The organism is Flagellimonas flava (assembly GCF_050617915.1).
Classification (GTDB): Bacteria; Bacteroidota; Bacteroidia; order Flavobacteriales; family Flavobacteriaceae; genus Flagellimonas; species Flagellimonas flava_A.
On record NZ_JBODQE010000001.1, the window covers coordinates 288,357 to 749,729 of the forward strand.

The 461,373-nt window shown below is 42.3% G+C and carries 407 protein-coding genes, 1 tRNA gene, 2 other RNA genes, 1 pseudogene and 1 riboswitch (2 of these 412 running past the window's edge); of the genes and pseudogenes, 245 read left to right on the forward strand and 166 right to left on the reverse strand.

What is annotated here, in order from left to right; genetic code table 11:
• Window positions 1-533: the 5' end (the start) of a hypothetical protein gene (locus ACRHOZ_RS01265; protein WP_431121478.1), read on the reverse strand. Its footprint begins 1,012 nt before the window's first position; 533 of the gene's 1,545 nt are visible here — the first part of the coding sequence; its start codon is at window positions 531-533; the stop codon falls past the left edge of the window.
• 146 nt (window positions 534-679) lie between these two features.
• Here ACRHOZ_RS01265 and ACRHOZ_RS01270 point away from each other — a divergent pair, with 146 nt between their 5' ends.
• A complete protein-coding gene (locus ACRHOZ_RS01270) occupies window positions 680-1,852 on the forward strand; it encodes a 2-isopropylmalate synthase (RefSeq protein ID WP_431121480.1) in 1,173 nt (390 codons plus the stop codon).
• Window positions 1,853-1,878: 26 nt separating this feature from the next.
• Window positions 1,879-2,997, forward strand: a complete 1,119-nt coding sequence (leuB, locus tag ACRHOZ_RS01275; RefSeq protein WP_431121482.1) for a 3-isopropylmalate dehydrogenase — start codon at window positions 1,879-1,881, stop codon at window positions 2,995-2,997.
• On the opposite strand, the gene ACRHOZ_RS01280 is transcribed toward leuB, so the two are convergent.
• Window positions 2,990-4,231 (reverse strand): peroxiredoxin family protein, encoded by a 1,242-nt coding sequence (locus ACRHOZ_RS01280; RefSeq protein WP_431121484.1) that lies wholly within the window; start codon window positions 4,229-4,231, stop codon window positions 2,990-2,992. The genes leuB and ACRHOZ_RS01280 overlap by 8 nt on opposite strands.
• A gap of 128 nt (window positions 4,232-4,359) precedes the next feature.
• On the opposite strand from ACRHOZ_RS01280, the gene pheT reads away from it, so the two are divergent.
• A complete protein-coding gene (gene pheT / locus ACRHOZ_RS01285; RefSeq protein ID WP_431121486.1) occupies window positions 4,360-6,780 on the forward strand; it encodes a phenylalanine--tRNA ligase subunit beta in 2,421 nt (806 codons plus the stop codon).
• Here pheT and ACRHOZ_RS01290 read toward each other — a convergent pair.
• Window positions 6,772-7,323 (reverse strand): fasciclin domain-containing protein, encoded by a 552-nt coding sequence (locus tag ACRHOZ_RS01290; RefSeq protein WP_431121488.1) that lies wholly within the window; start codon window positions 7,321-7,323, stop codon window positions 6,772-6,774. The two genes, pheT and ACRHOZ_RS01290, sit on opposite strands and share 9 nt — an antisense overlap.
• 224 nt (window positions 7,324-7,547) lie before the next feature.
• On the opposite strand from ACRHOZ_RS01290, the gene ACRHOZ_RS01295 reads away from it, so the two are divergent.
• Window positions 7,548-8,267, forward strand: coding sequence for a hypothetical protein (locus tag ACRHOZ_RS01295; RefSeq protein ID WP_431121490.1), 720 nt, complete (start codon window positions 7,548-7,550; stop codon window positions 8,265-8,267).
• Here the strand turns inward: ACRHOZ_RS01295 and ACRHOZ_RS01300 are convergent, their stop codons facing one another.
• Complete coding sequence (locus ACRHOZ_RS01300; protein WP_431121492.1) at window positions 8,268-9,899, reverse strand: ABC-F family ATP-binding cassette domain-containing protein; 1,632 nt, start codon at window positions 9,897-9,899, stop codon at window positions 8,268-8,270.
• A 171-nt stretch (window positions 9,900-10,070) separates the two neighbouring features.
• On the opposite strand from ACRHOZ_RS01300, the gene ACRHOZ_RS01305 reads away from it, so the two are divergent.
• On the forward strand, window positions 10,071-11,456 hold the full coding sequence (locus tag ACRHOZ_RS01305; protein ID WP_431121494.1) for a TlpA family protein disulfide reductase: 1,386 nt from the start codon (window positions 10,071-10,073) through the stop codon (window positions 11,454-11,456).
• 35 nt (window positions 11,457-11,491) lie between these two features.
• Here the strand turns inward: ACRHOZ_RS01305 and fsa are convergent, their stop codons facing one another.
• The 4 genes from fsa to ffs form a co-directional block, all read right to left on the reverse strand.
• Entirely contained in the window at window positions 11,492-12,148 is a 657-nt protein-coding gene (gene fsa / locus ACRHOZ_RS01310) for a fructose-6-phosphate aldolase (RefSeq protein WP_420399939.1), read from the reverse strand.
• Between the two features lie 102 nt (window positions 12,149-12,250).
• Window positions 12,251-12,667: a hypothetical protein gene (locus tag ACRHOZ_RS01315; protein WP_431121496.1), complete on the reverse strand. Its 417-nt coding sequence runs from the start codon at window positions 12,665-12,667 to the stop codon at window positions 12,251-12,253.
• Between the two features lie 36 nt (window positions 12,668-12,703).
• Window positions 12,704-13,513 carry an SDR family oxidoreductase gene (locus tag ACRHOZ_RS01320; RefSeq protein ID WP_431121498.1) on the reverse strand — a complete coding sequence of 270 codons (810 nt, stop codon included), beginning with the start codon at window positions 13,511-13,513 and terminating at the stop codon, window positions 12,704-12,706.
• A gap of 58 nt (window positions 13,514-13,571) precedes the next feature.
• Window positions 13,572-13,670, reverse strand: an RNA gene (gene ffs / locus ACRHOZ_RS01325) — signal recognition particle sRNA small type.
• 75 nt (window positions 13,671-13,745) lie between these two features.
• Between ffs and ACRHOZ_RS01330 the strand changes: the two genes are divergently transcribed.
• The 9 genes from ACRHOZ_RS01330 (at window position 13,746) to ACRHOZ_RS01370 (ending at window position 21,857) form a co-directional block, all read left to right on the forward strand.
• Complete coding sequence (locus tag ACRHOZ_RS01330; protein ID WP_431121500.1) at window positions 13,746-14,813, forward strand: glutaminyl-peptide cyclotransferase; 1,068 nt, start codon at window positions 13,746-13,748, stop codon at window positions 14,811-14,813.
• Window positions 14,813-15,208 (forward strand): acyl-CoA thioesterase, encoded by a 396-nt coding sequence (locus ACRHOZ_RS01335; protein WP_431121502.1) that lies wholly within the window; start codon window positions 14,813-14,815, stop codon window positions 15,206-15,208. The genes ACRHOZ_RS01330 and ACRHOZ_RS01335 overlap by 1 nt, the downstream gene beginning before the upstream one ends.
• The gene (locus tag ACRHOZ_RS01340; protein ID WP_431121504.1) at window positions 15,205-16,746 is read left to right on the forward strand and encodes a choice-of-anchor Q domain-containing protein; all 1,542 of its coding nucleotides are present in this window, start codon (window positions 15,205-15,207) and stop codon (window positions 16,744-16,746) included. The genes ACRHOZ_RS01335 and ACRHOZ_RS01340 overlap by 4 nt, the downstream gene beginning before the upstream one ends.
• A 129-nt stretch (window positions 16,747-16,875) precedes the next feature.
• A complete protein-coding gene (locus ACRHOZ_RS01345; protein WP_431121506.1) occupies window positions 16,876-17,610 on the forward strand; it encodes a LytR/AlgR family response regulator transcription factor in 735 nt (244 codons plus the stop codon).
• A gap of 137 nt (window positions 17,611-17,747) precedes the next feature.
• On the forward strand, window positions 17,748-17,909 hold the full coding sequence (locus tag ACRHOZ_RS01350) for a hypothetical protein (RefSeq protein WP_431121508.1): 162 nt from the start codon (window positions 17,748-17,750) through the stop codon (window positions 17,907-17,909).
• Between the two features lie 22 nt (window positions 17,910-17,931).
• A complete protein-coding gene (locus ACRHOZ_RS01355; protein ID WP_431121510.1) occupies window positions 17,932-18,150 on the forward strand; it encodes a hypothetical protein in 219 nt (72 codons plus the stop codon).
• Between the two features lie 107 nt (window positions 18,151-18,257).
• Window positions 18,258-20,348: a tetratricopeptide repeat-containing sensor histidine kinase gene (locus ACRHOZ_RS01360; protein ID WP_431121512.1), complete on the forward strand. Its 2,091-nt coding sequence runs from the start codon at window positions 18,258-18,260 to the stop codon at window positions 20,346-20,348.
• A gap of 18 nt (window positions 20,349-20,366) precedes the next feature.
• Window positions 20,367-21,035 (forward strand): histidine kinase, encoded by a 669-nt coding sequence (locus ACRHOZ_RS01365; RefSeq protein ID WP_431121514.1) that lies wholly within the window; start codon window positions 20,367-20,369, stop codon window positions 21,033-21,035.
• 174 nt (window positions 21,036-21,209) lie between these two features.
• The gene (locus ACRHOZ_RS01370) at window positions 21,210-21,857 is read left to right on the forward strand and encodes a hypothetical protein (protein ID WP_431121516.1); all 648 of its coding nucleotides are present in this window, start codon (window positions 21,210-21,212) and stop codon (window positions 21,855-21,857) included.
• Window positions 21,858-21,903: 46 nt separating this feature from the next.
• On the opposite strand, the gene glyA is transcribed toward ACRHOZ_RS01370, so the two are convergent.
• The gene (gene glyA, locus ACRHOZ_RS01375) at window positions 21,904-23,178 is read right to left on the reverse strand and encodes a serine hydroxymethyltransferase (RefSeq protein WP_431121518.1); all 1,275 of its coding nucleotides are present in this window, start codon (window positions 23,176-23,178) and stop codon (window positions 21,904-21,906) included.
• A 251-nt stretch (window positions 23,179-23,429) separates the two neighbouring features.
• On the opposite strand from glyA, the gene ACRHOZ_RS01380 reads away from it, so the two are divergent.
• The gene (locus ACRHOZ_RS01380) at window positions 23,430-24,635 is read left to right on the forward strand and encodes a hypothetical protein (RefSeq protein ID WP_431121520.1); all 1,206 of its coding nucleotides are present in this window, start codon (window positions 23,430-23,432) and stop codon (window positions 24,633-24,635) included.
• 87 nt (window positions 24,636-24,722) lie between these two features.
• Here the strand turns inward: ACRHOZ_RS01380 and ytxJ are convergent, their stop codons facing one another.
• Window positions 24,723-25,112: a bacillithiol system redox-active protein YtxJ gene (gene ytxJ, locus ACRHOZ_RS01385; protein ID WP_431121522.1), complete on the reverse strand. Its 390-nt coding sequence runs from the start codon at window positions 25,110-25,112 to the stop codon at window positions 24,723-24,725.
• Between the two features lie 144 nt (window positions 25,113-25,256).
• Between ytxJ and clpB the strand changes: the two genes are divergently transcribed.
• The 7 genes from clpB to ACRHOZ_RS01420 all read left to right on the forward strand — a co-directional run bounded on the left by clpB (window position 25,257) and on the right by ACRHOZ_RS01420 (window position 34,117).
• Entirely contained in the window at window positions 25,257-27,857 is a 2,601-nt protein-coding gene (gene clpB, locus ACRHOZ_RS01390; protein WP_431121524.1) for an ATP-dependent chaperone ClpB, read from the forward strand.
• A 153-nt stretch (window positions 27,858-28,010) separates the two neighbouring features.
• On the forward strand, window positions 28,011-29,324 hold the full coding sequence (locus ACRHOZ_RS01395; protein WP_431121526.1) for a gluconate:H+ symporter: 1,314 nt from the start codon (window positions 28,011-28,013) through the stop codon (window positions 29,322-29,324).
• A 5-nt stretch (window positions 29,325-29,329) separates the two neighbouring features.
• Window positions 29,330-29,797: a RidA family protein gene (locus ACRHOZ_RS01400; RefSeq protein WP_431121528.1), complete on the forward strand. Its 468-nt coding sequence runs from the start codon at window positions 29,330-29,332 to the stop codon at window positions 29,795-29,797.
• 63 nt (window positions 29,798-29,860) lie between these two features.
• Window positions 29,861-30,925, forward strand: coding sequence for a dipeptidase (locus ACRHOZ_RS01405; RefSeq protein WP_431121530.1), 1,065 nt, complete (start codon window positions 29,861-29,863; stop codon window positions 30,923-30,925).
• A 72-nt stretch (window positions 30,926-30,997) separates the two neighbouring features.
• Window positions 30,998-31,597: a TetR/AcrR family transcriptional regulator gene (locus tag ACRHOZ_RS01410; RefSeq protein ID WP_431121532.1), complete on the forward strand. Its 600-nt coding sequence runs from the start codon at window positions 30,998-31,000 to the stop codon at window positions 31,595-31,597.
• Window positions 31,598-31,665: 68 nt separating this feature from the next.
• On the forward strand, window positions 31,666-32,772 hold the full coding sequence (locus ACRHOZ_RS01415) for a helix-turn-helix domain-containing protein (protein WP_431121534.1): 1,107 nt from the start codon (window positions 31,666-31,668) through the stop codon (window positions 32,770-32,772).
• A gap of 181 nt (window positions 32,773-32,953) precedes the next feature.
• Complete coding sequence (locus ACRHOZ_RS01420; RefSeq protein ID WP_431121536.1) at window positions 32,954-34,117, forward strand: hypothetical protein; 1,164 nt, start codon at window positions 32,954-32,956, stop codon at window positions 34,115-34,117.
• 83 nt (window positions 34,118-34,200) lie between these two features.
• Here the strand turns inward: ACRHOZ_RS01420 and ACRHOZ_RS01425 are convergent, their stop codons facing one another.
• A complete protein-coding gene (locus ACRHOZ_RS01425; protein WP_431121538.1) occupies window positions 34,201-35,763 on the reverse strand; it encodes a PorP/SprF family type IX secretion system membrane protein in 1,563 nt (520 codons plus the stop codon).
• A 152-nt stretch (window positions 35,764-35,915) separates the two neighbouring features.
• On the opposite strand from ACRHOZ_RS01425, the gene ACRHOZ_RS01430 reads away from it, so the two are divergent.
• A complete protein-coding gene (locus ACRHOZ_RS01430) occupies window positions 35,916-36,371 on the forward strand; it encodes a SixA phosphatase family protein (protein ID WP_431121540.1) in 456 nt (151 codons plus the stop codon).
• Here ACRHOZ_RS01430 and ACRHOZ_RS01435 read toward each other — a convergent pair whose 3' ends face one another.
• A complete protein-coding gene (locus tag ACRHOZ_RS01435) occupies window positions 36,372-37,112 on the reverse strand; it encodes a DUF6503 family protein (protein WP_431121542.1) in 741 nt (246 codons plus the stop codon).
• Window positions 37,113-37,180: 68 nt separating this feature from the next.
• On the opposite strand from ACRHOZ_RS01435, the gene smpB reads away from it, so the two are divergent.
• Window positions 37,181-37,642 carry an SsrA-binding protein SmpB gene (gene smpB, locus ACRHOZ_RS01440; protein ID WP_431121544.1) on the forward strand — a complete coding sequence of 154 codons (462 nt, stop codon included), beginning with the start codon at window positions 37,181-37,183 and terminating at the stop codon, window positions 37,640-37,642.
• A gap of 4 nt (window positions 37,643-37,646) precedes the next feature.
• On the opposite strand, the gene ACRHOZ_RS01445 is transcribed toward smpB, so the two are convergent.
• A complete protein-coding gene (locus ACRHOZ_RS01445; protein ID WP_431121546.1) occupies window positions 37,647-38,288 on the reverse strand; it encodes a protein-L-isoaspartate(D-aspartate) O-methyltransferase in 642 nt (213 codons plus the stop codon).
• A gap of 115 nt (window positions 38,289-38,403) precedes the next feature.
• Here ACRHOZ_RS01445 and ACRHOZ_RS01450 point away from each other — a divergent pair, with 115 nt between their 5' ends.
• From ACRHOZ_RS01450 to ACRHOZ_RS01485, 8 genes are read left to right on the forward strand one after another with little or no spacing between them, the layout of a single operon-like run.
• Window positions 38,404-39,363, forward strand: coding sequence for a Gfo/Idh/MocA family protein (locus ACRHOZ_RS01450; protein WP_431121548.1), 960 nt, complete (start codon window positions 38,404-38,406; stop codon window positions 39,361-39,363).
• Window positions 39,364-39,397: 34 nt separating this feature from the next.
• Window positions 39,398-40,285 carry a 3-hydroxyacyl-CoA dehydrogenase family protein gene (locus ACRHOZ_RS01455; RefSeq protein WP_431121550.1) on the forward strand — a complete coding sequence of 296 codons (888 nt, stop codon included), beginning with the start codon at window positions 39,398-39,400 and terminating at the stop codon, window positions 40,283-40,285.
• Between the two features lie 3 nt (window positions 40,286-40,288).
• Window positions 40,289-41,524 carry a DUF1015 domain-containing protein gene (locus ACRHOZ_RS01460; RefSeq protein ID WP_431121552.1) on the forward strand — a complete coding sequence of 412 codons (1,236 nt, stop codon included), beginning with the start codon at window positions 40,289-40,291 and terminating at the stop codon, window positions 41,522-41,524.
• A 5-nt stretch (window positions 41,525-41,529) separates the two neighbouring features.
• On the forward strand, window positions 41,530-42,189 hold the full coding sequence (locus ACRHOZ_RS01465; protein WP_431121554.1) for a YggS family pyridoxal phosphate-dependent enzyme: 660 nt from the start codon (window positions 41,530-41,532) through the stop codon (window positions 42,187-42,189).
• A gap of 22 nt (window positions 42,190-42,211) precedes the next feature.
• The gene (locus ACRHOZ_RS01470; RefSeq protein ID WP_431121556.1) at window positions 42,212-43,573 is read left to right on the forward strand and encodes an exonuclease domain-containing protein; all 1,362 of its coding nucleotides are present in this window, start codon (window positions 42,212-42,214) and stop codon (window positions 43,571-43,573) included.
• Window positions 43,570-44,409: an ion transporter gene (locus ACRHOZ_RS01475; RefSeq protein WP_431121558.1), complete on the forward strand. Its 840-nt coding sequence runs from the start codon at window positions 43,570-43,572 to the stop codon at window positions 44,407-44,409. The genes ACRHOZ_RS01470 and ACRHOZ_RS01475 overlap by 4 nt, the downstream gene beginning before the upstream one ends.
• On the forward strand, window positions 44,406-45,329 hold the full coding sequence (gene miaA / locus ACRHOZ_RS01480; protein WP_431121560.1) for a tRNA (adenosine(37)-N6)-dimethylallyltransferase MiaA: 924 nt from the start codon (window positions 44,406-44,408) through the stop codon (window positions 45,327-45,329). Before ACRHOZ_RS01475 ends, miaA begins: the two co-directional genes overlap by 4 nt.
• Window positions 45,322-45,813, forward strand: coding sequence for a gluconokinase (locus tag ACRHOZ_RS01485; RefSeq protein WP_431121562.1), 492 nt, complete (start codon window positions 45,322-45,324; stop codon window positions 45,811-45,813). Before miaA ends, ACRHOZ_RS01485 begins: the two co-directional genes overlap by 8 nt.
• A 59-nt stretch (window positions 45,814-45,872) precedes the next feature.
• Here the strand turns inward: ACRHOZ_RS01485 and ACRHOZ_RS01490 are convergent, their stop codons facing one another.
• The 13 genes from ACRHOZ_RS01490 to ACRHOZ_RS01550 all read right to left on the reverse strand — a co-directional run bounded on the left by ACRHOZ_RS01490 (window position 45,873) and on the right by ACRHOZ_RS01550 (window position 58,261).
• A complete protein-coding gene (locus tag ACRHOZ_RS01490) occupies window positions 45,873-46,586 on the reverse strand; it encodes a response regulator transcription factor (RefSeq protein WP_420399972.1) in 714 nt (237 codons plus the stop codon).
• Window positions 46,587-46,591: 5 nt separating this feature from the next.
• Entirely contained in the window at window positions 46,592-48,178 is a 1,587-nt protein-coding gene (locus ACRHOZ_RS01495; protein WP_431121564.1) for a sensor histidine kinase, read from the reverse strand.
• Window positions 48,179-48,255: 77 nt separating this feature from the next.
• Window positions 48,256-48,843 (reverse strand): dephospho-CoA kinase, encoded by a 588-nt coding sequence (gene coaE, locus ACRHOZ_RS01500; protein ID WP_431121566.1) that lies wholly within the window; start codon window positions 48,841-48,843, stop codon window positions 48,256-48,258.
• Window positions 48,840-49,796 (reverse strand): CdaR family protein, encoded by a 957-nt coding sequence (locus tag ACRHOZ_RS01505; RefSeq protein ID WP_431121568.1) that lies wholly within the window; start codon window positions 49,794-49,796, stop codon window positions 48,840-48,842. The genes coaE and ACRHOZ_RS01505 overlap by 4 nt, the downstream gene beginning before the upstream one ends.
• Window positions 49,796-50,806 (reverse strand): glycosyltransferase, encoded by a 1,011-nt coding sequence (locus ACRHOZ_RS01510; RefSeq protein WP_431121570.1) that lies wholly within the window; start codon window positions 50,804-50,806, stop codon window positions 49,796-49,798. The genes ACRHOZ_RS01505 and ACRHOZ_RS01510 overlap by 1 nt, the downstream gene beginning before the upstream one ends.
• Window positions 50,807-50,862: 56 nt before the next feature.
• Window positions 50,863-51,675, reverse strand: a complete 813-nt coding sequence (locus ACRHOZ_RS01515; protein WP_138833641.1) for an enoyl-ACP reductase FabI — start codon at window positions 51,673-51,675, stop codon at window positions 50,863-50,865.
• Window positions 51,676-51,766: 91 nt separating this feature from the next.
• Window positions 51,767-53,419, reverse strand: coding sequence for a DNA repair protein RecN (recN, locus tag ACRHOZ_RS01520; RefSeq protein ID WP_431121573.1), 1,653 nt, complete (start codon window positions 53,417-53,419; stop codon window positions 51,767-51,769).
• Window positions 53,420-53,465: 46 nt separating this feature from the next.
• The gene (locus tag ACRHOZ_RS01525) at window positions 53,466-54,356 is read right to left on the reverse strand and encodes a DUF4835 family protein (RefSeq protein ID WP_431121575.1); all 891 of its coding nucleotides are present in this window, start codon (window positions 54,354-54,356) and stop codon (window positions 53,466-53,468) included.
• Window positions 54,349-55,554, reverse strand: coding sequence for a bifunctional phosphopantothenoylcysteine decarboxylase/phosphopantothenate--cysteine ligase CoaBC (gene coaBC / locus ACRHOZ_RS01530; RefSeq protein ID WP_431121577.1), 1,206 nt, complete (start codon window positions 55,552-55,554; stop codon window positions 54,349-54,351). The genes ACRHOZ_RS01525 and coaBC overlap by 8 nt, the downstream gene beginning before the upstream one ends.
• A gap of 3 nt (window positions 55,555-55,557) precedes the next feature.
• A complete protein-coding gene (locus ACRHOZ_RS01535) occupies window positions 55,558-55,884 on the reverse strand; it encodes a DNA-directed RNA polymerase subunit omega (RefSeq protein WP_431121579.1) in 327 nt (108 codons plus the stop codon).
• Between the two features lie 18 nt (window positions 55,885-55,902).
• The gene (locus ACRHOZ_RS01540; protein ID WP_431121581.1) at window positions 55,903-56,730 is read right to left on the reverse strand and encodes an outer membrane protein assembly factor BamD; all 828 of its coding nucleotides are present in this window, start codon (window positions 56,728-56,730) and stop codon (window positions 55,903-55,905) included.
• A 107-nt stretch (window positions 56,731-56,837) separates the two neighbouring features.
• Complete coding sequence (gene dapA, locus ACRHOZ_RS01545) at window positions 56,838-57,728, reverse strand: 4-hydroxy-tetrahydrodipicolinate synthase (protein ID WP_431121583.1); 891 nt, start codon at window positions 57,726-57,728, stop codon at window positions 56,838-56,840.
• A complete protein-coding gene (locus ACRHOZ_RS01550) occupies window positions 57,728-58,261 on the reverse strand; it encodes a DUF6913 domain-containing protein (protein WP_431121585.1) in 534 nt (177 codons plus the stop codon). Before ACRHOZ_RS01550 ends, dapA begins: the two co-directional genes overlap by 1 nt.
• 115 nt (window positions 58,262-58,376) lie before the next feature.
• Here ACRHOZ_RS01550 and ACRHOZ_RS01555 point away from each other — a divergent pair, with 115 nt between their 5' ends.
• Window positions 58,377-59,093: a 5'-nucleotidase C-terminal domain-containing protein gene (locus ACRHOZ_RS01555; protein WP_431121587.1), complete on the forward strand. Its 717-nt coding sequence runs from the start codon at window positions 58,377-58,379 to the stop codon at window positions 59,091-59,093.
• Window positions 59,094-60,005, forward strand: a complete 912-nt coding sequence (locus tag ACRHOZ_RS01560; protein WP_431121589.1) for a metallophosphatase — start codon at window positions 59,094-59,096, stop codon at window positions 60,003-60,005.
• Window positions 60,006-60,251: 246 nt separating this feature from the next.
• On the opposite strand, the gene ACRHOZ_RS01565 is transcribed toward ACRHOZ_RS01560, so the two are convergent.
• The gene (locus tag ACRHOZ_RS01565; RefSeq protein ID WP_431121591.1) at window positions 60,252-61,892 is read right to left on the reverse strand and encodes a BspA family leucine-rich repeat surface protein; all 1,641 of its coding nucleotides are present in this window, start codon (window positions 61,890-61,892) and stop codon (window positions 60,252-60,254) included.
• Window positions 61,893-62,117: 225 nt separating this feature from the next.
• Here ACRHOZ_RS01565 and ACRHOZ_RS01570 point away from each other — a divergent pair, with 225 nt between their 5' ends.
• Window positions 62,118-63,587 carry a T9SS type A sorting domain-containing protein gene (locus ACRHOZ_RS01570; RefSeq protein WP_431121593.1) on the forward strand — a complete coding sequence of 490 codons (1,470 nt, stop codon included), beginning with the start codon at window positions 62,118-62,120 and terminating at the stop codon, window positions 63,585-63,587.
• 51 nt (window positions 63,588-63,638) lie between these two features.
• On the opposite strand, the gene ACRHOZ_RS01575 is transcribed toward ACRHOZ_RS01570, so the two are convergent.
• Genes ACRHOZ_RS01575 through ACRHOZ_RS01595 form a run of 5 tightly spaced genes read right to left on the reverse strand, consistent with a single transcriptional unit; the run spans window position 63,639 to window position 67,860 of the window.
• Window positions 63,639-63,929: a hypothetical protein gene (locus ACRHOZ_RS01575; RefSeq protein ID WP_431121595.1), complete on the reverse strand. Its 291-nt coding sequence runs from the start codon at window positions 63,927-63,929 to the stop codon at window positions 63,639-63,641.
• Window positions 63,930-63,934: 5 nt separating this feature from the next.
• Window positions 63,935-65,932, reverse strand: coding sequence for an NAD-dependent DNA ligase LigA (gene ligA, locus ACRHOZ_RS01580; RefSeq protein WP_431121597.1), 1,998 nt, complete (start codon window positions 65,930-65,932; stop codon window positions 63,935-63,937).
• Complete coding sequence (locus ACRHOZ_RS01585; RefSeq protein ID WP_431121599.1) at window positions 65,933-66,514, reverse strand: TIGR00730 family Rossman fold protein; 582 nt, start codon at window positions 66,512-66,514, stop codon at window positions 65,933-65,935.
• 1 nt (window position 66,515) lies between these two features.
• The gene (gene prmC, locus ACRHOZ_RS01590; protein ID WP_431121601.1) at window positions 66,516-67,373 is read right to left on the reverse strand and encodes a peptide chain release factor N(5)-glutamine methyltransferase; all 858 of its coding nucleotides are present in this window, start codon (window positions 67,371-67,373) and stop codon (window positions 66,516-66,518) included.
• Window position 67,374: 1 nt separating this feature from the next.
• Window positions 67,375-67,860, reverse strand: coding sequence for a GNAT family N-acetyltransferase (locus ACRHOZ_RS01595; RefSeq protein WP_431121603.1), 486 nt, complete (start codon window positions 67,858-67,860; stop codon window positions 67,375-67,377).
• A 29-nt stretch (window positions 67,861-67,889) separates the two neighbouring features.
• Between ACRHOZ_RS01595 and ribD the strand changes: the two genes are divergently transcribed.
• From ribD to ACRHOZ_RS01615, 4 genes are read left to right on the forward strand one after another with little or no spacing between them, the layout of a single operon-like run.
• Entirely contained in the window at window positions 67,890-68,942 is a 1,053-nt protein-coding gene (gene ribD / locus ACRHOZ_RS01600) for a bifunctional diaminohydroxyphosphoribosylaminopyrimidine deaminase/5-amino-6-(5-phosphoribosylamino)uracil reductase RibD (protein ID WP_431121605.1), read from the forward strand.
• Entirely contained in the window at window positions 68,935-69,537 is a 603-nt protein-coding gene (locus tag ACRHOZ_RS01605; RefSeq protein WP_431121607.1) for an HAD family hydrolase, read from the forward strand. The genes ribD and ACRHOZ_RS01605 overlap by 8 nt, the downstream gene beginning before the upstream one ends.
• Window positions 69,537-70,400, forward strand: coding sequence for an EamA family transporter (locus ACRHOZ_RS01610; protein ID WP_431121610.1), 864 nt, complete (start codon window positions 69,537-69,539; stop codon window positions 70,398-70,400). Before ACRHOZ_RS01605 ends, ACRHOZ_RS01610 begins: the two co-directional genes overlap by 1 nt.
• A complete protein-coding gene (locus tag ACRHOZ_RS01615) occupies window positions 70,400-71,008 on the forward strand; it encodes an IMPACT family protein (RefSeq protein WP_431121613.1) in 609 nt (202 codons plus the stop codon). The genes ACRHOZ_RS01610 and ACRHOZ_RS01615 overlap by 1 nt, the downstream gene beginning before the upstream one ends.
• Here ACRHOZ_RS01615 and ACRHOZ_RS01620 read toward each other — a convergent pair.
• Complete coding sequence (locus tag ACRHOZ_RS01620) at window positions 71,005-71,403, reverse strand: acyl-CoA thioesterase (RefSeq protein ID WP_431121615.1); 399 nt, start codon at window positions 71,401-71,403, stop codon at window positions 71,005-71,007. The two genes, ACRHOZ_RS01615 and ACRHOZ_RS01620, sit on opposite strands and share 4 nt — an antisense overlap.
• A 203-nt stretch (window positions 71,404-71,606) precedes the next feature.
• Between ACRHOZ_RS01620 and dnaA the strand changes: the two genes are divergently transcribed.
• The 3 genes from dnaA to ACRHOZ_RS01635 are packed head-to-tail and all read left to right on the forward strand — an operon-like array spanning window position 71,607 to window position 74,229.
• Window positions 71,607-73,031: a chromosomal replication initiator protein DnaA gene (gene dnaA / locus ACRHOZ_RS01625; protein WP_420399998.1), complete on the forward strand. Its 1,425-nt coding sequence runs from the start codon at window positions 71,607-71,609 to the stop codon at window positions 73,029-73,031.
• Between the two features lie 12 nt (window positions 73,032-73,043).
• Window positions 73,044-73,496, forward strand: a complete 453-nt coding sequence (locus ACRHOZ_RS01630) for a low molecular weight protein-tyrosine-phosphatase (RefSeq protein ID WP_431121617.1) — start codon at window positions 73,044-73,046, stop codon at window positions 73,494-73,496.
• Between the two features lie 4 nt (window positions 73,497-73,500).
• Window positions 73,501-74,229, forward strand: a complete 729-nt coding sequence (locus ACRHOZ_RS01635; RefSeq protein WP_431121619.1) for an SAM-dependent methyltransferase — start codon at window positions 73,501-73,503, stop codon at window positions 74,227-74,229.
• A 51-nt stretch (window positions 74,230-74,280) separates the two neighbouring features.
• On the opposite strand, the gene ACRHOZ_RS01640 is transcribed toward ACRHOZ_RS01635, so the two are convergent.
• The 4 genes from ACRHOZ_RS01640 to dapF form a co-directional block, all read right to left on the reverse strand.
• Window positions 74,281-74,925 (reverse strand): hypothetical protein, encoded by a 645-nt coding sequence (locus tag ACRHOZ_RS01640; protein ID WP_431121622.1) that lies wholly within the window; start codon window positions 74,923-74,925, stop codon window positions 74,281-74,283.
• A 159-nt stretch (window positions 74,926-75,084) separates the two neighbouring features.
• Window positions 75,085-76,128: an endolytic transglycosylase MltG gene (gene mltG / locus ACRHOZ_RS01645; RefSeq protein WP_431121624.1), complete on the reverse strand. Its 1,044-nt coding sequence runs from the start codon at window positions 76,126-76,128 to the stop codon at window positions 75,085-75,087.
• Complete coding sequence (locus tag ACRHOZ_RS01650) at window positions 76,118-76,651, reverse strand: GNAT family N-acetyltransferase (protein ID WP_431121626.1); 534 nt, start codon at window positions 76,649-76,651, stop codon at window positions 76,118-76,120. The genes mltG and ACRHOZ_RS01650 overlap by 11 nt, the downstream gene beginning before the upstream one ends.
• Window positions 76,645-77,418: a diaminopimelate epimerase gene (gene dapF / locus ACRHOZ_RS01655; RefSeq protein ID WP_431123310.1), complete on the reverse strand. Its 774-nt coding sequence runs from the start codon at window positions 77,416-77,418 to the stop codon at window positions 76,645-76,647. Before dapF ends, ACRHOZ_RS01650 begins: the two co-directional genes overlap by 7 nt.
• A 133-nt stretch (window positions 77,419-77,551) precedes the next feature.
• Here dapF and ACRHOZ_RS01660 point away from each other — a divergent pair, with 133 nt between their 5' ends.
• From ACRHOZ_RS01660 to ACRHOZ_RS01715, 12 genes are all read left to right on the forward strand, one after another.
• Window positions 77,552-78,943, forward strand: coding sequence for a S1C family serine protease (locus ACRHOZ_RS01660; protein WP_431121628.1), 1,392 nt, complete (start codon window positions 77,552-77,554; stop codon window positions 78,941-78,943).
• A gap of 125 nt (window positions 78,944-79,068) precedes the next feature.
• Window positions 79,069-80,517: a glyceraldehyde-3-phosphate dehydrogenase gene (locus ACRHOZ_RS01665; protein WP_431121630.1), complete on the forward strand. Its 1,449-nt coding sequence runs from the start codon at window positions 79,069-79,071 to the stop codon at window positions 80,515-80,517.
• A 107-nt stretch (window positions 80,518-80,624) separates the two neighbouring features.
• Window positions 80,625-81,227, forward strand: a complete 603-nt coding sequence (locus ACRHOZ_RS01670; protein WP_431121632.1) for a tRNA (guanine-N1)-methyltransferase — start codon at window positions 80,625-80,627, stop codon at window positions 81,225-81,227.
• Window positions 81,228-81,255: 28 nt separating this feature from the next.
• Window positions 81,256-81,696, forward strand: a complete 441-nt coding sequence (locus ACRHOZ_RS01675; protein WP_431121634.1) for a GNAT family N-acetyltransferase — start codon at window positions 81,256-81,258, stop codon at window positions 81,694-81,696.
• Window positions 81,697-81,728: 32 nt separating this feature from the next.
• Window positions 81,729-82,403, forward strand: a complete 675-nt coding sequence (gene trmD, locus ACRHOZ_RS01680; protein WP_431121636.1) for a tRNA (guanosine(37)-N1)-methyltransferase TrmD — start codon at window positions 81,729-81,731, stop codon at window positions 82,401-82,403.
• A 1-nt stretch (window position 82,404) separates the two neighbouring features.
• A complete protein-coding gene (locus ACRHOZ_RS01685) occupies window positions 82,405-82,722 on the forward strand; it encodes a hypothetical protein (protein WP_431121638.1) in 318 nt (105 codons plus the stop codon).
• 131 nt (window positions 82,723-82,853) lie between these two features.
• Entirely contained in the window at window positions 82,854-83,204 is a 351-nt protein-coding gene (rplS, locus tag ACRHOZ_RS01690) for a 50S ribosomal protein L19 (RefSeq protein WP_422348248.1), read from the forward strand.
• A 623-nt stretch (window positions 83,205-83,827) separates the two neighbouring features.
• Window positions 83,828-86,050, forward strand: a complete 2,223-nt coding sequence (locus tag ACRHOZ_RS01695; protein ID WP_431121640.1) for an NADP-dependent isocitrate dehydrogenase — start codon at window positions 83,828-83,830, stop codon at window positions 86,048-86,050.
• 89 nt (window positions 86,051-86,139) lie between these two features.
• Window positions 86,140-86,949, forward strand: coding sequence for a DUF4249 family protein (locus ACRHOZ_RS01700; protein WP_431121642.1), 810 nt, complete (start codon window positions 86,140-86,142; stop codon window positions 86,947-86,949).
• Window positions 86,950-87,010: 61 nt separating this feature from the next.
• Window positions 87,011-89,410: a TonB-dependent receptor gene (locus tag ACRHOZ_RS01705; RefSeq protein ID WP_431121644.1), complete on the forward strand. Its 2,400-nt coding sequence runs from the start codon at window positions 87,011-87,013 to the stop codon at window positions 89,408-89,410.
• A gap of 8 nt (window positions 89,411-89,418) precedes the next feature.
• Window positions 89,419-90,282, forward strand: coding sequence for a DUF4249 family protein (locus tag ACRHOZ_RS01710; protein ID WP_431121647.1), 864 nt, complete (start codon window positions 89,419-89,421; stop codon window positions 90,280-90,282).
• A gap of 22 nt (window positions 90,283-90,304) precedes the next feature.
• Entirely contained in the window at window positions 90,305-91,132 is an 828-nt protein-coding gene (locus ACRHOZ_RS01715; protein WP_431121649.1) for a DUF4249 family protein, read from the forward strand.
• Here the strand turns inward: ACRHOZ_RS01715 and ACRHOZ_RS01720 are convergent, their stop codons facing one another.
• Window positions 91,133-92,452: a GntP family permease gene (locus ACRHOZ_RS01720; protein ID WP_431121651.1), complete on the reverse strand. Its 1,320-nt coding sequence runs from the start codon at window positions 92,450-92,452 to the stop codon at window positions 91,133-91,135. It lies immediately after the preceding gene.
• 57 nt (window positions 92,453-92,509) lie between these two features.
• Here ACRHOZ_RS01720 and ACRHOZ_RS01725 point away from each other — a divergent pair, with 57 nt between their 5' ends.
• Entirely contained in the window at window positions 92,510-92,743 is a 234-nt protein-coding gene (locus ACRHOZ_RS01725) for a DUF6095 family protein (protein WP_431121653.1), read from the forward strand.
• Here the strand turns inward: ACRHOZ_RS01725 and ACRHOZ_RS01730 are convergent.
• Complete coding sequence (locus ACRHOZ_RS01730) at window positions 92,740-93,417, reverse strand: DUF4294 domain-containing protein (RefSeq protein ID WP_431123312.1); 678 nt, start codon at window positions 93,415-93,417, stop codon at window positions 92,740-92,742. The two genes, ACRHOZ_RS01725 and ACRHOZ_RS01730, sit on opposite strands and share 4 nt — an antisense overlap.
• A 104-nt stretch (window positions 93,418-93,521) precedes the next feature.
• Between ACRHOZ_RS01730 and ACRHOZ_RS01735 the strand changes: the two genes are divergently transcribed.
• Both ACRHOZ_RS01735 and ACRHOZ_RS01740 read left to right on the forward strand, forming a co-directional pair.
• Complete coding sequence (locus tag ACRHOZ_RS01735) at window positions 93,522-94,610, forward strand: M42 family metallopeptidase (protein ID WP_431121655.1); 1,089 nt, start codon at window positions 93,522-93,524, stop codon at window positions 94,608-94,610.
• A gap of 85 nt (window positions 94,611-94,695) precedes the next feature.
• Window positions 94,696-95,241: an NUDIX hydrolase gene (locus ACRHOZ_RS01740; RefSeq protein ID WP_431121658.1), complete on the forward strand. Its 546-nt coding sequence runs from the start codon at window positions 94,696-94,698 to the stop codon at window positions 95,239-95,241.
• Here ACRHOZ_RS01740 and hisS read toward each other — a convergent pair.
• Complete coding sequence (hisS, locus tag ACRHOZ_RS01745) at window positions 95,236-96,612, reverse strand: histidine--tRNA ligase (RefSeq protein ID WP_431121660.1); 1,377 nt, start codon at window positions 96,610-96,612, stop codon at window positions 95,236-95,238. The two genes, ACRHOZ_RS01740 and hisS, sit on opposite strands and share 6 nt — an antisense overlap.
• Window positions 96,613-96,878: 266 nt before the next feature.
• On the opposite strand from hisS, the gene ACRHOZ_RS01750 reads away from it, so the two are divergent.
• Complete coding sequence (locus ACRHOZ_RS01750) at window positions 96,879-97,640, forward strand: hypothetical protein (RefSeq protein WP_431121662.1); 762 nt, start codon at window positions 96,879-96,881, stop codon at window positions 97,638-97,640.
• 193 nt (window positions 97,641-97,833) lie between these two features.
• Here the strand turns inward: ACRHOZ_RS01750 and ACRHOZ_RS01755 are convergent, their stop codons facing one another.
• From ACRHOZ_RS01755 to rpsF, 5 genes are all read right to left on the reverse strand, one after another.
• Entirely contained in the window at window positions 97,834-98,304 is a 471-nt protein-coding gene (locus tag ACRHOZ_RS01755) for a DUF6495 family protein (protein WP_431121664.1), read from the reverse strand.
• Window positions 98,305-98,385: 81 nt separating this feature from the next.
• The gene (locus tag ACRHOZ_RS01760) at window positions 98,386-101,523 is read right to left on the reverse strand and encodes a TonB-dependent receptor (RefSeq protein ID WP_431121666.1); all 3,138 of its coding nucleotides are present in this window, start codon (window positions 101,521-101,523) and stop codon (window positions 98,386-98,388) included.
• A gap of 99 nt (window positions 101,524-101,622) precedes the next feature.
• Window positions 101,623-102,075, reverse strand: a complete 453-nt coding sequence (rplI, locus tag ACRHOZ_RS01765) for a 50S ribosomal protein L9 (protein ID WP_138833742.1) — start codon at window positions 102,073-102,075, stop codon at window positions 101,623-101,625.
• Window positions 102,076-102,088: 13 nt separating this feature from the next.
• Window positions 102,089-102,385: a 30S ribosomal protein S18 gene (rpsR, locus tag ACRHOZ_RS01770; RefSeq protein ID WP_055392375.1), complete on the reverse strand. Its 297-nt coding sequence runs from the start codon at window positions 102,383-102,385 to the stop codon at window positions 102,089-102,091.
• 4 nt (window positions 102,386-102,389) lie between these two features.
• A complete protein-coding gene (rpsF, locus tag ACRHOZ_RS01775; RefSeq protein WP_138833744.1) occupies window positions 102,390-102,728 on the reverse strand; it encodes a 30S ribosomal protein S6 in 339 nt (112 codons plus the stop codon).
• A 236-nt stretch (window positions 102,729-102,964) separates the two neighbouring features.
• On the opposite strand from rpsF, the gene ACRHOZ_RS01780 reads away from it, so the two are divergent.
• Window positions 102,965-103,657: a LytR/AlgR family response regulator transcription factor gene (locus ACRHOZ_RS01780; RefSeq protein WP_073176311.1), complete on the forward strand. Its 693-nt coding sequence runs from the start codon at window positions 102,965-102,967 to the stop codon at window positions 103,655-103,657.
• Window positions 103,658-103,662: 5 nt separating this feature from the next.
• Here the strand turns inward: ACRHOZ_RS01780 and priA are convergent, their stop codons facing one another.
• Genes priA through nadC form a run of 4 tightly spaced genes read right to left on the reverse strand, consistent with a single transcriptional unit; the run spans window position 103,663 to window position 108,385 of the window.
• Complete coding sequence (gene priA / locus ACRHOZ_RS01785; RefSeq protein ID WP_431121671.1) at window positions 103,663-106,119, reverse strand: replication restart helicase PriA; 2,457 nt, start codon at window positions 106,117-106,119, stop codon at window positions 103,663-103,665.
• Window positions 106,120-106,123: 4 nt separating this feature from the next.
• Window positions 106,124-106,573, reverse strand: a complete 450-nt coding sequence (locus ACRHOZ_RS01790) for a DUF2147 domain-containing protein (RefSeq protein ID WP_431121673.1) — start codon at window positions 106,571-106,573, stop codon at window positions 106,124-106,126.
• Window positions 106,551-107,528, reverse strand: coding sequence for a YihY/virulence factor BrkB family protein (locus tag ACRHOZ_RS01795; RefSeq protein ID WP_431121675.1), 978 nt, complete (start codon window positions 107,526-107,528; stop codon window positions 106,551-106,553). The genes ACRHOZ_RS01790 and ACRHOZ_RS01795 overlap by 23 nt, the downstream gene beginning before the upstream one ends.
• Entirely contained in the window at window positions 107,528-108,385 is an 858-nt protein-coding gene (nadC, locus tag ACRHOZ_RS01800) for a carboxylating nicotinate-nucleotide diphosphorylase (protein ID WP_431121678.1), read from the reverse strand. The genes ACRHOZ_RS01795 and nadC overlap by 1 nt, the downstream gene beginning before the upstream one ends.
• 257 nt (window positions 108,386-108,642) lie before the next feature.
• Here nadC and ACRHOZ_RS01805 point away from each other — a divergent pair, with 257 nt between their 5' ends.
• On the forward strand, window positions 108,643-109,482 hold the full coding sequence (locus ACRHOZ_RS01805) for a cupin-like domain-containing protein (protein ID WP_431121680.1): 840 nt from the start codon (window positions 108,643-108,645) through the stop codon (window positions 109,480-109,482).
• A gap of 130 nt (window positions 109,483-109,612) precedes the next feature.
• Window positions 109,613-110,086 carry a 23S rRNA (pseudouridine(1915)-N(3))-methyltransferase RlmH gene (gene rlmH, locus ACRHOZ_RS01810; RefSeq protein WP_431121682.1) on the forward strand — a complete coding sequence of 158 codons (474 nt, stop codon included), beginning with the start codon at window positions 109,613-109,615 and terminating at the stop codon, window positions 110,084-110,086.
• On the opposite strand, the gene ACRHOZ_RS01815 is transcribed toward rlmH, so the two are convergent.
• The 3 genes from ACRHOZ_RS01815 to ACRHOZ_RS01825 form a co-directional block, all read right to left on the reverse strand.
• Window positions 110,052-110,981, reverse strand: coding sequence for a type IV pili methyl-accepting chemotaxis transducer N-terminal domain-containing protein (locus tag ACRHOZ_RS01815; protein ID WP_431121683.1), 930 nt, complete (start codon window positions 110,979-110,981; stop codon window positions 110,052-110,054). The genes rlmH and ACRHOZ_RS01815 overlap by 35 nt on opposite strands.
• A gap of 125 nt (window positions 110,982-111,106) precedes the next feature.
• Complete coding sequence (gene serA / locus ACRHOZ_RS01820) at window positions 111,107-112,999, reverse strand: phosphoglycerate dehydrogenase (RefSeq protein WP_431121685.1); 1,893 nt, start codon at window positions 112,997-112,999, stop codon at window positions 111,107-111,109.
• 145 nt (window positions 113,000-113,144) lie between these two features.
• A complete protein-coding gene (locus ACRHOZ_RS01825) occupies window positions 113,145-113,591 on the reverse strand; it encodes a methyltransferase family protein (RefSeq protein ID WP_431121687.1) in 447 nt (148 codons plus the stop codon).
• A 184-nt stretch (window positions 113,592-113,775) separates the two neighbouring features.
• Between ACRHOZ_RS01825 and ACRHOZ_RS01830 the strand changes: the two genes are divergently transcribed.
• From ACRHOZ_RS01830 to ACRHOZ_RS01845, 4 genes are all read left to right on the forward strand, one after another.
• Window positions 113,776-114,357, forward strand: a complete 582-nt coding sequence (locus ACRHOZ_RS01830; RefSeq protein WP_431121689.1) for a non-canonical purine NTP diphosphatase — start codon at window positions 113,776-113,778, stop codon at window positions 114,355-114,357.
• A gap of 142 nt (window positions 114,358-114,499) precedes the next feature.
• Window positions 114,500-116,254, forward strand: a complete 1,755-nt coding sequence (locus ACRHOZ_RS01835) for a DEAD/DEAH box helicase (RefSeq protein WP_431121691.1) — start codon at window positions 114,500-114,502, stop codon at window positions 116,252-116,254.
• 75 nt (window positions 116,255-116,329) lie between these two features.
• A complete protein-coding gene (locus ACRHOZ_RS01840; protein ID WP_431121693.1) occupies window positions 116,330-117,106 on the forward strand; it encodes a carboxypeptidase-like regulatory domain-containing protein in 777 nt (258 codons plus the stop codon).
• 98 nt (window positions 117,107-117,204) lie between these two features.
• Entirely contained in the window at window positions 117,205-118,890 is a 1,686-nt protein-coding gene (locus ACRHOZ_RS01845) for an alpha-amylase family glycosyl hydrolase (protein WP_431121695.1), read from the forward strand.
• Here ACRHOZ_RS01845 and ACRHOZ_RS01850 read toward each other — a convergent pair whose 3' ends face one another.
• From ACRHOZ_RS01850 to ACRHOZ_RS01860, 3 genes are read right to left on the reverse strand one after another with little or no spacing between them, the layout of a single operon-like run.
• The gene (locus tag ACRHOZ_RS01850) at window positions 118,891-119,268 is read right to left on the reverse strand and encodes a VOC family protein (RefSeq protein WP_431121697.1); all 378 of its coding nucleotides are present in this window, start codon (window positions 119,266-119,268) and stop codon (window positions 118,891-118,893) included.
• 4 nt (window positions 119,269-119,272) lie between these two features.
• Entirely contained in the window at window positions 119,273-119,800 is a 528-nt protein-coding gene (locus ACRHOZ_RS01855) for an SRPBCC family protein (RefSeq protein WP_431121699.1), read from the reverse strand.
• 40 nt (window positions 119,801-119,840) lie between these two features.
• Window positions 119,841-120,494, reverse strand: a complete 654-nt coding sequence (locus tag ACRHOZ_RS01860) for a TrmH family RNA methyltransferase (RefSeq protein WP_431121702.1) — start codon at window positions 120,492-120,494, stop codon at window positions 119,841-119,843.
• A 45-nt stretch (window positions 120,495-120,539) separates the two neighbouring features.
• Between ACRHOZ_RS01860 and ACRHOZ_RS01865 the strand changes: the two genes are divergently transcribed.
• Genes ACRHOZ_RS01865 through purB form a run of 3 tightly spaced genes read left to right on the forward strand, consistent with a single transcriptional unit; the run spans window position 120,540 to window position 123,204 of the window.
• A complete protein-coding gene (locus ACRHOZ_RS01865) occupies window positions 120,540-121,232 on the forward strand; it encodes an SIR2 family NAD-dependent protein deacylase (RefSeq protein ID WP_431121704.1) in 693 nt (230 codons plus the stop codon).
• An 11-nt stretch (window positions 121,233-121,243) separates the two neighbouring features.
• Entirely contained in the window at window positions 121,244-121,816 is a 573-nt protein-coding gene (locus ACRHOZ_RS01870; RefSeq protein WP_431121706.1) for an adenylosuccinate lyase, read from the forward strand.
• Between the two features lie 44 nt (window positions 121,817-121,860).
• A complete protein-coding gene (purB, locus tag ACRHOZ_RS01875; RefSeq protein WP_431121708.1) occupies window positions 121,861-123,204 on the forward strand; it encodes an adenylosuccinate lyase in 1,344 nt (447 codons plus the stop codon).
• 92 nt (window positions 123,205-123,296) lie between these two features.
• Here the strand turns inward: purB and ACRHOZ_RS01880 are convergent.
• The 6 genes and pseudogenes from ACRHOZ_RS01880 to ACRHOZ_RS01905 all read right to left on the reverse strand — a co-directional run bounded on the left by ACRHOZ_RS01880 (window position 123,297) and on the right by ACRHOZ_RS01905 (window position 126,951).
• Window positions 123,297-124,112, reverse strand: a pseudogene (locus tag ACRHOZ_RS01880) (mechanosensitive ion channel family protein).
• A 142-nt stretch (window positions 124,113-124,254) separates the two neighbouring features.
• Window positions 124,255-124,794: a DUF4252 domain-containing protein gene (locus ACRHOZ_RS01885; protein WP_431121711.1), complete on the reverse strand. Its 540-nt coding sequence runs from the start codon at window positions 124,792-124,794 to the stop codon at window positions 124,255-124,257.
• 42 nt (window positions 124,795-124,836) lie between these two features.
• Window positions 124,837-125,379: a DUF4252 domain-containing protein gene (locus ACRHOZ_RS01890; protein ID WP_431121713.1), complete on the reverse strand. Its 543-nt coding sequence runs from the start codon at window positions 125,377-125,379 to the stop codon at window positions 124,837-124,839.
• A gap of 106 nt (window positions 125,380-125,485) precedes the next feature.
• Window positions 125,486-126,025 (reverse strand): DUF4252 domain-containing protein, encoded by a 540-nt coding sequence (locus ACRHOZ_RS01895; RefSeq protein ID WP_431121715.1) that lies wholly within the window; start codon window positions 126,023-126,025, stop codon window positions 125,486-125,488.
• Between the two features lie 10 nt (window positions 126,026-126,035).
• Entirely contained in the window at window positions 126,036-126,455 is a 420-nt protein-coding gene (locus ACRHOZ_RS01900; protein WP_431121717.1) for a hypothetical protein, read from the reverse strand.
• The gene (locus tag ACRHOZ_RS01905) at window positions 126,442-126,951 is read right to left on the reverse strand and encodes an RNA polymerase sigma factor (RefSeq protein WP_420400048.1); all 510 of its coding nucleotides are present in this window, start codon (window positions 126,949-126,951) and stop codon (window positions 126,442-126,444) included. Before ACRHOZ_RS01905 ends, ACRHOZ_RS01900 begins: the two co-directional genes overlap by 14 nt.
• Window positions 126,952-127,161: 210 nt before the next feature.
• On the opposite strand from ACRHOZ_RS01905, the gene ACRHOZ_RS01910 reads away from it, so the two are divergent.
• Window positions 127,162-128,628, forward strand: a complete 1,467-nt coding sequence (locus tag ACRHOZ_RS01910; RefSeq protein ID WP_431121721.1) for a S41 family peptidase — start codon at window positions 127,162-127,164, stop codon at window positions 128,626-128,628.
• A gap of 49 nt (window positions 128,629-128,677) precedes the next feature.
• On the opposite strand, the gene ACRHOZ_RS01915 is transcribed toward ACRHOZ_RS01910, so the two are convergent.
• Both ACRHOZ_RS01915 and ACRHOZ_RS01920 read right to left on the reverse strand, forming a co-directional pair.
• On the reverse strand, window positions 128,678-129,610 hold the full coding sequence (locus tag ACRHOZ_RS01915) for an ABC transporter substrate-binding protein (protein ID WP_431121724.1): 933 nt from the start codon (window positions 129,608-129,610) through the stop codon (window positions 128,678-128,680).
• A 16-nt stretch (window positions 129,611-129,626) separates the two neighbouring features.
• Window positions 129,627-131,489, reverse strand: a complete 1,863-nt coding sequence (locus ACRHOZ_RS01920) for a TonB-dependent receptor plug domain-containing protein (protein WP_431121726.1) — start codon at window positions 131,487-131,489, stop codon at window positions 129,627-129,629.
• 70 nt (window positions 131,490-131,559) lie between these two features.
• Window positions 131,560-131,781, reverse strand: a riboswitch (cobalamin riboswitch).
• A 22-nt stretch (window positions 131,782-131,803) separates the two neighbouring features.
• Here ACRHOZ_RS01920 and ACRHOZ_RS01925 point away from each other — a divergent pair.
• The 5 genes from ACRHOZ_RS01925 to ACRHOZ_RS01945 all read left to right on the forward strand — a co-directional run bounded on the left by ACRHOZ_RS01925 (window position 131,804) and on the right by ACRHOZ_RS01945 (window position 136,782).
• Window positions 131,804-132,994, forward strand: a complete 1,191-nt coding sequence (locus ACRHOZ_RS01925; protein WP_431121729.1) for an ABC transporter substrate-binding protein — start codon at window positions 131,804-131,806, stop codon at window positions 132,992-132,994.
• A complete protein-coding gene (locus tag ACRHOZ_RS01930; RefSeq protein ID WP_431121732.1) occupies window positions 132,995-134,026 on the forward strand; it encodes an iron chelate uptake ABC transporter family permease subunit in 1,032 nt (343 codons plus the stop codon).
• Window positions 134,026-134,805 carry an ABC transporter ATP-binding protein gene (locus tag ACRHOZ_RS01935; protein ID WP_431121734.1) on the forward strand — a complete coding sequence of 260 codons (780 nt, stop codon included), beginning with the start codon at window positions 134,026-134,028 and terminating at the stop codon, window positions 134,803-134,805. Before ACRHOZ_RS01930 ends, ACRHOZ_RS01935 begins: the two co-directional genes overlap by 1 nt.
• 61 nt (window positions 134,806-134,866) lie before the next feature.
• Complete coding sequence (gene rmuC / locus ACRHOZ_RS01940) at window positions 134,867-136,210, forward strand: DNA recombination protein RmuC (protein WP_431121737.1); 1,344 nt, start codon at window positions 134,867-134,869, stop codon at window positions 136,208-136,210.
• A gap of 26 nt (window positions 136,211-136,236) precedes the next feature.
• Window positions 136,237-136,782, forward strand: coding sequence for an acyl-CoA thioesterase (locus ACRHOZ_RS01945; protein ID WP_431121739.1), 546 nt, complete (start codon window positions 136,237-136,239; stop codon window positions 136,780-136,782).
• Between the two features lie 211 nt (window positions 136,783-136,993).
• Here ACRHOZ_RS01945 and pgl read toward each other — a convergent pair whose 3' ends face one another.
• Together pgl and zwf are read right to left on the reverse strand one after the other, a co-directional pair.
• A complete protein-coding gene (gene pgl, locus ACRHOZ_RS01950; protein ID WP_431121741.1) occupies window positions 136,994-137,707 on the reverse strand; it encodes a 6-phosphogluconolactonase in 714 nt (237 codons plus the stop codon).
• A gap of 121 nt (window positions 137,708-137,828) precedes the next feature.
• Window positions 137,829-139,361, reverse strand: coding sequence for a glucose-6-phosphate dehydrogenase (gene zwf, locus ACRHOZ_RS01955; protein ID WP_431121744.1), 1,533 nt, complete (start codon window positions 139,359-139,361; stop codon window positions 137,829-137,831).
• 188 nt (window positions 139,362-139,549) lie between these two features.
• Here zwf and gndA point away from each other — a divergent pair, with 188 nt between their 5' ends.
• From gndA to ACRHOZ_RS02035, 16 genes are all read left to right on the forward strand, one after another.
• Window positions 139,550-140,959, forward strand: a complete 1,410-nt coding sequence (gene gndA / locus ACRHOZ_RS01960; protein WP_431121746.1) for an NADP-dependent phosphogluconate dehydrogenase — start codon at window positions 139,550-139,552, stop codon at window positions 140,957-140,959.
• A gap of 19 nt (window positions 140,960-140,978) precedes the next feature.
• Complete coding sequence (locus ACRHOZ_RS01965; protein WP_431121748.1) at window positions 140,979-141,554, forward strand: Crp/Fnr family transcriptional regulator; 576 nt, start codon at window positions 140,979-140,981, stop codon at window positions 141,552-141,554.
• Between the two features lie 64 nt (window positions 141,555-141,618).
• Window positions 141,619-142,059 carry a carboxymuconolactone decarboxylase family protein gene (locus tag ACRHOZ_RS01970; protein ID WP_431121750.1) on the forward strand — a complete coding sequence of 147 codons (441 nt, stop codon included), beginning with the start codon at window positions 141,619-141,621 and terminating at the stop codon, window positions 142,057-142,059.
• Window positions 142,060-142,174: 115 nt separating this feature from the next.
• Window positions 142,175-142,867: a helix-turn-helix transcriptional regulator gene (locus ACRHOZ_RS01975; protein WP_431121753.1), complete on the forward strand. Its 693-nt coding sequence runs from the start codon at window positions 142,175-142,177 to the stop codon at window positions 142,865-142,867.
• A 68-nt stretch (window positions 142,868-142,935) separates the two neighbouring features.
• The gene (locus ACRHOZ_RS01980; protein WP_431121755.1) at window positions 142,936-143,259 is read left to right on the forward strand and encodes a hypothetical protein; all 324 of its coding nucleotides are present in this window, start codon (window positions 142,936-142,938) and stop codon (window positions 143,257-143,259) included.
• A 200-nt stretch (window positions 143,260-143,459) separates the two neighbouring features.
• Window positions 143,460-143,954: a YdeI/OmpD-associated family protein gene (locus tag ACRHOZ_RS01985; RefSeq protein ID WP_431121757.1), complete on the forward strand. Its 495-nt coding sequence runs from the start codon at window positions 143,460-143,462 to the stop codon at window positions 143,952-143,954.
• Between the two features lie 72 nt (window positions 143,955-144,026).
• Window positions 144,027-144,383 (forward strand): ArsR/SmtB family transcription factor, encoded by a 357-nt coding sequence (locus tag ACRHOZ_RS01990; RefSeq protein ID WP_431121759.1) that lies wholly within the window; start codon window positions 144,027-144,029, stop codon window positions 144,381-144,383.
• Window positions 144,349-144,798 (forward strand): SRPBCC family protein, encoded by a 450-nt coding sequence (locus ACRHOZ_RS01995; protein ID WP_431121762.1) that lies wholly within the window; start codon window positions 144,349-144,351, stop codon window positions 144,796-144,798. The genes ACRHOZ_RS01990 and ACRHOZ_RS01995 overlap by 35 nt, the downstream gene beginning before the upstream one ends.
• A 152-nt stretch (window positions 144,799-144,950) precedes the next feature.
• The gene (locus ACRHOZ_RS02000) at window positions 144,951-145,802 is read left to right on the forward strand and encodes an ATP-binding cassette domain-containing protein (RefSeq protein WP_431121765.1); all 852 of its coding nucleotides are present in this window, start codon (window positions 144,951-144,953) and stop codon (window positions 145,800-145,802) included.
• Window positions 145,786-146,538 carry a hypothetical protein gene (locus tag ACRHOZ_RS02005; RefSeq protein WP_431121767.1) on the forward strand — a complete coding sequence of 251 codons (753 nt, stop codon included), beginning with the start codon at window positions 145,786-145,788 and terminating at the stop codon, window positions 146,536-146,538. Before ACRHOZ_RS02000 ends, ACRHOZ_RS02005 begins: the two co-directional genes overlap by 17 nt.
• Before the next feature lies 1 nt (window position 146,539).
• Entirely contained in the window at window positions 146,540-146,908 is a 369-nt protein-coding gene (locus tag ACRHOZ_RS02010) for a GntR family transcriptional regulator (protein WP_431121770.1), read from the forward strand.
• Window positions 146,895-147,452 (forward strand): GIN domain-containing protein, encoded by a 558-nt coding sequence (locus ACRHOZ_RS02015; RefSeq protein ID WP_431121773.1) that lies wholly within the window; start codon window positions 146,895-146,897, stop codon window positions 147,450-147,452. The genes ACRHOZ_RS02010 and ACRHOZ_RS02015 overlap by 14 nt, the downstream gene beginning before the upstream one ends.
• A 118-nt stretch (window positions 147,453-147,570) precedes the next feature.
• A complete protein-coding gene (locus tag ACRHOZ_RS02020) occupies window positions 147,571-148,020 on the forward strand; it encodes a hypothetical protein (RefSeq protein ID WP_431121775.1) in 450 nt (149 codons plus the stop codon).
• Window positions 148,021-148,106: 86 nt separating this feature from the next.
• Window positions 148,107-148,346, forward strand: coding sequence for a hypothetical protein (locus tag ACRHOZ_RS02025; protein ID WP_431121777.1), 240 nt, complete (start codon window positions 148,107-148,109; stop codon window positions 148,344-148,346).
• Window positions 148,347-148,395: 49 nt separating this feature from the next.
• Complete coding sequence (locus tag ACRHOZ_RS02030) at window positions 148,396-149,076, forward strand: DUF4386 domain-containing protein (RefSeq protein ID WP_431121780.1); 681 nt, start codon at window positions 148,396-148,398, stop codon at window positions 149,074-149,076.
• A 36-nt stretch (window positions 149,077-149,112) separates the two neighbouring features.
• The gene (locus ACRHOZ_RS02035) at window positions 149,113-149,946 is read left to right on the forward strand and encodes a DUF2306 domain-containing protein (RefSeq protein WP_431121782.1); all 834 of its coding nucleotides are present in this window, start codon (window positions 149,113-149,115) and stop codon (window positions 149,944-149,946) included.
• A gap of 4 nt (window positions 149,947-149,950) precedes the next feature.
• On the opposite strand, the gene carB is transcribed toward ACRHOZ_RS02035, so the two are convergent.
• Together carB and rpmH are read right to left on the reverse strand one after the other, a co-directional pair.
• Window positions 149,951-152,803 carry a carbamoyl-phosphate synthase large subunit gene (carB, locus tag ACRHOZ_RS02040; protein ID WP_431121785.1) on the reverse strand — a complete coding sequence of 951 codons (2,853 nt, stop codon included), beginning with the start codon at window positions 152,801-152,803 and terminating at the stop codon, window positions 149,951-149,953.
• 95 nt (window positions 152,804-152,898) lie between these two features.
• Entirely contained in the window at window positions 152,899-153,057 is a 159-nt protein-coding gene (gene rpmH, locus ACRHOZ_RS02045) for a 50S ribosomal protein L34 (RefSeq protein WP_084598129.1), read from the reverse strand.
• Window positions 153,058-153,226: 169 nt separating this feature from the next.
• Here rpmH and ACRHOZ_RS02050 point away from each other — a divergent pair, with 169 nt between their 5' ends.
• The gene (locus ACRHOZ_RS02050; protein WP_422348323.1) at window positions 153,227-153,742 is read left to right on the forward strand and encodes a DUF2892 domain-containing protein; all 516 of its coding nucleotides are present in this window, start codon (window positions 153,227-153,229) and stop codon (window positions 153,740-153,742) included.
• Between the two features lie 87 nt (window positions 153,743-153,829).
• Here the strand turns inward: ACRHOZ_RS02050 and ACRHOZ_RS02055 are convergent, their stop codons facing one another.
• Window positions 153,830-154,798, reverse strand: coding sequence for a lytic transglycosylase domain-containing protein (locus ACRHOZ_RS02055; RefSeq protein WP_431121787.1), 969 nt, complete (start codon window positions 154,796-154,798; stop codon window positions 153,830-153,832).
• 29 nt (window positions 154,799-154,827) lie between these two features.
• Window positions 154,828-155,505 carry an alpha/beta fold hydrolase gene (locus ACRHOZ_RS02060; RefSeq protein WP_431121790.1) on the reverse strand — a complete coding sequence of 226 codons (678 nt, stop codon included), beginning with the start codon at window positions 155,503-155,505 and terminating at the stop codon, window positions 154,828-154,830.
• A 160-nt stretch (window positions 155,506-155,665) separates the two neighbouring features.
• On the opposite strand from ACRHOZ_RS02060, the gene ACRHOZ_RS02065 reads away from it, so the two are divergent.
• Entirely contained in the window at window positions 155,666-155,959 is a 294-nt protein-coding gene (locus ACRHOZ_RS02065) for a GNAT family N-acetyltransferase (protein ID WP_073176257.1), read from the forward strand.
• A 49-nt stretch (window positions 155,960-156,008) separates the two neighbouring features.
• On the opposite strand, the gene mtaB is transcribed toward ACRHOZ_RS02065, so the two are convergent.
• Window positions 156,009-157,337, reverse strand: coding sequence for a tRNA (N(6)-L-threonylcarbamoyladenosine(37)-C(2))-methylthiotransferase MtaB (gene mtaB / locus ACRHOZ_RS02070; RefSeq protein WP_431121793.1), 1,329 nt, complete (start codon window positions 157,335-157,337; stop codon window positions 156,009-156,011).
• Window positions 157,338-157,536: 199 nt separating this feature from the next.
• Between mtaB and ACRHOZ_RS02075 the strand changes: the two genes are divergently transcribed.
• A complete protein-coding gene (locus ACRHOZ_RS02075) occupies window positions 157,537-159,303 on the forward strand; it encodes an SGNH/GDSL hydrolase family protein (protein ID WP_431121796.1) in 1,767 nt (588 codons plus the stop codon).
• Here the strand turns inward: ACRHOZ_RS02075 and ACRHOZ_RS02080 are convergent, their stop codons facing one another.
• Window positions 159,304-159,774: a YybH family protein gene (locus ACRHOZ_RS02080; protein WP_431121799.1), complete on the reverse strand. Its 471-nt coding sequence runs from the start codon at window positions 159,772-159,774 to the stop codon at window positions 159,304-159,306.
• A 143-nt stretch (window positions 159,775-159,917) separates the two neighbouring features.
• Here ACRHOZ_RS02080 and ACRHOZ_RS02085 point away from each other — a divergent pair, with 143 nt between their 5' ends.
• Window positions 159,918-161,492 (forward strand): M81 family metallopeptidase, encoded by a 1,575-nt coding sequence (locus ACRHOZ_RS02085; RefSeq protein ID WP_431121802.1) that lies wholly within the window; start codon window positions 159,918-159,920, stop codon window positions 161,490-161,492.
• A gap of 35 nt (window positions 161,493-161,527) precedes the next feature.
• Here the strand turns inward: ACRHOZ_RS02085 and ACRHOZ_RS02090 are convergent, their stop codons facing one another.
• Together ACRHOZ_RS02090 and ACRHOZ_RS02095 are read right to left on the reverse strand one after the other, a co-directional pair.
• On the reverse strand, window positions 161,528-162,703 hold the full coding sequence (locus ACRHOZ_RS02090; RefSeq protein WP_431121804.1) for a GlmU family protein: 1,176 nt from the start codon (window positions 162,701-162,703) through the stop codon (window positions 161,528-161,530).
• A gap of 81 nt (window positions 162,704-162,784) precedes the next feature.
• Window positions 162,785-163,051 (reverse strand): type B 50S ribosomal protein L31, encoded by a 267-nt coding sequence (locus tag ACRHOZ_RS02095; RefSeq protein ID WP_420400085.1) that lies wholly within the window; start codon window positions 163,049-163,051, stop codon window positions 162,785-162,787.
• Window positions 163,052-163,215: 164 nt separating this feature from the next.
• Here ACRHOZ_RS02095 and ACRHOZ_RS02100 point away from each other — a divergent pair, with 164 nt between their 5' ends.
• The 9 genes from ACRHOZ_RS02100 (at window position 163,216) to ACRHOZ_RS02140 (ending at window position 172,653) form a co-directional block, all read left to right on the forward strand.
• Complete coding sequence (locus tag ACRHOZ_RS02100; RefSeq protein WP_422348330.1) at window positions 163,216-163,737, forward strand: DUF4199 domain-containing protein; 522 nt, start codon at window positions 163,216-163,218, stop codon at window positions 163,735-163,737.
• A 42-nt stretch (window positions 163,738-163,779) separates the two neighbouring features.
• Window positions 163,780-164,727, forward strand: a complete 948-nt coding sequence (locus ACRHOZ_RS02105) for a glycosyltransferase family 2 protein (protein ID WP_431121807.1) — start codon at window positions 163,780-163,782, stop codon at window positions 164,725-164,727.
• 56 nt (window positions 164,728-164,783) lie between these two features.
• Window positions 164,784-166,490 (forward strand): phospho-sugar mutase, encoded by a 1,707-nt coding sequence (locus tag ACRHOZ_RS02110; protein ID WP_431121809.1) that lies wholly within the window; start codon window positions 164,784-164,786, stop codon window positions 166,488-166,490.
• A 3-nt stretch (window positions 166,491-166,493) separates the two neighbouring features.
• Window positions 166,494-168,317, forward strand: a complete 1,824-nt coding sequence (locus ACRHOZ_RS02115) for an ABC transporter ATP-binding protein (protein ID WP_431121811.1) — start codon at window positions 166,494-166,496, stop codon at window positions 168,315-168,317.
• Window positions 168,318-168,829: 512 nt separating this feature from the next.
• The gene (locus ACRHOZ_RS02120; RefSeq protein ID WP_431121813.1) at window positions 168,830-169,372 is read left to right on the forward strand and encodes an RNA polymerase sigma factor; all 543 of its coding nucleotides are present in this window, start codon (window positions 168,830-168,832) and stop codon (window positions 169,370-169,372) included.
• Window positions 169,373-169,405: 33 nt separating this feature from the next.
• Window positions 169,406-169,936 carry a hypothetical protein gene (locus ACRHOZ_RS02125; RefSeq protein ID WP_431121816.1) on the forward strand — a complete coding sequence of 177 codons (531 nt, stop codon included), beginning with the start codon at window positions 169,406-169,408 and terminating at the stop codon, window positions 169,934-169,936.
• A complete protein-coding gene (locus ACRHOZ_RS02130; protein WP_431121818.1) occupies window positions 169,929-170,372 on the forward strand; it encodes a Spy/CpxP family protein refolding chaperone in 444 nt (147 codons plus the stop codon). The genes ACRHOZ_RS02125 and ACRHOZ_RS02130 overlap by 8 nt, the downstream gene beginning before the upstream one ends.
• A gap of 230 nt (window positions 170,373-170,602) precedes the next feature.
• Entirely contained in the window at window positions 170,603-172,156 is a 1,554-nt protein-coding gene (locus ACRHOZ_RS02135) for a hypothetical protein (protein WP_431121821.1), read from the forward strand.
• Window positions 172,157-172,305: 149 nt separating this feature from the next.
• On the forward strand, window positions 172,306-172,653 hold the full coding sequence (locus ACRHOZ_RS02140) for a DUF6515 family protein (RefSeq protein ID WP_431121823.1): 348 nt from the start codon (window positions 172,306-172,308) through the stop codon (window positions 172,651-172,653).
• Between the two features lie 50 nt (window positions 172,654-172,703).
• Here ACRHOZ_RS02140 and ACRHOZ_RS02145 read toward each other — a convergent pair whose 3' ends face one another.
• Window positions 172,704-173,735 carry a WD40/YVTN/BNR-like repeat-containing protein gene (locus ACRHOZ_RS02145; protein ID WP_431121825.1) on the reverse strand — a complete coding sequence of 344 codons (1,032 nt, stop codon included), beginning with the start codon at window positions 173,733-173,735 and terminating at the stop codon, window positions 172,704-172,706.
• A gap of 71 nt (window positions 173,736-173,806) precedes the next feature.
• Between ACRHOZ_RS02145 and ACRHOZ_RS02150 the strand changes: the two genes are divergently transcribed.
• From ACRHOZ_RS02150 to ACRHOZ_RS02185, 8 genes are all read left to right on the forward strand, one after another.
• On the forward strand, window positions 173,807-175,018 hold the full coding sequence (locus ACRHOZ_RS02150) for an RsmB/NOP family class I SAM-dependent RNA methyltransferase (protein ID WP_431121828.1): 1,212 nt from the start codon (window positions 173,807-173,809) through the stop codon (window positions 175,016-175,018).
• 129 nt (window positions 175,019-175,147) lie between these two features.
• Complete coding sequence (locus tag ACRHOZ_RS02155; RefSeq protein WP_431121830.1) at window positions 175,148-176,056, forward strand: helix-turn-helix domain-containing protein; 909 nt, start codon at window positions 175,148-175,150, stop codon at window positions 176,054-176,056.
• An 86-nt stretch (window positions 176,057-176,142) separates the two neighbouring features.
• Window positions 176,143-176,898, forward strand: coding sequence for an SDR family NAD(P)-dependent oxidoreductase (locus ACRHOZ_RS02160; RefSeq protein WP_431121833.1), 756 nt, complete (start codon window positions 176,143-176,145; stop codon window positions 176,896-176,898).
• 432 nt (window positions 176,899-177,330) lie between these two features.
• Window positions 177,331-181,014, forward strand: coding sequence for a phosphoribosylformylglycinamidine synthase (purL, locus tag ACRHOZ_RS02165; protein ID WP_431121835.1), 3,684 nt, complete (start codon window positions 177,331-177,333; stop codon window positions 181,012-181,014).
• Window positions 181,015-181,233: 219 nt separating this feature from the next.
• A complete protein-coding gene (locus ACRHOZ_RS02170; RefSeq protein ID WP_431121837.1) occupies window positions 181,234-181,704 on the forward strand; it encodes a GNAT family N-acetyltransferase in 471 nt (156 codons plus the stop codon).
• Window positions 181,701-182,276: a Crp/Fnr family transcriptional regulator gene (locus ACRHOZ_RS02175; RefSeq protein ID WP_431121840.1), complete on the forward strand. Its 576-nt coding sequence runs from the start codon at window positions 181,701-181,703 to the stop codon at window positions 182,274-182,276. Before ACRHOZ_RS02170 ends, ACRHOZ_RS02175 begins: the two co-directional genes overlap by 4 nt.
• Before the next feature lie 78 nt (window positions 182,277-182,354).
• Window positions 182,355-182,708, forward strand: coding sequence for a DUF4406 domain-containing protein (locus tag ACRHOZ_RS02180; protein ID WP_431121843.1), 354 nt, complete (start codon window positions 182,355-182,357; stop codon window positions 182,706-182,708).
• Between the two features lie 108 nt (window positions 182,709-182,816).
• Window positions 182,817-184,589, forward strand: coding sequence for an AMP-dependent synthetase/ligase (locus tag ACRHOZ_RS02185; protein ID WP_431121846.1), 1,773 nt, complete (start codon window positions 182,817-182,819; stop codon window positions 184,587-184,589).
• Window positions 184,590-184,800: 211 nt separating this feature from the next.
• Here ACRHOZ_RS02185 and ACRHOZ_RS02190 read toward each other — a convergent pair whose 3' ends face one another.
• From ACRHOZ_RS02190 to ACRHOZ_RS02200, 3 genes are read right to left on the reverse strand one after another with little or no spacing between them, the layout of a single operon-like run.
• Complete coding sequence (locus ACRHOZ_RS02190; RefSeq protein ID WP_431121848.1) at window positions 184,801-184,935, reverse strand: hypothetical protein; 135 nt, start codon at window positions 184,933-184,935, stop codon at window positions 184,801-184,803.
• 26 nt (window positions 184,936-184,961) lie between these two features.
• A complete protein-coding gene (locus tag ACRHOZ_RS02195) occupies window positions 184,962-186,107 on the reverse strand; it encodes an IPT/TIG domain-containing protein (protein ID WP_431121851.1) in 1,146 nt (381 codons plus the stop codon).
• A gap of 15 nt (window positions 186,108-186,122) precedes the next feature.
• On the reverse strand, window positions 186,123-186,266 hold the full coding sequence (locus ACRHOZ_RS02200) for a hypothetical protein (protein WP_431121854.1): 144 nt from the start codon (window positions 186,264-186,266) through the stop codon (window positions 186,123-186,125).
• 178 nt (window positions 186,267-186,444) lie between these two features.
• On the opposite strand from ACRHOZ_RS02200, the gene ACRHOZ_RS02205 reads away from it, so the two are divergent.
• The 5 genes from ACRHOZ_RS02205 to ACRHOZ_RS02225 all read left to right on the forward strand — a co-directional run bounded on the left by ACRHOZ_RS02205 (window position 186,445) and on the right by ACRHOZ_RS02225 (window position 192,853).
• Window positions 186,445-186,891, forward strand: coding sequence for a MarR family winged helix-turn-helix transcriptional regulator (locus tag ACRHOZ_RS02205; RefSeq protein ID WP_138833912.1), 447 nt, complete (start codon window positions 186,445-186,447; stop codon window positions 186,889-186,891).
• Window positions 186,892-186,904: 13 nt separating this feature from the next.
• Window positions 186,905-189,310, forward strand: a complete 2,406-nt coding sequence (locus ACRHOZ_RS02210) for a 3-hydroxyacyl-CoA dehydrogenase/enoyl-CoA hydratase family protein (protein WP_431121856.1) — start codon at window positions 186,905-186,907, stop codon at window positions 189,308-189,310.
• 66 nt (window positions 189,311-189,376) lie between these two features.
• The gene (locus tag ACRHOZ_RS02215; RefSeq protein WP_431121858.1) at window positions 189,377-190,567 is read left to right on the forward strand and encodes an acetyl-CoA C-acyltransferase; all 1,191 of its coding nucleotides are present in this window, start codon (window positions 189,377-189,379) and stop codon (window positions 190,565-190,567) included.
• A gap of 60 nt (window positions 190,568-190,627) precedes the next feature.
• Window positions 190,628-190,984, forward strand: coding sequence for a four helix bundle protein (locus tag ACRHOZ_RS02220; protein WP_431121860.1), 357 nt, complete (start codon window positions 190,628-190,630; stop codon window positions 190,982-190,984).
• A gap of 63 nt (window positions 190,985-191,047) precedes the next feature.
• Window positions 191,048-192,853, forward strand: coding sequence for an acyl-CoA dehydrogenase family protein (locus tag ACRHOZ_RS02225; protein WP_431121863.1), 1,806 nt, complete (start codon window positions 191,048-191,050; stop codon window positions 192,851-192,853).
• A 57-nt stretch (window positions 192,854-192,910) separates the two neighbouring features.
• Here ACRHOZ_RS02225 and ACRHOZ_RS02230 read toward each other — a convergent pair whose 3' ends face one another.
• On the reverse strand, window positions 192,911-194,119 hold the full coding sequence (locus tag ACRHOZ_RS02230; RefSeq protein WP_431121865.1) for a hypothetical protein: 1,209 nt from the start codon (window positions 194,117-194,119) through the stop codon (window positions 192,911-192,913).
• A gap of 96 nt (window positions 194,120-194,215) precedes the next feature.
• On the opposite strand from ACRHOZ_RS02230, the gene ACRHOZ_RS02235 reads away from it, so the two are divergent.
• Window positions 194,216-195,661: a pyridoxal phosphate-dependent decarboxylase family protein gene (locus ACRHOZ_RS02235; protein ID WP_431121868.1), complete on the forward strand. Its 1,446-nt coding sequence runs from the start codon at window positions 194,216-194,218 to the stop codon at window positions 195,659-195,661.
• Here ACRHOZ_RS02235 and ACRHOZ_RS02240 read toward each other — a convergent pair.
• Window positions 195,654-197,453: a glycoside hydrolase family 15 protein gene (locus ACRHOZ_RS02240; RefSeq protein ID WP_431121870.1), complete on the reverse strand. Its 1,800-nt coding sequence runs from the start codon at window positions 197,451-197,453 to the stop codon at window positions 195,654-195,656. The two genes, ACRHOZ_RS02235 and ACRHOZ_RS02240, sit on opposite strands and share 8 nt — an antisense overlap.
• A 103-nt stretch (window positions 197,454-197,556) precedes the next feature.
• Between ACRHOZ_RS02240 and ACRHOZ_RS02245 the strand changes: the two genes are divergently transcribed.
• The 8 genes from ACRHOZ_RS02245 to ACRHOZ_RS02280 all read left to right on the forward strand — a co-directional run bounded on the left by ACRHOZ_RS02245 (window position 197,557) and on the right by ACRHOZ_RS02280 (window position 208,135).
• On the forward strand, window positions 197,557-199,767 hold the full coding sequence (locus tag ACRHOZ_RS02245; protein ID WP_431121873.1) for a bifunctional alpha,alpha-trehalose-phosphate synthase (UDP-forming)/trehalose-phosphatase: 2,211 nt from the start codon (window positions 197,557-197,559) through the stop codon (window positions 199,765-199,767).
• A complete protein-coding gene (locus ACRHOZ_RS02250) occupies window positions 199,764-201,293 on the forward strand; it encodes a nuclear transport factor 2 family protein (protein WP_431121875.1) in 1,530 nt (509 codons plus the stop codon). Before ACRHOZ_RS02245 ends, ACRHOZ_RS02250 begins: the two co-directional genes overlap by 4 nt.
• 83 nt (window positions 201,294-201,376) lie before the next feature.
• Entirely contained in the window at window positions 201,377-201,880 is a 504-nt protein-coding gene (locus ACRHOZ_RS02255) for a VOC family protein (RefSeq protein ID WP_431121878.1), read from the forward strand.
• Between the two features lies 1 nt (window position 201,881).
• Complete coding sequence (locus tag ACRHOZ_RS02260) at window positions 201,882-203,216, forward strand: M28 family peptidase (RefSeq protein ID WP_431121880.1); 1,335 nt, start codon at window positions 201,882-201,884, stop codon at window positions 203,214-203,216.
• 36 nt (window positions 203,217-203,252) lie between these two features.
• Window positions 203,253-204,869, forward strand: a complete 1,617-nt coding sequence (locus ACRHOZ_RS02265; RefSeq protein WP_431121882.1) for a M1 family metallopeptidase — start codon at window positions 203,253-203,255, stop codon at window positions 204,867-204,869.
• Window positions 204,870-205,445 (forward strand): YdeI/OmpD-associated family protein, encoded by a 576-nt coding sequence (locus ACRHOZ_RS02270; RefSeq protein WP_431121885.1) that lies wholly within the window; start codon window positions 204,870-204,872, stop codon window positions 205,443-205,445.
• A gap of 134 nt (window positions 205,446-205,579) precedes the next feature.
• Window positions 205,580-207,433: a hypothetical protein gene (locus tag ACRHOZ_RS02275; protein ID WP_431121887.1), complete on the forward strand. Its 1,854-nt coding sequence runs from the start codon at window positions 205,580-205,582 to the stop codon at window positions 207,431-207,433.
• A gap of 9 nt (window positions 207,434-207,442) precedes the next feature.
• Window positions 207,443-208,135 carry a hypothetical protein gene (locus ACRHOZ_RS02280; protein ID WP_431121890.1) on the forward strand — a complete coding sequence of 231 codons (693 nt, stop codon included), beginning with the start codon at window positions 207,443-207,445 and terminating at the stop codon, window positions 208,133-208,135.
• A 20-nt stretch (window positions 208,136-208,155) separates the two neighbouring features.
• Here the strand turns inward: ACRHOZ_RS02280 and ACRHOZ_RS02285 are convergent, their stop codons facing one another.
• Window positions 208,156-209,412: an MFS transporter gene (locus ACRHOZ_RS02285; protein ID WP_431121893.1), complete on the reverse strand. Its 1,257-nt coding sequence runs from the start codon at window positions 209,410-209,412 to the stop codon at window positions 208,156-208,158.
• Window positions 209,413-209,491: 79 nt separating this feature from the next.
• Window positions 209,492-209,962 (reverse strand): hypothetical protein, encoded by a 471-nt coding sequence (locus ACRHOZ_RS02290; protein ID WP_431121896.1) that lies wholly within the window; start codon window positions 209,960-209,962, stop codon window positions 209,492-209,494.
• A gap of 233 nt (window positions 209,963-210,195) precedes the next feature.
• Between ACRHOZ_RS02290 and ACRHOZ_RS02295 the strand changes: the two genes are divergently transcribed.
• Genes ACRHOZ_RS02295 through ACRHOZ_RS02315 form a run of 5 tightly spaced genes read left to right on the forward strand, consistent with a single transcriptional unit; the run spans window position 210,196 to window position 220,134 of the window.
• Window positions 210,196-213,486, forward strand: a complete 3,291-nt coding sequence (locus ACRHOZ_RS02295) for an amidohydrolase family protein (protein WP_431121898.1) — start codon at window positions 210,196-210,198, stop codon at window positions 213,484-213,486.
• A 33-nt stretch (window positions 213,487-213,519) separates the two neighbouring features.
• Window positions 213,520-214,896: an amidohydrolase family protein gene (locus ACRHOZ_RS02300; protein ID WP_431121900.1), complete on the forward strand. Its 1,377-nt coding sequence runs from the start codon at window positions 213,520-213,522 to the stop codon at window positions 214,894-214,896.
• Window positions 214,897-214,942: 46 nt separating this feature from the next.
• Window positions 214,943-218,149, forward strand: coding sequence for a VPS10 domain-containing protein (locus ACRHOZ_RS02305; protein WP_431123315.1), 3,207 nt, complete (start codon window positions 214,943-214,945; stop codon window positions 218,147-218,149).
• A gap of 6 nt (window positions 218,150-218,155) precedes the next feature.
• On the forward strand, window positions 218,156-218,857 hold the full coding sequence (locus ACRHOZ_RS02310) for a DUF2490 domain-containing protein (protein WP_431121902.1): 702 nt from the start codon (window positions 218,156-218,158) through the stop codon (window positions 218,855-218,857).
• A 56-nt stretch (window positions 218,858-218,913) separates the two neighbouring features.
• Window positions 218,914-220,134, forward strand: a complete 1,221-nt coding sequence (locus ACRHOZ_RS02315) for a bifunctional alpha/beta hydrolase/OsmC family protein (protein ID WP_431121904.1) — start codon at window positions 218,914-218,916, stop codon at window positions 220,132-220,134.
• A gap of 7 nt (window positions 220,135-220,141) precedes the next feature.
• On the opposite strand, the gene ACRHOZ_RS02320 is transcribed toward ACRHOZ_RS02315, so the two are convergent.
• The gene (locus tag ACRHOZ_RS02320) at window positions 220,142-220,351 is read right to left on the reverse strand and encodes a hypothetical protein (RefSeq protein ID WP_431121906.1); all 210 of its coding nucleotides are present in this window, start codon (window positions 220,349-220,351) and stop codon (window positions 220,142-220,144) included.
• A gap of 166 nt (window positions 220,352-220,517) precedes the next feature.
• On the opposite strand from ACRHOZ_RS02320, the gene ACRHOZ_RS02325 reads away from it, so the two are divergent.
• From ACRHOZ_RS02325 to ACRHOZ_RS02350, 6 genes are all read left to right on the forward strand, one after another.
• A complete protein-coding gene (locus ACRHOZ_RS02325; RefSeq protein ID WP_431121907.1) occupies window positions 220,518-221,000 on the forward strand; it encodes a YdeI/OmpD-associated family protein in 483 nt (160 codons plus the stop codon).
• A gap of 54 nt (window positions 221,001-221,054) precedes the next feature.
• On the forward strand, window positions 221,055-221,636 hold the full coding sequence (locus tag ACRHOZ_RS02330; RefSeq protein ID WP_431121909.1) for a superoxide dismutase family protein: 582 nt from the start codon (window positions 221,055-221,057) through the stop codon (window positions 221,634-221,636).
• A 53-nt stretch (window positions 221,637-221,689) separates the two neighbouring features.
• Entirely contained in the window at window positions 221,690-222,061 is a 372-nt protein-coding gene (locus ACRHOZ_RS02335; RefSeq protein WP_431121912.1) for a VOC family protein, read from the forward strand.
• Between the two features lie 88 nt (window positions 222,062-222,149).
• Entirely contained in the window at window positions 222,150-223,154 is a 1,005-nt protein-coding gene (locus ACRHOZ_RS02340; protein WP_431121915.1) for a GNAT family N-acetyltransferase, read from the forward strand.
• A 24-nt stretch (window positions 223,155-223,178) separates the two neighbouring features.
• Complete coding sequence (locus ACRHOZ_RS02345; protein WP_431121917.1) at window positions 223,179-224,456, forward strand: RNA polymerase sigma factor; 1,278 nt, start codon at window positions 223,179-223,181, stop codon at window positions 224,454-224,456.
• 31 nt (window positions 224,457-224,487) lie between these two features.
• Window positions 224,488-224,844 carry a YciI family protein gene (locus tag ACRHOZ_RS02350; protein WP_431121919.1) on the forward strand — a complete coding sequence of 119 codons (357 nt, stop codon included), beginning with the start codon at window positions 224,488-224,490 and terminating at the stop codon, window positions 224,842-224,844.
• A gap of 73 nt (window positions 224,845-224,917) precedes the next feature.
• On the opposite strand, the gene ACRHOZ_RS02355 is transcribed toward ACRHOZ_RS02350, so the two are convergent.
• The gene (locus ACRHOZ_RS02355) at window positions 224,918-225,568 is read right to left on the reverse strand and encodes an OmpW/AlkL family protein (protein WP_431121921.1); all 651 of its coding nucleotides are present in this window, start codon (window positions 225,566-225,568) and stop codon (window positions 224,918-224,920) included.
• A gap of 205 nt (window positions 225,569-225,773) precedes the next feature.
• On the opposite strand from ACRHOZ_RS02355, the gene ACRHOZ_RS02360 reads away from it, so the two are divergent.
• On the forward strand, window positions 225,774-226,964 hold the full coding sequence (locus tag ACRHOZ_RS02360) for an LETM1-related biofilm-associated protein (protein WP_431121923.1): 1,191 nt from the start codon (window positions 225,774-225,776) through the stop codon (window positions 226,962-226,964).
• Window positions 226,965-227,055: 91 nt separating this feature from the next.
• Here ACRHOZ_RS02360 and ACRHOZ_RS02365 read toward each other — a convergent pair whose 3' ends face one another.
• The 9 genes from ACRHOZ_RS02365 to ACRHOZ_RS02405 form a co-directional block, all read right to left on the reverse strand.
• Window positions 227,056-227,811 (reverse strand): LytR/AlgR family response regulator transcription factor, encoded by a 756-nt coding sequence (locus tag ACRHOZ_RS02365; RefSeq protein ID WP_431121925.1) that lies wholly within the window; start codon window positions 227,809-227,811, stop codon window positions 227,056-227,058.
• 15 nt (window positions 227,812-227,826) lie between these two features.
• On the reverse strand, window positions 227,827-228,162 hold the full coding sequence (locus tag ACRHOZ_RS02370) for a 2TM domain-containing protein (RefSeq protein ID WP_420400132.1): 336 nt from the start codon (window positions 228,160-228,162) through the stop codon (window positions 227,827-227,829).
• On the reverse strand, window positions 228,162-228,479 hold the full coding sequence (locus tag ACRHOZ_RS02375) for a 2TM domain-containing protein (protein ID WP_431121929.1): 318 nt from the start codon (window positions 228,477-228,479) through the stop codon (window positions 228,162-228,164). Before ACRHOZ_RS02375 ends, ACRHOZ_RS02370 begins: the two co-directional genes overlap by 1 nt.
• Complete coding sequence (locus tag ACRHOZ_RS02380) at window positions 228,470-228,772, reverse strand: 2TM domain-containing protein (protein ID WP_431121932.1); 303 nt, start codon at window positions 228,770-228,772, stop codon at window positions 228,470-228,472. Before ACRHOZ_RS02380 ends, ACRHOZ_RS02375 begins: the two co-directional genes overlap by 10 nt.
• Before the next feature lie 41 nt (window positions 228,773-228,813).
• Window positions 228,814-229,092, reverse strand: a complete 279-nt coding sequence (locus tag ACRHOZ_RS02385) for a 2TM domain-containing protein (RefSeq protein WP_431121934.1) — start codon at window positions 229,090-229,092, stop codon at window positions 228,814-228,816.
• A 208-nt stretch (window positions 229,093-229,300) separates the two neighbouring features.
• Entirely contained in the window at window positions 229,301-230,644 is a 1,344-nt protein-coding gene (locus ACRHOZ_RS02390; protein ID WP_431121937.1) for a 2TM domain-containing protein, read from the reverse strand.
• A complete protein-coding gene (locus ACRHOZ_RS02395; protein ID WP_431121940.1) occupies window positions 230,641-231,264 on the reverse strand; it encodes a hypothetical protein in 624 nt (207 codons plus the stop codon). Before ACRHOZ_RS02395 ends, ACRHOZ_RS02390 begins: the two co-directional genes overlap by 4 nt.
• A 4-nt stretch (window positions 231,265-231,268) precedes the next feature.
• On the reverse strand, window positions 231,269-231,688 hold the full coding sequence (locus ACRHOZ_RS02400) for a DUF2141 domain-containing protein (protein ID WP_431121943.1): 420 nt from the start codon (window positions 231,686-231,688) through the stop codon (window positions 231,269-231,271).
• 163 nt (window positions 231,689-231,851) lie between these two features.
• Window positions 231,852-232,961 (reverse strand): hypothetical protein, encoded by a 1,110-nt coding sequence (locus tag ACRHOZ_RS02405; protein WP_431121946.1) that lies wholly within the window; start codon window positions 232,959-232,961, stop codon window positions 231,852-231,854.
• Between the two features lie 232 nt (window positions 232,962-233,193).
• Between ACRHOZ_RS02405 and ACRHOZ_RS02410 the strand changes: the two genes are divergently transcribed.
• From ACRHOZ_RS02410 to ACRHOZ_RS02455, 10 genes are all read left to right on the forward strand, one after another.
• Window positions 233,194-234,981, forward strand: coding sequence for a hypothetical protein (locus tag ACRHOZ_RS02410; protein WP_431121949.1), 1,788 nt, complete (start codon window positions 233,194-233,196; stop codon window positions 234,979-234,981).
• Window positions 234,982-235,227: 246 nt separating this feature from the next.
• Window positions 235,228-237,627 carry a TonB-dependent receptor gene (locus ACRHOZ_RS02415; protein WP_431121952.1) on the forward strand — a complete coding sequence of 800 codons (2,400 nt, stop codon included), beginning with the start codon at window positions 235,228-235,230 and terminating at the stop codon, window positions 237,625-237,627.
• Between the two features lie 4 nt (window positions 237,628-237,631).
• On the forward strand, window positions 237,632-238,477 hold the full coding sequence (locus ACRHOZ_RS02420; protein ID WP_431121955.1) for a DUF4249 domain-containing protein: 846 nt from the start codon (window positions 237,632-237,634) through the stop codon (window positions 238,475-238,477).
• 381 nt (window positions 238,478-238,858) lie between these two features.
• Window positions 238,859-239,629, forward strand: coding sequence for a hypothetical protein (locus ACRHOZ_RS02425; protein ID WP_431121958.1), 771 nt, complete (start codon window positions 238,859-238,861; stop codon window positions 239,627-239,629).
• Between the two features lie 55 nt (window positions 239,630-239,684).
• Window positions 239,685-240,203 (forward strand): nuclear transport factor 2 family protein, encoded by a 519-nt coding sequence (locus tag ACRHOZ_RS02430; protein ID WP_431121961.1) that lies wholly within the window; start codon window positions 239,685-239,687, stop codon window positions 240,201-240,203.
• Between the two features lie 23 nt (window positions 240,204-240,226).
• The gene (locus ACRHOZ_RS02435; protein WP_431121964.1) at window positions 240,227-240,991 is read left to right on the forward strand and encodes a hypothetical protein; all 765 of its coding nucleotides are present in this window, start codon (window positions 240,227-240,229) and stop codon (window positions 240,989-240,991) included.
• Between the two features lie 77 nt (window positions 240,992-241,068).
• Entirely contained in the window at window positions 241,069-242,367 is a 1,299-nt protein-coding gene (locus tag ACRHOZ_RS02440) for a DUF418 domain-containing protein (RefSeq protein WP_431121967.1), read from the forward strand.
• 164 nt (window positions 242,368-242,531) lie between these two features.
• Window positions 242,532-243,428, forward strand: coding sequence for a DUF4382 domain-containing protein (locus ACRHOZ_RS02445; protein ID WP_431121970.1), 897 nt, complete (start codon window positions 242,532-242,534; stop codon window positions 243,426-243,428).
• A gap of 141 nt (window positions 243,429-243,569) precedes the next feature.
• Window positions 243,570-244,172 carry an FMN-binding negative transcriptional regulator gene (locus tag ACRHOZ_RS02450; protein WP_431121972.1) on the forward strand — a complete coding sequence of 201 codons (603 nt, stop codon included), beginning with the start codon at window positions 243,570-243,572 and terminating at the stop codon, window positions 244,170-244,172.
• Window positions 244,173-244,259: 87 nt separating this feature from the next.
• Window positions 244,260-244,898 carry a DinB family protein gene (locus ACRHOZ_RS02455; protein ID WP_431121975.1) on the forward strand — a complete coding sequence of 213 codons (639 nt, stop codon included), beginning with the start codon at window positions 244,260-244,262 and terminating at the stop codon, window positions 244,896-244,898.
• Between the two features lie 7 nt (window positions 244,899-244,905).
• On the opposite strand, the gene ACRHOZ_RS02460 is transcribed toward ACRHOZ_RS02455, so the two are convergent.
• The gene (locus tag ACRHOZ_RS02460) at window positions 244,906-246,666 is read right to left on the reverse strand and encodes a PorP/SprF family type IX secretion system membrane protein (RefSeq protein ID WP_431121978.1); all 1,761 of its coding nucleotides are present in this window, start codon (window positions 246,664-246,666) and stop codon (window positions 244,906-244,908) included.
• Between the two features lie 308 nt (window positions 246,667-246,974).
• On the opposite strand from ACRHOZ_RS02460, the gene ACRHOZ_RS02465 reads away from it, so the two are divergent.
• Complete coding sequence (locus ACRHOZ_RS02465; RefSeq protein ID WP_431121981.1) at window positions 246,975-247,451, forward strand: GNAT family N-acetyltransferase; 477 nt, start codon at window positions 246,975-246,977, stop codon at window positions 247,449-247,451.
• Here ACRHOZ_RS02465 and ACRHOZ_RS02470 read toward each other — a convergent pair.
• Window positions 247,424-248,545, reverse strand: coding sequence for an adenylate/guanylate cyclase domain-containing protein (locus ACRHOZ_RS02470; RefSeq protein WP_431121984.1), 1,122 nt, complete (start codon window positions 248,543-248,545; stop codon window positions 247,424-247,426). The two genes, ACRHOZ_RS02465 and ACRHOZ_RS02470, sit on opposite strands and share 28 nt — an antisense overlap.
• Before the next feature lie 137 nt (window positions 248,546-248,682).
• Between ACRHOZ_RS02470 and ACRHOZ_RS02475 the strand changes: the two genes are divergently transcribed.
• Complete coding sequence (locus ACRHOZ_RS02475) at window positions 248,683-249,105, forward strand: DoxX family protein (RefSeq protein ID WP_420400150.1); 423 nt, start codon at window positions 248,683-248,685, stop codon at window positions 249,103-249,105.
• Window positions 249,106-249,116: 11 nt separating this feature from the next.
• On the opposite strand, the gene ACRHOZ_RS02480 is transcribed toward ACRHOZ_RS02475, so the two are convergent.
• Window positions 249,117-251,279 (reverse strand): TonB-dependent receptor, encoded by a 2,163-nt coding sequence (locus ACRHOZ_RS02480; RefSeq protein ID WP_431121986.1) that lies wholly within the window; start codon window positions 251,277-251,279, stop codon window positions 249,117-249,119.
• Window positions 251,280-251,522: 243 nt separating this feature from the next.
• On the opposite strand from ACRHOZ_RS02480, the gene ACRHOZ_RS02485 reads away from it, so the two are divergent.
• Entirely contained in the window at window positions 251,523-254,918 is a 3,396-nt protein-coding gene (locus tag ACRHOZ_RS02485) for an ATP-binding protein (protein ID WP_431121989.1), read from the forward strand.
• Here ACRHOZ_RS02485 and ACRHOZ_RS02490 read toward each other — a convergent pair.
• The 3 genes from ACRHOZ_RS02490 to ACRHOZ_RS02500 form a co-directional block, all read right to left on the reverse strand.
• On the reverse strand, window positions 254,896-258,354 hold the full coding sequence (locus tag ACRHOZ_RS02490; protein WP_431121991.1) for a 4Fe-4S binding protein: 3,459 nt from the start codon (window positions 258,352-258,354) through the stop codon (window positions 254,896-254,898). The genes ACRHOZ_RS02485 and ACRHOZ_RS02490 overlap by 23 nt on opposite strands.
• Before the next feature lie 76 nt (window positions 258,355-258,430).
• The gene (locus ACRHOZ_RS02495) at window positions 258,431-258,985 is read right to left on the reverse strand and encodes an OsmC family protein (RefSeq protein WP_420400154.1); all 555 of its coding nucleotides are present in this window, start codon (window positions 258,983-258,985) and stop codon (window positions 258,431-258,433) included.
• A gap of 176 nt (window positions 258,986-259,161) precedes the next feature.
• On the reverse strand, window positions 259,162-261,018 hold the full coding sequence (locus ACRHOZ_RS02500; RefSeq protein WP_431121993.1) for a sigma 54-interacting transcriptional regulator: 1,857 nt from the start codon (window positions 261,016-261,018) through the stop codon (window positions 259,162-259,164).
• 165 nt (window positions 261,019-261,183) lie between these two features.
• Between ACRHOZ_RS02500 and ACRHOZ_RS02505 the strand changes: the two genes are divergently transcribed.
• Complete coding sequence (locus ACRHOZ_RS02505) at window positions 261,184-262,122, forward strand: LysR substrate-binding domain-containing protein (protein WP_431121995.1); 939 nt, start codon at window positions 261,184-261,186, stop codon at window positions 262,120-262,122.
• Between the two features lie 76 nt (window positions 262,123-262,198).
• On the opposite strand, the gene ACRHOZ_RS02510 is transcribed toward ACRHOZ_RS02505, so the two are convergent.
• On the reverse strand, window positions 262,199-262,396 hold the full coding sequence (locus ACRHOZ_RS02510; protein WP_431121997.1) for a hypothetical protein: 198 nt from the start codon (window positions 262,394-262,396) through the stop codon (window positions 262,199-262,201).
• A gap of 117 nt (window positions 262,397-262,513) precedes the next feature.
• Between ACRHOZ_RS02510 and ACRHOZ_RS02515 the strand changes: the two genes are divergently transcribed.
• Entirely contained in the window at window positions 262,514-263,800 is a 1,287-nt protein-coding gene (locus ACRHOZ_RS02515) for a D-alanyl-D-alanine carboxypeptidase (RefSeq protein ID WP_431121999.1), read from the forward strand.
• On the opposite strand, the gene ACRHOZ_RS02520 is transcribed toward ACRHOZ_RS02515, so the two are convergent.
• The 4 genes from ACRHOZ_RS02520 to ACRHOZ_RS02535 form a co-directional block, all read right to left on the reverse strand.
• On the reverse strand, window positions 263,775-264,293 hold the full coding sequence (locus ACRHOZ_RS02520; protein WP_431122002.1) for a peptide-methionine (S)-S-oxide reductase: 519 nt from the start codon (window positions 264,291-264,293) through the stop codon (window positions 263,775-263,777). The two genes, ACRHOZ_RS02515 and ACRHOZ_RS02520, sit on opposite strands and share 26 nt — an antisense overlap.
• A 21-nt stretch (window positions 264,294-264,314) precedes the next feature.
• Window positions 264,315-264,899 (reverse strand): GDP-mannose pyrophosphatase NudK, encoded by a 585-nt coding sequence (nudK, locus tag ACRHOZ_RS02525; protein WP_431122004.1) that lies wholly within the window; start codon window positions 264,897-264,899, stop codon window positions 264,315-264,317.
• A gap of 75 nt (window positions 264,900-264,974) precedes the next feature.
• The gene (locus ACRHOZ_RS02530) at window positions 264,975-265,628 is read right to left on the reverse strand and encodes a DUF2461 domain-containing protein (protein WP_431122006.1); all 654 of its coding nucleotides are present in this window, start codon (window positions 265,626-265,628) and stop codon (window positions 264,975-264,977) included.
• Window positions 265,629-265,699: 71 nt separating this feature from the next.
• On the reverse strand, window positions 265,700-266,497 hold the full coding sequence (locus ACRHOZ_RS02535) for a TIGR00266 family protein (RefSeq protein ID WP_420400161.1): 798 nt from the start codon (window positions 266,495-266,497) through the stop codon (window positions 265,700-265,702).
• 172 nt (window positions 266,498-266,669) lie between these two features.
• On the opposite strand from ACRHOZ_RS02535, the gene ACRHOZ_RS02540 reads away from it, so the two are divergent.
• A complete protein-coding gene (locus tag ACRHOZ_RS02540; protein WP_431122009.1) occupies window positions 266,670-267,323 on the forward strand; it encodes an HAD family hydrolase in 654 nt (217 codons plus the stop codon).
• Between the two features lie 37 nt (window positions 267,324-267,360).
• On the opposite strand, the gene ACRHOZ_RS02545 is transcribed toward ACRHOZ_RS02540, so the two are convergent.
• The 6 genes from ACRHOZ_RS02545 to ACRHOZ_RS02570 all read right to left on the reverse strand — a co-directional run bounded on the left by ACRHOZ_RS02545 (window position 267,361) and on the right by ACRHOZ_RS02570 (window position 276,177).
• Complete coding sequence (locus ACRHOZ_RS02545; RefSeq protein ID WP_431122012.1) at window positions 267,361-268,938, reverse strand: PQQ-binding-like beta-propeller repeat protein; 1,578 nt, start codon at window positions 268,936-268,938, stop codon at window positions 267,361-267,363.
• 22 nt (window positions 268,939-268,960) lie between these two features.
• Window positions 268,961-270,619, reverse strand: a complete 1,659-nt coding sequence (locus ACRHOZ_RS02550) for a hypothetical protein (protein ID WP_431122013.1) — start codon at window positions 270,617-270,619, stop codon at window positions 268,961-268,963.
• A 149-nt stretch (window positions 270,620-270,768) separates the two neighbouring features.
• The gene (locus ACRHOZ_RS02555; RefSeq protein ID WP_431122016.1) at window positions 270,769-271,965 is read right to left on the reverse strand and encodes a DUF4249 domain-containing protein; all 1,197 of its coding nucleotides are present in this window, start codon (window positions 271,963-271,965) and stop codon (window positions 270,769-270,771) included.
• On the reverse strand, window positions 271,962-274,739 hold the full coding sequence (locus ACRHOZ_RS02560) for a TonB-dependent receptor (RefSeq protein WP_431122018.1): 2,778 nt from the start codon (window positions 274,737-274,739) through the stop codon (window positions 271,962-271,964). Before ACRHOZ_RS02560 ends, ACRHOZ_RS02555 begins: the two co-directional genes overlap by 4 nt.
• Entirely contained in the window at window positions 274,736-275,482 is a 747-nt protein-coding gene (locus ACRHOZ_RS02565) for a hypothetical protein (protein WP_431122020.1), read from the reverse strand. The genes ACRHOZ_RS02560 and ACRHOZ_RS02565 overlap by 4 nt, the downstream gene beginning before the upstream one ends.
• 239 nt (window positions 275,483-275,721) lie before the next feature.
• A complete protein-coding gene (locus ACRHOZ_RS02570) occupies window positions 275,722-276,177 on the reverse strand; it encodes a DUF4442 domain-containing protein (protein ID WP_431122022.1) in 456 nt (151 codons plus the stop codon).
• Between the two features lie 247 nt (window positions 276,178-276,424).
• Between ACRHOZ_RS02570 and ACRHOZ_RS02575 the strand changes: the two genes are divergently transcribed.
• The 7 genes from ACRHOZ_RS02575 to ACRHOZ_RS02605 all read left to right on the forward strand — a co-directional run bounded on the left by ACRHOZ_RS02575 (window position 276,425) and on the right by ACRHOZ_RS02605 (window position 283,501).
• The gene (locus ACRHOZ_RS02575) at window positions 276,425-276,907 is read left to right on the forward strand and encodes a DUF4870 domain-containing protein (protein ID WP_420400169.1); all 483 of its coding nucleotides are present in this window, start codon (window positions 276,425-276,427) and stop codon (window positions 276,905-276,907) included.
• Window positions 276,908-277,116: 209 nt separating this feature from the next.
• Complete coding sequence (locus ACRHOZ_RS02580; protein ID WP_097045933.1) at window positions 277,117-277,446, forward strand: PadR family transcriptional regulator; 330 nt, start codon at window positions 277,117-277,119, stop codon at window positions 277,444-277,446.
• A 9-nt stretch (window positions 277,447-277,455) separates the two neighbouring features.
• Entirely contained in the window at window positions 277,456-279,189 is a 1,734-nt protein-coding gene (locus tag ACRHOZ_RS02585; RefSeq protein WP_431122025.1) for a PspC domain-containing protein, read from the forward strand.
• A 155-nt stretch (window positions 279,190-279,344) separates the two neighbouring features.
• Complete coding sequence (locus tag ACRHOZ_RS02590; protein ID WP_422348413.1) at window positions 279,345-280,067, forward strand: head GIN domain-containing protein; 723 nt, start codon at window positions 279,345-279,347, stop codon at window positions 280,065-280,067.
• Between the two features lie 107 nt (window positions 280,068-280,174).
• Window positions 280,175-281,185 (forward strand): dipeptide epimerase, encoded by a 1,011-nt coding sequence (locus ACRHOZ_RS02595; protein WP_431122029.1) that lies wholly within the window; start codon window positions 280,175-280,177, stop codon window positions 281,183-281,185.
• A 5-nt stretch (window positions 281,186-281,190) separates the two neighbouring features.
• Window positions 281,191-282,234, forward strand: coding sequence for an aminotransferase class I/II-fold pyridoxal phosphate-dependent enzyme (locus ACRHOZ_RS02600; protein WP_431122032.1), 1,044 nt, complete (start codon window positions 281,191-281,193; stop codon window positions 282,232-282,234).
• Between the two features lie 64 nt (window positions 282,235-282,298).
• Window positions 282,299-283,501, forward strand: coding sequence for an NlpC/P60 family protein (locus ACRHOZ_RS02605; RefSeq protein WP_431122035.1), 1,203 nt, complete (start codon window positions 282,299-282,301; stop codon window positions 283,499-283,501).
• 80 nt (window positions 283,502-283,581) lie between these two features.
• On the opposite strand, the gene ACRHOZ_RS02610 is transcribed toward ACRHOZ_RS02605, so the two are convergent.
• On the reverse strand, window positions 283,582-285,069 hold the full coding sequence (locus tag ACRHOZ_RS02610) for a SusD/RagB family nutrient-binding outer membrane lipoprotein (RefSeq protein ID WP_431122037.1): 1,488 nt from the start codon (window positions 285,067-285,069) through the stop codon (window positions 283,582-283,584).
• 11 nt (window positions 285,070-285,080) lie between these two features.
• Window positions 285,081-288,236 carry a SusC/RagA family TonB-linked outer membrane protein gene (locus ACRHOZ_RS02615; protein ID WP_431122040.1) on the reverse strand — a complete coding sequence of 1,052 codons (3,156 nt, stop codon included), beginning with the start codon at window positions 288,234-288,236 and terminating at the stop codon, window positions 285,081-285,083.
• Window positions 288,237-288,606: 370 nt separating this feature from the next.
• On the opposite strand from ACRHOZ_RS02615, the gene ACRHOZ_RS02620 reads away from it, so the two are divergent.
• Window positions 288,607-289,056, forward strand: a complete 450-nt coding sequence (locus ACRHOZ_RS02620; RefSeq protein ID WP_431122041.1) for a hypothetical protein — start codon at window positions 288,607-288,609, stop codon at window positions 289,054-289,056.
• A gap of 83 nt (window positions 289,057-289,139) precedes the next feature.
• On the opposite strand, the gene trxB is transcribed toward ACRHOZ_RS02620, so the two are convergent.
• Window positions 289,140-290,108 (reverse strand): thioredoxin-disulfide reductase, encoded by a 969-nt coding sequence (trxB, locus tag ACRHOZ_RS02625; RefSeq protein WP_431122044.1) that lies wholly within the window; start codon window positions 290,106-290,108, stop codon window positions 289,140-289,142.
• A gap of 557 nt (window positions 290,109-290,665) precedes the next feature.
• On the opposite strand from trxB, the gene ACRHOZ_RS02630 reads away from it, so the two are divergent.
• Window positions 290,666-291,145, forward strand: a complete 480-nt coding sequence (locus ACRHOZ_RS02630) for an OsmC family protein (protein WP_431122047.1) — start codon at window positions 290,666-290,668, stop codon at window positions 291,143-291,145.
• A gap of 24 nt (window positions 291,146-291,169) precedes the next feature.
• Here the strand turns inward: ACRHOZ_RS02630 and ACRHOZ_RS02635 are convergent, their stop codons facing one another.
• Entirely contained in the window at window positions 291,170-291,940 is a 771-nt protein-coding gene (locus tag ACRHOZ_RS02635; protein ID WP_431122049.1) for an SDR family NAD(P)-dependent oxidoreductase, read from the reverse strand.
• A 320-nt stretch (window positions 291,941-292,260) separates the two neighbouring features.
• Here ACRHOZ_RS02635 and ACRHOZ_RS02640 point away from each other — a divergent pair, with 320 nt between their 5' ends.
• The 3 genes from ACRHOZ_RS02640 to ACRHOZ_RS02650 are packed head-to-tail and all read left to right on the forward strand — an operon-like array spanning window position 292,261 to window position 294,983.
• Window positions 292,261-293,247 carry a TRAP transporter substrate-binding protein gene (locus tag ACRHOZ_RS02640; RefSeq protein WP_431122052.1) on the forward strand — a complete coding sequence of 329 codons (987 nt, stop codon included), beginning with the start codon at window positions 292,261-292,263 and terminating at the stop codon, window positions 293,245-293,247.
• Complete coding sequence (locus ACRHOZ_RS02645) at window positions 293,244-293,705, forward strand: TRAP transporter small permease (protein ID WP_431122055.1); 462 nt, start codon at window positions 293,244-293,246, stop codon at window positions 293,703-293,705. Before ACRHOZ_RS02640 ends, ACRHOZ_RS02645 begins: the two co-directional genes overlap by 4 nt.
• Before the next feature lie 3 nt (window positions 293,706-293,708).
• Window positions 293,709-294,983 (forward strand): TRAP transporter large permease, encoded by a 1,275-nt coding sequence (locus tag ACRHOZ_RS02650; RefSeq protein ID WP_431122057.1) that lies wholly within the window; start codon window positions 293,709-293,711, stop codon window positions 294,981-294,983.
• Between the two features lie 26 nt (window positions 294,984-295,009).
• Here ACRHOZ_RS02650 and ACRHOZ_RS02655 read toward each other — a convergent pair whose 3' ends face one another.
• A complete protein-coding gene (locus ACRHOZ_RS02655; protein ID WP_431122060.1) occupies window positions 295,010-296,776 on the reverse strand; it encodes a glycoside hydrolase domain-containing protein in 1,767 nt (588 codons plus the stop codon).
• A gap of 169 nt (window positions 296,777-296,945) precedes the next feature.
• Here ACRHOZ_RS02655 and ACRHOZ_RS02660 point away from each other — a divergent pair, with 169 nt between their 5' ends.
• A complete protein-coding gene (locus tag ACRHOZ_RS02660; protein ID WP_431122062.1) occupies window positions 296,946-297,596 on the forward strand; it encodes a carbohydrate-binding family 9-like protein in 651 nt (216 codons plus the stop codon).
• A 13-nt stretch (window positions 297,597-297,609) separates the two neighbouring features.
• Here ACRHOZ_RS02660 and ACRHOZ_RS02665 read toward each other — a convergent pair whose 3' ends face one another.
• Entirely contained in the window at window positions 297,610-298,641 is a 1,032-nt protein-coding gene (locus ACRHOZ_RS02665) for a substrate-binding domain-containing protein (protein WP_431122064.1), read from the reverse strand.
• Between the two features lie 167 nt (window positions 298,642-298,808).
• On the opposite strand from ACRHOZ_RS02665, the gene ACRHOZ_RS02670 reads away from it, so the two are divergent.
• From ACRHOZ_RS02670 to ACRHOZ_RS02680, 3 genes are read left to right on the forward strand one after another with little or no spacing between them, the layout of a single operon-like run.
• Window positions 298,809-299,909 (forward strand): galactokinase family protein, encoded by a 1,101-nt coding sequence (locus ACRHOZ_RS02670; protein ID WP_431122066.1) that lies wholly within the window; start codon window positions 298,809-298,811, stop codon window positions 299,907-299,909.
• 3 nt (window positions 299,910-299,912) lie between these two features.
• Complete coding sequence (locus tag ACRHOZ_RS02675) at window positions 299,913-300,800, forward strand: sugar phosphate nucleotidyltransferase (protein ID WP_431122068.1); 888 nt, start codon at window positions 299,913-299,915, stop codon at window positions 300,798-300,800.
• A 49-nt stretch (window positions 300,801-300,849) separates the two neighbouring features.
• Complete coding sequence (locus tag ACRHOZ_RS02680; RefSeq protein WP_431122071.1) at window positions 300,850-301,467, forward strand: LacI family DNA-binding transcriptional regulator; 618 nt, start codon at window positions 300,850-300,852, stop codon at window positions 301,465-301,467.
• Between the two features lie 36 nt (window positions 301,468-301,503).
• Here ACRHOZ_RS02680 and ACRHOZ_RS02685 read toward each other — a convergent pair whose 3' ends face one another.
• From ACRHOZ_RS02685 to ACRHOZ_RS02795, 23 genes are all read right to left on the reverse strand, one after another.
• Entirely contained in the window at window positions 301,504-304,608 is a 3,105-nt protein-coding gene (locus ACRHOZ_RS02685; protein WP_431122074.1) for a DUF5107 domain-containing protein, read from the reverse strand.
• A gap of 16 nt (window positions 304,609-304,624) precedes the next feature.
• On the reverse strand, window positions 304,625-307,930 hold the full coding sequence (locus tag ACRHOZ_RS02690; RefSeq protein ID WP_431122076.1) for a VCBS repeat-containing protein: 3,306 nt from the start codon (window positions 307,928-307,930) through the stop codon (window positions 304,625-304,627).
• Window positions 307,931-308,011: 81 nt separating this feature from the next.
• The gene (locus ACRHOZ_RS02695; RefSeq protein ID WP_431122078.1) at window positions 308,012-309,592 is read right to left on the reverse strand and encodes a SusD/RagB family nutrient-binding outer membrane lipoprotein; all 1,581 of its coding nucleotides are present in this window, start codon (window positions 309,590-309,592) and stop codon (window positions 308,012-308,014) included.
• Between the two features lie 9 nt (window positions 309,593-309,601).
• Window positions 309,602-312,958, reverse strand: coding sequence for a SusC/RagA family TonB-linked outer membrane protein (locus ACRHOZ_RS02700; RefSeq protein ID WP_431122081.1), 3,357 nt, complete (start codon window positions 312,956-312,958; stop codon window positions 309,602-309,604).
• Window positions 312,959-313,131: 173 nt separating this feature from the next.
• Window positions 313,132-314,211 carry a FecR family protein gene (locus ACRHOZ_RS02705; RefSeq protein ID WP_431122083.1) on the reverse strand — a complete coding sequence of 360 codons (1,080 nt, stop codon included), beginning with the start codon at window positions 314,209-314,211 and terminating at the stop codon, window positions 313,132-313,134.
• A gap of 156 nt (window positions 314,212-314,367) precedes the next feature.
• A complete protein-coding gene (locus ACRHOZ_RS02710; protein WP_431122085.1) occupies window positions 314,368-315,018 on the reverse strand; it encodes an RNA polymerase sigma factor in 651 nt (216 codons plus the stop codon).
• Between the two features lie 120 nt (window positions 315,019-315,138).
• A complete protein-coding gene (locus tag ACRHOZ_RS02715) occupies window positions 315,139-316,593 on the reverse strand; it encodes a sulfatase (protein ID WP_431122088.1) in 1,455 nt (484 codons plus the stop codon).
• 68 nt (window positions 316,594-316,661) lie between these two features.
• Window positions 316,662-317,468 (reverse strand): endonuclease/exonuclease/phosphatase family protein, encoded by an 807-nt coding sequence (locus ACRHOZ_RS02720; protein ID WP_431122090.1) that lies wholly within the window; start codon window positions 317,466-317,468, stop codon window positions 316,662-316,664.
• A 405-nt stretch (window positions 317,469-317,873) separates the two neighbouring features.
• The gene (locus ACRHOZ_RS02725; protein ID WP_431122092.1) at window positions 317,874-318,761 is read right to left on the reverse strand and encodes a glycosyl hydrolase family 17 protein; all 888 of its coding nucleotides are present in this window, start codon (window positions 318,759-318,761) and stop codon (window positions 317,874-317,876) included.
• A 38-nt stretch (window positions 318,762-318,799) separates the two neighbouring features.
• Window positions 318,800-320,221 carry an MFS transporter gene (locus tag ACRHOZ_RS02730; RefSeq protein WP_431122094.1) on the reverse strand — a complete coding sequence of 474 codons (1,422 nt, stop codon included), beginning with the start codon at window positions 320,219-320,221 and terminating at the stop codon, window positions 318,800-318,802.
• A gap of 59 nt (window positions 320,222-320,280) precedes the next feature.
• Entirely contained in the window at window positions 320,281-321,273 is a 993-nt protein-coding gene (locus ACRHOZ_RS02735; RefSeq protein WP_431122097.1) for a glycoside hydrolase family 2 TIM barrel-domain containing protein, read from the reverse strand.
• Between the two features lie 8 nt (window positions 321,274-321,281).
• Window positions 321,282-322,511, reverse strand: coding sequence for a glycosyl hydrolase family 17 protein (locus ACRHOZ_RS02740; protein ID WP_431122099.1), 1,230 nt, complete (start codon window positions 322,509-322,511; stop codon window positions 321,282-321,284).
• A 56-nt stretch (window positions 322,512-322,567) separates the two neighbouring features.
• Window positions 322,568-326,011, reverse strand: coding sequence for a hypothetical protein (locus tag ACRHOZ_RS02745; RefSeq protein WP_431122102.1), 3,444 nt, complete (start codon window positions 326,009-326,011; stop codon window positions 322,568-322,570).
• 37 nt (window positions 326,012-326,048) lie between these two features.
• The gene (locus ACRHOZ_RS02750; protein ID WP_431122104.1) at window positions 326,049-327,590 is read right to left on the reverse strand and encodes a sugar porter family MFS transporter; all 1,542 of its coding nucleotides are present in this window, start codon (window positions 327,588-327,590) and stop codon (window positions 326,049-326,051) included.
• A 108-nt stretch (window positions 327,591-327,698) separates the two neighbouring features.
• On the reverse strand, window positions 327,699-329,390 hold the full coding sequence (locus tag ACRHOZ_RS02755; RefSeq protein ID WP_431122106.1) for a family 16 glycosylhydrolase: 1,692 nt from the start codon (window positions 329,388-329,390) through the stop codon (window positions 327,699-327,701).
• 11 nt (window positions 329,391-329,401) lie between these two features.
• Window positions 329,402-331,486: a hypothetical protein gene (locus ACRHOZ_RS02760; RefSeq protein WP_431122108.1), complete on the reverse strand. Its 2,085-nt coding sequence runs from the start codon at window positions 331,484-331,486 to the stop codon at window positions 329,402-329,404.
• A 20-nt stretch (window positions 331,487-331,506) separates the two neighbouring features.
• On the reverse strand, window positions 331,507-332,958 hold the full coding sequence (locus tag ACRHOZ_RS02765; protein ID WP_431122110.1) for a RagB/SusD family nutrient uptake outer membrane protein: 1,452 nt from the start codon (window positions 332,956-332,958) through the stop codon (window positions 331,507-331,509).
• A gap of 34 nt (window positions 332,959-332,992) precedes the next feature.
• A complete protein-coding gene (locus ACRHOZ_RS02770) occupies window positions 332,993-336,043 on the reverse strand; it encodes a SusC/RagA family TonB-linked outer membrane protein (protein ID WP_431122112.1) in 3,051 nt (1,016 codons plus the stop codon).
• 327 nt (window positions 336,044-336,370) lie between these two features.
• Entirely contained in the window at window positions 336,371-339,130 is a 2,760-nt protein-coding gene (locus ACRHOZ_RS02775) for a triple tyrosine motif-containing protein (RefSeq protein ID WP_431122115.1), read from the reverse strand.
• Between the two features lie 201 nt (window positions 339,131-339,331).
• Window positions 339,332-342,445, reverse strand: coding sequence for an efflux RND transporter permease subunit (locus ACRHOZ_RS02780; protein ID WP_431122118.1), 3,114 nt, complete (start codon window positions 342,443-342,445; stop codon window positions 339,332-339,334).
• A 28-nt stretch (window positions 342,446-342,473) separates the two neighbouring features.
• On the reverse strand, window positions 342,474-343,559 hold the full coding sequence (locus ACRHOZ_RS02785; RefSeq protein ID WP_431122120.1) for an efflux RND transporter periplasmic adaptor subunit: 1,086 nt from the start codon (window positions 343,557-343,559) through the stop codon (window positions 342,474-342,476).
• A 19-nt stretch (window positions 343,560-343,578) separates the two neighbouring features.
• Complete coding sequence (locus ACRHOZ_RS02790; RefSeq protein ID WP_431122123.1) at window positions 343,579-345,489, reverse strand: TolC family protein; 1,911 nt, start codon at window positions 345,487-345,489, stop codon at window positions 343,579-343,581.
• Entirely contained in the window at window positions 345,446-345,922 is a 477-nt protein-coding gene (locus ACRHOZ_RS02795; RefSeq protein ID WP_431122125.1) for a hypothetical protein, read from the reverse strand. Before ACRHOZ_RS02795 ends, ACRHOZ_RS02790 begins: the two co-directional genes overlap by 44 nt.
• A 452-nt stretch (window positions 345,923-346,374) precedes the next feature.
• On the opposite strand from ACRHOZ_RS02795, the gene ACRHOZ_RS02800 reads away from it, so the two are divergent.
• Complete coding sequence (locus ACRHOZ_RS02800; protein ID WP_431122128.1) at window positions 346,375-348,042, forward strand: carboxypeptidase-like regulatory domain-containing protein; 1,668 nt, start codon at window positions 346,375-346,377, stop codon at window positions 348,040-348,042.
• Window positions 348,043-348,052: 10 nt separating this feature from the next.
• Here ACRHOZ_RS02800 and ACRHOZ_RS02805 read toward each other — a convergent pair whose 3' ends face one another.
• Window positions 348,053-349,849, reverse strand: a complete 1,797-nt coding sequence (locus ACRHOZ_RS02805; RefSeq protein WP_431122130.1) for a carboxypeptidase-like regulatory domain-containing protein — start codon at window positions 349,847-349,849, stop codon at window positions 348,053-348,055.
• Between the two features lie 607 nt (window positions 349,850-350,456).
• On the opposite strand from ACRHOZ_RS02805, the gene ACRHOZ_RS02810 reads away from it, so the two are divergent.
• Window positions 350,457-351,251 carry a cation transporter gene (locus ACRHOZ_RS02810; RefSeq protein ID WP_431122133.1) on the forward strand — a complete coding sequence of 265 codons (795 nt, stop codon included), beginning with the start codon at window positions 350,457-350,459 and terminating at the stop codon, window positions 351,249-351,251.
• A gap of 278 nt (window positions 351,252-351,529) precedes the next feature.
• Here the strand turns inward: ACRHOZ_RS02810 and ACRHOZ_RS02815 are convergent.
• Window positions 351,530-351,603: transfer RNA gene (locus ACRHOZ_RS02815), tRNA-Pro, on the reverse strand.
• Window positions 351,604-351,847: 244 nt separating this feature from the next.
• On the opposite strand from ACRHOZ_RS02815, the gene ACRHOZ_RS02820 reads away from it, so the two are divergent.
• Both ACRHOZ_RS02820 and ACRHOZ_RS02825 read left to right on the forward strand, forming a co-directional pair.
• Window positions 351,848-354,592: a T9SS type B sorting domain-containing protein gene (locus ACRHOZ_RS02820; protein ID WP_431122136.1), complete on the forward strand. Its 2,745-nt coding sequence runs from the start codon at window positions 351,848-351,850 to the stop codon at window positions 354,590-354,592.
• Window positions 354,593-354,777: 185 nt separating this feature from the next.
• Entirely contained in the window at window positions 354,778-357,522 is a 2,745-nt protein-coding gene (locus tag ACRHOZ_RS02825) for a T9SS type B sorting domain-containing protein (RefSeq protein ID WP_431122138.1), read from the forward strand.
• An 11-nt stretch (window positions 357,523-357,533) separates the two neighbouring features.
• Here ACRHOZ_RS02825 and ACRHOZ_RS02830 read toward each other — a convergent pair whose 3' ends face one another.
• Complete coding sequence (locus tag ACRHOZ_RS02830) at window positions 357,534-357,833, reverse strand: hypothetical protein (RefSeq protein WP_431122140.1); 300 nt, start codon at window positions 357,831-357,833, stop codon at window positions 357,534-357,536.
• Between the two features lie 188 nt (window positions 357,834-358,021).
• A complete protein-coding gene (locus ACRHOZ_RS02835) occupies window positions 358,022-366,340 on the reverse strand; it encodes a T9SS type B sorting domain-containing protein (RefSeq protein WP_431122143.1) in 8,319 nt (2,772 codons plus the stop codon).
• A gap of 146 nt (window positions 366,341-366,486) precedes the next feature.
• On the opposite strand from ACRHOZ_RS02835, the gene ACRHOZ_RS02840 reads away from it, so the two are divergent.
• The gene (locus ACRHOZ_RS02840; protein ID WP_431122146.1) at window positions 366,487-367,605 is read left to right on the forward strand and encodes a PQQ-dependent sugar dehydrogenase; all 1,119 of its coding nucleotides are present in this window, start codon (window positions 366,487-366,489) and stop codon (window positions 367,603-367,605) included.
• A gap of 6 nt (window positions 367,606-367,611) precedes the next feature.
• On the opposite strand, the gene murQ is transcribed toward ACRHOZ_RS02840, so the two are convergent.
• Entirely contained in the window at window positions 367,612-368,424 is an 813-nt protein-coding gene (gene murQ, locus ACRHOZ_RS02845) for an N-acetylmuramic acid 6-phosphate etherase (protein ID WP_431122148.1), read from the reverse strand.
• 1 nt (window position 368,425) lies between these two features.
• Complete coding sequence (locus tag ACRHOZ_RS02850; protein WP_431122150.1) at window positions 368,426-369,175, reverse strand: DeoR/GlpR family DNA-binding transcription regulator; 750 nt, start codon at window positions 369,173-369,175, stop codon at window positions 368,426-368,428.
• Window positions 369,176-369,382: 207 nt separating this feature from the next.
• Between ACRHOZ_RS02850 and nagB the strand changes: the two genes are divergently transcribed.
• Genes nagB through ACRHOZ_RS02875 form a run of 5 tightly spaced genes read left to right on the forward strand, consistent with a single transcriptional unit; the run spans window position 369,383 to window position 376,872 of the window.
• A complete protein-coding gene (gene nagB, locus ACRHOZ_RS02855) occupies window positions 369,383-371,317 on the forward strand; it encodes a glucosamine-6-phosphate deaminase (protein ID WP_431122153.1) in 1,935 nt (644 codons plus the stop codon).
• Between the two features lie 51 nt (window positions 371,318-371,368).
• On the forward strand, window positions 371,369-372,865 hold the full coding sequence (locus ACRHOZ_RS02860; RefSeq protein WP_431122155.1) for a glycoside hydrolase family 10 protein: 1,497 nt from the start codon (window positions 371,369-371,371) through the stop codon (window positions 372,863-372,865).
• 26 nt (window positions 372,866-372,891) lie between these two features.
• Window positions 372,892-374,172, forward strand: a complete 1,281-nt coding sequence (locus ACRHOZ_RS02865) for an MFS transporter (RefSeq protein WP_431122157.1) — start codon at window positions 372,892-372,894, stop codon at window positions 374,170-374,172.
• Window positions 374,165-375,778, forward strand: a complete 1,614-nt coding sequence (locus tag ACRHOZ_RS02870; RefSeq protein WP_431122160.1) for a glycoside hydrolase family 3 protein — start codon at window positions 374,165-374,167, stop codon at window positions 375,776-375,778. Before ACRHOZ_RS02865 ends, ACRHOZ_RS02870 begins: the two co-directional genes overlap by 8 nt.
• A gap of 14 nt (window positions 375,779-375,792) precedes the next feature.
• Complete coding sequence (locus ACRHOZ_RS02875) at window positions 375,793-376,872, forward strand: anhydro-N-acetylmuramic acid kinase (protein WP_431122162.1); 1,080 nt, start codon at window positions 375,793-375,795, stop codon at window positions 376,870-376,872.
• Here the strand turns inward: ACRHOZ_RS02875 and ACRHOZ_RS02880 are convergent.
• The gene (locus tag ACRHOZ_RS02880; RefSeq protein ID WP_431122165.1) at window positions 376,869-378,080 is read right to left on the reverse strand and encodes a multidrug effflux MFS transporter; all 1,212 of its coding nucleotides are present in this window, start codon (window positions 378,078-378,080) and stop codon (window positions 376,869-376,871) included. The genes ACRHOZ_RS02875 and ACRHOZ_RS02880 overlap by 4 nt on opposite strands.
• Window positions 378,081-378,265: 185 nt before the next feature.
• On the opposite strand from ACRHOZ_RS02880, the gene ACRHOZ_RS02885 reads away from it, so the two are divergent.
• Complete coding sequence (locus ACRHOZ_RS02885; RefSeq protein ID WP_431122168.1) at window positions 378,266-379,327, forward strand: Gfo/Idh/MocA family protein; 1,062 nt, start codon at window positions 378,266-378,268, stop codon at window positions 379,325-379,327.
• Window positions 379,328-379,350: 23 nt separating this feature from the next.
• On the opposite strand, the gene ACRHOZ_RS02890 is transcribed toward ACRHOZ_RS02885, so the two are convergent.
• From ACRHOZ_RS02890 to ACRHOZ_RS02900, 3 genes are read right to left on the reverse strand one after another with little or no spacing between them, the layout of a single operon-like run.
• Window positions 379,351-380,892, reverse strand: a complete 1,542-nt coding sequence (locus ACRHOZ_RS02890; RefSeq protein WP_431122171.1) for an acyl-CoA carboxylase subunit beta — start codon at window positions 380,890-380,892, stop codon at window positions 379,351-379,353.
• 5 nt (window positions 380,893-380,897) lie between these two features.
• Entirely contained in the window at window positions 380,898-382,340 is a 1,443-nt protein-coding gene (gene accC, locus ACRHOZ_RS02895; RefSeq protein ID WP_431122173.1) for an acetyl-CoA carboxylase biotin carboxylase subunit, read from the reverse strand.
• Window positions 382,341-382,348: 8 nt separating this feature from the next.
• A complete protein-coding gene (locus ACRHOZ_RS02900; RefSeq protein WP_420400229.1) occupies window positions 382,349-382,849 on the reverse strand; it encodes an acetyl-CoA carboxylase biotin carboxyl carrier protein subunit in 501 nt (166 codons plus the stop codon).
• Window positions 382,850-383,027: 178 nt separating this feature from the next.
• Between ACRHOZ_RS02900 and udk the strand changes: the two genes are divergently transcribed.
• The 11 genes from udk (at window position 383,028) to ACRHOZ_RS02955 (ending at window position 393,395) form a co-directional block, all read left to right on the forward strand.
• Window positions 383,028-383,636, forward strand: coding sequence for a uridine kinase (gene udk / locus ACRHOZ_RS02905; protein WP_431122176.1), 609 nt, complete (start codon window positions 383,028-383,030; stop codon window positions 383,634-383,636).
• A 1-nt stretch (window position 383,637) separates the two neighbouring features.
• Window positions 383,638-383,970, forward strand: a complete 333-nt coding sequence (locus ACRHOZ_RS02910; RefSeq protein WP_420400231.1) for an FtsB family cell division protein — start codon at window positions 383,638-383,640, stop codon at window positions 383,968-383,970.
• A complete protein-coding gene (locus ACRHOZ_RS02915; protein WP_431122179.1) occupies window positions 383,963-385,360 on the forward strand; it encodes a methylmalonyl-CoA mutase subunit beta in 1,398 nt (465 codons plus the stop codon). Before ACRHOZ_RS02910 ends, ACRHOZ_RS02915 begins: the two co-directional genes overlap by 8 nt.
• On the forward strand, window positions 385,353-387,428 hold the full coding sequence (gene scpA / locus ACRHOZ_RS02920; RefSeq protein WP_431122182.1) for a methylmalonyl-CoA mutase: 2,076 nt from the start codon (window positions 385,353-385,355) through the stop codon (window positions 387,426-387,428). Before ACRHOZ_RS02915 ends, scpA begins: the two co-directional genes overlap by 8 nt.
• Window positions 387,429-387,563: 135 nt before the next feature.
• The gene (locus ACRHOZ_RS02925) at window positions 387,564-388,337 is read left to right on the forward strand and encodes a ParA family protein (protein WP_420400234.1); all 774 of its coding nucleotides are present in this window, start codon (window positions 387,564-387,566) and stop codon (window positions 388,335-388,337) included.
• Window positions 388,338-389,249 (forward strand): ParB/RepB/Spo0J family partition protein, encoded by a 912-nt coding sequence (locus ACRHOZ_RS02930; protein ID WP_431122186.1) that lies wholly within the window; start codon window positions 388,338-388,340, stop codon window positions 389,247-389,249.
• A complete protein-coding gene (locus ACRHOZ_RS02935; RefSeq protein ID WP_431122188.1) occupies window positions 389,242-389,880 on the forward strand; it encodes a DUF5683 domain-containing protein in 639 nt (212 codons plus the stop codon). Before ACRHOZ_RS02930 ends, ACRHOZ_RS02935 begins: the two co-directional genes overlap by 8 nt.
• A gap of 3 nt (window positions 389,881-389,883) precedes the next feature.
• Window positions 389,884-390,585: a 4-hydroxy-tetrahydrodipicolinate reductase gene (dapB, locus tag ACRHOZ_RS02940; RefSeq protein WP_431122191.1), complete on the forward strand. Its 702-nt coding sequence runs from the start codon at window positions 389,884-389,886 to the stop codon at window positions 390,583-390,585.
• 47 nt (window positions 390,586-390,632) lie between these two features.
• Window positions 390,633-392,375 carry a signal peptidase I gene (gene lepB, locus ACRHOZ_RS02945; RefSeq protein ID WP_431122194.1) on the forward strand — a complete coding sequence of 581 codons (1,743 nt, stop codon included), beginning with the start codon at window positions 390,633-390,635 and terminating at the stop codon, window positions 392,373-392,375.
• 71 nt (window positions 392,376-392,446) lie between these two features.
• The gene (locus ACRHOZ_RS02950) at window positions 392,447-393,082 is read left to right on the forward strand and encodes a WbqC family protein (protein ID WP_431122197.1); all 636 of its coding nucleotides are present in this window, start codon (window positions 392,447-392,449) and stop codon (window positions 393,080-393,082) included.
• A complete protein-coding gene (locus tag ACRHOZ_RS02955) occupies window positions 393,075-393,395 on the forward strand; it encodes a DUF6122 family protein (protein ID WP_431122200.1) in 321 nt (106 codons plus the stop codon). Before ACRHOZ_RS02950 ends, ACRHOZ_RS02955 begins: the two co-directional genes overlap by 8 nt.
• Here the strand turns inward: ACRHOZ_RS02955 and ACRHOZ_RS02960 are convergent.
• From ACRHOZ_RS02960 to ACRHOZ_RS02990, 7 genes are all read right to left on the reverse strand, one after another.
• Window positions 393,372-394,406, reverse strand: coding sequence for an endonuclease/exonuclease/phosphatase family protein (locus ACRHOZ_RS02960; RefSeq protein ID WP_431122202.1), 1,035 nt, complete (start codon window positions 394,404-394,406; stop codon window positions 393,372-393,374). The genes ACRHOZ_RS02955 and ACRHOZ_RS02960 overlap by 24 nt on opposite strands.
• Before the next feature lie 6 nt (window positions 394,407-394,412).
• Complete coding sequence (locus ACRHOZ_RS02965; RefSeq protein ID WP_431122205.1) at window positions 394,413-395,288, reverse strand: rhomboid family intramembrane serine protease; 876 nt, start codon at window positions 395,286-395,288, stop codon at window positions 394,413-394,415.
• Window positions 395,289-395,291: 3 nt separating this feature from the next.
• Window positions 395,292-396,026 carry a rhomboid family intramembrane serine protease gene (locus ACRHOZ_RS02970; RefSeq protein ID WP_420400243.1) on the reverse strand — a complete coding sequence of 245 codons (735 nt, stop codon included), beginning with the start codon at window positions 396,024-396,026 and terminating at the stop codon, window positions 395,292-395,294.
• Window positions 396,027-397,871: a DNA mismatch repair endonuclease MutL gene (mutL, locus tag ACRHOZ_RS02975; RefSeq protein WP_431122208.1), complete on the reverse strand. Its 1,845-nt coding sequence runs from the start codon at window positions 397,869-397,871 to the stop codon at window positions 396,027-396,029.
• On the reverse strand, window positions 397,871-398,155 hold the full coding sequence (locus ACRHOZ_RS02980; protein WP_422348495.1) for a riboflavin synthase subunit beta: 285 nt from the start codon (window positions 398,153-398,155) through the stop codon (window positions 397,871-397,873). The genes mutL and ACRHOZ_RS02980 overlap by 1 nt, the downstream gene beginning before the upstream one ends.
• A 403-nt stretch (window positions 398,156-398,558) precedes the next feature.
• On the reverse strand, window positions 398,559-399,041 hold the full coding sequence (gene ribH / locus ACRHOZ_RS02985; protein ID WP_431122211.1) for a 6,7-dimethyl-8-ribityllumazine synthase: 483 nt from the start codon (window positions 399,039-399,041) through the stop codon (window positions 398,559-398,561).
• Window positions 399,042-399,045: 4 nt separating this feature from the next.
• Window positions 399,046-399,804 carry a tetratricopeptide repeat protein gene (locus ACRHOZ_RS02990; RefSeq protein WP_420400247.1) on the reverse strand — a complete coding sequence of 253 codons (759 nt, stop codon included), beginning with the start codon at window positions 399,802-399,804 and terminating at the stop codon, window positions 399,046-399,048.
• Window positions 399,805-399,930: 126 nt separating this feature from the next.
• Between ACRHOZ_RS02990 and recF the strand changes: the two genes are divergently transcribed.
• From recF to ACRHOZ_RS03010, 4 genes are read left to right on the forward strand one after another with little or no spacing between them, the layout of a single operon-like run.
• Entirely contained in the window at window positions 399,931-401,010 is a 1,080-nt protein-coding gene (gene recF, locus ACRHOZ_RS02995; protein WP_431122215.1) for a DNA replication/repair protein RecF, read from the forward strand.
• A gap of 25 nt (window positions 401,011-401,035) precedes the next feature.
• Window positions 401,036-401,434, forward strand: coding sequence for a hypothetical protein (locus ACRHOZ_RS03000; RefSeq protein ID WP_431122218.1), 399 nt, complete (start codon window positions 401,036-401,038; stop codon window positions 401,432-401,434).
• Window positions 401,434-401,730 (forward strand): DUF721 domain-containing protein, encoded by a 297-nt coding sequence (locus tag ACRHOZ_RS03005; protein ID WP_431122221.1) that lies wholly within the window; start codon window positions 401,434-401,436, stop codon window positions 401,728-401,730. The genes ACRHOZ_RS03000 and ACRHOZ_RS03005 overlap by 1 nt, the downstream gene beginning before the upstream one ends.
• Window positions 401,731-401,751: 21 nt before the next feature.
• Window positions 401,752-402,258, forward strand: coding sequence for a GNAT family N-acetyltransferase (locus ACRHOZ_RS03010; RefSeq protein ID WP_431122223.1), 507 nt, complete (start codon window positions 401,752-401,754; stop codon window positions 402,256-402,258).
• 48 nt (window positions 402,259-402,306) lie between these two features.
• Here ACRHOZ_RS03010 and ACRHOZ_RS03015 read toward each other — a convergent pair whose 3' ends face one another.
• Together ACRHOZ_RS03015 and ACRHOZ_RS03020 are read right to left on the reverse strand one after the other, a co-directional pair.
• Window positions 402,307-402,726 carry a nucleoside-diphosphate kinase gene (locus tag ACRHOZ_RS03015; protein ID WP_420402240.1) on the reverse strand — a complete coding sequence of 140 codons (420 nt, stop codon included), beginning with the start codon at window positions 402,724-402,726 and terminating at the stop codon, window positions 402,307-402,309.
• Window positions 402,727-402,775: 49 nt separating this feature from the next.
• Window positions 402,776-403,819 carry an alkaline phosphatase D family protein gene (locus tag ACRHOZ_RS03020; RefSeq protein ID WP_431122225.1) on the reverse strand — a complete coding sequence of 348 codons (1,044 nt, stop codon included), beginning with the start codon at window positions 403,817-403,819 and terminating at the stop codon, window positions 402,776-402,778.
• Between the two features lie 75 nt (window positions 403,820-403,894).
• On the opposite strand from ACRHOZ_RS03020, the gene ACRHOZ_RS03025 reads away from it, so the two are divergent.
• From ACRHOZ_RS03025 to ACRHOZ_RS03040, 4 genes are all read left to right on the forward strand, one after another.
• A complete protein-coding gene (locus ACRHOZ_RS03025) occupies window positions 403,895-404,911 on the forward strand; it encodes a DHH family phosphoesterase (RefSeq protein ID WP_431122228.1) in 1,017 nt (338 codons plus the stop codon).
• On the forward strand, window positions 404,908-405,465 hold the full coding sequence (gldI, locus tag ACRHOZ_RS03030) for a gliding motility-associated peptidyl-prolyl isomerase GldI (protein WP_431122230.1): 558 nt from the start codon (window positions 404,908-404,910) through the stop codon (window positions 405,463-405,465). The genes ACRHOZ_RS03025 and gldI overlap by 4 nt, the downstream gene beginning before the upstream one ends.
• A 4-nt stretch (window positions 405,466-405,469) precedes the next feature.
• Window positions 405,470-406,579 (forward strand): peptidylprolyl isomerase, encoded by a 1,110-nt coding sequence (locus tag ACRHOZ_RS03035; RefSeq protein ID WP_431122233.1) that lies wholly within the window; start codon window positions 405,470-405,472, stop codon window positions 406,577-406,579.
• A 143-nt stretch (window positions 406,580-406,722) separates the two neighbouring features.
• A complete protein-coding gene (locus tag ACRHOZ_RS03040) occupies window positions 406,723-407,790 on the forward strand; it encodes a DUF3810 domain-containing protein (protein WP_431122235.1) in 1,068 nt (355 codons plus the stop codon).
• 10 nt (window positions 407,791-407,800) lie between these two features.
• Here ACRHOZ_RS03040 and ACRHOZ_RS03045 read toward each other — a convergent pair whose 3' ends face one another.
• Window positions 407,801-408,607: a DUF6503 family protein gene (locus tag ACRHOZ_RS03045; RefSeq protein WP_431122238.1), complete on the reverse strand. Its 807-nt coding sequence runs from the start codon at window positions 408,605-408,607 to the stop codon at window positions 407,801-407,803.
• 59 nt (window positions 408,608-408,666) lie between these two features.
• Between ACRHOZ_RS03045 and ACRHOZ_RS03050 the strand changes: the two genes are divergently transcribed.
• The 8 genes from ACRHOZ_RS03050 to ACRHOZ_RS03085 all read left to right on the forward strand — a co-directional run bounded on the left by ACRHOZ_RS03050 (window position 408,667) and on the right by ACRHOZ_RS03085 (window position 417,343).
• Window positions 408,667-409,485, forward strand: coding sequence for a TrmH family RNA methyltransferase (locus tag ACRHOZ_RS03050; protein ID WP_431122241.1), 819 nt, complete (start codon window positions 408,667-408,669; stop codon window positions 409,483-409,485).
• Between the two features lie 3 nt (window positions 409,486-409,488).
• Window positions 409,489-410,721 carry a M48 family metallopeptidase gene (locus tag ACRHOZ_RS03055; RefSeq protein ID WP_431122243.1) on the forward strand — a complete coding sequence of 411 codons (1,233 nt, stop codon included), beginning with the start codon at window positions 409,489-409,491 and terminating at the stop codon, window positions 410,719-410,721.
• 44 nt (window positions 410,722-410,765) lie between these two features.
• The gene (locus tag ACRHOZ_RS03060) at window positions 410,766-412,970 is read left to right on the forward strand and encodes a RelA/SpoT family protein (protein WP_431122245.1); all 2,205 of its coding nucleotides are present in this window, start codon (window positions 410,766-410,768) and stop codon (window positions 412,968-412,970) included.
• Window positions 412,971-413,011: 41 nt separating this feature from the next.
• Window positions 413,012-413,467 carry a Fur family transcriptional regulator gene (locus ACRHOZ_RS03065; RefSeq protein WP_420400260.1) on the forward strand — a complete coding sequence of 152 codons (456 nt, stop codon included), beginning with the start codon at window positions 413,012-413,014 and terminating at the stop codon, window positions 413,465-413,467.
• A 12-nt stretch (window positions 413,468-413,479) separates the two neighbouring features.
• Complete coding sequence (locus tag ACRHOZ_RS03070; RefSeq protein ID WP_431122249.1) at window positions 413,480-414,748, forward strand: adenylosuccinate synthase; 1,269 nt, start codon at window positions 413,480-413,482, stop codon at window positions 414,746-414,748.
• A gap of 226 nt (window positions 414,749-414,974) precedes the next feature.
• Window positions 414,975-415,295, forward strand: coding sequence for a helix-turn-helix domain-containing protein (locus ACRHOZ_RS03075; protein ID WP_422348512.1), 321 nt, complete (start codon window positions 414,975-414,977; stop codon window positions 415,293-415,295).
• Entirely contained in the window at window positions 415,289-416,590 is a 1,302-nt protein-coding gene (locus ACRHOZ_RS03080) for a type II toxin-antitoxin system HipA family toxin (RefSeq protein ID WP_431122253.1), read from the forward strand. Before ACRHOZ_RS03075 ends, ACRHOZ_RS03080 begins: the two co-directional genes overlap by 7 nt.
• 54 nt (window positions 416,591-416,644) lie before the next feature.
• Window positions 416,645-417,343, forward strand: coding sequence for a DUF4386 domain-containing protein (locus ACRHOZ_RS03085; RefSeq protein ID WP_431122256.1), 699 nt, complete (start codon window positions 416,645-416,647; stop codon window positions 417,341-417,343).
• A gap of 228 nt (window positions 417,344-417,571) precedes the next feature.
• Here ACRHOZ_RS03085 and ACRHOZ_RS03090 read toward each other — a convergent pair whose 3' ends face one another.
• Window positions 417,572-417,793 carry a hypothetical protein gene (locus ACRHOZ_RS03090; RefSeq protein ID WP_431122259.1) on the reverse strand — a complete coding sequence of 74 codons (222 nt, stop codon included), beginning with the start codon at window positions 417,791-417,793 and terminating at the stop codon, window positions 417,572-417,574.
• A gap of 163 nt (window positions 417,794-417,956) precedes the next feature.
• Here ACRHOZ_RS03090 and ACRHOZ_RS03095 point away from each other — a divergent pair, with 163 nt between their 5' ends.
• The 27 genes from ACRHOZ_RS03095 to ACRHOZ_RS03225 all read left to right on the forward strand — a co-directional run bounded on the left by ACRHOZ_RS03095 (window position 417,957) and on the right by ACRHOZ_RS03225 (window position 439,257).
• The gene (locus tag ACRHOZ_RS03095) at window positions 417,957-418,184 is read left to right on the forward strand and encodes a DUF7660 family protein (RefSeq protein ID WP_431122261.1); all 228 of its coding nucleotides are present in this window, start codon (window positions 417,957-417,959) and stop codon (window positions 418,182-418,184) included.
• Complete coding sequence (locus ACRHOZ_RS03100) at window positions 418,177-418,566, forward strand: hypothetical protein (protein WP_431122265.1); 390 nt, start codon at window positions 418,177-418,179, stop codon at window positions 418,564-418,566. The genes ACRHOZ_RS03095 and ACRHOZ_RS03100 overlap by 8 nt, the downstream gene beginning before the upstream one ends.
• A gap of 162 nt (window positions 418,567-418,728) precedes the next feature.
• Entirely contained in the window at window positions 418,729-419,610 is an 882-nt protein-coding gene (locus ACRHOZ_RS03105; RefSeq protein WP_431122267.1) for a macro domain-containing protein, read from the forward strand.
• 123 nt (window positions 419,611-419,733) lie between these two features.
• Window positions 419,734-420,195 (forward strand): hypothetical protein, encoded by a 462-nt coding sequence (locus tag ACRHOZ_RS03110; protein ID WP_431122270.1) that lies wholly within the window; start codon window positions 419,734-419,736, stop codon window positions 420,193-420,195.
• Between the two features lie 185 nt (window positions 420,196-420,380).
• Window positions 420,381-421,562, forward strand: a complete 1,182-nt coding sequence (locus tag ACRHOZ_RS03115; protein ID WP_431122274.1) for an outer membrane beta-barrel protein — start codon at window positions 420,381-420,383, stop codon at window positions 421,560-421,562.
• Between the two features lie 328 nt (window positions 421,563-421,890).
• The gene (locus ACRHOZ_RS03120; RefSeq protein ID WP_431122276.1) at window positions 421,891-422,742 is read left to right on the forward strand and encodes a LamG-like jellyroll fold domain-containing protein; all 852 of its coding nucleotides are present in this window, start codon (window positions 421,891-421,893) and stop codon (window positions 422,740-422,742) included.
• 121 nt (window positions 422,743-422,863) lie between these two features.
• Entirely contained in the window at window positions 422,864-423,757 is an 894-nt protein-coding gene (locus ACRHOZ_RS03125; protein WP_431122278.1) for a GNAT family N-acetyltransferase, read from the forward strand.
• A 368-nt stretch (window positions 423,758-424,125) separates the two neighbouring features.
• Entirely contained in the window at window positions 424,126-424,569 is a 444-nt protein-coding gene (locus ACRHOZ_RS03130; RefSeq protein WP_431122281.1) for a hypothetical protein, read from the forward strand.
• Window positions 424,570-424,694: 125 nt separating this feature from the next.
• Window positions 424,695-425,045 (forward strand): nuclear transport factor 2 family protein, encoded by a 351-nt coding sequence (locus tag ACRHOZ_RS03135; RefSeq protein WP_431122283.1) that lies wholly within the window; start codon window positions 424,695-424,697, stop codon window positions 425,043-425,045.
• A 94-nt stretch (window positions 425,046-425,139) separates the two neighbouring features.
• Complete coding sequence (locus ACRHOZ_RS03140; protein ID WP_431122286.1) at window positions 425,140-425,952, forward strand: AraC family transcriptional regulator; 813 nt, start codon at window positions 425,140-425,142, stop codon at window positions 425,950-425,952.
• 137 nt (window positions 425,953-426,089) lie between these two features.
• Entirely contained in the window at window positions 426,090-426,470 is a 381-nt protein-coding gene (locus ACRHOZ_RS03145) for a VOC family protein (protein WP_431123319.1), read from the forward strand.
• A gap of 249 nt (window positions 426,471-426,719) precedes the next feature.
• Entirely contained in the window at window positions 426,720-427,607 is an 888-nt protein-coding gene (locus tag ACRHOZ_RS03150; RefSeq protein ID WP_431122289.1) for a hypothetical protein, read from the forward strand.
• A gap of 146 nt (window positions 427,608-427,753) precedes the next feature.
• Window positions 427,754-428,386 carry a hypothetical protein gene (locus ACRHOZ_RS03155; RefSeq protein ID WP_431122291.1) on the forward strand — a complete coding sequence of 211 codons (633 nt, stop codon included), beginning with the start codon at window positions 427,754-427,756 and terminating at the stop codon, window positions 428,384-428,386.
• A gap of 162 nt (window positions 428,387-428,548) precedes the next feature.
• A complete protein-coding gene (locus ACRHOZ_RS03160; RefSeq protein ID WP_431122294.1) occupies window positions 428,549-429,013 on the forward strand; it encodes a hypothetical protein in 465 nt (154 codons plus the stop codon).
• A 125-nt stretch (window positions 429,014-429,138) separates the two neighbouring features.
• A complete protein-coding gene (locus ACRHOZ_RS03165; RefSeq protein WP_431122297.1) occupies window positions 429,139-430,077 on the forward strand; it encodes a LuxR C-terminal-related transcriptional regulator in 939 nt (312 codons plus the stop codon).
• 112 nt (window positions 430,078-430,189) lie between these two features.
• Complete coding sequence (locus ACRHOZ_RS03170) at window positions 430,190-430,609, forward strand: VOC family protein (protein ID WP_431122299.1); 420 nt, start codon at window positions 430,190-430,192, stop codon at window positions 430,607-430,609.
• 184 nt (window positions 430,610-430,793) lie between these two features.
• Window positions 430,794-431,090: an antibiotic biosynthesis monooxygenase family protein gene (locus tag ACRHOZ_RS03175; RefSeq protein ID WP_431122302.1), complete on the forward strand. Its 297-nt coding sequence runs from the start codon at window positions 430,794-430,796 to the stop codon at window positions 431,088-431,090.
• Between the two features lie 108 nt (window positions 431,091-431,198).
• Entirely contained in the window at window positions 431,199-431,792 is a 594-nt protein-coding gene (locus ACRHOZ_RS03180; protein WP_431122304.1) for a hypothetical protein, read from the forward strand.
• A 39-nt stretch (window positions 431,793-431,831) separates the two neighbouring features.
• Complete coding sequence (locus ACRHOZ_RS03185; RefSeq protein WP_431122307.1) at window positions 431,832-432,377, forward strand: GNAT family N-acetyltransferase; 546 nt, start codon at window positions 431,832-431,834, stop codon at window positions 432,375-432,377.
• Window positions 432,378-432,399: 22 nt separating this feature from the next.
• The gene (locus ACRHOZ_RS03190; protein WP_431122309.1) at window positions 432,400-433,215 is read left to right on the forward strand and encodes an AraC family transcriptional regulator; all 816 of its coding nucleotides are present in this window, start codon (window positions 432,400-432,402) and stop codon (window positions 433,213-433,215) included.
• Between the two features lie 75 nt (window positions 433,216-433,290).
• Window positions 433,291-433,788: a VOC family protein gene (locus tag ACRHOZ_RS03195; RefSeq protein WP_431122311.1), complete on the forward strand. Its 498-nt coding sequence runs from the start codon at window positions 433,291-433,293 to the stop codon at window positions 433,786-433,788.
• 198 nt (window positions 433,789-433,986) lie between these two features.
• Complete coding sequence (locus ACRHOZ_RS03200; protein WP_431122313.1) at window positions 433,987-434,559, forward strand: sugar O-acetyltransferase; 573 nt, start codon at window positions 433,987-433,989, stop codon at window positions 434,557-434,559.
• A gap of 114 nt (window positions 434,560-434,673) precedes the next feature.
• The gene (locus ACRHOZ_RS03205) at window positions 434,674-435,243 is read left to right on the forward strand and encodes a class I SAM-dependent methyltransferase (protein ID WP_431122315.1); all 570 of its coding nucleotides are present in this window, start codon (window positions 434,674-434,676) and stop codon (window positions 435,241-435,243) included.
• Window positions 435,244-435,249: 6 nt separating this feature from the next.
• Window positions 435,250-436,701: a sulfatase gene (locus ACRHOZ_RS03210; RefSeq protein WP_431122317.1), complete on the forward strand. Its 1,452-nt coding sequence runs from the start codon at window positions 435,250-435,252 to the stop codon at window positions 436,699-436,701.
• A 64-nt stretch (window positions 436,702-436,765) separates the two neighbouring features.
• The gene (locus ACRHOZ_RS03215) at window positions 436,766-438,271 is read left to right on the forward strand and encodes a sulfatase family protein (protein ID WP_431122320.1); all 1,506 of its coding nucleotides are present in this window, start codon (window positions 436,766-436,768) and stop codon (window positions 438,269-438,271) included.
• Between the two features lie 72 nt (window positions 438,272-438,343).
• Complete coding sequence (locus tag ACRHOZ_RS03220) at window positions 438,344-438,850, forward strand: GNAT family N-acetyltransferase (protein ID WP_431122322.1); 507 nt, start codon at window positions 438,344-438,346, stop codon at window positions 438,848-438,850.
• Window positions 438,851-438,861: 11 nt separating this feature from the next.
• Complete coding sequence (locus ACRHOZ_RS03225) at window positions 438,862-439,257, forward strand: OsmC family protein (protein ID WP_431122324.1); 396 nt, start codon at window positions 438,862-438,864, stop codon at window positions 439,255-439,257.
• Between the two features lie 6 nt (window positions 439,258-439,263).
• On the opposite strand, the gene ACRHOZ_RS03230 is transcribed toward ACRHOZ_RS03225, so the two are convergent.
• Window positions 439,264-441,285 (reverse strand): hypothetical protein, encoded by a 2,022-nt coding sequence (locus ACRHOZ_RS03230; RefSeq protein ID WP_431122327.1) that lies wholly within the window; start codon window positions 441,283-441,285, stop codon window positions 439,264-439,266.
• Between the two features lie 263 nt (window positions 441,286-441,548).
• On the opposite strand from ACRHOZ_RS03230, the gene ACRHOZ_RS03235 reads away from it, so the two are divergent.
• The 7 genes from ACRHOZ_RS03235 to ACRHOZ_RS03265 all read left to right on the forward strand — a co-directional run bounded on the left by ACRHOZ_RS03235 (window position 441,549) and on the right by ACRHOZ_RS03265 (window position 450,852).
• Window positions 441,549-443,213 (forward strand): OstA-like protein, encoded by a 1,665-nt coding sequence (locus ACRHOZ_RS03235; RefSeq protein WP_431123321.1) that lies wholly within the window; start codon window positions 441,549-441,551, stop codon window positions 443,211-443,213.
• 48 nt (window positions 443,214-443,261) lie between these two features.
• Complete coding sequence (locus ACRHOZ_RS03240) at window positions 443,262-444,455, forward strand: aspartate aminotransferase family protein (protein ID WP_431122329.1); 1,194 nt, start codon at window positions 443,262-443,264, stop codon at window positions 444,453-444,455.
• Window positions 444,456-444,541: 86 nt separating this feature from the next.
• Window positions 444,542-445,942 (forward strand): tetratricopeptide repeat protein, encoded by a 1,401-nt coding sequence (locus tag ACRHOZ_RS03245; protein ID WP_431122332.1) that lies wholly within the window; start codon window positions 444,542-444,544, stop codon window positions 445,940-445,942.
• Between the two features lie 29 nt (window positions 445,943-445,971).
• Entirely contained in the window at window positions 445,972-446,889 is a 918-nt protein-coding gene (locus ACRHOZ_RS03250; RefSeq protein WP_431122334.1) for a DUF368 domain-containing protein, read from the forward strand.
• 17 nt (window positions 446,890-446,906) lie between these two features.
• Window positions 446,907-447,944 carry a DUF368 domain-containing protein gene (locus ACRHOZ_RS03255; protein ID WP_431122336.1) on the forward strand — a complete coding sequence of 346 codons (1,038 nt, stop codon included), beginning with the start codon at window positions 446,907-446,909 and terminating at the stop codon, window positions 447,942-447,944.
• Window positions 447,898-448,650: a shikimate dehydrogenase family protein gene (locus ACRHOZ_RS03260; protein ID WP_431122339.1), complete on the forward strand. Its 753-nt coding sequence runs from the start codon at window positions 447,898-447,900 to the stop codon at window positions 448,648-448,650. Before ACRHOZ_RS03255 ends, ACRHOZ_RS03260 begins: the two co-directional genes overlap by 47 nt.
• Before the next feature lie 141 nt (window positions 448,651-448,791).
• A complete protein-coding gene (locus ACRHOZ_RS03265) occupies window positions 448,792-450,852 on the forward strand; it encodes a DUF349 domain-containing protein (RefSeq protein ID WP_431122341.1) in 2,061 nt (686 codons plus the stop codon).
• 15 nt (window positions 450,853-450,867) lie between these two features.
• Here the strand turns inward: ACRHOZ_RS03265 and ACRHOZ_RS03270 are convergent, their stop codons facing one another.
• On the reverse strand, window positions 450,868-451,287 hold the full coding sequence (locus ACRHOZ_RS03270) for a CBS domain-containing protein (RefSeq protein ID WP_431122342.1): 420 nt from the start codon (window positions 451,285-451,287) through the stop codon (window positions 450,868-450,870).
• 127 nt (window positions 451,288-451,414) lie between these two features.
• On the opposite strand from ACRHOZ_RS03270, the gene ACRHOZ_RS03275 reads away from it, so the two are divergent.
• Window positions 451,415-452,890: an arylsulfatase gene (locus ACRHOZ_RS03275; RefSeq protein WP_431122343.1), complete on the forward strand. Its 1,476-nt coding sequence runs from the start codon at window positions 451,415-451,417 to the stop codon at window positions 452,888-452,890.
• 178 nt (window positions 452,891-453,068) lie between these two features.
• Here the strand turns inward: ACRHOZ_RS03275 and rny are convergent, their stop codons facing one another.
• From rny to ACRHOZ_RS03295, 4 genes are all read right to left on the reverse strand, one after another.
• Window positions 453,069-454,640 carry a ribonuclease Y gene (rny, locus tag ACRHOZ_RS03280; protein WP_431122344.1) on the reverse strand — a complete coding sequence of 524 codons (1,572 nt, stop codon included), beginning with the start codon at window positions 454,638-454,640 and terminating at the stop codon, window positions 453,069-453,071.
• 51 nt (window positions 454,641-454,691) lie between these two features.
• Window positions 454,692-454,801, reverse strand: a non-coding RNA gene (gene ssrS, locus ACRHOZ_RS03285) — 6S RNA.
• Between the two features lie 61 nt (window positions 454,802-454,862).
• Window positions 454,863-455,156, reverse strand: a complete 294-nt coding sequence (locus ACRHOZ_RS03290) for a cell division protein ZapA (RefSeq protein WP_422348550.1) — start codon at window positions 455,154-455,156, stop codon at window positions 454,863-454,865.
• A gap of 14 nt (window positions 455,157-455,170) precedes the next feature.
• On the reverse strand, window positions 455,171-455,461 hold the full coding sequence (locus tag ACRHOZ_RS03295; protein ID WP_138834334.1) for a hypothetical protein: 291 nt from the start codon (window positions 455,459-455,461) through the stop codon (window positions 455,171-455,173).
• A 168-nt stretch (window positions 455,462-455,629) separates the two neighbouring features.
• Between ACRHOZ_RS03295 and ACRHOZ_RS03300 the strand changes: the two genes are divergently transcribed.
• From ACRHOZ_RS03300 to ACRHOZ_RS03310, 3 genes are read left to right on the forward strand one after another with little or no spacing between them, the layout of a single operon-like run.
• A complete protein-coding gene (locus ACRHOZ_RS03300; protein WP_431122345.1) occupies window positions 455,630-457,321 on the forward strand; it encodes a M23 family metallopeptidase in 1,692 nt (563 codons plus the stop codon).
• A 32-nt stretch (window positions 457,322-457,353) separates the two neighbouring features.
• Window positions 457,354-459,792, forward strand: coding sequence for a TonB-dependent receptor (locus ACRHOZ_RS03305; protein ID WP_431122346.1), 2,439 nt, complete (start codon window positions 457,354-457,356; stop codon window positions 459,790-459,792).
• 9 nt (window positions 459,793-459,801) lie between these two features.
• Window positions 459,802-460,455 (forward strand): hypothetical protein, encoded by a 654-nt coding sequence (locus tag ACRHOZ_RS03310; protein WP_431122347.1) that lies wholly within the window; start codon window positions 459,802-459,804, stop codon window positions 460,453-460,455.
• Here the strand turns inward: ACRHOZ_RS03310 and ACRHOZ_RS03315 are convergent.
• Window positions 460,452-461,373: the 3' portion of a cysteine desulfurase family protein gene (locus ACRHOZ_RS03315; RefSeq protein ID WP_431122349.1), read on the reverse strand. The gene runs 227 nt beyond the window's last position; only the last 922 of its 1,149 coding nucleotides appear in the window; its start codon lies beyond the right edge, outside the window — the gene reads right to left on this strand; its stop codon occupies window positions 460,452-460,454. The two genes, ACRHOZ_RS03310 and ACRHOZ_RS03315, sit on opposite strands and share 4 nt — an antisense overlap.

Consider the following 461,373-nt stretch of genomic DNA (forward strand, 5'->3'; position numbering starts at 1 on the left):
AGTTTACTGGTCATCACATTGTGTTCAGACAACTCTTTGGCCTGTTCTGCAAGCTCATTGGCCCTATCTGGGATACTACGGGTAATGTATTGGGTTTCAATTATTTTTTCCAGCTCCACAATTTCATAGGCCACATTTTTCTCCTCGTGCTCCATGGCCAAGTTCTTGGCCTTGTCCAAAATTTTCAAACTCTGTTTGTACAAGCCTTTTTGATACAGAATGGTAGCAAAATCCAACTGCTCCCTAATTTGCACCCTAATGTTCTGGTTTACAGGATTCAATCGCAAGCTCACCAAGATTTGTTTGTACAGGTGGGCCTTCAAATTGGAAAGCTGTGCCTTTTTTACGATTCCGCTGTCCAAAATCTGCTTCTCATCATAGCTTTTCATTTTGTCCAACAAATTGAACAGCGCCAAAAACTTTGCATCCGTATTCACCCCAAGTCGACCCACATACAACTTAAACTGTCGCTTTTCGGATTTGGAAAGTGACTCGATCAACACAAACAAGGCATCCTTATGGGTATTTGTCATCGTAAAAATTATGCTTTAAACATTTGTAATTCAGATAATTAAACCTACTGAAATACAATTTAACGTTGTAATGGATTTTAGCAATTTATGGTTCTTGCCAAGCACTGAATTATCTTCGTGTATATTAGCAAAAACTGGCTTAGATAATGGGTAAAGATAAGGTACAAATTTTTGACACAACCCTTAGGGATGGAGAGCAAGTCCCGGGTTGCAAATTGGATACAAAACAAAAGTTGGTCATAGCCGAGCGATTGGATGAGTTGGGAGTGGACATTATTGAGGCAGGCTTTCCTATTTCAAGTCCTGGCGATTTTAATTCGGTTCATGAAATTGCCAAGTTGGTGAAAAATGCAACCGTCTGTGGACTAACGCGAGCGGTTAAAAAAGATATTGAAGTGGCCGCGGAAGCCATAAAAATTGCCAAGCGCCCCAGAATACATACTGGGATTGGAACCTCGGATTCGCATATCCAGTTTAAATTCAATTCTACCCGTGAAAAAATTATAGAACGAGCGGTAGAAGCCGTTTCTTATGCCAAATCCTTTGTGGAGGACGTGGAATTCTATGCAGAGGATGCTGGTAGAACAGACAACGAATATTTGGCCCAAGTCTGCGAGGCGGTCATTAAAGCGGGAGCTACAGTGTTGAACATTCCAGACACTACGGGTTACTGCTTGCCAGAGGAGTACGGTGCCAAAATGAAATACCTAAAGGAAAATGTCAAGGGTATTGATAAGGCCATTTTGTCTTGTCACTGTCATAACGATTTGGGATTGGCCACGGCCAATTCCATTGCAGGAGTGATCAATGGAGCACGTCAGATTGAATGTACCATCAACGGTATTGGAGAACGGGCAGGTAACACCTCTTTGGAAGAAGTGGTTATGATTTTAAGACAGCACCCGTATCTCAACTTGGATACCGATATCAATAGCCAACTACTTTTGGATACGAGTCAAATGGTTTCCCAAAAAATGGGCATGCCAGTGCAACCCAACAAAGCCATTGTTGGCTCCAATGCTTTTGCCCATAGCTCTGGAATTCACCAGGATGGGGTAATCAAACAAAGGGAAACCTATGAAATCATAGACCCAAAAGATGTGGGTGTTAGCGAGTCTTCCATTGTTCTAACGGCTAGAAGTGGTCGTGCCGCATTGGCCTATAGAGCTAAAAATGTGGGATACGAACTCACCAAATTGCAACTGGATGTTGTGTATGAGAATTTCCTAAAGTTCGCTGATCGCAAAAAGGAAATCTTGGATGAGGATATTCATGAGATCATAGACACTAGTGGAATTTCCATCCAAAGCATGGCCTAGTTCCCATTGACACAAAATACCATTGCATGAACTTGAATATTGCTTTGCTGCCCGGAGATGGTATTGGACCTGAAGTTTTGGCCCAAGCGGTTAAATGCCTTCAAGCCGTTGAGGAAACTTTCAATCATCAATTTATCTATAGGGAAGCTGCGGTAGGAGCCGTTGCTATTGACAGAAAAGGAAGCCCATTGCCAGATACTACCCTGAATCTTTGCAAAGAGGCCGATGCCGTTTTGTTCGGTGCTATAGGCGATCCCAAATACGACAATGACCCCAACGCCAAGGTGCGCCCAGAACAGGGACTGTTGAAGCTAAGAAAAGAGCTCGGGCTATTTGCCAACATTAGACCCGTTAAGGTTTTTCCATCCCTGATTCAAAATTCCCCTTTAAAACGGGAAGTCATTGCGGGAACTGATTTTATCATTTACAGGGAATTGACCGGCGGCATCTATTTTGGCGAAAAACATTTGAATGAAGATGGAACCGTTGCCTCAGATTTATGTGAATATTCCGAAAAGGAAATCAGTAGGATTGCCCATTTGGCGTTTAAGGCTGCCAAAAACAGACGCAATAAGCTCACCTTGGTCGATAAGGCCAACGTATTGGAATCTTCGCGTCTTTGGCGAAAGGTAGTGACCAAAATTGGCGAAAGCTATCCCGATGTGCAATTGGAGTACATGTTCGTGGACAATGCTGCCATGCAGATTATTCTTAATCCCAGTCAGTTTGATGTGATTCTAACGGAAAATATGTTTGGGGATATTCTTTCTGATGAAGGAAGCGTAATTGGTGGTTCCATTGGACTGTTGGCCTCAGCCTCTGTGGGTGAGGACAGCGCCATGTTTGAGCCCATTCATGGATCGTATCCGCAAGCCAAGGGGCAGGATATTGCCAATCCGATTGCTTCTATATTATCTGCTGCAATGTTACTGGAGCACTTTGGTCTTTTTGAAGAAGCCATGGCCGTACGGGAAGCGGTGGATAAATCCCTCAAAAAGGGGGTGGTTACACCAGACTTGGATTCCAAGAGTCAATATGGAACCAACCAGGTAGGCGATTTTGTGGCCGAAAACATTGTGGATAGTGGGGATGACTTCAACATGAACGATGAAAATATCGATCTAGGGAAATCCACCATCATTTAGCAACAATTTCCTCTGCTTCCGTCAGCTCCTGAATGGTTTCGGAAAATTCCTTTTTGAACAGCTCATATTTTTCTCCCGTGGCCGGACCATTAAACCCAGTGTGTATCTTTTTCACATTGCCTTGTTTATCAATGTAAATGGTAGTTGGATAGGATATCACATGATTGAGCATCGGTAATTTTTCATTTGCCTTTTGCTTACTTGACGTTCCATATTGGGCCAATAGTATTGGATAGTCCACTCCTGCCCTTTCCCGCAATCTGGCTATGCCTTCAAAGGCCTTCTCCTTGGTCTTTGCATACTCAAAAGCCAAAGCCACAAATTCTATATCCAAGTTTGGATTATTCTTCAAAAAATCGACATAAAAACGGGTTTCATCCAAGCAATTGGGACACCAAGTTCCCATAATTTGTACCAATACCGGTTTATTGTTGAAGCGTTCATCGGCTAAGCTCACCATGTTACCTTCCACATCTTCAAAGGAAAAATCAAACCGGTCATAGCCTTCCTTTAAAAAAGTGAGTTCGTCAGCATGAGTAAGCTCAAACATATCGTTGCGTTTACCTTGGAACGGAGAGACAAAATGGTTGCCCGAATAAAAGGTTCCCTGCATGGTACTATCCACTACTTCGGCAGTAAATAGAAATACATGGGCACCGTCGAAAGCCGAAAGTTTTACCGTAGTGCCATTAATGGCCCCTTCCAAATATCTGTAATCCCCGGAATGCGTTCTAAAAGTGCCTGTAACCTTGTTTCCGGTCTGTTTAAATATTCCTTTACCAGGATATTGGTTGTCCTGCCCAAAATTAAAATAGGTTTCCCACACCCCTGAAACATCTATGGCAGGATCCTCGGTAACTTCAAAACGGTCGCGCTTTCCATACGCAGCATGGAAGGGAACTACCCGATTTAGACTTTCCTTGATAAAACTTCCCTGAATACTGTTTTCGCTGTAGGTTCCTTCAATGTATCCTTCAAAAATGGGCATTTGAATTCGGATTACGCCATCTTTCATCTCAAATTCATCTACAACCACCACCTCTTCGGCATTGTACATTTCCATGATATAGGAACCATCTTCATTTTTGGAAATGGAAAAATTAAACGGTAGGGTCTCGGTTTCCGAAACATCCATGGCTCCCCACCAATCCCCAAGTTTAAGGGGTATTTCCCTGCCCTCGCAAGACAACAACAATAAAAATATACTTAGGGTGACGAACCTAACTTTTCCCATACCTATCATAATTTGTACTAAATATCGGGATTCCCTTTCAAATCTTACACCCATGGATTAAATCCTATCTTCATTTGCATTGAATGTCTTTCCCTATTTTTTATCTTTGTCCACTTTAAAATTGGGGTATGAAGATTTCTTATAACTGGTTGAAGCAGTTTTTGCAGATTGATTGGAAAGCGGCAAAAACCGGGGAATTGCTTACGGATTTGGGTCTTGAGGTGGAAGGTATCTCAAACTTTGAATCTGTTAAAGGAGGTTTGAACGGAGTGGTTGTTGGCCATGTCCTTACCTGTGATAAACACCCCAATGCCGATCGGCTTAAGGTGACCACTGTGGATGTTGGTGCAGAAACTCCCCTGAAAATTGTTTGCGGAGCACCCAACGTTGCGGCTGGACAAAAAGTTCCAGTGGCCACCATAGGCACCACTTTATACACTAAAGAGGGTGAATCTTGGCAAATCAAGAAAGGGAAGATTAGAGGAGAGGAAAGCCATGGGATGATTTGTGCTGAAGATGAACTGGGACTAGGTGAAAGTCACGATGGCATAATGGTTCTTAGCGAAGCTTTGCAGCCTGGAACCCCTTGCGCCAAAGTATTCGATATTGAAAATGATGAAGTTTTTGAAATCGGTCTAACTCCAAACCGAGCAGATGCGATGAGCCATTTTGGTGTGGCCCGCGATCTTAGGGCGGGATTGGAACAACAAGAAATTCATAAGGGGCTTTTGACCCCTTCCACCAGTAATTTTTTAATTGACAACCGCTCGCTCAAAATTGATGTCGAGGTGATTGATAGCGATTTGGCACCCCGCTATTGCGGTGTGACGATAAGCAATCTTATTGTCCAAGAATCCCCAGATTGGTTAAAGAACAGATTAAAGGCTATCGGTCTATCGCCCATAAACAATGTAGTTGATGTGACCAACTACGTGCTGCATGAATTGGGTCAACCCCTACATGCTTTTGATGCAGCCAAAATCAAAGGCAGTAAAATTAAAGTAAAGACTCTACCTGCAGGTACCAAGTTCATCACATTGGATGGTGTGGAACGGGAACTTCACCAAGACGACCTTATGATCTGCGATAGCGACAATCCCATGTGTATTGCAGGTGTTTTTGGGGGAATCAATTCAGGGGTTACCGAACATACTTCGGCAATCTTTTTGGAAAGCGCCTATTTTAATCCAGTTTCCATTAGAAAGTCAGCAAAGCGCCATGGTCTAAATACCGATGCGTCTTTCCGATTTGAACGGGGAATCGATATCAACATGACTGAATACGCCCTTAAAAGAGCCGCCCTTTTGATCAAGGAAATTGCTGGCGGGGACATTAGTTCGGAAGTGGTTGATCTGTACCCAAAAAAGGTTCAGGAAAGACATGTGTTCCTCACCTTCGATAAAATCAATTCTTTGATCGGTCAGGAAATTCCAAGAGATACCATTAAGTCCATATTGTCTTCCTTGGAAATCAAGGTAAACAACGTTACCGAGTCAGGACTGGGACTTACCATTCCCAACTATAGAGTGGATGTAGAGCGTGAGGTTGATGTAATTGAAGAAATTCTAAGAGTATACGGTTACAACAATATCGATTACAAGGAGAAGTTAACGGCATCCATAGCCCAAACCTCCAAATTTGAAAATCACAGAATTCAAAATGTCGTAGCCGATATGTTGGCAGCCCAGGGTTTCTACGAAACCATGACCAACAGTTTGGTGGCTGCTGAAACCGAACAACGTTTGGAATCAGATACAAATTCGGTGGGCATGCTAAATCCGTTGAGTGCGGATTTATCGGTGTTGAGAACCCAAATGTTGTCTTCTGGTCTACAAACCATCGCCTATAATATTAACCGACAGAAAAACGATTTACAGCTTTTTGAGTTTGGGAAGACCTATCATAAGGTGGCTGATCAAAATCAAGAAAATCAACATCTATCTCTTTTTGTTACCGGTGAAAGAAATAGAAACAGCTGGGCCGTTGGTTCCAGAACCACCGATTTTTTCTTTTTGAAGGGAACCCTGAATTCCATTTTTGAGCGATTGGGCTTAAAAGATATCAAATCAGCCCCCACTAGCGAAAAAGTACTTACCGAAGGTTTGAGCTACAGTTGCGGCGGCAAGCAGATTGCCTCTTTTGGATTGGTTTCCAACGGTATCTTAAAGAAATTTGACATCAAGCAAGAGGTATTCTACGCCGATTTGGATTGGGATGCCATTCTTGGTTTGATCAACACGCAAAATGTGGTTTTCCAAGAAATTCCGAAATATCCTGAAGTCTCAAGGGATTTGGCTTTGTTGTTGGATGAAAAGATCTCATTCCAACAGGTCTACGACCTGGCATGGAGTACGGAAAAGAAACTCCTTAAAAATGTCAATTTGTTTGATGTTTATTTAGGCAAAAAACTTCCCGAAGGGAAAAAGTCCTATGCGGTGAGCTTTACCCTTTTGGATGAAAAGAAGACCTTAACTGATAAGCAGATTGATAAAATCATGTCCAAGTTGATGACGCGTTACCAAAAGGAATTGGGCGCGGAACTAAGGTAGAGATCCCCAAGCGTGGGTTGGAACAATAACACTGTCTATTTCGTGGATTACCCTGTTGCCTTGGCTCACATCTGCTGTGGTTATCCTAGCCGTGTTGCCCACAGGATCGGTTAATACAATGTCATATCCATCCAAATGGGCTACCAGCTTTTTTCCCTGAATGGTGGTAAAACTGGCTTTGCCATTCCCTTTGCACATGGCTCTTAGAATTCGGGAAGCGGTTAGATGCCCCGCAACAATATGATAGCCCAAAAGCGATTTTAGTGCACTTTTGTCCTGTGAGTTCATTAATTCTTCTATTCTACCTTTTGAAAAGCGCTCAAACGCCGCATCAGATGGGGCAAAAACAGTAAAAGGTCCTGCATTGTCCAATATGGCATCCATTTCCGTGGCCTTTACGGCAGCAAAAAGAATCTTATGTTGTTCAGATTGGTGATTTTCCCCTATTGTTTCCGTGTTATCCACAGCAGTTTCTTGAGCGGATACCCATGTAGAAGAGACAAGACACAGGCCAAGTAGGATTTTGGAAAAGGGGGTTTTCATAAACTTATAGTAATCTTTGGGGCTTTCTATCTGAAGGTAAAAAATCGTATGCTTTTACGTTCAAATACCAAAAACTTCGATAAGATACATTATTTTGGCCAATTCCGGCTTTAAATAAAGGCTTGACAGAACATTTAACAAAATGTTAACATTTACGCTTTTATTCCTTCCTCACGATCTTTTTTTCAAATCACTAACTTTGAAGGAATTGCAGTGAAAAAAAGATGATTTTGCCTTCCACCAACATCCAGCAAAAACTAAATAAGCTTCGGAATAATGAAAGTTCCGGGGATGCCCTGCTGCAAGAAATCCGAAATTACTTGGCTAGGGAACAAAAAGTCGATGACCGAATCAAAAATCAATTAAAACATACCGGGCAAACCGACCCTAACCACTTCCATTTTGATCTGTTGGACACGGAACGAATATACCATCTGGAGCACATCAAAAAAATCTGTATTGATTATCGACTTCGGTTTTTGGACAGTCAATACTTCAAAGGCGAGTTGCCGCAGGAAGCCCTAAACCAAATCAAAAAATTGGAGGCACAGCATCAAATCCAGCTGGGCGGATATAAAATAATGGCTCCTTCAAAATTATTCAAGCTTAAGGATAAGGACGACCCCCTGCTGTTTGTTCCCATGGGCAACAATTACTTTTATTTGGTGCACCAATGGGGCAACGACCTTCACCCCCTCAGAAAATGGTTGGTCTGGCCCTTTAAGGGCATGGTCAATCTGGTGCTCTTTACTCTGTTATTGAGTTACTTGACAACCCTTTTGGTACCCGATGGCCTGTTCTCCAAAAACAATTCCACAGCAGAGTTCTGGATTATCTTCTTTTTTATGTTCAAATGGATAGCAGCCGTGGTCATTTTTTACGGCTTCGCTTTGGGGAAGAACTTCAACCCCGCTATTTGGAACAGCAAATACTTTAACGCTTGATTAGACCGTTTCCAAGGCATACATCTTATCCCGCTGAGCCTTGATGGATTTATCAGACATATAATCGTCAAAGCTCAAATAACGGTCAATGGTTCCCTTTGGGGTGATTTCTATAATCCGAGTGGCTACCGTATGCACAAATTCGTGGTCATGCGTGGTCAAGAGTACCGTGCCCTTAAAGTTTTTCAGCGAATTATTAAAGGCCGTGATACTTTCCAAATCCAAGTGGTTTGTGGGTTCATCCAACAACAAAACGTTGGCCCTAAGCATCATCATACGGCTCAGCATGCATCGCACCTTTTCACCACCAGATAGAACTGTACACTTCTTTAAGGCCTCTTCCCCGCTGAACAACATTTTACCCAAAAATCCACGGATGTAAACCTCCTCCCGCTCTTCTTCGGTCTTGGCCCATTGGCGTAGCCAATCCACCAAGTTAATGTCCTCATTAAAGAAGGAAGCATTGTCCGCTGGCAAATAGGACTGGGTGGTAGTAACTCCCCATTGGTAGGATCCGCTGTCCGCTTTTCGCACACCATTGATGATATCATAGAAAGCGGTTGTAGCCCTAGAGTCCCTAGAGATAATGGCCACCTTGTCCCCTTTGGCCAGATTAATGTTGACATCCTGGAACAGCAAGTCCCCATCCTCTGAAGTTGCGGATAGTTTTTCCACATTCAAAATCTGATCTCCAGCTTCGCGTTCACGATCAAAAATGATGGCCGGATATCTTCTACTGGAAGGTTTGATATCTTCAATCTTAAGCTTGTCCAACATCTTTTTACGTGAGGTTGCCTGCTTGCTCTTGGCCACGTTGGCACTGAATCGTTGGATAAATTCTTGGAGTTCCTTGGCCTTCTCTTCCGCTTTTTTATTCTGTTGGGCACGTTGTCTGGCCGCCAACTGGCTACTTTGGTACCAAAATGTATAGTTTCCGGAGAAAAGGTTAATCTTTCCAAAATCGATATCGGCAATACTGGTGCAGACTGCATCCAAAAAGTGACGGTCGTGGGACACCACAATGACCGTGTTGTCGTAATTGGCCAAAAAGTTCTCCAACCAGTTAATGGTCTCATAATCCAAATCGTTGGTAGGCTCATCCATGATCAATACATCGGGGTTGCCAAAAAGCGCCTGTGCCAAAAGCACCCGAACCTTAAGCTTGGAATCCATATCCGCCATGTTGGTATAATGCAGTTCTTCCGTGATTCCCAAATTGGACAAAAGGGCCGCGGCATCACTATCGGCATTCCACCCGTTCATTTCTTCAAACTGTACCTGAAGCTCCCCAATCTTTTCAGCATTCTCATCCGAATAATCCGCATAAAGGGCGTCTATCTCCTTCTTGATTTTGAAAAGGGGCTTATTTCCCATCACCACGGACTCCAAAACTGGAAATTCGTCATAAGCATTGTGATCCTGCTCCAAGATGGACATTCGCTTTCCTGGTTCCAGGTTCACACTCCCTGATGTGGGTTCGTTCTGCCCGGATAAAATCCTTAGAAAGGTAGATTTCCCTGCCCCATTGGCGCCAATAATACCATAACAATTTCCATGGGTAAAGGTCACATTGACCTCATCAAACAACACCCTTTTTCCAAACTGTACCGATAGATTTGATACTGATAACATGCAACGATAAATTTTGCTGCAAAAGTAGCTAAAACCTATTCGTATTTCCAATTTAAAACGAGATTATTAAACTACACAAAAACAAGCTTTTACAACATTTAACTAGCCATTAACAAGCTATGGCTTCTGCTATCCGTAATTTTGTTGGTCAAATGTGATTGTTTCCATTGTATGATTAGATTTTTACTCGGCCTCTCCCTTTTCTCCATTTTGGCGTGTACTGACAAATCAGGAGAATGTCCTACGGTCTTTTTTGGAGGGGAAATAGTGAATCCTACCAGCGAGTATGTTGTTCTTTACAGAAACGACACCTATATCGATTCTGCTAAATTGGACACCGGAAATCGCTTCTCCTTTAAACTTCAGGGCATAGAGGAAGGGCTTTATCATTTTGACCACAATCCGGAACTTCAGTATCTATACTTACAAGAAGGCGATAGCATCCTCATCCGATTGAACACCATGGAGTTTGATGAGTCCTTGGTATTTTCAGGTGAAGGGAGTGAAATCAACAATTTTTTGATCGAGATGTTTTTGGCCAATGAAAAGGAGGAACATGAAGTATATGGACTGTTTCATCTTCCCCCGGAAGAGTTCCGATCAAAGATGGATTCGCTCCAAGCTGCCAAGCTGGAACATTTGAATGAACTTGTTGCAGAAAACAAATTGTCCGAAAAGGCCATTAACCTGGCCAAGGCCTCGGTAAATTTCCAAAGCTACACCCACCGGGAAGCCTATCCGTTTTACCATAAGAAGAAAACAGGAAAAGAGGAGTTTCCCAATTTGCCCGATAGTTTTTACGCATACCGCAAAACAGTAAATCTCAATGATCGGGAGCTAGCATATTTCAGACCCTATTTTGACTACATCAAATACCATTTTGGGAATCTTTCCTATATGGCCTGCATGGAAGATTGCGGAGTAATGGAAAAGCCAGCCTTGGGACGATTACATTACAACAAGCACAAATTGAGTTTGGTGGATAGTTTGGTTGATGACAACGAGCTTAGAAACTTGTTGTTCCGTAATATTGCCATGGATTATCTTTTAAGGGAACATTCTGCCAGTCAAGAGTGCCAAATTTTTATTGATAAGTTCCGCAAACTCTCCTCTAGTGACGAGCACAAACAAGAGATAAACGACCTCTATGATGGTATCCAAAAGCTACAGCCCAACAAGGAGCTGCCAGATGTTTCTATTGTTGATGTAAATAACGAGCCAGTGTCCATCAAGGAAATAGGAAAGGATGGGAAAACGCTTTTTTACTTCTGGACGGGATCACAAAAAAAGCATCTGAAAAACGTCATTAAATATGTGGCCAAGTATCAGAAGAAGCATCCAGAGTACCGCTTTGTGGGCATCAATGTAAAAACGGGCTACACCCAATGGCAGAACTTATTGGAAGAGCACAATCTGGATAAAGCCAACCAATTCCATGCCGCCGACTTTGAAGAAATCCAAACGACCATGATTTTGGATGATCTGTATAAATGTGTGATTACCGAGGATAATGTGATTGTGGATGCCTTCGCCAATCTAAAAAAGCCCCAAATGTAAATTCAGGGCTTTTCCAAAATCAATATTCTTTTTATTTAGGAATTTCCTTTGCGGTAATCCGCCAAGAATTTCTCCAAACCTATATCCGTCAACGGGTGTTTCAACAATCCCGTAATAGATGAAAGTGGGCCCGTCATTACATCCGCTCCAATCTTGGCACAATCGATCACGTGCATGGTATGTCTAATGGAAGCTGCCAAGATTTGTGTTTCAAATCCGTAGTTATCATAGATCTGACGTATTTCAGCAATTAGGTTAAGACCATCGGTGGAAATGTCGTCCAATCTTCCCAAGAAGGGAGAAACATAGGTAGCTCCAGCCTTGGCTGCCAATAAAGCTTGACCAGGCGAAAACACCAAGGTGCAATTGGTTCGGATTCCATTATCTGAGAAGTATTTCAAAGCTTTTACCCCGTCTTTGATCATAGGCACCTTTACCACAATTTGATCATGGAGTTTGGCAAGCTCCTCCCCTTCTTTGACCATGTTGTCAAAATCAGTGGAAACCACTTCTGCAGAAACATCCCCATCTACAATGTTGCAGATGTCCACATAATGTTTCAATATATTCTCAGTTCCGGTAATACCTTCCTTGGCCATGAGAGAAGGGTTGGTGGTAACCCCATCCAAAACACCCAATTGCTCCGCTTCGGCAATTTGGTCCAAGTTGGCCGTGTCTATAAAAAATTTCATCCTTCTTAAGCTGTTTTTATGTTGTAATAGAATTCGTTGCGAATTTACAACATTAAGAAGGCACGGCTTCACAAATGGGATAAAATAAATGTTAGGAGGCCACTATTCCACTACCTGAATTGTGAACTGTCTTGTGGTTGAATCCGAGCAAGTTGGACTGCCATCGTATCCATAGTAATCATAGGATTCCACAAAGAGTTCCACGGTAAATCTATATGTGCCACGTTCCTCTGGTCGCCCAAAAAGCTCCACGGACCTACGTCTAAAGTCATAGGAAATACCTGGCGGAAGATCGCCATAGACCACAAAATCATAAATATAATCGTTGTCGTTGACCTCGTTACTGATCTCCGCAGTTACCTCGTCATAGTACCTTTCCCCAACAAAACCTATTTCCAAAGGTCTATCATGAAGTTCTGGATTGATGTTGAAAACGCACTCGTAAATCTCGTCGCAGCCTTGAAAAAGAAAAATGGATGCTGCCAATAAAATGATGGTTGTAATGTTCTTTGGTTTCATGTTTACAATGAAATCAAAAAACATGCCATCATATTTCTACAGCTTGTAATGGTTGAGCAAAAGCTTCTCGTAAATCCGGCCAGGAAGCACTCTTTTCAGTACTAGCGAAAGCCTTTGCGTAAATTCTCCAACCGGATAGTGCACCTTAGTTTTTTTCTTTAGAATGATCTGATGGACTTTCTTAGCCACCTGTAGGGGATCCCCACCCGCATCCACATGCTCGTTCATCAAATCCAAACTGCGCTGGTAATCCTCTTCATAGGCTGAACCCTTCATCACAGGAGCATGATAACGTCCAGCAGCAATATTGGTGGCAAAATCACCAGGAGCCAAATTGGTGATGGATATCCCAAATTTCTTGGTTTCCATCCGGAGCGCTTCGGTAACTAAGTTTAAGGCGCCTTTAGTAGCCGAATAATATCCCCTAAAGGGTAATCCCATATAACCTGCAATGGAAGTGGTGTTGATGATCAGTCCCCCACCCTGCTTCCGCATTTGGGGCAAAACGGCCTTCATCATATGTATGGGGCCATGAAAATTGGTATCAAACACATTCAGAATCTCCTCATGGGGAGTTTCCTCAATGGGACCTGTAATGCCAACCCCAGCATTGTTGATCAGCACATCCAACCTTCCTTCCTTGGAAATGACCTCACTTACCGCTTCATGGACACTCTCAGGAAGTTTCACATCCAAACGGATAAGCTCAAAAGCAGAAAAATCAGGGTATTTGTCCGGATTCCGGGTAGTGCCATAGACCTTGTACCCCTTCTCGGTAAGATACGTGCCCACAGTTTTTCCTATTCCCGAGGAACCGCCGGTGATCAGTACAACTTTTTTATCCATGCTTGCAGTTTGAAATTGGGTTGGAAAGATACATGATCAGGAGAATTTAGGGCACAAAAAAAGGCAAGCTACCTACATCGCACCGCTACAACCACATACCCTTGCTGCGTTCCCGCCCTGGGGGATTCTGCAGGAGCTGGTCGTGTAGGACTTGCCAAATGCAAATATACGACCATTTTAAATTTGCTGCAATCCCATTTATCCTTAATTTCGATAACCAAGTCTGAACACAATGAAAAAAGCGATTAGCACCATGATCAAGCTACTTTCCATATTTGGTTTCCTGCTCTTTTTCCTCGGATGTGGGGAGGCCGACCCTTCCAAATTCTTTGCCATACAATTGGAAGGCAATGGCAACAAATTCCAGCAAGGGCAAGAGGTGGGCGTTTCCGTTAAAAACAAAAAGGAAATTGAGATTTCCAAACTCGAATATTCCTTGGATGGGGAAACCTTGCCTGTGACGGATGGCAAAATAAAATTGGATGCCGGTACTTTGGGCAATAAAACCTTGGTGGCAAACATCAGCTTTGGGGATCAGTCCATAGCCATTGAAAAAAAGATCAGGCTTTTGGCCGAGTCTGCTCCGGAAATCTACACCTACGAAATTCTTAATACCTACCCGCACGATCAAACGGCCTATACCCAAGGACTGGAATTTCACAATGGGATTTTATACGAGAGCACAGGGAAAAAAGGATTCTCCACGGTGCGTAAGGTAAACTTTGAAACCGGGGAGGTCCTGGATAAAATTGATATGGATGCCGATGTCTTCGGGGAGGGCATCACCTTGCTCAATGATCAGCTGTACCACCTTACCTGGCAAAAGCGAGTTGGCTATGTATATGACCCCAATACCCTGGAGAAAAAAAAGGATTTCAGTTATGGGAAAAGCCGTGAGGGCTGGGGGCTTTGCAATGACGGCACCAAAATCTACAAAAGCGACGGCACTGAAAAAATATGGTTCTTGGATCCAGAGACCCTTGAGGAAATGGATTATATAGAAACCGTGACCAACAAATCCATCTTTAACAAGGCCAATGAACTGGAATTCGTGAACGGGAAGATCTATGCCAATGTGTACCAAAAGGAAAGCATGATGATCATTGACGCCACCTCGGGCGCCATAGAAGGAGTCATCAACTTTGGGGGGCTCAAGAACAAAATAAGGAAGGGCGCCAATTGGGACGAAGGCAATTCCGTGCTCAACGGAGTGGCCTATCATAAGGAACGGGGCACCTTCTTCGTCACCGGAAAAAACTGGGACAAACTCTTCGAGGTTCAAATCCGAAAAAAGGACTGATGCAATCCTATTCCGAAGTCCTGACCGTACAGGAACAGGATCTGGACGACAACCAGCACGTAAACAACGTGCGCTACGTGGAATGGGTGCAGAACATTTCCAAAAAGCATTGGGAAGCCGCCACGGATCCAGATATACGCAAGGACATGATTTGGGTGGTCAAAAATCACAATATCTCCTACCAACGTTCTGCCCTATTGGGAGACGAGCTCCTGCTAAAAACCTATATACAGAAAACCCAAGGCCCACTCTCGATCCGGATAGTGGAGATTCTTCACAATAAAACAGGGCAACTTATAGTTAAGGCTATTACGGAATGGTGCCTTTTGGACGCCCATAGCTTACGACCCAAACGCGTCCCGGAAACCATCCAAAAACTATTCAAGGGAACGTGAACCGCTGGTATATCAAATCTTTGGCAATCTGCACGGGCTTGATGCTCATCATCTTGGCCGCCTCCTGCCGCAAGGATTTTGACTACGAACCAGACTCGGGCAATTTGTCCTTTTCCAAGGATACCGTTTTCCTGGACACCATTTTTACCAATATTGGAAGCGCCACCTATACCTTAAAGGTATATAACAAGGGCGTGAGGGATATCTTGGTTCCTTTTATTGGTTTGGAGACAGGGCAAAACAGCAGCTACCGACTCAACGTGGACGGGCTGGCCGGTAAGGAATTCACGGATATTCCACTTTTGGCCAAGGATAGTCTTTTTGTCTTTATAGAGACCACCTATGATGTGGCGCCCACCAACCAAAGCGAATTTTTGTACACGGAAAACCTTTTATTTGGTACTGGCCCCAACACCCAAAACGTACCCTTGGTCACCTTGGTTAAGGATGCGGTCTTCCTCTATCCCGCTACCCAGTCCGATGGTACCAAGGAAACCCTGGTGGTAGGCCAAGATTCCGATGGCAACGACATACGAGTGGAAGGTTTTTATCTGGAAACTGAACAATTGCTTTTCACCAAGGAAAAACCCTATGTGGTCTACGGTTATGCTGCAGTCCCAGACGGAAACACCTTAAATGTGCAAGCAGGTGCGCGGGTGCATTTCCATAACAATTCGGGCTTGATCGTGGAAAGTGGAGCCTCCTTGCACGTAAATGGAAGCCTAAGCGAAGATCAAGAACTTTTGGAGAACGAGGTCATTTTTGAAGGTGATCGTTTGGAACCCGCCTATGCAAAAGAACCGGGCCAATGGGGCACCGTCTGGATTAAATCAGGAAGCACCAATAACCATTTGGAACACCTAACCTTAAAAAACGCCACCTTGGGCTTAAGGGTAGAAGGCGAAGCACCTTGGGACACCCCTACCCTTACCCTGCGCAATAGCCAGATCTATAACAGTCTCAACCATAATCTTTGGGCCACCTCGGCTCGCATTCTGGCAGAGAATACCGTTTTGGGTGGAGCAGGCGGCTACAGCTTTCTGGGACATGTAGGTGGCAGATATCAATTTACCCACTGCACCCTGGCCAACTATTGGAGTAATGGATTTAGAACCGGCACAGCCCTGGCCCTGGATAATTTTGAGGGATCTACAACTATGGACTTGGAACAGGCGGATTTCATCAACTGTATTGTTGACGGTAGCATGTCTGTGGAATTTAGTTTGCAGGCAGATGCTAGGTCGGCCTTTAATTTTAGCTTTAGAAATTGCTTGCTCCAGTTCAACAGCAGCGACAATAGCTTTGAAAATGATCCACTATATAACTTTGGGGACGCAGATCGTTATATTGATGTAATTTTTGATAGCGACACGGATTTTTTCTTACCTTTTGATAACCAATTTCATATAGGTTCCAATTCGTTTGCCATAGATGCAGCCGACCCGGATATAGCCCCCCCAATTCCCATGGACATCCGAGGTACGGATAGGCTGCCCAATCCAGATATTGGCGCATACGAGTTTGTTCCGAAAAATTGACTTTTTTGGAATTTTTAAGATAAAAACCCTCGAAAAACGCTGTTTTTGCGGGAATCCCCCAGTTTTTTTAAGGGAAAAATGCAACGAGTTTTTTTGAGACGTTATTAACTTGCAGCCAGGGTTTTACATATGGATTATACCTACACCATTATCGATTCCAATGCTGCTTCCAAGCTCCAATTACAAGTGTACTTGAGAGAATATGGAGACTTTAGCTGTGTAGGTACCGCCGCCAACCCCGAAAACGGTTTGAACACCATTCTAAAATTTGCCCCGGATGTGGTCTTGATCAATCTTCAGGACGAGGGTATGGGTTATTTTCATATGGTATCCGAACTGAACCAGTTCTTGAGTAGCCTTCCCATTATCATAGGTTACTCCTCCTCAAAAAAATATGCATACAACGCTATAAAAAGTGGTTTCTTTGATTATTGGGTCTTGCCGCACAACGAGTTTGATGTGCGCAAGACCATTTTAAGGCTGCGCAAGAGTTTTCCCCAACAAAATGTTCCCGCCACGCTCTGCCTTAAGACTTATAATGACTATAGGTATCTGGACACCACCGATATCCTATACCTAAAATCTGACAACAATTCCACGGACTTTTTTATGCGCAACGGCCATGTGGTGAGCGCCTTTAAGACTTTAAAGTCCTTTGAGGAGCAGTTGCCAGAGAGCTTTGTCCGTATCCACCAAAGCTATATTATCAATAGCCGCTATGTGCGCCGTATCAATTACGGAAAGTCTATCTGCACTTTAAGGACAGAGAACCAGGACGAGCTACCCTTCTCCAAGACCTATAAGGAAAAAGTGGACACCCTAAAGGAAATGCTCTCCAAAACGGCAATTAACACTTATAATTAGTGTAATTCTTACACATTTCTGCAAAATTCTAACACAATTCGTTCATTTACTAAAACATTTAGGTCACTCGCTTTCTTTCTGGATCACTAAGATAACTTGGCTGTATAAACCAAATTTTCTAACCAAAAAATTTAAAGATGATGAGAAAGGTTGTAAGTATTTTTGCCGTAGTAGTAATGACAATGGGATTGTTTTCTTGTGAAGCAGATAGCGTAAGTGAAACCGAAAACCTAATGGAAAGCTTGGAAGACCAAGACTCCTCCACTGGAAGTCAAGGAAATAGTGACGATAGACAGTAATTATTAAATTATTCCAACCCAAATGAGAAACTTTACTCTCAAAATCATATTCGCCTTTTCAGTTTTTTACATTGTTTCTTGCAATCACGAAATCAATAATGAGACTGATGCGCCTTCTGACAAGAGACTGATTGCAGAAACTGCAAAGTCAGAAAATACGGAGGAGCAAAACAAGAAGTTATTGGCCAAAAACCAATTTTCACACGGGAAATACTTGGCGGACGATGATCGAGAGTTGTAACCCACAATAATCTTATTAGAAAGCCCCATAACCCATCAGGTCTGGGGCTTTTTTTATACCTTGTAGTAAAAGAAAACAAAACTCTACCCCCATTTTAGCACAGAACATTGAAAAACAAGCTCTTAATACTGCTTCTGGTTTTGCTATGCACCTGCGGAAAGCAAACTACAGTTGTTCCTGTCTCCAAAGAGTCTGAACAAATCAACGCTTGGATTGATACCTCGCGAGATAGTACGCATCTACCCTTGGAAACACGCAAAGGATTTTTAAGTCAATCCGCGGATTTGGCCTATGGTATTGCCAATGATACTATCCGATTGGATCATCTTTCTAGAATTTCCTTGGCCTACAAACGTTTGGAAGATTCCGTTGGATTCCGAAAAATGAATCAACGGGTATTGGAACTTGCAAGCCGAGGCAAACTTTACAAAGCCGAAGGGGAATCGCATTGGGACATGGCCTCCTTTCTTAAATCCTACGGTGTTATGGACAGTGCTTTCTACCACTATCAGAAAGCATATAAAAGCTTTCAGCAATTGCCTTTAGATTCTACATCCCTTTCCCTTAGAGGTAGAATTTTATATAACATGGGGTCTAGACAAGATTTTTTTAAGGATTATCTGGGAGCTGAGAAAAGTGTTACCGAAGCGTTAAAAATATTTATTGATTTAGAGGATAACTTAAGAATTTACAATTGCCATAATTATCTGGGAATGATAACCGGTAATATGGAAAATTATGACAAATCACTTGAGTACTATAAAAAGGCAGGTGAAAACATTAAGAAATTGAGCAAAGAAGATGGGCAAATACTCCTCTACCAAAACAAAAATAATATTGCTCACACTCTTTTGGGTCTAAAAAAATATGATGAATCAGAAAACGCCTATAAGGAGCTATTATCCAGCAAAGAGTTAAAAAACAAGGCTCCCGAATTGTATGCGATAGCAATGGCTAGTCTAGCCAACGTTCTTTTTATGAGCAAATCTGACTACGATGAATCCAAGAAACTGCTATTAGACGCAATGGCTATTAATAATCAATTAGGTTTTTCAGAAGATCAAGCTAGGGTAAAACAATTTTATGCAGAAATATTAACAGCTCAGGGCGACACCCTCAACGCGAAGAACGTGGCAAAGGAAGGATTGGAATTGGCCAAAGCATCTTCCAATAACTTCCACCATCTGGAAATCCTGCGATTGCTTACTCATATTGATTCGGAGAATGCAGTAACCTATTCTGATGCTTTTTACAATCTTAGCGAAACCATTAAGGAAGAAGAGCGAACCACCAGAGACAAATTCGCCCGTATCCGTTTGGAAACGGACGAGGTAATCCAAAGAAACGAGGCTCTTACCCGGGGCAAGCTTATCTGGACTTTGGTGGCCATTGGCCTGTTGTTGTCCGCCATTGCGTTGTACATCATCTTTACCCAACGGGCCAGTAACAACAAGCTCAAATTTGAGCAAAAGCAACAAGAAGCCAACAAAGAGATCTACAACCTAATGCTCTCCCAACGGGGCAAGTTTGAGGAAGGTAAAAATCTGGAGAAGAAACGCGTATCCGAAGAGCTTCATGACAGCGTGCTGGGCGATCTGCTGAGCATTCGCATGTTCATGGGCGTGCTTAACGAACAGAACGACGAATCTGCCATGGAGCAGCGGGCCCAAATGATCGAAAAACTACGGGAAGTAGAGGAAGAAATCCGCACGATCTCCCACGAAATGAACAAAGCTTCGTACGAAAAATTTTATAACTTTATCGTTTCCTTGGAAGAGCTGGTGGAGACCATTGAAGCTTCTTCGGGAATTGAATGTTCCTTTACTTATGACGACGATGTGGAATGGGATGCCCTGGACGGCGACATCAAGATAAACAGCTATAGAATTGTGCAGGAGTCCCTTAAAAACAGCGTCAAACATGCCCAATGTAACCAAGCCCTCATTGCCTTTAAGCTGTCAGATGGTATACTGACCCTGACCATACAGGATGATGGTGTTGGTTTTGATGTGAACAAGGGCAGGAACGGTATTGGTCTTCGTAACCTGACCTCCAGAGCAGAGAAAATGAACGGAACCCTGCACGTGGACAGTGGAAAAGGAAACGGGACCACCATTACGGTCCAGATGCCCGCCAAGTATATTGGACCTCAAAACCCTTCAGACATGGAGGGACAAATGCAAATGCAAAATGCCTAAATCTTAAATACGGAACGTATGAAAACACTACGAATTTTAACCATTGATGATCATGAGATGACGATGCTGGGATACAAGTATATCCTGGAGCGCATTGTTTTTGAGGGATATTCCATCATTGTGGACACGGCCAATTCCTATGAACTGGGCAAACGCCTGATCGAGGAATCCGTGGACTCCTTTAAATATGATATCCTGTTTCTGGACGTGCAATTGTATCCGCCCAATGAAAATCAGCCGCATACTGGGGAAGACCTAGGTAAATTGGCCCGGCGGTTGGTACCCGAGACCAAGATCATATTCATGTCCTCCTTCAGCGATAATTTTAGGATCAACAGCATACTAAAGTCCGTAGATCCCGATGGCTACTTGATCAAAAACGACATAGACCCGCAAACTCTGGAAGATGCCGTGAAGACGGTAACCTTGAATCCTCCTTATTATTCCTCCAAAGCCTTGGCGGCCATTCGTAAAAAGTTAAAGAACGATATTGATCTGGATGAAAAGGATAAGAAGATTCTCTACCATTTGTCCATTGGTACCAAGAACAAGGATTTGGAACAACATATTCGTTTGTCGCCCTCTTCCATAGAAAACCGAAAAAGGCACATGAAAACCCTTTTTGGTACCGAAAACGAGAACGATCTTGCCCTGATTTTGGCGGCAAAAAACCGAGGGTTCATATAGCCGGTTTATAATCGCCCTAGGATCATTTCGCGAAGGCCGTTTTTTCATTTTTCCCAAAAAACCCTTAAAAAAAGGGGTAAATTGGGGGAAATCCCCAGAATTTTTAAGGATTTCCTCCAATTGAATAATAAAGTTTCGTTTTAACTTTGATAGGGAACACGATGAAGAAACGCAATGCCATACCAAAAAAGATCCAATCTTATTTTCCCCCTAACTGGTATCAGGACGTTTGTTGCTGCAGAAGGACTGGACGAATTCATTCGGGTTCTTGAAAAAGATTTTTTCGCGGAGTTGACGGTAAAATGTCAATATGAAAGAGCAATTGAGAGAACCGAATTAATTTTAGATGTTTCTTGCAACTTTGGTCTTACCGAAGGTTTGCACCATTTCAGCACTGGTAATTGGGGTGGATTTTCCTGCACCAAAAATGGAAAATCCTCTTTTGACACTGCCTTTGAGCAGTTGAGCAATTTGAATGACGGAAAAATAGACATCGCCGAGCTGTCTATCCACTTTAAGGACACCTCCGTTATTATATCTAGAATCCAAGATTACAGCATCCCGGATCAATTGGGGGCTATTATCAACAAGGCCAGTGAACATTTTGTGTATTTCACAAAAGGCCTGACGGAAATGCCCTATGAAATCTTTGTATCCGTTTTTGAGGACGCTTCCCAAAAGGGAGGTTCCTTGGAAAATTGGGAACAAAGCTATTTTGAACACTGGGGACTGTACTTTGAAGATGACCCACAACACGATGTGATGGTCTATTCCTTGGAAAGCAAAACCATGAAGAAAGAAGATTTTTTCCTCTTGGACTAAAACTCCTTTCTACCAGTAAGGGCTGTAAAGAAACGCCTTGTCCAGTTTAAGCGCTGAACAACGGTCTTGAATGCATAAGGTCATGCACCTTTTGCTTGATTCCCGCTATGCTCTTCTCGTTGGTAGCATCCATTAGCACCTCATCAATGTAGCCTACAATGGTTTCCATATCAGCTTCCTTGAGTCCACGGGTGGTTACCGCAGAAGTTCCAAAGCGAATTCCAGAGGTAATAAAGGGCGATTGATCATCAAAAGGCACCATGTTCTTGTTGGCGGTAATGGCAGCCAGTTCCAATGCCTTTTCGGCATCTTTCCCGGTTATGTTCTTGTTCCTTAGGTCTATGAGCATCATATGGTTGTCCGTGCCCCCTGAGATTACTTTGTAATCCCTGGCCACAAATGCCTTCGCCATGGCTTCCGCATTTTTCTTTACTTGGATGATGTAATGCAAGAAGTCATCCGTAAGAGCTTCTCCAAAAGCTACGGCCTTGGCTGCGATGGTATGCTCCAAAGGACCTCCTTGGTTTCCCGGGAAAACGGCCAAATCCAAAAGTCCGGACATTTTTCTCAAGTTTCCGTTCTTCAATCGGATGCCGAACGGGTTTTCAAAGTTCTCTCCCATTAAGATCAGTCCACCTCTTGGCCCGCGAAGGGTTTTGTGGGTGGTGGTGGTCACAATATGGCAATGTGGAATGGGGTCGTTCATAATACCCTTGGCAATCAAGCCCGCTGGGTGCGAGATATCTGCTACCAAAAGGGCACCAACGCTGTCCGCTATTTCCCTAAACCTCTTAAAATCCATATCCCGTGAGTAGGCAGACGCCCCTGCAATGATCAGTTTGGGTTTTTCCTTATCGGCAACTTCTTGAATTTTATCGTAGTTGAGCATCCCTGTCTCTTCTTCCACCCCATAGAAAACGGGATTGTAAAGTTTCCCTGAGAAATTTACGGGAGAACCGTGGGTCAAATGCCCACCGTGCGAAAGATCAAATCCTAAAATGGTATCACCAGGTTGAAGACAGGCATGGTAAACCGAGGCGTTGGCCTGGGAACCAGAGTGAGGTTGTACGTTGGCATAGGACGCACCAAACAATTCCTTGGCCCGGTCAATGGCCAATTGCTCAATTTGATCTACTACCTCACAGCCTCCGTAATATCGTTTTCCTGGGTAGCCCTCAGCGTATTTGTTGGTCAACACGGAACCTGCGGCCTCCATCACCTGGGGGCTCACAAAATTCTCGGAAGCAATAAGCTCCAAGCCTTCCAGCTGTCTTTCTTTTTCGTCTTCAATGAGTTCAAAAATCCGGTGATCTCTTTCCATTTTTGCCTTTGAATTTAGAAGTGCTAAAAGTACGAATAGAAAAGCTAACGGAACTGAAAAAAAATGTGCCAAAAATCAATTTTATCAAACAACAATTAACAATTTTCCGCTGTTGGTTTGAGAGTCAAAATCGGGTTCAATTTGTGCATTTCATCGATTTTATACTACCGTTGAACCTTTTTCGTTAATAATTTGAAGGTTTTTGGCACGGCTGTTGAAAAACCAACCATAACCAATAAAATCAAAAAGCCATGAAGAAAATACTACTCTTTGGTACACTGGTACTACTTGTTGCCTGCGGAGGCGTTAAAAAGACCCAGGAAGCTTTGAATAGCGGAAACTACGTTTCTGCCATGAACAAGGCCATTAAGAATCTATCGGAAAATAAGACCAAAAAAGGGCACCAACCCTATGTGGTGCTATTGGAAGATGCTTTTGCCAAGCACACTCAGCGAGAGCTGGAACAGATTGCCTTTTTGCAACAGGATGGCAATCCGGCCAACTTGGAAAATATCTACAACAAATACCTGCATTTGAAGGAAATCCAACAACGGATAAGACCTTTGATGCCACTTTCCATTTACGAAGAAGGCAGGGATGCCAGGTTCAATTTCCAGAATTACGATTCTAGAATTTTGGCTACCAAGACCGATCTTTCCGAATATTTGTACAGCAATGCCAACAATATGTTGGTCAATGCAAAGGAGAAGTTTGAGTACCGATCGGTGTATAGCGAATTGAAATATTTGCAGGACATCAACCCAGGTTATAAGGAAACCATTGCCAAAATGGACGAAGCTTATAACAAAGGTTTGGAGTATGTGCGGGTTGAAATTGGGAATGAGACCGAACAGATCATCCCAGAGCGATTGGAAACCGAACTACTGGATTTCAATGCCTATGGCATCAATAATTTTTGGACAGAGTTCCATACTAATCCTTTGGAAGATGTGAACTATGATTATGCGCTTAATCTGAATTTCAGGGAAATCAATATTTCTCCAGAGCAGATCAATGAGAAGCAGATCATCAAAGAAAAACAAATCAAAGATGGGTTTGAATATTTGTTGGATGATGAAGGCAATGCCGTAAAGGATAGTTTGGGTAACAGAATCAAGGTGGACAAGTTTAGAACGGTGCGATGCAATTTCTACCAGTTCACCCAGTTTAAAGCAGCCCAAATTGGAGCCAAGGTGAGTTTTACCAATTTGGCCAATGGGCAGGAAATCAACTCCTATCCCTTAGCCAGTGAGTTTGTGTTTGAGCATATATATGCCAACTATAGGGGTGATAAAAGAGCCTTGGACACGGACTTGATAAACCTGCTGAACGTAAGGGCTGTACCCTTCCCAACCAATGAGCAAATGGTCTACGATGCCGGGGAAGATTTAAAAGCCAGATTGAAGTCCATCATTGCCCAAAACCAGTTTGTGGCGGACAATCAGTTCAATGATTAGATACTAAATAAAGTCAGTTCGAGCGCAGTCGAGAACCAATCCTTCAAAAAGGAGTTCCAGCTGCGCTCGTATTTTTTTCATTCCTTCCTAAACCACTTCCTTTAAATCCGTATCCGCTATTGCCCCATGTGAGGTATGGAAACTAGCTTCCCCGTTTTTTATGACGAGTAGTTGCGGGGATTGATGTCTTACCTGAAATTTACTTTCCACCGCATTTGATACTCCCCTGTGCGCGTGCAAATCCAAAAAGTAGATGTCATTTTCATCGCCTAGATCATAGCTTCCCGTAAACATATTCAAAACCATTCGGCTAATCCCACAAGTGGTGGAATGCTTAAATATAATTTGTGTCCGGGTTTTGGATTTTTCCGCAACCTCCTCTAATTGCTCCAAAGATTCCAAGGGAATCCATGGCACTTTTGTGGTTGCCTTTTCCTTTTCTTCCTTTTTCCCGAATATGTTACCGAATAATCCCATACTGCAAATTTATATGTTATGTCGAGCTTGGGCAAAAAGCTTACAAACTGACGAAATGTCCTGTGTTTTTGGGCTTTTAGCGACATTTTGACCGTCTTGGGCAAATGGTAGGGTTGTTGACAATCCCTATACAAAACGATTGAGATGAACTTTAACAACTTTACGATAAAATCACAGGAAGCCCTACAACAGGCTCAACAGCTTGCGCAGGAAATGGGGCATCAACAAATAGAAAACGAACACCTTTTCAAGGCCATTGGTCTGGTGGATGAAAACGTGTTGCCGTTCATTTTAAAAAAATTGAACGTGAACACTGCCTTGCTCGCCCAAATCTTGGACAAAGAATTGGAAAGCTTCTCCAAAGTTTCAGGAGGTGACATTATGCTCTCCCAAAACGCTGGCAAATCTTTGAATGAAGCCAATATTGTTGCCAAAAAGATGGGCGATGAATATGTATCCATTGAGCACTTACTCCTGGCCATTTTCAAATCCAAGAGCAAGATTGCCCAAATACTCAAAGATCAAGGGGTAAGCGAAAAAGACTTAAATGCTGCCATCCAAGAATTGCGAAAAGGGGGAAAAGTTACTTCCCAAAGTGCTGAGGACACCTATAATTCTTTGGACAAATATGCCAAAAACCTCAACCAACTGGCAGATAACGGTAAGTTAGATCCCGTAATCGGGCGGGATGAGGAAATTCGACGCGTGTTGCAAATTCTTTCCCGTAGAACCAAGAACAACCCCATGCTTGTAGGGGAACCCGGGGTTGGTAAGACTGCCATCGCCGAAGGATTGGCACATAGAATTGTTCAGGGCGACATTCCGGAAAACCTAAAAGACAAGATTATCTATTCCTTGGATATGGGTGCCTTGATCGCAGGGGCAAAATTTAAAGGAGAATTTGAGGAGCGCTTAAAAGCAGTGATTAAGGAAGTTACTTCTTCCGATGGTGACATAGTGTTGTTCATTGATGAAATTCACACCTTGGTTGGAGCTGGAGGTGGACAAGGCGCCATGGACGCGGCCAACATTCTAAAACCAGCCTTGGCCCGTGGAGAATTGAGAGCCATTGGGGCCACCACCTTGGACGAATATCAAAAGTATTTTGAAAAGGACAAGGCCTTGGAGCGCAGGTTCCAAAAAGTGGTCATAGATGAGCCCGACACCGAAAGTGCCATATCCATTTTAAGGGGAATCAAGGAAAAATATGAGACCCATCACAAGGTGCGCATCAAGGATGAGGCGGTAATTTCTGCGGTGGAACTGTCACAGCGTTACATCACCAATCGCTTTTTACCGGATAAGGCCATTGACCTTATGGATGAAGCAGCATCCAAACTCCGGATGGAAATCAACTCCAAACCCGAAGAATTGGATGTGCTGGACCGAAAAATAATGCAGCTCGAAATTGAGATTGAGGCCATTAAACGGGAAAACGATAAGGCCAAGTTGCAAACCTTAAATCTGGAACTGGCCAATTTGAAGGAAGAGCGCAATGAAATCTTTGCGCAATGGGAAAGTGAGAAAAGTGTGGTGGACAATATCCAAAAGACAAAGCAGGACATTGAAAACTTTAAGCTGGAAGCCGAACGAGCTGAGCGTAACGGGGATTACGGCAAAGTGGCCGAGCTACGCTATGGCAAAATCAAGGAATCCCAAGAAAATCTCCAAAAGCTACATGATGAACTGGCGGCCCAACAGACCGCTGGCACTTTGATCAAGGAAGAAGTGACCAACGAGGATATTGCGGAGGTGGTTGCCAAGTGGACAGGGATTCCCGTAACCAAAATGCTGCAAAGTGAGCGGGAAAAACTGCTGCAGTTGGAGGACGTACTCCACAAACGTGTGGTTGGCCAAGAAGAGGCCATTACAGCCGTATCCGATGCCATCCGAAGGAGTCGGGCTGGTTTGCAGGATGCCAAAAAGCCCATTGGTTCCTTCCTCTTTTTGGGAAGTACGGGAGTAGGTAAAACGGAATTGGCCAAAACCTTGGCCGCCTATCTCTTTGATGACGAAAATGCCATAACGCGTATTGATATGAGTGAATACCAGGAGCGGCACGCCGTAAGCAGATTGGTAGGAGCACCTCCTGGATACGTGGGCTATGACGAAGGAGGCCAGTTGACCGAAGCCGTTCGTAGAAAACCTTATTCCGTTGTGCTTTTGGATGAAATTGAAAAGGCACATCCAGACACCTTCAACATTCTATTGCAGGTATTGGATGAAGGTAGGCTTACGGACAACAAAGGTCGTGTAGCCGATTTCAAAAATGCGATTATTATCATGACCAGTAATATGGGTAGTCCGATCATCCAGGAAAAATTTGAGGATGCAGCGGATCTGGACAAGGCAGCCGAAGCAGCCAGAGTGGAAGTAATGGGATTGCTGCGCAAAACCATTCGCCCTGAGTTTTTAAATAGGATTGATGACATTATTATGTTTACGCCTTTGGACAAAGCCAATATCAAGGAAATTGTTCGTCTTCAATTGGAGCACCTCAAAAAAATGGTATCCAAACAGCACATTACTTTGGATGCCACTGAGGAGGCCATTGATTATTTGGCCATTAAAGGGTATGATCCCCAATTTGGGGCAAGACCCGTAAAACGGTTGATCCAAAAAGAGGTCTTGAACAATTTGTCCAAAGAACTGCTGGCTGGAAAAATCAAGGCAGAGAGCATTGTTTTATTGGATTCGTTTGATGATAAATTGGTTTTCAGAAATCAGAGTGAGTTGGTAAACTAAGCCCGCATCACTATAAATCAAGCCCTAACTTTATTAAAAGTTGGGGCTTTTTAATTTTTTTCAATTCACACCATATAATCACAAAATAGCATGTATCTGAATGCAATATTTCATTGCAAATCTTTATTTTAGGGGTTTTTATAAATTCCAGCCATGCCAATTGTAATAGCCGTTCTCGGCATTTTAATCCTGTTTGTCCTAATAGCCCGATTCAAATTGAATGCCTTTTTGGCTTTCATCATTGTTTGTCTTTTCGTTGGAATTTTCCAAGGGATGCAGCTTCCGGATATTGTCCAATCCATACAGCGCGGAATAGGCAATACGCTGGGCTTTCTTGTGCTTATTTTAGGTCTCGGTGCCATGCTGGGTAAATTGGTTGCCGATAGCGGTGCAGCCCAACGGATCACCACCAGATTAGTGGATGCCTTTGGAGTTAAAAATGTGCAATGGGCCATGGTGGTCACCGGTTTTATTGTGGGAATTCCCATGTTCTATTCCGTAGGTTTTGTGATTTTGATCCCTTTGGTTTTTACCATTGCCATCTCTACGGGTTTACCGCTTCTTTATGTAGGCCTTCCCATGCTGACTTCACTTTCAGTAACCCACGGATATCTTCCTCCCCACCCTGCGCCAACAGCTATAGCGGCCATGTTCAATGCAGACATTGGAAAAACCTTGATGTATGGTATTATCATAGCGATTCCTGCCATTCTGGTGGCCGGGCCTTTGTTCGCTAGAACCATTAAAAAAGTAGAAGCCAAGCCCCTCAAAGAATTTTATAATCCTGTTTTAATCCCTGAAGAGAAATTGCCCTCCACAGCCATCAGTATTTTGACTGCACTTTTGCCCATCATCTTAATAGGCCTTGCCATTGCTGCGGAAAATCTGCTGCCCGAAGGAATTCTGAGGGACATTATGATGTTTCTTGGTAATCCCGTGATTGCCCTGCTCATTTCGGTTCTCATGGCCATATACACCCTAGGAATTGCAAGAGGCAAGGACATGAAAACGGTAATGCAATCCATTTCCACATCCGTCTCCACCATTACCATGATTCTATTGATCATTGCAGGAGCGGGTGCGCTTAAAGAGGTTTTAATAGATAGTAAGGTTAGCGAATATATCGCTTCCAGTTTGGAAGGTTCAGCCGTTTCTCCCCTGGTCTTGGCTTGGTTGATTGCAACTGCCATTCGGGTTAGCGTGGGTTCTGCCACCGTCGCTGGACTAACAGCTGCGGGTATCGTACTACCTTTGGCTTCCAGCGCCAATGTAAGTGCCGAACTCATGGTTTTGGCCATAGGTTCTGGTAGTCTAATGCTGTCCCACGTCAACGATACAGGGTTTTGGATGTTTAAAGAATACTTCAACCTTTCTGTAAAGGAAACCTTGTCTACCTGGACCGTAATGGAAACCCTAGTGGGTATCATGGGACTGTTGGGTGTCCTGGCAATGAATATGATAATCTAAATATTATGAGTACATCACCTTCGGAACGTATAAAAGAACTAGGCCTTGTACTGCCGCCTGCACCTCCCCCAGCTGGGGTCTACAGACCTATTTTGATCGTCGACAACTTTCTGTATGTATCTGGGCAAGGTCCCGTAAATCTGGATGGTTCCCTAATGAAAGGGCGAGCTGGTGATGACCTGGACATGGATGCCGCCAAATTGGCCGCAAGACAGGTTGGCCTGACTATGTTGTCCACCATAACCACGCATTTTGGAAGCTTGGATCGCATTGAGCGTGTGGTCAAAGTACTGGGAATGGTCAATTGTACTCCTGATTTTGGGAAACAACCCTATGTGATCAATGGGTTTAGTGAGCTTATGGCCGATGTCTTCGGAACTGAAAATGGGATAGGTGTTCGAAGCGCTGTTGGCATGATGCTTCCTGAGAATATTCCGGTGGAAATAGAGGCCATGTTCCAGCTCAAGAGTTGATATCTTGATTTTGGACAAGATTTATTTCAATATTTATTTCAATATTTATTTCAATTCATTTTCATGCTGATTTTTGATGCACACTTGGATCTGGCCATGAATGCCCTGGAATGGAATCGAGATCTTAGACTTCCTGTTTCCGAGATTCGTGAGCTGGAAAAAGGGATGACAGATAAACCAGATCGCGAGAAGAACACTGTCTCTTTGGATGCAATGCGCAAAGGCAATGTAGGACTCTGTGTAGCTACGCAGATAGCCCGCTTTTCGGACCGAAACAATCCACTTCCCGGTTGGAACTCGCAACAGCAAGCATGGGCCCAGACCCAAGGGCAGTTGGCTTGGTACCGAGCCATGGAAAAAGAAGGAGAAATAGTTCAAATTTCGGATCTTCCCAGTTTAAATGCACACTTGGAGCTATGGCAAAAAACCGGCGGCCACAAGGCGATTGGCTATATACTTAGTTTGGAAGGTGCAGATTCCATCGTGGACATGGACTATCTGGAGCAAGCCCACGCATCGGGGCTTAGAGCCATTGGACCTGCCCATTACGGTCCCGGGGTGTATGCCCATGGAACGGATTCCGTAGGAGGTATTGGCGGTAAAGGAAAAGAACTCTTGAAAAAAATTGAGGAGTTGAATCTCATTCTTGATGCCACGCATTTATGTGATGATAGTTTTTGGGAAACCATGCAATGCTACAATGGCCCTGTATGGGCCAGTCACAGTAATTGCAGGGAATTGGTAGAGCACAATCGCCAATTTTCGGATGATCAAATTAAGGAATTGATACAGCGCAAGGCAGTTATTGGGATACCACTTGATGCTTGGATGATGGTTCCAAACTGGGTGCGCGGCAAGTCTGACCCCAAAAGTATGGGGGTAACCCTTGAACAGATGATTGACAACATAGATCATATCTGCCAACTAGCCGGCAATGCGGATCATGTTGGAATAGGAACGGATTTGGATGGGGCTTTTGGCAAGGAACAATCCCCCGCTGACCTGGACACCATAGCAGATTTACAGCAGGTTCCAGGACTATTGTCTCAAAGAGGATACCAAGCAGAGGACATTGAAAATATTATGAACAGAAACTTTATTCGCTTTTTACAGCGCGTCTGGAGGTGATGTTAAAAATTTCAGCATGTTGATACCCAACAGTATATTTTTATATATTAGCTACGACCAACTAAACCCAAAATGTCTACCAAAGCCGAACGAACCACAGCTTATATCATAGAGACAGTTGCGCCCATTTTTAACAAGTTTGGTTATGTGGGCACCAGCATGAGCGATCTTACCGAAGCAACGGGACTTACCAAAGGGGCCATTTACGGAAATTTTGAAAACAAGGAATCCCTTGCCATGTCGGCGTTTGAATATAACCGCAACCATTTGTTGGCCATTATTGACGATAAACTGGCGGTGGAAGGAAGAGCCATGGATAAAATTCATTCGCTGTTGCGATTTTATAGGCAATATGATGTGTATACCTTGCCCATGGGCGGATGCCCCATAGTAAATGTTGGAGTGGACGCACAGCACAACAACCATTTGTTGGCTGCTGCGGTTAAGGAAACCATTAAAGAAATTGAAGGAAAGATTGCATTGGTCTTGGAAAATGGCTCCAAAAATGGTGAAATCCATATACCCGTACCCCCACTTCAGTTTGCCAAGCAATTGTTTACTATGCTTCAAGGGGCAATTACCATGTCCACAATGACCAGAGATCGCAAATACTTGGTCAATACCATCGCGTATTTGGAGCAATTGGTAAAAAGGGAGATTAAAAAGGATTAAATTTATTGGGCTCCATTCTTTTTGGGAATGGTCTTGGATAAACGGAATAACCGCTCTTAATTAACCCAATGAACAGTATTGAATATTTGTTTTCACTATTTGCATTCCTTGCTGTTGTTCTTGCCATTTTATTATTTCTTAAGAAAAAAGGTAATCGCTACGCCAATCGCCTTTTGGGTATTTATGTATTGCTTTTTGGATACAATGTGTTTTATAATATTCTATACTGGTCTGGTAAACTGTACAGTTTGGAATTTATCAATCTCTTGTTTACCAATATGTTGGTGTGGGTTTTGTATGGCCCCATTCTATACTTTTATGTAAGAAAATTGGTGAACGGCAAATCCATTACCATAAAGGATACAGTTCACTTTATTCCCTTTATCCTGCTTCTTGTCAATCACTTTAAAGTGCATTGGATGGCTCCCGAAACCAAACTTGAGTTGTTCCAAAACGGCATTATTGTACTTTCCTTTATCTATTTCAGTCCGCATACCGGCAAGCTTATTATAGCATTGATGGTACTTTATTTCATTCTTATTTGGGTTAAACTACGGAAGAGTGTGGTAAGCCATAACCAAGGGATTTGGCTTAAATGGATCGCATTTTCCTTTTTGGGCTACGTGGCGTCCTTTACTTCTTTTTTTGTGCTTAGTGGCTTGGGAGTTCTTCAACCGGCTCATGATTACATCATAGGAGCGGCCATTATCTTTTTTATTTCCATGTTGGCCTATTTCGGATTTGTACAACCCGAAGTATTTGAAGGTATACCCATGAAAAAGATTGTGCCTTTAATCAAATATAAAACTACTGGTTTAACCAAGGACTTTTCTCTAGAGCTCAAAGAAGAATTGTCACAATTGATGAAGGAGCATAAACCGTATTTGAACAGTGAATATCGATTGGCCGATCTTGCCGAAAAGCTTAACATTTCCCGGCATCATTGCTCTCAGGTTATAAACGAGCACTTTGACTCTAATTTTTTCAATTTCATTAATCAGTATCGAATAGAAGAGGCCAAGAAAATGCTTAGACAGTCCGATACCCAGAGCATTTCAGATGTCATGTTTGCCTGTGGTTTCAACAATCGTGTCTCTTTTTACAATGCCTTCAAAAAATTCACGGGAACCACCCCAAAAACCTTCCTTGACCCGGACAATAAAGAATCCGCCTGAACACGCATATTTGCCAGCACTAAACTGCAGATTTCAACTGTAAACCTTTATAAGGACTTATAAACTCTTGCCCATTTCTACATTCTTTTGTTTGGGAAAGTATACAATATCCTAGTTAATGGATGAGTGGTATTTTCTCGAAATTTTGAAAACATCCCTTTGAAGGGAATAAAACCATACCATGAAAAAGAACCTTTTTTTATTTCTCCTCGTTTCCTTTATTTCTTGCAGTTCCGATAGTTCATCCCCAGATGATTCGCCGCAAGAAAACCCAGTATTCACTAGCATCAGTATCAACGCTTCCAACGGTACCCAACTAGATCTTTTTGGCACTAATACCACTACTCTCACGGCAACCGGAAGAGACCAGTTTGGGGACAACATCACAATACCAGGCACTGTAAGTTGGACAGCCAACAATAGTAGGGTTAGCGTAAATAGTGATGGATTGGTAACAGGTCAGCAAGTGGGAAGTTCCTCGGTCACCGCCAGTTCAGGAACGATTACCAGAACCATTTCATTGACGGTAGTGGACTCTGAACCACAAGCCGGGACATTTATTTATGTAAGCGATGCCGCCGACTTCACAACCGGTCCATGGAAAATCATGAGGTACGATGAAAATGGCCAAAACGGCACCACATTTATCGATGCCGACCTGGCTTGGCCCCAAGATATCATCTTTCTTGAAGACCAAGGACAAGTATTGATTTCCAATTTAAGCTCTGGCAAAATCAATAGATATGATGCAAATACCGGGAACCTTATTGGAAGTTTTGCTACTGGAATAGATGGTCCCACGCGGATGAAAATCGGATTGGACAATTTGTTATATGTACTGCAGTGGGACGGCAATGGTCGTGTACTTCGGTATCAGCTCAATGGCACCTTTGTGGATGAATTTACAAGTGTTTCCGTTTCACGGAGCATAGGTTTGGATTGGGATTCCAATGGGGACTTATATGTTTCTTCCTTTGATGGAGCATCAGTTAGAAAGTTTGATGCCAATGGTAATGACCTAGGATTGTTCATCTCCTCCGGGGTTCAGGGACCTACCAATATTTGGTTCGATGAGAATGATAACCTATTTGTGAATGACTGGACTGGAAACAAAGTAATCCAGTACAACTCAAATGGCAATTTAATAGGTGATTTTGTTTCTTCAGGCTTGAATCAACCGGAAGGAGTAGACTTTTTCCCCAATGGAAATTTCTTGATAGGCAGTGGGGGCACAGGCGAGGTAAAGCAATATAATGCCGATGGGGACTTTATCAATAATCTCGTTTCCTCTGGAGCTGGTGGGTTGGTCAGGCCCAATGCAGTACGAATCAGGATTGTTGAATAGGCAAAATTTAGGGTGCGGAATTGGTAGGGTAGTTTCACTTCATTTAATTTCCAATTACTGTGGAAGCGGTTAGGCCAAATGGCTTAATCGCTTCGTACCCTAAAAATCCAGGTTTTATCCGGATATTTTCCATCCAACTTGCTGTCTCGCGCCCTGCGGGCTTCGTTCATAGTGTTGTAACGACCCAAATACACGTACCTATACTTATTCAAAGCTCTATAAAAGGATTTAGGTTTCAATCCGTCCTTGGTAAGTTTGGCCATGAAAGCATCATGATATTTCTTGGTTCCGAAGACATTGGCAATCAGATAAAATCCAGGTTCAAGACCATCGGCACTGGCCACCTCCTCATATTTTTCATTGCCTTGCAGTTCTACCTTTTCATTTTGAGTTTTGGCTATGCTGTCTTTCCGTTTCTGCTCCGCCAGTAATCTGGCCCTATCCAATGCTGCGGCAGCGATGGAATCCTGCTTTCTCTGTTCTTCAACAGCCTCGCGCTCCTGTTCTATTCGCTTTTGTTCAGCTGCCAAACGATCTTCTTCTTCCTGCTGTTTTCTTTCTTCCTGCTGTTTTCTTTCTTCCTCCTTAAGGTTTCGGTTTTCTTCCTCTTGCCTCCTGTTTTCCTCTTCCAGTTTTTGGTCCTCCAATTCTTGCCTTCTGACTTCCTCCTGCTGTATACGTAAGCGGGCAAGTTCATCATCTTTTTCCCAATCAAAGTCCACCACTTTTTTCCGGTTATCAGATGCTACGCCATGATAGGAAAGAATGAGCTCAAATGTTGATTTCTCATCCCTTAACGCATTATCCGTGCCCTTTTCAATGAGGCCGCCAATGGAAAATTGATTTGCAAAAGTTATTCCTATCCCTCCTGAAATGCCATAAAAACTGTTGTACCCTCCCTGAGCCCAAAACCTTGAGGTAGATAGCAACCCGTTGATTCCAAACTGGGTATCCTCATCCGGAATAGTTTTTAAATAGATCATCGGCCGCACAAAACTATGCCCATGTCCGTTAAGCAATGAAACAGGAAAATCATTGCTTATGGTTCCTACCACAGCTGTTCCCCCATCCCCCTTACCTGTGCCACTCTCAGAAAAGTTTACATCAATGGCATTTTCTATTGCCAAGCCCAAATTAAACTGGTTTACTTGTAAGCGAACTGCTGGTGAAAAGGTTAGGATAAAGTCATTTGAGGCTTCCAACTCCGGTAAATCGATATCTGGATTGGGAATAAAGCGGTCATCTGCAAGTTTTTCCCTAAAACCAAAAACGTTGGCCCCCACAAATATTCGAATGTCATTTTCCAATGGAAAAGCATGTACATAGTTCAGGTTCAAACCCGTATTCAAAAATGTACCTGTATTGTGTTGTAAGAATCCTACCCCAGCCGCCGCATTGGAGTTTATGAGTTGGGTGTAATTCGTAAAAATAGTAGTAGGGTCACCGTCAACCGTCTGCCATTGCCATCGTGTCCAAATGGACATTGCATTGGGCCTGTTCCAATCCAATGCTAAGGTTGGGTTCAAAAGGCTGGCATTGAATTGGCTCAGGTTATGCTGCCGAAAATCAGCAGGCAAGGTGCGTTCCTGTGATCTAAGAATCGACACAGGAAGCAGCAATAAAAGCCATGCCAAATGTTTGAGCATACGATAAACTAAAATTTAAACGTTACTTTTAAACACAACAAGTGTAAAATTCAGGGAAACTTAGATCAGTATTTATGCGAATGACCAAGCTTATTATCGCCATTGCATTTTGTTCTATTGCAGTTGTGGGATGCAACGAGACAACTAAAGATATGGAAATTACAGAAGATCCCGTGATTTCCACATTTTATTTTATCCGGCATGCAGAAAAAGACAGAACTGATCCCGAAAACAGAGACCCCGAATTGAATCAGGATGGTTTAAACCGAGCCATCAAATGGGCCGAAGTGTTTGACCCAATTGAGTTGGATGCCGTGTATTCCACCAATTATGAGCGCACGTCCATGACTGCTGCTCCCACTTCCGTGAAAAAGAACATTCCCATTAAATATTACGATCCAGCCTCCATCGATATCGAAGCCTTTAAAAGTACCAACGAACGATTAAGTGTGCTGGTGGTTGGACATAGCAATACAACTCCGGACTTTGTCAATAAAATGTTAGGGGTTGATAAATATCAGCCAATGGATGATACAGATAATAGTAGCCTGTTTATTGTCCGGATTATTGACGGGGAAGCCACAGATCTTCGTTTACAAATAGACTGATCAGGGAGTCACCTCAATATCCGTAAGTTCAATTTTGGACAGGAGTTCCAAGTCACCTTCTTCAAACATTTTGCCAATTTCCAATAGAGCTGTTCCCTTTGTTTTGGGTTTGAAGTTGTTGTAATCCACAAAGCGTATTCCTTCTACGAATCTTTCATTGTACGCTTCCCTAAAACGCTGTCCTCCACCATCTGTGTGATAGTCGTAGGCCAGATAATCCACCTTAAAAGTTTCGGTATTAAACCAATAGATATAGGTGTCATCAAAATCCTTTCCGCCCCCTTCTTGCTCAAAGGTAACCTTTAGCTTGAAATAGGGCACTCCTTTGATGGTCTCGGTTCCCAGTAGCTCTTTGTTTACCGCCCTGTCGTTCAAACCGTAGGGCAATCGCGCAAAATAGTGTACCGAGTTTACAGAATTTGCATATTTGAATGCCAAAGTATCCGGTAAGGACACCAAGGAATCATTGAAATAGCGTTTCAAATCGGAATTGGTCTTAATATCCTTGATGTTCACTGAATCCAAATAGGTGATACGTTCCAAAACTTTCTTCCCATTTTCTATCCGTGAACTGTATTTTCTACCTCTAAACTTGAATGAGCTTCCATGGGTCATGTACAAAAGTCCACCACTGACTTCAATGGATTTGTCCACAATTTCTTGGGCCGTTAGTTGGGTTTTGGATTGTTGTTTACAGGACAGGGTAAGCACCAAAATCAATCCAAAAAAAACAGGTTTCATAAAAATCGGTTTCATAGATAATCGTAAAATTCAATACAACATTACAAAGAGTTTCTATTTTTGTCCCAATGCAGAAAAACATTAACATAAAAAACAAGCGCGCCAGATTCGATTATGAAATTTTGGACACCTATATGGCTGGGATAGTTTTAGGCGGAACCGAGATCAAATCCATTAGATTGGGAAAGGCCTCACTATCCCAGAGTTTTTGTGAGTTTAATGAGCGCGGGGAGCTTTTTGTGATAAATATGCAAGTGGATGAGTATAGTCATGGAGGGTATTACAACCATAAGCCCAAGGCGGAGCGCAAACTCTTGCTTAACAAAAGAGAATTAAAAAAATTGCGTAGGGAGGTAACCACTTCTGGACTTACCATAATTCCAATCAACCTTTTTATCAATGAAAAAGGGCTTGCCAAAGTAAATATTGGTCTGGCAAAGGGTAAAAAACTTTACGACAAAAGGGAAACAATAAAGGACAGGGACAACAAACGCGATTTATCCCGTATCAAAAAAAGTTTCAACCGTTAAGGAATCAGTTCTTGTTTTCTAACAGAGGTACAAACCTAAAGGCTCCCAACTCTTGTTTTTCAAATTCCTTTTCAGATTTACGGGTGAACAAAGTCATGGTCTGACTATCCACACCCACAGGAATCACCAGTTTTCCCCCAACTTTCAATTGGGACATTAGGGCCTTGGGTACTTTTGGAGCTCCAGCTGTTACAATGATACCATCAAAGGGAGCCTCTTCCGGTAAACCCTTGTAGCCATCACCAAAAACCACTTTTTTGGGCCGATAGTTCATTTTGGTGAAGAACAACTTGGTCTTTTTAAATAGTTCTTGCTGTCGCTCAATCGTATAAACTTTAGCCTTTAGGTGCAATAAAACAGCCGTCTGATATCCACTTCCCGTACCAATTTCCAAAATGCTGTCGTTGGGTTTTATCTGCAACAGTTCTGTTTGGAAAGCAACGGTGTAGGGCTGGGAAATAGTCTGTTCCGCCCCAATGGGAAAGGCCTTGTCCTGATAGGCATGATCCTCAAACCCACTATCCAAAAAAAGATGTCTGGGAATCGTCTTGATAGCATCCAAAACGTTCTTGTCCGCTATTCCCTTGGCAACCAATACATCGGCCAATTGGTTACGCATACCCTTATGTTTGTGTGTGTCTTTCATGGTGTTGGTCTGGCCCACGAATTTAAAAAGTTCCCTTGAAAATTAATAGCGGGTTGCCAGCTAATTTTCATGGAAGAGTGGTGCCATATCCTTATTTTTGACAAAAACAATGGGTATGCTAAAAGTAGGCGTCCTTGGTGCCGGACATTTGGGTAAAATCCACCTAAGGCTCTTAAACGAATCGGAGAAATACGAACTTGTTGGTTTTTATGATCCCGATGAAATCAATGCTAAAAAAGTAGCGGCCGAGTTTGGTTACTCCTACATAGAAAACATCAATGAATTAATTGATTTGGTGGATGTGGTGGACATCGTCACTCCCACCCTTTCCCATTTTGATTGTGCCAAAAAGGCCATTGAAAAAGGTCGGCATATCTTTATTGAAAAACCGATTACCAACACTTTGGATGAAGCCGAACAACTGCTCGGACTAGTGAATCAACACAAGGTAAAGGGGCAGGTGGGGCATGTGGAGCGATTCAATCCTGCTTTTTTGGCGGTCAAGGATAAGATTGATACACCCATGTTCATCGAAACACATCGGTTAGCCGAATTCAACCCAAGGGGAACGGATGTTCCCGTGGTTCTAGATCTTATGATCCACGACATCGATGCCATTTTAAGCGTGGTAAATTCCGAGGTGAAACAAATCAACGCCAGTGGGGTTTCCGTCATTAGTAAATCTCCCGACATTGCCAATGCGCGTATCGAATTTGAAAACGGTTGCGTGGCCAACCTTACCTCCAGTAGAATTTCCCTGAAGAATATGAGGAAATCAAGGTTTTTCCAACGGGATGCATATATCTCGGTGGATTTCTTGGATAAGAAGGTGGAAGTGGTGAAGATGAAAGATGCCCCGGAACAACCCGGGGATTTTGACATGATCTTGCAAAATGCGGAGGGAGAAAAGAAGCAAATCTATTTTGAAAACCCCAACATTCAAGCCAATAATGCCATTTTGGACGAGTTGGAAACCTTTGCAGATGCCATCAATACGGATACAGAGCCCATTGTGACCTTGGAACAAGGAACCAAAGCCCTCCGCGTGGCCTTACAAATTATTGAATCCTTCTAAAAGTGATTCGCTTAAGCTTAAAGCAAACTGCCTTATGAAAACTATAGCTGTAATTGGAGCTGGAACCATGGGAAATGGAATTGCCCATGTTTTTGCCCAAAACGGATTTCAAGTCAACCTTATTGATATCGCCCAAACATCCCTGGACAAAGGTTTGGCAAACATTGCCAAAAACCTGGATCGTATGATTGCCAAGGAGAAAATTTCCGCAGAGGACAAGAAAAACACCTTGGAAAACATTACAACCTTTACCCTGTTGAAGGAAGGCGTAGCCCAAGTGGATTTGGTGGTTGAAGCAGCTACCGAAAATTTGGACATTAAACTGGGTATTTTTAAGGAACTGGATGAAATCTGTGACGCAAAAACCTTGTTGGCCACTAATACCTCCTCCATTTCCATAACTCAAATTGCCGCAGCTACCAACAGACCAGAGAAGGTCATTGGGATGCACTTCATGAATCCCGTTCCCATTATGAAATTGGTGGAAATCATCCGTGGTTATAGCACTTCGGATGAAGTCACCCAAACCATTATGGACCTCTCTTCAAAATTGGGCAAAACACCCACAGAGGTCAACGATTATCCTGGTTTTGTGGCCAATCGTATTTTGATGCCCATGATCAACGAAGCCATTGAAACGCTTTACAATGGAGTGGCAGGCGTACAGGAAATAGACACCGTAATGAAATTGGGTATGGCCCACCCCATGGGACCATTGCAATTGGCGGACTTTATTGGACTTGATGTTTGTCTATCCATTTTGAAGGTCATGTACGACGGGTTCAAAAACCCGAAATATGCCCCGTGTCCCCTTCTGGTCAATATGGTTATGGCCGGTAAACTTGGTGTAAAGTCTGGAGAAGGATTCTATGATTACTCCGAGTCCAGAAAGGCGGAAAAAGTTGCGAAACAATTTAGCTAGGGCATGGCCATCATTAAACCTTTTAAGGCCATTCGTCCTGCCGAGGATAAAGCTTCATTTGTGGCTACTCGCTCCTATGAGGAATATTCAAAGGACGAGCGTAAATCGGTTTTAAAGTACAATCCCTTTTCATTTTTACATATTCTGAATCCTGGATTTAAGTTCCATAAAAACATTTCAGGAAAAGAACGGTTTAGGTTGGTTCATAATCGGTATTTGGAATTTTTAGAAGACAATATTTTCCTTAAGGATGAAGAAGCCTGTTTTTACCTGTATCAGATATCCAAGGGTAGTTTTAGGACCCTGGGATTCTTCTGTGCTTGCAGCGTCTTGGACTATCAGAACGATGTTATCCGAAAACACGAGGATACCATTCAGCGAAGGGAAAAACTGTTTGCTGATTATTTGGATACCGTTGGGTTCAATGCAGAACCGGTTTTGATGACCTATGCCGATAATTCCACGATCAATGCCCTATTGGGCACCGAGGCTTCCAAAACTCCCGTATACAATTTTACCACTACAGACAAGTATAATCATCAGCTTTGGAAAATTGAGGATTCCGTGGCCATAAAGCAGCTCCAAAATGCCTTTAAAGATATGGATGCGCTTTACATTGCCGATGGTCACCATAGAAGTGCCTCCTCGCATCTGTTGGCCGAGAAGAAAAAAGCTAAAAATGACGAACATTCGGGAAATGAGGCCTACAATTATTTTATGGCCTATCTCATCCCAGAAACAGCAATCAAAATCTACGAGTTCAACCGTATGGTAAAGGACTTAAATGGTCATTCCAAGGAGGAATTTTTGATTCAGTTGGATGAACTTTTTAGGATTGAAAAGAAAGACGATGGGCTATATAAACCTACCCAAAAACATCACTTCAGTATGTACTTGGATGGGGAGTTCTATTCCCTCTATTTGCGCAAAAAAGTCTATAAGTTTACCGATGCCCTTAGCGAACTGGATACCCAAATCTTATACAAGACCATTTTGGAACCTATCCTGGGTATTCATGATTTAAGGAACGATAAACGTATTTCCTATGGATATGGTAAGCACAACGTCATTCAAATGAAAGACGCCGTTGACAGTGGAAGTTTTGCGGTAGGCTTTAGTTTGGTGCCCACTAGCATTGATGAAATCAAGGCCATTGCGGATGCAGGTTTGGTGATGCCACCCAAGAGTACTTATATTGAACCGAAACTCCGCAGTGGGTTGGCTATTTACGAATTTTAAGCATCATGTCAATTAAAGAGAACCTTAAAAACATCGATGATTCCTTACCAAAGGAGGTCACCCTTGTCGCCGTTTCCAAAACCAAACCTGTGGAGACTATACTAGAGGCCTACGAGGCTGGCCAAAGGGTTTTTGGAGAAAACAAAATCCAGGAAATGGCCCAAAAGTGGGAGCAACTTCCCAAGGATATTGAATGGCATATGATCGGTCATGTGCAACGGAACAAGGTAAAGTATATGGCCGAGTTTGTTTCAATGATTCATGGGGTGGATAGTTTGCGATTGCTTGTGGAAATTGATAAACAAGCTAAAAAGCACAATAGGGTTATCCCTTGTCTTTTACAGATGCATATTGCCGAAGAATCCACCAAATTTGGTTTGGATGAACAAGAGCTACATGAAATTATATCCTCAGAGACCTTTGCCCAACTAGAGCATGTCCAAATCAAGGGCTTAATGGGTATGGCTACCTTTACTGACGATCAGAAGCAGATACGAAAGGAATTTGCCCATTTGAAATCCATATATGACAAAGTGCATGGCCAATTATTGGACATTTCTGTACTCTCCATGGGTATGAGTGGGGATTATTCCATAGCCATGGAGGAAGGTAGTACCATGGTGCGCATAGGAAGTAGTATCTTTGGGGCACGGAATTATAACTAATCCCTTTTTTCCAACCATATTCATGTACGCCGTACTCGATATAGAAAGCACCGGAGGTAAATACAACGAAGAGGGAATCATGGAAATTGCAATCCACAAATATGATGGACATCAAGTAGTGGATAAATTCATGAGCCTTGTCAATCCAGAAAGGGAAATCCAACCTTTTGTTACCAAACTTACTGGCATCAACAACAAAATGCTGCGTACCGCTCCCAAATTCCATGAGGTGGCCAAGCGTATAGTGGAAATAACAGATGGAGCCATTCTGGTAGCACATAATGCCCAGTTTGACTATAGAATCTTGCGTACCGAATTCAGAAGATTGGGATATGATTTTCAACGAAAGACCCTTTGTACGGTTGACCTTTCCAAAAAACTGTTGCCCGAGGCAGAATCCCACAGTTTGGGCAAATTGGTAAGATCGCTTGGGATTCCCATGAGCGATAGACATAGGGCCAATGGCGATGCCATAGCTACCCTTAAATTGTTTAAAATGTTACTGGACAAGGATTCAAGCAAATCCATTGTCAAGGAGGTTATCCGCAAAGAAACCGAAGGAGAACTCTCTCCCACCCAATTGGATATTGTATCCGATCTACCTTCGGAAACCGGAGTGTACTATATGCACGATAAAGAAGGAGAAATCATTTTCCTGGGAAAGACCAAGAATGCCAAAAAAAGGGTCAACCAGCACTTTACCAATGTAGGGCAACTGGCCCGTAAACTCCAGAAAGAAACCAAAAAAGTCTCCTTTGAAAGAACTGGCAGCGAACTGGTGGCCATTCTCAAAGAGTATCAGGAATTGCGAAACAACAACCCCAGGCATAACAGCATTACCAAAAAGAAGTTGTTTTCGCACGTCATTAATTTCCATCAAAATGGCACCCCACATATTGAAATTGAAATTGTAAAAAACAAATTTCGGAAGAAGCAGAACTTAGGATTCAGCGGAGTGGTTTCGGCCAAAAATTTTCTGGTAAAAATTAGTGAAGAGTTCTCGATTTGTCCCTCCTCACTTGGGTTGGATGTTGATTGCAAACACAGTCAAAATGGATGCGCCCAGATGTGCAACGATATTGAAAATGCCCCAGTTTACAATCAAAAAGCCAGTTCGGCATTCCAAAAATACAGCCTGTTGGACAAGAACATTGCCATTTTGGATAAAGGCAGGGAGGTGGGGGAACGCAGTTTTATCTTGATCAAAGAGGGTATTTTAAAAGGCTTTGGATATGTGGAACTCAACCATCAAATAAATAATATTCATATCTTAGAATCCATTATAACCCCTATGACCAGCGACGAGAATACTACCTTTATTGTAGAATCGTACCTAAGAAAAAACAGTAGGCTCAAGGTTTTGGAGTTAACCCCTACCGCTTGAAAGCACATAGAGTACATTCGGGTTGGAAAAACACGCTTCATGAGATTATTTATGAGGCCGATACCCCGTTGGGTAAACTTTTCGACTTAGTTCTGATCATTTTAATTGTGCTCAGTGTTGTTTTGGTCATGCTGGAAAGTGTCAAGGAAATAGACATGCACTACCACAAAACTCTGCTTACACTGGAATGGGTGGTCACCATCTTTTTTACCTTGGAATACATTGCAAGACTTGTTAGCATAAAGAAGCCCTGGAAATATGTTTTCAGTTTTTACGGTATTATCGATTTTGTCTCCACCATTCCGCTGTACCTCTCCTATATTTTGGCTGGGTCACAGGTGTTATTGGCTGTACGGGCCTTTAGATTGCTTCGGATTTTCAGAATTCTGAAGTTGGTGAAATTTATGGGCGAGGCATCCCAGTTAAAAGCGGCATTAAAAGCAAGCAGGGCCAAAATTGCTGTTTTTATCTACGTGGTCCTTATCCTTTCCGTGATCATGGGAACCGTAATGTACCTAATAGAAAGCGACGAAGCCGGATTTACCAGCATTCCCAGAAGTATATACTGGACTATAGTAACCCTGACTACCGTGGGTTATGGCGACATTGCCCCACAAACCAACTTGGGGCAGTTTTTAGCCACCGTCATCATGATTTTGGGTTACGGAATCATTGCTGTACCTACAGGGATTGTTACTGTTGAATTCTCTAGGCATAAAAAGGGACAAACCGCCGCCAGTGTGGTACATACCAATACCCAAGCCTGTCCAAGCTGTTCAGCGGAGGGGCATAGAGACGATGCCACCAACTGTTATAACTGTGGTGATCTATTATGAATTCCAAGATCTTGATTGCCGTGGTGGGGCCTACTGCCATTGGAAAGACGGCTCTGGGCATACAAATTGCCCAACAGTTTAACACCGAAATCCTTTCTGCGGATTCACGCCAGTTTTTCAAGGAAATGCGAATTGGTACCGCGGTACCTTCCAAGGCCGAACTCAGAACCATTCCTCATCATTTTATTCAGCATAAAAGTATTGAAGAACCTTATTCTGTGGGCGATTTTGAACGTGATGCGCTAGCAAAACTTGAAGCACTTTTTCAATCCAAGGATATTGTGGTTATGGTAGGTGGAAGCGGGCTTTATGTGGATGCAGTTGTTCAAGGTTTGGATGATTTCCCAAATGTAGACCCTTCCATCAGAGACCTCTTAAATGAAAAATTGGAAACAGAAGGATTGGAAGCCTTGCAATCTGAACTGAAATCCAAAGACTCGAAATACTATCAAATGGTGGATTTGGACAATCCGCATCGGCTCATCCGTGCCTTGGAAGTTTGTATCGCTTCAGGTAAACCCTACTCCTCCTTTCTAAAACAAAAGAAGGATATTCGGCCCTTTCAAACCTTGTATGTGGGGATTCACGCAGATCGTGAAATCATATACAATCGTATCAACGAGCGTGTTGACATTATGATGGAGCAGGGATTGTTGGAAGAAGCAAAAAGCCTGTACCCCCATAAGCAGCTAAACGCACTTCAAACCGTTGGGTACAGGGAACTTTTTGAGTATTTTGATGGTAAGATCGATTTGGATTTCGCCATCTCTGAAATCAAAAAAAATACCAGGAGATTTGCCAAAAGACAGCTTACCTGGTTACGTAAAAATGAGAACATTCTATGGGTGGATTTTGATACGGATATCAAGGAAGTCTCAAAGAAAATCAACATTGAATTAAAAAGAATACAAAGTGAGTAAGATAACGGTATTGATCGTCATGGGAGTATCTGGAACGGGTAAGTCAACCATTGGAACCATGCTTTCCAAACAACTGGGAATCCCATTTTTTGATGGCGATGACTATCATCCAGAAGCCAACGTTAAAAAAATGTCGGCTGGTCAACCCTTGAACGATCACGACCGACAAGGCTGGCTGATCCGCTTGAACGAATTGGCCAAAGAACACCAAAAGACGGGAGCCGTTATCGCATGCTCGGCATTAAAACAAAGTTATCGGGATTTGTTGGGGCAAGGAATGAACGAAAAACTGGCATTTGTATTTTTGGAAGGCTCCTTTGAATTAATAAAATCTAGGTTGGAGAACCGCAAGGGGCACTTTATGACCTCTACCCTACTGCAATCCCAGTTCGATACCTTGGAGCCCCCGGAGGATGCCATCACAGTATCCATTGCCCTACAACCTGCTGAAATTACGAATCAGGTTATTCAACAGCTTAAATAGCAATTTTTCGGCATAAAAAAACCACCCAATTGGGTGGTTGATTATATATGGTGTGCTTTCTATTGATTTTCCGCTTTGACCACCAATCTAAATCCTTCTCCGTGAATATTCAGAATTTCGACCACATCATCGCGCTTCAAATATTTCCTTAGTTTGGCAATGTATACGTCCATACTTCGGGAAGTGAAATAATTATCGTCCCTCCAGATTTTGGTCAATGCCAATTCCCTCGGCATTAGGTCATTTTCATGCAATGCTAGCAAACGCAACAGTTCATTTTCCTTGGGAGACAATTTAATAGGCTCTTCTTCCAAATAAGTGAGGAACCTAAGTTTTGAATTTAAATGGAAATTACCAATTTGAAATTCAAATTGCTTGCTGTCTGCCAACGTGCTTGAAGCCTTTCTTTGAAGTATTGCTTTAAGTTTCATCAACAATACCTCAGAATCAAACGGCTTATTCAAATAATCATCGGCTCCAGCCTTATATCCTTTTAGTACATCTTCTTTCATGGTCTTGGCCGTGAGGAAAATGATTGGAACGTTTTCATTCTTTTCCCGTATTTCACGAGCTAGGGTGAATCCATCCTTATAAGGCATCATGACATCCAGGATGCACACGTCATAATTGTCCTTTTTGAATTTTTCAAACCCCTCCATTCCATTTTTGGCCAACACAACATCAAAGTCGTTCATGGACAAATAATCCTTGAGCACAATCCCAAAATTGGGGTCGTCCTCCACTAAAAGAATTTTCTTTTTCTCTGTCTCCATATTTTCTAAATTAAGGGTAGTTTTATGTAGAAAGTACTTCCTTTTCCTTTTTCACTTTCTGCATAAACCTCTCCCTGATGATCTTCTATTATTCGTTTAACATAGGCCAAACCTAAGCCGTGACCTTTTACATTGTGTATGTCGCCGGTATGTTCCCGGTAAAACTTCTCAAACACTTTTTTGAGAACCGCCTTGCTCATTCCAGCACCTTGGTCTTGTATTTTGATTATGATGTTGTTCTTTGCCAGCTCTGTATATACATCAATTTTGGGAGATTCTGGTGAATATTTGACGGCATTGTCCAACATGTTCACAATAACGTTGGTAAAATGCGTGTCATTTGCCAGAATTTCCGATCGTTCCGCATCCAGATGTGCATTCACATAACCGCCTCTATCTGCAACAATCAATTCAACATGGGTAATGGCATCCTCCACAATCTCATGAACATCTACCCGATCTTTACTAATGTCCAGCTGATTTTTCTCCAGTTTGGATATCCGAAGTACATTTTCAACCTGGGCATGCATCCGTTTATTTTCATCTTTGATCATTCCCAAGTACCTTAATACCTTGTCCTTGTCCTCAATAGATTTTGGATTTCGAATGGCCTCCACCGCCAAATTAATGGTCGCGATGGGAGTTTTGAACTCATGGGTCATGTTATTGATAAAGTCGGTCTTGATCTCTGAAATCTGTTTCTGCTTTATCAATTGATAAATGGCACTGGAATAGGCCACCATGATTACCAAGGTGAAAATCAAAGATAAGAGCGCCATACCCATAATGGACTGGAACAAAAACTTGTTCATGGATGGAAATGTAAGCAACAATGAAAAACTGGTCTGCCCTTCACTGTCCTTGAAAATCCGAGCCTCATACATTTTAGATTCCGAAAACTTGAATTTTTTAGATCTAATCTTAGTAGGATACCCTTGGCTATAGACTCCGTACTCATAGTCAACGTCAATGTTCCTATCTGTCAATTCTTGGCTCAACAATAGTTCCAGCTCTTGGGTGCTCACCCGTTTATGAATAGGTTGACTTTTGGCGTATTCCATGAACACATCTTCCATCGCCAATTTTTCAATACTGGAAAGTCCGCCAATTTTTTCAGCTCGTTGAATGGGTGTTAAGCTGTAACTTTTCCCGTCCAAACCATATTCCTCCCTAAACACGGCCTTTGTCCGTTTGCTGGTGAAATTGGTTATGGTGGTGGAATCCACGTCCCCCTGTAAATTATTATCAAAGAACGTTGATGATATATTGTAATCCTCTTCCAAAATTCCATGGGAATAGAAGAGAATCTCATCAGAATTTAAATCTCTATCAACAAACAAAAAATTTCTGAACTGTGTGGTTTTCGGTTGCCCAACACTATCTACCAAGGAAGCCAAACGATCTGAATAATCCTTCATCTCCCTTTTCTCCACCCTACTCGCTACTCTATCCAGTATATCGGTGACCGTTCTTGAGAATTGCTCCTCCTTGTCATTTATCGAAGTTCTTATCCAGTATACTTGAACAAAGATTATCCCGATAAGGGACAAGCTCATAAGAATGACGAGAAGAACAAATAACTTCTTGTTCATTGGGGTAAAATTAGAAATTTAACATTTAGGCCTTTTATCGTTTAACCTAACCTTAACAAAAATGTTAAAATGATCCTTCAATTTGCTTGATTTGCAAGTGTTTCATGAAGTTTTATCACCTGTTGGCGCGTATTTTCCAAATCCAAATTATCGATTATGAAGTGTGATAAATCTTCCTTTTTATCATCTTCAAGTTGGTTGCGCATACGATCCAAAACCTGTTCTTTTTTAGCTTGGTCCCTGCGCATTACACGCTCCAATCTAATTTCATAGGGAGCTGTCACCAAAATGATATGATCATATTGATCCTGCATTCCGTTTTCAAATATCAAAGCAGTTTCCTGGATCACATATGGGCCCTCCTGTTCCATAACCCATTGGGTAAAATGTTGTCGTACTGCTGGGTGCACTATCTCATTCAGTGCTTTCAAAAGTTCTGGCTGGGTAAATACTTTGGAAGCCACAAAAGCTCTGTTCAAAACTCCGTCTTCATAGGACGCCTCTCCCAACAATTCCACAATAGCCTCTTTTACCTGGACAGAACTGGACATCAAATTTCTGGCTTCCACATCCGAATCATAGACCGAAATTCCCAGTTCCCTAAACATTTCAGCCACCGTGCTTTTACCACTCCCAATGCCTCCTGTTAGCCCTACAATCCTCATTGCTGTTCCAATACAAAATTAACCTTGTTGACCAAGGGCCTTAGATCATATACTTTTTCAGGGGTTTCCTGGATTTCCAAGAACAATTCGTTGCTATCGGAATTTCTCAGTTGTCGATAATCCGCAATGACCTTAATATCCGCAGCGGAAAGGGACTTTAGTCGCTCTACGGTTGCCTTGCAGAGCACAGAAACCGAGTTGGGAAAGGTTTTGATTTGGTACCCTTCAGGAAGATTGACCACCTTTACAGGCACCTCAAAAACTTCTTCGGAAAATTTCATGACAGTACCGGACACTTCCACCCTATTGGTAGAAAAAATACTGTTGACCAAGTTTCTGGGAAATATCAAAAGTACATCTTCGGAAAAATCAGAAGACACTTGGGCCAATTCCAATTTGGATGTGAAAATATGCCTTATAGTGTCAATCTCCTTTTTTGGTCCCTTAACCGTTATGGTTGCAGGCTTGATGATAGGTTCCCCATCCAAAATAAAGTTTTGTGCAAACTGTACGTCCAGTTGGGCCACAACGGGCACCTCCTTGGAGCTTACCTGATATAGGTCTACCGTTAGCTGTCTTCTATCTAGATCCAAGAGCGAAATGTTCTGGGACAACTGCTGCTCAATTTGTTTTTTGAGGGCATCTTCCAAAAGCATGTATCTTCCGTTCCGATATTGAACCTCTCCCAAATTAACATTGACCCTTTTGTTCCAAAACTTATAGTACAAGAACTGAAATCCACTGGTCCGAAGTTTAGCCTCCATGGTGTTAACGGCATTGTTCCCGAGCAGCAAAGTGTCTGGCAAGTTCCTATAATTCAAATCCAAATTGACCCTGGATTCATAGGACTCGGATAAGTTGCTTAAAAACCAAGCAAGGAAGGAACATAGTAAAAAGATGAAAAACACTTTTACTTTTCTTCTATTGAGGCCTTGCAAGAATTTTTTGACCACTATGATTTTCTTTTGAAGAACAATTTTGGAAACAGCTCCTCTGGTTCCTTCTTACTAAAATTAAGCAAGATTGTGGATTTAAGGAAACCCAACCCATAACCCGTGAATTGGGTAAGTGCCGCAAAAATGGCATAAAAAGCAACCACAAGATTCTTGTTTTGGACTGCGGCACCTACAAACAAGAGGGCAAAATAAACACCATACAGCAGCAAGGGTAGGTAAATTTTAGCAATGAGCAGCACAATCGATGCAATCAGTCCCAACATAAAAAAACTAGGGAACCAATAGGTCAGTTTGGCGGTGCCGGGATGCCATTGGTTTAAAATGGGCCTTACACTTCCAAATTTATTTACCTGAATATAGAATTTGTTCCAGTCAATCCGTCGTTTGTGGTAGACAAAGGCTTTGGGAAACAATCTGGAATCAAAACCCGCCTTCCAAATACGAAAGGTGAGGTCTGGATCTTCCCCGGGGTGAATCCTCCCAAACCCTCCTGCCTTTTCAAATGCCGTTTTGGAAATTCCCATATTAAAACTTCGTGGCTGGAATTTACCCACTGATTTTTTTCCTCCTCTGATTCCACCTGTGGTAAATATTGAGGTCATCACATAGTTGATAGCCTTCTGAACTGTTGTAAACGACTCGTGTGCCGCATCTGGGCCTCCAAAGCAATGTACAAAATTGGCTTTGAGCTCTTTTTCAACCTCAACCAGATATTGGGGAGGCAAAATGCAATCGGAATCCAAAATGATAAAATAATTCCCTTTAGCCTTTTGCATTCCAAAATTTCGGGAATCCCCAGGGCCTGAATTAGGTTTGAAATAATAAGAAATGTTCAGATTTTCATTGAATCCTTCTACAATATCATCAGACCTTTCCGAAGAACCGTCCTCCACAATTACCACCTCAAAGTCATCCGTGAATTCTTGCTGTTGCAAACTTTGCAGCAGTTCGCGTACCTCATCGGGTCTATTGTAAACCGGGACTATTATGGAAAAAAAAAGGTTCATCCTTAAACACAAAAGCCATCCCAAACAAGGATGGCCTCCACTATCTTATTTAAATATTATTCACTGAACTCATCAATGACTTCTTGGCTTACCCCAGTATTGGAGAAACCACCATCATGGAATAGGTTCTGCATGGTCACTTTTCGGGTTAAATCAGAAAACAGGCTGATGGTATAATCTGCACAATCCGCAGCTGATGCGTTGCCCAATGGTGACATTTTTTCGGCATAGTTGATAAATCCACCAAAGCCCTTCACACCCTGCCCGGCAGTTGTTGGGGTTGGCGATTGGGATATGGTGTTGACCCTTACCTTCTTCTCTTTTCCGAAGAAATAGCCAAAACTTCTGGCCACAGATTCCAAATAGGCTTTATTGTCCGCCATATCATTATAATCTGGGAAGGTACGCTGGGCCGCCATATAAGTCAAAGCGACAATACTCCCCCATTCGTTCATGGCATCCGCCTTAAACAGGGTCTGCATTACCTTATGGAACGAAAGAGCGGAAACGTCCCAACCCTTGGTAGTGAAATCGTATTTTTCATCCGTATAGGCGCGTCCTTTACGTACGTTGACAGACATTCCAATGGAGTGCAGCACGAAATCCAATTTACCCCCCAAAATTTCCATGGATTGGCTTACCAAATTTTGCAAATCCTCCTCACTTGTGGCATCTGCCGGAATAATTTCCGAATTGGTCTTTGCAGCAAGTTCTTTGATTTGTCCCATTCGCATGGCGATGGGTGCATTGGTCAGCACAAAAGTCCCACCTTCCTCATGAACACGCTCTGCAGTCTTCCAAGCTATGGAGTTTTCATCCAAGGCTCCAAAAATGATTCCTCGCTTACCTTTTAAAAGATTGTATGCCATTCTTATTGTATTGTTTGGTTTAGCGGCAAAGATATTTATTCTAATTGATTTTCGTCCGCTCTTATTGAAGTTCCACACCTGCGGACATTTCCTATTGCAATAATTGCTTGGCATGTGCCAAAGCGGAATCGGAAAGCGCTTTTCCACCTAACATTTCTGCCAGCTCTGTTACCCTTTCTTCCTCATTCAATCGCTTCATTCGGGTACTGGTGCCAGATGCACTCTCCTCTTTAAAAACCTTAAACTGATGACTCCCCTTGGATGCAACCTGGGGCAAGTGGGTGATGGAAAAAACTTGCATGGTTTGGCTCATCTGTTTCATAATCTCCCCCATACGGTTGGATATTTCTCCTGAAACACCGGTATCTATCTCGTCAAACATCATAGTGGGCAATTGTTCAAATTGCGCCAGCAGGGACTTTATCGTGAGCATGATTCTGGACAATTCACCTCCAGAAGCCACTTTCTTTAACTCCCCATATGCTGAACCCTTGTTGGCGGAGAACAGGAATATCAAATCATCTTTTCCGTTGGATTTGAAGGCATCCGAAGGATGGACCTCTATTTTAAAGGTTGCCGAGGGCATTCCCAAGGCGTACAGGTTTTCCTGAAGGGTGTGTTTTAGTTTGGGGATGGCCTTATTTCTGGCCTCTGTGATTTTTCCAGCCCAAGTGTCCGCTTTCTTTGCTACCAGCTGCAGTTCTTGTTCTTTTTCCAAGATATTGGACTCGATGTTTTCTACGGCATCCACCTTTGTGCTTAAATCCTTCTTAATGGCAAGTAGTTCTGCAACGGAATTTACCTGATGCTTTTTTTGAAGGTCATATAACAATTGAAGTTGACCATTTATGGCTTCCAATCGCTCAGGATTGGCCTCTACCTTGTCCTTCAAAACTTCCAATTCACCTGCCACATCGTCCATTTCAATAAAAATGGATTGCACCCGTTCGTTGAGCTTGGCATAGGTATCACCAAAATCCGCTAAATGTTGAAAGCTGCGTTTTAAATCGGCCATTCTTCCCAATAAGCCCAATTGCTCGTCATTAAGCAGTTGATGTCCTTGGGACAACTGCTCCATAATTTGCTCTACATTATTCAATTGCTCATATTCCATCTCCAATGCTTCCTGCACTCCTTCTTTGAGCGGTGAGGCTTCCAGTTCTTTCAACAAAAAACTGTTGTAATCGTGTTCTTTATTGGAGTTGGCTTGAAATTCCTGGAGTTCCCTTAACTCCCTGGATACCTTTCTATAAGACTCCAAATGGGTTCTATAGGTATGCAGGTTGTCTTGGTTTCCTGCGAGGGCGTCCACTACCTTAAGTTGGAAATCATTTTCGGTCAAGCGCAGGGTTTGATGCTGTGAATGGACATCTACCAACCGTTCTCCCAATCCTTTAAGGATATCCAAAGTTACCGGCGAATCATTTACAAAGGCACGGGATTTTCCGCTGGGTAAAATTTCACGGCGTAAAATGGTATCGTGTTCGTAATCCAAGTCATGGGACTGGAAAAAACCTTCCAAGCTGTATTTGGATATGTCAAACTCAGCCTCAATAATACACTTTTGCGCTTGATTTTTTAATGAGGTTAAATCCGCCCGATTTCCCAACACCAAGGAAAGTCCGCCCAATAAGATGGATTTACCAGCTCCAGTCTCGCCCGTAATGGTAGTGAATCCAGCTGCAAACTGCACGTTCACATCATCAATCAAAGCATAGTTCTGAATGGAAAGATTTGTTAGCAACTTAGCGGATTTTCCCCGTAAAGATATAGCTCTTTGGAGAAATGGACTAGTAATTTATTTCGTTCCAGATATTGGAATAAAATGGTGCCACCCGATTCAAGGTTTCCTTGAGTTTTACAATGTCCACCTTGGGGCCATCAGAGAAGATGTTTCTAATTTCTTCGGACTTGGCGTCAAAAAAAGTTTGGATCAAAAAAGCATTGGGTCTTCGTTTGATCAAGGTTTCAAACAAGCGCATGCTTCCAGCAATTACCTGTTTGCCAGTGCTATTGTTGTCCCCAAGAATATCCAAACCCTTTCTATGGTAGTTGTACATGGCAATCCGATATTCCCTAAAGGAATTGCTCATCAAATTGTCCACCAGCTCAAATCGGGAACGCTCCCCAGTTTCTTGGTTCCAACCCGAGAAATTTGAGCCTTGTGCCTGCGTGACAATATTCTGTGCTTTTCGAAACATTTCATCCCCACCTTCCAAGGAAAAGGTATCAGCATCCAAGCCTAAAATCACATACACATAATAGGTGATAACGCCTATCAAGTTGGAATCAAAGACGTTCTCATTGAATACCAAAGGCTGAAATTCCTGGTACTGGAAGTTGAAAGCATCATCCTTATAATTGAAGATGGGACTTTCATAGGATGTATTGAATACAGGTCGGGAAGATTGAATTTGGATGTTGGCCTCAAATCGGTCCGATTCATATTGGGTAACCGTAATGAACATCCTGGCACTGACACGTTCATTCTCCCGATACACGCGATTGGTCCACTTGTTTTTGTTCACAAAATCGTTTAGTGAACGTTCCAAAGTCCTAAATATCTGCTGGTTGGTCTGACCTACTTGGTCCGAGTTAACCGTTATAGTGCAATTGAGTTCTTGCGCCAAAGAGATTTGTGCAATTGAAAACAAAAAAACAAGTATAATGATCCTATGCATGGATTCTGGAGATAATTTCTTCCCAAATGTCCGAAGCAACTTCGGGCTTCGTCTTCAATGCAAACGTTTTAATCCCGGAATTCTTATCGATAAAAGTAATTTTATTGGTGCTGCCACCAAAACCTGCACCATCGTCCTTAAGGGAATTAAGCACTATGGCATCCAAATTTTTTCGTTGGAGCTTACCTTTGGCATTTTCAAGCTCGTTTTCCGTTTCCAGGGCGAAGCCTACCAAAAACTGTTTGTCCTTACGCTCACCAAGTGATAAAAGAATGTCTGGGTTTCGTTCCAGTTCAATTTGCAGGTCCCCATCCTTCTTTTTCATTTTTTCCTTTGCCACATGTTTAGGTCGATAATCTGCCACTGCAGCGGCCGCAATTGCTACATCCACCTCATCAAAATGCTGGTGACAGGTGTCGTACATTTCCTGGGCCGAAGTAATTCGAATCAGCCGAATGGAATCCTGCTCCACGGTTAGGTTGGTAGGCCCAGACACCAAAATGACGTTTGCTCCCAAATTAGCTGCCTTTTTAGCCAATTCAAATCCCATGGTTCCGGAGGAACGATTGCCCAAAAATCGGACAGGGTCAAAGGGTTCATGGGTAGGGCCAGCCGTGATCAAAACTTTCTTTCCGCTGAGGGGCAAGCCTAGGGATAATTCATTTTGGATAAACGCAAGTATGTTTTCCGGTTCCGCCATTCGTCCTTCTCCATGCAGTCCACTGGCCAATTCTCCAGATTCGGCTGGAATCATTGTGTTTCCAAAGGAAGTCAGCTTTTCCAAAGAGGTTGCTGTAGACGGGTGTTTGTACATGTCCAAATCCATGGCAGGAGCAAAAAAGACTGGACACTTGGCTGAAAGATAGGTCGCCAACAATAGATTGTCACAAATGCCCTGGGACATTTTGGAAAGTGTATTGGCGGTAGCTGGGGCAATGATCATAAGGTCAGCCCACAAGCCCAATTCCACATGATTGTTCCAAGATAAACTTCCATCCTCCTCGTTTACGAAATCCATCAGCACAGGATTCTTGGACAAGGTGGACAAGGTAAGGGGAGAAACAAAAGAGCCAGCACTCTGGGTCATTACAACTTTGACCCTGGCGCCAGCTTTTATAAGTAACCTAACAAGAAATGTGGTCTTGTATGCGGCAATTCCCCCGGTTACGCCCAAAAGAATGTTTTTACCGCTAAGCATTTCTTAGGCGTCTTTCTCTGTGTTTCTGTAGTAGATTTTGTCTTCCAACCATTCCATTACCGCCAAAGCATGTGGCTTTGGTAGCTTTTCGTAAAACTTGGAAACTTCTATCTGCTCCTTGTTTTCAAAGACTTCTTCCAAGCTATCGCTGTAGGTGGCAAATTCCTCCAACTTTTCCAACAATTCCTTCTTTATTTCAGAATTGATTTGGATAGCACGCTTGGACGCGATGGAAATGGCTTCATAAATGTTGTCCGTTTTCCCATCAAATTCGTTCCTGTTGTGGGTCACGGTAGAAACGGGAGCTTTGGTGTTTTTCAAATCTTGCATTTACGATAGTTTAAAATGTTATTTGGAGTTGGAGTACACACTCAACTCTTTCTGTATTTTCTGGGACAGTTCGTCCGCTTTCTTTTTAAATCGGGTCTCAGGAAAATAACGGAACAAATTGTTATACGCTGACAACGCATCTTCCAGACGTTCCTGCTTTTTGTTATCTGTACTATTAACCGCCAAATTGGTGGCCGCCTCAATTCTGTAATAGAGTGCCTCTTCCCTGTAAATGGATCCTGGGTTATCAGAAATAAAATTATCCAGGGCGGTAATGGCCGATATCAAGATGGGATAGTTGAATTTCCCTAACTTATTGAACTGCTTGGCTATCTCAATTTGCTTTCTTTCCTTTTTGGAGGTCAACTCCTTGGCCATGTCATTAGCCTCTTCAAAAAATTCCGACTCCGGATAGGTGTTGATAAAGGTCTGTAGTTTGGCCAAAGCCTTATCCGTATCCGTTTGATCCAGCGAATAAGCCGGAGATAATTCATAATAACTCTTTGCTCCTAAAAATGTAGCTTCCTGAATCTTATCACTTCTAGGATATGATTTTATAAATCGTTCAAACTGGTATCCGGATAGGTAATAATCTTTTGTTTTGAAATAAGAGTCTGCAAAAAAGAACATTACCCGCTCTCCTTGTGGTTTGCCCACATATCGGGGTGCAATCTGCTCAAACAATCTTTTTGCCCTTTTATAATCCCCTTCGTCATAGTACTTCTGGGCCAAATCATATTTAGCCTTAACATCCTCATTTTTAAGCACTTTTTGGTACTCACTGCAGGATGAAAACAAAATAATGGCAAAGAATAAAGGAAGAATCGACCTCATTTTCAAAAACATTTTGCAAAATTAGTGATAATCAATGGATTTAAAAAATAGAAATCCACTTCCAAAAATAAGTGTCCGTGCAGCTTCCTGCCAAGGTTTTGGCTAAGTTTTAACGCAGCTTAGGCATACACCTTGTTGTGCGACTTCAGATAGGCGGCAATTCTGTTTTTTAAGCCTAGAGAAGCCTCAACCAATGGCAAACGCACTACGGCAGAACAAAGTCCCAAGGACTCAAAAATACTCTTGATCCCCGCTGGATTGCCTTCTTCAAAAATAAGCTGCATTGCCGGTAAAAGTGCATGGTGCAATTCATAGGCCCTATCTGATTTACCCTGTAACCCCTGCTCAATCATTTTAGAGAAACCTCCCGGTAACCCTTGGCCCAAAACAGAAATTACTCCAGAACCTCCTGCCAAAACGGTGGGCAAAGCTGTGAAATCGTCCCCCGAAATCACCAAAAAGTCATCTGGTTTTTCCTTAATGATCTGGTCAATCTGGACCATATCTCCACAGGCTTCCTTGATGGCCACAATATTGGGAACATCCTTTGCTAACCTTACCGTGGTTTCCGGTAACATATTGCTACCTGTCCTTGCGGGCACATTGTACATTACAATTGGTACTGGAGATGCCGCACCAATAGCCTTAAAATGCTGGTAAATCCCTTCTTGGGTCGGCCTATTGTAGTAGGGCGATACAGATAATATGGCCGTGAATTCCGAAAGGTCCAAAGTTCTGAGTTCCTCCACAACAGCAGCGGTGTTGTTTCCACCAACACCCAAAACCAATGGTAACCTTCCTGCATTGGCACGAACGACCACATCAGCGACCAGTTGCTTTTCAGCTTTGGACAAAGTAGCCGATTCCGCCGTGGTGCCCAAGGCCACCAAATAATCAATGCCTCCCTGAATACAATGTTCCACCACACGCTCCAAGGCAACGGTATCTACTGAAAAATCTTCTTTGAACGGGGTAACCAACGCCACTCCCGTGCCCAATAATTGCTCCATTACAATTCTTTTAAAACCTTTAAATATTTCTTTAATTCACTTTTGAACAAGTCAAAATCGTTTAAGGACGTATTTAAGATTAAATCGTTGATCTTGGGATCTAAGGTTCCAAATCCAACTTTGAGTCGGGCTTGGGTTTTCACGGAGAGGAGTTTCATCATTAAATTATCTTCTTGATAATAATTCAGCAACAAATCGTACTCCCTTCCCAAAAACTCCAGCACATATCCATTTTCAATTTGGCCCTTCCAACCTAAATCCTTGTCGGAAAAAATTTGAATGGCATAGGGCGAGTTTTTGTCATACTCCCTTTTATAGCCAATGATTTTAATGGCATTAGGCCTAAGTTCGTACTCGTCTATCAACTCATAAAACACCTCTGCATTTCCAAAATTGTCCACATCCACAATGCAGCCAATGCTACTAACGCCCTTGCTCCGCTCCACAATGGTAGCGGGCTTCTGCATTTCATCCTGCAGGTATTTTTGTCCCGATTTAACTTTAAATTTATCCTGGAGCCCTTTTAAAAACATTATTTTTATGCATTTTTACAAAGGTAATTAATCTACCTTGACTCCTTAAAACAAAGATACGCCAGTGAGTGTTTTAAAAATCAAACAAATTGTTTTATTCTTAACAATTTGTATTTTGGTTTCCTGTAATCAGGAAAAACCCCAGCTTTCAAAAATTGACGGAAAACAAGTTCCCATAGACAGTATTCTTGCTCCAGTAGATTCCATTGCATCCTTTGTAACCCCTTACAGAACCCGAATCAATGAGGTTTTGGACAGTACCTTGGCCTTTGCTCCTGAAGACATTAATTTGGATGATGGTCCCCGAAATACCTCCATGGGCAATTTTATGGCCGATGTACTTTTGGAAGAAACCGCTCCCCTTTTCCAGAAGCAAACGGGAAAAGAACTGGACTTTGTCATCATGAACCGTGGCGGTATCCGCTCCATAATTTCGGCAGGGAACGTAAGCGCTAGACATGCTTTCGAAGTCATGCCCTTCGAAAATTATATCTCGGTAGTGGAACTGGATGGTACTGCTATGCGAAAACTGATCAGTTTTTTAATCAATTCCTCCCGTATACATGCCATTGCCGGTATGCAGATTACTTTGGACAAAACAGGGCATTTGGAATCCGTGAACATCAACGGAAGCCCTTTTGACGAAAACAAAAACTATCATGTGGCCACCTCGGACTATTTGGTGCAGGGCGGCCCCAGTATTGGTTTTTTTAGTGATATGGTCTCTGTGCATGATACGGGTTATTTGGTAAGAAATGCCATTATTGACCATTTGAAAAAGATAGATACCGTGACCGCCCAAGTGGATGACCGATTTATTCAATTAAACTAGATGAAAAGACGAGATTTTCTAAGTCAGACGGCAGCTGCCTCCACCTTGGTTGGACTGGGAGGGTTTGGACTTAATTCCTGTTCGGCATTGGGCAGAAAACATATCACCATTTTGCACACCAATGATGTGCACAGCCATATTGATCCTTTCCCAAGCACCGATGGCCGGTACGCCAATTTGGGAGGTGTTGCCCGTAGGGCCACTTTGGTAGAACAAATCCGAAATGAAAATCCCAATACACTCCTTTTTGATGCCGGGGATATTTTTCAAGGTACCCCATACTTTAATTTCTACGGTGGGGAACTGGAATTTAAGTTGATGAGCAAGCTCAAGTACGATGCTGCCACCATTGGCAACCACGATTTTGACAACGGAGTGGATGGGCTTTTGGCGCAGATTCCGAACGGTACATTTGATTTGCTTTCTGCCAACTACGATTTTTCCAATACCGTACTGGATGGTTTTGTGAAACCGTATAACATATACCAACTGGATGGTATTAAAATTGGGGTCTACGGACTCGGTATTGCTTTGGATGGACTGGTGACCAAACGCTTGTACAAGGAAACAGTCTATTTAAACCCTTATGAAACTGCCCTGGATCTAGAACGAAAGTTGAAAGAAGAGGACAACTGCGACTTGATTGTTTGCCTTTCTCATTTGGGATACGATTATGAGAATCCCCAGCGACCCTCGGATATCAGGCTTGCACAGAACACCCACCACACTAATTTGATCATTGGCGGACATACCCATACCTTTTTGGATAAACCCGAAGTACGTACTAACCTAAACGGCGACTCTGTCTTGGTAAACCAAGTTGGGGCTTACGGACTTAATTTAGGCCGTATAGATTTCTATTTTGATTCCGATAAGAATGTTTCTGGGAATGGGGTGAGTATTACCGTTTAGTTTTTATCTTTTCGTCAGTTCAAATGTCCCTAATGAAATTCGGGGTGTATCGGGCACAACACACCCCTGCCCCTCTCAAGCGGGGAACAATGTGCTCCCTTTTTGAGAAGGGAAGAATTTCAGTACGATGAAATCAGGGATGTGTCAAAAATTTGGGCTTTGTTCTTCTTAGCATATCTTCCTTTTCTTGTTTACCCAACCACTAGATGTAATCTAGCGGTAGCAAAGGGCTGTCTTTGTTCTTCGCTACAAGTTACACTCTGGATCAATTCCTTTATCTTCAATAAACCATTCTTTGGTATTATCTAAAAAGTCAACCGCTTCAAATGCAAAACAATGATACAATCCCGCAGCTCCTAACGTAATGGCATCAGGCGTATTAGGGTTGTTCGCCCATCCAATTAGGCTAGCATCATAGTTGTCCCTTGACATTCCTGAGCCGTCCAGCATGTGCGCCATATTGTTTACATTGTTTATGTTCCATCCACCTAAATTCTGATTGAACACGATAGCGGAGTCAAACATATATGACATATTCTCAACCTTACTTACCACCCAATCATTTAAATCTTGGTCAAAAGCCTCAGCTCCATAAAACATAAAGGACATATTAGTAACGGCAATCACAACCCAGTCGCCAACGTCTTGATTAAAGGAAATCGCCTCATCAAACATATAAGACATATTCTCGACCTTACTGACATCCCAGTTACTGATGTCACCATTAAATAATGAAGTTCCACTGAACATGTCCTTCATATTGGTAATGTTTTCGACATTCCAATTATCTAAATCTGCATTAAAGGAAGTAGCATCTTCAAACATACTTGTCAAGTCGGTCACTTGGGTAAGGTCTGGTGCATCTGTAGCTTTATACTCCATATTTACGCAGCCATAGAACGCTCCGGCCAAATCCGTCCAAGTATTGGTTCCCCATTGTTCCATACTTGTAAGTTTACTGGCAGAAGCCGGACTGTTAGCCATCACAAAACCAGGAAATTGCCCATTGATTGCAATGGTGAAGGTGCCAGCATTCCCAAATTGGTGCGATGGAGGGTCACTACCTACCTTGTCCTCAACAGTTCCATCACCCCACTCAATTTTGTAGTTGTATAATCCCCCTTCCGCTGTTCCCACGAAAACTGTTTCACCTGCTTCCACGGTCCAAGTGGTAACAAAGGAAGATTTTTCCTTGTTTAAAGGTAAATCTATAATGTTCTGAACACTAACGGTCATTTGGGCCTCTGTGGCTGATATTCCATCCCAAGAGCGTACGGTAAACACATGTTGTTCCTGGGCCTCAAAATCCAAGGTTTGTCCTTCCCTAAGTTTTACCTCCCCAGTCGCAGCATCAATCTGAAAAAGTTCATCGTCATCTACAGTAATTTCAAAGGTAAGCGGGTCTTCATCCAAATCCTGGGCATCTATTGTCAAAATGACATCTGTTGGAGTGGCGCTCTCCAAAACATTAAACTCCTGTGGATCCATATCAGGCGCTTGATTGACCTCCTCTTCTGCTTCCGTTACATTAATGGTCACAGTCGACTCAGATTCGGCCGCATGTTCATCCGTTACGGTTACATTTACCGTATGCTGGGATGCCGTGGCACGATCAAATTGTTGCCCGGTCTTAAGCTGCAACCCTCCGTCTGCCGTAATTTGGAACATGGTCTCGGAGGCATCCAGGGAAAAGAAATAATCATCGCCTTCCGGGTCGGTAGCCTGAATGGTGGCAAATGTGGTCCCAGCCTCGGTATCTTCCGGTGCGTCTATGGAGGTAGTGGTGATCTGCGGAGCTTCGTTGGCCGGTTCGACACCATCATCTTTTTTACAAGAGAACAAAACAGCCGTCGTCAATAACATTAAAATAAGATTCTGCAATTTCATTTTTTGGGTTTTTATAGTTTACCCAGCAAACATGCGGAATAGACACCTTATTATAAGGTGCCATTTGACAGAGACCCATTTTCAATTGACGGATGGGGGTTTTGGGTTGATGGAGCGAAAAGAAACTTGAGAATCCATGAAGGTTTAACTCATCGATTTTTTTAACAAAATTGTTAGTTTTTTAACATTTTATTGTATTTTGAGTGCGAACTCTAACACATAATTATGAAAGAAAAGAAAATTACCCCACACCCCAAATCCATCGTTTTCCTACTTAGTTTATGCTTGTTTTTAACTTCCCACCTAGCGGTTGGACAAGAATCCCGAGCACTTCCAGGACCAGTCAGCCAGTTAACGGTCAACGACAAAGGTGAGATTGCCTGCACCATGCATAGTGATAATGCAGTGGCAGCAGCCCATCACCATATGGGGAATGCAAAAGGAGGTATAACCATTAATGGCAACACCAAATCCGCTTCCAGTTCCAAAAAAACGCCTTCTGGGGCCACCATATTTGTGGATTATTTTAATCTAGATCCCGAATTGTCCGAGGCCGATTTTTTGGAGGCAGCCATTGCCTTTCAATCTGCAGTGGATATCTGGGCCGCCCATCTTTCTTCTGATGTGCCCATTTTTGTGGCAGCACTTTTTCAGCCTTTGGACCCTGGAGTTTTGGGCTCTGCTGGACCTACACGTATCTACGCCAACACTCCCGGTTTAGAAAGGGAAACCTGGTATGGCAATGCCCTCGCAGACAAATTAACTGGCGAAGATCTATCACCAACCCTTTATGACATTGTGGCCAACTTTAGCACCGTTTTTCCAAATTGGTACTATGGCACGGATGGCAACACGCCTCCCGGGGACTTCGATTTTAGGACCGTGGTCCTTCACGAATTGGGTCATGGTCTGGGCTTTTTCGGTTCCATGTTCGTGGATAATACCACAGGCATTGGAGACTACGGATTTGGCATCCCCAATCCGGTTTATCCGGCCATTTATGATCGTTTGGCCAATTCGGCTGATGGGAAATCCATCTTAAAAGAAAACCGATATGGAAATTTCACCACGGAACTGGGAGATCTATTGCTTTCCGGGCCTCTAACAGCCAAAGGCCCACGAATTAAAAAAGCCACTAACGGAAAAGGAGCGCAACTCTTTACCATATTGGATTCCGCCGTCTTTGGAGACATTCCTGGTTTGACCGATATATGGCTACCTGGATCCAGTTATTCGCACATGGATTTTCTTACCTATGCCGGTGGTGAAGAAGGGTTGATGGTTCCCTTTTTATTCCGTGGTCTTGCTTTTGACGAGCCTGGTTCAATAGTCCTTTCCATTTTTGACGATATGGGCTGGAATGGGCAAGTGAACCGCGAAGTAATGGAAGACAGGAGCAATAACAATGACGATGGAGGAGATGGGTTGGTAACAGAAGGTGATAATGTGGTGGCCATTTACCCAAACCCCTTTACAAGTTCCATCAACGTAACCTTGCTCGAAGGTCGCTCTGTCCGTAGCGCCATTTTAACGGATATGGCAGGTTCAAAATACAATGTGCCGAAATCAAGGATTGGAGGCGGTACCGAAGCCAGCATAGATCTATCTGGTTTCAGGGGTCGATCAGGACTTTACTTTCTCCAACTCACTTATGATAACGGAAGTTCTGAAGTATTAAAGGTTTATAGGCAGTAAAATTATTGATAGCTAATTCAAAAAAGAGGCCAGCGCAATGCTGGCTTTTTTTTATGGACTCAAATTAGTAACGACCAAATCCTTTAATTCCTCCTCTAAACTGTAATCTGGAAAAGGTTTGCCAGCTTGTCGGTACCAATAGCCCGCATTCCATTCGTCTCCCTCCTTCCGGTGCAGATAAGCATGGATCCAACTTCCCATTGCTGTGTGCAAATCTTGGGCTATGTTATGTGAAGATTCCCAATCACCTTTGGCATCATACCAAAGCGACCGTAGGGGTAAAGACCAATCCTTGGGTGGGTTTAGCCCACTTAAAGTTTGTAGAAAATCTTGATAGTCCATATCCCCTATGCCAATTTGGACAAAAATTCTTGCTCTGAAATGATAGGCACGCCCAAATTCTCGGCCTTGGTCTTTTTACTTGGCCCCATATTGGCGCCAGCAACCAAAAAACTGGTTTTGGAAGAAATAGAGGATGCCACTTTCCCCCCATTATCCTCAATGAGTTTTTTAAGCTCGGTACGACCTATGGACTCGAACACTCCCGAAACCACAAAGGTCTGTCCCTTTAATTTTTCAGATTGATTTTCGAGCTGCTCTTCGGATAACGAGAATTGTAATCCGTAGGATTTTAACCTGTCCACAATTTCCACATTATCCGGATTTCCAAAAAACTGAACCACACTTTCGGCTATACGCCCGCCAATCTCATCCACAGCTACCAGCTCTTCTTCAGAAGCAGCTATCAAGGCATCGATATTTTTATAGGCCTTGGCCAATTTTTTGGCCACAGTCTCCCCTACATACCTGATTCCCAAGCCAAACAATACCCTTTCAAATGGAATACTTTTGGAAGCAGCTACCCCATTCACCAAATTCTCTGCAGATTTCTCTGCCATGCGCTCCAGGGGCATTATTTGTTCCTTGGTCAAGACATAGAGATCGGCATAATTGGCTATCAAGCCCTCTTTAAAGAGGAGTTCCACGGTCTCACCTCCCAAACCTTCAATATCCATGGCCTTACGGGAAATAAAATGTTGGATTCTTCCTGTGATTTGGGTAGGACAACCGGTATCATTGGGACAAAAATGTTGCGCTTCACCTTCCTTGCGAATCAATGGAGTATTGCACTCCGGACAATTTTGAATATACTGGGTTGGAACCAAATCTTTAGGTCGTTGAGCTAGGTCTACCGCTATAATTTTCGGAATGATCTCACCCCCTTTTTCCACAAATACAGTATCCCCTTCACGGATGTCCAGTTTCTCAATCTGATCGGCATTGTGCAAGGACGCCCTTTTAACCGTGGTTCCGGCCAACAAAACAGGTTCCAAGTTGGCCACTGGGGTTATGGCTCCTGTTCGACCTACTTGATAGGTGATTTCATTAAGTACGGTAGATACCTGTTCCGCCTTAAATTTGTAAGCCATAGCCCAACGCGGAGCCTTGGCGGTATAACCCAACTCTTCTTGATGCCTTAGATTATTCACTTTGATGACCACCCCATCCGTTTCGTATGGCAAATCATGCCGTTTTTCATCCCAATGCTCCACAAACTGCATCACCTCATCCGTAGTTTTGCACAATTTGGCAACTGCGGGCACCTTAAACCCCCATGCCCGGGCTTTTTCCAGTACCTCATATTGGGTTGTTATGTCCAGATTATTCCCAACAATACTGTATAGCAAACACTCCAGCGGACGCTGGGCCACCAAAGCGCTATCCTGAAGCTTGAGGCTCCCCGAAGCTGTATTTCTGGGATTCATATAGGGTTCTTCCCCTGCTGCTATGCGCTCCTTGTTCATCTGGGCGAAGCCCTCTAGGGTAAGGATAATCTCCCCGCGGATGTCAAATTTGGGGGGATAGTCCCCTTTAAGCTGCAAGGGAACGGATTTGATCGTCTTGATATTTATGGTCACATCATCGCCCTGAAATCCATCTCCTCTGGTAACAGCCCGTACCAACCGCCCTTCTTCATATGTAAGGCTAATGGAGGCCCCGTCATACTTCAACTCACAGGTAAACTCCACATCAACATCTCCCAAAATACGTTGGATGCGCTTTTCCCAGTCTTCCAAGTCTTCCTTGGAATAGGAATTGTCCAGGGAATACATGCGATGTTCATGCTTGATGGTCTCAAAATTCTTGGTGACCTCTCCACCTACCCGAAGGGTTGGGGATGTAGGGTCGTGGAACTCGGGATGGGCTTCTTCCAACTTTTGAAGCTCCTTTAGTTTAATGTCAAACTCGTAATCTGAAATCGTGGGTTTGTCCAATACATAATAATTGTAGTTGTGCCCACGGAGTTCTTCCCTTAGTGCCGTTATTTTTTCTTGGATGCTCATTTACGTTTGTTCTTTTTCAATCCATTTGGGAGTGATCAATGGTGTATAGTTCCTCATTTGCTCCAGAAGCCCTGCCGCACTGGAATCCACCAACAACATCTCCCTATTTTCTTGCTTTAAAAATCCTTGGGCGACCATGGTATCCAAAAATTGCAGCATGGAATCAAAAAAACCATCACAGTTTAGTACCCCTATGGGTTTTTGGTGCAATCCCAACTGTCCCCAAGTAATGATTTCAAAAAGTTCTTCCAAGGTACCATAACCCCCTGGAAGTGCCATAAACCCATCTGAAAGTTCATGCATTTTTAATTTCCTTTGGTGCATGGTTTCCACAACGATCAATTCTGAAATATGCGGATGAAATACCTCCTTGCGTTTCAGAAAATCCGGTATTACCCCGATTACTTTCCCATTTTTGCCCAAAGCTCCGTCAGCCACCTGACCCATCAGCCCAACTTTAGCACCACCATACACCAATTGGATTTGTTGCGAAGCCAAAACTTCTCCCAACTGGAAGGCAGCTTCAATCGTTCTAGGGTCATTCCCCTCACTACTTCCACAAAAAACAGCAACACTCTCCATATTAATTCAGTTGGCCTTTAAGCATTCTGTCATTCCCGAAAATGTCCTTTCGAAGTTCAATTTCCAAAAAATTATGCGCTTCTAAAAGGGCTTGGGTCTCCTTGCCCAAATATTGGTTGATTTCAAAATAGAGCTTTCCTTTTTTGCCTAGATGCGAAATGGCAAATTGCGTAATGGCTTCGTAAAAAAGTAAAGGGTCTTCATCCTCTACAAACAAGGCCACATGCGGTTCGTACTTTTTTACATTGTCCTTTATCCCTTCTTTTTCCAACTCCCTTACGTAGGGCGGATTGGATACAATCACATCAAATTCAAGTTCAAGTTCAAAATCAGGGTCAAGGATATCATAATGAATGAAAGTAATATCAACTCCATTCAACTTAGCGTTTTCCTTGGCTACCTCTATAGCTTGTTCAGACACATCCAGAGCATAAACATTGGCATTAGGAAACTTTTTAGCCAAGGCGATGGCAATACAACCACTTCCTGCACCAATATCCAATATCCTTAGGTCTCGACTGCGCTCGACCTGACAATCCGATATTACCCACTCCACCAACTCTTCGGTCTCCGGTCTAGGAATCAGTACATGTTCATTGACTTTGAAATCCAAATCCATGAAATGGGCAGTTCCCAAAATATACTGCAAGGGTTCCTCTAATTTCAGTTTACTTAAGGCCTCAAACAATGGCATTTCCTCCTCTTTGGTCAACACCAAATCGGGTTGAAGAACCAAAGTAAATCGTTCCAAGTGCAAATAATGCTCTATGCATAGATGAAAAAAGGAGTCCACTTCCTCAGCAGCATATATTGGATCCAATTCTTTGTGAAAAATGTTCTTGATCTCCTTCAGCAGCACCCTACATTTCTTTAAGCATCCAAACGGGACAAGAATAGTGCCCGGTATTGCCCATAGGGCCATCAATATATTGGAACCCGTTTTTTTGATAGAGTTTCTGGGCGGCTTTCATGTAAGGCATGGTTTCCAGATAGCAAGCTTCAAAACCAAATTCCTTTGCTTTTGCCAAGCAAGTGTCAATCATCTTGGCACCCAAGCCTTTACCCCTGGCTTCTTCCAGCAAGTACATTTTCTGCAGCTCACAGACATTGCCATCAAAGTTTTCCAATTGGGCTACTCCTGCGCATCCAATAATGCGGCCTCCCTCTTCAGCAACAAAATAGGTAGCCTTTGGAACGTCATAAGCCCCATACATATCATCCAATGCCTTATCGGCATAAGCGGTACCCACTTTGGGCACTCCCAAATCCACCAAAACTTGGCGAACTACACTTGCCACAGCGGCATTGTCCTTTGGTTGGATTTCGCGAATTATGACCTCGCCCATATTGTGTTTTATTATTCTATTTTTGTCCGGTGAATATACACGAAAAATACCTGTTGCGATGCATGGAATTAGGCAAAAAAGGTCTAGGAACCACCGCACCCAATCCTATGGTAGGAAGTATACTTGTTCACAATCACAAAATCATTGGGGAAGGCTACACGAGCCCTTATGGTGGCCCACATGCGGAAGTCAATGCCATTAATGCCGTCCAGGATAAGGAACTACTAAAGCAATCCACGATTTATGTCACTTTGGAACCCTGCTCCCACTTTGGAAAAACCCCACCCTGTGCAGAGCTAATTATTGATTCAGAAATACCCAAGGTGGTCATTGGTTTGCAAGACCCCCATGATAAGGTGGCCGGTAAAGGCATAGAAAAGTTACGAGAGGCAGGTTGCGAGGTCACTCTTGGGGTGTTGGAAGCTGAATGCAGGGAACACCACAAACGGTTTTTGACCTATCAGGAGAAAAAAAGACCCTACATCATTTTAAAATGGGCTGAAACGCAGGATGGGTTTATTGCGCCAGATAAAGTCAAGAGAAAAGACAATCCCGAACCCTTTTGGATCAGCAATACCTACTCCAAACAGTTGGTTCATCAATGGAGAAGTGAAGAACAGGCCATTTTGGTGGGTACGCAGACCGTTTTGGAAGACAATCCGAAACTAAATGTGAGAACCTGGGAAGGCAAAAATCCGATTCGGGTAATCGTGGATCGCTCGTTGAAGATCCCACCACATTTTCACGTGCTGGACCAAAGCGTGCATACTTTAGTATTGACAGCCGAAAAGGACAGCTCCAAATACTTGGACGGAATCACCTATGAGCTACTGGATTTCACCAAACCTGTTGCAAATCAAATATGCAATTTACTGCACAAACATTCCATATCAAACGTGCTAGTCGAAGGAGGAACAAAAACCCTACAGACTTTCATTGATGAAGAGCTTTGGGATGAGGCCCGTATTTTTAAAGGAGCTTCTGCATTTCATTCTGGAACTTTGGCGCCGGTTATATCTGGGAAGCTTGTCCATTCAGAAAAAATAATTTCCGACACCCTTTCAATACTAAAGCATGATTAAAAACATAATTCTCGATTTTGGAGACATTTTTATCGATTTGGATAAACCCGCCACAGCAAAGGCCATGGCAAAATATGGTTTCAGGGAACTTACTCCAGATTTGGAAAGCCTATTTAACTCCTATGAAAAGGGAGAGATGGATTCCCAGTCCTTTTTGAAGCAAGTTACTTTGCATTTTCCATCTGCTCCCAAGGACTATTTAATCAATGCCTGGAACGCCATCCTAAAGGATTTTCCAGATAGCCGACTGGATTTTGTAGAAAACCTGGCCAAGGAAAAACAATATCGTTTGTTCTTGTTGAGCAATACCAATGACCTTCACATCGAGTTTGTAAGAGAACGGCTAGGAAAGGAAAAGTTTGATCGGTTTGAAGGCTCCTTTGAGGTTTTCTACCTCTCCTATGAAATGGGCATGCGCAAACCGGATGCGGAAATTTTCGAGTTAGTACTGCAAGCCAATAATCTGATTCCAGAGGAAACACTGTTCGTGGATGACACCAAGGAAAATACAGATACTGCGGCTTCCTTGGGTATCCAGGTTTGGAATTTGCAAGTAGGCTCAGAAGATATCACCCAACTAAAACAACATCTTTAATGTTAGATCTACTGTTTAGTATTCTTTGTACTACTACCATATTTGTAGTGTTTAAATTATTTGATACCTATAAGGTACAGACCCCCTACGCCATTGTCGTAAATTATGTGGTGGCCTGCACCGTAGGTCTACTTCTCTATGAAGGAACGATCAATGTTTCTTCAATAACCCAATCGTCCTGGTTTGTGGGAGCAATGGGTATGGGCGTCTTTTTTATCCTCATTTTTAATCTGATGGCCAGGGCATCCCAGGTAGCAGGGGTCACCGTGGCATCCGTGGCAACTAAAATGTCTTTGGTTATTCCCGTTGTGATCGGGATGATCCTATACAATGAAAAGCTTTCTCTTTTTCAAGGTCTAGGGATATTATTGGCACTTGCGGCGGTATATTTTACCTCCATTAAGGAAAATTCGTTGGTAATTTCCAAGAAAGCCCTAGTTCTGCCCCTATTGGTGTTCTTGGGGTCTGGAATCATAGATGCCAGCATGAAATATTTTGAGGAACGGCATTTGGATTCCAAGGAGGTTGCCATTTTTTCAGCGATGGTCTTTGGATTTGCCGCGCTTTCCGGCTTTGTCTTTATCGGATATAAGGCTGCCCAGGAAACGATCAAAATTAATTACAGAAATGTATTGGGCGGTATAATACTCGGAGTGCCCAATTATTTTTCCATTTTCTTTTTACTTAGGGCGTTACAGAACGAGAATTTTAGCTCCGCTGCCATTTTTACCATTAACAATGTTGCTGTGGTCATGCTCTGCACCTTGCTCGGTATTTTGATGTTCCAGGAACGATTGAGTATTAAAAACTGGGGTGGTATAGCTCTGGCTGTTCTAAGTATTGTTTTAGTAGCCCTGTTCTGATGGAAGTTGACAGTTTCAGAACCCTTGAGAATCCTACACCTGAAATACTATATAAAGATAGGAAAAGTAAATTCTTTGGGTTTGCCTTTCCGATTTCCGCAGAAGAAGAGGTCAAGCCCATTGTGGAAGCTTTGAGAAAAAAGTATCCTGCGGCCAACCACGTGTGTTACGCTTGGCAACTTGGCGCCCAGCAGGCTACCTACAGGGCCAATGATGACGGAGAGCCCAACAACTCGGCCGGAATGCCCATTTATGGGCAAATCCAATCTTTTGGGGTCACTAATGTGTTGGTAGCTATAGTCCGAATTTTTGGCGGAACCAAATTGGGAGTGGGTGGCCTAATTCAGGCCTATCGTACGGCAGCACAAATGACCCTTGAAAATGCAACAATTATTGAAAAGATTGTGAAACAGCATTTTCAGCTAAGGTTCGACTACCCGCAAATGGATGTGGTCATGCGAGCCATAAAACAAAGAAATCTAGAAATCATTTCCCAAAAAATGGAAATGGATTGTGCTTTAGTAGTTGCTGTCCGAAAAAAAGAAGCTGAAGATGTTCTTGGAACCTTTCAGCAACTGCATCAAATCAAAGTGGACGTGCTGGACTAAGCTTTCAATTTTTCCATAATGAAGTCTGGACATTTTATGGGCCTGTTTTTGCTTTGATCCATGAACGCCAATACCGTGTTGGCCTCGGCCAGTAACTCACGCTTTTCATTATAAATCGCATATTCAAATTCAATTCGGACCATGGGTAGTTTCTTTAGACGTGTTTCCACGGTGAGCATATCGTCGTAGAGTGCAGATTTTTTATAGTTGATCTGTAGGGAAATTACAGGAAGTATGATTCCATTTTCCTCCATGGCCCTATAAGAGATTCCCATGGCCCTCAACCACTCTATTCTGCCCATCTCCAAATAGGGAACATAGCTTGCATGGTGAACAATACCCATCTGGTCCGTTTCTGCATAACGAACGCGAAAAGAAAATGAATTTATCCGCATATTTTAACTGAAAAATTATATATTTAGAGGCTCGGTTTACATTAAGGAAACATGCGAAAAAAAAACAAAATATTCAATGGCAAAATCATTTTTTTTTTCAAAGTTTTGTTCACATATTTGTCGCATCCAACGAGCATCCTGAAACCCTTTGATGCTTTGACCTAGAGCTTTAAAGCTAACCATTAAACTAAGGAAAAACTTTTATGAGTGTTACTGCAAATTCCGTGTGGAACAATTGTTTGGCTTTTATCCAGGATAATATCCAACCGCAGGCATTCAAAACATGGTTTGAACCTATTAAGCCTATCAAGTTAACAGATAGCGCCCTGAGCATTCAAGTTCCCAGTAAATTTTTCTATGAATGGTTGGAAGAGCATTACGTAAAGCTTTTGAAAGTTGCCTTGACCAAGGAACTCGGAAACAATGCCAAACTTATCTACATTATTAAAATGGAAAATAAGTACGGTAACAAGGAACCGTTTACGGAACAAATCCCAAGCTCGAACCGAACTGCTGTGGGGCCTCAGGAATTGGATGTGCCCATTACCTCCAAAAGTCCTGAGCTGAAGAATCCATTTGTGATTCCCGGTATTCGCAATATTAAGATTGAGTCGCAACTCAATCCCAATTACAATTTTGAAAATTTTCTGGAAGGAGATTCCAATCGCTTGGCGCGATCTGCGGGTATGGCAGTGGCCAACAAACCCGGTGGAACTTCCTTTAACCCCCTGTTGGTTTTTGGCGGGGTTGGATTGGGAAAGACCCACTTGGCGCATGCCATTGGTGTAGAAATCAAGGATAAATATCCAGAGAAGACCGTACTCTATATTTCTGCGGAAAAGTTTACACAACAATACATTGAATCCGTAAAAAAGAACACCCGAAACGATTTCATCCACTTCTATCAATTAATAGATGTGCTGATTATTGATGATGTACAGTTCCTTTCAGGAAAATCCGGTACACAGGATGTGTTCTTCCATATTTTCAACCACCTGCACCAAAATGGCAAGCAGGTCATCTTAACATCGGACAAAGCTCCGGTGGACATGCAGGACATAGAGCAGCGTTTGTTGTCCCGATTCAAATGGGGACTTTCTGCCGAATTGCAGAGTCCGGATTATGAGACCCGGGTTTCCATCTTAAAGAACAAGCTGTACAGGGATGGGGTTGAAATGCCGGAGGATATCATAGATCATGTGGCCAAGAACATCAAAACCAACATTCGGGAATTGGAAGGAGCCATTATTTCGTTGATTGCGCAGTCCTCCTTCAACAAACGCGAGGTGACTTTGGAGTTGGCCCAACAGGTTGTTGAGAAGTTTGTCAAGAACACCAAGCGGGAGGTTTCCATCGATTACATTCAAAAAGTGGTATCGGATTATTTTGAAATGGATGTGGCCACCCTTCAATCCAAAACCAGGAAACGCCATATTGTACAAGCCAGACAATTGGCCATGTTCTTTGCCAAAAAGTTTACCAAGGCCTCATTGGCCAGCATTGGCTCCCAAATAGGAAAGCGAGATCATGCCACAGTATTGCATGCGTGCAAGACAGTAGATAATCTGGCCGAAACCGATAAGCAGTTCAGAAAGTATATCGAAGACCTGAACAAGAAATTTTCCTAATCCCTTAGCTTAATGAAAACCAAGGTGTTGATGGTCTGCTTGGGCAACATATGCAGGTCACCATTGGCCGAAGGTGTATTGCGTTCAAAAATTGACGAAGGTTCAATATTTGTCGACTCCGCTGGAACTGCTGGATATCATGTGGGCAACGCCCCGGACAAGCGATCCATAGCCGTGGCACTAAAGCATGGAATTGATATCAGCCATCAAAAATGTCGCAAATTTTCTACAAATGATTTTCAGGAGTTCGATGTAATTTATGTCATGGATTTAAGTAATTTTTCCAACGTTTTACGACTTGCCAATAGCAGGGAAGATGAAAAGAAAGTAAAGCTGCTTTTGGACGAAGTGGATTTGGGTTTCAATGAAGTTCCTGACCCTTACTATGGTGGCCCTGATGGATTTGAAAATGTATATCAAATGGTTGATATGGCTTGTGAGGCCATCGCCCAAAAATTGAGTTGATCGGATGGAAGAAAGCAAACCTGGTCTGGTTTTAGGTAAAGTCTATTTGATTCCCACCACCTTGGGAGACAATGCCCCTTTGGAGGTTCTGCCCATATCCATCAAACGCACCATCGAAAACATTAACCACTATGTGGTTGAAAATGAAAAGACGGCCAGACGCTTTATCAAGAAAGTAAGCCCTAGCAAACCGCAACCCAGTTTGCACATAGAAACACTGAATAAGTACACAGATCCTGCAGTAATTCCATCGTATTTGGATCCCTGTATTAGTGGTCATAACATAGGAATTCTGTCAGAGGCGGGTTGCCCCGGTATTGCCGATCCAGGTGCCGCGGTAATCAAAGTGGCTCATGAAAGACGCATTCAAGTAGTTCCTTTGGTGGGGCCTTCTTCCATTTTAATGGCCATGATGAGCAGTGGGCTGAACGGACAGAACTTTGCCTTTAATGGATATTTGCCCATTGATACCCCCGAAAGAAAATCCAAGCTAAAACAATTGGAACGCTTGTCCAGGGATAGCGGGCAATCGCAAATCTTTATGGAGACTCCGTACCGAAACGGTAAATTGCTACTTGAACTTACCAAAACCCTGCAAAAACAAACCAGACTCTGTATAGCCGCGGACATTACCTTGCCCACCGAATTTATACAGACCAAAAGCATCCATGAATGGAGTGAAATGGAAATAGACCTGAACAAACGACCCACCATCTTTATTATTCAGGCATAAAAAAAGCCCAAGGACAAACCTTGGGCCATATTACTTACTTAAAAAACTTAATTAAATTTTCGCATTTCTTTTTTGCTCAATGGAACAGATGTCAAATCCTGAGAATTTTCCCATATAATATGAAATGCTACTTCCATAAGCATCTGCAACATCGTTCTTTCCATAGGATCTCAGGTATTTTTTTACATTTCCGGCTCCTGCCAAATGGGCGGCTGCCAAAATACCGGATTCGGTGATAACCGTACCTCGGATGCGTTTCCCGTTGTACAATTTTATGTACCGTCTAAGTATCCATTTGTTCCTCGCAACATTTGTTTCAAAAACCTTTTCTTGCAATTCAGGGTCATTCAGAAAATCTATGGAATCATAGACACCCAATAATTTAAGTGTCCCAACTCCAAACTGGTATTTTCCAAGATACCCCAAGGTATTGATAACGTCATATCTTCCTTGCGACTCCTTAAATGCCAAGGCTTCTTTAAAACCATTATAAGCATTCCCCAAAAAGGGAGGGGTCACTAGGTCGTCTTCCTGGATTTCCAAAGGCTCCTCGAGCACTATGGTCTCCACATTGATTCTTGTTTTCAACGAATCAGGAATCTTGTAGTCCACTTTTTTAGGAGTGGTATACGAGACAAAACTCGTTAAAATCACAACCATGGCAAGATGCAGTATAAAACCAATCCATCTTTTCATAATTCACATATTTAATGATTCAAAGCGCATTTGCTATGAAATTAAATTTGGCCGGCAAATATAGGGGGAGACTTTATTTTAACAATAATAAAGCTCATAAGAATTTCTTAATTGTGGCCCAAATAACGTTAAAAGGCTGAAAATTAACGGTAAGACGTATTATCTACGGACATTTTGCTGATTTAGCCAACGGATGTATTGCACCTTATTTCGGTTGTGTTGCGCAAGTGTTTCGGCAAACATATGATAGCCAAAATTGGATACATCAGCCACAAAATAGAGATAATCGTGTTTTTCAGGATTCAAAACGGCTTCTATGGAAGTTATGTCCGGCATGGTGATCGGACCTGGAGGAACTCCAGCATTTTTGTAGGTATTATAAGGGGAATCAATCTCCAAATCCCGATACAGGACTCTTTTTATAATGGTATCGTAATTCCCAGTCTCTTTTTTGATGGCAAAAATCACGGTTGGATCCGCTTGGAGCAAAATGCCCTTTTTAATTCGATTCAAGTAAACGCCAGCTACTCTCGGGCGTTCATCAGATTTTACGGTCTCTTTCTGCACTATGGCTGCCAAGGAGATGGCCTGTGCAGGGGTTAGATTTTGCTTTTTGGCTTTCTCCAATCGGTCTTCCGTCCAAAACCTTGTGTATTCCTTATACATTCTATCCCTAAAACCATCACCACTGGTATTCCAAAAGAATTCATAGGTGTTGGGCAGGTACATGGCCAATTTGGTATCTTCATCAAAACCTGCTTCTCCCAAAAACTGGGCGTCATTAAAAGCTTTCAACAAGGATAAGCTATCTGCCTCTATTTGTTCAGCAACTCTTCCTGCCAAAGCTGCCACAGATTCTTGATTGTTGAAGGAAACCCTTACTGGAGTGTTTTGGCTTCTGAGGGTATTGATCATGTCATTGTTGCTCATCCCTTGCTTTATGACATATTTTCCTCCTTTGATGTTGGAAGAATACCCTTTTCGGTCTGCAACGGCCTCAAAACTGGACCAATCCTTCACCAAGGGTTCCAAACTTTTTCTAACGTCCGATAATTTGCCATCTGAAACGATGTATACGAAAGCTTCCTCGTTGTTGAATTGGGTATTGGGACTGAAAATGGCGCTGTAAATTTGGTACGCAATAAAACCACAAACAATCAGACCTAGGATGGCCGCGGCCCAGAGCACTCTCTTAAGATGCATTACTATTGATTTTTTGGAACATTAGTTCGTTCTTGAACCCGTTGCTGGTCCTTATCCACTCTTTTTTAACCCCAATTTGGTCAAATCCCAACTTTTCGAACAAATGGATACTGGGTTTGTTTTCCTCCAAAATATTGGCATAAAGCTGGTGAAGGTCCAGCGTGGTAAAAGCATAATTACAGAGGATTTCGATTGCTTCTGCTCCCCAGCCTTTATTCCGATCCTCGGGTTTGGCAATTACAATTCCCATGCCTGCCCGTTTATTCTTTGGGTCAAAATCAAATAGATCAATCAGGCCCACACATTGATCATCCGGTGTGCAGATGCATAAGCGCAATTGTTTTACTTCAAAAATGTCTCTGTGGGCATTGTCCAGGTATAATCGGAGCACTTTTTTGGAATAGGGCTTTAGCGTACCACTGATTTCCCAGATGGAGGTGTCATTTTCCAATTGGTAAAGGAAATCCAAATCTTTGGGTTCCAAAGCTCTCAAATAAATATGTTTGCCGTCCAACTTCACCATGATACTTTACCATTAAATACCATTTGGGCAGGCCCCTGGAGGTAGACGTCTGTATACGAACCATTTTGCTGGTCAAAACTTATGGTCAAGTCTCCACCTGGTGTCTTTATATGCACTTCGTTGGATTCAGTTTTCCCCGTTTTGTGCATGGCAATGGCCACAGCAGTAACCCCGGTACCGCATGAAAGCGTCTCGTCTTCCACCCCTCTCTCATACGTCCGAACCCCAAAGGTGTTCGCATCGGCTTGTTCCACAAAGTTGATATTGCTCCCAGCCTTGCCATAGAGTCCGTACCTGAGCTTGGCCCCTTCTTTGGTTACATTGAATTTTTCGAGTTCATGAACCAGTTGCACATGGTGGGGTGAACCAGTATCCAAAAAGCTATAGGCATCCTTTTGGCGAACCTCTTCCACATCGTGCATTTTTAGGGTGACTATATCTCCTTTTATGGTCGCTGTATGAAGTCCATCAATGGCCTTAAAGGTGGTTTGTTCATCAATTATCCCTAGAAACTGGGCAAACGCAACCGCACATCTACCTCCATTCCCGCACATGCTTTGACTCCCGTCCGAGTTATAATAATTCATATAAAAATCGGACGCATCGTCATTTTCAAGCAAAATAAGACCATCCGCACCCACACCAAATCTGCGGTCACATAGTTGCGAAATGATTTTGGTATTATTTTTGGGAAAAATATCCTGGCGATTGTCGATTACAACAAAATCGTTCCCGGTTCCTTGGTATTTGTAAAAATCCAGTTGCATACTTCTCTGCAAAGGAACAAATATAGGGTATTCTTTAAGGATTTTTTTGTAGTTAAAAACGAGTTAAACCGACAAAGCCATTATAGGATTCATTTAATTTTGTTAAAGCTAAATGTTAAATTTTTACTGAATTATGAAAAGAATAGCCGGTTTATTCCTTGTAAGCCTCTTTGCGGGAGCCATTACCTTGGGAGCTTATAAATTATTTTTTGAAGAAGACAACTATAAATGGGTGCAGGCAGATCAAAATGCCCCAATATTAAGTACCAGTAGCCTATCCACCTCGGCCAAAGGTGCCGGTATTAATGAAGTGGATTTCACCATAGCGGCTGAAAAGACAGTAAATGCCGTGGTACACGTGAAAAATTTGAGCACCAATAAAGGTTCAAATAGTTTATCCGATTTCTTTTATGGATTTGAACGCCAACAGACCCCACAAATAGGAACAGGTTCCGGGGTCATTATTTCGCCTGATGGTTTTATCGTTACCAATAATCATGTAATTGCCAATGCCACCCAATTGGAGGTGACCTTAAACAACAAGAAAACCTATGAAGCCGAGGTCATTGGTGCCGATTCAAACACGGATATTGCTTTGCTGAAGATTGATGTAGATCGCCCGCTGCCCTATTTGGCCTTTGGGGACTCAGACAATTCCCGTGTTGGGGAATGGGTGCTTGCCGTAGGTAACCCGTTTAGTTTAACCTCTACAGTTACTGCAGGTATTGTTAGTGCCAAGGCACGCTCATTGGGAAGAAACCAGAGTTTTATCCAAACGGACGCAGCAGTAAATCCAGGAAATAGCGGAGGTGCTTTGGTAAATACCAATGGTGATCTTATAGGCATCAATACCGCAATTACTTCCCAAACAGGATCTTATGTGGGCTATGCCTTTGCCGTACCAAGCAATATTGCAAAGAAAGTGGTAGAGGATATTATGGAGTTTGGAAATGTGCAACGTGGACTATTGGGAATTTCCGCGGCCAATGTGAACTCTCAAGCTGCAATTGAATTGGGTTTGGATGAAATTGAAGGGGTATATATCTCCCAAGTTTCTGAGGATTCAGGAGCAGAAGAAGCTGGCTTACAAGAAGGTGATATCATTAAACAAGTTGATAATATTCTAGTTCGTAAATTTTCTGAACTAACTGGATATTTATCTTCTAAAAGACCAGGGGACACCGTTGATGTTGTTGTGGACAGGGATGGTAATAAATTGACCAAGAAGGTGACCTTGAAAAAACAGCAAACCGTCATTTTGCCAACAACCGGGTTTATGGTCAAGAACCTTTCCGATGAGGACAAAAAGACCTTCGGGGTCAAAAAAGGTGTCAAGATTATTGATGTACCGGAAGGCTATGGAAGGTATGATTTGAAAAATAAGGTAATCATTGCGGTGGATGACAATGATATCACCAACATAGATGATGCTCGTGAGCATTTTGGGGAAATCTCAAGATATGGGCGAACAAGCTTCACTATGATCAACGAAAAAGGTGAAAAAGAGCGATTAATTTTGCAATAATCGCTATTCTTTGAAGACTTGAAAAAGCACCCATAGCGGGTGCTTTTTTATTGTCAAAACCTTTTACGAAAACGTTTGAAATATATAATTTTGCCGCAAACTTAAAACTCAAGCAACTAAATCCTATGGGAGATATCAAGTCTTACGAAAAAGAGCTTGCATTCCAAGCCGATCGTAGAAAAGCCACCACAGAATTCATCAAGATCATCAGTGATCTATGGTACGACAAGGCCATTGAAGTGGTGCTTTTCAAAAATCAAATCATAGACAAGAATGTGAGTGACATCATCAACCTGCACGAGTATGCAGGTGAATTTGTCCAAAAACCCATTTCCATTTTTGATTCCGTGGAAATTCTTCGGGCCATTAACGATATCAACCTCCCCCCAGCTAAACTGGACATTGGAAAACTGACCTATGAATACCATTCCGAAGATAATACCCACCTCAATGTAAAGGCATTTGTGTTGGAGAAACTCAAGGATGCGCAGGCTTCTAAGGAAATCAAGCCCAAAGATGTGGTGCTTTATGGGTTTGGTCGAATTGGTAGATTGGTAGCAAGAGAGCTTATGGCAAAAACCGGAAGAGGTAGCCAATTAAGATTAAGAGCTGTTGTAGTACGAGGTGAATTGTCCCACGAAATTTTGGAAAAACGTGCGGCCCTGTTGAAAACAGACTCTGTGCATGGACAATTTATGGGAACCGTGGATGTGGATGCAGCGAATGAGGCCCTGATTGTAAACGGAACCACGGTCAAGTTTATTAGTGCGGACAAACCAGAATCCATTGACTACACCAAGCACGGAATCTTCAATGCCCTGATCATAGACAATACAGGAGCTTTTAGAGACAAGGAAGCACTTTCCAGACATTTGGAAGCCAAAGGAGCCGGCCGAGTGTTGCTTACTGCCCCAGGTAAAGAGGTTCCAAATATTGTGCATGGGGTGAACCATTCCGAGTTTGATCCTGAAAAAACCAAAATTTATTCCGCAGCATCCTGTACTACCAATGCCATCACACCGGTCTTAAAGGTCATAGAGGATTCCCTAGGTATTAAAAAAGGACATTTGGAGACCATACACGCTTATACCAACGACCAGAACTTGGTGGATAATATGCACAAAAAGTATCGTCGGGGTCGTGCTGCCGCCCTAAACATGGTTATAACAGAAACTGGAGCTGGTGCTGCTGTTGCCAAAGCCTTACCTTCTTTAAAAGGCAAATTGACTTCCAACGCTATTCGCGTACCAGTACCCAATGGTTCCTTGGCCATTCTTCATCTCGAAGTCAAGAATAAGACCTCCAAGGAAAGTTTGAACACCATTTTGAAAAAGTATGCGCTGGAAGGGGATTTGGTGGAACAGATCAAATATTCCCTGAGCAATGAGTTGGTGTCCTCAGATATTGTTGGGGCTTCTGCCCCATCCATCTACGACAGCCGGGCGACTTTAGTATCTGCCGATGGAAAAAGTGTGGTCCTCTATATATGGTATGACAACGAGTATGGATACTCGCATCAGGTAATCAGATTGGCCAAATACATTGCCAAGGTAAGGCGCTATACCTATTATTAAAGAAATTTTAGGGTTGGTAGGTGCTCCCATGGGCAATTTTCTTTTGAATTTTAGTTTATTGGTGTAATTTCGCCCTACCCTTAATCTAAAATTAAAGAACATTGACCATGAGAAGATTACGATATTTATTCGCCCTTGCTTTACTAACCCCGTTATTGACCTTATCTGCGCAACAAAGTGATCAGAATGAGGACGATCAATCCCTGGTGGGCCAGTTCCAGCAATTGGAGAAAAAATCCGGTAACTATAGGGCAAATGGTATTCGGTATGAGGTAATTCGCCTTGTGGATTTGAATCGAATCAAAGAAAACATATTTGATTCCATAAACACCGCCAACAAGTCAATCAAAGACCTATCTGCCACCATTACCAATAACAAATCGGAAATAGAGGACCTCAATGCAAGGCTGCAAGAAACTTCGAACAGCCTGAAAACAGTAACTTCAGAGAAAGATAGCATGTCCTTTTTTGGAGCACAGGTTAGCAAAGGCACTTACAAACTTATTCTTTGGGGTATAATTGTTGGATTGTTTCTTTTCCTGTTGCTGTTTATCTATAGGTTTAGAAATAGTAATGTACTTACCAGTCAGGCCAAGGAGGCGCTGGCCGACCTTGAAAAGGAATTTGAAGAGCACAGGCGACGTGCATTGGAGCGCGAGCAGAAAATTAGCCGACAACTTCAGGACGAGCTGAACAAAAACAAAAAGTAACAAAGTCCACTTTTTAAGCTTCTAGGGAATGATCAAACAGGCTACGGCTTTGGATGTTGACCTTATAGCTCCGCTATTTAATGCCTATCGTGTTTTTTATGGACAGGAATCGGATGTAGAGGCGGCAAAAGATTTTCTTTTGGAACGTTTTAAAAAAGGGGAAACCGTTATTTTTCTTGCCTTTGAAAATGAAATTCCCGTGGGTTTTACCCAATTGTACGCTACCTTTTCTTCCGTTTCCATGCAGCAGTTTTATATTTTGAACGATCTGTTTGTTGCCCCGGAAGCAAGAAAAAAGGGCATAGGTGAACAACTCTTGAACCATGCCAAGGAATTTTGCCAGCTGAAAAATGGCAAAGGACTCGCTTTGGAAACAGCCACAGATAATCCAGCCCAAAAACTATATGAACGATTGGGGTGGGAAAAGGATGAGGCTTACCTGCATTATTTTTGGAAGAACCCACAATAGGGTATCCACAATACTTCTTTATTTTTGTGCCTATGCGGATAGATATCATAACGGTCTTACCAGAGTTAATGCAGAGTCCATTCAACGCCTCCATTCTTAAAAGGGCCAAGGAAAAAGGTTTGGTGGAAGTCCAGTTCCATAATCTTAGGGATTATACTACGGGAAATTACAAGCAGGTGGATGACTATCAATTTGGGGGTGGCGCCGGAATGGTACTCATGATTGAGCCGATTGACAAGTGCATCTCCCAACTCAAAGCCGAAAGGGAGTACGATGAAGTCATTTATATGACACCTGATGGGGACACTTTGAATCAAGGGATTGCCAACGAACTTTCCCTAAAACAAAATGTAATCATTCTTTGTGGACATTATAAAGGCGTGGATCAAAGAGTGAGGGATATGTTTGTTACTCGTGAAATATCCATAGGCGACTATGTGTTGTCTGGAGGAGAATTGGCCGCCGCGGTACTTTGCGATGCCGTGATACGACTATTGCCCGGGGTGCTGAATGATGAAACCTCTGCCTTGACCGATACCTTCCAGGATAACCTTCTGGCACCTCCCGTGTATACCAGACCTTCCAACTATAAAGGACAAGAAGTTCCAGAAATATTGCTAAGCGGGGATTTTCCCAAGATAGAAAAATGGAGGGAGGAGCAGGCTGTGGAACGCACAACCAAAAAACGACCTGATTTATTAAAATAATATGGACGATTCTTATACACTTTTTTTCGCTTTGGGCTCCATATTGGGTACCGTTGCCCAATTGGCCGTAATTATAGGGTGCATTGTTTTGGTGAGCAAACAAAAAAACGCGGGCACCCTGCTTATGCTTATTGGAAGCATCCTAACCTTGGTTTTTAACATCCTTAATTTTTCAGGATCCCTTTTTGCAGGGCATAGGGGTGCAGATTCCGTTTTGTCCTGGACAAAGATGTTTGCAGTTATTGGGCCACTCCCCTACATCCTATTCGGTATTGGCCTGCTGGTTTATGCTATCGGCCATGTCCGAAAATCGGCTTAAGACGGGAATCAGTTGTAAAAAGCAAAAAAGCCCTTGTCAATTCTAAATATTGCATTACTTTTGCAATCGCAAAATCAACCTCTGACGAGACTCGTGAAAGTTGATCTTGTAAAACATTAAAAACGCATATCATGGAATCCTTAATAAAATTTGTTGAAGACGAATTTGTTCCAAAAAAAGACTTTCCAAAATTTTCATCTGGTGACACCATTACGGTATACTACGAAATTAAGGAAGGCGAAAAAACACGTACCCAGTTCTTTAAAGGAGTGGTGATCCAAAGAAGGGGATCAGGAGCCACTGAGACCTTTACCATCAGAAAAATGTCAGGAACCGTAGGTGTGGAAAGAATTTTCCCAATCAACATGCCTGCACTTCAACGCATTGAGGTGAACAAAAAAGGTAAGGTTCGTAGATCTAGAATCTTCTATTTTAGAGGGCTTACCGGTAAAAAGGCACGTATCAAGGAAGTTCGGGGATAAACCCACTTTCCTTAGTAAAACATCAAGCACCCAATTTGGGTGCTTTTTTTATGAACAATTGTTAATAACCATCGTTCATACATTGTTGATTTTTAATCGCTTACAAAATTTGGATATCTGACAGTTTATTCTAATTTAGTCAAACAAATACGAAGGAGAGCAATCGAGCTCGTGTTTGATTTTAAAGTTGACGTTCTTTAAAAACTGATGTTTCCCTTTGAATTGGTAACACTACTGATCACAAAAGGAATTTCGAAGGAGGTAACGCCTCGGTGAAGCCTAAATAGAAATGAGAAATCCTATGTGCGGGCGAGAGAGCAATTTTTCGTTTTGATAGGATTTAGGAAACTATTAGGACACTTTACAAGATGTTGTTTAGTTGCAAAATTAAAAGCATAGTGTTGAGTAAACGTCAAGGGAGCAACGGATGCAATCAATGGTTGCAATTTTGCGGCAACGCAGAATAAAATCTTTTAGCTCCTTTCAGAAAGCCATATCAATGTTTCGACATAGATATGGCTTTTGTTTTTACAATCCCTCCAAAATCACACTTTTAGTCAAATCGCTTAGTATACCAACAGCCATAAATTGTATATTTGCACCGCTCAAATAAAAACACCTAGATGGCTAAGATTTTTTATACGAAGACTGATGAAGCTCCAGCCTTGGCAACACAGTCATTTTTACCCATTGTAAAAGCCTTTACAAATACCGCAAACATTGAAATTGAAACCAAGGATATTTCCTTGGCCGGTCGGATTGCAGCGGTATTTCCGGAATTTTTGAACGAGGATCAGCAGATTTCGGACGACTTGAAAATCTTAGGGGATTTGGCCAAAACCCCTGAAGCCAACATCATAAAACTACCCAATATCAGTGCTTCCATTCCGCAATTAAAGGAGGCCATAGAAGAATTGCAACAAAAGGGATACAACTTACCTGACTACCCGGATGAACCTCAAAATGATGAGGAAAAAGCCATCAAAGACCGATACGACAAAGTAAAGGGAAGTGCTGTAAATCCAGTACTTCGTGAGGGTAACTCGGACAGGCGAGCCCCAAAAGCCATTAAAAACTACGCCAAGAAAAATCCGCACACCATGGGAGCTTGGTCAGCTGACTCCAAGACCCATGTGGCCACTATGGATCATGGAGACTTCCGAAACAATGAAAAGTCATTGACCTTGTCCACTGCCGACGATATTCGGATTGAATTGGTTGATGTGGGTGGTAATGCTACGATCTTAAAGGAGAAAGTAGTCCTTCAAAAAGGCGAGGTTATAGATGCCACGGTGATGAGCAAAAAAGCTTTGGTAGATTTCCTTACAAATGAAATAGCCAATGCCAAGGAAGAAAACCTGTTACTCTCCCTTCATTTCAAAGCCACCATGATGAAGGTTTCCGACCCCATTATTTTTGGGCATGCGTTGGAAGCTTATTTCTCCAATTTGTTTACCGAATACAAGGACACATTTGAAGAATTGGGCATAAATGCCAATAACGGATTGGAAACCTTGTTGGATAAACTACAGGAACTTCCAGCTGCCAAACGCGAAGAAATTGAACAAGCAGTTGCCAATAGCATAGCAAATGGACCTGATTTGGCCATGGTAAATTCTGACAAGGGAATTACCAACCTGCATGTCCCCAGTGATGTGATCATCGACGCTTCCATGCCCGCCATGATCAGAACTTCTGGTAAAATGTGGAACAAGGATGGTGAGTTGCAAGACACCAAGGCTGTTATTCCTGATAGCAGCTACGCAGGTGTTTATCAGGCCACTATTGATTTTTGTAAAGAAAACGGAGCCTTTGACCCAACCACCATGGGTACTGTTCCCAATGTGGGGCTAATGGCCCAAAAGGCCGAGGAATACGGCTCCCATGATAAGACTTTTGAGATTCCGACATCAGGAACCGTTCGTGTAGTAAGTAATTCCGATAATAGTACACTGATTGAGCACACCGTGGAGGAAGGTGATATTTGGAGAATGTGTCAAGTAAAGGATGCCCCTGTACAGGATTGGGTAAAGCTTGCCGTTTCCAGGGCTAGGGCAACCAATACCCCTGCCGTATTTTGGCTGGACAAGGGTAGAGCACATGACGCCGAGTTGATCACCAAAGTCAACGAGTATCTCAAAAACCATGATACCAGTGGTTTGGAAATCCATATCCTCTCCCCTGTTGAGGCTACAAAATTCACTTTACAACGCGTAAAGGAGGGTAAGGATACAATTTCGGTCTCTGGAAATGTACTACGCGATTATCTAACGGACCTGTTCCCAATTTTAGAGGTGGGCACCAGTGCCAAGATGTTATCCATAGTTCCGTTGATGAATGGTGGAGGTCTCTTTGAAACAGGTGCTGGAGGTTCTGCACCCAAACATGTGGAGCAGTTTTTGGAAGAAGGTCACCTGCGATGGGATTCCCTAGGGGAGTTCTTGGCTTTAGGTGTTTCCTTGGAATTCTACGGAGAGAAAAATCAAAACAAAAAGGCTACTGTACTGGCCGAGACGTTGGACAAGGCTACAGAAAAGTTTTTGGACAATGATAAATCCCCTTCCCGTAAAGTAAATGAACTCGATACCCGCGGAAGTCATTTTTACCTATGTCTTTATTGGGCCGAACAGCTTGCGGAGCAAAATGAAGACGCAGAACTTAAGGCCATTTTTGGCGGTATTTCAGCGGAGCTCAATAGCAATGAGACAAAAATTGCCCAAGAGTTGATTGATGCCCAAGGTGGCAGTGTGGATATTGGAGGATATTATCTTCCAGATGCGGATTTGGCATCAAAGGCCATGAGACCAAGTGAAACCTTGAATACGATTCTTGCTAAGCTAAGCTAATACCGTTTTTTTGGTTTAAAGGGTCAATCACATCCTAGCTGATATTTAAAAAATGACTATTTTGGGCCTTAGTCCCAAATCGTTTCAGTTTGAAAAACAGAATATTTCCTCTTCTGGTTTTTCTTCTTAATATCGGTTGTGAGGATGTCATGGAACTAGACCTACCCACCCACAAACCTCAATTGGTGATTGATGCCCTCATTGGCTATAACGATACCATTGGGCAATCTCAATCCTCTGGCGAAGTCAAATTGACCCTTACTACTTCATTTTTTGAAGAAATTGTACCTGCCGAAAATGCCACAGTTTCCATTGTTGATATGGCAACTATGCAATCTTATACATTAATTGAAAATGAACCTGGAATTTTTGACTCTGGATTTCCAGAATTAAAATTCAACCGGGAATATATGCTTCAAATAACTTTTAATGGAGAGATTTATACGGCCACAGAACAGCTGGTTAAGTCCACAGTCATTGAAAAGTTGGAACAGGACGATGGTTTTTTGTTTGATGAAAACGAGACGGAGGTAAAAGTAACTTTCACAGACCTTCCTGGAGAAAGAAATTATTATTTGTTTGCTTTTGGTTGGAACAATTATCTTGTGGTCGAAGATGAGTTTTTTCAAGATGAACAACTCACGTTCTCCTATTTTTATGAAAAACTGAAACCGGGAAAGATGATTTCCGTATCCCTTTTTGGTGTGGATCAGGATTTTGCCAATTATGCCGAACAATTGCTGGATCAATCTGGGGAAGACATGGGAAGTGGTGGGTCCTTTGTAGTACCACCCTCTGCATTAAGAGGTAATATTATCAATCAAACCAATCCTGAAAACTTTGCTTTTGGGTATTTTGCCCTGGGTGAATTTGACACCCAACTGTTAACCATTCAATAGTAGTAGTAATACTTTTTTTATAAATCAACCATATTCTATAAATTGTAGGAAAATCTCTTGCATGCTTCAACGATTACTGGTTTCCTTGCTGCTCATCTCCTTACATTCCGGTTGGGCACAGGTTCAAAAGACGTACACACTTAGTGGTACAGTTTCAGAAGAAAAAAGTAACGAAACCTTGATTGGGGTCACTATAGCCTTCCCAAGTTTAAATACAGGAGTTGCCACCAACGAATATGGCTTTTTTTCCATAACCCTACCCGAGGGCGAGTATGAAGTAGTTGTCAGCTATTTGGGATATCAGGATATTCGGGAAACCATCAGTCTACGCTCCAACATTAAAAGGGATTTTAATCTTGCTGAAGCTGTGGAGGAGTTGGATGAAGTAGTGGTAACGGACAATGCAGGGCGCTTGGATATACGGAAGCCCCAGATGAGTGTCAACACTTTGGCCGTACAGACCATAAAGCAAATACCGGTTGTCCTAGGTGAGGCAGATGTCATTAAATCTTTGGTGCTGCTTCCGGGGGTCACCAATGCTGGGGAAGCTTCGTCCGGGTTTAATGTTCGTGGGGGTGCGGCCGATCAGAATTTGATCTTATTGGATGAAGCCACCATTTTTAATTCTTCCCACCTCTTTGGGTTCTTTTCGGTTTTTAATCCGGATGCCATTAAGGACGTAAAATTATTCAAAGGTGGAATTCCTGCCAGGTATGGTGGAAGGGTGTCATCGGTATTGGAAATTTTTCAGAAAGAAGGTAACAGCAAGGAACTTAAAGTGAACGGAGGTATTGGTGCAGTGGCCAGTAGATTGTTGGTGGAAGGCCCCATCATAGAAGACCGAACGGCCTTTTTGGCTGGGGGAAGAGCTTCCTATGCGCATCTGTTCCTCCCCTTGTTTGATGTGGACAACAAAGCCTATTTCTATGACTTGAATACCAAATTCAACCATAAAATCAATGAGCGGAACAGCATCTACTTATCCGGTTACTTTGGCAGGGATTTATTTAGCATCAACGATAGTTTTGTAAACACCTATGGCAATGCCGTGGGGAACTTTAGATGGAACCATCTGTTCTCCGATAAGATATTTTCCAACCTGTCCTTAATTTATTCGGATTATTTCTATGGCCTGGAACTGGATTTTGTGGGATTCGAATGGGACTCCGGTATTCAGAATTTCAACCTAAAATATGACCTTAAAAACTATGTCAGTGATAAAATTCAGGTGAACTATGGAATCCACAACACCTATTATGTGTTCAATCCTGGGAAAATAAAGCCCAACAGCCCGGATTCTGGAATTGTGGAGGAGCAGTTGACTAAAAAATACGCCAATGAAAATGCCATTTATCTGGATATAGAAAATAAAATATCGGATAGGCTAAGCATGGAATACGGGCTAAGGGTAAGTCAGTTCAACAGGTTGGGGCAAGATGAGTTCTATCAATATGAAAACAATCAGCCGGTTGTTTTTGATCCGTTTACCTTGACCTATCAGGAAGCCATTCCCAGGGATACCCTGAGACCAGGTAGGGGGGGAACCTTGAAAAAATTCGGGAAATTGGAACCCAGGATTTCCATGTCATATAATTTTAAGGGACAAAGTTCTATCAAGGCCAGTTACACCAAGCTAGCCCAATATTTGCATTTACTTTCCAACACCAGCTCTCCCACCCCATTGGATGTTTGGACGCCTAGTGGCCCCTTTATTGAACCACAGTTTTTGGATCAATTTGCGGTGGGATATTTTAGAAACATTGATGGTGGAGCATATGCCCTCGAGGTGGAAGCTTATTACAAAGACATCCAAAACAGAATTGATTACATAGACGGAGCCAATCTAATTGCCAATAATGCCATAGAGCAAGTTATTCTTAATGGGGAGGCCCGCGCCTACGGCTTGGAATTGTTGCTTCGCAAGAATGAAGGCCGATTGAAGGGTTGGTTGGCTTACACTCTTTCCAGGTCGGAACAACGAACCCCTGGCCGGGAACCCACTTTTGATAACGGAAGGTCCAATATGGAGACTGGCATTAACTTAGGCCAGTGGTACAGTACTCCATATGACAAAACACACGATCTTGCCCTTTACGGTAGCTTTGATTTGAACGAACGCTGGAATTTCAATGCCAATTTTATCTATCAAACCGGACAACCTACAAACTATCCTATTGGGCAATTTGAGTTCCAAGGTTTGGTTATTCCTTACTACGGTTTAAGGAATGCGGAGAGACTGCCGGATTACCACCGATTGGATTTATCGGTCACTTTAAAGCCTAGGCCTGCGGTAAAGAAGAAACTAAAATCCGAATGGGTGTTCAGTGTTTACAATGTATACAATAGATTGAATGCGGCTTCCATCAACTTTAGGCAAAACCAGGATACTGGTAGAAACGAGGCCATTAGAACCTCTATTTTTGGAATTGTTCCAGCAATAACCTATAATTTTAAGTTTTAAAACAGCTTATGAAAAAGATATTCCCATACTTATTTTTTCTCTTCTTGCTGTTTTCATGCGAAGATGTGATTGAAGTGGACGTTCCCGCAGAAGAACCCAGATTGATTGTTGAGGCCCTGATCAGGTTGGATCCCAACGATTCCTTCCATACGCCAGTGGTCAAAGTATCATTAACGAGTTCCTTTTTCGGAACCATCCCGTTAACAGGGCTGCGAGACATCACAATTATCAACCTTAGTTTACCAACAGCTGGCGGTGGCAATGGAATAATTCTTCAAGAAACCGCACCCGGCTCTGGAGAGTACCAAGACGTAGACCCAGTACCCACGCGATTTTTTGAAGGAGGAGAACTTTTGCTGCAGTTGGAACATGAGGGCCGACTCTATTTTGCCAGGACCCATTATGTTCCTTCGGCTCCCATGGATGATTTACGCCAAGGTGATGAGACCCTATTTGATGATGATGACATTGAACTCGAGGTCACTATCACAGATGATGGCACAGCGGATAACTTCTATGTACTGGACTACGGTGAAGGGGAATTTTTAGCCCTTGAAGACAAATTCTTTAATGGTGAGCAGTTTAGTTTTTCCTTTTTCCCCGAACGAACATTGAATCCCGGGGACGAAGTAACGGTAAGTATCATGGGCGCCGACCGTGAATTTTTCAACTACATGGACCTATTGGTGGAACAAACTACGGACAATCAAGGCGTATTTGAAACTCCGGTGGCCACGGCAAGAGGAAATATCTTTGATGTTACAGACCTGGACAATATAAACCTGTTTGACAATGTGCAACAACCTGATGTATTTCCCTTAGGTTATTTTGCGGTAGTTCAGGAATACAAACGCACAATTACCATAGAATGACCTTTGTTTAATATCGTATTCAATGAGGAGCTTAGCCTTTGGTATCTTTTTAATTGCATTGCTTTCTTGTGAGGAGGTGATAGACGTGGAGGTTCCTTCAGAAGAACCCAGATTAATTGTTGATGCCTTGGTTCGGGTGGATCCCACCTCGAATATTGTGGACATTGAGGTGGAGGTCGGATTAACCGATGCTTTTTTTGGTGAAATTCCAGTGACAAATTTAAAGCAGATTACTCTAGCGGGTGGGGTTCTTGTTGACTATGACAATCCCGGCTCCGGGATTTACAAAGGCACTCGTTCAGCGGAAAATCTTAAAGCATCGGAAGAACTGTTGTTACAACTTGAATGGGAAGACAAACTCTACTACGGATCAACAACCTATGCCAGTTCAGTGCCAATTGACGACCTGCGTATTGGTTCCAATACCTTATTTGATGATGACGAAACGGAAATAATCATCACTATTACCGATGATCCCAATAGAAACAATTTCTATGTGGTTGATTTGGATTTTGGGAACTTCATTACTTTGGACGACCAATTTTTTCAAGGACAACAATTTAGTTTTTCATATTTCTATGATGAAAAATTCGAATCTGGACAGGAAATCACGGTAAGCGTTCTTGGCGCTGATCAGGCATTTTACAACTACATGAATTTGCTTATTGAACAGACCGAAGACGATTTAGGGGTTTTTGAAACCCCAACAGCTACTTTGCGTGGAAACATATTTGATGTAACCGAACTGGATAACATTGATTTTTTTGATAACGTGAATATTCCCAGCGAATTTCTTTTGGGTTATTTTGCCGTTGTTGAGGAATATAAGCAGAGCATCACCATTCCTTAATCAAAGAAAAGTATATAGTAACACTATTACCCCAAGCCCCACCAAGCCCTGAAACAGGGTGGCCAAAGTGTGTCCCCGCAAAGCTGTTTTCACATTCATGTTGGAAAATTGGGAAACTACCCAAAAATAGCTGTCGTTCACATGGGAAACCGTCATGGCTCCTGCTCCAACAGCTAAGACAGCCAACGCTTTATCGGTTATGGACAGTAAACCAAAGGTGTCCAACAAAGGTGCTATGATAGCAGAAGTGGTGATAATGGCAACAGTGGAAGAGCCCTGAGCCGTTTTCAGAACAGCTGCTATGGCGAATGAAATCAACAAGCCACCCAATCCTGAGCTTTGGGTCAGGTTAAATATTTCAGCCATATTCAAGGTGCGTAGAATAGCTCCAAATGCTCCCCCAGCACCAGTTATCAAAACAATGGCACCCGCTTGTCTAAACGCCTCAGGAACCCACTGTTTTTGTTGCTCGGTTGGAATTTTACGTGCCATCATAAAGGCCAATAAAACCCCAATCAATAAAGCTATAATGGGACTTCCAAGAAAATCAAAAACAAAGTAAAGGGTTGACTTCCCTAAGGGAAAAGTGGGGTAATTGGCCACCGATTTTAATGCAATCAGAACTATGGGAACTACCAACGGCAAAAATGCGTTGAGGGGTTTTATATTGGATTCCTTTTCCTCCATGGCATCGCTTTCTTCCTCGCCTACTTCTTGTTTTAACTTTCTCCCCATAAATCGAGCCCAGAAATACCCCATCAAGGAAACTGGTATGGAAACTACAAGCCCCAGTAATAACACAGTACCCAAATCGGCATCCAAAATGGCGGCTGCTGCCAAAGGGCCCGGGGTTGGAGGTACAAAAACATGGGCTGCATAAAGACCTGTTGCCAAGGCCACTGCAAAGACCATGATGGGAATCCCCGATTTTTTGCTGAGTGCCTTGTTCAAAGAAGACAATATGATAAAACCTGAATCGCAAAAAACAGGTATGGAAATAATGTATCCGGCCAAGTTAATGGCCAATGGCGACTTTTTAAGTCCAATCAATTTTAAAATTGAATTGGCCAAAACCTTGGTACTACCAGTTTTTTCAAGATAAATCCCAATAACGGTACCGAACGCAATGACCAGACCAATTCCTGATAAGGTTTTCCCAAATCCATTGCCCATCGTTTCCATAACATTTTGAGGGGAGAGTCCCAAGAGAAACCCAGAAACCACCGCGGCCAAGGTCAGGGAAAAAACGGGGTGCATTTTAAACTTGATGGTCGCCACAATAATAAAAACGACCACTAGGGCCAAAACAAGGATTTCCATGATTATTTTTTAGAAAATGTCCTTTAAATATAGGCTAAACTTGCTACTTTAGTTCCCATGCACACCGATAAAAAATTATTGGCAAAAGGTCTCAAATTCATAGGTTATACGGTAGCCGTTATGTTTCTGGCCCCATTTACTATTTACCAAGCTTTTAAAAACGAGGGGCATCCTGCCTATTGGCCTGTGTTGATCGTGGGTTTGGTATTGGCCGCAGTTGCCATTGGCCTAGGATTTTACACCATCAAAATCTTCATGGAAGCTTTGTTCGGAAAAAAAGCAAAGGATTAATCCTTTGTGGTCTTGCTATTTTTCCACTTGTTGCTCAATTGGGCATAATCGTAATCCAAAACCGATTTTTGCCGTTCCAATCGCTTAGAGGCAAAAGCGCGTTGCAGAATGTCCTCAATGAGGTAGTCTTCATGGATAAGCTCTGGATGGAATTCTTCCTTAATGCTAATTTTAAAAGCCTTTGCGGTGGTGTTGTACCAAAAGGCCCGCCACCCGTTTCGGAGTTCCTTCACCAGGTCAAAAGCGGTTTTTCCTGTTTGGCGATAAATGAGTTTTACCAAAATCTGACCCTCAGTTCGTGTTAGCTTTTTAAGTTCCGCAGAAAACTCACCCTCAATATATTTTTGGACTTTTTTGGTGTACTTCTTTCGTTGTCTTTTCTTTTTGATGTTGGCCAAGCTATCGTTCAACTCTACCAAACGTTCTGCTGCCAATTTTGCATAGGGATACACCTTTAAGGTCTTTCTTCTTAAGATATAATACCGAAGCTTTTCCTTCTGATTCGCAAATTCCAGCCTGCCAAAAAGATACACCTCGTCCAACGCAATGGAACTATGTAAAATGGAGTCCCCTTCAAACCGAACATAGTAATCAGTGAGGGAATCCTTTTCGGTTTCTTGGGTAAAACCTAAGGCGCATAGCAGCAGAAAAACGATACTTGTGTAGAAACGCATCATTCAAAAATAAGACAAAAGTCCTGCCAAAATTAAGGATAAAGCAAGGAAATGGCTATTAAATAAAAGTGAATATTATTAAGTTTGTGGACTAAACTACATACATGGCATCATCAAAAATTATCACTGCTAAATCGCTCAAATTCTTCGAGAAATACTTGAATAATGCCTCCCCTACGGGCTATGAATGGGAAGGTCAAAAAATATGGATGGACTATCTAAAACCCTATGTGGACGAATTTATTACGGACACCTATGGTACCGCGGTAGCTGTAATCAATCCAAATGCCAAGTACAAGGTGGTCATTGAAGGCCATTCCGATGAAATTTCTTGGTACGTGAATTTTATCACGGACAATGGACTGCTCTATGTCATCAGAAATGGCGGGAGCGACCACCAAATTGCACCCTCAAAATGGGTGAACATCCACACCAAAAAAGGGATTGTGAAAGGCGTGTTTGGTTGGCCAGCCATCCATACCCGTAACCGAGGCAAGGAAGAACCGCCCAAATTGGATAACATTTGCATTGATATAGGCGCCAAAGACAAAGAGGAAGTTGAGAAAATGGGGGTTCATGTAGGCTGCGTCATTACCTATCCGGATGAATTCCAAGTGCTGAACAAAAACAAATTCGTTTGTCGTGCCATTGATAATCGTGCCGGTGGTTTTATGATCGCAGAGGTTGCCAGATTGCTCCATGAAAACAAGGTGAAACTTCCGTTTGGATTGTACATCACCAATTCGGTACAGGAAGAAATTGGACTACGTGGTGCGGAAATGATTACCCAGACCATTAAACCCGATGTGGCCATTGTAACAGATGTTTGTCACGATACCACAACTCCGATGATTGACAAAAAGAAGGAAGGAGAAACCGCTATTGGTTCTGGCCCCGTGATTTCCTACGCCCCTGCTGTACAGAATAAACTAAGGGAGCGCATTATAGAAACAGCGGAAGCCAAGAAAATTCCATTCCAACGATTGGCTTCTTCCCGTTATACGGGAACCGATACAGATGCCTTTGCCTACAGTAACGGGGGTGTGGCCTCTGCCCTAATTTCGTTGCCGCTTAGGTATATGCATACCACAGTGGAAATGGTACACAAAGATGATGTTGAGAATGTCATTAGACTTATTTACGAGACGCTCCTGAACATTAAAGAAGGAGAGACCTTTAGTTACTTTGACTAAGTTGTCATTCCCGCGAAAGCGGGAATCTTTTACTATTAACCAATGGATTCCTGCCTACGCAGGAATGACACTAATGAAGTGATTTATGGATGAGTTGGTAGACATTCTGGATGAAAACGGGAACCTGACCGGGCAAACTTGTTTAAAGTCCGAAGCGCACCTAAAAGGGTACTTCCACCCCACGGTTCATGTTTGGTTTTACACTGTGGATGGAAAAGTGCTATTTCAAAAAAGGGCAGCAAACAAAGATACTTTCCCTGGACTTTGGGATGTTTCGGTAGCTGGCCACATTGAGGCTGGGGAAGATGTGATTGAAGCTGCGGTACGGGAAGTAGAAGAGGAAATCGGTCTGATGGTCAAAGTTGGAGATTTGGAGAAAATTGGCTATTTCCTATCCATCCATCAACACAGCAAAACCCTTTTGGACAAAGAATTTCACCATACTTTTATTTGCGAATTGGAAGTTCCTTTGCCGCAACTCGTCAAACAAGAAAGCGAGGTAGACGCTTTGGATTTGATAAATATAGAAAAGTTTAAGTCTAAGGTTGTATCCAACCAACTAGACGGATTTGTACCCAATGATAGCAACTATTACGCAAAAGTGATTGAAGAAATATCCCAAAGACTATAGATGTTCCGTAAACTCCTCTGGGTTACCCAGGGAGTAGGTCTGCTGCGTACCTTGGGCCATATCTTTAACCACAAACTGTCCCTGTTCCAGTTCTTGCGCCCCAATCAAAACCACATACGGAATATTCCTGCTATTGGCATATTTCATCTGCTTTTGCATTTTGGTATTGGTGGGGTACACTTCGGCCTTGACACCTTTAGCCCTCATCTGATTCACTAATTTAAGGGCTGCCATGCTCTCCCGCTCCCCAAAATTAACACAGAGTACATCAACTGATTTGCTTACACTACTTGGGAACAGATTCAATTCTTCCAACACCAAATAGATTCGGTCCAATCCAAATGAGATACCCACGCCACTAATATCCTTTAATCCAAAAATTCCCGTGAGGTCATCATAACGTCCGCCTCCACCAATAGAGCCCATTTTAACGTCTTCTGGGGCGCTAACTTCAAAAATGGCACCGGTATAGTAGTTGAGTCCTCGCGCCAATGTTACATCCAGTTGAAGTTGGGCGGATTGCAATCCCAGCGCCTCAACATTCCTCGTGATTTCATACAGTTCCGCAACTCCTGCCATACCTATTTCAGATTCCACCAACAATGATTTCAGTTGCTCCAATTGCTCCATACTAGAGCCTGACATTGCAAACAAGGGGCTTGCTTTGTCAATGGCACTTTCGGAAATTCCTTTAGCCAACATTTCTTTTTTTACGCCCTCCTCTCCTATCTTGTCCAATTTGTCCAATGCTACCGTAAAGTCAATAAGTAAATGTTTGGCTCCAATGACTTCGGCTATACCGGACAATACTTTTCTATTGTTGATTTTGATGGTCGTACCTTTCAATCCCAAAGCTGTAAAGACCGCATCATATAGCTGAACAAACTCCACTTCTTGAAGCAAGGACTTGGCTCCTACCACATCGGCATCGCACTGATAAAACTCACGAAAACGTCCCTTCTGGGGTCTATCTGCACGCCATACTGGTTGGATTTGGTACCGCTTAAATGGGAAATCAATTTCATTTTGATGCATGACCACATAGCGGGCAAAGGGTACCGTAAGGTCATATCTGAGCGCTTTCTCGGAGATTTTCGGAGTTAGTGAAGCCGAATTCTTGGAACTATAGGTAACATCGTCCACTTTGGAGATAAAGTCGCCAGAGTTCAAAATCTTGAAGATAAGTCTATCCCCTTCATCGCCATATTTGCCCATCAAGGTTTCAGAATTTTCAAACGATGGGGTTTCTATAGGTTGGAAGCCATACACCTCAAAGTGTTTTTTGATGGTTTGGATGATGTAGTTGCGTTTGGCAACCTCTGTGGGTGAAAAATCGCGCGTTCCCTTGGGAATGGATGGTTTTTGGGCCATTCAAATGGTGTAAAAATTAGGGAGCGACTTCACACTTAATTCGATGATCAAGACCGACGCATGGAATATGTTTGGCAAATATCGATTTATTTAAGGATTTATCAAACCCTGCGGGTTGACACTAATTTCACCAATTTACACGAGACGTGTCAACACATTATAGCAGCATCTACAATAGCATCCGTCAACTCAAAAGGGGTATTCGTCAATTAGTTACCTATTAAACTCTCTTCCTACGGTATGTTCAAGAATTAAATACAATAAATATGAAGCTCAGTAGAATTTGTCTTTTGTTTTATACCGCAATTACTATATTGTTGTTTTCCTGTTATAGTGACGATGGAGTCATAGGCCCGCCAGGTGAACAAGGAGAAAACGGTTATCACTGTTGGGACCTGAACATGAATGGAATCAACGATCCCGAAGAAGATGTCAATGGAGACGGGACTTGGAACAGTCTGGATTGTTTAGGGCAAGATGGACTAAATGGTGCAGATGGCATCAATTGTTGGGACTCGGACGGCGATTGGTTCAATGACGAAGATGAGGACGTTAACAACGATGGCCTTTGGAACGCTCTGGATTGCCAAGGGGAAGATGGAAATGCCAATGTGCAAAAAATTGTTTTGGATTTCGAAAACGCTAGCATTGAAAATTCGGTGGCAGAATTTAGTGTTCCCGAACTAACAATGGAGAAAATTCAAAACTACGTGCTAGTATTTTATTTGGAGTATGTCCCAGTGGTTAATAGTTCCTATTATCCTATTCCGGGCGGGTTAGCAGATTTGGATAGAAGCTATAATGTTGTTTACGAACATGGAAAAGTGTATATCGTAGCTTCAAATTTTGATGGATCAGATACCAATCCTGGGTGGTTGGGTTACTGGGATTACCTCCATATAGCTTTTATCAAAATATCGGCGTTAAACGACGAGGATGAGTTAGCTGCTATAAAATCCCATTTAAGCGAATCCGGAATTAATAGTAGGGATTTTGATGCCCTTGCCCCCTACTTTGACAATGAGTAACATTTGTACCCAGATTTTCCAATGGTTTGACACAAATTACAGGAATCTTCTCGAAAGTCATTGATGTAGAATCTCAGCATTCAACGTTAAAAATTAAGAATTGAACATCAAGCATCCAGCATCAAACATGAAAATTCAAAAGTCCAAATAACCAAATTCCAAAAATCCAACTATCTAATGGTCCAACTAAAAGCTACTCCATTATCTTATCAAACCATTGATAGAGCTCTCCTTTAGTGATAGCGGCTCCTTGTTGGATCAAATCAAATTTATCTTTGTTCTTGTCATCGGAATAAGCCTTGGAAGCGGTAAGGTACTCCACAAAATCAGACTGGAAATTGCGTTTGAACCAGTCAAAACCTACTTGGGTGCGTAAATCAATCTCAGGGTTAAGTACTTTCACAGAAAAGAGTTTCATTTCTTTTTCCGTCAAATGGAACAAATGCATATGCATTTCGGAAATGTTTTCAAGGTACTCCACTTTGGACAGTACTCCTTCCCAAACCAAATCGCTAAAAACATCTATTTCCTCCTCGGCAACTTCGGGCTTTTCTTCCTTAATGTTTGCCCATTCTTCCGCTGTTATGGACTGGGTCGCCAAAAAGTTGATAAACTCAGGATGCAATTCTTCCAATTGTTGTTGCGTCAATCTTGCGTACTTCATTGAATCAGATTCCTTTAATTCGGCAAAAATAAAAAAGGCCACGCAGTTGCGCAGCCTTTTTAGCTTATAAATTATGTTCTTTTAGTTGAAGATGTAACGTACTCCAAACTGGGCTTGCCATCTGGACAATAAACTGGTATCCGAACTAAAGGTTTCCGTTAAATTCTCATCAAAACTGTAGGTAGGATTATTGTTGTCATCAATGGTTACACCCAAAACCTGCTGGTTGGTTGGGATTTCAACAACGCCCCACTCAGAACTAATCAAGTTGCCAACATTCAATACATCCAAACTTAACTGGATGGTGTTCTTATTGGCAATTTTGATGTCTTGAAGCACCTTCATGTCCCAGCGTCCTCTCCATGGGGCCAAAGCGCCGTAACGCTCTGCATAAGATCCTCGGTTCTCACTCAAATAGTCATCTTGTTGAATAAAGGCTTCAAAGGCAGCTGCATCCCCGGCTTCAGCAAAATTCATCTGGTTGACCTCTGCTGCTGTTGGGATGTACAACAAATCATTTATGCTTGATCCATCCCTATTGATGTCCCCTCCATAGATATAATTGAAACGACCTCCCTGAGCGTATTCAAAAAACGTGGAAACGGTTGTTCCTGTCTTAAACACTTTGGAAATAACCCCGACAAAACGGTGGGTATCCCCATATCTTGAATAGGACAACACATCTGCATTGGCATCATTGACTATGGCGTTGGCGGCAAAGGCATCACTGGTAATCTCAGCTTCAATGGAATTCACATCCTTTGAATTCAAGTAGCTATAGGCCAAGCTGGCATAAAGGCCGTTATCCCATGTCTTTTGTCCCTTGAACACTGCATTCCAAATTCTTCCTTCATCGGAATTAGAGAATACATAAGCATTGTTAATCAAATCCGTTGCGGCATACACAGCTCTGTTATCAACTCCCTGCAAGGTTTCCGAAGGAGAAGTAAGCCCCCAGTTTTGTACGTGAGGCCCGTTAATATCCTTTGAATAGGAGAAATCAGCGGTCAAAATCCAGCCATTGTTCAAGCGCTTGTCCGCACCCAAACTGGTTCTAAAGACCTGTGGCCATTGGAAATCGGGGTCTACAGCAGTAAGGAAAAATACATTGGGGTTGGCTATCTGGTTGCCCAACCATACAAATGGGAAGCGACCTGTAAATATCCCGGAACCACCCCTAATCTGCAGATTGCCATCATTGTTCACATCCCAATTGAATCCAACACGGGGAGAAATCAACCAATCATTGGTGGGTAAATTGGTGTTATCTATTAACACGGTTTCTCCATTATTGGGATTTACATAAGGAATATCCGCAACTACCGCGGGAGACCTTTCAATTACCTCCTGAGCTTTTTGCGCTGAATCAAAATATAAAGGCTTATCAAAACGGATTCCGTATGTCAACTTAAAGTTTTCGGTGGCGTTCCACTCATCCTGAGCGTAAAAAGCCATTTGACCCACATTGGTTTCGGCCAAGGCCCAGCCTCCAGCATTTCCTTCTCCAGCGGCATTTAAGGCGTTGTTAGCAGCAATGGCAGCATTGAACTGACCTTGGTAAACATTGACCAACGCGGCTTCCCCGGCAGCATCCAGACCTCTAAAATCAGCTATGGAGCCTGTTGGGAAGAACACTCCTTGTGCACCATACACCCCTAAGTTAAAGGAGTTGTCAAATTGGAACTTCTCAAAAGAGAACCCAACGGTGAACGTATGATCCCCTTTGAAAAAGTTGAGGTTGTTTGTTAATTGAAAAACCTTCTGATCCAATCTGTTGTTGATGGAGAAAGGCTCGTGTCCTGCAATGATGTAGTTTGATGCCCCATTTTCATCCAGCAATGTAATGGTTGGTGCCGGAGTTGATTTTGGGTTCCTGAAATCGTCAAAATGGGTATAGCCTACTTGCAACTTGTTAATGGCCTCATCAGAAAGCGTAGAGTTCAATTCAATTTGTACCGATTGAATTCTGTTGTTGATTTCATATCCGGCATTTTCAAACTGCAAAGTGGACAGGTTTGGCCCTCTAAAGCCCAAAGCAGTTGGGTGAGCCGGCTTTTCCTTGGAGGCGTCCAAGAAATTGTAAATGATGGCCAATCGGTTATTGTCGTTGATGTTCCAATCCAATTTGAAAATTCCCTTGGTCGATTCCTGATCAAAATTGAATCCTTCAAACCTACCTGGATTGTAGAATTGCCCATCCCCAATAGAAACTTGACTTAGAATATTGGAAACCAACGCAAAATCAGAGGCCAAAACCCGAGATTCATTGATGGCACCAGAGCCACTGTTGGGAACAAAACCATTGGATCCCAAATCGGTACGGTCGTCCTTTTCAAAATTGGCAAAGAAGAACAACTTATTCTTAACGATTGGGCCTCCAATACTGATACCGTATTGGGATTGGCTCAGGTCAGCTTTAAAAACGTCATCGCCTGCTACCTTTCCTCCTGTTAGGCTCTCATTCCTAAAAAAACCGTAAACGGTTCCGTAAAACTCATTGGTACCACTTTTGGTCACCGCATTTACGGAAGCTCCCGTAAATCCGGATTGGGTCACATCGTAAGGCGCTGTTGTTACTTGAATTTGGTCAATGGCGTCAATGGAGATAGGATTTGCATCCGTTTGCCCACCAGGCTGCGCAGCATCCAATCCAAAAGGGTTGTTGAAAATGGCCCCATCCAAGGAGAAATTATTGAATTGGTCATTTCGTCCGCCAAACGAACCTGCACTTGCGGTAGGTTCCAGACGGGTAAAGTCGTTGGTAGACCTTGAAATAGTAGGTAATCTGGTCAATTCCCGTCTGCCAACACTTGTTTCCGCCCCGGTACGGTCGCTACCGAAGGTTCCGGTTTGATCCGATACAACTATGACCTCATCCAAAGCCTGGCTATCTGATGCAAGGGCAACATTTTGGTTATAGGTTTTACCCAACGATAGGAAAATATCGTTTTGTACATTGGTTTTAAATCCAACATAGGAAATGGTTACCTCGTAAGGTCCCCCAACCCTAAGGTTAAGAAGGTTATACCTTCCTTCCTCGTTGGTAATGGCTCCGTAGCGTGTACCTGTAGGCGTGTGTACCGCTACCACATTCGCCCCTAAAAGGGGTGCGTTTTGATCATCAACAACGGTTCCCCTGATGTTGGATGTGGTGACTTGTGAAAAAGCCGAGGTAGATACCATAAGCAATAGTATCCCCAACAGTAAATTTTTCTTCATAAATGAGTTAGTTTTTTGAGTACCTACAAACATAGACAAAAAAAAGAGCTATGCATGCATAGCTCTTCATAACTTATTAACCGAATGTTAAGGGTTTCCTTACTTCGCTTCAGCAATAACTTCAAAAGGAAAATCAACAATTACCTCTCTGTGCAATCTGATTTCGGCATTGTAAGGCCCAACTCTTTTGATGATTCCTCCTTTGATATTGATAAACTTTCTTTCGATTTGATGACCTGCCTTATCCAAGGCTGCTGCCAAATCGATATTGCTAACGGAACCAAACAATTTGTCACCAGCACCCACTTTGGCTGGGATGCGGATTTCCAATTGCTTAAGTGCATCGGCCAATTTAGTAGCCTCGTCAACAATTTTCTTTTCTTTATGGGCTCTTTGCCTAAGGTTTTCTTCCAAAACTTTTTTGGCGGAAGGAGTAGCCAAAGCGGCCAAACCTTGAGGAATAAGGAAGTTTCTTCCGTAACCGTTCTTTACCGTAACGATATCGTCCTTAAAACCCAAATCCTGTATATCTTCTTTTAGAATAAGTTCCATTCTTCAGTATTTTTTATTTCAACATATCGCCAACATACGGCATTAAGGCTAGGTGACGGGCTCTTTTTACAGCCTGCGCCACTTTTCTTTGATATTTCAAAGAGGTTCCGGTAAGTCTTCTAGGAAGCAATTTACCTTGCTCATTTACCAATTTCATCAAGAAATCTGGGTCTTTGTAGTCAATGTACTTGATACCAGACTTTTTGAACCTACAGTATTTCTTTTGCTTGTTGGTCTCAATGTTCAGTGGGGTCAAATACCTGATTTCCCCATCCTTCTTTGATTTTGCTTGTTGTTCTATAGATGCCATAGCCCTATGCGTTTGCTTTTAATTTGGTTCTTCTTTTTTCTGCCCAAGCAATAGCATGCTTGTCCAATTTAACGGTCAAAAAACGCATAATACGTTCATCTCTTCTAAATTCCAATTCGTAGGGAGCAATTGCTTCACCTGGAACGGTAAATTCAAATAAGTGGTAAAAGCCACTTTTTTTGTGCTGAATGGGATAGGCTAATTTCTTAAGTCCCCAGTTTTCCTTGGAGACCATTTTGCCACCATTCTTAATCAAGAAATCCTCAAATTTCTTGACTGTTTCCTCTATCTGGGTCTCAGATAGAACGGGATTCAAAATGAAAACAGTTTCGTAATGGTTCATACTTTATTATTTTAAAGGAGCGCAAAATTAGTAATAAATGCTCACCTCCGCAAGAAAAGGTAAATTTCTTCGTTTAAGAGTCAATAGTTATTAACAATAATGAACCAACTAAACCTTCGTAACGTATATGGTAATGTACACAACAAAATAGACCATGTTTACATCTTTTGTTGCAGTTAAACATCCTTTTTGTGTAATTTGCCGATGATTTAAAACCCTACAAATCACCCCATTCTATGAAATTAAAAAGTATAATTGTAGACGACTCCTCCATGCAGCGGATGGCCGTTGCAAAATTGGTCAACAATCACCCACATCTTGCCCTTGTAGCCGAGTATAGCAATGCTATTGAAGCCAAAAACGGGTTAAAGAACCACGACATTGATCTTATCTTCCTAGATGTAGAAATGCCAATCATCAGTGGGTTTGACCTTTTAGAGGCCCTAGAGAACCCGCCACAGGTTATTTTGATTACCGGAAAACCTGATTATGCCCTTAAAGCATTCGATTATGATGTAACCGATTATCTTCATAAACCCATCACCCTAGCCCGATTTGAATCCTCTGTAAAAAGAGCCGTGGCCAAATACGAGCAAATGAACCGAGTAGATGAGGATGAAGAGCACATCTTTGTAAAAAGTAACCTTAAAAAGCGTAAGGTTATCCTAAACGATATTAAATGGATAGAAGCCTTGGGTGATTACATCAAATTGGTAACGGATGAAGCCAATATCGTAATCCTATCCACCATGAAGGCGTTTGAAAAGCAGCTTCCTGCGGAAAAGTTCCTTCGTATCCATAAGTCTTATATTGTCAATCTAGAAAAGATTGAAAAGTTCAACAGTAAAAATGTAGAGGTAGGGGGCAGACAGATTCCGTTGAGCAGAAACAAAAAGACAGAGCTGGCCGAGGCGCTGGCCAACGTATAGAAAAGTTATATGTGGTCCACATTGTAGACCAGTCTCACACTTTTATACTTGGAAATAGCATTAAAAGATTTTTCAATTCTTTTAATGCTATTTTTTATTTGGACCACGGAGAGATTACGGGGCATCTTTACCAAAATGTTCTTTAAATAATCCCGTCGGATTCTAGCCACGGGAGGATACTCAGGGCCCAGCACCTGTTGTCCCAATACATTTCTTAACGATTGGGCAAACCATTCCGAGGCGTCGTTGAGTTTATTGTAATCCTTGTCTTTTAAGGTCAACTTAATAATGCGCACCAAAGGTGGATATTTAAACTGTTCCCGCTCATAGTATTGTTCAGCAAACATTTTATCATAATCATTGGTGGTCACTTGCTGTAAAATTTGGTGATATGGGTTGTAGGTCTGTATCAAAACCTTGCCGCGCTTTTGAGTTCTTCCTGCCCTACCCGCTACCTGGGTCAATAATTGAAAACTACGTTCATGCGCCCTGTAATCGGGGAAGTTTAATAAAGTATCCGCATTCATAATTCCCACCAGGCTCACATTTCTAAAGTCCAATCCCTTGGTCACCATCTGGGTTCCCACCAAAATGTCCATTTCTTGTTGTTCAAATGCCGTGATGATTTTTTCGTAGGCATACTTTCCTCTAGTGGTATCCAAATCCATTCTGCCTACCGAGGCTTCAGGAAACAATTCCTTCAGCTCCTGCTGGATCTGCTCCGTCCCAAATCCCTTTTTGTCCAGGGTATGACTCCCACAGGCCAAACATGCTTGTTGCAAGGCCATGTGATATCCGCAATAATGACATCTGAGTTGGTTCCTGTGCTGATGGTAGGTCAAACTCACATCGCAATTGGGACACTGGGCCGCATGTCCACAAGTAGTGCACTCCACAATGGGCGCAAATCCTCTTCGGTTCTGGAACAAGATCACCTGCTCCCCTTCCTCCAAGGCTTCAGTTATGGCATTGAACAGGCTTTCTGAAAAATGGCCCTTCATCCGTTTTTTACGGGTGGCCTCCTTGATGTCCACCAAATTGATATCCGGCATCAACACATTTCCGTAGCGGTAAGCAATAGCGGCATAACCATACTTACCTTTTTTTGCATTGGCCATGCTTTCAATACTTGGGGTGGCAGACCCCAACACACAATGGGCCTTATGATAAGCTGCCAAGACCATGGCAGCATCCCGGGCATGATACCTAGGAGCTGGATCAAATTGCTTAAAAGAACTTTCATGTTCTTCATCCACAACTACCAAACCCAAATTGGAATAGGGCAAAAACAGGGATGAGCGTGCACCAATAACTATTTGTGCCTTCTCGGCATGCTTCAGCACATTGTTCCACACCTCTACCCTTTCATGAATGCTATATTTGGAATGATATACCGAAACCTTGGATCCAAAATAATGGCGTAGCCTATTTATGAGCTGAGAGGTCAATGCAATCTCTGGAAGTAAATACAAAACCTGTTTGCCTTGATCCAATACATCTTGGATCATTTTGAAATAGACCTCGGTTTTTCCTGCGGAGGTTACCCCATGTAACAATACAGGTTTGTTTTCCGCAAAACCTGATTTGATGGCTTCAAGGGCTTCTTGTTGATGCGGGTTAAGCATTATCGCATCCACCGAGGAAGATTCCTGCTCCTGCTGCACCCGATCTGTTCGGATATGGAATTCTTCCAGTATGGATTTATCAATCAAGGCTTTGATTACAGCTTTGGAAGCTCCACTCTCCCGTTCCAAATCGGTTACTTTAATGGGCTTCTTGTACACCGCTTGTAATTGGAACAGTGAAAGTACCACTTGACTTTGTTTGGGAGCCCTGGTCAATTCCTGCAGCAGTTGCTCCAGCTTATCCTCAGCTTGATATTCTTTACCCAACTTCACATATCGCACCAGCTTGGGTCTGTATTGTTCATACAATTCTTCCTTTTGCCGTACCACCCCTTTTTGCACCAACCTATTGACAAGGGGCAGAACGTTCTTTTTATCCACAATACCACTGACCTCTCCAATTTTTAAGGCTGATTGATGCTGCAGGGCTTCAAAAATGAGAAATTCATCATCCTTTAGCCCCATTTCGTCAACCTCTGCCTCCTTGTTGGGCAAAATAAGTGTTTCGCTTTCCAACAAAAAAGCACTGGGCAGGGCACTTCGTAAAACTTCCCCCAAGGTGCACATGTAATATTTGGCGATCCATTCCCAATGTTGAAGTTGGTAGGTGTTTACCAAGGGAACATCATCCAAAATCTGATAGATCTCCTTGGCTTCATAGGCCTGTGGTTCATCTTGATGGACATTGTAAGCCAATGCTGTATAAATCTTGGATTTCCCGAAGGGAACGGCTACCCGCATTCCAGGTTTCAGAAAAGCAGCCTCTTCCGAAGTGATTTTGTAGGTAAAAAGTCTTTCCAAGGGAATTGGAAGCACAACATCCAAAAAATACTGCATACCCTTATTCGTCCGTTATTCTATGCCAGGTTTGGGTGCGGTAAAAAAATGCCAGATAACCCCTGACCTTTAGTTTGTTTTTATCTTCCGGATCCAACCATACCTTGCCCCGATATGTAGATCCACTTTCAGGATCCAATAGACCTTCTCCCCTAAATTCACCTTTGGAATTTGGCTTAAAGTTTTGCATGATATGCATTCCCTTAACAGGTTTATCCCTCAGTTCCCCTTTGCATTTGATACATAAGGCATTTTCCCTTCCCTTTTCCAAGGTTTGAAGGATTTTGGCCTGAAGCAATCCGTTCTTTTCATACACCTCCACAATACCCTTGGCCACTCCCGTTTGGTCATCCACGGTGCGCCATTTTCCAAAAACACTTTGTGCTTGTGCCATGGCAACTGCCATTAGACAAAACATCACAAGAATTGCCCTATTCCTTCTGTTGTAATTCATGTTTTTTCTTCAAAGAATTCAGGGTGGCATTCAATTCAAATCCCAGTAACAGGATATTCGAGTTCAACCATATAAAAACCATTAAAATCAAGAGGCCTCCCAAGGCTCCATACAACTCGTTGTAGCGGGCAAACTTTTCCACATATACCCCAAACAAATAGGATGTAAGCACAAACAAGAGCGTGGTCATCAGTGCACCAGCAGAAAAAAATCGGGCCTTTCTTCCTTCAGCAGTACCAAAATAATAGAGAATTGCCGTAGTGAGATAAGACAAAATCATAAAAAACAGGATTTTGGATATCTGAATGCCAACGGTATCGCCCTTTTCCACATCGTAACCCAAAGTTTTACCCAAATATTCGCTGGTGTACTCCACAATGTAAAACTCAAAATAGACAAACGCAACGGCTCCAACAATCAGAAGTATGGATAGAATGAGGCCCACCATTAACGCATAAGCGTACTGGCGAAAAAAATTGCGGGTCAGCTCTACGTGATAGGAGTTCTCAAACCCCCCGAAAATGGAATTGACCCCATTGGCCACCAAAAAAATGGACAGTAGAAATGTCGAGGAAAGCAAACCTCCCCTTTTTTGATCTTTGATCTGTTGATAGATGTCACCAAAATAATCACTGGTAGCGGAGGGCAAAAAAGATTCCAGAAAAATGAGAAATTGGGCATCAAAATTCTCGTTGCCCACACTGGCATATGGAATTATAAAGGGCAACAAGGTCACCAAGAAAATCAGTAATGGAAAAAGCGCCATAAAAAGGCTAAAAGCTATGGAACTGGCTCTGGCCGACAGTGTACCCTTAACAATTCCCAGGAGGTACATTTCAGTTAAATCATAAAAGGACAAGCCCTCGAACGCCCTTAGCTTAATGCTTTTGAGCAATCGCACCAACCAGTTTACCACTGGAATCTTCTCTAACCGTTCTTCTATAGCCAATGACATTAAACTGCTTTTAAACTCAAATCCAAATTGTGCACGGAATGGGTCAAGGCCCCGGAGGAGATATAATCCACCCCGCATTCCGCATATTTGCGAATGGTCTGCTCGTTGATGCCTCCCGAGGATTCTGTAAGGCATTGATCTCCAATCATGGCCACCGCTTTTCGGGTGTCCGAATAATCAAAGTTGTCCAAGAGGATTCTATAAACTCCCCTGGATTGCAAAATTTCTTCCACTTCCCCAAGGTTTCTGGCCTCTACGATAATTTTTAGTTCTCGCTCGGATTCCTTCAAATATTGCTGCGTTTTTTCGATGGCTTTTGTAATTCCGCCCGCAAAATCAATATGATTGTCCTTGAGCATGATCATGTCATACAACGCAAACCTATGGTTTTCACCTCCCCCAATCTTTACCGCCCATTTTTCCAATGCCCTGATTCCTGGAGTGGTTTTTCGGGTATCCAATATCTTAGTCTGTGTTCCTTCCAGTAATGTTACAAAAAAGTTGGTTTTAGTGGCTATGGCACTCATGCGCTGCATGGCGTTAAGCACTAAGCGCTCCGCCTTTAAAATGCTTTGGGAGCTACCCGAGACATAGAAGGCAATGTCTCCGTATTTTACTGGCACCCCATCCGAAATCAGGACTTCCGTTTTCATCTCGGGATCCACATGTTGAAATACTTGTTTGGCAAACTCCACCCCGGCCAAAATGCCCTCATCCTTTACCAAAAGTTTGGCTTTGCCCTGGGCAGAACCTGGAATACAAGCCAACGAACTATGGTCGCCATCACCCACATCTTCTCTAATGGCATTGGCAATAATTAAAGCTACTTCCTTCTCAAATTGATCTTGGGTAATCATGTATACGGGGTTTCAACGAAAATAGTAAAAACATTACTCACAATGTTTTTTAAAAAATGGAATTATTGTAGCGCATTTAATCTGGTCTACAGGTCAGAGCATTGCGGTTTTTGTTAAGAGTATAACTTCCTCAAAATAGGTCGATTACGTAATTCGTCGAATATTTAGGCAGTTAGTAAGAATAACAGTAAGGCTTTATAAGGCAAAAGTGGATTATTTCTAATTTTAATAGGATGTCGAATCAAACCTAAACCAAGATGGATATTGTCAATGATGTTGTAGCGAAGAGCAGTTCAGTTGAAGAAGTAAGTTCAATAAATGCTCAGGAATTCAGGAAGAATTACTTTACAAAAAGAAGACCTGTTCTTTTAAAAGGTTTTGCCAAAGATTGGGGAGCCAAAAAAAAATGGAATCTCGATTTTCTAATGAATTTGGAAGGTGATAACCAAGTACTTCTTTTAGCCGCAAATTTCATTCAGGACGACAATCGATATAGACAAGGGTCTTTTAAGGATTATCTACAAGCTTTAAAAAGCTCGGAAACCAACAAGGAGGTAATGAAGGATTATTTGACCACCGTGGATATCTTTAAATTTTTTCCCCATCTAACCGAGGACATAGATTTTTCGCTGTTTGAAAAAAATACCGTTTCAAATTATGTTACGGGTTGGATAGGGCCTAAAGGAACCATATCAGGGTTTCATTTTGATACTGCAAATAATATGTATGCCCAAATTATGGGCAAAAAAATGTTCATTATTTCCTCTCCCAAATTCAAAAAGAACATGTACCCAAGTAGCAAGCATATTGCGGATGCAATGGCAAGTCAAATAGACCTCAATAACTTCGACCCAAAGAGATTTCCGAAATTTGAAGATGCAGAACTTCAAGTTGCCATCCTAGAGCCAGGGGATGTCCTATTTGTTCCGCAAAAGTGGTGGCATTATGTGCAGTCACTTGATACTTCCATCAGTATCAGCAACTTTGGATATACGAAAAGTGAGAAGTATACTTTACTTCTGAAAGAACGTATTAAGCACTCCTTACATAAAAGAGGTTATTACAAACCTAAAAATTGCTTTTGCTGCGACGCTTAGGGAGAAGCAAGAGATTACACAAAAGTAGAATCCACTCTTTAAAATGGATTGAAACAAGGTTTTGATCCAAGATTCCCATTACATCCAAAATCCATTGTCCTGGTTTGTCCCTAAAAAATTAATTTTGGGCATGCAAATCACTTTAATCGCCATTGGTAAAACCGACAGTGCGGAGCTTTCCACACTCATCAACATCTATGAGAAGCGCTTGGGACACTATGTCAAGTTCCAGTTTAAGGTACTTCCGGATGTAAAGAACACCAAAAATCTTTCCGAGTCACAGCAGAAAGAAAAGGAAGGAGAATTGCTTTTATCCCAAATCCATTCTTCAGACCATCTTGTCCTATTGGATGAAAATGGCAAGCACTATAACTCCATGGAATTTTCCAAATTCCTTCAAAAGAAAATGAACAGCGGCCTTAGGAATTTGGTACTTGTTATTGGCGGGCCTTATGGCTTTAGCGATTCCGTATACGCACGAAGCCAAGAGAAACTGAGCTTATCCCACATGACCTTTTCCCACCAAATGGTGCGTCTATTTCTGGTGGAACAGCTCTATAGAGGCTTTACTATTTTACGTAATGAGCCTTATCATCACCAATGAGTTCCTTTTCAGAAGACATCAAATTGTATTTTTCCAAAAAGTCCTCCACTTTCTGGATGATAATATGGTGAGGTTTAGCCTCTTGTGTTGTCTTTTCCAAGGATTTTAGCATCCGCTGCGATACTTTCTTTAGTTCATTGAGCTCTTCTCCGATAAAACCATAAATCTCCTTTTGTCTGGCGGGATCCTTCTCCACCTCCAAGACATATTGAAGGTCCGAGATGTTCTTCATATGGGAATTGAACACTTGGGATTGGTGCCAAGCAATCTCTGATAGTTTCTTTTTTTGGTCCATTATTCGGCTAATAATTGGATTAACAATAAAGAAAATCTCAAAAAATATAATGACTATGGAAAAAATGGCCAGCTCCAATTCTATGATCATCATGGTCTTAATGTCCTTTTCGGATTTGTTTTGAAATAAGGTCACAATCCCGTCCATAATCCCGGTAAATCGATCCACCCGATAGCGTACATCATTGAAAGAGATTTCATCAAAGTTTTTGAAGTTCTTTAACTCGTGATACAGCCATTCCATATGCGTCTCCAACCTATTGAATTGAATCTGTATTTCCTCATCATCAAGTGGCTCAATATTCAAAGTTGGATTACCGTTTTGTAAAAACCCGTTCATCTGATACAGCTTGGTCAGGGCCAATTTCATCTCGGCATAATCACAATTGTGATACCTACAGGAATACAGTTCATTGATCAATTTCTGACTCAGCATCCGCTGCCTACCAGCCAGGTTTACAATAAGGGCCGTAGATCGCTGTCTGCTCAAAGTGTATTGGGTCATGGACTGAATAACAATCGTAAGGAATACAATGGAGATAACCAATAGGTAGTAGGCCCTAAAGCCTTTTTTGAATATTTCGAACTTTCCTATCCTCATTTAGGTATTAAACGTAAGTATTTACCCACAATTTATATGGAAAAATAAGGACAGAAAGAAAAATGTTGTGAAACGGGAATTAAAGCATGTGAAATCCCCTATTCAGGAAAAGTAAAACTGCTTGATTAATAAAGAACCCTAAACTTGATGGTGTTTTCCACATTTTTAAGCGCATTTACCACCTCCTTGTTGTACTCCTTGTCCAAATCGGTAATCACATACCCCACTTTGTCGTCCGTGGACAGATATTGGCCTGTAATATTCATCTCATATTCGGCCAGCACTTTACTGATCTTCGCCATAATACCAGGAACATTCTTGTGAATATGAAGGAACCTGTGGGCATTGGTCTGTTTGGGCAATCTTATATTTGGAAAGTTAACCGCATCAACGGTATTCCCGGAGTTGATATAATCCATGATCTTGTTGGGCACAAAATCCGCAATATCCCTCTGAGCCTCTTCGGTGCTTCCTCCAATATGGGGGGTAAGAATCACATTGGGCAATCCTTGCAAGGCTGTTTCAAACTTGCCGTTGCTTCTTGGTTCCGATGGATACACATCTACAGCGGCTCCGCTCAATTTCCCTGATTTAAGGGCCGTTGCAAGGGCTTCAATATCCACCACAAAACCTCTGGAAAGGTTAATCAGGATAGCTCCATCACGCATTTGGTTGAGTTCTCTTTCTCCAATAAAGTTTTTATTGGCTTTGTTGTCATCCACGTGAAGGGTAACCACATCGGAGACCCCCAGTAAATCTTCAAGGGTACTACATTTTGTAGCATTCCCAAGGGCCAATCTATCGGCAACATCGTAATAATATACCCGCATGCCCATGGCTTCTGCCAATACAGACAATTGCTTTCCAATATTCCCGTAACCAACAATCCCTAAGTTCTTACCACGGACCTCCCTTGAGTTGATGGCAGTTTTGTTCCATTCGCCATTATGGATTTCGGTGCTGCGGGTAAAAATATTCCGTTTGAGCATTACAATCTGACCTATGGCCAATTCCACCACAGACCGGGTATTGCTATATGGTGCGTTGAAAACCACTACCCCTTTCTGTTTGGCGTGTTCCAAGTCAATTTGGGTGGTTCCAATGCAAAATGCACCCACCACCAACAGCTTATTGGCAGCATCCAACACCTTCTGGGTAACCTGTGTTTTGGAACGAATTCCCAATACATGGACACCTTTGATCCGTTCTATCAGTTCGTCTTCTGACAAGCTGTGTTTTACCAGTTCCACGGAAAAACCGTCTTCAGAAAGGTTCTCAAAAGCATCAGGGTGCACATTTTCCAACAACAAAATCTTGATTCTGTTTTTGGGATAGGATAAATTTCTAGGTAAATCGTTCACGTACAGGAATTCATCTAGGTTAGGAGCAACATGATCGGCATTACTGGCAGCTTTCTCACGATGCACATTTTCAGTATAGGCAAAGAACTTGTCAGCAATTCCAGCTTCGCGCATAACATAGTCGCTATAGCCGTCACCGATGACCTGTACCTCGCCTTCCAAGTCCAAACGCTTTAGACATTCTATTTTTCCATTGTGCGAAGCCAGTACATTGTCCTCATCAAATCCGACAATATGTCCTTCTGCATCAAAGGTAAAGGTATTGGCGTATACACGTTCCGAAGGAATGTTGTATTCTTCAACGATAGGGTCAATAAATTCCTTGAACCCACAGGAAATCACATAGATATCGTCTGAATATTTTTCAAAGAATTCTTTATTGGATGCAATGGATTTTGATATTTTCTGGCGAAGCTCCCCAACCAAACCATCCAAATCATTTTTATGGGCATTCAGCAGTCGAATCCTTCGCTCCAACGATTCCGTGAAGGAAATATCCCCATCGATACCCAAATTGGTGATATCTTGAATTTCTTGGATAATCTCATCTTTGTTGGACTTGCCCTGAAGCGTCATTTCAGCCAAAACATCCAAAGCTTCCACCCTGGTCAGGGTGCTGTCAAAATCAAAAACATACTTGCGTCCCACTTCTACCATGAATTTCTTCAAAAAATTAAGGCATAAAATTAATCATTAATTCCATCCGTGAAATTCCAAGCTCCGAAAAACGCTCCACAATTGCGGATATATCAAAAAACACCCGTAAAATGTTTCAAAATGGCTAAATAATCCAACATATGGGCTAGAACCAGCGTCGGGTTGCCTTGCAATAATTTCGATATTCCTTACCAAAAAGTTGGGTAAGGGCCTGTTCCTCCTTTGCAATCTGAAAATGATTCATGTAGTACACAAAACCCGCAGCCAAAAGGGTGTTGAAGGCATTTCCAAGCCTAAGTCCATAACCCAGGAGCAGGAGAAGCATTCCCAAGTACATGGGATTTCTGGAATACTTGAAAATTCCCTTGGTAACCAATCGAGTTGTTTTGGTCAAATTTATGGGGTTGGTGGAAGTCTTGGCCCCAACAAACTGGAAAACGGCTATGAAAAAGATCAAAATGGCCAACACAAACAGAACATTGGACAACTCCCTCCTACCAAAAAAGTCAAAATGGCCAACAGGTAAGAAGCGATTCAGCAGGTACATCAAAAAACCAAAAATCACCATGACCAAAGGCGGAAGAATCTTCATGTGTAAATGGATTAATACAAAGTTCGAAATTACTACTTTTAACCCATTGTGGATTTTATCATGAATTCGGCGGTTTGAATGATTTTTTGAGTTAGCAACTGAAAATAGTTTCGAAAACAAGAATTCCTCGGTAAAACCTTTGTTCTTGATACTTTTCCAAAATAATCAAAGAAAAAAACTCACCTTGAAATTAGTTTTTGCCACCCATAACGCCCATAAACTGAGGGAAGTCCAGCAGTTGCTACCCTCTGAAATTGAATTGCTTTCCTTGGATGATATTGGCTGTACCGAGGAAATTCCCGAAACTGGTGAAACCTTGGAGGCAAACGCCAAATTGAAGGCGGACTTTGTCACCAAAAAATACGGTCTTCCATGTTTTTCAGACGATACAGGGCTTCTGATTGATGCCTTGGGCGGGGCGCCAGGAGTATACTCCGCCCGCTATGCCGGGCCGCAGAAAAATGCTAAGGATAATATGGCCAAAGTGTTGAGCGAACTAAATGACAATGACCAAAGAACTGCGCATTTTAAAACCGTGGTTCATTTAAATTTTAAGGGGGAGAGTTTTGTTTTTGATGGGATTGTTAATGGAAGCATCGTGCAGGTAGCGCAGGGAACAAATGGTTTTGGTTACGATCCCATATTTAGACCTGACGGTTATGATACCACCTTTGGAGAACTATCGGATGCCACCAAAAACTCCATCAGCCACCGGGGGAAAGCCATCCGAAAATTGGCTTCCTTTTTCAAAAACAGCGATTTATAGTTTCCACCTTATTTAATTGATGTACCTTTGCGCCTTTATTAACGCCGCCGGTATGGGCATGGTGTTGCGAGGGGCTTAAAATGGGTATTCGAAAATCGCTCTATGCAACATAACATATTTGCGATTTAAGGTTTACACCACTATGACAAAATTTGAAGCCTTGGGGTTGGACAAACCCCTATTGGATGCTATTTCCGATCTTGGATTTGAGACTCCCTCCGAAGTACAGGAAAAATCAATCCCAGTTCTATTACAGGAAGAAACCGACTTGGTAGCCCTGGCCCAAACAGGGACAGGAAAAACGGCCGCCTTCGGTTTTCCCATGATTCAAAAAATACAGGCGGATAGCAGAACCACCCAAGGTCTTATCCTTTCCCCAACCCGTGAGCTATGTTTGCAAATTACCAACGAGCTCAAATTGTACTCCAAATACGTTAAAGGTCTAAATACTGTAGCCATTTACGGGGGTGCAAGTATCACCGAACAGGCCAGACAGATCAAAAGGGGTGCGCAAATTGTAGTTGCTACTCCAGGTCGTATGAAGGATATGATCGGTCGCGGAATGGTCAACATCTCCAAAATTGATTATTGCGTTCTTGATGAGGCCGATGAGATGCTCAACATGGGCTTTTACGAGGATATCAAGGATATTCTTTCCAACACCCCAGAAGAAAAGTTCACCTGGCTTTTTTCGGCAACTATGCCCAAAGAAGTGGCTTCCATTGCCAAAAAATTCATGCACAAACCGCATGAAATCACAGTAGGTGCCAAAAATGCGGGGGCAACCACGGTTCAGCATGAGTATTATACGGTAGGGGGACGTGATCGCTATGCCGCATTAAAACGTTTGGCCGATGCCAATCCAGGAATTTTCTCTGTGGTATTCTGTAGAACAAAACGGGATACCCAACGAGTGGCAGAAAAGTTGATTGAGGATGGATACAATGCTGGGGCGCTACACGGAGATCTGAGTCAGAACCAAAGGGATTTGGTGATGAATGCGTTTCGGAAGAAGCAGGTGCAAATGTTGGTGGCCACGGATGTAGCCGCCAGGGGAATTGATGTGGATGATGTGACCCATGTGATCAATTATCAGTTACCTGATGAAATTGAAACCTACACCCACCGAAGCGGACGTACAGGTAGAGCGGGGAAATCTGGAATCTCAATGGTTATTGTTACCCGTTCGGAACTCAGGAAAATCAAGGCCATTGAAAAGAAAATCAAGCAGGATTTCATTTCAAAAAAGATTCCAACAGGGATAGAAATCTGCGAAATCCAGCTATATCATCTAGCTAATAGAATCAAGGAAACTGAAATCAATCCTGAAATTGACAATTACCTCCCTGCCATCAATGATGTGTTGGATGGTTTGGATCGGGAGGAATTGGTCAAGAAAATTGTTTCTGTGGAATTCACACGTTTCTACAACTATTATAGCAAAACCCGAGACCTAAATTCAGATGAAGGCCGAAAGGATAACGGTGGAAAAGGAGAATCCAAAGGCAACAAGCCAAGCGATGGTTCGGTGCGATACTTCATCAACGTGGGTGAGCGTGACGGTTATGACTGGATGTCTCTCAAGGACTTCTTGCGGGATACCTTGAATCTGGAGAAAGATGACATTTTCAATGTTGATACCAAGGACAGCTTTTCTTTCTTCAATACAGAAGCCCAACTTTCGGATTTTGTTTTACAGACTTTCACCGATTTTAAGGTGAAAGGACGCTTTATCAATGTGGAAATTTCCAAAAACCCTCCGAGCTCCGGCAAGGGCGGAAAAAAACGGGACAGAAAACGAGGTCACCGCAAGGGTGGTGACAACAAGTCCTTTAGAGGCGGTCGCAGAGGCGGTTCCGGCAAAAGGGGTGGTAAAAGAAGACCTGGTTTTTATTAGTTAATTCTATATTAAATCGTGGTGGACTCCTATTTATTTTTCTTTGTTTAGTACTTTTATGGCTACACAAATTGCATGAAAAGAGTTCTACTTACATTTTTCTTTCTAGTTTCTTTTATTGGTTTTTCCCAGGATACTGAAGATTCTGTTGTGGAAGGCGAGTTGAATGCTACCGTGGTCAATGCCCAAAGTGGCTTTCCCATGGTGAGCGTGCATGTTATTAATCTGAACAAGGTAGTAGGCACCATTACAGATCAGGATGGAAGGTTTACTATTCCCGCAGCGGTAAATGACACCCTCTATTTTACTTTTTTGGGTTTTAAATCGGAAAAAGTTAGGGTAACGGGTGATATGTTCAAGTTTGAAGGTACTGAAGTTGCGCTAACGGAATTGGCTTATGCTTTGGAAGAGGTCATTGTTAGGCCTTACCAACTTACTGGCTATCTAGAGATTGATGTAAAGAATCTGCCCATAAACAATGCATACCAATACAGCATTTCCGGATTGCAGAAAAGTTATGAAGGTGGAAACAAGAGTCCAAGTGCGGTTACCAAGGTCTTGGGCGCCATTTTAAATCCAGCGGACTTACTCCGAAATCTATTTGGAAAAAAACCCAAACAGATGCGGAAGCTTCAGCAGATGAAGCAAGATGATGACATTCGGGATCTTTTGGCTTCCAAGTTTGACCGCGAAACCCTTACAGAACTCCTGCAATTGGAAAAAGTGGACATTGAGGACATCCTCAACAATTGCAATTACTCAAGATCATTCATCAATACTGCCAACGACCTTCAAATCCTTGATGCCATTTCTAGCTGCTATGAGGAGTACAGGGTGCTTAACAGGAGGTAACTTACATCGGGACATTCCTTACCGTTTCATGTTTATGCGGATTAAATAAATTTTATATTTCCGCATGCATTTTATAGCTTTAGCTAAAATCCCAAAAGATGAAAAAACTACTTGCTATCATGACTGTTTTGTCCTTTCTGTCCGCATGTAAACAGACCAAAAAGCCAGAGAAAATAGATACTCAAGTAGCCGTAGAGCTAGCCCAAAAAAGGGATGTACCCTTTGTTTGGGAAGGGGCCAATGTATATTTCCTGCTAACAGACCGATTCCATATTGGCAATCCCGAAAAAGGAGTGCAATTTGATCAAACCAAGGAAACAGCAGTTCTTAGGGGGTTTGAAGGAGGTGACATCCAGGGTATTACCCAAAAAATTGAAGAAGGATATTTTACGGATTTGGGCATAAACGCCATTTGGTTCACCCCGATAGTGGAACAAATACATGGCTCAACCAACGAAGGAACTGGCAATACCTATGGATACCATGGCTACTGGGCCAAGGACTGGACCGCCATAGATCCCAATTTTGGTACCCGAAAAGACTTGGAGAGGTTGGTGAAAACGGCCCACACCAAAGGTATTCGTGTGTTGTTGGATGTAGTTTTGAACCATACTGGTCCGGTAACGGACATAGACCCCGTTTGGCCCGAGGAATGGGTGAGAACAGGGCCTAAATGTGAATTCACCACCTATGAAAATACCACTACCTGTACTTTGGTGGAAAACCTACCCGATATCTTGACCGAGTCCAATGAAGCGGTAAAACTCCCAGATGCCCTTTTGGCCAAATGGAAGGACGAAGGTCGTTTGAGTCAGGAATTGGACGAGCTTCAACTCTTTTTTGAACGTACGGGATATCCAAGGGCTCCCCGATTTTATATTATTAAATGGTTGACAGATTACATCAACGACTTTGGGGTGGATGGCTTTCGGGTAGACACCGTGAAACACGTCAATGAAGATGCTTGGTCCGATTTGTATAAAGAGGCCTCCTATGCTTTTGAAACCTGGAAGAAAAAACATCCCGATCAAGTGTTGGATGACAATCCCTTTTATATGGTTGGTGAGGTCTATAACTATGGGATTTCTGGAGGTCGTGAATTTGATTTTGGAGATAAAAAAGTGGACTTTTTTGACTATGGGTTCAAAAGTCTCATCAATTTTGATTTAAAGACAGATGCTCACAAAGATTATGAAACCACTTTCAAAAAATACAGCAAACTGCTCAATACCAAACTAAAGGGTAAAAGCGTGCTTAACTATCTTACATCACATGATGATGGCAGTCCGTTTGATAAAGAGCGAAAGAAACCCATCTATTCGGCCAACGTGCTCTTATTGACGCCTGGAGCCTCCCAGGTTTACTACGGAGACGAAACCTCCCGTAACTTAATTGTGGAAGGAACTGAAGGGGATGCCACTCTCCGCTCCTTCATGAATTGGCAAGAACTGGACAGCATGCCGGAAATTCAAAAAATTCACAAGCACTGGCAAAAGTTGGGTCAGTTTAGAAGAAACCACCCTGCCATTGGAGCCGGAAAACACAAAAGGCTGGCCAAGAAACCCTATGTGTTCTCCAGAACATACATGGACGGGGATTACAAAGACAAGGTTGTCGTTGGTTTGGATTTGCCCAAGGGCAAGAAATCCCTTTGGGTCAAAGGTTTTTTCGGTGACGGCACTAAATTGTACGATACCTACTCTGAAACCGAAGTGACAGTAGCCAAGGGAAAAGTACTCTTGGACAATGAATTTGACATTGCCCTTCTGGAACTGGCGGAGTAATCAGTTTCTGGAATGTAAGGCAACCCTGTTGCCCTCAGAGTCCACAAATACCCCCATATAACCCACTTCCGGGCTAATTTGGGTTTTGCCTCGCTGTATTTTTCCTCCAGCGGCCTCTACCCTATCCAATTCTTGTTGTACATCAGCACTTGAAAAGTAAATTAATACCCCATCTGTGCTGCTAGGCTTATAACTTTCATGCTGAATAAGGGAACCGTTGGCACCAGGCTTTCCTTCTGCCCAGGGAAACCAACCCATAAGGGTTCCACCAAAATCCTGTACTTGAATATCAATTTGAAAAACTTGGTCGTAAAAAGCCTTGGCCCGATCCATGTTGGTCACCGGGATCTCAAACCAGCCAACTATATTTTGCTCCATAACTTTATTTCTCTAAAAGACCTTTTAAACTGGACAAGCCATCCTCAAAATCACCGCCCACGGCTTTGTCCATATTCATGAACAACATCATAATGCTAAAAGGGAATTTGTTTTTACCTGAAAATCCCCAAGTAACCTTGGTGCCTCCGTTGGATGCATCCTCCGTTACCAAATACGCATCTGATGTGGATTTCCATGGTTTCAAAAATCGTAGCTCGGACTCAATTCGTTCCCCGTCCACTATTTTTTTGATTTCTTGCTCTCCCTCTCCAACGTCCTTGTTTCCGTTCCAATAACTGGTTGCCCCAACTTGTCCGTCCGTTCCAGTAAATTTCTTTTCCATATTGGGATCCTTTTTACCCCATGGCGACCATTCGTCGTGATTTTTCAAATACCTTAGGTTGTCAAAGACAACAGCTCTGGGTTGGTCAATTTCAATGGATCTTGAAACATTGTAGCTCTTCGGCGCAATTAAGGCCAAAATAATAATGAGAAGGACAATTCCCCCTAGAATGTAGAGTAGTGTGGTCATGTTGTTTTTAATTTGGTTACCCTACAAAATACAAAAAACTTTATTTGCCTTGATACCTCCCGATGATTCCTTCCACATTCTTAATGGATTTTTTGGCCCAATCCAGTCGTTTGTCCAAAATTTCAATGTCTGAAAGTTGCCAATCATGGGTAGAATTTCTGAGCTGTTGCGTCAGTTCTTGAATAATGATAGCTGCGGAAACCGAAATGTTCAAACTTTCGGAAAAGCCAACCATGGGAATTTTCAGGAAACCATCTGCTTGTTGCATGACTTCCTCACTCAAACCTTCTTTTTCGGTTCCGAAAAAAAGGGCGGTTTTGTGGTTCAATTCAAAATCGTGTAAGAAACTTGAACCGTGATGGGGAGTTGTGGCAATTATTTGATATCCCTGACCATTGAGTTCCGAAATACAATCCGAAGTTGTTTGGTATCGATAAACATCTACCCACTGTTCCGCACCCATAGCAATGTTCTTGTCCAATCGTTGGCCAAATCGGTCTTCCACCACATGAACTTCTTGGATTCCAAAAGCATCACAACTTCTAATTACAGCACTGGTATTATGCAGTTGGAATACATCTTCGATGGCCACGGTTAAAAATTTGGTTCGGTGCTTCAACACCTCTAAAAACCGCTGCTTTCTACCCTCTGTAAGATAGGTTTCCAAATAGGTCAACAAATCGTTGTCAAACATGCAGGACAAGATAGCGAAAAATGAATTTCATATTTTTAGGGCGATATGGGCAAAAAACAAAAAATTGTAGTGCTGACCGGTGCTGGAATGAGCGCCGAAAGTGGACTAAAGACCTTTAGGGATTCCAATGGTTTGTGGGAGGGTCATGACGTTATGGAAGTTGCTTCTCCCCAGGGTTTTTATAGCAACCCCGAATTGGTTCTCGAATTTTATAACCAGAGGCGAAGACAACTTTTGGAAGTTTCCCCCAACGCAGGCCATACAGCCTTAGCTACATTGGAAACGGAGTTTGATGTGAGTATTGTAACCCAGAATGTAGACAATCTTCACGAGCAGGCAGGAAGTTCCCATGTGGTACATTTACATGGTGAGCTTTTTAAAGTGCGGAGCACAGCGGATGAAAATTACGTGCTTGACTGGAAAAAAGATTTGGTTTTGGGGGATTTGGACGATAATGGAAATCAATTACGCCCCCATATTGTTTGGTTTGGCGAAATGGTACCCATGCTGCAAACAGCAGTGGAAATTACTGTTCAGGCAGATATCTTGATTGTCATTGGAACGTCCATGCAAGTATATCCCGCTGCCAGCCTCATCAACTATGTGGCCAGAGACACTCCCATTTATTTTATAGACCCAAAACCCAGTGTAAATCCCAGAGAGTTTGACAATTTGACGGTGATGTCCACCACAGCTGCTGAAGGCGTTCCAGCCTTGGTTTCGAAGTTAATCAGTTAAAGACTTGTTCGTTGACACCAGAAGAGCTACATATTGCACTGAATTCCGGAAGACTGTCCAAAAAAAGCATTGATGGTTTGGTTGCCGAGTTGGCTGTTCTTCCCAACCGTACCGGAAATCTATTGCAAGAGGTCTTTGACCAGGACAAAACTGACTCCTTCAACGCTAGCTGGGTTTTTGACCATTTAATGCGAAAAAAACTGGTTTACCTTTTACCCTACTTGGATGAATTCACTGGCGGATTATCCAAGCTTACCAATGAATCGGGTATTCGTCCCATGGCGCATGTCTGTGAACTCTTATGCGAAGCATATTTCAAAAAAAAGGATGAAACCTTTGTCAAAAACATGACGGCGGAACATTTGGAGAAAATAATGACCGTCTGTTTTGATTGGTTTATTGGGGAACACAAAGTTGCCGCCAAGGTATTTGCCATGAGCAGTCTTTTCTATCTGGGAACCAAATTTGATTGGGTTCACCCTGAACTTAAGATGATATTGGAAGATACCATTGCCCAAGGTACTGCAGGTTACAAAAACAGAGCAAAAAAAACCTTGGACAAGCTCACCGTTTTAGGCCACTAAACTCTAAGAGTTTAAGTATCTTTGCTCCTTTCTAAAACCAAACCATGTCATTGAATCCACTGAACGCCATTTCACCCATAGATGGCAGATACCGCAATAAAACGGAAGCCTTTGGCGCCTATTTTTCAGAAGAGGCCTTGATCAAGTATCGGGTTCGGGTTGAAATTGAGTATTTTATTGCCCTTTGTGAAATTCCCTTGCCTCAATTAGCGGATTTTGACACTTCCAAGTTTTCCGATTTGCAAAAAATCTATCAGGATTTTTCTGCCGAAGATGCGTTGTCCATCAAGGAAATTGAGAAAACCACCAACCATGATGTAAAAGCGGTTGAATATTTCATCAAACAGAAGTTTGACACCTTGGGCTTGGAAAAATTTAAGGAGTTCATCCATTTTGGATTGACTTCCCAAGACATCAACAATACGGCAATACCCCTTTCCATAAAGGAAGCTATGAATGAGGTCTATGTGCCGCTGTATTTTGAAGTATTTGAAAAGTTGAAGGCTTTGGCAGCCGAATGGGCAGAAATTCCCATGTTGGCCAGGACCCACGGACAGCCGGCTTCCCCAACCCGATTGGGCAAGGAAATCGATGTTTTTGTGGAACGATTGAAGGAACAGTTCAATTTATTGAACGATATCCCAAGTGCCGCCAAATTTGGGGGTGCCACAGGGAATTACAATGCACACAAAGTAGCCTATCCCAACACAGATTGGAAGGCTTTTGGACAACAGTTTGTACAAGAAAAATTAGGACTTCACCACTCCTTTCCCACCACGCAAATTGAGCATTACGACCATATGGCCGCCCTGTTCGATTGCCTAAAGCGCATCAATACCATCTATATTGATCTCAACCGGGATATTTGGACTTATATCTCCATGGATTATTTCAAACAAAAAATCAAAAAAGGGGAAGTGGGGTCTTCTGCCATGCCCCATAAGGTGAATCCGATAGATTTTGAAAATTCCGAAGGAAACCTGGGCATTGCCAATGCTATTTTTGAACATTTATCCGCAAAACTTCCTGTTTCCCGACTCCAACGGGACCTTACGGACAGTACTGTGCTTAGAAATGTGGGTGTGCCCTTTGCACATACCCAAGTGGCTTTTCAATCCACCTTAAAAGGTTTGAACAAACTGGTTTTGAATGCGGACAAGTTTGAGCAGGATTTGGAGGATAATTGGGCGGTGGTTGCAGAGGCCATCCAAACCATTTTAAGGCGCGAAGGCTACCCGAATCCCTATGAAGCTTTAAAGGGACTTACCCGAACCAATGAGAAAATCACCCAAAAATCCATTGCGGATTTTATAGATACATTGGAGGTTTCGGCTGAAATCAAAAGTGAGCTTAAAAAAATAACCCCAGCAAATTATACCGGGGTTTAAACCTTCTGTCAGGTCGAGCGCCGTGTCTTCCGACCGGCAGGCAGTCGAGACCTACTTTAAGTAAATTTGAGGCAAAGGTTTTGAAATAGCCTTTATCCCTCCTTATGGATTTCCACCTGATGTGGGTATGGGATTTCAATTCCAGCCTCATCCAAGGCCAATTTGCAATTCTCGTAAGTAGAGAAATAGACATCCCAATAATCTTCTGGTTTGCAGTAGGGCCGAACAGCAAAATTCACAGAACTGTCTGCCAGTTCCATCACATTAACAGAGGGCTCGGGGTCTCTAAGTACCTGCGGATTGGAAGTTAGCACGTTCAACAGTACCTCCTTGGTCTTTTTGATATCCTCTCAGTAGCCAACTCCCACAACGGTGTCCACCCGAATTTTTCCCTCGGTAGTATAGTTGACAATATTGCCATTGGCCATAGCTCCATTGGGTACGATGGCCAGTTTATTTTCAGGTGTAATGAGTTTGGTAGTGAAAATTTCAATCTCCTTGACCACCCCCAGTTCCCCTTGGGCTTCAATTAGATCGCCTATGCGGTAGGGTTTAAAAACCATTAACAAGACCCCACCGGCAAAATTGGAAAGTGATCCTTGTAGGGCCAGACCTACAGCCAAACCAGCAGCGGCTATTACGGCGGCAAAGGTGGTTACATCAACCCCCAATCGTGAAATGACCAAAATGATCAGGAATACTTTGAGGGACCAAGAAATCAAATTCAACAAGAACTTTTGAAGGGACTCCTCGTATTTGCTTTTGGCCATGACTTTTCTTGTGGCCGAAATTATTTTTTTGATAACCCACGAACCAACAATATAAATGAGGATTGCGGTGATCAACTTGGGACCAAACTCTTTGGCCAATTCAAGACCATAGTTCATCCATTCTTGTGCTTTTTCCATAAGATTCAATTGATTTTGTTAGTGTTCCATGTGTGAGACACTAAGATAGGAAGAAGGTCACACTTGGGGAAGGACAGGTATCCCTAAACAAAAATCCCGATAGCAAAGCTATCGGGATTCCATTTTCTGATTGATGATTGTGCTATCCTTTTAAGAACTCCCCTATCTCACCAAGGCCAGCTCCGTCATAATTTGATTTTTGGATGGCTTGCATCAGTTGTACGATATGGGCGGGGTTCATATCCTTGCCCAAAACACGCACCAAAGCAAACCCTTTGTCTTTGCTGTCACCATAAATAATCACCTCATCAATTGCATCCTCATCGCCAATGTATTTGATGACTCCCTTGCCATATTGCGAATTGATTTTCATCAACTCCACAAACTTATCTCCTTTCAAAATCTCCCTGACCTTTACTTTTTCCGCATTGTACTCCGCTACATTATCAGCTGTTTTTTTAAAGGCCAACAGGTTGAATTTACGCAGGGATTCTATGGCCTCACTTTGGGTTTCGGTCAAATCTACCCCATCCATTTTCAAAATGCTTGCAGGTACATCTATGGCAATAAAATTGGGATTCTCCGAATTGTCCACATAATACTCCTGCAAACTTTGCTGGGACGAACAGGAAGCCAGTAGTACCGTCCCCGCAACCACCATACTTTTAATAAAATTTTTCATTTGTTCTTTTTTTTGACAGAATTAAAATGCCTGTACTTAGCTCTAATGCTGATCCAGTTTACGCAGCCCTTTGTGCAATTTCATTTTTTTGCTCAAGGAACCCACCTTGGTCAAATCTATGTCCCCGGTCATGGTCAATAGTACCGTTTCAAAATTACGTCCATGTTTACTGCCATGTTTGTCCTCAATACCGGTCACAAACATCAGCAATTCAGCTACATGGTCGTCATCTTTTCCATTTCTGATATAGAAATTAACATGGGTATCCCCATCCTTCACTTTCATAAGCTCTTCCAATTTGGAGGATCTTACGTATTTCTTCATCGTTGCCGACATATCTTCCGCGGCATCTGTATCCTCGGACATAAAGACCTTGATGCGATTAACACTATTGGCCACTTCAACGAACTCCTGCGCGTCCTCATCCTCATCGTGAGCCATCAGTTTGGCCACAAGGTTCAACATGCCTTTGTTAATGGTAACCGTTCCCACACGTTCCGAATCTTCAAATTTATCAAAGATAGACTGGGAAATGCCCAGATATGGCACAACTAATGCCACTAATAATATACTTAGTTTTTTCATGACTGTTGTTTTTTATGATTGATGTTTTACAGTTGACAGCTTACAGCAATCAGCTTAAAAACTGCCAATTGATGCGGATTGCTGTCTGTACACTGTTTACTGTATGCTATTCTTTTTTCCCTGCTTTGTTCAACTCTTTGGGCAAGTTCATCTTGTTTGTCAAGGAATTGATTTTATTCAAATCGATATCACCTGTCAATGAAAGTAGTACCGTTTCAAACTTTCTGCCATCGGCCTCGATCTCCTTCAATCCGGTCACAAACATCAGCAGTTCGCTTACATGGTCATCATCCTTCCCTTGTTTGATATAGAACTTTACATTGGCATCCTTGTCCTTCACCCGCATGAGCTCTTCCATAGTGGAGGATTTTAGGTACTTCTGCACCGAAGATTTCATATCAGCTCCAATCTCCTCATTATCTGTGGTAAACACCTTCAAACTTTTAAGACTGCTGGCGATGTCCATAAAATCCTGGGCCTCTGGATCATCAACTTCTACATCTATCTTGGCCAGCAAATTGAACATGCTTTTGTTGACCACCACGGAAGTGACTTCATCCAAATCCTCAAATCGGTCAAAAAGGGATTGTGAAAAACTGGCCAATGGCATTATGGCCATCATTAAAATTAAAATATTGCGCTTCATCGTTTTTGTTTTAATCGTTGTTGTAAATTTTTTGTTTTGCGACTTCAAACTCCTGTAAGTAGGCTACTTTTTCTGTGCCTTTTCCAAAATTCTCCGCTAGGAGCTCAAAAGCCTTTTTTGTTTCATTATAGGCATATTCTGCCTGTTTTCTTTCTTGGTATTCATTACCAAAATAGATACCAAAGGTTAAAACAACCACTGCCGCAACGGATAGCCACTTGTAGTAATTTCTTCTAGGTTTTAGTGGAACCTGCTTGGTGTACCGCTCTTCCTTGGCCATGGAAAAATAGTTGAACATGGACTTATATTGCTCCAAATGCGAAGCAACTTCCTTTTGGGAAAAATAAGCCTGCAAGGTCCGCTCCTCGGCCACCGTGGTAGTAGCTTCAAAGTACTTTTCCAATAATTTTTCTATGTTATCCAATTCCATAGTTATGTTTTTTAATCAATTCTTGTCGTACTGCTTTTCTTGCTCTTGAGAGGGTCACACGGACTGCTGTGGGTTTCATGTCCAAGAGTTCGCATATTTCCTCAAATTCGTATTGCTCCACATCCCGTAGCTGCAATACCATTTTTTGCTGTTCCGGCAATTCTTCCATGATGCGTTCCATCCAACGAACGCTGTCCTCTGCTTCCAATTGTTTTTGCAGGGAGGTCTTTTCGTCCTGATAGTTACTATGCACCAACTTTAAATTGCTGGCCTGTTTGGATTTTAATCGGTCCAAACAAAAATTCTTGGTCATCGTCATCGCAAAAGCCTCTACATTTTTGTACTCTCCCATCGACTCGTTCTTTGACCAGAGTTTTAGCAAAATTTCCTGTGTGGCGTCCTCCGCTTCCTCCTTCGAAACCAATAAGCGCTTTGCCAATCGGTACAGCTTGTCCTTAAAGGGCATGACCACGTTTAAAAATTCAGCTTGTTTCATTAGGTTTTGATAGTTGTTGCAAGCTTTCCTATTTGCTTACATTATCACGACGACACATATCGAAATTTGTTACAAAAAATTTGTAATCTGCTCACAAGTGGCTATTTTGGGGTAAAATTTGCTGTAAGAAATTAGGAAATAATTCTACAAATTCAATATGCCTCAATGATCTTGTGGAATGATAATTGATGAATTTTACCAAAATTAGCTATGAAAAAACTCCTGTATTTATTTGTTGGGCTTGGTTTGTTCCTTGTCAGTTGTAAAAGTGATGACAACGGAATAGACAATCCAAACGACCCAAACAACCCCACCAGCGAAAATCTAGACGCCCAGGCATTTATGTGGAATGCCTTAAACCTTTGGTATTTTTGGCAAGCAGATGTGGATGATCTTGCGGATGATCGCTTCGCCAACGACCAGGAATTCACGGAATTTCTGCAACAACATCCAAATCCTTCGGATTTTTACTTTAACACTTTACTTTTCTCAGAAGATAGATTCAGTTTCTTGAATGAGGATTATGAGGAATTGGTCAACAACCTTTCAGGTGTTTCCAAAAGTAATGGATTGGAATTCGGTCTTGTCCGTTTCTCGGAAGGCAATGGCCTCTTTGGATATGTGCAGTACATTGTCCCCAATTCCAATGCCTCAACAACAGAAATCAAAAGAGGTGATATTTTTACCCGAGTAGACGGTACAGCACTTACCACGGATAATTATGTGAGTTTGTTGTTCGGTGACAATGACACCTATACCTTGGGCATGGCAGATATCAATGGAACCCAAATCACGGACAACGACACCGAAATAGAATTGACCAAGATTGCCAACCAAGTGGAAGATCCTATTTTGGTTGCGGAAACCTTGGACATCAATGGAACCAAGATCGCTTATTTAATGTATAATCGATTTTTAAGCAGCTTTAATGAGGAACTTAATGCCGCTTTTGGGCAGTTTGTGGCCGATGGAGCGACGGAATTGGTTTTGGACATGCGATATAACCCTGGGGGTTCTGTAAACACCTCCCGCCTTTTGGCCAGTATGATTTATGGCACCAACACCAACGATTTGTATATAAGACAACGTTGGAACAGCAAAATCCAAGGACAGTTGAGCAACGAGCAATTGGAGGACTATTTCGCCAGTAGTACGGGATCTACGGCTATCAATACATTGAACCTTAGTACAGTCTACGTTCTTGCCACGAATAGCTCCGCCTCTGCAAGTGAATTGGTGATGAACGGTTTAGAGCCTTACGTGGATGTGGTCCATATTGGAGAAACAACAAGAGGTAAAAACGAATTTTCTATTACATTGGTGGATGACGTGGACAATGCCTACATCTATAGTAGCGATCGTGAGAACCAAATCAATCCTGACAATAGCTGGGGAATTCAACCTTTGGTTGGTAGAAACGAAAATGCGGATGGTTTTTTCGACTATACGGATGGATTGGCACCTGATATCATGTTGGAAGAAGATTTAGAAAATTTAGGCGTACTTGGCGACCCCACTGAACCTTTGCTTGCAAGGGCCATTGAGGAGATCACAGGAATGACCGGAAAAAAATCCTACTCCGTGCAAATGCCCGCCAAAGCCTTCACTGGATCTAGGATAGAGACCCCATTAAGGGACAACATGTTTCTGGACAAACCATTACACCTTAACAGATAAAACAAAAGCGGCTTAAAAGCCGCTTTTTTATTTTTCATATTTCCCTTTTTTACACAGGTTGTAAATCAAGATGCATAAATTTAGTTGCCAAGTGCTTTGGTACTTGGATAGCCCCAGGATGAAACACTCCAGCCAATAATTCAATCCCATTGACCAAGGTGTTGGCAGAGGATTGGGTGAACATATCAAAATCTGCAATAAAGACTTTGTTTTCTTGCACCGCTTTTAAATCGTTCCAACCTTTTTTTGAGGTCAAAATGGGCATCTCTTCCAAGGTTCGCTTTACAGTAAATCCACAGGGCGCCACTACCAAAATTTCGGGGTCATATTTCAATATCTTGTCCCAAGGCGTAACAACGCTATCCCCAGATGGATTGGAAAGCATGTCTATCCCACCTGCATATCCAATTTGATGGGGAATCCAATGCCCACAGTTAAAAATGGGATCCAACCACTCCATCAACATTATACGTTTGGGCAATGCCTTTGATGCTCTTAGGGCATCTACCACAACATCAATCCGCTTGTTTAAGCCATTTAAATAGGAATAAGCAATCTCTTCTTTCCCCAAAGCCTTGGCAATGGTAATCGCAGAGGTAAAGACATCTTCCAAAGATTCAGGGCTAATGGATATTAGCTCCGGTTGCTTGTCCAATTTAGCCACGGCCGCCGCGGTGCATGCCGTATCTATTTGGCATATATCGCACATGTCTTGGGTAAAAATGATGTCGGGTGCAATTTTTTCCAATATAGGCTCGTCCACATAATACAAATCTTTCCCCTGATGTTTACTCGCCGAGAAAAGTGTATCGATTCCCTTGCTGGACAAATTCTTGCCTTCCAAAATACACCGAACCACCGGTTGCTTTTCCTTCAAAGCCTGTTCTGGACATTCAAAGGTTACTCCATACAAATGTTCGTCCAAACCCATGTCATATAGCATCTGGGTAACTGCGGGTAAAAACGAACAAACTTTGAGCATGCTTACAAGATATGGATTATAGATTCAAATGAAATCCTGCGCTGATGTTTCTACCTCTTGTGGTAAATCCAATGACTTCCACAAAGTCCTCATTTAAAAGGTTGGAACCATTCAGGAACACCTTTAATCGTTCTGGGATCAATTGGTGTTCCACATACAATCCTACCAAGGAAAATGCTTCCAAGGAAACATTGGAAAACGTACTGAAGTCGGTATCAAATCGCTCCCCTGTATATGCATAGGTAAAGGACAAATTGGTTGTTGCACAGATTTGGTAGCCTGCGGCCAAGTTTATCTTGTGTTTGGGTATTCGGATAGCTGCATCACCTGTACGTTCGGTGAAGGTGTAATTGGCGTCCAGCGAAAATAGATTTGATGGATGCCAAGAAAGTTCTACCTCCACCCCACTGGCATCAATCTCATCAGCAACATTGATGCTGGTAAAATTTTGGTCAAATCCTATGGTGTTTTTCTCGTTTCGATTAAAATATAAAGTACTTAAGCGCAGCTTATAATTCACAAAATACTCCACTCCCCCTTCCAAAGTTCTGTTCTCTTCGGGCTCCAAGTCCGGATTGGCTCCAAAATCCCCAAACAATTGAATTAGATTGGGGGTGATATAAGAAGTGGCATACGACCCCAGTAATTTCACATACCCATTTTGGGTTTGAAAAGCATAGCTCGGGTTGATATTGTACACAAAATGGTTGCCATATTCAGAGTGGGTATTCAAACGGGCTCCTGTATTCAGGTTAAAACCAAAATCCGAAACATAAACCACATTGGCGTACGGGTCCAAAATGGAAAAATCGGCTTCGGAGGAGAACACCGCCTTGTCCTTGATATAATTGACTCCCAAAATGGTATGCCATTTTTCATCAATGACATATTTATTATAGGCATCCAAGACCCAATTATCAGCTTCAGAAGTACTTTCGCCAAAAGTGCTGACATTAAAGGAATCGTAGGTGGAATAGGCCGAATTCACATGAATTGAACCACTACCATAGTTGATTACGGATGCCAGCCCAACTCTTTCCTGTTCTACCCTTGAACTATTGGGCGCTTCCATGCGATCAGCATCAAAATCAGTGGTGAATTTGGTTTGGTTTCCATAAACCGATAACGCAAAACTTTCTGAAAACTCATACCCCAATTTTACATTGGTAGCAAAATGGGAGGTATTATCCTCTTCGTTTTCCGGAGTAACCGCCGCGGAAAGACCACTGGAGTAGCGGTTGGAAAAATCCACACCATAACTGAATTTCTTCAGTTGTCCACTAACCGATGCGCCGTTGGTTATACTACCTAGATTTCCATTGGTATCATCCGCTGTCTGGTTGGTACCGATACTAGATCTAAAACTTCCAGAAATAGGTCGTTCAACTCCCTTTTTGGTAGTAATGTTGATGACGGCTGTTGCTGCATTGGTACCATACAAGGTACTTGCCGCCCCTTTGATGATCTCAATAGATTCAATATTGGCAGTAGATAAGAGCCGTAGGTCATATTCCTGGGAAAAGGAAGAAGGGTCAGATACGCGTACCCCATCTATAATTACCAATGCTTGTCGCCCACGACCACCACGGGCAAACACTCCAAAAACGGAGCCATCCCTACCACGGCTGCCCGTAATCTCAATCCCACTTTTGGTATTGATCAGTTCTGCCACCGTTCTTCCTTGGTTGCGTTCCAATTCCTCAGCGGAAATCTTAATCACTGTTTTACCCGAGTTTTCCCGTTTAAGGGCAAAACGCGAATCGCTCACCACAACCTCATTAAGTTGGGTAAGCTGCAGGGTATCTTGCTGAAAATCCTGCGCAGTAAGTCCCTGGCCCGCCAAAATAGCGGTACAAATCCATAAATTTCTTTTTTTCATTTCGTTTAAGTGAATAAACGGGAGAATAGTATGCTGTCCCATACGTAAACCTTTATCCCGAAAGTTTAACAATGTTTGTTTGAATTTGGCAGGTCTCCTGACTTGTCTAACGCTGTTTTGCCTTCCCATCCCTTAGAACAGTGGCTTTGAAGAAAACAACATCCCTTTAATGAGGTGCCAAATCAAGTTTGGCATAAACTTACAGTTGCGGGAACAGTTCCGGATTTACACCGGATTCCCTTTTAATCCTACGGGTAACCTACTCGCAGGAACCAAAATTCAGGGCGAAAGTAATCATTCTGTTTAATCTTTTTTTGAAAAAGTTAAATAATCTTACTTTTGACGGCATGGGATCCCATCGTTTATACAAAGCGTCTTTTGCGCTACTCCTACTGTTTTTGGTTAACGGATGTGCTGAAAAAAAGAAAGCACCCAAAGTTGAACAAGCTACGCAGGTATCTGGCATAAAGCACGCCACTGGTTTTACTATCGAATCAGAAGGAGATATCACGGTCATTGAAGTTTCCTCTGCATGGCCAGGCTCAAAAACTTCTTTTACCTATGCTTTGGTTCCTAAAGAAAAACTAGCTTCCATTACCCTTCCAGTAGATGCCTATGACGCCATTGTAGCCACCCCTGTGGAGCTAATGGTGGTTACCTCCACTACACACATTCCTTCGCTGGAAGCCTTGGGCCAACTTGGAGCGGTGGTAGGTTTTCCCAATACCGATTTGATAAGTTCACCAAATACCCGAAAGCGAATTGACCAGGGACAAATAAGGGAACTGGGCAGCAATGAAAACATCAATACCGAAATTACTTTGGAACTTAATCCCGAAGTGATTGTAGGTTTTGGAATCAATGATACTAACAAAGCTTACGAAACCATTCAAAAATCAGGCATTCCGTTGGTATACAATGGTGACTGGACGGAGGCGACCCCTTTGGGCAAAGCAGAATGGATCAAATTTTTTGCTCCATTCTTTAATAAAGAGATGGAGGCCGAGCGCATTTTTAATTCCATTGAAGCGGATTACGAGAAGGCAAAGGAACTGGCTCTACAAGCCAAGGAGAAGCCAACGGTTCTTACGGGAGGATTGTATAAAGATGTTTGGTATGTGGCAGGAGGAAACAGCTGGATGGCCCAATTTCTTCAAGATGCCAATGCGGATTACCTCTGGGCAAAAACGCCAGAAAGTGGTAGCATTGGATTAAGCTTGGAAGTTGTTCTTGCCAAGGGTTCACAGGCCGATTTTTGGTTCAATCCATCCTTGCATGCGTCATACCAAGAGTTGTTACAGGCCAATTCCCATTACCAACAGTTTGAAGCTTTTTCCCGTAAAAGTGTATTTTCCAATGCTGTCAAAAAGGGAGAAACAGGAGGGTTACTTTTTTATGAGCTGGCCCCCCAACGACCCGATTTGGTACTTAAGGATCTCATCTCCATCCTGCATCCTGGATTACTCCAAGATTACGAACCTCACTTTTTTATGCCCCTGCAATAGATGAGTTCGAACCGGTCATATTCCATAGCATTTACTCTGATAACCCTGGCACTCTTATTGGCCTTCTTGCTTAACATCAGCTCAGGTTCCGTCTTGATTCCATTTGAAGCCGTGCTCAACCTCATTTTTGGAGGCAGTGCCGAAGTGGAATCATGGAATTACATTCTGTGGAATTATAGAATGCCAAAGGCTTTTACCTCTGTTTTGGTTGGTGGCGGACTTGCTTTGAGTGGCTTGCTCATGCAGACCTTGTTTCGGAATCCCTTAGCAGGCCCGTTTGTATTGGGAATCAGTTCTGGAGCCAGTTTGGGTGCAGCATTATTGTTGATGGGGACATCACTCATAGCTGGATTTGCGGCCATGCCATTTCTTAATGACATTTCCGTGGTCATTGCGGCCAGTCTGGGCAGTTTTTTGGTTCTCCTTGTGGTTTTGCTGGTTGCCAATCGCATCAAGGATACCATGGCCCTCTTGATCATCGGTCTGATGTTTGGAAGTATTACCGCAGCCATTGTGAGTGTTTTGGCTTATTTCACTAGCGCCGAGAATTTACAGCGGTTCGTTTTTTGGTCCTTTGGTAGTGTGGGGAATTTATCCTCCCAACAGGTAACAATACTAAGTGTTATTGTGGGTTTGGGAACCCTTTTGGCTGTGTTTTCCATCAAACGGTTGAATGCTTTTTTGTTAGGCGAGAACTATGCACAAAGTTTGGGGGTTTCGTTAAATAAATCAAGGTTGACCATTATCATCGCCACGGGTATTTTGGCCGGAGGCGTTACTGCCTTTGCTGGACCCATAGCCTTTGTGGGGCTTGCAGTACCCCATTTGACCCGTCAAATATTTGATACCATGGAACATCGCATTTTGATTCCAGCAGTGTTCTTGTATGGTGCCATACTTATGCTGTTATGTGATGTCTTGGCCCAACTGCCCAACTCTGCCAATATTCTGCCAATCAATGCCATTACATCTCTTGTAGGGGCTCCTGTGGTCATTTGGTTGTTGGTAAGAAAACGTAAAATGTTGTTTTGATGCAAAAGCCCGAGCAACTAAATATCAGCGTGAAGGACTTAGCCGTGGGCTATAAGGATCGGACGGTTTGTCAAAACATCGATTTGCAATTGTCAGAAGGTGAGCTTTGTGCCATTGTTGGCGTCAATGGTATTGGGAAATCCACCCTGATCAGAACACTGGGGAATTTGCAGCCTAAATTGGTGGGAGCAATCCAAATTTCTGGAAAAAACTTGGAGAATTTTGACACCGACCAACTCGCCAAGACTTTGAGTGTGGTTCTTACTGAACCACCTGCATCCAAAAATTTGAGGGTACAGGAGTTAATTGCTTTGGGAAGACAACCCTACACCAATTGGATTGGAACTTTGACCTTGGAGGATAAAAGACACGTCCAAACCAACCTCAAAGCCTTTCTGTTGGAGGAATTGAAATTTCGAAAATGCCATGAGCTCAGTGATGGACAATTGCAACGAGTGCTTATTGCGAGGGCCGCTGCCCAAAACACGCCGATAGTGCTGTTGGATGAGCCCACTACCCATTTAGATCTATATCATAAGGTGCAAATCCTTAAAATGCTGCAACAATTGGCCCATCAAAGCAAAAAGACCATTGTATTTACCTCCCATGAAATAGATTTGGCTATTCAACTATGCGATAAAATCTTGATTTTGGACGGCAAGAACAACCCTTTTGGCACTCCGTCAGAATTGATCAAGCAAAAACATTTTGAGCACCTTTTTCCTTCGGATATGGTACAGTTTGATTCCGGTAGCGGTTCATTTAAGGTGAAAAAGTAATGCTATTTCCCATTTTCCCACATGAGGGAATCCTTTATCTTTATCGTTAGATTTACAATTTATGAACGAAGCATTGATTTATATCATCATAGGGCTGCTGATGGCTGGGCTTGGACTGTTTTTGGGCATCTACATCCAAAAATTGAAAACCAAATCCAATGAAGATGTATGGGGAGAGCGGGAACAGCAATTGAATTCGTCCATTCGGACGTTGAATGATAAATTATTGGCCACCGATGAGGAAAAAAAGCAATTGCAAAATGAAAAAGAGCAGCAGAGCAACCAAATAGTCCGTTACCAAGCCGATTTGGAAAACCTGCAACGCATCAATACTGAACAAAAAGAGGAAGTTGAAAAGCTTCAGGAAAAATTTACCAAGGAATTTGAAAACCTGGCCAATAAAATCCTAGATGAAAAGAGTACCAAATTCACGGAGCAGAACCAAAAGAACATCAAACAGATTTTAAGTCCGCTTCAGGAAAAAATACAACTCTTTGAAAAAAAGGTGGAGGCCACCCAAAAGGAGAACATCAGTATACATTCCGCATTAAAAGAACAACTGCTCAACCTTCAAAACCAGAATTTAAAAATTACCCAAGAAGCAGAAAATCTGACCAAAGCCTTAAAAGGCGATAGCAAAATGCAAGGGAACTGGGGCGAATTGGTGCTGGAACGGGTTTTGGAAAAATCAGGATTGGAGAAGGATCGCGAATACAGTGTGCAACAAAGTTTTACCCGTGAAGACGGTTCCCGGGTGTTGCCCGATGTTATCATCAACTTACCGGATGGCAAAAAAATGATTGTGGACTCCAAAGTTTCCCTAACGGATTATGAGCGCTACACCAATGCAGACGATGAAGCCAAAGAGAAACATTTGAAAGACCATATCAACTCCTTGCGAAAACACGTGGAGCAGCTTTCCTCCAAAAAATACGAGGATCTCTATGAAATGGAAAGTCCGGATTTTGTGTTGCTTTTTGTTCCCATTGAACCTGCCTTTGCCGTAGCCATCAACCAGGATAGTTCATTATATGTAAAGGCATTTGAACAGAATATTGTTATCGTTACCCCTTCTACCTTGTTGGCTACCCTAAGAACCATAGATACCATGTGGAGCAATGAGAAGCAACAAAAAAATGCCATTGAAATTGCAAGGCAAGCTGGTGCTCTTTATGACAAATTTGAAGGTTTTGTTACCGATTTAACCAAGGTAGGCAAGAAAATGGATGAGGCCAAAAACGAATATCGTGGAGCCATGAACAAGCTAGTTGAAGGTAGAGGGAATATTGTGACGAGCATAGAAAGATTGAAAAAAATGGGTGCCAAGGCGAAGAAATCCATTCCCGAGCCCGTTTTAAAAAGGGCCCAGGAAGACGATTACGAAGAACCTCAATTGGAGCTCTAAACCTTATCCACCTTTTAGAAATTGTAATGAAAAAATTCAAGACCGCAAAGGAATCCAAAGTGTCTATCACCGAGCTCATGCTACCCTCCCACTCCAATTTTGGGGGAAAGGTTCATGGGGGACATATTTTAAATTTAATGGACCAAATTGCATTTGCCTGCGCCTCCAAACATTCGCAAGCCTATTGTGTCACTGCTTCTGTGAATCGGGTTAATTTTTTGAATCCGATTGAGGTTGGGGAGTTGGTAACCTTGAAAGCAGCCGTCAATTACACTGGACGAACCTCCATGGTGGTAGGCGTTCGCGTTGAGTCGGAAAATGTACAAACCGGGGAAACCAAGCACTGCAATTCCTCTTATTTTACCATGGTAGCAAAAAATGGGGAAGGCAAGAACATTCCCGTTCCTGGATTGATCGTTGAAGACAATCAAGGATTACGGCGTTTTGCACGAAGTATGGAACGAAAGACTTCAGCCTACGATCGGGATACCAAATACAGCCCCAAAAAGTTTGTGGCCAAAGAATATCTGCACTTGATGGATGGGGAAAACGTAAAACTGGAAGTGGATTAGCCTAAGTTCAACCTAGGAAGGGCTGGTTTTAAAAAGAGAATATTCAGAAATTTAAGAGATAGTCACTTCGAGCGCCGCGTCTACCGAAAGGCAGGCGGTCAAGAAGTCTTAAAAATCGATTCTTTGTCGGTCTCGACTGCGCTCGACCTGACATTTAGTACCAAATTTCTTTGATATCAACCACAGATAAGATTCCAAAATCTGCGCCTCATTAACTAAGCAAAGAAGCTGCTTCCTGATCCATAAACCAGCTCAAATTTCCTGAAACTGGATTTACCAGTGCCGCTGGGTAATCTTTAAATCCTTCGGATTGTCCAATGATGGTCTTCACCTTTTCAGCTTTTGATTGTCCCGTGACCAAAAAAGCTACCTCCTTAGCGGTATTAATCACTTTTCCATTGATGGAAACCCTTTTTTGACCTGATTCGGGATGGGTTGCCACCACGCAATGGTCGGCTGCTTCCCAAAGGTCTATCTCATGAGGAAATATGGAAGCCGTATGTCCGTCATCTCCCATCCCCAGGATGACCAAATCAAATTGGGGAACCCCTTTTACCCTATCCAAATTGATTTCAAGAAGGTTGGCATAACGCATTGCTTCTGGATTTGGATCGTTTTCCCCTAAAACGCGATGTATATTTTCTTGGGGTACATCAATCTTTGAAAATAGATGCTCCAAAGTCATTTTGTAATTGCTTTGATCATCAGTTGGTGGAACGCAACGTTCATCCCCCCAATAAAAATGAATCTTGTTCCAATCTATTTTGTCTCCAAACTTTTCAGCTAGAATATCAAAAACGATTTTGGGTGTGCTACCTCCTGAAAGCGCTACATGAAATTCAGCTTTATCCTTGACCAAATTCTCAAAATAGATTGAGAACTGTTCAGCTACTTCCTGTTTGTCTTTAAATATTTTTAGTTCCATTTATCTTCCTATATAGTTTGTTCTCGACTGCGCTCGAACTGACAACTGACAACTGACAACTGATTACTGATTACTGATTACTGATTACTGATAACTGATAACTGATAACTGATAACTGAACCTAGCATATCACACAATAACCTGGATCCTCCGCCAAGCTTTCCCCTGGATTCCGCCAAGAGCCCAAATCGTCTATAAGTTCATCCGCATTTTCAGGGCCCCAAACACCCGCTGCATAACCATACATACGGACATCCTTTCCATTTTTCCAATAATTCAAAATGGGATCAACAAACTCCCATGCCGCTTCCACTTCATCTGCTCTGGCATACAAAGTCGCATCTCCCTGCATAGCGTCCAAAAGAAGGCGTTCATAAGCCTCCATGACATAGGTCTGGGCCAAACTCGAGTAGTAAAAGTCCAAATTGGCTCGTTCTACCTTAAACCCTTGCCCAGGTACCTTTACTCCAAACTTCATCAAAATACCTTCATCCGGTTGAATACGGATAATCAGTTTGTTGTCTTTGCTGTTAACTCCAGAATCCTTAAAAATCTGATGGTGCGGGGTTTTGAAGTGAATCACCACCTCAGTAACCTTGGTGGGCATCCGTTTAGCCGTTCGCACATAGAAAGGAACACCTTCCCAACGCCAGTTGTCCACAAAAAACTTGATGGCAGCATAGGTTTCCGTAGTGGAATTGGAATCCACACCATCTTCTTCGCGATATCCTTTAACCTTCTCCCCTTTTACCTCTGACGCCACATACTGTGCCCTAATGGTATTATCCCACAGGGTTTTTTCGTCGGTCATTATTCGAAGTGATTTTAAGGCTTTCACTTTTTCATTTCGAATTTCCTCTGGTTGATCACCAATGGGAGGTTCCATGACCACCAAGGACACGATTTGTAACAGGTGATTTTGGAACATGTCCCGAAGTGCCCCTGATTTATCGTAATATCCACCCCTTTTCTCGACCCCGACACTTTCAGCATTGGTGATTTCAACATGGTGAATGTAGTTTCTGTTCCAGAGCGGTTCAAAAATGCTGTTGGAGAATCGGGTGACCAATAGATTTTGCACCGTTTCCTTCCCAAGGTAATGATCAATCCTATAAATCTGCGGTTCCGTAAAAAATCGGTGAAGTCCAGCATTTAATTCTCTGGCAGTCTCCAAACTATAACCGAATGGCTTCTCCACGATCAATCTTTTCCAACCATTATTTTGGGTGCTCATCCCAGCATCTGCCAAACGCTGCGCAATGGTTTCGTACAAGGTAGGTGGTGTGGACAGATAATAGATAATGTTGCCTGAGGTATTATATTCCTTTTTTAGGGTCTCTACCCTTGTCCTTAGACCTTGATAATCCGTATCATAGGCACCTCCTAAATCTTCATAAAACAACTTGTCCGCAAAGCCCCTGATATAGTTTTCCTTAAGGTCTTCAATTTTTTCCTTTAAATAAGGGCTGTTAAAAACCACTTTATCCCGAAATGCCTCATCCGTTAGATCACTGCGGCTGGCTCCCAAAACCACAAAGTTTTCAGGCAGTTGTCTGGCTACATATAAATTAAAGAGTGCTGGTATCAACTTTCTGGCCGTCAAGTCGCCCGAGGCACCAAAAATGACAAGAATTTGGTTGTCCGTCTTTTTCATAATTACATCTGAAAGTTAATCTTTTGAATCTTAAAAAAAATGACATGGAAATCACGAATCCATAAAAATGTTTTACGTTCCCATTTTATTTTTGAGCATGACGAATATAACGTTTATTTTAGGTTCGCGATTCAACGGATAGCTTACTTATCGCTCTCCTAACAAAACACTAACAAAAAGAAAGAAAAATGGCAGATACTTATGATTTTGGCCTTGTAGGCCTCGGGGTGATGGGAAGGAATTTTATCCTTAATGTAGCGGACAACGGATTTACTGCCTTTGGTAACGATTTGGATGAGGAAAAGGTCAGTGCACTTATATCCGAAGGTGGAGATACCTCAAAAGTCAACGCCACCTCTGATGTTGCCACTTTTGTCGGTGCTCTAAGCACCCCTAGAAAAATCATGTTGTTGGTGCCTGCTGGGAAAGTTGTGGATATCGTAATTGATGGGCTCTTACCCCATTTGGACAAGGGGGATATCATCATAGATGGTGGGAACTCCTTTTTTACTGATACGGATCGTCGCGAAGCCTACTTACAGGAAAAAGGCATCAATTTCTTTGGAGCCGGGGTTTCGGGTGGAGCCAAGGGTGCCAGAAAAGGTCCAAGTATTATGCCTGGAGGTTCAAGGGAGGCCTATCAATATGTAAAACCCATTTTTGAAGCAGTTTCAGCCAAGTATAAGGGCGAACCCTGTGTGGCCTATTTAGGTCCAAAATCTGCAGGAAACTATGTGAAGATGGTTCACAATGGCATTGAATATGGTCTCATGCAGCTGACTTCGGAGATCTATGATCTTTTGAAAAAAGCTGGAGGATTGAGCAACGGGGAACTGCATAAAACCTTCGCAACTTGGAACGCTGGAAGGTTACAATCTTTTTTGGTAGAAATTACCTCTGAAATTTTCAAACAGAAAGATGAGCTGGGTGACGGTGATTTGGTGGATATAATCCTGGATAAAGCCAAGCAAAAAGGTACCGGGAAATGGACCTCACAGAATGCTATGGATTTGGGAATCCCCGTGCCTACTATTGATATAGCCGTAAGCATGCGGGAAATATCGGCCTTAAAAGATGAACGTGTAAAGGCAGATGATCTTTATGACAAACCCGAATTGACATCGGTTGTAAAAGATTCCTTGGTAAGCAAGGCTGAACAGGCTCTTTATTTCTCCTTTATCATGACCTATGCCCAAGGTATGCACCAACTGGCAGATGCATCCAAGGAATACGGCTATGAATTGCAATTGGGAGAAATTGCCAAAATCTGGCGAGCAGGATGTATCATCCGCGCCGAATTGTTGGCCGATATTACCAGTGCATTTCAAGAGGACAATAATCTTCAAAACCTGCTCCTGTCTCCTTCATTTGTGGATAAAGTAAAGGAAACAGTGGGTGCCGCAAGGGAACTTGTCGCCTATGGGGCGTCCAATGGAATTCCATTACCTGGCCTGTCCAATGCCTTGACTTATTTTGATGCTTACACCAGTGGCAGATTACCCTTGAACCTGATTCAGGCGCAACGGGATTATTTTGGTTCCCACACCTATGAGCGTCTGGACAAAGAGGGCATTTTCCATACGGAATGGGAGGATTAAATGGTGTAGCCAGTGACCAATGTCCAAACAATTTTTTGACCATATCAATCAATATGCAACTGTTTCCGCTTTAGAGTTTGAGGAAATTATGCGTTTTTTTGAGCTTCGTACTGTCCGTAAAAAGGAAATGATCATGGAAGCCAATACCCCATGCACGCATACCCATTTTGTACTGCAGGGTTGCCTGAATATGTTTTTTCCAACGGAGAAAGGAGTGGAACGTACCATCCAATTTGGAATAGAAAATTGGTGGTTAACGGATTTCCTTTCGTTTGGCAATAGGTCCAGTTCCAATTATGCCATCCAAGCGGTGGAAAAGACCACGTTTCTGTCCATAGGTCGTGACCAGTACGACACGCTGCTGGAGCGATTTCCACAAATGGAAAAGTACTTCAGGGTCATCTACCAAATTGGATACGGGGCTTCCTTAAATAAAATGAGGTACCTACAGGATTATTCCAAAGAAGATATTTACTTCCATTTTACCGAACAGTTTCCTGATTTTGCGCAGCGGGTTCCCCAATATTTAATTGCATCTTTTTTAGGGCTCACTCCAGAATACGTGAGCGAAATCCGAGCTAAAAGACGTTCTTAAACCCGTTTAAGTTATTTGGATTTTCCCTGGTATACCTTCGTTCCAAATTCAAAAAACAACGAACATGGAAACGAGAATTCAAGTTGGGGAAACAGAACCCAAAGCGTATCAAGCCGTCTTTGGCCTGGAAGGATATTTGGCACAATCCGAACTAAAAAAATCACATTATAAACTGATCAAGGTAAGGGCATCCCAAATCAACGGATGTGCTTTTTGTATTGATATGCATACCAAAGAGGCATTAAAGCTTGGGGAAACACAAGAACGCCTATTCCTTTTGGATGCTTGGCGGGATATCGACGTATTCTCCGAAGAGGAAAAAGTAATCTTGCAAATGACGGAGGAGGTAACCAAAATCCATGAAAAAGGACTAACTCCTGAAACCTATCAAAAGGCCATTAAGTTCTTTGATGCACATTATTTTTCACAGATTATCATGGCCATTGCCACCATCAATGTTTGGAATCGTATCGCCATAAGTACGCATATGCCGGTCCCAAAATAATTGCTTGGCGCCGCAGGTGAAATTTTACAAATTTTAAGCGGCTTGGAAGCCAACCCATGCCGCTTTTAATGTAAATTGTATCCCCATTACCGTAGTTATAATCATCATCAAAATTATGAACAGGCTTACCCGAATTACTTCTATATTAATCAAGCTACAGTCCAAAAGCACCCTAACCGCGCAAGAGATTGCGGACGAATTTGACATTAGTCTAAGAACGGTGTATCGGGACGTGAAAACCTTACAGGAAGCTGGTGTGCCTATCGGTTCGGAAGCAGGTATCGGTTATTTCATGGTGGAGGGGTATCGACTGCCCCCAGTATCTTTTGCAGAGGACGAAGCCAATGCACTGGTAACCGCAGAAAAGTTTGTGCTACAGAATATGGAGACTTCCTTGGTAAAGAACTATCGCTCTGCACTAACCAAAATCAAGGCGGTACTCCGTACCTCAGAAAAGGACAAGGTTGCCTTGCTGGAAAGCAGAATAAGTCCTGCCCGTCAATTCAATACAGAAGAAAACTCGTCTTATTTGGCAGAGGTGCAGAAAGCCATTACCTCTTTTGAGGTCATAGATATTACCTACCGTAGCCCTCAAGGTATCACCACCCAACGTAAGGTAGACCCTCTCGGTCTCTATTTTACAGAAAATAGATGGGTTATGGTGGCCTATTGCAGGTTCAGGGAGGATTATAGGGACTTTCGGTTGGACAGAATTTTGGAATTAAAACCTACGGATATAAAATCTGGGAAAGCCATTACTTTCAACCTACAGGACCACTATAAGCAAAGGGGCGAAAAATATTCTTGAACCCTACTGACATACCCTTGACACTCTCCAGATTTAATTTTGTTGTTAAATGAAAAACAACACAAAAAATGAACAATCATCAAATTTTGGAGTGGGCCCCATTCACCATCAAAGAGGGCATCACGGAGCAACAACTGTTGGAAGCCTCCAAAGCTTTGCAAACAGATTTCTTGGAAAAGCAAAACGGATTCATCCGAAGGGAACTCTTGATTCAATCTGATCGGAACTTCATCGACACCATTCTGTGGGAAAGTATGGATGCGGCTCGGGAAGTTATGGTCAAGGTTCAGGAAAGTCCAGCCTTTTCCAACTACTTTAGCCTGATGGAGGAAGCTGATACTTCCCAACCAGAACAAGGTGTTTTGCACTATCAAATGTATGCCAGTTATTAGTGTTGATTGGTCACACAATTTGATTAAAATTCGTCAGTTCGAGTGATTTTTTCGAGTTACAGCCGAAAAAATTGTATCGAGAACAAAGGATCCATTGGTTAATTCCCTCATTCTCGATACTTTCCTTTGGAAAACTCGAATTGACGGGTTCTATCAACTTATACTTTAAAAAATGCAAGGAGCTCTGCTAACAAATGAAAATGAAAGAACTCATAATAAAAGGCGAATTCCTTCTTCAAAAAACTCCAGGAAAAGGTGGATGGACTTATGCGAGCGTCCCAGGAAAAATCAAGGGTAAATCCAATGGATTTGGGTGGGTCAAGGTAAAGGGAAGCATAGACGGATTTCCCATTCAACAATACCATATTATGCCACTCAGTGATAGCGATATGTTTTTGCCTGTAAAGGCAGCCATCCGAAAAAAAATTGATAAATGGCCAGGGGATTACGTCCAGGTGGTTTTGTATCTGGATGAGAATCCTATGCAAATTCCCAAAGACATCATGGAATGTTTTCGTCAAGAGCCGGCATCCCTCCTACCCGCGTTTCAATCCCTAACCGACGGACAGCAAAAAGCCTACTTGGACTGGATCTATGCTGCAAAAAAGGAAGATACCCAAGCAGACAGAATTGCATTGATGATGCACAAACTTTCTAAAAATCTTTCCCTTAACCAACAAGAAAAGCGGGATTAGTCAAAAATTACTTTTCAAATTTGTGTAACCGAATGATTACATATATATTTGTAACCAAACGGTTACTTATAAATGAGAAGAGATGTATTCCAAGCCATTGCAGATCCCGTTCGGCGAGACATCATAAAGTTGTTGTCGGAACAGGCTTTAACCGTAAATGAAGTGGCGGAGCAATTTGAAGTGAGCAGACCTGCCATTTCCAAACACCTAAAGATTTTGGAGGAATGCGGTATCATCATGTTCAGTCAAAAAGGACGTGAACGGCACTGCTTTATTCAACCTAAGAATCTTATCCCTGCATTTTTGTGGATTGACCAATACCGCAATCTCTGGGAAGAGAAACTGGACTCTTTTGAAAACTATTTGAATCAATTACAAAACAAAAACAACAAGCATGAACAATCCAAAAAACAGAACCCTAACCCTTGAACGAACCTTTGACGCTCCCCTCGATCTTGTTTGGGAAGCCTGGACTCAACCAGAACATATTGCCCAATGGTGGGGACCCAAGGGAATGGAAACCAAAGTATTGGAACATGATTTTACTGTAGGAGGCCAATGGAAATACGCCATGACCATGCCAGACGGTAGTGAATTTATTGCTGATGGCGTCTACGTGGATATTGTTCCGAAGGAAAGAATCGTTTCCTCAGCCAACTTCAAACCCATGACCGAAGGTGTGGAAATTCAAGCCATTTTTAAGGCTGATGGGGATAAAACCCATTTTACCTTTAATTGTGTGCATGAGACGGAGGAGTATTGCAAACAACAAGAAGAAATGGGCTTCTACAATGGTTGGGGCTCCGTGTTTGACCGCTTGTCCGAATTTGTCTCTTCAAAATAACTGATACCATAAGAGCCGTTAGTTACGGCTCTTTTTTTTTGTATGATCATCTGGTATACAAGCCGTTAGCGTTCCCCTACTTTTCAAAAAGATTTGGAGAATTAAAAAAATATTATACCTTTGTAGTGTTCTAGTTATCTAATACACTATAAATGTTAACGACAAACAAGCTTTATTTCAATTATCCAGCCAGTCCTTCTGTACTTAAGTCCATTAATCTGGAGCTTAAGCCAGGCAACATTTATGGCTTGTTTGGTAAGAACGGAGAAGGAAAAAGCACCTTGATCAAGATCATGGGTGGGTTGTTGTTTCCAAAATCCGGTAGTTGCACTTTTAACGGATTGTCCACCCAACAAAGGGAACCACAGACCTTACAGGACTTTTTTTTGATACCCGAGGAATTTGAATTGCCCCGCATCTCTATAAAGGCATTTGAACACATCAACTCGGTTTTCTATCCCAATTTTTCCAAGGAACAGTTTTACCATCTTTTAGAGGAATTCCATTTAAAACCGCAACAAATCATTTCCAACCTTTCTTTTGGACAAAAAAAGAATGTACTGATAGCCTTTGGTATAGCGGTTAACACACAGTTATTGCTCATGGATGAACCTACCAATGGCTTGGACATTCCGTCCAAGAGTCAGTTTAGAAAGGTAATGGCAGCCAGTGTTGATTCAGGAAAATGTATAGTGATTTCAACCCATCAAGTTCGAGACCTTCATAGCCTTATCAACCATGTAATCATCTTGGACAATGCCCAGCTTATTTTTGACAAATCTCTAGATCAGGTGACCAAAATGCTATGGTTTGGAAGAGCATCCAGCACGGAGCAAACCGGACTCATTTACTCTGAGGGGGCATTTGGCGGAAGATCGGTCCATGCTAGAATGGACAAAGAAGAAACTGAAGTGGACCTGGAACTTCTTTTTAATGGAGTTTTGAACGAACCCATGAAAATAAATCAAATCATGCAAGACAACGATCATGGAGCAGGGGTTTAGTTTTCAGCGGGTATTACAGTTCATCAAGCGGGACTTGGTCTTGCTTAGAGGTACATTTCTGACTGGATTTTTTGTGTCCATCATTCTGGTTTTCATATTCTGCTTGTTGAATATGGTGTGGGACCAAAAATTAGATTTGGAAGAGTTTTATGGAATTTTCGGGATCATCTATATCCCAATGGGAATACTGTTCACCTTTGCCTTGTTTCGCGAGTTCGGCAACCCAAAAACCAACGCATTATATCTGGCACTTCCTGTTTCCACTCTAGAACGACTAGCAGCCAAATGGCTAACGGTTACCCTGATCTATACCTTGGTATTATCTGTTTTGGCCCTGCTGGTCGGTACGGTGTCCATGGCTGCGGGAATCGTTCTTTTTGGGGCCAACTTTAGCCTGCTGACCCTATTCTCAGAATCCTATTTAACCATTGTTGGCACCTATATATTTGTTCAACCTGTGGCCATGGTGGGCGCGCTTAGTTTTGCCAGAAACAAGATCGGGAAAACCTTGTTGGCTGTTGGAATCGTAGTTCTTGGCTTCTTTCTTTTCAATTTTCTATTGTACGCCATGTTCAACCATAGACTTGGTGTTTTTGACGAAGATGGGCTAGGTTCAATGGCATTCAACAAGGCCGGTACGGATTTTTCCATTGTTGGACGATGGTTCTACGGTTTCATATTTGGCCCGCTGATGCTTGTAGTGGCTTATTTTAAAATGAGGGAAAAGGAGGTGTAGGATGGATTTTGACAACAGTAAACCTATTTATTTACAAATAGTGGATTTCTTTTATGAAAACATATTGAGCAAACAATGGCAAGAAGGAAGCAGAATCCCTTCGGTAAGGGAAGTGGCCATGATGGTAGAGGTCAACCCCAATACGGCCATAAGGGCCTTTAACCACCTACAGGATTTGGAGGTGATCTATAACAAAAGAGGTATTGGGTACTTTGTATCCGACAATGGATTTACCACTGTATTGGATATTAAACGCAAGGAGTTTTTAGAACAAAACCTTCCTAGCCTATTCAAGCAAATGAACCTATTGGACATTGATATTGAAGTATTGAACAACGCTTACAACCAACACAAAAATGAAGAAAAGTAGTCTTATTTTATGGGGAGCGCTGATTGCTATCCTGCTATTTTCGTTCATTTTTCAGTTATCCGTACATAGCTATGTGAAGGAGGGGAAAGCCCATATGAAACCTGTACAAATGCTAACGCAAAATCGGCAGCTTGCCCATTTTATAGCTATCAAAGCGAACGGAAGATTGAAAATTCTCATGGAACAACAAGATGTTGCGGCGATTCAGGTAAATGCCCCGGATTATATAATCGATTCTATTCGCACCCTAATAGTTGACGATACTTTGGACATCAGTGTGGCCTCATCCTTGAAGAAGAAAGACAGTATTGTCCTTCGTATTTCAAACCCAGAATTCCACGGGCTTCAGTTTAGTTCTGAAGTATCAGTTGAGTCGGTCGGAATCCTGTCAGGAACAAATCTGGACTTGAAGTTCAGAGATAAAAGCTCTGGAAAACTTGAACTTTCCTATGAGCATTTAAAATACAGCAACACCTCAACAGGCAGTGTGAATCTAAATGGAAAAATTAACCAACTGAATTTTATGGAAGAAAAGAACAACTAAATACCATCAAAAAACGAACAATCAGCTTTTATTATTCATCAATCATCAATCTGCCCTGAGCGCCTGCCTACCAACAGGCAGGAAGCCGAAGGGTCAATCAATCAAAAAACGAACAGTTATGAAATCACATACCACAACACATGACCAAGAGGGTGTTCCGTATCCGCCGAAATGGCGCATTTGGCTTATGCGCTCCCTCTATTTACTCACGTTTATAGGACTGGCCTTTGAAGCTTGGGAATACCTGCTTTTCCCTCCAGAGCCCCTAGACTATATTACAGGAGTGTCCTTTAGTTTTTGGGCGGCTTATGCCACACTTATGGGGATTGGTATTAGATATCCTATAAAAATGCTGCCGTTGATCCTACTGCAATTGGCCTATAAATCCATTTGGGCATTAACGGTTTATCTTCCCATGAAACACGCTGGGACAATCACCCCCAATGCAGAATCCTTCTTTTGGATATGCGTAACCGCGGTAATCATTGATACGTTGGTTATTCCATGGGGGTATTTATTTAAGGCTTTTATCAAGCCCTTTTTAAAATTCAGGGTTTACCCGGTATAAATACCCCAAATCCTGTAGACCATTCATCAGTCCGCCTGTTGGTTTATGTACCATAGGTTCACGGACAGGTAAAAAAACGAACAATCATGAAATCACAAAAAGTAGGAACGAATCGTCTTTTTCGGTTCCTGTGTATAGGACTCATCGCTTTGATTCTTTGCAGTTATGCACTACATAGGTATCATACGCAAAAGAAAGTGGAGCTTGCCTATCAGCAAACGGCATATGCACTTGGGCTCTTATCTGACAACCTAAACAAAGGGTTTAGCCAAATGGGACATTTGAACCAATTTGAGCAAACCAAACGGAAAATCTACAAGCACTAAAGTTTATTCATCAACCTGCTGTTGGAAGACAGCAAAAAAACGAACAATCATGAAAACAAATCAACAAACAGGTAGAATTGTAGGAGCCTTATTGCTCCTGATCATGGCCGTGGGTATACCCTCATTAAATCTGAGAGGACTTTCAACGTCTATGGGCGAAGATCTTAATTTTCTGGAGTACATTCATCAAAATGCATTGGGGATGCGCTTCGGAATGGTACTGGACATCACTGCCAGTGCCTTATGGCTTTTTATTTCCATTTATCTTTTTCCCAAAATCAAAGCGTATAGCTCGGGGCTTGCCCTTGCATTTTTTGGACTTTGGGTGATTAATTTAGGCATCATAATCTACAGCAACATCAGTCATTTATCACTGATTTCGTTGAGCGGAGAATTTGTGAAGCCTGGAGCTACCAATCTGGACACACTGCGGACCCTTGGCTTGCTAAAAATTGAGGATTACTTCTGGTCGCATTTCATGGCGTTGATTACCTATGCCATGGCCGCCTTTGTATTTTACTATTTTCTATTTCGAACCAAATTGGTTCCCAAATTATTGGCGTTATGGGGTATGATAGCCATTAGCCTGGTATTTATGGCCTCTTGGGTCAACATCTTTGATTTGGATATCAGCTTCCATTTCTATTCCCAGAATGGCATTTTTATGATTGTCTTTATGGGATGGTTAATTGCCAAGGGGTTTTCTGATTCTGCCATTCAGAACAGCTAGTTTCATCAATGTATTAATCAACAAAACAGAACAATCATGACATTTAAAACAGATACGCTTACCTCAGGTAGGCCAACCAAAATATGGCCTAAAAAATTTTTGGATAAATCCATTGAAGTTTGGTTTACAGTCGCTGTATTAGGCCAGTGGGTATTTGCCTTTTACGTAGCCTCATTCTACGGAGGAGCTGCCATAGACGGAGATTTTATGCGTTGGAACAGGGTTTTACCTCACGGTTATGTGGAAGGTGAGACCATGGGCAATACAGCTGTGGCCATACACTTGCTTTTTGCCGTCATCGTAATGGTCGGCGGCCCCATGCAGTTCATTCCAAAACTCAGGAATTATTTTCCTCGCTTTCATCGTTGGAACGGACGATTTTACATTGGGGCTGCTTTTTTGATCAGTTTGAGTGGAATTTACATGGTTATCACCAAGGGTACCATTAGTGGTTTGGTTGGTGATATAAGCGTAAGCCTAAATGGGGTACTTATCTTGACCTTTGCCCTAATGGCTCTAAGAACAGCCATGAAGCGAAATTTTGTGGTACACCGAAAATGGGCACTAAGATTGTTCCTAACCATGGCTGGGGTATGGTTCTTTAGAATAGGCCTGATGTTCTGGCTTTTTGTTCACGGACGTCCAGTAGGTTTTGACCCCGAAACCTTCCGCGGGCCGTTCCTTGTTTTCCTAGGTTTTGCCCAATATCTACTTCCTTTGGCGGTGTTGGAACTTTACTTTTTGGCACAGAAGAACAAGTCCCAAGGAGCCAAGATTGCCATGTCCATTGGCATGATAATCCTGACTCTTATAACGGCTTTAGGGACTTTTGCGGCTACCATGGGTATGTGGATACCGCGGATTAGCTGAATCTCTATTTGCTGAGGTACATCTTTCTTCGGGAGTACAGGTTGTAGAAATCATCATCTTTTAGACTATCTATAAAGAGGATGCTCTCTCCTGTACTCTTCATTTCAGGCCCCAAGTTCTTATTCACATTAGGGAACTTGTTGAACGAAAACACCGGTTGTTTGATCGCATAGCCATCCAAATGGGGTTTGAAATCAAAGTCTTTGACCTTATTTTCCCCCAGCATTACCTTGGTGGCATAGTTCACATACGGTTCTCCATAAGCTTTAGCTATAAATGGAACAGTACGGGATGCCCTCGGATTTGCTTCAATGATGTACACGATATCGTCCTTGATGGCAAATTGGATGTTGATCAGTCCCACTGTTTTTAGGGCCAAAGCTATCTTCTTGGTGTGATCCTTTATTTGTTGCATGACAAATTCGCCAAGATTAAAAGGAGGCAAGGTAGCGTTGGAATCCCCAGAGTGGATTCCACAGGGCTCTATATGCTCCATGATCCCGATGATGTAGACTTCTTCGCCATCACAAATGGCATCTGCCTCCGCTTCAATGGCTCCATCCAAATAATGATCTAATAAAAGTTTATTGTTGGGAATGCTGCGGAGCAAATCCACCACATGCGCTTCCAACTCTTCCTTATTGATCACAATCTTCATTCCCTGTCCACCCAAAACATAGGACGGACGTACCAAAAGTGGGAAGTTCAATTCATCTGCAAGTTCCAAGGCTTCATCGGCGGTTTCCGCTACACCAAATCGGGGGTAAGGAATGTCATTTTCCTTCAATAAAGTCGAAAAGCTTCCCCTGTCCTCTGCCAAGTCCAAGGATTTAAAACTGGTACCGATGATGTTAATGCCATAGCGATCCAACTTTTCAGCCAGCTTCAAAGCGGTCTGCCCACCAAGCTGCACGATGACTCCCTCCGGTTTTTCATGAAGAATAATATCATAGATATGTTCCCAGAAAACGGGTTCAAAATAGAGCTTGTCAGCAGTATCAAAATCTGTGGATACAGTCTCAGGGTTACAATTGATCATGATGGTTTCATAATCACATTCGGCTGCTGCCAAAACCCCGTGTACACAGCAGTAGTCAAATTCTATCCCCTGCCCTATCCTATTGGGCCCCGAACCTAGGACCACAATCTTTCTTCTATCCGTTACCTCGCTATCGTTGGCCACAAAACGGGTTCCATCCGCGGTCTCAATTTCTTCCTCAAAGGTGGAGTAGTAATATGGGGTCATTGCCTTGAACTCCGCTGCACAGGTATCCACAAGTTTATAGACCCTATTTATTTTCAGGGCCATTCTCTTTTTATGGACTTCACTTTCGTAGCAATCCAACATATGGGCTATCTGGCGATCCGCAAAACCTTTTTGTTTGGCCTCCAACAAGAGGGATTTGGGAAGACTCTCCACCGTATATTTTGATATCTCCATTTCCAAGTAATGAAGTTCCTCGTACTGCTTAAGGAACCACATATCTATCTTGGTGATATCATGGATAGTCTTCAGCGGAATCCCCAACTGGATGGCATCATAGAGTACGAAGACCCGATCCCAGCTGGGCACCTTAAGTTTTTGGATAATTTTGTCGTAGTCCTTATAACCCTTACCATCTGCTCCAAGGCCATTTCGCTTGATTTCAAGTGATTGTGTGGCTTTGTGCAAGGCTTCTTGGAATGATCTACCGATACCCATGACCTCCCCTACGGACTTCATCTGAAGCCCCAAAGTCCGATCAGAACCTTCAAATTTGTCAAAGTTCCATCTTGGGATTTTTACGATAACGTAGTCCAAAGTGGGTTCAAACAATGCCGAGGTGGATTTGGTAATTTGATTGTCCAATTCATCCAAACTGTAACCAATGGCCAGTTTGGTGGCAATTTTCGCAATGGGATATCCTGTTGCTTTGGAAGCCAATGCAGAAGAACGGGATACCCTAGGGTTAATCTCAATGGCAATAATATCTTCCTTTTCATCAGGACTCACTGCAAATTGTACGTTACATCCACCAGCGAAATCCCCAATGCTGCGCATCATATGGATGGCCATATCACGCATACGTTGGAATGTCCTATCGGATAAGGTCATTGCTGGGGCCACAGTAATGGAATCTCCCGTGTGAATACCCATCGGATCCATGTTTTCAATGGTACAAATAATGACTACGTTGTCATTTTTATCCCGAAGTAACTCCAATTCGTATTCTTTCCATCCCATCAAGGCCTTGTCAATCATTACTTCGTGGATAGGTGAAACTTCCAATCCATGGCTCAATTGGGTATCAAAATCTTCAGGGTCATAAACAATGGATGCCCCTGCTCCACCCAAAGTAAAGGATGCTCGTATTACCAAGGGAAATCCAAATTCCTGGGCAATTTCCTTTCCTTTGAGAAAGGAAGTAGCAGATGCCTGGGGAGGCATTCCTATTCCTATCTTGAGCATCAATTCCCTAAACTTCTCACGATCTTCGGTGATATTGATGGCGTCGATATCGACACCAATAATCTCCACTCCAAAATCTTCCCAAATACCCTTCTCATCTGCTTCAATACATAAATTCAGGGCCGTTTGTCCTCCCATAGTGGGTAGTACTGCATCAATATTGGGGTGGTTTTTTAAAATCTCAATAATTGATTTGGTGTTCAAGGGTTTCAGGTACACATGATCCGCCATGGCGGGATCCGTCATGATCGTAGCAGGGTTGCTATTGATCAAGATGGTTTCTATACCATCCTCGCGAAGGGATCTTAAGGATTGGGAACCGGAATAATCAAACTCACATGCCTGGCCAATAATGATAGGGCCAGAACCAATAATCAAAATGGATTTTAAATCTTTTCTTTTAGGCATTCTATAGGGTGTTACTCGTTTTCTTTTTTGATAGTCCAAAAAAAAGGTGCTACTTGGAAAAGTAACACCTTTAATTTAAAACTAAAATATAGTCATTATTTTTTATGTCTTGGCTCAGATGAAACAGATAATTTCTTTCTTCCCTTAGCTCTTCTTCTTGCAAGAACTTTTCTACCATTGGCAGTCGCCATGCGTTCTCTAAAACCATGCTTGTTTCTTCTCTTCCTCTTTGACGGCTGATACGTTCTTTTCATTTCGGAACTCTTTTAATGGATTTTGTTGCTGGGAGATAAAACTACCCTAAAAATTCTGGGCGCAAATATACGAAGAGTTTTTACTTTGGCAAGTGCAAAAAGAAAATATTTAAATTAGTTTTTAGTACTTTTGCCTCCTCTTGAAACCGACTTAAAATCCGAACAAAATATGTTCCATAAAAATATAAAATTAGTCATTGCCGCCTTAATAGTAGGGTACTCAGGGTACCAGTTTGCCGAGGGATATATTGGCAACGGCATTTCCTTGATCCTACTTTCCTTGGTGTTTATTTTTCTGTATTTCAGAAATGAATTCATTCTTATGGCTTTTCTTCGGATGCGAAAACAAGACATGGAAGGCACTCAAAAATGGCTGGGTAAAATCAAAAATCCAGAGGCAGCTTTGATCAAGAAACAACAAGGCTACTACAACTACCTGCACGGCATTATTTATTCCCAAAAGAACTTGACCCAGGCAGAAAAGTATTTCAAAAAAGCCCTAAAACTAGGTTTGACCATGGATTATGATGTTGCCATGGCCAAGTTAAGTCTTGCTGGGATTTCCATGCAAAAGCGCAGAAAGAGGGAAGCCACTCAGTTGTTGCAAGAAGCAAAGAAATTGGACAAGAACAATATGCTTACGGAGCAGATCAAGATGATGCAACAACAGATGAAGAAAATCTAGTTGTAAATTCCAAATCACAAACTTCAATTTCCAAATACCCCTCTTCCATCTTTGGAATGTGGTGCTTGAAATTTGAACTTTGGACGATTATTCCCCCGCACTAATATTTCGGTAGTACCCCTTGTTCGGAATCTCAATCACATATTTTTTACGCGAATCATTGTTCAGATGGGGCTCACGCAACCAGGGGTTATGTCTTTTTAGGATTTTGTAATTGATTTCGTAAAGCTTGGCAAAGTCTGCCCAGCTGGTCACCGCGGTATCTACCTGCACGGAAAAAGTCGGTACCGTTTTATAAAAATCTTCCTGCCCCACATCAAAACCGTACTTGTCAGGATTGGAAAGAATCTCCTTGAGGGCCAAAATCCGGAACACGTAGCGTCCGGTCTCCTGTCCTAACAGAAGATCATAGTAATTGTCCACTTTTTGGATATTCATATACTTCTGCACACCTGCAGGACCAGCGTTGTATGAGGCCGCTGTCAAGGTCCAGGTACCAAAGCGTTTTTTCCATTTGTTGATGTACTCACAAGCCGCTTGAGTGGATTTCTCAATATGGTATCGTTCATCCACATTGGAGTTTACCTCTAACCCATATTCCCTGCCTGTGGCTCGCATAAAGTGCCACATGCCCGCTGCTCCTTTGGGTGAGGCCACATCAATCAGGGCACTCTCCGCAACTGCCAAATATTTAAAGTCGTCTGGAATTCCATTTTTTGCCAAAATGGGTTCTATAATGGGAAAATACTTATTCGCCCTTTTCATCAACAATAAAGCATTGGACTGCCAATAGGTGTTGACCAAAAACTCACGATCTACCCGTTCCATAACTTCGGGGTCATCCAACGGAACTGCTTCCCCTGCAAAATTCAAGTCTTCTGGGATTTCGATGGCACTGATCCGATATCCTTCCGCCACATTCTTGTCATTTGCAACACCTTGTTCCCCGGTTTTGGCCTGAACAAAATCCCCAGGTTTGGACTGCACCGCGAAAATCAAACTTCCTACCACAACCACTAGTCCAATTATGGCCAGTATGTTTTTAACATGCTTCATAAATTACCTCATTTGTTTGGTTAAAGATACTATATAGAACTTCCTTCTTCTAAAATAATTGCGGGAAGATGCTCATTAAACCATCTTGCCCGATGGATTATCATGGTATGTGTTCCATTTTTAACTGTGATGCAATCCTTGATTTTTTCAATGGGAAATACGGCATCTTTGTCTCCATGTATATGGACAAGATTGGGAACCGGTGCGGGTGGATACCAATTGACAATATTGTCTATAGCCCAATCTATATACCTTTTATCCCTAACGGACAAATAGGTTTCATAAAGATCGAGCCGTTTGGTAGCCCGTTCCCCAAACGCATATCTAGCCAATAATTCCACATTGTTGACCAGTCCAGTTGGTAATAGTTTATGTGCCTTGGTATACTTGGCAAACAGCATTTTTTTTGGCAATTCATGCTGATGTTTTACCGCAGAGACCACTATGGTCTTCCTTACCTTGATATGCTGGGCCATTTCCTGAACCAATAGTCCTCCGAAGGAAACTCCCAACAAAACAGGATTTTCATGTTGAACTTGAACCACCATTTTTTTTGCGTAATCCGCTAGGGACATTCCCTTATCTGGAACAAACCACTCCAGCCTATGCAGGGTGAAGGTTTCCGGAGGTAATTTTATCCCATCAAAAATAGAAGGATTGGCTGCCATACCAGGCATCAGATACAAGTGGATTTTGGAACGGGGCATTTTTCCCTAATATCAATTGGGCTAGGAAATTAACAAATTTTTGACTAATTTTGTGTCCCTTTTGCAATAGGCCCCGCTCATTTTTGAACAATTAACCAAAAGGGACGATTTTAAATTACCGCTTTGGTAATGTGCTGTGTCAATTTTAAAACAATACTATATGACAGAAATGGAAATTAATGACAATAGTTTCTTACGCCAATTTGAAACTAGGGTTGATGGCCATTTGGCTAAAATTGAGTACTCCTCACAAGAACGCAAAGTATTTTTGACCAAATTGGTCATTCCTGAGGAAATTACTCAAGAAGGTTTTAAAGAAACATTCATTAAGGCCGTTTTGCATGAAATTCAAGAGAAAAACCTCAGAGTGGTACCCACAAGTCCACACATTGCAGGTTTCTTAAGAAAGAACAGACAGTACAAAGAGATGCTTCCGGTAGGAATCCGCATCTAACCCAAAAAACACAAAACGAGTTGAAGACCTCTCATTATGAGAGGTTTTTTTATGCCAAAATCTTTTCAGTAACAAACTCAAACCTGACCAAACCGTCTTCATCAATCTGGGTCAGTTCCACTTGATGCAGCGTGTTTACCAATTCGGGATTCCAAGGCGCCTTTACCTTCACATAATTTTCCGTGAATCCATGTATGTAGCCTGATTTGTTCTCACCCTCAAACAAGACTGCTCGGGTGCTTCCCAATTGACTTTCATAAAACGCCCGGCGTTTTTTGGCAGAAAGTCCTCGAAGCATTTTGCTTCGCTTGGACCTAACATTTTTGGGGACAGCATTCCCCATTTCAGCCGCAAGGGTGTTATCCCTTTCGGAATAGGTGAAAACGTGCAAGTAAGAAATATCCAATTCATTCAAGAAGTGGTAGGTTTCCAAGAAGTGTTCCTCTGTTTCTCCTGGAAAACCAACAATAACATCCACTCCAATACAAGCATGGGGCATGACTTGTTTTATACGCTGCACCCTATCCACATATAGATTGGACAGGTAACGACGACGCATCTTTTTAAGAATCTCATCACTCCCACTTTGCAATGGTATATGAAAATGAGGGACAAAGGAATTGCTCTTTGATACAAAATCGATGGTTTCGTTCTTCAAAAGATTGGGTTCGATGGAAGAAATACGAAGGCGGTGAATACCATCTACTTGATCTAGTGCTTTCACCAACTCAAAGAATGTATGTTCATGCTTTTTGTTCCCAAATTCTCCCTTTCCGTAATCCCCTATGTTTACGCCGGTCAACACAATTTCCTTGATGCCTTTGGAGGCAATTTCGGCAGCATTGGACAAAACATTTTCCAGCGTATCGCTTCGCGAGATTCCTCTTGCCAATGGGATGGTACAATAAGTACACTTGTAGTCACAGCCATCCTGAACCTTCAAAAATGCGCGGGTCCTATCCCCAATGGCGTAACTACCCACATAAAAATCAGCATCTTCAATCTCACAGGAATGCACTTCTCCCTGCTCATTTTTGGTAAGGTCGTTAATGTAATCAGTGATCTTAAATTTTTCCGTTGCACCCAAAACTAAATCCACTCCATCAACCTCGGCCAATTGCTCAGGTTTCAATTGCGCATAGCATCCCACAGCAGCCACAAAGGCCTCTGGATTACTTTTTTGGGCTTGTTTTACAATGGTCTTAAAGCGTTTGTCCGCATTTTCGGTGACAGAGCAGGTGTTGATCACATAAATGTCTGCCTTCTCATCAAAGTCCACACGGTCAAAGTCCTCCTTTTCAAAACTTCTGGCTATGGTAGAGGTTTCGGAGAAATTAAGCTTACAACCCAAGGTATAAAAAGCAACTTTTTTGCGCATTGACCCTTCTTAAATTTTGGGCTGCAAAGATAGTGATTCGTTGGGACTTAGGTTGTTCTGGATGTATTCCAATTTTTGAATGGTTTTTAAAAAAGAATAAGTGATTCCCATAACAAAATCCCAGCAAAACTGTATTGCATAATACCCAAAACTTGGACTATTTTAGTTGACTGCATAAAAACCCTCCAAAATTGCACTCATGAAGAACCTATGGCTCTTTGCATTCATCTTATTTCTTTCACCAATTTCCGCCCAAGAAAAGACGGACATCAAATGGTGGAATCCGGCCGAACATGAGTTCCCAGTGATTTCAGGCCAAGCCTGGCCCAATGAGGTGGAATCCCACTTCCACAGACTTCCTGCCCGTGCAGAACAAAACGTTAGAAAAGCGGTTTGGAACTTATCAAAACAAGCAGCTGGCCTATCCATCAGGTTTTGGAGCAACGCCAAAAACATTCGAGTAAAATATACACTTAAGGGAGGCCTCTCTTTACCCCATATGCCTGCCACAGGGGTCAGCGGATTGGATTTGTACGGTAAAACACCTCACGGGGACTGGATACGCCATTGGGGGTTCTACTCCTTGGATAAGGAAAGTAGCTATACCTTCACCATTGATTCGGATACGGAGACCTACTATCAATACGGTCGGGAATATCAGCTCTTTTTGCCGCTTTACAATGAAATAGAAAGTTTGGAAATCGGAATAGAGGATGGTTCCTTTTTGAATCCGCTTCCCATAAGAAAAGAGAAGCCCATTGTAGCCTATGGCACATCCATTTGCCAAGGAGCGTGCGCCTCCCGACCTGGAATGGCATGGACCAATATATTGGAACGTAAACTGGATAGGTCTATCATCAATCTTGGCTTTTCTGGGAATGGCAGACTGGAACCCGAACTCATTGATTTGATGACCGAAATTGACGCCAAACTATATATCCTGGATTGTCTTCCCAACCTGAGTCCAAACCGCGATAATACCCAACTACTGGTATTGAATGCCGTAAAAAGACTCAAGGAGAAAAGACCCCATACCCCAATAATTCTGACAGCACATGTGGGCTACGCCGATGATTTTACCAACCAAGAAAACAAAGACCGATATGGACCTCTAAATGAAGACCTCGAGAACGCATTCAATCAGTTAAAATCTGAGGGGTATACGGATATTTTCTTGTTGGCGAAGGACTCTATCGGCCTAGGGTTTGATTCTTTTGTGGATATCATTCATCCCAATGATTATGGGATGCTACAATATGCGGATGCTTATGAACAACTGATTCGTGAAATTCTGAATGAACACAAAGGGGAAATTTCCACCACCATCCCCAAAACACAAAGTAGGGATATAGCGGTGTATCAATGGGAAAACAGGCACCAAGCCATTCTTGAAGGCAACAGGCAAAACCCACCCAAAATATGTCTTTTTGGGGATTCTATTATCAATTTTTGGGGAGGGGAACCTATATCCAGTATTGCCAACGGAGCAGATTCTTGGGAAGGAATGTTGTCCCCACTTGGTATTCGGAATTTTGGATACGGGTGGGACCGTATTGAAAATGTGTTATGGCGGGTACAGCATGGTGAGTTGGACGGGTTTGAGGCCGAAAGCATTATTCTCATGATTGGCACCAACAACCTCCATCTGAATACAGATTCTGAGATTGTTTCCGGTTTACAAAATTTGATACAGGCCATAAAAATCCGTCAACCTAAAAGTCAACTACATCTTATAGGGATATTGCCAAGAACTAAAAAAGAGGCTAGGGTCAAGGAAATTAACCTGAAAATTGCCGAATTGGCCCAATTGGAAAGCATCCCATATGCCGATATTGGAAGCCCACTATTATTAGAGAATAGGACTTTAAACGAGTCTCTATTTACCGATGGCCTTCACCCAAATGCCGAAGGCTATAGATTGCTTGCCAAACAGTTGGTCTCGCAACTTCAAAAGGTTTCGGAATAATTATAGCAGGGTATAATGGCCATGAATGCATAGCCATTTCCCATTTTCTTTTACAAAAATTCGGGTGGACTTACCACGGGAGGCAAAGGGTTCACCATTGGTAATACCCTTATCCCTCCAATAATAGGTAATCCAAGCCACATTGCCCTTAATGGTCACTTGAGGTTCGTCCATTTCGGTATGTATGCCTTCTGAATCCTTTACCCAAGCTGCAACTCCCTTAACTTCTGTCTCCTTCCCCACTCTGAGGATTGAATCTGTTTCCCCAAATTGGGTAAAATCCTGATGTACATAGGTTGCGTAGAGTTCAACATCGCCTTTTTCAATGGCATCCCACATGGATACCAATGTGGATTTTATAGCTTCCTTCTCTTCTTCAACTGTTATGACAACATCTTCCTCAAGCTTTTTTTCAGGAATACAGCTTATCAAAAGAAAACTGGCTATGATAAGGTTTGTAAATGGTTTCATTTTGAATTTGGTTTAAGGCATTTTAACAAAGTAAGCAAAAGTTACCCCCTTTATCTGTTCCTATCCTTCATAAAATTTCATTCTTTTTCCATTAACTTCGTGAACCTAGCTGCAAAATTCCAATCAATAGATAATTTTTGAACATGCACAAGATTGTCCTTACCCTGTCCCTGCTTCTTTTACTTGTAGGTTGCAACACCAAATCCTCTGATAAGAAGACAGCAACAGATACGCTCCCCAAAATAGCCATCGCAGGAATTGCTATTGAATCCAGTACCTTCTCTCCTGCTGTCACATTGGAGGATGCTTTTCATGCCAAAACCGGAGATGATGTCTTTTCCCTTTATCCATTCATGTCCAAAGATTCGCTCTCCAGAAAACGTGCCCATTGGTTTCCAACCCTAAAAGGTCACGCGTTGCCGGGCGGTATCGTAACCAAGGAAACCTACGAATCCTTGGTGGGCAAAACTTTGGAAATGCTCAAGGAAAATGCCCCTTATGACGGGCTCTTTTTTGACATTCATGGGGCTATGAGTGTCGAAGGTTTGGATGACCCCGAAGGGGACTTAATTGCCCAAATTAGGGAAGTAGTAGGATACGAAACGCTTATATCCACCTGCATGGATCTGCATGGCAATGTTTCACAAAGGCTTGCAGAACAAACCGATTTAATAACCTGCTATCGTATGGCACCACACGAAGATGCCATGGAATCCAAAAAAAGGGCGGTAGTGAATCTTCTGGATAGATTGGAAAGTAATCGAGGAAAGCCTGCCTACAAAGCTTGGATTCCAGTTCCTATACTTTTACCGGGGGAGATGACGAGTACCCGTGTTGAACCTGGAAAAAGTCTCTACGCCAAGGTTGCCCCAATTGCTGCTCAGGAAGGTATTGTGGATGCCGCTATATGGGTAGGATATGCCTGGGCTGACGAACCTAGAAATCATGCCGTGGTGATGGTAACTGGGGACGACAGGGACAAAGTAACCCAAGGTGCTGAACAACTGGCCAACAGTTTTTGGGAGGCTAGAAATGCCTTTGAGTTTGTGGCACCGACCACAACTTTGGAAGAAAGCTTAAAAAAAGCACTGTCCAGCAAGGAGAAACCCTTTATCATCAGTGATATGGGAGATAACCCAACTGCAGGAGGCGCCGGTGATGTTACCTGGACTTTGAGAGAGTTATTGGCTAGACCAGAATTTTCTTCCCCCAATGGCCCTAGTTTGATTTATGCCTCCATTCCTGGCCCAGATCTGGTGCAAAAAGCAGTGGAATTGGGTGTGGGAGAAAAAATAACAGCATTGGCAGGAGCCCAGGTGGACAGCCGTTTTTCACCTCCCATTGAACTTTCGGGAACTATAGAGGCAATCAAACACGGGGATAGGCATGCAGAAACGGAAGTGGTAGTGAAAGTAGGAAGTATTTCAGTAATCGTTACCAAAAAAAGGAAGCCTTACCACCGGGAAAGTGACTTTACCAATTTGGGATTGAATCCTAGAAACTCCGATATCCTAGTCGTGAAAATTGGGTATTTGGTACCTGAACTTTATAATATGAGAGGAGATTGGATCATGGCTCTTACTCCTGGAGGGGTAGATCAAGATTTGGAGCGCTTGGGGTACCAGCGAATCAATAGGCCCATGTTTCCATTGGATAAGGAAATGGAAGATCCCAATCTAAAGGCCCAACTCATTCCTCAATCTGGTAGTACAAAATAACAGACCTTAAATATCAAGTATTAAATTGAGGTGAATCAATAATTCCGCCATTTTTTGGTCAGTTCAAAGACATGCTCCAAAATACGGGCTTCCACATCATCAAATTCGCTCCCTCTCCTGGCCATCATAACCTTGGCGGCTTCAAATGCCCTTTTGGGCATATAAGTAGAAAAGCCTGAAGCTCCTCCCCAGCTAAAGCTTGGAATGAAATTCCTAGGAAATCCAGGAACATAAATGTTGGAGTTTACGCCAATTACAGTTCCTGTATTGAACATGGTATTGATGGCGGTCTTGCTATGGTCTCCCATCATCAACCCACAAAACTGAAGTCCTGTATGGTCAAACTTTTGTGTCTCATAATTCCACATCCGAACTTTGGCATAGTTGTTCTTAAGGTTGGAGTTGTTGGAATCCGCCCCAATATTGCACCATTCCCCTAAAACAGCATTCCCTAAATATCCTTCATGACCTTTACTGGAGTATCCAAAAATTACAGAATTGCTGATTTCACCGCACACCTTTCCATGGGGGCCAACAGTAGTAGGCCCATATATCTTGGCTCCCATCTTTACCACAGCTTTTTCGCAAAGTGCAAAACCACCACGAATCAGCGCACCTTCCCATACTTCAGCGTGGGCTCCGATGTAAATGGGGCCATTGGAAGCATTCAGGATACTGTATTCCACGCTCGCCCCCTCTTCCAAGAAAATGTTTTCAGGACTGATGAGTTGATTGGTATCCGAAATTGGGGCACTTTTCCTTCCCTCGGTGATGAAATCATAATCGGCCTGGAGAGCCTCCCCATTTTTGGAAAAAATATCCCAAGTAAAATCTACTGTGATAAGTTCTCCCTCATACGTTTTCATTTTGTAAATGGAAAAATCCGGCTCCGAATTGGGGTCGGAGGTATAATAGGCCACAACCTTGTCCCCATATTGAATCGCCTCATTTGCTGAAAGGGCACTTACCATTTCAGACAGACCTTGGTCGGGTACGATGGCTCCATCTATGACCACGTTTTCCTTTGCGGAAACCATGGGGTACTTCTCGGACAGATATTCCTCTGTCTTAAAACTTAGCTTGGTTTTGAGTCTTCGTTCCCATTTTTCCGTAATGGTCAATATGCCAATTCGTATTTCGGCTACGGGTCTTGTAAATGTAAAGGGAAGTAGTGCGGTCCTTCTTGGGCCATCGGCCAGGATATAGTTCATACTGGTTGTTTCTAGGTGTAAAAATAAAAAACGCCCCTGATTAAAAATCAAGGGCGCCTTATCTATTTATCAAGAAGTTGACTACTCAGCCTTCTCTTCTTTGTTGAATTTTTTGTATTTGTTCTTGAACTTGTCAATTCTACCAGCGGTATCCACCAACTTGGTCTTACCAGTATAATACGGATGTGAAGTTCTGGAGATTTCCAATTTTACCAAAGGATACTCAACACCGTCCACGGTAATGGTTTCTTTGGCATCAGCAGTAGACTTTGTTATGAATACATCGTCATTGGACATATCTTTAAAAGCTACCAATCTATAATTTTCTGGGTGTATACCTTTTCTCATCGCCTTAAAAACTTATTCTCAGAATTTTCGAGCTGCAAATTTAATGATTTCTTTTAGAATCCCAACCCAAAAACATTAAAAAAGAAAAAATCTACCTTTAACTGTAACAAAACCTTAACAAAGGTCACTAACAGACAGCTATCAATCTAAAATAATTTTTTAAAATGGAAGAAAATCAACCAAAAGTGGGAACGTTTTCCCGCAATTATGGAATAATACTGGGATTAGCATCCATAGTATTTGGTGTAATGTTATACACACAGAACCTTCATTACGAAATGAGCACTCCGGTAATTGTTGTTTCCACGATAATTACAGCAATAATAATATTTGTTGGAACAATGAATTTCAAAAAGGCCAATGGAGGATATCTTAAAATTGTTGAAGCCCTAAAATTGGGAGTAGGCATCGCTCTGGTTTCAGCTATTTTATCTTTGATATACCAATACCTTTTAATCAATTTCATTGAGCCTGATTTCATGGACAAAGCATTTGAAATAGCAAAGTCCGCAGCTTTTGAAAAAAATCCTCGCCTAACCGAAGAACAATGGCAACAGGGCGTTGAAATGCAAAAGAAGTTAGGATGGATTAGATATCCTATTGGGTTAATCATAAGCTGCATCATTGGATTGGTATTAGGCTTAATTACAGGTTTGATTCTCAAAAAAAACAAACCTGCCTACTAACACAAAAAATGCTACTTTTGAAGGGAAATCCAGAAAGAAACAATGCAGATTTCCATTGTAATCCCTTTACTTAACGAGCAAGAATCACTTATAGAACTCCATGATTGGATTGTACAGGTTATGCAATCCAATCATTTTTTGTACGAGATTATTTTTATTGATGATGGCAGTGTGGATGGTTCATGGAATACCATTCGTTCGCTATCCGAAAAAAATGAAAACGTCAAAGGGATTCGGTTTTTGAAAAACTATGGGAAATCCCAGGCCCTGCATGCCGGTTTTGAAGCTGCCGAAGGAGAGGTTGTCATTACCATGGATGCGGATTTGCAAGACAATCCGGAAGAAATCCCCGAATTGTATAACCTCATCAAGCAAGACAATTATCACATTGTCTCTGGCTGGAAAAAGAAACGCTACGATTCCATAATCACCAAGAACATCCCGTCCAAGCTGTTCAATTGGGCGGCAAGAAGGACTTCAGGGGTCAAACTCCATGATTTTAACTGTGGTCTCAAGGCCTTCAACAAAGACGTGGTCAAAAACATCGAGGTTTCTGGAGAAATGCATCGGTACATACCAGTACTTGCCAAGAATGCCGGTTTTTCCAATATTACCGAAAAGGTGGTACAGCATCAGGCTAGAAAATATGGGAGTACCAAGTTTGGTGCGGAACGTTTTGTAAATGGGTTTTTGGATTTGATCACCATTTGGTTCGTCTCCAAATTTGGCCGACAACCCATGCATCTTTTTGGCGCCTTGGGTGTAATTATGTTTGTGGTAGGTTTTGGTTTTTCCATCTATCTGGGAATAGACAAACTCTTTTTAAACCCCACTGGCCGCTTGATAACCGACCGACCCCAGTTTTATATTGCCCTGGTGGCCATGGTCATCGGAACCCAGTTGTTTTTAGCTGGTTTTTTGGGTGAAATAATGGTTCGCTCCAGAAAAAATGATACCCGATATACCATCTCCAAGAAAATTAACATTTAACCGAGGCCAATTTCATATTCTTTGTACTTTTAACACGAAGAAAATTACATTATTTCATGGATTCCATCACCGCAAATGCCAAGACTTGGCTTACCGATTTTTTTGACGCAGATACCAAAAAGGAAGTTCAACACCTTATAGAAAACGATACCGAAGAATTAAAGGAACGTTTTTACAAGGATTTGGAATTTGGAACCGGGGGAATGCGTGGAGTCATGGGGGTTGGAACCAACCGAATCAACAAATACACCTTGGGTAAAAACACCCAGGGACTCAGCAATTATTTAAAAAAAGTTCATGGCAACAACGAAATCAAAGTTGTGATTGCCTATGATTGCCGTCACAATTCGGACACTTTGTCCAAAACAGTATCTGAGGTTTTCGCTGCGAATGGAATCCAAGTTTATTTATTCTCTGAATTACGAACTACGCCGGAACTTTCTTTTGCAGTAAGACATTTGGGCTGTCAAGCGGGAATTGTTCTAACGGCTTCCCACAATCCGCCTGAATACAATGGGTACAAAGTATACTGGGCAGATGGAGGTCAAATTGTACCACCACAGGATGGCGAAATCATAGCTGAAATAGATTCACTTTCTTTTGAGGATATAAAGTTTGAGGCCGATGCTGGGCTTATTCAACTTATAGATAAAGAAGTGGATGAGGCTTTCTTTGAAGCTTCGGTAAGCAAAGGCAGTTTTGGCGCCAAGGGAAAGGATGACTTCAAGATTGTGTTCACCTCCTTGCACGGCACTTCCATTACCGCAATTCCCGAGGTGTTGAAAAGAGCGGGCTATAACAACGTTACCATTATAGAAGAACAGGCCAAACCCGATGGGGCATTCCCTACTGTGGAGTCTCCAAATCCGGAAGAACCTGCCGCTTTGGCCATGGCCATTGAAAAGGCAGAAGCCATTGGAGCCGATATGGTAGTGGGCACCGACCCTGACAGTGATCGCTTGGGGATAGCCGTTAAAAACTTGGAAGGTAAAATTGAATTGCTCAATGGCAACCAGACCATGATCATGATGACCAAGTTTTTGTTGGACAAATTCAAGGACAACGGATTGCAGGGCAACGAGTTTGTAGCTTCTACCATTGTATCCACACCCATGATGCAGCAAATGGCAAAAGCCTATGGGGTGGAATGCAAGACCTCCCTGACCGGATTTAAGTGGATTGGCAAAATGATCAAGGACTTCCCGGATTCCCAATTTATTGGTGGAGGAGAAGAGAGTTTTGGGTATATGGTAGGCGATTTTGTTCGGGATAAGGACGCCGTTACCTCTACCCTACTGGCCTGCGAAATAGCTTCTGATGCCAAAGCCAGTGGCAGCTCTTTTTATGAAGAATTGATCAACTGCTACGTAAGTTTTGGTTTTTATAAGGAGAAACTGATTTCCCTGACCAAAAAAGGAATCAGCGGCGCTGAGGAAATCAAGCAAATGCTGATTGATTTCAAGGAAAATCCAGTGGATTCCGTTCAAGGTTCCAAAGTGGTTTGGATTGAGGATTATAATACTTCAACTGCCAAAAATGTACAAACTGGGGAGGAAAAGGCCATTGACCTGCCAAAATCGAATGTTTTGATCTACGAAACCGAAGATGGCACACGAATTGCCGCAAGACCTAGCGGAACAGAGCCCAAGGTGAAGTTTTACATGAGCACCAACGCCACATTGCAGAATGCCGCGGATTATAAATCCGTAAATTCGCAGTTGGATGCCAAACTGGAGGGCATCGTTTCCGAATTGAACTTGTAGTTAATGAATTATTTTAAAAAGATTCTCCGTTTTGCGGTTCCCTATCGCAAATACGGTTTTCTCAATATTTTCTTTAATATCCTTTATGCGCTTTTTAGTGCGCTTTCCTTTGCGGCCTTGATTCCCATGTTGGATGTGCTTTTCAAGCCCAACGAAAAGGTGCTTGTGGAGCCAGTTTATACTGGAATGGGTGGTTTAAAGGATTATCTCCAGGATTACATCAACTATCGGGTCACCGCTTATTCTGGGGATGATGATATGAAAGGACTTATTTTGGTCATTGGACTGGTGCTGGTGTTATTTCTTTTGAAGAACGCTTTCAATTATCTGGCCATGTTCTTTATCACCTTTCTTAGGAATGGGGTACTAAAGGACATTCGGAACAAAATGTACCAGAAAATTGTGGATTTGCCCATTTCCTATTTTTCGGAAAAACGCAAAGGGGATGTTATAGCCAGAATCACTTCGGATGTTTTGGAGATTCAGCACTCTTTCCTATCCATTTTGGAGTTGATTGTTAGGGAACCTTTGACCATCCTGTTTACCATTTTGATTATGTTCGGCATTAGCGCCAAACTCACCATTTTTGTGTTCATTTTCATCCCTATTGCAGGCATGATCATTTCCCGAATTGGAAAATCGCTAAAGCGAAAATCGGATAAAGTACAGCGCGAGCAAGGTGAGTTTTTGTCCATTGTGGAGGAAACTTTGGGTGGTTTGCGGGTCATCAAGGCCTTTAACTCTGAATCTAGATTTTTCAATACGTTCAAAAAATCCACAAATCGCTTTTTTAGGTTTTCCAACTCCCTTTTGAACCGGCAAAACCTAGCCTCGCCAACTGGTGAATTTTTAGGCATATTGGTTATTGGCGTGCTGCTATGGTTTGGAGGTAAGATGGTCTTGGTGGATAAAACCCTGGATCCCTCCTCTTTTATAGCCTATATGGGACTGGCATATAATATTCTAACCCCTGCAAAGGCCATTAGCAAGGCTTCCTACGGCGTTAGAAAGGGAAATGCCGCCGCAGAACGGGTATTGGAAGTTCTGGAATCTGAAAATCCAATTGCGGACAGTCAAAACGCCATAGAAAAAACAGATTTTTCCAAGCGCATATCCCTCAAGGAGGTTTCCTTTAAGTATGAAGATGATTATGTGCTGGAAAACTTCAATCTGGATGTCAAAAAAGGGCATACGGTAGCCTTGGTTGGGCAATCCGGAAGTGGGAAAAGTACGATTGCCAATTTGGTCACCCGTTTTTACGACGTGAACGAAGGTGAAATCAACATTGACGGAACCAATATCAAAGACATTTCCAAAAAATCCCTTCGCGGACTTATGGGATTGGTGACGCAGGATTCTATCTTGTTCAATGATACCGTTAAAAACAATATTGGTCTGGGCAAGGAAGCTGCTACCGATGAAGAAATTATGGAAGCTGCCAAAGTGGCCAATGCCCATGACTTTATTATGGAACTCCCCAATGGCTATGATACAAACATTGGAGATAGCGGTAATAAATTAAGTGGCGGTCAAAAACAACGGTTGTCCATAGCAAGGGCGGTGTTGAAAAACCCTCCCATCATGATTTTGGACGAGGCCACTTCCGCCTTGGACACGGAGAGCGAGAAGCTCGTTCAGGATGCACTGGAAAAAATGATGCAAAACCGTACCTCCATTGTCATTGCGCATCGGCTGTCCACCATCCAAAATGCAGATTCCATAGTAGTCCTCAGCAAAGGAAAAATTGTGGAGCAAGGTACCCATGAAGAACTGATGAAGTCGCAAAAAGGGTACAAAAAGCTAGTGGAAATGCAGACGCTTGGGTAAGTTCAAGTGCAAGCTCAAAATTCCAAATTCCAAATTCCAAATTCCAAAAATCTAAGAATCCAAAAACGAACACCTGACATCCAACACCCAGCACCCAGCACCTAGCACCTAGCAATCAATCTTCAAATTCCAATCTCCAAATTCCAATCTCCAACAATCCAAAATTCAAGTTCAAGCTCAAATTCCAATAATCCAAAAATCCAAGCATCCCACATCCGACATCTGACATCCGACATCCGACATCCGACATCTGACAATCAAAACTCCAAATTCCAATCTCCAAAAATCCAAAAATCCAGAAATCCAGAAATCTGATATCCCCAACCAAGACTCAAGACCCAAGACCCAAGACTCAAGACTCAAGACTCAAGACTCAAAATTCCAAATTCCAAGCATCCAAAAACTGGACAGTCCATCGTCTCATGTCTCATGTCTCATGTCTCATGTCTCATGTCTAAATAGAATTAAACCTTTTACCTTTACCATAGTCATAGCATCAAATCAACAAAAAATTGATCGCTGAGGAAACCTTAGTCGCTGAGCTAAAACATAAGGATAGTCAAGCTAAAGCCTTTGAAGTGTTGGTCAACACCTATAAGGAACGCTTGTATTGGCATGTCCGAAGGATTGTGTTGAATCATGATGATGCTGACGATGTGTTGCAGAATACCTTTATCAAAGTGTATCGGAATATAGAGGGCTTTAAAGGGGATAGTAAGCTGTATTCCTGGATGTATCGCATTGCGACAAACGAATCCCTGACTTTTTTAAAACAGAAATCCAGGAAAGCGGGTATCAGTGATGAAGAATTGAAAATTGCAATGGTAGAAAACCTTCAATCCGATGTTTATTTTGAAGGGGATGAGATCCAATTAAAGCTTCAGAAAGCTTTGGCAACACTGCCTGATAAGCAAAAGTTGGTTTTCAGCATGAAATATTTTCAGGAAATGAAATACGAAGAGATATCAGAAGTGCTTGAAACCTCGGTAGGTGCCCTAAAAACCTCTTACCATTTGGCAGTAAAGAAAATTGAAACGTATCTTAAAGCCGATTAAACCTTTTTAAGGTTCGGGGGTCAAACAAAAAAGATGGGAAAGGATAAAAAAAATAAATTCAAAACTCCGGAAGGTTATTTCGACAACTTTCATGACCGACTTATGGACAGGATCCAACAGGAGGATTCCCAAGCTGAAAATTCCATAATTCCTAAGTCGGATGGTTTTGCAGTGCCCGAGACCTACTTTGAAGACTTTACCCCAAAAGTAATGGCCCAACTGGAACCTAAAGAGGTTAAAGTCGTTCAACTTAAATCTTATAAGAAAATATACTACAGCATAGCTGGAGTTGCCGCAGTATTTCTGTTGTTCTTTGGACTCAATGGGAAGAATACCGATACTGTAACCTTTGATGATTTGGCAAATTCCGAGCTGGAAGCCTATTTTGATACTACCGATTTCAATCTTTCTTCCTATGAAATTGCGGAGGTGGTTTCGTTGGAGCAAATCGAACTGTCCGATATTTTGGACCAGCATTTGGGCGAGGAGCAAATTTTGGAATATCTGGATGAAAATGTGGAGGACATTGAGGATTTAAACCTAGACTACAACAATTATGACTAAAAAAATACTCATACTAATTTTCAGTTTTGCCATGGGGTCCTCATGGTTTTATGCCCAGGGTCCTGCCCGTGAGCGCATCAAAACCCTAAAGGTGGCATTTATTACGGAACGTTTGAATCTCACTAGCCAAGAGGCGCAGTCCTTCTGGCCCATTTACAATGAATATGAAGAAACTTTGGAGCGTATTCGCAGAACCGAGCGCATGGAACTTCGCTCCCAAATAGCATTCATCCAGGATTTATCCAATGCAGAATCCTCTACCCTATTGGCGAAGTTTTTAGATGTGCAAAAAGAAAAGCATGAAGCCCAACTGGAGTTTATCTCCGAGATAAAAACCGTGATTTCGCCTAAAAAGACCTTGCTACTGCTGAAGGCCGAAGAAGATTTTAAAAAGCGATTGCTTCAGCAAATGCGAAAACGTCGAGGTGGTGGGTAACTTATTTAACCTGCTAATTTCCCTAGTTGAGCCAAGTACCTAGATATACAGCTTAAAGATAAATTCTATTTTGCCCAGCTTTCCAAAATTCATCAACTGAGATGATCCATTCGTCAATTGATAGATGCCATTGATCAATTCTGACCTGATTACAGGCAGGTAATAAGATTTATTTGCAGTACCCTACAATTACAAGGGTGTTAATTAAAAAAACTGCTTAAAATCTTATTATGAAAATCAAAACGTTATTTACTATTGCCATGATTACGATTCTCTGGAGCTGCAGCTCGGATGACCCTGCAAACACACAGAATCCTGAACCTACTGTCTCGGAACTTCAACAAGAGACTGTTGATCTTTTAACTGATGATGGAAACTCCAAGGTGTGGAGAATTGTATCCGCTGAACTTACCAATGGCAACGAAGTCTTGGATATTACCGACAATTTTAATGTGGCCGATGATGAGTTCATCTTTTCTGGAGGAACGGATGGTTCTTTGGTGTGGCGCAGAGGCCATGATATAAACAGGTCTGCATCAACCATAGATGAAACACTTCTTGACTTTTATAGATCACCAAAGCCTTCCTCTTTTTCCTTTGTTGGGGAAAGCGCCTCTGATTTGGCGTCCGATGATTTTGATATCAAAGTAATGGAAGATGGAACGGTGACAGCTACCTTGTCAGGTTCCGTAACAGCAAAAAGTGGTGCCAAAGTAAGAAAGTCCTCTGAAGGGATTTTGAATTTTACCTTGGCTAGCAAGGATGTGGTAGATTACAAAGCTCCAGTTGAAGATCTTGATTTTTCCGAGGCTTTTACATTTGAATCTGCGGCAATCAATGGCCGTTCCCCTGGGATGATCGGATCTTACAGTGACAATAGTTTTTTTATTGTTACCAAGGAAGATGTTCTTGACAATTTCGAAAAAAGACCTGAGCGTGTAATCAAATTCAATATGGATGATAACTCCCAGACAGATTATGTCAACTATGATTCTGAAGAAGATGCTGTTTCCAAACAATTACATATTGTCAATAATCAACTCATAGCATTTGGGGCTAGATATGTAAATACCTATGGATTAGATATTTCTAACGCCCCGACTTCTGTCCCCCATAATATCATATCCGAGGAGTACGAAATGGAAATTGCCTTTACCCGTTTTGGTATATCGGTTCAAGACGATGCTGCATATATTATAGGCGGGGCATTTATTCCTGCAACTATTGACAATAGCGCAATTTTCGAAATAGAGGAGGCAAAGAATATTTACAAATGGGATTTGGAAAGTCAAACTTCAACCTTGTTCGCAACCCTCCCAGAAACCAGATATGGCGCCAGAGGTACAATCATCAACAATAAAATGTATGTGTTTGGAGGAGGCCAAGATTTTTACGATACAAATCCCTCCAATACCATTTACATTATTGACATGGACAATCCCACCGATATTGAAACCCTCTATATGGAAAAACCATTGAGTTTTAGTTTTGTCCAAAAAAATGAGAATTTGATTTATGTAGCAGGATTCAAAGCAAATGTTGAAATAGAACAGGACATAATAACTGTGGTTGGAAAGGAAACCACAATTGGGGTATTCAATACTCTTGACAACAGTTTTACTGAATTAACTCATAACCTTCCCAAACCAAGTGTACACCATTCCATTCATCAAATGGCATTGTTCAATGATGAAATGTACATAATCTATGGCGGAGAGCACGGTGAAGAAATTCTTGATAGCCTTTATGAGGAGTGGGCCATTTACAAAGCGGATCTAAATTAATCCGGTACGAATTAAAGTGAGTTCGATGAAATTTTGTTCACTGATCAAATCGATAAAAAACATAAAAAAGGAGCCAATTGGCTCCTTTTCTATTTAAACCTTTCATCAAAACCGTGGTCAAAGAACCAGAAACCATAAAAATCTACATTATGAAAGCTTTAAAAACAATCCTAGTTGCCGTTGCCCTTTTGGGAACAATGGCCATTAGTGCCCAAAGAACGGTGGTTCGCGTATATCCCCAACATGGAACCGTGGTAACTACCATTAAAAAGCCACGAGTAGTAGTGCACAAAAAGACCAATTTCTATTTCGCGGATGGCGTGTGGTACAAAGCCCGCGGAAAAAGGTATGTGGTTTGTGCCGCTCCAGTAGGAATCAAAGTGAGAAGACTCCCCAGAACCCGAACCGTGGTTGTGGTAAACGGAAGAAAACTATACAAGTCCAGAGGTATCTGGTATAAAAAATCAGGTCGCCATTACGTGGTGGTCAACGTTTAAGTTGGTTTGGTTAGTAGTTAGAAAAGAGCGGCGATATTCTCGTCGCTTTTTTATTGAAATACCAATTTGGCAATCCGATTTTTTCCAGAGGCGTAGGCAACCGTATCGTTCAAAAAACGAAGGGAGTAAAAGCCTTCATCGCTAAGCCGTTTCCAATGCTGTCCTGAATCTTGGGAATAGGAAATCCCTGTAAACCCAACCACTACCAATCCTTCACCATCAGAATTGGGTACATATTGTACACAGCTTTTATAGTTGGGTTCCTCCCCATCGGCAACCAATTGCCAAGTTACACCCCCGTCTTGGGTAACAACCTTATTGGCTTTATTGGATTGGGGCTGGGTATAATCCCCTCCTATGGCAAACCCCACATTTTCATCATAAAAATCGATGGAGTAAATACCTTCGGTGGGTTTTTCATTAACAATGGGAGTTGCGGTTTTTGACCAGGTTTTACCCTTATCCATAGATTTATAGACCGCACCAGCCGTTGTCGCGATCCAAGCATTGTTGCCAACAGTGGCAATATTGGTATTGCTGGCTGCAAATGCCCCTTCCCCTTCTTCGGCATCGGGCAACTGTGAACAAGGCAATTTAGTCCAGGTATTACCTCCATCCCGCGTAATGATGATGGACAAGCACCCATTCATGCTGTCGCCAACGGCCATACCTTCCCTATCATTCCAAAATTTCATGGAATCATAAAAAACACCCTCGCCTTCATCCTTATATACCAGTTCCATTGTTCCCGCATCTCCAGTTTTGTAAAGTAATGCAGGATTTCCAGCAGAAAGCATAAAAAAATCCGTAGTCGTCTTTCCCACGGCCCTAAATCCAGGATAAAGGCTGTCATGGGCTTGAATATTGGAACGTACTGTATGGGTATTAACATCCACAGTTCCATACACACCGCCACTCCCTGCAAATGCCAAAGTTTTGCTATCCAAAAATTCAATGGCCCGTATGCTTACCGAATCCTCAAAAACAGTCTCTATTTGAACTTTGGAAAAAGGCTTTGGTCTTTCCTTTTTGGAACAGGCAGCAATCAAAATCAATAAGGTAAGTAATGGGAAGTATTTCATGCAGATGTGTTTGCCCAAATGTAATTGGAATCTTATTAGAAACCATACCTTTGCATTTCTTAATTTTTGGGATGCGATTACACCGAAACTTGGTCTTTGCCGTGATTGATGCGTTAAACATGATCTTCAACGAAAATGAATATGCCGATAAGGTAATTGAGAAAGTACTGCGGTATGATAAGCGGTGGGGAGCACGGGATCGTGGCTTTATTGCCGAAACCACTTACGACATTGTGCGTTGGAAACGCCTTTATACTGAAATATCGGAAGTGCACGAACCCTACTCCAGGGAACATTTGTTCCGATTGTTTGCCGTATGGTGCGTATTGAGAGGTATCCGAATCCCGGATTGGAAACAGTTGGAAGGTACTCCCGAGCGTCGAATCAAGGGTAGGTTTGATGAGCTGTCCAAAATCAGAAAGATAAAAGAATCCGTTCCAGATTGGATGGATGAGCTTGGTGAAAAGTCCTTGGGAAATGAACTTTGGACAAAGGAAATCGCTGCATTGAACAAGCAGGCCGAGGTCATCCTTCGAACCAACACCTTGAAAATAAAAAAGGAGCAGCTTCAAATTGCATTGGAACAACACGAAATTGAAACTGAACCTATCAAGGGCTATCCAGATGCCTTAAAACTCAAGGAAAGGAAAAATGTTTTCACCACGGAATCCTTTAAGGATGGCTTGTTTGAAGTGCAGGATGCCTCTTCCCAATTGGTGGCTCCTTTTTTGGAGGTGAAACCCGGACAACGTGTGGTGGATGCCTGCGCCGGTGCAGGGGGTAAAACCTTGCATTTGGCCGCACAAATGCAAAACAAAGGACAGTTGATAGCACTGGACATTTATGAGAGCAAACTCAAAAAACTGAAGATTCGAGCGCGTCGCAATGGGGTTCACAATGTGGAAACAAGGGTTATTGATTCCACCAAGGTCATCAAAAAACTGCACAATAGCGCAGACCGACTTTTGCTGGATGCTCCTTGCTCGGGATTGGGCGTAATTCGTCGTAATCCAGACTCCAAATGGAAGCTGGAACCTGAATTTATTGACCGCATTATGGGCGTGCAGCAGGATATTCTTCAGAATTACAGCAAAATGCTCAAAAAAGGTGGGCAAATGGTCTATGCCACCTGTTCTATTCTTCCACAGGAAAACACGGAGCAAGTGCAAAAGTTCTTGGATTCTGAACCTGGGCAGGAGTTTACGTTGGTCAAAGAGCAAAATATCTATGCATCGGAACATGGATATGATGGTTTCTATATGGCGTTGCTCAAGAAACAGTGAACCATGTTCAATTAACAATCAAACAATCCATTCGATCTTCAAATTCCAAACTTGAATTCCCAAATTCCTAGCTCGAAGTAATCCAACAATCCAATAATCCGATTTATTTGATTTATGTAACTTTGGAGCATGGCCAAACGTGTTTCCATCGAGGAGTTTTATAGTTCCAGTCAAAATGGTATTCCTGATAATCTCAAAACCGGTATAGGTCACTTCAATGTATTTAAGTTGGACGAATTTGCGGGACCTAAACCCAAACCTATGCCCTTTAACCGCAGGGATTACTTCAAAATAAGCTTGGTTTCCGGAAAGAGCAAGGTGTACTACGCCGATAAGGTGGTGCCGGTTGATGAACATGTGCTGGTATTCTCCAACCCGCAAATACCGTACAATTGGGAACAAATAGATGAGCAACTTACGGGGTATTTTTGCGTGTTCACCGAAACCTTTTTTCATCAATTTGGCGCCCTTTTAAACTACCCTGTTTTTCAGCCTGGAGGGATTCCCGTGGTTCAGTTGACCCATCAGGATATTGACAGGTTTACGCCCTTGTTTCAACGCATGTTCAAAGAGCTGAATGCAGATTACGCCTTCAAGTATGATATCTTGAGAAACCTAGTTTTTGAACTCATTCATGAGGCTATGAAACTGCAGCCTGCCCATACTATTGGCAATATCCATTCCAACGCCTCGGAGAGAATTACCTCCCTGTTTACCGAACTATTGGAAAGACAGTTCCCCATAGAGAGCACGGGGCAGCGCATGAAGCTTCGTTCCCCATCTGATTTTGCCAATCAACTCAGTGTCCATACAAACCATCTAAACCGGGCATTACAGGAAGTTGAACAGAAAAGCACCTCCCACTTAATTGCGGAACGGATTATCAAAGAAGCCAAAATACTTGTAAGACACAGCAATTGGAATATAGCCGAAATCGCATTCGCACTCGGATTTGAGGAAACGGCCCATTTTTCCAACTTCTTCAAAAAACACACCGACCTTTCTCCCTTAAAGTTTCGAAAAATAGAAATTGTTTGATTTTTGCAATTATTGGATTGACCCTCACAAGATAATCAAGTCAACCCTGTTGAACTTTGCAGTATTCATAAATAAAAACAAAAAACATGAGTACAAAAATTGCATTGATCACGGGCGGAAGTCGAGGGCTGGGTAGGGACATGGCCATCGAACTTGCCAAAAAAGGCTTGGATGTGGTCATCACATACCATTCAAACAAAGCAGCTGCCGAAACCACCATTGGTGAGATAGAGGGCATTGGTAGACAAGGTGTTGCCTTGCAGTTGGACACCACCAAAGTTTCATTTCAATCTTTTAAAACCCTACTGGAACAAACCCTAAAAACGGAATTTGATTCGGATACCATCGATTTTCTGATCAACAATGCCGGATTCGGGTATAACGCATCTGTTGCCGAAACCAATGAGGAAAATTTCGATCAGTTGTTTAATGTCCACTTTAAAGGGGTGTATTTTTTAACCCAGACCCTTTTGCCCATTCTAAAAGATGGAGGTGGAATTGTCAATATATCAAGCGGGCTTGCTCGTTTTTCCTTTCCCGGATATTCGGCCTACGCGGCAATGAAAGGAGCTGTGGAAGTCTTCACCAGATATCTGGCCAAAGAGTTGGGACCTCGTAAAATTAAAGCAAATACCGTGGCTCCTGGAGCCATCAACACCGATTTCAACAAGGAGCGTTTCGAGGAAATACCTCAGGTAATGGACCACATTGCCAACTTAACCGCCCTTGGCAGAGTTGGTGAAAGTCATGATATTGGTGGTGTAGTGGCATTTCTTTGTTCTGATGCGGCCAAATGGATCAACGGTCAGCGCATTGAAGTCTCCGGGGGGATGTTTATTTGATGGGTCAAGCAAAAAATCTTCGCAAGAGTTGCTTGATTAAAATAAATGCATCCTTGTCCTCTTCCAATTTTAATAGGTGAATTATACCTATCGCAAATCCTAAAGCAATAAGGAATCCTAATGTTCTTTTAAGCGGCACGTCAAATTTGGTATGCCGCTTTTTAGTTTTAGTAGGTTTGTCCATTATTTAAAACTATAGATTTATCAATTCCCGCCAGAACCGTTGTCCCATTTTCGAAATTTATTGAATCAATGGCTGGAAATCCGGTATAAATCAACAACTGACCGTTATGAATTGACGAATGGCTCCTTTAATTTGATGAATGAAACTATCAACACCTACTGGTTAACAAATCCAACTCCACAACCATTAAAATCCAAGTTAAACCTGTAAATTTGCACTTTCTTAATCTGTTCAACAATTAGGCTGATATGATTCATTTCTTTGGGGACCAGGCAACAAAGGTTTTTGCCGTCCAGACTGCTCAAGAAATTGCACCAAAAGACATTCAGAAACTTACATGGTTGTTTGGCAACCAGTCCAAAATAAACGCGGCGTCTCTTGACGCCTTTTTTATTGGACCTCGGGCAGCCATGATCACTCCCTGGAGTACCAATGCCACAGAGATAACCCAGAATATGGGTGTTGAGGGCATCCAAAGGATTGAAGAGTTTTATGCAACGGAAGAGGGACATCAAGACTATGACCCCATGCTTTTTCAAAAGTACCAGGGACTAGACCAGGATATTTTCACTATTAACATTGTTCCAGAACCCATTTTGGAAATTGATGATATAGCCAGCTACAACCAGCAGGAGGGTCTGGCGCTTAGTGAAGATGAGGTCTCCTATTTGGAGGAGTTGGCAAAACGTATTGGCAGAAAGTTGACGGATTCGGAGGTATTTGGCTTCAGCCAGGTGAATTCAGAACATTGCCGACATAAAATCTTCAATGGGACATTTATTATTGATGGGGAAGAAAAACCATCCTCCCTGTTCAAAATGATCAAGAAGACTTCGGAGGAAAATCCAAATGAAATTGTTTCAGCCTACAAGGATAATGTAGCTTTTATAAAAGGCCCCAAAGCGGTGCAATTTGCTCCCAAAACAGCCGACAAGCCCGACTATTATGAAGAAACAGAGTTTGACTCAGTTCTATCCTTGAAAGCCGAAACACACAACTTTCCCACCACGGTAGAACCTTTTAATGGCGCAGCCACAGGTTCCGGAGGGGAAATCAGAGATCGTTTGGCAGGCGGAAAAGGCTCGCTTCCATTAGCAGGAACTGCGGTATACATGACCTCCTACTCCCGATTGGAAGACCCATTCGACTCCGCTCAGGGCCGTCCGTGGGAAAAGGGCATGGCGGAACGCGACTGGTTGTACCAGACTCCCATGGATATTTTGATCAAGGCTTCCAACGGTGCCTCCGATTTTGGGAACAAATTTGGACAACCCCTAATCGCAGGTTCCGTGCTTACCTTCGAACATCAGGAGGAAGCTAGAAAACTAGGCTTTGACAAGGTCATTATGCTGGCGGGGGGAATTGGATATGGGAAAAAAGAGCAAGCCCTTAAAGATCAACCCCAAAAAGAAGACAGAATAGTCATTCTGGGAGGAGATAATTATCGTATCGGAATGGGGGGAGCTGCAGTTTCCAGTGCAGATACCGGGGAATTTAGTTCGGCCATTGAGCTGAATGCTGTACAACGCTCCAATCCCGAAATGCAAAAAAGGGCTTCTAATGCCATTCGAGGAATGGTGGAGAGTCATGATAACCCCATTGTTTCAATTCATGACCATGGTGCTGGAGGGCATCTTAATTGTTTGTCCGAATTGGTTGAAGAAACGGGAGGTACCATCAATACCGATAAACTTCCTGTCGGTGACCCTACCTTATCGGCCAAAGAACTTATTGGGAACGAATCCCAGGAAAGAATGGGATTGGTTATTGGAAAAAAAGACCTGGATTTGTTGGATCGTATCGCGGCTCGTGAGCGCTCTCCCATGTACGACGTGGGTGAGGTTACAGGAGATCATCGCTTCACATTTGTATCCGATAAATCTGGAGATAAACCCATGGATTTGGAGCTTTCCGACATGTTTGGAAGTTCCCCAAAAACCATAATGGAGGACCGCACAGTGCTTCGCGAATACGCCAAACTCAATTACTCCCTTGAACATTTTCACGATTATCTGGAACAGCTACTACAGTTGGAGGCCGTGGCCTGCAAGGACTGGCTGACCAATAAAGTAGACCGCTGTGTTGGAGGTCGCGTAGCCAAACAACAATGTGCGGGCCCGCTGCAGTTACCCTTAAACAATTGCGGGGTGATGGCATTGGATTTCAAAAGCAAGGAAGGAATCGCCACCAGTATTGGACACTCGCCAATCTCAGGCTTGGTAGACCCAGTTGCCGGTAGCCGCAATAGTATCACAGAAGCTTTGACCAATATCATATGGGCGCCTTTGAAGGATGGGCTTAAGTCGGTTTCCTTATCTGCCAATTGGATGTGGCCCTGTAAAAATGAAGGTGAGGATGCCCGTTTGTACGAGGCCGTTAAAGCCGTTTCCGATTTCTCCATTGCATTGGGAATCAATGTGCCCACGGGCAAGGATTCCCTATCCATGAAGCAAAAGTATAAGGATGGTGACGTGCTTTCACCAGGCACAGTGATAATTTCTGCAGCTGCAAATTGTAATGACATCAACAAAATAGTTGAACCCGTCTTGCAAAAAGATGGCGGGGATATTTATTACATTAACTTGTCAAAGGACGGATACAAATTAGGAGGCTCCTCATTCGCCCAAATCCTGAATGAAATAGGTAATGAAGCGCCTTCGGTAAGAGATGCCGCCTATGTAAAGTTGGTGTTCAACACCCTCCAATCATTGATTAAAGACGATAAAATTCTTGCAGGTCATGATGTGGCTTCCGGAGGATTGATCACCACTCTTTTGGAAATGTGCTTTGCTGATTTGGCTCTTGGAGCACAACTGGATCTTACCAAAATTGGTGAAGAAGATACCATCAAATTGCTTTTCGCCGAAAATGCTGGAATCGTTTTCCAAGCTAAGGACAATTCAGCGGAAGAAGCGCTTAGGCATGCAGGGATTGAGGCAATCAAAATTGGTTCAGTTTCATCAAAAGAGGAACTGACCATCAAAAACCATGGTATAGAAATAGGCCTGAACATTCCATCGTTAAGGGACACTTGGTTCAAGACTTCATATTTGCTTGATGATAAACAGACTGCGAATGATTTGGCCAAAGACCGCTATGAAAACTACAAAAACCAGCCCTTGGTTTACAAGTTTCCAGAAGGCGTCGCTTCGAGTGTCCCGATGAAATCGGGAAGTATCGAGAAGCCTAAAGCAGCGATCCTTCGTGAAAAAGGAAGCAATTCCGAACGTGAAATGGCCAACGCTCTATTCTTGGCCGGATTTGATGTAAAGGATGTGCATATGACCGATTTGATTTCTGGAAGGGAAACTCTGGAAGATATTCAGTTTTTGGGTGCTGTGGGCGGTTTTTCCAATTCTGACGTGCTCGGGAGTGCTAAGGGATGGGCTGGTGCCATCAAATACAATGAGAAGGCCAACAAGGTCATCAACGACTTCTTTGCCAGACCGGACACCCTATCCATAGGAATCTGCAATGGTTGCCAATTGTTCATGGAGTTGGATTTGATCAATCCCGATCATGAAACACATGGGCGATTGACCTACAATGATTCGGGCAAGCACGAAAGTAATTTTACTTCGGTCAAAATTCAAGAGAACAATTCGGTGATGTTGGGCTCCATGGCGGGATCTACATTAGGGGTATGGATTTCCCATGGCGAAGGAAAGTTTAGCCTCCCTCATTCCGAAAACCAATATGATATTGTGGCCAAATACGGTTATGAAAGCTATCCGGCCAACCCCAACGGGAGTGATTTCAATACCGCCATGCTATGTGACAAAACAGGCAGACACTTGGTGACCATGCCACATATTGAGCGTTCCACTTTTCCATGGAACTGGGCGCACTATCCGAAGGATAGGAATGATGAGGTCTCGCCCTGGCTACAAGCGTTTATCAATGCCAGGGAATGGGTGGAGGAAAATAGCTAGCTCTGGATTAAGTTAGATTGTTGGATTGTTAGACGGGTAGCTGCTCAGCACAGCGGTTCTATGTTTATCCTAATTCATAAATTTTAAGATTCGCGTAAATTCGTGACATTCGTGTCAAACCCTTGAACCACTTACATAGCAAAAACGTAATTCGTTAAATTAGTGATACCTGCCTACCGGCAGACAGGTTCGTGTCAAACAGTTAAAAACAACCTAATTGTGCCAAACAATATCCGCCAAGCTACTCTTAAAGACATCCCTGCAATTGTTGAAATGCTGGCCAATGACAAATTGGGAAAGCTACGGGAGGATTTTAGGGAACCCCTTCCTGAAAAGTACCTAGAGGCTTTCAAGAACATCAGTCAAGATCCAAATCAGGAATTGATAGTAACCAAGGACGATTCTGGCAACGTCATTGGCACCATGCAGCTAAGTTTTATTCAATATTTGACTTATCAAGGTGGGATTCGAGCTCAAATAGAAGCTGTTCGGGTGCACCATGATTGTCGAGGCATGGGAATTGGAAAAAAGTTGTTCCAATGGGCCATTGAGCGGGCCAAGGAAAGAGGAGCACATGTAGTGCAGCTCACTACAGACAAAAAACGCCCAGATGCTTTGGAATTCTATAAAACCTTAGGATTTACTAATTCGCACGAAGGCATGAAACTACACCTTAATCCTACCCAATGAAGGAATTTAGGGGTATTCTCGCCAACTTGGAAAAGCACATTCAGCTAACACCCGAAGAGCGTAAAACATTTGTATCCCAACTTCATCATGTGCAGCTTCAAAAACAGGAGGTCTTATTGGAGCAGGCAGCTTTTTGCGACGCTATATACTTTGTAAACGAAGGTATGTTGCGGGCTTATTCATTAGCCGAGGATGGCAAGGAACATACGGTCATGTTTGCCATCTCGGATTGGTGGATTACCGATGTGTTTGCGTTTGTCAAAGAGCAAAAGAGTGCGGTTAACATTGAGGCACTTGTCCCATCATCCGTCTTCCGACTGTCCAAATCGGATTATGAGCATCTTCTTGTTCAGATTCCAAACTTGGAACGCTTCTTTAGAATCCTAATGCAAAATGCGTACATACGGGAACAGCGAAGAAGCATGGAAAACCTTTCTCTTCCAGCCAAGGAAAAGTATGAAATTTTCAAGACCAGGTACCCTGAAATTTCAAAACAGCTCAACCAAAAACAGATTGCATCCTACCTAGGTATTACCCCGGAATTCTTAAGCATGATTCGCAACAACCCTTAGCAATCCCGTTTCTTAAACTACTTTATTTGCCATCATAACATTTCGAGCTTACTTTATCAAGATCAAAAATGCCTTATTATGATGATATTGATAGCAGGTCCCTATAGAAGTGGCACAAACAACGACCCAATCCTTATGAAAAAAAACTTGGAACGTTTGGAGGCAATGGCCTTGCCGCTGTTCCGAATGGGACACATGCCCATTATTGGGGAATGGTTGGCCTTGCCCCTTCTTAAATTGGCCGGAGCAAAAGAACCGGGAGATAAAATATGGCAGGAAATTCAGTATCCAGCAGCGCATCGTATGCTGCTTAAATGCGATGCCATCCTCCGAATCCAAGGGGAATCCAAGGGTGCCGATCAGGACGTTGAGGTGGCCAAAAAAAATGGACTTAAGGTATATTATTCCCTGGATGAGATTCCATCGGCCTAAAGAAAGTCTCATTATCAATTTTTAAATTTTTCCCTCCTTATAGTAAGAATACCATTTCTTAATCTGGGTCCTATTTCCTATTTTGCAATTACTTTACAGAAACTTACTATGCAAACAGTTACCAGATTATTTGATTTTCCATATTACCAATTGGAAAAATTCCCCCTTGAAAATTCGCTGGTTACCAAATACAACGGAACGTGGGTACCTACCTCTACCCAGGCCTATATAGATCGGGCCAATGCCGTTAGCCGAGCTTTATTGAGATTGGGGGTTCAGCCAAACGACAAAATTGCCGTGATTTCCATGACCAACAGAACGGAATGGAACATTATGGATATAGGGGTATTGCAAATTGGTGCGCAGAATGTACCCATTTACCCTACCATTTCAGCGGCAGATTATGAATATGTACTGAACCACTCCGAGGCAAAATATTGTTTTGTTTCCTGCAATGAGGTTTTGGAAAAGGTGCTCGAAGTGTCTTCCAAAATCAAGAACTTAAAGGATGTATACTCCTTTGACGAATTGGGCAATTGCAAAAACTGGAAAGAAGTTTTGGATTTGGGTGCTGATACTTCAAATCAGTATGAAGTGGAAAAGTTGAAAGCGCAGGTAACACCCAATGACTTGGCCACCTTGATTTATACTTCTGGTACCACAGGAAGACCCAAAGGGGTAATGCTGTCCCATGATAATCTGGTAAGCAACGCCATTGAAAGTTCCAAGCGTTTTCCCATTGTGGATGGCGAAACCCGCTCCCTGAGCTTTTTGCCCCTCTGCCATGTATATGAGCGAATGCTTATTTATCTGTATCAATATAGAGGTGTAGCTATTCATTATGCCGAATCCCTGGAAACCATAAGCGACAATCTCAAGGAAACGGAACCACATGTAATGACAGCCGTTCCCCGCCTGTTGGAAAAGGTATACGACAAAATCATAGCCAAAGGAGCAGCACTTACCGGTATTAAAAGGAAACTTTTTTTCTGGGCCGTTGAAGTGGGACTCAAATACGAACCCTACAGACAAAATGGTTGGTGGTACGAAAAGAAATTGGCCTTGGCCCGTAAACTTATTTTTAGCAAGTGGAAAGAAGGACTTGGCGGCAACTTGAAATTGATAGCCTCAGGTAGTGCTGCCTTACAACCCCGCTTGGCACGGATTTTCAACGCTGCTGAAATGGGCGTTATGGAAGGATACGGCCTTACCGAGACTTCCCCAGTGGTTTCTGTAAACGATATGCGGGAAAGCGGTTTTAAAATTGGAACCGTAGGTAGACCTATTGCAAGAACGGAAGTTAAGATTGCCGATGATGGTGAAATCTGCATTAAGGGACCACAGGTGATGCAAGGCTATTACAAGGATCCTGAAAAAACCGCTGAAGTTTTAAAAGATGGCTACTTCCACACTGGAGATATAGGAGAGGTGGATGCCGATGGTTTCCTTCGCATCACCGACCGTAAAAAGGAAATGTTCAAGACCTCTGGTGGAAAGTATGTGGCCCCGCAATTGTTGGAAAACCGTTTTAAGCAATCCCGGTTTATAGAACAGATAATGGTTGTGGGCGAAGGTGAGAAAATGCCAGCTGCCTTGATACAACCCAACTTTGAGTTTTTGCACGAATGGGCCAAACGACACGAGATTACTGTGGGCGCCAACTCGGATATTACCATAAATGACAAAGTCATTTCCCGCTTCCAGGAAGAAATAGATTTGGCCAACGAGGATTTTGCCAAATGGGAAAAAGTAAAACAGTTTAGGCTTACCCCGGATGTTTGGAGCGTGGATGACGGCCACCTGACCCCGACCATGAAACTCCGCAGAAAAATTGTCAAGGAAAAATATCTAGACCTGTACAATAGTATTTACGGGTATTAGAACCAACCAAAAAAAGAACCCTCCGCAAAGCGGAGGGTTTTTACTTTTCTTAATGACACATCCCCGATTTCGAACACTTCCCTAATTTCAACAAGTTGAAATTTTCCCTTCTCAAGAAGGGAGTTTTAAATTTACTCCAATGGAGTTCCCCTCTCGAGAGGGGCTTGGGGTGTGTCTCTAAATATCAAATACGGTTGAAAATCACTCTAACTTACCTCTCCTTGGCAAAATCTATATCCGCTAAATCCTCCAACTTTTTCTGAATGCAGTTGCCTTCCTTCAACTCCTTGATGGACTTTAGTAAAATCTCCCTGTTTTTACCGGTAAGCAGATATTCAGTTTCCATTATTCCAAAAGCTAAAGTAATTTCTTCTACTTCACAAATATGGAATTCACTCTTTTTTCCCAATTCTCAGCGGCAAATGAAAAAAGAACCCCTTCATTTTTCCATACAATCGCAGCGTTACCTTGAACACCCCCAAAATACTTGTCATTATTTTTTATGAATAAATCCATTATCTGAGAGCCTTCGCTACCAATTGTTATTGCATTGCTGTTATTCCAGTACGTGGCAAACCTGGAGTTGTTCTCTTTTTCATAGCCCGCTGTGATTATTGCTCCATCCAAAGTAACTCCGATAGCGAATCCCACAGCATTTTCTTTGGCCTTGTTTAGAGTATAAAGAGTTCCGCTATTCTTCCAAACCATTGCCCCTTTATAATCATCTTCATCATCAATAGTCTCTTCCCCTGAAGCCAATATTTCATCATTGTGAAGGCATAAATCCCACACTCTTGATTCTGAGAAATCTCCCAGTTGATGAATTACTTGACCATTTTTCCAAATCCTTGCAAGGTAAACTCCCCAGTTAGGGTCGAACTCTCTTCCTCCTACCAGCACATCAGTTCCATCAACAACAATAGATTCTGCCTGAGAATTATCTCCAAACTCATTCATTGAATAAAGAACTTCTCCATCTTCCCAGACTGTGGCCGTACGTATACCATCAATCCTAATTGTTCCCGCAGAATAAAGCGTTCCATCTGATTTAACATAAATTGAAGTTATGTTGGTCTCATTTTGTTCATTCGATAGTGACAGATAAATCTCATTATTTTTCCAAACGGTTCCAGTTTTTACACCATTTAAATACCTGTGTCCACCAACATAGACATCATCTTCATTACTAACGTATATTGATTCAGCCGAAGATTCACCCTCCTCCAAAACAATCTCCACATCATTTTTCCAATACATGGCACTGAACGAACCATTATAATAATATCCTGCTGCATAAACATCCGCCAATTGTTCCTCAGGTTCCTTAAGTGTAAAATCTTGGGTGCTTGTTGCCATTTCTGTGCCAACTGTCACTTTAATCTTCCCATCAACATCACCAGTCGGCACAACGGCTACCAATTGGTTAGCTGTGGCACTGTTCAAGGAGGCGTTAACTCCGTTAAATTGCACCACGTTCCCACTAGTGGTGGTGGCAAAGTTTTTACCTGTAATGGTCACTGTTTTGCCCACTTCCTATGTCAAGGGAGCGAAACTTGTAATTTCCAGGGTATTGGTTTCCTCTGGTGGGGTGTCGTCATCTTTGTTTTTGCTACAGGCCAGTACCAAAACACCTGTTGCGGCCAATACCAAAATGGAATTCCATATTTTTTTCATCATCTTAAAATTTTGGGGCTAGTTTACTGGCTCCTAATGAAAAATCTTCCCCTAAATTGACGGATGCCCTGTTTCAATTGACGGATGGGTATTCCTATTTGAAACTACCTCTCAAACTAAATTATATTTATTATGCATGCATAATAAATTTTTGTATATTTGGTCACACCAATCCTGTTCCATGAAAGATTTGACCATTGATTATGCTTTAAGGGCCACTTGGCAAGCGGTTAGCAAGATGTACAATGAGGAAGCCAAGAACTACGGACTTACCATGGCCATAGGTTTTACCCTACTGAGCATAGACCCCAAAAAAGGTACCCCTAGTACCGCTTTGGGACCTAAAATGGGTATGGAGGCTACTAGCCTATCCAGAATTCTGAAGAACATAGAGGAACGGGGTTACATTCAACGGAAACCCAATCCCAAGGACGGACGAGGTGTTTTGATTCACCTTACGGCTTTGGGGCTGGACAAACGAAAGGATTCCAAAGATGTGGTGCTTCGGTTCAACGAAGTGGTCAAAGAACATGTTTCGGAAGAGGATTTGGCCAGCTTTTTTAAGACCGCAGCAGTGATCAACAAGCTTATCGTAGATAAAAAAATATATATAAAATCAACAAATTAATTCCAACGCTTACATGAAAAGGCATATCAATAAAGTTGCCGTAATCGGTTCCGGCATCATGGGCAGTGGCATAGCCTGTCACTTTGCCAATATCGGGGTCGAAGTACTACTATTGGATATTGTTCCCCGAGAACTTAACGAGAAGGAAAAAGCCAAAGGTCTCAGCTTGGAAGACAAGGTGGTGCGAAACAGACTGGTGAACGATTCCTTGGCAGCAGCGTTAAAATCCAAACCCTCACCTATTTATCATCAAAATTTTGCGAGTAGAATCGCTACTGGAAATTTGGAAGATGATATCGCGAAGGTTGCAGACGTAGATTGGATCATTGAAGTGGTGGTGGAACGCCTCGACATTAAAAAACAGGTGTTCGAAAACCTGGAAAAGCATAGAACGCCCGGCACTTTGATCACTTCCAACACTTCAGGTATTCCCATCAAGTTTATGAGTGAGGGAAGAAGTGAGGATTTCCAAAAACATTTTTGTGGAACCCACTTTTTCAATCCGGCCAGATACCTTAAACTATTTGAGATCATTCCCGGACCAAAAACTTCTAAGGAAGTACTGAATTTCCTTAACGGATATGGGGAGCAATTCCTCGGGAAAACATCCGTGGTAACTAAGGACACCCCTGCTTTTATTGGGAATCGGATTGGAATTTTCAGTATTCAAAGTCTCTTTCATGCGGTTAAGGATTTGGGTATGACCGTGGAAGAAGTGGATAAACTTACAGGTCCCGTCATAGGTCGACCTAAATCCGCAACCTTTCGTACTGTGGATGTGGTAGGATTGGACACCTTGGTACATGTTGCCAATGGCATCCATGAAAATTGCAAAGAGGACGAACGTCTCGAGTTGTTCCAACTTCCCGATTTCATCAACACCATGGTGGACAACAAATGGTTGGGAAGCAAGACCGGACAAGGCTTTTATAAAAAAGTAAAGGACGATAAAGGGAAAAGCGAGATCCTCACTTTGGATTTGGATACGATGGATTATCGTACCAAGAAAAGTGCCAAGTTCGCTACCCTGGAGTTGACCAAGACCATTGATAAGGTGGTGGATCGTTTTTCAGTACTTACTTCCGGCAAAGACAAAGCTGGGGAATTCTACCGAAAGAGTTTTGGAGCCTTGTTCGCTTATGTTTCGCATCGAATTCCGGAAATATCGGATGAGCTTTATAAAATAGACGATGCCATGAAGGCCGGATTTGGATGGGAACATGGACCTTTCCAGATTTGGGATGCAGTAGGACTGGAAAAAGGGCTTGAGTTTATTAAAGCAGAAGGGTTGGAGGCCGCGGCTTGGGTTTCTGAAATGAAAGAGGCTGGAACTACATCATTTTACTCTGTAAAGGATGGGGCAACATACTACTATAACATTCCTGAAAAATCCATGGTCAAAGTACCCGGTCAGGATGCCTTTATTATTCTGGAAAATATCAGAAAATCCAATGAGGTATTCAAGAACAGTGGGGTGGTCATCGAAGATTTGGGCGATGGTATCTTAAATATCGAATTCCAATCCAAGATGAATACCATTGGTGGGGATGTTTTGGCCGGACTCAACAAAGCGGTTGATTTGGCAGAAAAGGATTTCCAAGGTTTGGTGGTAGGAAACCAAGCCGTCAATTTCTCGGTTGGGGCTAATATTGGGATGATTTTTATGATGGCCGTGGAGCAAGAGTATGATGAACTGAATATGGCCATTAAATACTTCCAGGATACCATGATGCGGATGCGATATTCATCCATTCCAACTATTTCAGCCCCTCACGGAATGTGCCTGGGCGGTGGTTGTGAGCTTTCCTTGCATGCGGATAAAATTGTTGCCGCTGCGGAGACTTATATTGGATTGGTGGAGTTTGGTGTTGGGGTCATTCCCGGCGGAGGTGGTTCCAAGGAAATGGCTTTGCGTGCTTCGGATACTTTCCGTAAAAACGATGTGGAACTGAACGTGTTACAGGAGTATTTCCTCACTATAGGAATGGCCAAAGTAAGCACTTCAGCCTATGAAGCCTACGATTTGGGAATCATGCAAAAAGGAAAAGATGTAGTGGTTGTCAATAAAGACCGACAAATAGCTACAGCCAAGGCTTATGCCAAGCTCATGGCAGAGGCTGGATATACCAAACCCGTAAAACGCAAGGACGTTAAGGTACTTGGAAAACAGGCTTTGGGTATGTTCTTGGTTGGAACGGATTCCATGGAAGCAGGACACTATATCTCCGAGCATGACAAGAAAATTGCAGATAAGTTGGCCTATGTAATGGCCGGTGGGGATTTGTCCGAGGCCAGTTATGTCACCGAACAATATCTTTTGGACTTGGAGCGGGAAGCATTCCTATCGCTTTGTACCGAAAGAAAGACCTTGGAACGTATACAGCATATGTTGAAAACGGGAAAACCTTTAAGAAACTAGAAATTAGAACAAAGAGCCAAGACAATTGTCTTGATTCTTGACTCTTGCATCACATATCTAAAAAAAATGAGAACAGCTTATATAGTAAAGGCATATAGAACGGCAGTAGGAAAGGCTCCGAGGGGTTTATTTAGGTTTAAAAGACCTGATGAACTGGCGGCGGAAACCATTGAACACATGATGAAAGAGCTGCCCAATCTGGATAAAAAACGCATCGATGATGTCATTGTCGGTAATGCCATGCCCGAAGCAGAACAAGGCTTGAACATGGCCCGTTTGATTTCCTTGATGGGATTGGAAATTGATGATGTGCCCGGGGTTACGGTCAACAGATATTGTGCATCCGGTTTGGAAACCATTGGAATTGCTACCGCTAAAATCCAGTCTGGAATGGCGGACTGCATTATTGCCGGAGGTTCCGAAAGCATGAGTTATATTCCAATGGGTGGTTATAAACCAACTCCTGATTACGCTACAGCAAAGGAAGGAAATGAAGATTATTATTGGGGTATGGGATTAACGGCCGAAGCGGTGGCCAATCAATTCAAGATATCCAGGGAGGACCAGGATGTATTTGCCTATAGTTCCCACATGAAAGCGCTTAAGGCCCAAGAAGAAAATCGTTTTCAAGATCAAATTGTTCCCATAGAGGTGGAACACACCTTTGTGAACGAAGCGGGAAAAAAGGAAACCAAGTCCTATACGGTGAGTAAGGATGAAGGGCCTCGGAAAGGAACCAACATTCCCACCCTGAACAAGTTACGCCCTGTTTTTGCAGCAGGAGGAAGTGTTACCGCAGGTAATTCCTCCCAAATGAGTGATGGAGCGGCTTTCGTGATGGTCATGAGCGAAGAAATGGTAAAGGAATTGAATTTGGAACCTATTGCCAGACTGGTCAACTATGCAGCAGCAGGCGTAGAGCCCAGAATCATGGGAATTGGGCCGGTAAAGGCTATTCCAAAGGCTTTGAAACAAGCTGGCTTAAAACAGAACGATGTAGAATTAATTGAGCTGAACGAGGCCTTTGCTTCGCAATCTCTTGCGGTTATGCGCGAGCTGGATTTAAATCAGGAAATTGTGAATGTAAATGGTGGAGCCATTGCTCTAGGACATCCATTGGGTTGTACGGGCGCCAAATTGTCCGTCCAACTTTTTGATGAAATGCGCAAGCGCGACATGAAAGGAAAATACGGCATGGTGACCATGTGCGTGGGCACGGGTCAAGGAGCAGCGGGCATTTATGAATTTCTTTCTTAATGAATCGAGAGAATAGAGAAAAGAGCCGAGAGAATAGAATATAGATTAAGAATTAATTGCATGGCCACACGGCATAATTACAAAAAATTGAAAATCTGGCGGCTTGGTTTGGAAATTTCAAATGAAATCTCAGATGTGCTTATAGAATTTCCCAAACACGAAAGATATGATTTGGCCTCACAGATAAGTAAATGTTCAGTTTCAATGCCTAGCAATATTGCTGAAGGGTCGGCCAGAACAGATAGATCGTTCAAACATTTTATAGATATATCGTTGGGGTCATCATTTGAATTGGGCACCCAACTGCTAGTAGCAAACCATAGAAAATACATCAATGACAATCAACTTATAAAATTGGAAGATAAAATAGAAGAATGGCAAAGAATGACCATGGGGTTCCAAAATGGTTTGGACTAAAACTACTGGTCTGCTCTATTCTCTTTTTTCTTTACTCCATTCTCTTTAAAAAAAAATTAAAACATGGAAACAACACAAAAAAATATTCTTCGAGGTGGGCAATTCTTGGTCAAGGAAACCAAATGCGAAGATGTATTTACCCTTGAGGACCTCAACGAAGAGCAAAAAATGATGCGGGAAAGTACCAAAGAGTTTGTGGATCGTGAACTCTGGGGTCACTGGGAACGTTTTGAGCAGAAAGACTATGCCTATACCGAAGAAACCATGCGTAATGCTGGGGAATTGGGCTTGTTGAGTATCGCTGTTCCAGAAGCTTACGGCGGTATGGGAATGGGATTTGTCTCCACCATGTTGGTATGCGATTATATTTCTGGGGCAACAGGTTCCTTTAGTACAGCATTTGGCGCACACACGGGTATTGGCACCATGCCAATAACATTGTATGGAACTGAGGAACAAAAGCAAAAGTATGTCCCCAAATTGGCAACTGGCGAATGGTTTGGTGCGTACTGTTTAACAGAACCTGGAGCGGGTTCGGATGCCAATTCCGGGAAAACCAAGGCTGTTTTATCTGAAGATGGTAAGTTTTATAACATCACTGGACAAAAAATGTGGATTTCCAATGCTGGATTCTGTAACGTATTTATTGTTTTTGCCAGAATTGAGGACGATAAAAATATCACTGGATTCATTGTAGAAAACGATCCAGAAAATGGAATCACTCTTGGAGATGAGGAAAAGAAACTGGGGATTCACTCCTCCTCTACCCGGCAGGTGTTTTTCAACGAAACCAAGGTTCCAGTTGAAAATATGCTTTCCGAGAGAGGGAATGGGTTCAAAATTGCCATGAATGCCTTAAATGTAGGTCGAATCAAGTTGGCTGCGGCCTGTTTGGAAGCACAACGTCGGGTAACCACGGAAGCAGTAAAATATGCCAACGAGCGTATTCAGTTTAAAACCCCAATTATCAACTTCGGAGCTATAAAGGCTAAGGTTGCAGATATGGCCACCAATGTTTATGCGGATGAATCAGCCTGTTATAGAGCTGCCAAAAACATCCAGGATAGAATCGCCTTGCGTGAGGCTGTTGGCAATAGTCACCAAGAAGCCGAGCTTAAAGGCGTTGAGGAATATGCCATTGAGTGCTCTATCTTAAAAGTTGCTGTTTCGGAACACGTGCAGCACACTACCGATGAAGGCATCCAAATATTTGGTGGAATGGGCTTTAGCGCAGATACTCCTATGGAATCTGCTTGGAGAGACGCAAGAATTTCCAGAATCTATGAAGGAACCAACGAGATCAACAGAATGTTGGCCGTGGGCATGTTGGTTAAAAAAGCCATGAAGGGTCATGTGGACTTATTGGGACCAGCCACCGCAGTTGGCGAAGAATTGATGGGCATCCCATCCTTTGATACTCCTGATTTCTCCGAACTTTTTTCTGAAGAAAAAGACTTGGTGACCCGCTTGAAAAAAGTGTTTCTAATGATTGCCGGAAGTGCAGTCCAAAAGTACGGGCCAGCGTTGGAAGAACACCAAATGTTATTAATGTCGGCTGCGGATATTTTGATCCAGATTTATTTGGCAGAATCCACTATCTTACGCACGGAGAAAAACGCCAAAAGATTTGGAGAAGATTCCCAGGCTGCGCAAATTGCAATGAGCAAGTTATATTTGTACCGCGCTGTGGATATTATCAATCAAAAAGGAAAGGAAGCGATAGTTTCTTTTGCCGAAGGCGACGAACAACGTATGATGCTTATGGGACTCAAACGTTTTACGAAATATGCAAATCAACCCAATGTCGTGGCACTCCGCACCCTGGTTGCGGACAAGGTTGCAGCGGATAACGGGTATACCTTTGACTAATTCAAATGATGCTGAAACAAAGCTCAATTTGGAACCGCCCCGCCCGGGGCGGTTTTTTTATAACCTAAAACTGAGTGTTAACGCCAATCTGGACAGTTCGTTACCCGTTCTTTGGCCTCTTAAAATACTTTGCGCGGGATAATAATTTACCTTCACGTAGATACTTTGGTTGTAACTGTATCCCGCTCCAAAACTTCCTCCAAAACTCATCTCTCTAACTGGAATCACTCTGTCTCCAAAAAACTCATTTTCGAAGTACTCGTTCACTTCCGAGTTAAAATCCTTGTCAAAAGCTAAGGCCGCTTCAATAAAGAAGCTGTTTTTATTATCCAAGAACATATAATGTCTACCGCCTAAGAGTGTACCCAATCGGGTCACCTCAATATCATAACTTATGGTTGCGGAATTTGGCGCATCAATGGCACTGCTATATTTGGAATAGTCCGTAGAAAGGAAGACACTCCATTTGTTGTTATTGAATGGCAAAATCCCTTCGAGTTCTGCTCCGAATTTGGCTACGGTCTTGTTTTCAAAATCCAAATCCTCGCCTTGGCTCTCATAAGTGAAATCATAACTTTGAACCCCGGCAAACAACTTTACGGTTATCTTCATTTTTTTTCGGGAAATCTCCTTGGAACCAACCACACCCATAGGGTCTTTGCAGCTATTAAATTTTAGTACGTAATCGGTTAAGGATTTCCTACTATACTGTACCTTTTGGATGGCACTGGAGTTGTTACAATTTAATTTTTCCAACAATTGCCTTCTGAACAAATTATTTTCTCTAATCTTATAATCGTTCAGTGTAACGTATTTCTTATAATTCAATACCTCGATAGCCTCATCATCCAATTGATAGAGGTAAATCAACTGGTTCTTTTCTCGATATTGGTACAAGGACGCCTTTCCCTCCAATATCAATTTAACAAAAACAGTCTTCTGAACCATTTCAGGGGTTGCCTCATTATCATTCTTTCTAGGTTTTAAAAATGTTTCTGGAAATTGTGAATTAACAGATTTGTATACAACCCCACCTACTCCAAATTCCAAAACGCTGTTAGGATCAATGGTGCTTTCATCAGCACTATCAGCAATTTTGTATGTCACTTGATTAGGACTATCGGACCAATTGGAATTTTGGATCAGGCAATCCACACGATTCCCATCAAGAGCCACATAGTAGCCCTTTTCAAATCGGGTTTGGGAATTCATAAACAATGGTGACAATGTAAAGATTGCCAAGACAAGCAGGAATTTTGGTTGCATATTTCAGTATAGTTTTTGGTGCGACAATAATGCGAATATTTAACAAGAAATCCTACAAAATTTTGAAGGCATCCGCAATCCGCATACCTTTATTCCATGGATAAAAAATTGCTGAATACCGTCTACAATTCTGAAAGTTTTAGAAATCAAGGACATACCCTTATTGACCTTTTGGCCAATCACCTGGAGCGGACTTTATCTGGTTCTTCCCAAAAGACCATAAGTTGGAAAAATCCTGAAGACGAGCTGGGGTTATGGAAGGATTTTTTGGAGCAGGGAAACCTCTCGGATTTCTTTCCCCAGATCCTGCAACGCACCACCCATACCCACAACCCTAAATATGTGGGGCATCAAGTAGCTGCACCAGCGCCAATAGGAGCGCTTACAGGAATGATTGGTTCTATATTGAACAATGGTATGGCGGTATATGAGATGGGAATGGCCCCAACGGCCATGGAACGTATTGTGTGCGATTTGTTGGGTGAAAGAATCGGTTATGACAATAACTCTCGTGGCATCCTGACATCTGGCGGTACCCTGGCCAATCTTACCGCTCTACTATCCGCAAGAAAAGCTATGGTTGATAGCGACGTTTGGAACAATGGACACACCAATAAATTAGGTATCATGGTCAGTGAGGAGGCGCATTATTGTGTGGACAGGGCAGCCAAAATCATGGGGCTGGGCGAAGCTGGCATTATCAAAGTTCCTGTAACGGATACCTACACCATTGACGTAGAAAAATTGGAGCCGTATTACCTAGAAGCAAAGAAAAATGGTGTTGAGGTGTTTGCCATCGTGGGGAGTGCTCCCTCCACGGCAACTGGAATTTATGACGATTTGGAAGCCATTGGACAATTTGCAGAAAAACACAACTTATGGTTTCATGTGGACGGCGCCCACGGCGGAGCCGCCATATTCTCCAAGAAATACCAACATCTACTGTCCGGAATCCAACTTTCGGATTCTGTAGTCATTGACGGACATAAAATGATGATGATGCCCACCATTACCACCGCTTTGATTTTCAAGGAGGGGAAGCATTCGCACACCACTTTTACCCAAAAAGCTGATTATTTACTCACGCATACGGACGAAGAAGACTGGTACAATGGTGGCAAAAGAACTTTTGAATGCACCAAATCCATGATGAGTCTTCACTGGTACATCATGCTAAAAATGTACGGGGAAGAAGCTTTTGACCAAAATGTGACCACTCTATATGATTTGGCCATGGATTTTGAACAGTTGCTAAAGAAAGATGATCACTTTGAACTCGCCTTTGAACCCCAATCCAATATTCTTTGTTTTCGATACTTAGACGCTGCGTTGAATCCCGAAGAATTAAATACTTTAAATCAAGCCATACGCCAGGAATTATTGGAAGATGGGGAATTCTATTTGGTACAAACCAAGTTGCGGGGCATCCACTATCTAAGAACAACCTTGATGAACCCGTTCACCACAATGGAACATCTGTCCCAAATGTTGGAAAAGATTAAATCCGTAGCTAAAAAACTGTTGGCCAAACAGCTCAGCTAATGGATTCCAGGATTTTCTCCTCACTCTTTTTTCTGGAGAAATTGATGGCGCATTCAATTAAGGCCAAATGGGAATAAGCTTGCGGGAAATTCCCCAATAAACGCTTGGTCTTAAAATCAATGTCCTCACTAAACAAACCGAGGTGGTTGCTATAACTCAACAAGCGCTCAAAATGTGCCAAGGCTTTTTCCTCCTCCCCTATTTTAAACAAACTATTGATGAACCAAAAAGTACAAATGGTAAAGGATGAGGACGGCAATCCGAAATCATCTTCATTTTTATAGCGATACAACAAACCGTCATTGCTTAAATCCTCCTCAATGGCCCGTACAGTGCTCACAAATTTTGGGTCTTTGGCGTGTATAAATCCGTAAGACTCCATGAGTAATACCGAGGCGTCCAAATCACTGGAACCATAGGATTGCACAAAGGCATTTCTATCAGGGTTCCATGCGTGTTCGTGTATATCCTCCTTGATTTCTTGCTCAAGCGCGGTCCACTTTTCAATTTTTCTGGATTTCCCAAAGATTCGTGCCACCTTGATCGCCCTATCCAGGGCCACCCAACACAATACTTTCGAGAAGGTAAAGTGCCTATCCTCTCCCCTGAATTCCCAGATTCCTTTATCGGGTTCGCGCCAGTGTTTGCTAACAATCCAAACAATTCCCTTGGTTATGCTCCAAAGCTCCTCCCCATTCTCCATGTCGTTACTAAACTTGACCAACTGCTCATAGATCACATCCATTAGAATGCCATAAATGTCATTCTGCTTTTGCTTGTAAGCTGCATTTCCAATGCGCACTGGTTTGGAACCTTTGTATCCTTCCAAATGATCTAGGCTCTTCTCAGTAAGCGTTTTTTGCTTGTTGATCCCGTACATGATCTGGAGTTTTTCATCCTTATCAGGCATTAAATCAATAATAAACTGCAAATACCTTTTGGCCGAATTCTTATGGCCCAATTCAGAAACCACCTTGATTACCATGGAGGCATCCCTGATCCAACAAAACCTATAATCCCAATTCCTCACTTCCCCAATGGTTTCGGGCAAGGAGGTAGTTGCAGCGGCCAATACGGCCCCAGTTTTATCATAGGTAAGCATTTTTAGGGTAATGGCACTACGCATAATTTCATCATTGAACTGCTTGTAGGTAGGCGTTCTATCCACCCAGTCCAGCCAATAAATTTTGGTGCGTTCCAATTCCAGGGACATTTTCTCCGTGGTCGGTTTTAGGATTTTTTCATTGTAGCAAATCAGGAAATATCCATCTTCCTTTAGCACAATTTCCTCTCCTTCCATTACCCTGTTCTTGTTGAACGAGGTGTAGAGAAAAAGGGTGTCAAATTTTTGCTTATTGGTCAAACTCACAATGAAGTTTGCCTTTACATGGTTGGCGGTATTCCCCTGCGCGTATTCCAATCGGGGGTCGTACTTAACACTGAACCTTGGAGATCCAGAAATGTGCTTTATATAACGTACAATCTCTGGTGGAGCATTGTATTTACCTGTCAATTTATGGTACCTCGGCATAAAATCATGAACCTCAAAAGTATTTTCCCCATCGGAATAGCGAGTCACTAAAATAGCCGTGTTTCTATAGTACTCTTGATGTATTTCGTAATTGTATTTGGTCTTGATCTCAAAGCTCCCACCATTCTTGTTATCCAGGAGTTTGGCAAAGACTGAGGTGGAATCAAATTGGGGTAGGCAGCACCAATCCAAGGAGCCGGTATCGGAAATCAACGCGGCACTTCTACAGTTACCAATTATTCCGTAATTTAGGTTATCCATAGTCAGGATTTAAATTTCTGTTGGTTAAATAATGGTTTTTTTACCTTCTATTAAATCGAAAAAATAGGAATTTTATTACATTTTGATCCTAAATTCACGATTCATGAGTAAAACTATAATTATTTCCAATAGACTACCAGTACAATTGCAAATAAGTGAAGCTGGACTCACCGCTACTCCAAGTGTTGGAGGCTTGGCCACGGGGATGAAATCGGTACACAGTGGGGGCGAAAGTCTATGGATCGGATGGTCCGGACTTACCGAGGAAGACACACCTGCGAACCTTGAATCGGATATTGATGCAGCTCTGGCCAAACATGGCTGTGCCAAGGTAAATCTTACCGCCAAAGAAATTGATGGGTTTTACTTTGGATTTAGCAATAGGACCATATGGCCTTTGTTCCATTACTTTTTGGAATACACGGAATTTGAGCTCGATTTCTGGAATGTATATAAATCCGTGAACCAAAAATTTGCGGACGCCATCATAGAACAATCCAACGAGGATGATACTATCTGGGTTCACGATTATCAACTGATGTTGGTGCCGCAAATGGTACGTGAGAAAAGGCCCAATACGTCCATTGGATTCTTTTTGCACATTCCATTCCCTTCTTATGAGATTTTCAGGACTATGCCCTGGAGGGAAGAGGTTCTAGAGGGACTACTAGGTTCTGACCTGATTGGTTTCCATACCTATGATTATGAGCGGCATTTTTTAAGTTCTGTACGAAGACTTTTGGGACTTGAGGTGAGTTTTAATGATGTCTATCAAGATCACAGGGTAATCAAAGTGGACTCCTTTCCCATGGGAATCGACTACAAAAAATTTAGGGATGCAGCCATTGCCCATGGAAAGAATGCACCTGAAAACCGCTCCGATTTTCAGATCAAGCTGGATGATCACAAGGCATCGGCGCCAGATACCAAACTCATCATATCCATAGACCGATTGGACTATAGTAAAGGAATCGCGAAGCGCATCAATGCCTTTGAATATTTCTTAAACAAGTATCCCGAATACAAGGAAAAGGTTCGCCTGATAATTTTGGCCGTGCCTTCCCGATCCAACGTACCGCAATACCAGCTCTTAAAAAAGGAAATTGATGAACTGGTAGGCCGCATCAACGGTGAGCTTTCCACGGTTAACTGGACTCCCATTTGGTACTTCTACCGTTCCATGCCCTTTGAAAACCTTATCGATCTATATACCAGTAGTGATATTGCCTGGCTAACACCTTTGAGGGATGGAATGAATCTGGTGGCCAAAGAGTACATCGCCACCCGAATAGACAAAACTGGGGTTTTGATATTAAGTGAAATGGCGGGATCTGCCTACGAAATGAACGAAGCTCTCCTCATCAACCCCAACAATTTTGAGCAGCAGGCAGATACCTTAAAACAAGCCATTACCATGCCCAAAGAAGAACAAATGGCCAGGAACATGTTCCTTCAAAATAGGTTGGAACGATACAATGTGGAGGTATGGGCCAATGAATTTATGAACGCCCTCAATCAAAAAAGTGAGGGGGACGATACCTTTGTTTCCCAAAAAATGTCCAATTCCATCCTAAATCAAATCAGCAAGCAATATGCCAGTTCAAAGAAGCGATTGCTGTTCTTGGACTATGATGGAACGCTCACAGGATTCCATAAGGATCCCCAAAAAGCGACCCCTGATGCCGAATTGTACAAGCTGCTAGATCAATTACACAACGACAAGAACACTACGCTGTTCTTAATCAGTGGAAGGGACAAACAAACGTTTACCAAATGGTTCCTGGACAAAAAATACAATATGATCGTGGAACATGGGGTGTGGATATCCACCGAAGGTGAACCCTTCCGCATGCTGGAAAACGTTAAGGGGGAATGGATGGAAAAAATAAAACCGGTATTGGAGTCCTTTGTGGATCGAACACCGGGATCCTTTATTGAAGAAAAGAACTACTCCATGGCTTGGCACTACCGAAATACAGACCCCGATTTTGGTGAAAAAAGGGCCACAGAACTCAACACCGTGCTGACCAGTCTTATTGGGAACGATGATATCAGCGTACTCAATGGCAACAAGGTAATGGAAGTTAAAAGTAGCAATGTAAACAAGGGACGGGCTTCCGTACGCATGCTGGGAGAAGATGAATACGACTTTGTTTTTGCCATTGGAGATGATTGGACCGATGAATTTATGTTCCAAGAATTACCGGATTCTGCCGTGACCGTTAAAGTGGGGCTCAAAAAGACGCAGGCCAAGTACTATGTGGAAAACACCAAACGTGTCCGTGATTTGCTCCATCAACTTGTAGACTCATGACCTTAAGAATTATCCCCATAATTTTACTCCTTACCTCCTTTCAAAGTCTGTTTTCGCAGGCCAACACGGAAGTGTATCTTTTTGATTTAAGCTTGGAAGATGGAAACCCTGTGCTATCGAATCCCAAAAACATTTCAAACAATCACGGTTATGACAACCAACCTTCTTTTATGGATGATCATACCATTCTATTCTCTGCTACCCGAGCTGATCAAACCGATATCAAGAAATTCAACATAGAAGGCGGAAGCACATCGGAATGGGTTAGCAATACGCCAACAGGAAGCGAATATTCTCCTTTAAAAATTCCAAACAAAGAAGCAGTTTCTTCCATTCGACTGGATTTGGATGGTTTGCAATTGCTGTACGAATATGATTTGCAAACAGGGGAATCCAAGCCCATCCTGCCAACTCAAAAAGTGGGTTATCATGTCTGGTTCAACGAAAGTATCCTGGTTACTTCTGTTCTGGTTGACAATCGCATGGACTTAGTGGTCAACAATGTCAAGGAAGGCTCTCAAAAAACCATTGCTCGAAATGTTGGTCGCTCTTTTCATAAAATCCCTGACACCAACTTGGTCAGTTATGTGAGCAAAGTAAATACCCCATGGGAAATTCGCTCATTGGATCCCATTAGCGGGCTTACCAAGAAACTAGCGGATATTCCAAACCAAAGTGAGGATGTTTGTTGGTTAAATGGGCAAACCTTGTTGACCGGAGTGGGAAAATCTATTCTTAAATTCAATATTGGTTCCAACACGGAATGGCAAACGGTTATGGATTTTGAGCTTGATGAAATCAACAACATTACCCGAATGGCCATCAATCCAAGTGGTAATCGCTTGGCCTTTGTTGCTGAAGCCTCTCCGATAAGCGTCATTGACCGGCAGGTGCAAACCTTCAATGATCGAGATTTATTTGGATTTGTCTCCAATTATAGTGAGGATGTAGTGGTGGAACGATTTCCAAATAAACCCATGTATGTGGGGCGCCAGAAAATGACCGATAGCTATGATCGTTTCTACCAAAACACCAAAGAAGCCAAGGTGGAAGTAGTCAAGCGTATCAGAATTGGAAATACCGTGATAGATGAGGAAATTACCCTGGTAGATGGGAGAAAAGGCCATCAAGTGGCTCTCTATGAGGTAAGGAATGGGTTCATCGCCTCCATGCGGTTTATATTTCCTGATCGGGAAACCAATGATACCGAGGCCGTGGTGCAATCGCAGTTGGATGCCTATAATGCAAGGGATATAGATGGCTTCATGGCAACCTATGCAGATAATATTGAACTCTTCAACTTTCCAAACGAGTCCTTTATGAAAGGAAAAACAAAAATGAAAGCCCGGTACGAAGAGTTTTTCAAATCCACTCCCAATCTCCACTGCGAAATCAAAAACCGCATGGTCATCGGCAACAAAGTGATTGACGAGGAGTATATAACAGGCACCAAATCCAGTATTAGTGCTGCAGCAATTTATGAGGTAGAGGATGGAAAAATCACCAAGGTTACCTTTATCCGGTAAGGGTCATCGTATTAGCTAGACCAACATTTAGAAAATTCCTTAGCTTTTGTTACATTCACAACTAATTTTTAAAATCCCAACCCATGAAGTTATCCTTTTTTCTAGGACTGCTGTCCTTCATTTATCTAAATCCGACCATGGCCCAAACTGAATTCGACAAACCCTATATTTCCATTGGAGTGGTGGTGACAGATTTAGAAGCATCCTTGGACTTCTACACCAATGTTATTGGGATGAAAGAATTGGGAGAATTCTCCGTGACGGATGAAATGGGGCAAAAAACAGGATTGACAGGGGGAAAAGCATTTGATGTCAAAGTCTTAAAGCTTTATGATGATCCCAATGCAACAGAATATAAATTAATGTCCTTTGGTAACGAAAAAAATGAGGAGGAAAAGCATATTCAGGATCGGAATGGAATGCGATACATCACCATATTTTATAAATCCTTGGATGCCTTAACCCAAAGATTGGAAGACAACAACATCCCGTTCCTTAGCAAGAAACCAACACTCATTCCTGATGGGAGAAGATTTATATTGGTACAGGATCCAGATGGAACCTTCATTGAACTGATTGGAAATTAAAATGAAAAAAAACTACGTCCTTCTCATTGCATTTTTGAGTGTTTCTTTTGTCTTTTCGCAGACTGATACCCGACTTTATGATATCATCAATTCAGTATCTGCGGAAAGGATAAAAAATGACGTGACCATATTAGCCAACTTTGGTACGCGACATACTTTAAGCGATACCGTTTCGCAAACCCGTGGCATTGGAGCAGCTAGAAGATGGATCAAATCCGAATTTGAAAAAACATCCGCCTCCTGTAATGGGTGTCTGGAAGTTTTCTATCAAAAAAACCTGGTTAAAAAAGAAGAAGGTCAACGTATTGTTAGGGATGTATGGGTGGTCAATGTGGTGGCAGTCCAACGCGGCACCAAATATCCCAACCGATATATTATTATGAGCGGGGATATTGATTCCCGTGTCAGCGACCCCAACAATTACACTTCGGACTCACCCGGCGCCAACGACAATGCCAGCGGAATGGCCGGAACTTTGGAAGCGGCCAGGGTACTCTCCAACTACCAATTTGAGAGCAGTATTATGTATGTGGGACTCTCCGGGGAAGAACAAGGACTCTTTGGAGGAAAGGGTTTGGCAAACCATGCCAAGGAAAAAGGATGGGAGATCATTGGTATCATGAACAACGACATGATTGGAAATATAACCGGGGTTGACGGTGTGGTAAGCAATCGCGACTTCCGTATCTTCTCCGAGCCTGTTCCCCCTACAGAAACTGAAAAACAGCGGAGGGCAAGGCGATTTTATGGTGGTGAAGTAGATGGGATTTCCAGACAACTGGCGCGCTATGTCCATAAAACCACCCAAACCTATATGCCAGAAATGAACCCCATGATGGTATATAGGCTAGATCGGTTTGGTAGAGGAGGGCACCATAGACCTTTTAACGATGTTGGTTTTGCCGGGATCAGAATAATGGAAGCCCATGAAAACTACACCCAGCAACATCAAGATATAAGGGTAGAGAACGGGATAGCCTACGGCGATGTATTGGAACATGTCAACTTTGACTATGCCAAAAAGCTTACCGCGGTCAATGCCATTAACTTGGCGTCAATAGCTTGGGCTCCCCCAGCCCCTACAACCGTAGAAATTGGAGGTATTGTGGAGCCTTCGGCCAAGCTCAAATGGAGCAAGGTGGATGGTGCTGCGGGGTACAAAATCTATTGGAGGGACACTACCTCCCCTACTTGGGACAACCACAAATTTGTTGGGAATGTCACCGAATTTGTCCTGGACGGCATTGTTGTTGATAATTTCTTTTTTGGGATAGCTGCGGTCGGAGCAGATGGGCATGAGAGCCCAGTAGTGTTTCCCAATAAAGTGTTCAGATAAGCTAAGACCTTGAAAAATCATACTAAACGTATTGGAATGAAAAATAAAATTGTTTTAAGTGTAATGCTTTTGGGAATAATGACAGGCGTATCCGCTCAAATGTTCACCCAACTGGACACGCTAAGGGGCAGTATTACCCCAGAAAGGGAATGGTGGGATGTGAGTTATTACGATTTGAACCTTAAAATAGACCCTGAGGCAGAATATATTTCGGGCTTCAATCGTATTAGGTACAAGGTTCTCAAAGAAGCAGATGTCATTCAAATTGACCTACAGCGACCCTTACAAATTGATGAGGTAACCCAGGACAATCAACCCTTGGAGTTTACCTCCATTGGCCCTGCCCACTTCATCAAACTAAAAAAGAAACAACGCAAAGGCGATTACAACGAACTTAAGGTCGTCTATTCCGGGGAACCAAGAAAAGCCGTCCGCGCGCCTTGGGACGGAGGATTTTCATGGAGCAGGGACGATAACAACCTGCCTTTTGCGGCTACCTCATGCCAGGGCTTGGGCGCCAGTGTTTGGTGGCCAAATAAGGATCATATGTACGATGAAGTGGATAGCATGCGCATTAGCGTGGATGTTCCCAAGAACTTGATGAATGTTTCCAATGGTAGGCTTATAGACACCAGTGAAGGTGATACGACCAAAAATTTCACCTGGTTTGTTTCCAATCCCATTAACAACTACTGCGTAAACGTGAACATAGGGGATTATGTCCATTTTGGGGAACAATTCAAAGGTGAAAAGGGCGCTTTGGATGTGGATTATTATGTGCTTCGGGATAATTTGGACAAGGCCAAAGAGCAATTCAAGCAAGCGTCCATGATGTTGGAAGCCTTTGAGCATTGGTTTGGCCCCTACCCGTTTTATGAAGACAGTTTTAAGCTGGTGGAAGTACCTTATTTGGGTATGGAACACCAAAGTTCCGTGACCTATGGAAATAAATATCAAAACGGGTACTTGGGTCGCGACCTTTCCGGTTCTGGCTGGGGATTAAAATTTGATTTTATCATCATCCATGAAGGTGGACATGAGTGGTTTGCCAACAATATCACCTACAAGGATATTGCCGATATGTGGATTCATGAGGCTTTTACAGCCTATTCAGAAAATCTCTATTTGGACTACCATTACGGCACCAAAGCTTCCGCGGAGTATGTGATTGGAACTCGAAAAAACATCAGAAACGATAGACCCATCATTGGTCCCTACAACGTAAATAAATCGGGCTCTGGAGACATGTACTACAAGGGAGCAAATATGTTGCACACCTTACGGCAACTGCTGGAAGACGATACGCTCTGGAGATCAATTTTAAGGGGATTGAATGAGGAGTTTTACCATCAAACCGTTACCACAGAGCAAATTGAAAACTATATCAGCAAGAAAACCAAAAAAGACTTGTCCGCCTTTTTCAACCAATATCTAAGAACTGCCATGATTCCCAAATTGGAATACAAACAAGATGGGGATACGCTGCGATTTAGATATGTGGACATTGTAGAGGATTTTGACATGCCCATTCGCCTCTTTGTAGATGGCAAGGAACAGTGGATTTATCCCAATTCGGAATGGAAAACGGAAAAATTGAAAGGTACCACCTTGGTCTTTGATGAGAACTTTTACGTGGAGACTGAACAAATTTAAATGAAGGAAATTCCGGAACATTATTTTAAAAATGATGCCGAGTGGCGGAAATGGCTTCATGATCATCATACTTCCTCTGCTGGGATTTATCTGATTCTGTATAAGGTAGATCATCACATGGAAAGTATGCGGTGGGAGGAAGCCGTGCGGGTTGCTTTATGTTACGGATGGATTGACAGCACCGTAAAAAGTCTGGGAGGTGGTAAACGCAGGCAGTACTTTTGCCCCAGAAAACCCAAAAGTGTGTGGAGCAAGGTCAACAAGGATCACATTGAAGAATTGATGGCCAATGACCAAATGCACCAAAGTGGTTTGGCGTCCATTCAAATAGCAAAGGAAAATGGCTCTTGGATTGCTTTGGATGATGTGGAAAACTGCGTGGTTCCTCCCGATTTACAAAAGGCTTTCAAAAGAAACAAAAAAGCATTTTCCAACTTTCAAAGTTTTACCCGATCACAAAAAAAGAGTTACCTCTATTGGTTAAACCAAGCTAAAAGGGAAGAAACCCGGCAAAAGCGGATTGTGGAAATCATTGATGGATGCAAAAAGAACATTAAATCCAGAAGTGCTAGATAGTTCTTTAAGTTTTGTCAGAGAATTCTGTTCCAAAATTTGTTCGTTTATCCAATATCCCTGATATTTAATCGCATAAAATTAGGTACAAGATCCCAACGCTATATCTTGCCGACCATCAACCTTTATTGTTATAGATGACCAAATCAAAATTCAACCTCCTACTCTTATCATTATTCATTTTATTTTTCAGCAGCTGTTCTTTTCAATTTTCGGAAGACTTTTTTGCCGATTTGGAAGATCAAGGTTCCAACGCCCTAATTACCGTTGAACCGTTTGAGAATGGCATAAGCCTAAGTGCGCCAAGAACAGTTTCCTATAGTTTCAACAGTGACCCTAGGCATAGGCTGTACAGCATCAATGTGGACATTGATGGCCAAGGTATATTGGGAACCCAAGACCGTACAGGTTCGTTCGTAGTCAACACGGACGCCCTCACGGAAGGAGAGCATACGTTAAGGGTTCGCTATCAATACTCTTCTGGAACCGGAAGTTTGGCCGATTTAAATGATCTGGAAAGACTGGAAGGTTCCATTTCTTATACGTTTACGGTAGACAAGTCAAGTCCAGACCCTGTAACACTTACCAATGTCGATGTCATCGATGGTACAATTTGGATACGATGGGAGGATGTTGGGCAACAAAATTTTGACGAGGCTGTTCTTTTGGTGTATGATCCAGAGGACAACAGGATACTTCGTCAAATTGAGCTTACACCTGAGGATATTTTGGCTGGGGAATTTAACGACACCCTCAGCACTGATCTTGAATTGGAATATGAGATAATGTTAAGTAACAGATACGCCGAATCCGCGGGTAACCGCATTGGTATTTCCTTGGACTATCCAAGCTTAAGGGGACAAGTCATCAATGATTCCCAATATAGAGTCCTATGGACCGAACATCCCTTATATGGCAATTTTGATTTTTACACCTACAACATGAGGCCCAACAACACCTTTGTTGATTTGAGCAACCGAGGGGGTGAACTCATCGTGGATGATGCCCCGGTCTTTGGGCAAACTGAAGTCCATTCCTTGAATTTGCAAAGAGAAAATGATTTTACCTACCTCCATTTTGTTTCTGGAGAAATGCATTTCGGGGAGACTTTTGAGGCCGATCAAGGGGAGAATTATGTCATGAGCACTCAACGGAATTCTATTTTCACGGTTGTGCTTGATGGTGGCACAACCTATAATGCCCCAAGGGATGTTATAATTCACGAATTGGATTCTGAAACTTTGGAGGTCATTAGGTCTAGGAACTATTTTACCATTACGGACAGTTTTGCCAATGTAACCATTGACCCTATTTCCAACAACTTGATTCTGGATTTAAAGGATTCCACTTATTTGATTGATGTGAATACCCTTGAAATTTTAAGTTCATGGAATGCTTCTGACTATACTTTAGATACCTACAATATCCACACCTATTATAGAAATGGCTTCATCATTGTGGAAAAGTTAAGCCGGGAATCCGTATACATTTTTGATGCTGCTACTCGAAACTTGCTATATCAATCCAACATTGAGTACAAGTTTCATATTGCAGATGACGGCGAGACCTTCATAAACAATAATGCCGTTTACCGATGGGACGGCAACGCCTTTAATGAGGTACTTGCACTCAACCTTATAGGCAATGTGTCCGTTCATGGGGTTTACTTTGTCCCCAATCAAAATATCGTCGTATTAAGCCATATAGATAGTAATCCCGTTATCTACGATTATGTTGCTGATACCTCCCAGATAATTCCACAACTTACGGGGATAGATGAAATCAAATATGATCCTGTTTCTGACAAGCTCTGTATGTTTAGGCGTGACCCCGATGATTCCAGCAATGACATTGCATATCTGTATTCACAGACCAGCGGAGTTGAGAAGCAGCTTAAGGTTTTTGTGGATTTTAGTACACGGTATTATCACTATTTAAACGAGAAACTGATTTCCAATCAGGGGCTTTACCTACAAGATTACTTTAACTAACCCATTGCCATGAAATCAATATTCAAATTTCTAGCCCTACTACTTATTTCACATAGTGCTATAGCCCAAAGCGGAAGTATTTTTGCCGAAATCAATTACAATACCTTTTCCCATAGTAATCTTCAGAGTTTCCAGCAGGAATTCGTTCAGGACATTCCACAAGTAGATTTAAGAGTAAATGACAATTTTCCCGCTCATGTGGGCTTTACCGTGGGTTATAAAATAAATGCAATCAACACTTCCATTTTTGCCAGTTACAATAGTACCGGGGGCAAAATCTCCTACTCTGATTTTTCTGGAGTGATTCGTCTCACCCAGCCTTTAAACGGCTATACCCTAGGCGGTATATACCATGTAAGTCTATTACGAAACGATAGGAACAATGCACTGTCTTTAAGTTTGAAAGGATTTGGCACCTATTCCACCCTGGATATCCAAAGCTATAACGAAACTTTGGGTGCGGTCACTGAGGAGGAAATAGGTGTGCATTCCATTGATTACGGGGTTGGAGTTGGTCTGATCTATGAATATCCCATTTCCGTAATCCGCTTGAGAGCTTCCATAGGTTTTGATGCCGTCCTAGGAAACAAACTAACCTTGAATGACAACAAGGATTTTTATGTTGAAGATAATGGTGGAAGTGCTGTTAAAACTGGCTGGTCCGGATTAAGAACAGGCATTGGGATTGCCATCCCCATTTAACCATAAACAGTCTTCAAAGCCTAACCCCCTTTTCCATACAGTCTGTGATAAATAATGGCTGCTGCCCCACCAACTAGGGAAAACCCTGTGAGCATCCAGAACACATTTTGATGCCCAAGTTCTTCTCCCTTATGCGCATCAAGCAAGATTCCATACGCTGGCCCAGCAAAGATATCGGGGGTATATCCTATCAAAGAAATGAGTCCTACTGCTGTCCCTGTTAACATCAACGGGATTTTGCCTTTCTGCATTACGCCAAAGTAAAGCGCCCTTGCCGCATAGATTCCTGCCGCCACAATCACTACGGACATAAAAAACAAAGCCGTGGTTGAAGGACCGATAATTCCAGAACCAAACAGGATCCCGCCCAGAATACAGGCTCCAAAACTATACACCAACCACAGGGTGATTCTAAATCGGTCTACCAACAGTCCCACCAAAACCCCAATTGTTGGCCTTAAAAACTGGAAAAAGGTTCCCGTTTGGGCCGCTTTTACCTCATTGTACAACATCACTTCGTTGGCATATTGCGATATAATATCCGTTATCTTATAGCCTACATAGGCACAAAGAATTATAATCATCAGCAACCAAACCGAGGGAATCCGCAGAACCTCCCCAATTTCCTTTTTGGAAATACGGTCCACCAGAATTTCCCGCTCATCCATTCCAGATTTTAGAAAAACCCAAACCAAGACTCCTATAATAGCTATGATCACACTGGAGGTATACACAATATATTGAAATGCTTCTCTCCGTTCCCCAAGTGAGCTGGCATCCACTTCTTCACCCAAAAAAAATGAGAAGATGAGCACGCCCAACAAACCAAATAGGGCTCCCGTGAGTCCGCGTCCCCCGTCCAAGAGTCCAAACGCTTTTCCTTGCGCAGTATCCCCGCCCCACACGCGCGTTGCTTTGATCATGGGCGCCCAAAACAAAAAAATGGTGGTAAAACCCCAATAACCATATAAAACCTGCAATTGCTTAAAGCTCGGATAAGTCACAAAAAACAGGCCTCCCAAGGCGGTCATCCATAAAGCAATGGCAATTAATTTTCGAGGAGGATATTTATCGGCCAAAGGCCCCCCAAATAGGTAAGAAATCAAGGCTACAATCCCATAAACTGAAAAGCATAGGCCCAGTTGGGTATTGTCCAATTGAAAAACATCCAGGACGGTACTTCTAAAAATCCTAGGGAGTACAAAGGGAAGGATAAAAACCGCTTCTCCAGCCAGAATCAGCAAAGTAAGATAATACCAAGGGGCTTTTTTATCCATTCGCTATAAATATAGCCAAAAATCCAAGCTTTAAGTCTTGTTTACATCTTCCCCTTAGGTTATTTCAGATATGACTACACTATTGATTTACCAACTGTTCCCAATTCTTGACATCCCCATCGATTACAATTGTTCTGTTCTTCTTGGCAACGGTGGAAACACCTCCGATAACGGAACCCAAAAAAGCTCCTATAATGGAGAAACCTACCATGTTTTCTGAAGTGGAAGTCACAAAGAATCCCTCTTCCTCGCCAAGGGCTAGACCAAAAACTGCCCCCGTTGTGGCTCCAAAAAGAGCTCCCATACCCACATTATGACCACCTGCTCTTTTCAATTTTATCTTTTCAATATTGTTAAAGGGGATTTCTGTGGTCTTTTTTCCTTTTATAAGCACCAACCCATTTGAAGACCAGGACACCACAAAACCTTTTGCTATTTTGGTTCCCTGCATATCAAAAACCCGTACAAACAGATTTTCAGTGTCCAAAGGTTCTTGAGTAAATGCAGTGGTTCCCACTAGCAATATCCCAAGGATGATGAATTTTTTCATTGGAATCGGATTTAAAGGTTAATTACCGCTTTAGGGGAACAGAAATTTCAATAGCAACCAATTAAAATTGAGCAAATTACTTCAGAATTCCTAATATTCCTGTGGATTGTCCAACGATAAGTGAGGATAAACCGGGGTATTTGTGTCAAAAACCCGGTTGCAATGCCATTAACAAGGCTTTAAGAAAACCACTCTTCGTTTTTGGTATCTTTAGCTGACTAATTGAACCTATAATGAAATACTTCTACGTTGCACTGGTGTTCCTAGCATCGGTAAGCTTGTATGCCCAAGAAAAAGACAAAAAAGATGACTCTAAATGGGATGTTTCCAATCCCAAAGGAGATTTCAATTTCCAAGACCACCAATTTACTACGGACGAGGGTACCTGGATGAATTTGGATGTGAGCCCTGATGGTTCACAGATTGTTTTTGATTTATTGGGCGATATCTATTCCATGCCAATTTCTGGTGGAAAAGCTAAACTATTGAGAGGCGGAATCCCTTTTGAGGTGCAACCGAGATTTAGCCCGGACGGTTCCAAAATTTCCTTTACCAGTGATGCAGGAGGTGGGGACAACATTTGGGTGATGGATGCTGATGGCTCTAATGCCAAGCAGGTCACCAAAGAAGATTTCAGATTGCTCAACAATTCGTACTGGATGCCCAACGGTCATTATCTGGTGGCACGTAAGCATTTTACTTCCCAACGTTCCCTTGGAGCGGGGGAAATTTGGCAATATCACATAACGGGAGGAACTGGGCTACAACTCACCAAACGTAAAAATGATCAGCAAGATGTCAACGAACCCTGTGTTTCTGCGGATGGCAAATACCTTTACTACAGTGAGGATGTTTACCCAGGGGGATTCTTTCAATACAACAAGGATCCCAACAAACAGATCTATGTAATAAAACGCTATGATTTTGAAACTGGAAAAACCGTTACGGTAACCGGTGGCCCTGGAGGGGCAGCCAGACCCCAAGTGTCCCCCGATGGCAAGCTGCTTGCATTTGTAAAACGTGTACGCACCAAAAGTGTACTATTTCTGCATGACCTTGAAACTGGAGAGGAATGGCCTATTTTGGATTCACTGAACAAAGACCAACAAGAGGCCTGGGCTATTTTTGGAGTATACCCCAACTTCAATTGGATGCCCAATAACCAAGAAATTGTTTTTTGGAACAAAGGAAAAATCCATAGAATCAATATTGGGACCCAAGAGGTGATCAATATCCCATTTAGTGTGGATGCGAACATTAAGATTGCCGAAACCCTTAGGGTGGATTCGCCAGTTGCTCCTGACCAGTTCACCGCCAAGGTGATTCGCCATGCGGTGACCTCCCCCGACCAAAAAACATTGGTTTTTAACGCCCTTGGGCACCTTTGGACCAAAAAACTGCCCAATGGGAAGCCTAAACGCCTAACTAAGGGAACGGATTTTGAATTTGAACCCACCTTTGCTCCAGATGGAAAGACCATAGCCTATGTTACCTGGAATGATGAAAACCTGGGAGCGATATACAAGATATCCTCCTCCGGTGGAACGCCCATAAAAATCAGCTCTGAAAAAGGCATTTACCGCACCCCTTCATTTAGCTTGGATGGCCGTAAAATCACATATCGAAAAGAGCCCGGCAACAACGACCAAGGGCGAAGCTTTGCCAAGAAAACAGGTGTCTACACCATCAATGCAGATGGTTCCAATCCCAATTGGGTGGTCAATGAGGGGGAATATCCGACCTTCAGCAAGGATGGAAAACGTATTTTCTACCAAACCGGGGGAATGTTTTTTGGAAGCCTGACCAAGGAGCTTAAATCGGTAGATCTAAATGGCAAGGACAAAAAAACACATGTCAAATCCAAATATGCCAACCGTCTGGTGCCGAGCCCTGACAATAAATGGATAGCTTTTACCAACTTACATAAAGCTTATATCGCACCTTTGGTGCTCAATGGAAAGGAAATTGATTTGGACAACAATTCCAAATCTGTTCCAGTTTCACAGATTTCCAAGGATGCAGGCATCAATTTGCATTGGTCCAGTGACAGTAAAAGAATCTTTTGGACCTTGGGCGAAGAATATTTCGTGAACGATATCAAAGACCGCTATACCTTTTTACCCGGGTCACCTGAAAAGGCCGTTAAAATGGATAGTATCGGAACCAAGATCGGTTTGGTTGCCAAAACCCATAAACCTTCAGGTAGAATCGCTTTTACCAATGCTCGAATCTTGACGATGGAAGAAGATGAAATCATTGAAAATGGCACCATCGTCATCAACGAAAATAAAATTGAATATGTAGGCAAGTCAGATGAAATTAATGTGCCTTCCAATGCCAAGGTATTTGATGCTACCGGAAAGACCATCATGCCTGGTATCGTGGATGCCCATGCCCATATTGGCGGTTTTCGATATGGATTGACCACCCAAAAGCATTGGCAATTGTATGCAAATTTAGCCTTTGGAGTTACCACTTCCCACGATCCCTCGGCCAATACAGAGTCCATTTTTGCCATGTCCGAACTGATTAAAAATGGGAATATGGTAGGACCGCGCTTGTATTCCACAGGTATCATCTTGTATGGCGCCGACGGAGATTTCAAGGCCGTGATCAACAATCTTGAAGATGCCCGTTCCGCAATCCGAAGAACCAAGGCCTTTGGGGCCAAGTCCGTGAAAAGCTATAACCAACCCAGAAGGGACCAACGGCAGCAGGTGATGCAAGCCGCACGGGAATTGGGCATCAACGTAGTGCCTGAAGGTGGTTCTACTTTCTACCATAACATGACCATGATCATGGATGGCCATACTGGAATAGAACACAATATCCCGGTTGCTCCGGTTTATAAAGATGTGGTGGAACTTTGGAAAACCAGTGGTTCAGGGTATACCCCTACCCTTGTGGTCAACTATGGAGGGATGAATGGAGAATATTATTTCTATCAGAAAGACAAGATATGGGAGAACGAAAAACTCTTGAAATATACCCCAAGAGGTCTGGTGGATTCCCGATCCAGATACCGAACCATGATTCCGGATGAGGAATATGAAAATGGTCATATACTGGTTTCTAAAACTGCTACGGCCCTGACCAATGAGGGTGTTAAGGTCAATTTGGGTGCCCACGGTCAGTTACAGGGTCTTGGCGCCCATTGGGAGCTGTGGTTGTTGCATCAGGGCGGATTGACCCATATGCAAGCGCTGCAGGCGGCTACCATTAATGGAGCCAGATACATCGGTGCAGGAAATGACATAGGTTCCTTGAAAGTGGGAAAACTTGCGGATTTGATTGTCCTGGACAAAAATCCTCTAGAGGACATACGAAATACCGAATCTGTGAAATACACCATGGTAAATGGTCGTCTCTTTGATACGGAAACCATGGATGAAATTGGAAATACGGAGCTAAACCGAAGCCAGTTTTGGTGGGAAAACAACAAATACAACGCTGCTTTCCCTTGGCATGAAGAAGCCCAAAGCTTCACACGCCCAGGCTGTGGTTGCCATATTGGGCACAACTAACCGCCTCGTCCTAGGGGCCTAAACTACACTGTGATGAAAAAAACAACACTACTCTTGATCATGATAGCCCTAACGGCATGCAATCAGGCTCAGGAAAAAGCAATTACTGGCGACCTTTTACTTAGCGATGTCAACGTAATCGATGTTCGCGAAGGAACCCTATTGGCCCATCAACACATTGTGATAGATTCCGGGAAAATAAAATATATTCTTTCAGAAGAACAGCATCCAGAAAATTTTAATGAGCATATTGATGGTTCAGGAAAGTTTTTGCTTCCTGGCCTTGCTGAAATGCATGCGCACATTCCCCCTCCCTCAACTTCACAAGAACGATTGGAAGAAACGCTTTTCCTATACTTATCCAATGGTATCACCACTATACGTGGTATGCTGGGGGCACCCAATCATCTGGAATTGCGGGAGCAGGTGAAAACAGGGGAGATTTTGGGACCTCGGATTTTTACCTCCAGTCCTTCCCTTAATGGTAATTCGGTTACTTCGGAAGAAGAAGCCATTACCAAAGTAACGGCCTATCAAAAAGACGGGTATGACTTTTTAAAAATCCATCCGGGTATTGAACGTAATGTGTTTGATGCGCTGGTCAAAACGGCCAATGAGGTAGGAATTACCTTTGCGGGCCATGTTCCTGTGGATGTGGGTATCCGACATGCCCTAGAAAGCAATTTCGCCTCCATTGACCATATTGATGGTTATTTGGAAGGGCTTGTACCTACTTCCGAAAATGTTGACCCTACGGCCAATGGATTCTTCGGATATAATTTTACTCCGTTGGCAGATGTTTCCCTAATTGATGAACTGGTTGCGCTTTCCAAAGAGCATAAGGTCTGGATCGTACCCACCCAAAGTCTATTTGAGCGATGGTTTGCTCCTATTTCTGTAGAAACGCTTCTGGCACAACCGGAAATGAAATATATGCCCGTCTCCACCTTGGAGAACTGGAAAAAAATCAAATTGAACTCCACAGGCCCGGATTCCGGTTTTGATGAAGCCCAGTGGGATGATTTTATTGCTATTCGGAGGCAATTGCTAAAAGCTTTGCAAGACAACGGTCAAGGTATTTTATTGGGGTCAGATGCCCCTCAACTGTTCAACGTTCCAGGATTTTCCATCCACCACGAAATTGAAGGTATGGTAAAAGCAGGGATGACTCCTTTGGAAATCATTCAATCCGGGACCATTAACCCAGCCCAATTTTTTGGATTGGAACATGAATTTGGAGAAGTTAAGGAAGGATTGGCCGCGGATCTTGTTGTTCTGGAATCCAATCCGTTGGATAACTTGTCTTCCCTGAAAGATATCTCAGGAGTTTTTCGTCAAGGTAAGTGGTTATCCCAAGAAATGATTGCCCTTAAACTTGAAAAAATTGCCGAGAACGCCTCTAAAAATTAAAAATTCAGCTAATCATTAATCTAAAAACGACAAAATACCTAAAATGATAAAAAAGTTACTTTTTCTGATGACGCTTTGCGCGTCCACAGTGGTCTTTGGCCAAGAATTCAATATGGATTTGGTACAGGACATGAAACCCAGAAACATTGGTCCAGCTGGCATGAGTGGTCGGGTTACCGCCATTGATGTGGTACACTCCAATCCTGACATTATGTATGTGGGCACCGCTTCTGGTGGACTCTGGAAATCCACCTCAGGAGGAATTAGATGGAAGCCCATTTTTGAAAAGGAGGTTACAGGCTCAATTGGTGCTGTCGCCATCCAACAATCCAATCCCTCTGTAATTTGGGCAGGAACCGGGGAAGGAAACCCAAGAAACAGTCTTAACGGAGGTTATGGTATTTACAAATCATTGGATAGCGGTAAAACCTGGACATCCATGGGATTGGAAAAAACGAGGCATATTCACAGAATCATTATAGACCCTACCAATCCAGATGTGGTATATGTAGGAGCCATTGGATCCCCGTGGGGCGAGCATCCAGAACGCGGCGTCTTTAAAACTACGGACGGAGGAAAAACTTGGAGTAAAATCTTATTTGTAAACAATAAAACTGGGGTGGCGGATATGGTCATGGATCCTTCCAATCCCAATAAGCTAATAGTGGCCTTATGGGAACACAAACGTGACCCTTGGTTCTTTAAGTCTGGTGGAGAAGGAAGTGGCCTACATATAACCCATGATGGCGGTCTCAACTGGAAAAAGGTTACGGAAGAAGATGGGCTGCCCAAAGGGGAATTGGGAAGAATTGGAATAGCCATTGCCAAAAACAAACCCAATGTGGTATACGCGCTGGTGGAAGCCAAAAAAAATGCACTCTATAAGTCTGAGGACGGGGGTGCCAAATGGAAGAAAATCAATGATAAAAACGATATTGGCAATCGTCCGTTCTACTATTCTGAAATCTATGTAGACCCAGAAAATGAGAATCGGGTGTATTCCATTTTTACCTACGTGAATGTTTCAGAAGATGGTGGAAAAAATTTCAAACAGCTAATGCCCGCTTATCAAGTGGATAATGGGGTGCATCCCGATCACCATGCATGGTGGATCCATCCCGAAAATGGTCAATTCATGATTGATGGAAACGATGGGGGTATGAACATCACCAAAGATGGCGGCAAAACTTGGCGTTTTGTAGGTAACCTGCCCCTGGCCCAATTCTATCACATTAGTGTGGACAATGAGTACCCCTACAATGTATATGGAGGTATGCAAGATAATGGTTCTTGGCGAGGGCCAGCCTATGCTTGGCGTCATCAAGGGATACGAAACGACTATTGGCAAGAAATCGCTTTTGGGGATGGTTTTGATGTGGTTCCCGATTTGGACAATAACCAATTTGGGTACGCCATGAGTCAGCAAGGGTTTGTTTCCCGATACGATTGGAAAACGGGGAACAATTATATTGTTCGCCCTACCCCACCTGATGCCACCACAAAACTTCGGTTCAACTGGAACGCAGGCATTGGGCAGGACCCATTTGACAACAGCACCGTTTATTTTGGAAGTCAGTTTGTCCATAAATCCACAAACAAGGGATTGACCTGGGAAGTTATATCCCCTGACTTGACCACCAACGACAAGGAAAAGCAAAAGCAAAGTGAAAGTGGTGGATTGACCATGGACGCCACTGGAGCGGAAAATTATTGCACCATTCTCGTTATAGAACCCTCACCAGTGGAACAAAACATGCTTTGGGTGGGTACAGATGACGGACGCGTGCACATCACCCAAAATGGAGGAGAAAGCTGGACAGATGTAACCCAAAACATCAAAGGTTTGCCAAAGGGCAGCTGGATTCCTCAGATTAAGGCTTCGAAAACCCATAGAGGCGAAGCTTTGTTGGTGGCAAATGACTACCGAAGGTTCAATTACACCCCTTACGCTTATCGTACCAAGGATTATGGAAGAACCTGGACACGAATTGTGGATGGTAATGATGCAGAAGGTTATGCGTTATCCATTGTGGAAGACAAGGAAAATTCCAACCTCCTCTTTTTAGGCACTGATGATGGGCTCTACATCTCCTTCAATGCCGGTGGAAAATGGCAAAAATGGACAGAAGGTTACCCAACGGTATCTACCAAAGATTTGGTTATCCATCCCAGGGAACAGGATTTGGTGATTGGGACGTTTGGTCGTGCAGCCTGGGTATTGGATGATATTCGTCCATTAAGGGCTTTGGCCCAAAACCCTTCCCTTCTTCAAAAGGAGGTAAGTCTTTTTGAATCTCCTGATGCCTATTTGGCAGCGTATCAACAAGCCACGGGAAGCCGATTTGGCGGGGATGCCATTTATAATGGCGAAAACAGAAAACAAGGGGCCATGTTGACCTATTATCTGAAGGAAGGAAAGAAACAGGAGTCCAAATCCGACAATAAAGAGGATGAAGAGGAAAAGGCAGATGAAGCCAAAAAGGACGAAAAACCAAAAAAGGATTCCATTTTCATCAAAATTTATGATGGGGATAGATTGATTAGGACCCTCTCCCACAAAACACCTAAAAAAGCAGGATTCCATAGGGTATATTGGGGATTGGATGAAAAAGGGCCGGACACCCCTGCAAGGAAAATCAGCAAAAGCAAGAAGGAAAACGGAGGTATATCTGTTAAACCTGGTACCTACAAGGTGAAAATCCAATATGGCGGTCATACGGACTCCACTCGTGTTATCGTAAAAACAGACCCTCGAATCAAAACTTCCTTGGAGGGAATCCAAGAAGTTTATGACATGGGCAAAAAATTGGAAGGCTACACCCAAACTGCTGCCGATGCGGTAAAGCAATTGGTGCAGAACAAAAATCTGGCCCAAAAGTTCGAAAAAGAAATGAAGGAACTGGATAAGGAAAAATACAAGGACCAAATCAAAGCTTCTGGGGACATTGTCAAAAAAATAGATTCGGTCGTAGCTGTTTATCTGGGTAAGGAGGACAAAAGGCAAGGGATTACAAGAAATCCGGAAATTACCGTGATGCAGCGCTTAAATACGGCAAGTTTTTACGTTGGCACAAGAAAATCCGGTATCACCGAAACCGAAAAGAAATTGATACAATTTGCCCATGAGGAACTGAAGGAAGCAGTGGATAAGACCAATTCGTTTTTTACAAATGATTGGAAACCTTACCAAGAATCCATAGAAGCCTTAAATTTGTCCCCTTTTAAGGAAACGCAAGTTTTTGAACTAGATTAAAATAGTATGATTAAGAAAATTGTATTTAGCTTAATGACAATAGGGTTTGCAGCCCAACTTAGTGCCCAACAAGCCGGAGAGGACGAATGGGGAGCTTGGTATATGTATTTCGGAACCAACAAAATTGCGGAACGGTTCAGTATTCACACAGAGGCCCAGTTCCGATTCTATGAAACGGCCTCCAACTTTAACCAAATGCTTCTGCGTACGGGACTCAATTATCATATAGATAAAAACGCTATTGCCACATTGGGCTATGGCTATATTACCACTGATGGTACTTTTGAGGAGTTTCCCAACGAAACCAACAGCAAGGAGCATCGTATTTTCCAACAGTTCATTTTGAAAAACAAAGTCTGGGAGTTTCTATTTGAGCACCGTTATAGACTGGAACAACGGTTTTTGGATTTTGGGGATCGGACAGATACCCAGCATCGTGGACGGTATAGGATTCAAATGACCCTACCCTTAACGGATACCTTCTTCCTGAATTTTTATGATGAACTGTTCATCAATTTACAGGATGACCTTTTTGGACAAAACCGTTTGTATGGAGCATTGGGAATTCATGTGACCAGTAACAGTAGTGTTCAAGTGGGTTACCTACGAAATCAGTTTGCCAATGCGGTCTTTGATCGCGTGCAGATAGGAATCTTTTATAATCCCGACTTAAGGGGAGTGTTCAAGAAGAAAGGGGCCACCAACTAATCCCTATTGATTGCCCATTTGTTCTGAACCAGAGGTTTAACTTTTATTTGGAACAAATGGGTCTTCAAAAAATCAACTTTAAAAATTCAGATGGTCAAACTTTGGTAGGTCGATTAGAGCTACCCGCGGACCAACATCCCCATAGCTATGCCATTTTTGCGCATTGCTTTACGTGCAACAAAAACTTGTTGGCGGTAAAAAACATAGGAAAAGCACTCACCTCCCACGGATTTGGTGTCTTGCGTTTTGATTTCACAGGACTTGGGGAAAGCGATGGGGATTTTGCCGATACCAACTTCTCAGGTAATGTAGGCGATCTTGTAGCTGCTGCTGAATTTTTACGGGATAATTATGATTCCCCTACCCTTATCATTGGACATTCTCTGGGTGGTGCTGCATCTATTTTTGCCGCAGCGCAAATTCCATCCATCAAAGCGGTTGCCACTATTGGTGCTCCATCCAATCCGGTACATGTTAAACATCTTTTGCAGAGCGGAGTGGATGAAATCTTGGCCACTGGAAAAGCAGTAGTCAACTTAAGCGGAAGGGATTTCACCATTAAAAAGCAATTTTTGGACGATTTGGATACCAAATCCCTACCCGAAACCGCCAAGGCGCTTCGCAAACCACTTTTGATCATGCATTCCCCGCAGGACGATACCGTGGGAATCAAAAATGCGGAAGAAATCTATATTGCTGCCCATCATCCAAAAAGTTTTGTTTCCTTGGATGGGGCTGATCACTTGCTCTCCAAAAAGGAGGATTCGGTCTATGCTGGAAATGTAATTGCCGGTTGGGCAATGCGATATTTGGATCCAGTGGAAAACCTAGAACCAAAATTGAATACCAAGCATCAAGTGGTGGCTAGTTTGGATGCGGAAGATGGATTTACCACGCAAATGAAAGTGGGCAGGCATTATATGGTTGCGGATGAACCCGAAAGTTTTGGTGGCAACGATTTTGGGCCTTCACCCTATGAATTGGTTTCGGCTGGTTTATCTGCCTGTACGGTCATGACCATTCAGATGTACTCCAAAAGAAAAGGTTGGCCCGTGGATAATGTGGAAGTCCATACTTCCTATAGCAAAACCCATGCACAGGATTGTGAGAATTGTGAACAGGATAGTGCCAAAATAGATACCTTTCACAGGGAAATCAAGCTCACAGGAGATTTGGATGAGAAACAAAAAGCACGAATTATGCAAATCGCGGACAAGTGTCCCGTTCATAAGACCCTGCATAGTGAAACCCAGGTCATCAGTAAATTAGTGGAGTAATCGCGGTTTAGCCGCGCATGTACAGGATGTCAAAATAATCCAGCTCAAGTTCTATGGCCGACCTTTGGATTTTACCTAAGGAACGCACATATTCGTTATAACCAATTTTCCCATCGTACCACAGTTTTTTTAAACGATGGTATCCCTTGCAGAAAGATTTTCTCTTTTTGCAATACACTAGAAAATCAATATAATGTGACGGCTGTTGAACCAGCATAAATTAATCTTTTTAGTGCCTTAGGGAGAAATCAGGCTTTATCAAAATAACGCTGTAATTAAAAGATCAGTATTTTTAATTCCGTTAAAGGTTCAAATTAGGAATATTGATGGCTAACACATCTCCTATGTTCAACGGTGTATTTAGCCCTTAAACCCAGGTACATATGGAAAGTCCATCATTTGAGGTAAACTTGGAGGGCACGCACAGTGTAAGGGTTCCAACGGAGGTCGTCACTCCCTTTTTGGAAGCCGGGCACAAAAGAGTCAGGGTAAAAGCTTGCTGTGAAAATAGGGAAGTAACCTATTATGCAGCGCTCCAGAAACGTCAAGGCGCCTATTTTGTGATGTGCAACAAGGGGAATCAAAAAAAATTGGGTATCTATCCCGGTGATTACTTTCAGATGCAGTTCTACGAAGACACTTCCAAATATGGGGTGGAGATGCCCGAAGAACTGGATGCTGTACTGTCAACGGACATGGATGCACAAACAATCTTTGAGGGTTTCACCGATGGCAAAAAAAGAAGCATCATTTACATGATTTCCGGTTATAAAAATTCCCAAACCCGAATTGATAAATCGCTCCTACTTTGTGAAAACCTAAAAAGAGGTGTTAAGGATAACAAAGCGCTTTTGGAAATTATTTAGGTTGAATTCACATTAAATAATTGGTACCTTAGACCAAACCTAAAAACCCTTACGATGAAAAAAATACAGATCGCAGCCATGAGCCTACTGGTTCTAACGGCATTCAGTTGTAAACAAGCTAAAAAAGAGGCGGAAACAACCACTGATGAAGTTGTTGAAGAGGTGAAAGAAGAGATTGTAGAGGTTAAGAGCGTCTCATTTTCCATGGAAGCCAAAAGCGACAGTAATGTGGGAGGTGAAGTCACTTTTACCGAGGAAAACGGGACAGTGATTATGAAAGCCAAGCTTACTGGGCTTACCGAAGGTGAACATGCCATCCATATTCATGAAAAAGCAGATTGCTCCTCGGCAGATGGTAAATCAACCGGTGGGCACTGGAACCCTACCTTCCAACCACATGGCAAATGGGGAGCAGCAGAAGGCTACCACAAAGGCGATATTGGAAACTTTGTGGCTGATGCCGAAGGCAATGCCACTGTTGATTTTGGAACTTCTGAATGGTGTATTGGATGCGATGATGAAACCAAGAACATTGTAGGAAAAGCGGTAATTGTCCATCAAGGTGTAGATGATTACACTTCACAACCCAGTGGTGCGGCTGGGGCCCGAGTGGCCTGTACGGGTATTATTCAATAGAGAAAATTCAAGAGCCGCTGGAAAGTGGCTCTTTTCAATTAAAATTATTTGGTATGAAACTAGGGGCATTCTCCGTTAGTCTAGCTGTCAAAGACCTTAAGGCATCCAAGGAATTTTATGCAAAGTTGGGATTTAAGGTTTTTGCAGGAAGTGCGGAACAAAATTATCTCATACTTAAAAATGGCAATGCCCTCATTGGGCTGTTCCAAGGAATGTTCGAAAACAATATCCTTACTTTCAACCCAGGTTGGGATGAAAATGCCCAAAAGATGGAGGCTTACGATGACATTCGGGATATCCAGAAAAGTTTGAAAGCCGATGGTGTTCCGTTGCTCTCTGAAACCGATGAGAACGGCACGGGGCCAGGAAGTGTCATGATATCGGATCCAGACGGGAATGTCATCTTGCTAGACCAGCATATCTGAACAATTTCCCTGCTTTAACTGATACTCATAAATTTATGTAACTGGTTACATTATTTTATATCTTTACGTAACTAGTTACATAATTAATATGGAACCTGATTTTCTACAAGAACTCAAACATCTGGGGTTCACTGCACGTATAAAGAGATTGAATGAAAGCATTGTGGCCAGCACCTTGGATCACTATGCCAGCTTAAACCTGGTATTGGAGCCCAACTGGCACGTTATTTTTTTATTGCTGAAACAGCGCGACACCCTTACTGTAACCGAAATGGCGCAAACCTTGGGATTCTCCCACCCTGCCATGATCAAGACCACCCGAAAAATGAAAGAGCAAGGTTACTTGGAGCATCAAAAAGATGCACTGGATCAACGAAAGATCTTGATACGACTTTCCAAAAAAGGGAAAAGACTACTTCCAAAGTTCGAAAAAGAATGGAACAGAATTCAAGAAGTGCTTCAGGAGGTGGTGGACGATACCCTTCTAAAAAAACTGGATACGTTGGAACACAATCTTAAGGAACTTAGCTTTTCGGAGCGCTATGCCATCCGTTTTGATGAGCATAAAAAAAACAACCCATTTAGCATACGCAATGCCCTTCCTTCCGAATTTAAACAAATCGGGAACCTTATGGTAGAGGTCTATTCGGGTCTGGACGGCTTTCCCAAGCAGGAAGACCAACCTGCATATTACCATACCCTCGCCAACATAGGTGACTTTACCAAAAAACCGAATACAGAACTTTTGGTAGCCGTATCCCCTTCCCAGAAAATTTTAGGCGGCGTCCTTTATTTTGGGGATATGCAACACTACGGCTCAGGAGGTACTGCCACACAAATGAAAAATGCCTCGGGGTTTCGGTTGTTGGCAGTCGCATCCTCGGCCAGGGGTCTGGGTGTGGGAAAAGCGTTGAGTGTGGCCTGTATACATAAGGCTAGGGAACATGGAAATAAGCAGCTGCTGATCCATTCCACAGCCTACATGAAACCTGCTCGAAAGATGTATCAAAAATTAGGTTTTGTTCGCTATCCCAAATTGGATTTTGAGCAAGAAGGATTAGAGGTTCATGGATTTAGGCTTATTCTGAAGTAACTTAGGCCAAAAGTTATTCGAGCTATGGATGAGTCTTTGGAAAATTCCAGTAGCGCCCTGGCCTCCCATTTTTTTAGAACCGAATATGGGAAGCTTGTTGCCGTAATTTCCAGATATTTGGGAAATCATCATGTGGAGACAGCTGAAGACATTGTACAAGAAACCATGTTGAAGGCCACTTCTCACTGGGAAATGAACGGCATTCCGGACAATCCCAAAGCTTGGCTGTATACTACAGCTAAAAACCTATCGCTCAATGCCATCAAACGGGGCAAATACCAAAGGGATTATGCATCCAAAAACAGCATGAAACCAAGTTTGGAGGATGGGTTGCCCTTTTCGGAAGAACTTATTGCGGACAGCCAACTGCGAATGATGTTTTGCTGTTGCCACCCTTCCATTTCCGAAAATTCCCAAATAGCCCTGGTTTTAAAAATTCTCTCTGGTTTTAGTATCCAAGAAATTGCCCATGCTTTTTTCTCCAATACCGAAACCATAAACAAGCGTTTGGTTAGAGGCAGAAAACAATTGCGACAGGTAAGTTTGGAACTTTTTAACGAGGAAGTTATCAACCAACGACTGGAAGCTGTGTTAAAGACGATTTATCTCTTGTTCAATGAAGGGTATTTTCCTTCCAGTAAAAATGAGGTTATCCGATTTGACCTTTGTCTCGAAGCAATTCGATTGGCCAAACTGCTTCTGGAGAGCAAAAGCATCCAGCAAAAAACAGACATTCATTCACTTTTGGCGCTTATGTATTTCAATGTTTCGAGGTTTAACTCTAGGGTTTCCAAAAACGGCAAGGTATTAGATCTTAAGGAACAGGACAGGAGTTTGTGGGATGCCGAATCCATTCAAACGGGCATGCAATATTTGGAAGAGGTGACCCAAAGTCAAAAGGTTTCAAAATATGCCCTTTTAGCTACCATTTCTGCTCATCATTGTGCGGCTCCCACGTATGGGCAAACCAAATGGAATGACATTTTAGGTCTATACGACCAACTGCTCTCCTTGGAACAATCTCCCATTGTGGCCCTGAATCGGGCTGTTGTCCTCTCGGAGGTTGAGGGGGCCACCAAGGCCATTGAAACATTGAAAGAGCTGGCTTCCCAATCCGATATAGGGCAGTACTATATGTACCCCTTTACCTTGGGTGAACTTTATAAGCGAAATCAGGAATGGGATAAAGCGCTGGAGGCCTATCAAAATGCTAAAAAGCTAACTCCAAACCCAAGAGATAAGGAACTTTTATCAAAAAAAATTCAGGAGCTTGTCCCTAACTTACCTTCCCAGTTGTCCTAGGGTTGAATTTTAATCCAAAAACAAGAAAATCATGAGAGAATTTTTATTGCTTATTCGAAGTGAGGAATCGCCAAAGGCCAATTTGTCCCCAGAACAAATGCAACAGCACATTGAAAAAGTTGGAGGGTATCTGCAACGGCTCACAGAGGAAGGTAGAATGAAATCGGCCCAACCTTTGGAAATGGAAGGTACCATGCTATCCTACCAAAATGGGCAGATTATAGACGGACCCTACAACGAGACCAAGGAAATTATTTCTGGTTATTACCACTTACTGGCCAAAGACATGGAAGAAGCTGTCTCCATTGCCAAACAAGACCCAAGATTTGACGAGGGTATTTGGCGGGTAGAAGTTAGGCCCATTAAATATGTTGAGGGCATAAACTAACTTAAAAAAGGAACGGCTTGCTAAAGCAAGCCGTTCCCACCATCAAAATAAACCTAAAAACCAATACTGGTTCTTATAATTTTACCCCCACCCCAAATCCAATAATCCAGGGGTTGATATCCACATCGGCGCCTACAGTGGCACCCAGAGCGGTGGTAGCATTCACGGTTGCATCGGTATTTAGAAAAAGTTTCTTCACATCCAGGTTCAAGAACCATTTATCGTTGAGCATATAGTCAAATCCGCCTTGCAAGGCATATCCAATGCTGGTGTCATAGTCCACGTCATCTGCAACAGGTCCTTCATCAACACCATAGAACAATGTAAGGTTTAAGCCTGCCCCCACGTAAGGAACAAAATCCCCTCCTGTAAAGTGATATTGCCCAGTCAAAGTTGGGGGAAGCAACCATACGTGTCCCAAATCCAAATCACCGGCAGCTGTTCCAACAGCTTCCACATCGTGTTTGGTAGTGGCCAAAATCAATTCCAAGGACCAATTTTCATTAAAAAAATAAGAGATATCAAATTCCGGAACTACGGCCGTGGATATGGAGGCATCCCCACCAATAGTCTCAATATCTGCACTCTCATCGGGAGTCACAACAATTCCCCTTAAACGAAACTGCCACTTGCTGGTATCATCATTGCTAGGTACATCCTGCGCCCATACATTGGTTATCATGGCCATTAGTAGTGCCAAAACAAAAATTCCTTTTTTTCCCATGTTCTTTGATTTTAATTTTCGTCAAAACTAGGGTTGGAATACTTCAAGGAATATGACCTTTATCATTGGACACTGAACCCCCAGTAAAACCAGAGCATACGCCCCCAAAAGTTTTTACCTCAGGCATCAAATTTATTGCAAAACAAAACTTGCCGCATTCGAAGTGACATAATTTCCTTTATTTTGAAGCGTAAATCTTTGCCCAATGAACCCTTCTTCTTCCGGATGGATCAATAAGTTTGGACATCTTGTCCAAAAAGAGCGCCTACACTTCCCAGACTTTGAAAGTTTGTACCTGGAACTGAAAAAGAACGGTTTTATCTATGGTATCCATCTTGGGATTTCTGATTTTATTCCCGTTCAGCATGAGCTCACCGAAGATGAAATAGCAAAAACCAATCTGCTGACTGCGCTCTACTATACGTTCAGGTTGGAGAAAGGAGAGGTGGAGTTTGACCTCTTTGTGAACACCGTTTTTGCCTATTACCAATCGCTTGAAGTTGGAAAAATTTCATTTCTAAACAAGATTTTGGCAGGAGGGCACACGGAAAACCAGCTTGAAAAATTGTTGGATTCCAGAATCTATTTAGGTGGGAATGCATTTAACAGGGCTCTTGGAAACAGTTTGACCAACTCACTTCTTTATGTAGACATTCTCATTTTTAGGGTTTACCTCAAAGGCTATTCCCCAATTATGGAGCATGCCCAAAAGTTGGAATATGTGATAATGAACATTGCGTACCAAACCTTAAATTCCAAGGAAACGGATGAAAAGGATGCCAAATTGATGCAACTTTTAGCCTCTTCACTGACTTATGTGGATTTGAACAATGCAAATTTTGATGGTACATATCGGGATTTATTGTGCTCAAATTTTACTCCTGAAGAGCGCCAATATTTTTTGGATATGGCCTGCTTGACCATCTGGGAAGACCAGACATTGAACTACACAGAATCGGACTATATTTTTGGTTTGGGAACCGACTTGGAAAAGACCGAAAATGAGGTGAAATTGGCCTTGGAAAATGTGAAGGATTTCTTTGAAAAAAACAGGGACAAAATCCCCTATTTAAATGACAAAAATTTGGCCTCACAATTCTATGATGGAATGTCCAAAAACGTCAGTAAATTAATTCTAAGAAATAGCAAAAGATTAAAAAAAGAACTTGCTGAAAGTAAGGAATTGGTAACCCTATTATCCAAATCTGCAGTTAAGGAATTAAGTCCTAACGAAAAGAAAAAAGTTCAGAATCAACTGCTGGATGTTTTCAAAAGTGTACCTTCTTTGGCCATTTTTATGTTACCTGGAGGAGCGGTTCTTTTACCAATTTTCATTAAATTGATTCCTAAATTACTTCCCTCCGCATTTGATGACAACAGAATTGAGGAGAGCTAGCCTGGTTGAAGGTCAAAAACGCACTATAAAGAAAATTTATAGTGATTTTTCAAAGGTTCTATAATTTTGAAATTCAGATTATTAAAATCCACTACTCTAACCATAACTTAAAGTCTTTTACACGCTCCCTGCTCACTATAATTTCTTGCTCATTATACCGTTTTAGCTTGATTTGGAGCCTGGAATTGGTGTAAGAAATGATATCATTGACGTGATTTACGTTCACATAAAACTTTCGGCTCACCCTAAAAAACATTTGGGGCGAAAGCTCTTCCTCCAAATTTTCCAAGGTGGTGTCCAACAAATAATTTCTTCCCTCGGATGTGGCCGCATAGGTTCCTTTATTTTCACTGTAAAAGCATTCCACCTCATCGGCATTGATGATCTTCAGATGTTGTCCAACTTTTACCGTGAATCTTTTTTTGTACTCTCTTTCCAGAGGGTTTACCAAGAGCTTTTTTATGTCGTTAAAATCCACCGAAATTTTCTGGTTTCCAGGCTTAAAATTTTGGTACTTTTTTATGGCAGTTTCCAGCTCCTCATCATCAATAGGTTTTAGCAAATAATCTATGCTGTTCAACTTGAAAGCTTGGAGTGCATATTCGTCATAAGCAGTGGTGAAAATGATGGCACTTTTGACTTCCACAATTTCGAAAATTTCAAAGGACAAACCATCCGAAAGTTGGATGTCCAAAAAAATCAAATCGGGATGGGGATTGTTCTGAAACCACTCAATGGATTCTTCCACCGAATGGAGCATCATGGAAACATGCACATCCAAATCCGAAAGTAGACGGCTTAATCTTCGCGCAGCCGGTTTCTCATCCTCGATAATTATTACGTTCATTATAGCCATTATAAGTTAGTGTTCGTGGAAACCATTATTTTCCTTGTTCATAAACTCTTGCATTTTTCGGCGCTCCCATTTCGCAATCAATGGTCTACCGAACAAGGTTAGGCCTTGAATGAGTATAATTGCGGCCCAACTCAAGGTAATGGTCCAAAATTGCCAATGCAGATAATTGGCAAAGCCCACTTCCTGAATGCCGGTCGCCTCTATGATCATGCGACTGGTATCTGCTTTTACAATCCATAATATGGCATTGACCAGTAGGAATACAAAAACATGGGTATAAAAACCCCTAATTTTCCTAGCCTTTTTCTGGGCTTTCTCATATTTTGCAACTTCTGGTTCCATTAGCGGTATTTGTCCATTTCTTTTTCGTCCTCCTCAATATACTTTTGAATCTGTTTTTCCTCCCAATCCTTTCCAAACAAAAGATTGAAACCAAAAACTTTGGAAGCATGGAATCCCAGGCCGATTCCCCAACCGAATAGGGTTACAAAGTGCGGCCATTGCCAAAAGTCGTCCGTGTGCATATAGATATTCACCAAAATAAAGGTGTTGATGATAATGTAAACGGCCGAATGGATGTAAAACCCCTTGAGTTCCTCAATCTTCTTTTTAGCTCTTTTATATTTTTCTTGATCAAATTGTTCCATGACTATCTCCATTTATTTTTACTTTCTTCATCTTCCATCAACTGTTTTATTTTTCGCTCTTCCCATTTTCGTCCAAAAAAGGGATTAAGGTCAAAGGTTTTGAGTGCGTGAAAGAAAACACCAATCCCCCAACCGAATGCTACCCATAAAAACCACATGTATCCAAAACCAATGGTCAGGTAATTAATAAGGGCCAGAATGGAGACTATGACAACATAAGACCCCAGGTTACCGTAGAATTTTTTAAGCTCATCCACCCGCTCCTTTGCCCTGATATACTTGTTCTCTTTGTTGAAATTGTTCATGTTGTCAAGTGTTTAGCAAGGTTTTTAAAGATAAGGATTCGTTAGAATTCGCTGCTGTTCATATACTCCTTAATTTTTCGCTCTTCCCAGTTTTTCCCTAAAATGGGATGGTGTCCGGTAGCATTCATCCACTGAGCAATAAGACCTATCCCCCATCCTACAGCTGGAAAAATTACCCAGGGAAAACGTGTTGTGTGGTAATTGACATACGCCAATATGGGAATCACAATACAGTAGCTGATTAAACTGCTGTAAAAACCTTTTAATTCTTTGACTCGTTCCTTGGCTCTCTCGTATTTAAAGTCTCTATAATTTTCCATTTGTTTTGTATTGATGTTCAACTTGTTTTGATTTATACTTCAAAATTCGGAACAAACAAGTAGGATAAAAAAAGAGAAGGAGTCAATTGTTAATTTAGACGGATGAGTTGTTGTTGGGATTGGACATGAGATGTGGGATGTGAGACGTTAGATGTTAGATTCAAGAATCAAGACGTTAGACTTTGGACTTTAGTCTTTAGTCTTTAGCTTAAAAATCCTCTTTCTCCATGAGTTCCCTGATCTTTCGTTCTTCCCAGCGCTTGCCCCAAAGTGGGTTTGTTCCAAAAGCTTCCATTCCGTGCATTAAGAGTCCAAAACCCCAGCCCAGAGTTGGGAAAAATGCCCATAAAAAATCCGTTGTCCTGAAATTGAGCCACCACAGGAAGGGTATAACAATGCAATAGGCCGTAAGGTTGGAATAGAAGTCCTTAATAGCCTTTACCCGTTCTTTTGCTTTTATATAGCGTTTTTCTGCTATATAACTCTGTTGCGTTTCTTTTACGCTAATGTTTTGGGTGAGCATGGGAAGAGCAACACTGAATTTTGATTTGGTTTTACCAATTTCCACTGCTCTATCCGTCAAAATACTGTAGCGCTGTTTAATGTTCTGAAGTCCCACCCCACTGCTTTTTTTAACGACCTGTTTTTCCTGGAGATTATTGCTGACAACTAAGTTCCCTGACTTTTCTTCAACCTTAATATGCAAGGGCTTGGCGGCCGTGACCACATTGTGCTTCACCGCATTTTCCAATAGTAACTGCAAGGACAAGGGAACAATTTTGGCTTCTGGTATGCTGCTCTTCTCCGGAATATCAAAAACAATGCTGTCCTCAAAACGCATTTTAAGTAACCTAACATAGGTGCGTGCAAAGTTGAGTTCCTCGTCCACCGTCACCAAATCCTTGTTCTTTTGCTCCAAAACATATCGATATACTTTGGAAAGCGATGTGGTAAACTTTTGGGCTTGGGTGGGATCTTCCTCAATTAGGCTGGTCAACACATTTAAGCTGTTGAACAGAAAATGCGGATCCAACTGATTTTTTAGCGCATCGAAGCGTGCGGATGCCGTTCCAGCTATAATTTTCTGCTCTTTGACCCTTTTTTCCTGCCAATTCCTATAGAAATAAAAAGCGTGGAAAAAGACAGAAATAACAATCGTGATCAATAGGGCTACCACATAATAAATGGCCTTTTCACCCGCAATGAAATCCTCCCAGTCCTCGCCTTCAAAACCAATATTGATTACGATTCTGATCCAGAAAATCCCGATCATGGTCAAGACCACCCCACCAAGTGCTCCTATAACCAAGCGGTACTTTGCATAGCGTTTCCAAACCACTTTGTGGTTCAGATAATCATAGTACACCCCATTAAGTAAGCTCAAAACAATGGAGTAGAATATGTAGTATCCTATCTCACGCAAAAGGTCAATATCAAAAGATATCGACCCTCCTGAAAGTGCTCTTAAGCCAATAAAGATTCCAGCTAAGATCAGTCCGATCAAGATAGCCGTAGCCAATAATTTGCCTATATATTTTAGAGTTATTTTCATTCACCGCATTGGTTAAGCACTACCTCTGCCCGATCTTTTCCCCAAGAAGGATAGAAGGGTGTATCATTGCTAAAATTAGCAAAAAGTTCCAAGGACTTTTCCACGTCTTTACAATAGGGGGTTACATCCTTGCCAAAATATTTGGCGCTACCCATATCCCATTCTGCTTTGGACAATACAACACGTGGGTTTTGCGGAGCCATGGCCAAGGCCTGCTCATACAATTGAAAGTTCTTTCCAGAAAGCGTCATCCCATACGTGGCTCCATCATAGGCAATCCAAGCCGTATTGATCAAGGCTTCCAAAACCATTAGCTCCGGATTTTCTGGGGAAATGGCCTTTGCCAAATCCAAAAACTCTTTTGCTTTTTCCAACTGTTTGGATAGTTTTTCAAAATCTTTCTCGCCAAACGAGTGAATCGTATTCACATGGGCCACATAATAATGGGGAATCCAATTGTCCTGTTCCGCCATGGCAATCCGTTCAAAAAGGTTGGAGGCTTCCGTGGGTTTTTGTTCGCCCCAAAGTTGAAATGCTTTTTGCATTCCGCTGGCATATCGATCTTGGGCGGTTGCCACACTGGTTACACAAATGACAAGTACTGCTAAAATCTTTTTCATGGTTTTATAGTTTTATAAGTTGCTGATTCGTTTTTTGATTGATGATGAATTTGGCATCTTTCCATTCCGGAGGGCCATATTTAGCTGGAGCCTGATTACTACAGGCATAATTTTCCTTGGGATAAAAACCGAGGTATTTATCCATTTTACCATTGTTGTTTTCATCATGATACACGGAAATAGCATACTCCCCATACGGAACATCATCGAAAACAAGCTCGCATTTACCATCCATAATGGTGCTGCTTTTGCTTTTGAAGGTTTTTTCCAACCAATTTTGGGCCGAGTCATATAGCCCAACCCGCAACATGCCCTCGTCACTTTCAATATCTTGTATCCGCACCTTTATTGTGGCAGTGGACTGTCCAGAGCCAATGGAAACCATACAGAGTATCATTCCAAAGCTTAAGATTGCTGATTTCATCACTTTTCGTTTTTATGATTTACACCCCAAAATTGGATCTAAGTCCTTTTGAAGCACAAAAAGAATGACTGAATTGTATGAATCAGCGGATGGATTGTAGGTGGGAATAAAAAAACCCGATAGCTCAGCAAACTATCGGGCATACCAATTGAAAATATGAAAACTAACGTTGGCTATAATCTTGATGGATGGCTTCTTCAAAAACCTCCCAATGCGCATCTGTCATTCTCCTTGGGGTAAAAAGGCATATCCCCGCAGCACCATTTTGCATGGATGTTGCGATGGCTGTCCCAATTTCTTCGGGAAGCAATCCGTGGTTTTCCGGGTCTTTTTCGCTACCCTTCTTTTCAGGATTTGGGCAAATAAAGAGACCACTGTACACTGGAGCCCCATTTTTTGCGGCGGCTACTTCCTCCTTGGTCATTTCACCGACCCATTCAGGCCCCTCTAAATAGAAATCATTGTAATTCATAGGATAAATGGCGTCCAAATTCCAGTTGTTCCACTCTTGCCGCACCAGCTTTTTGGAAATGGACGGTCCCGGAAATACTGCTGCATTGATTTTTTTGTCCTTGGAATGCACCACTTCTGTAAGTCTATTGACCATACTGGTAATCAAGTCGTAACGATATTGTAGCCATTCCGTTACCTGGGATGGGTCTTCTACTTCCTTTATATCAATTCCGGATTTTGCCTTGAAATCAGAGGTACATTGATCACAATAGCAGTAGTCAAATTGAGGGAACTCCCGATCCATAACCAATCCATATTTGTCCCAAAGACCGCGGGCCAAAATCACATCGGGAAACCGGATGTAATCCAAATGAATTCCATCTACCTCTTCCACTTCGGCCACGCTTCCGTATAAATCGGCCAAAAAGTTGTAGACCCCTTCCTTGTTCGGACATAAAAAGGTATAGTGTGATACATAAGCTGGTTTATCAAAAGCTGATTCCCCATTTCCGTTTATAGCATACCATTCCTTTTTTAACTTGGGATTTTTGCCCTGTACCATGGTAGGAATCCAAGTGTGGAATTCCATTCCCTCAGCTTTGGCCAGTTTGCCCACTCTTTTGTAAGTAGCTGGATCATGCCCCCCATTGTACATAAGCCCATCAATTCCCTTGGCTTTAAGATCTTTGAATTCGGCTGAAATTTCGGCATCGGTCGCATCTCCAGGTCCCCCAAGCCAAGCATACACGGGGATCTTGGATTTCTCAGCGCATGACACAAGCAGAATGGTCATAATCAGTATGGGCAAAAGTCGCTTCATTGGAAAGTTTTTGTGTTATTCGGCTTGAATTTAACCAAACTTTTTGGGTATTCATTTGATTCTTAGCTGAACGACATTGTCACCCGTACGAACACCAAATTCATCCATCCAAAATCTTTTCTGTCCATTCAAAAGGGGGTTTCATAAACTCAAATACCTTATCCATCAAATGTGAGGGTCTTATCCAAAAATTTACACGTAACATTCCTCCCTAATCAAAATCATGCATCCAATGAAAAAACTATCATTCATCCTATTTATGCTTTTCCTAGCTGCAGGAAGCATCCCCAATGCCCAGGCCCAGTTGGGAAAATTGGGAAAAAAAGTATCCAATAAGGTTAAAACTGAAGAAAGGAAAGCCAAGAAGGCCGTTACCAACACCAAAAAAACGGGGAAGCTTCCCCGCACTGAAAAAACAACTGCACCTTCCATTAAAACTTCGTCTGCTGCAAGTAAGGGTCAATCCCCACAGGGTAGTACCATTAACCCACCCAAACCTACAATAAGTGGCTTAACCCCAGAAGAAGACTGCAAGGGTGCCACCACCAATTTTAGAACGGCCTATAAACAGTTGGGGAAATTTTTAAACCCCCAAGAAGGTGTGGAAGAACCTTCAATTCCAGAAATGGAGGCAACAATCGAACAAGTGAAAACCGTTTGGTTAAAGCAAATAAAAGATAGAGACCCTAATTGTGACACTTCAAATCTTGAAGCCGAACTTGCAAAAGCCGAAGAGTTTGTTAAGGAAAAGAAAAGTGGTTTTTTTTTAATGCAGCAGGGGGATTATACAGTAACAGGTATTTGGGATAAACTTACTGTTGATGGTTCCGTAGAATATGGTAGAGAAACCAATACTCAATCCTTCACCTTAGAAGGAAGCCTGGGGCAACTTGAGGGTACCATGAGTTCTCCTGCAGGTGAAGAAAATTCAGAATATTTCGTTTTTGAAATAAAGAATTTTGGAAATGGTGTTATTATTCCAAGTCCTGACGCCGACGGTAACATCGAATTTTATCAATTTGCGGTATTGAATGGTGAGGATATTTTGGCAATGGCTTTTTTAAGCAATAATCTCGACCGCAATGGTTTAGAAAAACTGGCAGATCGAAGAGCTAAAAAAAATGTGGAAGAGGCTAATCTAGATCCATTTATCAAAAATAACCTTGGGAAAATATTAGTGTCGACAGAGGGGCCTATTTTTATCAATGGCAGAGAGAATGGACAAACAGGAGCTGCCGAGGTAAAACTCACAACCTCTTTAACTCTGGGTCAGCCCATATGGTTTCGTACTGTTATGGAAAATAACAGAACGCCCATGGAGTTACTTAAACTTACCGGTTATCCACCAGTAGATAAAATAGGAGCTGCGATTAGAACCAAAATTCTATTTGATGGAGAGGAAGTGGGGCAAGATTTTTTTAGATGTACAAAAGCCGAAGATGTGAAGATTGTCAATGAGGCCACAAGTTATCAAGAAGTTGGATTCAAACCCAACGGCCCTGCACAGGATGCATATAGAGAAGGTTTTGAGGGGATTGCCAGCAAAAATCCCAAAATTGGAGAACATACCCTCGAGATTCAAAAATGGGCGGTGAACTACAATATAGTTGACCCTGAGAGTGAAAACAAATTTCCATTGGAAGTATTGATGGCGACTTCCGGTAAGCTTCAATTGAAAATTACAGAAAATAGCTGGGAACCATTTTGCAATAGTGGTGAAAACAACTACGGCCCAACCTCTGGTGTAATCAACAGTTACTCTAAATCAATTTTGGCATTAGCTAAAAAAGAAGCTGTTAGATCCAATTGGAAAGAAACACCATTTTCATGTCGATACGTTGGCAAATATGAAAAATATCATGAAGTGACAGGAGTCCATATGTATACTGTTTATAAAGGAGCCGTTAAATCAAGAATGCCCAATGGTTCCATCGTTGAGCAGATAATTCTGATGGCCAATGGAGCCTTTTATGGGGTGGGTTCCAATACGCATCGATACCTTCCCCCAAACTGCAATTAACCTTACCAAACAACTAAATATTTAAGGCTCCAAAATGGGGCCTTTTTTGTTTAATAACAATCTTCTTTAACAACTCCCTTTCCATTAAACAATTCAATATCAATTAGATATACCCTTAAACTGAGTTAATAATTCTCAAAACACAACATTTAACATTTCATTGATGCAACCCTTTCCTACCCACCCCTGTCCTTAAGGCAAACAAATCCTAAAAAGGGATTTACATAATTCATTAAATCAAAAAACATGAAACAAAAAACCGGAAGGCTTAGGCTGCCCTGGTTATGGACCGGACTATGTCTTTTATTGGGCGGTCTCAGCATCCAAGCACAGCAAAATTTTACCATCAGTGGGAATGTTACCGACAAAATCAATGGGGAGACCCTTTTTGGTACGTCCATTTTTCTGGAAGGAACCACCATTGGTGCCATTACCAATGAATATGGATTCTATTCCTTAACTGCCCCAGCTGGAGATTACACCTTAGTGTTCTCCCATATGGGGTACAAAGAAATTTCCATGCCCATCCAACTGAACCAGAATTTAAAAATGGACATGGAAATTGAGGAATTCTCCACCCAATTGGATGAAGTGGAGGTAACCGCCGAAGAACCCGAAAGGGCCATCCTCAGAAAACCTGAAATGAGCGTATCCAAGCTCAATATTAAAACAGTAAAGCAGATGCCCGTGGTTTTGGGCGAGGTGGATGTTATTAAATCCTTGCAAATATTGCCTGGGGTTACCAGCAACGGTGAAGGTTCCAGTGGTTTCCATGTTAGAGGTGGCGCTGTGGACCAAAACCTGGTATTGTTGGACGAAGCCATTATCTATAACACCTCGCATATGCTGGGCTTTTTCTCGGTTTTCAATGCGGACGCAGTTAAAGACCTTAAATTGTATAAAGGGGGAATCCCAGCCAAATTTGGTGGGAGGGTATCGTCCGTTCTTGATGTGCGCCAAAAAGACGGGAACAGCAAGAACTTTGCACTGACAGGTGGTATTGGGGCTATTTCCAGCAGATTGGCCGCCGAAGGACCTATGTTCAATGACAGGGGATCTTTCCTTGTCGCGGGCCGTGGTTCTTATGCCCATTTGTTTTTGAAACTTGCTGGCGAACAAAACAGTGTGAGCTTTTATGACCTCAACCTCAAAACCAATTACAACCTCAGTAAAAATGACAAGTTGTTTCTTTCCGGTTATTTTGGAAGGGATGTTTTTGAGTTTGGAGGCTCATTCAGCAGTAGCTATGGCAATGCTTCAGGTAACCTAAGATGGAACCATATCTTCAACGACCGTCTTTTCTCAAACCTGTCCCTTATTTATAGTAAGTACGACTACGAGTTGTCCATTGACGATTTTTCCTTTGATTGGATATCCTCCATCAAAAATTACAATGCCAAGTATGATCTCAAATACTATTTCAGCGATGCCTTTAAATTGGATTTTGGGGTAAGCACCCTCAAATACGAATTTGATCCAGGGCAAATAAAACCCAAAGGACCTGATTCTGCGATAAATGAATTGCAACTGGAGCAAAAAGCTGCCTTGGAAAGTGCCGCCTACGTTAACGCAGAGCATAAACTTACTGATCGGCTAACGGCCCAATATGGGGTTAGGTTTAGTCATTTTAACCGAATGGGTGGGCAAAAATTGTCTCTCTATGCCAATGACCAACCTTTGGTCTATAACAACACCTTGCGTATATATCAACGTACCGACCCTATTGATGAAATTAGCTTTGATAAGGGCGAGAGCATCAAAACTTTCTCCAATTTGGAACCCCGAGCTTCATTGGCGTATCAGCTAAACGATTATTCCTCAGTGAAGCTTGGATATTCCCGAGCAGCGCAGTATATCCACCTATTGTCCAACACCTCATCGGTAACTCCATTGGACGTGTGGACGCCAAGCGGAAAATACATCAAACCACAGTTATCCGATCAATACGCATTGGGATATTTCCGAAACTTTAAGGACAAGACGTACTCATTGGAAGCAGAGGTCTATTATAAAACCGTGGATAACAGAATTGACTACATAGATGGATCCGATTTGATTGGAAACAATACCATAGAAACTGAAATTTTAAATGGAGAATCCCGTGCCTACGGTTTGGAGTTGCTAATGCGAAAAAATGAGGGGGATTTAACCGGATGGATTTCCTACACGCTCTCCAAGTCCGAACAAAGAACATTTGGTGGCAAAGCAGGTGGACCTGGTATAAACAATGGGGACTGGTACAATACCCCATTTGACAGAACGCATGACATTTCGGTTACCGGAGCCTACCGATTCAATGATAAATGGAGCTTTGGAGCCAATGCCATTTACCAAACCGGTAGACCCGTAACATATCCCAATGGGCAATACATTTATGAAGGTATTTCCATTGCCAATTATTCCCAACGAAATGCGGACAGACTACCCGACTATTACCGACTGGATGTTTCGGCCACATACAAACCCAATAAAAGGCCGGATAAGCGTTGGAAGGGCGAGTGGGTCTTTGGCATCTACAATGTTTTTAACCGAAAGAACGCGGCTTCCATCTCCTTTGGTCAAAATGTAGAGACCGGGGCCAATGAAGCAACCCGTACAGCCATCTTTGGCATAGTGCCTTCCGTAACCTATAATTTTAAATTCTAACAACATGAAATCCTATTATATAATTGCATTGACCGCTTTGGCGACCTTGATGACATCCTGCACGGATGTCATTGAAGTGGATGTCCCTGAAGGCCCCATCCGATTGACCATTGAAGCATCCCTGGATTGGAAAAAAGGAACTGCAGGTAACGAGCAGACCATTTTATTGAGTAACTCAACCACCTTTTATGACAATCAAACACCATCCCCTGTTACTGGGGCCCTGGTAACCGTTACCAATAATGATACTGGGACCATTTTCAATTTTGAAGACCAAAACGATGGTAGATACACCACCTCCAGCTTTATCCCAATTCTAGAAAATTCATATACGCTGAATATCACGCACAATGGGGAACGCTATACGGGAACGGAAACCTTGTTCCCTGTATCCGATATCTCCGAAGTGTTTCAATCCAAAGAGGATGGTGAGGATGACGAAGCATTGGAAGTCAATGTTTCCTTTCAAGATCCCGAAGGTATAGAGAACTATTATTACCTCCGCTTTCAAAGCAGAAACGATGTGCTTCCTGAACTTTTCGATATAAAGGACGAATTTATAGATGGTAACGAGGCCACTTTCTATTACGAAAAGACAGAGGACGAGAGCAACAACATTAGGGAGTTTGAACCAGGAGATATTGTGGACATTAAGCTTTTGGGTGTATCCGAGGATTATTACAACTATATGCAATTGCTTATTGAACAATTTGACAGCGCAGGTGACCCATTTAGTGCAACCCCGGTTGCGCTTGTCGGAAACTGTATAAACCTGGATGATTCCAGCAATGCCCCTTACGGGTACTTCAGGGTCACCCAGATGGTACAGGACACTTTTACGTTTGAGTAGTTTTTTGGTTGGTGCGAATCCCAAGGTGCAAAGCTCTCTTTTGGCCTTGGGGTTTTTTGTTCCTCAATTCTTTATACTTCCAATGTACTATTCGGGATAAATTAGTATTCCAACCGTAGGAAAAACAATCTTTTTTTGTCTCTTTTGACTAAGAATCCTCAATTTATTCCTTATTTAAGCCCTTCATTACCAGATTTTTACTATATTAAAGAGTTGGGAATTTAACATTTACTCGCCCCCTATTCCCTCCGTTCCCCTTTATACGCAGATCCTTTACTTGCAAATGTATAGGTGGACACATGTTGGTTGAAATTAAGCAAGTTGTAGCTTTTCATTCTTCGAGACTAATTCAACATAATAGCAACATTTAATTTCAACCTTATGAAAACACTACAAAGAAAGCTGTTTGTGGCATTGGCCGCATTCGCATTTTCCGGTTTGGCTCTAGCCCAGGAAAAAACCACGCAGGCCTATTGGGTCCATGAGGACCGTGTTAAGCCCTCTATGGTGATGGAGTATGAAAAAGTAAGCAAGGAACTTACAGATCAGTGCAAAAAGCACAACATTCAAACTTTGGCTTGGATTTCCACCCAATCCGATGATTTTAGATACCTCTTTGTATCTCCCATCGATTCCCTTTCGGACATCTCCAAGGCCAATAAAGGATTTGGCACCCTACGGGATAAAATGGGCGAAGAAGCCTTTGACACCTTATTTGATGATATGGGCAAATGCTACGATGCCCATGGAGACTATGTTATCATCTTGGATAAGAGTCTTTCCTATATGCCTGATGGAATCACCCAAACCCCAGAGGGACAGGATTACCGCCGTTTTTACTATTTGCACACCACCCCAGCGGGCATGAAAGGCATGAAAGAAGGAATGCAAGCCGTGAAAAAGATGTATGAGGACAAAGGTTCCAAGACGCATTACAGGGTATACCGAAGTGGTTTCGGAAACATGGGAAGCTTTTATATGGTGGCCATTGCAGCCAAAGATGGGGTCAGCTATGAAATGATGGGTGATGCCAATGAAAAATTATTGGGTCCTGAAGCCCAGGCCATCTATGGGAAAGTCATGAAACATGTTACCAAAATGGAGGAGGTTACCGGAAAAATGAGGCCAGACCTTGCCTATTCCCCCAAGTAAAAATCCAATACCCTAGCGATAGTCGCTAGGTCTCTTTTAACTAAAATCAACAACAATGAAAAAACTAATTGCATTGGGCTGTGTTATTGCCCTATTTGTATCCTGCAACCAAGGTCCGGTCAGGTATACACAATCCTCAGCTGAGATTGACACCGTCAAACAATTATTGTCCAACTATGATAGCAAAAGCTATGACACCAGTATGTATGCCGATACATCAAAAACTCGCTACAATTCCTCTGCACAAATGAATCCCTCAGAAACAATGGATTTTCACAAGGAAAACGACCCCAACTATTCAAGTCGCGGGTTTGCCGAAAAAGGCCAGGAGTTTGAAATGGTTGTCACCGATGATGGTGAAACCTGGGTTAATTGCTGGCTAGACTGGGAGGGTACACTTGCCGCCAACGGCCAGGAATTAAAGATACCTGTACACTTGACCTATCGTTTTGTTGATGGAAAAATTGTACGGGAATTTGGGTACTGGGATCCTACCGAAGCTGTTCTAGCAATGCAGAAAATTGCTGCTGCGGCCAAAGCGGCTGAGGAAGCGGCAGAACAAGGAGAAGAATAAATACTAACATAAACCAACACACAATGAAAAAATTAATTTTAATTGCCCTTTTGGTACCTTTTATGGTATCTGCGCAGGAAGTCCAGGAGTATGGTATGTTCACTAACCTGATGCTCACGGCCAACCCAGAAAAAATCTCTGAATTTGAGGCGGGATTGGCAGCCCACAACAAAAAGTTCCATTCCGATGGAGCCTTCCAAGCCAATGTGTTTTTTGTAATGAGTGGTAAGAATTTCGGCAAATATATCTGGAGTATGGGACCCAATCCCTGGAGTGCCATGGATAATGCTCCAGGTAACGAAAATGGCCACAATGACGACTGGAATGCAAACGTGGCAGCCCACGCCCTTTCGGACGCTACGGTGACCTATTGGAAGTTTGATACGGACCGATCCAATTTTACCAGGGATTTTAAGCTTAAAAACTTGGCGGTATTCATGTTGGATATCAAACGTTTTAAGGGCCGTGAATTCATGGGACTTTTGGATAAGGTTACCAAAGTATTCAAGACCAAGGATGCCGATTCACAATGGGGTGTTTATTTTAATGAACTCAACAATACGGATGGCCAGGATATGGCCTGGGTCAACTTTTTTGACAGCAGCTCCTGGATGTCCGAAGAGGATAAATTCCCACAGTGGTACGAAGAAGTTCACGGGGAAGGTACTTTTATGGAGTTTTTAAAAGCTTTTGGGGATACTACACATTCCGACGTTCAAGAGCTTTGGGCCTTTAGGCCCGATCTTAGTGGTACCGACGGTTCAGTGCAAGCCGCCGATCGCCAGTAGACCATAGAAGTAATGAAGTAGGAGCATTTAAATGCTCCTACTTTTTTTGCATCAACCTTATTAACCAACTATAAGACATGAATTCTTCCAACCAAAATTATCAACCAACACAAAAAAAAGACCGCATTAATTCCTTGGATGTTATTCGCGGAATAGCCCTTTTAGGTATTTTGTTAATGAACATAAATGGCATGGGACTGCCCTTTGCTTATGGCGATCCCACAATCGCTGGCGGATCTGAAGGTGCAAATCTCTATGTTTGGATTACAAACAATATGCTCTTTGAAGGAACAATGCGGGGACTCTTTACCTTACTTTTTGGGGCTGGAGTCATTTTACTAACATCAAGACTGGAAAAAAAAGGGGCAGGCATAGCCACTGCCGATATTTATTACAGAAGACTATTATGGCTTCTCCTTTTTGGTATCATCAACGTATATATTTTTCTATGGGAAGGGGATATACTATATCCCTATGCCATTTTCGGACTGCTTTTATTCCCCTTTAGAAATACAAGCTCAAAAAAACTCATCATCTATGGGCTGGTACTATTGTTACTCGGTTCGCTTTGGGACTATTCTGATTATCAAAACGATTTGAAGACCCAAACAGAAGGTTTGGCAGCTTTGGCAATTCAAAAACAGGGTGATTCACTTTCCAAAGATCAAACTACTGCTTTGGAAAAATGGGAAAAGAAAAAGAAAAAACGAACACCTGAGCAGGTATCCGAAGAAATTGAAAAACGTCAAAAAGGATATTGGTCCAATGTAAAAAGTAAAGTAAAAACCAACCAACTTTTTCAGACCTGGTTTGTATACCGTTATTGGCCCTGGGACCTTACAAGTTTTATGCTCATTGGGATGGCCTTCTTTAAAATGCGGATTTTCCATGGCGAACGTACCAGCAAATTTTACTTAATTATGGCTGCAGTAGGCTATCTTATAGGTTTATCCGTGAACTACTATGAAACCTGTTTGAGTGTAAGTTCCAATTTTGATGTAATGTCTATTTCAAAGGCTGGATTGACCTATCAGTTAGGCCGATTTTTCACCACTATGGGACACGTAGGGTTATTTATGCTCTTTATTAAATCGGGAATTTTGGGCTTTCTACAGAAAGCACTGGCCGCGGTAGGCAAGATGGCCCTGACCAATTACCTAGTGCACAGTATTATAGCTGCATTTCTTTTCTATGGATTTGGTTTTTCACTTTTCGGACAACTAGAGCGGCATGAACTCTATTATATTGTAGGTGGAATTTGGATTTTCCAATTGATCTATAGCCCTATTTGGTTCAAATATTTTCAGTTTGGTCCAGCAGAATGGTTATGGCGTTCACTAACCTATAAACAAAAACAACCCTTTAAAAATCCGTAAACTAGGTTGTTTTAACTTTGATTTTTGTAGGAAATTGGAATTAAATCAGGGTAGTTCATCGAAATTTATCCCAATTCCCAAGGAAATTGCGATACTCTTGGCATCTTTGAAGTCAGCACTAAGAACTAGTATTCAATACGTTGCATAATTTTAACCCCATAAATATGAACACTAAGCTTTATTTCCTGGCAATTTTGATGTTTACCTTTCTGATGGTAAGCTGCGAAAGTGAAACCAATCCGTATGCCGATGGCACGGGTAGAATAACCCTTCAATTAACGGATGCGCCATTTCCATTTGAAATGGTGGCTGAAGCCAATGTAACCGTTTTCAAAGTTGAAGTGAGAAAGGTGGATGACAATGAGGAAACTGATGATAATGGTGACAGTGATGAAGAGAACACCGATGGCTCTCCTTTTATTACCCTCATGGAAGAAGAAATTGAGGTCAATCTATTGGAACTGACCAATGGCACCACTGAAATGTTGGCCAATGTTGAAGTACCAGTTGGAACCTATGACTTGGTTCGCGTTTATGTAAAAGGCGTAAATGTGGTCCTCACTGATGGAAGAACATTTGATTTAAAAGTTCCTAGCGGAGAACAAACGGGTATTAAAGTCTTTGTGAAACCGGGTATCACCGTGGTTGGTGGTCTTTCTGCTGATTTGTTGTTGGATTTTGATGTCAGTCGTTCCTTCGTGGCCAAGGGGAATACAAAATCTGTTGATGGCATCCACGGTTTTAACTTCAAACCTGTGATCAAAGCGTGTAATTTGTCAACAGCTGGAACCCTTACCGGATTGGTATCTTCCATTGAAAACGATGTTGATGTATTCTTGGAAGGTGCCCAAGTCTCGGTTATGGCTGCGGATACTTTAAACACTTCAGGTTTCACAGATTCAGAAGGAAAATATACCATCATGGGATTGGAGGCAGGTACTTACCAAGTGTTCGCTGCTTTGGAAGGCTATATGAACAGTGACACCTTGGATGTGGAAATAGCCGCGGCCAACAAAACCATACAAGATTTTCAACTCGATAAAATTGTGGAGGATAACTAACAATAAGAGTACTTACCGAAATACTAAAAAGCGGGATTGTCCCGCTTTTTTTGTTTTAAAGTTTGATTCAGTAATGTAACTTGCTTGTGAAATCGAATTGCTCATTTATTGGGCACTTTATAACTGAACACCTGACTTAAAATGTACATACCCCACTACTACAAGAACGAAAACCTCGAGGAAATCAAGGATTTTTTGAATCATAACAGTTTTGGAATCCTAGTCAACCAAGTGGATGGTAAACCATGGGCCACTCACATCCCATTGGAATTGGATAGAACAGAAGAGGGCAAGGATATTTTGGTGAGCCATATTTCCAAGGCCAATCCGCAATGGAAGTCCTTTGAATCCAATACCGAGGTGCTTTGCATTTTCAACGGGCCACATGCTTATGTGTCTTCTTCTTGGTACCAGGAAGAAGAGGTTCCCACTTGGAACTATATTGCGGTCCATGTATACGGAAAAGTCAAAGTCCTAAACGAGGACGAAACCATGGCATCCCTGTATAAATTAGTGGACAAATATGAGAAGGGCTCAAAAAACCCACTCTCCTTGAACGACCTGTCTCCAAAAACACTTCGCCAAGTGAAGGGCATTGTAGCTTTTCAGATTGAAATCACCGATATTCAGGCGGCTTATAAACTTTCCCAAACCCGACCTCACGATCATCCTAAGATTATTGCTGAGTTATCAGAAAGACAAGACCCTGGAAGTAATGCTATAGCGAAATTGATGAAACCTTGAAATTTTTCTTCTAGATGTTTGGAACAACGGTGTTTTGTATATTGTAAGTAATTATAAAACAACTCGTTAATTCCAAACACCACACTCATGACATCATCGCGAAGAAAGTTTTTGACAAATTCCGCCTTGGTTACGGCTGGATTTACCCTTACTCCAGGTAGCAGTTTTGCCAGTTCTAAGGCGGAAAAAAGTACGAAAAACGACTTATATCTTATTGGCCCCAAGGATGGCTACACTCCAGAAATTGGAACTTTACTTTCCACTATGACCATGATGCGCCATTGGGTCATCAATACCGTTAAAGATTTAACAATGGAGCAATTGGATTATCAGATAGACGATCAATCCAATTCCATTGGTGCCATGTTACTACATTTGGCTGCAACAGAAAGATACTATCAGTTAAACACATTTGATGAGATGGAATGGGGTTCGTGGAGCGATGAAATAAAAAAGGAATGGGATGTTCCAATGTCTATGGGACAAGAAGGAAGGAAAAAAATAAAAGGAAATACTATTGATTTTTACCTTTCCAAGCTAGAAGAGGTGAGAGACAAAACTCATCAAGAACTTGCACGAAGGGACGATGCGTGGCTAGAAAAAGTAGAACCATTCTTTCAAAATAAACCGACGAACAATTATTGCAAATGGTTCCATGTTTGTGAACATGAATCCAATCACAGAGGTCAAATGAAGTTTATTATTAAAAGATTACCAAGTGCCTAGTTGATAATTATTCGTTGTCCATAAACTTGGTATCGGCCCAATTGGAATAACGTGGGTTGTCCACATGCATAATCCATAGCTCATCCTTATATTTTCCCTTCATTTGGGATTGATAAGCGGCATAGGCCTTTTCGTCTTGTTCATATTTGGCCAAATAAACATAATTAAGCCCGTTATCCGGGTTTTTGAAGTATTTGGCATCCAACCCCCGCTTTTTAAGATCGGCCATGAAGCTCTTTAAATAGCCTTCGTTCTTAAACACATTGGCAACAATATAATGGCCCTTGCCTACCCCATCCAGACTTATAAATTTCTCTATGGGTTTGTAAGCACCTCCAATGAAAGTTCGTTTGGGTTTTGCAACTTCCTTTGGTTTTTCAATATTTACGGCGAGGGTGGTATTTTCCATGGTATTGGCAAGAGAATCCAATTCTGTGTTTTTCGCAAGATAGAGCGTCTCGGCCATTTCCTCAATGTCTGGCCTCTTGTTTTCTGTCTGTCGCTTTACCATGCGCATGACCATTTCAAAACGCATTTCCAAATCGCGTTGCCTGTTATTTTCCAGAGAGTCCATCTTAAAGATCAGCTCATTGATGATGGCATAATTGTCCGCTTGCTGTTCCTTTAATTCCTTTACTTGCGCCTCCCAGAATGCTAAATCTTCCTTATTGGTTGGACGTAAAGTAGTTTTGGCGTCCAGCTTGTCCTTGCGTTTCTTTTTGCTTTCCTTGATGTCGGCCACAAAAGTTCCTTCAATGGGCTTTTGCTCTGGCTGCGAATCGGCCATCAGCACGTTTCTAGACATGGTTGGAACAAAGGAGAATGCAATGGAAACTTCATGGGTAACCCCCAAATGCGTCAGGTTTCTATTGAGGTTCTTTTCAAAATTATACCCAAAGGAAAGTCTTCGATTCAGGTTAAAACCCGTTCCTGCAGAAGCCCCATACAATTGATCATATCCGCCTTGGAGCCATCCCAATTTGGGAAGGTCCAAAATCAGTCCTCCACCAAAAATTGGGTCCTGGTTTGCTTCAAATCTGGCTCTGGCCAAAGGCAGCAGACGACCATCCTCGAAAATTCCAGCCCCGTTCCTAAAGTTATGGGCAAATTGGATATGGCCTGAAAAGGTCTTTTCGTTGAACTCACTTAAAGACTTACCTGTTCTAATGTTATAATCCACCAAATTTTGGGCAAATACCCCAAAATCAAATTTTCCCAAAGAAAGATTTAATCCGGGTTGAAAGGAGATGATCGAGTTCTGGGTGGCATCATTCAGAATGGGATCATCATCCAAAGCTACGGCTCTGTCCGGATCAAAACTACTTACATAGTAAGGGATATTGACACCAAAACTCAGGTTGCTCTTATGGCCCAACTGGATACCATGGGAGTAATTGGCCATAATCCCCAAATTGGAAATCACTCCTTCCTGTTGGTTATACAGACTAACACCCAAACCAACACGATCGTTGATCCGGCCGCTGTAGCTTAAAAAGTAGTTTTGGTTGTTATCATTAAACTCTGCTCCTTGACTTCTATGAAACAAGTTTACATAGGATTTATCTTCACGAACTGCTGAAAATGTAGGATTGATCAAAAAACGATTGAACTTCAACAAATTCTGAAACGGTACATCGTAACTCACATAAGGGTTGCCATCCTGAGCGCTAAGCGTGCCGCAAAGCAAACAGGGAATCAGCAAATGAAATATCCAATTAAGGGGAAATGAATAGTTGCCTTTGGAGAATAGGGGTAATTTTACATCCATAGCCAAATGGTGTTTGTAGGTTAAAGATCCTGGGAAGCCCAGGTGCGTGTTTTTTGTTTGGTCTCATAGCAAGATTTGGGATACTTGTAAGAGTTTTACTATTAACTTAATTGTAATATTACGTATTAACTCGATAAAAAACCAATTTACTCGTTCAAATGCATGGTTTACACGATAATTAAACGTTCAACAGATTAATAACGAGGGAATTACCTAAATATTCTATGCTGATATGCATTTCCAAATAGGTTTGATTCTATTATTTCGCTGTAATTTTATGTAAACATTGTTTACACCTTGAAATGTTTATGGATGAAATCATTGAAATTGTAGAATTCTCAGAAGTCTATGCACCTGCCTTTAAGGCACTTAATGAAGAGTGGATCATTAAGTACTTTAAAATGGAGGAAATGGATCGTGTTTCCTTAAATAATCCCCAAGCTTATATTCTGGACAAAGGCGGTTACATTGGGGTGGCCCTTCTAAATGGAGAAGCTGTTGGCGTATGCGCTCTGATTCCCAGTACGCGGGACGACTTTGATTTTGAGCTGGCCAAAATGGGCGTTTCCCCAAAGGCACAGGGCAAAGGCATTGGCAAATTGTTGGGTTTGCACATTATAGATAAAGCCAAAGCCCTTGGGTGCAAAAAACTTTATCTGGAAAGCAACCGTATCCTTAAACCTGCCTTACAGTTATACCAAAAATTGGGCTTTACCGAAATGGTTGGTGCCTCCTCGCCTTATGAGCGAAGTGATATTCAAATGGAATTGGTGTTGGAAGATTGATTTAAGGTATAAAGTTGTACAAGCTCCTTTTTACCACGTAACTGCAACTTTGCAATTTTAGATGCTCGATAAGGATCCATTGCCGGGCTCAATTTTTCCACAAGTCGTTCTGAAATTAAAATGGTTTTGCCGTACGTATTGCACTCTGCTTGAATTCTCGCAGTGGTATTCAGCACATCCCCAGTGTAGATGATTTCTTTTTTGAGACTCCCAATTTCGCCAGTGGTCACCAATCCCATATGAATTCCAGCTTTAAATACGGGGACATCCCCATAAGTTGCTTCATAATAGGACCTTTTTTGTTGAAAGGTAGCTGAGATTTCAAAAAAACAGCGGATACAGTTATTCTTGTATAATCCATTCCTCTCGGTCCAAGTGAGAACAATTTCATCTCCCACATATTGGTAAATCTCCCCTGAACATTCCAAAATCGGATTGCCCATATCGGCATAGCAATCCTTCAATAAATTAAAATATTTGGCATGGCCTATTTGCTCCGCAATGGTTGTGGAAGATTTCATGTCCAAAAACATAAAAATCCTAGTCTCCTGTTTTGGCCTGTGGTATTTCCCAAACAAAAAATTCAAAAATACATTGGGACCCAAATAAGACGAGAGTTCAGCAAACAGCATGGCGGTCACCAACCCAAAGGCAATATAAATAAAGACACTCCAAAAGGAGAAAGTGGTAAAAAAGCTTTTAAATCCGTCCAAGACCTCTTTGCTTAACGGACTTGCATCGAAACGATAGGAATTAATCGCCAAGGTGAAAAACGTAAGGAACAGGAACATAAAAATGAGATAGAACCCACTTTTCAATACCACTTTGACCCATAAGGCCCTGTTATGAAACTTTTGAGACAACCAGGACACCTCTAACCATCCGTGAACCAAACCTATGAGAAAACTGCCCGTAGAAGCGTACATCAATGAACTCTTGAAATCATATATGTTTTGGGTAGACGGATAGTGTGATGCCCTTCCCAAAATTCCCTGTTCCAAAAGGCTGTATACAATGCCGAACAAAAGCCAAATACAAGCAAAAAACAATGCCTGTTTGGCATATCTAAAGTATTTAGGGTGTACCACGGTCATCTAAAGATAGTGCATTCCAAAATAGACATATAAAAGGAGCGTACAAGGCCGCAATAGTGACCAAAAACCAAAGCCTTAAATTTTCACATCCCATTAAAAATGAGTACCTTAAAGATGTCATCATAAATTATAGAGCCATGGGAACCATTAAAAGATTGAACAAATGGGCCAATGCCCATACCTATTACCCCTTAGATCTTATTAGAGTAGCCTTAGGCGTTTTTCTTTTTATGAAAGGCGTTGAATTCATGACCAATCATGAGCAAATGGCAGAGGTGGTGAGACCCTTTCAGGAAATGCCGGGCGGCATGATTTTACTACACTATATTGCCCCTGCCCATTTTGTAGGTGGATTTTTAATTGTAGTTGGTTTACTTACCCGATGGGCCGCCCTGGCGCAAATCCCAATTCTCTTGGGAGCAGTGTTGACCAATTTCTTGGGTGTAATGAACACGAACAATCTGATATTGGCCACCATTACCTTGCTGGTCTGTATTTTCTTTTTGTTCTATGGTTCAGGCAAACATTCGGCGGACTATTACCTCAAGATGCAGAAATAACCAAGGTAGATTTATAGATTGTCCAACTGGTTGCTTTTACCATCGCTGCTGATGGTCCAAAAGAAACCGACAAAGAAAAACTGGTCTGCTGCTGGAGTAATGGCGCGCCTGTCAAAAATACCATCCACGTTCGGGGCATTAGCATACTGATAATCACTAATGTTCTTGAATCCCAATACATTATTGACCGAAAAGTATAGGATCTTTTGTTGATCTATCAAGTAGGCCCAATTGAAGCTTAGATTATTGAAAGACTTCGTCTTTTCGGCCAAAAATTCTACCGTGTTCGGATTGTTATAAGGCCTGCCCGATCCATAGGAGTACGACAATCCCACCTGAGACCGAAGCTTGGTGATAAAATATTTGGTTACAACGGACAAACTATGCTCTGGAGCAAAGTTGGGTGTAGCCCGCTCTTCAAAGTTTCGATAATCCCTTTCAGTATTCAAATACGAATAGGAAATCCAGTAATCCAATTGGCTTATGCTCTTGTTATCTCGCCAAAACACATCCAGCCCGGTAGCATAGCCACTTCCGCTATTATCAAAGCTTGAGTTGAATTGCGGCATTTCCGTATCATATTTTATCAGGTTATCATAGTCCTTGTAATACGCTTCTGCCCTAAAAGTCTTCCCATCCCCTACCCTTTGGTAATTCAAAATATAATGTGAGGTTTTTTCAGAACCAAGAGACTGACCAAACTTAACCACCTCGGAAAGTGGGTTTTGATAGAAATCCCCATAAGCCAAAGAAAATTGACCAATGTCCCCTGGCTTATAGGCTAGGGAAACCCTTGGCATTAGCTCAAAGGCATTTAGTAAGGAGCTATGCTCTACCCTGGCCCCCAATTTCATGGCAAACTGATTGCTAAGAAAAATATCAGCTTCGGTGAAGCCTGCCCACAAACGATCTTGATACTCATTGTTGAAAGTGGTGTTTTCAGGCGTACTGAAAGTTTCATCATAATTCATGGCAAAGAACTCCGATCCCAAATTGAGATTGAACCTACTACTAAAGTTCTTGTGGGCTTTTATCTTTAGGTGTGAAGCCGTTTCTTTGGTTTCTATGGCATTCTCCTGCAATCCAATGGAATTGGTATCCCAAGAAATAGCTGCCCCCGTAGTCAGGCTCCAATCGTTTTCAAAGTAGTGTTTATAGGAAGAATTGAAATATAAGTTGTTGTTCGTAAGCCCAAATCGGACAAAATCATCATAATTGATGTCCTCTTGTTCTATGTCCAAATCGGCATGGTTAAATCCAGTATACAGTTTGAACATGCTTTTATTTCCTTTGCTTCTAAAGACAGCCTCTCCGGAAATGGATTCATAGGGACTATTCCATTCAACACCTTGGTCAGAAGGAATCAAGGCCTCGTAAGGGGAAAGATTGATATAGGAGGTGTTGATGCTCAAGGACTCATCCCCCCAGATTTTGGTATGTCCTACTCCTCCTCCAACAGACATTACGGATATATCCGTCTTATCCTGGACGGGAACATCGGTGGTGTTCAATAACAACACACTGGACAATGCCTGGCCATACTCTGCGGAGTATCCCCCTGTACTAAAGGTAATTCCCTTAAAAAGAAAAGGTGAAAATCTGCCGCGGGTGGGAATATTGTTCGCTGTGGCATTAAAAGGTTGAAACACCCGAAGACCGTCTATAAAAACCTGAGTCTCTCCAGCTTCTCCCCCGCGTACAAACAATCGACCATCTTCGTTGACGGTAGTGGTACCCGGTAAAGTCTGTAAAGCCGCTACAAAATCCCCAGCGGCACCTGCTGTGGTGACAATATCCAATGGTTTCAACACGGATACCTTGGAGTTGTCCCCCGCCTCAAAAGTTCCTGCAGTGAGCGTTACCCCTGTCAATGCATTTATGGATTCCGCCAAACTAATTTTCAAATTCGTAAAATAGCTAACGTCGCCAACTTCATAATGCGGGTCGTAAGTTAACATGGAAATCACCAGGGTTTGGGTTCCAGTTTCGGTGGTTTCAAAACTAAAGGAGCCATCTTCTCCTGTAGATGCCCCATCGTAAGTACCTTCCAAATACACATTGGCCCCTACAATAGGATCATTTTTGGAATCAGTAACCAAACCTGATATGGTGGTCTGTCCCAAAAGAGTGGCCAGATTACATAAAAAAAGAAAAAATAGTAGTTGACTCTTCATGACTGTTCGTTATTTGATGCCACAAAATTGTCACTGCGCCTTTTCATAAACCAATCGGCAGTACCCAATTGTAGAATTTCAAGGACGAACTGAAACACTCTGATTCAACTGGTGTATCCAAGTGCCAATGTCCTAGAATAAACTCAGGATTTTGACCTTAGTGGTTTTAACATTAAATTTAAGTTGCTGTTAATCAACCTTTAAACCACAATCATCAAAAAATACAGTTCCATAACCGTGGTATTGTTCCTTCTAGCATTTGGGCTACAAGGACAACAAAGTGTTATTGATAGCTTACAACGCCTCTATCCATCAGCGGTCTCAGATTCTGCCCGAATCGGGATCTTAAAAAACATCTCTTGGGAATACATCAATAATCGTGGCAACGCCGATCTCGCCAAAAAACACATCGACAGTTTTCACACCATTAGCACCAAAGCAAGGATAGAATGGGGTATCTATCTCGCTTATTACCAATATGCCGTATTGGCAAGGCAAAACGGAGATTACAACCTTGCATTGGACTATATAGATAAATATCTAGACTATAAACGTAGGACAGATAAACCTTTTGAGTTGGCAAATGGGTTGTATCAAAAGGCTATAATTCTAGATGATTTGGGCAACGCAGAGAAAAGCCTGGAAATATACTATGACATCTTAAAAATATATGAAGAACATGATGACCCATTTAGCATAGCCACTATTCTTAATGCCATTGGCGAAATTCTTAAGAATACAGGCAAAAAGGCCGAAGCCATGCAATCTTACCAAGAGGCTTTGGACATCTTTACAAACTTGGGAGACAAAACGGAAATGGCCAACTGTCTCTTTAACATTGGGGATACCCATATGCAGTCCAAGGAATATCCCCTTGCCGTGGAATACTTAAATCGAGCCTTGGCTCTGGATCAAGAGACCAACAGTGAGTGGGGCATGGCCTATGATTATGAAGCTTTGGGCAAGGTCTTTGCCTTTCAGAAGGAATACAACAAGTCCTTGGAGTATCACAATAGAGCGCTGGCACTTCGTGAAAAACTGGGACAACGTATGGGTCTTTCCGAAAGCCATACGCAGATCGGGGCGGTCAACATAGCGCTCCGAAGATTTAATACCGCAGAGGAAAGTCTGCTTACTTCCGTTCAGATCGCTGAAGAAATGGGAGCCAAGGCCCAGCTTCAGAAAAACTATGGCCTACTGTCCCAGCTCTATGAAGAAAAGGGAGACTATCAAAACGCCTTGAATTTTAGAAACAAATATGTCACGGTCAAGGACAGTCTGTTCAATACCGAAAAATCCAAACAAATAGAGGAACTACAAGTACGGTTTGATACGGAGAAGAAGCAAGATGCCATTGCAGCTTTGGAAAAGGATGCGGAAATCAGCGACCTCAAACTCAAACAGCAGACCACTTTAAGAAATATTGTCATCGGTATTTCCGTAGCGGGCTTTTTGGTGCTCTTGTTTGTTTTTAACCGCTATAGACATGCGCAGCGCGTTAAGCAGGCAGACCAGGAAAAGAAAAGAGTCATTGAGGAAGAACGGAAAAGAACCGAAATAGAAAAACAACGCGTTTCGGAACTTCAAAAAATTGACAAACTCAAGGACGAGTTCCTTGCCAATACCTCCCATGAATTGCGTACCCCATTGGTTGGTATCATTGGGCTCACGGAATCCTTAAAGGATGGGATTGCGGGAAAGCTTCCAAAAACTGCCATGGATAACCTGGATATGATTGCCAATAGTGGCAGAAGATTGTCCCATTTGGTGAACGATATTTTGGATTTTTCCAAACTAAAGAACCAGGATTTGGAGCTTGCCTTGCGCCCTGTGGATGTACATGCAATCTCCAATATTGTTTTGCAGTTGTCCCAACCCTTGCTCCAAGACAAAAAAATAAAACTCATTAATTCCATTCCCAAAGAAATTCCCTTGGTTGATGCGGACGAAAATCGATTACAGCAAATCTTGCACAACCTCATTGGCAACGCCATCAAGTTTACCCCAAAGGGATATATCACCCTACTGGCGGAAACCAAAAAGGAGATGCTATCCATCATCGTTTCCGATACAGGAATTGGAATTCCCGAGGACAAGCTAGAGACCATTTTCAACTCCTTTGAGCAAGGTGATGGTTCTACCCAGAGGGAGTATGGCGGTACAGGTCTGGGTCTCTCGGTCACCAAACAATTGGTGGAACTTCACGGAGGCACCATTCAAGCAACCTCTGAACTAGGCAAGGGTTCCATTTTTACCTTTACGCTGCCATTGAGCAAAACCAAGCGGAAGGAGCTAAAAAAGAAAAACAAGTCCACCTTGGATTTTGTTCAGAACTTGAATAGTTATAAAGAAGAGGAGCATGTAAAATCAATACAGCCCGATTCCAACCATGAATCCCTAAGAATTCTTGTGGTGGATGACGAGCCTGTGAACCGACGAGTCCTGGAGAACCATTTGACCGTGGCCGGATACACCGTGGTAGAAGTAAGTTCCGGTAAAGAGGCTTTGAAAGCCATGGAATCCGAAACTCCATTTAACCTTGTTCTTCTGGATGTAATGATGCCAAGCATGTCTGGATATGAGGTCTGCAAGAAAATCAGGGAGGGTTTTCCTGCAAGTGAACTGCCCATTATTCTGCTGACTGCCAAAAATCGGGTTAATGAGTTAGTCACAGGATTTGATGCAGGAGCCAACGATTACTTGACCAAACCGTTTTCCAAAAATGAACTGCTAAGTCGCATTAAAACGCATATCAATCTCAATACCATCCATCGTGCCACTTCCAAATTTGTACCCATGGAATTTGTCCACTCCGTTGGAAAAGAATCCATTACGGATGTAAAACTCGGCGACCACATAGAAAAGAATGTAACGGTGCTGTTTAGTGATATTAGGGATTATACCCCTTTGGCGGAAACTATGACTCCTGAACAAAATTTCAAATTCGTAAATGCGTACGTTGGACGAATGGGGCCAATAATTAAGGAGAACCGTGGTTTTGTCAATCAGTATTTGGGCGATGGTATTATGGCGCTCTTCCCAGAAAATGCAGAGAATGCACTGGACGCCGCTATTGAAATGCAACGAACACTGGCGCTTTACAACAAGAGAAGAGTTGAAGAAAAGGGTTACCAGCCACTCACGGTTGGTATGGGGTTGCACTCAGGCCCCTTGGTCATGGGCATTATTGGGGACTCCAAAAGAAACGACCCTGCCGTAATTGCGGACACTGTAAACAGTGGTGCCCGAGTAGAAGGGGTCACCAAGCACTATGGTGCCAACATCATCATTAGTGAAAGTTGTCTAAAATCCATGAAGGATTCCAGCGGCTTTAATTTCAGGTATTTAGGCAAAGTAAAGGTCAAGGGCAAGCAAAAAGCGATGGGTATTTACGAGTGCATAGATGGGGATAGTATTTCCAGTATCTCCCTGAAACTGGAGACCCTCAAAGACTATAAAAAAGGAGTCAAACTATTCTTTGACCAAAAGTTTGAAGAAGCCACCGAAGCTTTTGAGGCAGTATTATCCAAAAACCCGAACGACTCCGTAGTCCAGTATTTTCAGAACAAAGCCAGCATCTATGCCATTTCTGGAGCTCCAGGCAACTGGCAATCAACTACGGTAATGGATGAGAAATAAGCATAGGCTCCCTACACTCTTTCGCTCGATAAATTAGATATCTTTCATCTACTGCCCGCTGAGCTTCTTGTATAAAGCTTTCCCAATGGGTTGGATGCATTTCAAATTGCACATCAAATCGCCCTTCCATCCTCAAATAATCAGTAATGGCGATGGAAGGTTCCCCAGAATCCAATTCCAAAGTACTTAATCCAACCGCTGTTCTATTAGGATTGTTCCTATACAGCAACCATTGACCGGAATCCACTGCTGCTTTATGGTATTGGGATGGGTGGCGCATATCAATGCCGTGAGCAGGGCTGTGGCAATACGCCAGAATTATTGACGGACCATCGTGTTGCTCCGCTTCCAAGAATGCTTTTAAAGTCTGTTCCTGATTTGCACCAATTGCCACGGAAGCTACATATACATCTTCGTAGCCCATGGCCAACATACCCAGGTCTTTCTTTTGTTTGAGCTTACCTTTTGCCGCGAACTTAGCGGAAGCTCCGAAGGGTGTTGCCTTGGACATTTGCCCTCCTGTATTGGAATAAACCTCGTTGTCCAGGACCAAAATGTTTACATTTTTGCCTGATGCCAACACATGATCCAATCCACCGTAACCAATATCATACGCCCATCCGTCCCCACCAACAATCCATACGCTTTGTTTAACCAAACTGTCCAGCAATTCCAAAAGCGCTCCTGCCTCGGATTGTTCCAATGGAGATAATAGTTTTCTTAGTTTCTCTACCCGCTGTCTTTGCTGAAGGATTTCAGCCTCTGTATTTTGCGATGCTCCCAATATCGAATCCACTAATTCGGAATCAATAACATCCCCCAACTTAAGAAGTAAATTTTTGGCCTGTTTTTCCTGATAGTCCAAGGACAAACGAAAGCCCAACCCAAATTCTGCGTTGTCCTCAAACAAGGAGTTGGACCAGGCAGGTCCCCTGCCCGCTGCATTTTTGGACCAAGGTGTGGTTGGCAAAGCTCCGCCAAAAATAGAACTTGCTCCAGTTGCATTGGCCACTAACATACGATCTCCAAATAACTGGGACAACAGTTTCAGATAAGGGGCCTCCCCACATCCATCCACTCCCATAGGGTATTTGAACAAAGGTTCTTGCAATTGTTGTTGTGAAACTTTGGCCACATCGATTTTCGTGCGATTCATTTCTTCGAGCTTGCTGAAAAATTCCCAATTTTTTCTTTCAGTTTCTGTTTTGGAAGGACTACTATTCACAACCAAAGCCTTTGCAGGACAGGCATCCACGCAATTGTTGCAGGATGTACATTGTTCGGGATTAACCTGAACGGTGTAGTTAAGCAAATCCATCCCTTCCAATTCCTCCAAAAATGGAATGGATTTAAATTTTTCAGGTGCCCCTTGTAAATGGTCAACTTCATAAGCTTTTATCCGCAATGCCCCTTGTGGACAGGCCATGCTGCAGGCTCCACATTGTGTACAAAGGTCTGTATCCCATACAGGGATTCCTTCTTTGGAGTTTCTAGTTATATAGTTTGATGTTCCGCTTTCGTAAATCCCATCCACAGGTAACATACTTGTTGGAATCTCATTCCCACGTCCCGCCAAAAGGCTGCCTAAAAGTGTATTGGCAAATGCTTCATCTTCATGTAAAAATGTTCCTTCTTTAGTCGTGTTTTCGGTGGTATCCACTAGGGCAATACTCTCCTTCAGTTCTATTGAAAATAAGCTATTGGGAAAGTCTTTTTTCATGGTAAGGTGACACGCATGCAGCGTGGAGATGGTATATCCATTTACCATAAAGCTGGCAGGTATTGCTTTTAGGTTAACCAGATATAGGTCAACATTCTTCTGTTGGATATGGTGTTGAATTTTGAAAGGGAGTTCGGCCCAAAAGGCCTCTGGTGAAAGCTCGGAATTCACAAGCAAGGTTCCTTCATGTGCTATCCGCTTCAAGGCATTATCTGATTTTAGAAATTGAACCGAATCACAGGCAACAAAATCAGCACCTTGGATAAGGTAGGGAGCTTTAATTTGATGTTTTGAAATCCGTAAATTGGAAACACTTCTAGAACTGGATTTTTTATAATCACGTTCAGTGTATCCCTGAACATTAGCATCTGTACAGCTGCCCAACAAGCTTATTCCAGCATTAAAGTGCCGTTGCGTATCCGCATTCTTGGTTTCATAAAACAAAGCTTGATAATACTTTCCCAGGATTTGCAACTCTTCCTTAATCGGAAGACTCGTCTGGGTAACATCATCCTTTATTCCAACCGTGAAATTGTTTTTTGGTTCTTCTTGTTTTAAGTTATCGAAGATGGCTTTGACCATGGATGGTGTAAATTCCTTGGAACTAAGACCATAACGTCCGCCAACCACTTTTGGAAGTATTTTAAATTTGGTTCCCAAGGATTGAACCACGGACTGAAGCACATCCAAAAACAGCGGTTCCCCAGTAGCACCTGATTCCTTGGTGCGGTCGAGAACGGCAATGGCCTTGCAACTATCAGGAAGGCTCTGAATCAAGTGTTTGGTGCTAAAAGGTCTGAAAAGACGCACCTTTACCAATCCTATTTTTTCCCCTTGCTCATTAAGCTGGTTAATGGTTTCTTCCAAGGTTTCCGTTGCAGATGCCATGGAGACAACCACTTGTTCCGCGTTAGGATGTCCCACGTAATCAAATAAGCGATAATGTCTTCCAGTAAGTTTTGCAAAATCATCCATTTGATCCTGAACGATTTGTGGGCAAGCATTGTAATAAGGATTGGCAGCTTCCCTACTTTGAAAGAAAACATCTGGCCCTTGCGAAGTTCCCCTCACAAATGGATTGTTAGGGCTGAGCGCTCTTTTCTTATGAGCTTTAATGAGTTCGTTGTTGACCATGGCATGAATCACATGATCATTGACCTTTTCAATTCTGGAAGTTTCATGGGAGGTTCTAAACCCATCAAAAAAATGAACAAAAGGAATTCTTGAAGCCAAGGTTGCAGCTTGTGAAATCAAGGCAAAGTCCATTGCTTCCTGTACAGATGCCGACCCTAAAAAGGCATATCCCGTATTACGGACTGCCATGATATCGCTGTGATCTCCAAAAACCGATAAAGCGTGTGTAGCCACTGATCTTGTGGCCACATGGATGACATTGGGTGTAAGTTCACCCGCAATTTTGTACATATTGGGCATCATCAGCAAAAGCCCTTGTGATGCCGTAAAAGTTGTGGAAAGTGCTCCAGTTTGTAACGCCCCGTGCATGGCACCCGCTACTCCACCCTCGCTTTGCATTTCAATGATGGATGGAACGCCTCCAAAAATATTCTCTTGTTCATCTGCACTCCAAGCTTCCGCCAATTCGGACATTTCCGAAGCTGGTGTGATAGGATAAATGGCACATACCTCGTTAATCCGATAAGCCACATGTGCTGCAGCTTGATTTCCATTTACGATGATGTATTGTTGTGCTTTCATGGGAGACAGATGACTAGGAAGGCGATTGGATTATGCAAGGTGAATAAGCCGCCCGTTTGGGCGGCTTATTTCAATCTTACTTTTCAAACTCGATAGAAACCGGAGTTGGGTTAGTAAGCATGTCAAACACAGGCGAGAATTGTGAAAGTGCTCGTAGTTGCTCTTCAGAAGCATCAGATTTCACTTTGAATTTTACGGTGATTCCGTTGAATCCTTTTCTAACCTCAGGATCAAGTCCCAAGAATCCGTGAAGGTCGCAACCTCCATTTAAAGAGGACTCCATACCTTCAATATCAATTCCTTGGGCAGCGGCATGGTAAACCATGGCTCCTGTAAGACAGGATCCCAAAGCATGCAATACAGTTTCGGCAGGGTTGGGTGCTTTATCCTGACCCAAAAGTACCTCTACGTGATCGGCTTCCATGGTGAAAGAATCCTTGCTTCTCTCCGTGTGCTCACTACCTACACCATAGTAATCTTTGATGCTGGTCACACAGTGACCTCCCTCAATCCAATTGGTTTTGGCTCTAAACTCAAATTTGGCCAATGATGGATCTTCTTGAACGTGATTGATGGTTTCTACCAATTGATCTACGTTTACTCCGTTTTTAATGTTTGCTGTTGTAATCATTTTTTTTGTTTTTAAGATTAATTATTTCGCATTTGCCATAGAAGATGCATCTGGCGTGCCAAAAAACATAATAATCTTATTATCAGATGATTACATAGGTTTCTTAAAAAGATTTATGTGGCGATATTTCGTAAATTAACGAAATATCGTTAGTATAATTATGAAATCTCGTGAATTTACACCGGTCTTGTTATACCCAGTGCCTTAATTTTTGAAGTTAGGGTGGTTGGAGGCAATCCAAGTAAAACTGCAGCGCCCTTTTCGCCCGATATTTTCCAGTTGGTTTTCCGTAAAGCCCTTAAAATATTTTCCTTTTCCATGGTCACCCATTCTTGCGATGTAAAAATGTAGTCCACCTCAGTGCTCTGCTCCATGACTTGCTCTTTCAAAGTATTTGGGATGATACTCTCCCAATCTACCTGCCCATTCTGGGAAACTATAATGGCGCGTTCTACCAGATTCTGCAACTCCCTAACATTTCCGGGCCACGAATAATTGAGAAAAAGCTGCTCCTCTTCTTTGGTAAGCAGATTGATCTCTTTATTGAGCTTCCCGCTGTATTGCCCCATGATCTGATTGGCGATTAAACAGACATCCGACCCCCTATCCCGCAATGCTGGAATTTGAATGGGAAACACATTGAGCCGATAGAACAAATCCTCCCTAAATTTCCCTTCCTTGGAGAATTGCAATAAGTCTCTATGGGTTGCGGCTATAATCCGTACATCCACCTTGACCGTATCCGAGCTTCCCACGGGATCAAATTCACCTTCCTGGATCACTCTTAGCAGTTTGGGTTGGAGGGCAAGTGGCAACTCCCCTATCTCATCCAAAAAGATGGTGCCCTTATCCGCTAAAAGGAATCTACCCTTTCTACTGGCAGTAGCTCCGGTAAATGCACCTTTTTCGTGACCAAAAAGTTCACTTTCTATTAGATTTTCAGGGATGGCTCCGCAATTGATCCTTATCAAGGGTTTTTCATGGCGATCACTGGCCATGTGGATGGCCCTGGCCACCAACTCCTTCCCTGTTCCTGTCTCACCTTGAATCAAAACAGTGGCTCCCGTTTGTGCCACCCGTTCTATCAAGTCCAGTACTTTTTTCATTGATCGGTGCTTGGCTATGATGCCGTAGCCACTGGTCAGTTCCTTGATTTCTTCCTGTAAATACTGGGTCTGGTTCTTCAAGGAATTGATTTTGTTTTCCGCCTGTAATCGCTCATCTATGTTTCTAAGGATAAGGGTGTAGAACGATTTTTTTTCGTTACCGTATCTACTTATAGTGCCTTCATTGAGGGTTGTTGTTTCCTTGGAGCCAATCACCTTGACGACCTTGGGCAGATAGGTATTCATACTTTTCCCTTCACCATCCAAATCCTCTGTTACCAATTTTTCCAGCAGATGCGCGCTTTCCTCGTCCATAAAAAACAGAATGTTTCTCTGGATGACATCCTCATTTTCAAGAATTTCCTTAGCTGACGCATTGGCGACCAAAATCCTAAAGTTGCTATCGAACATGATTATGGCATCCATGGCACCATTGATCAAACCCATCATCTTGGAATTGGCCAGTTCCAAATCCCGTTTGGACACCGTCAACCGCTCTTGAATAATATCAAGTTCCCTGTGTCTTTTGATCAAAACGGACAAAATCCCCTGGGCAAATCCTCTATCTGCAGTTATCAATTCCACAAAATGAGCGGTCCCAAGTTTTAAAAGGGTGGTTTCCTCCATTGCCGTTACCGAAGCAGAACGAGGCTCATCATCAATAAGGGCATACTCACCAAAACATTCAGATTGAGATAGTGTAATATATAGGTGATCCTTGTCATGTACTTTTACCTTGCCCTCGTAAATAACATACATGGCATCACCAACATCACCCTTTTGGATAATGCAGTCATGAGCATCAAAATGTTCCTTTTGGAGATGTTTGCAGAGCTGTTGCAACGAGGACTTCCCAACTTCTGAAAAGAAAGTCACTTGCTTTAGGAAATCCACCCATTGCTGTTGATTTAGATCTGAATCGGTCATGCTGTAATTGGCTGGTTAGGTACCAATTAAATATACGGTTTTGAATCCAAAGACAAATACTTGTCCATGGTTCCCAACTGAATTTGATGGAACTCCCATTTTATAGTTTTATAGTATAAATATTACTGATGGTTTTTTATACATTTATATCTAAAACTTATATTAATGACCATTACCCAATTGCAATATGTCCTGGCAGTTGCCGAACATAAAAATTTCACCCTTGCTGCCGAAAAGAGTTATGTTACCCAACCTACGCTGAGCATGCAGGTTCAGAAATTGGAGGACGAATTGGACATTTTGATATTTGATCGGGGCAAAAAACCCATAACCATCACCGAAGTAGGCCAAAAAATTGTGGCCCAGGCCAAAAACATTGTGGCTGAAGCCGAACGCATCAAGGATATCGTTGATCAGGACAAAGGTTTTATAGGTGGGGATTATACCATTGGAATTATACCGACGGTTATGCCCACTTTGCTTCCCATGTTCCTGAATACTTTTATCAAGAAATATCCCAAGGTCAACCTGATTATAAAGGAACAACCAACGGAGGCTTTGATTCGGAATATATTGGATGGGCATTTGGATGCAGGAATAGCGGCCACGCCCCTTGAAATTGAATTTATAAAGGAACGCCCGTTGTATTACGAACCTTTTGTGGGTTATGTCCCAAGCAACCACCGTTTGGCAAGCCATAAAGAATTGGGTACTGAGGATTTGGATGTCAATGATATCCTCTTGCTACAGGATGGCCATTGCTTTAGGGACGGGGTAATCAATCTTTGCAAAACACCCAAGAACCATCAAGAGGAACATTTTAAAATTGAAAGTGGAAGCTTTGAAACCTTGGTGAGTCTTTCGGACGAAGGGATGGGAATGACACTGTTGCCCTACTTGAATACCTTGGAATTGGATTCAAAAAAAATTAACCAATTGCGTCCGTTCAGAAATCCATCACCTGCCAGGGAAATAAGTTTGATCTACCACAAAAGCGAATTGAAGATTCAAATAACGGAGGCGTTGAAAGAGGTAATCTCCAGCATCGTAAAAGGGGCCATTGCCTTTCAGGATGTTAAAATTATAAGTCCTTTGGCCAAATAAGGAATGTATGGCCAAAATAATTTTGGAAAGTAGTAATAAAAGAAAGAGCCGTTTCAAATAAAACGGCTCTTTCTTGTTACGCTTTTATCAACAGTAACGTCGGTTGCAATTCTGGTTTATCCAATAAAAAATATTGCAACCAGATTTTAAGTTCTTCAATTTCACTTGGTAATAACCTTGAAACGGCTTTTTTGAGTTCTTTAGCGAATAGCTTAGCATCAAAACTAACCTTTTGCAGGACGGTTTTGGTGTAATCTAACATTGCTCTTGGCATATAACTATGATTTGGATTAAAAGGTTGTCCACCTAAATTATGAAAAAAACACGGAGCAAAGCATGAGCTCTGAGTTAAAAATTAAATAATTTCGTGTTAAAATCGATAAAACGTAAAATGTACCGCTCATACAATCAAGGAGTTAACTATCTAGTAGTCAAAAGTTTCGTAGTCTTTTTCTTGCTTGTTAGCTGCTCTTCCTCCCGTTTTGCAACTTTTGAATCCAAATTGGAATCTTCACCGCTTAACCGTTCTTTCCACAGTTTGGTTGTTTTTAATATCGATAAGCAAAAGGAAGTTTACAACCACCTTGGCGACCGGTATTTTACTCCTGCCAGTAACACCAAAATTGTAACCCTTTATACCGGCACTAAATTTTTACCACAGCAAGTCCCAACATTGAAGTACATCTCCCAAAATGATACCCTATACTTTGAAGGAACGGGAGATCCCAGCGTGCTTCACCCGTATTTTAAGGACAGTACCGCCATCGATTTAATTGAGAAACACAACACCGTTCTTTGGCACCCGTATAATGCTTCCGAGGACAGATATGGGCCTGGTTGGGCTTGGGAAGACTTTGACACCTATTTCTCCCCGGAAAAAAGTGCACTTCCATTATATGGTAATGTGGTGACCTTGTTTAACGTTCCAACATTTAAAGCATCTCCTGTATTGTTTTCGGATAACGTTCAAATTAAAGAGACGCAATTCCGAAGGGAAGAGTTCCAGAATCAATTTTATCTGAATCCTAGAATCACAGACACCATAGAAGTTCCATTTATAATCGATATTGATATCACCCAGCGGTTATTACAGGATATTTTGGGAAAGGATGTTGCTTTGGTTGATGAATTTCCGCAAGGGCCCAAGGAAATTTTGTACGGAATTCCCATGGATTCCATTTACAAACGGATGATGCATAAAAGCGACAATTTTTTAGCGGAGCAAATCCTAATGCTGGCCTCCTCTACCCTCTCGGATACCTTGAGCACCAAAACTGCCATAAATACAATGTTGGACGAGCATTTGAGCGACTTGCCTCACAAGCCGCGATGGGTTGATGGTTCCGGACTATCCCGCTACAACCTTTTTACACCCAATTCCCTGGTGCATATTTTGAAAAAATTACACAACGAAATCCCCGAAGAGCGTTTGTTCCAACTTTTTCCTATGTGGGATGCCACGGGTACCGTGGACACTTGGGAGCACCCAAGTCTACAACCCTTTATTTTTGCGAAATCCGGTTCTTTTGGGAATCATTACAACCTTAGTGGGTACATCAAGACCAAATCGGGATCAGTATTCATTTTCAGTTTTATGAACAACCATTTTAGAGTACCATCGCATGACATCCGTACGTATATCTTTGAAACCCTTAAGTCAATTCATGAGAAGTATTGACTTTTTCTCGATTGACCAATCCTCCGAATTTTTGCATTAGCAGTTGCAGTTTAGGAGAAATGTAGGTTTCGCAGAAAGGTTTGTTGGGGTTGTTGAAATAATAATCATGAAACTGGACTTCGGAGGGTTTAAAGTTTCCAAAACGGAACACTTTCGTTATTATTTTCTCTTCAAAACCCTGCTGTAGCTCTTCCAAGATGGTTTTGGATTCGATTATTTCTTCTTGCGTAAAAGGGTAAATGGCAGATCGGTATTTTTTCCGAAAGGAATGATCGCTTGTACTCTTATGTGTATGTAGGTGGATGGCTATCAAATCTTTCAACGGAATCAGCTCTGGATTGTAGTGGACAATCACCGCTTCTGAAAAAGCATTTAATTCAAGTTGTGGGGAAACAAAACCCTGTTCCACTTTTTCCACACCCATCAAGGACTGAAAAACAGCTTCGGTGCACCAGTGACACCCCCCTCCCAAGGCAATTTTCTTGATATTCATGCCAAATTGGTCGTAAAACTACTAATCGAATAACTTATGAATTTGGGCATATTGCAAGAGCATAATGGTTTTGGCATCCCGAATTTCACCAGTTCCCATCATTTCAAGAGCCTGCTTAAATGGCATTTCCAACACTTCAATGTTCTCGGTCTCATCTTCAGCGCCGCCACCCTCGCCTACTTTCATTTCCTCATGGTATTGCCCAATAAAAAAGTACAGAATTTCCGTGACCGAACCTGGGGACATATAAGACTCAAATACCTTTTCAATTGTATCAATCTTGTAGCCTGTTTCTTCCTCCACTTCCATTCGGATGGTCTGTTCCGCATTGCCCTTTTCCAAAATACCGGCACAGGCTTCAATCATCATCCCATTGGTATTGCCATTCAAATAGGTAGGCATTCGAAATTGGCGCGTCAATACCACCGATTTCTTTTCCTTATTATATAATAATATTACGGCGCCGTTACCACGATCATAGGCCTCCCTAATCTGGGTTTCCCATGCGCCATCTTCCCGATGGTATTCAAAAGTGACCTTGTTGAGGATATACCAATTGTCCGAGAGCAATTCTTTGCTCACGTTTCTTACGGTTCCATTTTTCATAGGTTACGGGTTATGGGTTGCGGGTTGCGGGTTGCGAGTTGCGAGTTGCGAGTTGCACGGAAGTAAAATTTTAGATTAAACGGATGCTGCATTGTTCAAATATCGGCGAAAGGGGAGCATCTCCAAATAAACTATTTTAATTTTCTCTTTAAAATCGTCCTGTAACACTTCTTCCCTTTTCATCTCATGCACCACGGCAAAGGTCTTGTTTCGCAGAAGGTCAATATGTGGATGATCATTTGTAAATCCTTTGGGGGCATTGGTCAATTTTTCATCCTCGTATAAACTCCCAAAAAGTTCCTTAAAACTTGGTCTGTCCAAAATCTCCTGTAGTTCCTCTCCATTGTAATCAATCCCATCGCGAATACTACGAAGGGTTTTAGGGTCTGGACGCCAAAATCCCCCTGCCAACAAACATTGTTTTTCCCCAACCTCTATGTAAAAATCTGCCGTATTGGGCGCTTTGTCCAAACCTGCTCCAAAGTGGTCTTTATAAACAGGCTTATGCGGATGGAACATTAAGTTGTTGTTGATTCGGTTGATGCCTTTTTTACCTGGGGTCGGGTAATAATCATTATGTAAGTGCGACATCGTCAAGTCCAAATCATCCAACCAAACAACGAATTCATTCCGTAAAGTTCTATACCACTTTCGGTTGACATCCATCCACTCTTTGGAGTTGTTTTTTTGAAGTTGGGTCAGGAAGTCGAATAGTTCTGAAAAGTCCATTCACAGTTATTGAAGGACTAAAATAAAACTATTTTGCGCTTGTCTAATATCTTTTGTCTTGCGTCTTCTGTCTAGAACCGATTATCCCCCATCACAATATCACCCAGACCACCTAAAATGCTTCCTTCCCCTTTGTCTTTTCCTCCACGGGGAATTGAAGCCAATACTCTTCCGGCCAATCTGCTAAAGGGTAGGGATTGCACATAGACGGTTCCAGGCCCGCGCAAGGTGGCAAAGAAAAGTCCCTCACCGCCAAACACGGTATTCTTAATACCACCCACAAACTCAATATTATAGTCAACAGTGTGGGAGAAGCCCACTATACATCCAGTGTCCACTTTTAGTACCTCCCCAGGAGCCAGTTCTTTTTTGGCCATGGTTCCACCTGCATGTACAAAAGCCAATCCATCACCTTCCAATTTTTGCATGATAAAACCTTCGCCGCCAAATAAGCCACGCCCCAGTCGTTTGGAAAATTCAATTCCGACGGATACCCCCTTGGCTGCGCATAAAAAGGCGTCTTTTTGACAAATGAATTTACCCCCTTTTTCAGATAAGTCTATGGGCAAAATTTTTCCCGGATAGGGAGAAGCAAAGCTCACTTTCTTCTTGCCTTGTCCAATATTTAAAAAGGCCGTCATAAACAAACTTTCGCCTGTCAATAACCTTTTACCTGCAGAGAACAGTTTCCCAAGTACTCCGGAATCCTGACCTGAGCCATCTCCAAAAATGGTATCCATTTTAATGTCAGTATCCATCATCATAAAGCTTCCGGCCTCTGCCACTACAGCTTCTTGGGGGTCAAGTTCAATCTCCACATATTGCATTTCCTCCCCGTAAATGTCATAATCTATTTCGTGTGCGTTCATCTCTTTGGTTTGAATTTAAATGTCTGTTAGAAAAATTTACTTCTAGATTTGTTCTTCTATATGTTATAAGTTGTTCAATTTTGGATTATGTTACACCGATACTTGTTATGGGGCAAAACTTATTCGATTTAAATGATTTACGCAGCATCAGTGAGTATTAAAAACAGTATTTATGGTTAAGGGGGTGATTTTTGATTTTAATGGCACTTTATTTTTTGACACTCATCTTCACAATCAGGCATGGGATATTTTTTTGGATAAACATTCCTTAAAGTTAAGCGATAAGGAAAAAGATCAAAAAATTCACGGTAAAAACAATCAAGAAATATTGACCCATCTCTTTTCCAAAGAGTTGACTCTGGATGACATTAAAAAACTAAGTGTTGAAAAGGAGGATATTTACCAAACACTTTGCTTAAAGTCTGAGTTGCAGTTGGCACCAGGAGCCGTCAACTTTATAGCATACTTGGCTGACAAAGGAATACCTTATACGATTGCAACAGCATCAGACCTCTATAATCTGGAGTTTTACTTTGAGTATTTGAATCTTGCCAAATATTTTGATTTCTCCCAAATTGTCTATAGCGACGGTACCGTTAAAAGTAAGCCGAACCCAGAAATTTTCATTAAGGCTATGCAGACCATCGGAGTCCATCCAAATTCGACCCTTATATTTGAGGATTCCTCATCAGGTATTACCGCGGCGGAAAATTCAAAAGCTGAAAAGATCGTAATTGTCAATTCAGTCAATGGAGATTATAGCCATTGGAACCATCCCATAATATCAGATTTCACGGAGTTAGACCAGAACATCCTTGAAATTTGACCTATGGAGCACACCAGCCCAAACTTCTGTTCCTATATTATTTCTCCCCAATACAAATGAGTTGCTTCAATGTTCTATGGTAGAGCTTCCCGTTAGCATATGAAGGTGTATTAACGGACCACGACTTTCCCTTGGGACCCAAATCATTTAAGCTTATCAAAGCACTTTCATCAAAAACATCTGTTGTTGTATCTATGCAGTACACCACTCCCAACATGGTGGTGAAGTAAATCTTCCCGTTCACAACAATGGGATTGCCATTAAAATTCCAGTGCCAACCATCCCTACGAGATCTTTTATCATTGGAGACATCCAAACCTCTACTATTAATGGTTTCCGTAGTAAGTTCTTGGTTCCAGATATAGGATTTGGTTCCACCTTTATATGACACTTGCACCGGAAGCTGCAAATATTCAGCCTTCCCAGACTTTAAATCTACCCTGGCCATTGTATAATCAGGACCAATATTCTTGCGATAGTTCCCTGATTTGAAACAAAGAAAGTACAGTTTGTCCTCCACAATGATGTTGGTGAACCAAGCTGGGAACACATTGATTCCCAAATCTTTTTGGATATCCACGTTATTTTGGAGGGTATAAGAACCTTGGGCAGTATCATACATTCTAACATCTGCATTCGCAGTCAAAGACACTTTTCGTTGAAGTTTCCCGCTTTTGGAATCCACCAAATGAACCACACATTCCTTTTCCGTATACCAGACTGCGTAATCTTCGTTCCAAGTGGCATTGTACAGGGCGAGACCTTCATCTGCATCATATTTCCATATCCGATTTCCATTATCCAAGTCGATTAGGGAATATCCAACAGGGGTTTCGGGAACGTCATGGTGCCCTCCCCTACCAATTAAAGCTGCTTGTTTTCCTTCAAGGGTTGTGGACATTATAGGAGTATTGTAATGCGTAAGGCCATCTTCCGATATCCATCGTTGTTCACCTGTTTTTTTGTCTATACCGTATAAGTAGTTCCAACCGTGAACCCGTTCCCCATCTTTTTTCCAGTAGGTCTCCATATTTATCACCAAGTCCTTTGTTAAAAAGGGTTCAAACTGTTTATTGAATGGAAAATGTACCCCGTCCAACTCCTCTACCGGATTCCAAGTTCTTTCCCAAATCAGGTTACCCTTAAAATCAAAGCAGCTTAGATTACCACTGGCATTGTAGAACCAAACATTTTTACCGTCGGTTACTGGCCCCGGGGTAGAGGAATCGCTAAAACCGTACATATATTCACTTTGGGCACTCCCTTTCAGCTCCCTTTCCCAAAGGATCTTCCCATCCTTCGCATCTATACATAAGGCCAAAACATTCGCTCCTTTTATGGGTTGCCCCTCTTTTACCTCAAAAATGGGGCTCATAACTGTCAAGAAAATGGTATCCTCCCAAACAGTTATCCCGCTCTGACCACCTTCCGGTAATTCCGCTGTCCACAGAACGTTTTTCCCGGTGGTCACACTGAATTCGGTGGGTACTTTGGCTTCTGTTTTTATCATCCAGTTGCCGTTGGGTCCTGCAGGTTGCGGCCAGTTATCGCTTTTTTGGGCTTGCAAAATCGTGCAGCAGGATAAGGAAAGTGCAAGGGATAAAGTTTTGATCATATTATAGGTTATATAGGAAATTTTATTTGACCACAAAGGTTTCCTTCCAGGAAATCGGGTTTCCCTGTGCGGTAAACCCCTCGAAGGATACTTCATAGGTACCCAACACGTCCGAGGTGTAGAATTCCAAAGAGGAGCTGTCCGAGTCCAAATTCACTTGGGGCAACCATAACAACTGTTCCCTAAAATCGGGGATTTGATCCGTGTCTGATCTTGTGGCTTGATGGTATTTTTGGTTGAAGTACTTTTTTGTAGGCAAAGGAGCAAATAGTTCCACAACCTTGATGTAATCCCTGTTGAATTCCTCCGGAAAGCTGCCTTCCAATGTTTCCATAGCTATGATTCCATTATAAATAATGGAGTTTACCACACAATCTTCCCGAGAGATGTGGATTCGTTTGATTCTTTTGGCATCAAAATCAATGACATCCGAATGGTTTTGTATCAACAACCCGTCCATCAGCACCAAGGGCAAAAGATTTGAGGCTATGTCATAGTCTCCGCTCCTAACTTTAAGGACTTCATGCCCATCATTTTGCTTTAACACCCATACATGCTCCAAGACTTCGGATGCCGTCTCCCTAACCGTTGAAAATCGGGTATAATCATCCAAATCATATATTTTGGAGTAGGTTCTATAAATGGGTAATGTCTGTGATATGGGAACTACAGTATCCTGTTTTAATTCGATAAAGGCATTTTCTACTTGATTATGAACACTCCGCTTCAAAATCAAATCCGTCATCTTTGGTGATATCTGTAGCTTGTTGAATTGTAGGGCTCCATAGTCTATAGAAGGTTGTTCATTGATTTGAAGATCGTATTTATCCCTATTCTCGCCCAAAATTTGAACATGTGCCTTGCTGTTCAAGTACTCTTGGTTTAGATTAAAATAAAAATCCCCAGCGGAATTGGTTCTAGTTAGTTTAAGGACAAACTGCTTCCCCGGAATGGATAATGCCACCTCCTCTTCTTCCAGTGCAAAACCCGGATCCTTGGGAGTGATAGTTCCTGAAATCAATTCACCCCTCAGTTCCGGTAAATGACTTGGGGTTTCTAAACTTGCTTTCCCAACAGATTGTGAGTTGTGTTTTTTTACATACGACTGGGCTGAAGACAACTCTGGCCCTCCCAAAGAATCGATTTTGCGAATGGAAACCGAGTAGCTCCCGTTCAGTACTTCTTTTTGGAGCGACCTCAATACCAACAACCCCCGCTCCCGGGTACTGAATTCTTTTTTGCTCAATTCAAAAGAGAAGAATGGGTTGGGTTCCAAATTCTCCTTTAGGGTTGTGTGCTCAATTGTCTTTATGGATGGTGAAATGGAATCCTGTATTTTTTGCACAATGGCCTGCTGATCACTTTGGAATGGGTTGATCAGACCAATGTCACTTTTATAAAAGTGGTTCAATCCAAAATTTTTCATCCATTGGGTATATCCAATAAGTTTATAGTTTCCCGAAGGTACAGTTACCGGAATAAAAAACTCACCCTGACCCACACCATTCTTCAGTCTAATCTTATGGCGGAAAATTATATCCCCATTCTCCCCAATCAATTCCACATAGGCCATTTTACTAAAAGTGCTAAGGGTGTTGGATTCAGATTTTAAAGCATATACTTTATAGTATAACTGTTCCCCTGTAAACAATAAGGATTTGTTGGTGTGGAGGTACACCATTTCCTGATGGGTTTGGTTCGAGACCAATTTTTTTCCAATATTATTAGATGTGGTTGCTTGACCACTAGTGAGGCTGGGAATCAATAGCATGAAGCCTATAATCCAAATCTGTAAAATTTCTCTTATGACAATCACTCCATTCATACTTGTTATTCTTCCCAAAATTCAGGTTCGGTTGTTTCCCACATCACAGAACAATCTGCACAAACCGTTGAAACAACGGCAATATCTCCGCTTGGGGCAGTACTATGGTACCTCACCGAATCTTCGGCCAATAAATCAAAAATATCCGGAGTCCCATCGTGGGTAACCAAAGGAGCAATAAATGGCAAACAGGCATCCACATATGGCGGTAAGTCCTCTTCTGGAAAATAGTCATTGTAATCGAAAAAGATTCTTTGGGATGCTACGGATGCCACATGAAAGAATCCAAGCACTTTTTCATTTGTATTGCTTGTTGAGCGGACGTTCCCACTAAAAAATCCAGGTTGACTTGGAGAAAACAAATCGCCTTCAGCAGTGGATTCCTCCAATGTCTCCAGATAACTGTACGATTCCTGGGAGATGACCATTTGTTTGACCAAAATGCTATAGCGATGCGATAAAATAAAATTATTTCTATCGATAAATCGCAATGAAAACCTTTGCACCTCGCCTGAGTTGGACTCCTGAGGCCTGTTCAAGATGATATCGTTGGATAAATCGGTATTATAGCAGGTACGCCCCACATCACCTTCTATTGGCCAAACTACAAGTTCACCCCCTAGGATCCTTAGGGTTTGTCCACTCCACGAAGGAGCAACTATTTTATAAGTTTCTTCAAATTTATATCTCAAGTACTTGGAAAGTTGGGAATTATCGTACTCCACTGATATGTCAATGCCCTCCGTGCCATCATTGGTTGTTCTGGCAACCATTAAATTATTAATGGGAGTGGGTTCCGGCCCCAAAACAGGATCCGATTCATAAGTGCGCCCATCCCTAGTGGTTACCAACAACTGATAGGTTCTACCCGGCACAGTTCCAAATTCGGTTATCGACCCGTAGGTTCCTGGGAATACCTCTTGAAATTCGTATTGGTTATCAAGGTCGTCCACTACCGTTACACTGGCATTGACCTCCGGTGTTGGAACCAAATCTTCCAAACGAAATGCCCGATTCAACAATATTTCCTGTTGTTTCACCTCATTGGTAAGGGTAGCCTCAATGACCAAAGCATCCTCAAAAGTTTCAGTTTCCGGCTCAAAAGATTCTACACAACCATGAAAGTTGGCTACTAGAAGAATCAATACTGCGATCCGTAGTATGCCAAACTGGGCCTTATATGTCATCTTTCCTTGTGTCAAAACTTAAAATTATAGGTGATGGTTGGTATTGGAATGGCAAAAATGGAGCTTTTATAAGCCTTGATTTGCCCTTCTTCCGTTACAAAGAATACGGAAAACGGATTGTTCCTTCCCAACACATTGTACACTGATATATTCCAAAAACTATGGGCAAACTTTTTGATCTTATGGTTTCCCTCGATATTAAAACTGACATCCAATCTGTAATAATCCGGGATCCTAAATTTGTTTCGGTCACTATAAAAAGTGTATTCCTTGCCCTCGTACACATAATTGCCAACAGGATAGGTCACCGGTCTTCCCGTCTGATACACAAAATTGGCCGAAAGACTAAAACGCCGGTTAAATTTATAGTTGGTCACCAAACTAAAATCATGGGGCTTATCAAAGTTGGAAGAAAAATATTCCCCCCCATTAATTCGCTCTTCTTCCAAGTTCCCATCAAATTTGATCAGGGAACGTGCATAGGTATAACCTAGCCATCCATTGATCTTGCCCTGGTTCTTTTTTATCAACAACTCAACTCCATAGGACTTGCCATCCCCCTGTAGCACATTGGTCTCCACCGTTTCGTTCAGCAAAAGATTGGCTCCGGTCTTATAGTCCAATATGTTGGAGAACTTTTTATAATAGCTCTCAATACTTAATTCGTATTCGTTGTCATTGATGTTTTTATGCAGTCCCAAGGCAAATTGATCAGCTCGTTGGGGTTCTATATTGATGTCCGATAGTTTCCAAGTATCCGTTGGAGAAGCGGTTGTATTGTTGGACAAGGTATGTACATATTGAAAAGTGTTGTTGTAGCTGGCCTTGGCCGAAAGACTTGGAGTCAAAAAATATCGAGTTGACAACCGGGCCTCCAGACCACCGTAGGACTTAATCACTTCATTGGTGTCAAACGTTTGGGTCTCAACAAGGGTTTCTTCACTTTTGGGTTGGCCTTCTGCATAGATTCGTTGCACTGATTCTCCCAAAGCCGCATACCAGGAATACCGTAAACCCGCATTAATGGATAACCTATCATTTATTTTGAAATCATCGGATATAAAAGCAGCGGCCTCCAGACCTTTTTCCTTGGGTAGAAAAACTGGGTCAACAATGGATTCTCCGGCCAGAGGTTCAATACTTCCTGGATTTACATTGTAGAGTTTTCCAGAAATTCCATAGTCAAAACTATGGGATGCATTGTACAAATACTTCATTTTCAACTTTAACAGGGTCTCCTCTATATCGTACTTCAAATCAAAATCACCCACCGAATTGGCATCAAAGTTTATATCGAACTTGTACTGGCTACTTGTAAATATGAGATCTCCTTTGCTCTTTTCACTAAACTTATGGTTCCATTGGAGTGATACTGAACGATTACTATAGGTCTGCAAGGAATCCCTGGTCACATTAAACGCATCCCTGCTATAATACCCCATCACTTTTATATCGTTGTTCTTATTGATCTTATAGTTGTATTTGGCAATCACATCAAAAAATGAAGCTTCACTGTTTTTTAGGTCCTCATCTTCAAGGGAGCGTAAAATCCAATTGGAATAGGTAGCCCTTCCCCCCACCACAAGCGATGATTTGTCCTTGATAAGCGGTGTTTCCAAGGTTAGATTACCGGTCACAGGACCAATGGAAGCCTCCCCAGAGAATTTTTGGTCGTTTCCGTCTTTGGTGTGAATGTCAAATACCGAGGACAATCTTCCCCCATGTTCAGCCGGAATGTTCCCTTTATAGATATCCACGTTGTTGGAGGTAAATGGATTAATTGCCGAAAAAAGACCAAAGAAATGGGAAGGGTTATAAATGACAGCATGGTCTAACAGGATGAGATTTTGGTCGGTTTTTCCCCCCCGTACATTGAATCCGGATGCTCCTTCCCCAGCAGTGGTGACCCCGGGTAAAGTAGTGGCCACTTTAAAGATGTCCCTTTCTCCCAATACCAGGGGTATATTTTTTATTTCCTTGATTTCAATTTGCAAGACACCTCCAATGGTTTCCTCAATATTCCTGTTCCTATCCCCTTCCACGACCACTTCATCCAGTACTTCGAAACTCTCCGTAAGTTCAAAACTCAACTGTCCATCGCCATAAACAATCAACTCTCTTTGCTCTCCTCTATAGCCCAACGCACTAACCTCAATCTGTTGTCTTCCCAAAGGCATGCGTATGCTGTAAAACCCTTGGGCATTTGTGGTTGTACCTTGACCACTTCCTTTGACCACTAGGGCCAAACCCTGAATAGGTTGTTGGGTAACCGAATTAATGGCATACCCTTGAAGGGTCGCAAATCGATTTGGGTTGTTTCTATCCTCCTTCCCAATTTTGACAATTTCTCTCGTTTGTCGCGTTCCTCCTTGCTCCGTTCCTTGTAGGATAGGCATAATATCCCTGGCATCAATGCTTTCCACCACCACGGAATCGATGGATGGTTCATCCAATGTTCGAAAGAAGTCTTCCGGAAGCGCATCATAAATAATACTTCCCTTGGTGAGCACCACTCGTTTACCATCCATTATATGATGGTTAAGGTTGGTTTCGGCGAACAGGTCGTTAAGAATTTCATTGATGGACATTCCAGTATAACTTTTGGAAATTGAATGGGTATCCAACCAGTCGTCCACATAATAAAAAGTGTAATCCGTGCCTTCCTGAAGTTTAACCAATGCTTCCTTCATGGATAGGTTATCAAAGGACAAACTTAATTGCTCGTCAATTGCCTGTGCAAATCCACAATAAAATCCCAATATCAATAAAGTACTCAGTATATATTTCATTCTACTGATGTGCTTTTGTTGGATAACAGTTGTTGGTGAATCACGTCCATCATCTTAATGAAATACTCGTCCCTGTTGGCTTTTTTGAGATTGTCAATGGATTGTTTGTTCAACGCACTCTTGGCTTCGGGGAAAATTCGGAGTATATCTTTTTTGTTTTTGATTTCGGTCAAGTGATCTCCATGGTTGACGTAATAGGCATCCTTGCTTACGAATTTATATCGGACAAGATTCTTTTTGTAATTGGTAAAACCGACCTTTTTATGTTTTTTCAAGAGTCTAAACCAAGGGGTTTCAGACATCATCTCATAAAAAGAAGTCACTTTGGCTTGACCTTCCCCCTTATGGATAACTACAATGAATCTGCGTCCGTCGATAACAAATTCAGAAATTCTTTCCTTGACCAATTTCAACAACTGCACTTGCGCGTCACTGCGCAATGGGAGCAAAAGTTCATCTTCATAGAGGTCATATTTCATATCAACATCGAAATAGGTCTCCCCATCAAACACAATATATCCTTTTAGGTAGTCATTGGATGCATAGAATTTATGGGTTCCATCAACAGCCCCGTATTTCTCAACGGTTAAAGTTCCCTCCAGTAGGTTGGTATTTTCAATACCCGTGGTTTTGTCAAACCAATTGTAGTGGTCTTTGTCTTGAATGGAAGATTGTCCCAAAGCCCATCCTCCGAAGAAAAGGAACATTGCGAACGCTATAGGAATTGTCCTAGTCTCCTTCATGACATTTTATTGATAAAGCAGCTGCCATGGCAACATGCAAGCCGCTTGGCAAGACAGAAAGATGAGATGAAAATCATGACCGTTTTTCGATTACTCTAATGTAGCTTTTAAAGCCGTGCGAAGAAAATAGTTTAGACGAATAACGTTTTATCCCACAAAACCAGCGCTTTTGGGACAACCATGGCCTATTTCAAGCTTATAAACCAAACAACAAGAATAGAAAAACTGTGTCCTGGCACCTACCCTTTAATTTTAACCGTCCACTCAAAATGGAAGGTCGAGACTTTTACCCCATCCTGGTTTACGCCCACCGATTTCATCCAAAAGGTCTGCCCCTCCCCCGTATCAATAGTTTTTTGAAGTGCCTCTTCTATTAAATGCCCATCCTCACAGGTAAAAGTTATTCTTCCCGTGGCCTTTTTGGTAAAGGCAGCTTTGTTGTTGGCCACCAACATGGAAATGTTTTTACCACTTTTCTGGATTTGACGAATGACCATAGCACCCGTACTTAACTCTGCGGCCATGCCCTGAACGGCCCAAAACATGGATCTAAACGGATTCTGATTGAACCATCTATGCTTTACGCTGGTTACCGCCTTTTGTTCGTCAATATAGGTAAGGCGTACGCCGCACCACCAGGCGGCAGGTAGTTTAAAAAAGGTGAATGTGTTGAATTTACTGGGACTAAGAGCCATGACTTATGTTTTGGTCGGTTAAAAATAACCAAATTAATCGTTAGTTCTATTTGTTAAATATATGTTAATTTATAGTACTTTGTTTTGCATAGTACCATCTTTTAGACATATATTTGCATTGTAAGCTAATAGGTGATGCTTGTCATCAATCCGAACTTGCTTCGGGTTCCCATCCAAATTTGGGACCAACCTAGTAGAAATTCTGGAACAAATTCAGAATGAAAAATTGCAAAATCATCAATTAAAAATGGCAACAACATTAACCAAACACGAACGAAATTTATCCGCGATCATACACGCGTCCACTTTTTCCAAGTATTTTATTCCTTTTGGGAATTTTATTCTACCGCTGATCTTGTGGACGGCCAATAAAAAGGAGTATGCATTTGTGGATTACAATGGTAAACAGGCACTTAATTTTCAAATTAGTATGCTGTTGTATTCCATTATAGTTGGATTGGTAAGCATTCCATTTTTTATCGGGTTTTTGCCTGATCTATTTGACTGGAATTTCTTGGGCTTTCATCGGTTAAATGACCTGAACAATTTGAACATCCATTTTGATAGCGACGATTTTCGGTTCGGTCGGTTCTTTTGGCCGGTGGGTATCACGGGGCTGCTTCAGGCGGCCCTAGTTGTGATCAATGTGGTTTACACCATTTTGGCCACCATCAAGACAAATGACGGGGAGACCTTTAAATATCCCATCACCATAAAATTTATAAAGTAACATCACATCAATCAAAATATTAGGAGTTTAATCATCAATCAAAAAACGAAAAAACATCAATCAAATCAAATCATCAACCTGCCTGCCGGCAGGCAGGTCAAAAAACGTTTCCGCTCCCTCTTCTCATCAAAGAGGGATTGGGCGGAAGCAAAAAACGAACAGTTAAACAGATCCCGAACCTAGTTCGGCAAAATTAGAACCATGAAGTTATGAACATAGAAAACACAAAAGCACAAATGCGCAAAGGGGTTCTGGAGTATTGCATTCTGTCCATCTTAAATGACAAGGACAAGTATGCCTCCGAAATACTCGGAGCCTTAAAGGACGCTAAGATGCTGGTGGTGGAGGGCACCATATACCCTCTGTTAACGAGGCTGAAAAACGCTGGACTGCTCAACTATCGTTGGGAAGAATCCACCTCTGGCCCACCCCGAAAATATTATGCCCTTACCGAAACAGGAAGGTTGTTTCTCAACGAATTAAACGGTACCTGGGATGAACTAAGAAATGCAGTTAACCTGGTAACCAACACAAAATAAGAATCTAAAATGAACAAGACAGTAAATATAAATCTAGCCAATACCCTCTTCCACATAGATGACGAGGCGTACAACAAGCTTAGGCGGTATTTGGAATCCATAAAACGTTCCTTCTCCGGAACGGCTGGAAGCGATGAGATCATTGCAGATATTGAAGCAAGGGTCGCTGAACTCTTCCTGGAAAAAATGGAAAACGAAAGGCAAGTCATCACCCAAAAGGAAGTGGACGAAGTCATCAATATTATGGGGCAGCCCGAGGATTATATGGTGGATGAGGACATTTTTGAGGACGAACCGAGGAAAAGCCATACCCAAAGCACCCGAAGAACCAAAAAACTGTACAGGGACATTGACCAAAAATACATTGGTGGTGTATGTTCCGGTCTGGAACATTACTTGGGCATTGATGCCCTTTGGGTAAGATTGCTTTTTATCCTTTTGACCATTTTCAGTGGTTTCGGACTGGTAGCCTATATCCTCCTTTGGATTTTGGTTCCCGAAGCAGCCACCACCTCCCAAAAACTGGATATGTCGGGAGAGCCCATCAACATCAGCAATATAGAACGCAAAGTAAAAGAGGGGTTTGATGATGTTGCGGACAAGGTGAAAAACGTTGACTACGAAAAGGTAGGCAACAAGGTCAAGAGCAGCTCCAAGACCTTTTTTGATACCATCGGGGATATTATCATGTTCCTGTTCAAGATTTTTGGCAAGTTCATTGGAATATTGCTGATCATTATAGGGGCGTCCAGCCTGGTAGGATTGTTCATTGCCATGTTTACCGTGGGTATGTCCAATGCCGTACACATTCCCGGTGTGGATTTCTATGAAATTGTGAATACCACGGGAGCACCGGTATGGCTGATGTCCATCCTTATCTTTTTTGCCATCGGTATTCCGTTCTTCTTCTTGCTCTATTTGGGATTGAAGATTTTGGTGAACAACTTGAAATCCATTGGAAACGTAGCCAAATTTTCCTTGCTTGGACTTTGGTTGATATCCATAGGAACCATTTTTGCCCTAGGCGTTCGTCAGGCAGCGGAATTTGCCAATGTGGGCAGCGTGAACATCAAGGATCAAATGTATGTGGAAAATCCAGAGGATACCCTGGTCATCAAAATGAGGGATTCAGAATTGGAATTCAATATGGATGATGTGCATTTTGGACGCATGCGTTTTACCTATGATGAAAATGACAAGCGGATTTTGATTTCGGACGACGTGAACTTCAAAATACAAAAGTCCAAAGATGATCAAGTATCCATAAATATCAGAAAGGATTCCCACGGAAGTTCTACCCCAGCTGCCAGGGAAAGAGCGAGACAAATCAATTATGGGTATGAGGTGCAGGAAAACGAAATAATCCTTGACGATTATTTGACGACGGCAACCTCCAACAAGGCCAGAAACCAGGAGGTAACCTCAACGATCTTTATTCCCGAAGGGAAAATCATCCAGTTTAATGAGTCTACCAGAGGACATGTGGGCCGTGGAATCAAAAACGATAGGGATTACTACAGAAGCAACATGATCGGCCATATCTGGATCATGGGAGAAGATGGAGAGCTTAAATGCCAAGATTGCCCAGAAGAAATTGAATCTGATGAAGAGGAAGAAGGTGGAAGGATCATTTTGGACGAAAACGGAATCAATATTAATGTAAAAGACCGCAACGATCAATTTAAAATGAAGATTGATGAAGACGGGATAGAAATCAAAACAGGAGATCAATCAAACAATTGAGTTACCATTTTTAACAGTTGGGAAAATATTAGTACAAAATAACAATCATAAACACGAATTTCATACTGAATTAATTTCAGTATCATTTGAACACTTCATAAAATCAATCAATTAATAACAAATGCCCAGCCAAGCTGAGCATAAAAAGAACAATCATGACAACACTAGCTAGAATCGCAATCGCAGTATTATTGGCACTTTTTGCCTCCTCATGTGTGATGGACATCAACTTTGGGAATGGCAAGAAAGGTAACGGACAGGTGGTGGAGGAAACCAGAAAGGTGACCGAGGAATTTACCGTTGTATCCGCCTCCGAAGGTCTGGATGTATTTGTAACCCAAGACCAGGACTTCAAAATTGAAGTTGAAGCTGATGAAAACATCATTGACCTTATCGGTACGGATATCAGGGATGGAAAACTTAGAATCCATGCCATTGAGAACATAGGAAGAGCAACCAAAAAGGTTTATGTTTCGCTTCCAGAGATCACAGGGCTTAAAAGTTCCAGTGGCGCTGACTTAATCGCACAGAATGTAATCGAATCCGAGAAATTGGATTTGGATGCAAGCAGTGGATCTGATCTTCATATTGAACTTGTAGCCGTAGAAGTATCTGCAGATGCCAGCAGCGGTGCGGACATTAAAATATCAGGAAAGGTAGATGTATTTTATGCTGATGCAAGCAGTGGTGCCGATATTAGGGGACGTGATTTATTGGCCAAGACCTGTAATGCCGATGCGAGCAGCGGTGCGGGAATCTCTATCAATGTTTCGGAATCCCTAACGGCTGATGCCAGTAGCGGTGCCGACATTTCCTATACAGGAGACGCCAAAGTGCACACAAAGAAATCTGTCTCTGGTAGCGTCCATAAATACTAATTGAACCAAACCATCCAAAACTTGAGAAACCCGTTGAAATTTCAACGGGTTTTTGCTTTTCCAATTACCCTTGTGGTTATCTTAGTGCGTTCAAAACCGAGCTACGCATGCGCATTGAAATTAGGAAGTACGAGTTGCTGTTGCAACACCCGTTTGGCATATCAAGGGAAACCCATGTAACCCAAAATACCATGATTGTCAGCTTGTCGCACCATGGAAAAACAGGATATGGCGAATCCACTTCCAATCCGTATTACCACATTACAGTGGAAAGCATGAAGGCGGAGATAGCGGCAGTCCAAAACCAAATCGAGACCTATGAGTTTGACACCCCTGAGCGCTTCCATAGCCATCTGAAAAAATTGGGATTGCAAAATTTCACACTCTGTGCATTGGACTTGGCAGCTCACGACCTTTATGGTAAATTATTGGACAAACCTCTTTATGAAATTTGGGAAACTGACCCTTTAAAATATCCCATCACCAACTACACCATTGGAATTGATACGATTTCAAAAATGGTCGAGAAATTGAAGGAAAAGCCGTGGCCAGTTTATAAAATAAAGCTGGGAACACCAGATGATGTAGCCATTGTAACGGAACTCCGCAAACATACCGATAGTGTTTTCCGTATTGACGCCAATTGTGCCTGGACCGCTGAGGAAACCATAGGGAATGCCCCATTGCTAAAAGACTTAGGGGTGGAATTTTTGGAGCAACCCCTTAAGGCGGATGATTGGAAAGGCATGGAAAGGGTTAAAAAGGATAGTGTGCTTCCCGTGATAGCGGATGAAAGTTGCATTGAAGAGCGGGATGTTGAAAAATGCAGCACGTACTTCGACGGCATCAATATAAAATTGACCAAGTGTGGTGGGCTTACCCCTGCCCTACGTATGATCAAGAAAGGAAGGGACTTGGGCCTTAAAATCATGGTGGGCTGTATGACAGAATCTTCCGTCGGTATTTCTGCTATTGCGCAATTACTTCCCCAACTGGATTATGTGGACATGGACGGAGCCATGCTGCTCAAGGAGGACATTGCCCATGGAGTAACCGTTAAGAACAATGGGGAAATCGTATTCCCGACCACAGCTGGAAGTGGCATAACTCTAAAGTAGTGGCAATGACCATTGATTCTTACCCTGGGCGAACGATTCAGAAAAACGGCAAGGAATATCTCTATTTTGGAGGGACAAGCTATTTGGGTCTTCAATTGGACAAGGAGTTTCAAGACCTGTATATCAAAAACCTAAGGAGGTATGGCACCAATTATGGAGCCTCCCGAAAATCAAACATTCAACTTAAAATCTTTGAAGAAGCGGAGACCCATTTGGCCGAAATGGTGGGCAGCGAATCCTGTATTACCCTTTCTTCCGGATATTTAGCTGCGCAATTGGTGGTGCAGACCCTTGTGAAACAAGGACATCCTGCCATTGCGGTTCCCAATGCCCACATTGCCCTTTCAACAGATAATGTCATTCAAACAGCCAGTTCTGAAGAATTTCATGCAAAGCTTACTGAAATCCTGAACTTGGATAAGGACATCGTCCCAGCTATCCTCTTTGATACTATTGACTTTTCCAAAGGGCAGTATCCAGATTTTGAGCTCTTACGGCAATTACACTTGGATAAAATTATTTTGGTGGGAGATGATTCGCACGGAATGGGTATTGTAGGTGCAAAAGGGAGCGGCTGCTACAACATATTAAATCAGTTAAAGCCCGCACAACTGATTGTGTGTGCTTCCCTGGGAAAAGGTATGGGTATTCAGGCTGGAGCCATATTTGGTGACAAAAACACTGTGGATATGCTAAGGAACACCGCTTTTTTCGGCGGGGCAAGTCCTGCATCTCCTGCCTTCCTGAACACACTAATAAATGCCGGGGATATCTATAAAAAAAGGAGGGCCCGGTTAATGGGACACCTTGAATACATGGAGGGCATACCTCACATTAAACAACTCTTCACTCATATCACAGGACATCCCACATTTGAGTTCTGCAACCCCGAACTGGCCAAATTTTTGGAACAAAACGGGTTTGTTTTCACCAATTTCAATTACCCAGATGATAATGGGCCTATCGTAAGTAGAATTGTGCTAAGTGCCCATCATAAAAAAAAGGATTTACACAAACTTGTGGATTGTCTACAAACTTTTATCCCTTAAAGATTGAGTGGTGTCAATTGTGTACCTTGTACCTATCCGTTGAACTATAATATAAACTGAACTTATGAAGTATCTATTCCTTCGGAAAAAAAGATTGTCTCTGTTACTAGTTCTTTCGCTGATTATTGTGGCCTGTAAAACCGATTCGTCTTCAAAACACAATGGAGTTGGGATGGCCGTTGACTCGGTAAAAGAGGCGCACGTGCCCGATAAACGAGTCGCCATCTTTGAAATAGCCGCCGTACCGACCAATGATGGCTACATTGTCAAAGGTGTCACGAACATTCCCGAAGCACTGAACGCCTTGCAAACAAAACTGGAAAAACAACAAATTAAATATATCGATAGTACTGAAGTTCTTCCGTCACAGGAACTTGAAGGTAAGGTACATGGAGTCATCAAAGTTTCAGTTGCCAATCTGAGGGGACGACCTGCCCATTCCGCTGAAATGGTTACCCAGGCCATCATGGGAACTCCCATCAAAATCTTTCAAAAAGAAGGAAGCTGGTACCGTATACAAACGCCGGACCAATACTTGGGCTGGGTGGACAACGGAGGTCTTGCTTTAATGGACAAAACACAATATGATCAGTGGCAAGGTTCTGATAAATTGATCTATACCAAAACCTTTGGAAATTCTTTTGAGAAAGCAGATATGGCTTCCCAAGTTGTGTCCGACTTGGTTTTTGGGAACATTTTGCAGTTGACCGCTGAAAAAGATGATTTTTTTGAAGTGACCTACGCTGATGGAAAACAAGCTTATGTTTCCAAATCCGAAGCCGCGCCTTACCAGACATGGAAAACACAACTCCCCTATAGCAACGAGGGCTTGGTAGCCACTTCCAAAAAAATGCTTGGGGTACCCTATCTCTGGGGAGGGACCTCGGCCAAAGGAGTAGACTGTAGTGGATTTACCAAAACCGTATATTTTATGAACGGAATGATTATCCCTAGGGATGCCTCCCAACAAGTCCATGAAGGGGTTTTGGTTGATGTTGATGGAGATTTCAGCAAACTGGTACCTGGAGATTTACTCTTTTTTGGAAGAAAGGCCACGGATTCCACTTTGGAAAAAGCAACCCATGTAGGCATGTGGCTCGGTAATAATGAGTTCATTCATGCTGCTGGGGATGTGCACATCAGCAGCATGGAGCCGAATGCTGAGAACTTTGATGAATTTAACCACAATCGATATCTCAGAACCAAACGTCTCTTAAACGAAAAGGACGAAGGCATTCTTTATTTGACGGAGCACAAGGTGTTCTAATTTTTAGTGCTACCGAACTTCTAAAGAGCAAAAGGCCAACTACAGGATGGCCTTTTGCTTTTTAGAATTGAATCTCAATGTTATTGATCCCACCAAACGGGAACTATCGGAGATTGTTTGTTTGCATTTACGTTATCAGGGTTACGTGTTTCTTCTGTGTCTGGATATTGTGCCCTAACCAGCCATTCTCCAGGAAACTCTCCTTCAGCATTGTCCAATGGCAATGTAAGGCCAAGAAAAACGTCAGGGGAAAAATCATACCTTCTAAAATCCACAAAAGTTTCAGGGTTTAAGAAGTTGGCAATGTATTTTTCCTTCATAATGTGGTTTAACATTAAAGCTGTTTCTCCAACTGCAATGCCATCATCCGCCAAATATTCGGTCCCATCTGCTCCCAATTTTTCCATATTGGCTGTAATCCCTGCCAAATACGCGCTATAGGATTCTGAGCTAGATCCTGTACTGTTTTCATCTCCTCCGTTTATCAAAAATTCGGCCTCGGCAGCTATGAACATGGCCTCTGCATAGGAAATGATAACAATAGGAGAATCCAGCTTTGTATAAAAACCGTTATCCGCAAAATCAGTATTGGCAGACTCCCCGTCTGATGATAGGCCTCCCGCTCCCATATCATAGCCTCTAAATGGATCCCCTTGCTCGGCATCTGAGTCCAGTTCTGCATATAAAGGTAGTCTTGGGTCTATTTCCAAGACCCCAGAAAAAGGATATAGACTTCCGTTCATATAACTTACCAATTGGTCACAAATCTTGTCATGGGGATTCCCCGTATTGGGGGCCAGTACCTCCCTGGAGTGCCAAGGGTTCAGGTTGCGTTCGTCATAGAAAATCTGTAGGTCATCCGCGTTGGATTCAAACCCGTTTTGCAGGTAGGTCAGGGCGTCAGTTGCTGCAGATTCGCCATGGACCTCAGTTAAATGAATTGCATATCGCGCCTTTAAGGTGTACGCGGCCCGAAGCCATTTATCCATATCACCTCTATACGCAATATCTCCAGTCTCTGTTGGAAAAAATTCCGAAATATTTTCACTTTCCAATTCGGAAATTGCCTCATCCAACAATGTGTTGATGGAGGCATATATCGATTCTTGGTCATCAAATGTTGGTTTTAAATTTTCAGAACCTTGGGATGCTTCGGAATATGGAATGTTCCCATAACTATCCGTAGCGATTCCAAGATTGACTGCAATTAAAATCTTAGCCACGCCTCCAAAGTGATTGGAATTGGTCTCCTCGGCCTTGGCTAGAATAGTATTCAGGTTGGGCAGTGCTTCCAGATAAATGTTGCTCCACGTGCTTGGAATGGAGGTTGGCTCTTCGGAGCCGCCTCCTTGATAGGTAAAGTATTGGGTGAAATTTCCAAAAGCTCGTTCAGCAAAGTACTGGGCCTGTACTGTATGGTAAATTGCAGGACCCAGCAAATCATTCATCGCCACCTGCTCCTTTGTTGCGGAACCTGTTGGTGTATTTACATCAAAATAGTCCTTGCTGCAACCAAATACCATGGGTGCAATGGATATTACCAGTATCTTTCTTAAATTATTTTTCATCGAATTCATATTTAAAATTGAAGATTAAGGCCAAAAGAATAACTCTGCGTCAGAGGAGTGGTCAAACCCGTAAATCCATAAATGTTACTTCCTGCACTGAATTGATTTCCCTCAGGATCAAATCCGTCAAAAGGTGTCCATAAAATGATATTATTGGCACTGGCGTTAATTGCGGCCGACTTCATCCCTATTTGCTTAACAAGGACGGTTGGAAAGTTATAGGATAATCCAACCATCCTTAATTTTAACCAAGACGCATCATGAAGTAGAATTTCCGCGGCGGAATTGTAATTGTCAAAATCCCTATAAAAATCATTGGCCGTGATTAACAATTCTTGGGTATTGGGAACATATCCGCCATTACCATCAGACATTACTCCTTCCAGCACTTTGGTCTCGTCCCTAAATTCAGTAATGGCTAAATTTCCGTTTCTGACATTGTTTCTAAATGCCCTGTCATACACATCGCCACCGGACTTATATTCCAGCAAAAAATCAAGGGCGAGGTTTTTATAGGAAAGGCTATGGGTCATCGACAAGGTATAATCTGGAAATGCATTACCTACCTTCACCATTTCATTTTCACCCTCGTAGTAAAAACCTTCATTTTCGGATCCGGTAATTATCCATTTTCCTTCGTCGCCAACAAAGCGCTGCCCATCAGGTGCGGTTTGGAATACCCAACCATACAGGGAGCCCAATTCGTCTCCCACTTTTACCTTATTGGTAATTCGATCTTCAAAAAATACAATTTCATCCAAATCATCTGGGATTGCTGTTACCTCACTTCCGAAGGTGGAGAAGTTGAAAATAGTCTCCCAATCAAAATTTTTGGGTTTGATCAGGCCAGCACTTAACAGTACCTCATGGCCCCAGGTCTTATAGTCACCTGCATTTCGTATCACGGTGGAAAGTCCGGATGAGTTGGCGGCTCCAACAGGAAATATTTGGTCCTTTACCTTGGTGTTGTAATAGGAGTAATCCAAGCGAATTCTATTGTTCCAAAACCTCAGGTCAGCACCGACTTCTAGAGTATTGTTTCTTTCCGGCACCAATTCCACATCACCAAGCTGTTTACTTGCCCTATATCCTCCTGCGCCACTAAAAGGAAAATCCGGGTCTTTGACGAAGTATTGACCCACCTGTCCAAAATTGGGTCCTTTGCCCACTTGTGCCAATGAACCTCTCAATTTCCCAAAGCTGAACAACTTTTCTTCAGCATCCAACAAATCATTGAACAGGAACGAAAGACTGCCCGAGGGGTAAAAGAAGGACCTGTTAAGTGGGGGCATAATTGAAACCCAATCATTCCTTCCGGTAATGGAAAGGAACAGTCTATCCTTATACTCCAGTTTTAAATCCCCAAACACCCCCATATTTCTTAGTCGGGTGATGGTTTTATCCCCGAATAGGTTAAGTGTATTGCTTATCTCATTGATTCCGGGTATGTTTAACCCCTCACCTCTTAAATAGGCGTAATTGGTTTGGATATCGGAGACTTGATGCCCAACCGTTAGAGATGCAGCAAAATCCTCGGTAACATCCGTGCTGAATGTCGTCAGAAAATTGGATTCCAATCCCGTAAAATTGATGTTCTCATTCGTAACAAAGCCGCCAACCTGTGTACCCACATCCAAATCCGGTGGGACAAATCTGTTTCGGACATCTGCATAATTATCAATTTGCGCAGAGTACGCAATATTGGCCCATTCCGCTGGTTGGTAGTTTAAGGTTATGTTCCCCACCCATCGGTCAACATTATCCTTTAGGTTACTTACTTCAGAAAAATAGCGGGGATTGTCCACAATTCCATCCGAGTAGTTTTTTTGACTACCATCTGGAAGCAAATAGTCGTTTATATCAAAAGTAGCGGACCAGTAAGAAAGTGAACTAAAGATGGATTTATCACCACCATTACCCCTAATTCCGCCAGAATTGGTATAAGCTATGGATGAATTTATCCTAAATTGATCACTTACCTGATACCCACCCTTAAACCGGATGTTGGTTTTCTTGTACTCGGTGTTTGGTAAAATTCCCTCATCTGCACTATTGCCTACAGATAGGTAATAATCCAGAAGATTGGTGGCACCGCTCAGGTTGAAATTAATCTGGGTATTTACCCCAGTTCGGAAAAGGTCATGGGGGTCATTAAATTTGTCATCGCTTAGATCAACAACTGTATTGTCCTCTAATGTAAACGAATCATCAGTATAGGGAACTCCCCAAGAGTAAAAGGAGAAACCGGCATGTCTTGTGTACCCATCCTGGCTATTTGGATCCTCAACGGCTGGGATTTTGGTGGTCCTATGACCTTCCCTATAAGTCGTCTGCAGACTGGGTACCTTTTTCACTTGTCTAAAACTTGTGGAAGCCGTTATACCAATGGAGGCCTTTCCCTGTCTTCCTCGCTGAGTGGTTATTACTATTGCGCCATTGGATGCACGTATTCCATAAAGGGCGGTGGCCGCGGCACCTTTTAGCACATTAAAACTCTCAATGTCCTCTGGGTTAAGATCCCCAGCCCTATTGGAGAATGAGAACTGCTCTGAGCTTCCAGTGGCGTTGGATCCAGCACTGGGCAGTACTGTTCCTGTAAAGGTATCGTTGTTCAGTGCTATGCCATCAACGATAATAAGCGGTTGGTTGTCACGTCCCGGGTTAACCGAAGTTACGCCCCTAATCAAAATATCGACTCCGCCACCAGCAGAGCCGGATGTTCTGGTAATTTGGACACCTGCCACCCTTCCTTGCAGAGTTTCAAAGGGATTTACTTGACCGGCAAGGTTTAATTCGTCGGTGTCTACCTTTTGAACGGCATACCCCAAGGTCTTGGTTTCCTTTTCAAGACCAAAAGCGGTTACCACAACTTCATCCAACTGTGTTGAATCTTCTTTCAGCACCACATTAATTGTTGTACGGGAACCCACAACTACATCTTGGGAGAGCATTCCCAAGTATGAAAACCTCAACACCCTTCCATTTGATGTCATGATGGAATAGTTTCCATCAAAATCCGTTGTTGTACCATTGGTTGTTCCTTTCACCACAACTGCCACTCCTGGTAAAGGCGCTCCTAATTCGTCAGTAACACTACCTGTAATTGTTTGTCCATAGGTCAGTGCCGCAAAGAAAAATGCATAGCATGCATAAAATAATTTCTTCATAAATAATAAGATTTGGTAATTCTACTTAGACCGCAGATGCATGCATCAACTGTTCAAAAATGAATGCAATGCACATCGATGGCCATTAAAAAAGAGATTGAATATTTCCTATTTCATGTATTATGAAAGCGGCATTTGAGGTAAGAATAACCGCGGAAAGGCGCAAAATAGTTATAAAATTTAATTATGTAGCCAAAAATGTTACAAAAATTTATTTGCCTTAGATTATAAAGCGCAAAACACATTGGAGCTTGGCCCCTTGTTTGGTTGCATTTTCATATTATCAATTTTAAAAGGCACTTATTGACTATTTGTTAAAAATATCATATCTTATATGTGAAAACGGAATTCTAACACTAAACATAATGCCATGAAAAAAATATTCGGATTGGCCCTGTTGATGTTTTTTCTGGTATCTGCCACAGAATTTGCTTCCCCGCAGCCAGAAGCGATGCACTCAATAGAGGGAACTTGGGAGCTACAGAGCTTTTATAATTACGATGATGGCATCAATATTTCGGATACCGTCCCTACCGCTGAGGGCTACCGTCAAGTAAAAATGTACTACAACGGAAAGGTTATGTGGAGCAGGCATGCGCCGCAGGATCCGAGGGACTGGTTTGGGTACGGCACCTACAAAATAACTGCAGATTCACTTATAGAGAAATTGGAATATGGTTCCGCTTCCATGATGTCTGCCCTGGACACGCTTCGCGTTTTTAGGTTTGAACTTGAAATGACCGATGACACTTATAGTCAAATCAGTTTTGATGAAGAAGGTCACCGCACATTTTCAGAAAACTACAAGCGCATTGATTAATTGAATTAGCGCTCCACTAAAAAAGGCACCGCTTGTTTGCGGTGCCTTTTTTATTATCACATATCTTTTTGGAATATCAATAGCTATGACACTAAGGCCTCCTTGCTCTCCACAGCGGCTAAATAGCGTTCAGCATCAAGGGCTGCCATACAACCAGTACCGGCTGCGGTAACCGCTTGGCGATATTCCTTATCCTGTACATCTCCGCTGGCAAACACCCCAGGCTTATTGGTCTTGGTGGACTTCCCTTCCGTAATGATATATCCGGTTTCGTCCATATCCAATTGACCTTTGAAAATATCAGTGTTGGGTTTGTGCCCAATGGCTATGAACAATCCCGTAATCGCAATCTCCTCTTTCTCCCCGGTTTGGTTATTTACCATGCGAAGTCCTTCAACCACCTGATCACCCAAAACCTCATCAACTTCCGTATTGTATTTAATCTCGATATTGTCCAGGCTATTTACCCTATGTTGCATGGCTTTGGAAGCTCTCATGTAATCCTTACGCACCAACATGGTCACCTTTTTACAGATATTGGCCAAATAAGAGGCTTCTTCGGCTGCGGTATCCCCCGCTCCAACAATGGCCACTTCCTGGTCTTTATAAAAGAACCCGTCACAAACGGCACAGGCCGATACACCACCACCTCTAAGACGTTGTTCACTGGGAATGTTCAGGTATTTCGCTGTGGCTCCAGTGGAAATGATAACGGTTTCAGCTTCAATTTGCTTGCTATCATCCACAGTGATTTTATGTATTCCTCCTGGTTCATCACTAAATTCAACGGCAGTCACCATTCCAATCCGTACTTCAGTACCAAATCGTTCCGCCTGCTGCTGCAATTGGACCATCATGGTAGGGCCATCAACTCCTTCCGGATATCCCGGAAAGTTATCCACCTCTGTGGTGGTAGTTAACTGGCCTCCCGGCTCCATCCCCGTATACATTACAGGTTTCAAATCCGCTCTTGAAGCATAAATAGCCGCAGTATAACCAGCAGGACCTGAGCCTATAATCAATGTTTTTAATCTTTCTATCTGTTCTGACATAACAAAAATTCTCCTAAAATTTCTTCTACAAAAGTAGGTTTTTTGTACAGAAACTTACATTTCACTTTGGATTGAATTGGAATAGTTGTGCACAAATTTGTTGGAAAAATGTTGATGCAGGATAATGGGTGAAAAAAAAGGAAAAGAGTCCGGGTCTCGACTCTTTGTCCAAACATGCAGGTTAAGTGAATGTAGATATATTGTATGGTGATTCAAAACCGTCGGCCAAGGGGCTCAACCTCAACACCCCTTAGCACAACGGAAACCTCGTAGTTGCCAGAATTAGGTAAGGAACGCTTGAAAAGTGTTCTCAAAATACTTTGTATCTGACTATTCGGAGGTTTGAATCTAGATGTCTATGATCGTTCATTATTTCGTGAACAAACATAATACGCCCATTCATGAAAAAGGGCTCCCAATGGACGGATGCCCCTTCTGCGTTTACGGATGACCGTTTTGGATCAATATTTAAAAAATTGATCGTAGTATCTTTAGCAACTGAATAGTGTAAAATTGGTTCAACCCATAGTTTGGAAGATTCGCTTACATAACTTATCATGAAGGAACATAAGTATCAAATAGACCTTAAATGGATAGGAAGTCAGGGAGTGGGTACGTTAGATTACCGTTCATACAGCCGGGATTTTGAAGTAAGTGCCCCATTAAAGAGCCACCTGATCCAAGGGTCTTCGGATCCAAGTTTCAGAGGAGATAAAACAAGATATAACCCTGAGGACGTTTTTCTATCTTCAATTGCTTCCTGTCATATGCTTTGGTTCCTGCATTTATGCAGCACAAAAAAAATTGTGGTGTTGGAATACCAAGACCAGGCAACAGGCACCATGACCGAGGATAAGGATGGCAGCGGAAGGTTTAAGGAGGTGACCCTACATCCGGAAATCGTTGTTGCAGCATCCGTGGATTTGGAACTTGTGGAAGAACTGCATAAAAAGGCCAACGAAATGTGCTTTATAGCCAACTCCTGCAATTTCCCCATTGGACATAAACCCAAGGTTAAAATCCTAGGAGAAGATTGAGATATTTGGGTTGGTGTACCCCTTTTATCTGCCCATCCATCCACCGTCCACCACAATAATGCTCCCATGCATATAAGCGGCCGCTTCTGACGAAAGAAATACAACGGGGCCAGCAAAATCGTCTGGTTTTCCCCATCGTTCCGCTGGAATTCTAGCCATAATGGCCTTTGACCTTTCCGAATTTTCCCGAAGATCCTCCGTAATATCCGTGCTAATATACCCTGGTGCTATGGCATTTACATTTACCCCATGTTTGGCCCATTCATTGGCAAATGCCATGGTAAGTTGGCCTATGGCTCCCTTGCTGGCCGCGTATCCAGGAACGGTAATTCCACCTTGAAAAGTCAAGAGTGAAGCCGTAAACACAATTTTACCTGCTCCTCGTGCTACCATTTCCTTTCCTATTTCCCGGGTCAGGATAAACTGGGCATTCTGATTCACTTCAATCACTTCATCCCAAAAAGCATCAGAGTGCTCCACAACAGGGGCGCGCTTTATGGTTCCTGCGTTGTTTATAAGAATATCGATGACAGGAAAATCCGATTTCACCTTATTTATAAAGTTGTAAAGGGAATCCCGTTTACCAAAATCACAGCTATAGGCTGAAAAATTTCTTCCAATGGCCTTAACCTCCCTTTCCACATCACTTCCAGAAGCTTCCAAGGTAGCGCTGACCCCAATAATATCTGCTCCCGCTTCTGCCAGACCCAAAGCCATGGCTTTTCCAATACCTCGTTTACATCCTGTTACCAATGCGGTTTTACCTTCTAAGCTAAACTTGTTCAATACTCCCATACGTTGTTCTAAAATTCAGGATTGAGTCCGATTCGTTTTAATTCCTATCAAAGAAACCCAAAAAAGTCTATCTGTCGAAAACTTAAGGCAGTATTCTGTGGGTCTTAGCAATGCTGTGGTCGAAAATAAGCTGATTTTCAACATTTAAAAACATCACCTTGGAAGAATCCCGTTCATCCAATCCAAATAAAACACAAAGCCAATGGCATGTTATAATCGGAACAACTTCCCAAACAACTTTTATAATTGTCAAGAATGGGAAATTAGCGCATTGTTTTTTGTAAATTGGAATCCAACCAAACAAACAACCCATTCTTCGAATGAAAAAAAACCTCAACCTAATTTTAGGATTGGCATTCCTTTTATTGCTGGTTGGATGTTCACCTAAAAAAGATCAACCTGAATTTTTGCTTAGAGCCAGTCACTTGGTAGGTGAAGACCATACCTGGTACAAAGCTTTCCAATATTTTGGGGAAATCCTGGAAGAACGTTCCAACGGTAGGATTGTCCTGCAAAACTACCATTCGGAACAGTTGGCAAAGGAAGTGGAGGCCATTCGAATGATTCAGGCCGAAGTCATTGACATGACCATAACCAGTGCCATGTTAAGCAGCTGGGTGGAGGTCATGGTTTTCTGTGAAATGCCTTTCATGCTCCAAGATCCCAATGATGTTGACAAATTGGTCAATGGCCCCCTTGGGAAACGTATTGAACAAGAAATGATTGCCAAGGCAGGGCTGCGACCCATGGGGTATTTTCGCATGGGTACGAGACACCTAACTTCCAATAGACCCATAAAGCATCCGGATGACCTTGACGGTTTGATCATACGGGTGCCCAATGTTCCAGCTTTTGTAAAGGCATGGGAGGCTTTAGGAGCAAAGGCAACCCCTATGGCATTTTCCGAAGTATTTACCTCGCTACAACAAGGTACTATCGAAGCTCAGGAAAATCCCTTCGCCCAAATAAAGGTTTCAGGTTTTTATGAAGTACAGGATTATTTGAACCTCACGGGACATGTAGTCAGTTGGGTATATCCGCTGATTGGGGAAAAGCAGTTTCAAAAGTTTCCAGATGACCTCAAAGAGATTTTTCTTGAAGCAGCGGCGGACATGCAGGCCTATGAAAAGAAGATCTTTATGGAATATGAGGAAAACGCGAGGCAAGAACTTGAAGCGCTGGGAATGACCTTTGTGGAAGTGGACAACAAAGCCTTTATAGACAAATGCGGAGATGCCATTTACGATACCCTATCTCCAGAAATGCAGGAAATCTACACCCAACTAAGAAACGATTTAAAACAATGAAAACACTACAACGACAGGTTGGAAAATTGTTGAAGTGGGGTACGCTCCTGAGCACGCTTGGCTTTGTGGCCTCTACACTTATACAAATCTATGCCCGTTTTTTTATGGCCAAAGCTCCTTCCTGGACGGAGGAAGCCGCTCGCCTCTTTTTCATTTTTGCCATTGGCTGCGCTTCAGGTTTGGCCATGCGGGGCAGTTACTATGTCCATTTCGATTTCCTATACGAAAAGCTCCCATCCAAACTGAAGTCGCTGATCATGAAGGCCATTTATATCCTGATTGTGGTTCTCTTCGTGATTTTCACCTATCACAGCTTTCAATTTGTAATGGACGGATGGATTGAAAAATCGCCAAGTTTGCGATTTCCTATGGCCGTAGCCTTTATCGGGGTTACGATTATGGGGCTGGCCATCTCCTATTATGCCATATCTAAATTGATTTCCCTCTTCAAAAAATAAAAAATGATCTGGATTCTACTTGCTGTTTTTATCATCTGTCTTTTGTTGCGATTTCCCATTGCTTTTTGTCTTGGTCTCTCTTGCTTGGTTTTTTTGTTGCTAAAGGGTATTCCCCTTATAGTAATGCCGATGAAAATGTATTCGGGCATCGACGTTTTTGTGCTTTTGAGCATCCCTGGTTTTATAATTGCGGGAAATTTGATGAACCATGGGGGATTGACCGAAAAAATCATAGGTTTCTGCAATCATCTGATTGGTCATGTTCGAGGTGGACTTGCTCTTGGTAATATTGGAGCTTCCATGCTTTTTGCGGGAATTTCAGGCACAGCAATTTCTGATACGGCCAGTATTGGTTCGGTAATGATACCAGCTATGAAAAAGGAAGGCTATGATGCGGCCTTTTCTGCCGCCGTCACTGCGTCCTCTTCTACTGTAGGTCCAATCATACCTCCCAGTGTTCCCATGATCATCGCCGCAACCTTAAGCGGACTTTCCGTTGGGAAATTGTTTTTGGCAGGTGCCTTGCCAGGTTTCCTATTGGGATTTAGCTTAATGGTGCTCACCTATTTCATCGCCAAAAAAAGAAATTATCCCAAATTGGAACGGAGTACGGCCAAGCAAATATTGAAAGGATTTGTTGAAACTTTTTGGTCGCTGTTAATGACCTTCATTATTCTTTTCGGAATTATTGGTGGGGTATTTACCCCAACAGAAGCTTCAATTATAGCGGTAATCTACGCTTTTTTGGTGGGTAGTTTAGTGTACAAAAAACTCACCTTCAAAACGACCATGGTCGTAATCTTGGATTCCATGAAAACTTCCGCTTCGTTGATGGTACTCATCGGTTTTGCCAATCTTTTCGGTTGGATTCTGATTACGGAACAGCTCCCTCAATTGATTTCTTCGGAAATCATCAATTTTTCGGAGAATAAATATGTAGTCCTCCTGCTGATCAATCTCTTGCTGATTTTTGTAGGCACCTTTATGGAAACAATTGCCGCGCTCTTAATCCTGTTTCCCATTCTGCTGAAAGTTGCCACAGCCGTGGATGTAGATCCCATTCATTTTGCCGTGATTGCCCTGCTTAACCTCATGATCGGTCTAACCACTCCTCCTTTAGGGGTTTGTCTTTTTGTATCCTCAAGTATTGGCAAGATTTCCATAGGAAAAGTGAGCAAAGCGGGCTTCCCCTTTTTATTGGTTAGTCTGCTGATCTTAACTTTGGTAACCCTTTTCCCAGATCTGTCCCTATATCTACCTAGATTGTTTATGGATTAATTGCTGGGCACATTTAGAATTACCCATTATTTCTCAGACAAAATATTGATTTGATGCTTGGCGTCGCTAAGCATTTGTTCCAATTGCTCTGGTTTCTCGGTTATATTGAATTGATTGACCAGTGTATTCAGAGTCGTCAATTCTTGCTCCATATTTCTATTGCTGAAATCCTCTCTTAAAACCCGAACTTTCTCAGCATCTTGAATGCCTTCCCTCAAGGTCTCAAAACGAATGGAACTTCTATTGCCCGGATAAACTAAGTACGTATCACCTGCTGGCCAAGTCCTGAAGCGGGAATCCTGAAGTGGGTTTTCCACCCAACTGTTGTAAGACCAGTGCAAGAAACCATCAAATTCAGCTGCTATGCTGTACCACCCAATAAACACCCCTTCTGATGGGTCAGAAAAGGTAAACACATTGGGGAATTTATCTGCACAGCAAACATAATGTGTGCTAATATATCCCCTTTGCTTTCTGAGGGATAAATCTTCGGCATCCACGGTAGCACCAAAAGCCACGGAAAGATCCTTCATCTGGTCTGGATAGAGCTTATAACTTTTGTGATTGTCCGCTAGCGAAAAACCAAGTTCCGGTGCGTGTTCTTCCAGTATTTTCAGCATGGCCTGCATTTCTTCTGGCCCGCGTTCATCCATGGCCATTCGGGTAATACCGTACCATCCCTTTTCCATGAGATGCGATTTAAATTGTTCCAGGAATGGTGCCCAAAGTTCTTCATAGATTTTTGTTCCAGGAGCTGCCTTAACTTTGATTTCCTTGTTTTCCTTTTCATCAAAATAATAAATCTCATTGCCCCAAGGTACCATGGAATAGCAGTTGATCTGTTGTTTGATACCTAAATCCATCATAAACTGCACCCAGTTATCAAATATCGTATAGTCATAATGCCAAGTGCCGTCTGCTTTTTTTCTCCAATCAATCATCGCTCCAAAGGGGTCAAATGTTTGTCCGCCCCAAGGTCTTTTGTTCAAAGAAACCGTAATAACCTTTTGCCCAGCATTTGCCAAGCGCTCCATTCCTGGTGTCACCAATTCCCAGTGTTCATCGGACCATGCCTCAACGCCGAAGTATCTAGCTACCGCGTAAGGGTTTTGCCATAAATCCAAATGAAACTTCCATTCTTCAGGTTCGGGTAAAACCCGATTTTGCACAGTCAACTCTAGCGTAAAGTCTTTATTTTTCTGTCCTTCTACCTCCAACGCCAAGGTACTTTTATAAAGTCCAGGTTTCGCATCGGATGGTACGTCAATGGTCAACCATAAGGGTCTTGTTTCGCCAGCCTTTACTGCATAAGAAGCAACGGTATCCAAGGCATCAGCAGCCAAGGAAGCTGCATAATCCTCTGGTTTTCTATGGCCGCATCCATCAGCAAATTCATCCGTGATCACATACTTCACAAAACGAGCTTTAGTGGATTCAACACCAAGTTTATCCCCTGAGCCAGACTCAAATTCGGACACATTTGCCCTTACATTGGAAATAGAATCGTTGGACCAGAGCACCAACTGTGCAGATACCCGTTCTCCTCTCCATGCGGTCGCCTCCCAGGCATTCTTAGGGGCTACATTGGGCATCTTACTTTTCACGAAACGAATTCCAGTGGATGCAAAACTGGCATTTAATCCTTGTGGTGCATTGGACCAGTCCGAAGTGGTATCCGGTGATGGATCTGCAGGTTCCTCATAAGTGGAAGCAACTTCTATTTTTGCTTGCTGTTGGCATGCGGTAAAACCAATTAGAAAAAATGAAAAAACAGAAAATAATAAAACCCTCATTATTAGTGATTTATGATTTGTGTTAACGTTACCACCAAAGATGGTAAATTACCACTACTTCTGCAATTTTCAGATAAAAAAAATGAGCGCTTTGCAGGATTTTCACACAGGTCCTGACCCCAGCTTATTTGTTGGGTGAGGTGCCATTTTATTTTGTAACCTTTGCAACATGCAGCAAACGAAGGTTTATTCCATAAGAAAAATAGACGGTGACGAACCATCAACGGCTTTCCCTAGCAACAACTCCTGGAAGTCTGTGGAAAGTCTACAAGCCTTTCATCAACCTTGGGGACAAGAAAAGTGTCCAGAAATCTTGTTCAAGGCACTACATGACGATGAATATCTGTACTTAAAGTACGTAGTGCAGGATGCCAATGTTCTTTTATACGAAGGGGGTAACGGAAAAATGGATGTAACCCAGTCCGATCGTGTTGAAATTTTCCTGAGCGCAGACCCACAATTACAGACCTATTATTGTTTGGAAATTGATCCTTCGGGAAGAATTCTGGATTATTCAGCATCCTACCATAGGGTGTTTGACTACCAATGGACTTGGCCTGACGGACATATTTTTGTTACCGCAGATATTGGTTCAACCGATTATCAAGTGGACATCAGAATCAGCAAACAATCCTTGAACCAACTAGGTTTGATCCATAACAATGCACTTTGTGCAGGTATCTATTTGGGCCATTGTGTTGCACTTCCAGATAAAGGGAAGCAGAATGCAAGATTAAATTGGCTCACTTGGATCAATCCTTTGGTAGAAGATCCTGATTTTCATGTGCCCTCCTCCTTTGGCATCTTGGAATTAACATGAAGAGCTCCCTATCTTATAGATAACTTTTTACGTTCTCGGAATTTATGATATCAATGGGTAAAAGCTCAACCTTGGCCAACTCCTTATTGAATAAAAGTTTTTCCACAAGGCTACGAAGACCCAAATAAGCCTGTTGTCTAGGAGCCTGATGTATTAAAAACTGTACTTGATCATTTTGCAAACAATCTACATTTTCCCGTAGAAGGTCATATCCAATGACCGGTTTTTTTATTCCCAATTTATGTAGCGCATTGGCTACTTCATAAGTTCTTGAGGTGGTCACAAAATAAGCTTCAATATTGGGGTGCTTCTTTGCAGTTGTACCAAAGTTGTTTCTAATTTCTTTAGAACTTAGAATGAGGGTTAAAATTTTATAATCCCCATGTTGCTCTTCGAAATAGGATCTAAAGCCATTTTCCTTTTCCTGCATGTGAGCAGCGTTGTTGTAGGCTTCTTCCACATGAATAATAGCTATCTCACCAGGATTGTCAATAAGATTGGATACCAGTTTGGCGCCAACCCGTCCACTTAAAAACAAGTCTTGTCCTACATGATGGTGAACATGATCCCATACCGGACTATTGAAGGTGGTTGATAGAATATTTCTATCGTTTAGCTCCTTTTGCAGCTGGGTACTTTCCTTACCAAATAGGGGAACAAATAGCATAGCATCTGGATTCTCTCCAAGGATTTTATTTCCTGCCTCTAAAAAAGATTTTGGATTGGAAGGATCAAAAGTGTGCAGGGAAAAATTTAGGTCGAAAGCCGCAAATTCGTCCATCAGTTCAGAAACCCCTTTCATACAGGGTTCCCAATAAGGATCTTGTTTGGCATCCGGGATGAGGATATGGATGGTATACACCACATTGTTCCTTAAAGACCGAGCTATGGGGTTGGGGGTGTATTCCAATTCCTTTAGCGCTTGGTTAACCTTGTCCAAGGCTTTTTGTGAAACCCTTCCCCTATTGTGCAACACACGATCCACCGTGCCGATAGAGACCCCGGCCAGCTTGGCAATATCCTTGATTGTGGTGTTTTTTTTCATCCGTGTCACAAATATATCCAAAAAAGAAACCGATGTATTGTGTACCTTAACACTAAAATGATGTTAACGTACACATTTTTTTCTATCTTGCCCCAAAATTGACCGTGTAAGTCCCATTTTTTGCCAAAAAGTAGCTCCATGAAGAATCAGTATTTGAATTGTTACCAATGAAGGAAAAAATCATTGCTATAGCACCCGGAAGAACATGTTTGTTTGGGGATCACCAGGATTATTTGGGACTCCCTGTAATAGCCTGTGCTTTTGACCGGCATATAAGATTGGAAGCCAGTAAGAACAGTACGGATAAATTGGTCATCAACATGCCTGACATTGGAAAACAACGTATCCTTGAATTCGATGTTCAGGATAAGGAGGTTTCCAAGGGAGATCACTTATTGGCCACCTTAAAAATTCTTAATAATTATGGTTGCGTACCAAACTCCGGCTACGATCTAACCATTTCTGGAAACGTTGCCATCAATGCGGGCACTTCCAGTTCCAGTGCCCTTATCCTTACATGGGCTCTGTTTCTGGTGCATGCCTATGGTTGCAATGTCCCTATAACCAAAGAATTTATCTCGCAAGTTGCTTATGAGGCCGAGGTGACATTTCATGGCGCACCGGGAGGTAAAATGGATCAGTTTAGCATTGGCTTGGGAGGTATTATTTATTTGGAAACCGGCAATCGGTTGGAATATGAAGTGTTTCACAAACCACTATCAGGCTTAATTGTGGCCGAGTCCGGAATTCCCAAGGATACTACAGGTGTCCTGGGGGAACTAAAAGAAAAAGCTTTGCTCGCCATCAACAAGGTAAAGGAAAAAATACCCTCATTCGACGTTAGTAAAATTTCCAAGCATGATCTTCCCAAATACAGAAACTACGTCCCGGATGACCTAAAAATATACTTGGACGCAGCCGTATTGAACCATGATGTGACGCAACAGGCCTTGATAGAATTCCAACTTCAAGAGTTAGACCCTGTTAAAATTGGGAAGCTTATGAGCCAACACCATAATATCCTAAGGGATTATTTAGATATCACTGTTCCCCGTATTGATGCTATGATTGAGGGAGCCTTGGGTGCAGGTGCTCTGGGAGCCAAGATTGTGGGTTCGGGCAGAGGAGGCAGTATTGTGGTCTTGGCCAGGGACGGAGAACAAGACAAGGTCATTAAAGCATTGATGGAATCAGGAGCAAAGGACGCATATGCTGTAGAGGTAGATGAAGGAGCAAGAATTTTAGAACCTCAAACCAAAACATTATAATTAATGAAAGAACACTCAAATCTTATTGTCTTGGCAGGGGGCGCATCTTCCAGAATGAAGAAACAGGTCTCTCCTGATAAGGGGCTTAGCGCCGAAGACATTAAACAAGCCAACGAACGCAGCAAAGGCCTTATTGCTGTGGGCAACGAAGGCAGACCCATGATGGATTATGTCCTATACAACGCCAAACGGGCAGGATACACCCACATTTATATTGTAATTGGGGAGCAAGGTGACCTGTTCAGGGAATTTTATGGCAATAAGGAAAGGGACAATGAATTCCGTGGGCTCAAGATTTCTTTTGCCATCCAATACATCCCAGAAGGAAGGGTGAAACCTTTTGGTACAGCAGATGCAGTTTTTCAGGCTTTGGAGCAATTTCCCGAGTTGAACAACGCTTCCTATACGGTTTGCAATAGCGATAACCTTTATTCTGTAGAAGCATTGACCGCGCTTAAAAAGACCAAGAGTCCCAATGCTTTTATAGGCTATGATAGGGATGCCATGTTATTTCCCATGGTACGTATTTCGCGCTTTGCCCTGGCCAAACTGGATAATGACGGGCATCTGTTGGACATTATTGAAAAACCCTCCGAAAGTGAGGTGGAGCGATATCGGGATGCTTCCGGTAAACTTCGGGTAAGTATGAATGCCTTTACGTTTGACGGTGCAATGATGTACCCTTATATCAAGAATTGCCCTGTGCATCCAGAAAGAAACGAAAAGGAACTTCCTACGGCCTTATTGAATATGCTGAAGGATTATCCCGGTTCTGCCATTGGGATTCCATTTTCAGAACATGTCCCTGACCTTACCGCCAAGGAAGATATTCTTGAGGTCAAGGAGTTTTTAAGAAAGAACTATCCGCAATTGGATTGGGAGTCGGTCTAAAAATACGAATGCAAAATTTCCAAAAGGAATTGAACAAAATGTAAATAACATGCACGGTTTAACCAATAAAAAAACAATACACAACAAGCAGATTACTGCTCCCATGGCCAATTTAAAAGATTTGGCCAGAATTTCGGGATTTTCCATTTCTACCGTGTCCAAGGCTCTGAACAACAGTGATGAAATTAGTTCACTTACCAAAAAGAAATTGCGAAAACTTGCAACGGATCATAACTATATTCCAAACAAAACCGCCTGTGCTTTAAGAAAACAAAAAACGGATGTAGTCATGGTTTGCCTACCAAAGCAACAGCTATGCCGGTATTCAGCTGTTATTGAAGGAATTATTGATAAATCCCAAAGTCATGGGTATCAAACCTTGATTCATCAATTTGATTCCAAAACATTGCATAAAGCACTTAAGCAGCTGGAACCCCAGAGAACCGCGGACGGATTGATATTTCTGTTGGAACAAACTGATACCATCACTGAAAACTTGCTTGAGCAACATACGAAAGAAGGCTTGGCTTTGATTAAGCACACCAAAGCCCTCCCGCCCAATTCTGACATAAAAAAGCAGCGTAGTATCGGCAGGAAACTTGGCAAGGCATTGATAAAACGAATTGACTGGAAAAACAATGCTCCAGAACAATTCTCCAAAGTTTGAGAAATAGATTTTAACCGCTAATTCAGGCTTAGGTGTTTACTGCTGTTTCACAGCATAGCTAAGTATTTCCAAGAATCTGGTGTCCCATTTTAGTTTACCATTTAACTCATTTATACGCTGCTCATCTGAACCATATATGGCCGATAACATGGCGGCAGTTTGACTGTTTTCGGATTCCTTTTGTATTTTGATCAATACAGCGTCCCTATCATTTTCCTTACCCAGCTTTTCCAAGGACATTAGTTTGAACAAACTATTTCTAACCAAATTCGGGTTGGAGTCGCTGTAATAATCAGCAACCTTTATAAAATTGCTACTTGCCTTATCTGCATTTTGAAGTTTTTCGTGACAAAGACCCAAAAGATAGTCGGCCATTCGGGTATCCGGATTAAAAGGAGCACCCACTCCCAAGTTTTCAGGCCACTCTTTTGAGGCTTCCAATAAAGGAACGGCCTTGCTGAACTGTCCTTTGTCCATGAATTCTTTGGCCCTATAGATGTGCGCCTGATCATATATTTTTTTGCTCTCGGACGCATGTTCAAAAGGCAAAATATTCAAGCTTCCCAGTACTGTAATCGCTTTGGAATAATTTTCAGTGGACACCAAGGCCTTGGCATAGCTCAATCCTATATTGTAATTGTTTGGAAATTTTTTGAAACCCTTTTTGGCGAGCGCGGTAGCCTCATCTTTTTTATCATGGTCCAAATAGAATAAAATGAAATCATCCCAACGTTTCCAATTGCCTTGATTCAAGGTAAGGGATGTTTCAAAATCCTTGTGTAAATCCCCGTAAGGAGCATCACCCATAATCTTGGCCCTAAAGCTGTAAAAGGTGTCATTATCTGGAAGCTCCTTGCATTCCTTCAATAAATTGATGGCCTTATCTTCTAGTCCAACAGCCAAATAGTTTTGGGCCAAGTAGTATTTAAACTTCCAATGATAATGGGTAGAAACCGCCCATTCCAACACTGGTATGGTCTCCCGTCTATATGGAAAAACAAAATCAGGAGAATGGCTTGTCAATTCGGAAAGTAGTTGTTTACTCTTTTCTGAATTTTTGGAAGCATAGGCCAAATAAAGTTTTGATTTTAGGTCTGCAGCGTTTAAGTCCAATAAATGTTCTGCTGTCTGATTCTGACCCAAATTCTGGTATTCCAGCGCCAGATCCAGCAGGGTCTCTTGGGGAAACTCATTCTGTATACCTTCTGTTATGGAAGCTGAAGCATCCTTTTGGAAAAGAATTTCTTCAAAAGCCGCAAAATGGTTTATCGGACTGATCTTAAATACTTTTTTGAGCTGTTTTTTGAACGCTTCGGCATTGTTGGACTTTCTATACACCACCAATAAAACCTGTCTGGCATTTAGGTTATAGGTATTGAATGCCAAGGCTTTCTTTGCATAACTCTCAGCCTTGTCCAAATCGTTCCTGTACAGGTGTATTTCTGCCATTTGGGCAAAGGAAACCGAGCGAAATTGTATGGATCGTGCCGCCCAACCAAAAGATTCCAAAGCATTAAGCGCGTCCTTTTGGCCCCAATAAGAAATTCCCGCCAGGTAATTGGCCTCAGGGTTGTAGGTATCCAATTGTAAAGCGGTATTGGCAAATTCCAGGGCTTTGTCATATTTGGTTTTCCTATACGCTGACTCAGCAGCCAGTATCAGAGCATTGGGATGCGTTTTATCCAAAGCGAACAATTCAGCTAATTTTTCATCGGCCAATGCATATTCCCTATACTTCATGGCTTCTGTAGCTTCGTGATACAGCTGCTCTAGCTTGGAAGGCCTGATTTCCGGATTGTAAACAAAATCCCGTTTGAGCATGGTCTTGCTGACGGATGTATACTCCAGTTTATCCCCGCCTACATAAATATCTAGGGTGTCAGCATCATTGCACTCAAAAGTTTTGCTAAAAACTTCCATGGGTTGCATTTCTAGGGACTCGCTAAAAACCTCTTTCTTATTCACAAAAATTTGAAGCGGTTCCTTAAATGCCTGTAGCGCGTTAATTCCCAACCTGGCCGTCTCTCCGTTCCGTTCCACGTTTAACACTCCATATTCTGAAGCGGCTTCCATCCCTCCTATTTCTTTGATAGGAAACCAGAGTTCTTGCCAAGAATCCATCACATAGGGATCAAAGTTGGCCTGGGAAACCGGGTTTTTGGCTCCTGGGAAATATTGATTGAACAACCTGCCTGCCTGAAATTCAATATACTGACCATCGGTATCCGTCAGAAGGTCTTCCCAAATACCTCCCGATCTTGACAGTGCCCATAGCCATAATTTTTGTCCTGGCATTTCCTCATAAGGTGATAAATGTCCAAAGCCAACATTTCGGTCATGATAATAGCCACCAAAGTAATTTTTGTAATCCCCAACAATGTGATAGGATTTTGAGGGGCCAAAATTGTTGTTTTTGTACATGGCCAGATTTCTGCCCTGCTCATCAATGGGCCAATTTTTCCAGGTGCCATTATGCTCCAGATATCCATTTCCCGGAATAAAAAATTCCAAATCGTTGGTTGCAGGTGCAGCCCCGGTCATCCAGTTGTAATAGGATTGATTTAGTGGGGTTCCATTGTACCAAGAGGCATTGGTCTCAAAATAAGCCTTTTCTTTTTCCAGTTTAATTTCCACCTGCCAATACGTTCCGGATGGCAAATCCATATTACCTACAAAACAACTTACACTTCCGTCCTCGTTGGTCGCTGTTTTATAATCCACAGCAGTTGCTGTACCAGGATGATGTCCTATAATCCCAAAATTGAACTCTATGCCTCCGGAAGTCCATGGCCCTCTCATGGCTATATTCCGAAACTTGACCACCTCATTCCGATACAAAAACTCATTGCCTGTGCTCTTTTCAATGGCTCCCCAGACCTTTCCTCCTATTTCCGGTAGCACATAGACCTCTATGTATTCGTTTTCGAGCTTAACAACTTTCCATCCTTTTTTTCGTGATGTATGGTCGTATTCCTCAAACTTAAAATAGGGGAAAATTTTAGGGTTTTCCGTTAAAATGGGTACTGGGTTGGGTGCTCCAAATCCGTAGGTATCCAATTGTCTTATCTCTTCACTTATCGTGGCGTTTTGTGCCATTGTGCTCAGAGAGACAATCCATAAAAGTGCTGTTATTTTTTTCAAAATTCTAGTTTTAGTGCTAGTCTTCAGCGGTTGCTCTGTAAACTTGCACAGGTTGATTGTTTCTTGCAAATAGTAGTAGAGGAGCTTCCGAATTGCCATTGATCATTACCAAATCACGGACTTCGCCAGCTACATTGAGGCCACTTTCGACATCTGCGACAGCTTGAAAGTCTCCTTGGCCATTGCCCAACAACAAAAGCCCATTGTTGGCATCATAACGGCCATATTTAACCCTGGTTCCGTAGAAATTCCCTGCCAAAACCAAATCTAGATTTCCATCTTTGTTTACATCCTTTGCCAGAATTGCATAGATCGGCGAAAATTGGGTTTGGATAGGAAGTGGGGTGAGCTTGAACTTGCCCTCCCCAAGATTTTCCATATAACTGGTAGAAAAATTGTTGGCTTCCAAAAGGTAGGCACCTTCCAACTCCTCGGGCGAAAAAATATCGGTTATTTTCTGACTGGCATAGTCTGAGTAGTTAACATATTTGGTTTTCAATCCGGCTAGCTGTTCCACCAAATCATCTTTTGAGAATACGGGATAGCTCTCACCCATGAGGTAAGAACATAAAATGGGGTCGATAGCTCCATTATCATCAAAATCCTTGGCATACAATTGGACGGGTTCATCTGGTGAAGCTTTTAATTGCGAATTCCATCCGAAGTTGCCGATTATATAGTCTTGATCCCCATCATTATCGAAATCTCCGTCAACAATCCTGTTCCACCAGCCTTTGGAATTTTGCGTGTCGACAGCATTGTTTGCCTCTATCAATTTCCCATTCTCATTCCTAAAAAAGCGGATGGACATAAATTCGCCCACCAAAATCAAATCTTTAAGTCCATCTCCGCTAAAATCAGTCCACAGGGCATCTGTTACCATACCGATACGGGACAAATCCTTGTTTAGCTCGTTGGTACTATCCTTAAAATTGCCATTACCATCGTTCTCCAAAACATAACTTCTGGCTGCCATGGGATATTGGCCAGGTACCGATCTACCACCAACAAACAGATCTTGATCACCATCCTGGTCATAATCATAGGCTCTCACGCAGGATCCATTGGTCAGCATTTTAGGTAAGGCGGATGTCTTTTTGGTAAAGCTTCCGTTGTTGTTTATGTACAATCTGTCCTGAAGTTCTGGAGCTTCGTTTTCAAACTCATGACTTCCACTAACCACATAGAGATCCATGTCCTGATCGTTGTCTGCATCAAAAAACAATGCCGCAGTATCTTCAGATTGTTCATCATCTTTGAATGTAAGTGCGTTAGTCTCAGTAAAATCTTCTGTTTTTCGCTGTACCAAAACTTTTCCAACACTACCTTTCGCCCCACCTATAAAAATATCCTCAAGGCCATCATTGTTGATGTCTGATTTGGCAATTTTGGGCCCTTGGGTGGAAAGTTGATGAGGAATAAGCGATTCCCTCTTGAAGTCCACAAACATATTTTCGATATGGTTAAAAACCAATAAACTGTCGGAAGTTATATCAGAAAAATACTGGGTTTGTGAGGTTTCCCCAGTAGCTTCCGCGACAGCCGCATCCGTTTGCGCCAACTGTAGGGTTTGATTCGCCTTAATGGTGCTTTTTGTGGTAACCGTCCCATCAGGCCATATGACCTTTAGGTCATCTACCATCTGTACGCTTCCCAAACCAAATATTAGGGAGGGATCAACGGAAGATTGAAACCCCCTGGCAGGATACAACTCCTGATGCAATAGCAAAGTATCTGATTTAAGAATTACTTTAGCTCCTACCGCCAAGGTATTCCCTTCCTTACCTTGCAGCTGTATTTTTAAGTAGTTGTTGTTCTCTAGAAGCTCACTGTTATTGCGATAAATAAAAGCTTCATCATCTGTATTGTTGACCACCAAATCATAATCCCCATCATTGTCCAGATCCACATAGGCTGCCCCATTGGAAAGAGATTTCCCGTCCAAGCCCCAATCTGCCGTCACTTTTCCAAAAGTCAAATCCCCTTTGTTTCGGTAGGCGTAATTTTCTTCAATGGTGGAGGGAATATTTTCCAATAAATCCTTGATCGCGGTTTCCACTCCGGAATCCATTTCTTCCAAGCGCTTTTGAACCGCAAAATTCATGAAGTCCATATTGGTGTAGTCCCGTTTAACACCGTTGGTGACAAATAGATCCTTATAACCGTCATTATCAAAATCGGCAAATAGTGGTGCCCAACTCCAATCCGTGGCATGTATTCCTGCCAACTGCCCAATTTCCGCAAAGGAATTCCCTTGGTTCAAATGCAGCATATTTCGCATATACTGATGATGAAAATCAGAATCCACAAGAAATTGGTGCTTGTCGTAATTATCTGGGCCAGAGACCATTTTTTGTCTGAAGTTCCCTTCTGGAAGCATATCCAAGGTTACAATATCTGGTTTCCCATCGTTATTGATGTCTGAAATATCGGATCCCATGGAAAAATGTGAGGTGTGCCCTATAAAATCCTTTAGACTTTCGGTGAAAGTTCCATCCCCGTTATTCAAATACAAAAAGTCATGCTCATGAAAATCATTGGAAATATAAATATCCGGCCATGCGTCATCATTGATGTCACTTACAGAAACACTTAATCCAAATCCCAATACACTGGACATGATCCCTGCTTCCTGGCTGACATCCACAAATTTTCCATTGTCATTTCGGTACAAACGATCCGCATAATCAGGATATGACTTATCCCTTAGTTTATTGGAGGCATTTTTAAGGCTCGAGTACGGCTGCACGGAATGATTGAGTACAAAGACATCCATGTCACCGTCTTTGTCATAATCGAAAAAATTGCCCTGGGTCGAATATCCAAAGTCGTCCAGACCATATTCCGCTCCCCTTTCTGTAAAGGTCAAATCCCCATTGTTGATAAAGAGCAAGTTTCTCCTCTTTTCCTTGTCTTTGGCTGCCGAGCGGCAGACATAAATATCCATAAGACCATCTCCATTCACATCTGCCATTGAAGTGCCGGTATTCCAAAGCCCTTCTGCAAATACACCCGCTTTTTCGGCAATTTCCTCAAATTTAAAATCCCCTTTGTTCAGATATAGACGGCTTCCAACCATACTTCCTGTAAAGTATAGATCTTGTAATCCATCATTGTTGATATCACCAACGGCCACTCCTCCCCCATTGTAAATATTACCGTAGGTAAGAATGTTGAACTCATCCGTTTCGGTGACCAAGTTTTTAAATTTAATGCCTGTATGACTCGAGGGCATTTTGGAAAACAACTTGCTGGAATCAATTTTTTTGCATGAAACAACAATACAGAACACCAGCAGCAAAGCTTTGTAATGGGAACTCATAGATTTTGGATTGGTTTGCGTCTTTTAAGATAGTACAATAAAAAACCTGTGGGGTCGCCACAGGTTTTTTTTCTCCCCTTTTTAGAAATTAGGTCCTCCGGTATCCCACCAGAGTCGCGTTCCTATTTCATCGGGGCCACCTAACTTAGCGGTTGCATCGGCGACACCATCTGGATTGTTGGTTCGCTCGCTGTTTATAAATGTCATTCTTCTTAAGAAGTCATCATCCGCGATAACCCCCCAATCCGAGTTGCTATCGTTCTGATAGTTGAACGGAAGTTTGGGATAATCGGTTCTACGATGATCTACCCAAGGTTCCATGGAATCTGTATAAGCAGCAATCCATTTTTGCGTAATGATTTTCTCCAATTTGATTTCATTATCAGCAGCTTCATCCCAAGCAATAGTGTTAGTGATTCTGTTTGTGAATGCATTAACACCTGCATCTGCCTTTGGGTCTGTGTAATCCCATGGAATGCTGGTATTATCAGCCAGATAATCGTCAACACCACCGGCACCCCAGAGCTCAAAGGAAGTACGGACTCCCATTTCGTAGTTGGCTCCAGCATCTCCTGCTCCGGCCCAACCACGCAATGCGGCTTCTGCCATAAGGAAATATACCTCATCGGCACTGATCATTTTACGCTCCGTTACTACTGCTGGATCGTTGAAGGAAAGATCAATGGTAGAATAGCTCAAACGATCGTCCTTGGCTCCCAAAGTAGCACCGTTTCGGATGCCCTTGTATGGGAATCCTGGGTGATCGGCAACTACAGCGGGGTCAGTTGCCTCATCAAAAAAGGCAGAAACCCTTGGATCTCCATACCCACCCAAAATGGATTCCATACTCGCACTCATGCGGGTATCATTCCACTCAAAGCAGATTACAGCTGGGTGATACTTTCTTCCATAGTTGGAGATATTGAAATTCTCTGCATTGGTCAAAATTAGCCCTGCGGAATCTGCCAAAGCCTTTTCACCCTCTGCTTGCGCCTTGGCTGGATCTACTTTGGATATCCTGATGGCCAAACGAAGCCTCAAGGTGTTTGCCATCTTGGCCCAGGCGGCAATGTCACCACCATAACTGGCATCAAAAGCACTAAAGCCTCCAAAATCAGTATTAGCTTTCAAGACACCAATAATACGGTCCAAATCTGCGAAGAACGCATTGTAGAGCACTTGCTCGCTATCATATTCTCCTGTCTTTCCCAGACCAAATTCGGTGTAAACGATAGGCCCTTGATAAACCGTCAAGCGGTGCATGGAAAGAACCTTGATCAAATTGGCCAATTCGATAAACACTTCATTGCCCTCTTCTTGCGAAGCAATGTCAATTACCTGGTTGGCAGGGGCCATAACGTTGTTGTACTGAACGCTCCAGTACCTGTTCCAACGCAAGTAATAGGTCGTATTGTTCACCCCACCCACAAACGGTGTTGGAGTGGCCAAATGCCGGGCATAGGAATCATTGGTCAAATTATGGTCAATCTGAATACCATAAAGGTTTGACAACAAGCCCGGGAAGAAGGCACCAATATTGTTGAAATCCTGCTTCAATGATTCATCAGAAATCTCGTATGGATTGGTATTGGTCTCTTCAAAGTCGCTGGTACAGGCACCTAGTGCCAACACCATTGATAATACATATATATACTTCTTCATATCCATTTTTTAAAAAGTTACTTTAAGGTTCAGTCCATAATTCCTTGTAGAAGGTAGATTGAAGTTATCCAATCCAACGGAGTTTCTATTGGTACTCATGGCCAATTCCGGATCAAATGGTGCATCTTTTTTAAAGAAGAATAGGTTGTTGCCGATGAAGGCAATGGAAGCTGACTGTATGAATGGCATGTTCAATTTGGCCAAGTTGATATCATAGGCCAAAGACAATTGCGCCAATCTAATATTGGTTCTGTCATACACATAAGCTTCTCCCACACCATTACGGTCTCCGATGAAACGGAACCATTGTTCTGGATCAACGCTGGTTACAGCCGCTCCTGATGACTCCACAACACCATTCACAGCAACACTTCCAGCATCACGTGCATCCGCAGTACGCTGAGAAACTCCTGCACCGTCCAACATGGATTCAGTTTGGCTAAATACCTCGCCACCAAATACTGCATTGATCAAGGCACTTGCGCTCCATCTTCCAAAGGATACTGTATTGTTCCAACCTAAGGTAAAGTCTGGATCTAGGTTACCTATCAATTCGTAATCTTGGGTTCTTAGAGGATTACCGTTATCGTCGAATAGGATTCTTCCTTGATCGTCTCTACGGAATTTCAACACATATAAATCGTTGAATCGTCCGCCTTCAACCAATCTAGATCTATAGCCTTCAGATGATCCCAAATCAATAATCCTTTCGTCATCTGGACCTATATCCACAATCTCACTTCTGTTCCTTGTAATGTTGAAAGCTGTATTCCACTCCAAGTTGTCATTTTGAATTGGAGTACCATTCAACGACACCTCAATTCCTTTGTTTACAATTTCACCAGCATTAATGAACTTTTGGGTATATCTACCTTCAGACTCTGGATCAGATGCATCCAAAGGAACAGTAATAAACTGGTCTTCAGATTTAATATGGTAATAGGTGAAATCAATTCCCAATCTATTGCCGAAGAAACGCCAATCTGCACCAATCTCAGTACTCGTGATGATTTCCGGTTCAGCATCAGTAAACGGCTTGGTCGTATTACGTGTCAAACTTCCAACTGGATCGGAAATGCTGTTTTGAGGGTTGATCCTGTTAAAAGGCACCTCATTGGCCACCTGGGTTTGTGAAACCCTGAATTTTGCAAAACTAATGGCCTCAGGCATTTCAAACATTTCACTAACAATAGCGGTTAATCCTACGGATGGATAGAAGTAGGAATCATTTCCTGTAAGTGCCAAGGTCGAAGCCCAGTCATTTCTTCCACCCAAATCCAAGAACAGCATTTCTTTATATCCCAATGTGGCATTGGCAAATAAACCTTGCTTCTTGATAACTCCATTGGTTACCGAACGAACTGGTGTCTGAGTCAAGGCCAAATTCTGGAAATTAAATTCATTTGGATAAATGAGTCCGTTACCACTACTTGGAGTAACCCGTACACCATCTCCATAATCGGTTTCCGTGTAACTACCTCCCACAAGTGCCGTTAGACTAAAGTCATCAGATAAATCGGAATCATAAGTCAAAATAGCATCAGTATAGATCAAACGATCTTCGTATTTGTGGTAATCCCAAGTACCATTGATATTAACATTGGTTGGGTTGGAAGTAGCAGCGTGCTTTTGCTCCCTTGTAACATTGGCATAATCGTAATTACCCCTAACCTGAAGGTTAAGCGCTTCCGCCAACTGATAGTTCAAGGTTAAATTGGCAATCACCCTTCTGTTGTTCTGATCTCTTGGTTGGTTGTTTATTATCCAATACGGATTTGACTGATGGTGATCATTTACAAACCAGTTTTGAGCCATTAGATTTCTACTTTCGTCAAAAATCTGGTAGTTGACCCTAGTATCTTCAAAATCACGATTCCTTGGGAAGAAATAAAGACCCGTTAATGGGTTAAGGTAATATCCTGAAGGCAATCTGTTTTCTGAATTCTCTATGGACAAGATAATGTTCGAACTTACGGTCAACTTATCATCCAATAGTTTGGTAGATTGTTTAAAGGATACATTATTTCTAGAATAAGTATTATCTGGAGTAATCCCGGTTGCTGTGGTATTGGAATACGAGAAATAAGCCGTAGTCCTGTCGTTTCCACCACTAACGGAAAGTGAATTAATAAAATTGGCTCCTGTGGAAAAGAAATCGTCCACGTAGTTACTGGCATAGTTACCAGGAGTTGTATCCCAGCTTTCTTTCGCTTCACCTACTGCACCATACTTAAATTGAAGGTCCGGTGTCTCAATAATACTTTCAAAGGTAACACCAGAGTTCAGGGATACCGTAGTTTTTCCAGCTTGTCCTTCTTTGGTGGTAATCAAAACCACCCCATTTGCACCGGCACTACCATAAAGTAGGGCGGCGTTTGCTCCCCTAAGGATACTGATACTTGCAATATCATCTGGGTTTAAGGCTGAAATACCGTCTCCGGAATCAGTTCCACCCCACATACCGGGCTGTCCTCCACGATTGTTTGCCAATGGAATACCATCGATTACAAATAAAGGGGTACTGTCCCCAGTCAAAGATTTGTTACCTCTCAGTACAATTTTGGTGGATCCACCAGCTCCTGAGCTACTTTTCTTAATTTCCACACCAGCAGTTTTACCGTTGATACTGTTAAGGAAGTTTACATCTCTTGTTTTTGTAATCTCATCGGCGCTTACAGTTTGTTGGGCATATGTCAGGGTTTTTTCTTCCCTTTTGATACCCAAAGCGGTTACCACCACTTCTCCTAATTGCTCAGCGTCTTCACCCATAGATACATTAATGGTTGATTGTCCGCCTACAGCAACTTCTTGAGCAGTGAAACCTAAGGAAGTAAACACTAGTACTGCACCACTTGAAACCGAAATGGTATAGTTTCCATCAAAATCGGTAGATGTACCGTTTGATGTTCCCTTTTCCACAACGTTTACCCCAGGTAAAGGTGCTCCCGTGTCATCTGTAACGTTTCCTGTCACGGTTTGTTGAACGACTTTTTCAATAATTTCGGGAGCTGCTTCCTCTAGTCTTGGCGTCACAGCAATAGTGCTGTTCATCCTTCTAAAATTCAAGGAAGCTTCTTTACTTATCTGCTCCAACAAGTCGTACACGGAATGGGTTCCCAGGGCAATTTGGAACTTTGTTCTCCTGTTCACATCATTCTCGTCGTAATTGAATTTGAATGCAGATTGGTTCTCGATTTCTTCAAAGACATCCAATACCTTCACCTCTCGGTCTGAGTTCCACTCAAGGTAGGTGTCCTTCATACTTTGCGTATACCCCTCATTAGCCATTGCAAAATAGCAGAACACCATTTGCAAAATAAATATCCTAGAGAGCATAGCGACTGTTTTAGATAGTTTAAATTTCATACTTTTACATCGGTTTAGTTGATATACTTTAATTGAACTTTTGATGATAAGTTTGTCTCCATCGAAAGTGCCATTTTCTTTGGAGCAAACTTATTTTTTACGGGTAGCTTTTCATTTTCATACGTTTAAGTTTTAGTGGTTATTATTTCAAATTGTTTAAGTTCCATTTTTCGCTACTTAAAATAGATTGTTACTTCCCTTTCATCTTCCTCATCTATCCTATATGAGAATTTTTCCACAAAGGCTATCCTTGCCAAAACGCTCTCCAAACTTTCGCTTGGAAATTCACCGGTATAGGTAACGCGTCGGTTCAGATTGCGAACAGTAATGTTAACATCGTACCAGTTTTCCAAGGTCTCCTCAATTTCATCAAAACTGGCGGCCTTAAAGACCAATGTTCGCTTGGTCCACTTATAAAAGTCCATATCGGCATAGGCCGAAAAGTTAAGCTCCCCATCTTCTGAGGTAAAAGTGGCTTTCCCTCCTGGGCTGTCAATAATCCCAATTTTCTTGTCCTCGAGCACAGGGGCTACCGAGATTTTACCTTCCACCAATCCAACTTCCACTTTCTTTCCCTTGTGCGCCTTCACATTAAAAGCAGTACCCAAGGCCCTGGTCACCAATCCATTGGATTTAACCAAAAAAGGTTTGGTCGGATCCTTTTCAACCTCAAAATAGGCCTCACCTTCCAAGTAAACCTGCCTTTCATTGACAAATCTGGAGGCATATTTGATCCTACTATTATTATTAAGGTATACGGTTGTACCATCGGGAAGGGTAATCCTTGATTTTTTTCCTCTCAGGTTTTCTTTTTCCAAATAGGTAATGGACTGGGTGGTAGGTAGCAACTCTGTTGATGCGGACATCCGCATTCCTATAACCAGACCGAAGAACAGCAATCCACATGCCACCAAGGGAAGAACAAAGGACATTAAACTATTCCCGTTACTTTTTGGAATAAGATTTCTTTTGCCCAAAATGGACGTTAAAAGCTGCTCCCTCGCCTTATCATCCAACTCATTGTCCAGATGAAAGCTAAGGGAAAGAAGAATCTCCTTGGCCGCCAATACCGTATCTCTTTTAGAAGGGTTAGCAGCCAACCAGTTTTTCCAGAAAAAATGTGAAGATCTATTTGGTTTAGTTACCCAATCCCGAAATTCAGAATCGGCTAAAAAATCCTCAAGTTCATACTCGTGATAATCCATTTGGTGTTCTCCTGTATTATAAAGACTTAAGAAAAGGTTAAATGACATCAAAAAAAATTGCCTTTTTTGCAAAAATTTAAGAATTAAGTTGTCAATTTATATGTTTCCTTAATGTTAACTATTGATTATTAGGCAACTACAGTTTTTTTATTGGAAATAAAAAAAATTGCTTGAATTTTGAATTAAATGGCGCTGAACAACGCTTTAACCTATTTTTTTGGGTTCCCCCAAAATTTCAACCTGTTTTTTCAGCTCGGTCAGGGATCTATAAATTAAGTTTCGGGCCGCCCTTACACTGGCAAAACCCATTACATCCTTTATTTGGGCGTAGGTAAGGCCATTATAATAAAGGTAATATATAGCCTCTCTTTGCCTTCGGGTAAGTTTGTTCAAGGAATCTTGGATCAATTTTATTTGATCCGACTCAAAGCGTCTATTGATCAGGACACTTTCATGTGATGGGGTTAAATGGAACGCGTAGGGTGTTGCCGAAAAATTCAAGGTCATATTCTTCTTCCGCTTTTTCTGTTCGGATAGAATGTTGTTTCTATAGCATTTTATGAGAAATGCCTTCGCTGAAACTACTTTATGAAGTTTGCCCCTTTTTTCCCGGATCTTAATAAACGTTTCCTGTAATACATCTTTCAGTAATTCCGTATCTCCGGAGAATTGCCGGCCAAGATTGTACAACATGTGGAAATAGTGATTGTAGATCTTTACAAATGCAGCTTCGCTACCATCACAAAACAATTTCCATTCCTTGGAAGCATCAAAGTTACAGGTATCCGATTTTGTTTTCGAATTGCCCGTTATCCGATGAATTTTTGCAGCTGCACTTAAGTTAGGTGGAGCCATGTTAAGTTAGTTAGTTGTGGTTGTTCAAGTTTGTTGTTCTCTAAAGTCTTCCTCCGTATTATTAGGATGCTTTATTGACGACCTACTTTGAACACATTTAAGGTACTCAAAAAAAGGTCATCAAAGTTCAATTTTGCTATTAGTTTTACTATTTATGTTTTCAGTTGGGGCTTTAGCGCCCAATTTTTCTTTCACTTTTTCCAATTCTTTCAGTAGCTCCCCAAGCTTTTCAGGATGTGACTCTGCCAAGTCGTTCTGCTCCCCTATATCCTCCTTTAGGTTGTACAGTTCCACCTTATTCCCCTCATAGAATTGAATCACTTTCCAATCTCCTTTTCTTAGGGCGCATCCAGGAGTCCAAGCGCTCCCATGATAGTGCGGGAAATCCCAAAAAAGCACATCATGAACCTCCTCTGCACCATTCTCCCATAACCCGCTTAAATCTACCCCATCTTGGTGTTGTTCCGGTCTTGCCTCCAGTTTCAATGTGCTAAGAACTGTGGGATATAAATCCATACTATTGACCGGGGTTTCGATAACCATACCATTATCACTGTTTGGTTTTTTGATAATCAACGGAATCCGGATGCCACCTTCATAGGCCCATCCTTTACCGGCTCGCAAGGGCAGAACATCTGTGGGTGCTACCCAATTTGCATTTGCTACGGTTGACAAACCTCCATTGTCCGAAGTAAAAACCAGTAGTGTGTTGTCCATCAAATTCAACTCCTCCAATCGATCCACAATCCTTCCAACATTTTCGTCCATGGCATATACCATGGAAGCATATTCCGCATTGGTTTGGCCTTGGGTCGTAAAGCCTTTTCCCTCATTTGCAATACGGGGAATGGAATCGGCAAGGGACTGTCGTTTTATTCGGAACTTTTCCAAATGTCTTTTACTGGCTTGAATAGGCGTGTGTACCGTATATAAGGCTAAGTACAACAGAAACGGATTCTCCTGATTGGCTTCCATGAATTCCAAGGATTCGTCCACCAATCTATCCGTTAAGTAATCTCCTTCGGGACCATCAGAAAGTTTGGGATTATTATAGGGTGAGTAATACCCTCCCGGGGGTTGCCCCATGTGGTGCCCTCCCTTGTTTATGTCAAATCCCTGGTCTTCCGGAAAAAACCCTTCATCACCTAAATGCCACTTCCCGGCAAAAAAGGTCTGATAGCCTTCTTGCTTCAGGGCTTCCGCCCAAGTCGTTTCTTCCAAAGGCAATTGATGTAAGTCATCGGGGCCCAAAAGTGTCCGGTCCTTGGGGTCAAATCCTGGAATCCAATCGGTGATTCCAACCCGTGTAGGATGCTTCCCTGTCAAAATCGCGGCCCGAGTTGGGGAGCAGACAGGACTTGCGGCATAGGCGTTTGTAAATACGGCACTTGATTGGGCTAGTTTGTCAATATTGGGAGTCTCGTAAAATGTACTGCCATAACAGCCCAAATCTTTCCAACCTAGGTCATCCACCAAAATAAACACAACATTAGTCTTTTTGGCCACTGTATTTTGGTTCGGTTTGCACCCAACCAACAATGCCATAAGACATATTGTTATTTTGATGGATTTCATTATCATTTTCTTGTTTTGTTCTCTCTTTGGTTTATTTCTACCAATTCCAACTTAAAGTGTTGGTCAAATCAATCTAAAAGTTCCAAGGTCACCAAATACGCGCAGTGATCCGAAGCGTAGGTATCCACAATTATTTCCTTGTCCACTACCCTCCATTTATTTTTAGGGTAAAACATGATATAATCAATCTTTGATTTGGGATCATGCGAAGGAGAAGTAGGCTCTGGGTTTTCCCTGTTATAGGTAGGTTCCCAAAACTCTTCCAAAATTGTTATGGTTTTGCTTCCTGGTCTTGCATTTAGATCTCCGGCCAAAATGGTCGGGTACTTATTTCTAGTAAAAACTTCATTCAATGCCTTGGCTTGAAGTTCCCTTCCAGCTGGTCCTTCATGAGCAAAATGGGTGCCCACAAAAGCTATGGTATCCCTCGATGGCAACTCAACAACCACTTCCAAAGCTGTGCGAGGTTCCTGTCCTTCAATATTCGGAAGAGGAACGCTCCGGGTTGTCAAGAAAGAATATCTTGACAATACTCCTTCCCCATATTCTCCTCCATCATAGTACATTGCACGGGCAAAGATGGGTATGAGCTTGGTCCGCCAGCCCAACTCGGTAGCCAAATCCACCTTTCTAGATCGATTAACATTATAATCTACCTCCTGCAAGGCAACCAAATCTGGGTTCACATCCCGAATTACCTTCGCAACAACTTCAAAATTCAAATCCCCTTTTGTGGTTCTACCTCCAAAGACGTTGAAGGAAAGCACTTTGACAGTTTTTGAAGCTTTGGTCTTGGTTTGTGCCGAAAGCGGTAAAGCCACCGAAATTGACACAATAACCAAAAGGATTCTAAAACCCATTTTTCCTATTTCCATTTAAAATTTAATTAATTGATAAAAGAAGACGGAAATAATTAGACCGAAGGCACTAATGGAGACATCAATAACCACTGTGGAGCTATTGTTGTTCCCAATTTCCATGAATTATCTTCTGGAACACGTTTCTTTTTTTGGTTGATTTAGTGCAAGAATTCTTGCTCCAAAGTCAAGGTTCGCATGCAATATAAGAAAAAATGTGTACGTTAACACATATTACATGTCAAACAGTATCAGAGTCCTAGGTAATGTAGCGTTACAGCCCTAATTCATCTAGCTTTGGCAGTGAAAAAGGAATTTTGGCGCAGATAGAAAAAAGTAAGAAAAATCCAATAGTAAGGACATCTAGTTATAAATCCTCCTTTAAAAAATGGATTCAGCGAGCCTTGTTCAGATTTGGAACGACTAGAATTTTAATTTTTCATCTTTGTCCCACAAGCCCCAATAGGCTCCAACATCTCCCTCGGCTCCTACTTTCCATGACTCATCAAAAGAAGAGAAATAGAATATTTCAATATCTTCTTCCATGGACCATTTTTGGGTATTCATAAAATACTTCATGAAATTTTCAAAGGAGGGAAATGCCCCTTCCAAATTGGTTCCCTGGCTAGGCCAACCAGTTTCGGAAATAATAACTTTTTTACCATTGGCCGCCTTGACTGCACGTTGGAACATATCTTTCATATACAGCAGGGAGTAGTCCATATCACAGCCTTCCCAAAATGGGTAACAATTGGCTAGGATGATATCGCAGGCATCCGTAATCCGGGGATGATCCACAAATTCGTAATAGGCATCCACATAACCTACTGGCACATTAGAAATTGCATCCTTTGCCTCATTAATATAGGTTAACAAGTCGTCTTCATTTAAATCTCCCCGATACAACACCTCATTGCCTACAGCAGCAACATCCACATAGCCTTCGTTGGCCAACTTAATGAGTCCGGCAATTTCCCTTTCGTTGACTTCTAAGTCATTACCCAACCAAGCACCTACCATGGTCTTTATGCCATATTCTTTGGCAATTCTTGGTATGGTCTCATTCCCATCTGTGCAAGAGAAGGATCGAATCCATTTGGTATATGGTTTAATAATCTTCATGCGGCGGTGGATCTGCTCCTCGGAAATCTGGTCTCCAGGTTGCTGATTTTCCAAATAGGGACTAAAACAAAGACCGTGCATACCATTCTCAAGAATCTGTCTGCATAATTTCTTCAATTGCCTTTTTGACCTGCCCTTATAGTCCATGGCCGCCAGGGCCAAATGCTTTTCTTTTCTTCCTGATGACATTGTAACCTGTAAATTGATACGTTTGTTCCCCTTTCCTTTTAGTTTTCCTTGCGTTCATCCAGTGCCTTTCGTATTTCTGCAGCCCGTTCTTCTGTAACACTGTAATTTCTCATCACATAGATAGCTGCCAAGGTTCCCAAAATGGGGAATCCGGAATAAAATGCCCTTAAGCCGGTGATTGCGCCTTCCGGTTGGGTACCTGCTTCGGGGTCAAATCCTACCAAGGTCATGATTGTTCCGGTCAACAGACCCGCAATGGCAAACCCAAATTTCACCATCCACCAATAAATGGCCCCAAAAATGCCCTCTCTCCGCAGTCCTGTATTCAACTCATCCAAATCAATAACATCAGCAGTCATGGACATCATCAGCGTAAACAAACTTCCTATCCCAAACGAGAAAAAAGGCAATGCAAAAATGAACATGTAAGGCTTCCCCGGAATAAATAGGAACCACAACATAATGTATCCCAAAACGGAAATCGCCTGAGAAACAATAAAGGCTTTTTTCTTCCCCATTTTCTTGGACATCCTAGCTACAATGGGAATGACCAAAAAGGTCGTGACCAAAGCACCAATACTGCCAAACAGCGTTGGCCAGACCCCGGCCGCTCCGGCATCTCCATTAAACAGGTAATAGACCACAATAAAAAAGGAGAAGCTTGCTATGGTATAAAAAGTATTATAGATTAAAAAGGTTGCGATACAGAGCTTTCTAAAAGGTCTCGACTTGAATGCTTCTTTAAATCCATCCAAAATTTCCATTAGACTACCACCCATATTTTTGAGGGTAAGTGGAGCATAGTCCTTGTTCACGGTAGATTCACTTTTTAGAAATATTGCTGGAACCATGGCGAAGATCATACATGCTATTCCAACCCATATAGCCAGTTCCCGCGTGGCCACATCCGCCGATTCAAACCAACCTTGATCGTACATTACAACCCAAAACCAGGGTGCAATTACCCAGGCCCATTGCCCAATCCATTGAGCCACCGCCATGATATCTGTTCGTTCGTGAAAGTCATTGCTCATTTCATAGCCCATGGCAACATAAGGAACGCTGAAAATGGTCAGTCCCAGATAGAACACAAAGGACCAAATCAAGAAATAGTTGAAATTATAATCTATCCCATTTTCTCGGTATAGTTGCCACATGATCACAAAGGATATACCCATGATAAGTGCCCCTATGAATACATATTGTCTGCGTCTACCCCATCTTGACTTTGTATTATCTGAAATGAATCCCATGATAGGGTCAGTGATGGAATCAAAGATTCTGGGAAGAAAAAATAAGACGCCCCACATCCATCCAGGGAAACCCAAATCCTGGACCAAAACCACCATGAATATGCCCAAAATTGCCGGAAACATTTGATTGGCCAACATCCCAATTCCAAAAGCCACTTTATCTGCAAAAGGGACTTTTCCTAAACTTGCTTGTTCTGTATTATCCATAATTTATCTTTTAATTGGTTGTTTGGTTAATCTGTACCGGCTCATCCCGCATTAGGATGTCAGTTATATATGCGTTTCACCACTTCAAAGGCGAGTTTTTTGTTCCTTTCTATGTCAACAATTCCCCAGTATTCCTCATTTGGCGTACCATCATAGGGTACTCCACTACTGTTGGGAGCCCAACCCCCGGGGTCCTGCGTAAGTGGATTTCCCGCTTTCCACCAACCATCAGTAAACGAGAAAAGAGTAACTCCTGCACAAATGTCCTGGTTGTTGAAGACCGTCTCCAAAATTTTTGCATTGGCATCAGCTTGGGCTTTTTGATTGACCCCCTTATCATAACCATCTTTGGAAATGGTCATATAACTATCTCCTCCAGCCTCAGACAAATACATAGGTTTGTCACTTACAGCTTTCCATTGTTCAAATACAGTTTCCGGATCATCCCATCGGTATACGTTCATTCCCCAAACATCTATACTAGGACATGCAATCAACGCTTGGTCGTTGGGTAATTCGCCATGGGCAGTAGTTACCGGGCGGGTGTTATCCAATTTATGGATAGCATCGGCTGCATTGTTTAACACTCGGTACCAATTACCAATATCTCCCTCAAACCAATTGGGATGGTAATTGTATTCATTGCCCAACTCCCACATTAGTATGGCCTCGTGATCTTTATAGGTCTCGACATAATTCATAAATGTCCCTGAGGCGATGTCATATTTACCTTCTTGATCGTACCCAAATCCAATAATAATCATTATTCCAGCTTCATGGATGGCATCCAGTACCGCCAGGTCATCTATAGGCTCATAGACCCTTATGGTATTGATCCCCGCCTCGGTCATCAGCTTCAAATCCATGTCCAATGAGTCAAAACTCCTTTGCACACTTCCTTGGGGTACGGGATGATAACAGATGCCCTTTATCCAATATTTTTTGCCTTCAACAAGAATATCACGGCCGGAAACAGCAATTCCTTCCTGATGTTGACTTTGACAAGCCAACATGAAAAGTACTAAACCAATGCCCCATATTCTTTTGTACATTTCAACTTTTAATTTGCTATTGAGGTCTTTCGCAACGACGGGACGGTAACATCCTCCAACAACGCCTCCTTATTGCCATTATACGTTTTTTGAATAGGGTTGCCATTTCGGGTCAACCCTTCGAATACCCCATCTTCAACCAGCTGCCACAATACATATTTTGCATTTCCATCAATAGTGAAAAGACCAAAGTGATTCTCAGAACCGTTTTGGTTTTTTGCATCTTTCCATCGCTCATCAAATGCCTCAAAGTAGAAGCATGATATGTTATTTTTATTGGTCCAATCCCTCATGAGATTGTGGTAGATTGCTTCCTTATATTCATCGGTGGCTTTGGATCCTTCAGGACCGTAATGGCCATTGGAAACCGTTGCCCACCCGGTTTCACCAATGTGAATTGGCTTTTGGATACCCAAAGATTTCATGTAGTTTGATACGCTGTCAAATTGGGATATGGCATATTCCAAGGCCCGCTTCATGGCGGCTTCTATTTTTTTTGATTTGGACAAACCTTCCTCGTCCTCATCCAATCCCCAAAAACTAGGATTGTAATGGGTGTCGTGCATTGGATAGGTGTGCATGGATACATAGTCCACTGCTTTCCATAACTTTTCCAAATCCGGAACATGGTAATCTGCACTACCGCCTCCCCATGACGCAAAATTATCAGAGCTTGTTATCCAAAGATCTTTGGGCAGCTTTCCATTTTTTTTCAGTTCTTGAAGGTGTTTTACCCACTTAAGGATTACACCTGGCTGCACATAATAACTGGTGGCCCATTTCACCATAGCTTCGTTACCTACCGCCAAAACCTTTACAATTTCAGGATAGGCGTTGGCCAATGCCACCGCCCTTGCAATCTCTGCTTCGTTTTTCTCGCTTTCAACTGTATGGTCTGGCTCCAGTTCTGTCCATGCGTTTTTGCAATCAATCCATGCGCCCAACATGACGTACATTTCAAATAGGGGATCTTCCTGCCCAAGCTCACGTATGGCTTCCAGCAAATTAGAAGCCTGCTGGAACTGAACATTATAGGTTCTAACAATTTTGATTCCCATGGCATTTAGAATCTTCATGTCTTCCTTTAATTCTTGAATGGTAGGTTGCACTTCGCGTGTGATCTCTCTATAACCCCCATAGGAAATTGCCAAGTAATCTGGATTCCCCAAAATATCCTTGGCAGTCAAATGAAAACGCTGTTGGGATTGATTCTCTTTACTATAGTTTGTTTTGCCCATACATCCAACACATAGGATTAATATTGTGATTATATATGCTAGTTTCGGAGAGGGTCTCATCTTAAGTTTTTTGGACTGATCCTTACGCGGATAATATCGACCTCTCCTGTTCTTTGGAATATTTTCCCGCTTGTTTCCACATCTAAATTGGAACTGTCAAAGTGCATCGCATGTTGACCTTTATAAATCACTTGCAAACTTTCTTCTTCCGCCAGTTCATACACAACCGGGATTTGGCAATAAGTGAAACATAGTGATCCACTCTCCAATTCAAGCTGTCTGGAAGTTCCATCAACCGCATTATATTCAAAGATCTGGGATGCATTCAGAAATTCGTTTTTGCGCAGCAAACAAGGTCTAAAATGGAGTTTTCCCTCTAGGACATAAACCCCAAGTTCGCCAAATCTACTTATTATATCTTCTTTCACTTGACCAGTCATCCCCGGTTGTTGTGCTCCTTTACCGGCAGGAGTATGGGAATATGGATCGGTTGGAAACGCTCCATACAAGGAAGGTGGTTTGTGTACTCCTATACCTTCATTGATTTCATAAAAATGCTCCAATAATCTTCCTATTACCTCAGCACTTTCTCCTTCTTCAACAGCCTTTATACAACATTCCTGAACAGCCAGTAAGAGTTTGGAAACCATGTGCCAGTAAATTGAACCCAATCCTTCATATCCATAAAAAGTTCCTGACCTTCCCGTGAATGCCTTATGGTCAAATACATCCTCAAAAATTTGAAGTACATGCTCCTTGTCGGTTGATATCAATTGAGCATATTGTGATTGGGCAAGTTGGTCCAAAGCCATTTCCAGGTCACCCGCATTCTTGAAATTTCCATTAAAATGATAATCTCCCCCAGCATCTTTCCCAATAATTAGGGAATTGTCATCTTTTATTAGTTTTGAAAGTAGCTTTGATGCAAGAACAGCCTCCTCTGGAATATTGTTTTTTTCAGAAAATAGCGGCAACTCCTTATTTGGATACAACAAGTAACTAAATTGGTCTTCCCTGAACAGTTTACTATTTTTTAGACTATCCAAAACGGAAAGTGCTTCTCTGGAAGATAAATGACCAGAACTCAAAACCGCCACCTGTCCTTCCAACATTTCGCTCAAATTAGAGATGGAAACTGCTTCAGTCCCGTCAAGAGTAATCAGATTGTACGCGTGATATAGATTATCCGCCCTTCTGTTAGCTTGTATGGAATGCTCCAGAAATTGAATTCCCAAATCAATAAATTGCTGCAGATCTTGTATTGAAACCGTACGTTTCGCTCCAGAAAACGAATTTTGATAAATGTGTTCTCTAAAATCACTTCCAGAGTTTCCAAGACTATCCATTATTTGTCTTCTGACCTTATCACCAATTGTATCCCCTAAAACGCCCTTATGTGTTTCCAAGGTATCCCAAATACCAGTGAAAAGTCCCACTAGCTCATCAGATATGTCAATTTCTTTGGTATTGGAAGCATCCAATACCTTCTGGAAGAAACTCAAAAATCTTCTTAAATAATATAGCGTGACCATGGAAACCCCATTACCCACCAGCGCATTATTGGCATCGTTCCATTCTGGGCGCTGCGTATTCATCCAAATGCCTGCTTCTGGAATAAAGTTTGACATTTTGGACAACACGGTGGCCAAAATCTTCTCCATGAAATTTACCCTGTGAATGTCACCGTTCTTTTCTTGTATCAGTGCTCCATCGGCTCCCATCCCATCCCTTTGATTTCGAATTTGAGTGTCAAGTTTGTGATCAAAGGCAATGGTATCTTTCGGGTTTTTTAGAATATCATCATAGCTTTTGATTTTATAGGGAACATTGGCATAAACAAACTGTTCTTGGGTAAAATACGCTTCCATCTTCCCTGGGAAATGATCCTGCATAAATTCCAAAAACTTAAGCAGATAAATAATCTGATGGTCTCCCCAATAACCAATGTAGGACCACGGATCATCGGGTTCAATTATTTCCCAATCAAAGCCGTCCTTGGTAACCCTATATGGGTTATAGCCATCAAAAGTGCTGGCATTTAGAAATTTATTGATCATACTCTCAATAAATTCTGGGTAGGAATGAGCAAGGGCTTCCCAGTTTTGGAAAATATCGCGCCAATTTCCCTCATAATCCAAAATCTTGGAACCGTCATTTTCATTCCTGGTATTAATGGAAAACTTGTTCCATGGTCTACTGGGATCTCCGTGCCTTCTACTAAACGTTAAGGGCATGTATTCCAAACAAAGCCTTTTAAAGTCCCTGTCCCCACTTTTATCTGCCAAATCCTTTAAAGACGAAAGGGAAAACACTTCTGGCAGCTCTTGAATCAGTTCTTCAGAATTCCTATAAACCTGCTTGTTCGCTTTGGAAATATATTTGGTGAAATCCCACTTTTCTATAGCATAGTTGTCATCAAAAATTCCTCCGCGCATAATATTGAAAAGGGTATTGGCAAAATGCCGGGTATCCCTAAGTTCATCGGCTGTCTTTTGCAGTCCATCTGAGGCAGCCGCCAACTGGATCAATCGATTTGTACCCAACTCAATATCCTCCTCAACCTTTTGCTGTAGCTGAGAGTTTTGTAGTATTTTATTGGAAATCTCAACAATGGACGAGTGGTTTTGGTTGACATTGGCCACAATCATCCATTTTTTATCCTCTTTTGGAAGTAATGTAAGCGTTGTATGTACCAAATAAGCCCCTTTTTCAGCTTTTATGTCCAACTCTGGTTGAAGTGGAATCCCTTTTCTGAAGTTGGATATTTGCAAGGCTGACAGTAAATACCCAGTGTTTTCAAGTCCCAAAGACCATACTATGTTGGCTTTTAAGGCTTCACTGGGTTCTGCTTTATCCACAATTATGGCACTTAGGGCATAAATTCCCAGACCGGATTTCGTGTCAAGTTCACTTCTTTTGTAGGCATCCACCAAATTACTCTGTCGGTTTTGAAGGTCACTTCCCACCCCGTAGGGCAACAAGTTTTGCAACCCGTCCAGAACAGATAGGCTTACAGCCTTATATCCATCGTTGAACAAAGTACAATGCCTAACAAATCCAAAGGTGTCACTCGAACTCCATTGGTATCTAAATGTCAATTCCAGATCATGGTTGATCTCCTCAAAAAGAATTTTGTTCCCATAAACACTTTTATAGAGATTTCTGCTAATCTTGTAAATACCTTCCAAGCGGTCTGAAAAAGGTTCCCACAGATGCACTTCCTTACCCCTAAGCACACGAAAAATTGTTTTGGCTCCAGTTGTTTCAATCGATTCTGTAATCTTATCATCCGTATAATATGGAAAGAGGGAATATTCGGCATTTTTTCGCCCCGCGGTCAGTCCACCGTTGCTTGAAATGAACATCCAATGGTCGGAGTCGCTCACAATACTCATAAAGAAAGGACGCAGTTCGTCGCTGTTGGAAATTTTAAAATAGTGGTCATTCCCTATTTTAATCTGTTCCATTTCCTGGGTGCCATTCTCTTTACTTTCCTGCATTATCAATTCTTGAATCATTATTATTTTTCTTCAGATTTTAAGTCCTTATCAAAGACTGTTCTACTTCTTCCAGTGTTTTTCCCTTTGTTTCAACAACATACTTATATACAAAGAAGAAAGCCATAAACGACAGCAAAGCGTATATGAAAAAAGTTGCCGTAGGCCCTAAATTGGAAAGTTCCCAAGGGAAAATCTGTGTTACTGAAAAGCTTACCAAGGAATTAAAAAATCCAACTACGGATATAGCTATACCCTTAATTTTACTTGGAAAAATTTCTGAGATCAAGGTCCACATCACGGGTCCCAAAGAAATCGCAAAAGCTGCTACGTACATTAGAATGGCAATCAGGACTAAGGTTGCATTAATGTTGATAAAATTGGTGATCTCGTTTCTCTTGAAATTTAAAAACTGATCATCGTCCAATTTTTCATTTACGGCCACAAAAAGTTCGCCTTGACCTGTATAGGATTCACCTTCCATGACTTGCAAAGCACTATAGATTTCCGGGTCACTAATTTTATTCAGGGAATCCCCTGTAAAATTGTAGGTGGCACTATTAAAAGCCATGGTTGCCATGAGCAAAGCAATGGTCATGAAACCCGTTCCAATAAGCAATAGAGGTTTGCGGCCCAAGCGGTCTATCAACCATATGGCCACCAAGGTAAACAACAGGTTGGTAAGTCCCACAACTATGGCTTGTAAAAAAGAGGAATCCGTACTACCTCCCGCTTGCTCAAAAATTGTTGGTGCGTAGTAGAAAATGGCATTTATTCCAGTTATCTGTTGGAAAAATGCTATTCCCAAGGCAATAATCATTATGGTGGCATACTTGCTTTTGAGCAAATCGGATAATTGCCCTTTTTTTTCCTTTTTCTCCAACCCTCTTTGGATTTCAGCCACCGTTATTTCCGCATACTCCTCTCCCCCTATTTTTTGCAGAATTTTTCGGGCCAACTTGACTTTGTTCAACTTCAAAATCAACCATCTTGGGCTGCGTGGAACCGTAAAGAGGGAGCCAAAATATATTAGTGCGGGAATGGCCTCCACACCCAACATCCACCTCCAACTTTCCTCTCCATAATTCACTAAAAAGTAATTGGAAAAATAGGCGACGGAGATTCCTATAACAATATTCAATTGATTAAAGGAAACAAGGCTACCCCTTAATTTTGGAGGGGCAATTTCTGCGATGTATATGGGAGCGATTAAAATGGCGCCTCCAATTCCGACACCTCCAATAATTCGGGCAATGATAAATTCCACATATCCAGTTGCCAATGCCGACCACGTGGCCGAAATTGCAAAAAGTGCCGCAACAAAAATCAACACCTTTTTTCTTCCGAATCTATCTGCTAACGGCCCAGCCATTAGATTTCCGGCCATGGCACCGAAAATGACGCAGCCAACCGAAAATCCCAACATGGCATCGGTCATTTGAAAATAGACCGTAATGCCCTTGACTGCCCCAGATATTACGGCGCTATCAAAACCCAACAAAAACCCTCCTAGGGCCACAATAAGACTTATTAGTATGGTGTAGGATTTGTTCATTTTCAGGGAAGCGCTGTTGGAATCCATTTTTTTGGTTTTAATGTGTGGGTTGGATTATCATTTTAAATTGGATAAAGAGACCAGCATTGCTGCCGGCCCCCTTACAAACAATCCAAAATTTCAAATGCAAAATTTTTATTGATATACCCTTATGTAATCCACTTCCATAGTGGATGATGTAAATCCAGCATCTATGGCACCGCCAAAGGTTCCGCCCATGGCCACATTCATAATCAAGAAAAAGTCTTTATCAAATGGACGATTGGCATCATTGGATAAGGTACCAAACTCTACGTCATCCACCAAAAAGGTAATTTCAGTATCTGTCCAAATTACGCTGTACACATGAAAATCATCAGATGCACCACTTACCGTGGTTTCCACACTTCTAGCGTTGCCAGCAAAGTTGATGGGATCATGCGTACTTCCAAGTACTTGATCCTGGTTGTTGCCTACATGTTCCATGATGTCAATTTCTCCTGCTGCTGGCCAAATGTTGGTCTCAAAATCTGCCCCCAGCATCCAAATAGCTGGCCAAGTCCCACCTCCTGTAGGAAGCTTTGCCCTGGCATCTACACGCCCATATTGAAACTCAAAATTCTGATATGTCTGTATTCTTGAGGAAGTGTAGTTACTCCCATTGAAGCTTTCAGCTTGGGCTGTGATCTTTAAAACACCATCTTCGATGATGATATTTTCAGGTCGGTCTGTATAGTATTGCGATTCTCCGTTGCCCCATCCGTTATCCCCGGTACCCAAATCATAATTCCAAACCGCAGGGTCAGGTGCACCATCCGTATCAAATTCCTGAGACCAAATTAAGTTATCAAAGGTTGTACCTGAACCTCCCCCGTTATCGCCTTGCTGATCTACAGGGGTAGTAGTAAATTTGAGGTACCATGCCAAATTGGAATCATTCCCGTCAATGGCCCTCACATGCATTGAGGTGTTGGTTATTTCCAATATTTCATAGGAAGAGGTACTTATATAATATCCCATAAAGGCATCATTGGTAAAGCTCATTACCGTTCCCCTTGAGTTGAAGGCAGGGTCTGGAACCTGTGACCAGTCTACAGTTGTTGGTGCCAAGGAAACACTGCTTACTCCTGATGTGTCAAAATCAAAACAAGCATCTTCACCGGCAGCACCTCCTACAACATCTTGATGACCCACATTAAAAAATGTCGCCCCTTTGTTGTCCTGCTCATAGGTCAATGGATTGCCCGTGGAATTCAAACTAAAAGTCAACTCATCATCACAAAAACAACTGCTGATATCTTCATCACATTTTTCAAAAGGACTTGCCGAAAAGAAGGCAGGAAACCAAAATTGATCGGGTAAAAACGCCAGGGTAGCACCAACACCCAAATGTCCAGGTTCTACGGCCGCCAAATACCATGTTTTGGAAGACGCAGTCACCACTTCGCCATCATCGTTCACATCTCCCCCAGTAAGCAATTCCATGGCCTCAAAATCTGAGAAATCACTCTCTACGGAAACCTGATAGGTGGCCGAGGAGCTGACACCTCCTGTGCCGTAGGCCACAACGGAATAGTTATATGTATTTAAACCAACCAGGGTAAATCTTTTGGTGACCGTACCGTTGGAAGATACCTGCACATCCCCATCACTAAATTTGAAGGTATAGGTGATTGCATTGTCGGCACTTGCGGAGAAAACCACAATACCTGAGCCATCGGTGCTCACATCTGTTGAAACTGACAGATTTGAAGGAACTATTATAGCGCTAAGCACTGGCTCATCTTCCTGACAACCAAATGCCAAAATAGCCAAGGTCAGTACTATCAATAATCTAACGTTTTTCATCCTTAAAGGTTTTAGTCTTTAACCAATTTATATTGCCAGAATACTCCTGCACCAGCTTCGATGACCACGTTCATAGTAGTATCATTATCGGACAAGGTTATGCTATATGTAATGGAGTCGGGAGTGGCTACATTGGGAAGTTCACCTGCATTTACAGCCTTGGGAAGCCCTAGATAAGCACCAGTACCATCAATGGTAAGGGTGCCAGCCCCAGAATCATAGTCAAAGGTTGCAGACGCCGTACCATCATGCGGTGCAACAGGAGTACCGCAGGCTTCAGAACCTCCCTGCCAGCCTTCAATCCATGTATCTGTACCCAAAACATTGGTGAAAGAACCATCTCCTCCAAAAACATAAGTGTCATCAAAATAGCAAGCCCTATCAATTACCCCTTGGTCATCTATGGCCCACCAACTTGTATCTCCAGGAGATGGACCTACACCCAAGGAACCTGCTTCTGAAGCCATCCTCCAAGTGCCTTCCAATGGAGAAGGTGCATCCTTGATCAATTTATACTGCCAGAACACTCCCGAACCGGATTCAATAACCACATTCATGGTATTATTGTTATCCGATAAGGTTACCAAATAGGTTATGGACGATGGAACCGCTACATTGGGCAATTCGCCCTCGTTAACCGCTTTTGGCAATCCTAAATAATTTCCGGCTCCCGTAATGGTCAAGGTTCCTGCACCAGCGTCATAACTATAGGTGCCTGGAGCAGAGCCATCATGCGGAGCAACAGGTGCACCACAAGCTTCACTTCCTCCTTGCCAACCTTCAATCCATGACTCAGTTCCCAGAACATTGGCAAAGGAATTATCGTCACCAAAGACATACGTATCATCAAAATAACAAGCCCTATCAATTACTCCTTGATCATCAATGGCAAACCAACTGATATCCCCAGGAGCTGGGCCAACGCCCAAGGAGCCCGCTTCAGGTGCCATTCTCCACGTTCCGGCAAGGGAAACTGGAGGTACACTCTTGATCAATTTGTATTGCCAGAAAACCCCGGATCCAGATTCAATCACCACGTTTAAGGTATTATTATCATCCCCCAACGAAACTGAATAGGTAACGGATTCTGGAACCGCCACATTGGGAAGTTCCCCTTCATTAACTGCTTTAGGAAGTCCTATGTAGGCTCCCGTACCTGTAAGGGTAACGGTTCCTGCCACACCATCAACGGTATACGTTGCCGGATTGGATCCATCGTGAGGAGCAACCGGGGCACCACAAGCTTCAGAACCTCCTTGCCAGCCTTCAATCCAAGATTCTGCACCCAAAGCATTTACAAAGGAACCATCTTGATTGAAGGTGTATGTATCATCAAAGTAACAAGCCCTGTCAATAACCCCTTGGTCATCAATGGCAAACCAGCTAGTATCACCTGGTGCCGGACCTACGCCCAATGAACCTGCTTCTGGCGCCATGACCCAAGTTCCGATCAAATCTTCGACCGTTAGTGTCACAGGCTCTTGCACATTCACTGTTTGGGTTGATTCTACCGTAGCTGCTCCCACTCCACGAGCAATTACTTTTACTTCGTAAGCACCGGCTTCGGCATATATATGATTGACTGTTTCACCACTCATGATGGTTGTGGCCTCTTCATCTACTACATCTCCAAAGAACACATCAAAAACGGTTGCATTATTTGCGGTTGGTGCGACTGTAATTTCTAAAGAATTGGTTGTGGAAACCGTTACATCCACCGCCAAATCACTTGGTGGCGTGAATGATATGTTCACTACCCTGCTCAACTCACTGGTTAGGCCTGTAGCCCCAACTCCAATAATTTTTAGGATGAATTCCCCTTCACCATAAACATGGTTTACGGTTTCACCTGGAGCGACTTCTGTAGCCGACTCATTTTCGACATCCCCAAAGAAAACTTGAAACACTGATGCTCCTTCACCTGTTGGTGTTACGGAGACCGTCCCAGTATCATCGTTTGCAATGTCGAATACGGCATTTAAGTTGGTTGGTGCCGATATATCTTGAAACGCGAAGGACTGATCATCATCCTCTTCACAAGAATTGAATACGCCAAGTACTATAAAAAGTACCAATAGATGTTTAAAATATTTCATTGCTCAAAGTTTAGTTTTTATTAATACCCAGGGTTTTGCGACCAACGATTACCCGCTAACTCTATTTCTATGGATGGTATAGGAAACAATTCATGTTTTCCCGACTGGAATCCATCAATCTCTGCTGATGCCCTACCTGTCCGGACCAAATCAAAAAAGTGATGTCCTTCCCCAACCAGTTCTACTCTTCTTTCTTGATAAATAGCTGTTGTTAAAGCCCCGCCTGTATCAGCAACATTGGCCAAACCTGCTCTATTTCTTACCTGATTTAGATACTGTAGCGCTCTTGTATCATCAATATTTCCTCGATTAAGGGCTTCTGCGGCCATCAACAACACATCGGCAAACCGAATGGCCCTATAGTTGTTGGGGTTGGTCAAATTGGCATCACCCGTATTTAAATCTCCTTGGCGGGCGATGTATTTTCTGTTGTAGTATCCCGTATGCTCAAAGCCCTCAAAATAAGATACACCTGCATTGTCTGTAGCCCAAGCTTCAATATCCAGTATGGCCACATCCCTGCGCAAATCCCCAGCTTCAAATGCATCGAAAACCTCTTGGGTGGGAATATTGAAGCTAAAACCAGATTCAAACTCCGGACCCGTGTAGTTTCGAATGCCGTTAAATCCAACAGCCACATTTCCTTCACTACACTGTAAACAATCAAAACTGGCACCTTCCAAATCGGTGTACTGTACTTCAAAGACTGATTCTATGTTGTTCTCATTATCATTTTCAAACATGGTTGTGTAATCAGCCAAAAGCTCATAAGTTCCTGAGTTTATAACTTCTTCCAGAACAGTCGCAGCTTCTTGATATTTACCTTGGAACAAATAGGCTTTACCCAATAGTGCTTGGGCGGCTCCCTTTGTGGCCCTGCCCACTTGGGATTGGGTCTGTGGAAGGTTAGCTGCTGCAAAAATCAAATCCGCCTCGATTTGGGCATAGACTTCCGAAGAAGGTGTACGCTCAATGCTATTTTGATCGCCAAACAATAAGCGTTTGTCAACAGCCAACGGCACATCACCAAACCATTTTACCAATTCAAAGTAATAATAGGCTCTAAGGAAGGTGGCTTCAGCCAGCACGGCATCCTTATTGGCAAAGTCGGTTTTATCCTTGAATTCCAATATGTAATTGGCTCGATTGACTCCAGCAAACATCCAACTCCAAATATCCCTTAATTGTTGGTTTACAGGAGTATGCCTCATATCATCTACCTCTTGAATCCCAGGAACGTCTGTTGCACTTTCACCTCCTGCCAACGTATTATCGGAGGCGATTTCCCCCAACATCACATTTAGATAGGTGGAATGCAACAAATCATAAGCTGCGATCAGCGCACTTTGATAGTCTTCTTCTGAGTTGAAAAAGCTTTCGGAATCCTCGTTAAAGGAATCCACATCCACAAAATCGTCCGTACATGCCCATACAGCAAAGCTGGAAAGCAGGACAAAAAGAATTCTTTTCATAGGTTTTATGTTATTATTACTCTTTTTCATCCTTTTAAAATTTTAGGTTTACGCCCAACAAATAGGTTCTTGGTACTGGATAAAATCCTTGATCTATTCCTGCTCCAATAGGCGAGCCCGAAGATGCACTGGGGTCATATCCATTGTACTTTGTAAACGTGTATATGTTATTGGCGGATAGATAAATCCTTAGTTTGTCTGCACCAAAACGTTCCATAAAATTCTGTGAGAAGGTATAGCCCAATTGTGCGTTTTGGATTCGCACGAAAGATCCGTCCTCAACATAAAAATCTGAAAACAGGGTGTTGCTCGTGGCTCCAGTGGTAACACGAGGATATTCATTGCTACTCCCTTCACCGGTCCATCTGTTGAGACTATAAACAGATCTATTTACCAAGGATTGGTTTCGCTCATAATTTCTGACAATCTCATTGCCCAGTGAAGCGAAAGCATAGGCACCAAAATCAAAATTTTTGAAATTGATGGATAGATTCAATCCCATAGTGGCATCGGGAATTGGACTTCCAATATCCACCCTGTCATCGGAATTGATTAGTCCGTCGCCATTTTGATCTACAAAACGTAAATCGCCTGGACCTGTATTGGTCTGTGTAGCATGGGCATCAACCTCAGCTTGGTTTTGGAAAATTCCGTTTGTTTCCAATCCAAAGAAATAACCAATGGGCTTCCCAGCTTCCATTCTTGAAGGAGGGTCTTGTCCTACACCAAATGCACCCCCTTGAATAAATCCGGCCTCATTTTCCACTGCCGTAACCTCGTTATCAAGGAATGTCACATTATAGTTGATTCCCAGAGAGAAGTCTTCGGAAGGATTATAGCTATATCCAATAGCAAATTCAAAACCAGAGTTTTTTACCTCCCCACCATTTACAAAAGGCGCCTGGGCACCTGGCGCATTGGCTCCAAGAATGCCAGATACCTGTGGTTGAAGCAAAAGTCCATCTGTAGTTCTGGTAAAATAGTCAGCTGTGATATCAATGGTACTTCCAAAGAGCCTCATATCCAAACCAATATCCAAGGTCTTTTGTTCTTCCCATTTGATTTCAGGATTGGACAGAATTCCACTGGCCCTACCGAAGAACAATTGATTGTTAAAAACATAGGTGCCTTCGCCACGCAACTCTGAACGAAACGCATTTGGTAAAATCTGGTCGTTACCTATGATTCCATAACTGGCCCTAAACTTTAAAAAGTCTAGATTTTTAATATCGGACAGAAACTCTTCTTCGGATGCTACCCACCCCAGGGAACCTGATGGAAAATAGCCGAATCTGTTGTTAGGGCCAAAATTGGATGATCCATCCCTTCGTATTACCCCAGATAATAAATAGCGTTCTTTATAATTGTACTGTGCCCTAGCGAAAAGAGAATACAAAGTGGTTTCGAATTTACCACTGAGACCGCTATCCAAAAGTCCATTTTGAATTGTTGCGGCATTCGCCAAGTCGGCATTGGCAAAATCCGTAGGTGCGGTCAGGTTTCCTCTATTAGAGCCAAAAAACTCTCCAGCTTCCGAAGAATATGATGTTCCTAAGGTGAGGTTAAATTTATGGTCTTCACCAAATAGTTTTTCATAGTTTAGATAAGTGTCCCATATATAATCCCGGAACAAATCCTTGTTTTCCGTTAAAATGGCAAAATCATTTGCCTCTCCTCCTGGATCAAACACAGAACCAACGGTATTGGGATCCCCGACCAACGAAAAATTCCTTCCTTTGGATTCCGCATAGTTAAATTGGAAATTACTGGTTAGTGTAAGACCTTCCAACACTTCATAATTAAAGCCCAATTTTCCACTTATTCTATCAACATCTCCTTGGTTAAAGGTACTTTCTATGAGACCTAGAGGATTAATTACCTCAATGCCGAACAGTCCATTGGTTGGTGTAAGATTACCATTTTCAGTACGGACTGGAAGCGTTGGCGCAATATTGAGCGCACTGTATAGGACAGACCCGATGGCATTTTCAACCAGTGTCTTTCTTTCCGTACCCGTGTAGGCAAAATTGGCGGTTAACCTTAACTTTTCGGTTAAATCGGTATTTACGTTTAGCCTGGTTGAAAAACGTTTAAAATTTGCCTTGTCCCCTCCTACGATACCATCTTGTGTCAACAAACCCGTGGTAAAAGAGAAAGTAGTCTTCTCGGTACCTCCGGTAACTGAAAAATTATGGTTGAAAATAGGTGCGTTTTTAAAAACCTCATCTTGCCAATTGGTTCCCACGCCTAGTTGGGAAATATTTGGAAAAGGGTTAGGGTCACCATTGGCGGCAAAGGCTTCATTAATGATTACTGCATATTCTGTTGCATTAAGTACCGGAATGGTTCGCGAAGTTTGCTGAAATCCTCCAAAAGCGTCGTAAGAAAACTTAAGTCCAGAATTCTTTCTACCGGTTTTAGTAGTAATCAATACCACACCATTGGCGGCTTGCACACCGTAGATACCCGCTGTGGCATCCTTTAAAACATTGATACTTTCAATATCACCTGGATTCAACACACTTAAATCCTCTATTCGTATTCCATCTACCAATATCAAAGGACGGTTTTCACCGTTGGTGGAGATTCCCCGAATTCGGATACTGGATCCACTACCCGGTGAGCCTGACTCGGAAGTAATATTAACACCAGCCACCTGACCTTGGAGTGCTTGTTCAATTCGAGTGGGGTTCAATTCCTCGATTGTTTCGGAGCCTACAACGGCCACGGCACCTGTAATCTCCTTTTTGGTCTGCGTTCCGTAACCGATTACCACAACCTCATCAAGATTGCTAACATCCTCTTGCATATATATGGTCAAGGGGTTGGAACTGGTTATCGTAACTTCCTGAGTTCGAAAACTGATGTAGGAGAAAACCAATACATCTCCAACAGAAACATTCGCTAGGGTAAAGTTGCCATCAAAATCAGTTGTGGTTCCATTAGTGGAATTCTTTAGAATTACATTGACCCCTGGTAAGGGCTCATTCAATGCCTGATCAATCACGGTTCCCGAAACCGTAAAACTCTGGGCTGTAATTGCAGAAGAACATATCAAAAACAGAAAAGAAAAGACGTGCTTCATTTGAGTTAATTTTGAAGCTGCAATCTAATTTCTACTCATTGAGAATCCTTAAAAAGAACCTCAACAAAAAATATACGTTCGCAAAAAAATGCTTTGTTTTTTGCCAAATCGTCAGCAAACCCGCATTTTTTGTGGTAGTTGCACAATTCACCCAATCTCGTTCCTGTTTTAAGGTTTTATTAAGAAAATATCAGGATGTATAGGTGATGTTGAGGTAAACAATGCCCATGTTGTACCAGTCTGGGAAGGTCCCTGGCATTTGCATTGGGTGATTTACATTAAAAAGCACTCATTTGAATGGTTGACCAACCCTTTTTTGATGGAATTCTATAAGCTTAAAATGTAATTGGTAAGATTATCATCATGGGATAGGTTCATCTTTTTTCGAAGACGATAGCGTTTGATTTCCACGCTTCTTGGTGAAATATTGAACATTGGGGCTATTTCCTTTGAGGATAGGTTCAAACGGAGATACGCACACAATCTAATATCATTGGGAGATAAATTGGGATGTTCCTTTTTTAGTTTCTTCAAGAACTTCCTATCGGCATTATTGAAAGCTTCTTTGAAGAGTTCCCAATCATCGTTCTGATTGAGGTTTTTATCAATAATATGGATGATGGGTTTTACGGAATTTTTATCATCAATACTTTCCACCAGCTGTTCTTTTACCCTGGTCAGCAGCTCGTTCTTCTTGATGATACTCATGGTAGAGGCGGCCAGTTCATTGCTCTTATTCTTAAAATCCTCCTTTAGCTGTTCATTTTTAAGTTTAACTATCTCCTTTTCATTCTGGGCTTTGGCCAGTGCCATTTCACGTTGATTTCGCTCCACCAACTTCTGTTGTCTTTTTTGGTAGTGTCTTTTGTAGGCAATATGTACCAAATACGCTCCAAAAACCGCCAATAGCCCGTACACAACCAGCATTAGTTGAGTAAGATACCAAGGCCTGTCTATGATAAAAGAGTATGTGGCCACATTTTCCGATTCCCTTTTACCCACACGAGATCGTACATGAAAGGTATAATCGCCATAAGGCAGGTTTTCAAAGGTAACTGCCGCCCGAGTAGACCAATTGCTCCAGCTGTCGTATAACCCCTCTAACCTATACTGGTATTCCACTGCAGCATACTTAGCATATTCTGGAACGCTAAATGAGAAAAGTAGGTTGTTCTCCTCATTCCCAAAACGGGCCACTGTGTCCAATGCCGCACTTTGGGGTGTTGTTCCGTAGCCGTATTTTTTAACCTGGTCTATATAAATGATATGTTCTTTCTGTGTTAACCTGTCCAAATCCAGGGTAATGTATCCATTTGAAGATCCAATGAGGTATTTTTCCTTACCCACATTGGTAATATTTTCAAAGCCTGCGACACCAAGATTGCTCCTAAGCCCGGCAGGTAATGGAATGGCCGTATGGTTGTAGCCACTATCAAATTTTGATGGGGTGACAAACATTAAATCCTGTTGCCCAAACCGCCATAATCTTTGACCCAAACCATCACTCATTAATATACTAAGTGCATCCTCTTCGTAGTGGAACTGATTGGTCAATACCGTATCCAGTTGAAATTGACTACCCGAGCCTTCTAAGGTAAACACTGCATGGATGGTTGCGTAAATCAACTCACCCCTAAACTTGACCAGACTGGATGCAATACCCTTTCCCACTTCCTTGGATAGCACCTTTGCATTTCTAAAGTCTTGGTCCAGTTCCAATTTGAAAACCCCCTTATACTCGTGGTTTACAAAAAGCTCATTTTTAGTGGCAAACTCAAAAAAGCGACTTGAATTGTTGAATCCTTCCAGTGTATTCCGAAATGTCCATTGGCCATCGATATTTTCCAAAATACTGAGTCCCCCATAGTTACCTTGCAATAGATAATTTGGCTCCCCAGGTATAACCTTTACATTCCAGGTTCCCGCAAAACTTGAGATAAGCTCAGCCTTATCCCGGTCAACCACGTAGGTTCCATTGTGATGGCCACAAAAAAGTCTATCCCCAATTTCCGTAAGACACCAAACCTGGCCTTCCGTACCTTCAATTAAACTGAAATTGGTAGTTCCTCCCAGTTCGGACCAAAACAATCCTTGATTGGTTCCCAAATACAATCTATCCCTGTAAACTTTTGAAGCGTAAACCACCCCCAGTTTACCTTCGTAATCAATGAATTCGGCAAAATGGGAGTCTAGATTTACCACACTAAGTCCTTTGTCATGACCCAGCCATAAATTGGCATCTTGATCTTCAAATATGGATAGGATTGTATTGTTATTTAGACCTTGTCCCTGATCAATCCTAAGCAACAACTTACCTTCTTTTGATATTTGGTAAATCCCATTGGAAATAGTACCCAATACAATGCTCCCATCCCTTAGTTGAAGACTGCTGTAAATGTTTAGGGAACTTAGATCTAACCCAACCCCTGTGTTCCAAGGAACCAATTCTCCATTAGGCTGAGAACGCAGTAGCTTTGCATCCTCGGTTAAATAAATCAATTCATTTGCCTGTTCAAAAAGCCCCACTACGGTCTTATCCTTTAATTGAACATTTTTGGTGACCAGATCTGGTTCCGCGTCGGAAATTTTGAATATGCCTTTGTTCTTCCGCTGGAAATACACCCCACTATCCAAATTGAAAATCTGTGCTTTTTCCGCTTCCGCATCTATAATCCTAAAGTTCTTTTCAACTAGGTTATAAATGTATATTCGATTAAGCGACTGAAATAAAATCCGGTCTTCAACGGTTACTATATTCCAAAATTCTTCGTCCTCAAGAAAAGGTTCCGAAAGCTGGTTTTTGAGCGTAGTATAAACAAGTTCCCCTTTTGGGTTTTTTGACCAGTACCCAAATTCCATATAGCATCCTATATAGATTTTGTCCTCAACCACTTTTATACTCCTGATCACTGAGCCGTTTGGAGTAGCATATTTTTTCCAATCAACCCCATTAAACTCCAACAAACTGTGATTGTTGGCCACGTAGATAAAACCGTCAGAAGCTTGCGAAATCGCCCAATTTTGATTTTCGCCACTATAATCTGAAGGTGCGAAGGTTTGTATGGGCGGGAGCTCCTGCGAATGCATGCAACTACCTATGGTAATTACAAAAAGGGCTAATAAATAATGAGGCTTCGGCACTAAAATCCAATTTAGATTAGTATTTGGCACTTCCTAAGGTAAAAGTAAGCTCCTATATATTAAAATACGCAAAATCAATTTATAATAGGTTCCCAATCTACTTTACTTTGGTATACCGTGTACTTTTAGACCTCCTATCAATTAGTCCTAGGCATCCAGAAGCTGTTCATTGAATTGGTAGTTTTTATAGCTTACACGGAAGAGCGCACTATATAGTGCAGGGATGAACAAGAGGGTAATGATGGTTCCGAACAGCAGTCCAACCATAATACTCACTGCCATACCTTCCCACATCTCCCCTCCACTCAAATACAGTGGTATGAGCCCCAAAACCGTAGTGAAGGTGGCCAACAAAATAGGTCTAAAACGTTGCAAACAAGCGCCAATGACCGCGTCTTGTTCCGTACGACCCAAATCTCTTTGTTCAATTTCCATTCTATCTATGAGCACAATAGCATTGTTGATCACTATTCCGGCCAAAGATATGACCCCTAAAAAGGGCATAAACCCAAAAGCCTCTTGAAAAACCAACAAGCCTATTACAACTCCTATCACGGCCAAGGGAATGGTCAACACCACCATGGTCATCTTTCTAAACGAATTAAATTGAATGATCAAGAGCAAAACAATGATAAAGGCAGAAATGGGCAAGAATCCAATTACCGACCCCATACTTTCCGCTGTGCTCTCGGCATCACCACCAAATTTATAACTATAGTTATCTGCCCAGGTGGTTGACTCTTGTTCCAACCAAGGTGTAATCTCCGCCGTTATGGCCGAGGCATTGGCTCCTTCACGCAGCTCACTACTAATGTTTATGGTTCGGCGTAAATCCAAGCGTTTTATCTTGGAATATTGCCAAGCGGGAACAATGGAAGCGACCTGCAGTAAAGGGACTGTTTTTCCAGAGTTTTGCGAGTACACATTCAAGGTTTCCAAGGATGCCAATGATTGTTGCTGTGACGCATCACTTCGCATGATTATCGGAATTGATTTATCATCCTCTCGATATTCCCCGGTTTGAAAACCGTCCAAAACGGTTTGGAGAGAGGTGGCAATATCCTGACTGCTAACTCCAGCGGTTTGTGCCCTGTTCTGATCTATTTCAATTAAAAACTTTTTACTTTTTGGTCCCCAATCATCCTTTACATTTTTGGTGCCTGGAATACCCGCAAGTCTGAGTTTAACCCGTTCTGAAATTTTGGACAGTTCATCGGGGTCGCTACCTGAGACCTTTATTTCTATAGGTGTTCCACCGCCACCTGCACCCAAGGCACCTACTTTGATGTCCGCATTTGGGAAATTGTTGAATGTAAACTTGTCCAATCTGGTGATCATCGCCACATTTTCATTAAAGGAGGAAGTGTTCACCAAAATATGTGCGTAGTTGGAATTGGCTTCATCGGGTGAATACCCAAGATCATAGGATTCCGGTCCTTCTCCGATGTATGAAGACCAATCCACAACACCCAAACTCCTATTAGGGTTCGTCTTGAGCGAATCCGTCATAAATTGCTCAATTTTTTGAACCACTTCGGTTGTTCGCTCAATCTTGTTACCTTCTGGTAAATTAATGTCGATGGTGATCATATTTCGGTCACTATCAGGAAAGAAAATGAAAGGGATTTTGGTGAAGCCATAAAGCGAAACAAAAAAAGCAAGGAATATTGTGATAATCACCTTGTATTTGTTCGCCAAAGCCATCAGGATCAAATTTTTATAATAGCTTTTGCAAGCATTGATAATCCTGTCTACCAAACTTGGTTTTTTCTCTCCCTTGGGAGCTACCTTTAGGAAAAGATAACAGAACATCGTTATTACCGTTAGTGCAATGATCCAGGAAGACATTAGGGCGATAGTGATCACCACGAAAATGGGGCCCACAATATCTCCCATGGTAGTGGGGGATAAAAAGAAGGCCAAAAAAGCAGCGGATGTGGTCAAGGTGGATATCAAAAGTGGCATCCAGAGTTCAGCAAAAGCTTCTTCGGCTGCTTGTTTTTTTGCAACACCCTGCTCCAGTTTTACCATAATGGTCTCTGCCACAACAATGGCATTATCTACCAACATCCCCAGTGCCATGATCAAGGCGGCCAACGTAACTTGATTTAACCCCACATTGATAAGCCCCATGATCATCAATGTCATGATGGTAACAATGGGAATAAGGCTTGCAATAACGAATCCTGTACGGAATCCTAGAAATACAAGCATCACCAACAAAACAATGCTAATGGATTGCAGTAAATTAACAATAAAGTCGCTTACTTTAACATCAATGTAGGTGTCCAGAGATGAAACCCGGGTCAGTTCCAGACCTATGGGAAGTTTCTTTTTCCAACTATTTACCACCTGGTTTACAGCCTCACCCAATGCAACAATATTCTGGTTTTCCTTTAGGTTGACATGTAAAGAAATGGCTTCCTTGCCATTAATACTGACAATTTGATTGGGCGGATCAATATAACCTTTGGAAACCGAAGTTATATCCCCCAATTTAACCAGTTGCGTGCCATCTCCCACAGCAATCAGCATATCCCGAATGGCTTCCACAGAATCAAAGTTTCCAGTGGGTTCCAAAATAATGCGTTCATCTCCTACATTGACCTGTCCCCCAGAATTTAGAATGTTGGTAGCGGAAATGCTCTGCTGTAGCTTGGACGCCGAAAGTCCATATTCCTTGAGTCGTGTATTGTCAAATTCCACAAAAACCCGTTCTTCCTGTACACCACCGAGTTCCACTTTTGCTGCATCGGGAAGCTTGATCAATTCATCTTTGATATCATCCGCGTACTCCTTCATCTCGGAATACGAATATCCGTCAGAGGTCAAGCCTACCACAATACCATAAACATCGCCCACTCCATCATCATTCAAATTGGGATTTACCCCACTAGGCAGGCCTTGAATGGCATTAAGTTTTCTGCGCAGCCTATCCCAAACCGATTGCATTTTTTCTTTGGACACCACATCTTTCAGGGTCACGCTTACAATGGAAAGTCCCGTTCTTGAGGTGCTGTTTACCTCATCAAGCTCCGGGAGTTCCTGGGCAACTTTTTCAATTTTATCCGTTACCAGTTGCTCAACACGTTCAGGACTCGCTCCGGGAAAAGACGAGACCACTGTGGCCACCCTAACCGTATAAGGAGGCATGCTATCTCTTGAAAGTCCAAAATACATGGAGATGCCCAACAAAACGATAGTTGCCAGAACCATAAAGGTGATTCTATTCTTTTCAATGGAAAACTTAGCTAAATTCATAGGTTGGTTTTAGTGCGGCCAATTCAATTCATTGTAATTTAACTTCTTGCCCGTCCAAAAGGGTCTGAAGTCCTGCTGTTGCAATTTTTTGTCCCTTGGACAATCCTGATGTAATTTCGAAACCGTCAGATGCAAGGCTACCTATTTCGATAGCTTGTTTTCGCACTTTGGTGATTGCTCCTTCTTCTTCAATTAAAAACACAAATCGTCCATTGCTATCTTCTCCTACCGCATGGGCAGGAACCACCAATCGGCTTTCATCAATTTCATGATTGCCAAAATCAAAGGCCACATTGGCAGCCATTCCACTTTTGATTGCATCGCTTGGGTTTACAACAGTTACCCTGACTGGATAAGTTGCGGTATTAGCATCCACTGCGGGAGCTACCTCGGTGACTTTTGCATTGAAGGTTAGATCGGGTATGGAAGAAAAGTCCACAGCTACTTCCATTCCTTCCTGCACTCCATTGATCACGCTCTCCGGCAAGCCCAAGGAAATTTCCATATCCGTGCCAGAATTGAGTATGGCCACCGAAGATCCTGCCTGGACATTTTCATCCACTTCTGCCGAAATAGAAGCGATAATACCATCTTCAGGCGCATAAATGTATCCGTAGTTTATCTGGTCTTGTTGAATCTCCACCCCTCGCTTAGCGGATTTATAACTTTCTTCCGCATTTTTAAATGAGTTTTTTGCTGCCTCAAAATCACTTAATGAAGTGCTCCCTTTTTCGTAGAGGGAACGAATTCTGTTCAAGTTCAACTTGCTGGTGTTCATTTGCGATGCAGCACTGTTCAGTTGTGTTATGGACTGTTCATAGGCCAATCTTGATTGCACATTGTCGAGTTTGCCGAGCAATTGCCCTTTCTTCACTTTTTGCCCAAGCTTCATATCAAATTGGGTGATGATTCCAGAACTTCTAAAACTTAAATTGATGATTTTATCGGTACGAGCGGTTCCGCTAAAGGTTCTTACCCGCTCTCCTCCCAGAAAGCCAACCTCCTGGTATTTAACGGGCCGCAAGAACTTTTCTTCCTTTTTTTCTTCACTTCCGCAGGATAATAACAATCCCGCCAGGACACTGAACAAACTTAGTTTTGATATGAATTTCATCCCTTTGTGTTTTTGTACGTTAGTTTCTGGTGTTTAAATACTCAAAGAACCGTTGTCTAAACTCGTTGTTGTTTTCTTCAGAATTCAATAAAAAATAGTAGCCTAAAAAGCGCTCTACCTGTAGTGAATTGATCAAATAATTATAGGTTGCATTGGCCCTGGCCAATTGAGCATTCAAATAGTTGTTCTGTGCATCCAATAATTGCACAATATTTACAGCTCCGCTAGAGTACGAAGCTTGTGTAAGCTCCAAGGCTTCCTCTGCCGTTTCTTCTGATATTTGGGAAAGCTGGATATTGGAAATCTGATTCACCAAATTCAATATGGCCGTTCTAATGTTCACGGCAATACCCAATTCCACATTTTTTTTATTGATTTCCAACTGTTCTTTTTGAATGATGGCCGTTTGACGGTTGATGTTGGACAAATTCTGGTTTACGATGGGAATGGACAGGTTAAGTCCAGCATTGTAGGTATTATCAAGCAGAGAAACACCCGGAGGTGGGGTACTGCCCGCACCCGATCGGCTAAATGTGGAATTATATTGGCCTTGCAATGCCAAGGTTGGAAGAAATCTGCCATACCCGTTCAACCTTATGTTCCGTTCCGTGGCCAAAAGATTATAGTCCAGGGATTTTAACTCAGGGGCATTTTTATAGGCCTCCTCAATTAGAAAATCGATAAAGGGCTCCCGTAACGTGGGATTGTCCAAAAGGTCAAAAAATTCCTCGTAGTTGTAGCGCTCAAATATGCCCTCATTGAATTGCACGTCCTCCACATCAATTTCAAGATCCACAGGATTGTTCAATATTTGGTTAAGCACCAAAAAACCTTGTTCCAATTGGTTAACGGCCTCCACCATGGATTGGGTGTTTTGTGCCATTTCACTTCGAAAACGGAGCATATCGGACTTTCCGGATTGGCCCGCTTCAAAATTCTGTTCTGCAATTTCCAGGTTTCGCTTGGTCAAGGTCACATTCCTTGATTGAATTTGCGCATTTACCTTTAAAATTAGGGCATTGAAATACGCATTTGAAGCGTCAAAAATCAAGTCCAGTTCGGCAGCATTAAAATTTGCCTCTTGGGCTTTTTGAAGGCTCTTTTGTATGGAAATGTTGGCGTTGGCCGCTTCAGAAAACAAAGTTTGACTCAGGGTGATGTTTGCGCCCGTTGAAAATTCAGGGTTGGCGCCGGCACTTGCCTCAGCCGCATCAGGGTCAACATAAGTGGCCGTTCCAGCAGCGGTTAAACTGGGTAAGTAATTGCTATTGGCCGATTTTACATCCTGCTGTGCCAATTCAACATCTTTTTGATTGGAACCAAGGGACAGGTTATTCTCAAGCGCATCATTGATTGCGGTCAAAAGGTCATAATCCTTTTCAGAAATAACATTTTTAAACTCCCCAACAAAATCTGTTTGCCCTACCAAGCTGTATTTTATGGGTACGCCGATGGTCTCAGCGGTATTGTAATTGATGGTCAGTCTAGGGGTGTAATCTATGTACACCGGAAGTTCGGACAAAGGGGTGCCTGTAACATAAGCCTCTATGGTCAATGCAATGCGTCTAAAAAACTGATCCAGGTTATCATCGGATTGGTAGGTTGCCATGATGCCATCCTTGACATCTTCAGTACCATTAACCGTAAAGGAAGGAAGTTTGGCCTGCAAAAAGGTATCTGCCAATTGTTTTTTCTCTTCCCTGCTCAGAAAAAACCCTCCTGCCATATAAACTGCATCGATTCCTTCCAAATTGGAGGTTATGTCCTGAACGGTAGTAAACGGAATCAGCTTATAGTTAGCCCCAAGTGCTGTGATTTCCTTGTTAAAAGTCTCTTTGAGCGGAAGTATTTCCACAATTGGGGCATCAATTACGATTCCGACGTTCTCAAAGTTTGGTAAGGTCCTTGAATTTCTTGAAATCTTCTTCATAAGACTCAGATTCTACCAAATAAGTAAAATTCTCTATCCCAGAAGTTGCATTGGTCAGGTCAAGATTGTGGAGGTCCCGATTAACTGCCCCGAAGAGAATTGTAGGTTTTTTATGTGACTCTTTGGCACTTATGATTTGATTGTTGACCACTCCAAAGGCCAGGATAATATCCGTGTTGTTGTTTATAAGTTGGTCGTAATTCTGTTTGGCCTTGGCTACATCGAAACCGTTGATAAGTATGTTTTCTTGAGGAAATTGAATGTTCGCATCCTCCCCTACCACGGCCACGACTTCAGATTTTAATTGTTCCAGCAAGGGAGACATTTCAGGGTTCATCTGATCAATAAGAATACCTATTTGATAGGTTTGGCCGGTTTGGGCAAATGTGGCCAAAGACAAGAGAAGCATTACGAAGAATAGTCTTTGTTTCATATATGTTGAGGTTAATTCCTGCCTTACCTTACTTAGGCGACTTGTAAAAGCTCCTTACAGGCTCTTTAATAAAATGTGATTCAATCCTGACCAACCTTTAACTCCGAATGATGCTTTTTCGGTATATGGTATCACTAAGTAAAATTGCCAAACCGGTGGTCAAACAAAATTTTAGAACCGTGTTTCATTCTAAAATAGGAAAATTATTGGTAGTTTTTAACACAGCATTAACAAAATGAAGTAATCCAAAAACCAAAAAATCTCTCAATAATCGCAAAGAACAACGTCTTAGGAAGGTGAGGTAAGGTAAAACCGCCGTACGAAAAACTCTCGGTTAATAAGCAAGGTTGGTATTCGCTACTGGAAGTTGGCGCATTTTTTTTTACTTTTAATACCAGTAGGCATCTCAGATTCAATAATTTAGAGGATGCAGTCCTACCAATCAATCAAAAATGAAGCATCTTGCAATATTTCTATTTTCAATAATCACCGTACCAATTTATGCCCAAACCACAGATATAATAATTTCAGGGAAGGTTACTGATGTCTGGGAAACTCCCATTCCTGATGCTAATATATTAATCAAGAATACAGAGCTTGGCACTAATTCCGACACCCAAGGGCAGTTTGTCATACAAGCGACGATAGGTGAAGTTTTGGTCATCTCCTCGGTTGGTTTTGGCACTATTGAACTAGTTGTTGATGAGCAAATGGAAGATTTGAAAGTGGTACTTTCTCCTCAAACTACCAAATTAAGGGAAGTGGTTGTCCAAAAAAAGAAGCGGAAAAGACAAAAAGAGTTGCTTGCGGACTATCAAGAAAACACTAATCTAATCAAGACATCTTTTGGAATTCTGGACAAAGATCGTTCTTCCACTGCCATGCGGTTTGTAGAGGGCAAAGACCTAATAAATGTAGGAACAGATTTTTTGGCCTCATTAAAAAACCATGTTCCCAGTATGCGGGTTGTCAGACCCCCACATGTACCTGATGTAGAGGTTTATCTAAGAAGAGTATCTGTTTCAATTGTGGATACCTCCGGTACCATGGGTGCACAACCCAAGGCCATATTTGATGTGGACGGGATGATTTTTGAAAGCACACCGACCTACCTCTCTGCAAGTGATATAGACCGTTTGGTTGTTTTGGAACGCAATGCCGCAATGTCCAGATACGGTCCTCGAGGGGTTGGAGGTGTTATTATCGTCAATACAAAGGGCAAAAACCGTATGGACGAAATGGGAATTGTTCGACGGTACGACAACTCTGAAATGCGGGATAGCCTGTATACCCTATTCGATAGTAAAAACAGCTATGTGCCCGAGAATCCTGAATATCTGGATGTCTTTGGCCGAGCTACATCCCATCAAGAAGCAAAGGCATTACTGAAAACCCATGCCGAGGCTTATGCAACCCAACCTTATTTTTTCTTGGATATGGCGCAGTATTTTAGGGGACGTTGGGATGATCAAAAAACAGCCAACCAATTGCTCAAGGATGTCCGTCAAAACTTTGGGCAAAACATTCCGGCCTTGCGGTCACTAGCTTATACCCATGAAACACAGGGACAAAATGATTTGGCATCGGAAACGTATCTTCAAATTTTACAACAAGATGCTACGGCACCCCAATCCTATATAGATCTTGCCAATGCCTATGTTGCCCTTGGAAATCAAGATAAAGCGGCAGAGGTGTACCGACAATTCAAGGAAAACGTCCAAAACGGACGTATCCCGGAAACTGGTGAAATGGACAGCTTCTTTAATTTGGAACCGCCAATGATATCTCCCACCAGAATTGTAATGACATGGAGTAATCCCGAAATCAATTTGGGTATTCAGATCATAAATCCTGAATCGCAATACAAAACCTGGGACAATAACGAAAATCAGGAGGGTTCAACGACGAAACAGTTCTTGTTTGAGGAAGAACCCAAAGGAGAATGGCAGATAAACTTGCAGCTCTTTGAAGGCACCACAACATATCTTCGGGTAACAAGCTATTTTGATTATGGGCTTCCCACGCAACATCAAAAACAGATGCTGTTTAAACTTACCCCAAATTATCAGGGCAATCATTTATTCTCTGTAAATACGCAGAAAGATTCAATTATTGAATAACCGTTTATCATCAACGGTTCAATGATAAGTTATCCACCCCTAATCGGGCATTAATTCTTCGGTTCCATAGCCGTAGGGCTTCCTGATCTGCACCTCTTTGGGTCTCTCTTTCCATTTTTTTGACCTCAATCGCTGCACCCTGATATATTTCATCAAATATGGCCTTTGCCTCCTCAGAACCCATGCTTTCAGTGATACGGGAAGACGCTAATTGGCGGTAAACCTCATAGATATCAAAAATTATATTGATGTAGGCCAACCTGTTTCTGGAGCCATCATTATTAAATTGGGAGGCATTGAGATCTAATAAAGTTCGGCTTACGGTTTTGTTTTTTCCTTCCCCATCCAGATATCTATCCACCATATAGGTAATGTTGAGTCCCTTGCTATTTTTAACACCTGTGCTTTTTATGTGGGCCGCTACAGGCGAATCAAAGGATTTGCCCACTGTTACATCCCTATTGCCCCTCGCATTTTTTCGGGCTGTTTTGTCTTCCTCTACAGGCATAAAGTTTGTGAGATGTTCCCAATGCAAGCGGTAGTCCTTGTGCCAAGACAAGACAGAGGGTTTTGCATACATAAGGTCACTTAAGGGAATATAGCTGTTATAGTTGATCAAATAACCATGCTCTTTCATGAAGTTCATGGAACGATTATCCTTAAAGCTTTTGGGAAATTGATAGTTGGATTCCCAAAAATGATCTGAGGCCTGTAAAGCAATAATTTTATCGTAATCATTGTTGAAAGACAATTCTTCGGTAAAATATGGCATCTCAAAAGTGGAATCGTAATCATAGGTATAGAGAAAGGTGCGGGAATCTATGATCTCAGAAAAGTTATCGAATCTGTAATCCATTCGTAATGACAGATTCAAGTATTGGATCTTATCCAAATCCATTGGATCGAAAGCAATATCAAGTTGCATTTCCATGGGAATAAGCTCAATATTGTCATTAATGGAAGCCAAATTGGTAATACTCGGTTCCTTAACGCCCAATTCAATTCTTTTGACAATCAACCGGGCATGATCTACTATCAGTTTGCCATAAAACAATCTTCCATTGGGTCTCTTGGGGAAAAAGGCAATGGCCACATCCTGCTCGTTACAGGAAGTACAGGGGTCAATCCTCACCTTGTATTTTCTGAAAATGGCCTCATAATTCATATTACCAGGGTAATTTGGTAATAGTTGACCTGTGGTTCCAAACAGTTCAAAATCACTTAGAATTTTAGTATTATCCAGACTGTAAAAGGCAAACTTTTTATTCTGCCCAAACCGACCGCTTTTTACCTTTAAATCCAAGATGCCTTCTGATAAACTCTGACCGCTGTTATAAAAACCTTCTATTTGTTCTATAGGGATGTTCCGAGCGGACGAACTCAACTTAAGAAAAGCCTTGCTATGGGTTACTTTATTTTTTGCGCGGTACTTTTCCACTACCTGGGCCAATAATTTATACGGATATTCTTTGTCCTCCCCTGCTGTTAGCACCACTTCATCCAAAGCCGAGACATCGGTCTCCAGATACAGTCTGGGTTCGGATTTAAAATAGGACAAGGCTTCTTTTTTGGGTTTAAACCCAATATGCCTTATTTCTAGGGAATCGTTGGCAAACTCATAACCGATGGCAAATTTTCCATCTTCGTTGGTTATGGTATAATCCTCTTTGGATCCATATATTTTGATCGAGCAATAAGGTAAGGGTGTGTTGGTCGTCTGATCATATATGTGACCTTCAATCTTGGACTGGGACCAAGCTGAAGTACAAACTATTAAAGCTAGAAACAGATTGATTTTCTTCATCATCCAAACGTATTGCTCAACACATTTTATTCAAAATGAAAGGGTTAGACACTGTAAGATAAGTCACATTTTGTTTGTATCCATAGGAAGACAGCATCTTTTATATGAATATGGACTAAATTAATAATCGGATATCTGCAAATGATGAAAATGACATCAACAAGCGTCCAATAAAAAAAAGCCGAACAATATGTCCGGCTTTAGCTTGTCGGGATGACTGCACTAAGAATAAAAATGCAATCGTCTCAATATCAATATTTTATGTTGACTTTCACAAGATAGGTAACCGAATAGGTAACTTTTCGAGCTGACTTTCTTGCTTTAATAAATTTAGTGATTAATTGTCTACAGTTAGCACTAAAAATACTTATTCTATACCAAAAATGGGTCAAAGTTCATAATTCTTCAGGTATGCTCGTTTGTTCCATAAAACGTGAATTAACGAAACCACTAAATGAGACAATAAATAGGACTTGTCAATAAATTAAAACCCAATGTCTTGAAAAAGTCGCACGAAATGGCCTTTTTGTGACACTCGGTTTTTAGGTTTATATGCAGTAATTTGGTGCTCAAGAATAAATGAAACCGTTGCTTCTAATTAAAGGATTAGATGAAAAAGTCATTGTTTGAGATTTCCAAGATGGACTGTCCCTCCGAGGAAAATCTTATCCGTATGAAACTAGATGGGATTCCGGGTATTGCCGAACTGGACTTTGATATTCCCAACCGGAAATTGACGGTTTTTCATAACGGTGGGGTTGAAAAAATCGAAAATTCGATTGCCGATTTGAACTTGGGCGGGAGAAGAATCTCCACCGAAAAAACTGATAGGACCAACTTTGATGAAAAATCTGACCAGAAAAAATTGCTTTGGGCCGTACTCGCTATCAATTTTGCTTTTTTTCTCATAGAAATGTCCACAGGGCTGTTTTCAAGATCCATGGGTCTAATTGCTGATAGTCTGGATATGTTGGCGGATAGTTTCGTATATGGAATTAGTCTTTTTGCGGTTGGGGGGACTTTGGCCAGAAAGAAACGGATTGCCAAACTTGCGGGATATTTTCAAATTACCCTCGCCATTATTGGATTTGTGGAAGTTTTGAGACGCTTTTTCGGAGCGGAAAGGCTTCCTGATTTTTCTACAATGGTTATCGTTTCAATCTTTGCGCTGATTGCTAACGGTATCTGCCTTTACCTATTGCAAAAGTCAAAGAGCAAGAAAGAGGCTCATATGAAAGCTAGCATGATTTTCACATCAAACGACGTCATCATCAATTTGGGGGTAATCGCTGCTGGTGTGTTGGTGCAATGGCTGGACTCCAACAAACCTGACCTTATCATCGGCACAATTGTATTCCTACTTGTTATTCAAGGGGCATTTAGGATACTTAAGCTTGGCAAATAAACAAATTATCATATCAAAAGTGCTGAAAACCCAACCTTTTTTGAGACTTATTAGTCAATTTAGATTTTTATTAGTTAACGCTACTGGATTCGAACTTAGTTCCAAAGTACCCATAAACATTGGGCTTGCAGAAATGCTTTAAAACTGGGTAACCGAATAGGTAACCTTTGTAGGTCGTTTTAAAGCAAAATCCAACATTTTCTATAGAGGCATAAAACAAAAAAACTCTGATAATCAAACGATTACCAGAGTTAAATTTGCTAACAAAATGTTAAAAGTCGGGATGACTGGATTCGAACCAGCGACCACACGCACCCCATGCGTGTACGCTACCAGACTGCGCCACATCCCGTAATTGACCTTCGGTCAACAATTTTCAATAAACAATACCCAATTTCCAAGTTTTACTTGACAAATTGGGAGTGCAAATATACAATTTGGGTAGATTTATCAAACTATTCATTTCATCCAATTTTTTGGGCACCCAACTGTTTTTGTCAGCTAATTTCAATCCAGTAGTACGAATTCATTATATTTATTTTTGATAGCTACTCAAATTCAAGGATTTATGTTCCCTGTAGTTATCCAATTTGACCATGAAAAGAGCACTACTAATACTTATGGCATTTTGGACCAGCCTGGCTTTTTCCCAAGATAGAGAAGCCGCGATTTGGCATTTTGGACAGTATGCAGGCTTGGATTTCAATAGTTTGGTTCCTCGTTCTTTGACCGATTCCGCAACAGATACATTTGAGGGAACAACCACCATTTCTACCGATGAAGGACGCTTAATTTTTTATGCAGATGGGGAAAGTGCCCATAACAGCTCCCATAGGCTTATTTCAGGAAGTAGGTTCCTAATAGGCAGTACCCGAAGTACCCAATCTGCAATTATAATCCCGGACCCATCCAATCCAACCAATTATTTTTTGTTCACCACTGATGACTATGAGACAGTGGACACCGTGGTATATACTGGCTCAGGACTTAATTACTACAATGTGGGAATGGCGGGCCCCGGTTCCATAAGAAATCAGGTCAATCACCTTATAACCTATGATCCCAGTAACCGTTTTGAAAGGGCTCTGAAATGCTCCCAAAAACTTACAGCGATCAAAGACCCCTGCGAGGAGGTTTATTGGCTAGTCACTCATTTCAAGGACTCATTTTATGCGTTCAAGATTGATGAAAATGGGGTAAACGAAACCCCTGTGGTTTCTCAAGTGGGGCCTGCTGTAGAGCTCGGCCGACCTTTTATGAATTTTAAAGGGCAGATTAAAATGTCCCCAGATGGAACCCGTTTGGCCATGGCTAATTTTCAGAATGGGGTAGACAAAGAAAGTCACGCTCCAGGGAGCCTGTATGTTTTTGACTTTAATGTACTTACTGGTGTGGTTTCCAACGAGCAAAAATTAATGGATGATGATTTTGTGTTTGCTTATGGAGTGGAGTTTTCACCAGACTCGAAAAAACTGTACGCCACTGTAAGCAGTTTTAACAACGGAAATGTACCTCCCAGTGGGTTTTTTAATAATGGGAGCATGTTGGTCCAAGTGGATCTGGAGGACAATAACAATTATCAGAAAATAGCCGATTCCCCTGTAGATCCAACGGATCTCCAACTAGCAATTGATGGTAAGATCTATCAGGCGCATATTCAAAGGCGCTATCTTGGAGTTATCAATAATCCCAAGGAAGTAGGAGCGTCATGCAACTACGTGGAAGATGGCCTTTCAATGGGTAGGGCAAGTCAAAAAGGGCTTCCAGCTTTTGTGCAGTCTTTTTTCCAGGTGAGGGTTGAATACGAAGAAGCTTGTGTTGGAGACAATACAAAGCTCTCTACCAACTATCTCCCAGACCCCGACAATATTGAATGGGATTTTGGTGATGGCTCACCCGTATTGAACACTTTGGACAAATCACCGGAACATGTTTATACCAGCGCAGGAACTTATCTGGTCTCTGCCACCATTACCAAAGGTGCAGAAGTGGAAACCTATACCAAAGAAGTGGAAGTAACCTCTTTACCCTTGGCAAACCCTGCTGAGTTGGTACAGTGTGACCCAGATGGCGATGGATTCTCAGAATTCAACCTATTTGAGGCAGCTTCTCTAATAAACGCTACAGAAGGACTCACCTACAGTTTTCATGAAACCGAAAGGGGAGCTAGGGCAAGTACAAGCGTAATTGCTAATCCGGAAACCTATTCCAATGCTTTGGGAAATCAACTTTTTGTGAGGGTGGAGAATGAACTGGGATGTTTTGATGTTACCACCTTGGACCTAAGAGTGGTGAGTACGGCAATTCCAAGTGGTTTTCAATTGGAGGTTAGGGCCTGCGATGATGGGGTAGACAACAATTATGCTGATGGCATTGGTACTTTTGACTTTAGTAGTGCCACAGCTGCCATAATGGCCCTGTTCCCTGCCAATAGCAATTTTGAAGTTAGCTATTATGTCTCTTCAGAAGATGCACTTTCCGAAACCAATCCGTTAGACCCAACGCAGTACCGCAATGTGGGTTCGCCCAATAGACAGGATATTTGGGTTCGTGTTGATGGAGCGGATCAGAATGCCTGTATTGGGCTTGGGCAACATATTACCTTAGCTATAGATGAGGGGCCTATTTTTGATTTGGAACCCTCCATAGAAGTCTGCTTGAATCAGTTGCCTTATCCTATAAGTGCCCGAAATCCACAAGATAATTATACATACGAATGGATGGACGCAGAGGGAAATATTTTGGGTACCAATCAAAATTTTGGTGTTCCCGCAGCGGGAACCTATACATTAAAGGCAACCATGACAGATGGTACAGGATGTGAAGCCTTCAGTACGATAGAAGTCACAACCATTGATCCTCCCGAAATATTGGATGTAAAAGTGGATGGACTGGTCAGCTTACAAACCACAGCAACAGTGGAACTTGCAAGCTTTGATAATTTCGAATTCTCTTTGGACGACCCATTGGGCCCTTTCCAAAGCAGCAATGTTTTCCAAAATGTTCCTCCAGGAGTGCACATGGCCTATGCTAGGGATATCAATGCCTGCGAAGTAGTGGAATACCAATTTTCTGTTATTGGGCATCCTGCTTTCTTCACACCAAACAATGATAGTGTAAATGACTACTGGCAGATACAAGGTATTAGTGCTGATATCCAATCCCAATCCATGGTCTACATCTATGATAGATATGGTAATTTCCTTGCACAAGTGGACGCAGCGTCCGAAGGCTGGGATGGCAGTTGGAACGGTAAGCCGCTCCCAGCTTCAGACTATTGGTTCACGGTTTTCTTGGAAGATGGTAGGTCCTTCAAGGGCCATTTTACCTTGAAACGGTAAATCCTTTCCATCTGTTTTTACATGGTGCGTATTTGGTATTTTCGGATATCAGTTCATCTATTAAATGCGATGAACACCCATTTTTGTGCGCCTCTTTATGCCCAAAACACTGAAATCACTATATTTAGAGTTGATAGCTATTTACTTTCATCACTATACGAAAGGAATAATACTCCGATTTCGCTATGAAAAGAACACTTACATTGCTCATGGCATGTTGGTTTGGATTGGTGTGCGCTCAAGATAGGGAGGCGGCCATATGGCATTTTGGCCAATTTGCAGGTCTGGACTTTAATAGCCTTGTTCCGCAATCCTTGGTCGGTAGCAGCATGGACACCTATGAAGGTTCTGCAACCATTGCTACGGAAGAAGGGAATCTTCTTTTTTATACAGATTCAGAAGTCGCTTACAATAGACTACACAGGCGCATGCCAGGAAGTAGGGCCTTATCAGGGAGTAATTTCAGCACCCAATCCTCGATTATTGTTCCCAAACCGGGATTTCCAAACTTCTATTATCTATTTATAACGGATGATTATGAAACCGTCGATACCATTATCTGGAATGGCGATGGACTCAATTTTTTTGAAGTAAACATGACGGGGCCAGGAACAATTAGCAGCCGCGGGGCGCATTTAATCACCTATGATCCCGATAACCGGTTTGAAAGAGCATTGAAATGTTCCCAAAAACTTACAGCTGTCAAGGATCCCTGTGAGGATGTTTATTGGGTGATTGCGCACTTTCATGATAAATTCTATTCATTTAAAGTGGATGAAAATGGAGTTAACGAAACTCCCGTTATATCACAAGTAGGTCCACTAATGCATTTGGGAGCCTATTCCGGGAATGCCAAAGGGCAGATAAAGTTGTCTCCGGATGGAACCAAACTGGCCATGGCCAACTTTATGAACAATGTGGATCCCAGTGGACACTCTCCAGGTAGTCTGTACCTTTTTGATTTCGATATTTTGACAGGAGCAGTTTCCAACGCCCAACAACTGATGGATGATGACTTTGTCTTTGCGTACGGGGTGGAATTCTCTCCAGATTCCAAGAAATTGTATGCTACAGTAAGTAGTTTCAATAATGGTGATGTTCCCCCTAGCGGGCATGACAATGACGGTAGTATTTTGGTCCAGATAGATTTGGAGAGAAACAACGACTACCAAAGGATAGCTGAGTCTCCAGTGGATCCCACAGCCCTGCAGTTGGCCATAGACGGAAAAATTTATGAAGCGAATGTCCAAAGACGTCACTTAGGGGTAATCAACAATCCAAAGGAGCTTGGAGCTGCCTGCAATTACGTGGAAGACGGTTTGCCTATTGGAAACACCAGCTGGAAAGGACTTCCCTCCTTTGTCCAGTCCTATTTTCAAGTTCGGGTAGAATATGAGGAAGCCTGTGTTGGAGATAATACAAAGCTCTCTACCAACTATCTCCCGGACCCAGATAACATTGCCTGGGATTTTGGGGACGGATCACCTATTTTGAACACTGTGGATAAAGCGCCAGAGCATATCTATTCCGTCCCTGGTACCTATCTAGTTACAGCCACCATTACGCAAGGCGCGGATGTGGAATCTTATACCAAGGAGGTCGAAGTAACTGCTTTACCCTTGGCAAATCCCGCCCAATTGGTTCAGTGCGATCCCGATGGGGACGGATTTTCGGAATTTAACCTCTTTGAAGCCGGCTCCCTGATCAATGCAGCAGAAGGACTCACATTTAGCTTTCATGATTCCGAACGCGGGGCAAGAGGTGGTTCCAGTCCGGTTCCAAATCCTGAAACTTATTCCAATGCCTTGGGCTCCCAACTTTTTGTGAGAGTTGAAAATGAATTGGGATGTTTTGGTGTTACTACTTTGGATTTAAGCGTTGTAAGTACGGCCATTCCCAGTGATTTCAATATAGAAGTAAAAGCATGCGATGATGGTGTAAATGAAAATTACACCGATGGAGTGGGAACTTTTGAATTCAGCAGTGCCACCAACACTATTCTTGCCTTGTTCCCTCCGGGAAGTAATTTTGAGGTCAGCTATTATGCTTCTGCGGAAGATGCCTTGTCAGAGTTGGAAGCCATAGACCCAATGCGTTATAGAAATGTACTATCCCCTGGTCAGCAGAATTTATGGGTGAGGGTGGACAGTGAAGACCAAAATGCCTGTATTGGACTTGGCCAGCACATTACATTGGTGGTGGATGAAGGACCAATTTTTGATTTGGACTCCAGTTTGGAGGTCTGCCAAAATCAGTTGCCATATTCCATTGGTCCAACGAATGTTCAAGATGTATATACCTATGAATGGATGGATGCCGATGGAAACATTTTAAGTACAAGCCAGACTTTTGGTATTCCACAGGAAGGAACCTATACTTTAAAGGCGACCATGACCGATGGAACTGGATGCGAAGCTTTCAAAACCGTGGAAGTCACAACTATAGAACCCCCAGAAATTTTAAACGTAAATGTTGATGGATTGGTGAGCTTGCAGACCACGGCCACTGTGGAATTGGCAGAATTTGGAGACTTTGAGTTTTCGGTGGATGCGCCGTTTGGGCCCTTCCAGCGAAGTCAAGTGTTTGAAAATGTGGCTCCAGGTATTCATAAAGCCTATGCTAGGGATATTAACGGCTGTGAGGTGGTGGAATTCCAATTCTCCGTCATAGGACATCCCGCTTTCTTTACTCCGAATAACGACAATGTGAACGACTATTGGCAAATACAAGGCATCAGTGCAGATATCCAGTCCGGTTCCATTGTTTATATCTTTGATAGATACGGGAATTTCCTAGCTCAAGTAGATCCCGCTTCCCCGGGTTGGGATGGCAGCTGGAACGGTCAGCCCTTACCTGCTTCGGATTATTGGTTCAGCGTTTCTTTGGAGGATGGTCGGTCTTTCAAGGGTCATTTTACCCTAAAGCGATAGCCTGAAAGGAATCAATTCCCAGATAAAAATTCCCTGATTTCTATGTAAAATGCCTCCCGGGCCTCGGCGGAATCATCATTCGGGTGCAACAAGAAGTAGCTCAATGTTTGATTTTGGCAGAACTCGTCCAAATTCCGCTTCCCCCAAAAGTGATAGCTCAACAACAAGGTGTGATAGTCAATCTTGTAGGGTTTATGTTTATCTCCGTATCCGTTGAGATATAGGTTCAAAAGAAACAGGGAATATTCCAAGGTTTTTGTTTCGATAGGCAAAAAAGAGGGTAGTTGCAGGTCAAATTTGTTTGAATCCATTGTGGTCCTGAATTTAAGATTTGGATTAGTAGTCAAGACCCAAAAAACCATAAAGCCCAACAATTTACTGGCCAAAAGCTATTTTGCGCATATACATTGAATAAAAAGAGGCGAGGTTATAACTCCTATCAAAATAATTCTGCAAACAGAGTCTTAGATAAGTAAATATAACAAAAATTGGATTACACCTACCTGTATAAGGTGAAATGTCCTACGTACTGTTGTTTTTCCCTATCATTAGCGTAGACGACGTACCAATAATCCCCAGTAGGAAGTGGATGTCCTTCATAGGTACCATCCCATTTTTGTACCTGATCAAGCCTGGCTATCACCCTACCGTAACGGTCGTAAATAATCACATCTATATTAGGGAAAAACTCTCTGTTTCTAGGATACCAATTGTCATTCATACCATCTCCATCAGGTGTAAAGAACGGAGGCATTTCCGGCATTCCCTCAAAATCAAAAGCCATCATAAAGTTGGCCTCGCAGCCATTACGATCACGAACCATAACATTGACATTGGCATCTTGGTTAATGGTAAAGGTATTGGTCTCCCCAAAGGATTCACCTTGGAAGAAATATTCATACCCTCCGAAACCTCCGGTTGCAATAGCCTTAATTTCGGTAGGTCCTGTTTTGAGTACTTCCAAAGTCAATGGTTCATATACCTCTATTTCAAACTCAACAAAGGTTACACAACCATTTTGATGGTAGATGTAAACCGTATGCTCGCCTTCAGGAAGATCACCAAAGGTTCTTTGCTCCGTGGCCAAACTAATATCGTCCACATCCAATGAAAAGAGTAGGTCGTTGAGCATGGAATCATCAGCAATGGAAACCGTGGCGGTACTATAGGGGAAGATTCCCTCACAACCATACTCCACAATAGGTTCAGCCATCAATTCAATACCAAGTCCAATATCTACAGTAACATTGGTTTGACAACCATTGGAATCTCTTACGAAGACCACATAAGTTTCACCCCCTTGAAGGTTATCAAAGAACAAGCTGTCGTTTTGCTCAAAGTCAGCATCATCAGCAGAATTTACACTGGTGAAATAGGGTGCTGTACCACCTGTGACCTCCAAGGTCATGGTACCATCCATATCCCCCAAACAAACTTCAGGAGTTGTTGAGGCAACCGCTGCAATCAATTCCATCGGCTGAGTTATTTCTACCGTTCGGGTAATGGTACAACCCAAATCATCCTGAATGATCACATCATAGGTTCTTGGTGAAAGATCATCAAATGTCTTTCTATTTGGATTGGCTGGATCATCGCCCTCAAAAAATTCACTTAAGGTATCAGAAATGGAATAACGGATGGCTCCTGTTCCTCCACTGGCCTCAATAATAATCTGTCCATTGGTATCACCATAACAGGCTACTGGAACGGCTTCCAGGTACTCCAATACCAAGGGCGGTTTTGGTTCTATAACAATGGGGTCGGATATGGCCTCACATCCCCCACTCTGCGCATATACATAATAGGTTCCAGGTAATAAGTCCCTAAAAATGCCTGAGCTTTGCGCAGATCTTACCGTTGTTGCAGGTGTAGGTACTGGAGGTGTATTTGAATTCAATAGGGTATAGATATAGCTTCCAATACCTCCAAATGCTTCCGAGCGGATAATCCCCGTTGCTTCCCCAGCACAATTGATGGTTGCGTTGGTCAGATCAAGAGCTATGACCAAAGGCGCTGCAGGATCCAATGAAATCTGATTGGATTTCTCAAACGGACAGCCGTTGGAATTCTGAACGTCATATTGGAAAGGTCCGGGATCAATGGTAATGTCGGCGGCTATTTCAACGCTGCTCAATCCAGCTCCAAAAGGAGTAAACGGATCGGATGTTCCCGCTCTTCTATAGAAGTAATCCACACCTACTTCCGGGTTGGTCACGGTCAATTGCATCCTACCCAAATCCCCACAACCTGGAGGCTGCAGCTCCACCAATTCCGCGATCACAATTTCTGGGTCTTGAACGGTTATCGGAACCGTGGTGAAACTACAATTCCAGCCATCAAAAATGGTAATGGTATAGTCCCCGGCAGACAAGTTGGCAAATGTTGGAATGGTCTGAAGTCCACTATTGGTTCCATCCGTTATCCTGTTCAATTGATATAGATAGTTCCCTGGACCTTGTCCTCCCGCCATATTGTAAGCTTCAATGATTCCATCATTGTCATTGTTACAACGCAAGGGTTGAACCACCTGAATATCTGCTGAAATTGGCACTGGCAATGGCAGGTTAATGGTTGTGCTTTCCTCACAGCTCCTAAAATCGCGGATATTTACCGTATAGGTTCCCGTTGACAAATCTTGGAAGATAGGATTGGTATTGGGATAATCTACCAACACGGTAACTCCATCGGGAGCAATCAATTGGTACTCATAGGTTCCCCAACCTCCATCGCCAGTGGCCGTAATTTCCCCAAATCCAGGAACATTACAAGTCACCTCAGTAGTTTGCACCGCTGTTACGGTAAGTGGTCGGTCCGGAGACCTAACGGTAACCACATTACTAATCACATCACAATATGGATCATCCAAAGCTTCAATATGAACTACCAGGTTTCCAGCAGGCAAACCAGAAATAATCTCAGGGCTGTTGATCGGGGCATTGGTGTCAAAACTACCGGTTACTCCAGTGGTGGTTTCCACCCCTGAATTATCCCTGGAGAAGACTTCATAATTATAAGTACCGCTGTAATTGTTGATTGCCAAACTGATTTCACCATCGTTTCCATTGAAACAGGTTACCGGTCGTACCTCAGCTATGACAGCCTCAATGTTATTGTATTCTGGCATGTTGATGGTAGCGGTCAAATAAGAACAACCTCCACTTCCTATGTCCGTCACTGCAAAGATGTAATCCCCTGGAGTAGAAATGTCCCAGGTTACCCTATCGGTTCCGGACGAACTTCTGGCAGGTTCGGAACCTAGGGGTAAAATCTCAACTTCATAGTTTCCTGGCCCTTCATTGACAATGATTTCGATAAATCCAGGGTTAACTCCACTTCCAGAGGCATCACAGGATATAGGTCCTACATTATAACTAAAGGTGATATCTGTTGGTGTATTGATATTTACCGTGGTAGTTTCTTCACACCCACTCTGGTCCCTAGCTGTCAAAATGAAGGTTTGGTTAGTACCGTTGTCAATAACTTCAAAAACATTACTGGTCTGGAAGTTGGTGCCATCAAACTGAGGGGTACCGTCGTTTAAGCTATAGGTATAGGGTCCTGTTCCTGTAGGCGTTCCTGTTCCATCCCCATTGGTATCCGTGTAAACGGTTATTGTGGCCGTACTAAACTGATTGCTGGAAGGGTTACAGCTGAATTCTGTGTGAATGGCATCTACCAACAACAAAGTGGGTTCTGCTATGATCACGTCTCCAGAACGATCTGTACAACCTCTATCCGAAACCACTTCCACTTGATAGGTATCTGGTGTAAGATTATCAAAGACAGGTGATGGTTGTGGACCAGCAATCACCGTTGCGCTAGCTCCATCATAGAGAATGTAACTCAACGGAGTATCTGTATCCGAACCGGGTTGAAGTTCTACTGAAATGGTGCCATCATCAGCTCCGTTACAAGAGATATCCGTACTTGGGGTTGCTGTAATCACCGGAGTATTCACAGTTGAAACATTCACAATGGCTTCGTCAGAACAAAGCGGAGCGGTATTAGAGCTTAAATCTGTTACCAAAATGTTGTAATCCCCTGGCATTACATTGGTGAACACATTGGAACTTTGGGCCGGTCCCACATTGGCCAAGGTCCCTGCATCCCGCAATTGGAATTCGAAGTTTCCACTACCCCCAGTGGTATTCACGGTAATCTCTCCATCACCGGCATTACAGGTAGGGAATGAAGTGGCATCCGCGGTAATGGCAAAGAAATCGAACACATCCGCATTTACTGTGTTGGTACATCCATTACCATCCCTTACGGTAATTACATAGCTTCCCGGGTTGGGAACCACAAAATTGACGCTGGTCTGGTATCCACTACCAATATCATACATAAAGGTTTCATGTGGCAGTCCAGAACCTGTTGAAATAGGTGAAAGTACTTCAATCTGATATCCACTGGTTGCCGTACATTGATTTGTGACATCAATGGTTGGGTTTGGTACTCCGGCCTCTTGACTCACAGTTGCAGTTGTCATGGCTGTACAGCCGTTGGCATCCTGCACATAAAAATCATAGTTGGTCGGGTATGGCCCTGGTATTTCAAAAGTAGTATCTGTATTGAATACGGTTGGAGCAGGGTCTCCTGACGGCACATAGGCATATCCGAATGGAGTTCCTGAACCAATACCTCTAACAGTTACAAAGGCCCCAGCATTACAGGTTGCCTGTACATTACTATCGATAACAATGGATGGGGAACTAAAATCAATAAAGACCAAGGTACTTCCCGTACAACCGGTATTGTTATCCGTTACCAAAATCTGATAGTTCCCTGGCGCCAATCCAGTGAATGTATCATTGAAAGGAATGGCCACATTGTTGTGTGGGGTTGGGCCTGTAATAGTGGCTCCCGTATCTGTATTTTGAAGGGTAATGGTTAAATCTGCGGGGCTTGCAATTCCTGTTACTTCGTAATCAATTGCACCACTTCCCGCTACATTACAGGAGGCCGTTGTAGCTGTAGCTGTTACAGTTACTGGACTTGGAGCTGTAATCGGATCAATTTCCTCTATGTAAGTACATCCCAAGGCATCCCTTACCTCTACAAAATAGGTCACTCCAAAGGTCACCACTGCGGAGAAATCATGGATATCAACACCATTAACATTGGCTAGTACAAAAGTAGGGTCACCCACCAATCTAAATTCATAGGGCGCCGTACCTCCAGTGGCTTGTACACGATAAGAAATGAAAGGATCGGTACAAAGGGCCGGTGGTGGATCTAAAGGAATCAAATCCAGAGTATTTTGATCAATCACCACTGGGTCCCTGTCCTCACATCCTGTGGAATCCGTGGTCACCACGGTATAGTTTCCAGCAGGAAGATTTGGGAAATTGACCGTTGTACTGGCGGTTCCCATGGAAGATGCCACTAAATTTCCCGCAACATCAAGTAACACATAGTCAAAGGGAGCAACACCATTATTGATGGTGGTTGAGATTGAACCCAATACCGATCCGGCCGAGCAGACTGCAGGAGACGGCGTAGCTGTCGCATCCAAGGCAGCGCTTCCGCCAATAGTTATATCGTAAGCTGGGCTAACACAGCCTCGGCTGTCCCGAATAACAAACCCGCCGTGTGTCCCAGGTCCATAACCCGAGAAAATATTTTGTGTTCCGAAAGTCGCTCCATTATCATTACTGAATTCATACGGAGGAATTCCCTGGGAGGTATCCGGAATCAGTTCCACAATACCACTATTGGGGTCACCACATTGTGTGTCCGTTCCTACCACCGAACCGGCAATGGTCTCAGGTGGGGTTATGGTAATCACGTTGGATTCTGTGGTACATCCCTGGGCATCGGTAATCATAAATTGATAGGTGGTATCCGAGATGATAGAACCATCATTGGGAACATTATATACAAAGGAAGTTCCCGTAATATTGTTGTTATCAGAAGTATAAGGTGCTCCATTGATGCTGACTTCGTAAATGTCATAATCTCCTCCTGAAGTGTATCCATTGGAAATGTTCACCTGAATCTGTCCTGGAGGTCCTGCACAATCCAACTCCTGAATGGTTACCGCGGTAGCCATTACCTGAGGTTCAATGGTCGCGGAAACGGTGTCTCTACAATCGTTGGCATCCACCACTTCTATGGTATAGTTGCCCGGAGTAAGACCAGAAAATGTATTACTGGCCCCCAAAGCTCCCCCATTGATACGATATTGATAAGGTGCTGTACCCAATGTTGCATTGACTACTATGGTTGCTGCGTTAAAGTTATCGTAGCAAAAGTCGGAAGCACCTAAGTCCAATGTCAAGGTAGGGGCTTGCAATGAGGTTAGCGTAAAACTATCTGTAACAGTACAACCGTTGGCATCAGTGACACTAACCTGATACAAGCCGTCTTGGGAAAGATTGGAAAAAACCCTTCCATTTTTTGGACCACGGGTGGATCCATCAGGCTGGGTCAAGGTATATCTATTACCGCCCCAACCACCAACAGTGTTGATTCGTACGGAGCCAATGTTTCCATTCTGACAACTCATAGGGGTAACATCCAAACTGGAAATGGCGAAAGCCGTTGAGGGCTCTTCAATGGTAAGGGTAGCCGTATCCGTACAATTGGTATCCTCATCGGTTACGGAGATCACATAATTACCTGCCGCCAAACCTGTAACAGGAATTATGCCCGCGTTTTGCCCGGTAAATAGCGGCCCACCATCAATGCTGTAGCTATAGGTGGTGTTGAATCCATCAACCAAATATCTTCCTTCCCCATCAGAATCACCTACACAGGTAACCACTTTGGTCTGTTGGGCTTGAACCCCAATGGAACTGATATCGGTTATGGCATAATTTTCATCGTAGGAACAACCTTCATTGTCGGTAACCCTAAAGGTATATGTTCCCAATCTCAGTCCGGTAAAGGTATCATTGGTTCCATTATTGACTGCGCTTGCCGCTGGAGCAATAATTTCATAGGTGTAAGGCCCGGTACCACCTGTTACTACAAGACCAACACTTGCAGTTGTGGTTATACAATCCAAACTGGAAATGGTAAAGGCTATGTCGGTAGGTTTGTTCAGGGTATTGAATACAATATCCGGTAGGGGTTGCACACAACCATTGGCATCCCTCACCAAAGGGGTATAGGTTCCAACCCCCAAATTGGTAAATACGTTTCCAGAACCAAATCCAGCACCAACGCTATACTCATAAGGTGCTGTACCTCCTGAGACACCAGAAATGGTAATTTGGCCCCCATTTTCGTTCAAGCAGGTTGGGGACGAATCCGGTGTTGCCGTGGCGCTAATGGTAGAAGGCGTACCTACGGTAGCAGTTTGTGGTGTCGTGGTACACGAAAAGGAATCTTGCTCATATCGCAAAACGATATCATAGGTGCCTGGAGCCAAGTTGGAAAACACATTACTAATCTGATAGTTGGCACCGTTGTCAATACTGTACTCTATCTCGTATCCAAATCCGTTGGTTACATTTATGGTTATCCTTCCATCATTTGCTCCACCACAGTTGGCGTCTTCTTCAGTAAAGTTGAACAAGGGTGGTGGTATGTCCTGAACGTCCACAGAGGCCGTTCTTTGACATCCGTTGGCATCTTCCACCAAAATATTATAGGTGGCAGCGGAGGTAACGGAAAAAGTAGTAGAACCTGTATAGGTAGAACTGAATGGACCTCCATCCACACTATAGCGATAAGGGGCGGTACCTCCTGAAGTGCTTAAATTGACATCTACCGAAGTGGCTCCACAGCCAAAACTGTCAGAAGCCGTTGCAGAAACATCCAAAGGACTAATACCACTACCTATTTCGATAGGCCCTCCACCGGTAACCGTTGTAATAGTCTCGGAACAGTCATTGGTATCCACCCGAATGGAATAGGTCCCTGGACCAACATTTGCAAAGGTGTAGCTGTCCGAGGCATTGGGTCCAAAGGTATCAACCGTAATCCCATTTTTTATTAGCCTGTAGGTAAAGAATCCTGGAACACCGGAAACCTGCACGTCCACACTTCCCAACTCTCCACTACATAGAATATCATTGGCGGTGACATCCACTGTAATATCCAAATCTTGAACATTAACGGTATTGGACGGGAAGACACAGGCACTGGCCGACACATTTTTCAAACGTACCCACACCCTATAATTCCCAGCAGTGGTTACATCAAAGAAAGGATCATCCTGATACGGCCCTGTAGCACCACTTATGCTATATTCATATCCGGCCGGTACATTGGTTACTTCCACCCTACCCGGATTCCCACAGATGATATCTTCGTGAATCAATTGGGGATCCAATGGGTTCAAGGTGGATTTGAAATAAAAATACTGACCTGAATCCACTCGTACCCGAAATTCACCAGCAGACGACAAACTATAGGTTGCTCCTGTCCCTACGGTATTCCAACTACATGCTGCATTAATGGTTGGACAATCATCTACAACAGTTGGGGCACAAGTGTTGGTATCCAATTGTTGCCATTCATAACTACTGCCGGATTGACTTAGGGTTAAATTTCTGATATCACTGGTTCCACATAAGAAGAATTTGGCCAGTGTACTACCATCATTGGGGCATATCACCTCCTCATTGGCTCCCTGAATAATTGTCATGAACATGGGAGCAGAAGCGGTAATTGCATCGTGTGCCCGAACCTTGGAGGACTGTACCTCGGTTGATTCAGTTTTTTTGGCTTTACTAGTTCCAGAGACAGCATCTACCACCTTGGCAAATACCTTATTCACCTCTGTTTTTGCAAGTACTGTGGAACAAAAAATTGATATAAACACCAACAGCACGGCATATAGCAAATGCCTTGTTTTCTGTGGGAGCATAGGTTAAGTCTTGTTATGGTAGAATACGTCAGATTTGGGGTCTTAATATTCTAGATTGTAATTGTCTAAACTTATATTTTCTCGTTATCTTTCGACTACAGAAAGTCGCAGTTCATCTATAAAATCTATAATTTCAACGTTAAATTATGAAAAAAAGTGCCATTCTTCCTTATTTATTCGTTGTAATGCTTAATACATCTTGTGCCCAAAATTCAGATAAGGGCATAAATCTTCCCGAAAGCATTGATTTTACTACACATTTGGTAATTCAGGACATTCAAAACCCTTGGGGTATGGCATTTTTGCCAAATGGGGAAATTCTTGTTACCGAAAAATCAGGGAAATTATTCCATTATAAAGATGGAAATACCACTCAAATTTCAAACATTCCGAACATTTATGTCCGTGGACAAGGTGGGTTTTTGGATATTGAACTACACCCCAATTATGAGGAAAACGGGTGGATTTATTTTTCCTATGCATCTTCTGAAGGAAATGGCAAAGGTGGCAACACTGCAATTTCCAGAGCGAAGCTTTCGGGCAATCAACTTACGGATCACCAACTCCTTTATAAAGCCGAACCTAATACAACCAAAGGACAACATTTTGGTTCCAGATTGGAATTTGACCGAGAGGGATACCTGTACTTTTCAGTAGGAGATCGTGGAAACAGGGATGTTAACCCGCAAAGCATAAGGAGGGATGGTGGAAAAATCTATCGCATCCATGATGATGGCAGCATTCCCAAAGACAATCCTTTTGCAGATAAGTCAGGAGCGAAAACCGCAATCTTCAGCTATGGCCATAGAAACCCGCAAGGTTTGACACTTCATCCCAATACCGGTAAATTATGGGAGCACGAGCATGGTCCCCGGGGAGGTGACGAAATCAACTTGGTTCAAAAAGGCAAAAACTATGGCTGGCCGGTGATTACCTACGGCATTAACTATAGTGGTACAAAAATCACCGATGAAACCTCCAGGCCAGGTATGGAACAACCTGTATATCAATGGACACCCTCCATTGGCCCCAGTGGAATGGCCTTTGTATCTTCGGATAAATACCCTAAATGGAGCGGAAATCTTCTGGTAGGTTCCTTGGCCTTTCAGTATCTGGAGCGTTTGGTCATTGAAAACAACAAAGTAGTCTACCGAGAGAAATTACTGGACGGCATGGGTCGTGTTCGAAATGTAAGACAAGCCCCGGACGGTTTTATTTATGTTGGGATAGAAGGAAAAGGAATCTATCGTTTGAATCCCAAATAGTACCCACTATTTCAATGCCTCGATAGCATTCTTTACCGAGCCATGCTCTTTTAAGGCCTTTTGCGCTTCGGCATAATCCAATCCAAGGGCTTCCACTAGGTAGCGGGTACCACGATCTACCAACTTATTGTTGCTCAGTTGCATGTTTACCATTTTGTTCCCTTTCACCCTACCGGCGCGAATCATCAAAGCAGTGGAAATCATGTTCAGTGCCAGTTTTTGGCTGGTACCACTTTTCATGCGGGTACTCCCGGTCAAAAATTCCGGTCCCACGTTGATTTCGATGGGAACGTCAGCCAATTGCGCCAAAGGTGACCCTGGGTTGTTGGTAATCCCGCCCGTTAGAATCCCATGTTTTTTGGCATCTGCAATTCCGCCTAAAACATATGGGGTGGTTCCCGAAGCGGCAATACCCACTAAAGAATCATTGGCATTGATATTATATTCCATTAAATCTTTCCAAGCCTGTTGGGTATCATCCTCTGCATGCTCCACAGATTTACGGATGGCAACATCGCCTCCCGCCATTAGACCTATGACCCGATCATGCGGCATCCCAAAGGTGGGTGGTATTTCCGAAGCATCCAGAATTCCCAACCGACCGCTGGTACCGGCACCTATGTAAAACAGGCGCCCTCCCTTTTCAAAACGTTCCACAATACCATCAATAAGCTGGGCCAATTTGGGCAATACTTGCTCAACAGCTTCCGCAACTCCCTTATCTTCTTGGTTGATACCTTCCAAAATTTCACTGGTGGACATCTTTTCCAAATGATCATGGTTGGAAGAACGCTCGGTAATTTTGATATAATCTGTCATATTATAATAGGTATAGGTCTTGATTTTTAAAACTTTCCAATAGCGGATGTTCCGGTTCCAATTCAGTAATCATGGTATTGATCATATTTAAATCACAGGTTTTGAACCGGTGTTGCGAATTCAATTTTTCTGAAATGCACAAAAGCACAGTTTTTTTGGAAGCCTGGATTACCGCTTTCTTGGTTTGGACAATATCCCAGTCAAATTCCGTTAACCCAAATGCTGAGTCCACATAGCCAGTTCCAATAAAGCCATAATCCACCTTTATTTGGGATAGATTATGAATGGCATTGGAGCCGATGGCTATCTGAGAATTTTTAGACAACATCCCCCCAATAAAAATGGTCTCCACATTGGGTTTCCCCAAAAGTTCCATGGCCACAGGAAGACTAAGGGTAAAACAGGTCAAGTTAATCTTGGTTGGTAGCAATCTTGCCAATTCCAGGCAAGTTGTCCCCCCATCAATTAGAATAACACTGTTCTCTTTTAAAAAGGAAGTCGCCTTTTGGGCAATCATGATTTTTTCCTCCAAGGCGTAAACATTGTTTCTGGCAGGGCTATGGTTCGCAAATCCAGTAGAAACTGCGCCTCCATGAACCTTGACCAACTTGTTCTCTCCATCCAACTCCTTGACATCCCTTCGAACCGTGTCTATGGAAACATCGAGTTTTTCTGCCAAATCGGTGAGCAGAACCCGGTTATGAAGCTCCACTTCATTTAAGATAGTATGCTGTCTTTCCTCTTTAAGCATGTAAGCAGCGTGTTAATTCAAGATCAAATGTAAAGAAAACAATCCCATTTTATGCTGTTTAATTCGAATTTAATGTTACTAAATGATTAAAAAAAGCAAAACATTGCAAATTACTTGCAAAAAACAGCAATTTTTGATTTTATTTTCTATTTTTGCAGTTCAAAACCAGCAAATAATAGTAACCAAGCACATCGAAAATCAGGTTTCATGGAAACAGCAACAGTAAAAAAGGGAAAAGTGGATATCTCGTATAAACCAGCAGGGCGATTTGAGGAAACCCGTTTTGAAAAAATTCACAACATCATCTTTGAAAATTCTGCGGATGGCTCCGCCGTGGTGGCCAAGGAAATTGCGGACTTGATCAAAGAAAAGCAGGCAAAGGGTAAAAATTGCGTGCTCGGATTGGCCACGGGCTCCTCTCCAATCAGTGTATACAGGGAATTGGTGCGAATGCACAATGAGGAAGGACTTAGTTTTTCCAATGTTATTTCCTTTAACCTGGATGAGTATTTGCCCATGGAAAAGGACAACAGACAGAGTTACCACTACTTTATGCATGAACACTTGTTCAATCATATCGACATAGACCCCAAAAACGTACATATCCCTAATGGCACGGTTACTGGCGATGCCATCATAGAGCATTGTTTGGATTATGAAAGAAAAATTAAGGAAGCTGGTGGATTGGATTTTCAGCTTCTGGGAATTGGGCGAACGGGCCATATCGGGTTTAACGAACCTGGTTCCCACCACAATTCTGCAACAAGGGTCATTACCCTGGATCATATTACCCGTGTAGATGCTGCACCTGCATTCTTGGGCATAGATAATGTTCCTCGAAGGGCCATTACCATGGGTATTGCCACGGTCATGAGTGCCAAAAGAATTGTTTTGCTCGGATGGGGACCAAACAAGGCAGATATCATCAAAAAAACCATAGAGGGCGAGATTTCCTCGCATGTTCCTGCCACCTACCTTCAAGAACACACCAACTGCACCTTTGTTTTGGATACCGGAGCGGCAAGTGAACTTACGCGTCACAAAACCCCATGGTTAGTGGATGAATCCCTCACATGGAACGAGCAATTGACCGCCAAAGCCATCGTTTGGTTATGCAGACAAACGGGAAAATCCATCTTGAGTTTGACCGATAAGGATTATAACGATAATGGAATGTCAGGTCTTCTAACCTCCCAAGATTCCTATGACCTAAATATTAAAATGTTCAACCGACTACAGCATACCATTACAGGATGGCCTGGAGGTAAACCGAATGCTGATGATACCAATAGACCTGAAAGGGCGCTACCGGAAAGCAAACGGGTCATCATTTTTAGCCCCCACCCTGATGACGATGTTATTTCCATGGGAGGTACTTTTGACCGATTGGTGCAACAAGGGCATGAGGTCCATATAGCATATCAGACTTCAGGGAACATTGCAGTTTCTGATACAGAAGCTTTGAAATTTGCAGAAATTGCCAAATCCATCAATCCTTCTGAGGAAGCCCAAACCATTATCGATTCCATAAAAGCGAAAAAAGAAGCTGATTTTGACCCTGTTGAAGTAAGAAAACTGAAAGGAAACATCAGGCGTGGTGAGTCTTTTGCTGCCACCCGTTACTTTGGATTGGATGATGCCAACGTGCACTTTTTAGATCTTCCCTTTTATGAAACCGGGGCTATCAAGAAAAATGATCTTTCGGATGCCGATGTGAAAATCATGGTAGACCTTATCAAAAGCATTAAACCGCATCAAATTTACGCTGCGGGTGACCTGGCCGACCCGCACGGTACGCACAAGACCTGTTTGGATGCCTTGTTTGCTGCCTTGGAAGAACTAAAGGAGGAATCCTACATGGATGATTGCTGGGTATGGCTGTACAGAGGTGCTTGGCACGAATGGGACACCCACGAAATTGAAATGGCGGTCCCCATGAGTCCTGACCAGGTGCTCCGTAAAAGATTGGCCATATTCTGTCACCAGTCACAAAAAGACGGGGTCATGTTCCAAGGTGATGATTCCCGCGAGTTCTGGATGAGAGCCGAAGAGCGCAATAAGGATACCGCAAGAAAATATAACCAACTGGGAATGGCAGAGTACGAAGCCATGGAAGGATTTGTACGGTACAATTTCAAATAATCCGTTTAAAAAGGCCTACTTTTATTGAAGAGTAGGCCTTTTTCTTTATCCATGCGCAACATTGCATATTTAATCTTCCCCGTTCTTTTCTTCTCCTGTTCTGTATTCAGAACCACAACAACCGCCCCAAAAACTGAATTTAGAGGGGTTTGGATCGCTACGGTAGCCAACATTGACTGGCCCAAAAACCCCAATGACAATACTGCCAAAAAGAAAGCGGATTTTATCCGTATTTTGGATTTCTACGAAGACCTTAACTTCAATGCCGCCATAGTTCAGATTCGGACAGCAGGAGATGCTTTATATCCCTCCCAACTTTCTCCATGGTCCAAATATTTAACAGGTGAACAAGGCAAGCCTCCAAAAGCATTTGAATATCCGTTGCAATGGATGATTGAGGAAACACATAAACGTGGAATGGAATTTCATGCTTGGTTGAATCCCTATCGTGCAACCGTAGATTTGGACACTCTTTCACTTTCCAATGAGCACGATTTTTACCAACATCCAGATTGGATGGTAAAGTATGGCAAGAAGTATTACTACAATCCTGGTCTACCCGAAGTAAGGGAGAAGTTCAATACAATTATTGCCGAGTTGGTTCAAAATTATCAGGTTGATGCCATTCATTTTGACGACTATTTCTATCCTTACAGAATCAAAGGAGAGGTCTTCAATGATTCCATCACCTACAAAAAATTTGGCCTTCCCAATCAAAATTTGGAGGATTGGAGGCGCAGCAATGTGGATTCCTTGGTTAAGAATGTCCACAGCACCATAAAAAAGCACAAACCCTGGGTACAATTTGGAATTAGTCCCTTTGGCGTTTGGAAAAACAGCGATACGGATCCCAAGGGTTCAAACACCAAAGCGGGACAGACTACTTATGAAGATCTTTACGCCGACCCGCTTCTTTGGACTGAAAAGGGCTGGCTGGATTATCTGGCTCCGCAAGTGTATTGGAGCATGGACTACCCTCTTGCATCACATCGGATTATTACCCAGTGGTGGGCCAACAACTCAAAAGGCTCCCATCTGTATGTTGGGAATGGCACCTACAAAATCAAAAACAATGCGGATAAAGCTTGGAAACGTAGAAACGAAATACCCAAACAACTTAATCTAGCCCGAAATCAGGATAAGATTGATGGCAACATTTTTTTTAGCGCCAAATCTTTAATCAGCAAACATGATAGGGTCGTAAACACCCTAAAGCGTAAATTTTATCCCTTACCTTCCCGCAATCCGGTTGGCTTGGTTAAAACCAAAAGGAAGATTTTGCAGCCATCCCTGGCATCCTATAAAAGGCACAACAAGACCGTGGAACTTTGCATTTCGCACAATGACTCCGTACCAAGATTCCTTAACCTCTATCGGTCCAAGAGTGGTTTTGAAAGGGAGGATGCCATCTTAAGCCAGAAAAAGTATTTATCCGAAGGGGAACAAAGTATATGTTTGGAAGCAAACAACATTAAAAGTCCCATGGGCATTAGCATATCCGACGCCTACGGAAATGAAAGTGAGGTTTTATTGATTCAAACACCATAAGTCGAAATCCAATGAAGTTAACTTAGATGAGCATTGCAAAGAAAGACAAAAGAGCCTGGGTCTGGGTACCCATCCTTTATTTTACACAGGGAATTCCCTATATCCTTATTGTAACGGTTTCGGTAATCATGTACAAGCGTTTGGGTGTGGGCAATGCAGAAATTGGACTATACACCAGCTGGCTCTATTTACCATGGGTATTAAAACCCATTTGGAGTCCTTTTGTGGATTTAAACGGCACCAAACGAAAATGGTTTTTAGCCATGCAACTGCTGGTCTCCTTGGCCTTTCTGGGCATAGGACTTTCGCTCCCCACCAATGCATTCTTTGTGATTTCCCTTGCATTTTTCTGGATGGCCGCGTTTGCTTCGGCAACCAATGACATCGCCTCGGACGGATATTATATGATAGGTCTCACCCAAAAAAAACAGTCCTTCTTTATCGGGATGCGAAGTACCTTTTATCGTTTGGCCATGGTGACAGGGCAAGGACTTCTGGTCATTTTTGCAGGCTTTCTGGAAAACCGGTATGGGGATAATACCAAAGCGTGGTCGCTCACCATGATTTGTGCAGCCGTTCTCATGCTTATTCTTACCATTTCCAATTTCTTTGCTGCACCCAAGTTTGAAACCGCTCCCAATCAAAACACAGACAAGCCCAACAATTTTTGGGAAGTATTTGCTTCGTTCTTCAGAAAAAAACAGATTGGCATCGCCTTGTTGTTTATACTAACCTATCGGTTGGGAGAATCGCAATTGGTAAAAATGGCCTCCCCTTTTCTTTTGGATGAAAAAGAAGTCGGTGGATTGGCTTATTCCACAGAGGCCGTAGGAACCATTTACGGAACCGTGGGAGTAATCATGCTTTCCTTGGGCGGGATCATTGGGGGAATATTAATTTCTAGGGATGGACTTAAAAAATGGATGCTCCCCATGCTATTATCCCTAAACCTGCCCAATATCCTCTATGCCATGCTGGCAATTACCAAAACCTCCAGTCTGGTTGCTGTGGTGGGAACTGTTGTGGTAGAGCAATTTGGTTATGGATTTGGGTTCGCTGCTTTTTTGATCTATCTCATCTATATTGCTGAAGGGGCTTCCAAAACCTCCCACTATGCCATAGCAACAGGTTTTATGGCCTTGGGGATGATGCTGCCTGGTATGTTGAGCGGTTATATACAAGAATGGCTGGGTTATGATGGATTCTTTGTTTGGGTAGTCATTGCAGCCTTACCCGCATTTTTGTTGCTCAAATTTTTAAAGTACCCTGCTGATTACGGAAAGAAAAGTACCATATCCCATGACTGATCTACTATCCAAATACGAAGAAGCCAAAAACCAACTCACCTTAAAGCAAAAAGTGGGTCAATTGTTTATGCCTGCAGCATTTATCAATGATACCGAAGAGGAGGTTCAAAAATTGGAGTATTTAATCAATACGTTGGACATTGGTGCCATATGTTTCTTCCATAGCAGGGCCAGTGCTGCGACAAATTTTGAAGGCAAAAAGAAAGTAGTTCACAACGAGAAGAGCTACAATCGTTTGTTGCAACTCATAGAGCGGTATCAAAAAGCGGCAAACATTCCTTTGCTTATTGCCATTGACGCTGAATGGGGGTTGGCCATGCGTATTGAAAACACGCCACAATATCCGTATGCCATTACCCTGGGAGCCGTTCAGGAACAACATAATTTGCTGTTTGATGTTGGAAAGCATATTGGTTTGGATTGTCTTAACGCTGGAGTGCATTGGAACCTCTCCCCAGTGGTCGACATTAACAACAATCCAGAAAATCCTGTCATAGGGTATCGATCCTTTGGCGATGATAAGGACAGTGTTACTTCGAAATCTTTAGCCTACATCCAAGGAATGTCCAGCGTCGGGGTTCTAAATTCCGTTAAACATTTTCCAGGGCATGGGGATACGGCAACGGATTCCCATTTGGGATTACCCGTTATCGACAAATCCAAGGAAGTCTTGATGGAAAACGAGCTTTTCCCTTTTATCAAGCACATTCAAGAAGGTGTTGATTCAGTTATGGTAGGACACCTGTCGATACCATCGCTGGACAAATCAGGGAATCCATCCACAACTTCTTATCCCATAATCACAGAACTTCTCAGAAACGAATTGGGCTTTGATGGAGTGATTATTTCCGATGCGCTGAACATGCATGCCGTTTCCAAACAATATACCGTAAAGGGAACCTTGGAGGCCGCCGCATTCAAGGCCGGAATGGATATGATGTGTTTTACAGAATATCCAACAGAGGGTATAGCCGAAATATTGAAATCTGCTACTACGAAACGCATAGAAGAAAGCTTCAAAAGGGTATGGAAACTGAAGGAAAAAGCTTTTTTGGAGCACCCTTTCAAACAGGCGCCAAATCCTATAACACCCGAGGAGTTAAATCGGAAGTTAGCCCGTTTTGCGTTGACGGAATGCTATGAAGATGCTAATGCGACACAAGCGCTAAAAGCTGGTCAATTTCTTAACCTTTCCATAGGTAGCCATGCTGAAAATTTGTTTTCCAAATCCATCGAAAACACTTTTGAAATACCATACCATCATGTGAAATCTGAAAACTTAACGGACATAAAGCAATTGGTAGCTTACAATGAAAATGTGGTCGTCGCCTTGTTTCCACCCGCTGTTAAACCCAAGGGGGCATTTGGATTTGAAACTGCCATACTGGAATTTATCCATGAATTAATTTCCCAGAAAAATGTCCTGATTTATCTGTTCGGAAATCCATATGTGAGCAATATTCTAGGATTGGAGGCAAATTCAAACCTAGTGATTGCCTATCAAGATTTTAAAGTGTTCCAAGAGGTGGCCTTTGAACATTTCCAAGATAAATTTGAAGCTAAAGGGAAGCCTCCTTTTCAGATGAAATCCGCTTCTCCCCACTAGTCAAAAACATCCATATGAAGAAGTATCAGGTTTTAGGATTAATGTCGGGCACTTCCCTAGATGGGTTGGACTTGGCCTTTTGCCATCTATGGGAAGGTGCGAAGGGATGGGAATTTTCGTTGGAAAAAACAAAGGATGTTTCCTATGACCCCCAATTAAGGGACCAACTAAAGAATGCCATCCATCTTTCCGAGCAGGATCATGAGCAATTACACAAAGACTATGGTATTTGGCTGGGAAAACAGGCCTTGGAGTTCTTAAAAAAGCATGATTTAGATGCTGATTTTATTGCCAGTCATGGGCATACTTCACACCATAGACCTGATGAGGGCTATACCTTTCAGCTGGGAGATGGACAGTTGCTTGCCAATAATTCAAAAAAGAAGGTCATCTGTGATTTCAGGACCAAAGATGTTTCTCTGGGTGGTCAAGGTGCACCCCTGGTACCCATAGGAGACCGATTGCTGTTTCACGAATATGATTTTTGCCTGAATCTGGGAGGAATCAGTAATATGTCTTTTGAAAAAGATGGTCAACGAATAGCCTATGATATTGGCCTGGCCAACATGCCCTTGAACTTTATCACTGCGAAGTTGGGAATGGCGTATGATGAAGATGGAAAGTTGGCCCGATCGGGAAATTTGGATAATCAGTTATTGGAGCAATTGAACGCATTGTCCTATTACCAGCTTCCCCATCCAAAATCCACGGGCTATGAATGGTTCACTGAGGAAATCGTTCCCTTAATTGAATCCTCAAAGGCAAGCCATGCCGATTTGTTGCACACCATCATCCATCACAACTGCGAACAAATTGCTTTGGAAGCACAAAAACATGCCACTGGGCCAAAGCAAAAAATGCTCGTTACTGGCGGGGGAGCCTTAAATAGTTTCTTTAAAGAAACCTTGCAAGAAAAGTTGGGACAAACCATTGAAGTTAATACACCGTCTCCAACGCTCATTGCTTATAAAGAAGCACTCGTATTCGCCCTAATGGGTGTTCTTAAAGAACAGGGTAAAACCAATGTGTTAAGTTCCGTTACCGGAGCACAGAAAGATTCCTGCAGTGGTGAAGTTTTCTACCCGAAAGCTTAGTTGGTCAAGGCCACTCGCCTGCGTTTTCTGGTGGAAATGACAAGAAGCAAGGATGCAATCCCACAAATTGCCAACCCTGCGAAAAGGGGCCAAACACTATCAGCAATGAAATCCCCGATAAAAGTTGCAATTGGAATGGCCAGCAGGGTGGATACAAAACCATTGATGGCAGCTCCAATCCCAGCAATGTGCCCAATGGGTTCCATGGCGATGGAACGATAATTTCCCCACATAAAACCAAGGCAAAAAAACTGAATGGAAAGGAATCCCACCAAAATGTAGATATTGGGATTGGGTGTTCCCCAAAACAGCAATACATAAAGAATGGCTATCCCACAAAATACCGCAAGGGCCAAGACAGACAGTTTTCGCATACCATAGCGCATTACCAAAGTACCGTTCATAAAGGTGGACAAGCCAATGGAAATAGCCAAACCAGCAAATATGTATGGAAAGGCCTCCTTGAGGTCGTATTGATTCTCAAAAATGTGTTGGGAAGAACTTAAATACACCAAAAACGCTCCAGTGACCAAGCCTGAGATGAAGGTAAAGATAACAGTATCCCTGTATTTAAAGAATTCACGAACCCCATCTACAAACACGTGACGCGTAAATGGAATTTTGTATTCCGGTTTCAGTGTTTCCGGCTGCCTTTTCCAAAACCACAGGGCCACCACAAGGGCAAAAAAGAGCTGTATGTAAAAAATGGCCTCCCATCCAAAAGCGTCCAAAATGAGTTTTCCTATAGCTGGTGCGATTACTGGAATCAAAATAAAAAAAGCGACGACAAACGACATTATCTTGGCCATGTAATCCCCTTTATACGTATCCCTAATAATAGAAATGGCCAAAGTTCGGGGTGCCGATAGTCCAATACCTTGTAAAATTCTTCCTAAAACCATCACCTCCAAAGAAGGAGCCCAAACACAGATTACACTGGCTATGGCAAACAAAACAAATCCCAAGTAAACCACGGGTTTTCTGCCATAGCAATCCGAAAGAGGGCCAAAAATCAGCTGTCCAACCCCAAGTCCCAAAAAAATCATGGTTACCAACAGTTGGTTATCTGTTGAACTGTAGCTATGAATAGCCTCACCAATGTTTGAGATAGCAGGTAAAAGGGCATCAATGGCCAAGGCCACAATGGACATCAAGGCGGCCATCATGGCTATGAATTCGAAGTTAGGTTTTTGGGTCTCTTTTTGCATTTCGCAAAATTAGGCATCCCCAAGAAATCAATGAAGTATTTATGATAGTATTAATGTTATGATTGATAGTCAAAAGTTATGGTTTCACAATCCCTGATTTATCAACCGAAAATCTAACATTTTGCCTGCTCTGGTAGTCCCGAAAACAGCAGGCGAATGCCTATATTTGATTAAACTACAGGGTGATGGATACATTGAAAACATTGGTAGTGGGCTGTGGCAATATGGGAACCTCCCATGCCCGTGCCTATCATAAATTGGAAGGGTTTGAAATTGTTGGACTGGTAAGTAGAGGAGCTAAAAGTCGGGAACGGTTATCCCAAGAATTAAATGGAATTCCCACATTTTCCGATTATGACCAAGCACTTGCCCAGACAAAACCGGACGTGGTTTCCATCAATACCTACCCAGATACTCATTTTGATTACGTGAAGAAGGCATTGCAAGCCTACTCCCATGTATTTGTGGAAAAGCCCCTTGCCCTTACGGTGAAAGAGGCACAGGGTTTGGTGGAACTGGCACAAAAGCAAAAGAAGAAGATGGTAGTAGGGTACATTCTTCGTGTTCATCCAACCTGGACCCAATTTGTACAAATGGCTCAAACCCTGGGCAAACCGTTGGTGATGCGAATGAACCTAAATCAGCAAAGTGCGGGGGAGCAATGGTACACCCACAAACAATTAATGCAATCCATGTCTCCCATTGTGGACTGCGGTGTGCATTATGTGGACATCATGTGTTCAATGACCCGATCCAATCCCGTAAGTGTTTCCGCTATTGGTGCTCGTTTGTCCGGTGAGGTTGATGACCTAATGTACAATTACGGACAGTTGCAAGTACGTTTTGAAGATGGCTCCGTAGGATGGTACGAAGCAGGTTGGGGACCTATGATGAGTGAGAATGCCTTTTTTATCAAGGATGTAATCGGGCCAAAGGGTTGTGTTTCCATCAGTGATGCAGATAAGGGAGCCTCCGAAGATATTGAAGGGCATACAAAAACGGGAAGTTTAAAACTACATCACAGTACTTTGGACTCGGATGGTCACTTTGCCAAAAAAGACGAGATAATAAACACCGCGGATGAACCTGACCATGACCAACTTTGTCTTCTTGAACAAGAATACTTGTTGGACGCCATCACGAACGACCGTGACCTTACCGACCATTTGAAGGATGCGGTCAACAGTTTAAAAATTGTTTTGGCCGCTGATGAATCTGTAAAAACGGGTAAAACCGTTAATTTATAATCTCGCCCAGTTTATTCCTTGGATCACAATGGAATATTACCATGCTTCTTTTTTGGGACAGTCACCTCCTTTTTCTCAAGCATCGCATAAGCCTTCAACAATTTTCGCCTGGTGTTTTTGGGTAGGATTATTTCATCTATAAATCCTCTGCGTGCTGCCCTATATGGGTTGGCAAACTTGTCCGCATATTCCGCTTCTTTCTCCTTCAACTTGGCCTCTGGGTCATCAGCTGCAGCAATCTCCCTCCTAAAAATTATCTCACTGGCCCCCTTGGCACCCATTACAGCAATTTCGGCGGTGGGCCATGCAAAATTAAAATCAGCTCCGATGTGTTTAGAGTTCATCACATCATAGGCACCGCCGTAGGCCTTACGGGTAATTACGGTAACCCGAGGCACCGTAGCCTCACTCAGTGCATAAAGAAGCTTGGCACCGTGCATGATAATTCCCGACCATTCCTGATCCGTTCCCGGTAAAAATCCAGGAACATCCACCAAAACCAACAACGGAATATTGAAAGCATCACAAAAACGGGTAAACCGGGCAGCCTTTCGGGAGCTTTTTACACCAAGAACTCCAGCTAAAAACATAGGTTGATTGGCAATAATTCCAATACTCCTACCCCCCAATCTGGCAAAACCCACAATAATATTCTCCGCATAATCCTTATGGATTTCATAGAACGAATCGTGGTCAATAATACCATTGATCACATCGTGCATATCGTAAGGTTTGTTGGGGTTGTCGGGAACAATGTTCGAAAGTTCTTCCCGTACTTCTTCTCCCAACTCATAATCCAACTTCTTTGTGGTTTCCTTATTATTTTGAGGTAGATACTCCAACAGTTTCCGAATGTCATCCAAGCAGGAAGCATCATTGGACGATGTTTTATGTGCCACACCAGATTTAACCGCATGGGTAGTGGCACCTCCCAATTCTTCCGAAGTTACCTCCTCATTGGTCACGGTTTTGACCACGTTTGGCCCAGTTACAAACATATAGCTGGTTTCTTCCACCATCACAATGAAATCCGTCATGGCGGGGGAATACACCGCACCTCCCGCACAGGGGCCCATCACCGCCGAAATTTGAGGTATAACCCCAGAAGCCTGAACATTCCTGTAGAAAATATCCGCATAGCCTCCCAACGACCGAACCCCTTCCTGGATTCTTGCGCCTCCTGAATCGTTCAATCCTATAATGGGTGCACCCACCTTCATCGCCAAATCCATCACTTTACAGATTTTCTCTGCATGGGTCTCCGATAAGGCTCCACCAAAAACCGTAAAATCCTGGGCATACACATAGACCAATCTGCCGTGAACGGTTCCATAGCCAGTGACTACCCCATCGCCATAATATTGCTCCTTGTCCATACCAAAATCGGTAGTCCGATGCGTCACCAAAATGCCCATCTCCTCAAAAGAGCCTTCGTCAAGTAAGTAGTGGATACGTTCCCTAGCGGTTAGTTTTTTCTTTTGATGTTGTTTTTCGATACGTTTTTCCCCACCGCCTAAATGGGCTTCGGCCAGCTTATCGTTTAGCGTTTTTATCTTGGAATCCATATGCTTTAGTTTGTAGGTAGTTGAACAATTTTTTGATCATCTAGAAATTGGCGCAAAGCCATTATCGCAGCCATTTCTGCTTCCTTGGATTTTCGTTCCAAAATCAATTCGGGAGAATAATGATCCTTTACAAAATGGGTGTCAAAATTCCCAGAACGGAACGCCTCATGCTCCATAACAAAGGCTCCAAACGGCAAGGTGGTTTGCACCCCTTGGACTTTGTAATCCCGTATGGCCTCCAACATCAGTTCTATGGATTCCTCCCTGGTTTTACCGTAGGTAATCAACTTGGAAAGCATAGGGTCGTAGTATATGGGAATGTCCATACCTTCCTCAAAACCGTTGTCCACCCGAATGCCCTCACCAACCGGCAATTGATAGGTTTCCAAGGTTCCCACACTAGGTAAGAAATCGTTCAGGGGATCTTCGGCGTAAACCCTTAGTTCCATGGCATGTCCCTGAATTTTCAAATCCTCCTGTTTCATCGGCAATGCTTCTCCCCTAGCCACTTTTATCTGCAGCTCCACAAGGTCAACTCCCGAAATAAGCTCCGTTACCGGATGCTCCACTTGCAATCGGGTGTTCATTTCCAAGAAATAGAAATTAAGGTCGGCATCCATTAAAAACTCCACGGTACCGGCGCCAATATAATCGCAAGCTTTAGCCACTTTCGTAGCCGCCACGCCCATGGCTTCCCTAAGTTCTGGGGTCAAAATGGACGAAGGTGCCTCTTCAACCACCTTTTGGTGCCGCCTTTGAATACTACATTCCCGTTCAAAAAAATGAAGCACATTCCCGTGGGTATCTGCCATAACCTGAATTTCGATATGGCGAGGGGAAGTGACATATTTCTCCACAAAAACAGAACCGTCGCCAAAAGCAGAAGTAGCCTCACTAATGGCCCTTTCCATTCCCGATTTCAAATCTTCTTCCTTTTCAATGATACGCATTCCTTTACCTCCCCCACCTGCAGAAGCCTTGATCAGAACGGGGTATCCAATTTCATTGGCAATTTCCTGGGCCTTTGCCACATCGGTAATGGCTTCATCAATGCCCGGAACCATAGGAATATTGTAAGCCTTGACTGCCTCCTTGGCCGCAAGTTTGCTTCCCATGATGCGTATAGCCTTCGATTTAGGGCCGATAAACGTAATTCCGTTTTGTTCCACGGCCTCTGCAAAATCTGCATTTTCACTTAGGAATCCATATCCTGGATGTATGCCATCCACATGGCGCTCTTTGGCCACAGCAATGATTTTGTCTCCCAACAAATAGGATTGGTTGGAAGGCGCTTCCCCAATACAAACGGCCTCATCTGCAAACCTTACATGGGGTGCATTTCTATCGGCCGTGGAAAAGACTGCCACAGTGCGTATTCCCATTTTTTTGGCGGTCCGCATTACCCTAAGGGCAATCTCGCCCCTATTGGCAACTAGTATTTTTTTCATATCAAGAATTATTCAAATTCTACAAGCAATTGTTGTTTCTCTACGGCATCCCCAACTTTAACGGCTATTTTTTTAATGACCCCTTTTCGTGGCGAAGTAATTATATTTTCCATTTTCATGGCTTCCAAAACTACCAACTGGTCATCCTCAGCCACTTCCTGTCCTTCTTCAATCGATATATCCAAAATCAACCCCGGCATGGGTGCTGCTATGGAGTTGATACTTTTGGCACCGTTGGAGGCAAATCCCATTTTTTGGATAAGCTTGTCCAGTGGGGTCTGAATTTCCGCTTGATATTCGGTACCGTTCACCTTAACGGTATACAGTCGCTGATTCCCGTTGGTCTTGGGAATCTCAATATGATAAGAGATGCCATCCTTCAAAATATGAAAAGCGCCATCCCCCGTTTTTAGGGAATCCATAGAAGAAATTTCATCTTTGGATAACTGAAATTCAAGGTCTCCATCGACCTTGACTGTAAAGGAATTGTCCATAAAGAATGTGCTCATGGGTTGTCAATATAAATATAAGATTAAAGCGGTATTTCAAGGCAAAGCTATGGTTAATTCCTTTCTGGAATCATGACAATAATCATTCATGGAATGGCAAAAAGAAGCTAACTATGCAGTTGCAATGACAGATTGAGAAATGTATCAAATGCTTACTTTTGGGGTTAAAATTATCATTATGCTGATCTTGGGAATTGCCGGGGGCACCGGTTGCGGTAAAACCACAGTGGTTAATCAAATTGTTGAGGAACTACCCGACAATGAAGTGGGTGTTATTTCACAGGATTCTTACTATAATGACCTCTCCCATTTGACTAAGAAAGAACGCGGTCAAATCAACTTTGATCATCCCAACTCCATAGATTTTGAATTGTTGATTTCCCACTTACAGCAACTAAGGGAAGGTAAATCCATTCGTAAACCCATTTATTCGTTTGTGGAGGAAACCCGTTTGGAAGATACCATTCTGACCCATCCAAGAAAGGTGATGATCGTGGAAGGAATTTTGGTATTGAGCAATCCGCTGTTGCGTGAAATGTTTGATATCAAAATATACGTCCATGCCGATTCCGATGAGCGTTTGATTCGGAGGTTACAACGGGATATTAGAGAAAGAGGACATGATCTGGACAAGGTTCTAACGCGTTACCAGACGGCCGTAAAACCCATGCACCAACAGTTTATAGAACCTTCAAAGGAATTTGCGGACATCATCATCCCAAACAACCACTATAATACGGTGGCGGTAGATATGGTTCGCACCATTATTAATGAAAGATTAGGCTAATATGCTGATTCACGATCTGTACAACAAGAAGTGGTTCAAATTTATGCGGAACATTTATGTTCTGGTCCTGACAGCATTTGCCATCTGGATGATTTTCTTTGATGCCAATTCCTTGCTAATTCATCGGGAATTGAACCAGGAAATTAAAAAGTTGGAAAAACAAAAGGAATTTTTGGAAGGTGAAATTGAACATGACAAGCTCATTCTGGACAAACTTTCCGACCAAGAGGAATTAGAGAAATTTGCTCGTGAAAAATACTATATGAAGAAGGAAAACGAGGAGATTTTTCTTATAGAATACGAGGATAGTCTTAAGACCAAAAAAAATGAATAGTCCCAATTTATTTAATGAATTCCCTCAAGTGTCTTCCAAACAATGGAAGCAAAAAATCCAGTATGATCTAAAGGGTGCGGATTATAATGAAACTTTGGTTTGGGAATCTTTGGAGGGTATCAAGGTCAAACCTTATTACCATTCTGAAGATTTGGAAAACCTAAAATCGTTTCAACAAAAAGGGTCTTCGGAATGGAAGATCGGGCAACCCATATATGCAGGAAATTTTTCCCTGGCCAACAAAAAAGCCATAGACAGCTTGGAGCGGGGCGCAGAAAGCCTTGTTTTCACCATTCCAGATCAGGATTTGGATATAGCCACTTTGTTTCGAGGTATTGATTTATCAAAATATCCGTTGCATTTAAACTTTGAAACCCTTGATAAAAATGTCATACAAGAGTTCCTGGAATTTCTGAAAGGAAATTCCACCTCTGTCTTCTTCCACTTAGACTTAATTGGCCATTTGGGGAAAACCGGAAATTGGTACCAAAATTTGGAAAAGGACCACCAAATACTGGAAGATATCCATGCCATGGTATCCAAGTTTGGCAACTTTAGTGTTTTAAGTGTAGCTATTTCCCATTATCAAAACTCGGGGGCGAACATGGTGCAGCAATTGGCCTATGGTCTTGCCCATGCCAACGAGTATCTCAATCATTTTTCCAATACCGCTTCAACCTCATTGAAGAACGTATTCCCCATCACTTTTAAAGTTTCCGTGGGAAGCAACTACTTCTTCGAAATTGCAAAGCTAAGAGCCTTACGATGGTTGTGGCGGACGCTGGCCAAAAGCTACGGTATAACATCGGATTGCCATATTTTGGCATTTCCCACGCAACGCAATAAAACCCTATATGATTACAATGTAAATATGCTTCGTAGCACATCGGAATGTATGTCCGCTGTCTTGGGTGGTGCAGATACCGTGCATAACCAAGCTTACGATGCCATTTATCATAAAGACAATGAATTTGGGGACAGAATAGCTAGGAACCAACTCCTGCTTTTAAAGGATGAAAGCTATTTTGGCAATGGGGCCAAAGCGGCAGGTGGCACCTATTATGTTGAGTCGCTTACCCAACAGCTGGCAGAAAAAGCTCTGGTATTGTTCAAACAAATTGAAAGTTCAGGGGGATTTTTAAACGAGCTGAAAAAGGGCAACATACAGCGAAAAATCAAGGAAAGTGCCGACAAGGAACAAGGCTTGTTCAACGACGGGAACATCGTGCTTTTAGGAACCAATAAATTCCAAAATTCACAGGACAGAATGAAGGATGATATGGAACTCTACCCTTTTGTAAAAACCCAAGCCCGAAAGACGTTGATTGAGCCGATTATAGCAAGGAGGCTGGCGGAGCAGATGGAAATAAAACGATTGGACGATGAGTAGAAAAGACGTTTCCCAACTTGAATTAGTGGATGTAAAACATCCAGAAACCGATACAGCTGCCCAACAGAATTTTGATTTTGCGGCGGGCATCCCTCCCTTCCTACGGGGACCATATTCCACCATGTACGTACGTAGACCATGGACCATTCGCCAATACGCTGGATTCTCCACAGCTGAGGAAAGCAATGCGTTTTATAGAAGGAATTTGGAAGCAGGTCAAAAAGGGCTTTCGGTTGCGTTTGACCTCCCCACGCACCGAGGCTATGATAGCGATAACGATCGTGTGGTAGGCGATGTGGGCAAAGCAGGGGTTGCCATTGACAGCGTTGAGGATATGAAGGTACTTTTTGATGGAATTCCCTTGGATAAAATGTCGGTATCCATGACAATGAACGGAGCTGTTATTCCAATTATGGCATTTTACATTGTCGCTGCCTTGGAACAGGGAGTATCCATGGAGCAGCTTTCCGGGACCATACAAAACGACATCCTCAAGGAGTTCATGGTGCGGAACACCTATATCTACCCTCCTGCTCCATCCATGCAATTGGTGGCCGATATTTTTGAGTTCACCAGTCAAAACATGCCCCGATTTAACAGTATTAGTATTTCCGGGTACCATATGCACGAAGCAGGAGCACCAGCAGCCATGGAGTTGGCGTACACCTTATCGGATGGTATCGAATATATCCGCACCGGAATAAAGGCTGGGCTAAAAATCGATGATTTTGCCCCGCGATTGTCTTTTTTCTGGGGGATTGGGATGAACCATTTCACGGAAATCGCCAAAATGCGGGCTGGACGTATGCTCTGGGCTAAATTGGTCAAGGATTTCAATCCGAAAAATGAAAAATCCCTGATGCTTCGAACCCATAGTCAGACCAGTGGCTGGAGTTTGACCGAGCAAGATCCCTTCAACAATGTGGCACGTACCACCATTGAAGCCATGGCAGCAGCGTTTGGAGGCACACAAAGTCTACATACCAATGCCTTGGATGAAGCCATAGCACTACCCACGGATTTTTCAGCAAGGATAGCCAGAAACACGCAGATATATCTGCAGCAAGAAACGCATATCACCAAAACTGTAGATCCCTGGGCCGGAAGCCATGTGGTTGAAAAGTTGACCCATGAAATCGCTTCAGAAGCTTGGGAACTGATACAAGAAGTGGAAAAATTAGGTGGCATGACCAAGGCCATAGAAGCTGGGATACCCAAAATGCGGATTGAGGAAGCAGCTGCCAAAAAACAAGCTCGAATAGATAGCGGACAGGATGTCATCATCGGAGTGAACAAATATCAGCTCGAAAATGAGGATGACCTCCAAATTTTGGAAGTGGACAATGATAAGGTAAGGAAACAACAGCTTGCCCAATTGCAACAACTAAGGTCAGCACGAAAAGAAGAAGAGGTTAAACTGGCTCTAGAGCGTATTTCAATAGCATCGGAAAAAGCCATGCAAAATGAAAGTGATCGAGAAAATTTGCTAGCTTTAGCCGTAGAAGCTGCCAAAGCAAGGGCCACCCTGGGAGAAATAAGTGATGCCATGGAAAAGGCCTTTGGGCGCTATCGAGCAAAAATCCAATCCTTTACAGGCGTGTATTCCAAAGAGATCAAAAACGACGAAAGCTTTGAGCGGGCCAAGCAAATGGCCGATGACTTTGCTTTGGAAGAAGGTCGTAGACCCAGAATCATGGTGGCCAAAATAGGGCAGGATGGCCATGATCGTGGAGCCAAGGTGGTGGCAACAGGTTATGCAGACCTCGGCTTTGACGTGGATATTGGACCCCTCTTCCAAACACCTACCGAAGTTGCCAAACAGGCCGTTGAAAATGATGTCCATGTCCTAGGGATTTCCTCCTTGGCAGGAGGCCATAAAACCTTGGTGCCTGAAGTGGTCAAAGAACTTAAAAATCATGGCAGGGAAGACATTATGGTTATTGTGGGTGGTGTTATCCCCAAACAAGATTACGACCACCTAATGAAACATGGGGCCGTAGCCGTGTTTGGACCCGGTACCAAAATCAGCGATGCGGCTATTGAAATCCTAAAGATTTTAATAGGATAATACCCCTTAACTTATTAGAAATTAAAACTTTAACTTTCTTTAACGCAAGATGTTAAGGTTATTCACCTTCTGTTAACAAAATACATTTTTTAGCGTCTTAAATAATCGTATTTTTAGCACCTAACTTACTATGAAATGGGCAAGATAATTGCTATTGCAAATCAGAAGGGCGGTGTTGGAAAAACAACTACTACGGTAAACCTTGCAGCCTCACTTGGTGTACTGGAAAAAAAGGTGTTGTTGATTGATGCGGACCCTCAGGCCAATGCCACCTCAGGCTTGGGAATTGATGTTGATGGGGTTGAACAGGGAACATATCAGTTATTGGAGCACACCCTAGGTGTAGATGATGTAATTGTCCAAACGGATTCCCCAAATGTGGATCTAATTCCTGCACACATAGACCTTGTGGCCATCGAAATTGAATTGGTGGACAAGGACAACAGGGAGTATATGCTAAAAGAAGCCCTTAGGGATTTGGGTGACCGATACGATTTTGTACTTATAGACTGTGCGCCATCTTTGGGATTGTTAACGCTTAATGCACTTACAGCGGCTGATTCCGTAATGATTCCAATCCAATGTGAATATTTTGCCTTGGAAGGACTTGGAAAGCTATTGAACACTGTAAAAAGTGTACAAAAAATACACAACAACGACCTGGATATAGAGGGCATGCTCCTAACCATGTATGACTCTCGATTAAGGCTTTCCAACCAAGTGGTTGAGGAAGTAAAGAAACACTTTGCGGATATGGTTTTTGACACCATTATCCAAAGAAACGTTAGGCTAAGTGAAGCCCCAAGCTATGGTGAAAGCATCATCAAATACGATGCAAGTAGCAAGGGGGCAACCAATTACTTGAACTTGGCCAATGAGATATTGAAGAAAAACAAGGAGAAAGTTTAAATGGCGAAAGCAACCAAAAAGCAGGCTTTGGGAAGAGGCCTGTCCGCTCTATTGAAGGATCCGGAGAACGACATTCAATCCGTTTCCGATAAAAATGCGGACAAGGTTATTGGTAATGTAGTTGAATTGGAAATTGAATCCATAGAGGTTAATCCCTTTCAGCCGCGTTCCAACTTCAATGATGAGACCTTAAAAGAATTGGCCAGTTCCATCAGGGAATTGGGAATTATACAACCTATTACGGTACGTAAGTTGGATTTCAATAAATTCCAACTGGTTTCAGGGGAACGTCGTTTCCGCGCCTCCAAAATGGTGGGCTTGGAGACCATTCCCGCTTACATCCGGATTGCCAATGACCAGGAATCATTGGAAATGGCCTTGGTAGAGAACATCCAACGCCAAGATTTGGATCCTATCGAGATTGCACTGTCCTACCAACGCTTAATCGATGAAATCCAGGTGACCCAGGAAAAGTTGAGTGATCGGGTGGGAAAAAAACGTTCCACCATTACCAATTATCTTCGGCTGCTAAAATTGCATCCCATCATTCAAACCGGTATGCGGGATGGGTTTGTAAGCATGGGTCACGGGAGGGCACTCATCAATATCGACAAGAAAAAGGACCAAATCAATATTTACGAAAAAATCGTATCCGATGGCTTATCCGTTCGGGAAACAGAGCGTCTGGTCAAATCCTATAAGGAATCCAAAGACGGGATCGATTCTGTAAAGAAAACCGGTGATTCAAAGGAAGTACCCAATTATGTGACCAAAGGAATTGATGCCTTGAAATCCCACCTTTCCACCAAAGTAGACATCAGTACCTCGGCCAATGGAAAAGGAAAAATTGTAATTCCTTTCCATTCCAAAGAAGAATTCCAGCGTTTAAAAAAATTATTGATTGGTGATTAAAAACCTGCTATTTTTTGGCACTTGCCTGTTTTTTGTCAGCTTTTCCCATGCCCAGGATGATCAGCCCCAAGAGCATCCCTCGGAAATTGATTCCTTGGCACAAGACCTTGAAGGTAAAGGTATTACTATAGAGGAGGTGACCTATGAAAAAAGAAAAATAAATCCGTTGGCACCAAGTAAGGCTGCCTTTTTTTCTGCCATAGTACCCGGTTTGGGCCAGATTTACAACAAAAGGTATTGGAAAGCCCCCATAGTGTGGGGTGCCATTGGTACTGGAGTCTATGTGTATTCCTTTAACAATACAGAATACAATCGCGCGCGAGATGCTTTTAAAAGAAGACGTGCGGGCTTGGAAGACGAGTTTTTTGACATTACAGGTGATGGGGAAGGGCCCGATTTCTCTTTGGAAGCCTTACAAGATGCCCAAGAGCGTGCACAACGAGATCGGGATCTGGCCTTGTTGATTACCATTGCCATGTATGCCCTAAACATTATTGATGCCAATGTAGACGCCCATTTGAAACAATATAATGTGGATGAGAACCTGGCCATCGACTTTAAACCTTACTTGGATCTTAACCCCCTGACCAACGACCCCAATTATGGCATGGCTCTGGTCATAAAATTCTGATGTATGAAGATTGGATTGTTCGGCTACGGTAAAATGGGCAAGATGATAGAGCAAATAGCTCAAGATAGAGGACATACCATTGTTGCTCGAGTAGATGTGGATATCACAGATATCCCATTTGAAAACATGGATGTTGCCATAGATTTTAGTACTCCAGATGCCGCTTTTGGCAATATTACCAACTGTTTTGAACATAAGGTTCCCGTGATATCAGGGACTACCGGTTGGTTGGATCAGTTTGACCAAGCTGTATCTCAATGCGAAACACACCAGAGCGCTTTCATCTATGCTTCCAATTTTAGTTTGGGCGTAAATGTATTTTTTGAATTGAATGCCTATCTGGCCAAAATGATGAAGGGGCTAGATCAGTATAAAGTTTCTTTGGAGGAAATTCACCATACGCAAAAATTGGATGCTCCAAGTGGAACGGCCATTACATTGGCTGAAGGAATCATAGGTAACACGGATTACACGGATTGGAAATTGGAGGAAGATGGCGAACATATAGTTCCCATAACCTCCAAAAGGGAAGGCAAAGTTCCAGGCACACATACCATTGCATACAAGAGCCCAGTAGATGATATTGAAATAAAGCATACGGCCCATAACAGGGAGGGATTTGCTTTGGGAGCTGTAATTGCTGCTGAATGGATTCAGGGAAAAACGGGTATCTTTTCTATGAAAGATGTGTTAAATCTCACTTAACAAAGTAACAACTAGCAGGACTTTAAGTCTCACAAATAAACTTTTTTATGGACGGAACACAGTGGATCATCTTTATTCTGATCATTCAGGTCATCCATTTTTTGGGCACTTGGAAACTCTATGTAAAAGCAGGGCGTAAAGCCTGGGAAGCCGCAATACCCATTTATAATGGCGTAGTGCTCATGAAAATCATAAATAGGCCCTGGTGGTGGGTCCCCTTGCTTTTTATACCCATCATTAATTTATTGATGTTCCCTGTGGTTTGGGTAGAAACAATCCGAAGCTTTGGAAAAAACAAGCTCTTGGACACCTGGGCTGTTATTCTTACCCTTGGATTCTATATCTACTATATCAACTATGCGGAAGATGTCAGCTATATTGAAAACCGAAGCCTAAAACCCAGAACAGGTTTGGGTGAGTGGGTAAGCTCCATTGTTTTTGCTATTGTTGCGGCCACCTTTGTGCACACCTATTTTATCCAGCCCTATGTCATTCCCACGGGATCATTGGAACGAACCCTTCGGATCGGAGATTTCCTTTTTGTGAGTAAATTTCATTACGGAGCCCGTGTTCCCATGACAACACTAGCCGCACCTATGGTTCACGATACGCTTCCTGTGGTTAGAAAGCGATCCTATCTGGCAGATGTAAATCCAGAGACCTACAAAACTTCATGGATCAATAAGCTGCAATTGCCGTACATGCGTTTACCGGGTTTCAATACGGTGAAAAAGAATGATATTGTGGTGTTTAGCCTACCATCGGATACGCTGTATCAGTTTTTTAGGGCGGAAAAAGCGGTAAAAAAGCCTATTGACAAGAAATCAAACTACGTAAAACGATGTGTGGGAACGCCAGGAGATTCCTTGGCGGTGATTGATGGTTTTGTGCATGTCAACGGTACCAAACTAAAGCTTTCAGATCGAGCCAAAGTAATGTACTTCTATACCATCTATTCCAAAAAAGGTGTTTCCACTAGGGCGTTGGAAGCTGTTGATGCAGCTGATTATACCAGAAAGTACTTTGCGAATTCCCTGAGTGAGGCTCAAGCCAATGGCCTTTCCCCTTATATTAGGGGGGCCTTTAAAAACCCACAAGGTCAAATTGAAATTATCACGGATGAGAAGGGAATTCCAACTGAAGTAATAAGGCAATTGAGATTATCACTTTCCGAGGAAAGGCCTTTATCCAGACTGGCCAACATGACCGATGAAATGGTGACCCAACTCCGCAGCAACCAAGAAATAGATTCGGTGGTCAAGACCAATGAGCCCAAAGGAAAATACGGAGGTTCCTTTCCACAAAAACCCAATCTGTATCCTTGGAACAATGATAATTTTGGCCCCATCTACCTTCCGGAAGCTGGGTCAACCGTGGAAATCAACCATCGCACCATTCCCCTTTACAAAAAGATAATTAGGGATTACGAAAACAATGATGTTAAGGTAACTGGGCAGAAAGTATTCATCAATGGCCAAGAAGTCAATTCCTACACCTTTAAGCAGGATTATTATTGGATGATGGGCGATAATAGGGACAGCTCAGAGGACAGCCGTTCCTGGGGTTATGTTCCCGCCAATCATATTGTGGGCAAACCTGTGTTTCTATGGATGAGTTTTGACAATTTCAAAGATGGCTTTTTTAACTGGCGTCCACGTTGGGAAAGGATTTTTACTACCGTTGGGGGCAGTGGGGAGCCTGTTTCGTATCGCTGGTATTTTGTAGCTGTGGTGTTGGGATTATTTGTGCTTGACTTTGTGAACAAACGAAGAAAAAAGAAATCCGAATAAGACGTTAGACGTTAGACGTTAGACGTTAGACGTTAGAAATATGCTAATTTGATATAGGACAACAGCGCATTATGTCCAAATTTCTCATACATCCCTCCTATTTTCCCAGCATTGCCACATTTGCGGTCTTGGCCCAGAAGGCTATTGTTTGGGAAGCACATGATAACTTTCAAAAACAGACCTACAGAAACCGTTGCTACATCTGTACCGATCAGGGCAAGCATATGCTCAATATTCCCATAAAGCATGTGGGAGGGAACGACGGAAGACAAAAGTACCCGGAGGTGCAACTGGACCATTCTTCCAATTGGCTGAAACAACATTGGCGCACCCTGGAAACTGCATATAGAACCTCTCCTTTTTTTGAGTATTATGAGGACGATTTGAAACCCCTTTTTGAAACGCAGACACAGTCTTTATTTGAGTTTAACTTAAACACGATTCAGGTCGTTTCCGACTGTTTGGGCATTGAATTCACCCGTATGCACACCTCAAATTTCGAAATGTCCCCAAGTGAATTTCAGGATATCCGTTTTCTAGTGAATGCGAAAAAGCCTTTTTCTGGGCAATTTCCCGAGTACACCCAGGTATTTGGTGAACGTCACGGTTTCCTGTCCAATTTGAGCATTCTGGATTTGCTTTTCAACGAAGGCACCAATGCGGCTCCTTACTTACAGAACCTATCATTGGATTTTTTGGATGCTTAGGTTTATTATCCATTACGGCGTGCATTTCGCGGTTCCCTTCCTCATAGGTTTCCTGTGTTTTAAAAAGGATAGACTAAAAATCTCGCTTATTCTTTTGGCAGGAATCGTCATAGATATTGATCATTTATGGGCCAACCCCATATTTGATCCAAAACGATGCAGTATCAATTTTCACCTATTGCATTCGTATTGGGCCATACTTGCATATTGTATACTGCCATTCTTTAGACCCACACGGCTTATAGGCCTGGCCTTGATCATTCATATTATTGCCGATATGTTGGACTGCCTAATGATTTTCCTGGAGTCGTAAGGTGGCCACTATTGGAAAATGATCGGATAGTTTTTCGTCAAAGTTTTTATGGGATAACACCTCAAAAGCGGAATCCGCAAGGATGTAATCAATACGCAAGGGAAAACCTAACAAATTATACGTTCTTCCAAAACCGCTGCCTTTCTCCAAAAAGGTATCGCTCATATCGCCTTTGATTGTTCGGTAGACATTGGAAAACTGCGTGTTGTTGAAATCCCCACAGACCAAAGACTTATAAGGGCTTTTCACTTTGTGTTCATTGAAAAACTTTACTTGGTCCAATTGTTTGCCTACGGTCCTAACCAACCTTTTGTAATTTCTTTCGGATTTCTCCTCGGAAAAAGCGTCCGATGACGGAACAATACTGAACGATTGCAAATGCACGTTGTATACCCGAATCGTATCCTGATTACGCTGGATATCCGCATAAATAATATTGTTTGCCGTACCTGGTAAATTCAGGGACCCGCTTCCAACAATTGGGAACACAGAGAAAATGGCTTGAGTGGCTCTTCCCTCAACCGAATATGGCGTTTCCGTTCTGTAAGGATATCGGCCCAATTTCTTTCGCCATACGCGAGTGTGCTCTTGGATGCACAAAACATCAGGTTTTTCTTTATTGATCAATCCAATAATGCTATCTCCAATATTGGGTTTCTTTATCCATCCATTTTTATTCCAACGCCAGACATTGAATGTCATAACCTTAAGCTCATCCCCAGAATCCACCACGGCCTTGCTTCCCAGTTTGTAAAAACTGCCAAATGCAAAAAAAGCAACGATTAGGGCGACCAAGGAAACCCACATCTTTTTCTTACGCTTTAAGAGCCAGTAAACCAAAAACAAAACATTGATGAGGAAAAGAACTGGAACCGCAATACTCAATATGGCAAAGGGGGTCCAAATTTTTGAAGAAGAAAGGGAAATCAAGCTGGCAAACAGCAACATAAATGCCAAGAACATATTGAAAACGAAAAAGAGCTTTCCAAAGATTTTAGCGATTTTGCCCATAGCTTATCAATCCTCTTTACCTGCTTTGAACAAAAAATCCTTTTCGGCCTTGGACAAACTCTCGTAGCCAGATTTACTGATTTTATCCAAGATGTCGTCTATCTTCTTTTGATGTGCTGCCTTGTCATAGTCAACCTTGGTCTTGTTTTTTGCAGTCTTCTTTTTATACACCGTTTTAAGCGGAGCCTTCCTTTCCCTCGGTTTAAATAGTTGGGCTATCCCATTCCAGAGTTTGGTAAATCCAGAACCGATATCGTTCCCCTTTAAAAGTTGCGTGGCATACACATAACCCAGTAAAATACCTCCAAAGTGTGCAAGCATCCCGCCAACATTGCTGCCCATGGACAGGGAGATAACATCTTTCAATACCACAAAAACAGCCAATTGCCAGAGTTTAATATTGAAAAATATGATTCGTACTTCACGAGAAGGAATGTATGCGCAAACAAAAATCAAAACGGCAGAGACCCCAGCGGAAGCACCTATCAAGATAGCGTTGGTTGACAACAGCATAGGAAATACATTGTACCCCAGCATAAACAGCAAGCCGCCAAAGATGACCCCAAGAAAGTATACATTGAGAAACCTTTGGTTGTCAAAAAGGTTCAAAAAAATCTTTCCGAAGAAATAGAGCAACAGCATATTCCAGAAAATATGCCCCAAGCTTCCATGGAAAAAGGAATAAGTAACCAAGGTCCATGGCTTGGTAATAAATTCATTGATGTCTTCAGGGAGTTCGAACCAATTGAGTACAGCATCTTTGGGAATGCCAAACAGCACGGCCAACAAACCGGAAGCAATAAACACGAGTACATTGATTCCAATTAGCTTTTCTGCTATGTTAAGCCGAGCCATATAATATTTCAGTCCTCCACTAGCCATGTTTTAATCCCATCGGTTTTGGTTGAACTGATTCTTTTTCCAGTACCACATCATAATAAATCCAATCAATGCGCCCCCAATATGTGCAAAGTGGGCCACTCCGGTATTCACGTTTCCAATTCCAAAAATTAAATCTCCCAATAACAACAATGGCACAAAATACTTGGCTTTAATGGGAACTGGAAGAAAAATGAGCATCAGTCGTGCCTCAGAATACATAAATGCGAAAGCTACCAAAATACCATAAATGGCTCCCGAAGCTCCTACCGCTGGGGTGTTATATGCACTTAAAAAGTTGTCAATAGTACTTTTGGAGGCCAAATTGTACCAATCTGGGCTGTATTGTCCCCTACCTAATATTTCCAGAACCTGACTCTTGGTCATTCCTGCATCAACCAAAGCACTTAATCCCTCATTAAATAGATAGAAATTCACTGCTGAATGCAGCATGGCCGAGCCCAGTCCTGCGGAAAAATAGAAAAACAAGAACTTGTTCCTTCCCCAAACCTGTTCCAAGGGTGTTCCAAAAGCCCATAGGGCGTACATATTGAAAACAATATGCATAAGACCCCCATGCATAAACATATGGGAGATAATCTGCCACCATTCAAAGTTGCTGTTTTCGGGAAACCACAGCGACAGCAACTGGTACATTTGATCTCCGTACAATTGGGTGGCGAAAAACAAGATGACATTGATGATCAATATATGCTTAACTGCCTCGGTCAATCTACCCATTTAGTTCAATTTTTTATCTATATCCCCTTCGGAGATGATGGTATATATTTGTTTTTGTCTGGGACTCAAAGTGGGTTCCTTACATCCAAAAAGATTGTTTACCAAGGCCAACTGCGATTCATGGTCCAATACTTCTCCTGTCTTTACCGCCAAATTTCGGGAAAGCGCCTCGGCCAACAATTCGGCCTGGGAAATGGAACCTTCCTGATACCCCTCCTTATAATCCGCAATTAAGCGATCCAATACCGTGCCAATTCCACTTTCGGACACCATTATGGGTACTCCTGTCACTTTTACAGTTTCCTGGTCCAAATCTTCAAAGGCAAATCCAACATTGTATAAACTTTCCCTTACCTCCGTCAATACCCCTAAATCCTGTTTGGAAAATGAAAGTTCCAAAGGAAATAGCAACTGCTGACTTACCCCTTCCTTTACGGTAATCTCGCCCAGAAATTTTTCAAAAAGGATACGTTCATGAGCCCGGTTCTGATGAACCACCAACAAACCGGATTTAATGGTACTTACCACGTATTTCCGCTGTAATTGGAAAGTTGTTCCCGCTTGGGTCTCCATCTCATCTTCGGAATACATAACCCCTTGGACGACCGTATCTGTTTCAATTTCAACGCTGCTGAATCCACCCGTCTCTTCCATGTCCAATCCTTGGTACAAATTCTCCCAGGCCTTGGCGCTTTGCTTTTGGAAAGCGGGTTTGCTAGCTGTAGTCTTTACCGTGTCCTGAAAAGGATTGAAATCCGCATCCACGGTCACTTTGGGCAATACCGCTCCCTTTTCTTTATAGGCGTAAGGCGTATCCAAATTGGGGTCGTGCTCAAAATCCAGAACCGGAGCCACATTAAACTGACCCAAGCTATGTTTTACTGTGGAGCGGAGCATGGCATACAAGGCCTGCTCATCATCAAATTTTACCTCTGTTTTGGTGGGATGTATATTGATATCGATGGACTTGGGATCCACTTCCAAATAAATAAAGTAGCCAGGAAAAGCATCGGGCTTGATCAGCCCCTCAAAAGCGGAGACTACCGCGTGATGCAAATATGGACTTTTGATAAATCGATTGTTGGCAAAGAAAAACTGCTCTCCCCTGCTCTTTTTGGCAAATTCGGGTTTGCAGATAAAGCCTGAGATGTTCACCACCTCGGTCTCCTCTTCCACAGGAACCAATCGCTCTGTCATCCTGCTTCCAAAAACATGGGCTATTCGTTGTCTATGACTGACTTTGGGAAGATTAAAAATCTCTGAACCATTGTTGTAAAAATGAAACTCAATATTGGGATGCACCAAGGCCACTCTATGGAACTCGTCCGTTATATGCCTTAGTTCCACTTGGTTCGATTTCAAGAAATTGCGTCTGGCTGGGATGTTGAAAAAAAGATTTTTGACCGAAATGGAAGTACCTTTTGGGGTAGCCACTACTTCTTGGGACACCACTTTGCTGCCTTCTATTTTAATATGGGTTCCCACCTCCATACCTTCAATTCGGGTCAGCATATCCACATGGGCAATAGCAGCTATGGAAGCCAGAGCCTCGCCTCTAAACCCTTTGGTCTGAAGGTTAAACAGGTCTTGGGCGGAGGAAATCTTGGAGGTGGCATGACGCTCAAAAGAGAGTCTTGCATCCGTTTCGCTCATACCCTTGCCATTGTCTACCACTTGCAAAAGTGCCTTGCCACCATCCTTTACGATCAACTTGATCAAGGTAGCTCCTGCATCAATGGCATTTTCCAATAATTCCTTGACCACCGAAGCTGGGCGTTGAACCACTTCCCCTGCTGCAATTTGATTGGCAACATGGTCTGGTAAAAGTTTAATGATGTCCGCCATTAGGGATTCAGGAATATGGATAAATCAAAGTCGATGATGTAGAGAAACAACAATATTAATACGGCTACAATAATTAGGAATCGGATTCTCAAGTTTCTATCCCCTTCCGTCTTCAAATCATCCATTGCGGAAGTCACCTTGTTTTTTATCCCTCTTTGTGTATGGGCCGTACTTCTGAATTTATCAAGTTTATGTTCAATTTTATAAGGACTGCCTTCTCCCTTGTAATAACGCGGCGAGTAGTCAAACGTCTTGTTTTTTCTAAGTTTTAGAAAATTTCGCATGGCATCCTTTTCGGTGTAACCTCAAAGGTACTTAAAATCGAAAAACATGGCTTGGAGCGTATGCCAAAAAATGTTAACAAGGGAAAAGATCACAGGTAAGTTCAAAATCAAAGTTCAAGTTCAAACTCAAGAATAAAGTTCAAGGTCAACAAGATTATTGGTGTTTGGAGTTTGGTGTTTGGAGTTTGGTGCTTGGTGTTTGGTGCTTGGTGTTTCGCGTTTAAACTAAAATGGAAAGTGGAAAGTGGAAAGTTAAATTGGAATTTGTAGTTTGGAATTTAGGCTTAGAACTTAATATCGTTCTCGACTGCGCTCGAACTGACAGTTGGATTTTTGGAGTTTGGTGATTGGTGCTTGGTGTTTGGGACAGAGTCTTGATTCTAGAAATCTTAACTCTTGGTTCTTACCCTCCAAGCATTGCCATCTGAATGGCTGCGATGGCCGCTTCCGTACCTTTATTGCCGTGTTTACCGCCACTTCTATCCTGAGCCTGCTGTAGCGTATCGTCTGTTAGCACACAAAATATTACAGGAATATCATACGCCACATTAAGGTCTTTGATTCCCTGTGCCGTGGCACTACAAACAAAATCGAAATGGCTGGTTTCTCCCCTAATAACACTTCCAATGGCAATTACAGCATCTACCTGTTCCGTAGTGAGCATTTTTTTACAGCCAAAAGTCAATTCAAAACTTCCAGGAACGCTCCAACGCAGAATGTTCTCCTGCTGAGCACCACAGTCGATTAAGGCATCATAAGCACCTTGAAAGAGCGCTTCGGTAATGGCTTCGTTCCATTCAGAAACAACAATCCCAAACCGAAGTGACTTCGCATTTGGGATTTTGGATTTATCGTAAACTGAAAGGTTTTTATTTTCAGTGGCCATGCTGTTAGTTTTGGGCCAAACCAATAAGTACGTCAATGCCGTTGGCTTCTTGCGAACCTTCAAACTCCTCCTTGATTCGTTCAAAGAAACCTATAGCCTTATCTTTTTGGCCAAGATTTAAGGCCAATACACCCGCTTTATACAAAAATCTAGGTGTGGTATACTCATTGGTACTGTGTGAAATGGCTTTCTCATAGTAATCCAAGGCATCTTCCTTCTGGTTCAATTGGGAAAAAGCATCCCCAATTCCACCCTTGGCCATGGCACCCAGAACAGCATCATCAGAAGAAAAATCCTCCAATTGGGTTATGGCGTCATCATATTGTTGTAGGTTCAAATAGGTCATTCCAGCAGAATATTTGGCCAAGTTTGCGGCTTTGGTTCCCTTATACTCCTGGATGATATCCAAAAATCCATATTTCCCTTCGGCACCGTTCAAGGCCAATCCAAACAAAGAATCCTTGGCAGTTTCATTGGCCAATGCTTGATCAAAATATTGTTGCGGATAAAAAAGTTCATTGGCAGCAGAGGCCTCCTTGGGTTTCTGGATAAACTCGTTGTATCCCAAATACCCCAACACTCCTATGGCAATAGCTCCAATGGCCCCCAAGATGAAATTTTGGTTCTTTTGTACCCAAGCCTCAGTTTTGGAAGCACTTTGGTCCAAGGTGCTAAACACCTCTGCCGTTGTGCTGTTTTCGTCTATGGATACTTCTTCAGCCTTATTTTTGGGTTTAAAGCCTCGCTTCTTGTATGTTGCCATTCTTCATTAAATTAATCGCGCAAAAATAAAGTTTTTATCCAAAACCAAAAGGCAATTTATTCGTTATTTTTGGAATCTTTTATGGGTCCCATTAGCACCCCAAACACATTATTGCACTAGCTTTTCATGTTTTTAAAGCATTTATCCTTAGTCAATTACAAGAATTTCGATTCCAAAATAATGGAGTTCGACCCCGTAATCAATTGTTTGGTAGGCGATAACGGGGTTGGAAAGACCAACATTCTGGACGCCATTTATCATCTTGCTTTCGGCAAGAGTTATTTTAACCCGGTATCCACCCAAAACATTAAGCACGGCACTGATTTTTTTGTAATTGAAGGAGAATTTGAGAAGGATGAACGTCCAGAAAAAATCATCTGCAGCTTTAAAAGAGGAATGAAAAAGGTTATCAAACGGAATGGGAAAGCCTATGAGAAATTTTCGGAACACATTGGATTTTTACCTCTGGTAATCATCTCTCCTTCGGACCGGGATTTGATCATAGAGGGTAGCGATACCAGACGGAAATTTATGGACGGGGTCATATCGCAATCAGATAAGCAATATCTGCAAGACTTGATCAAATACAACAAGGTTTTGGTGCAACGGAATTCCTTGCTCAAGTATTTTGTGGCCAACAACACCTTTGATTCCGACACCTTATCCATCTACAACAGTCAACTTCACGAATTGGGAACCAACATCCATAAAAAAAGATTGGCCTTTATCACATCATTTCTACCCATTTTTAAGGAACAGTATGCCCATATTTCAGAAAAGGATGAACAAATCGATTTGTCCTATGAAAGCCAATTGAGAGATAAAAGTCTCCTGGAATTGCTGGAAGGGGCAGTGGAGAAAGACCGGGTTTTGCAATACACCAGTGTAGGTATTCATAAAGATGACCTACAGTTCACCATCGCTGGGCATCCAATCAAGAAATTTGGGAGCCAAGGTCAGCAAAAGTCTTTTCTCATTGCCTTAAAACTGGCCCAATTCCATTTTATAAAGGAGCAAGCCGGAACCGCACCCATTCTGCTTTTGGATGACATTTTTGATAAGCTGGACGAACATCGGGTTTCCCAAATAGTTTCCCTTGTGGATAATGAGAGTTTTGGGCAATTGTTCATTAGTGATACGCATGCCGATCGAACTGAAAATGTAGTTAAAAACATTCGACAGAGCTATAAAATTTTTACCTTGTAACATGAGGTGTCCAATCCTGTTTTTATTGGGTTTAATCTTTCTGGGATGCGCTGAATCAGCAATTACCAAGGAAGAACTTCGGCATTTGAATGGCTATTGGGAAATCAGCAATGTGGTGTTTCCAGATGGTGAACAGAAGGATTACGGAATCAATCCCACCATTGATTTTATTCAATTGGAGGGTACTCAAGGCTATCGGAAAAAAATGCAGCCCAAGTTTAATGGAAGTTACCAAACATCCAATCAAACGGAAGCTTTTGAAGTCATCCCAAGTCAGGAGTATTTTGTCTTTAGTTATAAACAAAATCTGGATGAAAGACAGGAAACCTTAATCCAATTGGATTCGCTCTCGTTCACCGTCCGTGACGAGGAGGGCGTACAATATGCGTATAAGCGATTTCAACCCATATCCATTCCCAAATAATGGCTAAAAGACAAAATTCACATTTGCCCCTTCGGGATGCCTTGAGCGAATTTATCAAGGAAAACAAGCTTCAAAAAGGCATGGATAAAGTGGATGCCAGGGATGCCTGGGCAAAACTCATGGGCAATGGGGTGAACAACTACACCACTGCCGTTGAACTAAGAAACGAAACCCTTTATGTTTCCTTGTCCTCCTCCGTGTTGCGGGAGGAACTGAGCTTGGGAAAATCCAAGATCATTACAATGCTCAACGAGGAGCTGGGCAAAGAATTGGTCAAAAAATTGGTGCTGCGCTAAATAGCAATCATTCCTAACCCAATGAAAACAATTGTAGAATCGGAAAGATTGCGAATTCAGGAAGCAGAGCCAGCGGATTCCGAATTTATCCTGGAACTGCTCAACAGCCCCAACTGGCTGGAGTTTATTGGAGATAGAGGGGTGAAGACCGAAAAACAGGCCATAAACTATATAGAAGGAAGTTTACGGAACTCCTACAACCATCACGGGTTTGGGCTTTACGTGGTAATTTTGAAGGCATCCATGCTCCCCATTGGCCTGTGTGGGTTCTTGCAACGGGATTATTTGGATCATCCCGATATTGGGTTTGCCACCCTGCCCGCTTTTGAAGGATTTGGATACACTTTTGAAGCTTGCGCAACTTTGATGGAACATGCCAAGCAAAATCTAAAGTTGAAATCCATTCTGGGTATCACCACCCCATCCAATATTAAATCCAGAAATCTCCTTGTTAAAATTGGACTTATGGAAGTAGGTACGGTGATTCCCCCAGGAAAAAAGGAGGAACTTCTTCTTTTTTCCAACTAAAAAAGCCACCCAAAAAGAGTGGCTTTCCATGTATAATCGTTAAGCTATTTAGAATACTTCTCTTCCTGAAAAGTGAAAAGCACCTTCAATAGCAGCATTTTCATCACTATCTGAACCATGAACTGCATTTTCACCAATGCTGGTTGCATACAATTTACGAATGGTTCCTTCTGCAGCTTCTGCAGGGTTGGTCGCCCCGATCAACGCACGAAAATCATCCACAGCATTATCCTTTTCCAAAATTGCGGCAACAATTGGCCCGCGAGTCATGAATTCTACCAATTCACCAAAGAAAGGTCGCTCTTTATGGATTGCGTAAAATTCTTGCGCATCTCTTTTGCTCAACTGGGTATATTTCATGGCCACAATTTTGAAGCCGGCCCCGGTAATCTTTTCCAATATAGCGCCAATATGCCCATTTTCAACGGCATCTGGCTTGATCATGGTAAACGTTCTATTTCCCATTATTTTCTAAAATTTTGCGCAAACTTACGCTTTTTCAACCAACGGGCAAGATTTAATACTGCTGTTTTATTTCTTGATGGACCAAACCATTTTCACCCATGATTTTAAGCTTGGCCTCATGGGTCTCTAGGTTTAACTCAATTAGCCCAAAACTGGGCACCGAAGTTACCGGACCAACACGGAAGCGGTTGGGCTCTGATTCAAAATTGGAGTAGGAATGGGTAAGGCCACTGCTTGTAAAGTCAATCAGGGGATACGACATGCCTTCCAATTGGGTTTTGGAAAACTCCGATATATGTCGATCACCGGACAAAATCATAACTCCTTTGGACTTGGAATTGGATATGAGTTGGTTCATCCTTTCAACTTCCTTTGGAAAATTGCCCCAACCTTCAAATCCATGTTCCCTGGACAAAAATTGAATGCTGGTCACAATTAAATTGAAATCCGCATCTGATGATTGCAATTCGTTTTGAAGCCATTTCCATTGCACCTCACCCAATATGGTGGCATCATCTTTTGTATTGGGCAGATACCTTCTTTCAGGATTTGGATCTTTCTCCAGTCTGCTTCTAAAGTAGCGGGTGTCCAAAACCATTACTTTTACTTTACCAGCGGGAATTGTATAGGTATGCAAAGCATAGATTCCCTTTCTTGTCCGTCTTCCATTTTCTGGAGCCACCTCCATAAAGTCTAAAAACTGTTCTTGGCTTCCATCCTTCATGGTAAACTCCTCCCCTCCATCATTCAGGCCATAATCATGATCGTCCCAGGTTCCAATCACAGGAATTTTGGATTTCAATAAAGCATATCCCTCAACCTTATTTTGTTTGTCATACATCGATTTCAAAAGCTCCATATCATCCGTATCCGCATAAATATTATCTCCGCCCCAAATCCAAAGTTGGGGGTCTAAGTCCAAAATATCGTCCCAAAAAGGGTTGTCCATATCTTGTTTGTTACAGGAACCAAAAGCAATTCTAAAAGTGGGATTGGAATTTTCACCAGGACTTTCCGAGCTTGGTGTAGATTCCTGCTTTGATTTGCATGCGACAAGTGCAATTATGCACAAAAAAAACGAAAGGAAGCGGGTCATACTATTAATTTGAACTGAGACAAAAATAAAGCATCAAAGCATACCTCTATATTATATTATTGTATCTTTGGGCGCATGAATTTAGAGGATATCACGACCGTTAAGTCGATTCTTTCCCAGCCCCAAAACATCGCAATTATACCCCATAAAAATCCTGATGGAGATGCCATTGGCTCTTGTTTGGCCCTTTGTTTTTTTCTGAAAGACCAAGGTCATAAGGCTACAGTGGTGGCACCCAACGATTTTCCTAAATTCTTAAAATGGATGCCCGGATGCAACAGCATTTTAAATTATGAAAGGGAAAACAGTCAGGCTAAAAAGGTTCTTGAGGAGGCTACGGTAGTCTTTACTTTGGATTTTAACGATTTATCCCGCACTGGGCAGTTGGAAACTCCTTTAAAGGAAAAGAATGCTGACTTTATAATGATTGATCACCATCAGCAGCCCAATGGTTACGCCAAGGTTACCTATTCAGATGTGAACATGAGTTCCACTTGTGAGATGGTGTATAATTTTATAGAATTTTTGGGAGCGTTGGACAGCATTACGCCAGAAATTGCCACCAATCTGTATACCGGAATCATGACAGACACCGGTTCATTTAAATATCGCACAACCTCCAGTAGAACACATCGGGTGGTGGCGGATCTTATGGACAAGGGAGCGTCCAATATGGAGATCCACCAGAAGGTTTTTGATACCAACTCCCCGTCCCGCTTACATTTGTTGGGCGCGGCCTTACGTAATATGGTCATTCTACCTGAATTAAAAACCGCCTATATCACCCTTAGCCAGGACGAGTTGGATCAATACGATTTCAAAAAAGGGGATACCGAAGGTTTTGTAAACTACGGGTTAACCCTGGAGGACATTAATTTTGCCGCCATCTTTATCGAAAACAAGGAAGAGGGTATCATCAAAATCTCGTTCCGATCCATTGGGGATTTCTCTGTGAACCAATTTGCCCGAGAGCATTTTCACGGTGGTGGACATGACAACGCAGCTGGAGGGCGCAGTGAGCTCAGTATGGAAGAAACTATTGATAAATTCAACTTGATTCTAAAGACTTACCAAAAGGAATTAAACCCATGAAAGCGATTTGGTCGTCCATATTGATTTTATTTTTAATGAGCTGCGGTGGTCCGGAACCGCGAAAGCCAGTTAAAGTAAAATCCGGTAGTTTTTTTAAGGAATCCGTGGAGCGGAACAAGGCGCTTTTGGCCCAAGAAGAAACCATCATCCAACAAATTATTGAAAGGGATACGGTGCATGAGTACATGGCTAGCCCCAGTGGGTTTTGGTACTATTTTGATGCGAAAAATGATAGCTCGCGATACTTACCCAAAACGAATGACCAGATTCTCTTTTCGTATGACTTGCGCAGCTTGGATAACGATACTATTTATACCGCTCAGGAAATTGGGCCAACATCTTACGTAGTGGACAAAGAACAATTGTTCACTGGACTTCAAAATGCGGTGAAACTGCTCAAAATCAATGAAAAGGCGACCTTCATATTTCCATCCCTGCAGGCCTATGGCTATCATGGGGATGGGGAAAGAATTGGCCCTAGAACTCCCTTGAAGTCGACCGTAGAATTACATACAATCATAATAAATCAAGATAGTCTAAATCTAAAACCATAATACCATGAAACGATCCCTAGTATTATTGACGCTATTTTCCATGGCCTTACTTGCCTGTAAATCCAGCAAGTATACCGATTTGGGAGATGGCATTTTTGCTGATATCCAAACCAACAAAGGAGATATCATTGTAAAATTGGAGCATGAGAAGACCCCAGTTACCGTGGCCAATTTTGTTTCCTTGGCAGAAGGAAATAGCCCCTTTGTGTCCGATAGTCTAAAAAACAAAAAATTCTATGATGGCTTGATTTTCCACAGGGTCATGAAGGATTTTATGATTCAGGGCGGCGACCCTATGGGAACTGGTAGGGGTAATCCAGGATACAAGTTCAAGGATGAATTCAACGACTCTCTTAAGCATTCTAAAAAGGGAATTCTGTCCATGGCCAACTCAGGTCCAAAGACAAACGGGAGTCAGTTTTTTATAACGCATAAAGAAACCCCGTGGCTGGATGGGAGACATACGGTATTTGGTGAGGTAGTAAGTGGAATTGAAGTGGTGGACACCATAGCCAATGTGGCCGTGGCTCCGCAAAGCAACAAACCCAATGATGATGTGGTGATGAACAAGGTGGAAATTGTACGCAATGGGAAGGAAGCCAAAAACTTCGATGCCGTTCAAATCATGACGGATTATTTTGCCGAGGAAGAAGCTGCGGTTGCCGCTTTTGAAAAAATGAAGGCTGATTACGCCGCTGAATTTGAAAGTCAAAAAGCGCAAGCTGAGGAACTGCCTTCGGGGCTTAAAATTCTATCCTTGACCCAAGGGGATGGGGAACAGCCTAAAGTTGGACAAAAGGTATTGGTGATGTATGCTGGATGGCTACCCAACGGACTGTTGTTTGATAGCAATTATGAAGAGATAGCCACCAAATTCAACAAGTTTGACTTAAGAAGAAAGCAAGGTGGCGGTTATTTCCCAACTCCAATGGATTATAGCCCTGAAGCCAGGCTAATTCCAGGATTCAAGGAAGGGTTGCAGACTATGAAAGTAGGTGATAAAATACGCGTATTTATCCCACCACATTTAGGATATGGCGCCCAAGGCGGTGGTCCCATCCCACCTAATTCCGATTTGATTTTTGACTTGGAGATTACCGGAATCCAGGAATAATAGCTTAAATTGTATTGAACCAAGCCGAACCTATGTTCGGCTTTTTTTGTTTTTGCACAAAGCTTTGTTAAGAGTCCTCCCCTTAATTTAAATTCTAAAAATTTAGAGGTAGTTTAGAGGCCATTTTCCCGTATCTGTATTCTATGCGACCCAAAGCCAAAACTTTAATTGCCCTCGCCCTACCCCTTCAAATTATTTTGGTCAAGTGGATCGGAAGTTATCCCAATTTGGTTGAGCGCTATTATAGCGAGGGCATTTATCCACCCATTTCCAGATTCCTACGGCTGCTATTTGGTTGGATTCCCTTCTCTTTTGGTGACCTCCTGTATCTGACCCTCATTGTTCTGGCCATAAGATATCTCTACCGAAACCGGAAGAACATTAGGCAGAAACCCCTGCTTTTCTTAAAGGATATTGCAGTGGTTCTATCCATAGTGTATTTTGCATTTCATCTGCTATGGGGAATGAACTACTACAGACAACCCATAACTTGGAAACTGGGCATTGAAAGGGAATATACCCAAGAACAGTTGGTGAACTTCACACAGTATTTGATTGACCAATCCAACCATTTTCAAGAACAGATTACAGGGGACAGCATCACTGCGGTAAAAGTTCCCTATGACAGAAAAGAAGTGTTTGACATGACGCAAAAAGGTTATGATCAATTAAAGAACGAGTACCCCTATCTTGAATACAAAAGCAAAAGCATCAAATCTTCCATATTCAGTATTCCGCTAAGTTATATGGGCTACGGGGGATACCTCAATCCTTTTTCCAACGAGGCGCAGGTGAATGGGATCACCCCCATATATCGAATGCCAACGGTAAGTGGACATGAGATAGGTCATCAATTGGGATATTCGGCCGAGGATGCCACCAATTTCATTGGATTTTTGGTTTCGGCTAAAAACGAAGATTCCTATTTAAAGTATACGGCATACTCGCATGCCTTGGGTTATTGTCTATCCGATTTGGCCCGAAAAGATGAGGACACTTTCAAGCAATTGATAGCAGGATTAAATCCTGGAGTCAAAAAAAATTACAAAGAAGTCCGTGATTTTTGGGAGCGCTATGAAAATCCACTGGAACCCGTCTTCAAATCCATCTTCAACACCTTCCTCAAAGTCAATAATCAAGAGGAGGGAATTGAGAGCTACAATTCCGTGGTAGGCCTACTGATCAGCTATCACCACAAATACGGATTTTAAGGCTAGCTTGCTAGTCATACTTCTTGGGTTCCACAACAACGGACTGCTGCGGTTTCGCATAAAAGTCGTTGGGTTTTGCCTCTTTGGACAAGCTCACATTTTCAAAGTTAACCGTACTTCGGGCATCGAGAATTTTTGGTCCCTCGTAGTTATACCATGTAATGGATTTAGGAAGCACCAGCCCTTCTACGTCCTGCCAATCATCATATCGAATCCATTTGACGTTTTCTGATATTTCCCCCGTTCTATAGGTAACTGTATACCCCAACCAGGCCATTTGACCAGTTTCAGGGTCAATATGAATAAAATATTCATCCTTGGGCGAGGTGCCCACCCCTGAATTATAGGCAATACGAATTCCAGGGTAACTTTTTTGTTCATATACCAAATCATCCGTTTCATGATAAACTATACCTTCATCCGCCAAAACAAAGGGCATGGCATAGAAATAAAACATAAGATTGTGGTAAAAAACGGCATCACCCTCATAGCTTTTATCAGGATCTAAGAGCCAAACCTGATTACCATCAGAACCCATCGATAATTTCGGAGTATCAACACGATCCTTGCGCGACCATAAATCTACTGTATGCGTTTCACTTGATTCGCTTTTGGGCATCTCAAAAGTCAATGTACGTTGGGCTTTCCATGTCTTTAAGCCACCATGGGCAGTAAAAACGGCATCAAGTACTTTAGGGTATTTTGAAGTGGCAACTTCGGTTTCAGTCTGCACATTTTCAGGGCTTTTTTCCTCTTTGGAAGTTGGTTTACAGGAGGCAATAATTAGAATCATTGCCAAGAGAATTATTCTTTTCATCTTCTATTTTTGGTCAATTTCATGCTTGGTCGGAAGCTATCTGATGAGATTACAAGAATATGTATTTTTGTGGGGTGAAGGAAATCAAATCCATCAGTAGTGCCCAAAATCCTTTGATAAAGAAGGTACTGCTCCTAAAGGAAAAATCCCGGGAAAGAAAGAAAACAGGCCTTTTTGTAGTGGAGGGAGTACGCGAAATTGAGCTGGCCCAAAAAGGTGGTTATACAATAAAAACTTTACTGTACAACCCTGAGATTGCATTCGATTTTTCTAGCCATCCGATATCCAGAAATCCAACAATCGAACACATCCAACTTTCCAAATCAGTTTACGAAAAACTGGCCCACAGGGGAACAACCGAGGGCGTTTTAGCAGTTGTTGAGAGCAAGGAGCATCTACTGGAAAATCTGCAGTTTAAAAATCCAAAACCTTTGGTTTTGGTTGCTGAAGCCCCTGAAAAACCAGGAAATATTGGTGCCTTGTTGCGTACAGCGGATGCAGCGGCCATCGATGCCGTATTGATAGCCAATCCCCGCTCCGACCTTTATAACCCCAACATTATCCGATCTAGTGTAGGATGTGTGTTTACCACACAAATTGGCATGGGGAACTCCACAGAAATTCTGGAGTTTTTAAAGGAGAAGAACATTTCCATTTTCTGTGCAGCACTTACGGCCTCCAAAAATTATGTGGAATGCGATTTTCAAGGTGGTTCTGCCATTGTGGTTGGAACCGAGGCTACCGGTTTGTCGGATACATGGCTCCAGCATTCGGACCAAAACATTATAATTCCGATGCAAGGTGAAATTGACTCGATGAACGTTTCCGTGTCCGCGGCAATACTTATATTTGAAGCCAAGCGGCAACGCGGATACTAGCCTATGGAAAAAACTACACTGTTTTATGTCATCATCGTTATTTTGGTGGTGCAATACCTTATCCATCAACTTTTGGAATACTTGAATGCCAAGAGATTTGAATCTGAAGTTCCAAAAGAACTCCAAGATGTTTTTGATGGGGAGGAATACCAAAAATCCCAGCAATATAAACGAACCAATTATAGGTTTGGTAGTTTGTCAGACGGGTTTTCCTTATTGGTCACCTTGGCTTTTTTGTTGTTGAACGGATTTGAGTGGTTGGATCAGTTAACACGGTCTTTATCGGACAATCCTATAGTAATGGCCTTGGTGTTCTTTGGTCTGATTGTAGTGGGGAGTAGCATTCTTAGTGCCCCCTTTTCCTATTATCAAACTTTTGTGATCGAGGAGCAGTATGGTTTTAATAAAACCACCAAGAAGCTCTTTTTCCTGGACAAGCTTAAAGCCGGGGTGCTCGCTGCTATTTTTGGAGGTAGCATCCTATCCCTGTTTATCTTGTTTTATCAGTGGACAGGCCCCAATTTTTGGTTGTACACATGGATTATGGCTGCTGTGGTCATCCTGTTCATGAACTTGTTCTATAGCAAGCTTATAGTGCCTTTGTTCAACAAACAGACCCCACTCTCGGAAGGTAGCCTAAAAGAAGCGATTGAACGCTATGCCAAACATGTGGGTTTTGAACTTCAAAACATTTTTGTAATAGATGGTTCCAAGAGATCAACCAAGGCGAATGCCTATTTTTCTGGATTTGGTCGGGAAAAGCGGATTACTTTGTTTGACACCTTGATCAATGATTTGAGCGAGGAGGAAATTGTCGCCGTGTTGGCCCATGAGGTTGGTCATTACAAACGCAAGCACATTATTTTCAATTTAGTGGTTTCATTACTGCTGACCGGTTTGACCTTGTTCATTTTATCCCTTTTCATCAACAATCCGCAAATTTCATTGGCCATAGGTGTGTCCACCCCAAGTTTTCACGCTGGTTTGATCGGTTTTGTGCTGCTCTATAGCCCCATCTCCGAAATTACGGGATTGGCCATGAATTATCTATCCAGAAAGTTTGAGTTTCAGGCAGATAACTATGCCAAAATGACATTTGCCGCTACACCCCTGGTCACCTCTTTAAAAAAGCTTTCCAAAAACAATTTAAGCAACCTCACGCCCCATCCAGCGTACGTGTTTGTGCATTATTCCCACCCTCCTCTAATTGAACGGATTAGAAACTTAAAGGCATAATTTTTGTTGGTTAGCTATTAAGATTGTGCTAACTTTAATTTAATATGACGGAGGCTGCTATAGAAAAAGAGAACAAGGAGATCGCGAAGCAGTACAAGGAATTGCTTCGTATCAGTTATCAAACCTTGACCGCTGCGGACAAGAAATTGATACGCTCCGCTTTTGACGTTGCCGTGGATGCCCACAAAGATCAACGTAGAAAGTCGGGGGAGGCCTATATTTTTCATCCTATAGCCGTTGCCAAAATTGTAGCTTCCAAAATTGGGCTGGATGCAGTTTCCATTGCTTCTGCCCTTTTACATGATGTTGTAGAAGATACGCCCTACACCCTGGACGACATTGAACGTATGTTCGGGGAAACCGTAGCCCGTATCGTGGATGGACTGACCAAGATAGCCCACCTTAAGAAGGACAAAGACATCAGTCAGCAAGCAGAAAACTTTAGAAAAATGCTACTGACCCTGCATGACGATGTGCGGGTGATCATCATCAAAATTGCAGATCGGTACCACAATATGCTCACCATGGACTCCATGCCCGAGCACAAGCAGGTAAAAATTGCCTCGGAGACCCTTTACATTTATGCTCCCTTGGCACACAGGATCGGGCTTTATAACATAAAAACCCATCTGGAAGATCTCAGTTTAAAATATACAGAGCCCGAGGTCTACAACGATATACAAGCCAAGATTGAGGATACGGAGGAAGAGCAGCAGGCCTATATTGATGATTTTGCCAACGTGATCAGAAACTCCCTGGATAAGGAAGGCTTGAACTATGACGTAAAGGGGCGAATGAAGTCCATCTTTTCCATTAGGAGAAAGATGAAGGCCCAAAATGTATCTTTTGATGAGGTCTATGACAAGTTCGCCATTCGGATCATCTATAAATCCGACCGAAAAAATGAAAAGTTCCTGGCGTGGAAAATCTATTCCATTGTTACGGATCACTTCACACCCAATCCCATCCGTTTGCGCGATTGGATCACTTCCCCAAAATCAACGGGGTATGAAGCCTTGCACATAACCGTAATGGGTCCCAAAGGAAAATGGGTAGAGGTCCAGATCAGAAGTGAACGCATGCACGAGATTGCCGAAAAAGGCTATGCGGCCCACTTTAAGTACAAGCACGGAGAACAAAAAGAACAAGGTATTGAGGATTGGCTCAACCGATTACAGGAAGCGCTTGAAGGCTCCAATGGAAATGCCGTGGATTTTGTGGAGGAGTTCAAGCTTAATCTGTACTCCAAGGAGATTTTTGTATTTACCCCAAAAGGGGATCTAAAATCCATGCCCAAGGGTTCCACCCCTTTGGATTTTGCCTTCCACATCCATACGGAAATAGGGATGAAGACCCGAGGTGCCAGGGTTAATGGAAAATTGGTTCCGCTGGGATCTACGCTTCAAAGTGGGGACCAAGTGGAGATCATCACTTCTGAAAGTGCCAAACCCAACCAAAGCTGGTTGGATTATGCCCAAACGGCCCGTGCGCGATCCAAGATCAAATCGTCCTTAAGCGAGGAAAAGAAAAGCATTGCGGCTGATGGGAAGGAAGTGCTTCGCCGAAAGCTAAAATCCCAAAAAATCAATTTGAACGAGGACACCGTGAACAAATTGGTGACCTACTTTAAGCTGAAAACCAGCTTAGATCTCTTTTATCGGGTAGGAATTGGGGTCATAGACAATGAGCGCATCAAGGACTTTGCATCTTCGTATCACAATGCCTTCTTGAATTTCTTCAAAAACAAAATCCGAAGGAACCCTGCTCCCAAGGATGTGAACAAGGATGAGATTACCACCAAGTACGATATGCTCGTATTTGGCAAGGAGGAGGAAAAATTGCCCTATAAATTGTCACAATGCTGCAATCCCATTCCAGGAGATGATGTTTTTGGATTTTTAAGCGTAAACGAAGGGATCAAGGTTCACACCAAAAGCTGTCCCAATGCCATTTCGCTTCAATCCAATTATGCGTACCGGATCATGTCGGCCAAATGGATAGACTCCTCTCAAGAAGAGTTTACCGCTGACATCCGAATCACGGGGATTGACAATCTGGGATTGGTAAACGAGATTACCAACATCATCTCGGACAACTTGCACGTGAATATGCGCAACCTGAATTTTAGCGCCGATGGGGGTACTTTTACGGGTCAGATTACCTTGGTCGTGAAAAACAACAACATCCTCAAAAAATTGGTCAACCACCTGAAACAGGTAGAGGGGATAGACAAAGTATCCAGAATTTAATTTTTAGCTGTACCTTTGTCCTTTAGCATTGGTGAGACGCTATGGGCAACGATAAAAACCAGGAAATTGTAAAAAATGTGTTCACTTCCTTTTTGGAGGAAAAAGGGCATCGAAAAACACCTGAGCGCTACGCAATACTTCAGGAAATCTATGATAGTGACGACCATTTTGATGTGGAATCCCTCTACATTAAAATGAAGACCAAAAACTATCGGGTAAGTAGAGCTACCCTTTACAACACCATTGAGCTGCTATTGGACTGCAAATTGGTACGCAAGCATCAGTTTGGGAAGAACCAGGCCCAATATGAAAAATCCTATTTTGATCGCCAGCACGACCATGTTATTTTAACGGATACGGGCGAAGTTGTTGAATTTTGCGACCCACGTATCCAATCCATCAAAAAAACCATTGAGGAGGTTTTTGATATCAAGATCAACAACCATTCTCTATATTTCTACGGAACCAGAAACAAAGAAGAAAACCTAACTGACTAACCCACCTATTTCATGGTAGATTTATTGCTTGGACTCCAATGGGGAGACGAGGGAAAAGGAAAGATTGTTGATGTTCTTACCAAGGATTATGATATTATAGCTCGTTTTCAAGGCGGTCCAAATGCAGGACATACCTTGGAGTTTGATGGTATAAAACATGTATTGCACACCATTCCATCAGGAATTTTCCATAAAAATGCCGTGAACGTTGTTGGGAACGGGGTGGTCATTGATCCAGTGATCTTTAAAAAGGAGCTGGACAATCTGGAAAAGTTCAATATTGATATTGTTTCCAAGCTTCTGATTTCCAGAAAAGCCCATTTGATTTTACCTACCCACCGTTTGTTGGATGCGGCTTCCGAAACTGCCAAGGGGAAGGCCAAAATTGGATCTACCCTTAAGGGTATTGGTCCTACCTATATGGACAAGACCGGACGTAACGGAATGCGGGTCGGGGATTTGGAATTTGATACCTGGAAAACAAAATATCGTACGCTTGCCGACAAGCATGAGGCCATGATCGGGTTCTATAATGTGGATATCCAATACGATTTGGCAGAATTGGAGGCTGAATTTTTTGATGCTGTGGAAACGCTTAAAAAGCTCACTTTTATTGACAGCGAGGAGTTTATCTTCAAAGCACAGGCCGAAGGCAAGAAAATTTTGGCCGAAGGTGCCCAAGGTTCCCTTTTGGACATTGATTTTGGAACCTATCCCTTTGTGACTTCCAGTAATACCACGGCTGCCGGGGCTTGCACTGGATTGGGGGTGGCTCCCAACAAAATTGGTCGTGTTTTGGGTATTTTCAAAGCATACACCACCCGTGTAGGAAGTGGTCCCTTCCCTACCGAACTTTTTGACGAGGACGGAGAGACCATGGGCCGCGTAGGCAACGAATTTGGTGCTACCACAGGAAGACCAAGACGTTGCGGTTGGTTGGATTTAGTAGCGTTAAAGTACGCGGTTCAAATCAACGGGGTTACCGAGTTGATGATGATGAAAGCGGATGTTTTGAGTGGTTTTAAAACATTGAAAGTCTGTACTGCGTATAAATATAATGGCGAAGAAATCCAGCACCTTCCCTACAATATTGAAAGCGAAAACGTAACTCCGGTTTATTCCGAAATGAAAGGTTGGGCCAAGGATTTGACCCGGTTGACGCAAGCGGAAGACCTTCCCCCTGCTCTAAACGCGTATATAGACTTTCTGGAAAAAGAATTGAACGTTCCGATCAAAATTGTTTCCGTAGGACCCGATCGGGTACAGACCATTCACAGGTAGATAGCTTCTTCTTAACTTCTTATTTTTGCTCCATCATGAGGTGATTACGTTTCATTGATGTTGGTAAATACTAACTTTATAAGCATGTACAACGAGTAATGATGGTATTTACCAACATATCTATTTTGAATATTTTGATATAATTTTGTACCTTTGTTGGGAAAAGCAAACATTAAAGAGGTTATTTAATATTATGATGGGAAATACCAACATAAACTGGGTTACTATGACAGATGCCGCCATAGTGGAGCAACTAGGGCTTTATATAAGGCGTTTACGGTTACAGCAAGATACCTCACAGGCCCAATTGGCAGATAAGGCAGGACTCAATCGATGGACCATCAGTAAAATAGAGAATGGTGAGCCCGTTACCTTAATGAGCCTCATCCAAATTCTTAGGGCCTTAAATAGTCTTTATGTTCTGGATACCTTTCAAGTTTCAGAAGAAATAAGCCCTTTGGCGTATGCCAAGCTCAAAAAACAGCAAAGACAAAGGGCCAGTGGCAAATCCAGTCCCAAACCCAACAAAGAAGATTTAGGATGGTAGATGTGGCCGAGGTAAAAATATGGAACGAGCTGGTGGGTGCCATCCGCTGGGACGAATCCCAACAATTGGGGTATTTTCAGTACGACCCCCAATTTCTCCAAAAAGACTGGGACCTATCCCCCATTAAAATGCCCTTGGATCAAGGTGGACGTATACACAGTTTTCCGGAATTGCGGAAAGCCCGTGGCGAAACCGAAGATGCCTTTAAAGGATTGCCCGGTCTATTATCCGACGCCCTACCGGACAAATACGGAAACAAGCTGATCAATATCTGGCTGGCACAGCAAGGCAGGCCCGAAAACAGCATGAACCCCGTGGAAAAGCTATGCTTTATTGGCACAAGAGGTATGGGTGCGCTGGAGTTTGACCCCGCCAGAATAAAAACCGGAGCCTATACCTACGCTCTGGAACTGGACAGCCTAGTGGAGGTGGCCCAAAAAATGCTGAACGAACGCGAAACCTTTTTGACCCAACTGAACAAGGATGACGAAAAGGCCATGATGGACATCCTTAAAATAGGAACCTCGGCCGGGGGTGCCCGCCCCAAGTCGGTAATTGCCTATAATCCCAAGACCAAGGAAGTACGCTCCGGGCAGGGCAATGTGCCCAAAGGGTTTGAACATTGGCTGCTTAAACTGGACGGCGTTAGCGGGGACCAGTTTGGCGAAAGCTCGGGTTGGGGGCGTGTAGAATATGCCTATTACCTTATGGCGCAGGATTGCGGTATTGCAATGAGCGAATGCCAACTGCTGGAAGAAAACGGAAGGGCGCATTTTATGACCCAGCGTTTTGATCGTGAGGGCAACACCCGCCACCATATCCAATCGCTGTGCGGGATACAACACTACGATTTTAACGATATGTACGGTTACAGCTATGAACAGCTGTTCCAAACCATGCGCATACTGCGGTTGACCTACCCAGAGGCGGAGCAAATGTTCCGAAGAATGGCCTTTAACGTTTTGGCCACCAACTATGATGACCACACCAAGAACTTTTCCTTTATCCTAAAAAAGGACGGGGAATGGCGACTGGCTCCTGCCTACGACCTTTGCTTTTCCTTTGACCCCACCAACCACTGGGTAAACAAACAGACTTTGAGCGTAAACGGAAAGCGTTTGGACATTACCAAAGAAGACCTCCTGACCATTGCCAAGGACAACAATCTAAAAAAGGGCAAAAGCATTCTGGAGGAGATCAATGCGGTGGTAAAATCCTGGAAAACCTATGCAAAACAGGCCCAGGTACGGAAGGATCTAACCGAAAGAATCCATAACAACCTGAACACCTTTTAAAGTAGCTTGGTAACAAAACACGAGGTGATCAGTCTTAGATAAAAACTGGACATTATGACTACCTCAACTACCACCAAAAAGACTTTAACTTTGGGCAACGCGGCCCTCATTGCGGGCCTTGGGCTGTTGCTCATGACCCTTACCGTACCCTTTGCGGAATTCTATATTTTTCCCAAACTTATTGCAGATGATGCAGCCACCACAGCTGAAAACATCAGCAGGGAAAAGCTGTTGTTTACCACCAGTATTTTTCTGCATTTGATTACTTTGCTCTGCGATATTGCAGTGGCCTGGGCGCTCTATCTTTTCTTAAAACCCGTGCAGCGGTACTTTTCCCTGCTTGTGGCCTGGTTTAGGTTGATCTATACGGCCATGTACTTGGTGGCCTTGACCAATTTGGTAAAAATATTGACCCTTGTGCAGCAGTACGCTTCAGGTATGGAAATGGAAGTGGCCCAATCCATGCAGTTTTATGTGGATGCGTTTAGGTTGGAATGGTCCTTTGGACTGGTCATTTTTGGAGTGTATTTGGTACTATTGGGCATACTGGTCTTTAAGGCCACTTATGTACCAAAAATTTTCGCAATTCTGTTGCTGATTGCAGGCTTGGGGTATGTGGTCCACACGCTGGGAGCCTTTGTTAGCCCCGAAACCAATTTGGACCTCTTGTTCTTTACCTTTTTTGGGGAACTGGTGTTTATGTTCTGGTTGCTGATCAAGGGGCGAACACTTAAAGAGCCTGTTCCCTCTTAAAACGTGCTCATTCTTTTTGGCATAGCACAGTGCCAATGCGTCTTAAGGTAACGACCACCTTTTATGGGTAAGTTTTAAAGTCAAATGTCGAAAGTAGGAAGTGGATTTGGGATTTGGGATTTGGGATTTTAAAATCCAAGCATAAAGCACCAAATTCCAATGAGCCTGGTTGAAGTTCAAGTTCAAGCTCAAACTCCATTTTCCATTTTCCATTTTCAACTTTTCGTTTCAACTTTTCCTTTCCCGAAACCTAAGGATTGTTACAACTCCCCTAAGTGCCGAGACCACGCTTTGCACCTCGCGCGGGGTAAATACTTCTTCCTCTATATAAAAGAGCATTTCCAAGTTACGGTCCAGCACCTTGGCAAACTCCTGTGGGGAGCCATAGCCTTCTTTAATAAAATGGGAGAGCTGTTTCTTTTGGGTTTTGGATAGTGGTTTGAATTTCATAGGGCCAAAGAAAAACGAATTCCATGGGTTGTTTCATGCCATATATGACAGGTGTTGAAAAAAGTAGGTTATATCCCTCCAAAAGGAGAGGTTATGCGTATAAATTGGGCTAAATTGCGGATATAAACGAGTTATGCGTCATTTAAGACAAACCCAAAAAACAATGACAAGAATAGAATTTATTGAGTTTTTAAAGGAATTTAAAACCGACTTTGACCAAAACAAAGAAAATTGGGAAAACGTCAATCTTTCTGATTTTTTAGAAAGTATGATTGCTTATACAGAAGATATTCAAGGTTTCTATGACAATATGGGAATGAAAATAAATGCGGATAATCCGACTTGGGAAAATTTCAGTCATATCTTAAAAGGTGCTTCAATTTATGAGTAAATTATACAACATAACTTTGAACGGAACTCTAATCGGAACTTCTGAATTGGAAAAAGCTGATGCGCCTATGGGAGTTGCATTCGGACTGATTGAATTTAACGGAATTGAATCGCCTTACGAATTCTTCAAAGAATACTGTTTGAATAATCAAATCGAACTCACCTCTGATTATCCAGAAGACAAAATGATTTCAACAATGAGTATTCCAGAACTCAAAATCACGAGCGACAATGGAATTGAAATTAAAGGAGTTGGAAATCAAATAACAGGAATGGATAATAAAGAATATGAAATATCAATATTCGGAATTCCATATCCATTTTTCGAAGAGGAATTTCCTCACCACATAAAAGAGTATGAAAATATGTTTAATAAAGAATAAAAAACGAACGCACAACAATGGCTATAAGTAATTGCTTGTCCTCGCCTACTTCTGAAAATCCTCGCGGATTTTCAACTAGGTGCTTACTTGCAAATTTCCGTGTTAAACCACGCAACTACTCATAGCCGTGACCGTTGTACCCAATGCGAGAACAACCTTGCTATGAAATTTAAAAATTTAACAAAAAAAGTGTTTGGAACTAATATTTATTATCCAAAAGGCGGAGAGGTTTTTCAAGCAAAGAAAGATGTCAAAATTACTTATTTGACACATTTTATGGCACCTTATACTGGTGGAGCAAAAGCGAATATTTTTGAAAACGAAAGAGTGATTGTGAGTAAACCTCTGAATCCGAAACCAAAAGGATATTATTGCTATCCAATTAACGCCTATGAAATCGAAAAAAGGATAATTCCAAAATCGGATAGAAATAATCCAAAATATAACGGATTTAGCCTTTCGATTGACACAAAATCGCTAAACACGGACTTTAAACAAATTGAGTTGAAACCAATTGAATATATAAAAGGGGACGCAACAAACCCATCAGATGACAAACCAAAAATCATTGTTCATATATGCAATGATATTGGAGGTTGGGGAAAAGGATTTGTAATGGCGATTTCCAAAAAATGGAAAGACCCAGAAAATGAATATCGAAAATGGTTTAAAAATAAAATCGGAGAAACCACAGAAAATGTTGATTATCAAAGTATATTACCGAAAGACGATTATTCTAACCACACAGAATTTAAATTAGGTAATGTTCAATTTGTAAAAATTTCCTCTGACTTGTGGATTGCCAATATGATTGCTCAACACAAAATAAGAAAAAATGAAAACGGACTTCCACCTATACGTTATCCTTTCGTTTCGGAATGTTTAGAAAGAGTTCGTGAATTTGCAAAAAAAGAAAATGCAAACATTCATATGCCTCGAATTGGTTGTGGACTTGCTGGCGGAGAATGGAATAAAATTGAGGAAATTATTAATAGTCAATTAATAGAACACGAAATCGAAACAACAGTATATGATTTTGAATAAAGCACTGGGTACAACAATGTATAACCGCAATTACGGCGGTTCAAACCCAAAAACATTGACTTAAAACCAGTAATCGATTTTTATATGAGATAGTTAGGCGCAATGCCAAATCCCTGAATTAAATTGAACAATATTAAAGAAATTGATTATCGCGGAATATTAAAATTCAACATTCCTTTTGATTGGGTTGAAGAATACGATGATGAGCATGGTGGAACGTTTTACGAGGATTCTCCACTTTCGGCTACCCTGAGATTGAAATTAATGACGTTGCATACACCCAAAGGTTCTTTTTTTAAAGATGCTAAATCAATTTTGGACAACATCATTAAAAAAGGATCAGAGGCAATGTTATTACCAAACGACAACGCGCTGAAAATGTTTTTTGAGCAAACGGTTGATTCTGGACACGAAATAACAATCTATTATTGGTCTCTAGTTCAATTTCTTCGGCCCAATCATGTGCGGTTAAGCAACTTCTCTTATACTGTTTTGACTAATCGACTTGGTATTGAAACAGTGCGGGATGAAATTGAATTTATAACTGAGCAAGTTAAAAACGCTCAATATTCGATAGAACAATAAAAACATAGCACCCAACAATGATAATAATTCATCCCGACGATTCGGGACGAAATCATAGTCGAGACCGTTTCATTAAAATAAAAATATGACTAAAACACTTTATGACCGTCTGAGAAAATATTTCGAAGAAGTAGGAGCGGTTTTAAGAGGTGAAGCTGAGGCAAGTTCAATAAAACCACTAAATAATGAATAAACATCTATTCTTCTTGCTAACCTTGGCTTTAAGCTTTAATTGCTATGCCCAAATTTCCTATGAAAAAGGATATTTCATTGAAAACAACGGAAAAAAAGTTGAATGTTTTATCGAAAATGTTGATTGGAAAAATAATCCTACTGAATTCAAATATAAGTTATCCGAAAGTTCGGAATCCATAAAAGTAGGGATAGCAACGGTCAAAGAATTCAGTGTTCAGAATTATTCAAAGTATGTTCGTGCCAACGTTAAAATTGACAGGTCCTCCAGTAACATAAATCAGTTGAGCTCCACCAGAAATCCCATTTTTAAAGAAGAAACGCTCTTTTTAAAAATTCTAGTTGAGGGAACTTCCAATTTGTACTACTATGAAGATGGTAATCTAATCAGGTATTTTTACGGCAAGGACGGTCATCACAATATAGAACAACTCATTTTCAAATATTATCTAAAAGACAACAATATTCGTGGAGAAAACAATTCGTTTAGACAACAGTTATTAAATAATTTGGAATGCACTGCTATAACACCTAAGGGTATTGAAAAAACCAAGTATAGCAATGAAAATTTAATCCGTCTATTTATTCTGTACAACCAGTGTATGGGTTCTGAGTCGGTTAATTACCAAGAAATGCAGAAAAGAACCTTATTCAACCTAAATATTAGGCCTGGCTTGAATGTTTCTTCGTTAAATGTTACCAATCAGGTAAATACTTTTAGAAACGTAGATTTTGGAAATAAATTAGGATTTAGGTTTGGAGTGGAAGGAGAATTTTTTCTGCCTTTTAATAAAAGTAAATGGTCCATTATTGTTGAGCCTACCTACCAACAATTCAAGGCTGAACAAGAATCACCCAATAGCATGGTAGACTATAAATCAATTGAAATACCCTTGGGAATAAGGCATTATTTTTTTCTTAGCGAAAGTTCAAAGCTTTTTATTAATGGCTCATACGTTTTGGACAACGTTCTAGATTCTAAAATTTCCTACTCAAGCGCTGATGTGGAAATTACAAAATCCACCAACTTGGGATTTGGGTTCGGGTATAAGAAAAATGACAAATATAGTTTGGAGTTAAGATACCATACGAGCAGAAATTTATTAAGCAGTTTTGCATTTTACGACTCTGACTTCAATACCTTATCAATGATATTTGGATATTCCTTGTTCTAAAAAACATGTGATAACAATTATAATAATTGCTTACGGCTGTGCTTAACCAAAAAGCGGTAATTTAAAACCTGTAACTGACGGGTATGCGAGACCGTTATGGGCAATTTCAATTTATTCTTAAATAGGATGCCCATAACAACGGCTATAATTCATTGCGGCTTTGTTGCTAACTTTAATTTAAATAACCATTAAAACGGTTGTGTTTCATACGGACAATTTCCTGGCTTCGACAAGCTCAGCCTACATGAAATGTCCACAACGAAATCATAGCCAAGACCGTTAGCAGCAATTTTACAAAGCATACATTGTCAAATGAACAATCAATATTATGAATAGAGCTAAATATCCTTTTCTGGCCTTATGCTATCTTATTACTCTTGCAATTTTTATTTCTGCAAAGTCTTTAAATACCTTAGATGAGGCATTAATTGGTCATTGGACTTTTGATAATAACGATAACTTGGCAATGGACAGCTCTCCATTCAAATCGCATGGAATATTGAAAGGAAGTCCTAAACAAGCTAGGGGTGTTGTTGGGAGCGGTTCTTTGGAACTAAATGGCATAGATGAGTTTATTGAAGTTCTGGAAGGCAATAAAACTCCAAAACAATTTCACACTTTAAGGCAAGGGAGCATTTCAATCTGGTTCAAGGCTAGAAGTATACCCAAAGAAACAAGCATAAGTCCATTATTCTACTATGGAAATGCAGAAGGATGTAAAAACATGCTAGATGCTTCAAATGAGGGATTAGTAATCGAAGTGGCTCATGGCAAAATCCGAAAAGAATCGCAAGGAGTGTATTTTACGGTTTTCAATAATCCATGCAAACTCCCTACAGTCTGTTTTGACACACATTCAGAGCCACACCTTCAGGATATAACTGGCATAATTGAAGAAAATAAGTGGTATCATTTTGTCGCGGTGGTTGGAAATGACTTTAATACAGGATACTTGAACGGCAATGAAGTTATTTACAGACATTACAATTTTAATGATAAAAATGCTTCACAATTCTTTGGTGATGCGTTGAGTCATGATAGACTTTGGTTTGGAAAGGGATTTTGGGATTTTGGGAAAGAGGTTTACCTCAATGGTTTTATTGACGACCTTAGAATCTATGACGTACCATTGACCGCCAATGAAGTAAAGGATTTATTTAACATGAAAACCGGAAATTAGATAAAGCCGCTAACATTGGCTAAATTTCATTGCCCTCGGATTTCCTAAACGGAAATTACGCGTAAAACGCTAACTTCAGGTTAGGCACAATTAGTGGAATGCCCGGATAGTTGAAGAAATTATGGAATACATAGAACTCAAGGATACAACATATGGATTTGCGAAAGATTTTAAACACGACCAGGAAATTAGGAGGAGTTTCAATAAATTGACAGAAGTCACTTTTGGATTCAATTTAGAAAGTTGGTATCGAAATGGTTTTTGGGGAGCGTATTATTGTCCCTATTCAATATTGTATAATAATGAGGTGATTTCCAATGTTTCAATTAATAAAATTGAGTTCGAAATCGAAAATAAGAAAATGACCGGCATTCAAATTGGGACGGTTATGACAGACGAAAAATACCGGCACAGGGGACTTAATAAGTTTATTATGGAGAATGTAATAAATGAATGGAAGGACCAGTCTGATTTTATCTATCTCTTTGCGAACGACACTGTCCTTTCTTTCTATCCGAAGTTCAATTTCGAAACTGTAGATGAATATCAATTTTCAAAATCGGTAAAGAGTTCTAGTACACAACCATTAAAAAAACTTAATATGGAAGATAAGACTGATATAGCCTTCCTAATGGAAGCTATAAACATGTCAATACCCATATCAAAGATTTCCATGCGAAATAATGCATCCTTAATAATGTTTTACTGTATGTCGTTTATGAAAAACAGTATATATTATATTGAAAAGTTCAAAGCCGTTGTTATTGCAGAATTTGAAGGTAATACGTTATACTTGAATGATGTATTCTCTAAAGTACCTCTGGAATTAAACGATTTAATTCTAGCTATATCCAATAAATCGATAGACAGCGTGGTATTGGGATTTACTCCATGGGACGAAACTGGATTCAACAAAAGTTTAATAAAGGAAGGAGATAAGCTATTTATTCTAAAGGGTAAGTTTAGCTATTTCAACAACAATAACTGTATGTTTCCAGTGTTATCACATGCTTGAAAAATCATTCCATATTAAAAGAAATAAGTATGCATAACAATGTATAGGTTCACATGCTCCCTAACCCATCGCAAGCCATGCATACGAGACCGTTAGTTTCAATATAAATGAAATCAAGAGCAGAACACATTTTTTTTACTGCAACCGGAATATGGTATCTGTTTACCGTGTTTTGGGGTTTTGCTCCATCCTTTTACCTTTCGAAATATTTTGATACCCCTGAGCCCTTACCCAATCACATTATAATTCATGGAATTGTTTTCTCAATTTGGACAGTCCTATATACTCTTCAGGTTTTTCTGATTCGATACAAAAATTTTCAACTCCACCAAGCGCTGGGAATTTTCGGACTTTGCATTATGATTTTAATGATTCCAACCGGAATTTTCCCTTCAATCTATAAAGTTTATGCCGGTACCACCACAATTGATGCCGCCGGACATAATGTTTTTAGGCTGTCTTCAGGTTATATCATATTTGCTTTGGCCTTTATCTATAGAAAAAAAGCGTTTCTTCACAAACGATTTATGTTGGGTGGGATGGTTATGCTAATGAGCGCAGCTATATTCCGAATATCGTTTGATTTTAGTTTGCAGGATAGTCAACTATTCAATAAGGGACTTCAAATATTGCCAGCCATTATGCTATTCATATTTGATTTAGTTTGGCAGAAAAAGGTAGTTCTTGTCGACCTAATATCGGTAGTTGCTGTGCTTGGCATTTTTTTCTTTGCAGACTATTTCTGGTTGTCAATCTTTGGGGAAGCATTTATGAACGTCTTGATTTCGATATTTGTAACTCCATTCTTATAAAGGATATATAAAACCAAGGCAAACAAAGGCCATGAGCAGTTGCGGAGCAATTACTTATGCACAAGACCCTTGGTATACATTTACAAATGCCATACCTTTTGGCCAATGGACCCAAAAATTAGCCTATGACCCAAAAATCCAAAAAGGCTTTATGCCTGGACTATCTGGAAAAATATGCGGAAAAGGACCTGGAAAGCATCAAAGCAATGTTTTCGGAAAACATAGTATTAAGAGACTGGAAAATACGGGTTGAAGGAAAGGAGAAAGCAATTGATGAAACTAGGAAAAACTTCAAGGCTGCAGATTCCATAGCCATAGATGTACTTTCTGTTTATGAAAATAAGGATACCGTGGCCGCCGAGCTTAAAATTACCGTCAACACTACGGAAGAACTTTATGTGGTTGATGTGATAACCCTTGATTCCCATCAAAAAATAAAATCAATCCGAGCGTACTTGGGTAGGGGTGATGATTAAATACACAACTTAACAATGACGGTGGTTCATCCAAATGGAAATGTAGGAATGAAAAAGTGGTGGAGACCATCATGCATATAGCAAGACTACCCCAGTGAATGAACTGAAAACCATAAGAGAACACTACAAACCGATTCAACCCTCAGTTTCGGCCAAGGATGACGAACCCAGTTATCATGAAATCCAACCGAATAAGGAAATCGAGAATTTTGTATACTGCTTTTGGCAACTTAAAACGAAAAATCTGCTAAAGCAAGATTACCACTACCGTGTTGTTTCTGACGGTTGTATAGACATATTTTTTAACCACAAACGACCGACGGAAAACTTTGTAATGGGATTTTCCCGAAAGTATGTACAATTCTCCATTGGAAAAGAATTTGATTATATCGGTATTCGATTTTTGCCTGCTGCTTTTACCCACCTGTTTGCCGTGAATGCCAAAACTTTAAGCAACCAATCCCAAGACCTCAAGAATGTTCTGCCCAATTTTTCCGAATGGATCAGTTCAGAAATCAAGGCTGTGGATTCATTCGAAACCATTGTAAAAAAGCTCAATGAAAAAATAAACGAATGTTTAAAAAAACAGGCTATTCATTACGACCGCCGTTTTTTGGACACCCTGAACCTGATTTTCCAAAGAAATGGATATTTGGACACCGAAAAAGACCTTAATACCGGTTTAAGTCCACGACAACTTCGCAGAATTTTCAACTTTTATATTGGAACAACGGCCAAATCGTTCAGTAATGTTGTGCGCTTTCAGCATATTTTGAATGCAAAACCTTCAACACAAAGCCTAAAAGAAAACAAACTGTACTTTGATGTTGGTTTTTTTGACCAGGCCCATTTCATCAAAAACTTCAAAACCTTTTACGGGGTAACACCTTCAGAGGCCTTCCGTTAAGTTTGTCCGATTTTTACAATGCTCCCGTTTCTTGCCCATCTAGATTTGTAGCAACAAAATAGTTGACAATGAAAACATTAGTATTAATGGCATTTGTTCTGACCATTGGTTGGGCGAGTGCACAAACAACAAACAAGATGAAACTTAACGCAGGAATAATTACCGAAAAATTGCAGGAAACCAAGCAGTTCTACACAGAAGTACTGGACTTTGGAGTACGTTTTGAAAACGAATTTTATCTATTGCTTCACACCCCTGACCATTCGGCAGAAATAAGTTTTTTACAACCCTATCACCCCAGCCAAAAACCCATTTTCCAATCGGCATTTAGTGGAAAAGGTGTTTATTTAACCATCGAAGTTCCGCATGTTGATGAAGTATACCAACAACTCAAAGACAAAGGTGTTCCCATCGAAATTGAAATTCGGGACGAACCCTGGGGAGATAGACATTTTGCCATAAAAGACCCAAACGGAATTGGAATTGATGTTGTGACCTATACCAAACCAGAAGACTAAAACACCATGCCCAATGTTGGATTAAGCTATAGCGGTTTGGGTGCTGACCCAGACCGTTTCTGCATTTATTTGAGTAGCTTCTTATCGAAAAGTAGTGGATTTTAAATCCGGCCTACCCTTACCGCGACCATTACAACATCCCCAGCTTATAAATATTTGCACTATTTATGTAACCTCATTTTTGAATTGGAAGTCTTACTGGAAAAATTATTGCCGGGAAACATAGCCCGCAATAAAAAAAGCCAGGTAATGATAATAGTTCAAGTATGTTTTGCCGCCTTATTATTAGGACCTGTACTTTGGGGAGCATTTAACCGGATCAGGTATAAAGGATTATCCGCTCCAAAAGGTATGGTCACCTTCAATACCTTGATCAATTCTGCAGTTCTGTATGCCTTGGCATTTAATTTCATTTTTTTTCTACAAGAAGTATTTCTTGTTCTAGGGAAAAAAGTGCTTGGCCTAGAATCATCATTATATCACAATAATCATACCTGGGAAGGAGAACACCCCATGATGCATTTGATGCAAGGCTCTGGAGCTCTGGCCATTTTTTTGATCGGATTAATTTGTTTGGTCATTTACAGATACATTAAAAACTCCCAAAACATCTGGAAGTTATTTGTTTTGTGGCTAGCTTTTCATGGATTAATTCAATCCTTGCCCCAAGTCACAGTGGCTTATTTAGCTCCAAACACAGATGTTGGCCAAGCGCTTGTAGGGTATTTAAATTTGAGTCAACCTCTTCTCATAATACTAGCTCTACTATGCATTTTTGCCACCCCTTTGGTTGTGATGCTGTTTGGCCAGCTTCTTTTCGAATTTGCTCCCGAGGATGTTGATCTCAACAACCCGAAGGCAAAATTCAAATATATTCGGTTTATAGCCGTGGGAGCGGCTTTTGTAGGCAGCTTAATGATTGTTCCTTTTAGAGTGCCTCCCATGAGTCAGGCGATTACTCCTTTTATTGTTTTTATTTATTCCATTCCATGGATATGGGCTTCAGCCCATAAAATCAAACACGTAAAACATACTCCAAACAAGCTTGATCAAAAAGTGTATGTGGTACCCATAGCGCTCCTTGTTCTGCTATTGATTTTCTTTCAGTTGGTTTTGGCTCCTGGTATAAAGTTTTGATACCTTGCAGTGGTATTTTAAGGCTCAAAATCATAACCAAACAGCTAGGGCAAGCAGAATTAAAACCTGTAAATTGGCCTTGATGAAGCAGGTTTTTATACATTGTGAGGGTTGTAAAGTGATATCTGAAAACCCTATCCAGAAAGATGGAAAACAACATAGACATCATAGCCAAGTTGGCCTCATCCCTTAACCGCAGAGATGAAGTTCCAAATCAGGAACTGGCCAAAGAAATTGTACATGCGCAAGACAAGAAGGCCGTAAAAGAACTGGTTGACAATTTATCCAATACAAAAGCCATTCAAAACGACTGTATTAAAGTACTTTACGAAATTGGCGACCAAGACCCGAGGCTGATTTCCAATTACATCAACGAATTTGTTTCGCATTTAAAAAGTAAAAACAATCGAGTTCAGTGGGGAGCAATGACAGCACTGGGAACCATAACGAACGAAAAACCGAAGGAAATTTACAACCTTTTGTCTGCAATTTTAGAAGCATCGGACAAGGGTTCTGTGATCACCAAAGACCACGCCGTGAATATTTTGATCAAACTAAGCGCTCTTGAAAAATATGCAGAAAACACCTTTCCATTATTGTTGGAACAGCTTTTGAAAAGTGCTCCAAATCAGCTTCCCATGTATGCGGAAAGGGCAATGCCCATTATCAACGATAAAAACAAAGAGCTGTTCGTAAAAACGCTAACTTCAAGACTTAACGATCTAGAGAAAGAATCCAAAATAAAACGGGTGGAAAAAGTGATCAAAAAATACCAATGAGATAAAATAAAAGCGGGTTCAATCCTGTCTTGAATGTATGCCATAACTATTAAATACTCGATAAATAAAACCACTTAACATGTTCAAACGATTTAAGAACACCGCTAATTCGAAATAAGAAAACGGATATTACAGAAGCTCGAAGAAAAAAATGCTTGCCAAATGAAAAAATTTATAACGCTCACAATTTTATTGATTTCAACTTTTTGCCATTCCCAAAGCAAATGGGAACTGGTTTATGAAAATGATGCAGATGGCGCAAGGGTACAGGGAGAACTATCAGAATTGATATCTGCAATCCAAAGTGGACAGAACATTCGAATTTATTTTAGAATGGGAAGGAGAAACCAACCTGAAATTTATGTTGAGCACACAGCCCTTGTTAAGTTTACCACAGTGATGAATTCACCTAACGGCCAATTCGTTACTGGCCAAATTGATCCCATAGTTGGCCAGATCCCGGATTTTGAAAAGGAACAAGTATTGCTTAAGGAAAATTTGGAATGGTCTCTTATTGCGTCGACCACAGGTAATAACGATACCATGACCAGAAATACCATTACTGGAGAAATTGTTGATCATAGGGTAGTAAACTGGGGCACAAAATGGTATGTGGAAAAAAACTAGCCAACCACCAACAATAGTCTTATCTAATTGTTTGCCACCATTTAATAGCGTTATCTTTATGGGAGAAACAAGCTGTGCAGGGGTCTTTAAAGGACTACAGCCTTTTCAAAATCCAATTTGTTCCAATGACCGACAAAGATTACTTCTCCCATTTATATTATATAGCAAGCCAGCTAAACAAGGAGTTTTCTTTGTATTCCGTATTGCGAAAATCATTGGAGAAGATGGCCGAAATCCTGGATATGGACACAGGTTGGATTTGGCTTACCGAGCCCGATAATAAATCGGTTTACTTGGCTGTTTCCCACAATTTGCCACCCGCACTGAGCAACCATCCGGAACGACTCGCCGGGCGATGCTATTGCATAAAACAGTATTTATCCGACGAAATGGATCAAGCCTTGAACATCAGTGAAATTGCGTGTACGCGCTTGCTGGATATTAGCACCGGCACCAACGATTTAAGGTTTCATGCCACTATTCCAATCCATGTTAACGATGAAAAAGTGGGGCTGATCAACCTATTGAGTAAAGAAACCCGGAAACTCAACCAAAAGGAGCTAACCATACTGAATACCATCAGCGAATTGGTGGGAGCTGCTATTCAGCGGACGCGTCTGCAAAAGCCTTTCCATCCAAAAATTGCCCATTCGGAATCCACATTGTCCAAGGTCTCCAAAAAGGTGATTTTTCCAGAGCTGGAAGCTATAAAGGACTGTCTTGAAAGTTCAACATCCGACCAGGGTAAGCTTAGGGAAGTGCATCAAAAATTAGGCGATCTGCATTCCAATTTATCCCAGCTGTTCCGTGAAACGGAAGATTTGGAGGATGCCGATTCTTCCGTCCCCAGCTTTCATTATCCTGACTTGCCCATTACCAAACGTGAGTTACAAGTACTTCATTTGATCAAGGAGGGACTAACCAACAAACAAATAGGGGAACAATTGTTCATCACGGAACGGACCGTGAAATTCCATATCACGGCCATCTTATCCAAGCTCAATGCAAACAATCGCACGGAAGCGGTGGATATTGGACTAAAAAGAGGCCTCTTAAGCCTCTAAGCCCACCAGCAGTTCCAATACTGTACTTAAGTACAGGTAGTTTTCTGTACCTAAGATCATTTTACACCTCCTTGGCGCTTTCGACCTTTGTTCTGAACAAAAATTACATGTTATGACACAAAGCATATATCTGGAACACGCCAATATCACCGTAAACGATCTTCAGGAAGCGATAAAATTTTTCCAAACCGCTTTTCCCCATTTCAGAATAAGGGGTGGTGGCCATGGTACCCGGGAATGGGTTCATCTAGGTGACGAGCATACCTACATAGCATTGAACCAGGCAAAACTCAGTGACATCGCGGCAGAAAAAAACTACGACAAAAAAGGAATAAACCATATTGGCTTTGTAGTGCCCAATGTGGAAGAAATAGCCCATAATCTTTTGAGCAAGGGATACAAAAGGGATTACCCAAAAGAAGTGGAACAGTTTAGAATCAGGGATTATTTTGCCGATGCGGATGGCAATCAGTTTGAGTTTGTGCAATACCTAAGCGAGCTTACTGAAGAACGAAATAAATACCATAGTTAAAATACGCATACCCTACCTGAAGCCATATCCCAATTAGGTTTATGGCTTTTTGCTTTCAATTTTATTGATAAAATTTGGTTGTTTATCAAAAATGCCGGTTTCCATTGGTTACATTTATCATTCAGTTGCGTAATTGAACATTTGGCCATCTGTCAGATGGAAATTACCTCTAAAAAGCAATTAAATGATACGAATCATCTATAGCTGGAAAGTAGCTCCGGAAAATTTGGATGCATTTATAAAAACCTGGACAAGAACCACCAATAAAATTCATGAAGAAGTTAAAGGAGCGCAGGGTAGTTTCATGCTTCAGGGAGAAGCTGATGGAAGTCAAATAAAAACCATTGCCAAATGGGATTCGCTGGAAGATTGGCAGCAGTTTTGGAACGATAGCAAGCCAACCCAAATGCAATCCATGCATGATTTGGGTGAGCGGGTCTCCGTGGAAATTTTCAAGGAAGTAGACGACTTTACAACGTAACTCGTGGAGAAATTTGGACATGCTTCAAGCAGTAGCCATTCAAATTCATTTATGTTGACTTCGCCACAAACTAAAGTCCTTTGTAATACAATTAGCTTATCTTAGGGCATGGGCAATTTGGCAGGTAAAATTTGGAGTATTTTAGGTATTGCGTTATCTGCTTCTTCCATAGCTAGCCTATTGCAAATTGGATTTGACTTTAAACTGGCGCTAAGCCCTGCCGAAATCCTAAACTTTTACAGGGATTTGGTGCATCCCATTTTTCAGTTGTTGTATCAACCCATCCAATGGGTTTTTGGGGATATAAAAATCCCAAAATGGGTCACCGATGCACAGACCCTATCCGTTGTGGTGAGCAGTATCTATGTAAGGGCAAAAAATGCCAAAAGGGTAAACGGCGAGGTGGTTCATTACAAAAGTCTTGCAAGTAAATTGGTTGCGATTTTCCTGTTAGGTTTGACGATGTTCGGTTTACTTTTTCTTCCTGTTATCCTGCTAGGCATGATCATGCTGCCAGTTTATTATATCAATCAAGTACGTTGGCAACCGCAACTCAAATGGTACCAGTATAAAAAGGTGCTGAAATCTGTATATCTAGCGGCTGGAAATGAGGGTGCGTTGTTCAACACCTCGGCCATCTATGCCTACATCACGCTAGTAGTGGTTTTTGCCTTTTATCTATGGAATTCGATGATTCTGTGATGAAAGATGAAAGCTTGAAAATTCCTTTAAAGACATCTTGTGAAAGTTAAACTTAAAACCGAAAGATTACTGATATCCCCTATTTCCCCAACGGATCTAGAGAAAATCCACGAATTGCATTCCCTGCCTGAAACAGACCAGTTCAACACCCTTGGGATCCCAGAAAACATTGAAGAAACCGAGCAAATTATCAACGATTGGATTGCGAAAAACAACAATGGGGAAAGCAGACATTTCACGCTAAAAATCGAATCAGCAGTTAACGGGGAATTCATAGGTTTGATTGCCATGAACTTAGGCCCTCCGAAGTTTAGAAGTGCCGAAGTATGGTATAAACTTCATTCCAATTTCTGGAAGCAGGGTTATGCTACGGAATCGTTGCACAAACTATTGGAGTTTGGTTTTAGCGAACTCCACTTACATCGTATTGAGGCCGGATGTGCCGTTGAGAACCTGGGCAGCATACGCGTGCTGGAAAAAGTAGGAATGATCAGGGAGGGTAGAAAGCGACAGGTTTTACCCTTAAAACAGGGCTGGTCCGATAATTTCCATTACGCCATTTTGGCAACTGATTTTAAAACCTAACGCTAGGAAATACAGCTGAGCCATGAATTATCAGACCTATCAGCCACGCCCCGAATTGGAGGCCTTGATCAACTTTTATTGGACCCTGGAAGTCCCTTTTGATCCCAACAACCCAAAGCAAAAAATTATTCCTGATGGTTTCGTTGAAATGACCTTCAATTTTGGAAACCCCATCAAACGATACATCTCCGATAGCGAATTTGTTCTCCACCCATGCGCCATGGTCATGGGGCAAAGGACCAAATCATATTACATTGAACCCATGGGCGATGTTGACACTTTTGCCATCTGTTTTTATCCCTATGGCTTTGCCAACTTTGTTAATGCTCCCCTTAAAAGTTTGGTAGACAAGGAAACCCCACAGGAAAATCTATTCGGTCTGCAACCAGCCAGGGAATTGGAACAAAAAATGGTTCAAGCCACCACTACCCAAGACAGAATAGCCATTATTGAAGCGTTTCTATTAAAGAAACTCAGCAATCCATCCACCATAGATCAAATTGTAAGAACAACTATAGATGTTCTTTTGGAATCCAAGGGAAGCCCTGCCATACGTAAAATTCTTAAAGACGATTTATCCAAAAGAAGGCAATTGGAAAGGAAATTTGCAAAACAGGTAGGTATCTCTCCCAAACAACTGGGTAAAGTAATCCGATTACAAAGTGCCCTTAAAATGTTATTGAACACGGAAGACGACAAACTGACCACCATCGCCTACGAAAATGAATACTTTGACCAAGCGCATTTTATCAAAGATTTTAAAGAGTTTACAGGAATTAACCCCTCTGAATTCCTAGGGAACGAGAACATGGCCCTTTCCACCCTGTTCTACAAATAAATCCAGCTGTCGCATTTTTACAATTTCCTTTTTTACGGGCGATTTAGTTTAGTCGGGACAAATAAATCGCAAAACATGAAAGGAACCAATATTAAGCTCTCCATGGCGCTATTGGCGTTGGTCATTGTCGCTTGTAACGGCAAACCCAAACCAGAATTGGAAAAACAACAAACTGATGCAACCCAAAACCAAAATACAAACGATATGAAAAGTTATGTTTCAATTTTTGAGATTCCTGCCACGGACATTACAAGAGCCATCAATTTTTATGAGCATATTTTAGGTTTAAAAATTGAAAAATTTGAGATGCCGGAGATGGAAATGGGCATTTTACCCTATGAAGAGCAACTGGTCACTGGGGTTATTACCAAAGGAGAAGGGTTTCAACCTTCAGCGGACGGAACACCAATCTACCTCAATGGGGGTGACAACCTCCAAACCATTCTTGATAAGGTTGAGGCAGGTGGGGGGCAAATCATGGTTCCCAAAACTCCGCATGCGGATGGGATGGGCTTTTTCGCTTTGTTTATTGACTCGGAAGGCAATAAAATGGGACTTCATTCTCCCAACTAAGTCTCGAAAAACAGTTTTGTACCCACATATAAAAATCCTAACGGTTCTGGTTTAAACCCGAACCGTTTTTTGCGTTTAAAAAGGTATCTTGCTAGGTAAAGGTGGGTGGATTTTATCTCCAAAGGGAATACACCACGGCCGAAAGTTGTGGTATAGCAGGACAAACCACATCACCTAAGCACACATAAACACCATTCCATGACCGAAAAAGAGAAAATGCTGGCCGGTGATTATTACAATTCCAGGGATTCGGAATTGATCCAAATGTATCACAGGGCGCGGAAGCTTTTGAAACAATACAATAAGCTGGATTCGGAATTAATTGAAGAAAGAGAGCTGATTTTAGATGAGCTGTTTGGGTTCAAAGGAAATGGCGTTTGGATAGAGTCACCATTCTTTTGCGATTATGGAGAAAACATTTTCATTGGGGAGAACACCTTTGTGAATACCAATTGCATGTTTTTGGACAACAATAAAATTACCATTGGCAAAAACGGATTGATTGCACCTTATGTCCAAATCTACACCGCTAATCACCCTTTAAAGGCTTCAGATCGGATTGTGGATGAAGGACAATCATCCCGTTACCTGACTTCCACGGAACCCGTAATAATTGGGGATAATGTTTGGATTGGTGGTAATACTGTAATTTTCCCTGGGGTTACCATTGGCAACAACGTGACCATTGGTGCAGGGAGTGTAGTGACCAAAAACGTTCCGGATAACGTTTTGGCCTTTGGGAATCCTTGTGAAATAAAGAAACAACTCTAGCCGCTTTGAGATACAATCTGTTTGAAAGCCAATAATTTTGCAGTGACTCTATATCCTTATTTTTAACAGCTACACCTTTCAAAAAGGGCAGTTTTGGGCTATTTTTAATATTCAATGGACAACAATTATTATCATACCAAAGAATCAGTTCAAGAATATATTCGCTTGGCCAAGGATGCCAATGGCGAGTCATTGATTAAAAAGCTGCGGAAAATACTGCCCCCCAAATCAAAGGTTCTGGAAATCGGTTCGGGCCCTGGAACGGATTGGAAAATTTTGAACGAATCGTATCGAACCACCGGCTCGGATAACTCAGATGAGTTTCTAAAACACCTTACAGCTGAAAATCCCACCGGTAAGTTTCTGGATTTGGACGCCAAAACCTTAATGACAAACCAAAAATTTGATGGTATTTATTCAAATAAAGTAATGCATCATTTGAAGGACAATGAATTGTCAGAGTCAATAGATCGTCAACATGCAATATTGAATTCCAATGGTATAATCTGCCATTCTTTTTGGAAAGGCGAAGGTTCGGAAACTTTTAAGGGCCTTTTTGTAAATTATCATACCAAAGTGGCTCTTGAGCAAATGTTCCGATCCCGTTTTAAAATTTTATCGTTGGAAACGTACAAGGAATTTGAGGAAGGGGATTCCCTTTTACTCATTGGCAGGAAAAAATAGAACAGCATGATGAAAAATATGGAACTATTGGTGTGGGCTTCTTTAGCTGTTCTTTTAATTACTTCATGCAATTCCAGAGAACAACTCCCAAAAAAGCCGAACATCCTTTTGATTTGTGTTGATGATCTTCGACCTGATCTGAAAAGCTTCGGGGTGGACCATATCGTTTCTCCCAACATGGATCAATTGGCGCGTAGCGGAATGTCCTTCTATAGGCATTACGTCAACGCACCAAGTTGTGGGCCATCAAGATACACCCTCTTAACCGGTCAATACGGAAGAGCAGATAATTATGCGCTTTTCCATCGAGCGGAAAACTGGACAAAGAACAATAAAAGTGTTGCTCCCAGCATGCCAGAATGGTTCAGAACCAACGGCTACACTACGGTTTCGGTTGGTAAAGTTTCCCATCATCCTGGTGGTAGGGGCGGAAAAGATTGGAACGATAGTTCCAAGGTGGAAATGCCCAATGCATGGGATAAACATTTGATGCCCGCCTCGGAATGGATGCATCCCAGGGGTGCCATGCATGGATTAGCCTATGGGGAAATCCGAAAAAATGCTGCAGAGATGGATGTGTTTCAAGGTGGAGAGGGCAATGATGAAATCTATCCCGATGGTGCTGTTGCGAAGGAAGCTTTGAAACAATTACAAGAACTTTCCAGCTCAAATGAAAAGCCATTTTTTCTTGCTGTCGGATTTCTTAAGCCACACCTCCCTTTTGGAGCACCCAAATCCTATTTGGAGCTTTATGACAGCATCAAAATACCGCGCCCAGAACATTCACAGAAACCTGTGGGGAAAACAACTTGGCATGCCTCAGGTGAATTTATGAAATACAATCGCTGGGATAAAGATCCAAACAAGGATGAAACCTTTGCCGAGGAAGTAAGAAAACATTATGCCGCTTGCATCAGCTATGTGGATGCTCAAATCGGTAAAGTATTGGGAGAATTAAAACGAACCGGAGCGGATAAGAACACCATTGTGGTGCTTTGGGGAGATCACGGTTGGCATTTGGGCGAACATGCCATCTGGGGAAAACACAGCTTGTTTGAAGAATCGTTACGCGCTCCTTTGATCGTTCATTATCCAGGAATGGAAAACGCCAATACCAATACCAAAGCCATTGTGGAGACCGTTGACATTTTTCCTACACTTTGTGAATTAACAGGGGTTGAAACACCCTCCTTTGTACAAGGAACCTCCTTCAAACCTATTTTGGAAGACTCCAAGATTCCTGGGCACCCGGCTGTTGCATATACCAACAATGCCATGACACTTAGAACCAATACACACCGCTTTACTCTCCATAACGATGGTTTTGCCGAACTGTATGATCATACTTCCAAAGCCGCCGAATCCGAAAATAGGGCAATGGAAAATCCTGAAATGGTGGAAGAATTAAAAAAAGTCTTGGAAGCAAGACTTCCAGAAAAATACAAACTTGTACAATGAACAAGGGAAATCTGAAATCTAAAACCTAGCAATTGGTTAGTCAACCCCTTGAAAATGGATACATATGAAACGCTTTAGAAAAATATTGGTTACACCTCTGCTATGGGTTATGGTACTTTGTTTTGTTCCGAATCTTTCGCAAAGTCAGGAGAAACAAAGCCAACGTCCCAATATTGTGTTTTGCCTTGCCGACGATTGGGGATGGCCCCATGCGGGAGCCTATGGTGATACAGCGGTTAAAACACCGAATTTCGACCGAATCGCGAAAGAGGGAATTCTTTTCAACAATGCCTATGTTACCAGTCCTTCCTGTACTCCGAGTAGAAATGCTTTTATAACAGGAAAGTATCATTGGGAACTTGGACCTGGGGCAAATCTTTGGAGTACGTTGCCAGTAGAACACCAAAGTTTTATCCACCTATTGGCAAACAATGGATACACCACTGGGCGAACCAAGGCGAAAACCTGGGGTCCTGGAAATCTCGACGAATGGATTTCCCATCACAAATCCCATCCAGCCAACCAGGCTTACGAAACCTTCGAGGACTTTCTGAAAACTACCTCTAAAGAAACCCCATTCTTCTTTTGGTTGGGCACTTCTGACCCTCACAGAGACTATAAAAAAGGTTCTGGGAAGGAAAGTGGAATTGATCTTTCAAAAGTTCATCTCTTTGAGCATTATCCCAAATCGGATGTGGTACGCAACGATGTGGCCGACTATTATTTTGAAGTTCAGCGATGGGATAGCCTGGTAGGTTCTGTCATATCCCAATTGGAAGAACAGGGTCTATTGGAAAATACCATTATCATTATGACTGGCGACCACGGAATGCCATTCCCACGATGCAAGGGCAATCTTTACGATTCCGGAGTCCGTGTTCCCTTCGCGGTTCGTTGGGGGAAAGAAATCAAGGCCAATAGATGGATTGACGATTTTATTTCTTTTGCTGATATTGCCCCCACCTTACTGGAAATTGCCGGTGTGGATATTCCCAAGGAAATGACCGGTGAAAGCTTTATGAATCTTTTGCAGTCCTCAAAATCTGGAACCATTGATGCCTCCAACCGGACTGATATTGTTTTTGGTAGGGAGAGACATGTGCCAGCCCAAGAAAAACCCAATTTGGCCGGTTATCCCTCCCGTGGGTACAAAAATGATCAGTTCCTATACATTCGTAATTATCAAAAAAATTGGTGGCCAGCGGGTACCGGAGAATTGGGAAACACCAACTTACCCAACCAATGGTATGCAGATTGTGATGGCGGCCCTACCAAAGATTACATTATTGAAAACAAGGACAAGGATGAAGCACACCAAAAGGCCTACAAGCTTTGTTTTGCCAAAAGGCCGGAAGAAGAACTTTATGATTTGCAGAAAGATCCCGATCAGGTCTACAATATTGCTGCCAAAGCAGAATATACCCACGTTTTAGAGCAAATGAGGCTGAAACTTCAAGAAAAATTGACTTCCCTTAATGATCCAAGGGCTAAAAACCCCAATTTTGATGGCTTTGACCACTATCCCTACCTGGGTGGAGGTGGCGGTAAAAAACCAACTAAATCAAAATAAAACAAAGTCCTTTATTTGAAAGTACAAACCATGTTTGATACATTGCCATAAACTTGTCAAGCTTTCAAGAATATGACTACCGTTCTTCACGCTACATCAAAAAAAGATTTCAGCACCATTGCCCATTTGGCCCATATCATCTGGACTGAACATTATACCCCAATAATTGGGGAAGAGCAAGTCAGTTACATGCTGGATAAATTTCAGTCAGCCCAAGCCATGGAAGATCAAGTAAAAGAGGGTTATCACTACTATCTGTTGCAACATGAAAATACTCCTGTGGGCTACTTTTCCTTCAACCCAAAAGATAGCTTCCTATTCTTGAGTAAACTATATGTGTTGAGTTCTGAACGTGGTAAGGGGATTGGTCGAAAGGCGATTGAATTCATAGAGGACCAAGCCAGGAAATTGGGAAAAAGTAAAATACGATTGACCGTGAACAAATACAATAGCAATTCCATTGCCGCCTATGAAAAAATAGGTTTTGTCAATATTGATTCCATTGTCCAAGATATTGGCAATGGTTTTGTAATGGATGATTATGTTTTGGAACAGGAACTAGATAACAGAGTAACTTAACAGCAATTGTCATGAAAATTTCAGCCAAAGTTTCAAATAGTTTGAATCATCACGAAGTATGGTTGGATACCAACGGTACAACCTCCCAACTAAATATTCCCGGAAAGTCCACCGGTTTTGGATCTTCAGCAAATGGCGGTGAACTTTTGTTCCTATCACTTGCTACCTGTTTCTGTAACGACCTTTATCGTGAAGCTGCAAAAAAAGACATCAAGTTAAACAAGGTAGAAGTAGAAGCATCTGGCGAGTTTGCAGCGGAAGGTGAACCAGGGTTTAACATAACCTACCAGGTCGCTATTGAAGGAGATGCCTCCAAGTCTGTTCTGGACGAACTTATAACCCACACGGATAAGGTTGCCGAAATTCACAACACCCTACGCAAAGGAGTTTCCGTTACACTGACTTGAAAATAGCTAAGGATTTCTGTCCATAAAATCTTGGAATCGGCCAGGAGTCAATACTTCCCAAATGGAAGCTACTGTCCATCCCACGGACATATGGGCATTGAGATATCCCTTACCATTGGCCCCGTAATCCCAGACTGTATGCTGAATAATCTCCGGCATATATCCCTTTTTACCAACACCCACCATATGTCCTTCATACGGTAACATTTGATCCTTGATGGAGGAAGTAATTACTTCAGACATTTCCGCAAACCGCTTTTCCTGAGTTTCCTCGGACAACCAATTTAACACATGTGGAAAGTCAAAGGCCCAAACATCGATATGGTTGTTTTCTGTGGACACATTTCCCCATCCCCGAGTTTTAAGTTCCGCTTCCTTCAGGAGACTGCCTTCTGCAAAAGGAACGTCGTAGAGGTAATACCAACTCAGTCCAAAATATGCGGCTTTTTGAGCCAAGGCTACATACTTTTTGCGCATATCGCCTTGTGCGGTCAATGCCAAATGGTAAAAAGAGACAGCCGCAATGGCCGCGGCCTCCTTATCCTCGCAATTGGCATCCAAAGTGGAAGAAAAATAGTCAGCTTTTTCAATAATATATTTTTCAGAGTAGTTCCCGGCTTTTACCGCCACTTCCAAAAATTTGGGCTCTTTAAAGTATCGAGCTGCCATAATCATGGGTGTAATAATGCTTTGTGTACTTCCCCTAGAATCGTCCAATACGGCAAAAGAGGCATCAAATTTTCTTGGAAAACCTCCTTCATCGTCCTGCATTTTTGCAAGTTGGTTCATGAGATTCGCTATGGTTTCCTCAAGTTTGGGGTGCTCCTTGCCATGCTGCTTGTCAAAATCCAGCAAAAACAATAGATTTTTAAGCCCCTCACTCTGCTTTCTAAGTGTATATACGTCTTCTGCATTTTCGCCATACACCAATTCCCTAATCAAACCAGTATCCGTAAAACCATTGGCATAGTAGGAGTCCAAGACTTTTCGGGCCAAAGCTTTGTGCGCTTTATTATTCTGCTCGTGACCATATTCCAATAAATTGTAAGCGTTGGCAAATGTCTTTCCACAAAAGCCAACTGATAGCACCCCGGTATTCTCACAAGTTTGTGTATCAAACCAAAGTCCCGCAAATCCTTTCAAATCTTTGGTTTCCGCATAGCTCTCATAAAAGTAATTGCTAAGGATTTCCTTGATTTCTGCGTCCGTTTTCTTAGGGGTAATTGGACTGGGACGATGTCTATTATATCCCTGTTCCCATGTTTGGGTGACCAAGTCGGTGAAATCAGCAGACTTGCCATGGCTCACCTTCCAGCTTACCGTAAGTTTTTCCCCTTTTTCCAAGGAATAAAAAGCCTTCCATTGAGGATTCAATTTTAATTTGGATTGATAAGACTTGGGCACTTCATTGAATGGAAAATTGGCGACCAACTGCAAATGATCTTCGCCCATTTTACCAATTCCCAAACTCCCAATATCAGTTCTAATCCTGATTTTTCCCCCCATGGAATCAGGTGTTTCTTCCTTAATCAGATCATCCATGCGTTCCAATTTGAGCCATTGTTGCAGCTCAGGATTAAATGCAACCGCAGCCGGTGTACTCATCCGATCCTCCCTAAACGACCAGTAGTCTGCTGTTTTGAAGGAGGGAGCAGTCTCGGGAGATCGCATGTTCCTTTTGTACCAAAAGCCAGGTAATAAAAATTCGGCCTTCTGGAAAGAACCATTGGTTACGGACCAAGCTTTATTAAGGTTGATGTCCAAATCTTTTTCGGCACTTATGGTATATGCATACAACAAACCTCCATCTAAAGTTGGAGTTACTTTTTTAATTACCGTAATATGCTGATTGGAACCCTCTCCCTTGTCTTCTACATAGATTTCTGTTTCAGCACCTTCCCTGGTCAAAACCGAAATTTCCAATGGGTGTTCTTGAACGTGTTCCGGAAGTTTGGCGCTGTTATCAGCACAAGCAATAAAACAAATGACGTTAACCACCAAGACTGTGAGTCTAATCAAAAAATGCATATAATTCAGTATTTGGATCTACAAGAAATTAAATTCAAAATAATTCTACATGCAAAAATCGACGGAGGTCATCCCTGAACGGATTAACGCTTTGGCTTTCACCTATCTGTTCGGGGTTCCAAATTCTCCCGTAAAGGGTTTGATAAATTGACCGTAAATTATCCCAAAGCTTTCTAAATCCTATCCCCTACTTTTCCTAAAAAGCCTACTTTTGGACAAAATTTGTGGTATTGAGGCAACTAGTTATTTTCATTTTGATCCTGATGGCATTCCCTGTTTTGGGTCAGGAGCAACCTGAACAGGCCGAAGGCAGGCAAATCAATATTGTTTACGGGGCCAATTTCACCAAGGACGAGAATAATTTCCCTGGAGCTTCCATATTTAGCAAGGATGATGAAAGACAGGTTCAGTTTGAGCACCAAGGCGCCGACCTTTGGTGTGATGTAGCCATTTTTTACAACCAGGAGAACCGTCTAAAAGCCATTGGAAATATTCGTTTACAACAAGGGGACTCCATTGAAATGAACAGTGGAAAAATGGACTACGATGGCAATACCAAACTCGCCAAAGCCTGGGAAAATGTGGATCTTACCGATGGTAAAATGACCCTGACCACGGACACGCTATATTTTGACAGGGAAAACCAGCTCTCCTACTATCGCTCTGGTGGCAAAGTGGTGGATTCGGCAAATGTGCTCACCAGTATCATCGGAAATTACTTCATGAAACTCAAGAAGGTGCAGTTCCGTAAAAATGTCCACATAGACAATCCAGAATACATTATTGATTCTGAACAACTGGATTACTACCGCCTTTCCAAAAACGCTTATATGTATGGCCCGTCCACTATTGTTGGCGAAGAGTATAAAATCTATTGCGAGCGGGGATTTTATGACACCACCATTGAGCGGGGATATGGTGTAAAAAATACAAGAATAGATTACAATAACCGTATCATTGAAGGTGATAGTGTCTATTTTGACAAAACAAGCTCCTTTGCTTCCGCCACAAACAACATCAAGGTGACGGATACGGTGAACAATGGGGTTATTAGAGCTCATTATGCGGAAGTATTCAAGGAAAAAGATTCTGTTTTTGCTACCAAGCGAGCTGTGGCCATTAACCTTGTTCAGCAAGACTCATTGTATATTCATGGTGATACCCTCATGGTAACTGGGAAGCCAGAATCCCGCATTGTTCGGGCCTTTAGGAATGCTAAATTTTACAAAACGGATTTAAGTGGAAAATGCGATTCCATCCATTCCGAGGAAAAAACAGGAATTACCCAGTTGATTACCAATCCTATTCTTTGGAATCTGGAAAATCAAATTACAGGGGACAGCATCCATCTAATTTCTGATTTGGAAACGGAGAAACTGGATTCACTAAAAGTTCTTGAAAATGCCTTTATCATTTCTGCGGACACCATAGGAAAAAAAGGGTACAATCAAGCAAAGGGCAAAAACCTCTTTGGCAAGTTCATTGAAAATGAGCTCAAAATAATCGACCTGATACAAAACACCGAGGTTATCTACTACATGTACAATGACGACGACGAACTGATCGGAATTGATAAGACCATCTGTAGCAAGATTAGATTGCTCATGGCCAACAGTGACATTGAGGATATTACCTTTTTTGTAAACCCTGATGGAGATATCTTTCCAGAAACCGATTTACCGGAAGAAAGCAGAAAATTAAAAGGTTTTGTTTGGCGGGGCGACGAACGTATTCTTTCCAAGGATGATATTTTTGATGAGGATGACAACAACATTGAATTGGTGAAAATCAGGGGTATCGATAATCCAGTAGACATTGATACCGAAGAACAAGAACGGAGTGGCAACCTTCCTTTGGACACTGACCAAAAGCCCAATGCGGAAGCAACCAAGCCCAAAGAGACCAAAGTCCCCAACAACATCAATTGATCATTGTTCATTGTCAATTGATCATTGTTAATTGCCCATTGAATTAAGGTGAAAGAAGACTTTTTGAAATATCAGGCGCAGACTACTCCCCATCCATTAGGATTGCAGATTTCGCATGCCAAAGGCAGTTATATCTATGATCAAGAAGGCATGGCTCATTTGGATTTTGTGGCAGGTGTTTCAGCTTGCAGTTTGGGGCATTGCCATCCCAAAGTTGTGGAAGCAGTAAGAACCCAGTCCGAAAAGTACATGCATGTGATGGTTTATGGCGAATATGTGCAACAGCCAGCCGTAGATTATACCAAACTTTTAGCTTCCCATCTACCCAAAAATCTGGAAACGACGTATTTGGTCAATTCAGGAACCGAAGCCATAGAGGGCGCCATTAAGTTGGCACGTAGGTTCACCGGAAGAACCCAGATTATCTCAGCCCATAAGGCCTATCACGGCAATACCATGGGCAGCTTGAGCCTGATGGGTTACGAAGAACGAAAAAGCGCATTTAGACCCCTGATTCCTGATATTTCCTTTATCCAGTTCAACGAGCCCAAGGATTTGGGAAAAATCACCGAAAAAACAGCCGCGGTAGTACTTGAAACCATTCAAGGTGGGGCAGGTTTCATTATGCCTCAAAACGACTATTTATACAAGGTTCGAAAGCGGTGCAATGAAGTTGGCGCCTTGCTGATTTTGGACGAGATCCAACCAGGATTTGGAAGAACAGGAAAACTCTTCTCATTTGAGCATTTTAACTGTGTCCCGGATATTTTGGTCATTGGCAAGGGGATGGCAGCTGGTCTCCCTGTAGGCGCCTTTGTTTCCTCCAAAAAGATAATGGATTCCCTTCAAGAAAGCCCAAAATTGGGCCATATCACCACTTTTGGCGGAAATCCCGTCATAGCAGCTGCCAGCTTGGCAACTTTAAAGGAAATCACTGAAAGTCAGTTAATTGAGCAAACTCTCCAAAAAGAAAAGCTTTTTCGGTCTCGTTTGGTACATCCTTTGATTAATGAAATACGGGGAAAGGGTTTAATGCTCGCCCTGGTATTAAAAAACAAGGAAATTGCTAATTATCTGGTGCTGACTGCGGCTAAACAGAGGTTGATTCTGTTCTGGCTGCTCTTTGAGCCCAAAGCGGTCAGGATATCACCACCACTCACCATTTCGGAAGAAGAAATTGTTGAAGGATGCGACCAAATCATTAGCATTTTAGACGCTTTTAAGCCTACTGCTGTTAACTAATTTGTTGATAACATACCCCAAAATCGGACTTTATGATAGCTCCAAAGGGCTAATTTTAAGTCCATAGTTAAACCAAATACGTTACTATGGCGTTAGATTCTAACGAATTTCCGGAAAAATCCATCAGCAAATTTGAGTCCATGCTCAAAACCGATGATGTGTATTTTTTTGATGCAGAGGACTTCGAGGAAATCATTCACCATTACCTGAACAACGGCAAAATCTCCCTAGGAAAAAAGGCTATCCAAATAGGTTTGGAGCAGCATCCCAACTCCTTGGAACTTAAATTGCTTCGGGTAGAGGTATTGGTTTTTGAGGACAAATATGAAGTAGCGGAACGCTTGTTGGACGAACTTCAGACCATAGATGCCCATAACGAAGAAATCTTTATTCAAAGGGCCAATATTCAATCCAAACAGGACAATCACCAAGAAGCGGTAAATCTGCTCTTGGAAGCCCTCCACCTTACCGAGGAAAACTTTGATATCCATTCCCTCTTGGGCATGGAGTACCTTTTCATGGACGATTATGAGAAGGCCAAGCGAAGCTTTATGAAATGCGTGGAGTTCGATGACGCGGATTATTCATCGCTCTACAATGTGGTGTACTGCTATGAATTTTTGGAAGATTTTGATGGAGCAATTCAGTTTCTCAACCAATATTTGGAGCGCAATCCTTACAGTGAAGTGGCTTGGCACCAGCTGGGAAAAATCTACTATAGCAAGGAAATGTACACCGAGGCCCTTACCTCCTTTGACTTTGCCATCATTTCCGATGATTCCTTCATTGGTGCCTATTTTGAAAAAGCCAAAGTGCTTGAAAAGTTGGGCAGATACAATGAGGCCATAGAAAATTACGAAACCACCATTTCCATTGAAGATCCTACTTCCCATGCGTACTTGCGCATAGGGCGTTGCCATGAAAAATTGGGAAACAACGATTTGGCCAAATACTACTATTACAATACCGTACATGAAGACCCCTTATTGGATAAGGGTTGGTTGGCCATTACGGATTTTCACATCAAATTGGAAAATTACGAAAGGGCCATGTATTACATCAACAAGGCCATCAATATTGATGGGGAAAATCCCATTTATTGGAAAAAAAGCGCAAAGATCTATCTAGCGCTCAACAATTTTGACGAAGCTGATTTTGCTTATAAACAAGCTGTTGATTTAGGAAACTACGAGTTGGACACTTGGTTAAATTGGGCAGAGGTGCTCAGAAAAGTTGGGGATTTTGGGTCTTCCATCCAGGTTTTGGTACAAGGTTTGGAATTTTATCCCGAAAATGCCGAATTGGTTTACAAACTTGCAGGTGTGTACCTAAAAAACAACGAGGTGCTGAACGCCAAGGAAAAATTGGCCCAAGCCATGCACATGGACATTGAAAAATTGCAAATTTTTGAAGAGGAATTCCCAGAGTTCCAGAAAGTGGCCTGGTTGCGCAACTTGGTTTCCGAGATTAAAAAAACATCCACCTAAATTAGGGCATTCCCCTATTCCATTATTTCATGAAAGCACGCAAATTAATTGATTATGTGTTGATTACACTAAAGGGCATGGCCATGGGTGCCGCTGATGCGGTTCCTGGAGTTTCTGGTGGAACCATTGCCCTGGTCTCTGGAATTTACGAGGAGCTGGTACAGACCATTGGCAACATCAATCTTGGATTGATCAAGCTACTGTTTCAAGGTAAATTCAAGGAATTCTGGTCCAAGGCCAATGGAAATTTTGTTTTGGCCTTGGGAGCTGGGGTGTTGATCAGCTATGTCTCTTTTATGAAGTTGGCCAAATACCTGCTTGAATATCATCCCATCTTGATTTGGTCATTTTTCCTAGGATTGATCATTGCGAGTATTTGGTATTTGGGCAAACAGATTCCAAAATGGGATTTGGTAATGATTGTATTTCTCATTTTGGGTATTGGCTTGGGCTATTACTTGACCACATTGCCAAGTGCAGAGGTGAATGATAGCCAAGCTTACTTTTTTGTTTGCGCCACCATTGCCATATGTGCCATGATTCTGCCAGGTATTTCCGGGACTTTCATACTGATCCTTTTAGGCGCCTACAGCACCTTAAGTACCGCCATTGCCGATGTGGATGTCAAAAAATTGTTGGTCTTTGTTTCAGGGGCGGTTATTGGCCTCCTTAGTTTCTCCAAAGTGCTAAAATGGCTGTTGCGCAAGTACAAGTTCCAGACATTTGCCGTGCTTACCGGTTTAATTGTTGGTTCCATAAACCAGGTTTGGCCTTGGAAAAAGGTATTGGAGACCAAGACTTTTGGTGACAAAACCGTTGTTGTGGCCGATGTAAATGTTTGGCCATCAGCCTTTGAAGGTGACAGCCAGCTATTACCAGCCATTATCCTAGCCATTGTCGGTTTTTCGCTTATTTTTATCCTGGAAAGAACAGCCTCCAAAAAATAAGATAAACGCCATCCGAAATGCATCAGCCAAGAACATTTCTTGACAATTTCTTTTTGGTCATAAAAGGCCTCTGTATGGGAGCTGCCAATAAGGTTCCAGGGGTTTCAGGGGGAATCGTGGCGTTTGTGGGCGGCTTCTACGAGGAGTTTATCTATTCCCTGCAAAAAGTCAACGGCAAAGCTTTTAAACTCTTGGTCAACGGACGTTTCAAGAGTTTTTACCGTTATACAAACGGCCAGTTTTTACTATTGCTGATTGCTGGAATGCTTATCAGTTACTTTAGCGTGTCGCGAGTGTTGGATTACTTTTTGGAGCAAAAGGAACTCTATGTTTGGGCCGGTTTTTTCGGCATGATCCTAGGTTCCATTTACTACATAGGGAAAGATTTTGACCATTGGAACAAACGCACGGTCACCTTCGGTATCATTGGGCTGATTGTTGGGATTTCCATCAGTTTTTTAAGCCCTGCGACACAAAACGACAATTTGATTTTCATTTTCTTTTGCGGAATCATCAGTGTTTCTGGAATGACTTTACCAGGACTTTCAGGTTCGTTCATACTCATCTTACTGGGAAATTACGTCTTGCTACTTGTGGATTCTGTCAATGCCCTTTACGATACCATTTCAGAAATGTTTAGTGGCGATTTTGGTTTTATGCAAAACCCCAAAAGAATGCAAACATTAAAAATTTTGGCCGTGTTCACCTTGGGCTCAGCTACAGGATTGGTCACCTTTTCCCATTTACTGAGCTATGTACTGAAACATTACAAGAAAATATCCACCGCAGTTATTTTGGGATTTATCACAGGTTCTTTAGGAGTCTTGTGGCCTTGGAAACGTACTATGTTCAAAATGGATGCCCTTGGAAATCCCCTTTTGGACAGCAATGGGGACAAAGTGGTTCTCAATTACGAACGTTATCTTCCCAATATGGCCGATATGGAAACATGGTGGGCCGCCGTATTTGTAATCTTGGGAATTTTGGTTTTATTAGCACTGGATTGGTATGGAAAAAACAGAAAAGAAAGAAAACAGGTTCGGGCTGCTCGGTAAGAATATCAGCTATTCCTTTTCCCAAGGGTATTTCACAAAGAAATTTGAAGAATTGGGATTGGAAGATTATAGCTATGAAAATTTCGATCTTCCCCAGATTTCAGATTTTGAAACCTTGGTAGCACAAAATTCCCTAAGCGGAATAAATGTCACCATTCCCTATAAGGAACAAGTGATTCCCTATCTCTCCCGGATGGATAAGACCGCCAGCGCAATTGGCGCAGTCAACGTGATAAAATTTGATCCAAAAGGTCTAACAGGATTCAACACCGACTTTTATGGCTTTCAGAAATCCCTGGAGCCTTTCTTGCAAGCCCATCATACCAAAGCCCTGATTTTAGGCACAGGCGGTGCCTCAAAAGCGATACGTTTTGTATTGGATGCATTGGGCATTGCGCACCGGTTTGTTTCCCGGAGCAAAAAAGAGAACCAATTCACCTACAAGGAATTGGATCGGGAAATTATGGAAGACCATACGGTAATCATAAATTGCACCCCATTGGGCACCTATCCCAATATCAACGAAAAACCGGATATTCCCTATTCCTTCATCTTGGAAAAACACCTTCTTTTTGATTTAATCTATAATCCCCAAAAAACTGCTTTTCTTGCTTCAGGGGAGGCCCAAGGTGCGGCTATTTGTAATGGGCAGAAAATGTTGGAATTTCAGGCGGAAAAAGCTTGGGAGATTTGGAACATGCCCTAAATAGCAATTTCTTACCCGTAACTTTCTTCAAAAAAGGCTAAAACCCTGAACAAAAGAAGAATCACTACTTTTGTTATTGGGCAATATAGTTGTTAACTTGGCTATAATTATCATTGATCCAAAAAGGAAAACAAACTACGAATGCTGGACAACGAACAAGAACTTCAGGAAACTGAAGGTGGTGGTACTGAACAAGGTGCGGATACTGAAAAAACGATTATAGAGGAATCCCCCATTTCTGAGCCAAGCTCATCCGACACTGCGGTACAAGACAAGGATGAAGAAGAAACCAAGGCGACGCCGGATAGCGAAACCGTGGAAGAACCTGTTACATCCAAATCTGAAGAAGACGATAAGGTCATTGAGGAAATCGAAGAATCGAACGCTGAAGATGCTGAAGATGTGGAGAATGAAAAGCGACATCATATTCCCTTTTTGGACTACCATTCCATGTCCATGGAAAACTTGGTGGGTGAATTGCAACGTTTGGTAAAGAACGAGAAGGTGCAGGCCATCAGTAAGCACGTAAGCTCCATTAAATACGAGTTTGACCAAAAATTCCAGGAATTTATAGAACAAAAAAAGGAGGAATTTGTAGCAAATGGCGGTAACGAAATCGATTTCAGATACAACTCCGTTGCCAAAAGGCAGTTCAATGAGGTTTTTTCCGAATTCAGGGAAAAAAGAGATCAGTACTATAAGAATTTGGAACAAACCTTAAAAAGTAACCTCCAAAGAAGACTTGAAATCATTGAAGATCTTAAAAGCCTTGTAAACGTAGAGGAAGACATCAATACCACCTACAAGAATTTTAAGGATCTACAGGAAAATTGGCGAAATGCAGGCCCTGTTCCCAGAAACAGCTATAATGATGTCTGGCGGACCTACCATCATCATATGGAGATTTTCTACGACTTTTTGCACCTCAACCGGGAGCTAAGAGATCTTGACTTCAAACACAATTTGGAGGAAAAACTTAAGTTGGTGGAAAAAGCAGAAGCACTGGCCAACGAACCTGATTTAGGCAAAGCATTCCGCGAGCTTCAAACCCTTCACAAAATTTGGAAGGAAGACATTGGTCCCGTTGCCAAGGAACAAAGGGAGGAAGTGTGGGAGCGTTTTAGTCAGGCCACAAAGGCCATGCATCAGCGAAGGCAGGAGCACTACCACGAACTGGAAAAAGTTTATGAAAAGAACCTCGAGAAGAAACAGGAAATCATTGCTTCTATTACTGAAATAGCGAACAACGTAACCCACAACCATAGGGCCTTGCAGCAGCAGATTAAGGAAATCGAAGCATTACGGGAATCCTTTTTCAAAGCCGGAAAAGTGCCCCAAAAGGTGAACGAGCAAACATGGAGTGCCTTTAAGGAAGCGGTGAGAACCTTCAACCGAAATAAAAATGCCTTTTACAAGAGCCAGAAAAAAGAACAGCTGGATAACTTGGAAAAGAAAAGGGCATTGTTAGGTCTGGCCCTGGCTTTAAAAGATAGCGACGACCGGGAAATGGCAACTCCCGAAATGAAGCGCATCCAGAGCGAATGGAAAAAAATTGGGCATGTCCCTCGCAAGTACTCCGATAAGATTTGGAATGAGTTCAAGGATGCGTGCAATCATTATTTCAATCGTTTGCACGCAGAGAAAAACGAATCCCAAAAAGAAGAATACGAGAACTATAACCAGAAAAATGCATGTTTGGAACGTCTTAAAGCTTTCCAATTAACAGGCGACAACGATAAAGATCTTGAAACACTCAAGACTTTTATTGAGGAATGGAAATCTTATGGCCGCATTCCCTACAACAAAAAGCACATCAACGGTAAGTTCAATAAAATTGTAGATGCACTTTTCAGAAAGTTGGGGGTAAGCAAGCACGAGTCGGAGCTATTAAGGTATGGGGACAAGATGCAGCAACTGGTCAAAGCAGATGATGATAGGGCCATAAGCAATGAACGCACCTTTATCCGAAGAAAAATTGACGAGAGCAAGGCGGAAATCCGGCAGTTGGAAAACAACCTTCAATTTTTTTCCAATGCCTCTGAAGATAGTCCACTTGTGCAGGATGTCATCAAGAATATAGACCAGCACAAAGAAGCTTTGGAAACCTGGAAAGCCAAGCTCAAAAAACTCAATATTCTTAAGCATAACCGCAATAAAGAAGCTGAAGCAACCGACTCTGAAGACTCAGGGGAAGAGGAATAATTCCCTCACGCTATATCAGTACTGCTCCAATAAATAATTGATAAGATCGGTGGTGGTAACAATACCCACTAACTTCCCTTCATCGACCACGGGTAGCGCATGAAATTCCTTGGAGGCCAAAAACTGGGCCACCTCCTTAATTGTAGTATCGGAACTAACGCTAACCACGTCCCTTACCATTACTTGGGAAATGGTAAACATATTGTACACCATAGTATCAACACTTTCTTCGTGTTCATCCACAGCATCTGCAAAGCTAATTCGCAGTAAATCCGTATAACTGAGCATTCCTACAATTTCTCTTCCAGCAACCACAGGAATATGCCGTATACGATGTTTCTTAAAAAGTTCTTCGGCACTGACCAAATCGCTGTTCGTGGTTACAGTAACCAAATTTCGGGTCATTATCTCGGAAACAGGAACTCTCTTTTTCATGATATCTGATATTTAATTATCATGAAATTAGCTTGAATTCCGTTGCCAAAGCATGATAAATATCAGGAGCTATCCTACCTTCTTGTATAAATCTTTACTTTAGTAACCACACCATATTTAATCAACCATGACCGATAAACACCTGCCCCAATTCGTATTCATCAGCACTGTAATAGCACTTTCCCTGACATTTGTGGACTGCAAGCCGTCCAAAAAAAATGAGGAAGTCCAGAAATCTATCACTAAGCCCAACATTATCTACATTTTGGCCGATGATTTAGGTTACGGAGACCTAAGTTTTACTGGACAACAACATTTTGACACCCCAAACATTGATAAACTGGCCCGGGATGGCATGTTTTTTACCCAGCATTATTCGGGGTCTACGGTGTGTGCACCCTCCCGATCAGCACTTATGACCGGGCAGCATACCGGTCATACCTTCATCCGGGGAAATAAAGAGGTACGGCCAGAGGGTCAACATCCGTTGGAATCGGAGGCATTTACCGTGGCAGAATTGTTACAGCAACAGGGTTATGCTACAGGCGCCTTTGGGAAATGGGGATTAGGCTATCCTGGTTCCGAAGGTGATCCCAATAATCAAGGTTTTGATGAATTCTACGGATATAATTGCCAACGAATTGGCCATAACTATTATCCGTACCACATGTGGCACAACCAGGAAAAGCAGTTGCTGAAGGGAAACAAAAATTCAGACACCAATACCTACGGCCCCGAGATTATCCATGAAAGGGCCTTGGCTTTTTTGGAAGCCAACAAAGACGGCAACTTCTTTATGTATTATCCATCCGTTATTCCCCACGCAGAACTTGCAGCACCAGAATCTTATATGTCCAAGTTCCGGGAAAAATTTGCTCCAGAAAACGAATACAAAGGGATAGATGACGGGGAACATTATAAAAATGGAGGATATGGTTCACAAAAGGAACCTCATGCCGCTTTTGCGGCCATGGTAAGCCTGTTGGACGACCAGGTGGGGGAAATTCGGGAAAAAGTAGAAGCACTGGGCATAGCTGAGAATACCATTATCATATTTACCTCAGATAATGGTCCGCACATGGAAGGTGGTGCCGATCCCGATTTTTTTGACAGCAATGCCCATTTACAAGGTTACAAAAGGGATTTGTACGAAGGTGGGATACGTGTACCTATGATTACTTATTGGCCCAATAAAATCAAAGCAGGCTCCACTTCAACCCATATTTCTGCCTTCTGGGACTTTCTACCTACGGTACATGAGCTGTTGCAACTAGATCCACCGGAACAAACGGACGGTATTTCATTTCTTCCAGAACTATTGGGGAAGGAACAGCCCAAGCATGATCATCTATATTGGGAATTTCTGGAAAGAGGTGGAAGGCAAGCGGTTCGTCTTGACCAATGGAAAGGTGTACGTTACAACATGAGCCAAAACCCCGATGCCCCAGTGGAGTTATACAATCTGACAACCGACGAAGGTGAAACCCAAGATGTATCAGCAGAGCATCCTGAAATTGTTCAACAAATAGTTGAAATCATGAAAGAGGAACACAGCCCATCCAGCGTTTTCCCTTTTGAATATGAAAAGTCTGTCGAAGAATAATTAAGATTGTCCGTGGTGTAATTTGTGGTAACAATTCGTCTGTTCGAGTCGGTTTTCTCAACAATATGGAGAAAATGGGTATCGAGAACAGAAAACTTCTTTCAAAAACCGAATTCTCGATATAAAATTTTTACCAAATTTCATTCGAATTGACGGTTTTTGGGTCAAAACTGATTTCCTATTTGGCCACGTTCACGGATCGTGTTTCCCTAATAACCGTAACTTTTACTTGACCCGGATAGGTCATATCGGTTTGGATTTTCTGCGAGATTTCAAAGGATAGCTCGGCAGCTTTGTCATCACTGACCTTTTCGCTTTCCACAATCACCCGAAGTTCCCTACCCGCCTGAATGGCATAGGCTTTTTGGACTCCATTGAATCCGAAGGCAATATCCTCCAAGTCCTTCAATCGCTGAATGTAAGAATCCAGAACTTGTCTCCTAGCTCCAGGACGTGCACCACTAATGGCATCGCAAACCTGTACGATGGGCGAAATCAAGGTGTTCATTTCAATTTCATCATGGTGGGCACCAATAGCGTTGCAAACCTCCTTCTTCTCCCCATATTTTTGGGCCCATTGCATTCCTAAAATGGCATGAGGGGTTTCTACCTCAACCTCCGTATTGGGAACTTTACCAATATCATGCAATAATCCAGCTCTCTTGGCAATTTTAGGATTCAAGCCCAACTCCGCAGCCATAACCCCACAAAGTTTGGCCACTTCCCTGGAGTGTTGCAACAGGTTTTGTCCGTAAGAGGAGCGGTATTTCATTCTACCCACGGCTTTGATCAACTCTGGATGAAGACCATGGATTCCAAGGTCGATTACGGTACGTTTACCAATTTCTGCAATCTCCTCATTGATTTGCTTCTCGGTCTTCTTAACGATTTCCTCAATTCGGGCCGGGTGAATTCTTCCGTCGGTGACCAAGCGATGTAGTGAAAGACGTGCCACTTCCCTGCGAACAGAATCGAAACAGGAAAGAATAATGGCCTCCGGCGTATCGTCCACAATAATCTCAACCCCTGTAGCAGCTTCAAGTGCGCGAATATTTCGCCCCTCACGACCAATAATACGTCCTTTCACATCATCAGATTCCAGATTAAAAACAGAAACGCAATTTTCCACTGCTTCCTCTGTTCCAATACGTTGAATGGTGTTGATTACAATTTTTCTCGCCTCTTGCTGGGCGGTTAGTTTGGCTTCTTCCAAGGTACTTTGAAGATAAGCCATGGCATCCGTCTTGGCGGTTTCCTTTAGGGATTCCAGTAATTGGCTTTTGGCATCTTCCGCAGACAGACCAGAAATAACTTCCAATTGCTGCACTTGGCTTTTGTGCAATTTATCAGTTTCAGATTGTTTCTTGTCCAGAATCTCGCTTTTGTACGAAACCTCTTTGATTCTTTCTTCCAGCTTTTCGTTTAACTTTTTGTTCTTCGAAAGCTCATTGCTTATTTGGGACTCCTTGTCTCGGGTTCTTTTCTCTGCTTCAGCAATTTTTTTGTCCTTGTTTATAATGACCTTCTCATGCTCGGCCTTGAGCTCCAAGAATTTTTCCTTGGCTTGGAATATTTTATCCTTTTTTATGTTTTCGCCCTCTTTCTTGGCTTCCTTTACAATATCTGCAGCTTCCCTTTTAGCTCCGGAAATGGTTTTGGCCGCTTTTCCTTTCTCCAGCATTTTGGCTATGGCAAATCCTATGGCCAATCCTACTACTGCGGCTACAACCAAAATTATAGTGTTATCCATGTTGTTTATGTTTGGTTATAAAAAAAGCCCACATTGGGCGAAGTCTTGTACAAACTCCAAATTACAGGTTTAGGGCTAACAAGCTGCTCAAGGATCCCTATACAGGTAGGGCCTGCTTTTACAACCTAAACTCACCCTTTTTAATTATAATAGTGTTGAGTTTGTCAAAATTTAATTACCAATGTGGGCAGTAACAAATATTTTATTTAAAAGAACCTATTTTTATTCCCCAAGTTTGGAATGAACCAAATCGTCCAGTGCTTTTAGGCGCTCATAGGCCGCTTTGGTGTTTTCCGAACTATCTATTCCACCTTGCTCTATTTTAGAGGCAAATTGCAGGGCGCACATGGCAAGAACATCCTGCTTGTCGCGTACTGCATAATTCTGCTCAAATTTTTTGGCCAAGCTTTCAATGTTCTTGGCCGCTTTCCGCAATCCTTCCTCTTGTTTAGGGTCTATGGTCAATGGATACACCCTATCTGCAATGGAAAGCTTTATTTTGAGCTTCTCCTCCATAATATTGGTACAAACTAATCTGCAAGCTTGGCTATGCAAACGTCCAGTTCGCGTATCAATGTATTTATCTTGAGCTTGGCTTCTGTTTTATTCGTATTACTACCCAGCATCGAGTTTGCCATTTTTAGGGAATTGTACTTCTCTTCCCAATCATTAACGGCTTCCTGTTGAGCTTTGGTCTCTTCTTTCGCGAGGTCGAGTTCTTTTTTCAACTTGGCATTGGCCTTGTGCAACAATTCCATTTTGTGCAACAATTTGCTCACCTTGTTTTCCAAAGAATCAACAATTTCAACAAGTTCGCCCATATGCAAACATCAAATGCGTACCACACAAAGTTAACCAACCTAGCCAAACCGCACAATACTTTTTGGTATTATTCTTTAGGGATTACCCTACAAGCCCCTAAACCAAAGGGAAAGCCTTTTAACTAACCAAAATATGGGTTACATTCGTATGTAATTATAAATTACACTATGCGGTTTTACTTTCTGGGAATACTTTTGCTTTTATCCCCCTTTCTTCAAGCTCAGGAAAAATACCCTCAAGATACCTTTCAATCCCCCTTGGACATTCCATTGGTGCTAGCTGGCACATTTGGTGAATTACGTTCCAACCACTTCCACTCTGGAATAGACATCAAGACCCAACGTAGACAGGGGCTCCCGGTACTGGCCATTGCCGATGGCACGGTTACCCGAATCAAAGTCTCCTTATGGGGTTATGGTAAAGCCCTGTATGTGGCTCACCCTAACGGGTATACATCCGTGTATGCCCATCTTCAAAAATTCGGCCCTGAAATCGAATCCTATATTAAAGACATTCAATACAAGAAACAGTCCTTTGAAGTTGAAGTATTTCCCGATTATGGCGAACTGAAGGTTACCAAAGGCAGCACCATTGCCTATTCCGGAAACACAGGGGGATCCTCCGGACCACATCTTCATTTTGAAATTAGAAGCAGTGTCACTGAAAAACCTACCAACCCGCTACTTTATGGTTATGAGGTGAGGGATGCCACCAATCCTACCCTTTTGGGTCTTTATGGATATCCCCTATCGGAAGATGCAGTGATCAATCAAAGTGCCCGAAAAATCCAATTGAACTTTACCAAACAACCCGATGGTTCTTTCTTGGCAGACAAAATCAACGCTATTGGAAATATTGGTTTCGGCTTTAACGGTTTTGATCGTCAAGATATGGCGGCTAACAAAAATGGGGTCTACGCCGTAAAGCAGACCGTTAATGGAAAAGTATATTCCGAATATGATTTTGAGACCTTCTCCTTCGGAGAAACACGGTATATCAACACCCTCATTGATTATGCCCATTATGGCAAATTCCAACAGCGTATACAAAAGTGTTTTAAAGAACCCCATAACCGACTTGGCATTTATAAGACCCTACATAACAATGGTGAAATAACCGTAAAGGAAGGCATGTCCTATACAGTGGAGCTCCTTATTTCTGATTTTAAAATGAACCAAACCAAAGTGGTCATTCCGGTAGAAGGGAAAAGTGAAGTACCCAAAATCCCAAGAGCTGATTCAAAAACGGAGAATTTTATCATTGCCAATAAACCTAACAACTTTGACCTGGGAGCGGCCAAAGTCTATTTTCCCGCCAATACCTTTTACAAGGATTTTTATATTGAATTGGAAAAGGGCCAGGATACGGTTGCCATCCATAATGAGGAAGTAGCGGCCCACAGAAACTTCACGATTAGTTTTGATGCTTCCAAATATTCTGGTGCGGACAAAAAACAACTGTTCATTGCCCGACTCGATGATCGTCAAAAGCCACGGTATTCAAAAACCTTCAAGCGAGATGGTTCGTTTACCACCCGAACCCGCACCTTGGGAACTTATACTTTAGCAAGGGATACAGTAGCCCCTGAAATCAAAGCACGAAACTTTAAAGAAAAACAATGGTTGAGCAACTATAGTTATTTGAGCCTAAAAATATCGGATGACCTCAGCGGTGTCAACTCTTACAATGCAACACTGAACGGGGAGTGGATTTTAATGGAATATGAACCCAAGACCAAGACCTTGACCTACAATTTTGATGATAAAATCTTGGATAAGACACAATGCGACCTAAAGGTGGTCGTTACAGATAATGTAGGCAACTCCAGTACTTTTCAGAGTACTTTTTTCAGAAAATAGTGTTACCCCGATCCAAAGCCCTCCTATTCCTGTTGTCCATTTTTTGGACTGTGACCTTCCATGGTCAAACCGCAACAGTGGCGGGAACGGTCTTGGATGAGAACAACCAACCCATTTCCAATGTCAATATTTCGGTTGGGACAGAGGGCACAACTACAGATTCCAACGGGTATTATCTATTGTTATTGATTGCGGAAACCAAGCTCACCCTTACATTCTCCCACCTGAGCCATGAGAATGTGGTTTTGGAAGACCTAATATTGTCCACGAACGAAACCTTTGAGTTCAATCCGGTGATGAAAACCAAAATCACCCAGGTGGCCGGGGTTGAAGTATCTCCCACTGGTGAAAAAAGCGTTGAAGGCATTACCACGGTAGATCCCGAGATCGTTCGTAAAATACCTGGAGCCAATGCTGGGGTGGAAAATATATTGAAACTGTTACCCGGAGTTTCCTTCAACAATGAGCTTAGCACCCAATACAATGTCCGCGGAGGCAATTTTGATGAAAATCTTGTTTATGTCAACGGGATTCAGGTGTATCGGCCTTTTTTGGTACGCTCGGCCCAGCAAGAGGGCTTAAGTTTTGTGAACAGCGATATGATTACTTCCTTGGAATTCTCATCGGGAGGTTTCCAAGCCAAATATGGTGACAAGCTATCGTCTGTCTTGGACATCACTTACAAAACACCGATTGAGTTTGGTTTGAAACTGGAAGGTAGTCTTCTGGGAGCATCGGCAACAGTGGAATCCATCTCAAAAAACAATAAGTTTAGTAGCATTACAGGTCTGCGTTATCGGAATAACAGTTTATTGGTAAATAGCCAACAGACCGAAAGTAATTTCAATCCTACGTTTGTGGATGTGCAAAGTCTTCTTACTTATCGGTTTTCTGATAAGTTTCATCTCAATTTCTTGGGGACGTATTCCGTCAACGATTACAAGAATGAACCCTTGACCAGGCAGACCAACTTTGGGACCCTGAACGACCCAAGGGCTTTGTTGATTTTCTATGAAGGTCGTGAGAATAGCAGATATGAAAGTGGACTTGCAGCAGTCAAATCCGATAATCTAATCAATGATAACACCAAGATTTCGCTAACGGCTTCGGTGTACCATACCCAAGAAGAGGAATTTTCAGATATCATAGCTTCGTACGAATTGGCCGAGTTGGACACCAATTTAGGTAGTGAAAATTTGGGAGAAGTGGTCAACTCCAGAGGGGTGGGCTCTCAACTGAACAGGGCCCGAAACCAACTGGACGCCCTGATTTTTAATTTTACCCATAAAGGAACTTATAAAAAAGGAAATACATCCTTGGAGTGGGGAGCCAAGTTTACCCATGAAGACGTTCGGGATCAGTTACGGGAATCCGAATTTATAGATTCTGCAGGATTCTTTATCCGACCTTTTGAACCGGCATTCGTCAACAATCAGCCAGAAGAGCCATTTTCCGGTGACCTTATAGCCTACGAAAGTGTGCAGGCGACCAATTTTGTGAAAACGAATAGGATTTCAGGCTATGCACAATATAGCGAGCACTCAAAACTGGGTGCTCATGATGTGTATTTCAACCTTGGTTTAAGGGCGCAGTATTGGAGGCTAAGCGGAGAAGGGTTTGAAGCAAATTCCCAGAGCTTGATTAGCCCCAGGGCACAATTCTCCATAAAACCGGATTGGGAAAAGGATATATTGTTCCGGTTTTCGGTGGGCAGTTACCAGCAACCTCCATTTTATAGGGAACTACGGGATGTATCGGGCAATATAAATCCCGAAGTGGAAGCACAAAAATCCGTGCACTATGTTTTGGGAAGCGAACTCAGCTTTAACCTGTGGAACCGTCCTTTTACCTTGATCAGTGAGGCGTACTATAAAGATCTGACCAATGTCAACACCTATACTGTAGAGGACGTTAGGGTACGTTATGCCGCCAACAACATTGCGGATGCCTACGCTTATGGATTTGATTTTCGACTAACCGGGGCTTTTGTTCCTGGGACACAATCCTGGGTGAGTCTTGGATACCTTCAAACGGAGGAAAACTCAGATCAAAGAGGTTATATTTCCAGACCAACCGATCAACGTTTTAAGTTTGCAGTGCTCTTTCAAGATTATATCCCGAACATTCCCAATCTTAAACTTTATCTGAATCTGGTTTACAACACAGGAGTGCCAGGAGGATCTCCCAACAATGCCGACCCATATAATTTTCAGAATAGATTAAGAGATTACAGAAGGGCCGATATGGGAATTTCGTATATTTTTGCGGACAGAAAAAACCAGTACCCGGAAGGACATTGGTTACATAAATTCAAGGAATTCAACGTTGGATTTGAAATTTTCAATATGTTCAACAATCAGAATTCGATAACAAATACATGGGTTAGGGATGTGGACACGCAGCAGCAGTTTGCTGTTCCCAATTTTCTTACCGGCCGTATTCTCAATTTTAAATTTGGGATGCGTTTCTAAAGTACATGAATGAAAAAAATTATTCTTCTTTTGTCGTTTTTGATGGTAGCTGTTGGCAGTGCACAAAAGAACATTTACGAGAACCGAAGGTTTGATGAGCTAAGTGAAGATCACGAGACTTTGGCCATCATTCCCTTTATTGCCAATTTGGATTTAAAGCGCAATGTAGACCGAAATGAACTTTTGGACTTGGCCAAAAAGGAGGGGTATGCCGTACAAAATGCCTTGGAAACCTACTTTTCCAAAAGGAAGAAAAGGAAAAAGTTCAATGTTGACTTCCAGAACATAGAGGATACCAACGCCATTTTAGCACAAAACGGTATTACCTACGAAAATTTGGACATACATACCATCAAACAACTTTGCAAAATTTTGGAAGTTGATGGCATTATAAGTGGAAACCTCAACCTTAATATACTATTGTCCAAGGGTGTTCCCACCAACTTTAGTTTGTTGGACTATTTTAGCGGCGATGCCAATTACGGTAGGATTGGGGTAAAAGTGAGCGACGGTGGCTCTGGTAAACTGCTCTGGAAATACGAAAAAGCCATCACCAAAAAAACGGGAAAGAACACCACCGAGCTTATTGATCGCATGATGAAACTGGCTTCCCGTAAATTCCCTTACGACAAGGAAAAGAAACAGCGGAAAAACAAGAATTAGCTCGCTGCAAATTCCTTAAGCACTTCTATGGTATAATCCAATTCTTCCTTGGTGTTGTATTTGGAAAATGAAAACCGCAAAGAGGGCTTTTCCAATTCCTCGGGAGCCAAGATTTGGTTAAGTACGTGGGACCCCATATTACTGCCTGACTGACACGCACTTCCCTTGGAGCAGGCAATGCCTTTTATATCCAAATGAAACAACAGCATCAACGCCTTTTGTTTATCAAAGGGCAAACGTACATTGGACAAGGTGTAGGTGCTTTTGTCAAGATCGCCGGAATGGCCGTTGAATTCAACTTCTGGAATGGCTTCTTTGATTTGCTCCACAAAATGCTTTTTCAATCCCTTCACATATTGGATTTCTTCCTCCAAATTGTCATAAGATTGGATAAAAGCCTCTTCCAAACCTACGATGTTGTGGAAAGGTTCTGTTCCCGCTCTGTAACCACGTTCTTGGGAACCTCCAAAAATCATGGGTTTTAAACCCGAGTTTTTCCGGATAAAGGCGAATCCAACGCCCTTTGGGCCATGGAATTTATGGGCAGCAGCGGTGAAGAAGTCAACCGGGGTATTTTCAACATCCCAAGGATAATGCCCAACGGATTGCACGGTATCCGAGTGAAAAAGTGCATCATGCTCTTTGCACAGGGTTCCAATGGCATGAATATCCACGATATTCCCAATTTCATTGTTCACATGCATTAAACTGACCAGTTTTTTGCTATCGTCCTGGACTAAAAGTGATCTTAGGTGATCCATGACCGGATTGCCATGGGTGTCCAAATCCACAAATTGTAGCGAGATGCCATATTCTTTTTCCAATTCTTCAGCAGTATGCAATACTGCATGGTGTTCAATTTTGGAAGTGATAATGGTCTTTACCCCCAAGTCACGGACTGCACAACGAAGAATCATA

Excerpts from the sequence above, each read along its gene's own strand:
- ACRHOZ_RS02375 (WP_431121929.1), bottom strand. The coding sequence starts at position 228,479 with ATGGAGATAGTCATGGAACAATTTGATCAAGAAAAATATAAAAGAGCT.
- ACRHOZ_RS01935 (WP_431121734.1), top strand. The coding sequence starts at position 134,026 with ATGCAAAAGCCCGAGCAACTAAATATCAGCGTGAAGGACTTAGCCGTG.
- ACRHOZ_RS02065 (WP_073176257.1), top strand. The coding sequence starts at position 155,666 with ATGACAGAAATGGAAATTAATGACAATAGTTTCTTACGCCAATTTGAA.
- ACRHOZ_RS03190 (WP_431122309.1), top strand. The coding sequence starts at position 432,400 with ATGAATTATCAGACCTATCAGCCACGCCCCGAATTGGAGGCCTTGATC.
- ACRHOZ_RS03095 (WP_431122261.1), top strand. The coding sequence starts at position 417,957 with ATGACAAGAATAGAATTTATTGAGTTTTTAAAGGAATTTAAAACCGAC.
- ACRHOZ_RS02365 (WP_431121925.1), bottom strand. The coding sequence starts at position 227,811 with ATGAACGTAATAATTATCGAGGATGAGAAACCGGCTGCGCGAAGATTA.
- ACRHOZ_RS03235 (WP_431123321.1), top strand. The coding sequence starts at position 441,549 with ATGGCATTCCCTGTTTTGGGTCAGGAGCAACCTGAACAGGCCGAAGGC.
- ACRHOZ_RS02390 (WP_431121937.1), bottom strand. The coding sequence starts at position 230,644 with ATGAAAATAACTCTAAAATATATAGGCAAATTATTGGCTACGGCTATC.
- ACRHOZ_RS02965 (WP_431122205.1), bottom strand. The coding sequence starts at position 395,288 with ATGGCTAGTGGAGGACTGAAATATTATATGGCTCGGCTTAACATAGCA.
- ACRHOZ_RS02865 (WP_431122157.1), top strand. The coding sequence starts at position 372,892 with ATGAGCATTGCAAAGAAAGACAAAAGAGCCTGGGTCTGGGTACCCATC.
- ACRHOZ_RS02015 (WP_431121773.1), top strand. The coding sequence starts at position 146,895 with ATGAAGAAAAGTAGTCTTATTTTATGGGGAGCGCTGATTGCTATCCTG.
- ACRHOZ_RS02505 (WP_431121995.1), top strand. The coding sequence starts at position 261,184 with ATGACCATTACCCAATTGCAATATGTCCTGGCAGTTGCCGAACATAAA.
- ACRHOZ_RS01615 (WP_431121613.1), top strand. The coding sequence starts at position 70,400 with ATGGAAGTTGACAGTTTCAGAACCCTTGAGAATCCTACACCTGAAATA.
- ACRHOZ_RS02700 (WP_431122081.1), bottom strand. The coding sequence starts at position 312,958 with ATGAAATTTAAACTATCTAAAACAGTCGCTATGCTCTCTAGGATATTT.
- ACRHOZ_RS01710 (WP_431121647.1), top strand. The coding sequence starts at position 89,419 with ATGAAAAAGATATTCCCATACTTATTTTTTCTCTTCTTGCTGTTTTCA.
- ACRHOZ_RS02915 (WP_431122179.1), top strand. The coding sequence starts at position 383,963 with ATGAATAGTCCCAATTTATTTAATGAATTCCCTCAAGTGTCTTCCAAA.
- ACRHOZ_RS03150 (WP_431122289.1), top strand. The coding sequence starts at position 426,720 with ATGATAATAGTTCAAGTATGTTTTGCCGCCTTATTATTAGGACCTGTA.
- ACRHOZ_RS03295 (WP_138834334.1), bottom strand. The coding sequence starts at position 455,461 with ATGGGCGAACTTGTTGAAATTGTTGATTCTTTGGAAAACAAGGTGAGC.
- ACRHOZ_RS02450 (WP_431121972.1), top strand. The coding sequence starts at position 243,570 with ATGTACATACCCCACTACTACAAGAACGAAAACCTCGAGGAAATCAAG.
- ACRHOZ_RS02960 (WP_431122202.1), bottom strand. The coding sequence starts at position 394,406 with ATGGGCAAAATCGCTAAAATCTTTGGAAAGCTCTTTTTCGTTTTCAAT.
- ACRHOZ_RS02480 (WP_431121986.1), bottom strand. The coding sequence starts at position 251,279 with ATGAAGAGTCAACTACTATTTTTTCTTTTTTTATGTAATCTGGCCACT.
- ACRHOZ_RS01640 (WP_431121622.1), bottom strand. The coding sequence starts at position 74,925 with ATGAAAAGATGGATTGGTTTTATACTGCATCTTGCCATGGTTGTGATT.
- ACRHOZ_RS01395 (WP_431121526.1), top strand. The coding sequence starts at position 28,011 with ATGCCAATTGTAATAGCCGTTCTCGGCATTTTAATCCTGTTTGTCCTA.
- ACRHOZ_RS02850 (WP_431122150.1), bottom strand. The coding sequence starts at position 369,175 with ATGCTTAAAGAGGAAAGACAGCATACTATCTTAAATGAAGTGGAGCTT.
- rlmH (WP_431121682.1), top strand. The coding sequence starts at position 109,613 with ATGCAAATCACTTTAATCGCCATTGGTAAAACCGACAGTGCGGAGCTT.
- ACRHOZ_RS01815 (WP_431121683.1), bottom strand. The coding sequence starts at position 110,981 with ATGAGGATAGGAAAGTTCGAAATATTCAAAAAAGGCTTTAGGGCCTAC.
- ACRHOZ_RS02100 (WP_422348330.1), top strand. The coding sequence starts at position 163,216 with ATGGAAGAAAATCAACCAAAAGTGGGAACGTTTTCCCGCAATTATGGA.
- ACRHOZ_RS01985 (WP_431121757.1), top strand. The coding sequence starts at position 143,460 with ATGAAAGAACTCATAATAAAAGGCGAATTCCTTCTTCAAAAAACTCCA.
- ACRHOZ_RS03005 (WP_431122221.1), top strand. The coding sequence starts at position 401,434 with ATGGCTAAAAGACAAAATTCACATTTGCCCCTTCGGGATGCCTTGAGC.
- ACRHOZ_RS02125 (WP_431121816.1), top strand. The coding sequence starts at position 169,406 with ATGGGAAAGGATAAAAAAAATAAATTCAAAACTCCGGAAGGTTATTTC.
- ACRHOZ_RS02285 (WP_431121893.1), bottom strand. The coding sequence starts at position 209,412 with ATGGATAAAAAAGCCCCTTGGTATTATCTTACTTTGCTGATTCTGGCT.
- ACRHOZ_RS01915 (WP_431121724.1), bottom strand. The coding sequence starts at position 129,610 with ATGCTCAAAGTTTGTTCGTTTTTACCCGCAGTTACCCAGATGCTATAT.
- ACRHOZ_RS02670 (WP_431122066.1), top strand. The coding sequence starts at position 298,809 with ATGAAGGAAAAAATCATTGCTATAGCACCCGGAAGAACATGTTTGTTT.
- ACRHOZ_RS03090 (WP_431122259.1), bottom strand. The coding sequence starts at position 417,793 with ATGAAATTCAAACCACTATCCAAAACCCAAAAGAAACAGCTCTCCCAT.
- recF (WP_431122215.1), top strand. The coding sequence starts at position 399,931 with ATGTTTTTAAAGCATTTATCCTTAGTCAATTACAAGAATTTCGATTCC.
- ACRHOZ_RS02530 (WP_431122006.1), bottom strand. The coding sequence starts at position 265,628 with ATGGACTTTTCAGAACTATTCGACTTCCTGACCCAACTTCAAAAAAAC.
- ACRHOZ_RS01355 (WP_431121510.1), top strand. The coding sequence starts at position 17,932 with ATGAGAAACTTTACTCTCAAAATCATATTCGCCTTTTCAGTTTTTTAC.
- ACRHOZ_RS01965 (WP_431121748.1), top strand. The coding sequence starts at position 140,979 with ATGTCCAAACAATTTTTTGACCATATCAATCAATATGCAACTGTTTCC.
- ACRHOZ_RS01315 (WP_431121496.1), bottom strand. The coding sequence starts at position 12,667 with ATGAAACCAAAGAACATTACAACCATCATTTTATTGGCAGCATCCATT.
- ACRHOZ_RS03270 (WP_431122342.1), bottom strand. The coding sequence starts at position 451,287 with ATGAAAAAGAGAGTTCCTGTTTCCGAGATAATGACCCGAAATTTGGTT.
- ACRHOZ_RS02950 (WP_431122197.1), top strand. The coding sequence starts at position 392,447 with ATGTCCAAATTTCTCATACATCCCTCCTATTTTCCCAGCATTGCCACA.
- ACRHOZ_RS01595 (WP_431121603.1), bottom strand. The coding sequence starts at position 67,860 with ATGGGCGAGGTCATAATTCGCGAAATCCAACCAAAGGACAATGCCGCT.
- ACRHOZ_RS02020 (WP_431121775.1), top strand. The coding sequence starts at position 147,571 with ATGAAATCACATACCACAACACATGACCAAGAGGGTGTTCCGTATCCG.
- ACRHOZ_RS01515 (WP_138833641.1), bottom strand. The coding sequence starts at position 51,675 with ATGGCATACAATCTTTTAAAAGGTAAGCGAGGAATCATTTTTGGAGCC.
- ACRHOZ_RS02215 (WP_431121858.1), top strand. The coding sequence starts at position 189,377 with ATGAGAACAGCTTATATAGTAAAGGCATATAGAACGGCAGTAGGAAAG.
- ACRHOZ_RS02795 (WP_431122125.1), bottom strand. The coding sequence starts at position 345,922 with ATGAAACAAAGACTATTCTTCGTAATGCTTCTCTTGTCTTTGGCCACA.
- ACRHOZ_RS02275 (WP_431121887.1), top strand. The coding sequence starts at position 205,580 with ATGACCAAATCAAAATTCAACCTCCTACTCTTATCATTATTCATTTTA.
- gldI (WP_431122230.1), top strand. The coding sequence starts at position 404,908 with ATGAAAGCGATTTGGTCGTCCATATTGATTTTATTTTTAATGAGCTGC.
- ACRHOZ_RS02145 (WP_431121825.1), bottom strand. The coding sequence starts at position 173,735 with ATGAAATACTTCCCATTACTTACCTTATTGATTTTGATTGCTGCCTGT.
- ACRHOZ_RS02260 (WP_431121880.1), top strand. The coding sequence starts at position 201,882 with ATGAAAAAAAACTACGTCCTTCTCATTGCATTTTTGAGTGTTTCTTTT.
- ACRHOZ_RS02190 (WP_431121848.1), bottom strand. The coding sequence starts at position 184,935 with ATGGAAACTGAATATCTGCTTACCGGTAAAAACAGGGAGATTTTACTA.
- ACRHOZ_RS02585 (WP_431122025.1), top strand. The coding sequence starts at position 277,456 with ATGAACAAGACAGTAAATATAAATCTAGCCAATACCCTCTTCCACATA.
- ACRHOZ_RS03215 (WP_431122320.1), top strand. The coding sequence starts at position 436,766 with ATGAAACGCTTTAGAAAAATATTGGTTACACCTCTGCTATGGGTTATG.
- ACRHOZ_RS01730 (WP_431123312.1), bottom strand. The coding sequence starts at position 93,417 with ATGCGTTTCTACACAAGTATCGTTTTTCTGCTGCTATGCGCCTTAGGT.
- ACRHOZ_RS01460 (WP_431121552.1), top strand. The coding sequence starts at position 40,289 with ATGGCCATCATTAAACCTTTTAAGGCCATTCGTCCTGCCGAGGATAAA.
- ACRHOZ_RS01780 (WP_073176311.1), top strand. The coding sequence starts at position 102,965 with ATGAAATTAAAAAGTATAATTGTAGACGACTCCTCCATGCAGCGGATG.
- ACRHOZ_RS02695 (WP_431122078.1), bottom strand. The coding sequence starts at position 309,592 with ATGAAGAAGTATATATATGTATTATCAATGGTGTTGGCACTAGGTGCC.
- ACRHOZ_RS02200 (WP_431121854.1), bottom strand. The coding sequence starts at position 186,266 with ATGATGAAAAAAATATGGAATTCCATTTTGGTATTGGCCGCAACAGGT.
- ACRHOZ_RS02680 (WP_431122071.1), top strand. The coding sequence starts at position 300,850 with ATGCACGGTTTAACCAATAAAAAAACAATACACAACAAGCAGATTACT.
- udk (WP_431122176.1), top strand. The coding sequence starts at position 383,028 with ATGCTGATCTTGGGAATTGCCGGGGGCACCGGTTGCGGTAAAACCACA.
- ACRHOZ_RS02540 (WP_431122009.1), top strand. The coding sequence starts at position 266,670 with ATGGTTAAGGGGGTGATTTTTGATTTTAATGGCACTTTATTTTTTGAC.
- nagB (WP_431122153.1), top strand. The coding sequence starts at position 369,383 with ATGGAAACAGCAACAGTAAAAAAGGGAAAAGTGGATATCTCGTATAAA.
- ACRHOZ_RS03105 (WP_431122267.1), top strand. The coding sequence starts at position 418,729 with ATGAAATTTAAAAATTTAACAAAAAAAGTGTTTGGAACTAATATTTAT.
- miaA (WP_431121560.1), top strand. The coding sequence starts at position 44,406 with ATGAATTCCAAGATCTTGATTGCCGTGGTGGGGCCTACTGCCATTGGA.
- ACRHOZ_RS01855 (WP_431121699.1), bottom strand. The coding sequence starts at position 119,800 with ATGACCACACTACTCTACATTCTAGGGGGAATTGTCCTTCTCATTATT.
- ACRHOZ_RS01825 (WP_431121687.1), bottom strand. The coding sequence starts at position 113,591 with ATGAAGATTCTTCCGCCTTTGGTCATGGTGATTTTTGGTTTTTTGATG.
- ACRHOZ_RS01720 (WP_431121651.1), bottom strand. The coding sequence starts at position 92,452 with ATGGAAATCCTTGTTTTGGCCCTAGTGGTCGTTTTTATTATTGTGGCG.
- carB (WP_431121785.1), bottom strand. The coding sequence starts at position 152,803 with ATGCCTAAAAGAAAAGATTTAAAATCCATTTTGATTATTGGTTCTGGC.
- ACRHOZ_RS02560 (WP_431122018.1), bottom strand. The coding sequence starts at position 274,739 with ATGAAATATATACTGAGTACTTTATTGATATTGGGATTTTATTGTGGA.
- ACRHOZ_RS02735 (WP_431122097.1), bottom strand. The coding sequence starts at position 321,273 with ATGTACAAAAGAATATGGGGCATTGGTTTAGTACTTTTCATGTTGGCT.
- ACRHOZ_RS02400 (WP_431121943.1), bottom strand. The coding sequence starts at position 231,688 with ATGAAATCAGCAATCTTAAGCTTTGGAATGATACTCTGTATGGTTTCC.
- trxB (WP_431122044.1), bottom strand. The coding sequence starts at position 290,108 with ATGTCAGAACAGATAGAAAGATTAAAAACATTGATTATAGGCTCAGGT.
- ACRHOZ_RS03300 (WP_431122345.1), top strand. The coding sequence starts at position 455,630 with ATGCGGTTTTACTTTCTGGGAATACTTTTGCTTTTATCCCCCTTTCTT.
- ACRHOZ_RS01435 (WP_431121542.1), bottom strand. The coding sequence starts at position 37,112 with ATGAAACCTGTTTTTTTTGGATTGATTTTGGTGCTTACCCTGTCCTGT.
- ACRHOZ_RS02350 (WP_431121919.1), top strand. The coding sequence starts at position 224,488 with ATGAGAGAATTTTTATTGCTTATTCGAAGTGAGGAATCGCCAAAGGCC.
- ACRHOZ_RS02050 (WP_422348323.1), top strand. The coding sequence starts at position 153,227 with ATGTTCCATAAAAATATAAAATTAGTCATTGCCGCCTTAATAGTAGGG.
- ACRHOZ_RS02475 (WP_420400150.1), top strand. The coding sequence starts at position 248,683 with ATGGGAACCATTAAAAGATTGAACAAATGGGCCAATGCCCATACCTAT.
- ACRHOZ_RS02355 (WP_431121921.1), bottom strand. The coding sequence starts at position 225,568 with ATGGGAAAAAAAGGAATTTTTGTTTTGGCACTACTAATGGCCATGATA.
- ACRHOZ_RS02660 (WP_431122062.1), top strand. The coding sequence starts at position 296,946 with ATGCAGCAAACGAAGGTTTATTCCATAAGAAAAATAGACGGTGACGAA.
- ACRHOZ_RS02730 (WP_431122094.1), bottom strand. The coding sequence starts at position 320,221 with ATGGATAATACAGAACAAGCAAGTTTAGGAAAAGTCCCTTTTGCAGAT.
- ACRHOZ_RS03070 (WP_431122249.1), top strand. The coding sequence starts at position 413,480 with ATGGTAGATTTATTGCTTGGACTCCAATGGGGAGACGAGGGAAAAGGA.
- ACRHOZ_RS02035 (WP_431121782.1), top strand. The coding sequence starts at position 149,113 with ATGACATTTAAAACAGATACGCTTACCTCAGGTAGGCCAACCAAAATA.
- ACRHOZ_RS01715 (WP_431121649.1), top strand. The coding sequence starts at position 90,305 with ATGAGGAGCTTAGCCTTTGGTATCTTTTTAATTGCATTGCTTTCTTGT.
- zwf (WP_431121744.1), bottom strand. The coding sequence starts at position 139,361 with ATGAAAAAGACGGACAACCAAATTCTTGTCATTTTTGGTGCCTCGGGC.
- leuB (WP_431121482.1), top strand. The coding sequence starts at position 1,879 with ATGAACTTGAATATTGCTTTGCTGCCCGGAGATGGTATTGGACCTGAA.
- ACRHOZ_RS03130 (WP_431122281.1), top strand. The coding sequence starts at position 424,126 with ATGATTCCAACCGGAATTTTCCCTTCAATCTATAAAGTTTATGCCGGT.
- ACRHOZ_RS02715 (WP_431122088.1), bottom strand. The coding sequence starts at position 316,593 with ATGAAATCCATCAAAATAACAATATGTCTTATGGCATTGTTGGTTGGG.
- ACRHOZ_RS03170 (WP_431122299.1), top strand. The coding sequence starts at position 430,190 with ATGACACAAAGCATATATCTGGAACACGCCAATATCACCGTAAACGAT.
- ACRHOZ_RS02060 (WP_431121790.1), bottom strand. The coding sequence starts at position 155,505 with ATGCCCCGTTCCAAAATCCACTTGTATCTGATGCCTGGTATGGCAGCC.
- ACRHOZ_RS03120 (WP_431122276.1), top strand. The coding sequence starts at position 421,891 with ATGAATAGAGCTAAATATCCTTTTCTGGCCTTATGCTATCTTATTACT.
- ACRHOZ_RS02335 (WP_431121912.1), top strand. The coding sequence starts at position 221,690 with ATGAAACTAGGGGCATTCTCCGTTAGTCTAGCTGTCAAAGACCTTAAG.
- dapF (WP_431123310.1), bottom strand. The coding sequence starts at position 77,418 with ATGCAACTGGATTTTTACAAATACCAAGGAACCGGGAACGATTTTGTT.
- accC (WP_431122173.1), bottom strand. The coding sequence starts at position 382,340 with ATGAAAAAAATACTAGTTGCCAATAGGGGCGAGATTGCCCTTAGGGTA.
- ACRHOZ_RS01740 (WP_431121658.1), top strand. The coding sequence starts at position 94,696 with ATGGATGAGTTGGTAGACATTCTGGATGAAAACGGGAACCTGACCGGG.
- ACRHOZ_RS01455 (WP_431121550.1), top strand. The coding sequence starts at position 39,398 with ATGAAAACTATAGCTGTAATTGGAGCTGGAACCATGGGAAATGGAATT.
- ACRHOZ_RS02570 (WP_431122022.1), bottom strand. The coding sequence starts at position 276,177 with ATGGCTCTTAGTCCCAGTAAATTCAACACATTCACCTTTTTTAAACTA.
- ACRHOZ_RS02510 (WP_431121997.1), bottom strand. The coding sequence starts at position 262,396 with ATGCCAAGAGCAATGTTAGATTACACCAAAACCGTCCTGCAAAAGGTT.
- ACRHOZ_RS02655 (WP_431122060.1), bottom strand. The coding sequence starts at position 296,776 with ATGAGGGTTTTATTATTTTCTGTTTTTTCATTTTTTCTAATTGGTTTT.
- ACRHOZ_RS01405 (WP_431121530.1), top strand. The coding sequence starts at position 29,861 with ATGCTGATTTTTGATGCACACTTGGATCTGGCCATGAATGCCCTGGAA.
- hisS (WP_431121660.1), bottom strand. The coding sequence starts at position 96,612 with ATGGCCCAAAAACCATCCATTCCCAAGGGAACGCGCGATTTTTCACCC.
- ACRHOZ_RS01320 (WP_431121498.1), bottom strand. The coding sequence starts at position 13,513 with ATGGATAAAAAAGTTGTACTGATCACCGGCGGTTCCTCGGGAATAGGA.
- ACRHOZ_RS03060 (WP_431122245.1), top strand. The coding sequence starts at position 410,766 with ATGACGGAGGCTGCTATAGAAAAAGAGAACAAGGAGATCGCGAAGCAG.
- ACRHOZ_RS02925 (WP_420400234.1), top strand. The coding sequence starts at position 387,564 with ATGGGCAAGATAATTGCTATTGCAAATCAGAAGGGCGGTGTTGGAAAA.
- ACRHOZ_RS01890 (WP_431121713.1), bottom strand. The coding sequence starts at position 125,379 with ATGAAAAAACTAAGTATATTATTAGTGGCATTAGTTGTGCCATATCTG.
- ACRHOZ_RS02465 (WP_431121981.1), top strand. The coding sequence starts at position 246,975 with ATGGATGAAATCATTGAAATTGTAGAATTCTCAGAAGTCTATGCACCT.
- ACRHOZ_RS01420 (WP_431121536.1), top strand. The coding sequence starts at position 32,954 with ATGAAAAAGAACCTTTTTTTATTTCTCCTCGTTTCCTTTATTTCTTGC.
- ACRHOZ_RS02240 (WP_431121870.1), bottom strand. The coding sequence starts at position 197,453 with ATGGATAACCTAAATTACGGAATAATTGGTAACTGTAGAAGTGCCGCG.
- ACRHOZ_RS02310 (WP_431121902.1), top strand. The coding sequence starts at position 218,156 with ATGATTAAGAAAATTGTATTTAGCTTAATGACAATAGGGTTTGCAGCC.
- ACRHOZ_RS02930 (WP_431122186.1), top strand. The coding sequence starts at position 388,338 with ATGGCGAAAGCAACCAAAAAGCAGGCTTTGGGAAGAGGCCTGTCCGCT.
- ACRHOZ_RS02885 (WP_431122168.1), top strand. The coding sequence starts at position 378,266 with ATGGATACATTGAAAACATTGGTAGTGGGCTGTGGCAATATGGGAACC.
- fsa (WP_420399939.1), bottom strand. The coding sequence starts at position 12,148 with ATGAAATTTTTTATAGACACGGCCAACTTGGACCAAATTGCCGAAGCG.
- ACRHOZ_RS03100 (WP_431122265.1), top strand. The coding sequence starts at position 418,177 with ATGAGTAAATTATACAACATAACTTTGAACGGAACTCTAATCGGAACT.
- ACRHOZ_RS01860 (WP_431121702.1), bottom strand. The coding sequence starts at position 120,494 with ATGTTTGACAACGATTTGTTGACCTATTTGGAAACCTATCTTACAGAG.
- priA (WP_431121671.1), bottom strand. The coding sequence starts at position 106,119 with ATGCAGTATTTTTTGGATGTTGTGCTTCCAATTCCCTTGGAAAGACTT.
- ACRHOZ_RS02750 (WP_431122104.1), bottom strand. The coding sequence starts at position 327,590 with ATGGATTCCAACAGCGCTTCCCTGAAAATGAACAAATCCTACACCATA.
- ACRHOZ_RS02550 (WP_431122013.1), bottom strand. The coding sequence starts at position 270,619 with ATGGTGTACCTCCACACCAACAAATCCTTATTGTTTACAGGGGAACAG.
- ACRHOZ_RS02705 (WP_431122083.1), bottom strand. The coding sequence starts at position 314,211 with ATGTCATTTAACCTTTTCTTAAGTCTTTATAATACAGGAGAACACCAA.
- ACRHOZ_RS02490 (WP_431121991.1), bottom strand. The coding sequence starts at position 258,354 with ATGAAAGCACAACAATACATCATCGTAAATGGAAATCAAGCTGCAGCA.
- ACRHOZ_RS01750 (WP_431121662.1), top strand. The coding sequence starts at position 96,879 with ATGAAGCTCAGTAGAATTTGTCTTTTGTTTTATACCGCAATTACTATA.
- ACRHOZ_RS02430 (WP_431121961.1), top strand. The coding sequence starts at position 239,685 with ATGAAAAAACTAATTGCATTGGGCTGTGTTATTGCCCTATTTGTATCC.
- ACRHOZ_RS02830 (WP_431122140.1), bottom strand. The coding sequence starts at position 357,833 with ATGGATTCAAACAAATTTGACCTGCAACTACCCTCTTTTTTGCCTATC.
- ACRHOZ_RS03115 (WP_431122274.1), top strand. The coding sequence starts at position 420,381 with ATGAATAAACATCTATTCTTCTTGCTAACCTTGGCTTTAAGCTTTAAT.
- ACRHOZ_RS01370 (WP_431121516.1), top strand. The coding sequence starts at position 21,210 with ATGCCATACCAAAAAAGATCCAATCTTATTTTCCCCCTAACTGGTATC.
- ACRHOZ_RS02010 (WP_431121770.1), top strand. The coding sequence starts at position 146,540 with ATGGATTTTGACAACAGTAAACCTATTTATTTACAAATAGTGGATTTC.
- ACRHOZ_RS02030 (WP_431121780.1), top strand. The coding sequence starts at position 148,396 with ATGAAAACAAATCAACAAACAGGTAGAATTGTAGGAGCCTTATTGCTC.
- ACRHOZ_RS02090 (WP_431121804.1), bottom strand. The coding sequence starts at position 162,703 with ATGAACTATATCCTGGCCGATGGCCCAAGAAGGACCGCACTACTTCCC.
- ACRHOZ_RS02675 (WP_431122068.1), top strand. The coding sequence starts at position 299,913 with ATGAAAGAACACTCAAATCTTATTGTCTTGGCAGGGGGCGCATCTTCC.
- ACRHOZ_RS01895 (WP_431121715.1), bottom strand. The coding sequence starts at position 126,025 with ATGAAGCGCAATATTTTAATTTTAATGATGGCCATAATGCCATTGGCC.
- ACRHOZ_RS01665 (WP_431121630.1), top strand. The coding sequence starts at position 79,069 with ATGGGAGATATCAAGTCTTACGAAAAAGAGCTTGCATTCCAAGCCGAT.
- rpmH (WP_084598129.1), bottom strand. The coding sequence starts at position 153,057 with ATGAAAAGAACGTATCAGCCGTCAAAGAGGAAGAGAAGAAACAAGCAT.
- pgl (WP_431121741.1), bottom strand. The coding sequence starts at position 137,707 with ATGGAACTAAAAATATTTAAAGACAAACAGGAAGTAGCTGAACAGTTC.
- ACRHOZ_RS01835 (WP_431121691.1), top strand. The coding sequence starts at position 114,500 with ATGACAAAATTTGAAGCCTTGGGGTTGGACAAACCCCTATTGGATGCT.
- ACRHOZ_RS02290 (WP_431121896.1), bottom strand. The coding sequence starts at position 209,962 with ATGAAAAAATTCATCATCCTTGGGATATTGCTAGTGGGAACCACTGCA.
- ACRHOZ_RS02445 (WP_431121970.1), top strand. The coding sequence starts at position 242,532 with ATGAACACTAAGCTTTATTTCCTGGCAATTTTGATGTTTACCTTTCTG.
- ACRHOZ_RS02755 (WP_431122106.1), bottom strand. The coding sequence starts at position 329,390 with ATGAAAAACGTTAGATTATTGATAGTACTGACCTTGGCTATTTTGGCA.
- pheT (WP_431121486.1), top strand. The coding sequence starts at position 4,360 with ATGAAGATTTCTTATAACTGGTTGAAGCAGTTTTTGCAGATTGATTGG.
- ACRHOZ_RS02265 (WP_431121882.1), top strand. The coding sequence starts at position 203,253 with ATGAAAAATAAAATTGTTTTAAGTGTAATGCTTTTGGGAATAATGACA.
- ACRHOZ_RS02225 (WP_431121863.1), top strand. The coding sequence starts at position 191,048 with ATGGAAACAACACAAAAAAATATTCTTCGAGGTGGGCAATTCTTGGTC.
- ACRHOZ_RS02105 (WP_431121807.1), top strand. The coding sequence starts at position 163,780 with ATGCAGATTTCCATTGTAATCCCTTTACTTAACGAGCAAGAATCACTT.
- ACRHOZ_RS02875 (WP_431122162.1), top strand. The coding sequence starts at position 375,793 with ATGAAGAAGTATCAGGTTTTAGGATTAATGTCGGGCACTTCCCTAGAT.
- dnaA (WP_420399998.1), top strand. The coding sequence starts at position 71,607 with ATGAGTGTTACTGCAAATTCCGTGTGGAACAATTGTTTGGCTTTTATC.
- ACRHOZ_RS03135 (WP_431122283.1), top strand. The coding sequence starts at position 424,695 with ATGACCCAAAAATCCAAAAAGGCTTTATGCCTGGACTATCTGGAAAAA.
- ACRHOZ_RS02835 (WP_431122143.1), bottom strand. The coding sequence starts at position 366,340 with ATGCTCCCACAGAAAACAAGGCATTTGCTATATGCCGTGCTGTTGGTG.
- nudK (WP_431122004.1), bottom strand. The coding sequence starts at position 264,899 with ATGAAAAATGGAACCGTAAGAAACGTGAGCAAAGAATTGCTCTCGGAC.
- ACRHOZ_RS02615 (WP_431122040.1), bottom strand. The coding sequence starts at position 288,236 with ATGAAGAAATTATTTTATGCATGCTATGCATTTTTCTTTGCGGCACTG.
- ACRHOZ_RS01675 (WP_431121634.1), top strand. The coding sequence starts at position 81,256 with ATGATCAAACAGGCTACGGCTTTGGATGTTGACCTTATAGCTCCGCTA.
- rplS (WP_422348248.1), top strand. The coding sequence starts at position 82,854 with ATGGAATCCTTAATAAAATTTGTTGAAGACGAATTTGTTCCAAAAAAA.
- ACRHOZ_RS02135 (WP_431121821.1), top strand. The coding sequence starts at position 170,603 with ATGAAAATCAAAACGTTATTTACTATTGCCATGATTACGATTCTCTGG.
- ACRHOZ_RS01850 (WP_431121697.1), bottom strand. The coding sequence starts at position 119,268 with ATGGAGCAAAATATAGTTGGCTGGTTTGAGATCCCGGTGACCAACATG.
- ACRHOZ_RS01845 (WP_431121695.1), top strand. The coding sequence starts at position 117,205 with ATGAAAAAACTACTTGCTATCATGACTGTTTTGTCCTTTCTGTCCGCA.
- ACRHOZ_RS03160 (WP_431122294.1), top strand. The coding sequence starts at position 428,549 with ATGAAAAAATTTATAACGCTCACAATTTTATTGATTTCAACTTTTTGC.
- ACRHOZ_RS01470 (WP_431121556.1), top strand. The coding sequence starts at position 42,212 with ATGTACGCCGTACTCGATATAGAAAGCACCGGAGGTAAATACAACGAA.
- ACRHOZ_RS01295 (WP_431121490.1), top strand. The coding sequence starts at position 7,548 with ATGATTTTGCCTTCCACCAACATCCAGCAAAAACTAAATAAGCTTCGG.
- rpsF (WP_138833744.1), bottom strand. The coding sequence starts at position 102,728 with ATGAACCATTACGAAACTGTTTTCATTTTGAATCCCGTTCTATCTGAG.
- smpB (WP_431121544.1), top strand. The coding sequence starts at position 37,181 with ATGCAGAAAAACATTAACATAAAAAACAAGCGCGCCAGATTCGATTAT.
- ACRHOZ_RS02800 (WP_431122128.1), top strand. The coding sequence starts at position 346,375 with ATGAAGCATCTTGCAATATTTCTATTTTCAATAATCACCGTACCAATT.
- rmuC (WP_431121737.1), top strand. The coding sequence starts at position 134,867 with ATGAACGAAGCATTGATTTATATCATCATAGGGCTGCTGATGGCTGGG.
- ACRHOZ_RS02250 (WP_431121875.1), top strand. The coding sequence starts at position 199,764 with ATGACCTTAAGAATTATCCCCATAATTTTACTCCTTACCTCCTTTCAA.
- ACRHOZ_RS02315 (WP_431121904.1), top strand. The coding sequence starts at position 218,914 with ATGGGTCTTCAAAAAATCAACTTTAAAAATTCAGATGGTCAAACTTTG.
- ACRHOZ_RS01605 (WP_431121607.1), top strand. The coding sequence starts at position 68,935 with ATGATTAAAAACATAATTCTCGATTTTGGAGACATTTTTATCGATTTG.
- ACRHOZ_RS02085 (WP_431121802.1), top strand. The coding sequence starts at position 159,918 with ATGCACAAGATTGTCCTTACCCTGTCCCTGCTTCTTTTACTTGTAGGT.
- ACRHOZ_RS02370 (WP_420400132.1), bottom strand. The coding sequence starts at position 228,162 with ATGGAACCAGAAGTTGCAAAATATGAGAAAGCCCAGAAAAAGGCTAGG.
- gndA (WP_431121746.1), top strand. The coding sequence starts at position 139,550 with ATGGCAGATACTTATGATTTTGGCCTTGTAGGCCTCGGGGTGATGGGA.
- ACRHOZ_RS01610 (WP_431121610.1), top strand. The coding sequence starts at position 69,537 with ATGTTAGATCTACTGTTTAGTATTCTTTGTACTACTACCATATTTGTA.
- ACRHOZ_RS01345 (WP_431121506.1), top strand. The coding sequence starts at position 16,876 with ATGGATTATACCTACACCATTATCGATTCCAATGCTGCTTCCAAGCTC.
- ACRHOZ_RS03265 (WP_431122341.1), top strand. The coding sequence starts at position 448,792 with ATGCTGGACAACGAACAAGAACTTCAGGAAACTGAAGGTGGTGGTACT.
- ACRHOZ_RS03260 (WP_431122339.1), top strand. The coding sequence starts at position 447,898 with ATGGAAAAAACAGAAAAGAAAGAAAACAGGTTCGGGCTGCTCGGTAAG.
- ACRHOZ_RS02470 (WP_431121984.1), bottom strand. The coding sequence starts at position 248,545 with ATGACCGTGGTACACCCTAAATACTTTAGATATGCCAAACAGGCATTG.
- ytxJ (WP_431121522.1), bottom strand. The coding sequence starts at position 25,112 with ATGGGATTATTCGGTAACATATTCGGGAAAAAGGAAGAAAAGGAAAAG.
- ACRHOZ_RS02025 (WP_431121777.1), top strand. The coding sequence starts at position 148,107 with ATGAAATCACAAAAAGTAGGAACGAATCGTCTTTTTCGGTTCCTGTGT.
- ACRHOZ_RS02820 (WP_431122136.1), top strand. The coding sequence starts at position 351,848 with ATGAAAAGAGCACTACTAATACTTATGGCATTTTGGACCAGCCTGGCT.
- ACRHOZ_RS03025 (WP_431122228.1), top strand. The coding sequence starts at position 403,895 with ATGAATTTAGAGGATATCACGACCGTTAAGTCGATTCTTTCCCAGCCC.
- ACRHOZ_RS03255 (WP_431122336.1), top strand. The coding sequence starts at position 446,907 with ATGCATCAGCCAAGAACATTTCTTGACAATTTCTTTTTGGTCATAAAA.
- ACRHOZ_RS03230 (WP_431122327.1), bottom strand. The coding sequence starts at position 441,285 with ATGCATTTTTTGATTAGACTCACAGTCTTGGTGGTTAACGTCATTTGT.
- ACRHOZ_RS01930 (WP_431121732.1), top strand. The coding sequence starts at position 132,995 with ATGAGTTCGAACCGGTCATATTCCATAGCATTTACTCTGATAACCCTG.
- ACRHOZ_RS02000 (WP_431121765.1), top strand. The coding sequence starts at position 144,951 with ATGTTAACGACAAACAAGCTTTATTTCAATTATCCAGCCAGTCCTTCT.
- clpB (WP_431121524.1), top strand. The coding sequence starts at position 25,257 with ATGAACTTTAACAACTTTACGATAAAATCACAGGAAGCCCTACAACAG.
- ACRHOZ_RS01945 (WP_431121739.1), top strand. The coding sequence starts at position 136,237 with ATGAAAAAATTCAAGACCGCAAAGGAATCCAAAGTGTCTATCACCGAG.
- ACRHOZ_RS01990 (WP_431121759.1), top strand. The coding sequence starts at position 144,027 with ATGAGAAGAGATGTATTCCAAGCCATTGCAGATCCCGTTCGGCGAGAC.
- ACRHOZ_RS02340 (WP_431121915.1), top strand. The coding sequence starts at position 222,150 with ATGGAACCTGATTTTCTACAAGAACTCAAACATCTGGGGTTCACTGCA.
- ACRHOZ_RS03210 (WP_431122317.1), top strand. The coding sequence starts at position 435,250 with ATGATGAAAAATATGGAACTATTGGTGTGGGCTTCTTTAGCTGTTCTT.
- ACRHOZ_RS02690 (WP_431122076.1), bottom strand. The coding sequence starts at position 307,930 with ATGAGTTCCCATTACAAAGCTTTGCTGCTGGTGTTCTGTATTGTTGTT.
- ACRHOZ_RS01980 (WP_431121755.1), top strand. The coding sequence starts at position 142,936 with ATGAACAATCATCAAATTTTGGAGTGGGCCCCATTCACCATCAAAGAG.
- ACRHOZ_RS03245 (WP_431122332.1), top strand. The coding sequence starts at position 444,542 with ATGGCGTTAGATTCTAACGAATTTCCGGAAAAATCCATCAGCAAATTT.
- ACRHOZ_RS01975 (WP_431121753.1), top strand. The coding sequence starts at position 142,175 with ATGAACAGGCTTACCCGAATTACTTCTATATTAATCAAGCTACAGTCC.
- ACRHOZ_RS02630 (WP_431122047.1), top strand. The coding sequence starts at position 290,666 with ATGAAGGAACATAAGTATCAAATAGACCTTAAATGGATAGGAAGTCAG.
- ACRHOZ_RS01725 (WP_431121653.1), top strand. The coding sequence starts at position 92,510 with ATGCACACCGATAAAAAATTATTGGCAAAAGGTCTCAAATTCATAGGT.
- ACRHOZ_RS02460 (WP_431121978.1), bottom strand. The coding sequence starts at position 246,666 with ATGGATGTAAAATTACCCCTATTCTCCAAAGGCAACTATTCATTTCCC.
- ACRHOZ_RS02425 (WP_431121958.1), top strand. The coding sequence starts at position 238,859 with ATGAAAACACTACAAAGAAAGCTGTTTGTGGCATTGGCCGCATTCGCA.
- ACRHOZ_RS02380 (WP_431121932.1), bottom strand. The coding sequence starts at position 228,772 with ATGAACAATTTCAACAAAGAGAACAAGTATATCAGGGCAAAGGAGCGG.
- ACRHOZ_RS02295 (WP_431121898.1), top strand. The coding sequence starts at position 210,196 with ATGAAATACTTCTACGTTGCACTGGTGTTCCTAGCATCGGTAAGCTTG.
- ACRHOZ_RS01550 (WP_431121585.1), bottom strand. The coding sequence starts at position 58,261 with ATGTTTTTAAAAGGGCTCCAGGATAAATTTAAAGTTAAATCGGGACAA.
- coaE (WP_431121566.1), bottom strand. The coding sequence starts at position 48,843 with ATGAGGATTGTAGGGCTAACAGGAGGCATTGGGAGTGGTAAAAGCACG.
- ACRHOZ_RS01525 (WP_431121575.1), bottom strand. The coding sequence starts at position 54,356 with ATGCATAGGATCATTATACTTGTTTTTTTGTTTTCAATTGCACAAATC.
- ACRHOZ_RS01570 (WP_431121593.1), top strand. The coding sequence starts at position 62,118 with ATGAAAGAAAAGAAAATTACCCCACACCCCAAATCCATCGTTTTCCTA.
- ACRHOZ_RS02760 (WP_431122108.1), bottom strand. The coding sequence starts at position 331,486 with ATGAAATATTTTAAACATCTATTGGTACTTTTTATAGTACTTGGCGTA.
- ACRHOZ_RS02860 (WP_431122155.1), top strand. The coding sequence starts at position 371,369 with ATGCGCAACATTGCATATTTAATCTTCCCCGTTCTTTTCTTCTCCTGT.
- ACRHOZ_RS02980 (WP_422348495.1), bottom strand. The coding sequence starts at position 398,155 with ATGCGAAATTTTCTAAAACTTAGAAAAAACAAGACGTTTGACTACTCG.
- ACRHOZ_RS02210 (WP_431121856.1), top strand. The coding sequence starts at position 186,905 with ATGAAAAGGCATATCAATAAAGTTGCCGTAATCGGTTCCGGCATCATG.
- ACRHOZ_RS03155 (WP_431122291.1), top strand. The coding sequence starts at position 427,754 with ATGGAAAACAACATAGACATCATAGCCAAGTTGGCCTCATCCCTTAAC.
- ACRHOZ_RS02590 (WP_422348413.1), top strand. The coding sequence starts at position 279,345 with ATGACAACACTAGCTAGAATCGCAATCGCAGTATTATTGGCACTTTTT.
- ACRHOZ_RS02130 (WP_431121818.1), top strand. The coding sequence starts at position 169,929 with ATGACTAAAAAAATACTCATACTAATTTTCAGTTTTGCCATGGGGTCC.
- ACRHOZ_RS03165 (WP_431122297.1), top strand. The coding sequence starts at position 429,139 with ATGACCGACAAAGATTACTTCTCCCATTTATATTATATAGCAAGCCAG.
- ACRHOZ_RS01920 (WP_431121726.1), bottom strand. The coding sequence starts at position 131,489 with ATGAAAAAAAGAAATTTATGGATTTGTACCGCTATTTTGGCGGGCCAG.
- ACRHOZ_RS02825 (WP_431122138.1), top strand. The coding sequence starts at position 354,778 with ATGAAAAGAACACTTACATTGCTCATGGCATGTTGGTTTGGATTGGTG.
- ACRHOZ_RS01400 (WP_431121528.1), top strand. The coding sequence starts at position 29,330 with ATGAGTACATCACCTTCGGAACGTATAAAAGAACTAGGCCTTGTACTG.
- ACRHOZ_RS01365 (WP_431121514.1), top strand. The coding sequence starts at position 20,367 with ATGAAAACACTACGAATTTTAACCATTGATGATCATGAGATGACGATG.
- ACRHOZ_RS01685 (WP_431121638.1), top strand. The coding sequence starts at position 82,405 with ATGGACGATTCTTATACACTTTTTTTCGCTTTGGGCTCCATATTGGGT.
- ACRHOZ_RS02580 (WP_097045933.1), top strand. The coding sequence starts at position 277,117 with ATGAACATAGAAAACACAAAAGCACAAATGCGCAAAGGGGTTCTGGAG.
- ACRHOZ_RS02710 (WP_431122085.1), bottom strand. The coding sequence starts at position 315,018 with ATGGCTCCACCTAACTTAAGTGCAGCTGCAAAAATTCATCGGATAACG.
- ACRHOZ_RS02775 (WP_431122115.1), bottom strand. The coding sequence starts at position 339,130 with ATGCATTCGCAGGAGCTCCCGCCCATACAAACCTTCGCACCTTCAGAT.
- ACRHOZ_RS03080 (WP_431122253.1), top strand. The coding sequence starts at position 415,289 with ATGGTAGATGTGGCCGAGGTAAAAATATGGAACGAGCTGGTGGGTGCC.
- ACRHOZ_RS01290 (WP_431121488.1), bottom strand. The coding sequence starts at position 7,323 with ATGAAAACCCCCTTTTCCAAAATCCTACTTGGCCTGTGTCTTGTCTCT.
- ACRHOZ_RS02725 (WP_431122092.1), bottom strand. The coding sequence starts at position 318,761 with ATGTCATCAGGAAGAAAAGAAAAGCATTTGGCCCTGGCGGCCATGGAC.
- ACRHOZ_RS02770 (WP_431122112.1), bottom strand. The coding sequence starts at position 336,043 with ATGAAGCACGTCTTTTCTTTTCTGTTTTTGATATGTTCTTCTGCAATT.
- ACRHOZ_RS03290 (WP_422348550.1), bottom strand. The coding sequence starts at position 455,156 with ATGGAGGAGAAGCTCAAAATAAAGCTTTCCATTGCAGATAGGGTGTAT.
- ACRHOZ_RS01280 (WP_431121484.1), bottom strand. The coding sequence starts at position 4,231 with ATGGGAAAAGTTAGGTTCGTCACCCTAAGTATATTTTTATTGTTGTTG.
- ACRHOZ_RS02415 (WP_431121952.1), top strand. The coding sequence starts at position 235,228 with ATGAAACAAAAAACCGGAAGGCTTAGGCTGCCCTGGTTATGGACCGGA.
- ACRHOZ_RS02325 (WP_431121907.1), top strand. The coding sequence starts at position 220,518 with ATGGAAAGTCCATCATTTGAGGTAAACTTGGAGGGCACGCACAGTGTA.
- purB (WP_431121708.1), top strand. The coding sequence starts at position 121,861 with ATGTCATTGAATCCACTGAACGCCATTTCACCCATAGATGGCAGATAC.
- ACRHOZ_RS01840 (WP_431121693.1), top strand. The coding sequence starts at position 116,330 with ATGAAAAGAGTTCTACTTACATTTTTCTTTCTAGTTTCTTTTATTGGT.
- ACRHOZ_RS01805 (WP_431121680.1), top strand. The coding sequence starts at position 108,643 with ATGGATATTGTCAATGATGTTGTAGCGAAGAGCAGTTCAGTTGAAGAA.
- ACRHOZ_RS02780 (WP_431122118.1), bottom strand. The coding sequence starts at position 342,445 with ATGAATTTAGCTAAGTTTTCCATTGAAAAGAATAGAATCACCTTTATG.
- murQ (WP_431122148.1), bottom strand. The coding sequence starts at position 368,424 with ATGACAGATTATATCAAAATTACCGAGCGTTCTTCCAACCATGATCAT.
- rplI (WP_138833742.1), bottom strand. The coding sequence starts at position 102,075 with ATGGAACTTATTCTAAAAGAAGATATACAGGATTTGGGTTTTAAGGAC.
- ACRHOZ_RS03250 (WP_431122334.1), top strand. The coding sequence starts at position 445,972 with ATGAAAGCACGCAAATTAATTGATTATGTGTTGATTACACTAAAGGGC.
- ACRHOZ_RS02075 (WP_431121796.1), top strand. The coding sequence starts at position 157,537 with ATGAAGAACCTATGGCTCTTTGCATTCATCTTATTTCTTTCACCAATT.
- ACRHOZ_RS02870 (WP_431122160.1), top strand. The coding sequence starts at position 374,165 with ATGACTGATCTACTATCCAAATACGAAGAAGCCAAAAACCAACTCACC.
- ACRHOZ_RS02495 (WP_420400154.1), bottom strand. The coding sequence starts at position 258,985 with ATGATTACAACAGCAAACATTAAAAACGGAGTAAACGTAGATCAATTG.
- ACRHOZ_RS02420 (WP_431121955.1), top strand. The coding sequence starts at position 237,632 with ATGAAATCCTATTATATAATTGCATTGACCGCTTTGGCGACCTTGATG.
- ACRHOZ_RS01735 (WP_431121655.1), top strand. The coding sequence starts at position 93,522 with ATGGCATCATCAAAAATTATCACTGCTAAATCGCTCAAATTCTTCGAG.
- ACRHOZ_RS02900 (WP_420400229.1), bottom strand. The coding sequence starts at position 382,849 with ATGAGCACATTCTTTATGGACAATTCCTTTACAGTCAAGGTCGATGGA.
- ACRHOZ_RS01490 (WP_420399972.1), bottom strand. The coding sequence starts at position 46,586 with ATGGAGACAGAGAAAAAGAAAATTCTTTTAGTGGAGGACGACCCCAAT.
- ACRHOZ_RS01335 (WP_431121502.1), top strand. The coding sequence starts at position 14,813 with ATGCAATCCTATTCCGAAGTCCTGACCGTACAGGAACAGGATCTGGAC.
- ACRHOZ_RS03085 (WP_431122256.1), top strand. The coding sequence starts at position 416,645 with ATGACTACCTCAACTACCACCAAAAAGACTTTAACTTTGGGCAACGCG.
- ACRHOZ_RS01795 (WP_431121675.1), bottom strand. The coding sequence starts at position 107,528 with ATGTCATTGGCTATAGAAGAACGGTTAGAGAAGATTCCAGTGGTAAAC.
- ACRHOZ_RS02280 (WP_431121890.1), top strand. The coding sequence starts at position 207,443 with ATGAAATCAATATTCAAATTTCTAGCCCTACTACTTATTTCACATAGT.
- ACRHOZ_RS01380 (WP_431121520.1), top strand. The coding sequence starts at position 23,430 with ATGAAGAAAATACTACTCTTTGGTACACTGGTACTACTTGTTGCCTGC.
- ACRHOZ_RS02785 (WP_431122120.1), bottom strand. The coding sequence starts at position 343,559 with ATGAAATTCATATCAAAACTAAGTTTGTTCAGTGTCCTGGCGGGATTG.
- ribH (WP_431122211.1), bottom strand. The coding sequence starts at position 399,041 with ATGGCCACTGAAAATAAAAACCTTTCAGTTTACGATAAATCCAAAATC.
- ACRHOZ_RS01865 (WP_431121704.1), top strand. The coding sequence starts at position 120,540 with ATGGGCAAAAAACAAAAAATTGTAGTGCTGACCGGTGCTGGAATGAGC.
- ACRHOZ_RS02185 (WP_431121846.1), top strand. The coding sequence starts at position 182,817 with ATGCAAACAGTTACCAGATTATTTGATTTTCCATATTACCAATTGGAA.
- ACRHOZ_RS02405 (WP_431121946.1), bottom strand. The coding sequence starts at position 232,961 with ATGAAGCGACTTTTGCCCATACTGATTATGACCATTCTGCTTGTGTCA.
- ACRHOZ_RS02610 (WP_431122037.1), bottom strand. The coding sequence starts at position 285,069 with ATGAAAAATAATTTAAGAAAGATACTGGTAATATCCATTGCACCCATG.
- ACRHOZ_RS02665 (WP_431122064.1), bottom strand. The coding sequence starts at position 298,641 with ATGAAAAAAAACACCACAATCAAGGATATTGCCAAGCTGGCCGGGGTC.
- lepB (WP_431122194.1), top strand. The coding sequence starts at position 390,633 with ATGGACGGAACACAGTGGATCATCTTTATTCTGATCATTCAGGTCATC.
- ACRHOZ_RS03310 (WP_431122347.1), top strand. The coding sequence starts at position 459,802 with ATGAAAAAAATTATTCTTCTTTTGTCGTTTTTGATGGTAGCTGTTGGC.
- ACRHOZ_RS01635 (WP_431121619.1), top strand. The coding sequence starts at position 73,501 with ATGGAAGAAAGCAAACCTGGTCTGGTTTTAGGTAAAGTCTATTTGATT.
- ACRHOZ_RS02720 (WP_431122090.1), bottom strand. The coding sequence starts at position 317,468 with ATGGAAATAGGAAAAATGGGTTTTAGAATCCTTTTGGTTATTGTGTCA.
- ligA (WP_431121597.1), bottom strand. The coding sequence starts at position 65,932 with ATGAGCATCCAAGAAAAAATAACGGCACTAAGGGAAGAACTCCGTGGG.
- ACRHOZ_RS01270 (WP_431121480.1), top strand. The coding sequence starts at position 680 with ATGGGTAAAGATAAGGTACAAATTTTTGACACAACCCTTAGGGATGGA.
- ACRHOZ_RS01575 (WP_431121595.1), bottom strand. The coding sequence starts at position 63,929 with ATGGACTATCAAGATTTTCTACAAACTTTAAGTGGGCTAAACCCACCC.
- ACRHOZ_RS03010 (WP_431122223.1), top strand. The coding sequence starts at position 401,752 with ATGAAAACAATTGTAGAATCGGAAAGATTGCGAATTCAGGAAGCAGAG.
- ACRHOZ_RS02320 (WP_431121906.1), bottom strand. The coding sequence starts at position 220,351 with ATGCTGGTTCAACAGCCGTCACATTATATTGATTTTCTAGTGTATTGC.
- ACRHOZ_RS01630 (WP_431121617.1), top strand. The coding sequence starts at position 73,044 with ATGAAAACCAAGGTGTTGATGGTCTGCTTGGGCAACATATGCAGGTCA.
- ACRHOZ_RS02150 (WP_431121828.1), top strand. The coding sequence starts at position 173,807 with ATGCGATTACACCGAAACTTGGTCTTTGCCGTGATTGATGCGTTAAAC.
- scpA (WP_431122182.1), top strand. The coding sequence starts at position 385,353 with ATGAGTAGAAAAGACGTTTCCCAACTTGAATTAGTGGATGTAAAACAT.
- rny (WP_431122344.1), bottom strand. The coding sequence starts at position 454,640 with ATGGATAACACTATAATTTTGGTTGTAGCCGCAGTAGTAGGATTGGCC.
- ACRHOZ_RS02255 (WP_431121878.1), top strand. The coding sequence starts at position 201,377 with ATGAAGTTATCCTTTTTTCTAGGACTGCTGTCCTTCATTTATCTAAAT.
- ACRHOZ_RS02205 (WP_138833912.1), top strand. The coding sequence starts at position 186,445 with ATGAAAGATTTGACCATTGATTATGCTTTAAGGGCCACTTGGCAAGCG.
- ACRHOZ_RS03125 (WP_431122278.1), top strand. The coding sequence starts at position 422,864 with ATGGAATACATAGAACTCAAGGATACAACATATGGATTTGCGAAAGAT.
- ACRHOZ_RS02740 (WP_431122099.1), bottom strand. The coding sequence starts at position 322,511 with ATGGGCAAAACAAACTATAGTAAAGAGAATCAATCCCAACAGCGTTTT.
- ACRHOZ_RS02565 (WP_431122020.1), bottom strand. The coding sequence starts at position 275,482 with ATGAAGGAGACTAGGACAATTCCTATAGCGTTCGCAATGTTCCTTTTC.
- ACRHOZ_RS02880 (WP_431122165.1), bottom strand. The coding sequence starts at position 378,080 with ATGCAAAAAGAGACCCAAAAACCTAACTTCGAATTCATAGCCATGATG.
- ACRHOZ_RS03075 (WP_422348512.1), top strand. The coding sequence starts at position 414,975 with ATGACAGATGCCGCCATAGTGGAGCAACTAGGGCTTTATATAAGGCGT.
- ACRHOZ_RS02175 (WP_431121840.1), top strand. The coding sequence starts at position 181,701 with ATGAAGGAATTTAGGGGTATTCTCGCCAACTTGGAAAAGCACATTCAG.
- ACRHOZ_RS03205 (WP_431122315.1), top strand. The coding sequence starts at position 434,674 with ATGGACAACAATTATTATCATACCAAAGAATCAGTTCAAGAATATATT.
- ACRHOZ_RS02515 (WP_431121999.1), top strand. The coding sequence starts at position 262,514 with ATGTACCGCTCATACAATCAAGGAGTTAACTATCTAGTAGTCAAAAGT.
- ACRHOZ_RS01760 (WP_431121666.1), bottom strand. The coding sequence starts at position 101,523 with ATGAAGAAAAATTTACTGTTGGGGATACTATTGCTTATGGTATCTACC.
- ACRHOZ_RS02110 (WP_431121809.1), top strand. The coding sequence starts at position 164,784 with ATGGATTCCATCACCGCAAATGCCAAGACTTGGCTTACCGATTTTTTT.
- purL (WP_431121835.1), top strand. The coding sequence starts at position 177,331 with ATGATTCATTTCTTTGGGGACCAGGCAACAAAGGTTTTTGCCGTCCAG.
- ACRHOZ_RS01695 (WP_431121640.1), top strand. The coding sequence starts at position 83,828 with ATGGCTAAGATTTTTTATACGAAGACTGATGAAGCTCCAGCCTTGGCA.
- ACRHOZ_RS02140 (WP_431121823.1), top strand. The coding sequence starts at position 172,306 with ATGAAAGCTTTAAAAACAATCCTAGTTGCCGTTGCCCTTTTGGGAACA.
- ACRHOZ_RS02115 (WP_431121811.1), top strand. The coding sequence starts at position 166,494 with ATGAATTATTTTAAAAAGATTCTCCGTTTTGCGGTTCCCTATCGCAAA.
- ACRHOZ_RS02245 (WP_431121873.1), top strand. The coding sequence starts at position 197,557 with ATGAGTAAAACTATAATTATTTCCAATAGACTACCAGTACAATTGCAA.
- ACRHOZ_RS02440 (WP_431121967.1), top strand. The coding sequence starts at position 241,069 with ATGAATTCTTCCAACCAAAATTATCAACCAACACAAAAAAAAGACCGC.
- ACRHOZ_RS02620 (WP_431122041.1), top strand. The coding sequence starts at position 288,607 with ATGAAAAAAATATTCGGATTGGCCCTGTTGATGTTTTTTCTGGTATCT.
- ACRHOZ_RS01970 (WP_431121750.1), top strand. The coding sequence starts at position 141,619 with ATGGAAACGAGAATTCAAGTTGGGGAAACAGAACCCAAAGCGTATCAA.
- ACRHOZ_RS01540 (WP_431121581.1), bottom strand. The coding sequence starts at position 56,730 with ATGTTTTTGAAAATGAGGTCGATTCTTCCTTTATTCTTTGCCATTATT.
- ACRHOZ_RS01755 (WP_431121664.1), bottom strand. The coding sequence starts at position 98,304 with ATGAAGTACGCAAGATTGACGCAACAACAATTGGAAGAATTGCATCCT.
- ACRHOZ_RS01560 (WP_431121589.1), top strand. The coding sequence starts at position 59,094 with ATGAAAAGACGAGATTTTCTAAGTCAGACGGCAGCTGCCTCCACCTTG.
- ACRHOZ_RS02360 (WP_431121923.1), top strand. The coding sequence starts at position 225,774 with ATGAACCCTTCTTCTTCCGGATGGATCAATAAGTTTGGACATCTTGTC.
- ACRHOZ_RS02535 (WP_420400161.1), bottom strand. The coding sequence starts at position 266,497 with ATGAACGCACACGAAATAGATTATGACATTTACGGGGAGGAAATGCAA.
- ACRHOZ_RS03200 (WP_431122313.1), top strand. The coding sequence starts at position 433,987 with ATGACCGAAAAAGAGAAAATGCTGGCCGGTGATTATTACAATTCCAGG.
- ACRHOZ_RS02270 (WP_431121885.1), top strand. The coding sequence starts at position 204,870 with ATGAAGGAAATTCCGGAACATTATTTTAAAAATGATGCCGAGTGGCGG.
- ACRHOZ_RS02395 (WP_431121940.1), bottom strand. The coding sequence starts at position 231,264 with ATGAAAAAGATTTTAGCAGTACTTGTCATTTGTGTAACCAGTGTGGCA.
- ACRHOZ_RS02605 (WP_431122035.1), top strand. The coding sequence starts at position 282,299 with ATGAAGTATCTATTCCTTCGGAAAAAAAGATTGTCTCTGTTACTAGTT.
- ACRHOZ_RS01510 (WP_431121570.1), bottom strand. The coding sequence starts at position 50,806 with ATGAACCTTTTTTTTTCCATAATAGTCCCGGTTTACAATAGACCCGAT.
- ACRHOZ_RS01450 (WP_431121548.1), top strand. The coding sequence starts at position 38,404 with ATGCTAAAAGTAGGCGTCCTTGGTGCCGGACATTTGGGTAAAATCCAC.
- ACRHOZ_RS01585 (WP_431121599.1), bottom strand. The coding sequence starts at position 66,514 with ATGGAGAGTGTTGCTGTTTTTTGTGGAAGTAGTGAGGGGAATGACCCT.
- ACRHOZ_RS02330 (WP_431121909.1), top strand. The coding sequence starts at position 221,055 with ATGAAAAAAATACAGATCGCAGCCATGAGCCTACTGGTTCTAACGGCA.
- ACRHOZ_RS01415 (WP_431121534.1), top strand. The coding sequence starts at position 31,666 with ATGAACAGTATTGAATATTTGTTTTCACTATTTGCATTCCTTGCTGTT.
- ACRHOZ_RS02890 (WP_431122171.1), bottom strand. The coding sequence starts at position 380,892 with ATGGATTCCAAGATAAAAACGCTAAACGATAAGCTGGCCGAAGCCCAT.
- ACRHOZ_RS01495 (WP_431121564.1), bottom strand. The coding sequence starts at position 48,178 with ATGAACAAGAAGTTATTTGTTCTTCTCGTCATTCTTATGAGCTTGTCC.
- mutL (WP_431122208.1), bottom strand. The coding sequence starts at position 397,871 with ATGGCGGACATCATTAAACTTTTACCAGACCATGTTGCCAATCAAATT.
- rpsR (WP_055392375.1), bottom strand. The coding sequence starts at position 102,385 with ATGGCATCTATAGAACAACAAGCAAAATCAAAGAAGGATGGGGAAATC.
- serA (WP_431121685.1), bottom strand. The coding sequence starts at position 112,999 with ATGGTAGAAGTGGGACGCAAGTATGTTTTTGATTTTGACAGCACCCTG.
- ACRHOZ_RS03225 (WP_431122324.1), top strand. The coding sequence starts at position 438,862 with ATGAAAATTTCAGCCAAAGTTTCAAATAGTTTGAATCATCACGAAGTA.
- ACRHOZ_RS01620 (WP_431121615.1), bottom strand. The coding sequence starts at position 71,403 with ATGCGGATAAATTCATTTTCTTTTCGCGTTCGTTATGCAGAAACGGAC.
- ACRHOZ_RS01350 (WP_431121508.1), top strand. The coding sequence starts at position 17,748 with ATGATGAGAAAGGTTGTAAGTATTTTTGCCGTAGTAGTAATGACAATG.
- ACRHOZ_RS02220 (WP_431121860.1), top strand. The coding sequence starts at position 190,628 with ATGGCCACACGGCATAATTACAAAAAATTGAAAATCTGGCGGCTTGGT.
- ACRHOZ_RS02955 (WP_431122200.1), top strand. The coding sequence starts at position 393,075 with ATGCTTAGGTTTATTATCCATTACGGCGTGCATTTCGCGGTTCCCTTC.
- ACRHOZ_RS01650 (WP_431121626.1), bottom strand. The coding sequence starts at position 76,651 with ATGGTGAAGTTGGACGGCAAACATATTTATTTGAGAGCTTTGGAACCC.
- ACRHOZ_RS02640 (WP_431122052.1), top strand. The coding sequence starts at position 292,261 with ATGAAAAAAAACCTCAACCTAATTTTAGGATTGGCATTCCTTTTATTG.
- ACRHOZ_RS01300 (WP_431121492.1), bottom strand. The coding sequence starts at position 9,899 with ATGTTATCAGTATCAAATCTATCGGTACAGTTTGGAAAAAGGGTGTTG.
- ACRHOZ_RS01910 (WP_431121721.1), top strand. The coding sequence starts at position 127,162 with ATGAAAAAACTCCTGTATTTATTTGTTGGGCTTGGTTTGTTCCTTGTC.
- ACRHOZ_RS02635 (WP_431122049.1), bottom strand. The coding sequence starts at position 291,940 with ATGGGAGTATTGAACAAGTTTAGCTTAGAAGGTAAAACCGCATTGGTA.
- ACRHOZ_RS02520 (WP_431122002.1), bottom strand. The coding sequence starts at position 264,293 with ATGAATATCAAGAAAATTGCCTTGGGAGGGGGGTGTCACTGGTGCACC.
- ACRHOZ_RS02500 (WP_431121993.1), bottom strand. The coding sequence starts at position 261,018 with ATGACCGATTCAGATCTAAATCAACAGCAATGGGTGGATTTCCTAAAG.
- ACRHOZ_RS01330 (WP_431121500.1), top strand. The coding sequence starts at position 13,746 with ATGAAAAAAGCGATTAGCACCATGATCAAGCTACTTTCCATATTTGGT.
- ACRHOZ_RS02790 (WP_431122123.1), bottom strand. The coding sequence starts at position 345,489 with ATGAAGAAGATTTCAAGAAATTCAAGGACCTTACCAAACTTTGAGAAC.
- ACRHOZ_RS02910 (WP_420400231.1), top strand. The coding sequence starts at position 383,638 with ATGCTGATTCACGATCTGTACAACAAGAAGTGGTTCAAATTTATGCGG.
- ACRHOZ_RS03050 (WP_431122241.1), top strand. The coding sequence starts at position 408,667 with ATGTATTTTTGTGGGGTGAAGGAAATCAAATCCATCAGTAGTGCCCAA.
- ACRHOZ_RS01705 (WP_431121644.1), top strand. The coding sequence starts at position 87,011 with ATGCTTCAACGATTACTGGTTTCCTTGCTGCTCATCTCCTTACATTCC.
- ACRHOZ_RS02055 (WP_431121787.1), bottom strand. The coding sequence starts at position 154,798 with ATGAAGCATGTTAAAAACATACTGGCCATAATTGGACTAGTGGTTGTG.
- ACRHOZ_RS01995 (WP_431121762.1), top strand. The coding sequence starts at position 144,349 with ATGAACAATCCAAAAAACAGAACCCTAACCCTTGAACGAACCTTTGAC.
- ACRHOZ_RS02155 (WP_431121830.1), top strand. The coding sequence starts at position 175,148 with ATGGCCAAACGTGTTTCCATCGAGGAGTTTTATAGTTCCAGTCAAAAT.
- nadC (WP_431121678.1), bottom strand. The coding sequence starts at position 108,385 with ATGATTACCCAAGATCAATTTGAGAAGGAAGTAGCTTTAATTATTGCC.
- ACRHOZ_RS02990 (WP_420400247.1), bottom strand. The coding sequence starts at position 399,804 with ATGGCAACATACAAGAAGCGAGGCTTTAAACCCAAAAATAAGGCTGAA.
- ACRHOZ_RS01900 (WP_431121717.1), bottom strand. The coding sequence starts at position 126,455 with ATGGAATTGGATAACATAGAAAAATTATTGGAAAAGTACTTTGAAGCT.
- ACRHOZ_RS01305 (WP_431121494.1), top strand. The coding sequence starts at position 10,071 with ATGATTAGATTTTTACTCGGCCTCTCCCTTTTCTCCATTTTGGCGTGT.
- ACRHOZ_RS02970 (WP_420400243.1), bottom strand. The coding sequence starts at position 396,026 with ATGGGTAGATTGACCGAGGCAGTTAAGCATATATTGATCATCAATGTC.
- trmD (WP_431121636.1), top strand. The coding sequence starts at position 81,729 with ATGCGGATAGATATCATAACGGTCTTACCAGAGTTAATGCAGAGTCCA.
- ACRHOZ_RS03065 (WP_420400260.1), top strand. The coding sequence starts at position 413,012 with ATGGGCAACGATAAAAACCAGGAAATTGTAAAAAATGTGTTCACTTCC.
- ACRHOZ_RS03040 (WP_431122235.1), top strand. The coding sequence starts at position 406,723 with ATGCGACCCAAAGCCAAAACTTTAATTGCCCTCGCCCTACCCCTTCAA.
- ACRHOZ_RS02230 (WP_431121865.1), bottom strand. The coding sequence starts at position 194,119 with ATGCAACCAAAATTCCTGCTTGTCTTGGCAATCTTTACATTGTCACCA.
- ACRHOZ_RS03175 (WP_431122302.1), top strand. The coding sequence starts at position 430,794 with ATGATACGAATCATCTATAGCTGGAAAGTAGCTCCGGAAAATTTGGAT.
- ACRHOZ_RS03055 (WP_431122243.1), top strand. The coding sequence starts at position 409,489 with ATGGAAAAAACTACACTGTTTTATGTCATCATCGTTATTTTGGTGGTG.
- ACRHOZ_RS03145 (WP_431123319.1), top strand. The coding sequence starts at position 426,090 with ATGAAACTTAACGCAGGAATAATTACCGAAAAATTGCAGGAAACCAAG.
- mtaB (WP_431121793.1), bottom strand. The coding sequence starts at position 157,337 with ATGCGCAAAAAAGTTGCTTTTTATACCTTGGGTTGTAAGCTTAATTTC.
- ACRHOZ_RS03045 (WP_431122238.1), bottom strand. The coding sequence starts at position 408,607 with ATGAAAAGAATAATTCTCTTGGCAATGATTCTAATTATTGCCTCCTGT.
- ACRHOZ_RS02600 (WP_431122032.1), top strand. The coding sequence starts at position 281,191 with ATGACCATTGATTCTTACCCTGGGCGAACGATTCAGAAAAACGGCAAG.
- ACRHOZ_RS01465 (WP_431121554.1), top strand. The coding sequence starts at position 41,530 with ATGTCAATTAAAGAGAACCTTAAAAACATCGATGATTCCTTACCAAAG.
- ACRHOZ_RS01430 (WP_431121540.1), top strand. The coding sequence starts at position 35,916 with ATGGAAATTACAGAAGATCCCGTGATTTCCACATTTTATTTTATCCGG.
- ACRHOZ_RS02810 (WP_431122133.1), top strand. The coding sequence starts at position 350,457 with ATGAAAAAGTCATTGTTTGAGATTTCCAAGATGGACTGTCCCTCCGAG.
- ACRHOZ_RS01425 (WP_431121538.1), bottom strand. The coding sequence starts at position 35,763 with ATGCTCAAACATTTGGCATGGCTTTTATTGCTGCTTCCTGTGTCGATT.
- coaBC (WP_431121577.1), bottom strand. The coding sequence starts at position 55,554 with ATGCTTAGCGGTAAAAACATTCTTTTGGGCGTAACCGGGGGAATTGCC.
- ACRHOZ_RS02435 (WP_431121964.1), top strand. The coding sequence starts at position 240,227 with ATGAAAAAATTAATTTTAATTGCCCTTTTGGTACCTTTTATGGTATCT.
- ACRHOZ_RS02595 (WP_431122029.1), top strand. The coding sequence starts at position 280,175 with ATGCGCATTGAAATTAGGAAGTACGAGTTGCTGTTGCAACACCCGTTT.
- ACRHOZ_RS01885 (WP_431121711.1), bottom strand. The coding sequence starts at position 124,794 with ATGAAAAATTTTATTAAAAGTATGGTGGTTGCGGGGACGGTACTACTG.
- ACRHOZ_RS01565 (WP_431121591.1), bottom strand. The coding sequence starts at position 61,892 with ATGAAATTGCAGAATCTTATTTTAATGTTATTGACGACGGCTGTTTTG.
- ACRHOZ_RS02385 (WP_431121934.1), bottom strand. The coding sequence starts at position 229,092 with ATGGAAAATTATAGAGACTTTAAATACGAGAGAGCCAAGGAACGAGTC.
- ACRHOZ_RS02080 (WP_431121799.1), bottom strand. The coding sequence starts at position 159,774 with ATGAAACCATTTACAAACCTTATCATAGCCAGTTTTCTTTTGATAAGC.
- ACRHOZ_RS02235 (WP_431121868.1), top strand. The coding sequence starts at position 194,216 with ATGGATAAAAAATTGCTGAATACCGTCTACAATTCTGAAAGTTTTAGA.
- ACRHOZ_RS02645 (WP_431122055.1), top strand. The coding sequence starts at position 293,244 with ATGAAAACACTACAACGACAGGTTGGAAAATTGTTGAAGTGGGGTACG.
- ACRHOZ_RS03180 (WP_431122304.1), top strand. The coding sequence starts at position 431,199 with ATGGGCAATTTGGCAGGTAAAATTTGGAGTATTTTAGGTATTGCGTTA.
- ACRHOZ_RS01410 (WP_431121532.1), top strand. The coding sequence starts at position 30,998 with ATGTCTACCAAAGCCGAACGAACCACAGCTTATATCATAGAGACAGTT.
- ACRHOZ_RS02095 (WP_420400085.1), bottom strand. The coding sequence starts at position 163,051 with ATGAGAAAAGGTATACACCCAGAAAATTATAGATTGGTAGCTTTTAAA.
- ACRHOZ_RS02410 (WP_431121949.1), top strand. The coding sequence starts at position 233,194 with ATGAAAAAACTATCATTCATCCTATTTATGCTTTTCCTAGCTGCAGGA.
- ACRHOZ_RS02345 (WP_431121917.1), top strand. The coding sequence starts at position 223,179 with ATGGATGAGTCTTTGGAAAATTCCAGTAGCGCCCTGGCCTCCCATTTT.
- ACRHOZ_RS02180 (WP_431121843.1), top strand. The coding sequence starts at position 182,355 with ATGATGATATTGATAGCAGGTCCCTATAGAAGTGGCACAAACAACGAC.
- ACRHOZ_RS03220 (WP_431122322.1), top strand. The coding sequence starts at position 438,344 with ATGACTACCGTTCTTCACGCTACATCAAAAAAAGATTTCAGCACCATT.
- ACRHOZ_RS02455 (WP_431121975.1), top strand. The coding sequence starts at position 244,260 with ATGACATCATCGCGAAGAAAGTTTTTGACAAATTCCGCCTTGGTTACG.
- ACRHOZ_RS02575 (WP_420400169.1), top strand. The coding sequence starts at position 276,425 with ATGGCAACAACATTAACCAAACACGAACGAAATTTATCCGCGATCATA.
- dapA (WP_431121583.1), bottom strand. The coding sequence starts at position 57,728 with ATGGAGCAATTATTGGGCACGGGAGTGGCGTTGGTTACCCCGTTCAAA.
- ACRHOZ_RS03020 (WP_431122225.1), bottom strand. The coding sequence starts at position 403,819 with ATGACCCGCTTCCTTTCGTTTTTTTTGTGCATAATTGCACTTGTCGCA.
- ACRHOZ_RS02765 (WP_431122110.1), bottom strand. The coding sequence starts at position 332,958 with ATGAAAAGAATTCTTTTTGTCCTGCTTTCCAGCTTTGCTGTATGGGCA.
- ACRHOZ_RS03275 (WP_431122343.1), top strand. The coding sequence starts at position 451,415 with ATGACCGATAAACACCTGCCCCAATTCGTATTCATCAGCACTGTAATA.
- ACRHOZ_RS02840 (WP_431122146.1), top strand. The coding sequence starts at position 366,487 with ATGAAAAAAAGTGCCATTCTTCCTTATTTATTCGTTGTAATGCTTAAT.
- ACRHOZ_RS02300 (WP_431121900.1), top strand. The coding sequence starts at position 213,520 with ATGAAAAAAACAACACTACTCTTGATCATGATAGCCCTAACGGCATGC.
- ACRHOZ_RS02805 (WP_431122130.1), bottom strand. The coding sequence starts at position 349,849 with ATGATGAAGAAAATCAATCTGTTTCTAGCTTTAATAGTTTGTACTTCA.
- ACRHOZ_RS01535 (WP_431121579.1), bottom strand. The coding sequence starts at position 55,884 with ATGCAAGATTTGAAAAACACCAAAGCTCCCGTTTCTACCGTGACCCAC.
- ACRHOZ_RS01790 (WP_431121673.1), bottom strand. The coding sequence starts at position 106,573 with ATGAATTACAACAGAAGGAATAGGGCAATTCTTGTGATGTTTTGTCTA.
- ACRHOZ_RS02160 (WP_431121833.1), top strand. The coding sequence starts at position 176,143 with ATGAGTACAAAAATTGCATTGATCACGGGCGGAAGTCGAGGGCTGGGT.
- ACRHOZ_RS02005 (WP_431121767.1), top strand. The coding sequence starts at position 145,786 with ATGGAGCAGGGGTTTAGTTTTCAGCGGGTATTACAGTTCATCAAGCGG.
- ACRHOZ_RS01660 (WP_431121628.1), top strand. The coding sequence starts at position 77,552 with ATGAAAAGAATAGCCGGTTTATTCCTTGTAAGCCTCTTTGCGGGAGCC.
- ACRHOZ_RS01905 (WP_420400048.1), bottom strand. The coding sequence starts at position 126,951 with ATGAAACAAGCTGAATTTTTAAACGTGGTCATGCCCTTTAAGGACAAG.
- ACRHOZ_RS03195 (WP_431122311.1), top strand. The coding sequence starts at position 433,291 with ATGAAAGGAACCAATATTAAGCTCTCCATGGCGCTATTGGCGTTGGTC.
- ACRHOZ_RS02545 (WP_431122012.1), bottom strand. The coding sequence starts at position 268,938 with ATGATCAAAACTTTATCCCTTGCACTTTCCTTATCCTGCTGCACGATT.
- glyA (WP_431121518.1), bottom strand. The coding sequence starts at position 23,178 with ATGGAAAGAGATCACCGGATTTTTGAACTCATTGAAGACGAAAAAGAA.
- ACRHOZ_RS03035 (WP_431122233.1), top strand. The coding sequence starts at position 405,470 with ATGAAACGATCCCTAGTATTATTGACGCTATTTTCCATGGCCTTACTT.
- ACRHOZ_RS02745 (WP_431122102.1), bottom strand. The coding sequence starts at position 326,011 with ATGCAGGAAAGTAAAGAGAATGGCACCCAGGAAATGGAACAGATTAAA.
- ACRHOZ_RS01445 (WP_431121546.1), bottom strand. The coding sequence starts at position 38,288 with ATGAAAGACACACACAAACATAAGGGTATGCGTAACCAATTGGCCGAT.
- ACRHOZ_RS02650 (WP_431122057.1), top strand. The coding sequence starts at position 293,709 with ATGATCTGGATTCTACTTGCTGTTTTTATCATCTGTCTTTTGTTGCGA.
- ACRHOZ_RS01670 (WP_431121632.1), top strand. The coding sequence starts at position 80,625 with ATGAGAAGATTACGATATTTATTCGCCCTTGCTTTACTAACCCCGTTA.
- dapB (WP_431122191.1), top strand. The coding sequence starts at position 389,884 with ATGAAGATTGGATTGTTCGGCTACGGTAAAATGGGCAAGATGATAGAG.
- mltG (WP_431121624.1), bottom strand. The coding sequence starts at position 76,128 with ATGCATCTTAAGAGAGTGCTCTGGGCCGCGGCCATCCTAGGTCTGATT.